This window comes from Bosea sp. BIWAKO-01 (assembly GCF_001748145.1).
GTDB lineage: Bacteria > Pseudomonadota > Alphaproteobacteria > Rhizobiales > Beijerinckiaceae > Allobosea.
This window is the reverse complement of sequence record NZ_BCQA01000001.1, coordinates 2,660,460-3,119,375: the sequence shown is the minus strand read 5'-3', so window position 1 is coordinate 3,119,375 and position 458,916 is coordinate 2,660,460. Positions and strand designations below refer to the sequence as shown.

Below are 458,916 nucleotides of genomic sequence, written 5' to 3'. Positions count from 1 at the left end.
CTCGATTCCCTCGCCGAAGGGCGCGGCGACGTCCTGGCGGCGGCGATGGCGGTGACGCCGCAGATCCGCACCCGCTTCAGCGCCAGCCATCTCTATTTCCGCTCCCCTGCCCGCTTCGTCACGACCCGCGGCAGTGCTCAGCCGGAACTCGACAGCCGTGAGTTGCAGGGCAAGCGGATCGCCGTCATCAGCGGCTCGGCGCATCAGGCCTTCCTCGAACGTCTGATGCCCTTCGCCCAGCGCCGTGAAGCCCCCAGCCTGACGGCGGCGATTGCCGCATTGCGCAGCGGCGAGGTCGAATATGTCTTCGGGGACGGCGTCGCGCTCGCACTCACCCTTGCCGGTCGCAACGGCGGGGAGCTCGCCTTCAGCGGCGGCCCCTTCTTGGAAAGCAGCTATTTCGGCGAAGGGGTCAGTTTCCTCATGCGCAAGGATGACCCGACCCTGATACGCGCCATCGACTATGCGCTCCAATCGCTCTGGGACGACGGCACCTATGCCCGGCTCTATCTGCGGTTCTTTCCGGTCAGCCCGTTCTGAAGAGAGGCGAGCGCGTGCGCCCGCCTCCCTCCAGTTTCATCGCGCAGGGCGCGTATTGGAGAGCTCGCCCTCGAGCGCCAGCCGGGCCGCGCTCGCCATCCAGCCGGCGGTGGCAGGCAGGATATCGTCGTTGAAATTGTAGCGCTCGTTGTGGAGCTCGCCACCGTCGGTCGCGGGCCCATTGCCGATCCAGACATAGGCGCCCGGCCTGTCCGCCAGGAAATGGCAGAAATCCTCGCTCGCGGTGCTCGGCGGCACGTCGCGCCGAACCGTCAGACCAGCCTGCCTCGCGGCTGCGACCGAGATCTCTTCCTCCAGCTCGGTATTCGCCGTGGCGCGACCGCCGGTGATGATCTCGATCTCGGCGTGCATCTCGAAGGCCTCGGCCGTGCTGTTGGCAATGCGCTTGAGGCTGCCGATCACGCGATCGCGCACCGCCGACCGATAAGTCCGGAAGGTGCCGTCGATGGTGACGCTGGACGGGATCTGGTTCGGCGCGTGGCCGCCATGCACCATGCCGACCGAGACGACCGCGCTGTCGAGCGGATCGACATTGCGGGCGACAATCGTCTGCAGGGCCACGATCAGATGACTCATCGCAACGATCGGATCGCGCGTCAGGTCGGGCTTGGCGGCATGGCCGGCCGTGCCGTGCAGGGTGATCCGGAACCGCCCGGGTTCGGCCATGACCGGCCCGTGATGGACCGCCACGGTGCCGGCTTCGAGGCCGGGCCAGTTATGGAAACCGAAGACGCGTTCCATCGGGAAGCGTTCGAACAGACCGTCGGCGATCATCGCCCGGGCACCGGCACCATTCTCCTCCGAAGGCTGGAACAGCAGATGGACCGTCCCGCTCCAGCTTTCGTCGCGCGCCAGCAGGGCGGCAGCTCCGAGCAGGGAGGTCGTATGGCCATCATGACCGCAGGCGTGCATCACGCCCTTGTTCGTGGAGGCATAGGGCAGGTCATTCGCCTCAAGAATCGGCAAGGCATCCATATCGGCCCGCAATCCGACGCTGCGGTCCGAGTTGCCGCGCTTCAGCGTCGCGACGACGCCGTGGCCGCCAATGCCGGCTGTGAAGGGAATGCCGAGTTCGGTCAGCTTCTCCTGAACGAAGGCGGCGGTCGCGCTTTCCTTCAGCGAGAGTTCGGGATGGGCGTGGAGATGTCGTCGCCACGTCTTGAGCGTTTCGAGGAGAGCGTGATCCATGAGGTATCCGGTACAGAGCCAATCGCGGAGCGGAGCCTATACGCATGCGCCGCAAGAGCAATTCAGCCGGACGCGACCCGGGCAGGCAATGAATGCGGTGCAGGGCAGGCAACGGCCCAGGACAGCCGGCACCGATTGACGCCGCCCGTTCTCATCTGTCAAAGCCGGAGCTTCCGAAAACCCAGAGACAGACGAGGACCCGCCGCAAATGTCCGCTTTCGATCCCACGCTCGTGGATGCCGCCCAGCGTTCGGCCGCCTGGCCGTTCGAGGAAGCACGCAAGCTCGTGGCCCGGATCGAGAAATCGGGCAAGAAGGAGGTGCTCTTCGAGACCGGATACGGCCCGTCGGGTCTGCCGCATATCGGCACCTTTGGCGAGGTCGCGCGCACCTCGATGGTGCGCCACGCCTTCCGCGTCCTGACCGACGACACGGTGCCGACGCGGCTGATCGCCTTCTCCGACGATCTCGACGGCCTGCGCAAGGTGCCGGACAACGTCCCGAACAAGGAGCTTCTGGCGAAGCATCTCGGACGGCCGCTGACCGAGGTTCCCGATCCTTTCGGTACGCATGACTCGTTCGGCCGGCACAACAACGCCCGCCTGCGTGCCTTTCTCGACCAGTTCGGCTTCGATTACGAGTTCAAGTCCTCGACCGACAGCTATCGGGCGGGCGAGTTCGACGCGACCCTGCTGAAGCTGCTGGCGCGCTACGACGCGGTGATGAAGATCATGCTGCCAACGCTCCGCGAGGAGCGCGCCGCAACCTATTCGCCCTTCCTGCCGATCCATCCCAGGACCCGCATCGTCATGCAGGTGCCGATCGAGGCGCGCGATGTCGAGAAGGGGACCATTACCTGGACCGACCCGGAGAGCGGCGAGCGTTTCGAGACCCCTGTCACCGGCGGCCATGCGAAGCTGCAATGGAAGCCGGATTGGGCGATGCGCTGGGTCGCGCTCGGCATCGACTACGAGATGGCCGGCAAGGACCTGATCGATTCCGTCAAGGTCTCGTCGGCGATCACGCGCGCCCTCGATGCGACGCCGCCGGATGGCTTCAACTACGAGCTCTTCCTCGATGAGCAGGGCCAGAAGATCTCGAAGTCGAAGGGCAACGGCCTGACCATCGAGCAATGGCTCTCCTATGGCTCGCAGGAGAGCCTGGCGCTGTTCATGTACTCGCGTCCGCGCGAGGCCAAGAAGCTGCATTTCGACGTGATCCCACGTGCGGCTGACGAATATCTGCAGTTCCTCGGCGGCTACGAGCGGCAGGACTGGAAGAACCGGCTCGGCAATCCCGTCTGGCATATCCATAACGGCAACCCGCCGGCGCCGGAGGTGATCGCCTCGGGCGAAGGCGATAACGCCGCCAAGACGCAGGTCACTTTCGGGCTGCTGATGAACCTCGTCGCTGTCGCCAATGCCGAGGACAAGGACGTGCTCTGGGGCTTCCTGCGCCGTTATGCGCCGGGTGCCTCGCCTGCGACCCATCCGCGTCTCGACGCGCTGGTCGGCTACGCGATCCGCTATTTCCAGGATTTCGTGAAGCCAGCCAAGCAATACCGTCCGGCAACGCTGGAGGAGCGGCAGGCCCTGGAGGATCTCTCGGCCAGGCTCGGCGAGCTCTCGGCTGCGGGCGTCACCGATGCCGGTACGATCCAGGACGCGGTCTACGATATCGGCCGCCGCGATCCCTACAAGACCGTGCAGAAGGACGGCTCGGCCGGCGTCTCGCTCGCCTGGTTCAACACGCTCTACGAGATCCTGCTCGGTGAGCCCAAGGGCCCGCGCTTCGGCTCCTTCGCAGCGATCTACGGCATCGAGAACACCCGTGCCCTGATCGCCAAGGCGCTCGCCGGCGACCTGCTCGCCGAGCACCACGCCTTCCTGAAGGCGCGTGAGGCCGCGCGGGGATGAACAAACGCACCGCGCTTGCACCGGATATGGTCGAACAGGCCATCCGCAGCCGCCGCGCGGTGCGTGCCTTTCTGTCGGATCCGGTCGATCCCGCGCTGGTGCGGCTCCTGCTCGAGCTCGCCGCACAGGCGCCAAGCGGGACCAATATGCAGCCCTGGAAGGCGCGTGTGCTCGGCCCCAAGAGCCGTGCGCGGCTGGAAGCCGGGTTGCTCGCTGCGCTGGACGATCCCGACTTCAAGCCGGCTGAGGAATATCGCTACTACCCGCAGACCTTCACCGAGCCTTATCAGTCGCGCCGCCGCAAGGTCGGCTGGGACCTCTATGGCCTGCTCGGCGTCACCAGGGGTGACCATGAGGGCATGAAGCGGCAGACGGCCTATAACCTGCGCTTTTTCGGCGCGCCGGTCGCGCTGATGGTGACGATCGACCGCGACCTCGAAATCGGCTCCTGGCTCGATCTCGGCATGTTCATCCAGAATTTGCTGATCGCGGCCCAGGCGCACGGCCTCGATACCTGCCCACAGGCGATTTTTGCCCGCTTCCATCCGGTCGTGCGCGATGCGTTGGCGATCCCCGCGAGCGAGGTCGTCGTCTGCGGCATCGCGATCGGCCATGCCGACCCTGACGCCGCTGCGAACCGGCTCGTGCCGGAGCGCGCGCCGGTCGATACCTTCACCACCTGGCTCGACTGAGGGCGGACTACACCGCCTTTGGCGCGCTCTTACGGAACAGCTTCAACACCGGCTCCACAGCGAAATGCACGCCGGCGATCGCTGCCAGTCCCGCGATCAATCCGGCCACCGCTGACAGCGCCGCCGTCACCACCCATTCGACGACCGCGCCCAGGCCGGGAACAGGGCGGCCCGATGCCACGGCAGCATCGTGAATGAGATGCCCCACCGCGCTGAAGCCATAGCTCTCGAAACCGTGGATCAGGATGCCGCCACCGACCCAGAGCATGGCGATGGTGCCGACTGCGCTGAGGACGGAAAGCAGCACCGGCATGCTCGCCACCAGACCTCGCCCAAATCCCCTGGACAGAGGCCGCAGCAGACGATCGGCGATACTAGGCTCCGCGTCAGCGGGCGGCTTGCCACGCCCGAGGTGAAGCAGGCTGGTGACGGGCCGGTCGTTGCGTGCCAGCGCTACGCCGGCATCGTCCGCCTTCACAATCAGCGCGACGATACCGTAGACGAAAGCAGTCATCCCGATACCAACGACGGCCAACACCAGCGCCTGTGTCCAGAAGGGGGATTCGGACACGCTCGCAAGCGTGATCGCCATGATCTCCGCCGAGAGGATGAAGTCGGTCTTCACTGCGCCGCCGATCTTCTGGTTCTCGAGCTGCGTGGCATCGATCCCCGCCGAGGCGCCCTCGCCTTCGGCAGCGTCCGCGTCATGAGACCGGACCAGTTCCAGAACCTTCTCGGCTCCCTCGAAGCAGAGATAGAGGCCGCCCAGCATCAGCAGCGGCGTGATCGCCCGAGGGGCGAACAGCGCGAGCAGAAGCGCGCCCGGCAGCAGGAACACCAGCTTGTTCCTCAGCGAGCCCAGGGCGATCCGGCCGATGATCGGCAGCTCCCGGTCCGCGCTGAATCCGACAGCGTAGCGCGGCGTCACCGCCGTATCGTCGATGACGATGCCGGCCGCCTTCGCGCTCGCCTTCGCCGCCTGGCTTGCAGCATCATCGAGAGAGGCCGCGGCGACCTTCGCCAGAGCCGCGATATCGTCGAGCAGGGCGACAAGGCCGGAACTCAAGATCTCACCTCCGGGAAACGCGCTGGTCCAGGCCAGTCAACGACGCGGCCCCGAAGATGACAAGGCGCGTCTTGCGTCCGGCAAGTCGCCTCAGGAGGCCGCGACCAGCCCGCCAGCCTGCCCGACCCGCCGCAAATGATGGGGGGTATCGCCGAACAGGCTCTCGATCATGGTCAGGCGCTTGAAATAATGCGCGCCGAGATATTCCATCGTCATGCCGATGCCGCCATGGAGCTGCACCGCCTCCTGCCCGACCAGCCGGCAGGAGCGGTTGATCTGGACCTTGACGGCCGACAACGCGGCGCTCCGCTCGCCCGCATCGCGATGGTCGACCATCATCGCGGCATAGAGTGCCATCGACCGGGCCTGCTCGAGTGCCATCAGCATGTCGACGGCGCGATGCTGCAGAACCTGGAACTGGCCGATCGCGACGCCGAACTGCTGGCGCGTCTTGAGATAGTCGACGGTCAGGCCGTGCAGCGCATCCATGATGCCAACAGCCTCGGCGGCGAGCGCAGCAATGGCGTGGTCAGCAACACACTCGAGGATCGGCAGCCCCGCACTGAGCGATCCCAGCAGGGCATCCTCGCCGAGCACGACGCCCGAGAAGGCGATCTCCGCAGCGCGTCCGCCATCCTGTGTGGAGTAGCCTAGGGTTCTCACGCCGGGCGCCGCCGCATCGACGAGGAAGAGGCTGATACCGTTCCGGTCGCGCCGCCCACCATCTGTCCTGGCGCTCACCACGATCCGGTGCGCGCTGTCCCCATTGATCACGACGCTCTTGGCGCCATCGAGCACGAACCCTGTCTCCGTTCGCCGCGCGCTCGTCGCCACATCGTGCAGATCGTAGCGTGACTGCGTCTCGGTGAAGGCCAGTGCCAGACGCAAGGTGCCATCAACGATGCCCGGAATGATCCGCGCCTTCTGTTCAGCCGAACCGCCGAACCGGACGGCGCCGCCACCCAGCACAATGCTCGCAAGATAGGGTTCCAGCGCCAGTCCCCTGCCCAGCGCCTCCATCACCACCATGGTCTCGACAGGGCCGCCGCCGAAACCGCCCTCCTCCTCAGAAAACGGAATGCCGGTGAGGCCCAGCTCTGCGAACAGCGCCCACCCCTTCTCGGAGAAGCCGAGCGGCTCCTTCGCCAAGGCCTGCCGCGCTTCGAGGGAGCCATAGCTGGCGCCGATCAGCCGCTCGACACTGTCCTTGAGCTGGCCTTGTTCGGAGGAGAGATCGAAATCCATCGGGTTTCATCCAGCCTGGCGGGGCTTTGGCCCCCGCATCATGCTCGCCCTTTTGGCGAGCGCTTGCGTCCTGCGACGCGCGTGAAGGGAAGACGGGGATGGCCGGGACAGGCTCGGTCAGGACGCGGCAGGGCGCCAAGCCTCGTCGTCAAAGCCCCAGCACCGCCTTGGCGATGATGTTCTTCTGGATTTCGTTCGAGCCGCCATAGATCGAGACCTTGCGGTTGTTGAAATAGCTCGCTGCAGCCGCATCGGCCCAGTCATGCTCGAAGGGCCAGTCATTGGTGAGGTCGCCCGTCCGTAGCGGCGCGGTAAGCGCGAATGGCCCGGCCACCTCCAGCAGCAGTTCCGTCGTCGCCTGCTGCAATTGCGAGCCCTTGATCTTGAGGATCGAGGAGGCAGGATCGGGTTTGTTGGGATCCCGCCTGCCCTGTGCTGCGACCACCCGCATCTGGGTGATTTCCAGCGCCTTCAGTTCGATCTCGACCAGCGCAAACCGTTCGCGGAAATCGGCGTCATCCCACAGCACGCCGTCGCCGGCCGGCATCTCCTTCGCCAGCCGCTTGATCCGGGCAAGACGTTCCTTGGAGAGCCCGATCCGGGCGATGCCGACACGCTCGTTGGCAAGCAGGAACTTGGCATAGTCCCAGCCTCTGTTCTCCTCGCCGACAAGGTTCTCGACGGGAACGCGGACATCGTCGAAGAAGACCTCGTTGACCTCGTGCCGGCCCTCGAGCGTGATGATCGGGCGCAGTGTGATGCCGGGCGTCTTCATGTCGATCAGGATGAAAGAGATCCCGGCCTGCTTCTTCGCCGCGGGGTCGGTGCGCACGAGGCAGAAGATCCAGTCTGCGTGCTGCCCGAGTGTGGTCCAGGTCTTCTGGCCGTTGACGATGTAATGATCACCATCGCGGACAGCCCGCGTCTTCAGCGAGGCAAGGTCCGAACCCGCGCCGGGCTCGGAAAAGCCCTGGCACCACCATTCGTCGAGATTGGCGATACGCGCGAGGTGCTTCTCCTTCTGGCTCTGGGAGCCGAAGGCCGCAATCACCGGCCCGACCATGTAGCAGTTGAACTGCTGCGGCAGCGGCACGGCGGCGAGCAGCATCTCCTCGGTGAAGATATAGCGCTGGATCGGGCTCCAATCCTGCCCGCCCCATTCCCTGGGCCAATGCGGTACGGCCCAGCCGCGCGCGTTCATGACCCGCTGCGAGGTGACATAATCCTCCCGCGCCAGCCCGAGGCCTTCGGAGACCTTCCTGCGGATCAAAGCCGGGATCTCGGTGCGGAAGAACTGCCTCACCTCGTCGCGGAAGGCGATTTCCTCGGGCGTGAAGCGCAGGTCCATGATGGCTAGCCCTGATTGATCTCGAACAGTCCCGCACAGCCCATGCCGCCGGCGACGCACATGGTGACAACGGCATAGCGCGCCTTGCGGCGGCGCCCTTCCAGCAATGCATGGCCAACCAGTCGCGCCCCGCTCATCCCGAAGGGATGGCCGACCGAGATCGCGCCGCCATTGACGTTGACCTTGTCGGGATCGATGCCGAGCGTGTCGCGGCAATAAATCGACTGGGAGGCAAAGGCCTCGTTGAGCTCCCAGAGATCGATATCCGAAACCTTCAGACCATTGCGCTCGAGCAGGCGCGGCACGGCGAAGACCGGGCCGATGCCCATCTCATCCGGCTCGCAGCCGGCCGAGGCGAAGCCACGGAAGATGCCGAGCGGCGACAGACCCCGCCGCGCAGCCTCCTTCGCCGACATCACGACGCTCGCAGCCGCACCGTCCGAGAGCTGGCTGGCATTGCCGGCGGTGATGAACTTATCCTCGCCGCGCACCGGCTTCAGCTTCGCGAGCCCCTCCAGCGTGGTCTCCGGCCGGTTGCCCTCGTCCTTGGCGAGCGTGACCGGCTCGTTCCGCGTTTCGCCGCTCGCCTTGTCGGTGACCGACATCACTGCGCTCATCGGCACGATCTCGTCGTCGAACAGCCGGCGCTGCTGGGCCGCGGCGGTGCGGCGCTGGCTTTCCAGCGAGAACAGATCCTGCGCCTCGCGCGAGATGCCATAGCGCTCGGCGACATTGTCGGCGGTCTCGATCATCGTCGTGTAGATCTCGGGCTTGTGCTGCATCAGCCAGTCGTTCTGGGTGAGGTCGCGCCGCACCACCGGCTGCACCAGGCTGATCGACTCGACGCCTCCGCCGATCGCGACCGGCACGCCGTCCATGACGATGCGCCGCGCCGCATGCGCGATAGCCTCCAGGCCCGAGGCGCAGAAACGGCTGACGGTGACCCCCGCAGAAGCGACCGGGATGCCGGCGACCAGCGCGGCATGACGGGCGACATTGCCGCCGGTCGCAGCCTCCGGATAGCCGCAGCCGAGCACGATCTCCTCGATCGCCGCCGGCTCTACTCCCGCCTTCTCATAGGCCGCCTTGATGGCGTGTGCCGCAAGATCCGCGCCGCGGGTCTGGTTGAAGGCACCGCGATAGGCCTTGCCGATCGGCGTGCGGGCGGTGGAGACGATGACGGCTTCGGTCATGGATTTTCTCAGGTCCTATGCAGCGGATTCGGGTGAGGCGGGCTTGGCCCGCTTCTCTTGTTCTTCGGCAATCAACACCTTCGCCAGCAGCTTCCCGGCGGCGCTGCGCGGCAGGCTGTCGCGAAATTCCAGCGCGCGCGGCATCTCGTGGCGGCCGAGGCGATCCTTGAGGAAGTGCAGCAATTCGTCGAGCGTAAAGGCAGGCATGCCGGCTTTGAGCACGACAAAGGCCTTCGCCGCCTGACCGCGATAATCGTCGTCGATGCCGATGACGAGCACTTCCTGCACCGCCGGATGCTCGTAGATCGCATTCTCGATCGCCACCGGATAGACGTTGAAGCCGCTCGAAATGATCATGTTCTTGCGCCGGTCGACGATCTGGAACAGCCCGTCTGCGTCCATCCGGCCGAGATCCCCGGTCAGGAACCAGCCCTCGTGGAAGGCATCGCGCGTGGCCTCCGCCTCGTTCCAGTACCCCTTGAAGACATTGGGGCCGCGAATGGCGATCTCGCCGATTTCATCGGGCGGACAATCGGCACGCCCGGCATCGAGCGACACGATCTTCATTTCGAGGCCTGGCAGCGGTACGCCGATCACCCCAGGCCGAGGCTTCGCCTGCCTCGGCAGGCGCGAGCCGGCGGGCGCGGTCTCGGTCATGCCCCAGCCATTGTTCAGCCTGACACCCAATATGCCTTCGAGTCGGGTCTGGACCTCGAAGGGCAGAGGCGCCCCGCCGGAGACGCAGGAGCGCAACGACGAAAAATCGACCGTCTCGACGCCCTTGCGGTTGAGCAGGGCAAACCACATCGTCGGCACGCCCGAGAACATCGTCGCCCGACGGACCGCGATATCCTCGATCAGGATTTCGACATCGAAGCGCTGGCGCAGCAGGATGCGGTTGCCGTCCCGCAAATGGCGCAGCAGGATCGTGGTCAGCGCATAGATATGGAACAGCGGCAGCACCGCGATCGCGGTCTGCGCTCCGGCTTCCAACGGTTCGCCATCCGTCCAGAGCCGGTAGATATTCACCGCCGAGACAAGATTGCCATGCGTCAGCATCGCTGCCTTCGGCGCCCCTGTCGTGCCGCCGGTGAACTGCAGCAGCATCACATCCTCGGGCGAAAGCACCGGCCAGTTCGCCGGGTCAGGCGCCGTCATCAGATCGTCGAGCCAGACGAAGCCGCCACCAGGCGGCAGATCCTGCGGCTCGGCCTCCCCCGGTCCCCAGCGCGCATCGTCGCCGACCAATACGCGATCGACGAAGCCCGCCGCACGCAGCGCCTGCACCTGCGGCAGGAAGCCTGGAAGGTTCGTGGTGATCAGGCAGACCGGCTGCGTTGCCACGAGCTTGTGTTCAAGCTCCCGCAAGGCATCGAGCGCGCTGAGATGCACGACGGTCGCGCCGCAGCGCGCGACCGCGAAGAACGCGACGGGATGCCAGGGCGTATTGGGCAGGAACAGCGCCACGCGGTCGCCTGGCCTGACGCCATCGGCAATCAACCCCGCCGCGAGCCGGGTGGCCAGCCTGTCGAGTTCGCCATAGCTCAGCCCACTCTCGCGGAACGCGATGGCCACCGCGTCCGGGCGCGCCGCGACGGCCGGCACGAGCAGGTCCGACACGGTCCCGGTTTCCACTGCCGCGTCCCAGTCGCAGGCCTGCGGAAAGCGCTCCTGCCAGATCGGGCGCGGAGCCTGGCTCACGCCGCCCTGGCCTTCAGGCCCGCGAAGCCCTTGCCCTCGGCCGCGAGCTTGCGCAGCAACGGCGCTGGCGCGAGCGCGGCATCGCCGCTTTCCGCGGCGAGGGCTTCCAGCCGCCTGACGATGACATCGAGCCCGACGGAGTCAGCCCAGTGCATCGGCCCACCGCGCCAGGCCGGCCAGTTATAACCGTTGATCCAGATCGTATCGATATCGCCCGGCCGCGCAGCAATCCCCTCCGCGAGGATCTTCGCACCCTCATTGACCATCGGGTCGAGCAGGCGCGCCAGGATTTCGTCGGGTTTCATCGCCCGGCGCTCGACGCCCTGCTCCCTGGAAACCTGCGCGATCAGCGCCTCGACCTCCGGATCGCGCTGCCCGGCGCGCGCGCCCTCCGGATAGAGATAGTAGCCACGCCCGGTCTTCTGACCAAACCAGCCGCGTTCGCAGATCGCATCCGCGACCGCGGCGGTCTTGCCGCGCGACTTGCGCGTGCGCCAGCCGATATCGTTGCCCGCGAGATCCGACATCGCGAAGGGGCCCATCTTGAAGCCGAAGCCGGTTAGCGCCGCATCCACCTCATGTGGCAGCGCACCGGCGATCAGCAGCCGTTCGGCTGCCCGCGTGCGCTGTTCCAGCATGCGGTTGCCAACGAAGCCGAAGCAGTTCCCGACCACGACCGGCACCTTGCCGAGCCTGCGTCCGAGCGAAATCGCAGTGGCGACCGCATCATCCGCAACGCCGGCCGGCCGCACGATCTCGAGCAGCTTCATGACATTGGCCGGGCTGAAGAAGTGCATCCCGATCACATCCTGCGGCCGCTTCGTCGCCATGGCGATGGTCGCGAGGTCGAGATAGGAGGTGTTCGAGGCCAGGATTGCGCCTTGCTTCGCAATCCCATCGAGCGCGCCGAAGATCTCCTGCTTGACGCCCATCTCCTCGAAGGCCGCTTCGATCACGATATCCGCCTCGGCCGCAGCTTCGAGCCCGAGCTTCGGCGCAATCAGCGCCATGCGTTGATCACGCGCCGCCTCCGTCAGCGAACCACGCTTGACCGAGAAGCCGTAGGTGTCGCGGATGCGGGCATAGCCCTTGTCGAGCTGCTCCTGCGTCGTCTCGATCACTGTCACCGGGATGCCGGCATTGGCGAAACACATCGCGATCCCGCCGCCCATCGTGCCAGCGCCAATGACGGCCGCCTGCCGGATCTGCCGCGTCCCCTTGCCCTCGTCGATGCCCGGGACCTTGGCCGCCTCGCGCTCGGCAAAGAAAGCGTAGCGCAGGGCCTTGGAGCGATCATCGACGACCAGCTTGAGGAACAGCGCGCGCTCGGCAGCAAGTCCCTCGCCGAATGGCAAGGAGAAGACGCCACGCACCGCCTCGATCAGCGCCAGCGCATTCGGCATGTCGCCGGACCTGGCTGTCGCGTCCCTGGCCAAAGCCTCGAACGCCTCGCGGTCGGATGATGTGAGCCTGTCCGCGCGCTCACCGGTCTTCACGGGAGCCCCCTTGGCCGCGAGTTCCTGCGCCAGCGCGACGGCTGCAGCAACGAGGTCGCCCTCGACGACCCGGTCGACGAGGCCGAGTGCGGCGGCCTTCTCCGCAGAGATCGGCTCTCCGCCCAGCATCATCGGAAAGGCCTTCGCCGCACCGATCACGCGCGGCAGGCGTTGTGTGCCGCCGGCACCTGGAATGATGCCGAGCTTGATCTCTGGTAGGCCGAGCTTTGCGGCTGGAGCAGCCACACGGCCATGGCAGGCGAGTGCGAGCTCCAGGCCGCCGCCCAATGCGACGCCCTGGATGGCAGCCACCACCGGCTTCGCGGAGCCTTCGATGATCGCAAGCACATCGGGCAAGGTCGGTTCGACCGGTGGCCTGCCGAACTCGCTGATATCGGCGCCGGCGATGAAAGCCCTCCCTGCGGCGGCGATCACGACAGAAGCGACCGCCGGATCGGCGGCCGCGCGCGCAAGCGCATCGACGAGAGCGGCCCGCAGGCTGGCGCTCAGGGCATTCACCGGAGGATTGTCGATGGTCGCGATCGCCACCGAGCCGCTCTGCGAGAGCCGGACGGTCTCCATGGGCATGTTCCTCACGATTTCATTCTGCATTGCAGAATTAGGTACTGCAGCTCTCGGATTAGAGAGATGACGCGGCGTTCCTTGTCAAGAATTTACAGATCAACGTCGATCGAGCGCCAAAACGAAAACTGCATTGCGGAATGGGTGCCCGCAGCTTGACCACCGCGGAAGCCGCATGCCATGCCTTGCAGCCATTGACGCTAGGCGGATCGCTACTGCGAATCCAGCATCGCCGTGCGGCCTTTCGACAGGTGGAACAGCACTGCTGGGATCGCGTGACGATCGAGAAGGACAGGCAAGGAATGACCGAGACCGTTCTGACTCAAAGCCCCTCTCCTGGCGTCCTGCAGATCACCATCAACCGGCCTGATCGGCGCAACGCGCTGGACCGTGCGACCTATGGTGGATTGATCGCGGCCATCGCAGCCGGCGAAGCCGATGAGACTGTTCGCGCGCTGGTGATCACCGGGGCGGCCGGGTGCTTCACCAGCGGCAACGACATCAAGGATTTCGCCGCCGCCTCCGGCGACGGTCCGCGCATCGCCATCGATTTTCTGACGACGATCTCGACAGCCAAGAAGCCGATCATCGCTGCCGTCGAGGGCTTCGCCGTCGGCATCGGCACCACCATGCTGTTGCATTGCGACCTTGCCTTCGCCGGACGCAGCGCCAGCTTCCGCCTGCCCTTCGTCACGCTCGGGCTCTGCCCCGAAGGTGGATCGAGCCATCTCCTCCCGATGGTCGCCGGCAGCAAACGCGCCGCGGAACTGCTGATGCTGGGTGAGGCCTTTCCCCCGGAGACGGCCGCCGAAGCGGGCCTCCTCAATGCTGTGGTGGCGGAAGGCGAAGCGCTCTCGACCGCTCTCGACAAGGCACGCGCGCTCGCCGCCCTGCCGCCGCAATCGGTCGCCCTGACAAAAATGCTGCTGAAGCGCGGCAATGCAGCCGCCGTCGCCGAAACGATCGCGCTCGAAGCCAGGCATTTCGGCGAACGCCTGGTCTCGGCCGAGGCGCAGGCCGCTTTCGCCGCATTCCTGATGAAACGTTGAGGCTATGGCAGCGCAGCTGTCGGACCCCCCCGAACGCGGCGAACCGGCCGGCCCGAAGGAGGACCGGCATTTCGTCACCTCCCTGGCGCGCGGGCTCGATGTTCTCGCCTGCTTCAAGCGCAACGAGGATGCGCTCGCCAACTCCGAAATCGCGGCACGCTGCGGGCTGGCCCGCTCCACCGTTTCGCGGCTGACCTATACGCTGACCAAGCTCGGCTATCTCCATCATGTCCCCCATAGCGGGGCATACCGGCTTGGCACCGCGCTGCTCGCACTCGGCGCAACCGCGCTTGCCGGGCTCGATGTCCGCCAGATCGCCCGGCCGGGCATGCAGGACCTCGCTGATTTCGCCAGGGCTTCTGTCGGCCTCGGCGTCCGTGACCGGCTCAGCATGCGCTATATCGAGTGCTGCCGGGGCGAGGTCGCGATCGCGCTCAACATCGATACCGGGTCGCGCATCTCGATGGCGCGCAGCGCCATGGGGCGTGCCTATCTCGCGGCCTGCGACGCAGCCGAGCGCCAGGGCATCATGGACGACTTCCGCTCCGTCGATGAGGTCGCGTGGCCGGACCTGCGCGACGGCATCGAACAAGCGCTCGAGGAGTATCGCATGACAGGTTGCGTCCGCTCCTTCGGCGACTGGCAACCGACGGTGAGCGCGATCGCCGTGGCCTTCCGCCCCGGTGGCGGCCTGCCCCCGATGACGATCAACTGCGGCGCACCGACCGTCATCCTCGATCCCGCCTTCCTGCTCGAGGACGTCCGGCCGCGCCTGATCCGGTTGGCAGCCAGCCTTGAAGGAGTGATGGGTCCGTGATCGCTTCCGACCTTCCCCTCACCGGCATTCGCGTGCTCGATCTCTCGCGCATCCTCGCCGGCCCCTGGTGCGGCCAGGTCCTGGCCGATCTCGGCGCCGACGTCATCAAGGTCGAACATCCCCAACGCGGCGACGATACGCGTGACTGGGGCATGCGGCTCGGCGAGCGCAACACCTGCTATTTCAACAGCGTCAACCGCAACAAGCGTTCGATCGGGATCGATCTCGGCCAGCCCGACGGGCTCGCCATCGTCCTCGAGCTCGCGCGCAAGAGCGATGTGCTGATCCAGAATTTCAAGACCGGCGGCGCCGACAAGCTCGGCCTTGGCTATGCCGCGCTCAACGCCGAGAACCCCGGCCTGATCTACTGCTCCATTGCCGGCTACGGCTCCGCAGGACCGGAAGCGGCACGACCCGGCTATGATCTCGTCATCCAGGGCGAATCCGGCCTCATGGCCATGAACGGCAATGACGACCAGCCTCCGCTGAAATTCGGCGTCGCGATCGCCGATCTCTTCACCGGCCAATATGCGGCCCAGGCCGTGCTCGCGGCCCTCGTCCAGCGTGGACGAACCGGCAAGGGCAGGCATGTCGAGATGGCACTGTTCGATTGCGGGCTCTCGGTCACCTCCTATTACGGGTTGGAGGCCCTGGCGCTCGGTGAGGATCCACCGCGCTACGGCAACGCACATCCCTCGATCGTGCCCTATGGCGTCTTCGACGCGGCGGACGGCGCGCTCGTCCTCACCGTCGGAAACAATGCTCAGTATGATCGCTTCTGCCGCGCGGTGATCGACCGGGTCGACCTTGCCGAGAACCCGCGCTACGCCACCAACCTCCAGCGCACAATCCACCGATCGGAATTGCTGCCGCTCATCGAGGCTGAGTTGCGCGCCCGCCCGCGCGCCGAACTGCTCGCCAAACTGGCGGCGAACGGCATCCCCTGCGGCGAAGTGCTCGGTCTCAACCGCGCCCTGCGCTCGGAGCGGGCCGGCCAGGCCGGCATGCTGGTGGAGGATGGGGACAATGCCGGTGCACCGGCCGTGCTCGCCCCGCCCTACCGCCTCGACGGCGAACGGCTGCCGGTGCGCCATATGCCACCGGCATTGGGTCGTGATACCTGGACGGTACTCAAGGACGAACTCGGCCTGCCGGCCGAGCGCCTGGATGCCTTGAAAGCGCGCGACGTGATCGCCTGACGCCCGGCGCTACGCGGCGACGGCTCGCCTCGTCCGCAGCTTTTCCATCGACCACATCAGCACCGGCCAGAGCAGGGCGGCAATGGTCATAGAGGAGAGCACGATCGAGACCGGGCGATTGAAGAAGGGCAGGATGCTGCCATCCGACTTGATCAGCGAGGTCACGAAACTCTGCTCGACCATCGTCCCCATGACGATGCCCAGCACCAGGGCTGCAACCGGATAGCCGTTTTTCTCCATCACGAAGCCGATCAGGCCGAAGATCGCGACGCACCAGACCGCAAACAGGTTGTTGCCGGCTGTGGCGAAAGCGCCGACCGCGCAGAAGATCATGATCACCGGCATCACTGCCGAGCGCGGAGCGCCGACGACGCGGCTCGCTAGCCGGATCATGACGATCCCCAGCGGAATCATGATGATGTTGCCGAGCAGGAAGATGATGTAGAGCGCGTACATGCTCGAAGCCTGTTCGGTGAACAGGGTCGGGCCGGGGTTGAGCCCCTTCATGTAGAGCACGCCGATCGCAATCGCCGTGATCGTGTCCCCGGGAATACCGAAGAGCAGCGCCGGCACCCAGCCCGAAGCCAGGCTCGCATTGTTGCTCGCGCCGGCCTCGATCAACCCTTCGGGATGCCCCGTTCCGAACTTCTCGGGAGTCTTGGAAAAGCGCTTCGACATCGCGTAGCTGACCCAGGCCGCCATGTCGGCACCAGCCCCCGGCAGAACGCCGATGATGATGCCGACGATGTTCCCGCGCGTCTGCTGCTTCGGATATTCCTTGGTCAGCGCGATCTGGCCCTTCAGGATGCTGCCCAGACGCCGATGCTCGAGCTTCGGCGGTTCGCGCTCGCTGAGGGCGCGCATGACCTCCGCCAGCGCGAAGACACCGACAAGCGCTGGAATCGGCTCGATGCCCCCGAGAAGATCCGTCGAGCCGAAGGTGAAGCGCGCGACGCCGCCTGGATTGTCGATGCCGATACAGGTGATCAGCAGCCCGAGCAGCATCGCCGCGATTGCCTTGATCGGCGAGGAGCGCGCGACCAGCGTCGCGCACATCAGGCCGAGCATCGCGAGCCAGAAATTTTCGTAGGTCGAGAACGACAGCGCGAACTCGGCCAGGATAGGCGCAAGCACCATCAGCGAGAGCGTGCCCGCGATGCCGCCGAGCGCGGAGAACCACAGGCAGATGCCGAGCGCCGTCTCCGCCTGCCCCTTGCGCGTCATCGCATAGGCTTCATCCGTGTAGGCGGCGGACGCCGGCGTTCCGGGGATGCGCAGCAGGCAGCCTGGAATGTCGCCTGAGAAGATTGCCATCGCCGAGGCGGTGATGATCGTCGCGATCGCGGCGATCGGCGAGAGATAGAAGGTCACGGGCACCAGCAGCGCCGTGGCCATTGTCGCGGAAAGGCCGGGCAAGGAGCCGACGACCAGCCCGTAAACTGCCGATGCGAAGATCGCGATGAGAACGTCCGGCGCAAAGACAAGCCCGAAAGCCTGAATGATCGTGTTCATCGGCTCACCACGGAAATGGCAGCAGGCCATCGGGCAAGGGCACCCGCAGCAGCTTCAGGAAGATCAGGTTGATGACGAAGGGCGCGATCAGCGCGAGCGGGATCGAGAGCTTCGGTTTCGCGCCGAAAGCCGTCGACATGATCACGACCATGATTGCCGCGGTCGGCAGGAAGCCGAGCGTCTCGGAGAACAGCGCGTAGAACATCAGCAGAGCCGGCGGCAGCAGGGCGAGCCATGCCCGCCAGGCCGGCGGCTGAATCAGATCTTCAGGCGCGGAATGGCTGGCCACATCCGCCTCCGCCACATCCTCGAAATGGCGCCCGACACCAAACACGATCAGCGCCCCGCACACAGCAAGCCCGGTGCCGACCACCATGGGAAAGGCGGAGGGACCGACCTGCTGCCCGGGAACCGGGGGCAGTTTCGACCCATAGAAGAATGCGCAGGCTCCCAGAAAGGCGATGGCGGAGCCCGACACGCGATCAGCAAGTGGCGTCACAACGAATTCTCGACGAGAAAGGAAATCGGGACTGCGAAAGCCGGAGCTGCTGCGTAGCAACTCCGGCATCTCGCACCGGCAGATCAGGCCTTGGCCAGGCCCGCCGCCTTCATCGCGGACGCCATCGCCTTGTCGCCTTCGGCCATGAACGAGGCGAAGCCCGCCGGATCGGCGAACTTCATGCCGAAGCCCCGGGCGTTCATGAAGTCCTTGTACTCCTTGGAGTCGAAGGCCTTCTTCAGGGCGGCGGCGAGCTTGCCCTGGATATCGGCCGGCAGGCCCTTGGGCGCGCCGATGCCGCGCCAGGCGCCGACGGAGTAGTTGATGCCGAGCGTCTCGTTCAGCGTCGGGACGTCCTTGAACTGCGGATTGCGCTCGGTCGACATGATGGCCAGCGATTTCGCCTTGCCGGCATCGATCATGGCCCGGGCTTCCGGCACCGAGCAGGTGACGATGTCGATGCCGCCGGCCGCGAGGTCCTGCATGCCCGGCGCCGCACCGTTCGACGGGACCCAGGCGACATGATCGGGCTTCAGGCCCATCGCGACCAGCCAGCCGACCAGCGCAAGATGCCAGATGCCGCCCTGGCCGGTGCCCGAAGCCTTGAGCTTGCCGGGAGGCGCGGCCTTGATGGCCTCGGCGAGAGCCTTGATGTCCTTGTGCGGGCTCGAGGCGCTGACCTGCACGCCTGGCGGATCCTCGTTCATCAGGGCGAGCGCAGTGTAGCTTGCCGGCGTGAGATCGGTGAGCCCCTGATGATGCATCATCGAGATCTCGACCGTCAGCATGCCGATATTGTAGCCGTCGGGAGCTGCCGTCGCGATCGCCGAATGACCGACGACACCCGAACCGCCGGTGCGGTTGACGACATTGCAGGGTTGGCCGAGATCCTTCTCCAGAAGTGAGGCGACGATGCGCGCCGTCGCGTCCGTGCCGCCGCCTGCGCCCCATGGGCAGATCATCGTCAGGGGGCGACTGGGCCATTGCGCCTGTGCGATGGCCGGCTTGACGATCAGGCCTGCCGCACCTGCGGCTGCCGCGCCCTTCAAAAGCTTACGTCTGCTGATGCTGTCGGTCATTCCAGCGTTCCCTCCGCTTAATCGATTTAGTTCCGGGATGCTTCTCCGCGGGTGCGGGGCTCCCTTGTCAGTCCAACGCTATCTGAGCCGATTGTCGTAACGGAAACAACTGCTCTTTGAAGGTCGATTCACACTCCGCATGCAACGGGCAATGCGACCTTTCCGACCTTCTCGACAACCGCGCCGGTGCTGATCTCCGGCCCGGACGGCACCGCCTGAAGCGTCACGCCTGCCTTGCCCAGCACCGCCTGCATGGCAGCCGCGCCGGCAACCGCGTAGGCGCGTTGCGGCGCGACGCCGGCAATCAGCACCTTGTCCGACGGGTTGGCCGTCACCAGTCCGGCAAGGCGACCCTGGCGATCGAAGACCGGGCTGCCGGCTTGACCGGGTTGAAGCGGCGCGAACACGGCCTCGCCCGGGCCGAGACGCACGGATTGTCCAGGCAGGGCCATCGCCGTGCGCTGCCCGCCGGAATCGCTGAAGGCCAACAGCACGATGCTCTCCTGCGCCCCCAGCGCCTCACTCCGAAGGCCTGGCGGAGCCCCGGCCGCGGCGCCGTCGACATCCAGCAAGGCAAGGCCGCTCGCATCATCCCTGATGCGCAGCCGCGCCGCCCGGCCGGAAACCTTGAGCGATTTGCAGGTGTCGATCGCCGCTGACGCCGTCAGGACGAGTTTGTCCGAAACAGCGAGGCCGACGCCAAACCGCTCCGTCGGCCTTGCCGCGACCACGACCGCAGGTGCCGCGCCCGGCGTCGACGCGCTCGCGACAGCAGGACCCGCCGTCGCAGGCGCAGGCCCGGTCGGAAAGGGTTCGAAGCTGCTGGCAATGGCGATGACGAGCTTGTCGACGCTTGGCGCCAGAGCCTTGTCGTAGCCCATCGAGAAACCGCGAAGGCCAGCCGGTCCTGCCGACAGGCGTCGGTAGAACCGGCCCGTGGGTGTCTCGCCGGTGACCACGAAGAAATCCGGCCGCAGCAGCTTGTAGGTTATCTTACGGCCGGGAACGGCTGTGCTCGTAGCCTTCTCGAAGAGCGCCTCCAGCGTGTCGCCTGCCGGTGCGCTGCTCGTATCGAGCGTCACCCTTCCGTCCTCGCTCTGCCAGCGGCCACCTCCGGTCGCTGTCGCCTCGCGGCGCGGCAGCAGCTTGGTCGGAATGCCGATGCGTATGCCGGTGCGTTCGTCCGTGATGACGCGAAAGCCCGCCGCCTCGCGCGCGGCCCCCGCCGCCTGCGCCAGGGCCCGACGCTCGACGGGCGTCAGGATTCCGTCCGGTGCGCCGTGCGAACCGGCCTTCAGCGCGTTGATGCCACGAAAGGTCAAAGGCCCGTAGGAACCGCTGACCGCGCCGTTGAAATGCCCTGCCCAGATCAGGTCGTTCTGGATCGCCCTGCGTTCGGCATCGGGCAGGGCGTCGAAGGCAGACTGCGCCACCGCAAGCTGCGGATTCGCCGCAGCTTGCGGCTGAGCCTGCGCGAGCGCCGGCAAGAACAGCAGCCCGGCAGCGACGAGCAGCCCCCTTGTCCCAAGCGAAGACCTCAACCCCGTCGCCATCACGCGCTCCCCTGCAGTCAGCAGCATTGAAGCGTCATTGCCGGCGCATCCGCAACTGGTCTCGTCAGGTGAGCATTTCGCGGACCAGTGGCATGACACGGCGTCCATAGAGCTCGATGCAGCGCATCATCCTGTCATGGCCGAGCGGCCCGGCGCTGTATTTCATCTGGAAGCGCACCGCATCGAGCGCCTTGACCGTCGCAGCGATCTTGCGCGCGACCGTCTCCGGCGACCCGACATAGAGCGAGCCGAAATCGATCTCCTGATCGAACTCGGCGCGGTTCATCGGCGGCCAGCCACGCTCGCCTCCGATCCGGTCGCGCATCCGCTTGTAGTCCGTGAAGAACTCCTCGCGCGCCTGCTCGTCCGTTTCCGCGACATAGCCCGGCGAATGCACCCCGACCGGCGGCACCGGCTTCCCCAGTTGCGCAAAGGCGCGGTGATAGAGATCGACATAGGGCCGGAAGCGCTTCGGATCGCCGCCAATGATCGCGAGCATCAGCGGCAGGCCGTAGCGGGCCGCGCGAACGACGGATTCAGGGCTCCCGCCAACCCCGATCCAGGTCTTCAGCACTCCGGTTTCCAGCGTGGGAAAGACGCTCTGGTTCTTGAGAGGCGGCCGCGTCGTGCCCGACCAGGTCACCGCATCCTGGCTGATCAGCGCCGCGAAGAGATCGAGCTTCTCCTCGAACAGGGTCTCGTAATCGCGCAGCTCATACCCGAACAGCGGGAAGGACTCGGTGAAGGAGCCCCGGCCGAGAATGACCTCCGCCCGTCCGCCCGACGCCGCGTTGAGCGTCGAGAAGCGCTGGAACACCCGGATCGGATCGTCCGAGCTCAGCACCGTGACGGCTGAGCCGAGGCGAATCCGCTCTGTGCGCCCGGCAATCGCCGCAAGCACGACCTCCGGCGAGGAAATGGCGAAATCGGACCGGTGATGCTCGCCGATACCGAAGAAATCGACCCCGACCTGATCGGCCAGCACAGCCTCGTCGATCAGGTTGCGAATGACCTCTGCATGCGGCAGCGGCTGACCGTCCGCCCCCGCGGTGACGTCGCCAAACGTGTCCAGTCCCAGTTCGAGAGGCTGTGTCATGCACATGTCCGTTCAGGCTTGCTACGGTCGAGGGAGATCGTGCCGAGATCAGCCTCGGCAAGACGCATCCGCAGCAATTGAGGCGCAGGAGACGTGCTTTCAAGGAGGCCCGTCATGCGCACCGGTTCAGAGCCTCAGGCATCAGATGCGCGGCCGGTTTCGTCGTTGCTGCAAGACGGTCCCGCCAGCTTTCACGTTGCACTGCCGAGCACGGATGCTAGCCTTTGGTCATACCGCGCCAGCCTCACAGTGGCGCGGCATCGACGACGACGGGCCGGACCGGCCGAAGGGACTGATCATGACCTTGCTCTCCCGGCTCGCGCTGATTCTCGGTCTTGCCCTCGCCGCCACCCCGGCGCTCGCTCAGAAGGCCTATATCCGCAACGATCTCCAGGCAGACGGGCAACGGCTCGAAGAACGCCTGAAGCGGGACGTCTCGGCCAGCACGCGCCCGGCTGCGGCCGCCCTGCGCGACGGCGAGGCCGCGCTCTCGCGCGGTGATGCCCGCGCCGCGCTGCCTCAGGCCAATGCCGCCGTCGTCGCCGATCCCCAGAATTCCGCGGGATGGCGCCTTATGGCGCGGGCCGCCAATGCCATCGAGCCCCGTGACTTTCGTGAACGCTGGGAACTCCGCGAACGCGCGATCAGTGCCGCCTACCTCGCCTATCAGCGCGCGACCTCTCGTCCCGACGAAGCAGCCTCGCTCGCGGTGCTCGCCCGTACCTTCGAGCGCAACGAACTCTGGCGCCCGGCGCTGACCACCTATCGGCTCAGCCTCGATCTTCAGGACAATGGCCAGCTGCGCACGGCCTATGAAAGCCTGCGCGAGAAGCGTGGCTTCCGCCTGCTCTCCAACAAGGTCGATGCCGATGCTGCGAGCCCGCGCGCCTGCTTCGAATTCTCCGAGCCGCTCGCCCGCGGGCGTGTCGATTTCGCGCCCTATGTCGCGATTTCCGGCGGCAAGGGCGATTTCGCCGTCAGCGCCGAGGAGCGCCAGATCTGCGTCGACGGCCTGCGCCACGGCGAACGCTACGCGTTCGTCATTCGCCAGGGCGTGCCTTCCGCACTTCCCGATGAGAAGCTGCTGAAATCCGCCGATTACGAGGTCTATGTCCGCGACCGCACGCCATCGGTACGCTTCACCGGCAAGAACTATGTGCTGCCGCGCACTGGTCAGCAGGGCATCCCGGTCGTCTCCGTCAACGCCGACAAGCTCGATCTCGAGGTCATGCGCATCGGCGACCGCAATCTGATCAACTCCGTCCACTCCGATGATTTCCTCAGCCAGCTCGGCAGCTACAACGCCGGCCAGATCGCGTCCGACAAGGGCCAGCGCGTCTGGGCCGGCGCGATGGACGTCAAGTCCGAGCTCAACAAGGATGTGATCACCGCCTTCCCGGTGCTGGAGGCCGTCGGGCAGCTCAAGTCCGGCGTCTATGTGATGTTTGCCAAGCCGACGGGCGGACAGGCCGCGCAGCCCTCCGGCGACGGCGATTATGACGACGGCTCGACCCGCGCGACGCAATGGTTCGTCGTCTCCGATCTCGGCCTGACGTCCTTCTCCGGCCCCGACGGCGTGCATGTGCTGGCGCGCTCGCTCGCCGACGCTGCGCCGATCCCGAATGCAGAACTGCGCCTCATCGCCCGCAACAACGAGGTTCTCGCCACCGCTCGCACCGATGCCAAGGGCTATGCCCGCTTCGATGCCGGCCTCGCCAAGGGCCAGGGCGGCAATGCGCCGGGCCTCGTCACCGCCCTGCTCGGCGAGGATTATGGCTTCCTCGACCTGAAGCAGACCGCCTTCGATCTCTCGGATCGCGGCGTGAAGGGTCGCGTCGCCCCGGCCGGCCTCGACGCCTATCTCTATACCGAGCGCGGCGTCTATCGCTCCGGCGAGACCGTCTATCTCACCAGCCTGCTGCGTGATTCCGCCGGCGCCGCCGTCACCGGCCTGCCGTTGACGCTGGTGGTGAAGCGACCGGACGGCGTCGAGTACCGCCGCCGCCAGGTCGAGGATCAGGGCGCCGGCGGGCGGGCGCATTCCATCCCGCTGATCTCCGGCGCACAGACCGGCACCTGGCGCGTCCAGGCCTATGCCGACCCGAAGGGCTCAGCCATCGGCGAGGTTTCCTTCCTCGTCGAGGATTATGTGCCCGAGCGCCTCGAGCTGACGCTCGCGCCGAAATCCCCCGTCCTCCAGGCGGGGGAACCGGCCGAGATCGATGTGAATGCGCGCTATCTCTACGGCGCGCCGGGCTCCGAACTCGACGTCAACGGCTCGACCACGATCCGCGCCGCCGCGAAATCCGCCATCCCCGGCTTTGCCGAGTTTCAGGTCGGGCTCACCGACGAGGCCTTCGAGTCAATCCAGAGCGACCTGGAGGAGAGCGCCACCACCGACGCCGCAGGCAAGGCGACGATCTCGGCCGGCGTGCAGCAGCCTGAGACCAATCGTCCGCTCGAGGTCGAGATCACCTTGCGCGTCGGCGAGCCGGGTGGCCGCGCCATCGCGCGCTCCGTCACCTTGCCGATCGTGCCGAAGGGCGCCGCCATCGGCGTGAAGCCGCTGTTCAGGGACGGTGAACTCGGCAACGGCCAGACGGCGAGTTTCGACGTCATCATGGCCAATGGCGACGGGCGCCGGCTCGCCAAACCGGGCGTGAAATGGACTCTGTCCAAGGTCAATCGCAACTATCAGTGGTTCTTCCAGGATGGTCGCTGGAACTATGAGGGCGTGAAGACGACCCGCCGCGCCGCCGATGGCGAGGTCGCCGTCAGCGAGACGGCCGCAGCCCGCATCGCTGCACCCGTCCAATGGGGCAATTACCGGCTCGACGTCGCCTCCGATGGCTCCGACGCGACCGAGACCAGCGTCTCCTTCACTGTCGGCTATGAGAGCGACAAGACGGCCGACACGCCCGATGTGCTGGAGGTCGCACTCGACAAGCCGTCCTATGCGATTGGCGAGACCATGCAGATCAGGCTCTCGCCGCGCTTCGCAGGCAAGGCTACGCTCGCCGTCGTCGGCGACAAGCTGAACGAGATCCAGACGATCGACATCGTGCCCGGCGGCAGCACAGCCTCCATCCCGGTCAAGGCGGAATGGGGAGCCAGCGCCTATCTCGTCGCCCTGGCCCACCGCCCGATGGACACCGCTGCGCAGCGCCTGCCCGGCCGCGCCATCGGCCTGTCCTGGTTCTCGATCGGCAAGGAACAGCGCACGCTCCAGGTCGACCTTGGCGCACCCAATCTGGTGCGCCCGCTCTCGACGCTCTCCCTGCCGGTCAAAGTGACCGGGGCGCGTGCCGGCGAAGAGGCGTTCGTCACCGTGGCTGCGGTCGACATCGGCATCCTCAACCTCACCCGCTTCGAAAGCCCCGATGCCAGCAAGTACTTCTTCGGTCAGCGCCAGATCGGCCACGAACTTCGTGACCTGTACGGCTATCTGATCGACGGCATGCAGGGTGTGCGCGGCACCATCCGCTCCGGCGGTGACGCGGCGCCCGCATTGCAGGGGGAGGCGCCGACGCAGGAGCCGCTTGCGCGCTATTCCGGGGTGGTCAAGCTCGGTCAGGACGGCACCGCGAAGATCGATTTCGAACTGCCCGCCTTCAACGGCTCGGTCCGCATCATGGCTGTCGCCTGGTCGCAAGGCCGCACCGGCCAGGCCAGCACCGACGTCATCGTGCGCGACCAGATCATCGCCCAGGCGACGCTGCCGCGCTTCCTTGCGATCGGCGACCAGTCGCGTTTCCATCTCCAGATCGACAATGTCGAGGGACCTGCGGGCCCCTATCTCGTCGATCTCGACGTGAAGGGCCCGGTTCTCGTTGCGGCTGACGCAACCCGACGCACCTTGACCCTCGCCGCAGGCGCCAAGAGCCAGATGACGATCCCGGTCACCGCGGCAGGGCTTGGCCGCGCCGAGTTCGACGTCCGGATCAGCGGCCCGAATGGCGTCGGCACCGTGCAGAACCTCGCCGTGCGCGTGCAACCTTCGGCCAACACGATCGCGCGCCGCATCGTCCGGCCCATCCCCGGCAATGGCGGCTCGATCACCGTGTCATCTGATCTGCTCGCCGATCTCGTGCCGCGCTCGGGCCAGGTCTCGGTCGCGGTCTCGCCGCTGGCCGCGCTCGACGTGCCGGCGATCCTGAAGGCGCTCGACCGCTATCCCTATGGCTGTACCGAGCAGACCGTCAGCCGCGCCCTGCCGCTGCTGCATGTCAACCGGCTGGCCAGTCTTGAGCAGCTCGCGCTCGATGCCAATGCCGACGAACGCGTCAACGGCGCGATCGAGCGCGTGCTCGCCCGTCAGGGCGGCAATGGCTCATTCGGGCTCTGGGGCGTCGGCGGCGAAGACCTCTGGCTCGACTCCTTCGTCACGGACTTCCTGACCCGCGCCCGCGAGCGCCAGTTCAACGTCCCCCAGATCGCCTTCAATCTCGCGCTCGACCGGTTGCGCAATCAGGTCGTCAACACCAGCGAGATCAACAAGGAAGAAGCCACCGGCATCGCCTACGCGCTCTATGTGCTCGCCCGTAACGGCCGGCCGGTGATGGGCGACCTGCGCTATCTCGCTGACAACAAGCTCGGCGAGTTCGCCTCGCCGTTGGCACGCGCGCAGATTGGAGCGGCGCTCTCGCTGCTCGGCGATCGTGGCCGCGGTCGCGCCGCCTTCACCAGCGCGCTTGCTGGCCTCCAGGAGGCGCGTGACGACGGCCTGTCGCGGCCCGATTACGGCTCGCGCCTGCGCGACGGCACCGCGGTCCTGACCCTGATCGCCGAAACCAATGGTGAGCGCGCCGACATCGCGCGCGCCTCCTCGATCGTGGAGAGCGCCCGTGGCTCCGCCCGCTACACCTCGACCCAGGAGAACATGTGGATGGTGCTGGCGGCACAGGCCATGGCCAAGGAGGCCGAGGGCATGGCGCTGACCGTCGACGGCGCCGAGCGCAAGGGCGCCTTCTACCGCACGCTCTCGGACCAAGCGCTGGAAGCCAAGCCGCTTGTCATCGCCAATCCCGGCGCCGCCTCTGCGCAGGCGGTGATCACCGTTGCCGGCATTCCGACCACGGCCGAGCCCGCCCTGAACCAGGGCTTCGCCCTGGAGCGGAGCTACTACACCATGAAGGGCGAGAAGGCCGATCCGGCGCGTCTGCGCCAGAACGAGCGCTATGTCGTCGTCCTGGGAGTGACCGAACCCTCGGTTCGCTACGGGCGGCTGCTGCTGGTCGATCCTCTGCCGGCCGGGCTCGAGATCGAGAATGCCAATCTCACCGAGGGGGCCTCGACGCAGGGCCTGAGCTGGCTGAAGCAGGAGGTTACGCCAGTCCACACCGAAGCGCGTGACGATCGCTATGTCGCAGCCTTCGAACGGCCAGGCTCCTCGAACCAGCCCCTTTCCTTCACGGTCGCCTATATCGTGCGCGCCGTCTCGCCTGGCCGCTATGTCGCGCCCGCAGCCGCCATCGAGGACATGTACCGCCCCGACCGCTTCGGCCGTACCGCCTTCGGCACGGTCGACATCACCTCGGCGAGATAGGGACGCGAAGGCTCGTGATCAGGCAGGACGAGCAAGGCGGCAGCCCACCTCCCTCCCCTTCGCGGGGCGGGAGGGGTCGACGTCGCTGGCTGAAGCCCGTTGCCTTGGCAACGGCGCTCGGGCTTGCGCTCGCGGGTTTGGCTGCCGGCTCCATCGTCTACTACGCCTCCACTCTGCCCCCACTCGATGTCTCGGCCGCGCATGACCGCTCGACCGTGGTGCTGGATCGCGACGGCAAGCTGCTGCGCCCCTTCCTCACCGCTGACGGTCGCTGGAAGCTCCCGGTCGGCGTCGAGGACGTCGATCCGCGCTATCTCGCGATGCTGAAGGCTTTTGAGGACAGGCGCTTCGACAGCCATTCCGGAATCGACCCGGTCGCGATGCTGCGTGCCGCCGGGCAGATGCTGGTCAGTGGCCGCGTCGTCTCCGGCGGCTCGACACTGACCATGCAGGTCGCGCGCCTGCTCGAACCGCGCGAGGAGCGTTCGCTTGCCGCCAAGCTGCGCCAGGCCGTGCGCGCGATTGAGCTGGAACGCCGCTTTAGCAAGGACCAGATCCTCGATCTCTACCTGGCGCTCGCACCCTTCGGCGGCAACCTCGAAGGCCTGCGTGCGGCGAGTCTTGCCTATTTCGGCCGCGAGCCGAAACGTCTTTCCACAGCCGAAGCCGCTCTGCTCGTCGCGCTGCCACAAGCACCGGAACAACGCCGGCCCGACCGCTTCGCGGAGACCGCCCGCAAGGCGCGTGACAGGGTGCTCGCCCGCATCGAGGCAGCAGGCCTCGTGACGCAGTCCGAGGTCGCAGCCGCACGTGATGAGCCGGTTCCGACCGCACGAAGGGCCTTTCCCAATCTGGCGCCGCATGTCGCCGAACAGGCAGTGGCCGAGGCACAGACCGTTCGCCGCCACCACCTGACCATCGATGCAAGGCTGCAGGCCAATCTCGAACAGCTTGCCCGCGAACGCAGCCTCGGCCTCGCCCCGCAAGTCTCGATTGCCGTTCTCGCCGTCGACAACGAGACCGGTGAGATCCGTGCCTCGGTCGGCGGCGTCGATTATTTTGCAGCCGAGCGTGCCGGATCGCTCGATCTCACCCGCGCCCTGCGCTCACCGGGTTCGGCCCTCAAGCCATTCATCTATGCGCTCGCCTTCGATAACGGCCTCGCCCATCCCGAGACCATGCTGGAGGATCGGCCGGCGCGTTACGGGCTCTATGTGCCGGAGAATTTCGATCTCGGCTTCCAGGGCATGGTCAGCGCGCGCAAGGCCTTGCAGCTTTCGCTGAACGTCCCGACCGTGGAATTGCTCTCGTCACTCGGCCCGCAACGCTTCCTCTCGCGACTGCGCGATTCCGGCGTCGCGATCGCCATGCCGAAGGAGGGAGGTGCGCCGGGCTTAGCCGTCGGCCTCGGCGGTCTCGGCATCACCCTGTCCGACCTGACGCGGCTCTATGTCGGCCTCGCCCGCGGCGGCGAGATGCTGCCGCTCAAGATCAAGGCCGGCGATCAGCCGGCCGGAGAGGCGCCTCGCCTCGTCGATCCCGTTGCAGCCTGGTATGTCGCCGACACCTTGCTCGGCGCTCCGCCGCCGCTCAATGCCGCACCGGGGCGTATCGCCTACAAGACCGGCACATCCTATGGCTATCGCGACGCCTGGGCCGTCGGCTTCGACCGCAAGCACACGATCGGCGTCTGGGTCGGTCGCGCCGATAACGGGGCCGTGCCGGGGCTCGTCGGGCGCGTCGTCGCGGCACCGATCCTGTTCGATGCCTTTGCCCGCCTCGGCCATGATCCGCGGCCATTCCTGCAGCCGCCGAACGCCATCATATCCTCGACATCGAACCTGCCGCCGCCGCTGCGCCATCTCCGGCAGGACGTGCCCAAGACGCTGACCGCCCTTACCCGTCCTGGCCTCACGCTGGCCTTCCCGCCGGAAGGCGCGCGCATCGATCTCGCGGCGTCGGTCGTCGACGGGCACGCGCTGCTCAATCTCAAGGCCGCCGGCGGCGCCCCGCCCTATACTTGGCTGGTCGACGGCGCGCCGGTGACCGCGCCGACCCGTCGCCGCGAGACCGCCTGGCAGCCCGGCGGCAAGGGCTTTGTCCGGATTTCGGTGATCGACGGCGCAGGCGCGAGCGAGAGCGTCTCGGTCAGGCTGCAGTAGCGCAAGGCATCAAGTGCGAACGGAGCGATCCAGGCGCCGGCGATGCGGCCTGGATCGCTTTTCCGCAGAGTTCACTCCGCGGGCTGGACCTGTGTCGGGCCATGCGCCGCGTCCTCGCCATGCACGGGCCGATGCGCCCGCGCCAGATAGCTATAGGCGACCGGCACCACATAGAGCGTCAACAGAGTGCCGAACGTCATGCCACCGACGATGACCCAGCCGATCTGAGAGCGGCTTTCGGCGCCGGCGCCATGGGCGAGCGCCAGCGGCACCGCACCAAGCACCATCGCGCCCGTCGTCATCAGGATCGGCCGCAGGCGCAGTTCCGCGGCCTCGACCAGCGCATCGACGAGTTCCTTGCCCTCCTCGCGCAACTGGTTGGTGAACTCGAGGATGAGGATGCCGTGCTTGGTGATCAGGCCGACGAGCGTGATCAGGCCGATCTGGCTGTAGACGTTGAGTGTGCCTCCGCTGAAATACAAAGCCGCCAGCGCACCCGTGATCGAGAGCGGCACCGAGACCATGATCACGACGGGGTCGATGAAGCTCTCGAACTGCGCCGCCAGCACCAGATAGATGAAGCCGAGCGCCAGGAGGAACACGATCGCGATCGAGGAGCCAGCCTGCTTGAACTCGCGGCTCTGGCCGGAATAGTCGATCTGCACCGACTTCGGCAGCACCTTGGCGGCCGCCTGCTCCAGGACGGCCAGTCCATCGCCGAGCGAATAGCCCGGCGCCGGCACCGCAGTGATCGTCGCGGAGCGCAGCTGGTTGAAGCGAATCAACTCCTTGGGCGCGACGTTCTCCTCGATGCTGACAAGGCTGGAGAGCTGCACCACCGTGCCGTTGCGACCACGCAGATAGATCGACTGCAGCGCCTGAGGCGTGTTGCGATCCTCCCCGGCGACCTGCAGCATCACATCATATTGCTCGCCGTTCATGTTGAAGCGCGTCACCTGCCGTCCGCCGAGCAAGGTCTCCATTGTCCGGCCGATGATATCGACACCGACGCCAAGATCGCTGGCGCGCTGCCGGTCGATCGAAACCTTGATCTGCGGCTTGTCCAGGATGAGGTTGGATTCGAGATTGGTCAGCACCGGCGAGGCGGACGCCTCTGCAATGACCGCATCGACATAGTTCTTGATCTCGGCATAGGAATCCGAGGAGCGCAGCACGAACTCGATTGGCTTGCTGTTGGCTCCGCCGCCGCCAAGCGAGGGCGGATTCACCGCGAAGAGGCGGATGCCCGGAATCTGCGACAGCCCGCGATTGATCTCGGCAACGAGATCCTGCTGCTTGCGGTGGCGCTCTTCCCAGGGCTTCAGCCGCGCGAATGCGATGGCGCGCGTCACGTCGGGGAAGCCGGTGATGACGAGATAGCTCTCGACCTCCGGAAGATTCTTGAAATACTCCTCAACCTGCCGCGCATAGCTCGCCGTGAAGCTCAGCGTTGCGCCCTCAGGGGAGACGCCGATGGCATTGATCGTGCCACGGTCCTCCACCGGAGCCAGCTCGGAGCGGAGGTTCGTGAAGAAGTAATAGCTGCCGCCGGCAACGCAGAGCGCCAGCAGCACGATGACCGGGCGCATCGAAAGCGCCCCACGCAGCGAACGGCGATAACCGCTGGAAAGCGCATCGAAACCGCGCTCCAGCACGTTGTAGAGCCAGCCATGCGACTCGTGCGGCTTCAGGAGTTTGGCGCACATCATCGGCGTCAGCGTCAGCGCGACGAAGCCGGAGACGAGCACTGCACCTGCCAGCGTCAGGGCGAACTCGATGAAGAGCTTTCCGGTGCGCCCGGTCGAGAACGCCATCGGCGCGTAGACCGCTACCAGCGTCAGCGTCATCGCGACGACCGCGAAGGCGATCTCGTTGATGCCGCGGATCGCCGCCTTGCTTGGTTCCATGCCGTTCTCGACATGGCGGTGCACGTTCTCCAGCACGACGATGGCATCGTCGACGACAAGCCCGATGGCGAGCACCATCGAGAGCAACGTCAACGTGTTGACGGTGAAGCCGAGCGCATACATCAGCGCGAAGGAGCCGATCAGCGAAACCGGGATCGTGACCAGCGGGATCAACGTCGCGCGCAGCGAGCGCAGGAAGACGAAGATGATCAGCACGACCAGGACAACCGCCTCGCCGATCGTGGTGTACACCGCCTGGATCGAGCGATCGATGAAAATCGAGGTGTCGTAGGAGGTCGCGATCGCCATGCCGTCCGGCAGGTCATCGGTGATCTCCGGCAGCGCCGCACGCACACCGGAGGAGACATCGAGCGGATTGGCCGTCGCCTGCTTGACGATGCCGATCGTCACCGAAGGGCGGCCGGCGAACCAGGCGGCGTTACGCTCCTCGCGCGCCCCGAGCTCGACCTTCGCAACATCGCTCAGCTTCACCGGAAATGCGCTGACATCCTTGATCACGATCTGCTGGAATTGCTCGGGCGTGGTCAGGCTGGTTTGCGACAGCACCGTGAACTCACGGTCGTTGCTCTCGATGCGGCCGGACGGGATCTCGACGTTCTGCGCCCGCAGCGCCGCCTCGATTTCCTGCACGGTGATATTGTAGGCGGCCATGCGGGCCCGATCGAGCCAGATGCGCATCGCATATTGCCGCTGGCCGAGAATGCGCACTTCGGCCACGCCGGTGATGTTCTGCACCCGGTCGGCGATGAAGCGGTCGGCGAAGTCGGTCAGCTCCAGCGGGCTGTGCCGCGTGCTGGTCAGCGACAGATACATCACCGGCTGGGCGTCGGCCTCGACCTTGGCGATGATCGGCTCGTCGATCTCGTCCGGCATGCGTCCACGCACGCGGCTGACGCGGTCGCGCACATCGGAGGCCGCGACATCCGGATCCACGTCCGGACGGAAGCGCACAGAGATGCTGCTGCGCTCCTGACGGCTGTTCGAGGTGATGATCTCGATGCCCTCGATGCCCGCGATCGAGTTCTCCAGGATCTGCGTGACCTGCGATTCGATGATCTCGGCGCTGGCGCCGCGATAGGTCGTGTTCACCGAGACGATCGGCTCGTCGATGTTCGGGTATTCCCGCACCGTCAGCCGGCCATAGGACACGATGCCGATGAGGATGACGAGCAGGCTGAGGACGGTCGAGAGAACCGGCCGGCGGACGAAGAGCGCAAACAGGCTCATCGTGCGTCGCTCGTCTGCACCGGCGCCGGAGCATTCTTGACCGCAACGGCCGAGCCGTCACGCAGGCGCATCTGGCCGGCCGTGACGATCTGCATGGTCGGGGTCAGCCCCTTCACGATCTCGACCTTGCCCGGAAGGCGCTTGCCGAGCTCGACCGGCATGCGCTTCGCCTTGCCGTTCTCAACCACGAAGATCATCTTGCCGGTGCCATCGGGGACTACGGCCGTCTCCGGCACGACGAGCGCGTTCTCGCGCTGGTCGACGATGATGTTGATCCGCGCGAACAGGCCGGGCTTCAGGACGCCGTCGCCGTTCGGGATGGTGGCGCGCAGTCGGATCGCGCGGCCGTTCACATCGACGATCGGATCGATCGCGAAGATCGTGCCGGTGAAGCCGGTGTCGGGCAGCGCATCGACCTTGAGCTGGATGATCTGCCCGACCTTGACCCGTGTCAGGTAAATCTCGGGGACCCGGAAATCGACCTTCATCGGGTCGGTTGCGGTGAGCGTGATCAGCTCCTTGCCGACCGAGACATAGTCCCCGACGCTGACCGAGCGCAGGCCGACAACCCCGGTGAAGGGCGCGTTTATGGCGGTCAGAGCGCGGCGCGAGGTCGCGAGCTGCAGGCGAGCTTCGCTGGAGGCCAGTTGCGCCGTCGCCTGTTCGAGCGCGACCTGCGTGCCCGAGCCACGGTCGACTAGCGCGCGGTTGCGCTCATAGGTATCCCGCGCCAGCCGCAGATCCGCCTCGGCCAGTTTCACCTCGGCGTCGAGGATCGCCCGGTCGAGCTTGACCAGTTCCTGGCCCTTGGTGACGCGCTCGCCTTCCTTGAACCCCAGTGCCACGACCCGGCCGGCGATCTCGGGAGCGATGACCACTGTTTCATTCGCGGTCAGCGTGCCCAGCGCCTGGACCTCTTCGTTGACGGTCACGGCCTCGACCCGGCTGACTTCGACCGGTACACCGGCGGCCTGCGGGTTCGTCACCGCGCGCGCCTGCGCAGGCTGCGCGCCAGCCTTGAAGCTGCGGTAGCCGTAATAGCCGCCGCCAGCGACGCCAGCGATCAGGAGGACAAGGACAAGCCGCTTCATAGGTCAGGGTGCTCCGGTATCGTCGCAAGCCCTATGGGACTGGACGATGCAGTTCAAATTACAAATCCGTAAGTGTGGTTTCATGACGGCCGCAACGGTTTTGTGAACCGGCCGGCTTTTCGCATGCAAGACCGGAACCAAGACGCGAAACAAGCCCGGAACGGGCTGCTGGCGGCAGATTTCGGGGCCCTGTGGCCAAATTAAGCCTTTAGTGGAAGTCGCGAGAGCGCGGCAGCACCCTGACATTGCGCGGGTGCGTATGTTGGCGCGGCGGCAAGCGGCTGTCGGACTGCGGGTGCTGCACCTCGTCGGCCCGCGCCAGGGTGCGGTGCAGCAGCCCGTCGGCCAGCCGCGCCAGTTCCTCCGAGCGATCCTCGATCCTGTCGACGACGAGATGGACGATCCCCTCCGGGCTGCGCTGCAGCCGGCCGGCGAGCAGGACAAGGCGCGCGCCCATCGCCTGCCGGCGGTAGCGCTCGAAGGTCTTTGGCCAGAGCACCGCATTGGCGATGCCGGTCTCGTCCTCCAGCGTCATGAACATCACCCCTTTGGCGCTGCCCGGCCGCTGGCGCACCGTGATGATGCCCGCCAGCCGGCAGCGCGTGCCGTCCGCCGCAGCCAGCACCTGCTCGCAGCTCAGTGCCCGCTCACGTGCGAAAAGCGGGCGCAGGAACTGCATCGGATGCCCCTTCAGCGACAGGCGCAGATGCTGGTAATCCGCGATGACCTGTTCCGAGTCTCGCATGCGCGGCAACAGGGTATCGGGCTCCCGGGCGAGCTCGGCGCTCTCGCTCGCCGCAAAGAGTGGCAGCGGGCTGTCATCCGGGAGCCTGCGCACCTCCCAGAGCGCCTCGCGCCGGCTGAGGCCGAGTGAGCCGAAAGCATCGGCATCGGCCAGCGCGACGAGGGCACGCGTGGGCAACCTGGCGCGCCGCGCCAAGGCCTCGACGCTGTCATAACCCTGCCCGCGCGCCGTCACGAGCGCCTGGCCAAAAGCCTTCGAGATCCCGTCGATCTGGCGCAGCCCCAGCCGCATCGCGAGTGCACCGTCCTCGCGTCGCTCCAGCGTGTTGTCGTGATCGCTCAGATTGATGTCGACCGGCCGGATCTCGACCTTGTTGTCCTGCGCCGCCCGGATGATCTGCGCAGGAGCATAGAAACCCATGGGCTGCGAGTTCAGAAGCGCCGCGGTGAAGGCAGCGGCATGATGACACTTGAGCCAGGCCGAAGCATAGACCAGCAGGGCGAAGGAGGCCGCGTGGCTCTCCGGAAAGCCGTATTCGCCAAAGCCCTTGATCTGGTTGAAACAGGCGGATGCGAAGGCGCGATCATAGCCGCGCGCGACCATGCGCTCGACCATCATCGCCTCGAAATTCTGGATCGTGCCGACATGGCGGAAGGTCGCCATGGCACGCCGCAAACCATTGGCCTCATCCTCGGTGAACTTCGCCGCCTCGATGGCGATGCGCATCGCCTGCTCCTGGAACAGCGGCACACCGAGCGTCTTTTTCAGAACCAGCTCCAGCTCGTCTCGAGGCCCATGTTCCGGCGCGGGTCGGGGGTAGACGACCTCATCCGGGTTTTTCCGCCGCCGCAGATAAGGGTGGACCATATTGCCCTGGATCGGGCCCGGCCGGACGATCGCGACCTCGATGACGAGATCGTAGAATTTCCTGGGCTTCAGCCGCGGCAGCATGTTCATCTGCGCCCGGCTCTCGACCTGAAAGACGCCGATCGCATCGGCCTGGCAGAGCATGTCGTAGACGCGCGGATCATCCTGCTCGATCGTCGCCAACTCCCAGTGTTTGCCTCCGTGCAGAGCGATCAGGTCAAAGGCCTTCCTAATGCAGGTCAGCATGCCGAGCGCGAGCACATCGACCTTCATCATCCGGAGCGCATCGATATCGTCCTTGTCCCATTCGATGAAGCTGCGGTCCTTCATGCCGCCCCAGCCGATCGGCACGCATTCGTCGAGCCGCCCGCGCGTCAGCACGAAGCCACCGACATGCTGGGAGAGATGGCGGGGGAAGCCGATCAACTCGGTCGCCAGCGCGGCCGCGCGCGCGATCATCGGATTGGCGGGGTCGAGCCCCGCCTGCCGGACATGGTTTTCCGGCAGGCCCTCGCCCCAGCTGCCCCAGACCGTGTTGGCGAGCGCGGCCGTGACATCCTCGCTCAAGCCGAGCGCCTTGCCGACCTCGCGAATGGCGCTGCGCGGCCGATAGCAGATCACCGTGGCGCAGATGCCGGCGCGCAGCCGGCCATAGCGCTCATAGATATACTGCATCACCTCCTCGCGCCGCTCATGCTCGAAGTCGACATCGATATCGGGCGGCTCCTTGCGCTGTTCGGAGAGAAAACGGGCGAGGAGCGAATTGCCCTCCATCGGGTCGACGGCCGTGACCCAGAGGCAGTAGCAGACCGCCGAATTCGCGGCCGAGCCCCGCCCCTGGCACAGGATCGGCGGCTCCTGTGCACGGGCGAAGCGCACGATGTCGTGGACCGTCAGGAAGTAGCGCGCGTAATCGAGCTTCGCGATCAGTGCGAATTCCTTGTGCAGCAGGTCGCGTACCTTGCCCGGCACACCCTCGGGATAGCGCCTGTGCGCCCCCCCCCAGGCGAGACGCTCCAGATGCTCCTGCGGAGTGCTCCCGGGAGGAACCGGTTCGTCCGGATACTCGTATTGCAACTGGTCGAGCGAGAACCGGCAGCGTTCGAGGAAGCGCACCGTCTCCGCCACCATCTCCGGCGCGTGCCGGAACTGATGGGCCATCTCGCGCGGCGATTTGAGATGGCGCTCGGCATGGGCCTCCAGCATGCGCCCGGCCCGCTCGATCGGGACATGCTCGCGGATGCAGCTGACGACATCCTGCAAGGGCCGCCGCTCAGGCGCATGATAGAGCACGTCGTTGACGGCGAGACAGGGCACACCCACCCTGGCCGCGAGCAGCGCCAATACATCGGCCCGGCGCCGGTCGTCGCCGCGATGCGGCATGTCGATACCCAGCCAGAGCCGACCCCGCGCAAACTCGGAAACGCTCGCGAGAGCCGCAGCGATCTCGCTGTCCGGCCGCCGTTCCGGCATCAGGATCAGCAGCTGGCCTTCCGCGAATTCGCGCAGGTCGGAGAGCGTGAGGATGCATTCGCCCTTCTTCTCGACCTTCATCTTGCCGTGGGTCAGCAGGCGGCAGAGCCTGCCATAGGCGTCGCGATCCTGGGGATAGGCGAGCAGGTCAGGCGTGCCATCGGACAGGACGAGGCGGACCCCGACCGCGAATGTCAGCTTAGTGGCGGCGATACCCGCCTCGCGCATCGCCGCATGGGCCCGCACCACGCCGGCCAGAGAATTGCGGTCGGCGAGTCCGATTCCGGCAAGGTCGAGTTCAGCCGCCCGCCCAACCAGTTCCTCCGGACTCGAGGCCCCGCGCAGGAAGGAGAAGTTGGAGGTGACCGCGAGTTCGGCATAGCGCGCAGCTGGTCCTCCCGAGGCAGCCGCTACCAGGCGATTGTCATTGAGCCCGCTCATGCGAAAAGTCCGTGCATGAACCAGGGTGGATGCGCGGCCTCGCGGCCATAGAGTCCGTCGCGATAAAGCCAGAAGCGTCTTCCCCCTGGCTCTTCGACGCGAAAATAGTCTCGGGTCGGCGCGATCCTGCCCGTCGTCGCCCACCATTCGGCAGCGATCCGCTCCGGCCCCTCGGCCTTGGCGACCTCATGCAGCACGCGCCGCCAGCGGAAACGCGTCGGCGGCCCGTCCGGGATCTCGGCCAGCACCTCGATCGGCTCCGGCCGCGACAGCAGCCGGAGGGGTCGTTCCGGGGCAGCGCTCGGCGCCGGCCAGTCCGGGGAAAACCCGAGCCGTGCCAGCTCGCCATGACGCAGGGCGGGCACCGCCAGCGCCGCGCGCTCGGGATCATGGCTGTCCTGCGCCAGGAAACGCCGCACGCGATCCGGGCCGATCCGGGCCGCGATCGCATCAGCGACCTCCGTCAATGCCCGCTCGGCGGCGGCTTCGTCGGGCTCCTCCTTCCCACTAGCAGCGAGCGTTCCCTGATCGACGGCGAAAGGTTCGGTCACACCGGCCGAGAGCCGGATCAGGTCGAAACCGAAGCCGGGATCGAGCGGATCCACCAAGGCATCCAGCTTCAGGGCGAAGAGCCGGTCGACCGCAGCCGGATCGCGCAACGGCATCCCGGTCTCGATGCCGAGACGGCGCACGGCCCCGTCACTGCGGAAAAAGCTCGCCTCGAACAGTCTTGCGCCTTCGCCGCGCGCTTCCAGCATGCCGGCGAGACTCTCCCCCAGACCGGTCAGGGCAGAGCGGATACCGGCTTCATGCGCCAGCGGCTCGGCAAAACGCCGCTCCGCCATGCATTCCGGCAGCGGTCGCCGTGGCGACAGCGCCTGCGGCAGGCGGCCGAACGCCTGGTCGAGTCTGTCGAGCAGGTCGCGGCCGAAACGGGCGGCCAGCGGCGCGCGTGGTCGCGTCTCCAGATCGGCGATATGGGTGAGGCCCATGCGGGCGAGCCCGTGCTGCCGTGCCGCCTCCAGTCCGAGTGCCGCTGTCGGCAAGGGCCACAGGGCCTCGCTCTCCCCGCCCGGCGGCACGATGCCGCCGCGCCCGTAGCGCGCGACGCCCCAGGCCGTACGCGCCGTCCCCGCAATGGCGGCGCGCAGCGTAAAGCCCTGTCGTTTCAGCCGAAGCAGGCAGTCGCGACCAAGCGCGGCTTCGCCGCCGAAGAGATGGGTGCAGCCCGAGATATCGAGCAGCAATCCATCCTCGCCATCGAGCGCGACCAGCGGTGTATAGCAGTCGCACCAGTCGGCAACGGCGCAAAGCAGCGCCGCATCGGCCGCTTTGTCCTCCTCGACCACGACCAGCCGCGGGATCATCGCCCGCGCATCGGCCAGCGCCATGGTCGCATGAAGGCCGAGGCGTTCGGCTTCGGCATCGAGGCTCGTCAGCCGGAAGGCGCCCTTCGCCTTGCCCACCACAACAAGAGGACCAGGATCATCCGCTGGCCCGCCGGGCTGCGGGCCAGGCCTCTGCGATAGTGCCCGAACGGATGCGCCCTGGCTGCGTCTGGTCCGATCGATGGGCAGGCGCGGGAACCAGAGCGACAGGAAGCGGCTCGCGGAAGCTATACGCATGACTGTCCCACTCCATCACCCACTGCCCTGTCGCCCCATGTCGGTTGCGCAGCACCGTGACCGCAAAACTCGGCCGGCCCGGCCCATGCGCTCTCATCCGCCCCTCCGAAGGCGCCGCCGAAACCGACCAGCGGATCGTCGCCGCGCTTGGAGCAGGACTGCTTCCCAGCCGCAGGAGAAAAGCCGTCGCGCCGGCATCCCGCGCCGCCAGGACGAGACGCCGGCTGGCCGTGAGATCGAGGCAGGCCGGCGCGCCCTCGAGCTCGATCACCACCGCGCCGATGCCCGAGCGCGGGTCATTGCCGCGCGGAAAGGCGTCGCCCGCCGCCTTCAGCACGGCAAGCGGATCGCGTCCCCGCACCGCCAGCACCCGGTTTGGATCGAGCCCGAACGCCGCAAGCCCCGGCGCATAGAGCTCTCCGCCCTCTGCGCCGGCGGAATCCTGCCGCAGCCAGACGACCGGCCGCCGCTCCAGCCGCGCGATCAACCCTGCAACGAAGCCCGTCGCCGCCGGAGCCTGATGCGCCATCGCCACGATCTCGTGCAGGGCATGGCGGCGCAGTGGCCCCAGCGCCGCATCGGCCGCCGCGTGGCCAAGACTGAAGCTCGCCTCCCCGCCCAGGGAGACGGAGACGCTTTCCAAACCGGCAATGCTTCGCCGCAGCGCGGCGACGGCATGATCGCTCACGTCTTGGCACTCCAAATGTTCCTATTTTGTTCTTTATGACTCCGCCGCCTCAGACGAGTCAACAACCTCCGTGACGCCCGCCCACAGCCCCCGATCCTGCTGTCACGGCCCTGTCATCTGTCGCCGATACCGGTTTGCGCACTGCAAGAGAGCATGAGCTCCGGACTGCGCCTCGCCCATGTCCGGATGTCGCCATGCTTGCTCCTCGATGGGAAGACCGTTCATGCTGCGTATCGAAGGCCTGACCAAGCGCTTCAGCGGCAAAGCCGCCGTGGACAATGTCTCGCTGTCGATCCCGAAGGGCGAAATGGTCGGCGTCATCGGGCGCTCCGGCGCCGGCAAGTCGACCCTGCTGCGCATGATCAACCGCTTGGCGGAGCCGAGCTCCGGCCGTCTGATCAGCGACGAGCGCGATGTCACCGCATTGAAGGGTGCCGAACTGCGCGCCTGGCGTCGCGACACCGCGATGATCTTCCAGCAGTTCAATCTCGTCGGCCGCCTCGACGTGCTGACCAATGTCCTGCTCGGCCGGCTCAATCACCGCTCGACCTTCCTGACGCTGGTGAAGAGCTTCTCGCCGGACGACAAGATCCGCGCCATCGCCGCGCTCGAGCGCCTCGACATGGGCCATCTGCTGGCCCAGCGCGCCGAGACCCTCTCGGGCGGCCAGCAGCAGCGCGTCGCGATCGCCCGCGCCCTGGTCCAGGAGCCGAAGGTCATTCTCGCCGACGAGCCGATCGCCTCGCTCGACCCGCGCAACACCCAGGTCGTGATGGATGCGCTCTTCCGCATCAACCGCGAGGACGGCATCACCGTGATCTGCAATCTGCATGACCTCGATATCGCGGCGAAATACTGCGACCGGCTGATCGGCATGGCCGCCGGCAAGGTCGTGTTCGACGACGTGCCGCAGGCGCTCACCCGCGAGATCGCGGCCGAACTCTACGGCATCGAGGCCAAGGATGCCGGCGCCGAGGCGCTGGACGCCCTCGATGCCATCGCCATCGCCGAAGCCAAGCGCGCCAAGCAGAGCGCAGCCTGAGCCGGACCTGAGCCCGGCCAGGACCGCTTACGCCTGAAAAGACCACCAACAGCCTTCAACAGGAGCAAACCATGCTGACCCGCCGTCATACCCTCACGCTCGCCGCCGCCGGCCTGGCCGCGACGCTCGCCGCTCCCGCCTTCGCGCAGGACTGGAAGGCCAAATATCCGGAGCTGGTCTTCGCCATCATCCCGTCCGAGAACGCGTCTGGCGTCGTCGAGCGCTACACCCCCTTCGTCAACTATCTCGCGAAGGAACTCGGCACCAAGGTGACGCTGCGCATCGCCAACGACTATGCCGCGATCATCGAAGGCCAGCGCGCCGGCAACATCCATATCGGCATGTACGGCCCCGCCTCCTTCGCTCGCGCCCGCATGACCGGCGCCAAGGTCGATGCCTTCGCGATCGAGACCAATCTCGACGGCACCAAGGGCTACCACTCCGTCTTCTACGTGAAGAAGGACTCGCCCTATCAGAAGGTCGAGGACCTGAAGGGCAAGAATCTCGGCCTCGTCGATCCCAATTCCACCTCTGGCAACAATGTGCCGCGCTTCGTGCTCGACGGCATGAAGATCGAGCCCGAGACCTTCTTCGGCAAGGTCGTCTATACCGGCAGCCACGAGAACGCGGTCATCGCGCTCGGCCAGGGCACTGTCGACATCGCCGCCAACTGGTGGAACGACGAGCAGGAATCCAACCTGCAGCGCATGGCCCGCAAGAACATGGTCAAGGCCGACGATTTCCGGATCATCTACAAGTCCGAGCAGATCGTGAACTCGCCGATGGCCTATCTTTCCGACCTGCCGGAGCCGCTCAAGGCCTCGATCCGCGACGCCGTCCTCAATCTCGCCACCAAGGACAAGGTCGCCTTCGACAAGATCTATGAAGGCAAGCAGGGTCCGCTCGTCGCGGTCGACAACAAGGCCTACGACCCGATCATCGAACTGAACAAGTTCGTCGACGCGCTCCGCAAGAAGAAGTCCTCGTAAGCGCTTACCCGCCGACCGTCATGGCCGGGCTTGCCCCGGCCATGACGGAGTGGCGTCCCGCCGCGACTGGCGAACCCCGCGACGGAACCAACATGACCCTGACGATCGATCGCAACGACCCCGCCATTCGCGGCCATGCCGATCTCTATCGGCGCGAGATGGGCGCAAAGCGCCGCCAGGCCCTGCTCGGCGCTGCCATCTTCATCGCCTGCGTCGTCCTCTCCGCGATCGGCTCGGAGGTCGATCTCGCGAAATTCGCCGCGAACGCCTGGCGTTTCCCGAAATACATCCTCGAGACCCTGCCGACCCTGCGCCTCGCCACGCTCGGTGCCGATCTCAAGGAATGGTACTGGGGCCTGAACGGCTGGCTGAAGCTGCTCTGGCAGACCCTGCTGATTGCCTATGTCGGCACCGTTCTGGGCGCCGTCGGCGGCTTCCTGCTCTGCTTTTCCGCCGCCGCCAATCTCGGCCGTGCCGGCTGGCTGCGCTGGGCGACCCGCCGCTTCCTCGAATTCTGCCGCACCGTGCCGGAGATCGTCTTCGCGCTGATCTTCGTCATCGCCTTCGGCCTCGGCCCGCTGCCGGGCGTGCTCGCCATCGCGATCCACACCATGGGTGCGATGGGCAAGCTCTTCTCCGAGGTGGTCGAGAACATCGACATGAAGCCGGTCGACGGCCTCACTGCGACAGGCGCGGGCTGGTGGCAGACGATCCGCTTCGCCGTCGTCCCGCAGGTGCTTTCCAATTTCGCCAGCTACGCGCTGCTGCGCTTCGAGATCAATGTCCGCGGCGCCTCGATCATGGGCTTCGTCGGGGCTGGCGGCATCGGCCAGGATCTGATCGAGGCCATCCGCAAATTCTACTTCACCGATGTCAGCGCCATCCTGCTGCTGATCATCGTCACCGTCATGCTGATCGACTACGGCACCGAGCGCCTGCGCCACGCCCTGCTCAGCCTGGAGCACCGCTCATGAGCCTCGCCCTCACCGCCGCCGAGCGCGCCGATCTCGTCCGGCGCCACCAGGGGGCCATCGACGGTTCGCTGAAGACGCGCCTGACCACCATCGCAGTCCTTGCCGGTATGCTCGGCCTCTTCCTCTACGGGCTGACGACGCTGGAAGTCTCGCTCTGGAAGATCATCACCGGCATCGGCAATCTCGGCACATTCGTCGTGCTGATGCTGCCGCCGGACCCCGGCTCCGCCGCCCGCGCCGTGATCTTCGTGAAAGCGCTGTTCGAGACCATCGCCATCGCCTTCCTTGGCACGATCCTCGCCGCGATCCTCGCCTTCCCGCTTGGCTTCCTCGCGGCCAAGAACGTCGTCGCCAATCGCGTCATCCATTTCCTGGCGCGGCGCTCGCTCGACACCGTGCGCGGCGTCGATGCGCTGATCTGGGCCCTGATCTGGGTCAATGTCGTGGGCCTTGGCCCCTTCGCCGGCATGCTCGCGATCATGACCAGCGATCTCGGCGCCTTCGGCAAGCTTTATTCGGAAGCGATCGAATCCGCCGACCGCAAGCCCGTCGAGGGCGTGACCTCCTCCGGCGGCGGCAAGCTCCACGAGATCCGCTTCGGCCTGATCCCGCAGGTCCTGCCGGTCATCGCCAGCCAGGTGCTCTATTTCATCGAGTCGAACACCCGCTCCTCGACCATCATCGGCATCGTCGGCGCCGGCGGCATCGGGCTCTATCTCGCCGAGACCATCCGCACCCTGGAATGGCAGCAGGTCTCGTTCCTGATCCTGCTGGTGCTTGCCGCTGTGACCGCGATCGACTTCCTATCCAGCAAGCTGCGCTTCGCCATCATCGGCAAAAGGGCCACCTGACGGACAGGCGCGTCATGACAGGGCCTGCCCCGACCGTTCACGCCTCGCCGGGCTACGCGAGCAACTGCACTCACTCCGCGAACGGCTCGACGACCATTTCCATCCGTTCGCCGGCAAAGATGCCGTCGACCAGATGGATCGGGGTCAGATCCGGCAGTGCGTCGACCGCCGCGGAGAGCATGACCGCGGCGCCGGGCTCGATCCTGAGCAGCAGCGCCTCGCGCTCGCTGGCGAGCCGCGCCGAAAGCCGTGTCGAAAGCCGCACATAATCCGGGATGCCGCAGGCGGCGAAAGCCGCCGAGATCGACGAACCGGCCCGGCTCAGCATCTTGTCGAAATCCGGGAAGCGCTCGGCCGAGAGCAGATGCACGCCGGTGCTCACCGGCACGCCGCCGGCCAGGCTCAGCGTCTCGATCCGCCAGAGCGGCGCTCCGTCCTCCAATCGCAGGGCCGCGCAGGCCTCCGCCTCGCCCTTGACGATCCCGGCTCCCAGGATCGAGCCGGCCACGGTGATGCCGGCCGCGCCGAAATTGGTGCGCATGCTGACGCGCCGGCCGATGCGATAGGGAAAGCGTGGCGCCGTGACCTGCGTCCCGCGTCCGCGCGAGACGCTGACCAGCCCTCGATCGGCGAGATGCCGAAAGGCCTGCCGAACCGTGTGCCGGTGCACCCCATAGCGCTCGGCCAGCGCGAGCGAAGAGGGCAGCGTCGCGCCCGTCTCGTATTCGCCGCGCCCGATCGCCGCTTCGATCTCGTCCGCGATACGCCGCCATGCCGTGGCGGCTTCGCCGGCCTGGCTGGCTGCATGGGCATCCGTCATCAAAGCTTCATCCAAAATGTATAGACCTTTCTCAGCAACGACCCTATCGTAGTCTAGACATTAGGCCCTGACCAGAGAGCGACCTGAGATGAGCGGGACAACCCCACGACAGCAATGGCTGGCAATCCTCGCCCGGGCCTCTCGCACCGAGATCGAGAGCCTCGCCAGCGGGCTCGGTGCCCTGCCCGACCATGACGTGCTGAAGGCACCCGAAACCGGGACCGTGATGGTCGAGGGGCGCGCCGGCGGTGCGGGACGCCGCTTCAACCTCGGCGAAGCCACCGTGACGCGCTGCGTCGTGCGCCTCGGCGACGGCACGATGGGCTTTTCCTACGCTCTCGGTCGCGACGGCCGCAAAGCGCGGCTCGCAGCCGTGATCGACGGACTGCTGCAGGGCGAGGGCGAAGCCGCGCCGCTCCGCAGCGGCGTCGCCGAACTTGCGGCCCGCCAGCAGGCGGCGCGCACCCTCGCCTCGCGCAAGGCTGCAGCCACCAAGGTCGATTTCTTCACTCTGGTCCGGGGCGCGTGATGCAGGACGACACACTCATTGGCGCCGGCTTTTCCGAGCCGGTCTTCCAGTCCCAGGCCGCCTTCCGCGCCCTGCTCGCCGCCTTGTCGGAGCCCGGCCTCGTCCAGGACGTCGAAACCGGATTTGCTGCGCCGGCCGGATTGGAACCGGCAATCGCCACCGCCCTGCTGACCCTCGCCGATTACGAGACGCCGATCTGGCTGCCTGCCGATCTGCGGGCGGGGCCTGCCGGCGCCTGGCTGCGCTTCCATTGCGGAGCGACTTTGGTCGAAAACCCGGCTGAAGCTGCCTTCGCCGTGCTGAACGGCACCGATACCGCTCCGGCGCTGTCCGCATTCAGCCCCGGCACCGACCAGTTTCCGGATCGCTCGACCAGCGTGATCGTGCAATGCACCAGCCTCGCAGGCGGCGACGCCGTGACGCTGACCGGCCCGGGCATCGCCGACAGCCGCGAGATTGCACCAAACGGACTGCGCCCCGGCTTCTGGGCCGAGGTCGCGGCCAATGCCGCGCGCTACCCCCTCGGCATCGACCTCATTCTCAGCCATGGCGAGGCGATCATCGGCCTGCCGCGCTCGACGCAGATCCGGGAGGTCCGCTGATGTATGTCGCCGTCAAGGGGGGCGAGGCCGCCATCCTCGCCACACATGATCTCATCGCGGAAGCCCGCCGCGGCAACGAGGCCGTGCCCGAATTGGCCGTCGCGCAGATCCGCGAGCAGATGGGGCTCGCCTGCGCCCGCGTCATGAACGAAGGCTCGCTCTACGACCCCGATCTCGCAGCGCTGGCGCTAAAGCAGGCGCAGGGCGACGCCATCGAAGCCGCCTTCCTGATGCGGGCCTATCGCACGACCTTGCCGCGCTTCGGCTCGTCGGAGCCCGTCGACACGGCGCAGATGGCGATCCGCCGCCGCGTCTCCGCCACCTACAAGGACCTTCCGGGCGGCCAGGTGCTTGGCCCGACCTATGACTACACCCACCGCCTGTTCGATTTCGCGCTGATGGATGGCGCCTCTCCTGCAGCGACACCTGCGGCGGCGCCCGAGCCGCTCGACGCCACCATGCCGCGCGTGCCCGACATTCTCGGCGCCGAAGGCCTGATGGAAGCCGAGGAGCCGCCGGAGGGTGATCCCCGCCCCTTCGATCTCACCCGCGAGCCGGTCTCCTTCCCCGCCGACCGCGATGTCCGGCTCCAGGCGATGGCGCGCGGCGATGAGGGCTTCATGCTCGGCCTCGGCTATTCCGTGCAGCGCGGATACGGCAATTCGCATCCCTTCGTCGGCGAGGTCCGGGTCGGCGAGGTCAGCGTCGAATTCGTGCCCGAGGAACTCGGCTTCGCGGTCGATCTCGGAGAGATCACCCTGACCGAATGCCAGATGGTCAACCAATTCAACGGCACCAAGGACGTACCGCCGCAGTTCACGCGCGGCTATGGCCTCGCCTTCGGCCATGCCGAGCGCAAGGCGATGTCGATGTCGCTGGTCGATCGTGCGCTCAAGGCGCGCGAATTCGGCGAGGCGGCAGAGTATCCCGCGCAGCAGGACGAATTCGTGCTCTACCACTCCGACAATGTCGAAGCGGCCGGCTTCGTCGAGCATCTCAAGCTGCCGCATTATGTCGACTTCCAGGGAGAGCTCGAACTGATCCGCCGCATCCGCCGCGAGCGCGAGCAGCGCCTGGCGGGCGAGCCCCAAGAGACCCAGGTCCAAGAGACGCAAGACACCCTGCCGGAGGCCGCGGAATGACCCTGCATCAGATCGTCCCCGGCGAAGATACGAAGCCGGCTTATAATTATGCCTATCTCGACGAGCAGACCAAGCGGATGATCCGCCGCGCCCTGCTCAAGGCGGTCGCGGTGCCGGGCTATCAGGTGCCGTTCGGCTCACGAGAAATGCCGCTGGCGCGCGGCTGGGGCACGGGCGGTATCCAGATCACCGCCGCGATCATCGGCCCGGACGATGTGCTGAAGGTCATCGACCAGGGCGCGGACGACACCACCAACGCCGTCTCGATCCGCCGCTTCTTCGAACGCACCGCCGATGCGAAGACGACCGAGGCGACGGACGAGGCCACCATCATCCAGACCCGCCACCGCATCCCGGAAGCGCCGCTGAAGGCCGGGCAGATCATGGTCTATCAGGTGCCGCAGCCGGAACCCCTGCGGAAACTCGAGCCGCGCGAGGCCGAGACCCGCAAGATGCACGCCTGGGCCGAATACGGGCTGATGCAGGTCAAGCTCTACGAGAATATCGCCCGCTTCGGCGAGGTGACGACGACCTATGACTATCCGGTCGACGTCAACGGCCGCTATGTGATGGCGCCGTCGCCGATCCCGAAATTCGACAATCCGAAGATGCACATGTCGCCCTCGCTCCAGCTCTTCGGAGCCGGCCGCGAGAAGCGCATCTATGCGGTGCCGCCCCATACCAGTGTGCGCAGCCTCGATTTCGAGGACCATCCCTTCCGCATCCAGAGCTGGAACGAGCCCTGCGGGCTCTGCGGGGCAACCGATTCCTATCTCGACGAAGTCGTCACCGACGACCGCGGCGGGCGCATGTTCGTCTGCTCCGACAGCCATCATTGCGAGACGCGGCGCGCTGACGGTCATCGCGGCGCAATGCTGGCCGACGCATCGGCGCTCCATCTCGTCGACGACAAGCAGGCCAAGGACGAGGTTTCGCAGTCATGACCCAGCATGTCTCCCCCCAGGATCTCGGCATCGATCCCGATCCGCTGCTCTCGGTCTCCGGCGTCAGCCGCTTCTATGGCGAGCGCATCGGCTGCGCCGATGTCTCCTTCGATCTCTGGCCGGGCGAAGTGCTCGGCATCGTTGGCGAATCCGGCTCGGGCAAATCGACCTTGCTGCGCTGCCTCGCCGGCATCGACGCTCCGGACGAGGGCGAGGTGCTGTTTCGCGGCTCGGGCCAGCCGCTCGACATCTACTCGGTCGCCGAGCAGGATCGCCGCCGCCTGATGCGCACGGCCTGGGGCATTGTGCACCAGAACCCGCGCGACGGCCTGCGCATGGACGTCTCGGCCGGCGGCAATGTCGGCGAGCGCCTGATGGACCGCGGCGACCGGCATTACGGCAAGATCCGCGAGCGCGCGCTCGACTGGCTCACCCGTGTCGAGATCGCCGAGAACCGCATCGACGATCGTCCGCGCCAGTTCTCGGGCGGCATGCAGCAGCGTCTGCAGATCGCCCGTGTGCTGGTCTCGGAGCCGAAACTCGTCTTCATGGACGAGCCGACCGGTGGCCTCGACGTTTCCGTGCAGGCGCGGCTTCTCGATCTGCTGCGCGTGCTGGTCCGAGATCTCGGTCTGGCCGCCATCATCGTCACGCATGACCTCGCCGTCGCGCGCCTGCTCACCGACCGGCTGATGGTGATGAAGGACGGCCGCGTCGTCGAGCAGGGGCTGACCGATCAGGTCCTGGACGACCCCCATCACGCCTACACGCAGTTGCTCACCTCGGCCGTGCTGAGCGTATGAGCGTCACAATCGCGTCACCGGAACCGCGCAAGGCATCCCGACCATGACCACGATGATTCACGTCGAGAACGTCGCCAAGACCTTTACCCTGCACAATCAGGGCGGGGTCCGGCTGCCTGTCTTCGACAATATCAATTTCAGCGTCGAGGCCGGCGAGGCGCTCGTGCTTGCCGGAGCCTCGGGCGCCGGCAAGTCGAGCCTGCTGCGCATTCTCTACGGCAACTACCGGCCGAGCTCCGGCCATATTCACATCACCCATGCCGGCCGGGCCATCGACATCGTCGCGGCCGTGCCGCGCACGGTGCTCGATATCCGCCGCCGCACGCTCGGTTTCGTCTCGCAGTTCCTGCGCGTGATCCCGCGCGTTTCGGCGCTCGACATCGTCCGCGATCCGCTGCTGGCGCGCGGCGTCTCCACTGATGAGGCCAGCGCGCGCGCCGAGGCGATTCTTGCCCGGCTGAACCTGCCGGAACGCCTCTGGCACCTCGCGCCCGCCACCTTCTCCGGCGGCGAACAGCAGCGCGTCAACATCGCCCGTTCCTTCGTCGATCCGGCGCCGATCCTGCTGATCGACGAACCGACCGCCTCGCTCGATGCCGCCAATCGCGACGTCGTGGTTGACCTGATCGGTGAGGCGCGCGCAAACGGGTCCGCCATCGTCGGGATCTTCCATGACGAGGCGGTGCGCGAGCGCGTCGCCACCCGCTATCTCGACATCACCGCATTCCGGAAGGCCGCCTGATGCAGACCGTTCTCACCAATGCCAAGCTGATCCTGGAGAACGAGGTCGTCACCGGCACGATCGCCTTCGACGCAACCGGGATCACCGCTGTCGACCAGGGCCGCTCGCAATTGCCGGGCGCGATCGACATCGGCGGCGACTATGTCGCTCCCGGCCTCGTCGAGATGCATACCGACAACATGGAAAAGCACTTCATGCCCCGGCCCAAGGTGTTCTGGCCGAACGGGCTTGCAGCAGCGCTGGTCCATGACGCCCAGATGGCGGCCTCCGGGGTCACCACCGTCTATGACGCGGTCTGCGCCGGCACGCCTTTCTCGGCCAAGGACTACCGCAAGGACATCTTCGCCGACGTGATGAAGGCGCTGCGCGAAGGCAAGGCCGAAGGCGTCTTCCGCATCGACCACCGCATCCATATGCGCTGCGAACTGACCAGTCCGGACCTGATGCGCGACATCGAGCCCTATCGCGAGGACGACCTCGTCCAGCTCGTTTCGCTGATGGACCACACGCCCGGCCAACGCCAGTGGCGCGACATCCAGCACCTGCGCACCTATGCGCTCGGCAATGGCAAGACCGAGGCCGAGTTCGAGGAGGACGTCGCCGTCCGCCAGTCCGAAGGCACGGCCAATGTGCCGAGCAACTGGAGCGCCGTGGTCGAGATGTTCCGGACGCGCGGCATCCCGATCGCGACCCATGACGACACCACGGTCGACCATGTCGAGGCTGGTGTCGCGTCGGGCGCCGTGATTTCGGAGTTCCCGACCACGATCGAAGCGGCGGCAGCCGCGAAGCAGCGTGGGCTTGCCACCATCGCCGGTGCACCGAACGTCGTGCGTGGCGGCTCGCATTCCGGCGGCGTCTCGGTCTCCGAACTGGCCGAGAAGGGCCTGCTCGACGGCCTCTCCTCCGATTATGTCCCGGCAAGCCTGCTGCAGGCTGTGCTGAAGCTGCATGCCAGCCATGGCATCGCGCTGCCCGACGCCATGGGCATGGTGACCTGGAAGATCTCCGACATCCTCGGCCTGAAGGATCGCGGCCACCTGAAGACCGGCCTGCGCGCCGACCTGGTGCGCTTCAAGGCACTCGGCGCGACGCCGGTGATCGCCGCCGTCTGGTCGAAGGGCGAGCGCGCATTTTGAGCACGCCGCGCTACGCTCTCTATTACGCCCCCGCCGCCGACAGCGCCCTCTGGCGCTTCGGCAGCGCCGTGCTGGGCTATGACGCCGTCACCGGCGCGGATGTCCCCGCCCTCGTGCCGCCCGGCTGCGATCACAGCCAGTGGCCGGCCCTGACGGAGGAACCGCGCCGCTACGGTTTCCACGCCACGCTGAAGGCCCCGTTCGAACTGGCTGCTGGTCGCAGCGAAGGCCAGTTGCGCGCCTTCGCCCATAATTATGCGGCAGGCCTCGAGAGCGTCCCGCTCGACGGCCTGAGCCTCACCGCGCTCGGTTCCTTCATCGCGCTGACCCCTTCGGCCGAAAGCCCGGCGCTGCAGCGCTTCGCCTTCGCCCTCGTCCAGGCCTTCGAGCCGTTCCGCGCTCCACTGGCCGAGGCCGATATGGCGCGGCGCCTGAAAAACCCGCTGACCCCGGCCCAGCGCGCCTATCTCGAAGCCTATGGCTATCCCTATGTCGGCGACGCCTTCCGCTTCCACATGACGCTGACCGGCTCGCTGCCGATGGATCAGGGGGCTTCCGTACAGCTCGCTCTCAGCGATGCCTACGCGCAGGCCGTTCCGGCAAAGCCCGCCGTGATCGACCGCATCGCACTCTTCAAGCAGGACACGCGGGCAGGCCGCTTCCGCCTGCTCGACAGTTTTCCGCTGGCCTGATCAGCGATGCGGGCTGAGCGCGGTCAACACGGCGACGAACTCGCCGGCCGCCTCGGCCACGGTCCGGTCGTTCTGGATCGAAACCAGTTGTGCGCGCTCAGTCGTCAGCGGCACCTCGCGGGCAAGCCGGGCACGGATATCGGCCTCGCTTTCGCGTCCACGCGCTGCCAGCCGCCTGGCAAGAACCTCGTTCGGGGCGGTGATGTTGACCACCGTCACCTGGCCGGCAAGACGCTCGGCCGCGGGAACGGCCCGGCGCGAGCCATTGGCGATCACCACCTGCCCGCTCGCGATGCCGGCCAGCGCTGCGGCCGGAATGCCGTAGCAGAGGCCATGGGCGCGCCAGCTGAGCGCGAGTGCGCCGCGCGCTTCGGCCTCGTCGAATTCAGCCTCGCTGCAGCTGTCGTGGTCCTCGGCGCCGGCCATGGCCTGGCGGGTGATCAGGCGGCGAACGAAGGCGAAGCGGCCATCGCCTGCCAGCGCGGCACGGGCGGCCTCCATCAGCGTGTCCTTGCCCGCTCCGGACGGGCCAACCACCAGCACGAGAACTCCCGATCCTGCGGCCATCATGGCTGCAGAGGGCTCCAGCAGATCTTGAGAGGATGACGACATGGCGGGCAAGAAACTCGGACTTGAACCTGTGATCGATCCGACCGCTCACGTGCGGCAGGCGACGCTCGGGCGCTACACCGAAATCGGCGCGCGCACCTCCTTCGTCGAGTCGACGATGGGGGACTACTCCTATGTCGTGAACGACTCGAATGTCATTTACACGACAATCGGCAAATTCTGTTCGATTGCGGCCATGACCCGCATCAACCCCGGCAACCACCCGATGCAGCGGGCGAGCCAGTCGCATTTCAGCTACCGCGCCAGCGCCTATTTCGACGATGCCGAGGACGATGCGCCCTTCTTCGCCTGGCGTCGCTCGACGCCGGTGACGATCGGCCACGATGTCTGGATCGGCCATGGCGCGATCGTGCTGGCCGGCCGCTCGATCGGCACGGGCGCGGTTATCGCCGGTGGCGCCGTCGTCACCAAGGACGTGCAGGCCTACACCATCGTCGCCGGCAACCCGGCCAGGCCGATCCGCCGGCGCTTTCCCGAGGACATCGCGGAGAGGTTGATTGCGCTGTCCTGGTGGGACTGGGACCACGCCGCCTTGCGCGCCGCGCTCGACGATTTCCGGACGCTGCCCGTTGAGGCCTTTCTCGAGCGCTACGAAGGCCTGCGGTGAGCCGTCTACGGCTGTGGCCCGCGCGTGCCACAGCCGACAGTCCTGCGGCATAGGACCACAGACGCTCCGTCATGCAGGCAAGCGCCGCAATCTTCTTCGGATGTTAACCAGCCATCGCCGAATTTCCGCCGGCGTGCCGAGGGGGCTCGGCGCATCAGGCTCGAGTAAACGGCTATGGCACCATCCGACGATCTCGCCCGGCGGCGCGACTTCATGAAGCTCGGTCCGGACGCGTTGCGGCGCATCCACGATGTCGAGGACACGCTTCTCGAGGCCCTGCCGGATGCGCTTGGCGCCTTCTATGCACAGGTCCGCGCCTTCCCCGAAACCCGCGTCTTCTTCGGCAGCGACGCCCATATCGAGCACGCGAAGAGCAAGCAGCTCGGCTACTGGGACCGTATCGCCCGGGGCCAGCTCGACGAGGATTACGTCGCCGCCGTCACCACGGTCGGCAAGGTCCACGCCAGGATCGGCCTGGAGCCACGCTGGTATATCGGCGGCTATGCCCTGTTGCTGGAGCAACTGATCGGCAAGGTGCTGGAGGCGCGTTGGCCGAAGGGTCGCTTCGGCGGCAAGATCGAAGGCGCCGAGGACCGTGCCGCGGAGATCGCGGCCATCGTCAAGGCAACGCTGCTCGACATGGACTATGCCATCTCGGTCTATCTCGAGGCGTCCGAGGCCGCCCGCCTCAAGGTCGAGGCAGAGGCGCGCGCCGTCGAGCAGGCCAAGGCGGACGAGCGCGACAGGGTCGTCAGCCTGGTCAGCGAAGGCATGGCCGCGCTCGCCAAGGGCGACCTGACCTTCCGCATGGACGCGGAGATGCCGCCCGAATACGCGCTGCTGCGCAGCCATTTCAATCACGCCATGGAACAGCTCGGCGAAATGGTCACGACCATCCAGGCGACGTCGGGCTCGATCGCCACCTCCTCGCAGGAGATCGCATCCGGCGCAGACGACCTGTCGCGACGCACCGAGGAACAGGCCGCCGCGCTCGAACAGACGGCAGCGACGACCGAAGAGCTCGCCGCATCCGTCAAGACCTCGGCCCAGTCCTCGCGCGAGTCGGTTGCGCTGGCCGATGACGCCGCCGCCGTCGCCCGCACCGGCGGCACCATCGTCAGCGACGCAATCGATGCCATGACCCGCATCGAGCAGGCCTCGAAAAAGATCTCGGAGATCACCACGGTGATCGACGGCATCGCCTTCCAGACCAATCTTCTCGCGCTCAACGCCGCGGTCGAAGCGGCGCGTGCGGGGGATGCCGGGCGCGGCTTTGCGGTCGTGGCAGCCGAGGTCCGGGCGCTTGCCCAGCGCTCGGCCGAGGCCGCCAAGGACATCACAGGGCTGATCGGGTCTTCCGATGCCGAGGTCGCCGAAGGCGTCCGGCTTGTCCGCCTCGCCGGCGGTACGCTGGAGAAGATCGTCGATGCCTCGATGCGCGTCTCCGGCACCGTCAACGAGATCGCGGTGGCGTCCGGCGAACAGGCCAATGGCATCGACGAGATGAGCCAGACCGTCAGCCATATGGACGAGATCACCCAGAGCAACGCCGCGCTCGCCGAACAGAGCGCGGCCTCGGCCCGCACCCTGCTCAGCCAGATCGAGCGGCTGAACCAGCTCGTCGCAGCCTTCCGCACGCAGGAGCAGCGCGCGGCCAGGGCCGGGCACCGGGCAGCCTAGGAACCCCTGGCCTTCGCGGAATTCGAGCTCGCCCTGCAGCACCCAGATCTGCTGGCGCTGGAACAGGAAGGCGGCGGCCGGATACGGCACCCGCACACCGGGGCGGCAGCGTGATCTGCAGCAGCTCGATGATATCTCCGGAGGGCAGCGAGATCGTCCGGCGAACATAGCCGGTCTTCGGGTCCTGCCAGGCCGGCTGATGGCCATGGCGGCTGCGCCGGCTTCCCGAAGCAGGCAGGCTCGCGGGCGGGAACGGCTGAGGCCCTTTAACTCTCTGCCGCCCGCGCCACCGCCTGGCCGAGCCGCGCGATCGCCTCGGCCGCCCCCGCCTTCAGCGTGACGTCCTGCGCCTCGGCATCCCTGGAAAGCTGCTCGCTCAGCGCCGCGAGGCTGATCTCGTTGCCGCTCGCTGCGAGCTTCAGCACCGCATTCGCCAAAACATTGGGCCAATAGGCGGCACCGCCCTTGGCCAGCCCCTTCGCCTTGCGGCCCTCGAACTCCTTGGTGAGTTGCTCCGGCGTCTTCTTGGCCATGTCCGTCTCCGGCTCCTCTGCTGGTTTCGCCCCATGGACGAGACGGAGGCGGCGCGGTCAAGCCCGGTGGCACAACGACGGACCCCGGCGCCTCTCTTCTGGCAGGAGAAGATGCGAAGCGCCCTCCCCCCGTCCATCATGCCCGACCTTGTCTCCGGCGCAGCCGCATCCGACGCATGGGCCACAACCTCAAAACCGTGATCGCCAGCCCCAAGATCCCTCATGGACCGTTCATTTTACGAGGAATATCCTCTTTTTCGGAGACCTGACCGGGATGGGATGCGCTCGCCCGGCCCAGGTTCCGCCGACGGGCATGCCCCGTCAGGAGGCGATGACCATGACCAAGACCAGCACTGCGCTTGCCCTCGGCCTGTTTGCGCTCGCGGGCGGCTTCGCCCTGCCGGCGGCGACGCCGGCCCAGGCCCTGACGATGAAGGAATGCAGTACGAAATATAACGCCGCCAAGACCGGCAACACGCTGGGTGGCCAATCCTGGAACGACTTCCGCAAGAGCCAGTGCAGCGACGCCGCCACGCCGGCCGCCGCAACGCCGGCTGCTGCCCCGGCCGCCCAGCCGAAGCCGCAGTTGGCTGCGCCCGCCGCCGCGCCGGCTCAGGCGAAGCCGCACGCCGCCATGAGCAATGCTGTCTTCCCGGCCAAGGTCGACCCGAAATACGCGTCCGAGACCGCCGGCAAGCAGCGCTTCAAGACCTGCAACGACCAGTACAACATCAACAAGGCCAGCGGCGGCAATGCCGACCTGAAATGGATCCAGAAGGGCGGCGGCTATTACAGCCAGTGCAACGCCCACCTGAAGGGCGTCTAAGACGGGCGCACCGCGCCCCGCCTCCCCACTCCCTGATCTCGGGCCTGCCCGAGATCAGCTCTCGGAAGTATCGAAGTCGGGAACCCGCGACTTCGATGTGGGAGAGGAGTACTCTCAACCTTCCCGGGAAGGAATTGCCCGGCAATTTCTTCCCGCCTGCCGGGATTGCGCGTGCAGCGGCACCGAAGCCAATCAATAAAGCATTGAGAAACAAAGACTTCTCCGAAGGCGCCTCTGGCCCGCGCCTTGCGTGACGCGTGCAACCAGTCCGGAGGTTGCCATGTCGATTTCAATCTCGTCGTCCCAGCCGGCCACATCGCTTGCCGATGCCTTCAAGACCGTTGCCAAGGTTGCCGACAAGTCCGCGGCGCAGAAGACGGCGGAAACGGATTTCCTCAAACACGCCCAGATGACGCCGGCCGAGCGCATGCACACCGCCATGCTCGCCAAGTTCGGCCTGACCAAGGAACAGTTCGACCAGCTCGATCCCAAGGCCAAGGGCGAGATCGCAGACAAAATCCGCGACGAGATCAAGAAGCAGCTCGAAGCCAGCGGTACCATGCGGACCGGCGTGATCACCGACAAGAAGATCTGAACGCGGCGCGAGCGCGCCGCGCTTTACAGCGCCACCACTGCCACATCATCCTGCCCCTCCCCGGTCGGGAGATGACGCCATGTGTGGACGTTTCAGCCAGGCTTTTACCTGGGAGGAGATCGTCGCCTTCAGCCAGCCGCTGACGGTGCCGACCGAGCGGGCCAATCTCCAGCCGCATTACAATCTCGCGCCGACCGACACCGTACGGATCATCGTCAGGACGCCGCTCGGCCGCGAGCTCATGCCGGCGCGCTGGGGGCTGATCCCGCCCTGGCACAAGGGCAGGCCGAACGAGGTCGGCGCCACCTTCAACGCACGGGTCGAGTCGGTGGCGACGAAGCCGACCTTCCGCTCGGCCTTCAGGAGCCGGCGCTGCATCATCCCGGCCAGCGGCTTCTTCGAATGGACCGGGCCGAAGGGCGACAAGACCCCGCATTTCATCAGCGCCGCCGACGGCGCGCTGCTTGCCTTCGCCGGGCTCTGGGAACGCTGGAAGGACCCGGAAACCGGGCAGGAGATCATCAGCTGCACGATCATCGTGCGCGACCCCGTCGCTGGGATCGCGACACTGCATGACCGCATGCCCTGCATGCTGCACCCCAGGGATTTCGACGCCTGGCTCGACGGCTCCGCCGGCGAAAAGCTGCTCTCCGACCCACCGCCGGCGCTGCGCGACTGGATCGTCGACCGCCGCGTCAACAAGAGCGGCGTCGGCGATGACGACCCCGGGACGATTGTGCCGGTGGGTTAGCCGGCCGGCTCCGAAAACCTCTTGGCCTTCTGCAATGCGATGCTTGCAGACCGGGGCGTCAGTCAGCGTCGTTGCGCGACACGGCCGGGCGGTGCAGGAGCGGCGCAAAAGGGCCGCATGGCCCGACCGTTCAGGACAGCCATCATGCCTCTCGCCTCCCGCGCGCTTGCCGCGGCCTTCGTCTGCCTCCTCCTCGCCTCCCCGGCTTCCGCCGCAATCACCGACCCGGAGATGACCTGCGCCGCGTATCTGAGGAATGGCGGGCACAAGCCGGCCGGTCACACTGCCAGGGACAGGACGCCCGCCGATGTCGCGGCCAGGATCAGGGCGTTTTGCGCAGCCAATCCGAAGATGAAGGCGATGGACGCGGAGATGACGATGACGGGGGATTGAGGCGGGCTGGTCGGTGGAAGGCCGACCATGACGGGAGAGGCGCCGCCGTGGCCTTCCGCCTGCCGCGCCGGATCCGCCGCCCAGTGCTATTCGTTTCCCTCGCTAGAAACGCGAAAAACCCGCGAACGGCTTGGCGATCCGGCCACGTCCGTCGTTGACGAAGGGGGCGAGGCCCGCTTCGACCTCCTTGCTGATGCTGCCATAGATTTCGATCGCCTCGACGGTGCAATGCTCCGAGACGGCCTGGATGTGGGGATCGGACATCTGCCAGTGGCGCAGAATGTCGTCCGAGTTCCTGTAGAGCTGAAAGCTGACCGCGCACATCTCATCGTCATCGATGAAAGTCCGCACCGTCAGTTGCGGCCCGTTCTGCTCGACATGGTCGACCGCCTGTCGCACCGCCTCCCTGAACCGCCCCAACCGCCCCTCGGTGATCCGCATCACGTTCCGGATGATGATCTGCTCGGTCATGCCATGTCTCCGCCTGGGAAAGCGGCGTTCTACAACCTCAACCAAACTTGAGATCAAGAGGGATGGCAGCTCTTTGAAGTCTCGCGATCCGGGGACGCATTCGTCCCGCTGCGGGCGTCCGCCAGCCGATGAGGGCAGCCGTCATGCCTCTCGCGACCGCAGCCCGTCGCGACCTTCGCCTGTCTCCTCGCCCTCCTCGGCTTCAGTTGCGATCACTGCCCCGCAGCGATCGCAATAACGCCGGAGATCTCGGCGAGCAGCGCCGGAAGTTCTAGCCAGCCGGGCCGTGTCATCGCCGATTCTTCGAGCGCTTCATCAGCTCGATCACCACGAGCGCGAAATTCCGAAAGACTCCCTTTCGATTTCACCTGATTGTTGCTCCCGCTTGACTCGCCCCGCCCTGATCCCCTACCCCCATCGACGGGACACGCCGCCCCAACGCGGCGCGCCCATCTGTAAGGATGGAGACATCGATGGTGAATACTGTTCCGGCCACGCGTCCGCGCGTGCCGCATTTTTCGTCCGGCCCCTGCGCCAAGCGCCCCGGCTGGTCCCTCAAAGCCCTGTCAGACGCGGCGCTCGGCCGCTCGCACCGTGCCAAGATCGGCAAGGACAAGCTCAAGCTTGCGATCGACCTGACGCGTGAGATCCTGCAGGTGCCGGCCGATTACCGCATCGGCATCGTGCCCGCCTCCGATACCGGCGCCGTTGAGATGGCGATGTGGTCGCTGCTCGGGGCGCGCGGCGTCGACATGCTCGCCTGGGAGAGCTTTGGCGAGGGATGGGTGACCGATGTCGCCAAGCAGCTCAAGCTCAGCGATGTCCGCATCTTCAATGCGCCCTATGGCGAACTGCCGAACCTGAAGAAGGTCGACACCAGGAATCGCGACGTCGTCTTCACCTGGAACGGCACGACGTCCGGCGTGCGCGTCGTCGACGCGAGCTGGATCGCCGATGACCGCGAAGGCCTGACGATCTGCGACGCGACCTCGGCCGCCTTCGCTCAACGCCTCGACTGGGCCAAGCTCGATGTCACGACCTTCTCCTGGCAGAAGGTTCTGGGCGGCGAAGCGGCCCATGGCATGATCGTGCTCTCGCCGCGCGCCGTCGAACGCCTCACGACCTACAAGCCGGCCTGGCCGCTGCCCAAGGTTTTCCGCATGACCTCCGGCGGCAAGCTCTCCGAAGGCATTTTTGTCGGCGAGACGATCAACACGCCCTCCATGCTCGCGGTCGAGGATTATCTCGATGCGCTGCACTGGGCGAAGAAGGTCGGCGGGCTCGACGGGCTGGTGAAGCGCGCCGACGGCAATGCCCGCGTGCTCGCCAAGTTCGTGCGCGAGAATGACTGGATCGATTTCCTCGCGGTGAAGCCGAAGACGCGCTCGAACACCTCGGTGTGCCTGAAGTTCACCGACCCGGCGGTGACGGCGCTGCCGGCCGACGCCCAGGCCGCCTTTGCCAAGCAGGTGGTTTCGATCATCGAGAAGGCCGGCGCCGGCTTCGATCTCGGGCATTATCGCGACGCCCCTCCCGGTCTGCGCATCTGGTGCGGTGCGACCGTGCAGAGCCGCGATCTCAAGGCGCTGCTGCCCTGGATCACCTATGCCTTCAACGAGGCCAAGGCCGGGCTGAAGAAGGCGGCGTAAGCGCAGCTGCGTCGCGCTCAACGTCATGGTCGGGCCACGCCCGACCATTCTGCCTTGCGATGCCGATGGCGTGCGGGTCGAAGACTTTGAGGCCCGGTGGCCTTTTGTCCAGGCGCGCGCCCGACCCGCGCGAAGACGTGGATGGTCGCCGCAAGCGGCGGCCATGACGACCTTCCCCATTTGGCCCGCCCTCATGCGCGGGCAACCGAGGTATTCCCCATGACCGCCCCCAAAGTCCTGATCTCGGACGCTCTTTCTCCCGCCGCCGTGCAGATCTTCAAGGATCGCGGCATCGACGTGACCTTCGATCCGAGCCTCGGCAAGGACAAGGACAAGCTCGCCGCGATCATCGGCGAGTATGACGGCCTCGCCATCCGGTCGGCGACCAAGGCCACCGCCAAGCTCCTGGAGCAGGCGAAGAACCTGAAGGTCATCGGCCGCGCCGGCATCGGCGTCGACAATGTCGAGATCCCGGCCGCGACCGCGCGCGGCATCATCGTGATGAACACGCCTTTCGGCAATTCGATCACCACCGCCGAGCACGCCATCGCCATGATGTTCGCGCTCGCACGGCAGATCCCCTCCGCCGACCTCTCGACCCAGGCCGGGAAGTGGGAGAAGAACCGCTTCATGGGCGTCGAGATCACCGCCAAGACGCTCGGCCTGATCGGCTGCGGCAATATCGGCTCGATCGTCGCCGAGCGCGGCATCGGCCTGAAGATGCGCGTCATCGCCTTCGACCCCTATCTCTCGCCGGAGCGGGCCGTGCAGCTCGGCGTCGAGAAGGTCGAGCTCGACGAGTTGCTGAAGCGTGCGGATTTCATCACCCTGCACGTGCCGATGACGGAAAAGACGAAAAACATCCTCTCGGCCGAGAATCTCGCCAAGACCAAGAAGGGCGTGCGCATCATCAACTGCGCGCGCGGCGGTCTGGTAGACGAGGCGGCGCTCGCCGCGCTGATCAAGTCCGGCCATGTCGCGGGCGCCGCCTTCGACGTGTTCTCGGCCGAGCCGGCCGAGACGAACCCGCTCTTCGGGCTGGAGAACGTCGTCTGCACGCCGCATCTCGGCGCCTCGACCAACGAGGCGCAGGAGAATGTCGCGCTCCAGGTCGCCGAGCAGATGTCGGACTACCTGCTCAAGGGCGCGATCACCAATGCTGTCAACTTCCCGTCGATCTCGGCCGAGGAAGCGCCGCGGATCAAGCCCTTCGTCGCGCTCGCCGAAAAGCTCGGCTCCTTCCTGGGTCAGCTCACCGAGGCCGCCGTCAAGGGCATCCGCATCGAGTATGAGGGCGCGGTCGCCCATCTCAACCTGAAGGCGATCTCGGCCGCCGCGATCACCGGCGTGCTGCGGCCCTTCCTGCCCGAGATCAACATGGTCAACGCCGCGATGATCGCCAAGGAGAAGGGTATCGTCGTCGAGGAGATGACACGCGAGGTCGCCGGCAATCTCGAGAGCGTCATCCGCATCGTCGTCGACGCCGAGGATATGCCACGCCATGCGTCGGGCACGGTGTTTCAGGACGGCAAGCCGCGCATCGTCGAGATCCGCGACATCCAGGTCGATGCCGAGTTCGCGCCGCACATGCTTTATGTCCGCAATGCCGACAAGCCGGGCTTCATCGGCCAGTTCGGCTCGCTGCTCGGCGCAGCCGGCGTCAATGTCGCGACCTTCAGCCTCGGCCGCGACAAGCCGGGCGGCGACGCGATCTGCTATGTCGCCGTCGACGAGGCGATCTCGGACGAGCTGCTCGAAAAGATCCACGAGATCCCGATGGTCAAGCGGGCGCGCCGGCTGAAGTTCTGAAGCCGCCTGCATCGCGCCCAGACGGCGCCGCAATCCAGATCCCCTGTGGCCCCCGCCACAGGGGATTTTTCATGTCGCGATTCGCCGCTCTCACGCTCGCCTGCCTCGTTCCCACACCAGCCCTCGCCGACTGGGACAAGGCGAAACTCGACAGCGGCATCCAGGCCATCGAACGGGATGCCAGGGGCCGCCTCGGCGTCGCGCTGATCGACCTGAAGGACCGCAAGAGCTGGTCGCATCGCGGGCAGGAGCGCTTCCCGATGCAGAGCGTCTTCAAGCTGCCGCTCGCGGTCACGGTGCTGCAGGCGGTCGAGGCCGGCAAGCTCAGGCTCGACCAGGAGATCCTGGTGAAGCGCAACGAGCTTGCGCTCTACTGGAGCCCGATGAAGAAGGGCTTCAAGGGCGAGGAACAGGCCTACACGGTGACGGACCTTCTCACCCGCTCGACCGGCGCAAGCGACAACAGCGCCGCCGACGTGCTGATGAAGCGGATCGGCGGCCCGAAGGTCGTCACGACCATGCTGAACGAAGGCGGCCTCTCCGGAATCTCCGTCGACCGCTACGAGCGCGAATTCCAGCCCGAGATCGCCGGCCTTCCGGCCTTCGCCTGGGATGAGGTCATCGACGACGAAGCCTTCGAGGCCGCGATCGCGGCCATGCCGAGGCAAAAGCGGCGCGCGGCGCTGGAGAGCTATATCAACGGCGAAGCTCGGGATTCCGCCACACCCGAGGCCTCGATCGCCTTTCTCGAAGGCCTCGTCAGGGGCAACTGGCTGCGCGAGCCCGCGCATGACCGGCTTCTGACCGGAATCCTCCTGAAATCACCGACCGGTGCCCAACGGATCAGGGCGGGTCTCCCCACTGGAGCAACCTTCGCCCACAAGACCGGCACCGGCGACACGCTCGACGGCATCAACAGCGCCATCAACGATATCGGGATTGTCGCCCTGCCCGACGGGCGGCGTTTTGCGATCGCGGTCTATCTTGCCGGCGCGCAGGCCGATGCCACGGCGCGCGAAGCGGCTCATGCAGCCGTGGCGAAGCTCGCGGTCGAGAGCCTGAAGTGAGGGCTCATGCCCGGGCGGCGCGATGCTCGGCGATCCAGATGCCGCCCAGCACCAGCGCCAGCGCCAGCCCGTGATAGAGCGCGAGATGCTCTCCCAGGATCAGCACGGCGAGCACCGGCGCAAAGACCGGCACGAGGTTGACGAAGACGCCGGCCCGACCGGGTCCGATCAGTTCGACCGCGCGCAGGAAGAAGAGCTGGGAGAGCAGGGACGGCCCGATCACGACATAGGCCAGGATCGCCCAGCCTTCGAGAGTCGGCCAGATGACGCTGCCACTCCAGATTTCAAGCCCGAGCAGCGGCAGCGAGACGATGCCGGCGACGATCGCCATGGCCGTGAAGAAGACCAGCCCGGGTACCGCCGGACGCGAGCGGATGCCGACCGTGTAGCCGGCATAGAAGACGCAGCCGATGATCATCCAGACATCGCCCGGCACGAAGCTGAAATTCGCGAGCGTCGCGACATCGCCGCGGCTCGCCGTCACCAGCACGCCAATCATGGTGACAGCGACGCCGAGCGCCTGCATCCAGCCGATCGGCGTGCGATAGGCAATGAACGCACCGATCAGAACATAAACCGGGATCGAGCCCTGCAGAATCCCGATATTGATCGCGGTCGTCGAATAGGCTGCGAGGTACATCAGCGCGTTGAAGGCCGTGAAGCCAAGCGCGCCGAGCGTGATGATCCGCCAGCGATGCGCCATCAGGACCGGCGCATAGTGCTTCAGCTCGCGCCGCAGCATCAGCGGCAGGATCGCACAGACGAAAACCCAGCGCAGCGAGGTCAGCGCCATCGGCGAGATCTGCCCCACCGCAAGCCGGCTCGCCACGGCATTGCCACCCCACATCAAGGTGGTGAGGATCAGGAGCAGATAGGCGTTGCCCCAGACACGCTGCGGCAGGGAGGTGGCTGGGGACAAGGTTGCGGCCTGTGCGGGGGCGGAATGCGCTTCAATAGCCTTGTGTCCCCGTCGCATCCTATGAGATGAGGCGCAAGGCTGCCCGTCGCCCGACGCATCCCTCCTCAGAGGCGTTTGCCACCATGCTGCATGTTTCGAGACCGCTGCGCCTGCTCGTCGTCGATGGCAACACCAGGGAGCAGCGCGAGAGCCATGCTGCCGGCTATGGCAGCCAGCCGGGCGAGGCCTATGCCGATGTGGTGCGCTCGATCGCGCCCGAGAGCATCACCGATATCTGCCTGCCGGCCGATGCCGGCGCGAACCTGCCGGACGGGGCCGGGCTTTCGTCCTATGACGGCATCTTCCTCACCGGCTCGGCCCTGCACATCTACAACCTCGAACCGTCGGTCACGCGCCAGATCGAGCTGATGCGGGCGATCTATGCCAGCGGCACGCCCAGTTTCGGCTCCTGCTGGGGCATCCAGATGGGCGCTGTCGCCGCCGGCGGCACCGTCGTCGCCAATCCCAGGGGCCGCGAGATCGGCCTCGCCCGCAAGATCACCCTGACCGAAGCCGGGCGTTCGCATCCGCTGCTCACTGGCCGCCCGCTCAGCTTCGATGCGCCCGCGATCCATCTCGACACCATCGCCCTGCCCCCAGCGGATACGACGGTGCTCGCCTCGAATGCCTACAGCGCCGTGCATGCGGCCGAGATCCGCCATGACGGGGGCACCTTCTGGGGCGTGCAGTATCATCCCGAGTTCCCGCTCGGTCAGGTCGCTTCGATCCTCGGGCGCATGGTGCCGACCCTGATCGCGGAAGGTTTTCGCAAGGACGAAGCGGCGGCAGAAAGCTGGCTTGCCGATCTCTACGCGCTTGATGCCGAGCCGACGCGGCATGACCTCGCCTGGGCTCATGGCCTCGATGAAGAGGTTCTGGACAGCGAGCGGCGCGTCACCGAATTGCGGAATTTCATCGCACATCGCGTCAAGCCTCACATGAGCATGCGCGCCAGGGCCTGAGAGTCGGGGCACAACCGCATTCCGGCCCAATTCCGCCTTGGCCCCGCCGAATTCCGACGCGCCAATCCGTCGCACTGATTTGCCTCGGGGGAATGCCTGATGATGAGCCGACTTGCCGCCGCCCTGATCTTCGCGCCGAGCCTTGCAAGCGCAGCCGAGATCGAACTGCCGACGCGGATCGACCGGGTCACGGTCTACCCCGACGGCGCGGTGGTGACCCGGCTCGGCAAGGCCGAGTTGCTGCAGGGCGCCTCGCAGGTCGTGCTGCGTGGCCTGCCGGCAGCGGTCGATCCAGCCTCGATCCGTGTCGAAGGCAAGGGTGACGGCAGCTTCGCGATTGGCGCGGTCGATGTCCGCCCCGTTCCCGGCGATGCCGGCCAGGGCCTCGATGCGGTGATCGAGACCAAGCTCAAGGCCCTGCGCGAGCAGAAGGAGGCGCTCGAAGGCCAGGTCAGTGCGATCGAAGCCAAGCGCGGAACCATCGAGCGTTTCGGCCAGACGGGCCCCGACAAGCTCGGCACCGACGGCAAGGCACTGCCGATCAGCGACTGGCCGGCCGTGTTCGATGCGATCGGCACCGCGCTGGTCAAGGTCAATGACGAGCTGCGCATCGCGCGCAGCCGCGTCTCCAATACACAGGCTGAAATCGAGGCGCTGGAGCGCACAAGGCCGCAGGCCGGCCGCGGCAATGCACCCAGGCGCGACGTCGCGATCGCGGTCGAGGCCAAGGCGCCGCTCGCAGCAGAGTTCACCGTCAGCTACCGCGTCACCAGCGCGAACTGGCTGCCGAGCTATGAGGCCAGGCTGGCGACCGGCAGCGCCACCGCCAAGCCCGAGATCACCTTCATTCGCCGCGCGGAGCTGCGCCAGCGTACCGGCGAGGACTGGACCGACGTCGCGCTGACCCTCTCGACCACGCGCTCGGCGGGCGGCACGCGCGCGCCCGAGCTCGCCCCGGTGCAGGTCTCCTTCTTCGATGCGGCGGTACTCTATGAGAGCCGCACACGCCTCGGCGCCGCGCCGGCCCCGATGGCGGCGGCCAGGGCGAAGGCCGAAGCCGAATACGAGGCCGCGAAGTCACGCAAGATGGCGGATTCAGCGCGCCCGGCAGAAGTCCAGACGGCCCAGGTCGAGACCAGCACCTATCAGGCGAGCTTCATCGTGCCTGGCCGCGTCACAGTCCCCCAGGGCGCGACGTCCAAGGCCGTGGTGCTGAGCCAGGGGCAGGTCAGCCCGATGCTCTCGGCCCGCGCCACACCGGAGCTTGAGGAGAAAGCCTATCTCGAAGCCGTCTTCCTCCATGAGGACGAGGCACCGCTGCTTCCAGGCGAGGTCCTGCTGCACCGTGACGGCGCCTATATCGGCCGCGGCCGGCTCGGGCTGGTCGCGCCTGGCGATAAGGTCGAGCTCGGGTTCGGCGCCGATGACAAGCTCAAGGTGAGCCGCGCCCCGGTGCGCCGCCGGGAGAACGAGCCGACCTGGCTCGGCCAGACACGCACGGATCTGCGCGAATTCAGGACTGTGGTGAAGAGCCTCCACGCTCAGCCAGTCAAGGTCACCGTCATGGAACGCGTGCCCTTCTCGGAGAACAGTTCGATCACGGTCGAGACCCTGCCGCAGACCACCCCGCCCACCGAGAAACAGGTCGGCGACAAACGCGGCGTCTCGGCCTGGACCTTCGATCTCGCCCCCGGCGCGGAGAAGGAGATCAAGCTCGCCTACCGCCTGAAATGGCCGGGGGACCGCGAGGTTACGTTCGAGTCCAGGCCAATCCAGCCGGCAGAAATGCCGCGCCCGCTGGCGCAGAACTGACTGGATGATCGGCGCGGATCTCGTATCCGGCCCGATGATCCCAGCTTCTGAGCTTGCATCGGCTTTCCCGAAAACCGCAATCCATCTTTCGGGCCGATGCTCCCGGTGTCAGCGCCGCACCGCCGCAGGAACGGCGCGGAAACTGATCGCCATCCGGTTATAGGCGTTCATCAGGCCGATCGCGATCGTCAGATCGGCCAGTTCCTTCTCGCTGAACTGGGCAGAGGCGGCCGCAAACTCCGCATCGGGCACGCTGGTGTCGGCGACACGCGTCACTGTTTCGGCCCAGGCCAAGGCGGCCCGCTCCTGTTCGGAGAACAGACTCGGCGCCTCGCGCCAGGCCGGAACCAGCACCAGCTTCTCGACTGCGATGCCGCCCTTGAGCAGATCGCGCGAATGCATGTCGATGCAATAGGCGCAGCCGTTGATCTGCGAGATCCGCAGATAGACCAGGTCGACCAGGGATTTGGCGAGGCCGGACTGGCCGACATGAGCATAGACGCCGCCAAGAGCCTTCATGCCGGAGGGGGAAACGCTGGTGTAGTCGAGACGCTGGGTCATGGGGTCGTTCCTTACTGGTGATCGGGAGCGGTCAGCACCTCTTCGGCGCTGTCGACGATAAAGACGGCGAGCAGGCGCGCCGGCTCGGTCCTGCTGGCGTTCTCGCTGATCTTGTGATGCGCACCCGGTGCTTCGAACCAGGTCTCACCTGTCCGGTAGATCCGGGCGGGCTGGTCATCGACCTGGCTGCGGATCGCACCCGACAGCACATGGGCGTAGATGAACGCCGACCCGGCATGGTGGTGCGAGGTCGAGGTCGCGCCGGGCTCGTAGGTCACCACGACGCTGACCAGGCTCTTGCCGGGAATGTTGGGAATAGCCTGCCGGAACACCGGCTTGACCGTCTCTCCGCCGGGCCTCGGGGAACGGGCCGTGGCGATGGCAGGAAGGGCGAGCGCGGCAAGCAGGGCCGCGCCGGCTGCTGAGGCTCGGAAGCTCATCTCCGTTCTCCGATCGTTTCGATGGCCGGAGAATGCGCGTGATATGATGCATGAAAAAGCACCAAGACTAGCAAAATTGAATGTACCATGATGCGATGACCGCTCTGCTCCGCATCCAGATCGACCGCAGCGCCAAGGCGCCGCTCGCCTTGCAGATTCACGCCGCCATTCGCGATGCGATCCGGGAGGGCCAGCTCGCCGGCGGCGCGCGCCTGCCGTCCTGGCGCGATCTTGCCGCGCAGCTTGGCGTCGCTCGCGGAACCGTCAGGGCTGCCTATGAGAGGCTGATCGACGAGCAGTGGATCCTGTCGCAGGGCGCCGCCGGAACGCGCGTTGCCGAAGGGATGTCGGTCCTGACCGCAACCGAGCAACCAAAGGAGAGGCCGCCCTTTCCGGAGCTGTTCCCCGATTTCGAAAACGCACCGCTCGCCTTCCAGATGGGCGTGCCGGCGCAGGATGCCTTCCCCTCCACCCTTTGGTCGCGGGTGATGGTGCGCGCTGCCAGGAAGGCCGCCGTCGCGCCGGTCGGCTATCCCGATCCACGTGGGCATCCGGACCTGCGCCGCGAGATCGCCGCCTATCTCGCCATCGCGCGCGGCATTCGCTGCGCGCCGGCCCAGATCCTGGTCACCAACGGCTTTGCGGGTTCGCTCGGTCTCATCATCCGCGCCTTGCGACTCGAGGGCAGCTCGGCCTGGTTCGAGGAGCCCGGTTTTCCCCTGACGCGCAGTGCCCTCCAGCTTGCCGGCATGGCGACCATTCCGGTGCCGGTCGATAGCGAGGGCTTGTCGGTCTCCGAAGGCACACGGCGCGCAGCGAAGGCGGCGCTGGCCGTCGTCACTCCCGGGCAACAGGCTCCGCTCGGGGTAACGCTGTCGCTGGCGCGTCGGCTGGCTCTGCTCGACTGGGCGCGGCAGGCGGGCGCCTGGATCGTCGAGGACGACTATCTCAGCGAGTTGCAGCTCACGGGACGCGCCGCGCCGGCGCTGGCCTCGCTCGATCAGGACGGCCGCGTCCTGCATGCTGGCAGCTTCAGCAAGACGATCAGCCCGGCGCTGCGGCTCGGCTTCCTGGTGGTTCCGGCAGCCATCGCCGAGACCTTCGGCATCATTGCCACCTGCCTCGGGCCGGCTCCGTCCACCCCGGTTCAGCATGCCGTGGCCAGCTTCCTCTCCGAGGGCCATTATCTGCGCCATCTGCGTCGCATGAAGCGGCTCTACAGCGCACGGCGCGAGCTGTTGCTCCAGCAGCTGCAGGCCACGGCAAAAGGGGCTTTCCCCATCCATGCCACCGGCGGCCTGTCCGTACGGATGGAACTGCCGGCCGGCACGGATGATGTCGACATTGCCTTGCGCGCCCTGCCCTTCGGGCTCGCGCCGGTGCCCCTCTCGCCCTGGTATGCCGAGCCGCCCGAGCGCCGCGGCCTGCTGCTGGGCTTCACCAATCTCGCGGAACGGCGGATTGCCGCCGATTGCGCCAGGCTGATCGAACTCGTACGGCTCGATGCCCGCTGATCCGCACGCGAGTGCCAGATGGTCGCAGGATCGGGCCCGATGCGCGCAACTCCATGCGGACAGCCGCCTCTCCAGCACGCGGTCAATCTTGACCTCGCCGCAATGTTGGCCCATGAGGGCTTGCAAGGATTAGCCCCGAAACCCCGGCCTTGCGTCGGGGTTTTTCATGTGCGCGGCGCTTGCGGCAACGAGGCAGGGATACCAGTCCGATGGCGAATGTGGTGGTGGTCGGCGCCCAATGGGGTGACGAAGGCAAGGGCAAGATCGTCGACTGGCTGTCGAGCCAGGCCGACGTCGTGGTGCGCTTCCAGGGCGGCCACAATGCCGGCCATACGCTCGTCATCGACGGCGTCGTCTACAAGCTCTCGCTGCTGCCCTCGGGCATCGTGCGCCCCGGCAAGCTTTCGGTCATCGGCAACGGCGTCGTGGTCGATCCCTGGCATCTCGTCGAGGAGATCGAGCGGCTCCGCGCCCAGGGCGTGGCGATCTCGCCCGAGAACCTGCGCGTCGCCGACAACGCGACCCTGATCCTGCCGCTGCACCGCGAGCTCGACCATTTCCGCGAGACCAGCAATGCCGGCCTGAAGATCGGCACGACCAAGCGCGGCATCGGCCCCGCCTATGAGGACAAGGTCGGCCGGCGCGCGATTCGCGTCATCGACCTCAAGGATCCCGCGATCCTGAAGGCCAAGATCGAGCGCCTGCTCGCCCATCACAATGCGCTGCGTCGCGGGCTCGGCATCGGCGAGGTCGATGCCGCCGAGCTGCTCGAGCAGCTGACCAAGGTCGCGCCGCAGGTCCTGCCCTATGCCGATACGGTCTGGGCGCTGCTCGATTCCGAGCGCCGCGCCGGCAAGCGCATCCTGTTCGAAGGCGCGCAGGGCGCCCTGCTCGATGTCGACCACGGCACCTACCCGTTCGTGACCTCCTCCAACATCGTCGCCGGCCAGGCCGCGACCGGCTCCGGCCTCGGCCCCTCGGCGGTCGGCTATGTGCTTGGCATCGCCAAGGCCTACACGACCCGCGTCGGCGAAGGCCCCTTCCCGACCGAGCTCTTTGACGAGACGGGCGAGCTGATCGGCCAGAAGGGCAAGGAATTCGGCGTCGTCACCGGGCGCAAGCGCCGCTGCGGCTGGTTCGATGCCTGCCTGGTGCGCCAGACCGTGAAGACCTCCGGCATCGATGGCATCGCGCTGACCAAGCTCGACATCCTCGACGGCTTCAAGGAGATCAAGGTCTGCATCGGCTATCGCCTTGATGGCGCCGTGCTCGAGCATCTGCCAGCCGGCCAGAGCGATCAGGCCCGCGTCGAACCGATCTACGAGACGATCGAAGGCTGGGAAGGTTCGACCGCCAATGCCCGCTCATGGGCGGACCTGCCCGCCCAGGCGATCAAATATGTCCGCCGCATCGAGGAGCTGATCGGCGCCACGGTCGCCGTGCTCTCGACCAGCCCCGAGCGCGACGACACCATCCTGGTCCACAATCCTTTCGAGGGTTGACGGGCGGGCCCAACACGGACAATTGAGGCCAATGGCCGATTTCTATCCCATCCTGGCGCGCGCGATCGCCGGGCTGCCCGACAAGTCCCCGGAAGCGCGTCGCGCGGTCTATGACCGCGCCCGGACAGCGCTGGTCGCGCAACTGCGCAGTCTCGACCCGCCGGTCGGCGAGGCCGAGATCATGCGCGAGCGCCTGGCGCTCGACGAGGCGATGTCGCGTGTCGAGGCTGATTACGACGAGGCTGAGACCCAGCGCCCTGCCACGACGACGATCCGGCCCGCGCCGGAACCGGAGCCTGAGCCCGCTCCGTCGGCCGATATGGCCCATGAGGAGGTCGGGGCGCGCCCCGTCATCGACCCTTTCGAAAGCCGCCCGGTCGACAGCCAGGAACCGGTCGACACGCAGCCGGTCCGCCCGCGCGTGGCTCCTCCGCGCGAACGCCGCGTCGATCCCGGTCATATCCGCACCGCCATCGTCGGCGGAGGTGTCGCTCTTGCGGTCGTCGCGATCGCGGCCACGGCTTTCTACGTCAACAAGGTCAATCCCTCCGACACCGCCGCGCAGCGCCCCCGGACCGAGGCGCAGATCCAGCAACCGCAGCCGGATAGCGCCGGCAAGCTGAACGACCGGGTCGGTGACGCCGGAGCGGCCGCCGCTGGATCGGCCCCACGACTCGGTGGCGGAACAGGCGCGCCTGCGTCCCAGGGCGGCGAGATCGCCGTCGCCCAGCGCGCCATCCTCTACACCGAGGTGCCGGAGAATCCGCAGCAGCCGAAGGCCGTCAGCGGCCGGGTCGTCTGGCGGCTCGACAGCGAAAGCGCCGGGCAGGGCCGCCCGGTCGAAACGATCGTGCGTGCCAGCGTCGAGGTGCCGGATGCCGGCCTGAGCCTCGATTTCACCATCCGCCGCAACACCGACAGCGCCTTCCCGGCCTCGCATATCATTGGCCTGCGCTTCACGCGCAGCGGTGATGCCGCGACCGATGCGATCCGCGAGGTCGGCGTACCGCAGCTCAAGACCGACGAGAACGAACGGGGCGCACCGCTCTCCGCCATCGCCTCCGCGCTCGGCGACAATCTCTTCGTGGCCGCCCTCTCGAATGTTCCGGTGGAGATCGACCGCAATATCGAGCTGATGCAGACCCGCAGCTGGATCGACATCCCCCTGCGTTTCGCATCCGGACGGCGCGGCATCATCACCTTCGAGAAGGGTGTCTCGGGCAACCAGACGCTGGCCGACGCGTTCGGACGCTGGCGCTAAGGCATCCCGGCCCGAAAGGTGGATCGCAGTTTTCGGGCACGCCGATGATCTGATCGTTGAATGAAAGGCCGCCCTCCCGGGCGGCTTTTCGTCGGGAGAAGCATCTGCGCAGGCCGCTTCGAGGGGCTGTTCATCCCCGCCGCCTCCCCGGGAGCTGCGCTGAACGACGGGAGCACACCGGGATGACGAACGTTTTTGAAAGCCCGTTCAAGGGCAGGCTGCTCTCGGAGCAGGTCACCAACCCCAACATCATCGTCGGCCGGTACAGCTACTATTCCGGCTATTATCACGGGCATTCCTTCGACGATTGCGCCCGCTACCTGCGGCCCGACCTGGCGGATGTCGACAAGCTCATCATCGGCAGCTTCTGCTCGATCGGGACCGGTGCCTGCTTCATGATGGCCGGCAACCAGGGGCATCGGAACGACTGGGTCTCCACCTTCCCCTTCTTCTATATGTCGGAAGAACCTGCATTCGCCGGTGCGCGCGACGCCTTCCGGCCGGCCGGCGACACCGTGGTCGGCAGCGATGTCTGGATCGGCGCGGAGGCGATGATCATGCCGGGCATCCGGATCGGCCATGGCGCCGTGATCGGCAGCCGCGCCCTCGTTGCCCGGGACGTCGAGCCCTACACGATCGTCGGCGGCAACCCGGCCAAACCGATCCGCACGCGCTTCGCTGAAGCCGACATCGCCATGCTGCTGGAGATGACCTGGTGGGATTGGCCACTGGAGCAGGTCCAGGACGGTATGGATCTGTTCTGCTCCAACGACATCGCCGGGCTGTACCGGCGCTGGCAGCAAGCCTCAGCGTAGAGGCATACCCCGCCTGCCCTCGTATCGAGGCCGAAGCCGAGTCTGCCGCGGGCGCCTCGTCGCGACGAAGGCTGTCGGAGCGCTTGCGCCGACAGCCCCGATCAAGCTCACGCCATGTACTGCCCGCCATTGACCGCGAACGTCGCGCCGGTGGTGAAGGCACCATGATCCGAGGCGAGGAAAGCGACCATCTGGGCGATCTCCTCGGGCTTGCCGAGCCGGCCGGTGGGGATACCGGCAACGACGCGCTTCAGCGCCTCCTCTGGCATGGCGGCAACCATGTCGGTCCCGATATAGCCGGGTGTGATCGCATTGACCGTGATGCCCTTGTTGGCGTTCTCCTGGGCAAGCGCCTTGACGAAGCCGATATCGCCCGCCTTGGCCGCGGAGTAGTTCACCTGGCCCATCTGGCCCTTCTGGCCGTTGATCGACGAGATCACAATGATGCGGCCAAAGCTGCGCCCGCGCATGCCCTCGATCACCGGCCGCGTCATGTTGAAGAGCGAATCGAGATTGGTGCGGATGACGGCGGACCACTGGTCCTTGGTCATCTTGTGGAAGAAGCCGTCGCGGGTGATGCCGGCATTGTTGACCAGAATGTCGACCGGCCCGTTCTCCGCCTCGACGCTGGCGATGCCGGCAGCGCAGGCATCGTAGTCGCCGACATCCCACTTATAGACCGGGATGCCGGTTTCCGCCTTGAACTTGGCCGCCGCCTCGTCATTGCCGGCATAGTTGGCGGCCACCTTGTAGCCTGCCGCCTGCAGGGTCCGGCTGATCGCTCCGCCGATACCCCGCGTCCCCCCCGTGACCAACGCGACCTTCGTCATCTGGTTGTCCCCTCTTGGTTTTGGTCTTTTGAGCTATTGTTCCGTGAGCTTCAGGTCGGGCGAATAGGGCCCGTCCACGTCCTTGATGATGGCCTGGCCGCAGATGACGCGCTGTTCCTTGGCGTCATAGGTCAGGGTCGGGGGCCCGTAGAGCTCCCAGCCCCGGCTCAAGGCCTCCGAGACCCGATGACAGAAGGCGGCGTCATCGGGGCCCGTGAGATAGCGATAGAGCGTCGTCTGCTTCGCCATGGTGTAGTCTCAGCGTTCCACCGCCATGGCGACACCCATCCCGCCGCCGATGCAGAGCGTGGCGAGACCCTTCTTGGCGTCGCGCTTGGCCATTTCATGCAGGAGCGTCACCAGGACGCGCGCACCGGAGGCGCCGATCGGATGGCCGATCGCGATCGCGCCGCCGTTGACGTTGACGATATCGGGGTTCCAGCCGAGGTCCTTGTTGACTGCGAGCGCCTGCGCCGCGAAGGCCTCGTTCGCCTCGACGAGGTCGAGATCGCCGATCTTCCAGCCGGCCTTCTCCAGTGCCTTGCGCGTCGCCGGGATCGGGCCCGTGCCCATGATCGCCGGGTCGACGCCGGCAGTGGCCCAAGAGGCGATGCGGGCGAGCGGGGTGAGACCGCGCTTGGCAGCTTCCTTGGCGGTCATCAGGACGAGAGCCGCAGCGCCGTCATTGAGGCCAGACGCGTTGCCTGCCGTCACCGTGCCGTCCTTCGAGAAGGCTGGCTTCAGCTTGGCCATGGCCTCCAAAGTCGCCCCGTGACGGGGATATTCGTCCTGGTCGACGACGATATCGCCCTTGCGGGTCGAGACGGTGAAGGGAGCGATCTCGTCCTTGAGCCGGCCGGCTTTCTGCGCAGCCTCGGCCTTGTTCTGCGAGCCGACGGCGAACCTGTCCTGTTCCTCGCGGCTGATCTGCCATTTGGTCGCGACGTTCTCGGCGGTGGTGCCCATATGGTAGCCGTGGAAGGCGTCCCAGAGTCCGTCCTTGATCATCGTGTCGATGAATTTGGTGTCGCCCATCTTGGTGCCGTTGCGCAGATGCGCGGCATGCTGCGACATCGACATCGATTCCTGACCGCCGGCGACAATGATGTCGGCGTCGCCATTGACGATCTGCTGCAGGCCGATCGCGACCGCACGCAGGCCCGAGCCGCAGAGCTGGTTGAGGCCCCAGGAGGTCGCCTCCTGCGGGATGCCGGCCTTCATCGCGGCCTGTCGGGCCGGATTCTGGCCCTGACCGGCGGTCAGGATCTGGCCCATGATGACTTCATTGACCTCACCGCCCTCGACCTTGGCGCGGGCGAGCGCCTCCTTGATCGCGGCAGCGCCGAGATCGTGTGCCGCCGTGTTGGCGAAAGCGCCGTTGAAGGCGCCGACCGCCGTGCGCGCAGCGCCGACGATTACGATGTCAGTATCGGCCATGGAGAGTTCCTCGCTGTTGTCGTGATGGCTCGCCAGGGACCGGCCACCAGGTTCGGCTCTCACCTTCGAAGGCTGCCGCGGCCGCGTCAAGCCAGCCAAGAGAGGGAGAGCGCGGATCGCGTGCCGGTGACCGTGCTGCATCGCAGCACTGGCTCGCCCGTCTCGCCGTTCCGCTTGGTGAGATTGATTCGAAAACGTTCAAAAAACTTGCAGCATGCGGCCGACAGGTTATCGTTGCCGGGAGGATCGTTCCGCTGGACCTGAAATGTCAGGCCCGGATCAACGCGATGCAGGGTATGATGGCCAGCGAAAAAGAACCGACAGTCATCAAGAAATACGCCAATCGCAGGTTGTATCACACGGGCACGAGCTCCTACGTCACCCTCGAGGATCTGGCGGGCCTGGTCCGCGGCGGAGAGGATTTCGTCGTCTACGACGCCAAGTCCGGCGAGGACATCACGCGCTCCGTGCTGGCCCAGATCATCTTCGACGAAGAGAGCAAGGATGGGCAGAACCTGCTGCCGATCACCTTCCTGCGCCAGCTGATCCGCTTTTACGGCGACAGCATGCAGGCATTGGTGCCGCGCTATCTCGAGTTCTCCATGGAGAATCTCACGAAGGAGCAGAACCAGTTCCGCGACATGATGGGCAAGGCCTTTACGGGCGGCGCCTTCGGCGGCACCGGGCTGGACGCGATACAGGCCCAGACCCGCGCCAATATGGCGATGTTCACGGAGGCCTTCCGGCTGTTCAACCCTTTTGCTGCCGCGGCAACCTCCGCCCAGTCGAAGGGCGACGCAGCGCCGGCCGCCGGCAAGGGCGACGAACTCGGCGACCTGAAGCGGGAACTCTCCGAGATGCGCGACCGGCTGGACAAGCTCGCCAAGACGAAGTGAGTCAGTGCCCCAGGCCCGGGGCTTGCCCCGGGCACGTCCTGATCAAGAGTGTCTCGGGCTGATCGCTTGCCCGAGACCGCTTCCAGCCTCGGCTCAGCCCACCGCCCGATGCAGCTCTGAGGGCGCTGCAGGCTGCCAGAGTTCGGCCTTGCCGACGAGATGCCCCTGCAGATAGGTCACGCCCCAATCGGTGAGCATGGTCGCCTGCAACTCGTCATCGACCCATTCGGCGACAGTGTCGACCATGAGATGGCGGGCGAGGTCGATCAGCGTGCGGACATAGAAGCGGTCATCGGTCGAACGTCGCAGGTTCTGCGTGAAGGCGCCGTCCAGTTTCAGGATGTCGATCGGGAAGGCGCGCAGATGCCTCAACGAGGTGTGGCCGGCGCCGAAATCGTCGATCGCGATGCGTGCGCCTTGATCCTTGATCTTGCCGAGCAGGCGGGCCAGGCGGCGCGGATCCTCGATCGTCGCCGTCTCCGTGATCTCGACAATCAGCCGCCCGGCGAGACCGCGGGATGAGCGGGTGCAGGCCAGGAAGGCATCGAGCCATTCGGGGTCGCCGAGCGAGCGCGGCGAGACGTTGATCGACAGCGTCATGTTCGGATCGGCCGCGAGCATGTCGACGGCGAGTTCGAGCACGCGGTGGTCGAAGAGCCGGACGAGCCCGCGCCGCTCGAGCAGGGGAATCAGCTCTGCCGCCGAGAAGAACAGTCCTTCGGAACCATGGCCGACCCGCAGCAGCGCCTCGTGGAAGGCAACCTCGCGCGTCCTGGCTTTCACGACGGATTGCAGCGCCAACCGGACGCGGCGTTCGTTCAATGCGGCAATGGCCTGGACATCGAATCCGCTGTGGTCGGGCGCCGGCTCACGCGACTCGCGCTGACGCGCGACGACGACGGTATCGATCGCGCCTGCCTTGGCACCGGCAAGTGCGTTCTCCGCGGCCGAAACCAGCGTACCGGCATGGCGCGAGAGATCCGGCGCGACGGCCGCACCGACGCGCAGACGCACCAGCGCGATACCGCGGCCGGTCTCGATCGCTGACTGTGCGACAGCCTTGATGAAGCGCCGCGCCGCCGGCTCGATCTGATTCTGCGGGCAGCCGGCGAGCAGGATGGCGAAGCGATTGCTGGAATAGCGCATCAGATGGTCGCGTCGGCGCATCACCGAACGCAACCTTTCCTGGACCACGCCGATGATCTCATCGGTGGCCTCATGGCCGAAATCATCGTTCAGACGCGCGAGCTCGTCGATCGCCGCGATCAGCACCACGACCGGTCGCTCGGCCGCGAGATGCTCCTGCAGCGATATTTCAAGGCGCTCGACCAGCGCGCCGCGGTCACAGACGTCGCGACTCTGCGCGGTAAGCTCGTCGGGCCGTACAGAGCGCTCGATGCGCAGGACGCCACGCGCCATGGCAGGCTGACCGTCGATGCCGACGAACCAACGGCCGGCATCCTCGATCCACATCTTGCGACCGCCGAGATCGGCTGCGTAGCGGGTGCGGTAGATCGCACCCTCACCATGGTCCTGTCCGCCGGTCGAGAAGATCGCGTCGTAGCGGCTGCGGCCGCTGCCCGGCTCTACCAGTCCGGCGAAGGCGAGACCGCGGCTCATCGCGGCCGCCGGAATCAGCCCGAGAACCTCGGCGGCGTTCGGACCCCAGTTCAGCGAATCGCTGGCGATGTCCCAGCTGTAGACCACCTCGCCGATCGAGGAGAGCAGGCTGCGCGGGTCGACGAACGTTTCTTCGCGGGTACTCAGGATCGATGGCGCAGGCATCGGTGCAGGGCCTTAGAGGCGCAGGCCGCGGGACACCTTGGGCGTCGTGCCGTCCTGGCCGAACGAGATCGGGAGATGTTTCGAAACGATGCAGGTTTCTGGCTTAACGCCCGGTTAAGGCCGGCCCCTGGATTGCAACTTTCCCTCCAGCGCAACCCTAGCGTTCCGGAGTGGCACATGCGGGATCAGCAATACGGGGCGAGAAGCCACCAGGCGCTTCCCGAGGCATCGACGATGCTGCTGCTGCAGATCGCCGCCAGCCATGCCGAAATCGGTCCATTCGCGCGCCGGGCGCGCGAGACGCCACAGATCGCGGCGCGGCGCTACGAGGCCCAGGCACAGCGCGGCGGGAGGAAGCGGCAGCGCCTGATAGCGTGAGGCCAGACCCTCTGCCGAGGAGCCGCATGACAGCGGTGTCCCGATGGATCATCTGGAAGCCGCACCGGAGACATCCATCGAGACGCGATCACAGATCGCTCCTCGGCAGAGGGCCTGGCAGGCGCCGGCGGAAATCGGACAAAGAAAAAGCCGGCCTCGCGGCCGGCTCCTAGTCTCGCAAGACTGCGACCGGGGCTCAGGCCTCGGTCTTGGCCTTCAGCACCTGGCGACCGCGATACATGCCGCTCTTCAGATCGACATGGTGCGGACGGCGCAGTTCGCCGGAGTTCTTGTCTTCGATATAGGTGGGCTGCTTCAGCGCGTCGGCCGAGCGGCGCATGCCGCGCTTCGACGGCGAAGTCTTTCTCTTCGGAACGGCCATTGTACTCTCCATCGTGCCGCCGTCCGGAAGCGCAGGCCGCAGAGCCACGCCACCGCCACGACGACGGATCAATCTCGTGAGGCGATGGCCATACACGCTCGCAGGCGGGATGACTAGGCCTAATCGACATCTTTCATGCCGGAGGGCACGGCGCAATCCCCAAGTGATCCGAGCTGCGCCATGCGACGCTGGATTCGCCCGCTCGCCGATTGCAGGCCGCGGCTCGGCTTGGCGGGATTGCGCAGGATCGGATTCGGCAGCGCGCCGGCGAGCCGTGCAGCCTCTCCATTGTTCAGCCGGGCGGCAGGCTTGCGGAAATGCCGCTGGGCGGCGGCTTCCGCGCCGAAGACGCCATCGCCCCACTCGGCAACGTTGAGATAGACCTCGATGATCCGCTGTTTCGGCCAGGCGAAGTCGATCGCGAGCGCGAGCGGAATCTCGAGCGCCTTGCGCAGATAGGAGCGCCCCGGCCAGAGAAAGACGTTCTTGGCCGTCTGCATGGTCAGCGTCGAAGCGCCGCGGCTCGGGCCATCCTCATCGTCGAGCACAGCGTTGAGCTCGATCCAGTCGACGCCGGAATGGCTGCAGAAGCGCTGGTCCTCGGCGGCGATGACGGCGCGGATCAGTGAAGGCGAGATCTGCGTGAGCGGCACCCATTGCCGTTCCACCGGCTGAAAGGTCAACCAGCGCGCGAGCATCAGCGTCGAGGGAGCGGGCATGAACCGGAAGATCAGCAGCCCGAGCGCCAGGACGACGGCGAGCCCGATGAGGATGCGAAAACACCACCCCAGTGCGCGGCCGACAATTCCTCGCCGCCGCGTTTGCTCGTGACCCGCCATGACCGCCATGCCCCCGCAACTTGACGATCCCGCCCCCATCCGGCAAGCCCCCGCCACCGTTGCGAACGCGAGATCAGCGCATGAGTTCCGCCGCAGATGACGCCCTTCCGGCCCGTCTTTCACAGACAGCCGATGCGATCGAGGCCCTGCTCGACGGTCTGCTCCAGGCTGCTCCGGGGGCGGGCGAGATCGCGCGGCCCGAACGGCTGCTCGCGGCGATGCGCCATGGCGCCCTCGGCGGCGGCAAGCGCCTGCGGCCCTTCCTGACGGTCGAGACCGCATTGCTCTTCGGGGCCAACGAAGCGCGGGCCTTGCGTGCCGGTGCGGCCGTCGAGCTGCTGCATTGCTATTCGCTCGTCCATGACGACCTGCCCTCGATGGATGACGACGATCTGCGCCGCGGACGACCGACGGTCCACAAGGCCTTCGACGAGGCAACCGCGATCCTGGCCGGGGATGCGCTGCAGACGCTCGCCTTCGAGGTTCTTGCCGACGCTGCCACCCACGAGTCGGGTGCGGTCCGCGCGGCGCTGGTACTTTGCCTCGCCCGAGCGTCCGGGCTCGGCGGCATGGTCGGCGGCCAGATGTTCGATCTCGCGGCGGAGGGACGCTTCGACCCGGACTCGAACGCACTGGCCGAGAACGAGATTCGTCGGCTGCAGGCGATGAAGACGGGGGCGCTGCTGGCAGCCAGCGTCGAGATCGGTGCGCGCCTCGGCGGAGCCGGTGAAGCCGCCCTTGCCGCGCTTGGGCACTACGGCCGGGCAGTCGGCGCCACCTTCCAGGTGGCCGACGACGTCCTCGACGTCGAGGCGAGCCAGGAGCAGATGGGCAAGGCCACGGCCAAGGACCAGGACAAGGGCAAGGCGACCCTGATCAGCGCGCTCGGTCTCGCCGGCGCCAAGAGCGAGCGCGACCGGCTTTGCGACGAGGCGGTCGCGGCCCTGTCGGGTTTTGGCGAAGAGGCCGCGATGCTGCGGGCTGCGGCACGGTTCGCAGCGACGCGGCAGAACTAGGGCCCAAGCTCCGCAGCGATGACATCCACGCAGTTTTGCGTGGCGCGGCAGCATGCTGCTCCGCATTCGGCATGGACTGGCATGTCGCTTGCGCCGCAGGACCTGCCCACAGCCGGAAGGGAGCCACTTGCCCGGCCGACCCGGCAATTTTGACACCCACCCCACCTGGCGGGCGCAGTGCCGCGGGCGGGCGTGCTGCCCTATAAAACCCGCGAGCGATCTCTATGCACGTTTCGCCCCTGCCTGGCGTCCCCTCGCAGTGGCTGGGTATTCGACCGCTTCACCACGAAGGCTCGCATCCAGGACAGGAACTGCGAGCCAGTTGAGGAGAGGATTGTGATGAGCAAGTTCAAGTTCTTCGTCAGTGCGGCGTTTGCTGCCACGCTGCTCGCCTCGGCGCCGGCGGCACGGGCCGATATCGTCATCGGCCTCATCGCGCCGCTGACGGGTCCGGTCGCAGCCTATGGCGACCAGGTGCGAAACGGCGCGGAGGCGGCGATCGACGCCATCAACAAGAAGGGCGGCGTGCTCGGCGAGAAGCTGGTGCTCAAGCTTGCCGATGACGCCGGTGATCCCAAGCAGGGGGTTTCGGCCGCCAATCTGCTGGTCGGGGACAAGGTGCGCTTCGTTGTCGGGCCGGTGACGTCTGGCGTCGCCATTCCCGCGTCCGATGTCTTTGCCGAGAATGGTGTGCTGATGGTCACGCCGACCGCCACGGCGCCGTCGCTCACCACCCGCGGGCTGACCAATGTTCTGCGGACATGCGGCCGCGATGATCAGCAGGCCGAGGTCGCCGCCAACTATGTCCTGAAGAATCTCAGGGACAAGCGGATTGCGGTCATCCATGACAAGGGCACATACGGCAAAGGCCTCGCGGATGCCTTCAAGAAGGTGATCAATGCCGGTGGCCTGAACGAGGCGCTCTACCTGTCGTTGACACCGGGCGAGAAGGATCTCTCCGCCGTCATCACCCGTCTCAAGGCCGGCAATATCGACCTGATCTATTTCGGCGGCTACCATCCGGAAGGTGGCCTCCTCGCCCGGCAGCTTCGCGACGCCGGTCTCAAGGCCACCATCATCGGCGGCGAGGGGCTTTCCAATACGGAGTTCTGGGCGATCGCCAATGAGACGGCGGCAGGCGCACTCTTCACCAACGCGACAGACGTGCTGAAGAACCCCGACTCCGCGGAAGCGGTCAAGGTTCTCAAGGACAAGGGTATCCCGCCGGAAGCCTTCACGCTCAATGCCTATGCCGCGGTCGAAGTGCTGAAGGCCGGCATCGAGAAAGCCGGCAAGGCCACCAATGCGGCCGCAGTTGCGACAGCGCTGAAGTCCGGAGGGCCCATCACCACCGCCATCGGCAAGCTGGCCTATGACAAGAATGGCGATCTCAGCTCGCCGGCGTTCTCGATGTTCAAATGGGACGCTGGCAAGATCGTCGCCGTGGAGTAACGAGCAGGTTCGGGCGCGAAGACGGCACCCCGTACCTTCTTCGCGCCACCGCCTGACGTCCTCGTTGATGCCAATGCCCCTGCCAACTCGGCGCTCTGTGCCAGGCTCTCCGGGGCCGGGCTCGTGCGCGCCGAACATTGCCTGCCTCAGCCCATGATTGAAGTGCAGTGAAGCTGGACGATCACAACAGCCTCGGATTTCGTCGGCAGCAATGCGTCAGCATCCGCCTTGCGCTCGCTTCCGTCCTCCGGCAACAATGCCTCATGATCAGGACGCCATTTGCGACGCTGCTCTGCGTCACCGCACTCACAGCATGCAGCCCGACGCCAGTGCGTCAGGTTATCGTGCCGGACACCACGCCAGAGAAGCGCATCATGAGGGCGGGCAGCGACTTCGTCCTGCCTGACGGCACTCGCGTGACACCCGACCAAAGCGGCGGCTTCCAGCTGCCCAACGGCGATTATGTCCGGCGAGATCCACGCGGCGCATTGATACTGCCCACGGGCGCGCGCTGCGTCCCGGACCCAACCGGATATGTTTGCCCCTGACCGCGGGCCATCGTCGCCGGCGCGCCATCACGAGCTAATCTGCTCCACGAGCGGCGGCTCGGCACCTAAAGCGTCGGCCCGAAAAGTGGATTGCGGTTTTCGTGAAAATCGATTCAATCACAGAGGGTTAGATCATCGGACCGGATACGATATCCGGTCCGATGATCTAATGTCCGATGCCGAAGACGACGGCGAAGACGGGAACGGGTCGGTCGAACCCCTTCAGACTCCGCGGATCCAACTCAGCCAGCGGCACGCTCGAGCCAACCGCGCGGGCCGCGACGCGATCGATCAGGATCTCGGAATCCCGGGCGCTCGCGCATAGGCGCGATGCCAGGTTGGTGACGTTGCCGATCGCAGCGTAATCGAGGCGGCCTTCCGAGCCGATCCGCCCGACCGTGGCCGGGCCCATGGCCAGCCCGACGCCAAAGCCAAGCTGGTGACCTTGGGTGCGCCATCCGACCAGAAGTTTCTGCACGCTCATCTGCATGTCGCTCGCCATGGTGACGGCGCGCAGGGCCGGATCAGGGCAGGAAACCGGCGCGTTGACCAGGACCATTGCTCCGTCCCCGGAAAAGCCCATCAGCGTCGCCCCATGCGCGCTGACCACCGCTTCGATGGCGCCGTAGTACTCGCCGAGCACGCCCATCACGGTTTCGGGCTCAGCCTGTGCCGAGAAAGCGGTGAAACCGCGCAAATCGCAGAAGACCACGACGACCTCGACGCGTCGTCCGTCGAGCACGCTGTCATCCCCCGTACGGTCGACGAGTTCGGCCACTTGCGGCGCGAGAAAGCGCCGGAGACGGCTGATGCGTTCAGAGCGTTCCTGGGACACCGCCAATTCACCGGCCATCTCATTGAACCGGGTGGCCAGCCGTTCGAACTCGTCGCCCGTGCCGAGGCTGATCCGGTGATCGAACTGCCCTGCGCCGATCTGCGCGACGCCCTCCTCCAGGAGACGTATCGGCCCGACCATGCGCTGCGTCAGCCAATAGGCAAGCACCGCCGCAAGGGCCGTTCCGGCAATGAGCAGCACCCCGGTGCGCCAAAGTGCGGCATTGATCCGGCGGAATGCCTCAGTGACGGGCTGCTTGACGATGACGCTCCAATCGACACCGGGGATCGGTGCCATGGCGGCCAGCACCGTGTTTCGCGCGATATCCTGCCCGGTGATCGCCTGGCCGGGGCGCGCCAGCATGGCAGCCCGCAAGGCCTGAAGCGGTTGCGTTGCGGCTTCGTCGGCACGCAGCACCAGGCTGATATCGGGATGGGCGACAAGGCGCCCCGGCTGGTCGAGCACGAACGCCTCGCCGGTTCGCCCCACCCTTATCGCCGAGATCACATCCCAGATGAACTTGAGATTGACCTCCGCGACCGCCACTCCCACCGCCGAGCGATTACCGGCGACAGAGACCGTCATGAATGGCTCCGAGCCGCCATAGAACGTCACGGGCCCAAACCAGACCCGCCCCGAGCGGGCTCCCGCCACCGCCGGATTCGCCGAGTGGTCCTCGCCGCTCTCAACTCTGTTCAGGCCGATCCGCGACACGAACAGACGCTCCCGACCGGCCGCATCGATGAGGCTGAGGCTGACCACGGCGGGGACCTGGCGCAACAGGCGCAACGCGTCGAGCCTACGCCGCTCGTCGGTCGCCTCCGACCACGGCAATTGCACCATCCATCCAAGCTGATCGCGGATCCCTTCCATGAAATCCTGGATCTTCGCCGCCGCCCCTCGGGCTTCTGCATCGAGCAGGTCGTTCAGCCTCGCGCGCTGGTCGTGATAGCCGAACCAGGCTTCGCTCCCACCGGCAATCAGAAGAGGGAGGGCTACCGCCGCGAACAGGGCGAGAAAATACTTCTTGAACAGCGAGGTTCGTGGGGCGTCGGGCGAATATGGCACCGTGCTAGCTCGCGCGCCGGCTCACCGGCCGGGTCATTCGATCACCCCGTCGGCGCTGCTCAGCAGCGAAGGCGGGAAGGATAGTTTCAGCGCGCCCGCGGCCTTCAGGTTGATGAACATCTCGACCTTGGTGACGCGCTGGACCGGCAGATCGGAGGGCTTCTCGCCCTTGATGATACGACCGGCATAATTGCCGGCGTGCCGGTGCGATTGCTCGAAATCACCTCCGTAGCTCATCAACCCGCCGGCGATCGGAAAATCGCGTGATTGGCTCACCGCCGGTACCGCATGCTCGGCTGCGAGGGCGGCAAGCCGCTGACTGCGATAGGCAAAATAGGGATCGGAGGTGAAGACGAGCCCACCCGCCTGCATCTGAGGCACAGCCTTGAACATGCCGTCGAACTCCTGTTCGGCACTGGCTCTCAGGACATGAAGCTGCAGTCCGAAGCTGTCCGCCGCCGCCTGGAGATTCCTCATTTGCGAGTTCGAGGTCGGGCTTGTCGGGTTGACGGCAACAGCAAAGCTCCTGGCGGCAGGCAGCAATTCATGCATGAACTCCAGCCGCTTGCGTGAGACCTCCACGCTGAGGCTCGATACCCCTGTGAGATTGCCTCCCGGCCGGGACAGGCTGTCCACGACGCCCAGCGCAATGGGGTCTCCCCCCATTTCGAAGACGATCGGAATCGTCGCCGTCGCCGATTTTGCCGCGAGCGCGACCTCGGCACCGCCAGGCGCCACGATCACCGTCACCTGACGATTGACGAGATCCATCGCGAGGGCGGGCAGTTGGCGATACTGGCCCTCCGCCCACCGATACTCGATCGCGAGATTGCGCCCCTCGACAAATCCGGCCTCTGCCAGGCCCTCACGAAAGGCCCGGAGGCGGCTGGCATAGGGCCCCGGGGATTCGGAACCGAGATACCCGATGACCGGCAGAGCCGGCTGTTGCGCGCGAGCCGGGACGTCCCAGGCCATCGCGGCACCGGCGAGCGCGATGAAATCGCGCCGCCTCATTCGGCCAGCGGCTTCGGCAAAGGCGGAGGGCATGAAACGCAAAACCGTCTCTCCTTCCAACCAACATCGCCAGTCGGCTTGAAGCGCTCGATGTTACCTCAATCACTCAGCCGCAGCATAGCCGCGCCGCGGGTGCGGCAAGACCGATTGACCGATATCGGCCCGCAACCGAACTCGCTGCCTGCCGGGGATGGCGACAGGGTCGCCGTCCCCTCCTTGCATTTCGCGCCGGACCGCATTTGCCGCGAGAGGAGCCGTCATCTGCAACGCCGTACCATCGGCGCCGCCCACCGCCCCTTGATCACGTCTCGGCAGCCTGACCGGATTGTCATTCGCACGCGAGCCGGCGGACGGCGTCAGCTCCAAAACACCCGCCAACGCCTGGGAGACTAGCCGCCCGTGCGATCCGGATGCTTGATCTTATAGACGCGCGGCGTCAGCTCCTCGATTTCCCGTCCGGCCCAATCCCGCTCGCTCGCCGTCTTGATCACGTCCCGCTGCCCCTGGCGCAGCATCTCGATATCGTTTCCGATATCGAAGTGGAGCACCTGCCCGTTGGCGACGACCTGTCGCCCATCCACGTAAACGTCCCGGATTGCCCGGTCATTCGCGGAATAGACGATGCTGCGGATCGGGTCGTAGTCAGGCTGCATGTACGGGTTCGACATGTCGACGATCGAGAAATCGGCCTTGCAGCCTTTGGCCAGGCGGCCTAGATCGGGCCTGCGAATGATGTCGGCTCCGACATTGGTGGCGGCACTGAAGGCATAGGACGTCGGCGCTGCGGTGAAGCTCCCCGCGACGATGCGGCCGGCGTAGCAAGCCATGCGCAACTCATCCAGCATGTTGTGCGGAAAGCTGTCTGTGCCGATGCCGACCGGAACTCCCGCATCGACATAGCGGGCGAGCGTATTCAGCGCGATGCCCCGCCGAGCGAACACGACAGGACAATGGGCGACCTGCGCACCGCTCCGCACAAGCCGCTCGAAGTCGTTGCCCTGCGGCCAATGCAGCCATGGATGGTCGTTGAGGAAGATGCAGTGCCCGATCACCGTGTCGGGACCAAGCGCACCGATCTTGTCGAGCCACTCGATCGGCGTGCAGCCGGTGCGGCGCACGATCTCCTGGAATTCCACAATGCTCTGCGCGGCATGAATCTGGATCGGCTGGCCGCGCTCGCGGGCGGCCTCGAGAGCGCCGAGGATCTGCCCCTCGGTACAGGTATCGATCTGCGCGGGGCCGAAATATCCGCTGATCAGCCCGCTCGGGTGCTTGTTCGCTTCGTCGGCCACCTTGATGGCCTCGAGCAGCAGCCTGTCCCCGCGCTCCGTATCCAGATCATACTCGACGGAGTGGCCATTTCGCGTCCGCCAGGCCCCGGAGCGATGCATCGCCCAGAGAACGGCGCGAATACCGGTGGTCTCGTAGTCGCCGACCCAGTCTTCGCGGGGCGCAGCGAGATCGCAGATCGTGGTCACGCCGCTCCGCAGCAGTTCCGATGTCGCCACCCGGCAGGCATGACGGGCATATTTCGGACCGATGTTGAAGACCGGCATGAACTCGTAGAGCGAGCTTTGGCCGAGGCGCCTGCTCCCCAATTCCTCGAGCATACCCTTCCAACCCGGCTCATGGCCGGTATGGCTGTGGATGTCGACGAAGCCGGGCATAAGCATCACGCCGCGGCCGTCATGCTCGGCATCCGCCGATCCGAGATAGCCCGGCCCGACATGGGTGATCTCATTGCCGGCAAAGGCGAAGTCCGCATTCTCCAGATAGACATGGGAGGATGTGGAAGCGTCCCATGCGACGATCCAGTCGCAGTTCCGGATAACCGTCGTCCCGACCTGCCTCTTGCCGACCTGACCCTTGGCGTCATTCATCCTGTGATCCCCCCTCGTATTTGTCGCGGAACGGCATTCTGCGCCGTGCCTTGCAAAAAAACGCATCAACTTACTGCGGATTCACGAAAGCCACCGCGGTCCCTTGCTCTCGCATGTTCCGGGATGGCGTCCTTCACCGCTGCCTGACGCACACCCTGCGATTGCAGCACTCCGATGGCAGCCTTGGGAACCGGGCCCCACCGCATGACGACCTGCTGGTCAGGACACTTGAAGTTGTTTTCGAGCACAAATAGGCTCGTTACTACACGCCGGAAAAAAGGCGGGCCTAGGGGAGTGAACAATGCCGAAAATGATCAAAAAAATTGCTGCGCTCGGGATCGCCGCCGCCGCACTCGCTGTATTTGCGGGTCCGGCCTCGGCACAGGCGACGCTCGATGCCGTGAAGAAGCGTGGCAAGGTCCTGTGCGGTGTCTCGCCAAGTTCCGCCGGCTACTCCTATGCTGACGACAAGGGCGTGCGTCAGGGTTTCGATACGGATGTTTGCCGGGCAGTGTCGTCTGCTGTGTTCGGCGCGCCCGATAAGGTCGAATTCGTCCCGCTCAACACCAATATCCGCTTCCAGGCTCTGCAATCCGGCGAGATCGACGTATTGTCGCGCCAGACGACCATGACCTTCTCGCGCGACAACTCGCTCGGGCTCGATTTCGCGCCGATCGTTTTCTATGACGGCCAGGGGTTGATGGTCTCGACCAAGCTCGGCGTGAAGAGCGCATCAGAGCTTTCACAGGCAGCGATCTGCCTGCTGCCCGGCACGACGACCCTCCAGAATCTCGAGGACTATTTCAAACCGCGCAATATCAAGTACGAGGCCGTCGTCTTCGAGGACAACAATGAGTGGCGCAACGCCTTCTTCTCGGGCCGCTGCGACGTCATCACCACCGACCGCTCCGACCTTGCCTCGGTCCGCGCCGTTGCGAATGACCCCAAGCAGTTCGTCATCCTGCCCGAAACAATCTCGAAGGAGCCGCTCGCGCCCGTCGTTCGCCAGAACGACAGCAACTGGAAGGACATCGTCTCCTGGTCGGTCAATACGCTGATCGCGGCTGAGGAATACGGCATCACCCAGGCCAATGTCGATGAGCAGCTGAAGAGCAAGGATCCGGAGATCCAGCGCATGCTGGGCGTCAATGGCGACCTCGGCAAGATGCTGAATCTCGATAACAAATGGGCCTATAACATCATCAAGCAGAACGGCAATTACGGCGAAATCTTCGAGCGCAGCCTGGGCGAGAAGACCGCTCTTGGCCTGAGTCGTGGCCCCAACCAGCTCTGGAACAAGGGCGGCCTGCTCTATTCGCCACCGTTCCGGTGATCACAGCCAACGTGCGTTCCCTCGATTGAACTGAGACCGCCGGCAGCGCCCTGTTGCCGGCGGCACTCCAGACCGGAACAGCTCGATGGCTTCATCTGCATCCAGTCCGGTGCGGCTGCTCTATGACGTGCGCGTGCGCGCCGTGCTCTATCAGGTCGTCGCCGTTGCGCTCGTCATCGGTGTCGGGCTCTATCTGTTCGGCAATGTCTCGCGCAAGCTGGCGGAACAGAACATTGCGACCGGATTTGACTATCTCTCGCGGCCCGCCGGCTTCGTCATCAGCCAATCCTTCATCCGCTACGATTCCGGCGACACCTACGCGCGTGCCCTGCTTGTCGGCATCTTCAACACGATCTGGGTGTCGATTTTCGCGGTCACCCTTTCCACGCTGCTCGGGCTGATTGTCGGAATCGCCCGGCTGTCTCGCAATCCGCTTCTGGCGTTCCTGGCGCTGATCTATGTCGAGGCGCTGCGCAACGTGCCGCTGCTTCTCTATCTCTTCCTGTGGTATGCGCTCATCGTCGCGGTTTTCCCGCCTGTTCGCGAGGCCTGGCAGCCATTGCCCGAGGTCTTCCTGAGCAATGGCGGTTTGATTGTTCCGTCGCTGCGCTGGTCATCCGGGCATACCGGCGTCCTCTTGGCGGTGATCGCCGGTATCGCGCTGGCATTCTTCGCGGCATCCAGGCTGCGCAGCAGGCGCGTCGCCTCCGGACAGAACCAGACGGGATGGCCGCTTATCCTTGCCGCTCTCTTGGGGCCTCCCCTGCTGGCGATCCTGCTGCTGCAACCTGATTTCGTGATCAACTGGCCGGAGAAAGGCCGGTTCCGCATCACCGGCGGCGTTCAGGTCACCCCCGAATTCACGGCGCTGCTGGTCGGGCTCGGCCTCTCCGCCTCGGCCGGAATCGCGGAGATCGTGCGCGCCGGCATCCTTTCGGTCGGGCGCGGCCAATGGGAAGCGGCGCGCGCCGTGGGATTGCATGACCGTCAGACCATGCGGCTCGTCGTACTGCCGCAGGCGCTGCGCGTGATCGTGCCCCCACTGACCAGTTCCTATCTGTCGACGTTCAAGAACTCGTCGCTCGCCATTGCCATCGGCTACCCCGATCTCGTGATGGTCTCCAACACCACAATGAACCAGACGGGACAGGCGATCGAGGGCATCGCGATCTTCATGCTGGTCTATCTCAGCATGTCGATCACGATCTCCCTGTTCATGAACTGGTACAACGCCCGCGTCGCGCTGGTGGAGCGCTGAGATGGTCAGCGCCGCTGAAATGGAAACACTCAACCTCGCGCGGACGGACCTGCCGCCGCCACGCGGGCGCGAATGGACCGCCCGGCTGAAGCCCTTTCTGGGCACGCCGATCAATGCCGTCATCACACTGGCCTGCCTGTGGCTGATCTATCGCCTCGTCACGGGAGCCTGGGGCTGGCTCGTGACGCGCGCGGTGCTCGAAGGCGGGCCGCAGGCGTGCAAGGTCGGGGCCGGGGCTTGCTGGCCGTTCCTGGCAGCGAAGCTGCGCTTCATGATCTTCGGCTTCTACCCTTACGACGAACACTGGCGGCCGGCCTTCGCGGTGATCCTGTTCCTCGGCGCCATGATCGTTTCGATGATCCCGCGCTTCTGGTCGCGGCGGCTGCTTTGGCTCTGGCTGGCCGTACCGGTGATCTGCGGCGTGCTGATGTATGGCGGCGTGCTTGGCCTGCCTGTCGTCAGCACCACGAACTGGGGTGGCCTGCCTCTTTCCTTCATGCTGTCTTCGGTCGGCCTGGCGTTCGGTTTCCCATTAGGTGTCGTGCTGGCGCTGGCACGCAGCTCGAAGCTGCCGGCGATTCAGGTCATCGCCATCATCTTCATCGAGGTCGTCCGTGGCGTGCCGCTGGTGTCGATCCTGTTCATGGCCTCGGTGATGCTGCCGTTGTTCATGCCGGACGGGCTCACGGTCGACAAGCTGCTGAGGGCACAGGTCGCGATCATCATCTTCGCCGGAGCCTATATCGCGGAGACCGTCAGGGGCGGGTTGCAGGCAGTCTCGAAGGGCCAACACGAAGCCGCTGCGGCGCTCGGGCTCGGCTACTGGCTGTCGATGCGCAAGATCATCCTGCCGCAGGCGCTGAAGATCGTGATTCCGCCGCTCGTCAATATCTTCATCGGCTTTTTCCAGGACACCACCCTGGTCACCATCATCGGTCTTCTCGACTTCCTCGACACGGTCCGCGCATCGCTGCGCGATCCGAACTGGCAGGGGATCGCCGTGATGGAGGGATATGTGTTTGCCGCGCTGGTCTATGCCCTGTTCAGCTACGGCATGGGGTCCTATAGCCGGTTCCTTGAGCGTCGACTCAAGACCGATCACGATCGTAGTCCGGCCCACTGACCCGGACTGCCTCGCCCCTCATGCGACGAGAGCCTTGCTGGGCATCATGCTGACCTATCCCGATACCTTCTATGCCCGCACCGCAGCGACGACGAACAAGAGGGCCCCGCTGCAGGGCCGTGCCGAGGTCGATACCTGCATCATTGGCGGCGGGCTCGCCGGCCTGACCTGCGCCTATGAGCTGGCCCGGGCCGGGCGCTCGGTCGCGGTGCTGGAGGCAGAGGCGGTCGGTTGGGGCGCATCGGGTCGCAATGGCGGCTTCGTCGGCCCCGGCTATGCGCGTAGCCATGCCTCGATCGCCAGCGCCATCGGAGACGCCAAGGCGAACGAACTCCACGGCCTTTCGATCGAGGGCATGCGGATCGTCTCAGACAACATTCGCGACCTCGGCATCGCCAGTGCCGACCCGCGGCCGGGCAAGTTCGGCGTCGTGCGCTATGACAGTGGCGACAGCCTCGCTCGGGCGCGCGACCAGCTGGCGCGGGACCACGGCTACTCCGTCGATTTCTGGCCGACCGAACGGGTTCGCGAGGTGTTGCGTTCGCCGAAGTACCACCAGGCCCTGTTTGATCCCCATTCCTTCCACATCCACCCCCTCAACTATGCGCGCGCCCTGGCGGACGCCATCGAGTCGCTGGGAGGGCGGATCATCGAAGGATCGCGCGTTGTTTCTGCCGAACTCTCCGGTCCCGAGAAGCGCCTGCTCACCGCATCGGGAGAGCTGCGCGCCCGGCAGGTCGTGATCGCCTGCGGCGGCTATACCGACAACCTCGTGCCCAAGCTGCGGTCGAGCCAGTTGCCGATCGCAACCTATGTGCTGACGACCGAGGCAGCGCCGGAGGTGATCGCCGGGGCCATCCGGACGCGCGCCGCGATCGCCGATGATCGCCGAGCCGGGGATTACTACCGCATCGTCGAGGATGGCCAGCGCCTGCTCTGGGGCGGCCGCATCACCACCCGCACCAGCGAGCCGCGCGATCTCGCCGCCCTGTTGCGCCGGACCATGATCTCGACCTATCCCGAGCTCGAAGCGCTGAAGGTCGAGATCGCTTGGTCGGGCCTGATGTCCTATGCGCGGCATCTGATGCCGCAGATTGGTCAGCTCGGCCCGAATGTCTGGCACTGCCTCGGCTTTGGCGGGCATGGGCTCAACACCACTGCGATCGGCGGCCGCGTCATTGCCGAGGCCATTCTTGGAGCCAGCGATCGCCATCGCCTGTTCGCCCCCTTCGGCCTCGTCTGGAACGGCGGCGTATTCGGCACTGTCGCTGTCCAGGCGACCTATTGGCGCTATCAGATGATGGACTGGCTGCGCGAGCGTTGAGCGCGAGCGAGCGCATCCCCGCTCGCAAGTGACCGTTTTAGCGGGGGCAAGCGCAGAACTCGCAAGAATTGCGCGGCCGGAGCGCAGGCTCAACTGTATCCGCCCCCCAGAATAGGCCGCTCGAAGCAAGCGCAGACCGCTTCTTTACGGCCAGGGCTGCGCGTCATACGCTCGGCGCGCCGGGGAGCCGTACATGACCTTTTCACAAGCGGGCGTGGGATACAGGATTCGTCGTTTGGGCCGGGGTTCTCTCCTGTTGCCTCGCATGCGTTACGCGGCAATCGTCGCTGCAATCATGGCCGCTGCGCTCGCGGGCGCCTGCGCCTCGCGGCCTGAAACGGGGTTCCTGGCCCCCGTTGCAGCAGTCGAGGCCGGGTCGACCTCTCACACCATACTGGTTGCCACCACCCGCCAGCGCGACGAGCGGCCAGGGACGCTCTTCAACGGCGAGCGTGCCATGCCGCTCGATTTCGCCAAGATCGAGGTCTCGGTTCCGCCAACGCACACACCTGGCGAAATCGAATGGGCCTCGACGGCTCCGGGCGATCCGAAGGCCAATTTCGTCGTGCGCCAGGCCGGCTATCTCGACGGGGAGCAGGCCTTCATCAGGACGCTCAACGCCCAGCTCGCCTTGCGCCCACGCGGGAGCCGCAACGTCGTGCTCTTCATCCATGGCTACAACACCATGTTCGCGGAAGGGCTCTACCGCTTCGCCCAGGTCATGCACGATTCCCAGGCCCCCGCCGTACCGGTGCTGTTCACCTGGGCATCGCGCGGGGCGCTGACACAATATGTCTATGACTCGAACAGCGCGACCGCAGCGCGCGACAACCTCGAACGGACGATCCGGCTGCTCCTGGCCAGCAACGCTGAAAAGGTCAATATCCTGGCCCATTCCATGGGCAACTGGGTGACTGTCGAAGCCCTGCGCCAGATCAAGATCTCCGGCGGGCTCGTTGGCGCCGAGAAGATCGATATTGTCATTCTGGCGGCGCCCGATATCGACATCGACGTCTTCAAGACGCAGATGCGGCGTTTCGGAAAGCCAAAGAAGCCGTTCTTCATCGTGCTCTCCAAGGATGACAAGGCGCTTGGTGCATCGAGTTTCATCGCCGGTGGCCAGGGCCGCGTCGGGGATGCCGAGAACGCGGATGAACTGGCAGCGCTTGGCGCCGTTGTCCTCGACATGACCGACGTCAAGGCCACCGATTCGAGCAATCACGGCAAGTTCGCGCAATTGGCGGAGATCGCGCCTCAATTGAAGAGCACGCTGGAGCGCGGTGTCGGCAGGCAGGCCCACGCATCGGAGAATGCGCGCGAGGCTCTGGGCGACTCGCTTGAAGCGATCGTCTCGGTGCCCCTCAAGATCCTGGGCGCACCGATCAAGATCATAACCGGACGGTAAGCCGGCCGCGAGACCTGTTCGACGCGGCCGCGGGATCAGCGCGCCACAGCTTGCAAGCATGCAAGCCGCGTCCCCCGCATCGGGCGAGCGCTGCGATCAATGGGCAGCAAGCCGTCGATCTGATAACGCCAGCAGCATCCCGCCCCCGAGCAGCTTTCCCGCCGATGACCTCCCGCACCGCGACCCTCACCGGATTTGGCGCCATCCTGCTCTGGTCGACGCTGGCGCTGTTCACGGCCATGTCCGGTCGCGTACCGCCGTTCCAGCTCGTCGGCATGACGTTTGCCATCGGCGGCTTGCTGATCCTCTGCATCACCGCCGCACGTGGGCAACTGCGCAGGGTTCGGCCGACCTGGGGCTCTTTCGCGCTTGGCCTCTACGGCCCCTTCGGCGACACCGCGCTCTACTATGCCGCGGTCAAGACCGCGCCGGCGGCCGAGGCCAATCTGATCCACTATCTCTGGCCATTGCTGATCGTGCTCTTTGCCGCGCTGCTGCCGGGCGGACGCCTGAAGCTCCGGCATCTGATCGGGGCATTGATCGGGCTCGCGGCGACGGCGCTGCTGATCTCGGGCGGGCTCGACGCAGGCGGCGGGCTCTCGCTCGGGCACGGACTTGCCGCGCTGGGCGCCTTCGTCTGGGCGAGCTACTCGGTCCTATCGCGCCGGTTTGCCGAGGTTCCGTCCGAGAGCCTCGGCGTCACCTTGCTTGGCTGCGCTGTGGCCGCCTTTGCGTGCCACGCGGCCTTCGAGACGACACTCTGGCAGCTGACGACAGTTGAATGGGGCGGCGCGCTCGGGCTCGGTCTCGGCTCGATCGGGCTGGCCTTCATCTGCTGGGATATCGGCATGAAGCGCGGCGACGTCGCCTTCCTCGGTGTCGCCTCCTATGCCGCACCGGTGCTCTCCACCCTCATCCTCGTGATCGCGGGCTATGCGGCCGCGAGCTGGCTGCTCGCGGCATCCTGCGCGCTGATCGTGGCCGGGGCGCTGGTTGCAAGCTCCCGCAAGGCCTGAAGGCGCTCAGTTCCGCCGGAGCAACCGCTCGAGATAGTCGAGTTCTTCGAGCGGCCGGGACGGATCTCCGAGACGACGGCGGAGCTCTTCGAGGATGCGCCGTGCCCGTTGCGTCGCGCTTTCATCGGCTCCCGGCACGCGCACGCGGCCATCGGCCCAGTCGCGCTGACGCTGCGGCCGTCCGAGCGGATCGTCACGACCGCGCTGCTGTGCCGAAGGCCGCCCGGCCGGCTGGCCGTCCGGCTCGCCGAAGGCACCCTCCGTACCGTCGCCGTCACCCGGTTGCCCCTGCATTTGCTGGGCAAGGTTCTGCCCGCCACGGCGCAGGGCATCGAGCGCCTTGCCTTGCGATTCGAGCGCGCCTTCGCCCTGCCCCTGGCCGAGCTGGCCTTCCGCCTCGCGCATGGCCTGTTCGGCCTCGCCGAGTTCGCCGGACTCCGGGGCGCCCATGCCGCGCATCCGCCGCTGCAGATCCTGCAGGCGCTCGCGCAGAGCCTGCTGGCGTTGCGACAGCCCCTGCCCCTGACCCTGTTGGCCTTCGGCGCCCTGCTGCCCGTCCTCGCCCTCGCCGTCTTCGCCTTCCTGCCCCGGCTGCTGCTGTCCGCGCTGCCCGCGCTGGCCCTGCTGACGCTGTCCCTGGCCAGGGCGCGCCTGCTGCTGGCCGGGGCGCCGGCCCTGCTGCGCCCGGTTCTGACGCTGCTGTTCCTGCTGGTAGGTTTCATCGCGCAGGTTCTGCTGGTCGCGGGTCATCCGGTCGAGATCGCCGAGCGCCTGGTTCATCTCGCGCTGCCGCGGATCCTGCTGGCCGGGCCGCGCCATCTGGAGATTGTTGAGGAGGTTGTTCAGCTCCTCCATCAGCCGCTGAGCCTCGGCCATGTCGCCGCGCCGGGAAAGCTCTTCGATCCGGTTCAGCATGTTCTGCAGATCGCGCGGCGTCACCGAGCGGAAATTCTCCGGCAGTTGAGCCTGGTTCTGGTCGCCATTCTGCTGCTGGCGCTGCATCTGCTGGGCCAGCTCGCGCATGAACTTGTCGAGCGCCCGCCGCATATCTTCGGTCAGCTTGCGGATCTCTTCCTCGGACGCCCCGCGCTCCAGAGCCTGCTGCAGCCGTTCCTGGGCGGCGCGCAGATCGCGCTCCGCATCGGAGAGATCGCCGTCCTCGAGCTGGAGCGCCATGCCCCACATCAGGTCCGCGACATCGCGCAACTGGTCGTCATTGGTGGCGCGCCGCAGCCTTTCGCCGATCATGCGCATGCCGAGATAGACGCCGGCCTCCTTCATGAAGCGCCCAGGCTCGATCAGCAGCGCGTCCATGGCGAGCTGGACGTGCTTGCGCGCGTCGACATCCATGACGAGCTTGCGTCTCTGCTCGACCAGCGCCTTGGCGAGCGGCTTGGTGAAGGTGCGCTGCGGCAAGACGACCTCGACCGTCTCGCTGCGGCCCTCCTGCCCAGCTTCGTCTCGGGCGACGAGCACCATCCTGACATTGGCGCCGGCCCAGGGATGAGCCGAGAAATCGACCGTATTCTTCAGTTCTTCCTCGCCGGATGGGGAGGACGGAACGCTGAGCGCCTGTTTCGGCGGCTCGACCAGCGAGCGCCCGCCCGATGGCGGCCCGGTCCGTGAGACGACGACCTCGGCCGAGGCAATGCCGTAATCATCCTTGGCGCGGAACGTCAGCCCCAGCCCGCCTTGCACCCCGCTGACCGGCTTCGGCGGCTCGACGAAGCTGATCTGGGGCGGCTGGTCAGCAACTGCGGTCAGGGTGAGCGTCGTCTGAGGCGCGCCGCTGCCGGTGATCCTGAGCGTGCCATTGCCGGCCAGCATGTAGCGCTTTTCCAGCACGGCAACAGAGGCTGCCTCGACCGGCTTGCCATCCTTCGCCTGCGGCGGTGGCAGCACATCGAGTCGGCCCGTGGTCACGACATCCATGCCGCTCTTGCCGGCGATGCGAATCACGACGGTCGATTTTTCCGGCGCGGTGAAGGCGGTGCCGTGCAGCCGGGCGAAGTCGATCAGGATCGGCGGCAAGCGGGTATAGGCGGGCGGATCGATCCAGGCATCGATCCGGGCGGCGGCAACCGGCGCCGACGGACCACGCCAGTCAAAGGCAGCCGAGATACGGGGCCCAGCCTCGTGCCCAGCGACAAAAAAGGCGGTGACGGCCGCAAGCAACGGCACGGCGCGAATGGCAAGCCGGTCGCGCATCGCCATGCGTGGCCGCGGCGGGGCGACCCGCAAGCCGGCGATCTGCGCGCCCTGGCGCTCGACGTGAAGCTTCCACAGCGCCTGGGAAACCGGATCGTTCGAACCGACGGCGAGACTGTCCTCCAGCGCCGAGGCCGGGCGATGCGCCCCTTGCAGCGACTGGTCGAGCCGCGCCAGCGCATCGCGCCGCGACGGCAAGGGCGTGCGAACAACATGCCAGATGCTGGCAGCCAGCGCAGCCAAGAAGAGCACGACACCCATGGCGCGGGCCTGCCAGGGCAGGTGCGTCCACAGCCCCAGCCAGGACAGCGCCAAGAACGTGAGGATGACTGCCGCGGGCAACCAGAGCCGGGGCCAGAGGCGCTCCCAGGCAAGCGAGGCGCGGGACACCGCGGCCAGCCTGCCAAGGCGCTGGCGGATGCTCCCGATCGGATCAAGCGCCGTGCGGCGCTGCGCCTCTTTCATGCCGTCGCTCCGAGCCGCCCCCGCTCCGCGTGAACCCCACCAAGTAACAGCACGCTAGCACGTGAATATGGCAAGGCCAGAGTACAGCCCCGTCACACACAGGCCGCTCCGCGTTTCGTGAACCGCAGGCTCAGGCCAGCCAAGGCGGTGCACGATCCGTGCCGATCAGGTCTTCATAGCTCTGGCGCGGGCGCGTCACGGCAAATTCGGCACCCTTGACCAGCACTTCGGCGACCAGCGGGCGCTGATTATAAGTCGAAGACATGCTGGCGCCATAGGCCCCTGCTGTCATGAAGGCGATCAGATCGTGCTGCTTCAGCTCCGGCAGCAGGCGATCGGTGGTGAAGGTGTCGCCCGATTCGCAGATCGGTCCGACCACATCATAGGCAAGCTTGCGCATCTCGGCAGCGGGCTCTGCCACCGGCCAGATCTCGTGATAGGCCTCGTACATCGCCGGCCGCAGCAGGTCGTTCATCGCCGCATCGACGACGAGAAACTGCTTGGTGGGCCGCGAATTGAGATGCAACACCTGCGTCAGCAGGACGCCGGCATTGCCGACGATCAGGCGGCCGGGCTCGAAACCAAGTTCGACGTCGAGCCCCTTGGTGACACGTCCGACCATGGCGGCGTAATCCTCGATCAGGCTCGGCCCATGATCGAAATCCTTCGGGATCTCGTAGGGAATCCCCAGGCCACCGCCGAGATCGAGCCGGTCAACCCGATGCCCCTCGGCCCGCAGGCTGCCCACCAGGCCGACCATCTTGGCGTAAGCCGCCTCGAAAGCCTCGGTCTCGCGGATCTGGCTGCCGATATGGACCGCCAGCCCCATCATCCGGACGCCCGGCATATTGGCGGCGCGTGCGTAGAGCCGGCTCGCCTCCTCGAAGGAAACGCCGAACTTGTTGGCGGCGGAGCCGGTGGTGATCTTGGCGTGGCCGCCGGCGCCGACATCGGGATTGACGCGGAAGACAGCCTCCTGGCGCTTGCCGAGCCTCGCCGCCACCTTCGACAGCAGGTCGAGTTCGCTCTCCGACTCGATGTTGATCTGGAAGATGCCGGCCCCGACAGCGAAGGCGAGTTCGCTCTCGCTCTTGCCGACACCGGAAAAGACGATCTTCTCGGGAGCGAAACCGGCGGCAAGCGCCTTGCGCACTTCGCCTTCCGAGACGGTATCGGCCCCCGCGCCGAGCGCGGCCAGCGTCTTCAGGACGCCGAGATTGCCGTTCGCCTTGACGGCATAGAACACATGCGGCGCCGGCCCTGCGGGATCGATGCCGCGCATTGCGCTCTCGAACAGCCTGTAGTGCCGCTCGATCGTCGCCGAGGAATAGACATAGACCGGCGTCCCGACCTCGGCCGCAATCCGGCGCAGATCGACATCCTCGGCGAAGAGCGCGCCGTCGCGATAGGCAAAGTGATGCATCGGGATCTCAGAGCAGAGGGTCGAGCAGGAAGCTCTTGTTCGGAATGGCAATGGCGCGGCTCGATTTCGGCGGCTTGGCGATCGGCGACGTCGTGGTGTCCGGCACGCGGTTCTCGACCGCACCGATGTCCTCGTCAGGCAGGTCGATGGCGTTGGTCGCGTTCGGCGGCGCTTCGAGCGGTCCCTTGCGGCCGCAGGCAGTCAAAGCGAGACCTAGCAGGCCGGCGACCACGATGGCGCGGCCGAGTTTCAGGCGGGGATGCGGCACGAACGGGAATCCTCGGGCAATATGTGGCGGGTACTGTAGCGAAAGGCGCGCGCGCTTGCGAGCCTTTGCAGCGACGGAGCGTCATTCCCAGGGCAGAGTGCAGGGTAGCCCCGGGAATCGCCTGCGGTCATGCCCCGGTCGAGCCGGGGCACCTCCCACGAATTGTCACTGCTGCTCCTTGGCGAGCTGCTTCAGCCAGCGCTTGGCCTGGCGACGGACATTGGCCGGCGCCGTGCCGCCATAGCTGACACGGCTCTTCACCGACTGTTCGACGCCGAGCACGGCGAAGACAGCCTCGGTGATCTTCGGCTCGACGTCCTGCATCTCGGCCAGCGTCAGCTTCTCCAGCCCGACGCCCCTGGCAGAAGCGAGGCCGACCAGCTTGCCGGTGACGTGATGCGCATCCCGGAACGGCATCTTCAGAACCCGGACCAGCCAATCGGCAAGGTCGGTCGCGGTGGCGTAGCCGAGGCCCGCCGCCTTCTTCATCACCTTCAGATTGGGCTCCATGTCGCGGACCATGCCCGACGTGGCGGCAAGGCAAAGCGAGAGCGACTGCAGCGCATCGAAAGTGCCTTCCTTGTCCTCCTGCATATCCTTGGAATAGGTGAGCGGCAGCCCCTTCATCATCGTCAGCAGCGCCTGAAGATGCCCGAAGACGCGTCCCGCCTTGCCGCGCACCAGTTCGGCGGCGTCGGGATTGCGCTTCTGCGGCATGATCGAGGAGCCGGTCGAGAACTTGTCCGAGAGCTTGACGAAGCCGAACTGGGGCGTCGCCCACAGCACGATCTCCTCGGCGAAACGCGATAGATGCATGGCGCAGATCGAGGCCGCCGCGAGTGTCTCCAGGACGAAATCGCGATCCGAGACGGAATCCAGTGAATTGGCCGTCGGCCTGGCGAAGCCGAGCGCCTTGGCCGTGTGGAAGCGATCGATCGGAAAGGATGTACCGGCAAGCGCCGCAGCACCGAGCGGGCATTCGTTGAGGCGTTCGCGCGCATCGTGGACACGACCGCGGTCGCGCGCCAGCATTTCGACATAGGCGAGCATATGATGCCCGAAAGTCACCGGCTGCGCCGACTGCAGATGCGTGAAGCCCGGCATCACCGCGCCGGCATGGGCCTCGGCCTTTTCGGCAAGAGCCAGTTGCAGGTCGGCGATCTGCCGATCGAGCGTTTCGAGCGTATCGCGCACCCACAGGCGCATATCGGTCGCGACCTGATCGTTGCGCGAGCGGGCCGTGTGCAGACGGCCCGCCGCAGCGCCGATCCGCTCCTTGAGATTGCTCTCGACATTCATGTGAATGTCTTCGAGAGCGCGGGAGAACGTGAACGTGCCGGCCTCGATCTCGGCCTCGATCGCCTTGAGCCCTGCGCTGATCACGTTCACATCTTCGCGGGTCAGGATGCCGGTCTCGCCCAGCATCGCCGCATGCGCCAGCGAACCCCGGATATCCTGGCGCCACAGGCGCTGGTCGAAGTCGATGGAGGCATTGATCTCCTCCATGATCGCGTCCGGCCCCGTGGCGAAACGCCCTCCCCACATGCGATTGCTCACGACGCTCTTTCCTGCTTTTTGGACGCCCAATGACGTCTCGTTCGAAAACACTTGCCGCCTTCGGCGCTCTCGCCCTGATTGCACTCGGCGGCGTCGCGGCCTTCTACTCTGTCCAGGGCCAGGCCGGCAATTCGGGATCATGCTCTGCCGCGGCAGCGACCGCTGAAAAACTGCGGCCATTGGCACGCGGCGAACTTGCAGCCGTAGAGGTTGCAAAAGCCTCGCAACCCCTGCCGAACCTCGCCTTCAACGGCCCCGACGGCCAGCCCACGACATTGTCGGCCTTCAAGGGGCGGACCGTCCTGGTCAATCTCTGGGCGACCTGGTGCCTGCCCTGCCTGCATGAGATGCCGTCGCTGGACGCGCTGCAGGGCAAGCTCGGCGGCCAGGATTTTGCGGTGGTAGCGGTCAATATCGACACCCGGAACCTCGAAAAGCCGAAAACCTGGCTTGCCGAGCGCAAGATCGATCAGCTCCGCTATTACGCCGATCCGGAGGCGAAGGTCTTCCAGGATCTGCGCTCGGCCAAGAAGATCGAAGGCATGCCGGTCAGCTTCTTGGTCGACCCGTCGGGCTGTGAACTCGCGATGCTCCAGGGCCCTGCCGACTGGGCCAGCCAGGACGCGCTCTCCTTCATCCGCACGGCGCTCGGACGCTGAGCCGCCACGGTTTGCCTGATCGCGCGCTCTGCATATCGTTGCGGCATGAGCTACACGATCGGCCTCGCGACCACTTTCCACGACCCCGCGATCGCGATCGTTGGCCCCGATGGCGAGGTGCTCTTCGCCGAGGCGACCGAGCGCTACCTGCAATATAAGCGCGCCCCGAATTGCGAGCGCGATTCCGCGCCGCGGATGGAAAGCCTGCTCAAGCGCTACATCCCGGCAGGCGCTCCGGTACAGATCGCGACGACCTGAAGCGGGGAGATCACCGGGTTCCTCGAGCAGATGCACGGCTTCAGCAAGGTGTTCGTCCCCTCCGCTCCCGCCGATGACGGCAATGCCATTGGGGCGGCCTAGCTCGCCCATGCCGAGGCACATCCGGACTGGCGCGCACCGAAGGGCCCGATGACGCCCTATCTCGGCTCGCGCGTCTCGACCGAGCCGCTGGAGCGCATGGCGGCCTGGGGGCCCCGCCTGAAGCGTCTCGCACCGAAGGAGGTCGCCCCGGTGACAGCCCGGCTGCTTGCCGAGGGCAAGCTTGTCGGCTGGGTCCAGGGCAAGGCCGAATTCGGCCCACGTGCGCTCGGGAACCGCTCGATCCTTGCCGATCCGCGCCCGACCGATGCCAAGGATCTGCTCAACGCCAAGGTCAAATATCGCGAGGCCTTCCGCCCCTTCGCCCCGTCGATTCTGGCCGAACACGGCACGGACTGGTTCGAGGACTACCAGGACTCGCCCTATATGGAGCGCACCCTGGTCTGGAAGCCGCCCGTGCGCGGACGCGTCCCCGCCGTGGTTCATGAGGACGCAACAGGCCGGCTCCAGAGCGTCACGGCCGACCGCAACGAGCGCTATCACGCACTGATCTCAGCCTTCCACGCCATCACCGGCGTGCCGGTGATCCTCAACACCTCGTTCAACATCATGGGCAAGCCCATTCTGCACACGGCAGAGGATGCGATCCTGATGTTCTACACCAGCGGCCTCGATGCGCTGGTCGTCGAGGACTGGCTTTTGGTGAAATAATCGCCTGGGCTGATCGATCTCATCAGCAAGTCGCGCTGGCGGCGCAGCATCGCCGGTCGCATGATCTCCCCGCCGCGTCTGGAGAATGCCATGCTGCAACTTCGCCCGAACTGTGAATGCTGCGACCGCGACCTGCCGCCGGAGGCGCGCGACGCGATGATCTGCACCTTCGAATGCACCTTCTGCGCCGACTGCAGCGAGACGCGCTTCAAGGGCGCTTGCCCGAACTGCGGCGGCGAACTGGTGCGCAGGCCGATCAGGCCCGCCGACAAGCTGAAAAAATACCCGCCCTCGCAGGACCGGATCCGCAAGCCCCACCCGGAATGCGCCGCGGCCTGAAGGCTACGACGCAAGCTCCGCGGATGCGTCGGACGAGCCTTAGCTCGCCTGCTTGACGGTGATGCCCTTTTCCTCGAACAGCGCCTGCAGCTCGCCAGCCTGGAACATCTCGCGGGTGATATCGCACCCGCCGATGAACTCGCCCTTGACGTAGAGCTGCGGGATGGTCGGCCAGTTGGAATAGGCCTTGATGCCCTCGCGGATCTCCTGGTCTTCCAGCACGTTCACGCCCTTGTAGGACACGCCGAGATAACCAAGGATCTGGGCGACCTGCCCGGAGAAGCCGCACATCGGGAACTGGGGCGTGCCCTTCATGAAGAGCACGACGTCGCTGGACTTCACTTCGGCGTCGATACGGGCGTTGACGTCGCTCATCGGTCTTCTCTCCTGAGGCGGGGTCAAGGCCCGCCGGATCATCTCTACTAATTCTGGGGAACCGTCGTCGTCAGCGCAAGGGCATGCAGCACGCCGCCCATGCGGCCTTGCAGCGCGGCATAGACCATCTGATGTTGCTGAACCCGGCTCTTGCCCTTGAAGGCGGCCGAGGTCACGGTCGCCGCGTAGTGGTCGCCATCCCCCGCGAGATCCTTGATCTCGATAACCGCGTCCGGCAGCGCCGCCTTGATCATCGCCTCGATATCGCGCGCGTCCATCGCCATGATCGTGTCTCCTTACGCGCCCTTGGCCGACATATAGGTCGGGAACCAGCCCTCATGCGCCTTGTCGAGCGCGGTCAGCGCAACCGGCGCCTCGCCCGGCAGTGCAAGGGCGTTTCCGCCGGTCCGCCCGATGAGAGCGGCAGGCACGCCGGCCGTGCTGGCCTCGGTCAGAAGCCCCTCGGCGGCGCTCGACGGCACGGTGACGAGGTACCGCGCCTGATCTTCACCGAACAGGACGGCATGAGCCGCCCCCGCGGGAAGCTGCGTCACGCTCGCGCCAACGCCGCCGGCAAGTGCCATCTCGGTCAGGGCAACCGCGAGGCCGCCATCCGACAGATCATGGCAGGCGCTGACGCGGCCGGCCGTGATCAGCGCACGCACGAATTCGCCATTGCGGCGCTCGATCGCGAGATCGACCGGCGGCGGCGCGCCTTCTTCCCGGCCGCAGATGGTCGCGAGATAGGCCGACTGGCCGAGCCAGCCGGAGGTCTCGCCGATCAGGATGATGCTCTCGCCTTCAGCCTTGAAGCCGACAGTCGCGTGCTTCGTCACGTCGGCCAGAACACCGACGCCACCGATCGTCGGGGTCGGCAGAATCGAGACGCCATTGGTCTCGTTGTAGAGAGAGACGTTGCCGGAGACGACCGGGAAGTCGAGCACCTTGCAGGCTTCGCCGATACCCTTGATGCAGCCGACGAGCTGACCCATCACCTCGGGACGCTCGGGATTGCCGAAATTCAGGTTGTCGGTGATGGCGAGCGGCGTAGCGCCGACGGCGGTGAGATTGCGCCAGGCTTCGGCGACCGCCTGCTTGCCGCCCTCGAACGGGTCCGCCTCGCAATAGCGCGGCGTCACGTCGGCGGTCATGGCAAGGCCCTTCGGCCCCGCCTCGATGCGGACGATGCCGGCATCGCCGCCGGGCGTGACCACCGAGTTTCCGAGGATCAGCGTGTCGTACTGCTCATAGACCCAGCGCTTCGAGCAGAGCTCCGGCGAGCCGACGAGCTTCAGCAAGGCATCCGCGTTCGACATGGGCGGCTTTACCGCCGCCGCCTCGATGATCGCCAGCTTCGGTGTCTCGATCCAGGGCCGGTCATATTCGGGAGCCTCGTCGCCGAGTTCCTTGATCGGCAGGTCGGCCATGGTCTCGCCCTGGTGCTTCACGACGAAGCGCAAGGTGTCGGTGGTCTTGCCGACCACGGCGAAATCCAGACCCCATTTCTTGAAGATCGCCTCGGCCGGCTCCTCGTGACCCGGCTTGATCACCATGAGCATGCGCTCCTGGCTCTCCGAGAGCATCATCTCATAGGCGCTCATCTGCTCTTCGCGGCAGGGCACCGCATCAAGATCGAGCTCGACGCCGAGATCACCTTTGGCCCCCATCTCGACGGCCGAGCAGGTCAGCCCGGCTGCGCCCATGTCCTGGATGGCATCGACATGCCCGGCCGCCATGATCTCGAGGCAGGCTTCCAGCAGCAGCTTCTCGGCGAAGGGGTCGCCGACCTGCACCGTCGGGCGGCGTTCCTCGCCGCCATCGCCGAAGGCGGCCGACGCCATGGTTGCGCCGTGGATGCCGTCGCGACCGGTCTTGGACCCGAGATAGACGATCGCCTTACCGACACCCGACGCCTTGGCGTAGAAAATCTCGTCGGTCTTGGCGAGACCGACCGCCATGGCATTGACCAGGATGTTGCCGTCATAGCGCGTGTGGAAGCCGACTGCGCCGCCGACCGTCGGGACACCGAAGGAATTGCCGTAGCCGCCGATGCCGGCAACCACGCCCGAGACAAGATGACGGGTCTTGGGGTGCGAGGGATCGCCGAAGCGCAACGCATTCAAGGCTGCGATCGGGCGCGCGCCCATGGTGAAGACGTCGCGCAGGATGCCGCCGACGCCGGTGGTCGCGCCCTGATAGGGCTCGATGAACGAAGGGTGGTTGTGGCTCTCCATCTTGAAGACCACCGCGAGCCCATCGCCGATATCGATGACGCCGGCATTCTCGCCCGGGCCCTGGATCACCCAGGGCGCCTTGGTCGGCAGCGTCTTCAGATGGATCTTCGAGGATTTATAGGAGCAATGCTCGTTCCACATCGCCGAGACGATGCCGAGCTCCGTGATCGTCGGTTCGCGACCGATCAGGTGGAGGAAACGCTGATATTCGTCCGGCTTGAGGCCGTGCTCGGCCACGAGTTGCGGAGTGATCTTGATCTCGTTGGGAATCACGGCTCGCCTGGTCCCTGATCGCGGACGCCCGGCCCGCCTCTGATGCGCGGGGCATAACCTGCTTGTCCGCCGGAGACAACGCATTCCCGCCGATCATCGCCATGCAGGCGTGCATTCAAGCCTGTTCCGCCCGTAAGAGCACCAACGGGTGCCCCGCGCTGAGATCAGCCCGGCGCGTCCGATACGGCGAGCGCCTGAAGCGCATCGCGCAATCCAGCCGGGATCGGGGCCGGCTTCTGGCTGGCGCGCCCGACATAGACATGGGTGAAGCGGCCCTGCGCCGCCGCCTGCTCACCATCGCGCCGGAAAATGCCGATCCGATAGGTCACCGAACTGCGGCCCAGTTTCTCGACCGCAATTCCAGCCTCAATCGTCTCGGGGAAGGCGACGCTTTCGAAATAGGTGCAGGCCGTTTCGACCACGAGGCCGACAATCTCGCTTCCCGCAAGATCGAGATGCCCCTGCTCGATCAGCCAGGCATTCACCGCCGTGTCGAACCAGGAGTAATAGACCACGTTGTTGACGTGACCATAGGCGTCGTTATCGGCCCAACGCGTCGGAATCGCGCGAAACAGCCTGAAATGGGAGCGAGCAAGCCGTACCGCGCGTTCGCTCATGGGCTGCTGCTCCCCGTCATTGCCCCGGCTTCTCGCCTGTCCCGATCTCGGGCACGCCGAGCGCATCCGCCAGCCTCGCCTTGGCCGAGCCCGGCCTGAGTGGCTTCTGCTGGCTCTCATGCGGCGCCCAGCCGGAAAGCCAGACGATCTCGAACGTGGCGCGCAACCGGCTGTCGGGATCGGCAAAACGCTCGGCATAGAGCGCAGCTGCGCGCATCAGGGTGTCGCGACGTAGCGGCGCCTTGCGCCGGTCGGTCAGCGCATTGGCCCAACCCATCGCGCGTAGATCACGCAGCAGGCCGAACAGATCGCGATAGCGCACCGTGACGAGTTCGCTGTCGACCACCGGAAGCGCGAATCCCGCGCGCTGCAGCAGGCTGCCCATGTCGCGCAGATCGGCGAAGGGCGCGACACGCGGGCTCACGCCGCCGGTCGTCTCGGCTTCGGCGGCAAGCAGGACTTCGCGCAATTCCTGAAGCGTGCGACCGCCCAGCAGGCAGCCGATGAAGAGGCCATCGGGCCTGAGAGCCCGCCTGATCTGGATCAGCGCCCCTGGCAGGTCGTTGACGCCGTGCAGGGCGAGCAACGAAGCCGCGAGATCGATCGAGGCCGCAGCAAGCGGCAAGCGCTCGAGATCCCCGACGACATCGCCTCTCCCCCCCTCGGTCTCCGCCATTCGCCAGAGCGCCTCGGCCTTGGCGCGCAGCACGGGTGCTGCAACCGGCAGCGGAGTGCCGAGATCGGCCGCCAATGCGAAGCGGCGCAGCACCGCAGCCAGCCTCTCCTGGAGATCCTCGCTGGCGCGGGCCAGCAGGAAATCGGGATAGCCGCCCGCCACCGCCCGTGCCTGGCGGCGGCGGACGAGATCACGATCGAAAACGAGGGGCCCCTCAGCCATACCCGCGCTCCAGCGCTATTGCGGCCTCACGCCATTCCTTCCAGCTCGATGATCAGCCCCTCGATCATGGTGAGGCCGATCTGCCAGAAAGCGGGATCGCGCGCATCGAGACCAAACGGCTTCAAAAGCTCGGAGTGGTGCTTGGTTCCACCGGCCGAGAGCAAGGCGAAATAGCGCTCCTGAAAGCCCCCGGCCGAGTTCTGATAGACGCCGTAAAGCGAGTTCACCAGGCAATCCCCGAAGGCATAGGCGTAGACGTAGAAGGGCGAATGAATGAAATGCGGGATATAGGCCCAGAACGGCTCATAGCCCGGTCCAAGCGTGATCGCCGGCCCGAGACTTTCCGCCTGCACGCTCATCCAGAGTTCGCAAAGCTGGTCCGCCGTCAGCTCGCCTGCCTTGCGCGCTTCATGCACCTTGCGCTCGAAGGAGTAGAACGCGATCTGGCGCACGACCGTATTGATCATGTCCTCGACCTTGGCCGCCAGCATCGCCTTGCGCTGCTTCGGATCGGTGGTTCCGTCGAGCAGCTTGCGGAAGGTGAGCATCTCCCCGAAGACGCTCGCCGTCTCCGCCAGGGTCAGCGGCGTCGGTGCCATCAGCGCCCCGTTCGGCGCTGCCAGAACCTGATGCACGCCATGCCCGAGCTCATGGGCGAGTGTCATCACGTCGCGCGGCTTGCCCTGGTAGTTCAGCAGGACATAGGGGTGGACTGACGGCACGGTCGGGTGCGCGAAGGCGCCGGGCGCCTTGCCCGGCCGGGCCGGCGCATCGATCCAGCCCTCGTCAAAGAAGCGCCGGGCAATGCCAGCCATCTCCGGCGAAAAGGCGCCATAGGCGTCGAGAACCGTGTCGCGCGCCTCGGTCCAGGGTATCGTGCGCTGCTCGACCTTCGGCAATGGCGCGTTGCGGTCCCAGTAATCGAGCGCCTCGCGGCCAAACCAGCGCGCCTTCAACTTGTAGTAGCGGTGCGACAGGCGCGGATAGGCCTCGCGCACAGCCGCGACCAGGGCATCGACGACCTCTCGCTCGACCCGGTTCGCCAAATGCCGCGAATCGGCGACATCCTCGAATTTGCGCCAGCGGTCGGAGATTTCCTTGTCCTTGGCCAAAGTGTTGGTGATCAGCGAGAACGTGCGCAGATTGCCGCGCAGCACTGTGCCCAGCGCTTCGGCCGCAGCCTTGCGCACCGCGCCGTCGGCATCCTGCAGCTTGTTCAGGGTGAGCTCGAGCGTCAGCTCCTCGCCATTCACCGTGAACCGCAGCGAGGCGACGGTCTCGTCGAAGAGCCGGTTCCAGGCACCGCGCCCCGTCACCGACTTCTCGTGGAACAGTTCCTCGATCCGGTCTTCGAGCTGGTGCGGCTTGTCCTTGGCGAGATCCTCGATCCAGGGCTGCCAATGGCTCAGCGGCGGCCCGGCCGCGACCTTGGCCAGCAGCGCCTCGTCGAGGCGGTTGAGTTCGAGCCCGAAGAACAGCAATTCGGTCGAGGCGGTCGTCATCCGGTCCTGGGTGTCACCATAGAACTTGGCGCGCTTCGGATCGGTGGTGTCGCCGGAGTAGACGAGGCCGGCATAGGACATGATCTTGCCGAGCAGATCGTCCAGCTGCTCATAGGCTCGCACAGCCTCGGCCAGTGTCGCGCTTGCGTCGTCACGGGCGGCGAGATCCGCCAGCTTGCCGCGATAGAGTGCGGCGAAACGCTGCGAGTCGGTCAGCGCGCGGTCGAGATCGGCGCTGAACTCGGGCGAATCCATCGACGGATAGAGATGGCTGAGATCCCATTCCGGCAGCTTGCCCAGCGCCTTCGCGGTCTTGGCGGCGCTGCTCGCCGCGCTTCTTGCGACGTTGGCGGAGATCGTCCCGTCGAAAGCAGTCGTCATGTCAAAGGCACCTCGCTGGCGAAACCATCCATACCCATATGCGCGGACAAGGCCGCGCGATCAACGCCGCCGCCCGCCGCCTGCGCTTAAGAGCGGCTTAACCGTTCTGGATGACAGTGCCCCGAAACGGAACACTGATTCTGCAGCGACCGGCATCGAGGTGTCATGACAACCACCGTTCTCGTCGTTGATGACGATCCCGTTCAGCGCCGACTGCTCGACGCCATGCTCAAGCGCTTCGGCTATGACGTCGTCGTGACCGAGAGCGGCGACGAGGCGCTTGCCCTGCTCGGCAATGGCGAGACCGGAGCCTTCGACGCTGTGGTTCTCGACCTGGTCATGCCCAATCTCGATGGCATGGGCGTGCTCTCCCGGCTGCGTGAACGCGGCATCGACACGCCGGTGATCGTGCAGACCGCGAACGGCTCGATCGAAACCGTGGTCTCGGCGATGCGCGCCGGCGCCGTCGATTTCGTGGTCAAGCCGGTCGGCACCGAGCGGCTGCAGATATCGATCAAGAACGCGCTTAAGCTCGGCGCGCTGGAACATGAACTGCGCTATCTCAAGCGCCGCGCCTCGGGGCAGCTCGGCTTCCGCGACCTCGCCACCAAGAGCCCGGACATGGGCCGCGTCATCGGACTGGCCGAACGCGCCGCGAAATCGAACATCCCGATCCTGATCGAGGGCGAATCCGGCGTCGGCAAGGAGGTGCTGGCGCGCGCCATCCAGGGCTCCAGCGACCGCAAGGGCAAGCCCTTCGTCACGGTGAACTGCGGCGCAATCCCGCATAACCTCGTCGAATCCATCCTGTTCGGCCACGAAAAGGGCGCCTTCACCGGCGCCACCGAACGCCATATCGGCAAGTTCGTCGAAGCCAATGGCGGCACGCTCTTCCTCGACGAAGTCGGTGAATTGCCGCTCGATGCCCAGGTCAAGCTCCTGCGTGCGATCCAGGAAGGCGAGGTCGACCCTGTCGGCGGCAAGAAATCGGTGCGCGTCGACATCCGGATCATTTCAGCCACCAACAAGAGCCTGCTCGATCAGGTGAAGCGCGGAGAATTTCGCGAGGATCTCTACTATCGCCTGAATGTCTTCCCGATCACGCTGCCGCCACTGCGGCAACGCTGGGAGGACATCGCCGATCTGGCCCGCGGCTTCCTCGTGCGTTTCGCGGCCGAAGAGGGCAAGAAGCTGCGGGCGATCTCGCCAGAGGCTCTCAACCTGATCAACGGCTACGACTGGCCGGGCAATGTCCGCCAGCTCGAGAATGCGATGTTCCGGGCGGTCGTGCTCGCGGATGGCGATGAACTGACCATCGCCGAATTCCCCCAGATCGCGGCGCAGATGGAAGGCTTTGAGGTCCATATTCCGGCCGCGCCAACCGCAACCGCTCGCCCCGAGCCGCGCGACGAGGCGCCGCGCATCATTCAGGTGCCGGTGCGCGATCCCAACGCGCTCGATTTGGTCGCAGGCTCCGACATCCGCAGGCTCGAAGAGCTCGAGCGCGAGATCATCAAATTCGCCCTGGCGCATTATCGCGGACACATGTCCGAGGTCTCGCGCAAGCTCGGCATCGGTCGCTCGACGCTCTATCGCAAACTCAAGGATTACGGGCTGATCGAGGGCGATGCCGCATCCACGAACTCGGATGCGGCATAGGCGTTATAGAGCTGAAAGATGCCCGCTGTTGCACCCCCGCATCTTGTCGAAACAGGCCGAGTCACGCAGGTATCGCGGATATCAGGCAGAGCTATAAGGAACTGGACCATGCGTCGTCGCCACTGGGCGAGCTTTGCTTCTGCATCGGTCCTGGCCATGGCCCTCGGCACCGGATATGCGCTTGCGCAAGGCACTCCTGAGCCTGAACTCGGCATTGCCCTGCCCGAGCAGCCGGCACTGCTGATCCTGAACGGCGACAAGCCGCCCGAGAGCCTGACGCCCCCGGTCTTGCCAGAGGTTGTCGTCACGATCGAGACCGCCCCCAAGGCCGGGAACGCCGAGCGGGAGATGGTGACGGGCACTGTTGCCCCCTCGGTCCAGCCACAGGGCGGGCTTGCTCCGCTCGAGGTCCCGCCGACACCTGCCACGACGCCCGGCGTCGACCTCGACGAGCCTGTGGTGCTCGACATCCCAGCCATCGATCTGCCGCCCTCCGATCCAGCGCTTGCCCCCGCCGCCAGGCCTGCGCCGCTGCGCTCCGCCGAACCCGTGATTGCGCCGCCGGACTTGCCCAAGGCCGTGGTCGAGCTTCCCGCCGGGCCGGCGCTCGCCGCCGAAATCACCGAACGTGCGGCGGAAGCGCTGGCATTGCCGCGCCTCGCGGAACGCGAGCGCAGCGAGATCCTCGCCGCCTATCAGGCTTTCGAGAACCGTCCCTTCTGGATCGACGGCAAGGGCTGGAGCGCGGCCGCCAAGCTGCTCGTGGCGCAACTGAGCCGCGCCGGCGAGGATGGCCTGCGACCGACCGACTATCCGCTGCCGGTTTTCGAGGCCAGCGACAAGGGCAGCCTCGCCGAGGCCGATGTCCGGCTTTCCGCGCTCGCCGTGCTTTATGCCCGCGACGCGCGCGGCGCCCGCATCGACCCGCGCCGGCTTTCCAAGCTGCTCACGCCGACGCTGTATCTCCCCTCCGCCACCGAGGTCCTCTCCGAGATCGCGGCTGTTCCCGATCCGGGCAAGGTGCTGGCGGCCTACAACCCGCCGCATGAGGGCTATCGCCGGCTGAAGGCCAAGCTCGCCGAACTGCGCCATCACCAGGACGATACGCCCATGGTGCGCATTCCCGCCGGCCCTCCGCTCAAGCTCGGCATGCGCGACGAGCGCGTACACCTGATCCGCGCCCGGCTCGGCCTCGGCCCGTCCGATGAGGCTGTGTTCGATCGCTCGACCGCCACCGCAGTCGCCGAGTTCCAGAAACAGGCAGGCCTGCGCGCCAACGGCATCCTCAGCGCCCAGACGATTGCGGCGCTCGGCACGCCGGCGACGAACCGCGCCCAACAGGACATCGTCGCGCAAATGGAGCGCTGGCGCTGGCTGCCCGCCGATCTCGGCCAGACCCATATCATGGTGAATGTGCCGGAATTCCAGATGCGGGTGATCCGCGACGGCAAGGTGGTGCACCACGCCCGCACCATCGTCGGCAAGCCTGAATCGGCGACGCCGATTTTCTCGCACCGGATGGACCATGTCGTGGTCAACCCGTCCTGGTTCGTGCCGCCATCGATCCTGAAGAAGGAATTCCTGCCCGGTCTCGCCGCCGATCCGGACTATGCCGCCAAGCGCGGCTACGTCGTGACCCGCCGCGGCAACAACATCTCGGTGCGCCAGCCGCCGGGCGAGCGCAACGCGCTCGGCTGGATCAAGTTCATGTTCCCGAACGACCATGCCGTCTACCTGCATGACACGCCGAACCGCCGGCTCTTCGCGACGGATCGCCGGGCCTATAGCCATGGCTGCGTGCGCGTCGACAATCCTTTCCTGCTTGCCGACCAGGTGCTCGGCCCGGAATGGACGACAGAGCGTCTGAAGCGTCTGATCGGCTCCGGCGAGCGCACCATCCGGCTGCCGCAGCCGCTGCAGATCCACCTCGTCTACAACACTCATGTCGTCCAGCCGGACGGCAAGCTGGTGACCTTCGACGATATCTACGGCTTCCACCGCATGGTGCGGCAGGCTCTGGAGCAGCGGGGCTGAGATCGTGGCGAAATATGGGATCGGGCACTTTTTCGCCACGATCCACAGCTAGCCAGCCTGGGTAGAAAGAATCGTAGCGTACAGGTTACCTGCTTGTTAACCTGCTATTAAGGCATCTCCGCAACTGTTCGTTGACGTTTGCCGAGCTCCTTGCCGGCGCATCGAGACGGGTCAAGTAGCTTGAGCAGATCCTCAGCCACCATGCCGAGACGGCTTCTGCTACGCGTAACGCCGGGGTTCCGTGGCGGATTGACGATGGCGATTGCGTTCGCGGCCCTCGTCTGCGGCATTCGCGGCACGCAGAACGCCGTCGCCAATGGTGACACGCGCACGATCTCCATCCGGCACATGCACACCAAGGAAGAGATCACCGTAACCTTCAAGCGTGACGGACGTTATGTCGCCGAAGGTCTGGAGAAGCTGAACTGGGCCCTGCGCGACTGGCGCATCGACGAACCGATCAAGATGGACCCGCGCCTGTTCGACGTCGCCTGGGAGGTTCAGCGCACCGTCGGCTCCGAACAGCCCTTCCACGTCGTCTCAGCCTATCGCTCGCCCGGTACCAATTCGATGCTGCGCCGACGCTCGCGCGGCGTCGCCAAGCATAGCCAGCACACGCTTGGCAAGGCGATGGACTTCTACCTGCCGGATACCCCGACAGCCAGGATTCGCGAAGCCGGCATGCGGCTGCAACGCGGCGGCGTCGGCTTCTATCCGGGCGCGCATACGCCATTCGTCCATCTCGATGCCGGCTCGGTCCGCTCGTGGCCGCGCATGACGCGCGACCAGCTGGTGCGCCTCTTCCCCGACGAGAAGACCGTGCATCTGCCGGCCGATGGCCAGCCGCTCGCCGGATACGAGCTGGCCAAGGCCGATGTCCTGGCGCGCGGTGGCGCCGTGGCTGGTTATGCCGCCGCCGATCTCGATGAAGGCGCGGTGATCTCATCCGGGCGCAAGAGCCTGTGGGCCGCCCTCTTCGGCGGCGATGACGAGGAAGCGGATGCGCGGCCTCAGCGCGGGCGCGCCCCCGCGCCGAAGCCGCAACCGGTCGTCATGGCCTATGCCCGACAGAATTACGCCGACAGCAGCTCGGAGGATGGCGGCACGCGCTTTGGCGCATCGCTCGTTGCAGCCCCGGCGCCGGAGCCAGCCCCGCGCGTGGCCCGCCCAAGCCGTCAGGCACCGGTCCCGGCGGAGCCGCCGGTTCAGGTCGCGGCGCTCGCACCAGCGCCCGCTCCCGAAGAGGTCAGGCCGAAGCTGATCGACGCGCCGCTTCCCATCGCACGCCCTGGCGGCCTCACACCGCCGGCTGGGCAGCAGGGCGTTGTCCAGGTTGCTGCACTGCCGCAGCAAGGTGGAGCACTTGCCTTCGCACCTCAGCTTGCGCCCGGCGGCCGCCCCGGCGAGGAGCAGAAATTGATCTTGGCCTCGCTGCCGCCGCGCCGTCCCGGCGAAATGACGGCCCTGGTCGAGACGATCGTCGCCGGCAAGCCGATGGCCGCCCCGCTGCCCCCGTCGCGTCCGGTCGCCTTTGCGAACCTAGCCACAGCCTCGTTGCGCGGCAGCGATGCCGACCCGGTGCCGGCCGTCCAGCAGGAAGGCAAGCTGGTCACGATCACTCATCCGATGCCGCCGAGCCGGCCGCAACTCGGAAGCACGGTGATTGCCCGGACCGAGCGGAACAACGGTGGCAGCCCTGCCCCCACGCCGATCGTTGCGCAATATGAGGCCGATCGTTCGAACCTGGACTCGCTCTTCGCCGCCGTCAGCCGTCCCGCCCCCGAGGGCCGCAAGGTGACGGTTGCGACCGCACGCGCCAAGGCCGCCTCGGCCCCGCCACCCGGCTGGGTCCAGGGCCCCGGCCCTGCCGCCTCGCTCGGCTTCAGCCATGCCGATCCGAGCGACGCCAAGACCGGCAGCTTCAGCGGCCCTGCGGTCAAACCGCTGCCGACGAACTTCGTCCAGAACTGAGCAGGCTGGACCGGGTGCTCACTCCCGGTCGATTGGCCAGGCCTTGAACACGGCAAGCTGCTCGCAGGCGCGTGCCTGAGCAGCAAGAGCCGGCCAGCGCATCTCCTCGACATAGTCCGGGATCACGAAACGGCAGAACCCCCAGGCGATGGCGGCTGCAATATCGGCAGGCTCGAGCTCCGGCCCCGAGCCCAGTTCGCCACGCTGGGCTGCCTGATCCAGCAGATCGAGTGCAGTGTGCAACTGCGTCACGATCCGCTCCTGCCAGGGCGCGTAGCGTTGAGCTTCGGGGCGCTTGCGCTCATATTCCACCGAGACGGCTTTGTCCGCCGCGACGATGCCAATGCCGGTCAGGCTGAGATCACGGACCCGCGCGGTGTCTTCGATCGGTCGCAGGGAACGGCCGGCGACATCCTCGAAATGCTGGATGATCAGCAGCGACTCGCTGATCACCGTGCCATCGTCGCAAACCAGCGAGGGTGCCTTGATCAATGGATTGATAGCCCGGAACGCATCCATATGGCGGAACACGGAGACCGAGCGATCCTCGAATTCGATCCCCAGCAGGGTTCCGGTAATGGCGGCGCGCCGCACATAGGGACTGTCCAGCATTCCAACGAGCAGCATCGCAATCTCCGTTTGTGAGCGCGCGCAGACTGGCCGCTCGTTCAAGGAATGCAACGCCAAAACATGTGATGCCGAAGATCACGCCAATTGATGTGCAGGCAGCCCGGCTTCCGGCGCGACGGCATCATCGGAAACCGACTCCGCGCCGAAGGACAATCCGCGCGCCTTCGCCGCCATCTGGCAGCGATCCCAGCTCGGCTCGCCTCCGAAATGCTCGACCAGGAGATCGATCAGAACGCGCACTTTGCCGGGGACATAGGCGCCTGGTGGGCGCACGACAAAGAGCCCCTGCTCCTTCATCGGATAGTCCAGCAACAAATGCTCGAGCGCGCCTCTGCTGATCGCGTCCGTGAGCATGAAGGTCGGCAGCACGGCGAGCCCGAGCCCCGCCTCCGCCCATTCCGCCAGGGTCTCGCCACTGTCCGAGCGCATCCGGCCGGTCGGCCTGACCGAAACCCAGCGTTTGCTCATCCGGAAGGTCCAGTCCGTCGTCGCTGTACCGGTATAGATGAGGCAGTCGTGCTCGGTCAGGTCGAGCGGCGAGATGGGGCGCCCCCTGCGATCGAGATAGCCCGGGCTTGCGACCACGGCTCCGTAGACCGGCGCGATGCGCCGGGCGACCAGGCTGGAATCCTTGAGCGTGCCGATCCGGATCGCCGCATCGAAACGTTCGCCGATCAGATCGACATAGCGGTCGCTGGCCTCGACATCGAGCTCCAGCTTGGGATGACGATGCGCCAGCTCGGCAAGGACCGGCGCGACATGGCGCACGCCGAAGGTCAGCGGCATCGACAGGCGCAGCCTCCCGGCAACGCCACCGGTCTGCTGCGCCACCGATTCACGCGCCTCCGCGAGATCCGCAAGGATGCGTTCGCCGCGCGCCTTGAACTCGATCCCGGCCTCCGTCGGGCTGATGCCGCGGGTCGTGCGGCTGAGCAGCCGGGTACCGAGATCGGCCTCGAGTCGAGCGATGCGACGGCTGACGATCGACTTCGACAGACCCAGCACCTTGCTCGCGCGCCCGAAGCCACCGGTCTCGACCACGGCGATGAAGCTGCGGATGTCATCGAGCTCCGACATGAGAGTGTTCCCCTGAGAGCAACAGTATGGTTCCCACTATGAGCGTTCTGGTGCGTGAAGTGAACCGCTATGTTGCACCGCATCGAGGCCATTCCCTCCGTTTCAGGATCGCAACCATGTCCAACCTTCTCGTTCTCAACAGCAGCGCCCTCGGCTCGGCTTCCGTTTCGAAGCAGCTCGTCCAGGATACCGTCACCCGCCTCACCGCCCAGAACCCTGGCCTGAAGGTCGTCGAACGTGACATCGGCCTGGCCCCGGTTCCGCATCTGACCCTCGATTCCGCGACCGCCATTCGCGGCGGCGAGCCGGCCAACCCGGCCCAGGCAGAAGCCCGCACGCTGTCCGATGCGCTCGTCGAGGAACTGAAGGCGGCCGATATCATCGTGGTCGGCGCGCCGATGTACAATTTCGGCATCTCGTCGACGCTGAAGGCCTGGTTCGACTATGTGCTGCGCGCCGGTGTGACCTTCCGCTACACCGAATCCGGCCCGGAAGGCCTGATGACCGGCAAGCGTGCGATCGTGGTCGAGAGCCGCGGCGGTCTCTACAGCAGCGGGCCCGCCCAGATCATGGACTCGCAGGAGCCGCATCTGCGCACCCTGTTCGGCTTCATGGGCATCACCGATGTCACCTTCATTCGCGTCGAGAAGCTCGCTTTCGGTCCCGAGGCGCGCGAGCAGGCGATCAACGCCGCCCAGGCCGAGCTGAAGCTGGTTGCCTGAGCCTCATATTTCGCAAGACAGGACAGGGCCGGCGTCGGGAAACTGACGCCGGCCCTGTCCATGCGGGGGTCAACTCCGCCACGCCCGGAGGACTGAGCAACTGCTGCGCGAACTGAGGGAATAAGACGCGGTCTCGCTCGTTTGTCTCGACATGAGCAGCCTCCTCCCCCCACCTCCCGTCGTGATCGCGCCGGTACAGCCGTCCCGAGATGCCGGTGCGCCTCTGGCGCCCCCCAGCGCGCCCGGAACATTCATCGGTTTCGCCGCGATGGCCCTCGCATCGGCTGCGGCATCGTCGATCTGGTTCGGGGCCCCGCTGGCACCGGATGCCAGGATCGTGCTGATCGTCTTCTCTCTCGCCACCATCGGCTGGACGATGACGGCGATCGACGACACGCTGATCGCCCTTGCGGCCGCAGCGACCCTGGTCGCAACCCGAACGGTGCCGACCGAACAGCTTTATCTCGCACTTGGCAGCGAGTTGATCTGGCTGTCGATCGGTTCCTTCGTGATCGCGGCCGCACTGCGCGCTTCCGGCCTGGCCGAACGCCTGGCCCTGTCGGCGCTGCAGCCCTTCTCGCGCGTATCCTCGCTCTTCTTCGCCGTGACCTTCGTCATCATTGCCACCGCCTTCCTCGTCCCCTCGACCTCTGGACGCGCCGCATTGCTGTTGCCGGTCTATCTGGCGCTGGCCGAGGCGATCGATGATCGCCGCATCAACCGGGCACTGGCGCCTCGCATCAAATAGGGCAACCTGCGCGCAAGGGCTGCTGCGAGCCGTCGCCCTTGCGCCCCCCAACTGCCATTCGCGTGCATGTGATCAGCGTTTGGATGTGATTTGCCCTCTGGAAAGTGGCTCCCTTTGAAATAGGCCTTTGAACCGAGGATGCCGGCCATGCCATGGAAGAAGCACGAGTCCCAAATTGCGCTGTCCGGCTGGCCGGGGCGAGTTGCCGACTATCCGCAGGCAAACCGCCCCGCTTCGTTTGGAAAGCGAACAGCCGTTCACAATCGGGGCTTTGGCAGGTTGCGGCGCGTCAGTCGCTGTTGGATCGTCCGCTCGATGATGTAGCACGGCCTCGTTGACGTTCGGATGGCCAGGGAAGACCAAGGACCGATGGATACGACACCCCGCGAGCGGCTCGTCATCGTCGAAGATGACCCCGTCACCCGCGCGGTCATCGCGGGATATTTCATCGACCAGGGGTTTCACGTCCAGGAGGCGGAGACCATCGCCCAGGCCAGGCGAACGATCCAGCGCTTCAAGCCGGAACTGATCTTCATCGACGTCGTCCTGCCTGATGGAGACGGGTTCGAGCTGGCAAAGGAGCTTCAATCGGTTTCCGACGCTGGAATCATCTTCGTGACGCGTCGCGATGCCGACATCGATCGGATCGTCGGCCTCGAGCTTGCCGGTGACCACTATGTCAACAAGCCGGTCGACCTGCGTGACCTTCTCGCCAGAACCCGCTCCCTGCTGCGGCGCCGCAAGATCGAGCGGGACATGGCCCGGCGCAGCACCACGGCCACCTTTGGCCCCTTCATCATGGATTTTCTGCGGCGTGAGCTCGCAACGATCAATGGCGACCCTATTCGCCTGACGCGAGGCGAATTCGACTTGCTTGCAGCTCTCGTCGAAAGCGATGGCCGCCCCTTGAGTCGCGACTATCTGATCGAGGTCGTCAGCAATCGCTTTACCGATGTCGACGCGCGAAGTGTGGATGCCTTGGTCGCGCGGTTGCGGAGGAAGCTGGGACAGGGTGGAAAGCCGGGCATGATCGCGACCGTCAGCGGGATCGGCTACAAGCTCGGCGTGCCGGTCGAACGCAACACCTGACGGGCCGCTCCGGCTGCCGTCCTGTCCCCAAACCCGCCCAGGGTCTCCAGTGCCTCGCTACGGTCGCGGTCCAGCGCTTCGACGGCAAGGGTAAGCTCCTCGCGATCGGCGACCATTGCGTCGCGCTCCAGGGCGCTGGCTTGTGCGAAGACACGCCCGAGGCCGACGGCTCCGGCGGAACTCGCGAGCTGGTGCGCCAATCGGCTGAGCTCAGCCCGGTCGACAGCCCGGAGCGCCGACCGCATCCCCTTCAGGATTGTCTCGGATACGGTGGCGAAGAGCGCCACGAGTTGCCGCGTGCGCTCGCTTCCGATCAGTCGACTCTGGGTCTGGAAGAAGGCTGCGTCGACGGGTTGGTCCACAGAGAGGGACACAACCGGACCATGGCCGCTGCGGCTGTTCCCTCGCCCTATGACCTGCAGCAGCGCTGCGGAGGTGATGGGCTTGGACAGGATCGCCGTCAGCCCTGCTGCTCGCATCCGCCGCATCGTCTCCGGGGAGACATCAGCCGTCAGCGCGACGATCCGGGGTTGCGTGATGTCCGGCAGTTCGCGGACCGCGAGGGCGGTTTCGATTCCGTCGATCCCGCTCATGTGCATGTCGAGCAAGACGATGTCGAAGGTGCGATTGCGCAGCGTTGCCAGGGCTGCTTCGCCGGAGGCCACGGCCTGCACCTTGTGGCCGGCCTTGCCCACCATGACCCGGGCGACCTCTCGCGTCACAGGATCATCGTCGACCACGAGCACGCGTTGCAGCTGCGCCGTCGCCATATGCCCGGACCGGGCGGCGGCCTTGGCCGCAACCATGGGCAAACGGACAATGAAGGTGCTGCCTTGCCCGCGATCGCTGACAACGGAAATCGTACCGCCCATCAGTTCGCTCAGCTTGCTGCAAATCGCCAACCCGAGCCCGACCCCGCCATTGCGCCGGCCTGTGTCCGGGTCGACCTGCACAAAGTCGTGGAAGATGTGGCGTTGCATCGCCGGGTCGATGCCTATGCCCGTGTCGCGGACGGTGAGCGTCAATTCTGAACTTCCCGCAGGCGGCCCAGTCTGGAGCTCAGCCCCGAATTCGATCTCGCCACGCTCAGTGAAACTGATCGCATTACGCAAGAGATTGATCAGGATCCGGTGGATCTTGCCGGGATCGCCGTGCAACTGCAGGCCGCCGGATGGGGGCGGACGCAACGCGAGAACAAGTCCCTTCTGCTCGGCGAGGGGGCGCATCAAAGCGGCGGCGGCGTTCAGGAGCGCGCCCAGCTCGAAATTGCGCAGATCCAGACTTTCGGTTCCTGCCTCCAGCCGGGACAGGTCAAGCGTCGCATTGGCCAGATCGACCAGGGCCTCGCCCGAGGTCGCCGCCATGGCGACGAGGCGGCGATCGCGTTGGCTCAGGCGACCACGGTCGAGAAGCTCCAGAACCCCGAGTACGCCCGAGAGCGGCGTGCGGATATCGTGGCCGACGACCGCCAGAAACCGGGACTTTGCCCGCGTCGCCTCTTCTGCCGCCCGTTGCCCGGCCGAGGCAAGTTCGAGAGCGGCCTCCAGCGCCGCCGTACGCTCCGTGACCTTGTCCTCCAGAACCGCGCGGCTTTCCTCAAGGCGCTGAGCCATCAGGTTGAACTGCTCGCCGAGCTGTTGCAATTCATCGCCGGTGTCGATGCTGATCCGCTCGTGCAATTCGCCTCGGCCAATTCGCGCGGCGCCGTCGCCGAGGGCCTTGATCGGGGCGACAAGTTTCCGGCTCAAGACGATGCCGGCTAGCACGGCAGCGGACAGGGCGAGGACCAGAAGCACAAGCGAGCGCAGGAGCGACGCCTTGATCGATGCGAAAGCCTCGCTCTCTGGCAGGTCGATCACCACCTTCCAGTCGAGGTCCGGGACCGAAGCCATCACGGACAGCACTTTCCGGCCTTCGATATCCGTCATCGAAAGTCCGGCACGGGTCACTCCGGCCGCCTCATGCGCACTCACCAGGCCGGCAAGATTGGTGTTCCTGAGTACGAAGCGCAGATCGGGATGCGCGATCAACCGCCCGGAACCCGTGACGATATACGCGCGACCAGTCTCACCGACCTTCAGCCTGGACACCAGATCACGGATGAAGACGAGGTTGACGGTCGCCTGTGCAACCCAGAGCGGAGATGCTGCTCGCTTGAGCAGCGTCATATAGGGTTCTGAGCCGCGCCGGAATTGGACATCGCTGTGATAGCTGCCCTGCGCCAGGGCGGTCTGGAAACCCTGATCAGTCGACCAGTTGACGTCGCCACCGGTCTGGTCGCGGCTGACCCGTGAAAGTGAGAGCTGCTCGCGTCCGGCCGGATCGATCTGGCGCAACTCGAGAATGGCCGGAACCTGCCTCAGCAGCCGCAGGCCGTCGAGGCGACGTTCCTCAGGTGGAGTGTTGCTCGCGCCGCTTTGGGAGATCCAGTCCAGATGTTGCATGATCTCCGCCACGAAGGCGCCGATCCGCTGCGCTGCGGCCTGGGCCTGCTCCTGCTGCACGCGCACCACCAGCGCTCTCTGATCCGAGAAGGCGAAGAGCGTTGCAATTGCCGTATTGAGCCCAAGCGCGAGGCAGATCGCGACTCCAACGAAAACCGCGTATTTGCGGGTGAGAGCACCTCGTGGCCGGGAAATCTCGCCCTGCGTCACGAAACGATCCGTGTCGCGCGAATCCGGAGCGAAAGCGGCACGCTCAACCCCAGGGATGCGGCGGCCATTTCGTTGATGACCAGTTCGAAGCTGCGCGAGAACTGCACCGGCAACTCCGCGACATTCGCACCACGCAAGATAAGGTCGCTATAGGATGCGATGAGGTCGCTCGCCTCGTCCCGCCCCCCCGTATACGACATCAGCCCGCCCTGGCGCGTAAAGGTGTCGAACGGATAGATGGCAGGCAGGCGATACCGGGCGCTGGCCTTGGCACATTGCGCCGCGTGGCGAAACGTGAAGCTGTCGGGCAGAAACACCAGGCCGCCACCGCTGCCCTGTCCTGCGAATTCCGCGATCGCACCCTCGATGCCGTTCGCATCCATCACTGCCACCGGACCAAGGGACAACCGCGCATCGGCAGCCGCCGCCCTCCTCAGGCGCGCGAGATAGGTTTCACCTGCTGCAGGGGTCGTGCGCGGATTGAAGACCACACCGACCCTGCGTGTCTCGGGCGCAATCTCGGTCAACAATTCCAGCCATTTATCCGCCATGACCGGGTCGTTGTTGCTGAACCCCGTGGCATTGCCGTCCGGCCGCTCCAAAGAACGCACGAAGCCGCTCCCGACCGGATCAGAGGCCGTGCCGAACAGCACCGGCATCGTCCGGGTCAAAGCGAGGACAGCAGCGGTTTCGGCACTGGAGCTGACAATGATGATATCGGGATTTTCCCGGACCAGCTCCGCCGCCGCTTGCGCGAGCTCGGCCTCGCTCGAGCCCGAAAATCGCGTGCCCAGGCGCAGATTCTGGCCCTCGATCCAGCCTCGCTCGGCAAGGCGTTGTCGGATCTCCTGTAACCTCGCCTGGACGATCGGGGTGTCCAGCGGGAGGCTGCTCATGACCGCGACATGCTTCAGGCGTTCGGTCGAGCGCGCGGGCGGCGCAAACGCAGTGACCCCGCACGACGCCAAACCGGCCAGAAAGGAACGACGACGCATGCAGTCAAGTCGGGGCAATGTGGAGGACAAGGGCAGCTTCGCACGCAGCGCCGAAAGCGTCGAGAGCGAGTTCCACCACTTTCAGCGAGGAGGCACAAGTCTTGGCGCCAGTGCCGGAAGGCGAAGCTCTCTCGCGTGGAAGCGCGACAGATCGTGATCGCTATTGTGTCCGACAGCCCGCGTATCGAAAACCACTGCATGGGCGCCCAGCCGGACACCACCGCCGAAGCGCGTGGGGTCCGCTCCGTCATTGCGCACATCGCCACCGGCCCACGAACCAAGCCTCTGACGCCCGACCTTCGGCATCCCTCGCCGCGTCAATAGAATTGGCGCCGCCGATGTCCAAGATCAGTCGGACGAGAAACGCAGACACTCGGCTCCGCGCAATAGAGGTAATCTTAACGGAACTCGCCGAATGATCCGGAAATGGTCAACCGTGGCCGCAATTGTCGCCGACTAAACTTCGTTCTGGATGCGCATCATGATGTTTCCGAGCTCCATTCGACGGTACCTGCTGGCGACGATGGCAGCAGTCTGCCTGCCAGGCCTCGGTACCCTCGGCTACCTCGCCTATGATGCGGTCCGCGACGTGCGCACAAACCACCGGCTTTCCGGATTGGTCGAGGCTGACCGAGCCCTGTTGCTCACGGGCAATGCGATCCGTTCCGATCGTGGCAAGGCCCAGACAAGTCTGCAGGCAAACGACGATGCTGACACGACGATCCGCGCGATCGTGGAGACATCGCGAAACCAGATCGCAACGGCCGTGGCAAAGCTCGGCGCCGCCGATCTGCCCGAGCATCTGGTTCTTGCCGAGGCCATCCTGCAGGCTGAAAAGGCCATGCAGGGGCGGATTCCCGATCTCAATGGGGAGGCGGCCAAGCCGCGGGCTCAGCGTAGCCTGGCCGCGACCATGCCTTGGTACAATGCCGTCGGAAACATCGAGGCCGCACTGACGAACGCCTCCGATGCGGCGTCGCTCGCCGTTCGGCTGGCCGATCCGGCACTCGCCGAACTCCAGGGTTTCAAGGCCACCGCCTGGCGGCTGCGCTCAAGTTACGGCACGCAATGCTCCTTGCTGCGTGCACCGCTTGGCTCCGGCCAGGTGCTGACACCGGCTCAGTGGAAGCAGCTTGGTGAATTGCGCGGCGCAAGCAATGCCGCCCAGGCCCAACTGAGGCAGCTCGCGACGCGTGTCGGTGTTTCGCCCGACCTCGCTCGCAAAGTTGAGGTCGCGACCAGCGAAGTCGCCACCGCAAACCAGACGATGGACCAGCTCCTCGGCAAGCTCGGCCAGGGTAGCAGCGCCGTCATCGGCGCCCAGGACTGGACAACCATGTGCAATGGTCCGTTCGCCGCCATTGTCGACGCGGTAACCCAATCGCTCGACGACATGCAGGCGACGACTGCGGCACAGACCAATCATGCCCTGACCCGGCTCGCCCTGATTGGTGGTCTGCTGGTCGCGCTGCTGGGCCTCTGCGCAGCGAGTTGGCGCGGCATCCAGAAGCGCATTGCGAACCCGTTGACGGGCATGAATGCAGCGCTTGTCCGGATGCAGGATGGTGAGGTTGATAAGGCTGTTCCCGCCGCGCCCTGCCCCGACGAGGTCGGTGCTCTGAGCAATGCGCTTGAGGCCTACCGCGAGAATCTCGTCAAGGTCCGTGCGCTCGAAGAGCAGGAACGCGAAGCAGCGACAATGCGCCTGGCGCGGGCGCAATCGATGGAGGCTGTGGTTTCGGATGTCGGCGACGTGGTGTCGGCGGCAGCGGCGGGCGACTTCTCGGCCCGGCTGGAGATCCATGACGCCGACCCGCAGATGCAGAAGCTCGTAGCCGGAATCAACGAGATCAATGCGGTGGTTGACAGCGCGACCAGCGAATTCTCCCGGGCACTGTCTGCTGTGGCCGGCGGCGATCTGACTGTGCGCGTCGACGCCGATTACCGTGGCAAGTTCGCGGAACTCAAGGGCGCGATCAACGAGACAGTCGACCGCCTCTCGACGACCGTGCGCACGATCCAGGCAACCTCTGCCGAGGTCGAGTTGGCCGCGCGCGAGATCAACCTGGGGGCCGATGATCTCTCCAAACGGACCGAGGAACAGGCGAGCTCGCTGGAGGAAACCGCCGCGACGACGGAGGAGTTGGCTGCCTCGGTGAAGGCTTCGGCTCAGGGCTCGCGCCAGGCAGCGTCGATCGCCAACGAGGCTATGGAGACGGCACAGTCTGGCGGCGCGATCGCGACCCGGGCGGTCGACGCCATGGCGCGCATCGAGAGTGCTTCGCAAAAGATCTCCGACATCATCAGGGTCATCGACGACATCGCCTTTCAGACCAACCTCCTCGCCTTGAACGCAGCGGTGGAAGCCGCCCGCGCCGGCGATGCCGGCAAGGGCTTCGCTGTCGTCGCCAGCGAGGTCCGCACGCTCGCGCAGCGCTCCGGCGAGGCGGCAAAGGACATCTCAGCCCTGATATCCTCTTCGAATACGGAGGTCGGAGATGGCGTCAAGCTGGTGCGCCAGGCGGGCGATGCGCTGACCCGGATCTTGGGAGCGTCACAGAAAGTAGCAGCCACAATCGCCGACATCTCCTCGGCGGCAGGAGAGCAGGCCAACGGCATCGACGAAATGAGCCAGGCGGTGGCGCATCTCGACGAAATGACCCAGCAGAATGCGGCGCTAGCCGAAGAGAGTGCTGCCTCGGCAGCTTCGCTGACCGGGCGCATCGCGCAGCTCAATGATCTCGTCGCGGCATTCAAGACCGGGCCTGAGACGGCCGCTCGGGCCCATCTGCAGCCTCAGACGCCGACAATCAAACTCTTCACCGCGCCGCCGAAGCGTGCGGGCGACAAGATCGCGATGGCCGCGAATTCCGGGTCGGAACCGGCTCGCCTGCGCGGGCTCGCCCAGGCGGCCTTCGTTCAGGCCAAAGCTCCCCCTTCCGAGCCCGCCAGGCCGGCCCCCGCCCGCAAGGTCGCCAACAGCCGAGCCGGCGATGCCGGTTGGGAAGAGTTCTGAGCGCGCCAAGCCGGGTCGGCGGGGAAAGCACTATTTAAGCGTCGCAACGCGTGGAGTGCGGCCTCCCGTAGAGTTGAGACGCACTAATCAGAAAGGATTCACCCCGGCTCGAGAGCCGGGGTGAATGCAACTGTCAAACAGTATTCAGTTAGCTGACGAGGTCGGTCTGCAAATTATCGAGGCTCGCGCAGGCAGAGATCAGGCGCTCTCGCCGACGGCCTGAAGATAGAGCTCGAGGATGGCTTCCTCTTCCTGGCGCTCGTTCAGGTCGCGCTTGCGCAGGGCAACGACCTTGCGCAGCACCTTGACGTCATAGCCATTGCCCTTGGCCTCGGCATAGACCTCCTTGATGTCGTCGGCGATCGTCTTCTTTTCTTCCTCGAGGCGCTCGATGCGCTGCACGATGCTCTTGAGCTGATCGCCCTGAACCGGATCGTCCATTCCAAAACCCTTCTCTATAGATTTGGCCGCAGGGGTTCGCCCGGATCGGGGGCCGGCGTCAAGCGCGAACCGCCCTTTGGCACAAAGTGCTCAACAGTCCTGCTGTCGCATCAGGCGATCGCGGCAGCATTCAGCGCCGCAACGCAGGGCGGCACGATGCGGGCCAGGCGCAGCCCCCATTCCCGCGCAGCCTCCGGCGTCGCGATCAGGTCCTGCCGAACCTCGATCAGCGCGTCTGGCAGGCCACGACGGGTGGCATGTCGGTCGATCGTGTCGCCCGGCAAGCCGCCACGATAGGGCTCATTGTCCCCGACGACGAGATCACTCTCGGCCTGGAAGGCGGCGATCAGCGGCTGGGCCAGCTCCCCTGCCCGATCCCACAGCACCCCGACATGCCAGGGACGCGCCACGGCCTTCCAGTAGGGCGTGAAGGAGTGCACCGAAACAATCGCCGGCGGATGACCGGCGGCGATTGCCATCTCGACGGCCTGGTTGATCGCCGCGTCATAGGGGGCGTAATAGTGGGCGATCCGCGCTGCGATGCCGGCCTCGTCGATGCGGGCGTTGCCGGGCACGATCGCACCATCAGACAGGCGCATGACCAGGGTGGGATCGTCGAGCCCGCGATTGGGGTCGATCAGCAACCGCGAGAAACTGGTCAGAACAGCCGGCGCGCCGGTCGCACGCGCCATGGCGCGCACCGTCTCGGCCGCACCGATGTCATACGCGATATGGCGCTCGAGCTGTTCGGGCGGCAACCCGAGCGACGCAAGCTCGAGCGGGATCGCGTTCGAGGCGTGATCGCACAGCAGCAGCATGCCCGTCGCGGGATCACCGGGAATGATCTCGACCTCACCTGGGGCGAGCGTCCTGGCGGGATCCGCCATCGGGAAATCGGACCGCATCGGCGCTCCAAAAAGTATGATTAGATCGGCAAATGCCTGATGACGTCCGCCAGCCAGCGACATAGAAGAGCATACAACGAAAGTCGACCAAATCGACGGGACAGCGGGTGGAAGGCGGGGTGGACTTGCAGCAGGTGAGGAACGATTCGGCTGAGGCCCTGCGCATTGCGAGGATGATTTTCGATGCCGCCGTCGACCGCGCCCGCCCGTCCGGCTGCCTTCCCGCTCACCTGCCCGAACCACCCAGGAACGGCCGCCTGATCCTGCTCGCCGCCGGCAAGGCGGCCGGCAGCATGACCGCGCTCGCCGAAGCGCACTATCTCGACTCGGGGCTGTCGCCCGAACGCCTTGTCGGCCATGCCGTCGCCCGCCATGGCTACGAGACCGCGACGCGGCATGTTCCGATGGTCGCGGCCGGCCACCCGGTGCCGGACGAAGGCAGCATTCGCAGCGCCGAGCGCGCGCTGGAACTTGCCCGTGCGGCAACCGGGGACGATCTGGTGCTGGTGCTGCTCTCAGGCGGCGGCTCGGCCAACTGGGTCGCACCGGCCGGCGACCTGACGCTGGCCGAGAAACAGGCGGTCAACAAGGCGCTGCTGCGTTCCGGCGCGCCGATCGGCGAGATGAACATCGTCCGCAAGCGGCTCTCGCGCATCAAGGGCGGCCGCCTCGCACTGGCCGCCGCCCCGGCCAGGCTCGTGACGCTCGCAATCTCGGACGTCCCCGGCGACGAGCCGACCGTGATCGCCTCGGGCCCGACCGTCCCCGATCCGAGCAGCATGGCCGATGCGCGCGCCATCGTCGCGCGCCATGGGCTCGACCTGCCGCCAGCGGCGCGCCTGCTGCTCGCCGACGACGGCAGCGAAACCCCGAAGCCTGGCGACCCCGCCTTCGCCAACACCGAGTTCCGGATCATCGCCCGGCCGCAGGATGCGATCGCGGCGGCGATCTCGAGCGCACGGGACGCGGGCTACGAGCCCATCGATCTCGGGGCCGATCTCGAAGGCGAGGCCCGCGACGTTGCGGCTGATCATGCCGCGCTTGCGCTGCGCCTCAAGGCCCAGGGGCGGCGTGCCGCGATCATCTCCGGCGGCGAACTCACCGTGACTCTGCGCGGCAAGGGCCGCGGCGGCCCGAACCAGGAATATGCATTGGCGCTTGCCATTGCGCTTGGCGGTGCGCCCGGCATCCACGCACTATCCGGCGACACCGACGGCACCGATGGCGGCGGCGGCGAGGCGACCGACCCTGCTGGCGCGGTGATTGACCCCACGACATTGGCGCGAGCGGCGGCGCGCGGCCTCGTTCCTGCCCAATCGCTGACCGACAACGATTCCACCGGCTTCTTCGAGGCCATTGGCGACCTGCTGCGGACGGGACCGACCTTGACCAATGTGAATGATTGCCGCGTCATCCTGATCGACCCCTAGACGATCATGACGAGCCGATTCGACCGATCTCTCTTGCGCCTCGCGCTGCTGCTGGCTGGCCTTCTCGGAAGCGCTGTTCCCGCGCTTGCCGATCTACGCATGTGCAACACCACTGGCAGCCGCGTCGGCGTCGCCATTGGCTATCGTGATGCGCAGGGCTGGGTCACCGAAGGCTGGTGGAACATCGCGCCGCGCGGGTGCGAAACCCTGCTGCGCGGCACGCTCGCTGCGAGGTTCTACTATGTGCACGCCATCGACTACGACAAGGGTGGCGAATGGACCGGCAAATCCATCATGTGCACGCGCAGCAAGGAATTTACGATCCGCGGCATCGAGGATTGCCTCGCCCGTGGCTATGATCGGTCCGGATTCTTCGAGGTCGATACCGGCGAGCAGAAGAGCTGGACCATTCAGCTGACCGATTCCACCCCCGGCGCAACGCCGCCGCGACCATGAGGACATAGGAATGAGGCGCGAACGCCGGATCAAGATCATCGCTACCCTGGGTCCGGCTTCCGCCAGTGAGGAGATGTGCGCCAAGCTGTTCGAAGCCGGCGTCGACGTCTTCCGGATCAATATGAGCCACACCCAGCGCGAGACGCTGCCGGAGCGCATCGCCATGCTTCGCGGCCTGGAGGCGAAATTCCATCGCCCGGTCGGCATCCTCGCCGATCTGCAGGGCCCCAAGCTCCGCGTCGGCCAGTTTGGTGGCGATGGTGGCGTGATGCTGGAAAGGGACGCGCGCTTCGTCCTCGATTCCGATCCCACGCCCGGCGACGTGAAGCGCGTCTACCTGCCCCATCCCGAGATCCTGAGTGCGTTGGAGCCCGGCCACACCCTCATCCTCGACGACGGCAAGATCCGTCTCGTCGTCGAGAAGGCGAGCCCGAAACAGGCGGTGACCCGCGTCACGGTCGCTGGCCGGCTTTCATCGCGCAAGGGCGTCAGCCTGCCCGACACGACGATCCCGGTCTCGGCGATGACTGACAAGGATCGCTCCGATGCTGAGGCTGCGGCGGAAGCCGGCGTCGACTGGATCGCCCTCTCCTTCGTCCAACGCCCGGAGGATATGGCCGACCTGCGCAAGATCGTGCGCGGGCGGGCGCTGGCACTCGCCAAGATCGAAAAGCCGCAAGCCTTGCTCCGGCTTGAAGAGATCATCGAGGCGTCCGATGCGATCATGGTCGCGCGTGGCGACCTCGGCGTGGAGATGCCGCTGGAAAAGGTGCCGGGCACGCAGAAGCGCATCACCCGCATGGCACGGCGCATGGGCAAGCCCGTCGTCGTCGCGACCCAGATGCTGGAAAGCATGATCACGGCCCCGGTACCGACCCGCGCCGAGGTCTCCGACGTCGCGACCGCCGTCTTCGAGGGCGCGGACGCCGTGATGCTCTCGGCCGAGAGCGCCGCCGGGCAGTATCCGATCGAGGCGGTGGCGATGATGAACCGCATCGCCGAGGAGGTGGAGAGTGAATCGATCTACCGCTCGATCCTCGAATCGCAACGTGCCGAGCCTGAGGCCACCGGCGCCGATGCCATCGCCAAGGCGGCCCACGAGATCGCCGACACGCTGAACCTGAAGGCCATCACCGCCTGGACCTCTTCGGGGTCGACCGCTTTCCGCATCGCCCGCGAGCGGCCGAATTCGACCGTCATCGCGCTGACGCCCAATCGCGGGACGGCGCGGCGCCTCACCCTGGTTTGGGGTGTGCACGCGGTCGTGACCAAGGATGCCAGCGACATCGACGATATGGCCTTCCGCGCCTGCAAATTCGCGGTCCGCGAAGGCTATGCCGCGGTCGGAGACCGCATCATCGTGGTTGCCGGTGTCCCCTTCGGCACGCCCGGCGCGACCAACATGGTGCGCATCGCCTTCATCGCGAAGGAACACGTCGCCAAGGCCTGACGCCTCAGCGAGCCAATGCGAGGCTCGAGCGCGGTCCGGCCAACTGGTCGATCGCCTCGACCACGATCTCGGGTGCCGCGTGATGCGGCATATGCCCGACGCCCGGCAGCAGCACGAAGCGCCCCTGCGGCGCCTCGCGTGCGATCGCGGCGGAATGGATCACCGGTGACACGATCGCGTCGCTGTCCCCGGTGATCGCCACCACCGGAATCCTGAGGTCGCGGTAGCGTGGAGCCTGTGCGCTGACGAAGGCGTGGGTCGCAGCGACATCCCGGGCATTCGCCTCGAAGGTCGAGGGACGCAGCAGCAGCCGGATTTCGCCTGCTGCGACATAGCCGGGCGTGACCGGCCGCGGTGCAAAGACGCTCTCGACACCGGAGCGCAGAAAGGCATCGGACGCCGGCACGCCGATCAGTCGGGTGAAGACCGGGCCGATCACGGGCCATGAGGCCGCGTGATAATACCAGGCGATCCCGCCCGGCCAGGGATGGGTCACGCCGCCGAGCAGGACAAGGCCACGCAATCGCTCGGGGTGATCCAGCGCGATCCGTGTTGCAAGCGCTCCAGCCAGCGAATGAGCGACCAGCACGAAGGGCTCCGACAGGATCTGGTCGAGTGCCTTCATGATGACTGTCGCCTGCTGAGCGGGATCAGCCATGCCGTTCTCGTCGATCCGGTCGCTCCAACCATGGCCCGGCCGGTCGAGCGCGATCACCCGGTAATGGCCAAGCTCGGGTCCGAGCGTCGCGAGCAGGTCGGCATGATCGGACGAGGCTCCGTGGACGAGGACGACGGTGCCGCGCATCTCGCCCACCGGCTTGCGCTCGACATAGTGCAGCCTGCCTCCTGGAAGCGTCAGGAAGTTGCCCTTGGGCGGATGCTGTCGTTCGGCTTCGACGCCAAGCCACTCCGTCCTGGCGAGCAGGCCGGCGACAAGAAGGGCAGGGAGCATGAGCAAGGCGCGCGCGAGCATGGTGTGCTTACGTCGCCGCATTCGCTTTGGTTTCACTGGGGAACCGCAAGGGCCTACGCGTCGCGGCCGTCGACTTCGGTCTTCAGCGAATCGACTGCGTCCTTGATGGCCTCGAATTGCGGATAGATCTCCTGCGCCCGCCGATAGGCGATCAGCGCGCGCTTGTCGTCCCCCTGCTGCCGCAGGATGGTGCCGAGCCCCATCATCGCGCCGTAATGACGCGGCTCGCGCTTCAGCGCCTCGCCAATGTCGATCATCGAGCGGATCGAATCGCCTGCGATGAAGAGCGCGTTGGCGCGCTGGTTCCAGCCTTCAGCCCAGTCCGGCTCGAGACTGATGATGCGGTCGAGCAATTCGATCGCGAGATCGATCTCCTTGGAGCGCATCGCCTCCTGCGCCCGCGCCATCAGGAGATCAGCCGTATCCGAGCCTGACCGCGCCCAGCGCCGTTGGATCAGATTGGCGATGCCCTTGGCCTCCTCCGGGCTCTTGGCAGCAGCAAGCCGCTCGAACAGCCGATCAAGCGTCGCAGCCGGGCTGCGCGAGGCACCGGGAGCGGGTGCCGCCGGATTATCCGTCGTGTCCGAATGCGGCACGGTGCCGGGCTGCGCTGGCGCGCTGTCCTGCCCCAGGGCAGCGCCCAGCCCGAACGGCAATGCCGTCGCCAGGGCAAGCGCAAGAGCAGCGGAAGGCAGACGAGGAATGCTCATGCCCGCAAGATTAGGGGCTCGTGCGGTCGCGTCAAATCACGACGTGGCGAGAGGCTCATGCCAAAAAAGTGGGCGCGCCGTGCGCGCCCACCTTCAAATCTGGTGTCAGCATCAAACCGCCGCGGCAGCGAAAGCCGCGCGTCAACTCAGCCCTGGCGCGCCTTGAAGCGCTTCTGGACCTTGTTGATGATGTAGACGCGGCCCTTGCGGCGAACCAGCTGGTTGTCGCGATGACGGGCGCGCAGCGACTTGAGCGAATTGCGGATCTTCATCGTCTCTACTCCGTCGATCCGCTTTTCCGGCGAATCGGTCAAAAATTCACAGCTGCGACGCGGATCGGCGGGCGATCCTCATCGACCACTCGAACGGCGCGGCTGATGCGATGCCGGCTGTATACGGATTTTTCCGGCGATCGCAAGGGTCCAGCGCGCGAAAACCATCGAATACCCTCAGGCGATCGCGGCCAGATAACGCCGGAAGGAGCGTGCCAGCGCCGCTTTGCCATCGCCGGCGATGACCCTTCCCTCGAAGGCGCCATAGATTCTTGCGAAGGAAAAGGGCTCGAGAACCGCGGCGATCCGCCGGATCGTCGCCGCATTGACCGGAATCATGTTGGGATAGGAATAGAGCACGCTGACATAGCGACGGTCCTGCGCGACCTGCAGCACATCGCCGCAATAGAGCGCGCCCTCCCCCTTTGCATGGTGCAGCACGGTCGCCCCAGCGAAATGGCCGCCGCAGCGCAAGAGCGTCAAGGTCGGACCAAGCTTCAGGGCCTCGCCGTCCCAGAAGCGGATGGCAGGGTCCGGCTCAGTCACCCATTGCCGATCATCAGCGTGGAGATAGACCGGCACGCCGAGCGCGGCCGCCCATTCCGCCATCGCGGTGTAGTAATGCGGGTGCGAGATCGCGATGCCGGTCACCGGCCCGCGCGCGCGGATGGCCTCGACCGCCTCGGGCGTCACAAGCCCGATGCAGTCCCATAACAGGTTGCCCTCCTCCGCCTCGACCAGCAGCGCCCGCTGATCGATCGCGAAGGCCGGTGCGATGCGCAGGCCAAGCACGCCGTGGTCTTCGCTGCAGACGACGGAATGACCGGACGCGAGTTCGCCCGGCGTCAGCCATTCCTGGCCGTCCCACCGCACATACTGGCGCTCGTCGCAGCAGATCGGGCAAGCCTTGGGCGGGGTGGCCGTCTCGGGAAATCGGGCGCCGCATTGGCGGCAGATGAAGCGCGGCATGAGCCTGTCTCCGGCTTGAACGAAGGCCGGCATCGAATGCCCCGCATTCGGCGCCGCCAAACTATCTTCAGATGAAGATACTAGCTCATCAATCTATCTTCATGTCAAGATACTCTGACTGATGGAGAGCGCTTTGGCCGACGCTGACGAGACCCGCGATCATGTCGACCGGCTGCGCGCGCAGTGGCAGCGCGAATTGCCTGATCTCGATACTGGTGCCATGGCCGTGCTGGGTCGGGCCTACCGGCTCTCGAACCTCGTGCGCCAAAGCATCGAGGCGACCTTCGCCGGATTTGGGCTGGATCGCGGCGAATTCGATATCGTCTCGACCCTGCGCCGCGCGGGCGCGCCGTTCCGCCTGACGCCGACCGAACTCTACACCAGCCTGATGATCGCCTCGGGGAGTCTCAGCCACCGCCTCGCTCGGCTCGAAAGGGCGGGTCTCATCAGGCGTGTACCGTCCGACACCGACGGCAGGAGCCTTGCCGTCGAGTTGACTGAGAGCGGACGCGCGAAGGTCGAGGCGGCCTTTCGCGCCGACATGGCAAGCGAAGCGACCTTCCTGAACCATCTCTCGCCGGAAGAACGCGAGGCACTTGCCGCCTTGCTGCGTAAACTCAACCGAGCCATCGAGGACAATCTCGGGACGACGTAGGGGCACGGTTAGTTTCCGTCGCTCCGAAAGCCTTGTTGTCACCCGATTAACTTGTCACTCTGAGACCCGGCGGACCGAGAAACGGGGGCACCGAAGCACAGACCGATCCAGAACGAAGGGAGGACCACATGAAGCGCGTGAGGTGTTTCACACTTGTCGCTGCGGCTGGACTATTGGCATTTGCCTCCGGCTCGGCCCAGGCCCAGACGTCCGAAATGACCTTCTTTGTCACCAGTGCCGGATCCGGAAAGGGTGCCGACCTCGGCGGCCTCGCAGGCGCCGACGCGATTTGCCAGCGTCTGGCCCAGGCGGCGGGCGCAGGCAGCAAGACCTGGCGGGCCTATCTCTCCACGCAAGCCGCTGCTGGAACCGCAGCCGTCAACGCGCGGGACCGCATCGGCGCAGGGCCCTGGCGCAACGCCAAGGGAGCTGTGATCGCCACGAGCGTCGCTGACCTGCATGGCGCCGCCGCCGGCTTGACCAAGCAGACCGCGCTCAACGAGAAGGGCGAGCCGGTCAATGGTCGCGGCGACACGCCCAACCAGCACGACATGCTCACGGGTTCGCAGGTCGACGGCACCGCCTTCGGCCCCGGCGAGGACCGGACCTGTGGCAACTACACCAAGAGCGGTGCGGAGGGCGCCGTCATGCTCGGCCACCACGACCGCACCGGCCTGGACGAATCCCCGCCGGCGAAATCGTGGAACACCTCGCACGCTTCGCGGGGAGGCTGCAGCCAGGAAGCGCTGCGCGGCACGGGAGGAGCCGGCCTGTTCTACTGCTTCGCGACGAACTGAGCCGAACGATCCGCATCGACACATGCGCCTGAAGCAAAACGGCCACCCCATCGGGTGGCCGTTCATCTGCGGTGATCGCAGGTGCGCGTCATCAGGCCGTCGAAAGCTTGAGCCCGATCAGCCCGGCGACAATGAGACTGACGCTGGCGATCCGGAAGAAGGTGACGGCCTCTCCCATGACGAAGATGCCAACGAGGAAAGCTCCGACCGCACCAATTCCCGTCCAGATCGCATAGGCCGTGCCCAGCGGCAGCGACTTCATCGCCACCGCCAGCAGACCAAAGCTGATGATCATGGTCACGATCGTGATCACGCTCGGACCGAGCTTCGTGAAGCCCTCGGACTGTTTCATGGTCGACGCCCACACGACTTCGAAGACGCCTGCAAGGAGCAGATAGATCCAGGCCATTGCTGATACTCCGTCTTGTTCTGCCTCAATGGCTCGGGTGAAGGGCATCGTTGAGATACATGCAGGTGAGCATGGTGAAGATGTAGGCCTGCAGGATTGCCATCAGTACCTCCAGTCCGGTGAGGGCGACCGTCATGATCAGCGGCAGGACCGCGCCAAGAATGCCAACCGCACCGAGACCGGTCATGCCGACGACGAAGCCGGCAAAGACCTTGAGCGCGATATGGCCAGCCAGCATCACCGCAAACAGCCGGATCGAATGGCTGATCGGTCGCGAGATATAGGAGACGACCTCGATCAGGACGATGATCGGCGCCAGGACGATGGGAACGCCCGACGGCAGGAACAGCCGCAGGAAGCCAAAGCCATGCTTCACGAGGCCATAGATCGTCACCGTGCAGAACACGAGCATCGCAAGCGCGAAGGTCACGGAGATATGGCTCGTCACCGTGAACGCGAACGGCAGCATCCCGATCAGATTGGCCAGCAGGATGAAGATGAAGAGCGAGAAGACCAGCGGGAAGAAGCGCATGCCATGCTCGCCTGCGATGCTCCTGAGCGTGTTCCGCACAAAATCATAGAGAATTTCACTGAGCGCCTGGGCACGTCCGGGAACAAGCGCACGGGAGCGGGTCGAGAGCAGCAGAAAGCTGCCGGCGATGGCCACGATCGCGATCATGAAGGCGGATGAGTTGGTGAAGGCGATCTCCTGCCCGGCGATCTCCCCAAGGCTGAACAGCGTCTTGATCTCGAATTGCTCAATGGGGCCGGCCACGGCGAACCTCGTGCGTCATGTGGGTTGAAACGGAAATGGCCCCGCGACGCGTCACCGGGCGCCCGGCCATCCAGGCCAGCGCTTCGATCGGGGGCGGGGCCAGAGACGAATCCGGACGCCGCGCGTGGACCTGCCAGCGGGCGGAGTGGTTCGTCAGTTCTTTGGAAGAAGGCAGCTTCTGGGAAGAAGGCCCGGCCAGCTGATCAATCAGCGGCCTGCGGCCATGCCTGGGGCATGTCGGTTCCATTATCTCTCCCGAGACAATGGGGCCGTCCCCAGCGTTACCGATGGCACAGGTCGTCCAGTGCGGGCCGGTCTCTAGAGCGAAGTGAATTTCACGTCAACCGGACAGTCCGGCCTTCACATCGATCGCGGACTGAAAGCCGCGCCCCAAGCGCGATCCAAGCTGCGCGCGTCCATCCCTGGAATCATCCTGAAACTGTTCGATTTCGCGGGTAGAGCCGGAATTTGCACCGTGCCCCGCCAAAGCCTATCGGTTCCGGCAGCCTGATGCCGCGTTTCGCGGATCCAGCTGACGCTGCCTGTGGAGACAACGCCCGAGATGGACATTTTCGATCGACTGAAGTCCGCAGCAAAGGCCGACTGGACGAGCTATGTCGACCATGCCTTTGTCCGGCAGATGGCGGCCGGCTCGCTGCCGCAGGCCGCCTTCCGCACCTATCTGGTGCAGGACTATCTCTTCCTGATCCAGTTCGCCCGCGCCTATGCGCTCGCAATCTACAAGAGCCGCACGCTTTCCGACATGCGGGCGGCCAAGGCCGGCCTGGCAGCCATCCTCGACGTCGAGATGGACCTGCATATCCGGCTCTGTGGCCGTTGGGGGCTGCTCCCCACGGAGATCGAAGCAGCACCGGAGCATGCCGCGACGATTGCCTATACCCGGTTCGTGCTGGACTGCGGCGTCTCGGGCGACCTGCTTGATCTGCATGTCGCACTCGCCCCTTGCGTGATCGGCTATGCCGAGATCGGGCGAAACCTCGCTCCCGCCGGCCCGGAAGCGCTCGGGGACCATCCCTATCGCGACTGGATCGGGGAATATGCCGGCGATGTCTATCAGGAGATCGCGACGGCGGCCCGGCGTCATCTCGACGATCTCGCCGCGCGGGCGATGACGGAACGGCGCTTTGCCGAGCTCACGACCCTTTTTGCCAAAGCTTCCCGGCTCGAGGCGGATTTCTGGCAAATGGCGCTGAACGACAGCACCGCATAGCCGGGATCATCCACCGACCCGCGCCGACAACCTGCAACGGGCCGGCGAGACGCTCTGCGCGCCCGGTATGCGGCGCAGGCCGGGATCGCACTCGACATGACGGCTCAGACCGGTCGGGTATGGTAGCGTTTCGCAATGATCGGCCCGCGAAATGCCACCGAGGATCAGCCACGTGTCTCAGAGCAATGATGCCTATGTACCGCCGGCCAATGGCGATTGGGAAACCATTCCACCGGCCGAAGCCGGCTTCGATGCCGCGAGGCTGCAGACTGCCGTCGACTTCGCCAAGGCACAGGAGAGCACCTGGCCGCGCAGCTTCTATTATCCCGACGGGCGCTATGTCGGCCTCGTCGAATGGAACGAGTCGGGCCCCTGGAGCGAGATCGTCGGCCCGGTCAGGGAGCGCGGCGGCCCTGCCGGTCTGATCCTCCGGGGCGGCCGCGTGGTTGCCGAGTGGGGCGATACGGCCCGCGCCGACATGACCTTCTCCATCGCGAAGAGCTATATCGCCGTGCTGGCTGGGCTTGCCGTCGCCGACGGACTGATTCGCGATGTCGACGAGCCTGTAGGCAAGACCGTCGACGGTCCCTGGTTCGAGGGCGCGCAGAATGCCACCATCACCTGGCGCCAGCTCCTGCAGCAATCGAGCGAATGGCAGGGGGAAATCTTCGGCAAGTCGGACCAGGTCGATCATAACCGGCAGATCGGACCGGGCGCCGACAACAGCCGCAAGGGCGAACGGCGCGCGCTCAAGCCATGTGGCAGCCACTACGAGTACAATGACGTACGGGTCAACCTGCTGGCCTATTGCCTGCTGCAGCGCTTCCGCAAGCCGCTGCCCGAGGTCCTGCGCGAGCGCATCATGGACCCGATCGGGGCCTCGCAAGGCTGGGAGTGGCAGGGCTACCGCAATTCCTGGGTCGAGATCGACGGCCGGAGCGTGCAGTCCGTGCCCGGCGGCGGCCATTGGGGCGGCGGTCTCTTCATCAGCGCGCGCGACCACGCCCGGCTGGGCCTGCTCGTAGGGCGCGGTGGCGCCTGGGCTGGCCGTGAGCTGCTATCGCCGGCCTGGATCGACGACATGTTGTCGCCCTCACCCACGCTCGAGAGTTACGGCTATCTCTGGTGGCTCAACCGGGGCGCTGCGGCCCGTCCGAATGTTCCCGCCACGGCGGCCTTCGCGCTCGGCGCCGGCGTCAACGCGATCTGGCTCGATCCCGCGCAGGATCTCGTCGCGGTGCTGCGCTGGATCGACAAATCCGCGCTCGACGGCTTCGTCGATCGCATGCTCGCAGCGGCCCGCTAGTCGGGTTTGCAACGGCAAGTCGCCCGTGGACCGGCCCTGGGAACGGCGGGGCCGCAGGTCCCCGCCTGAGCCCGGCAGAGACCTGTTCAAAGCGCGGGCGGAGGTGATTCGCGCCGTCCGCCCTCAAAAATCGGGCGGAGCGCCCCTGCTGTACATCAGGCACCAAACGCAAAAACCCGGATACCGCTCTTCAAAGCGATATCCGGGTTTTGCGAAATGGTGGGCGCGACAGGGATCGAACCTGTGACCCCTACGATGTCAAGGGCGTGCCCCAGCGCTTCAACTGAATACAATCAAGCACTTAGCGATCACGGCCTTTCAGCTGGAAACCCTGGTTTTATTGGGTTTCAGGCGTCTGCGTTCGAACTGCGTGCAAACGAAGTTGAGCTACTGAGTGCCCGCCCGAACGCGCCCCGCGCGCTCGCAGGAGCGGCCCGATGAGCGCTCCTGTCCCAACCAGCCTGTCCGGCCGGCTCCCGCCTGATCTGCGCCAAGCTTGGGAGCGCGTCGAATCAGATGCGTTTGGCCTGCTCGGCCGCACACGTTCCATCAACGCGCTGGTCGCCCGACACCACAGGACCTTCGAGGCCCTCATTGATGGCGGTCTACGTCATCAGGACCTCGTCGCGTTGATGGCCGAGGCCGGGATCCAGCGCGCTGACGGAAGCAAGGTCAGCGAGAATGCCGTTGCCGCGGCCATCAGCCGGGCCCGGCGCGCACTCGGCGCCAATGCCGCACGGTCCCATGAGCGTCCTGCCCACGCTCGCATCGATTCGGAGCCGCTCGCCAGGGCTCGTCCCGTGCCCGCGGCCGATCCTTCCGGCCTTCAAGTGGCCGGCCCGGACCCTCCGGAGCCGGTGGAGGCACGTAGCGCACGGCAGGAGCCGTCGGGCGTGATTTCACGCAGCCATGCAAACGCAAACCTACGGGTAGCAAGGCTGCTCAACCAGCTTGGAGAACAGCATGACTAAAAGCAGCAATTCGAAAACCAGGACCGAGACGGCTATTCCGCCCATGCTGATCGAGGCGGTCTCAGAAGCGACGCATATGGGCAAGTCGACGATCGTGCAGCGCGTGCGGGATTATCTCGACGATATTGGCGTGGCGAACGTCATGGTTCGCGTCGAGTCGCGCCGGCTGGCAGGTGCTCTGCGTGACGGCGATGTCAGCATCGCGACCGAAGATTTGGCTCAGGTCGAAACCACCCCGGGCGGCATTGTCGGGATTGTTAAGCCGGGGTTGCAGGAGCTGAACCGAATCGCCTTGGAGGGCGGTGTCGTCCTCTGGGACTGGCCTGGCGGATTCGGCCAGCAGCGCCAGGAGATCCTGCTTCGCGCAAATCTCGACGCCATCCTGCAGAAGAAGGGCATCAACGCTCTCACACTGGTGATGACTACCAATGTCCCCGAGCGGATTGCCGAGGCACAACGGCTTCTCGAGGTCACGGACAAGATCGCCCCCTCTTTCAAGCGGATACTGGTTCAGAACGAGTATGTGGGACGCTTCGAGTTCGCGAGAGATAGTGCCCCGTGGCGCAGCCTGATGGCGTCGGAAGCGGCGTCAACGTCGCGTGCCCTCACGCTGAGCAAGATCGCCGATGTGTCTCTCGCAACGCTTAAGCCCACGGGTCTGAGCGTGCGGCAGATCATTGACCAGGATCCAGAGGTTTTGGGCGAACTGCTCGGAAAGGACGAGTTCACAATGGCTGCCTGCGTGACAGCCGTTGCTGCATGGTATGACCGCTCGGGACAGGAACTCGGCAAGATCCTGCCCTTTCGGGCGCCGCCCAAGTCGATCGACGCGTCGTTTGAAGCGGCTGGCCGCGAGACGGAAGCGACTTAGAGAATTTGCGATCTGGCATTGCCTGCAATTCGCTATGCGGCAGGGCCGGACGCCAAGTGCCGCCGTCACCCGACTTCTCAAGCCCTGGCAGTCGGCGATCGTCGTTATCGTCGCTGAATTGGCGTTCCAGATCCGGTCAGCGGCGCTCAAGCGGCCGCGGTGATTTCCTGAAAGCCGCTCGAAGCAGGCCCGGTCACCAATGGTGATCGGGCCATTTTTGTATTGGTTCGCAGTTAGATCGGACGGAGGGCTGACTCGTCACTGTGACGCAACGTGATAGTTTATGACGGTTCCTGACAAGATCTGAGCCTCGCAGATGCTACTCGGAATGATCGCCCGAGCGATAACGGGATACGCGGAACGCACTGGCAGTCGCCCGATCCGGCCACGTCTCTCAGGCCCACCTGCGGGATGACTGTCCTCAAGCTTCAAGGCGATCGAGACCTGCAGCTTCCGTCTTCCCTCCGAAGGCAAAGGTCACACGTTCGAAACGTGTCTGGCGCGCCAACAAAATCAACAGCTTAACGAATGCCCTCCTGCTTGCTCATCGGAGCGGGTAAGCAATGGGTAAGCGGCGGGCGACATTTCGCCGCCGTCCCCGCTCAAAGGTATTGCACGATGGATGGCGCGATCGTCATCGGGGCGTCATCGCCCTGGCCGGCCTTATTGACCTGCGTCGAGACGATGCACTGGCGAAGCTGAGGCGGCGGCTGGCGGACAATATCTTTGCCGCCCCGCTCATCAATGCATCCAAAGGCGCAGGCAGACATCGCAGCGGCGACCCGTTGAGACCTGTTGCGATGGCTACATCGTTGTGCCCAGGCGTTGCGACGCATTGCACAACCAGAGCTATCTGTGCCCGGCCTCGCGTGAGGGACGTGATTTCCTGATTGTTGAACGGCGTACCCCTACATGCCGTGCGGATGCGGGCGGCGATAGGGCCTATCCATGTCAGTGCATAGAAATCTATTGCCCGGCACCCCGCCCGCGACCGTTCTTCCGGATCGTGGAAGGGCGCGGTGGCCTTGCCCGTTTGCAGACATTCCGAAGGTCGCAGGAGGGTGGTTCTGACGTTCCTCCAGGCCGACCGAAGGGGCTGGGTCGCGCCAGAAGCGGGCTCCGGCTCTTTGCCGGAAGCCGGACATTCGCAATGTGGGATGGGGGCGGCGGCATAAGTGCCCATCGTCGGCGCGATCTGGATACCTCGATCCGCTCAACCACTCGCTCAGTCAAATTTCGACCGGGAGAGCTTCGTCGATATGACGCTGGCCCGTGTGCGGGCTCACCGCGTCCTAGATCGCCTCACAGACATTGGCGTACTCGGGAGGACAATGCCAGTACGAGCCGATGGGGCGATCAAGCAACTTGGAAGTGAGTTGCAGCGCCAATTCGTCTTTGCCCCAACGGCGGTGCGCAATACAGCTGCTGCGCTTGCCGCCAGCCGAGAACCGAGGCCGGCACTCCGACGCTCTTGTAGAAGCGGATCATCAGCAGCGTCGTGCGCGAGTGTTCGACGGACTGGCCCGTTCTCATGTTGATGGCGGAGGCGGAATGGACCCCGATCCGCGAGATCGGGAACACGCCCTTGTTCTTGCCTGCCGCGAACACTGTGAGGCAGGAAGAGGAGCAGGTGTCCATGGCTCCGACCACCGTGTCGATGTCGCCGCTCCTGGCGAGCAACACGCCGAGCTCAAGCCCTTCGGCCAGGCTCCCTCCCGGCGAATTGAGGAAGATCCGCCACAACACCGAAGCAACCGACGCGCTCGACAACTTCGCCGTCAAGCGCAACACCGACCAGCACGAGGCCGAGATCGCCAAGGCCAAGGCCGAGGCGCATGGTATCGAGAGCCATGCCGATGCCGAGAAAATCGCCGCTCAGACTGTCCGCGCGAGTGGCACGTCAGCTTACGCAGCACCCTCCGGTCAGCACGACGACCTCGTGACGGCATTGACGCTTGCCGTGTTCGCGTGCCGGTCGGTGGGCGGCGTCGTTCGGCGCCGCCAGACACCGCATCGAGGCGCGCGAGTTTCGTCGGCGGCATGGACCTGATCCGGAGTTTAACGTCCATCGGTAGCGCGCTTCCGATAGAGATTCGTTTCCTTCCGCTAGCGCCTCAACGTACGCGAAGGGCATAGCTTAGAACTTTTGTTCGACTAACGCTGCGGGGCCATTACGGCGCCAGCGCCACGATCGCTGAAAGTGACATTCGCTTCAAACACACGATCGCGAGCCGTGGCGGTCAGCTGCGCTGCCACATCGGTCGCGCGAACCTGTCCGTGATTTCTCTCGTTAATCCAAGCCCACCATAGGGCAGCTACGCCGGCCACATGCGGGCATGCCATGCTGGTTCCGCTGTCGGCCCGCAGACCGCCGGCGATGGCGGCTGAGACAATTGCTACGCCAGGTGCACTCACCTGCGGATTGATATTTGAAAATGGGGCTACCTGCAGACGGCCGTTCTCACTAGTTTGTGTTGCGCCAACGGAGATTATGCCGCGCGCTGCCGCGGCAGGAATGGTCACGTCGATGACGAAGTCGGGGCTTTGTTTTCGGCGGCTTTCGTTTCCTGCAGCAGCGACGAGGACCGTGCCAGGAGAATCCTCGCTCTCTTGCATTAGGAGGCTGGCAAGCGTTTCGAACTGGCGAAGATTGTCTCTGTAAGCCTTTAACGCGATCGACGTCGCGAGCTCTGGCGGATGGCCCTTTGCCATGAGATTCTTCTGCATCTTTGGAAAATCAAAGCCGAGCGACATCGAAATGACGTTGGCGCCATTTGAATGAGCCCACTTGAGCGCATCCAAGACCGCTTTTGTAGAACCAAAGCCGTCGTCTCCGATTACTTTGCCAATGAGAACGTCGGAAATGCCTCGAGCAACTCCCATTCGGACCCCATCAACATCGTTCCCGAAGATTGTGCCGGCGCAGTGGGTTCCGTGGCCGTTGATATCGTCGTCATGCCCATCTGAGAAATTTTGTCGTGTGCTGAGAATGTTGTGTTGTATGCGAACGAAGGCTGGGTGATTTGCATCGATCCCGGTATCGAGAATGGCAACCTTTACACCAGCACCATCGATTTCTCTTGGCGAGGCCCCTAAAACATCGGCAACGCCCCATGAGGCACCTGCAGCTTTGGAGGCTGTCACCGGATCACTATCGCTGGCAACAAACCCCTCGTCCCCCACGGGCTCGATGAGGGTCACGGGCATGCTGCGGGCGACTATCTTTCTGGGGTCGCGACTCGCATCCTGAGCCGCCCTCCTATCGTTGGTCGTGTCGATCGAGATATAGTCGAAAACTGGTATCCCGCGCGGCCTTGCGACTAGGATTTCCTTAGTCGACAGCGTTTCGAAGGGGCCGCCTCCAGGGTGATTTTCAGGGCTCCGCCCTACTCGAAGAGGCCCAAAGTCCCCTGCTATGTCTAAAATGATGAAATCATTATCGCTCATCGGAACAACTCCAGCTAAACTGGCTCGCGGTCGGGAAGACGAAAATCTGCAAGTGCTTGGGTCGGCGGCCCTCAGCCATCCTAACTATAACGACGCTGTATGCATTGGCGGCGTTCAGAGGTTGAAGTTCTTCGCCGACCCAGACGCTCTCAGTGCTACATAGTAAGTAGGGTTTTGTTGCTTGCCACTTCAGCTTTGAATACGGTATTCAGCTGGATCAGTTGTACTGGGGTCTTCGGGGCTTGGTCCGGCCTGGGATTCGCAGTGACGGCGGCGAGCGCTTCGAACAGCCTCTGCTCCTGATCAGCTTTCTTTTCGCCTTCAACGCGTGATAGCTTGGCCCAAACAACTTCCGGCGACTGCTTGTTCTCGGTCACAAAGATGACCTTTATCAGAACAGCCTTTCCCTTATCGTCGAATTCTACATCTCCCGACAATTCGACCTTCCTTCCCTTGTAGACGAATGGGTGCGGCGGAGGTGATACTGGCGGGCCATTTTGCTGGTTGCCCAAATACGCTTCGGCTGCGAGCCTCAACGCATGATGCAATTCTGATTCTGCTTGAAACCAATCGTAAGAGACTACGGGTTGAGGCTTTATCCTTACAGGGAATGCTCTAAATATTTGGTCCGACACGACGTCATTGTTCGCCGGCAACAGATCAAACTTGCGCCGATACCGAACTTCGTGATCTCGGTCGGTAGGCTTCTTCGTATAAGATTTCGTCGAAATAACTGCGAACGGCCGATCTTGTTGTCGGAGCAATGAAGCAATCTTGGCAGTATGTGCTCCTCCGATCACCATCGCAATAATCGGAAATCCGGGCCGGTCGGCAAGCGCGGCGATACTTGTGAACATCGTGACACTTGCATCATCACGTGCTTTAAAGAACGACCGATTATCTTGCAGGGCTTTCAGCGTGTCTTGATCAATCGCAACAGATTGGGATTTAGCTTCACTTTCTATCCTATCTATCAATGCGGATTCTGTCTGAGGCTGGCTGATCAGTCCAAGTATTTTCTTAAGCCAATCTTCATTTTGCTCTAGAAATTCGACTAGTTGCGCCTGAGCTTCAGTTTTACCTGCCGACATATCATTTTGAAGTCGCAAATACCGGAGCTGTTCTCCTACAGACTTTGCGTCCAATGAATTTTGGTAGCGCCTCAAAGCCGCGTTGTAAGCCAACGTCACTACTTTTCCAAAGCTTTCCGGTGGCGCGTTCGTGTAATCCTTTGATTGCTCGATCCGGTGGATTTTTGTGCCAAAAGCAAGCGCCATAAATTCAGGGCTGCTTATCTCTCCCAAATTAAGTAGCGAAAGCGCTGTCTCGAATCTTCCGTCAGCGGTCTGGTCCTTGAGATTTGCGAACCAGTCCACCGAAATCGATTTCGATTTTTCGTGATAACCTTCGAGACCTATATCGTTGAGACGGTATTTCTTCTTCAACCGCAGAAGAGCGATCGTCTGCTCGATATCTCCCCCAATATCTGCATGAAACTCTTCGAAAACGATGATTGATGCACCTATCTTTCCATCGCCGTAGGATGTCACGGTGCCAATGTTGGTTGAGACGTCTTCAGCTATATTCTTCGCACTTTGTGCCCTAAGGGTAACCGGTGCCAACGTGACGGCAACCAAAAAAGCTGCGACAAGCACTCGGCAAAAAGCCAACATGATCGCCCCCTGAAAAATAGAATATGACGTTCGCCACTACTCTACATAGTAACTTTGACGACTGCTACCAAATCACGCGAGCGACCACTGAGTCAATCATCCCGAAGAATTCGCTGAGCGTCCTCCAGCCCATCTCGAGCTGCAAGATCGGTTTCTCGGTCAGTCCAAATTCTAAGGATCCCCTTGGCTCGAAGACCGCCGAGCTGGCCCAACGTCAAATAAATCCATTTGCGCGCCGTTCCGCGCTTATGTTCGCGGAGTAAGTTGGAAAGATAGCTCGCTATTGGCTCAGGATCGGCCAATCGCACAGCGCTCCGGAGCAATAGTTCGCTAACTCGCTCATCAAACACTGATTCCGCATCGCTTAGATCTAGGGGTTGAGGGCAAACCTTCGATATCACTTCGGATGGTATCACAAACGAGACTAGAGCCTTTCTGTGCATTGCTACGATCATGCCAACGATGCATTGTCGAACTATGTCCCAAACCGGGGCTCCGCTGAATCCCCTTTCAATGACCACGCCCTGTGAATTGACCGCAATCAGGTTACGCCAGCCAAGTGCCGTTCGATTGCCTATGACTGCGGATGTCGGGATGCCTTCTTCGTATCCTAAGGGAAAGCCATAGGTGTCGCAGAGCATACCCACGGAAAAGCGGCTCTCAAAAGTGCGCAAAGCCATGGCACCTTGCGGTAGCGGATCAAGCAATGACAAGAACGCAATGTCGCCTCCGGATCCTTCGACTGCCGTCGCCCCGACGAGGGTCGCTCTCAGCTTCTTATCGCCCAAGAAGGGAAAATTGACCCAGACGTCTGCTGCTGGATTTGCCCGGTTCCCCTGTAAGACATGCGTGCAGGTGCATAGCAGATTGTCGCCAACCAGGAAGGCCGCACCGTCGACGGCCTTATATGGATCCGTCCAAACCCGGGCTACGCAAGTTTCGAGAGGATGCTCAGTAGCTAGCACGTGTCACCAAAGCCGCCTTGCAGCTTCCGTCGATCGTTCTTGTTGGTCGCACGTGTGAGACACATATCGCTCTTCATGAAGGAGTGAAGGGTTCTTCATCCGAGTTGTTTCCTTGTCGTAGGCACGACTGTTCGGTGAACTTTATCTATCGCGTGTGCATGCGATCATCGCAATTTCAAAGGACAGAACTCGTAGCGCGATCTGGCCACTCTTAGCATAAAAACGCGCCCTTCCGGAGGCATCGACGTCAAATTTCGCACCCTCAACGACAATTTTGGCTGCGACGAAAACAACCGGGCGAGTTTCGAGCGTCAGGTCGGCGACGGCGCGGCGGAGCCGGGCGTTCTCAGCCTCGAGCTCCTTCATCCTCTTCGGCGCACGGCGCTTCTTCGGCATTGTGGGGATTGTTCGCCCCGGACTGCAGCAACTCAGCCGAGTCGCCTTTGAGGGTGGCGTCGTCCTCTGGGACTGGCCTGGCGGATTCGGCCAGCAGCGCCAGGAGATCCTGCTTCGTGCGAATCTTGACGCCATCCTGCAGAAGAAGGGCATCAGTGCTCTCCTGACAAGATCTGACGAGCAATGTCGAATTCCACAAAGTCTGACAAATCATGGCGGACCGTGTCACCTCGTGGCAAGATACGTTGGATTTGTTCGACCAGTGTGAAATGTTGCTTCACCGACCTCAACCGGTGCTCAACCGCTAGTGAGTAATAATAAAGACCTCTGCAAAGGATCTGATCACCTTTTGCGTGGGCAGACAATTCACCTGGCCTGGGGTCTCCGACGAGGCGAATTCCGGGAGCGTCAGACACCGCGTCGGGGCCAGTGTCCGAGCCGTCGGTGTCGATCCCGATCCGGCAACCGCGCGGGCTCCTTGGCGCGCTTCGCCTCGATAAAGCGAAGCGGCCATCGAGCACGCCCTTACATTGCCATCAGGGATCGAGGTTTTTGACGCCACCGGAACTGGATCATGTGTCAGTCGAGGATAAAAAGAATTCCAAGAGCCTCTTCAACCGATTTTACCTTGATTGGGTAGAGGGCCCGGATCGCCACCTCATGCGGCGCAGCACGACTGGCCGGACAACAATTCTGGTCGCGCGTAGGAATCCACCTTCGGTCGCGCATGGCACCTCGAACTCTCGGCAAATCGCCGCGATCGTCGGTCCCGAGATTGCGCCAAGATCAAGATCACCGGTTGGCTTGGCCTTATCGGTCATTCTGCCTTTCAGTGAAGCAGAAACCAGCGTGCCGCCCGCGTCACGTCCTACGGGCCCCACCCTGATCCTTCACCTCGGCCCGAGGAGGCTGTACGAGCCCGCTCGTAAGGGTCACAACGCCGAGAAGGATGCTTGCGAAGTGGCCGTCGAATGGGACGATCGCCGTGGCGCCGACACCTTCGATTGCATAGGCCCAGAATGGAAACAGCGCGAAGCCCAGCACGGCGTTGGTGCGCCAGCCATCTCCAGGCTCGCGCATTCGCCAGAGATAGACTGGGGTAACGACCCAGGCCAAAAAGAAGATGGTGGTACCGATCGATGAGACGTTGAAGCCCGCCATTAGTGCTTCGACCTTCGTGGCCTCCGCATTGATGATCGACTGCTTCAAGATGCCATTGGCGAAAATAAAGAATGCAACAATCTCGGCCGGGATGTATTTGGCGACGCGCTCAAGGTAGCTGTCGCCGCTATACCCAGCTGGAGCGTTGGCCTGGTCTCCAAGGGCGCTCTCGACCCCACCACTCAGCGGCGGTGATGGCCTTACTAAGCGTCCCATCACGCCCCTCGCCGCATCTCAGGTGTATCGCCCTTACGAGAGGCATCCGCAGTCGACAACTTGACAGATCGTTTGCATAGCGCGCTTAATTATTAATGTAAATTCGGAACTCTTCCGTATTTTGCGGTTCCGCCTCTTGCTGCCCTTAGCTCGCTTTCACGGAGCGATGCGGGAATATTTGATGTGCCAAAGCTACGAGCGGATGGTCACTGGTAAAAAATTTTCGGGGGGCGAACGATGGCAGACGACGACGTCGCGCTAACGGAAGGTGAACTCGAGCAGGCGAGAAGTAACCGCGAGGGATTGCAATGGCTGTCAGAAGTCGAGGGTTCCGCCCTTGAGACAGCCCAGCCGGGCGGCGCGCCTTCGTCAACGCCGATTTCGGGCGTCGCGTTCGACCTCATCGTTGAGTTCGAGGTCAGCAGTGAGCAGGTCTACACGCGCAAGTATCGCGGCCCAATTTGGCCGGGCGGAGCTTCCGGTGTGACGATCGGCATCGGCTATGACGTGGGTTACGCGAACGCGCCAACACTCGCCACCGATTTTGGCGGCACGATTCCCCGCCCCATGATCGATGCTCTGCGGTCGACGATTGGCAAGACGGGCGCGATTGCAGAGCATGTCGCGAGAGACCTTGCTGATCAGGTCGATGTGCCTTGGACTGCCGCGATTTCGGTACACAGGGCCCGGGTCATGCCCCGCTGGATTGGGCTCGTCGAACGCTCGCTTCCAAACGCTGCGGCGATAGGCCCGGACTGCCTTGGTGCACTCGTTTCGCTCACCTACAACCGGGGAGCCTCTTATCCGAAGGCCGGCGACAGGTACGAGGAGATGCGAGCGATCAAGGCCCACATGGGAGCACGAGCCTTCGACAGAATCCCTGGTGAGTTGCGTTCCATGAAGCGGCTCTGGCCGACCGTGCCTGGTCTTCAGAAGAGGCGTGAGCGCGAGGCGCAGCTGTTCGAGGCAGGATTGCGAGCTGTTTGAACTAAGTCGTGATGCTGCGTTGATGTCAGTAGCAGCAGCACCGATGGACGGGGGAAGACGGGGATGGCTGAATGGCCGGCCGATGGCAGTGGCACACCGATTGTGACGCTACAAACGCTCAAGGAAGCGCGTCCGTCGATGGAGGGCCTAGAGGGGGGGAGACGCAACGAAGACCTGGATGTTTATGACAACCTCGTCGAGACCCTCGCAGCAGAGGCCGAAAAGGTGGGTGCCGGGGTCTTATTTACGGCCCAGAATCGCGAAGCGTCTCGCCTCCAAAGCGCAATGGCAGAGCGCTGCACCAAGGGGCGCCAGCTCGAGGCTGGAGGGCTGGAGGCGAAGTTCGGCGAGGGCGTCTGGGGCGGCGACTGGTTAGGCTGGCTACGCAGCCTCATGGACCACGTCAACAAGGATGATTGGTGCGATATTAAACGCCCGGCGGGATCGGGCGTCGCTCTGATGCCGGACAAAGCGCGTGTCGCGGTGCTAAGTGACTGGGGCACAGGCCTTTACGGTGCGCCTGCTTCGGCAGCTTCGATTCGCAGGCAGGGCGGCTACGATCTACTGCTCCATCTAGGCGACATCTACTATTCGGGCACGCAGTACGAGGCCAACGACCGCTTTCTAAGGGTCTGGCCCACCGATGCAGGTAAGATCAGCCGCGCGCTGAATGGCAACCACGAGATGTATTCGGGCGGGTTCGCTTATTTCGACGACATCTTGCCGGCGTTCGGCCAGGAGGCGAGTTACTTCGCATTCCGGAATGAGCATTGGCTGCTTGTGGGGCTCGATACGGCCCACACCGACCACAACGTCGACGACAAGCAGGCTGCGTGGCTGAATTCGCTTGTGCGAGATGCTGGCGGCCGAAAGATCGTCCTGTCGTCTCACCATCAGCCATTCTCGCGGCTCGACGAGCAGGGCCCGAAACTCCAAACAGCGCTATCGGACCTACTGCAATCGAAGGCGATCGCCGCCTGGTACTGGGGCCACGAGCACGATTGCGTCATCTATGATCGCCACCCGTCATTCGGGCTGCTCGGCCGCTGCGTGGGAAATGGCGGCATCCCCTCGCCCCGCAAATCTACCGTGACATCAGCCGAAACCGAGAGAGCCAGCCACGGGGTAGAGTGGAAGCGTCTTCGGGGAAACGCCGCTGCCCCCGCCTGCCTCGTGCTTGATGGCCCGAACCCCCTAGTTAAGGGCGAGGAGCATAAATTTGTCCCGCACGGCTATTTGACGCTCGACTTCGATGGGCCGACGCTCATCGAGCGTATGCGACTGCCGGACGGCACTGAGATCTACCGCAATGTGGTGAGATGAATCTGGCGAGGTTTTGGGAGGCACCACGTGAAAATCGATTGGAACAAGCAGGCCGACCCTGAGGCGGTGCGCGGGTCCACCGAATTGTTGCGCGGCGGCTTGCCGGAGCGGGCAGCGCCCAGCCCCGGCCTAGAACGGCTGGAGGCATCGCCGAGCGGAAGGACGGAGGGCGCAACCAACGGTCGCTCGGAAAGGGAACGGGTGGAGCGGCTCGAAGAGGCGATTTCCAGCGAGGCGATGGATGCGTCCAAGGGGGACCAGGAGACAATCAAGCGCGAGGTGGTAGCGGGTGCGCGGTCAGCACTCGCGAAGACCTTTGAAGACGAGGCACCCGAAAATTTCACACTGGGCGAGCAACTGGGCCTTGAGGCGGTGATCCTGACCAATGGAGAGCGCCCAAGCTTGATCGTCAAGGACGGTTTCGTCGATTTACAAGCTCCTGATATCGGAGACTGGGATTGGGCACTCAAACGCTACAAACATGACATCCAATCGGTCGCTGCGTCAGTTGGGCGTATCGAGGTGCCAGTAAACCCCGGCTTTGCAGGCACCTGCTTCGTGCTCGCGGCAGGCCTAGTCGTGACGAACCGTCACGTTCTCGAGGCGATTGCCACTGAGGCCGGTGGCTCGTGGACACTCAATTGGCCGGACTCCACCACCGTCGACTTTCTCGGAGAAGACGGTGCGACGTCGTCTGCCCGCTTCAGAGTGACGGGTGTCGCATTCGCAGGGTCAGACGCGATCGAATACAGAATCAACTTCGCTCATCTCGACATGGCGGTACTGCGCCTTGAACCGACCGGAGAGACGCCGTTCCCGAAGCCGCTCACTTTTGAGACCGATGACTCGCAGCCCAAGAAGAAGCGTCACATCTACGTGCTCGGATTTCCGGGCAAGCCGCGGAGGTGGATGTTCGACGGCGTGCCAGACGCAGGCTTCGAAAGCGCGGAGGTGCTCTCCACTATTTTCAACAGCAAGTTCGGCGTGAAGCGGCTCGCACCGGGCGAGATCAAGGCCGGGCCGGGCGAGGTGCCAGGCGACACAAGGCACTGGATCTGCACTCACGATGCATCCACGCTCGGGGGTAATTCAGGATCCGCCATGGTTAACCTGACTAATGATGGACTAACGGTGATGGGCCTTCACTTCGGCGGATCGAACCGCAAGCAGAACTGGGCTCACGCGGTGGCAAAGCTGCAAGCCCAGTTCTTAACTATTTCGGACTGTGGCAGGAGATCGCTACTTGCGTCGGCTACTCGTTGTGGGGGCGACGACCGTCATCCGTCACATCAAGGATAAACCAACGCCTATGGCCGCCTGGATCAGGAAACTCATGGAGACGAAGCCCTTCCGGGTCGTCTCAGTCGCACTCGCCAACAAGTTGGCCCGGATCGCATGGGTCGTGCTCAATCGGAAGGAAGCCTATCGGTCCTACGAACTGACGGCCTGACGAACCCAGATCACCGAATTGGTCGTGGCAGTCGATGATGAGTAACGATCGAGCCAATGGCGAGGAAAACCCGTGTGATCTAGGCTCGAAACTCAATTGGGTTGTTGGCGAGGCGGTGATCTGATTCCGTGTCTTCCGGAGGTGTTCGGATGGCACGGAAGCGAGAGGTCTATTTGGCTGTCAGATGCAGAATGGGAGGCGATCCAGCCGCATTTGCCTCGGGGCCAGGGCGGGGCGCGGCGGGTGGATGACCGTCGTGTGATCTCGGGCATCATGCACATGCTGCGCTCGGGCGGTCGCTGGAAGGACTGCCCGGCAGTCTATGGCCCCTCCACCACGGTCTAGAATCGCTGGAACCGCTGGAGCCGGCAGGGTGTGTGGGAGCGGATTTTCTACGCACTGACCGGCTCGGACGGAGTGTTCACCGGCGCGGTGGATTCCACCCACATCAAGGCTCACCGCTCGGTGGCTGGCGCAAAAGGGGGGCTCATCATCATGCCATTGGCACCTCGCGCGGTGGGCGGACCACCAAAATCCACGCGCCGAGCGATGATCGCGGCCGGCCCGTCGCCTTCGTCCTGACACCCGGCAACGCTCACGACCTCGCCGGCGCCAGGGCGCTCCTCGCCATCCGCCGGCCCAGCCACAAACTGCTGGCCGACCGGGCCTATGACGCCGCCAGTCTGCGCGATTGGCTCGCCGAGCGCGGAACCGAGCCCGTTATCCCGCCCAATCCAACCCGCAAGAACCCGCACTCCTACGACCGCGATGCCTATCGCGCTCGCAACCTCATCGAACGCATGTTCTGCAGGCTCAAGGACTTCCGGCGCATCGCCACCCGCTATGACAAGCGCGCTGATATCTTCCTCTCAGCCGTCTGCATCGCCGCCGCAATCACCTGGTGGGCCAATTGAGTCTCAGCCCTAATGCGCCTCAACCGCGCGCCAACTTGATCAGGGACCTCTCCGGCGGATTTCCATCAGGGCCAGCGGTATCAAATTACCGCACAAACAGGCCGGACATATGAAAGCAACCGATCAAACCCACTCCGACAAAAAAGCCATTGCCAGAGGGGGCGTCCCCATATGAATCACGCATCAGCGCCCATGGGAATCCCAAGAGTCCACGGCCCCTAGAGGCCCTGCTCGCCGCCCGAAAGCGAACTCCATTTCGGGATGGGGTGGACTTTCGAAGTCATCCTTCGGTCCTGGAAATCAGGTATGTGGGGTATCAGCCCTCCGGGCTGGTACAGGATCCCTCATTGCACGTGACTTAGTGCTAACGAATTGTCATTTCGTGGCGGACTCCCTGGCCAGCGATGGACGTACCCTGACCGGTTCCGTGACTCGCAGGTTTGATTACAGAAAGGGTGCCGAGAGCTTTCAGACCAAAGTACACGACGACGACGCCAACGAGGCACTGTTGCTGATCCACTGAATCGGCGGGCGCCCCACCGAGGTGCGCATCCCCTAGGTCAAACTGGACGTTACCCTAGGTGCCATGGCCTGTTCTTGAAGGCAGAAGGGTCCAGCCCGGAAGCCTTTCAAGGGTATCTCCCAAAACCGCAATTCCTTATGGGTGGCACCGCGTTCATGTCCGCGCCTCGGCTATAAAATTGCCTATCTCACTCTCCATGCGCTGCCGCAACCGCGGCTCGAGCACAGCGAGCAAGTTGTTGTTTGCACTCATCGTCGTCGTCGCGCTCTCGAATTGTGCTGTCGTGTCCGTGACGCGAAAGAACAGAACATTAGTCTCGCTCTGCTCGAATGAGAGGCGCGCGACTACATGGCGGATCACCGTCTCCGAACCATCAGCATTGACGGCCGCGTAATGTGTCTCTCGCGTGTTGAATTTGCGGCTTTCTCTATCAAACAGTGTAATCCAGGATTTTTCCTTATCGATTTCTTGAAGGTTGTTGAGCGCGGCTAGGATGACTGGGCCAATTCCAGCACCGCCGAAAGCGATCGTCAGAAATGGGATGATGGCTTTATGGACGAAAGCGCCTTTCTTTTTGAACGTCGAAATCGAAAGAGCGGACTGCGGGATTACGAATCCCAGATTGCGAAGATTGGTCTTGTACGATGCGAGCCAATCGTCTTCGTCATCGCCTTCGCGCATCGCTGCGTCAGCCACGCGACTCGCGAACAGCAGCGCCATTGAAACACCGGACCGCACCGCTCCAGATGGCGCGGCCGAGAAATCAATCAGTGTGTTACCCGCGACAAGGCTGGACGGCAGCATGTTCAGATCAATGGGGGGCGCAGAAATGATCGCTGCTTCGAGCCGCGCCGATGGCAATTCGGCGCTCTCAACGAAACTCAGAACGTTCAGTTCAGACATTAACCGTCTCCCCCTTCGCGGCTCCGCTCGATCAACCGAAGCTCAACACCGTTACCAAACTAGAACTAGGCACTGCCCCTCAAATGAGCCCTTCCAAGGAAGGCGACTTCCAACTTCAAAATGAAACAACCGCTTGACATGCCTGCCAGCCCCCGCCCCGTACAGCAGCCGGGCTTCGCCCTGAGCCCGGCACTTCGGGCCAGAGCCTCTTCTTCGGCCGAAATTCAATCGGGCTGTTCTGAAACAAATGCCCTGCCATATGCTGGAGACTGGCCCGCATCTCACGATACCGTTCAATGTTGCAGTATTCGGCATCGCACCGGTTCCGTGTCCGTTTGCCCTCCGGCCGTTAGAGGGCGAGGGCTAAGCGGGGGAAAGCAGGTAGACGAACGCATTCACCTGCCAACCGCGCTCATCCCAGGCGCGAGAGTTAGGTCCCGTGCCTCCATGCGACTCGAGTGTCGTACTGTCGTGAATTAGGACGACGTGGCCTATCCGGTGGGGTGAATCCTGCGGACGCAGAAAGGCAATCCTCACGCGGCCATCCCGCAGAAGGCCATCTCCTATGGCGCCCTTTTCCAGGCCCTGTGCCTTCACCCAATCGTGCTGCACGACCGAGCCGTCCGGGAATTGATTTCCAAGGCTAGTCGATCGCCGTATGGCTTCCCGTACGAAGCCGCTGCAATCGACCGTACTGAAATCCCGTCCGGGCACCTGCCCCCACCTGATCTTAGCTCCAAGCCCATATCCGACACGCGGATTGGAAGTCATACAATCTTTCAAGAACTGACGTGCCTTGATGATTTCGACACGGATCGAACTGAGGGGAGCCGCTTCTAGACCTCCGGGCTCTGGAGGCTCCTCCCCGCCGCCCATGTTGGCAGCCTCAACAAGGGCCGGGGACCGTTCCGCCACATTACCAGGCGCAGCCGGATCGAAGTCGTCACTGGATTTGTCGTCAGCCGGTGTCATGCGGATCTTCCTCAAATTTGAATGCAAAGATCGCGGGGCCAAAAATGGACTTGCATTGCTGCCAGATCGAATCGGACACGCGCGGCAACTGCATTTATCAGCATCTTCCGCAAAGAATGCGAAAGATGCTGAGTCAAAATACACCGGCGATATGTTCAAATTCATCTCGGAATTTCTGGCACACTTGCGTGTGCGGGGTACGACGTCAAGTGGCTTTAGCAACGGTTTCGAACCACCCTGCTTTGTCACTCCGGCCCAAGTATATCTATATTGTAGATTCGCTCAGCAAAAGCAATACTCCGCGCTCGTAAAGCTGGCGTAGGTCGGCGCGCCCTTGGCGAAGGCGCCGCCGAGTGAAGCCCGCCAGTGGCGCGGAAGCGATATCTGGCGCTTCATTGTACCCTACGATTACGTCGGGTTTCTCGACGCAAATTCCATTTCCGATTCAGCTGACCCGTATTTTTCTTACGTCGACGCAGATGCTTTAATCGTCAGAATACATCCGCCATGATGCGAGAAATGCTACGATATTCGCAACGTTTAGCGTTGGAAGCGCCAGCAATCGCTCACCGGACATGTGCCCATGGCCAATGTCGGCAATCATAGAACCATTTTGGAATGCGCCCGTTGAGGCGGACATGGTGACGGCCAGCAATTGACCGGAGAGCCGGGCTTTCGAAGGATGAAAGCCATGGTTCGACATCGTTCTCACAGCGTCGAGTTCAAGCGCCAGGTGGCCCAGGATTACCTGGCGGGCGAGACGCTCCACAGCCTCGCTCGACGACACGATCTGTCGCGCAACCTGATCCGCATCTGGATCCAGAAGTTCGAAGCCGGCGCCTTCGACGACGAGGCGGCCGCCGCCGATACGATCGAAGCCTATGAGGCGCGCATCGCCGCGCTGGAGCGGCTCGTTGGCAGACAGGCGTTGGAGATCGAGTTCCTAAAGGGGGCTCTGAAGCACGGACCGCGGCCGAGAAGCGCGACTACATCCGTCGTCACCGGCCCCGCGGCATCTCCGTCGCAGAAGGATGCCGGCTGATGGGGATCGCGCGCTCGACCTATTACGACAAGCCGGCCATCAGCATCGACGACACGGCGCTCGTCGAGACGATGGCGGCGATCTCCGACAGTTTCGAGGCCTATGGCTACCGCCGGATGCAGGCAGCGCTGCGGCACCGCGGCTTTGTCGTCAATCATAAGAAAATCCGGCGCCTGATGCGCGAGCACGGTCTTCAGCCGCGTCGGCGCCGGCGCTATGTCGCCACCACCGATGGCGATCACGAACTGCCGATCTTCCCGAACCTGGCGAAGAACATGGCCCCGGACGGACCGAACCAGCTCTGGGTGGCCGACATTACCTATGTCGCGATCACCTCGGGCTTCGTCTACGTTGCCGTCATCCTCGACGCCTGGTCGCGCAAGGTCGTCGGTTATGCCATCGGCCGCTCGATCGACGTCAGGCTGACGCTGGCCGCTCTGCGCTCGGCCATCGAACGGCGAAAACCGCCGCCGGGCTGCGTACATCACGGCGATCGCGGATCGCAATATGCGGCGGGGCGCTATCGGCAAGCACTTGCCGAACACGGTCTCGTCGGATCGATGGGGCGCCGCGGCAATCCGTACGATAACGCCAAGGCCGAGAGCTTCATGAAAACGCACAAGGTCGAGACCGTCTATCCGATGGCCTACGAGACCTTCGAGGACGTCGCTGCCGACCTTCCGCGCTTCATCGATCAGGTCTACAACGCCAGCCGACTGCATTCCGCGCTCGGCTATCTCAGCCCGCAGCAGTTCGAGGATCAACACGCTCGGCTCACGGTCAAATCCGCAGCTTGATCCTGTCTACCCGCAGGGGCGCACTCCATTTATTCGCTCCAATCTAGTAGTCCATCGTTCCTGAACCACAAGGTAAGCTTCGGCAAATAGGATGGCGTGCCAATTGCCTCGAGCGCGCGAGAGCGGATTGGACCCGACCCGGGGTCTCCATACAGGCAGTGTTCCCGTGAACAGCCGCACCAATATGCGGGACACACGGAATCACCTGGACCCGCGCGCAATCAACCAAGCCTCCGGTGAGATCCTTACCGGAGGCGTACAATCAACCGAACAAAACCCATTGCATCCGGATGGCGGATCGGCTCCCCTCGTGTCGCGCACCAGCGCAGCCAAGCCCTCGGCGCCTTTGCGGAAGTCGACCGGTGTCGTCGCCATCATGACGCGGACTGCGCCAGTGGGACAGATCACGGGCCCCATGACGGCCTGACCGCCGTTCGCTAGGTGTCTAAAACTCCCGTCGATGCCTGCCTGAACGCAGGCCTTCGCCTCGACCTTCACCTCGCGATGCGCCCTGGCGTTACGCTATGTGACAAGCACAGCGCCGACGCCCGACGCTTCACCCGCCCGAAGGGGCATCCAAACCGCCAGAAACGAACTCACAGCTGGATAAAACTTGGGGGCAACGTCACCACGTTCGCTGAATCGGCTTGAGCCGATCGGCGGCGCTATCTTTTTGTCGGCGATGTCTTCAGTGCTTCCACCCTGCTTGCCGCCGTCTAGGTAGCCCCAGTGCGCGGACTTCGTCCGCGGCAACAGCCCGGTGAAGTGCAGTGCCCAGTTTCAACCTAAATGGCGTGTATTTTGGCGCGCGCTCCGAAGATCGAACGTGTGCCCTCTGGTTCGGGTACCAACGCCCGCCGCCGTAGCATTCGAAGCTCAGCCGAATGTTATGCGCGACATGCTGCGCTTGCTTCAACGCAAAGTCTCCTCGATCGGGAGCCATTAACCAAGACCTCGAGGATGAATTGCCTACAGGGTCATTTTAAGCCCAGTACTAGGCTCTGACTCGGGCATGCCGCCCGTTTCGGACGGCTGCCAGCCCGCCGGCAAGCGGACTGACAGCCTAACCACTCTGTATCGAATCAGGATACATCATGGCTGAGAGCCCTTATAGCGGTGCCCCGGGCGCTGCGAAATCTCCGTTGGCTGGCGGTTATCCCGGCTATCCCAAGCATACCAGATCCGGACTGCCGCCTGTCGTGCCAGGCGGCTTCGAGCATCATCGTCAGCTCGAAAGCGTTTGTCCTTCGGTTTTCGTCCCAAGGATCGTCCTCGGTCCCCCGGGGCAGATCGCAGACATGCTGGCGGCGAAGTCGCTTCAGGGCCCCGGTGCATACATGATGCTGCGACCGGCAGCGCCGATGGAGCGCCCGGAAGTCCGGATCGGTGAATCCAATCACCTCGCCGCGCGCGTGAGTGGCACGCAGGACGAGTGGCTCCATGCCGGCTACTCGCTGATCATCCTGCTGACCTGCGATCATCCAAACTTCAGGAAGCAGGAAGCCGAGATCGTCGAGCACAGGCTGACCTCCATGGTCGAGAGCACGAGCGCAGTCAGAGTCATCCGCGATAGGGCGCCCAAGGTCCGTCAGGTCCCGGCCGACCACCAGCAGGCCATCGATGGCATGCTCGCGATCCTGGAACAGGAGCTCGTCAGGCGCGGTATCACCATTCTGACACGGCGTGTGAAGTGGCAGGCTCCCCAGGCACCTTCAGTGTCGAGCAACGGCCCGTCCGCCACGGTCCCAGTGGCGAGCCCGCGCCGCCACCTCGCTGACGTTCTTGGTTACTCGCCGAGCTCGGTCATGCCGCGCCCGGCACAGTCGGTTGTGGTGCCGAGCGCGGCGCCGAAGTTGGCTCGCCGCTCCAAGCCGTGGCAGGCCGAGACCTACGCGCTGCACTATGACGGCCTCGACGGTCGCATGATCAAGCACGATCCCAAGCGCTTCGAGATCTGCACCGGCACGCAGATCAGCTCGGTCGAGGTCAACTCGTTCAACGCGACGCACCGTGAAGTACGCCGCAAGCTCATTGCGCGCGGCTTCATCGGGCCTGACCCGGACCGCATCGCTGGGCTGGTCGTCAAGCGCGCGATCGTTGTCGATAGCGGCGCCAAGGCGGCCGCGATCGCTTCGGGCTCGACCAAGACCTCGACCCATGTGTGGCGCCCGGCGCGCTAGGCACGTCAGAGCCCATTCTTTCCCATTCCATTCAATCCGAACGTGCCGCGGCCCCGAGCCCAGCACGATGGAGATCTCATGCCCGATCATTCTGACTACCTGGCGCCTGCCTGCATCACCAATCCGCCGAACTTCTGGTGGCGGCTGCTCGGTCCCGAAGATTGGAGCGAGTTCAGCCTCGAGGGGCTGTATGATCGCGTCCTCAATCCGCTCGAATTCATCAATGAGCCGCGTTGGGTTGAGGCTCGCCGTGGGGATGCGTCCGCTGCGGTAGCGCTTGCTCTGAAATACGACCGCGCCGGCGTGCCGGAAGCTCTGATCGATGCGATGATGTCAGCTATCATCGTCGCCAGCCTCATGGGCAACCGGGCAGCGCGGCTCGTCCTGATCCGGGCTCTCGCGCGCCGGCGACGCGCCGATCCGAGCTGCGATCACGCTTTGCATGCCTGGAGTGAACTCGACCATGAGCTCGTGATGGACGGGCGTGCGCGCAAGGCGGCGCGGGCCGCTCCTCATGTCTACAGCCCCTCGGTCGCGGATCACCGCGACGCCACCTCGTGAGGCAGGAGGCTGCATCATGAGTGACTTGGACGATTTTAAAGCGCAGATTGAGGTCGGATTGACGCGCACCGCTGCCGAAGCGGACACGGATGACCCCTATGTGAAGCTGCCACGGCTGCTTCGCCTGGCCTTCAGCACGATCAGGTTCGGACGATCGATCCGGGAGCGGATCGCCGGGGAGATCCGCGAAGCCGCACCTGAATTGGCACCGCAGCTTGCAGCCTGGCTTTCCACAAATAGTGACAGGGCCTGCGCCAACCTTGTGAAGAAGCTCGACGCCCTCAGCGTCAAGGAAGACGAGCCCTTGCTCAGGGCGCTGGCAAACTGCGTTTTGATGATCGGCGTCACACCGTTCGACAAACATCGGGACCAGCAGTCGCGCGTAGCCCTGGCGTTCAAGCTTGCCGTCGATAGCCTCCAGACGGACGTGCCGCTTAACATCCGTGCACAGGCCGCGCGACTGGCAATCGGCTGGGCGATCATCGCCGGCGGCGCCTTCACCACAGCGAGATCGAGCCGCGCAATCGACCTGGTGCTCGCCATGGCAAACGCGGCGGTCGACGCTGTTGTCGATGATGCTCGTGCAGAGGCATTTGGAGAGGCTCAGGCCGATCAGGAAGCGGCCGTCTCCGAGGCGAAAGATAGTCTTACCGGCAACGCGGCGTTTGCGGGCGCTGCCTCGTTGACGCCCGTCCCATTGGGCCATGTCCTGGTCTGCGGTGCACTTGCCAAAGCCAGCACCAGCAAGACGCGGGACATTATGAAAGGTCACGAACACATCATCGGGAAGCCCGTTCCGCTGGTCCCGACCCCGGATCTGACTGTCGTCCGCGATGAGCTCGTGTTCGAGTTCCCCTACGCTGCCTCTTTGATTGATCGCGTTCTGGCTGACTTGATCGGGCGCGAGTTCGTCCAGCTGCGCCCCTTCGTGCTCGTCGGAGAGCCCGGTTCGGGCAAATCGCGGTTCGTCAGGCGTCTAGGCGAGACAATGGGCGTGATGGTCTGGCGCACGAGCGCTGCGGCTGCCGATGGTGCAGCCTTCGGAGGTACGGAGCGCCGCTGGCATAGTAGTGAGCCGGCTCACCCCTTCCTCGCGATCTCTCGGGCTCAGCATGCGAATCCCATCGCAATGATCGACGAGCTCGAAAAGGCTGCCACTAGAACCGACAATGGACGCCTGTGGGATGTGCTGCTGACATTTCTCGAAACCGAAACGGCCGGCCGCTTCCTCGACCCGGCCTTACAGATCGAATGCGATCTCAGCCACGTCAGCATCGTCGCCACTGCCAACAGCGTGGCGCCGCTGCCATCGCCGCTTCGCGACCGAATGCGGGTCCTGCAATTCCCAACGCCGCAGGCAATCCATCTGGACGCGCTGCTTGCACCGATCATGGCGGAGCTCATGATCGAGCGCCGCCGAGATCCAAACTGGATTCAACCGCTGAGCTACGACGAGCGCGATGCGCTCTCAGCGCATTGGAAAGGTGGCTCGGTCAGGCAGCTGCGCCGTCTAATCGAGACAGTTCTGGCCGCAAGAGAAGCCATCGCAGTCCGTCACTGACGACGGAGCCGAGGTCACTGATTGACGATGCGGTTGATTTGGTCAGTCGAGGAGCTCGCCTATGCTTTTCGACTGACCCGCGGCGGAAAATACATGGAAACTAGGCGCGCGGCGGCGACGGGAATGCGGGAGTATTTCCAACCATGACGATCAAGCCCGAAACCTTTATCGAACTGATAGTCCTCCCCACGTCTGCCCCCGAAGACTGCGTCGCATGACAGACGTGATCACCACAGGCTCCGCCGGATTCAGGCTCGGCCGAGATGCAGCCCGATCCCGGTGCCAATCGTCGATCGTATCTCTGCCGGCTTAAGAGTGGTCTGCCCCCTGAGCATAACGCTCATAGAGAATGAGCCAAATACGAGCAGAAGCTGTCAACGGTCGGATACTCGTCGACGACGCCGGGGTCGAGTTCGATCCCAAGTTTCTCCTCGACCGCCAGGATGAGGTGAACCGCCATCGCGGAATCCAGCCCCAGGCCGGTGAACGCCGCCGATGTTGCAATGCCGTCCGCGTCGATGCCGAGGATCGCGGACAGTTCCTTCACGCAGAACGCCAGAATTTCGTCGTAGGTGGGCATTGGTGGTCCGGGTTAACGGCGATCAGGAAACGGAAAGAGGCGATTCGAGGAGTTCGAGCGCCTCGTCGAGCCAGAGCTGGCGCGCACGGAAGCGCTGGACTTTGCCGCTTGTCGTTTTCGGCAAGGTGCCCGGCTTGATCAGCGCGATCCTCGTGATCGAGACCTCGTGGCTCTCGATTACGGCGGCGCGGATTGCGACCTCTATCGCGTGCCGGTCCAGCGCGCGCCGCTGCGTGCGTTCGACCTCCTGGACCAGCACGACCCTCTCGCCCCCCGCTCCGTCGGCGACAGTGAAGACCGCTCCGTGATCACGTCGCAAGGCGGGGTGTGCATCGGTCGCTGTCGCCTCGATATCCTGAGGATAATGGTTAACTCCCCGGATGATCAGCACGTCCTTCAGCCGGCCGACAACGAAAAGTTGCCGCTCGCCATCCAGATAGCCGAGGTCTCCGGTTCGCAGCCAGCTTTCCGCGGCTCCGGTCTCTCCCGCGATCGACGCACGGAAAACTTGCTCGCTATCCGCCGACCGGCCCCAGTATCCCTCCGCGACACTGGCTCCGCGGACCCAGATTTCGCCGGCCTTCGTCGACGGCAGGCGACGCCTCGTATCGGGATCGACGATCGCGATCTCGAGGCCGTCGAGCGCGGGGCCGCAGCAGACCATCTGTGCCGCGTCCTCTTCCGACGAGGGCGGAGCGATCTCGCGTGCCCGCAAGGCATCGGCGCTCATGCTGCGCAGCGCGGCCCCCTCACCTGCCGCGGACGAACTGACCATGAGGGTTGCCTCGGCCAGGCCATAAGCCGGGTGCATGCTCTCAGTCCGAAAGCCATAGGGTTGGAAGCACGCCGCGAAGCGCTTCAAGGTGGCGGCGCGCAGCGGTTCAGCAGCATTGATCGCCAGGCGCCAGCAACGCAGATCGATGCCCTCCATATGCTCCGGACGGAACCGGTCCACGCAGAGGTCGTAAGCGAAGTTCGGCGCCGTCGCCGCCTCCGCCCGGAAACGGGAAATGCTGCGCAGCCAGCCGAGCGGCCTGTGCATGAAGCCAGACGGCGACATCAGCACGCTGGTCGCGCCGCTGTAGAGCGGCAGCAGCAGGTTCAGGATCAGCCCCATGTCGTGGTAGAGCGGCACCCAACTGACATGGCAGGTGTCGGCGCTGGTACCGAGCCGTTGCTGCATCATGGCGAGGTTGGCGAGGAGATTGCCATGCGTCACCATCACGCCGTGGGGCGAACGTGTCGACCCTGACGTGTATTGGAGAAAGGCGAGCGTATCGGGCCCCGTCGGATCTCGCGGCAGCGGGTCGACGCCCGCGCCACCGAGGGCGACCGGAACATGCGCGATTCCCAGTTCGGCAAAACGCGCCAACAGACCCGGTTGCAGACCGCCCCATCCGCCCACCGGCGTCAGGACGAGACGGGGCGAGCAGTCGGCGATGATGGCCGTGCTCGCATCGGCTCGCGCCGCCCTGCGGGGCGGCATCAGCGGAACGGCAACAATACCGGCGATTAGGCACGCGAAATACGCGACGACGAATTCGAGCCCCGTCGGAAAAAGCAGCAGGGCGCGCTCTCCGGGCAAGGCCCGCTGCGCCAATCGGCCGGCCAGCGCGGCCGCCTCGCGATGGAGAGCTTCGAATGTCAGTTCCGGCGCAACGCCGTGAGCGTCCGACGCCAGCACGATAGCTGGTTGCTGCGCTCGCGTGGCGGCGTGGTGAGCCAGCATCTCCGGTAGTGAACAATACTGTTTCATGCCGCGCGAGCTCGTCAACTCCATCTGCCACCGGCAGAGCCTTCAGAGGTCTCGGCAAATATCCCGGGACTGTCAATTCCGTGCCGCTTCTCACACATGGCCTTCCGTTTGGACAAGACTTGCAAGCGCGGCGCGAACAAGGCAGCTGTCGTGCGCGGCGTCTGGCTCAGTCTGGAACCGCACGGTTACGGCCTTAGCGGAGCGGGTGAAAAGCGTGACGGCCCCCTCGACATCGATTGCCTTCAGGGAGCGGGATCTTCTGCCCCTCATGGAAGTGCAGACGCCTGGCCGGCGCAACGACGACGGAACTGTCGGCTATTCGCTGTTCCCGCCCTTCCGCAGCATGATGTACGGTCCCTTTCTGCGGCTGCCGCGGGGACGCTACTGCCTGACGTTCATGGTGCAGCCCGGCCGGGCATTGCTCGGGCGACATCCGGTTCTGGGTGTCGAAGTGATCGCCCAGAACCGCATCTTGCAGGCCTGGAGCGACTTCACGCCTGCTGAACTGCGAGCCGGCGAACAGCGCATGTTGTTCGAGGTCCCCGAAGCGATCAGCATCGAATCGGGTAATGACGCACCGTTCGAGTTTCGCTTCACCGCGTTCGGAACCTGTCCATTCCGTGTGACGAAGCTCTCCCTGGCTGAAACCGGCGCGGACGAGCCGCCTTGTCCCGGCGAGATGAGTTGGCGCCTGCTCGGCCGCTGCCGGCTATTCCCCTTGCCGGGCAGTCTGGCGATCTCGCCCCTTTCGATCGGAAGGCTGACATTCGGGCCGCCCTGGACGCAGTTCTGTCTGCCGGCCGGCCGCTTCAACCTCGACCTCGATTTCAGAGTGGCGAGGTTGAAGCGCCCTGCGAGTCCGGCCCTTGAGCTACGGCTCACCGACCATGAGAAAAGGATCATCGTCGAGAAGCGATTCCTCGGCCGCGACCTCGAAAGTGGCAAACAGTCCATCCCGTTCGCTATCCCCCCCGATCTGGGCTACGAAGCCGGAATGCCGTCCCGCCTGCGCATCGAAATGCGCCAGTTCGGCACTGCGCGGCTGGCGCTCGACGATCTGCGCGTCGTCCGGGTCCCGGGTTCGGCCGTCCAGGGCGTTTCTCTCCCTGCACGGCAGGTGGTCGCGCCTGCTTCGGCGCGCAAGAACCTCCTCATTCTCGGCAACTGTCAGGCGCAGATCCTGGCCCGTTGCCTCGGGACGCATCGCGGCTTTTCCAAGCGGTTCCGGATCCGCCATCATGGGCTCGAGCTGCCGCCAAATCTTCTGGAGCAGAGCCGGCGCGACCTCGAATCCACTGATGTTCTCCTGATCCAGGACATCAAGGAATGGGAGCAATATCCGCTTCGCGACTATGTGCCGCCTCAGGCTCAAATCCTGCGCTATCCCTGCGTGCGTTTCGCCTCGCTCTGGCCTTTCGACGCATTCAACGGCCCCGACGACAGACTGGCGGCCGCCAAGGACTATCCGAATTTCGAGTTCACCTATTTCGACGGCTTGTTGGCGAGGCTACGACGGGACATTCCCGATCACGAAGAGCGATTTCGCGTCTATCGCACGCTCGCGATCAGCGGGATCATCGATCCGACTCGGCTGCATGGGTTCGAAGAAAGGCGCCTGCTCGCCATGGACAAGAGATTCGACATCGGCTTAGGCGCCTTCGTCCTCGAGAACTTCCGCAAACGCCGGCTCTTTCACACGACCGCCCACCCCAACGGCAGGCTTTTGAACATGCTTCTGGCTTATCTGGAGCGTGAACTCGGGACGCGCTGCACCTATTGGTCGACGCTGCGCCTCGACACGCTGCGGGACCTGCAGGTCCCCGTTCATCCGATCGTCGCGGAGAAGCTGGCCGTGACCTGGGCCGATGCCTCGACCCGCTACCGCTATCGCGGCAGGACGGTCACCTGGGACGAGTACTTCCGGAAATACATCGCCTATTACGGTTAGCTCGCCAGCGACCTCAGCCGCAGTTCGGAGCCGCCGGGCGCACGCCCCACCCGCAGGTGCTCACCGTTCCTCTGGCGTCGGCGGGTTCCCGGCCTCGACTCGACCCAGAATCCGACGCTGACGCCGGAGAAAGAACGGAGCGTAGAGGCTGTGAAACAGTCCGAAGAGCGCGATCAGTTTCGTTGGCGCAAGCACAAAGCGACCGGCCTCCGCCTGCCTGATCATCGACTCTGCTACTTGGTCGGCGGAAAGTATGCCACCGCCCTGCGCGATCAGCCGTGTCGCCACCGGACGACTGCGATTCTCGTATGCGAGCTGCGGGGTATCGGTGTCGGGTGGAAAGGCGACACTCATCGCGATACCGAAAGGAGCCAGTTCGCTGAAGAGCGTCTCTGCCAGAGCCCGGACCGCGAATTTGCTCGGACCATAGCCCGAATAGCCGGCGATGCCGGTGAAGGCTGCAGCGCTCGCGATCAAGGTGAGCCGCCCGCCCCCGGCCGTCCTCATGATCGGCGCGACGGCGCGCAGGAGATGCAGCGTTCCGAAGTAGTTCGTTTCCATCTGCGCGCGGTGCGCCGCGAGGTCCAGGTCGAGGAACAGGCCGGGCTCGACGATGCCGGCAGAGGTGATCAGCCAGTCGATCCGGCCGTGACGCTCATGGATTGCGGCGACTAGCGCCGCGCAGGCGTCCGCGTCCGCCACGTCCAGCGAGTGGATTTCAGCCAGGGGGAACGATCCATCGTCCAGGCTCCTTTGCGCCGACCGAAGCTTGGTTTCGTCGCGAGCCAGCAGAACGAGCTGGTATCCGCGTTGGCGCAATCGCCGGGCACATGCCAAGCCGATCCCGCTTGATCCGCCGGAGATCACGGCCACCGGCCGCTGCGTCTGCTGCACCGCCACTCCCGTCCTCGGTCGACCGCCTAACCATCGAGCGGCGCGATTGAATCGTCGAGGTAGTACCAGCGATTGAGGTGCTTGAGAATGATCGGCTCGATTGCCGCATTGAGCAACGAAACATCGTCAAACAGATTATGTTCGCCCGCGGGCAGAATGAAAGGCTCGCCGAAATGGAGCCGAAACCGGACCCCGGGAAGACGTTCGCAATGGATGACGACGAGCTGGGCGCCAGTATGGCGCGCAAGGCGCGCAGCGATCGCCAGATTGCCCTCGCCGTGCGGCGGGCGCCCGAACAGTGGGGCCATCGTCCGCCCGCCGCGCGCCTCGTCGGCGAAGATCGCAACCACACCATTCTGCTTCAGGATGGCGAGGCTATCGCGGATGCCGCGTCGGTCCGGTGAGAGCAATTTCGTGTCAAACTGGCGTCGGACGGTCTCAGCGATCTCGCGCTGGACGATATCCTCCGGCGGTTCATAGAAGCTCGCGACCGGGATTCCGAGCGACCGCATCACTGGGCTGAAGACTTCCCAGTTTCCCGTGTGCAGGGCGAGCGCCAATGTCGGGACTTGTCCGACACGCTCAACCGCCCGTTCGACCCCACTCAATTCCACTCGACCTTCCGGAACGAGCCGTGGAAGGACCGCAAACTCGGCCATCATTCTCCCGACGTTGTCGAGGAAGCTAGAGAGGGTGCGATCGATCTCGCGATCGGAGATGCCGGGAACATGCTGCAGCAAGTTCCGGCAAGCGTTCGCGCGGATCTCGGGCCGGTTAAGTCGGACATTGGCTCGTACGACCAAGCTGCCAGTAAGGGACACCCAAGCCACCGGCAGATGACGGAACAGCCGATAGAGAATGCGATGCAAGTTGCTCGCCCTGTTTGTCAGCGTTGACGCGTGGCTGATCGACGCCTCGGCACGATCGTCGCCGGCAGGCCACCGCTAGGCCGTAGCGTTAGCCGACAAATCGGCTCGACGCGATAATCCGGACGCGGAACGACCTCGAATCGCTGCGCCAAAACCGCGAGACAGAGGATGGCCTCGTCGAGGCCGAAATTCAGTCCGGCGCAAATCCGCGGACCGACAGAAAACGGGATATAGGCGAAAGGATTGATCCGCGTGCCATCGAGGAAGCGCTCTGGCAGGAAATGGTTGGGCCGGTCCCAAAGGTCCGTCGCGCGATGCAGGAGCCACGGCGCGATCATTATCAGCGCCGATTTCTCCACCTCAATGTTACCGATCCTGTCGGCTGCGCGCGCCTGGCGCGGAAGGAGCGGGACCGGGGGATAGAGGCGCAACGTTTCCTGGATCACGGCCTTGCACCAGCGCAGTCGCGAAACATCGTCGAGAACCGGGCTCCGGTCACCGCACACCGCCTCGATCTCGTCATGGACAGCCTGGCGTACCCAGGGAGCGTTCGCAAGGAGATACCAAGCCCAGGTCAACGTCACCGCAGTCGTCTCATGCCCGGCCATGAAAATGGTAGCGGCTTCGTTGCGTAGCGCGCCGACATCGAGTTCAGCGCCTTCCGAACGCTGGTTGCGGCGGATCAGCAGATCGACCATCGATCCGGCATCTCCTCCACCGGCCAGATGCGCTTCGATCACGTCCTCGATAACCTTGTGGACCATCTCGACGGCGCGCCGGCGCGCCGCCCCCCCGAACGCCGGCCAGCCCTCGTCCGCGCCGAGGAAATAGCCGAGATTGAAGGAATCGGTCGCGCGCTGATAGGCGCTGAAGCCGTTGACGACGCGCTCCGCCGCCTCGCGCCCGAGCTTATTGCCGAAGACGGCGCGAGAAATGATCGCGGCCGTTAGCTGCGCCATGTCCGTCGTTAGCTCGACCTCGGTGCCCTCCGGCAGTTGCGCCCATTCCTCCGCCAGAGCAAGCGCAGCGGCCTCCATCGTCCGCCCGAACTCGGGCAGCCGTCGCTTGTGGACGATATCGGCGACGAGCGGTCGTCTGCGCTTCCAGATCTCGCCGTCGCTGATAAACAGGCCATCGCCCAGCAGAGCTTCGAGCGCCCGGCGCATCTGCGGACTCTTGCGTTCGTAGTTCTGATGCCGCGTAACGAGCACGTGCTTGACGAGCTCGGGTGTGTTCACAAAAACAATTTGGCGGCGCAGGACGCGGAAGCTCTCGACACCACTGCGATAGTGATCCTCCAGCCAGTTGCCGATCAGGTTATGGCGGGCGCCCAGAACGATCTGGAGGATATTCTGCTCCCTCTCCCGCGGGCGCGGATGCGCAGGAATAAAGCACTGTCCCTCACGTCGCTCGACGATCTCGGCAGAGCGGTAGACGACCTGCTCGGCGAGGCGTGCCCAGAAGCCGGGCCTGCTCGGATTCGGGCTGCTTGGCATAGCTGAGGTCAGGAACTCCATTTTCGTCGGGCAGAAAGTCTGTTTAGCGGCTTCACTATTTGCTGCCATCCCCAGCGTCGCCGCCTCGGCGACTTGCTGGGAAGAATCGTTGGGTCTCCTCGTCGAAAGCCCAGATCATCGACGAGGCCTACGCCCTATCTCGCGATAGTGCCAACCGCCTCGCGCAGCCTACGAGGTCAGGCCGAAGTTGCCCGCTCGCGCCAATGATCGAGCGTTCTGGCTAGCGTCGATTCCAGCGGCGTCGACGCCCGCCATCCGAGCTCCGTTTCAGCACGCATGGGATCGCCCACCATTCGAGGCAGATCCGAAGGCCGCATCCTGCTCGGGTCCTGCTGGACCGCAATGCGAGCAGAGGACATGGACAACAGAAGCTCGAGCACGGACCTAATGCGCACGCCGCGGCCCGTGCACAGATTGTAGGCTCGTCCCCATTGCAGGCGCCCGTTCGATGCCGCTAAGGCGACCAGAGCATAGCCATCGGCAACATCACCGACATCGGCGATGTCTCGCTCGGCCTCAAGATTCCCGACCTTGACGACCGCTTCGCGCTCACGGCGCTCGATGGCCGCGATCTGTGCGGCAAAGGCCGGGATCGCGTAGTCTTGGCTCTGGCCAGGGCCGGTGTGGTTGAAGGGGCGCAGACGAATGACCTTGAGCCCGCGCTTGGCGAGCACTGCGAGTCCAAGATCAGCTGCGGCCTTGGTCGCCCCATAGTCGTCGCCCGGCGCGAAGGCCGTCTCCTCGTCGATGCGTTCGACGCGGTTGGCGGAATCGCCATAGGCCACACCGGAGCCTCCGTTGAGAAGGATCGTGTCCGGCTTCGTTGCCAGAATGGCGCGGCCGAGGGCGAGCGTGCCAAGCGTGTTGACCTGCCATGCAAGCTCCGGCTGGGCATTGGCCGCGGGCGGCGCTGCAATGCCGGCCAGATGCAGGACGTGGGTCGGCTGGACCATCTCAATCGCCACCCGTGCTGCGCCCCCGTCGGCGACGTCGAAAGCGATGGTCTCATCGAAACCGCGAAGCGGCTCGCCTTCGCGCGTCGCGGCCACAAGGACGACATCTCGCATCCTGTCGCGGAGAGCTTGTGCCGCATAGGCCGCAACGAAGCCCGATGCCCCCGTCATGAGAATGCGCATGAATTCGCTCAGCTGTGGCGTTTGAGATCGGCCTCGACCATCTCGGCGGCGAGTTGCTCGAGCGTCGTCTCAGCGGCCCAGCCAAGCTTGTCCCGAGCCTTAGAGGCGTCTCCGAGCAAGACATCGACCTCCGCCGGACGCATGAAGCGGGGATCAACGGTCACGTGATCCTCGTAGTTCAGGCCGACATGGCCGAAAGCCAGTCGGCAGAACTCCCGCACCGTTTCCGTGCGGCCGGTAGCGACGACATAGTCGTCCGGCTTGTCCTGCTGGAGCATCAACCACATCGCCTTGACGTAGTCGCGCGCGTGTCCCCAGTCGCGCTTCGCGTCCAGGTTTCCGAGCGCCAGTGCATTGGCTTTGCCGAGCTTGATCCGGGCAACACCGTCCGTGATCTTGCGCGTGACGAACTCGATCCCGCGCAGCGGGCTTTCATGGTTGAATAGGATGCCAGAGGAGGCGTGCAGGCCGAAGCTCTCGCGATAGTTCACCGTCATCCAATGTCCATAGAGCTTAGCGACGGCGTAGGGCGACCGAGGATAGAAAGGCGTCTTCTCCGACTGCAATGGCTCTTGGATGAGGCCATACATTTCGGAGGACGAGGCTTGGTAGAAGCGCGCTGCAGGCGTAACCGTGCGCACGGCCTCGAGGATGTTGGAAACGCCGATGGCTGTCACCTGACCGGTAAGCAGCGGCTGCTGCCAAGATGACTTCACAAAAGACTGTGCGCCAAGGTTGTAGATTTCGTCGGGCTGGACCTCTTGCAGGACGCGGATAAGGCTCATGATATCGGTCAGGTTGCCGTCATGCAGTGTCACTTGGTCGGCGATGCCGAGCCACTTCAGACGTGCGTCGATGACGTCGGCCGAAGCGGAGCGACGCAGCAGGCCGTGGACCTCATAGCCCTTAATCAGAAGAAGCTCTGAGAGATATGCGCCATCCTGTCCCGAAACTCCGGTGATGAGCGCCTTCTTTGTAGACATCGACAATCCCCTATGGCGCCGCCGTTGCGGCATCCGAGCCAGTTATCACGAAAACTAGCGGTCGCACTGTGGACGAAACCACCTGCGGCAGCTTGTGCAGCCCACCCTGACCCAGATCAACCTTCGAACTGCGAGCTGGTAGGCGAAATTTCATACAGATCTTTGAAAATATCTCTCTCGCACCCGAGTATAAAAAAGCCCAGCGGGCAACGAACACCCTCTGGCGAGCGACATCTTGTAACAGATATCGATACGAAGCCTGCTCGGGCACACCCACGAATCCACGTCCGTCAACATGTTTCATCAGTGAGAGGCACGGCGCCATACGGTCTCGCGCAAGCGAGTACGCCCTCGCCGGAGCATCACCGAAACGTGCCCGACCGCCCCTTCACGAGGATTGCCCAGCTCCCATCTGGAAGATCGTCCGCTCCAGAATGCGCAACCGTGCTGAGACATCGTCCGTCCGAACATATGTGAGGGCAACCAAACCGCAATACAGCTTTCGGCTGTCACCAGGCATGTCGCTATAGCGCCCCATCGTCACGATACGGAAATCGACAACACCGTCCTCATCGACATCGCATTCGAAAGCAATAGGTTGGTGTCCCCGAACGAAAAACCTGCACGGATCATTCGAAGTCGCCTTGGCCGTCCGTATCGCGATCTCGTTAGAGCCGATGTTTCCTGGAAGCGTCAGCGTCAAGTATACTGTTACCTTCTTGATGCCGGGCGCTGCTCGGAAACATACGCGCGCTGCGCTCTTCTTCGCCCACGCACCGAAGGCTTCGCCATTGTTCCAGTCTCCCACGAGGCAGGAGATGATCGCTCGCGCGCGCAAATCTTCCTTGCGTCGCAGATTGAGCGACGCAGTTCCGACCTGATAATCCTGCCCCTCCACCAGTTCAGGCGGATTTCGCTTGCTTTCCAAAGATAGCGTCTCGGGAGACCAACGCTTCTGAAGCGCATCCCGGAAAACACGAGAGACATCGCTCCACCGGCGCGGCTTGAAATTCTCCTTCAGGCACCGTTCGTCAGACGCCCGCAGGTTCTCGTCATCGATATACTGCTCGATGAGCGTTTGTGCGGCCTTAGCGTTATAGGGGTCGAAATACTTAACCAGATCCCCGCCCACTTCCGGGATGGAACTCGAGCTCGAAGCCAAACACAGCTTACCCTGCACGAGGCTTTCGCCGACCGGCAGGCCCCATCCCTCTTCGAAGGACGGGAACACAGTAAACATCGCGCTTCGATACAGCGTCACCAGTTGCGGGTCCGACAGATCGTTGAGGATCACGATCCTCTTCGAAACGAAGTCCGTGACTTCGAGCTGCTCCATGAAGTCCGAAACGCGCCAGCCAGCTCGGCCTACCAGCACCAGCTTCGGTGTCGCCTCTCCGCGCGCGCGCTCCAGATTGCGCCAGACATTGAACAGCAGGACATGATTCTTGCGGACTTCGATGGTCCCGACACACAGAACATAGGGTTGGTCGAGTTCGTTCTCCGCCAGCCATTCCTGCCCGTCGACATCCTCCTCCACCGCCTTCATCTCATGAGCCAGAGGGACGGCGCTGACCGGTATGTCGAGTCCGAGAGGGCGGAGTTTGCTCTCCACTTCTCGCTTGACGTGCTCGGAAATGGTCAGAATCTGGTCGACGGCATAGGCGATCGTATAGAAGATCGTCGTGAACTGATTCACGAGCTTCTTCTCACAGAATTCCGAATGAGTGATCGGAATCAGATCGTAGATGTAGGCGACGATCTTCCAGCCCTTGCTGCGCAGCTCGACCATTTTCTGGGGAATGACCGGGAACACCCAGAACGCTCCGAGCAGCACATAAACGCGCGGCTTGGAGGAGTCGAACACGGCCGCGCCAAGGTGCATCTTGTCTGTGAATTCGACGAGATCGGCGACCGTGCGGTCGGAGCTGTCGATCAGTTCGATGAACTCCGACACCGAATCCGACGGCAGCGCGTAGAGCGTGCCATCGGGATCCATCTGCACGAAGCCGCAGTCGGGCCAGTCGCGCAGGAAATTACGGATCAGTTCAACCTGGACCCGCTGGATGCCCGAGACTCTCGGATGGTGGCGGAAATAGAAGATGAGATCGGAAATATCGATCACAAACTGGGCCGTCTCGGCCGCCGTCCTGTTGACAATGAGCTCGGCGCGCTTCTTATCGCCGAGCTGCGTCAACTCCCGGAAAGCCTCGATCCCGTCGGGGTTGAGCTCCAGCGCTTTCCGATAAGATGCCAGCGCGTTCGCCCTTTGGCCCTGCATCTTGAACAGATGGCCGAGCTGCAGATGCACGTCGGAATCCGTCGTGTTCAACCCGATCGCATGTTGATAGGCCTCGAAAGCAACGGCGAACTGCCGCGCCTCCTTGGCGCAGTTGCCCTTCTGGACCCATATGCCGAAATCATTGGGACGGGCGCGCAGATGCGCGCTGTAATGATCGACCGCAGCACTCCAATCCCTGGCGTCGCGCGCCTTATCCCCGAGGGCAGTCAAATTTTCCCCACCGAGCTTCATAAGCCACTTCTCTCGCTGCATGCCACATTCCGCAACAATCTAGCCCCTTGTGTCCCGACACCTCAACTGCCCGCATCAAATATAATAGAGTAAAGTCACAAATACCGAATGGTCATATATATAATACCGAATGATCATATATATCGATGTTATCCTCCGCATAAGAAATTCGAATTATTTATCAACTTGATGATTAGACTGAAATAATTACAAATAGTAAGAAATTTATACTATGAATTATTTGATAATATCTCAATTAAATATATAAACGACAATAAGAAATGTAACTTAATATATTATCATAGATTATTCATAAATCCATTTGGAAACAGTTCATGCAAAACAAATCTTGCATCTTGTGATAGATGAATAGGATCAATCATAAATTGAGGATTAGGAAAATAATTACCATCACTCAGGCGAGGCAAGAGATCAATAACATATATTCCTCGCCGTGTAGCCTCTGATTTCATAATTCGATTAAATTCCAACATCGCACTTACCCTAGCAACGTGCGTTCCATAGATAGGAAACTCAGGGTCGGGCCAATCATCAGCAGAAGTAACAACACAAGGGAGATAGATTACCCTATTTGTTTCGGCTCTCTCAATCGAGTCGAGAAATTCTAGATACTCATATGCTACGTTCCCTGCGGCCTCAGCCACGGAAATGCCGCCCGTTTCGGCCTGGCGACACACATGATATCGACAGTCGATCTCGCCGAAGCAAAACGCGATTGTTGCAGTCCGCGGAACGTGCCGCTCCAGCAAGAATTCTATCTTCTCCCGCGCCCGCGTCTTAGTGCCATATCTGTTCAGGTTGAAGGCGAGCGCCGGCCCGATATGCATGCCGATAAAACCCGCCGAAAAACCTTCGTACTGAAGGGCTGCATTGTCCAGATTCTTTCCGCCCGTCGCGTCATCGCGGCCTGCTAAAAATCTGACATGGCTATCGCCAATTACGTATAGCTTGTTCGAAAAGCCTGAGGCAGACTCGACAGGCGTAGCTCTCGTTTCGATGGAATTGCCTGGAACACGCCGAACGTGTTCAACTCCGAAGCCGGCCATACTCAGGGCGCGCTGAACGACCGACGTGCCAAAAAACGAATTAAACCGATCGAGACCCGATATGTGACCATACTCTCGCAAAGAGCTTCGCATGAAAAACAACAAATCGACCAAACGATGAAGCGAGTTCCCTCCGACCAGCTCTTCAACAATGAACCGGTCGACTTTCCGGGCCGCCAGCCGTAGCAGCGCCGTCGGCTCACTAGCTGAAACGGCCAAGCGGTTATTTGCCCCGACCGTTCCTTCTTGGATCGCACACTCAAAAAACGCTGCCGATTGTATTGTAGTTGGGCGCCTTTTACGAAACTCCTCGCTCTTGAGCAGAGATTCGACAATTTGTTCAACAACTTGACCAACAGGCCTGCCCGGACGGAACAATCCGAGAAAATTCATGAGCCCAATAGGATCCGGACTTCGCCCGAGTACCGACCGATAGAGCGCTGCGATCAGCTCAGTCTCGAGATCCTGGTTCATTGCTCATCAATGGCAAAATAATAGATAAATTGGAACTCATTTGCCGCAACGGCAAGGCGCTTGAGGATGCGCGATATGACCTCATAGCTCCAGCTTTAGTGACCCCGATCGGACCTTGTTGTCGCGCCCTCGGAGTCTGAACGTGAGCCGACTATCGTCTGGAGCTTCAATTGTTAGGCCGCGCAGCGCAGACGGCGAATCAGCCAGTGGCACAACGGCTTCCGTAGCGCCAACCCCGGCGCCGAAAACCGGGCTTTCGCCCTGATAGTCTCCGGCACCTATTCTGATCTTGGAACCGGACTTAGCTGCACCGTCCGTTACCGCAAAAGCGGCGTGGCCCACCTTCGCACGATCCCAGTGTTCAACACGAGCATGGCTGATAGACACGATCGAGTTCGAACCCTCAACACGGACCGCATTTGCGCCAGCGTTTGTCAGGGCTGCTTGATCTATGTCGATTCGAGCGTTCGAGCCCTTTACAAATATCGGAATAGTCGGAGTCTCTTGGCGGGCAATTGTGGATTGAATAAGCGGATTTGACAACGTTGCTGTAAATCCATCTGTTTCCGGATCAACATAAAGACCATAAATCCCTATATCCGCCTCGAAATGGCCCTCCAATTTATATGTAGTGCCTGGAGGCAACCCTTTATCGCCCTGGAAATGGCCGATACGCAATCCGTATTTCCGATAGATGGAAAAATAGTTTCTGAACTTCGGATTATCACATCTCTTTAAGTACACACCCGTCGAACTATTCAACATATAGTCACGAACCCCCGGTGCTTGTGACCACCATGGCCAGAGATGCACATCACCAAACCTGATTGTGTCATAAGCGCAATCGACTTGGACTCCGACCGTCAGAGGCTGCCCCCTCACCCGACGCAAGTTGCTTTCACCAGCGTTAAACAGACGGATACCTTTAGTTGCGTTTGCAACGAACACATCAAAAAGGACGGACGCGTTAACGACCTCAAAGTCGAAGTCGCAATCGAGCGGAGAAAAAAGCGCTCGCCCCTTTGGCGATGGCTGCGAGCGAAACGTTCCGATGCCAGAGATCTCCGCTCCATAGATGAATGAGGTCGGGGGCTTAACGACGATGCCTTTGCCGTTATGGGCGATATGCAGCCAGGAACCCTTCCCTCTCGAACTCTGCGTTTCAGTCGTCGCATCTAAAGCTGGCGTTACACCCGTCCCGACGATTCTAATTGATTGCGTCACAAGAACAGGCTCATCGAGAACTAGTGTGCCCTCGGGTATGAGCAGAGGCCTGCCACTGCCAGCACACTCGTTGACCGCCCGTTGGAAGCCAGACGTGCTGCCATGTCGGCCGCTAAGATCAACGCCGAAATCTCGGAGATCAATCCCGTTCGGCAAGCCCCTTCTATCGCTTAGGAAATGGGATTGTGTAATGACAGTTGCGCCGGAAGCCGCCAAGGCGGTTCCGGCCCCAAACAGGAAGCTACGTCTATCCACTCCCAATCGGCCCTCCCAGAATGCGCGCTCGGGCGTTTCAAAGCTGCTTAGGACGACCTTCCAACCACCAGAAATTCCCCTCGCTCCGCGCTGTCACTCCAGTCGCGGCAGCAAAATCTTTGACGGCCCGCTGCACCGGCACGTCTACTCCCCATAGCCAATCGTCGCCGCATATCACGCCGCTCTCAGCCACCCTTGGCGACCAATTTGTGAGGTCCGCGTAAACTGAATCATAGTCGTGAGCACCATCAATATAGAGAACATCAATATTCTCAATCGGAAGCGTTAGAGCTTCCACCGAATTTTTACGAATCGGGAGAATTTTCGATTTATACTCCCAACAATTTGCAAGAAATGTTACGAATAGTTTGGGTAAGAGATCCGTGTATTGTTCTTGCTTGTAATGCTCCTCGCTCCCGATCCAGTGATCAATGGCGATGACACACCCACCACTCCGGCTAGCGAGAAAACGCGTCGACGATCCCAGCCAGCTACCGATCTCGACCACAACAATCGGATTGGCAACGGATGAGAGTATACGCCCTAGATTATGCTTGTTCCCGGGCAGGAAGAAACCCTGAGCGTCAAGCTCGACACCGGATGGATCGAATCCCTCAAACTCGTCCTCGACCCCCAACTGCTTTGCCAAGGCAGCCTTCTGACCGTCCCGCGCGTCGAGCAGCGCCTGCGGCACAATCGCAGCGGGAATTCTCTCAATTGCAAACTTGTACTCACCGAGGCGCGACTCCCTTGAAAGCGCTGTAGTGCGCTTGTCGTCTGCCCGAATCTTATGCTTGCTCTTGCCTATCCAGTAAGCCCTGTGAAGGTGGTGCAAGATCAGATTTGTCGCGATGAAGATCGGGGCAGAAAAAGAGGAAACCGGGCTGTTAGTCCCTGAGAGATAGGGCGTCATGTGAATTACCTTGCCGGTATTCCAGTCCACCGATCCCTTTCTCCAAACTCGCGGAATGCTCGGATGCGCCGTAAACGGCATAAAGGCGTGATAGAGATCCGGCGCATAGTCGACACGGTTGACGCCGAAGCAGGACGTCTTAGCATCGGCATCAGCTATTAAATCGCGTATAGATGCGAAATCGTCGCTAACGACCTCGTCGGCGTCGAGCTGGAAAACCCATTCCCCCTTGCACATCTCCTGCAGACGCTGCCGGCGAGCCTCCTGCTCCCACCCCTGGGAGTAAGCCGCCCCCTTCTGAGGCTTGACCACCACCCGCACCTTCTGTCCCAAGGATCGCAGGTAGTCGACCGTATCGTCGGTACTGCCGCCATCGATCACAACCAATTCGTCAACAAATTTCAAAATTGGAGGCACGGACAGTCGGACGTGAGCGCTTTCGTTGAGCGTCAACATACAGGCAGATAAAAGCAAGGCATCACCCAACAGCTGTGAATTGAATTTCGCACCCAAACATAACGTAAGGAGCGCTCTCGGATAAACTCGAAGGCGGCATTGAAATCGAGCTAGCGGCGATCTTAAACGAGCCGGAAAGGACGCTCGCGAGCTGGAAGTCGAGAGATTCTGGTCCGGCCTGCTTGAGCGTCAACACATGTCCCGCAGGGGTATCAGTGCCCCGATAGCGGCCCACCAACAAAATTGGCGGAGGTGTTCTAGATTTCTTGAAATGGCGAGAGAACTCATTGAATAAATGGTGCCGGACGTACGCTTGGTCGGCGAAGTCCAACATCACAGCGTAAGCATTCGGCAAGTTGGATAGGATACTTAGATCAGAAATGCGCGACACAGTCGCATATGATGACAGAAGAGTCGCAGTTTTATCCTGTAAGTCTCCCAATATATCAATGACGCCGCCCTCGAATATTTTTCGATTACGCCAGAGAAAAAAGTCAAACCAGGCGTCATATAATACCTTATTCGAAGGGAGCCCCTCATAACGAGCGACCTGCTCAGCATGCCACAGAAATTGCTTTGAGGATGGCTCAGGTTTGGCTCGCATTGCGCCCGCTACTCCGTTTTAGTTATCGGCTATGGATTGGTAGGCGGCCATTGCGACGGCCGAATGCGCGTCTCCGAGCCTTCTTTATTCGAATGGCGCGCGGCCTGACCACACCTCCCGAGATACGTCAAGTGCGGCTATCTAAGCCAGTTCCGCGAGGCGCGACGTGCAAAAATCGAACGGTGCCATGTCGCCTGCTTTGACAGGAGCGACAGCAGCCTTTTCGTCATCTCTCTAGAGACCGTTACAGTCGTGCACTCGCTCATTCGTGGAACGCTCGCCAATCGGGGGATAGGTCACTAATATGCCGGCCCAACGGCACCTGTCCAGTTCGCCCGCAACTCAACGCCCCCCCAGCAACTTGCGGGACGACGCCATCGCCCAGATCCCGAGCCCGGTCAGGGCAATCGACCAGATCACGACATAGGCCGTCGAATAGCGCGTCTCGACCGTTTCACCGAAGAAGCCAGCGCGAAACATCTCATATATGTGCACCAGCGGCACGAGCAGCGCATAGTCCTGAACCGACTTCGGCAGCCAGGATACCATAAAGAAACAGCCCGAGATCGGCATGATGAGATACTGAGTCGGCTGAATCAGGTTTTCTAGGACTTCGGATTTCTCAGACAATCCTGCGACGAGGCACGACGCACCGAAGCCGAACCAGCACATCATCAACCAGCCGGCGAGCACGAGGGGCGGGTCCTCCACCCAAGGCACGACGCCGACCGAAAGCAGCATGAAAAAGACCACGAGGCCGGCGGTGCTGACACCGGCAATCTCTGTCAATGTGCGGGCGAGGATGATGTCGAACACCGTAATGCGGCGATGGTAGAGAAGTCCGTAGCCCATGGACATAACGCGCACAGCACCCGAGAGATGTCGCCAGAGCGTTAGCGGCAGATAGCCGGAGATCACGAAGGCCGCCACCGAAACGCCATGCGCGCCGCTCGGGTGCAGGAACGTCCAGATCACGATCACTCCGCTGAGCAGGAATATCGGCTCGACGATCAGCCACAGGAAGCCGAGACTGCCGCGACCGTATTTCGCCACGATGTTGCGAATCATCAGGGCGGAGATGACATCGATCTGGATCTTGAGGCGTGTCGCCAATGTTGGCTCGGGCAGGTTCGGACGCCGCGGCGAGCCGCTCGAGGTTTTGGCTGGCGCTGGTTGCATGCTTGCCTCTGGAGCCGATTGCCTAGAGCCGCGCCAATAGACTCCGCTGGCTCGGCCGTGTCTTGGAAATTGATTGCGCGACTCCGACGAAAGTTGCAAGACAGCGGTGAGATGTCAGGAAAGGCGCCGAATTCATGGTGGAAACCTGCGGGAGCCGCTGATGAGTGACTCACCCGTACGACCACGCCTGCGGCGTCTGCTTCCGTCGCTGCGTCCGCAGAAGGTGCCGCTCGCGCGCGCCGTGCCCGTCATGCCGGTCGGCAACTTCGCGCCGCTGACCGAGGTTCGCCGGTTCTCCGACCCGGCCGGCTCCGTTTACGACCACGTGGCGCTCCGGAAAAGGCAATGGTTCGACCTGGATCGCTGGTTCGGGGCGGCACTGCTCGTTCTGCTGCCGACGCTGAGCGCGTCCGTGTATTACGGCCTAATCGCGGCCGACCGCTTCGTCTCTCAGAGCGAATTCGTCCTGCGCAACTCGGAAGCGGCCGACACCTCCGGCATCTCCACAATGATCGCCTCGCAGACGGGCGGCGCCGTGGCCAGCGGGCTGTCGATCGGCGGGGATCGCGATGCGCAGGCGATCTCGATCTATATCTCGTCGCACGACGCCATGGCGGCGGTGGATCGCGCTATCGACCTTCGCAAAGCCTTCGCCCGGCCGGAAGCGGATTGGATAGCCCGCTATCCCGGTCCGGTGCACAGCGACACTAACCATGCGCTCTTTCGCTTCTACGAGGACATGACAGCGGTCTCCTATGACCCGACGACCGGTGTCATCAAGCTGTCGGTGGAGGCCTTCCGGCCAGAGGACGCCAGGACGATCAGCGAAGCGCTTATCGGCAGCGCCGAGCAGCTGGTCAACCGGATGGATCTGCGGGGCCGGCAGGATGCGATGCGCGCGGCCCAGGAACAGGTCGAGACGGGGCGTACGCAGGTCGTCGCCGCGCAGCAGAAGCTGACGGAGTTCCGCCTCCGCGAGCAGATGGTTGACCCGATCAAGATGAGCGGCGTCGTCATCGAGTCCATCGCGCAACTGGTCTCGCAGAGCGTCGATCTAAAAGCCCGGCTGTCGGATCTCCTCAAGAACACGCCCAACAACCAGCAGGCCTCCGTGTTGCGGAACCAGATCGCCTCGCTGGAAGAGCAGATCGCCGCTCAGCAGCGCAAACTCGCCGGCCCCGACGGCTCTCTCTCGCCGATCATAGCCGAATACGCGCAGCTCAGCCTGCAGAGCGAGTTCGCCAATCGCATCTACACGGCCTCACTGGAGCAGATCGAGGCCGCGCGGGCGGCGGCCACGCGTCAGCGGGCCTTCATAGAGCGCATCTCAGGCCCCACGTTGGCTGACTACGGCACGCAGCCGAAACGCGCGCTGATGGTGCTTCTGGTATTCGCTGTATCGCTGAGCGCCTGGAGCGTTCTGCGCTTCGTCATACGGGATTCGCGGATGCATCACGGTCGATGAGCACGTTCGCACTTTCCGTGGCAGAGGAACGCACGCCCTCACTGCTGCGGCGCCTGGCTCGTTGTTGGCGTGCTGGAGCTTGCGGCAACGTCGGCGAGACCCCGCGCCACGCCGACGCGATCGTCGCCGACGGCATTGTCAAGGAGTTCGACACTGAAATCGGCCGGCGGCGCGTGCTCGATTCGATCTCCTTCGAAGTCCAGATGGGCGAACGGCTTGCGATTCTGGGCCGCAATGGTGCCGGCAAGTCGACGCTGATTAGCCTGCTCTGTGGCCTGCAGACGCCTACATCCGGCGTGGTCTATCGCGGCCTTAGCATGTCCTGGCCGATCGCGATCGACGGAGCCGTCCAAGGTGAGATGACGGGTTACGACTATGCGCGCTTCATCTTACGCATCTACGATGCCCCATTCGAAGAGAAATTCGACTATGTGCAAGCCTTCGCCGAGATCGGCCGCCAGATTCACATGCCCATGCGGTTCTATTCGACCGGTATGCGGGCGCGGCTTGCCTTCGCGCTATCCTTCGCGATCGACTTCGATTGCATTCTGATCGACGAAGTTCTCGCAGTCGGCGACCCGCGCTTCCAACAGCGCTGCCACGACGAGTTGTTCGTTCGCCGTAAGGATTGCGCGATGATCATCGCGATCCACGACAGCCGCTTCGTGCAAGAGCATTGCACCTCGGCTCTTGTGCTCAAGCAGGGTCGCGGACGCGTATTTCACGATGTCAGATTTGCAACTGAAATCTATCAGTCGCTCTGAAGGCGCATCGGTTCCAGCTGCATTGCAGGTTCGAACATGAACATCAGCTCGGTGGGACAGTTAGTCGCGGCAAAGATCGATCAAACCGCCATCGACCGGGCGGCGGGAGCGATCAATCGACCATTCGCAGGTCCGCGTCCGATCCTGCGCCGCTTAAGCTGGAAGTGGCTGCTTTTTTTTCTGCCGACGCTGCTGGCCGCGATTTACTATGGCCCCATCGCCAGCGACCGCTATGTGTCGGAGGCACAGATCGTTGTCCGCCGCGCCTCGGACCAAGGTCCGACGGGAGGCTTCGCTTCTTTCCTCAAGTCGACCGGCCTCGGCGGCCCTGACGACGTCAACGTCGTACAGGCCTATGTCCTGTCACGCGACGCCGTTCGCGCCTTGCAGAACAGATTGCCCATCAAGACGATCTTCGGCCCGCAAGGCGCGGACTTCATAGCGCGCTGGCCGTCATTGATCTACGGCGCCTCGGAAGAGGAGCTCTACCGCTACTACCTGACCATGGTCACCGCCGCGCCCAGCCATCAGACGGGCGTACTGACCATCTCTGTGCAGGCGTTCGAGCCTGCGCAGGCGAGGGCCATCGCCGCCGCGCTTGTTGACTTGGCCGAGGCGATGGTCAATCGCCTCAACGAACGCGCGCAATCCGAAGGCATCAAATCGGCGAACGAAGAGGTCGAGCGCAGCGAGCAAGCGCTCATCGCCAGCCAGGTCGCGCTCACCCAATTCCGGAACCGTGAACTGATCCTCGATCCCGAGCGCAATGCGGTGCTGCTCTCCGATCTGATCGGCAAGCTGAACACGGAGCTTGCGGGGACGCTCGCACAGATCGCGCAACTCCGGGAGAGCGCGCCAAACAATCCGCAACTCGGCCCCTTGAACGCGCACGCGCAGTCGCTGAAGCAGCAGATCGAGTCACAGCGCAATGTCGTCTCGTCAGTGGGCAGCGGTTTGGCCGACAAGGTGTCGGAATACGAACGGCTCAATCTCCAGCAGCAGTTCGCGACGCGCCGGCTAGCCACCGCGATCGCGACCCTGACCGTCGCGAAGGCGCAGGCGCGGCGGCAGCAAATCTTCCTCGAACGGATTGTCGAGCCGAACCTTCCCGACAAGTCCACTCGGCCCCAGCGGATGGTCAACTTTCTGACGGTGTTCGGCTGGTCGCTGCTGTTCTGCCTGATCTTCTGGGTCGTCGGAGCCGGTGTCCGCGAGCACGCGGCATCCCATTCAAGCTGATCCAGCGGCACGGTTTAGCCGACCGCGGTTTAACTCGCTGGTTGCGGCTTCAGATTGTCTCCAGCAGTGTCGGGCGATGGGAGATTGGCACGCGCCCACTGCTCTGCGGCCGCGGCGCCCTCTTCGTCGGAAATCTCACGGGCATAGGAAACGATGAGTGCGACGAAGACCGCGAAGAAAAGGAAGGCGGCCGCGACCATCGCGATATCGCACCAGGTCATCCAAACGCCCATCAACTCGAACTTCGGCGCGCCGAAAACGAGGATAAGAGTGTTCATCGCGATAATCAGCAACCTGATCTCGGTCGGGCCGCTGCCCAGCAGAGAGACGTGGAACTCGCGCGAAACACAAGCTTTTACGAAGGAATAAATCGACAGAGCATGATAGCCGGCGAGAGCTAGCAGTGCTGCGTCCAACCGGACGAAGGGAGCAATACCGATCCCGATGCCGATCAACCCGTTCCCGATGACGTCGACCGTCTGGTCGACGAAATAACCGTAGCGCGGCCGCTCGATTCCCCTGACCCGCGCCACGGTTCCGTCAAGCGAATCACCGAGCCAGTTCAGTACGAGACCGAAAGACGCAAGCCAAAGAAACGCAGGCGAATGGAAGGTCAGAGCATAGCCGACGAGGGTAACGAAGGCACCAAAGACGCCAAACGCCGTCAGGTCGTCTGGCTCGATCCAAAGCGGTAGGCGCGACGCGACCGCGACCAGAATTTTGCGTTCGACTCCCGCCGAGACGCTCGTGTGCACGCGGATCACGGCTACCCCCACTCCCCTGTCGGACAGTTACCGCAAACAGGTTCTCAAAATCAAGGTGGATTGCATTTGGTCGGAGAGCGCCCTATGCGATGAAGATCATCGCTCGATCGACCTCACTGGCCAGTCAAACACCTCGCAGCGACAATCGAGCAAGCGCATGGATTGCCGCCGTGGCCGTTGGTTATGATGCGACGAGACTGTTTCTCGGACCTTTATCTGTCACGCCACGCGGGATCGACCGCGTTGAGCTGGAATATGCACGGCATTTCTTCAGGAATTCCCCGGGTGATTGTTTCGCGGTGATCCCGACGATCTGGGGTATCCGCTGCTATCCCCGCGAACAGGCTCTCCGGGGCCTGGAGCGCATCGAGGAACTCTGGCCAGAACGTCTAGATCTGGAGCAGGACCGGGCCTGGCGCTCGCTCAAAGCGCGCATAGGGGGATTGCCTGAAAATCATGCTGCGGGGAATGGGAAGACCGGTCTGGCGATCCGGGCCCTACGCATGGCCTCCCTGCTCCGCGCCACTGGCATCGGCCTCGGCTCCGACATCTGCAAGACGCTGCCGGAGCGAGCGATCTATCTGAACATCGGCCAGGTCACGCTCGCCATACCGCCGCTTCTGCGCTGGCTAAGGCGGCGTCCCGATGTGCGGCCCGTTTTCATGCTTCATGACGTGATCCCGCTCGAAACCCCGGAATACGTCATCCCGGACGCGGTACGCGGTCATGCCAGAATGGTCGATCAGACGGCGCGATACGCAGCAGGCCTCGTCGTATCGACGCAAGCGGCGAGAAAGGCAGTCTCCGCAGCGCTCGCACAACGCGGTGGGCCGGAATTGCCGACACTGGCCCTCCCCTTCCCGGTTCCGACGGCCTTTCGCGAGGCATCCGTGGATCAGCCTCCCCTGACCGACAAGCCGTATTTTCTAGTTTGCGGAGCGATCGAGCCGCGCAAGAATCATGCGCTACTGGTGGAGGTCTGGAAGAGGTTGCATGCCCGCCTCGGCGCAGCGACGCCATTGCTGATCGTCGCAGGCTCACCCGGTTGGCAATCTCGCTTCATCGAGGACCGGATTGAGCGGACTCCGGCAGCGCAAGCCCATATCCGGATCGCCACGGGGCTTTCGACGGCGGCCTTGAGGCATCTGATGGCAGGTGCAACGGGCCTGCTCATGCCATCCTTCATCGAAGGCTTCGGCCTGCCTATCGTCGAAGCCGCGTCGCTAGGAACCCAGGTTGTCGCCTCCGACATCGACGCGCACCGCGAGATAGCCCCCGCTTCGGCCCGTCTCGTCGACCCCATCGACGGGCAAGGCTGGGAGCGAGCGATCTTGTCCCTTCTTGAGCGCCATCACCCGCCCTGCGAGAGCGACATTTCGCCACTGGCATCCGATCCATTCACATCCACCTGGCCCGACTATTTCTCCCGTTTGACCGCGTTTATGGCCGAACTGAAGGCGCGCTCGGAAGTTGCCTGAGTGAGCCCCGCGCACCCGGTCACTCCCCGTAACGCTTGTGATGCGGTTGACGGCAGAGTCCAGCCCGACCGGCTCGCCACGGAAATCGCTAGATCGCCGTGCGTGATACCGGACGCAATGTGGCGATCTATCTCTTTGCTTTGCTTCGGATTTCTCCGAGAAGTGGATTCACTTTTCGGTCCCGATGCTCGAGTGGCGAGCCGAGAGTCTCTGCGAGAAGGATCTCTTGTGGCGTTTCAACCCGAGGCCCACGAGCCGCTTAAGAAAATCGCCGATCCTTGTGCCGCGATAAATATTGCCTTCGGAAACTGGTGCCCGCATTTCATTCGTTGAACTCGCAAAGTCCGCTCAGTCGCGAGTGGTCAGCCTACAGTATACTCGCCTGCCCCTTGACACCGCCGCGTGCAGCCCTGACTGAAGCGTGGCCCGGGCTGGCGCTGTAACCAACCTTCCGCTAGATCGCCCCCTAAATGGTGGTCGCCACCGTAGCTGCGCTATCCTATGCCCACTATTTACGAAAAAGATCTGACAAGAGATGCTCTTAGGAGACCGGTTCATCTGCGCTATGCTCTGTCATGCTGAGGCGGTTAGCCAAATTGCATGACAACCGACGGTATGGGGCCGAAGACTTCTTCATAGAGCTCGGGCATTATCCACGCGTCGTTCGGTCAGGGCGGCGCCATTCAGCTGCCCTTGGCGAACACCCTTGAAGATGACGTTTCAGTAAGCCGAGATCGTAATGTCCGCTGCCTCCGCCGTCATAATTAGCGATGCTGCGATAATCGGGGCCGCCTGCGAGCTGCCGGGCGCGCCCAACCTCGCCGCGTTCTTGGATCTGTTGCAAAGCGAGCGCAATGCGATCTCACAGAAGCCCAAAGGGCGTTGGAACGTCGAACGCTTCCTAAGGCCGGGCAAGCCGGTGCCCGGTTTCGCTTACACCTTCGCGGGTGGCTACCTCGAGCGCCCGTTCGCCTTCGATCCCGCACCTTTCGGCTTGTCCCCGCGAGAGGTTCACCAGATGGATCCGCAGCAGCGATTGCTGCTGAAAATGGTCTGGCGTGCGTTCGAAGACGCTGGCGTCCCCCCCTCCTCTGTCGCCGGGCAGAATATCGGCGTCTACGTGGGGGCCTCACTCGTCGACTATCAGAGCACAGCATCCTACGATCCTGCGTTGATCGGCAGTCATTTCATGACCGGCAATTCGTTGTCGATCCTTGCCAACCGAATTTCCTACGTTTTCGACCTCAAGGGGCCGAGCTTTACCGTCGATTCGGCTTGTTCCTCGTCCTTCATCGCTCTGACACAGGCCGTCGCGGCGCTGGAAGCCGGCGAAATTGACATGGCGGTTGTCGGTGGCGTGAACCTTCTGCTCTCACCCGCACCGTTCATCGGTTTCTCCCAGGCGCGGATGCTGTCACCGACCGGAGCTTGCCGGCCATTCTCGCGCGATGGCGATGGCTATGTCCGCGCGGAAGGTGCGGTCACGCTTCTGCTCCAGCGTCACGTCGATGCCTCGCGCCAGAAGCGGCGCGTCCGCGCTGTGATCGCCGCTGCTGGCACCAATTCCGACGGCTGGACGAACGGCATCTCGCTACCCTCTCCGCAGGCCCAGCAGACGCTGATCGAAAACATTTACGCCGCCGCCGGCATCGCGGCCGACGACTTGGCCTTCGTCGAAGCCCATGGGACCGGAACCAAGGTCGGCGATCCAATCGAGGCCACGGCGATTGGCGCCGCCCTCGGCGCGCGACGCAGCAGGCCGCTTCCGATCGGTTCCGTGAAGTCCAACATTGGCCATCTAGAGGCTGCATCAGGACTGGCCGGGCTGCTCAAGTCGGCGCTCGCACTCGAGCGGGGCGTCGTGCCGCGGTCACTGTTCTCTGACGCCCCGAGCGATACCATCGACTTTGCCGACCTCAATCTTTCACTCATCGCGGCGGCAAGGCCCTTCGAGGAAACAGTCGCAGGAATCTCAAATTACGGCTTCGGCGGGTCCAACGCGCACGTCATCTTGCGCAAAGCCACCAAACCGGCCGTCGAAGCGCGGCCCCGGCCGCGCCTGGTTACACCCACGACCGGAAATGAACAGCGCAAGGCCGAGATCCTGTTGATCAGCGCTGCGAGCAGCGAGGCCTTGCGGGTGCGTGCGCACCAGTTGAGTGAGAACGTCAGCCCCGCCCTGCAGGCATCAGACATGGCAAACGCTCTCGGGCATCAGGCCGAGCGGCTTCCGCACCGCTTGGCCATCCCGCTTGCCGAAGACACCGGATCCATGTCGCAAATTCTGGACGGCTTCGCAGCGGGAACCTCCGTGCCCGGCGAAGCAACACAAGCGCTTACTCCGCACGATGACCGTGCCGCGATCTTCGTGTTCGCCGGCAACGGTTGTCAGTTCTCGACCATGGGCAAGGCGGCCTATGCCAGCAGTGCCGCTTTCCGGCGCGAGATCGACGAAATCGACGCTCTCTATGCCCCGCTCTCCGGCTGGTCGCTCGCGGACCGGCTCCGGGACGGCATCCCGAGCGGCGATCTTGACCGAACCTCCACCGCTCAGCCGCTAATCTTCGCCGTCCAGTCCGCGCTAACGTCGGTGCTAAAGAGCTATGGACTGCGGCCGGCTGCAGTCGTTGGACATAGCATCGGCGAAATCGCGGCAGCGGAAGCGGCCGGTATCCTCTCGCGCGCGGACGCACTTCGCGTCGTCCACGTGAGGAGCGGCCACCAGGAACTCGTCCGCGGCGCGGGCAGAATGCTGGTGCTGGCTGCGGGCGAACAGGCTGTACGCGACCTTCTCGACGAACTTGGTGCCACGACGGTCGACATCGCCGCGATCAACGGTCCCGGATCGACGACCGTGGCCGGCCGCGGCGAGGACATCGCCAGGCTCGCGGCCGCCGCACGCAGGCGCCGCCTGGCGAGTGTCCTGATCGACGTCGACTATCCCTTTCATTCCGCATTGCTCACCCCGATCCAGGACAGGATCGTCGCCGACCTCCTGAGCGTCGTCGGCAAGACTGGCGATGTCGATTTCTATTCAACCGTAACGGGTCAGCAACTTGCGGGTAGCGCGATCGACGCTCGTTACTGGGCTGACAACATGCGCCAGCCAGTCCGGTTCATGGCGGCGATCGAGGCCGCCGTCTCGGCCAGGCCGGACGCCGCCTTCCTCGAGATCAGCACCCGCCCCATCCTCGTGGGGGCGATTGGCGACATTCTTCGCACAACGCAGAAGACGAATCCGGTCCTGGCAACATTGTCGGCTGAGGAAACCACGTCGCAAGACGTGATCCGCCCGATCGTCGCCGCCTTGGTCGCCAACGGCGTTGGCCATGATCGCTGCGCAGTTTTCGGAGACGCACCTGAGAGCATCGTGGCGCTGCCGCCTTACCCCTTCCAGGAGGAGGATTATCACCTCGGACGAACTCCTGAGGCGATTGGCTCCTTTGGACGCGCTGTGGACTCCACCCCGCTTCATCCGCTGCTCGGAGCGAGGCTGGCTGACGGTTCGCCGGAATGGCGCAATCTTCTTGATCCTGAGCTACTCCCCTACCTGAACGATCACCTCGTCAACGGGGTGGTGGTGGTTCCGGCCACGGCGTTCGTCGAGATCGCGCTGGCTGCGGGGGATGCCTTGCATCCCAGCGCGCGCCTCGAACTCGATGACTTCGACATTCTCCGCCCGCTCACCTTCGGCGAGGGCGAGATCCGCGAGGTATCGACCCGCTATGCCAGCCGGACCGACTCGATCGAGATCTGGAGCCGCAAGCGCCTATCGGGTGATGATTGGCTGATGCACGCCCGTGGCACCATCAGACCCCTGCCCCCATCGGAAGCCGCGGGTGGCGTACTGCCGAGCCCTTCGACCTCGACGGTAGCGACGACCGGCGAAGTCTATGCGGAAGCCGCACGTGCCGGGCTCGGCTACGGCACGGCCTTTCAGTTGGTGGTCTCGAACCTGCGGGACGACACGGTCAGCGACAGTATTCTGAAGCGCGCTCTGGGCGGCACCGGCGCGTTCGATGATAACCATGTCCTTCACCCGGTTTCCTTTGATGCCGCCTTTCACAGCCTGTTCCTAGCCCGGCGCCAGCGCGACGGAGAGCGCAAGGCCTACCTGCCGATCCGCTTCCGCAGGATCAGAGTCTGGCAGCCGAGGCAGGCGGTCCGGCGAGCGATCACCGAACTCATAGACGAATCCGACCGCTTCAAATCCGTACGCGTGTTGCTTCTTGGCGAGAACGACGTCGTCGTCGCCTCGGCCGAGGCCGCCGTCTTCCGCGCGGTGCATCTCATAAAACCGTTCGTGGCCGAGCGCACGTTCCGGGAAGAGTTGATTGCTGCCAGATCGTCCTGCATCCGGCTAGATGGTATTACCACTCCCGTTCTGCCGCAGGGCGATTGCCAACGCGTCGAGGAAAGCCGCCTGCTGCTGAAGGCGTTCGCAATTGGCCTGGCGCTGCGCCTCTTCTCGAAGCGCCAGGCCGCATTCAGTGCTGTCCCGACTTCGCTCTCACAAGCTGCGGAAGGGCTTCTCGAAACGGCCGGAGCATTCATCGGGACGCCCAACGGGCCGGCCCTCTCCCCATCCTTTGCCGTTCCCACGCCGGAAGCGATCCTAGCCACGATCTACGCGCGCTACCCAGAGGCGAATGCCGAACTGCAGCTCGCATCACAGGCGCTCGCCGGCATTGAAGCGGATTTCAGCTCCCCAGGATCTGGGCGCCCGCCTGCCGCGCGACCGGGCGAGAACTGGTGGCCCTCATCGCTGCAAGCCCGGCTGGCCGCGGAAGCGCTTGCCAGCTGCCTCGCCCAGCTGGTGCCCGGGGCTCGTCCCGTTCCCCGCATTCTGATCGCTGGAGATGCGGCCGCGACCCTCGTCGGCGCGGTCGAAACCATGCTTCCGCCCGGCAGCGCCAGCTTGACGGTCTTCCACGGCGGCGAGTGGTCGCACGGCTCCCTCTCGAACCCCTGCGAAACACCGGATCGGTTTGATCTCCTGATCGGCCTCTGCGCCCCGACGGCGCGGGCCGGCGGTGCCGCACAGCTGGCAGCAGCGGTGAGGGTGCTCGCTCCTGATGCCCCGATCTTGATCGGCGCGGCCAAGACTGACGCCTACGCCGCTTTTCTGCAGGCTGCCGGCTTCCCGCAAGATGACGCACCCGCACCAACGCCCGCCGTCCCAGAATGGCTGGCGGCATCCGCTGCGACCGGCCTGGTGTCGGAAGCTCTCGTCGACGACACAATCGCACTCTGGCGCGCGAGGGCACCAGGCAGTCCGGTAGCGGCGGCGCCCAAAGGCCGGATCGCTTTCCTCGCGATGCCGGAGGCCGGCATCGCTCCCGAGAGTCTCGGCCTGACTGCTGTGGACCTGCTCGACGCCGCGCATCCGACCGAGCTGCAGACATGGCTCGCATCGGCTACGAATGAAACCGCGGCCATCGTCATGGCGCTCGCTACCGGGGCAGCGGGCAGCGAACCACTGGCCGTCCAGCTCGACGCGCTCGCCACATTGCTACGCAGGCTCAGCGACGCGAGGCTGTCGCTTCGCCTCGTGGTCGTTACCATGCCGGCAGGCGGTGCGGAGACCGCCAACAACTCGTTGGCGGCACGGGCCGCCATCCGCGGTTTCGTCCGAGTTGCCGTCAACGAGTATCCCGACATCGATCTGCGGCTCGTCGATATCGACGGTGTGGAGCACGCGACAGACGTTGCCCGGATCGTCGGCGATGGCGGAAGCGAACGCGAATGGCGTGTTTCGCCGGAGGGAACCTTCGTCAACCGTCTCCGGCGCGGCATGGTCGACGACGAGGTCCTCGGCCACGACGAACGCGCAGTGCTCCATTTCGGTGAGAGCGGCAGCCTCAGCGGCTTCGAATGGCGCACCTCGTCGCGAGAAGCGCCCAGCGACGGCGAGGTCGAGATTGAGGTCGCAGTCTCAGGTCTGAACTATCGGGACGTGCTCGTCGCTCTCGGCATTCTTGACGACGACTTGCTCGGAGCCGGCCTGACCCGGGCCGCGCTCGGCTTCGAGTGTGCCGGAACCGTCCTTCGTGTCGGAACCGGCGTCACTTCGGTGCGACCGGGCGACAGAGTCATGGGCTTTGCACCGGGCACCTTCGCCTCGCATGTGACCTGCCCAGCCTGGCATGTCTTTCCCGTTCCGCAAGGCATGACACTGGAGGCCGCCGCGACGATCCCGGTCGCATTCGCCACGGCCTGGTACGCGCTGGTCGAGCGTGGCCATCTCGAAGCCGGCGAGGACGTGTTGCTCCATGGGGGTGCGGGCGGCGTTGGCCTCGCGGCAATCCAGATCGCCCGGCTGAAGCGGGCGCACGTGCTCGCGACCGCCCGAAGCGACGCGCGACGTGCGCTGGCACGAGCCGCCGGCGCCGACCAGGCGTTCGAATCCAGAGGCGAACAATTCGAGCCCGCGATCCGAGCTCAGTTCGGCGGGGTGGACCTCGTCCTGAACTCTCTGGCAGGGTCCGCAATGCTCGCCGGCTTCAGGCTTCTAAAGCCGTTCGGGCGCTTTTTGGAACTCGGCAAACGCGACTTTCTCGACAATTCGCTGCTCCCGTTGCGCCCGTTCGTCCGGAACATCGCGTATTCCGGCGTCGATCTCGACGAACTGCTCGCGCACGACCCGGCTTTCGTCCGCCGGATGATGGAGGAGATCGCAACCCGCTTCGAGGCTGGTACGCTGCAGCCGCTCACCCACCGCGCGTTTCCTGCATCAGACGTCGGCAACGCCTTCCGGCTGATGCAGGCTTCGGAGCATGTCGGGAAGATCGTCGTCAGCCCGCCGAAGGCCGCGAGGCTCGACGTGGCGAAGGCACAGTTCTCGGCGCGGGCGGGACTGTACCTCGTTGTGGGCGGAACGACCGGTCTCGGCTTCGCCACTGCAAAGTGGCTCGCCGAAAAAGGCGCTTCGACGGTCGCACTGCTCTCTCGCCGGGGGCGAGTCGACGCCGATCTGGAAGCAGCCGTGGCCGAGATGCGGAATGCCGGCGTGCAGGTTTTATCCCTCTCGCTTGATGTGCGCGATCGCGGCGCGGTGGAAGACGCGGTGAAGCGGCTCGCCGCGGAATATGGCCCGGTTCGCGGTTTGGTCCATGCCGCCGTTCATCTCGACGACGGGCTGATCGCCAACCTGACGCCTGAGCGACTGCGCGAGGTGCTGCGTGCGAAGACGGACGGCATCGTTAACCTCGATGCGGCGCTGGTGGAGCAGCCCCTCGATTTCTTCGTCGCCTATTCCTCCGCGACGACCATGATCGGCAGCCCGGGCCAGGCGGCCTATGTTGCGGCAAACGCCTTTCTCGAAGGATTCATGCAGCGCCGGCGCAACCTCGGAAAGCCGGCGCTCGCGATCGGCTGGGGCGCCATTTCGGATGTCGGAATCCTGGCGCGCGACAAGCAACTCGGTCAGCGCTTGCGCCGCACGACGGGCGTGTCGGCGATCAGAGCTTCGGAAGCGCTCGCGCATCTCGGGCGACTGCTGAGCCTCGGCGAGGCGATCGGCCCGGTCCAGTATCTCACCAATATCGGCCGCTCGGCCGTGGCCGAGAAGCTGGCGCTGCTGAAGAGTCCGGCCTTCGCCGGCCTGGGACTGACGGGGACGGATCCCGATCAAGAAGGCACGGGCGAAGCCTTGCTCGATTGGGCAGACAAGAGCCCACAGGAAGCGCTTGCCGTCGTGAAAGGCGCCTTGCTGCGGGAGGTCGCCGAGATCCTGCGTCTGCAGGTCGACCGGATCGACCCGAATCGCCCGATGAGTGAGCTCGGGCTCGATTCACTGATGGCGCTCGAGCTTCATCTGGCGCTTGAAACCTCGCTGGGCGCGCAGATCGCCCTGGTCGGCGTGGGAGACAGGACCCTGACCGATATCGCGCAGACAATCGTCAGTCAGATCGCCCGGACCGACGCGCCGGGCGATCAGGACGGCTCTCTCAGCGGCGATGTCGCTCGGCTGGCGAAAGTTCATTCCAGTGCCGATCTCAGCGACGAGGAAGCCCAGCTTCTCGGGCAGGCGCTGCAGTCGCCAACTCGCAAGGCACACTAACGATGAGTGATAATGCCGCAGGGCTGACGGATGGTGCGCTCTCCACACTTCTCGCGCAGATGCGCGAGACCAGCGCCCCCTCCGCGCCAGCGCTTGTCCCCGCAGCGAAGACCCGTCGCGATCTGAGTCTTGCGAGCCATCCGCTCTATCGGCAGATCGAGTTTCAGCGGAATTTCGCGGAGGTCGCCGGGCTGTCGAATCCCTACTACCGGCGGCACGACGTGCGTGCCACCAATGTCTCGATCATCGAGGGGCGCGAAGTCATCAACTACGCGTCCTACGACTATCTCGGCCTGAACGCTGATCCGCGGATCGTCCAAGCCGTTTCGGACGCGGCGAGAGAGTTTGGAACTTCGGTTTCCGCGAGCCGCATCAGCGCGGGGGAACGTCAGGTCCACCGTGACCTCGAAATGGCGCTCGCCAGGAACTACGCTGCCGAAGACTGCATCGCTTTCGTGTCGGGCCATGCGGCGGCCGTCTCTACCTTGGCAACGCTGATGGGGCCAAAAGATCTCATCGTTCACGACGCGGTCATCCACAATTGCGTCGTCGTCGGTGCTCAGCTTGCCGGCAGCACGCGCCGGCTCTTCCCTCACAATGATTTCGACGCACTCGAGGCGCTGCTCACTGCGGATCGCGAGCGCTTCGAGCGGGTACTGATCGTGAGCGAAGGCCTGTTCTCGATGGACGGGGACGGCCCGGATCTTGCGCGCCTGCTCACGATTAAGGAACGCTTTTCGGCGTGGCTGATGATCGACGACGCCCATGGCCTCGGCGTTCTCGGAGACAGCGGACGCGGCATCTTCGAGCATCAGCGGATCAATCCGGCCGGGGTCGATTTCTGGCTCGGCACGCTGTCAAAATCTCTGGTGAGTTGCGGCGGCTACATCGCAGGCAGCGCGGCAGCCGTGGACATACTGAAGTCTTACGCGCCGGGCTTCGTCTACAGCGTTGGCATGCCAGCTACCGGCGCTGTGGCGGCGACGATGGCACTTGAACTCATGGCGCGCGAGCCGGAGCGCGTTGCGCGCGTCCAGCGACAGTCACGGCGCTTCCACCGGGCAGTTGCGACGGCAGGACTGGACGTCGGCGGCAGTTGGGGGATCGGCATCGTGCCGATCATGATCGGCGACACGGTTCCGACCCTGGTTCTCGCCGAGCGCCTGCTGGCGCGAGGCATCAATGCCTTTCCCGTTCTCCCTCCCGGCGTTCCCGACAAGGCCGCCAGATTGCGCTTTTTCATCAATGCGACGCACGAGGACGGCCAGATCGACGAAACTGTCTCGATCGTGGCGGAAGAAGCCGCGCGGCTGAAGGACTTTTCCCTCGGAGACCTGCAGCGCTGAGCCGCGAGGAGGCCGCCCCGGCAGGCCGACCTCCCGGCTCCCTCACTTCGCGATGGCGTAGATGGACGCTCCGCTCACGACCGGGCCCACAACCATATAGAAGAGCTGAAGGGCCTTCTGCAAATCGCTGAGCTGGGCATTCGAGACATAGAGCAGATCGCGGGCATGGATCGGGAAGCGCTCGGCCAAGAAGAGGCTGCCGGTATCGCGCAAATTCAGACGGTAGACGATCGGAACGCTGCCGCCTCCCTGGAGGAGTGCGCTGCCCGGAACGAGAAGCCTGGCGACGGACTGCGGCTCATAACGCAAGACGAAAACGCCCGACGGATCGGATCGGTTGTCGAGCAGGCCGCCCGCCTTCGCCAGGGCCTGCGTGAGCTTGACTGAATCCGATTCGAAGGGGATCTCGGCGTTTCGTCCAGTGGCGCCATAGGCGATGAAGGTCTGCGGCTCCTTCACCACGGTCACGAGATCGCCCGGGCGAACGAAGATATTCTCACGCGGATCGGACACGATCCGCGACATGGCGACCCGCGCCGAGCGCGGACCACGTGTCACCTGGACTGCCGCTTCGTTGACCGGAATGCGCACTCCGCCCGCACCGGCGATCACATCCATCAGACGATCGCCCCTCGTCGACAACGGGACGCGGGCCCCCGCAGCGACCTCGCCAGCCACCGTCACGGCGCTACTGATCGGTCGGACAATGGTCAGTTGGACCTGCGGCTGGATTGCCTTGCCCTCGAGGCTCGCGACGATACGCTTCTGGGCCTCGTCGACGGCCAGCCCGGCCACGCGAACCCGCCCACCATAGGGCACCGAGATCGATCCGTCGCGGCCAACGGCCTGCTCGGGGATGACCGCACTTTTGGAGCCGGTGGCAAAGCGGTCCGTCACCATGGGCGCGGAAAACAGGCCTCCGGCAGACGCTTCCCACACCGTCATGGTGACGATGTCACCCACCCCGACTACGGATTCGACAGGCGGCTGACGATTGCCGAAACTCGCAAGGAAGCTGTCGGGGACCCTTTTTGCAAGGATTGCGACCACCTCCGGAGTGATATCGAGAAGCTCGTACCGCTGCTGCTCGGCGGCCGTCGCCTGTACGACCACGTCTTCCGCGCTCGGGCCCGATGTGGGAAGTGCACTGCAACCGGTCAGGACAGTCAATCCGGCAGCGACGATCACAAGTTTACGCATGCTTCCCTGTATCCTAGCGCCACGGCTTCTAGCACGAGGTCAGCCGTGCAACTACGCCTCCCCGAACGATCCGAGTGAATTGTTGTGATGGCGCAACACAACGGCGAAGGAAAGCAGATCGCCGTCCTAGATGTATCCTGCCGCTACAATCCTAAGATATTGGAAACATACGATCCGTTGACCTTCGCTCCAAACACCAATGCCGTGTTAAAGCATCCCAGATGAATGATATCGTTGTCGTCGCCCCGCCCTCCCCGCTCTCCGCCTGGAGCTTTCAATTCCTCGAACAGGCGCTTCGATCGGTTTACCCTTCACTTCCCGTACTGCGCCTCGACCGCCTCGACCGCATTGACGATTCGGATCGATCCGGCGGAGCACGCCTGATACTGTCGGCTTTCCCGCCGCCCGCACTGGCCACATTTTGTAGCAGACGGAATCTGACCCCTATCATCCTCTTGGACGACACCCTGCCGTCGACAGCGTTCGTTTGCGCTGGCGGGCCCGTTTCCACCCTCGAAGCCGTCAGGGCCATGTCGGCCAGCCTTTCGCTCGCTGGCGCGTGCAGCAGCGTTCCTGGAGCGCGCCTGATCCGCCGTGGAGACGGCATGCGCCTGCTCGACATGCTCGCACTGGCCGCCGGAGATGTCGCACAGTCACGACTTCAGACTGCCTGCGCACCTTTTGGTGGGCCCGACAAGCGACTGCAGGATGCAGTGCTGGAGTGGGAGGCAGCGCAGAATTTCCCTGAGCTCACGGCAGACGAAGAGCAGCTTGCCGAATGCGTGCTGGGGGGACTCTACAAATATGTAGAAGACGGTGCGCCGGGGACATTGACCTGGCCCGGGCGCGCCTTCCTACTCGGCGACAGCCCCGGAACCACGGCCCCGACCATCCTGGAAGTGACGGGCCGCGCCAGAATCATCTTCTATGGACCGTATTTCCATCTGCCGCGTGGTCGCTGGAAGATGCGCATTTCCTTCGGCTTCTCACACGATATTCGCGGCCTGCCCCTGAACATCCAGATTGCGAGCGCCACACTCCTCGGCGAGGTACGAATCCTGGCTGAGCGTAGCGGCATCTTCGCGGTTAACTGCGAGGTGGTGGTCACTGATCCTCATGAACCGATTGAAGTCAGGACGATGAACGAACAGGGCGCCATCGAAGGCCATGTCGCGCTCGCGAGTGTCGAGCTAACCTATCTGGCAGAGACCTGATTGCCCCGGGCAAGATGTGGCCCAATAGACTTCCCGTCGCGCAAAATTTCATTATGCATGGCCTCGGCTTGGCGGACTTCGATGCATCGTCAGGTCGTCATGGCCTGCCTGCTACGCGGGTGCCAAGTGTCGCATGCTTCGAAAGTGGAGACAGCCTTGCCCGCGTTGCATTATCTGAGTGCCGCCGATCTCGGTGCCATGAGCCGCCAGCAGGTTGAGGGGGAAATCCAGGCACGCGTCCAGACCGCCTATCTCGGCGACGGGCTCGTCCTTGCGCGTGTGCTTGGCGGGCCCAAGATGCTCCTGCGGGCCAGCGACCGCGGGTTCTCACGTCACGTCATGCTCGACGGCTACTGGGAGAGCTGGCTGACGGTCTTCTGCGCGAGATTCCTGCAGCCTGGCATGATCGCCTTCGATGTCGGGGCCAATCTGGGCTATTATACGCTGCTGTTTGCAAATCGCGTTGGCCCGGCCGGCCGGATCGTCGCAATCGAGCCCAACCCCCAGACCTTTGCGCTGCTCGCCGAGACCGTAAGTTTGAACGGATATGACGGCACAGTATCCCTTGTCTCGGCCGCTGCGACCGCCCGATCGGGCGATCAGGTGGAGTTGTTTGTCCCCCTCGGCGAACCCAAGAACGCGACCATCGCCTTCAGCGCCAACGACCGCCCCTCCGAACTGAATACGTCGGTGCCGACCGCGTCGATCGACGATCTCGCCGGGTCGCTCGACCGGGTCGACTTCGTCAAGATCGACGTCGAAGGCGCCGAGCCCGAGGTTCTGCGAGGAATGACCGCGACGATTGAGCGCCATCGACCCACGATCCTGCTCGAATTCAATGCGAGCCGATATGGCGATCCGGCCTCGATCCTCGATCGCCTCGTCTCGGTCTACGGGCAGATCGGCGAGATCGATTTCGAGGGAGCCTATCGTCTCATCGGTCAGCAGGAAATTCTCACCGAGCGAACGCGGGAAGATCGACTGCTCTGCTTCGCCGGGTCCGGACTGAAGCTCTGAGAGGATCCCCCGTGCCGACCAAAATTCTCCTCGAAGCGCATTCGCTGACGTTGAAGCGCGGCACAGGCATCGCGACCTATAGCCGCAATCTTGGCAAGGCGGCGGAGCAGGCGGGCTGTTCGGTCGAACTGCTCATGGGCGTCGACCGCAAGATCAACCGGCGCGATCCGCTGCTGGCAGAGATCGGACTGCACGACGCCAACCAGCAGCAGGGCTTCGCGCCGTTCCGGGCGGCAGCGCGCGCGCGCGATTGGGCTATCGGCGTGCCGGGCGGTGCTGGGACCGTGCCGATGCCCGGGCATCGTATCGTGATCGATCCCGCTTCCGGCCTTCTCTCCGGCACGGATTATCCGGCCCACGCCGTCGAACGGCTCGAGGAGCGTGCCTTCCTGCATTTCAACCGCTACGGACGCCGGATGACGATCGCTCATCGCGGGCGCTACGACATCTTCCACGCGACCCGGCCGATCCCGCTCGCGCTGCCGAAAACCCCGAACATCTATACGATCCACGATATCGTTCCGCTGCGCCTGCCGCATTCGACCCTCGACAACAAACGGTATTTCTACCGTGTCATGAAGGAGCTGCTCAGGAGCGCCGATCACATCGTCACTGTCTCTGAGTTCACCAAACGCGATGTCATGGACATCTTCGGTGTGGAGGAGGGTCGCATCACGAACACGTGGCAATCCGTGTCGGTCAAGCAAGCAATCCTGGAGCGCTCAGACGAGGATGTCGCCCGCGCCGTCGAGTTGCAATACGACCTCGGCTTCAAAGACTACTACCTCTTTCTCGGCGCGATCGAACCCAAGAAGAACATCTCGCGGATGGTGGACGCCTATTCGGCCAGCGGCAGCAAACGTCCCCTGGTGCTCGTCGGCGGCCTGGGATGGCAATACGACCGCGACCTTGAGACCTTAAACGACGAGCGTTTCGCGGGTTGGCGCTTCGACGGAGCGCGGATTAAATCGGACCGCCGTGTCAGACGCCTGCCTTACGTGCCGATGGACACGCTCTATGCGCTCATACGCGGCGCGAGAGCCGTGCTCTTCCCCTCGCTTTACGAGGGGTTTGGTTTGCCCGTGCTCGAAGCCATGCTACTCGGCACGCCTACCATCACGTCGAACACGAGCTCGCTTCCGGAAGTTGCAGGCGACGCCGCCATTCTCGTCGATCCTTATCGACCGGACGCGATTCGCGATGCGATCCGAGCGGTCGATTCCGACGACGCGCTGTGCACCGAACTGGCGCGCCGTGGGAGAGAGCAAGCCGCGTTGTTTTCTCCGGAACGTCACGCAGAGCGCATCAAGGCCGTCTACGAACGCGTACGTTAAACGCCAGCTGAACTCCTTCATCAATGCTGAGGCATAAGCGTAAACTCTAAAATCGGAACCTGTCCAAGCCCTCTCGATTCAGAGCATCAACTTTCCAAGTAGTGGCCATAACGCAACATCGAAACAACGCTTTCTAGAATTTACGATCCTGTCCTCGACAAATGTTCTCAAAAATGCCTGCTGTGAAAGGTGGAACTAGCGACCTGTAGGCTACAGACCAATGTCATCGAAAATAACCCCGGTTGTGATGTGCGGCGGCGCCGGGACGCGGCTGTGGCCGGTGTCGCGCGATACGATGCCGAAGCAATTCATTCCGTTGCTCGGGCAAGAATCGACCTTCCAGCGCGCGATGCGGCTCGTGTCAGATGCATCTGTGTTCGCGCCGGCGATCGTGATCACCAATGCGGAATATCGCTTCACGGTCCAGGAGCAGCTCCTGGCGATCGGCATCTTCGCGCAGATCGTGCTCGAGCCGATGCGCCGGGATTCGGCAGCGGCCGTCGCGGCCGCCACCGAACTCGCACTTGCCCGAGACGAGAAGGCCGTCGTCGGTATTTTCGCCGCCGATCATGTCGTTCAGGACGGCAAGCTTTTCGTCGAGACCTGCCGCAAGGCCGCTGTGGTCGCGGCGCAGGGCCGGATCGTCACCATTGGCATCCCACCGACCCATCCCGCGACTGGTTACGGCTATATCCGGCCGGGCGAGGAGATCGGCGACGGCGCGCGCCAGGTCGCCGCCTTCGTCGAGAAGCCCGACGCCCACCACGCCGCGCAATGCCTCCTCGACGGCTATCTCTGGAACTCCGGCAACTTCATCTTCGACGCTGCGACGATGCGCTCTGAACTCGAAGCCTTCGACCCGGACGTGCTCGAACCGGTTGCCGAGGCCGTAGCGCAAGCGAAACCGGATCTCGACTTCCTGCTGCTCGACGCCGCCAGCTTCGGTCAAGCGAAGAAAATCTCGATCGACTATGCCGTGATGGAGCGGACCCAGAAGGCGGCGGTCGTCGCAGGCAGCTTCGGTTGGTCCGATGTCGGCGGCTGGTCCGCGGTCTGGGATCTCTCAGAGAAGGATGCGACCGGGAATGTCATCGACGGACGCGGTTATGTGCTGGACGGCGTCAACAACCTCGTCCGTTCCGACGCGGCGTTGGTTGCCGTGATCGGGCTCGACGACGTCGCGGTGATCGCAACGCGCGACGCAGTACTCGTGACACCTAAAACCAAGGCGGACAAGGTGAAGGACATGGTCGCGCTGATCACGTCCAACGGGGAAGCGGAAGCCGGCGCCCATCGCGAAATCCAACGCCCCTGGGGAAAATACCTGTCGATCGATATGGGCGCCCGCCATCAGGTCAAGCGCATAACCGTTAAGCCCGGTGGCGTCCTCTCGCTGCAGAAGCATTATCACCGGGCCGAGCATTGGGTCGTGGTGCGCGGCACCGCCGAGGTCACCCGCAATGACGAGGCGATCGTCGTGCATGAGAACGAGTCAATCTACCTGCCCATCGGGTGCGTCCACCGGATGGGCAACCCGGGCAAGATCCCACTCGAGCTCATCGAAGTGCAGGTCGGCTCCTATCTCGGAGAGGACGATATCGTCCGCATCGAAGACATTTACAGGCGCATTTGAAATAGTGGGCATCAAAGCCGCGGCTTCCGGTATGTAGGGCGGTGACAAAACACGCAGTGAAGTGCCGGCGGTGATGCTGGCGCGGTCGGAGTAAAATCCGCCACCACTGGATAGACTGATCCCATTGGGCGTGGCGGGCCACCACCTTAATCAGAGTGGTGGCACCGGCGTGGAAATCGAGGCGGTCATAACGCCGTGCTGCGGCCGGGACACCAAGTACGACATGCGCATCGACCTGGCCACTTTCCTAGCCTGCAGCATGTCTGCCAAACCGTGCCAGTCACGACGGAGTCGCACCGCCTTTTCGACTCTTCATGAAAGTGTGGAACCACCCACGATCTGGCGTGAACGTCGGATCGCTGCGGTGATCCGTGGCGATACGGCACACAACATCGATCTCGTCCAGATCCCGGTCTGAGAAGACCAGGAGCATCGGATTGGGCACGATCGAGCTGGTTGGCTCCGGTGCCGGTTCGATCTGCATGGGCGTACCTCCCCCGATGATGCCTGTCCTTGTCGAACAGCGGACGCGGTGAACTAAACTTGCAGGGGCGCGGCACAAACGACACACCAAGCTTAGCTAGCACGGCCACTTCGCCAGAATGGCACTGGCTGCAGCTTTGTTGTTCGCACTCGGTTTGTGGAGGATGCTGGAGTGGACAGCGGAACGAAATCAGCGTCTCGAGTTATTCGGCTCTCTCCGGATCATAGGCGCCGATGCCCGTCCGGTTCATCCGCGGCAACACGATCCACTCGCGCAGTTGCTTTGGCGATCGGCCCAACCAGAATGTCATCCGCGGCAAACCGAGGACAGCTGTTCTGTTAGTTGAGCACCTCAACTTTGTCGCCGCCGACGCGAATATAGATGCGGTGCCGCGCCGTCCGGCCATCGCAGTAAATGAAGTATTGGTCCGGCCGATCCGCTGCATTCGATCGCCAGAAGCCGCCGAACTCCTTGAAATCATGTGGACTGCAGCGCCTTTCAGCCACAAGGGTTTGGGCGGCTATCTCAAACAGCGGTCCATGAAGCTTGTAATCGTTTGAGGAGGCGACGCCCGGGATCGCACTACCCGGTGAGCCATCCTTGCAGCCCCATACTGCCGCGGCGATCACCGGCAGCAGAACAATCGCCTTCATTGTGCCCCTCCCGGTCGAAGGATGCCACAGCCCTCTCAACCTGACCGTGGTGCACTAGCATGACAGACGCCGATATCCAGTGCGCTATCGGTGGTCGACCATGCGCTGGAAGCTGTCCGGGGCATCGACCGCCTGACGCCATCCATGAAGAAGCGAGGGTATTTTCGGCGTAGCGGTTGGGATGGCTTGAGACCAGCTTAGGCTCAGTTGCCCGCCTTTGTGAGGAGATTGTGGGCAGTGCATTCGGCCCGGACGTGATCGAAACTTCGCAACAGGACTGGCGAAAGCCTCTTGCCTGCTTGATCTGTTCAAGCACCGGCTCGACCACCTGTTGGCGCAGGCGATATCGACTGCGCCGTCCGGTGCGTCGGAGGGTCTCGGCCATTTCGCTCATCATGGGCGTCTTCGTCAGCCTCCGTCGTCCTGCTCGCCATGGCGCGCCCGGCCCGGCGGCAGATAGGGTTTGATCCGGCGCTCCTCCATGGCCGTAAGGTTCGCCTCAGTGGCGAAGCCCGCATCGCCCGAGACCTCACGCGACTTGCGTCCGAGACGAGTGGAAACGTCGTCCACGAGCGGCACGCAGCGCGAGGTGGTCGAGATGGCACAACCGGCTGTTGTCCAACACGTCGTCGACGAGTTCAGCCTCATAGACACGAGCCTTGCCATTGCGGCGGGCGAGCTCCTCGGCCTTTTCGAAATGCGCATCGATTTCGGCGTTGGCGAAATCGAACAGCAGGCCATCGCAGGTCGTGCGATACGGCGCCGCGCCCGTTGCGGCAAAGCATTATGCCGCGGCCGTGGCGATTGTCTTGGAGTTCTCCAGCTTGATGGAGGCGTTCGCGCAACAATTCACGGATGACGACTTCAGCCGCGCCGACGGTGCTGCCTTCGATTGAGAGCGCGCGGATATCATCGCCAAGTCAAAGACGTCTCGCCGCCTCATTGCCGTTCAAGCTGCGATCTATTCGGATGCCCTCGCAATGCGATCGAGGCAGCCGCGCGCACTGTTCAGCATCTCGTTGATGTAACGATTGTCCGGCTCCTTGCTTACGATGTCTCGCCGCATGATCTCAAGATAGTCGGAGGTCCTTTCAAGGATGGACGGCCGGTACTCGCTCAGCGCCAACAAATCCATCAGAATTTGCTCAAGGATCAACAGGCGGCCTTGAAGGCTCATCCCTTGCAATTGTTCCGGTGTCGGCTCAACTGTTGCCATCAAGCGTCTCCCAACGTCCGGAATGCGAACTCCATTCGTGTGATCCCTTTGGTTGCGTCGAAGCGGCTTGCGCGAGCGGCCGCGGTCGCGCCCTTCTAGCATCAGCGCGCGCATTGAGCGAGGCGATCTGTCGTAACGGCATGCTTACGGAAGCGTGCGCATGACGCCCTCGCCCCGCTGCTCCAACGGCCACCTGACGCGCCGCGACGGCTCTCCCACTACGCAGGAGGACACGCGCCCGGCCTGCGGTCGCTGCGGCGGCTCCGGTTTCCCGCTCGCGCGCCGGCTCCTCTCCCGGCCGCGCTGCAGGTGCCGCCCCTCGGGCCCTGTCGCGAGGGGCGGAGGCCACCTGTCGGGAGCCGGACGTGGCGATGGGCATTCGCCGCCCCGATCGCCTGGCCGGCGCAACCGGCCTCGAGTGGCTCCTGTCCTCTGTTTGACGCCGCCCTGTTGAAACTTCACCCCGCTGGCTCGCGCCAGCGCGGTCTTATCGTTTGGGCGATCAGATGCGCGACTTGCGCCAGCCTGCGCGCTCTGCGTCTGACGCGGTGCAGAACCACCGCTCGCCATGCCACCAATGGATCGCTGTGTCTGCATAATGGCGCTGACCGGGTGAATGGTAGATTCGCTCACCAGTGGTCAGGCTTATGTTCGCGCGGATCAGGCACTTTGGCGAAATCGCAGCACTGATGGCCCCGCGAAACGTCCACGCGAAGAACCCAACCAGGCCCGCCGCGGCAATCACAATCAACGCAAATGAGATCGACGGCTGTGGTGTCAGAAGTGGAGGTCGGCGGCTGGGGCGCGGTCGGAACAGAACGACGGTCATCCTGTCACGCTAACTGCGCCCAGTTTCCCTGCTGTGGAAGACATCATTCAAATTGTATCAACATCGTCGTTCGGTCTCGACGCGCCGCTTCGCCAGCAGGCCTCTTTGCGCGAACCGAGGTCGCAGCCGAGGTCAATGCGACCTCGGTTGGTTCGTTGTCTTCTACAACTCCGACCGCTTCGGCCACTCTCACCTGCTGCCAGGCGGCTGGCAATTCAACGTTGCCACGCAGTGTAGGGAAGGCATAGTCGCGCCGGAATACCTTGCGTTCCTGCTAAGAGAGTTCCGACCGGATAAGCAGCGATCTGACGATCGTGAAAGCCCGGAAACCCCATACGACCTGCACCGCGAGACGTTTCGGCGGGGGACTTTTCATATCCGGAGAACGATGATGAACGCTCACGAGGACCAGCCGGAGGACGTTTCGGCTATACGGTCACGATCGATGAGGTGCAGGTTTCAAATGATTTCGGGACCGACGTCCGGCTGATCGTCCTCAGGTGCAGCGATCAGCCATGCGTCCTCCGACAGCCATTCGTGCGTCCTGCCGCAACCGGGGCAATCGGTGATGGTGCCTCGCACCTTCATCGTGCGTAGGCTCTTCTCGGTGCTCATCATGCCGGTTGGTACCGGCAGGCCCGTTCTCGGGCAGCGAACGATCAATTCTCGCATAAACCTGCAACTCTTGAGGTGAAGTCAGCCGAGAGGGCATCGGCATTTGTGTATGCTCGAGGGCTATTTCTGATCTGCTCGGCTATCCGGTTTCGCTAATCGCCCCGCGTGCCGGGCGCTTTCCCACAGCCGCAGCAGGCGATGAGGGCTTCGCCATGGATCTCTCCACGACCGCAATCGCAGTCGAACCGCAGTTGTCGCAGAGCTTGATAATTCTGAAGCACAGGGGCACCGACGCGACGCAACGGAATACATCTAGCGGGCTGGGTTAAAGCGACCTGCCATCACTTCTGTCAAGCAAGATGCGTATCTACCGTCGCCTAGGGGCTACGCATTATCTTCACGGATTCCGAGCGTGGCGGTTGGTGAGCGACACCCCACCCGCCATTCGCGTCCGCTGGACCAAGGCCTACCGGATCTTTAGGTCAATCTATCCGCCGATCAACCTATTCGCGGATATCGCGGATCCAAGCGACTGGAGGCCCTGGAGTCGATCGAGTTGAAGACCAGTCCGCGGATTTGGGAGCAGCTCGGCAGGCTTGATCTCGTGCCATCGACGCGGCGGGTTGTCGGCCATGGGGCAAGCTATCTCTGGCGCCCTTCGTCTCCAAACCAGCCTCGATCGGCCGGGTAGGTTTACCGACGGCTCCGCGGGGCGTCTACTTGGCCCAGTCGATCCGACGAAGTCGCGATCGACGAGGTTGCGCATCACCAGGGCCGGACAATGGCCGCGACAAGAGAAGACCAGGGCTGGACCTCGCGGTTTCGTAGGCTGATTAGCCAGGTGGATCTCGAACTGCACGATGTCAGGCCGAGGATCGAGCTCCACGCCGATGACGACTAACCGAGCGTCCTTCAGGTACGGAACCCGCAAGGCTCGCCCACTCCTGCCTCGAGATCCTGCGCTTTCATCTTCTCCTTGAATGCCTTGACCGACAGATGCCGGCGTTTCGTCTGCAGTGCTGGCTCGCCCCGCCGGAGGCGAGGATCAAGGGTGCGCTCGGCCCAGGCGTGCCAGGAGCTTTGAAGCGCGACATAGGACTTTGTGGTGTCATGTGCGACCTGGAGCCCGTCGAGCGCCTTGCGAATGCTGACGCAGAGGCGCCTTCGACCGCTCTTGTGAGCTTCCTCGAACAGCGGAGCGCAAAAAATGTCGGCAACCGCGCCGCCGGCTTCGTCGAGGTCCAATCGGGCTCCGAAGACGGAGTTGGCGCCGGCCCAAGCTTCGACCCAGGCGCGTGCCTCATCGAAGAGCGCGACGTTTCGCGGATTGTCCATCGCGTGGAGCGAACCCATTTCCTCAACCCATGCCGGGGTGACACCTACCAACAAATGCAGTCCGAGGGCCGCACTCTTGCGGATATGGGCGCCATGCTCATGCAAATGCAGGCGCAGGTTGGAGCGATAGTCGCGCGCGTCGTCGAAATGCGAGGCGGTTGGGGGCCGCCAGACAAGAGCTGCGCCGGCGACCGCGTCGCAGCGAATTTCGCTTCGTCCATCGAGCCGTCTGGCATGTCGGCTCATCGCGGTGAGATAGCTGGCATTCTTGATCGGGGCGGCGCGGACGAAGGCAAACATATCGGTCGCTTCAGCCGTCGCGGTTGCGCTTCTCGACAGCGATAAGGCGCTGCAGGTAGGTCTTGACCGAGTCCGGCGGCGTCAGCAGGGGCGTCTTCGCCCGAGCGGCGATCTCGCCGACGAACTTCTCGACCGCCTGTCTCGCATCGATCATGTAGGTCGGGGCGAACGGCGAATAGATCAGCGTGGTCTTGTTGTTCTGTGGCGGCCTGACATGGCCCAGCCAGACGCTGATCTGACCCGGATCGATGCCCTCGCGTGTCATGAAGCGGCCAAGGCTGTGGCGGACCGAGTAGCTGTTGATGTCATTGGGCAGGTCGGCGCGGGCGATAGCGCGCCTGACCCCGGTCTTGACGCTGGCAATCGGCTTGTCGCGCCACATGATGAGGAGACCCTGGGGAATGAGATCCAGCCATGGCTGCAGCGACTGCAGGATGGGCAGGACGGGCCGATACTTGTCCGTCTGGACGCGGCCCTTTGGATTGAGGTCGACCAGCGAATGCTCGCGATCGATCTGCTGGCCCTCGAGCTCGAGAATCGAGGTCTGGCGCCCCGCCGTGGCGAACAGCACTGCCCAGTACACCTGGAGATGCGGCTCCTCGGTGGCATCGTACAGCCTGGCAAGCGCCTCGGTGCCGCAGGGATCGCCCTTGGGCTCAGCCGCACGAACATGATTCGCGGTTCGGAACTCCGGAATCTTGGGCGCGTCTTTTTCGGCAAGCTGTTTGTTGTCGGCTGCGCGCTTGATGGCCGACCTCAGCGTCGACAGCCGGCGGCTGACCGTGCTGATCTTGGCGCCCTTTGCGACCCACTCGTCGCGCAGGGCTTCAAAATCCCGACGGGTCAACGCCGCCACCCGCTTGTTGGCGATGGCAGATGCGCAGATCAGATTGATGTGGATCGTCTCGGCCTCGACTGAGGCCAGATCCTTCACGTAGTCGCGGTGGTCATCGAGTAGGTCGACGACGGTCCGGACGAGCTTGGCTCCCAGCGCGGCAAGGGGGTCGCCGGTCATGCCCGATTCGCTGACCTGCCTGACGCGATCCATCGCGTCACTGTTCACCTTCGTTTTCAGGCTGCGGCGCTTGGTCTGGCGCTGCGCCGGATCGTACCAGGCGATGTAGTAGACCTTGTTGGAATGACGAACGAGCGAGTACTCGCCGAAATCCTCGATGGGAGTGAAGGTGGCGGGCATAGTGGCTCCTGCGGCCACGTGGCGTGGCCGAGATCTCAGCAATGGGGTTGGAAAAGCGGATTGTTGGACGAGCGAGCGCTAGGGCGACGGCATGTCGTCGCAGGCGTCGTCGGACGTGGCCGGGGCGTGTCGAGCGCGCTTCATGAACAGCGCGACTTCATCGGTCAGGAAGAGCAGGCGCCCGGGGAGCGGCATCGCGATCAGGTCACCGCTGCGAGCCAGCCGGGTGATCGTGGCCTTCGAGACCCGCATCGCGGCGGCGACCTCAGCTGCGGTGAGCACGTCTGGCAGGGTCGAATATCGGTCACGTAGCGGCATGGGTTACCCGAGAGAGGTGAAGCATGATCCTTCAATATTAAACCACATATGGTTTGTCAAACCATATGTGGTTTGTATGATTGCTCATGGTTGACGAAAGCTTGATGGGTTCATCAGCCGGATGGCTGCGACAACGCCCAGACACTGCGCTTGCCGCTCCGGTCAGGAAGATCAAGGTCGACCGTGCAGCGCCAGACGAAGAGCTTTTCTCGCAGTTCGGGTTTCATCCGCCGAAGCGTCTCGTCGAGCTGCCCAAACTCCATATCGATACACAGAATCGTTCGGTCGTTTGTGACGAGAGAGCGCAGGACGGTGAGTTCAATTTGCTCCGCGATGCGCGCTGAGGTTGGCGCGCCTTTGTGGTCCGCGACGATGATATCGACGACTCTACCCGGTCCCTGATCGACCGTCAGATAGGGACCTGAGACGAACCAGAGCTGGAAATCAAACTCCGCCCACGACCCCTCGCCGGGTTCCTGCGGTCGGCGCAACTCTGCCTTGCTGAACAGATCCCGCGACAGGATCTCCGAGAGTTTGACCCGGGGCAGTAGGTCGGGTGGTTTGCTGGCTGAGGCTTCGAAGCGCTTGGCCTCGGCAAGGTACTCGGCAACAGTGCCATGCCCGGCCAGCAGGCGATCGAGATTCTTGCGCTCGCCGGCCGCGCTGACTTTGCCGATGCGTGCCACGGCTTCGATCGCCATCACCGGCGGGCAGATGTCGATCAGCGTCTCGAGATCGAGCCGCTTGGATTCGAGATAGGCGAGCGCTGCCATCTGCCTTCGAAGCGTGTTTTCTGCGAGGCCCGTGTCACCGCTGAGCTGCGTGAAGAACGCCGAGCGGTAGCCCTGCCCGATGGTCTGATAGGTCCGATAGTGCGGCAGCGCATCCCGCAGCCAGTTGTCGGTCCGATGACGCGGGCGTTTTTCGGCAGGCATGATGAGAGCCGCTCCCGGGAGTTGACGAAAATCGATTCGCCGCTCATTTATCAAATATGGTTTAGGGCTGCCGGGAACCACCGGCAAGCCCGGGATCATTGATTTTCCAGTGGGCCGGTCCGATCCCGATGATGACGACGTTTGCAAAAGGCAGCATGCGCCAGAGGCCATCTGCGACGACCGAATCAGGCTTGCGTGCAAACTGCGTGCAAAACGGGATTTTGGCGGGTGATTCCGGGGCCAAACCAAAAACCCCGAAAACCGCTTTTCTGAAGCGATTTCCGGGGCTTGGAATATGGTGGGCGCGACAGGGATCGAACCTGTGACCCCTACGATGTCAACGTAGTGCTCTCCCGCTGAGCTACGCGCCCGTCATGCCTTGACGATAATCTGCCCTGGCAGTCGGAACAGGTTCGGCCTTTCGGCGTGTCCCTGTTGCGAGGTTGAGCGGGCTATAGCCGCTCATTTCGCGCCTTGCAAGACGCTTGATTGCAAAAAGCGCTCAGGCTGCGAGCAACTTCTCGACCTCGTTCACGAGTTCGCGCAGGTGGAAGGGCTTGGACAGCACTTTTGCGTCCTTCGGCGTCTGGGAATCGGGGTTGAGCGCAACCGCAGCGAAACCTGTGATGAACATCACCTTGATGTCGGGATCGAGTTCGGTGGCGCGCCGCGCCAGCTCGATGCCGTCCATCTCCGGCATGACGATGTCGGTCAGCAGCAGTTCGAAGGGCTCTTCACGCAGGCGATTATAAGCTGAAAGCCCGTTATCGAACGACGCCACGTCGTAGCCCGCATTCTGCAGGGCCTTGACCAGAAAGCGGCGCATGTCGTTGTCGTCTTCAGCGAGAAGTATCTTGGTCATGGGCCTGCTTCGTCCGTCCCGTTCGGCCTATCGATAGAGGCCGCCCACCCCGGACAACCCCTTCTCTGTTTCGTCTCGCCCGATTCGGCATTCCGAGCCAACGCGCCGAAGCGTTATCGCCTGCCCGGAGCGCTTGGAACACTATCGCAGTATAACGCGCCAACATGGTAAACAAGGCGTGAACGCGATGTTCGATTCAGCGCCGAATTCAAGATCGCTTCATCCGCTCGGCAATGTGTGCTTCAGTCGTCCTGCATGACCATCTCGTCCGGTAATTTTTCTGCTGAAGCCGCCGACATCGTCGTCGAGATCGAGCGCCCCTTCAGCCTCTATCAGCCGCCGCTCCAGGTCGTGCCGGTGGTGGTAGACGTGCCGCATGCCGGGCGTCGCTATCCTCCCGCCTTCGTGGAGCGAGCACGATTGCCGCTGCGCTCGCTGCGTCGCTCCGAAGATGCCTATGTCGACCGGCTCTTCGCACAGACGGTCGCCCTTGGTGCTCCGTTGCTCGTCGCCGAGTTTCCGCGTGCCTTTCTCGATGTGAATCGCGAGCCCTATGAGCTCGACCCGCGCATGTTCGACGGCCGCCTGCCTGCTTTCGCCAATACCCGCTCGCTGCGGGTCGCGGGGGGCTCGGCACAATTCCGCGCATCGTCGGCGATGCGCACGAGATCTATTTCGGCAAGATTCCGGTGGAGGACGCACTCACCAGGATCGACGAGCTCTATCGCCCCTACCATGCCGGGCTGCGCAGCCTGGTCCAGCGCACGCAAGGCGCCTTCGGCACCTGCATTCTGGTCGACGCCCATTCGATGCCGTCGACGGGGCTCGACCGCGACGGGCTCGCCAAGTCGGATGTGATTCTCGGTGACCGCTTCGGCACCAGCGCCGCCGGCTACATCATCGACATCGCCGAGGAGGCCTTCCGTCGGCGGGGGCTCAGCGTCACGCGCAACCGCCCCTATGCCGGCGGCTTCATTACCGAGCATTACGGCGCGCCGGCCTCAGGCGTGCATGCCCTGCAGATCGAGATCAACCGCGCCCTTTACATGAACGAAGCGACCCTGGAGCCGCATGCCGGTTTTGCAGAGTTGGAGCAGGCGATCGGCACCGCCATGGCGGAGAGCTTCGCGCATTGGAGCGGCTGGCTCGACGATTGGCGCGAAGCTGCGGAATAGCCTGTTTTATCAGAGGCTTGCGATGACGGCATCTGCGCGACGCAGAAAAAAGGGCCGCGCACTTTCGTGGCGGCCCAAGTCTAGGGAGGAAACGCCCAAGGAGGGCAAACGAAGGCTTGAGGTGATCGCCCCTTCGCAGTGCACAATATGACTGTGCAGCGCAAAAAAGCAAGAGCCTTTGTCGAAAATCTTGTAAGCCATGCGCCGCACGCAATCCAAAACTGCTCATTTGCCACCAGATTCCTTGTTTTCCGACAACGAGCGCCGCTAGAAGAACCGAGTGGGCAGGCTGCATCCTGCATTTTTGCTGCGCAGCATAGTGCAGCTCCGGAGAGCAAAGATGAGTGCGGTTGATTTCGGAGCCTTCGTCGCGGAACTCGCGACCCAATCCGGCCAGGCGATCCTGCCCTTCTTCCGCGCCAAGCACGCAACCGAGGACAAGTCCTGCGGCGGCGTGTTCGATCCCGTGACCGAGGCCGACCGCGCCGGCGAGAACGTGATGCGCCACCTGATCAAGCGCAATTTCCCCGAGCATGGCGTGCTCGGAGAGGAGTTCGGCACGGAGAACGGCGAGGCCGAGTATGTCTGGGTGCTCGACCCGATCGACGGCACCCGGGCCTTCATCTCCGGCATCCCGGTCTGGGGCACGCTGATCGGCCTCACCCGTGAGGGCGTTCCGGTTTACGGCATGATGCACCAGCCCTTCACCGGCGAGCGCTATTCCGGCGATGGTCGACAGGCACGCTATGAGGGCCCGGGCGGGCCTCGGGTGCTGCGCACGCGCCAGAACGGCGAGCTGGCCACCGCGACGGTGATGACCACCAGCCCCAAACTCTTCCAGGGCGCCGAGCAGGAAGCGTATCTGCGTGTCGAGAGCGCGGTGCGCCTCGCCCGTTACGGTTGCGACTGCTATGCCTATTGCATGCTCGCCTCGGGCCATGTCGATCTCGTCATCGAGAGCGGGCTGAAGCCCTATGACATCGTCGCGCTGATCCCGATCGTCGAAGGCGCCGGCGGAATCGTCACGTCATGGGACGGCGGCAGTGCCGCCAAGGGCGGACGCATCATCGCCGCCGCCAACAGGACCCTGCACCAGGCCGCCCTCGCCCTGCTCGCCGGCTGATCCGGGCCCGGCGATCGCTTCGCCGGGAATGAATGCATCGAAGGCCGCCCAGAACTGCGCGCGAACGGCATCCGTTTCCATCAGGATCTCATGGCGCGCTGTCGGCAATATCAAGGCCGAACCGGTCTTCAGCCGTGCCGCGAAGCGCTCGATCGCCGGCGTCGAGACCACCGGGTCGCGCCCGGCTGCGATCACCAGCGTCGGCACCTTGACCTCCAGCGGCGCCGTGGGGGCCGCCAGCCGGTTCATCAACCGGAACGCGGTCCTGACCCAGCCGACAGTCGGATCGCCGATACTGAGATGGCGCGCTGCAGCTGAAAGCGCGGCGTTCCGGGCATAGCGGACCGGGTCATTCGTCAGCCGATTGCCCTGGAATGGCTTGGTCGCGATCGCCGTATCACCGCCGCCAGGCACGAAGGCGCTGCCGAGACCGAGCCAGTACAGCACGCTTGCGAGATAGCTCGCCGCCCGTGGCCGCTCGACCATGGAGAGGCCGAGCATGGGCGCGAGCGCAACCAGCCGTGAGACCGGCAATGCGTTGCGCCGGGCGGCGTCGAGGCACAGGGCCGCCCCCATCGAATGCGCCAGTACGAAATAGGGAGGCGGCAGCCGGGCCTGCATTTCCGCCATTGCAAGTGCAAGGTCGGTCTCGTAGTGCCGCAGACGGCCGACATGCCCCTTGCGTTCACGCGAGACGAAGCGTTGCGAACCGCCCTGGCCGCGCCAGTCGAAGGCGAGAATATGGAAACCGCGGCGGCGCAGGTCGGCGATCGTCTCGCTGTAGCGTTCGATGAACTCCGCGCGCCCCTGGATGACCACGACAGTACCGCGCACCCGCTTTACTGTCGGGTGCCAACTCGCGAAGCGGAGCCTGGCTCCGTCGCGTGCCAGAGCAAGCCAGACCTTGCCATGCCCGGGAATCGGGTAGGCGGGGAGGGAGAAAAGCTCGGCCTCGGCCATCAGGCGCTCCGAATCGCGGCGACAGTCCCGGGCGGATGCCCTCGGTTATGCCCGCTCGAGGCAGCTCTTGAAAAGCTGAAATCGCTCCCCAATTCCTGGTCACGCAGGCCGATACCGGCTGCGTGAACCTGAACGGGGCCTGTGCTCAAGACGAGGCAGGCTCGACCAAACGTCGCTTCTTCTGGAGGACATCATGCGTCACTTCGATCTTTCCCCGCTCTATCGCTCGACCGTCGGCTTCGATCGTCTGTTCAACCTGCTCGACCAGGCGACCAGCGCTGAAACCGCGCCGACCTATCCGCCCTACAATATCGAGCGCACTGCCGAGAACGCCTACCGCATCTCCATCGCGGTCGCCGGCTTCTCCGACAGCGACCTTGCCATCGAAAGCAAGGAAAACACCCTGACCGTACGCGGTGAGAAGCAGGTTTCCGAGACCGCCGAGAAGCGCGAAGTCCTGCATCAGGGCATCGCGGCCCGCGCCTTCGAGCGCCGCTTCCAGCTCGCCGACTATGTCCAGGTGACCGGCGCGAGCCTCGAGAACGGCCTACTCCATATCGATCTCGTCCGCGAGATTCCCGAGGCCAAGAAGCCGCGCCAGATCGCCATCGGCGGCAAACCCGCCAAGGTGCTCGAGGCCAAGGTTTCCAAGGCCGCGTAACACGCCCAGCCCAGGGCTGGCAGACAGAGGGCGCCCCCGGTTTCCGGGGGCGCCCTTTTCATGCCTGGGATTGGAGATCGTCTCTCAGTCGAGAGGTGCGACCGGAACGGCAGGCGTCGCCGGACGCGCTATGGAGGGCGCCGGGTCCTCGATCTGGACCGGAGGCAGCTCGACCGGCGAAACCTTGATCTCCGGCGATTCGGCCTTCGCAAGCGGCGGCTTCTGCTCCGGCGCCTCCGTGCCGCGAACATCGTTGGGGTTCACCAGCTTCGGCTTCTCCTCGCCGGATGGCGCGGTCGGCCCCGGCGTCGGTGCGACGGGGGTTGCCGGCGCGGACGGAACCTCGGTTGCTGGCGCACGAGCCTGGGCAGGAGCCTGCTCGACAGGCTTTACCTGTTCGACTGGCGGTGTCGGCGCCGCCGGAGACGGGGGCATCACCGTTGCAGGCGCGTTCGCCTCGGCGGGAGGAGCTAGTGCCTTCTCCGGTTCGGGAGCCGGCATCGGTGCGGCCGGGGACGCCGGAATGGCCTGCGCGGGCGCGTTCGCCTCCGCCGGAGGCTTGAGCGAATCGGGGCGCTCCGGCGGGAGCGGCAGCAACCGCGGTTGGGCCGGGGCATGCTCACGCGGGTCGACGCGCGCGACATCCGGAGCGGGTCCCCGCATTCGTTCAGGAGTCTGCAGGTTCGTCCGCCGGATGAGATCGCCGCTGAAACGATCGAAGATCAGCCGTACGCGCCGGCCATTCGCCATGCGCCCATCGACCACAAAATCGGACTCGGTGCGCGTGGTGCGGTCGACCTGGGCGAGCCTGTGCTCGCGGATGGCGATCTCGGCGATGCTCCGCGAAGACAACGGCGCAGGCGGCGGCGGCGCGTAGCGATAGCCATAGCCATAGCCGCGACGCGGCAGATACTCGTAGCCATAGTCGTAATAATACTGCGCGGCGGCTCCACCGGCCGAGCCCGCCAGCGCGCCGGCAACAGCCAGGCCGATCAGCGCGGCGCGCGAGCGCGCGGTCGAAACAGAAGCCATATCTCCATCCTTGTTAACGGACCGAACGGGGGCTTCAGTCTTCCTTAGGGATTACGGCACCCATGCGGCGTCAATCAGGGGATATTTCAGCGAGACGGCGCGTTCAGCAGCGAGATCAGTTGTTCGACATCCTCGGGACGCGTCGCAAAGGACATGACGAACCGACCGATGATCTCGCCCGATGCAAGCCCTGCATCGTCGGGAAGCGCAGTGTCGGACCAGGCGTGATAGCCGACTCCGGCCTCCTTCAGGCGCTGCTGCGTTGCAGCATCGAGGACGAGAAACGCCGTATTGGCCTCGCAGGGCCAGGCCAACCGCACCGAGCCGCCTCTCGTAACCGCCTCGGACAGCCGGGACGCCATCGCGTTGGCGTGGCGCGCCAACGCCAGCCAGTGGCCGCCGGCCAGCAGGCCCTCGAATTGCGCACCGATCAGCCGGCCCTTGGAAAGCGTATGGCCGGCCCGCTTGCGCCGCCATTTCATTTCAGCAGCCAAGGCCTGATCGAAGAAGACCACGGCCTCGGCCGCCCAGGCGCCGTTCTTGGTGCCCCCGAAGGACAGGACGTCGACACCTGCCTTCCAGGTGATCTCGGCCGGAGAGCAGCCCAGCGTGACCAGCGCATTGGCAAAACGGGCGCCATCCATATGCAGCTTCAGGGCGCGTGGATCGGCCGCCTGCTTCAGGGCCCGCACCTCGTCGGGACGATAGATCAACCCGCATTCGGTTGCCTGCGTGATCGAGACCGCCTGCGGCTGCACCTGATGCAGTGCGCCCTCGCGCATCCGCGCCAAGACCTTTGTCACGGACTCAGGCGTGATCTTGTTGCCGGTCCCAGGCAGACCGATGAGCTTGGTGCCGTCGCCGAAGAATTCCGGCGCGCCGCACTCGTCATCGGCGACGTGGCTTTCCTGATGGGTCAGGACGGCTCCCCAGGGGCGCGTCAGGCAGGCCAGCGCCAGGGCGTTCGCAGCCGTGCCGCTGGTCACCAGGAAAACCGAGACCTCATGTTCGAACACTTCGGCAAAGAGCCGTTCGACGCGCTGGGTCCAGATATCGGTGCCATAGGCCGCAGCTGCGCCGTCATTGGCGGCCGCGATCGCGGCCATCACCGGGGCGCTTGCACCCGCCGTATTGTCGCTGATGAAGTTCATGAACGAGCGTTAGCGAGGCGGGCGCGCCCTGCCAAGCGCAAGGCCGGAATGACGCCTTGCACGCCGCGACTGAGCCCGGACCGAACGCCGCCGGCATAAGCCCTTCGGACAAGAAGCGTGCGACCCAACGATGCCTTTCATCCCGGAAATGTCGCCGTTGAAACACATATCGCAACAATATTTCCAATCCGCCCAAAATTCACGCTTGTGCCGACATTAGAATTCTGGCAAATTCGTCTCAATAGGACAGTGTTGCTGTCCCATTTTTCACCGCACTGACATGAGGCCGCGAGCCTGATGTCGGACGATCGCAACGGAGCGGAGCAATGACGAGGGGCACGGCCACGACCGCCACAGCCAACCGTAAACGCGCCGCCCGTAAAACGGCGGCGTAAACAGGCGCGACAGGGCTCTGGGAAGCCCGAGGCGCCTGCGGAGGACGCGGGCGCGGGATCAAAACAGCGCAAGCCCCCCTCTGACAGACGAACCTGGCCGGACTGGCTCCATCCTTGCTGCCTTGAAGGCCAGCAGGAGCCGGTGCGGACGGCGATGTAGACTGATGCGGGTCTCTCGGCGGAAGCGCGAGGGGTATGGCAAGCGGGGTTTGACGATGAGCGGAACCAGCAAGTCGGGTGTCTTCAGCAGCAAAGCTGTGACGACCATGACGGCCACCGAGCCGGTCCTGACGGTGCGCGATCCGGCCATGCCCGAACGCCAGGGCCTCTACGATCCGTCCTTCGAGAAGGATTCCTGCGGCGTCGGCTTCATCGCCGACATGAAGAACCGCAAGACCCATGCGATCGTCGAACAGGGCCTGCAGATCCTGCACAATATCGACCATCGCGGCGCTGTCGGCGCCGACCCCAAGCTCGGCGATGGTTGCGGCATCCTCACCCAGATTCCGCATCGCTTCTTCCAGGAGGAATGCGCGAAGCTCGGCATCGCCCTGCCCAAGCCCGGTCACTACGCCATCGGCCAGTTCTTCATGCCGCAGGATGCCGGCGACCGCGCCGTCTGCGAGGAGATCGTCGCACAGACGGTCGAGGAGGAAGGCCTGGTCTTCCTCGGCTGGCGCGACGTACCGGTCGATAACAGCGACCTCGGCGAGGCGGTGAAGGAAACCGAGCCGACCCATCGCCAGCTTTTCGTCGGCCGTCCGGTCGAGATCACCGACGAGGATGATTTCGAGCGCAAGGTCTATGTCCTGCGCAAGTCGGTTTCCAACAAGGTCTACAAGCGCCAGGACCGCGCCACCGCGACCTATTACCCGGTCTCGATGTCGGCCCGCACCATCGTCTACAAGGGCATGGTGCTCGTCACCCAGCTCGGCTCCTATTTCAAGGACCTGACCGATCCGCGCTTCGAGAGCGCGATTGCCCTCGTCCACCAGCGCTTCGCCACCAACACCTTCCCGTCCTGGCGCCTTGCCCACCCCTACCGGATGGTGGCGCATAATGGCGAGATCAACACGCTGCGCGGCAACGTCAACTGGATGGCCGCTCGTCAGGCCTCGGTCGATTCCGAGCTGTTTGGCGCGGATATCTCGAAGCTCTGGCCGATTTCCTATGAGGGCCAGTCCGACACCGCCTGCTTCGACAACGCACTCGAATTCCTGGTCCAGGGCGGCTATTCGCTCGCCCATGCGATGATGATGCTCGTGCCCGAGGCCTGGGCCGGCAACCCGCTCATGGATGAAGAGCGCCGCGCGTTCTACGAATATCACGCCGCCTTGATGGAGCCCTGGGATGGCCCTGCCGCCATCGCCTTCACCGACGGCAAGCAGATCGGCGCGACGCTTGACCGCAACGGCCTGCGGCCCGCGCGCTATCTCGTCACCGATGACGGTCTCGTCGTGCTCGCTTCGGAATATGGCGTGCTGCCGATCCCGGAAGAGAAGATCGTCCAGAAGTGGCGTCTCCAGCCCGGCAAGATGCTGCTCATCGATCTCGATCAAGGCCGCATCATCGGCGATGACGAGATCAAGACCTCGCTCTGCCTTGCCAATCCCTACAAGGACTGGCTGAAGCGTACCCAGATCGTGCTGGAGGAGCTGCCGCCGGTCGAGGCGCGCGCCTCGCGCACCGATGTCGCCCTGCTCGATCGTCAGCAGGCCTTCGGTTACACTCAGGAAGACACCAAGATCCTGATGGCGCCCATGGCCGTGACCGGCCAGGAGGCCGTCGGCTCGATGGGCACCGACACGCCGATCTCGGCGCTCTCCTCGAAGTCGAAGCTGCTCTACACCTATTTCAAGCAGAACTTCGCACAGGTCACGAACCCGCCGATCGACCCGATCCGCGAAGAGCTGGTGATGAGCCTGCTCTCCTTCATCGGGCCGCGGCCGAACATCCTCGACCTGGAAGGCACCTCGCGCCGCAAGCGCCTCGAAGTGCGCCAGCCGATCCTGACCAATGACGATCTCGAGAAGATCCGCTGCATCGGTCACTATGAGGACCGCTTCGACACCAAGACGATCGACATCACCTATCCCGCGCGCGAAGGCGCAGCCGGCATGGAAGGCGCGATCGCACGGCTCTGCGAACGGGCCGAGGCCGCCGTGCATGGCGGCTACAACATCATCATCCTCTCCGACCGGCAGGTGGGACCGGACCGCATCCCGATCCCGGCTCTGCTGGCGACGGCCGCTGTCCATCACCACCTGATCCGCAAGGGCTTGCGCACCTCGGTCGGTCTCGTGCTGGAATCCGGCGAGCCGCGCGAAATCCATCACTTCGCCTGTCTTGCCGGCTTCGGCGCCGAGGCGATCAACCCCTATCTCGCCTTCGAGACGCTCGAGGCCCTCTACGAGGCCGGCGAATTCCCGCCAGAGGTCGACCGCTACGAGGTCGTCAAGCGCTTCATCAAGTCTGTCGGCAAGGGCCTGCTCAAGGTCATGTCCAAGATGGGCATCTCGACCTATCAGTCCTATTGCGGCGCGCAGATCTTCGACGCGATCGGCCTGAAGACCGAGACGATCGACAAGTACTTTGCCGGTACCGTGTCCTCGATCGAGGGTGTCGGCCTGCCGGAGCTCGCGGAAGAAACCGTGCGCCGTCATCGCGATGCTTTCGGCGACTCGCCGGTCTACCGCGACGCACTCGATATCGGCGGCGAATACGCCTTCCGTATCCGCGGCGAGGACCATGCCTGGACGCCGGAGAATATCTCGCTGCTCCAGCACGCCGTCCGCGGCAATGCTCAAGACAAGTATAAGGCCTATGCCGAGCTGGTGAACGACCAGAGCCAGCGCTTCTCGACGATCCGCGGGCTGTTTCAGATCAAGGATGCCGACGCGCTCGGCACCAAGCCGATCCCCCTCGACCAGGTCGAGTCGGCGGCTTCGATCGTGCGCCGTTTCTCCACCGGCGCCATGTCGTTCGGCTCGATCAGCCATGAGGCGCATTCGACGCTCGCCATCGCCATGAACACGATCGGCGGCAAGTCGAACACCGGCGAAGGCGGTGAGGAGCCTGAGCGCTTCGTCAAGCTGCCCGACGGCCGCTCGATGCGCTCGGCGATCAAGCAGGTCGCGTCAGGCCGCTTCGGCGTCACGGTCGAGTACCTCGCCAATTCCGACATGATGCAGATCAAGATCTCGCAGGGTGCCAAGCCCGGCGAGGGCGGCCAGCTGCCCGGCCACAAGGTCGACGCACGCATCGCCAAGGTCCGGCATTCGACGCCAGGCGTCGGCCTGATCTCGCCGCCGCCGCATCACGACATCTACTCGATCGAGGACCTGGCCCAGCTGATCTTCGACCTGAAGAACGTCAACCCGGCGGCAGACGTCTCGGTCAAGCTCGTCTCGGAGCTCGGCGTTGGCACGGTTGCGGCCGGCGTCGCCAAGGCCCGCGCCGACCACATCACCATCTCGGGCTATGAAGGCGGCACCGGCGCCTCGCCGCTGACCTCGATCAAGCATGCCGGATCGCCCTGGGAGATCGGGCTCGCAGAGACCCATCAGGTCCTGGTGCTGAACAAGCTGCGCGGGCGCATCGCACTGCAAGTCGATGGCGGTCTTCGCACCGGCCGCGACATCGTCATCGGTGCCCTGCTCGGCGCCGACGAGTTCGGCTTTGCAACCGCTCCGCTGATTGCGGCCGGCTGCATCATGATGCGCAAGTGCCATCTCAACACCTGCCCGGTCGGCGTCGCGACGCAGGATCCGGTGCTGCGCAAGCGCTTCAAGGGCGCGCCCGAGCACGTCATCAATTTCTTCTTCTTCCTCGCCGAGGACGTGCGCGAGATCATGGCGAGCCTCGGCGTCGCCAGGTTCGACGATCTCGTCGGCCGTTCCGACTGGCTCGACAAGAAGCAGGCAATCGACCACTGGAAGGCAAAGGGCCTCGATTTCACCCGGATTTTCCACAAGCCGGAGGTGAAGGGCGAGGTCGCCATCCGCCATGTCGAGCGCCAGAAGCACCCTATCGACGCAGTGCTCGACCGGACGCTGCTCGCCGAGGCGGCAGCCGCCCTCGACAAGGGCGAAGCGGTGGTGGTCACCAGCCCGATCCGCAACGTCGACCGCTCGACCGGCGCGATGCTCTCGGGCGAGGTCGCCAAGCGCTATGGCTATGCCGGCCTGCCGGCGGACACGATCACGGTGAAGCTCACCGGCACTGCCGGCCAGAGCTTCGGCGCCTGGGTCGCCAATGGCGTCACGCTCGATCTCACGGGCCAGGCCAATGACTATGTCGGCAAGGGTCTCTCAGGCGGCAAGCTGATCATCCGGCCGTCGCCGGATGCGCAAACCATCGCCGAGAATTCGATCATCGTCGGCAACACCGTGCTCTACGGCGCGATCTCGGGCGAATGCTACTTCCGCGGCGTCGCCGGCGAGCGCTTCGCCGTGCGCAATTCGGGCGCGATCGCGGTGGTCGAGGGCACCGGCGATCATGGCTGCGAATACATGACCGGCGGCGTCGTCGTCGTGCTCGGCCAGACCGGCCGCAACTTCGCGGCCGGCATGTCCGGCGGCGTCGCCTATGTGCTCGACGAGGACAAGAGCTTCACCAAGCGCTGCAACCTCTCCATGGTCGATCTCGAGCCGGTCACCGAGGAGGAGGAGCTGATGCAGCGCATCCACCACCATGGCGGCGACCTCGAGTTCAAGGGCCGGATCGACGTGATGGCCAACATGTCCGGCTACGACGCCGAGCGCCTGCACCAGCTCGTCGCCGATCATCACCGCTACACGGGCTCGCAGCGGGCCAAGGACATTCTCGAGAACTGGACGGAATACCTGCCCAAATTCGTCAAGGTCATGCCGGTCGAATACCGCCGTGCCCTCCTCGAAATCGAGCGGGCGCAAGCCGGCATGTCGGTCGCGGCCGAGTAACCCAATCAGGCGGATGTGAGACGATGGGCAAGGTAACCGGCTTCCTCGAGATCGACCGTCGCGACCGGAAGTACCTTCCGGCCTCGGACCGGATCAGGAACTACAAGGAATTCGTCATTCCGCTCGGTGCGGAGGCAACCCGCGACCAGGCGGCGCGCTGCATGAATTGCGGCATCCCGTATTGTCACAACGGCTGTCCGGTCAACAACCAGATCCCGGACTGGAACGACCTCGTCTACAACGACAAGTGGCGCGAGGCGCTGGACAACCTGCACTCGACCAACAACTTCCCCGAGTTCACCGGCCGCGTCTGCCCGGCCCCCTGCGAGGCGTCCTGCACGCTGAATCTCGAGGACACGCCGGTCACCATCAAATCGATCGAATGTGCGATCGTCGACAAGGGCTGGCAGGAAGGCTGGATCATCCCCCAGCTGCCGCGCGCCAAGACCGGCAGAAAGATCGCCATCATCGGCTCCGGTCCGGCAGGCCTCGCTGCGGCCCAGCAGCTCGCCCGTGTTGGCCACGAGGTGCATCTCTATGAACGCCAGGCGCGCGCCGGTGGTCTGCTGCGCTACGGCATTCCGGACTTCAAGATGGAGAAGTCCCATGTCGAGCGCCGTGTCCGACAGATGGAGGCCGAAGGCGTCGTCTTCCACTACAACGCCAATGTCGGCGTCGATATCGACCCGGCCGAGCTGCTTGCGCGCTATGACGCCGTCGGTCTGACCGGTGGCGCCGAGAAGCCGCGTGATCTGCCGATCGAGGGTCGCGAGCTTGCCGGCATACAGTTCGCCATGGATTTCCTGCCGCAGCAGAACCGTCGCGTCGGCGGCGAGGCAGCCAACGGCAATGGTGCCGAGATCCTGGCGACGGGCAAGCATGTCGTGGTCATCGGCGGCGGCGATACCGGTTCCGACTGCATCGGCACCTCGGTGCGCCAGGGTGCGCTCTCGGTGACGCAGATCGAGATCATGCCGCAACCGCCGGAAAAGGAAAACAAGGCCCTGACCTGGCCGAACTGGCCACTCAAGCTGCGCACCTCCTCCAGTCATGAGGAGGGGGCCGAGCGCGACTTCGCCATCACCACGCTGAAATTCACCGGCGAGAATGGCCAGGTCCGCCGGCTGAACTGCGCCCGCGTCGACAATGCGCTGAAGCCGATCCCGGGCACCGAGTTCGACCTCAGGGCCGATCTCGTCCTGCTCGCCATGGGCTTCGTCTCGCCGGTCCGTGAAGGGTTGATCGAGAAACTCGGCGTCACGCTCGACAAGCGCGGCAATGTCGAGGCGAACACGCTGGCCTACAAGACTTCGGTCGAGAAGGTGTTTGTCGCCGGCGACATGCGCCGCGGCCAGTCGCTGGTCGTCTGGGCGATCCGCGAGGGTCGCCAGATGGCTCATTCCATCGACAAGCACCTGATGGGCGAGACCATCCTGCCGCGATAGGGAGATCCCGTCTCTCACTCGGGGGAGGACATGCCGCAGCGCGGCGCACGAGGGGAGCAGGTGGCCGAGTGGCCCCTCGCCCATCTCGGCGTTGCGCGGCTCCCCTTCTCCCGAAGGGGCGTGTGATGTTCGTGTCGGTTCCGGTCAGTTCCGGCGCGGCCAGCGGTAATCGTCGATGCGACCCGGCTTCGGTTCGCTCGCAACCCCCTCGCCGAACACGCGGTCGAGCTGGGTGGCGAGGTCGCCCCGTCCTCTCGCCTCCTGGATCGAGGCGAGCAGCGCCCGGTCCCCATTGGACGACAACCCTGTCAGCGGCATGATCGGCCCTGCCAGCGGCTTTGCCTGCAGCGCGGGACCAAGGCCGCCGAGGTCGGGCAATCCCTGGACCATGCGGTCGATCAGGCGTTCGATGCCGCCGGCCTGCAGTTCCGGATTGCTTGGAGCCCCGGTCTCGGGCGCGACCGGAAGTGCGATCACGCCTTGTTCCGGACGCCCCTCGATCAGACGGCGGATCACCACATCGATGAAGTGAGCGGCCTTGCGTGCCCCCGCCTTGGTGAAATGAATGCCGTCGGCGGTGCGCAACCGCGTCGTCTGCCCGGATACATCGGGCCCCATCGCCCTGTAGCGGTTCTCGGCGTCGACATAACCGCCCCACAGATCGATGTACTGGCCGCCGGCCCGCTCGACACGCTGCCGATAGACGTCATTGAGAATGACATAGTCGGCGGTAAGGCGTGAATTCTGGACAGGTGGGAGACCGACCCAGAGCAAGGGAATGCGTTTCGCCGCAAAAGCCCCGGCGATGCCGTCGACCCGATCTCGATAGAGTTCCAGCCAACGTTCGCTCAGCGGCTCGTGAATGGTCTCGCCTTCACGGATCGCTTGCCGATCATTGAGGCCGAGCAGCATCACGGCGACGCTGATCTTCTGGTCGCTGGCCAGCAGATCGGTAACCGCCTTCGGCCAATCGTAGAAATCGGTGCGGACAAGACCGGATTCGAGTTTCGTCTTGCGCACCACCGCGACATCGGGACGATCGTTCAAGGCCTCGTCGAGCCCACCGACCACGAGATCGGCAAGCGAATCCCCCAGCACGACGATATGATGGCTGATATCGACCTTGGGGATGACCGGATCGTCGCGGATCACCACCGGAGACGTCCTGCGTGCCTGGGCTGGCGCCACACGCTGGCGCTGTTGCGCGGGCTGGGGCTGCGGTTGAAGGCGGCTGAAGGGGAAGACGAACCCGCGCCCACGCTGCAGCGTGGGATCACGCGTCAGCATCGTGTCGTTCTCGGCAAAGGAGGACGGGCCGCCGGTCAGCAGCAGGAGCAGGGCAGCCCCCAGAACCATCAGAAGTGAACGCAAACGCATGGCGCTCTCGGTCCTACGCCGGCCGACGGAGTTCGCCGGCATCATACCGCGGTCGGAGGCTGGAGTCAGCGCGCCCCACGCATGCGCGCAAGAAGCGCCGGTGTCGGGTAGCCATCGGCGATCTGGCCAGCGCTCAGCTGGTATTGGCGCACGGCCTCGCGTGTGCCGGTGCCGATGCGCCCGTCGGCATCATGATCGTAGAAGCCGAGCACCTTCAGCCGCCGCTGCAGATCCTTGGTTGCAGCCATGTCGAGTCGCGGCGCCGAGACCGGCCATTCAGCCTGGATTGCCGGACGCCCTGCTATCCGGTCGCCGAGATGGCCGACCGCAAGCGCATAGGCGTCAGAGGAGTTGTATTTCTTGATGACGTCGAAATTCGCGGTCAGCAGCATGACGGGGCCGCGATAGCCGGCAGGAAAGAACAGTCGCGCCTCACCCGAGGACGGCAGCGCCCGCCCATCGGCACGCCGCACCCCTGCCCCGTTGAAGGCAGAGAAACTCGCCTTGTTGATGCGGTGATCGAAATTCTCCGGGAGCTTCACTTCCATGCCCCAAGGCAGGCCCGGCACCCAGCCGTAGCCCTTGAGGTAGTTCGCAGTCGAGGCCAGCGCGTCGCTGGTCGAACCCCAGATATCGGCATGTCCGTCTCCGGTGAAGTCGACGGCATATTTCATGTAGCTCGACGGCATGAACTGGGTGTGCCCCATCGCTCCCGCCCAGGAGCCGCGCAGCTCGCTGCGCTCGACATAGCCCTTCTCGATCAGCTCGAGCGCCGTCAGCAGTTCATCGCGGAAGAAGTCGCCGCGATAGCGGATATGAGCGAGCGTCGCGAGCGAGCGGATCGTGTCCTTGTCGCCCTTGAACGAACCGTAATTGGTTTCCATGCCCCAGACGCCGAGCACGACCTCCTTGGGCACGCCATAGCGCGCCTCGACCTGGGCAAGCGTGCTTGCGTTCTCGGCTGCAGCATCGCGCCCGCGGGTGATCCGCGTGCCACCGACGGCATTGTTGAGATAGGCCCAGATCGGCGCCGAGAATTCCGACTGCTTCTTCGTCAGCGCGACGATCGAGGCGTCCGGCGTCACCCCGCGAAAGGCGAGATCGAAAGTCTTGCGCGAGATGCCGCGCGCCTGCGCCTGCGGCCAGAGCCGCTGCAGGAAGACATCGAAGGACGCCTGACCCTGCCCGGCGGTCGCAGCATTCGTGCTGTGCGAGCGCGCCGAGGCGTTGATCGAGCCTGTCGTCTGGGCCAGCGCCGGGACGAGGCTGGCTGCGGCCACGGCGAGGACGAGGGACAGGCGGCGCATGGGCAAAACCTTGCTAGGACAGGCTGGACGTAAACGACTTCAGCAACAGCGCCCGAACAAGATTAACCATGGGTTAACGTAGCGCAATCAGCGCGCGTTTCGGGTCCGCAAAACCTCTTCCCAGGCCAGGGCTTGCGTCACGATCTGCGTCAGATCGTCATGTTCCGGCTGCCACCCGAGTTCGGCGCGGATGCGATCCGCCTTGGCAACCAGGGACGCCGGATCGCCCGCCCGGCGCGGCGAGAGCTTGACCGGGAAATCCTTGCCCGACACCTGCTTCACCACCTCGACCACCTCTTTCACCGAATAACCACGACCATAGCCGCAGTTCAGTGTCAGGCTGGCGCCATCATTGCGCAAATGATCGAGCGCCGCCAGATGCGCCCGTGCGAGATCGGTGACGTGGATATAGTCGCGCACGCAGGTGCCGTCAGGTGTCGGGTAGTCCGTGCCGAAGATCTCGAGCCCGGCGCGCTGGCCGAGCGCTGCCTGGCTCGCGACCTTGATCAGGTGGGTGGCGTTTGCCGAGGACTGACCGGCACGGCCGCGCGGATCGGCTCCGGCCACGTTGAAATAGCGCAGGGCCACATAGGTCAGGCCGTGGGCGCGCGCGACATCGCCGAGCATCCACTCGCTCATCAGCTTCGAGCGGCCATAGGGGTTGATCGGCGCAAGCCCGATCTCCTCGGGCACGGGGCTGACAGCCGGCTCACCATAGACTGCTGCCGTCGAGGAGAAGATCACGTGCTTGACGCCACCGCGCACCGCGCTCTCAAGCAGGGCGCGCGTCTTCACGGTGTTATTGAGATAGTAACCAAGCGGATCGGAAACCGAATCAGGCACCACGATCTTGGCCGCGAAATGCGCAATCTCGGTGATGCCATGCTCGGCGATGACGCGCTCGACCAGAGCCTGATCGCCCATATCGCCTTGTACGAATGTCGCTTCCGGGGGCACGGCCCACCAGAATCCGGTCGAGAGATCGTCGAGCACGACCACCTTTTCGCCGCGGTCGAGCAGCTCCAGCACCATATGGCTGCCGATATAGCCGGCGCCGCCCGAGACCAGAATCGTCATGTATCGTCTCCGATTGTCATCGCTCTGGCATAGGCCTTAAGCAAAAAGGATTGACGACGCATCAAGCGCCGATTGGTATCAGGAACAGGCTGGCCCGCCTTTCGCCAGAATTGCGCGACAGCCTTGGCAACAGCTGGCATTGATCGGGGCACGCCGGCTTCCTACCCTTTGCCCTTCCGACGCAGGCGCACCACGCTCGGTGCGCGAAATGGGTTTTTCATGACGAAACGCATCCGCAAGGCCGTCCTTCCCGTCGCGGGCCTTGGTACCCGCTTCCTTCCCGCCACCAAGGCGGTCCCCAAGGAAATGCTGACCATCGTCGACCGTCCGGTCGTCCAGCATGTCGTCGACGAGGCCAGGGCAGCCGGCATCGAGCATTTCGTCTTCGTCACCGGCCGCAACAAGGGCGTGATCGAAGATCATTTCGATCTGGCCTATGAGCTCGACGACACGCTGGCCAAGCGCGGCAAGATCAAGGAGCTGGAGGCGCTCAAGGCGGATCTGCCGCCGGCGGGCGCCGCGAGCTTCCTCCGCCAGCAGGCTCCGCTCGGCCTCGGTCACGCCGTCTGGTGCGCGCGCGACGTCATCGGCGACGAGCCTTTCGCCTTGCTGCTGCCGGATATGCTCCACCACAGCCTGGGCAAGGGCTGCCTTGCCGAGATGATCGACGCCTTCGAGAAGCATGGCGGCAATCACATCGCGGTGGCGCCCGTGCCGGACGACCAGACCCACCAATACGGCATCGTCGGCGTCGAGGACGTGAAGGCCAAGGTCTCGAAAGTGACGAAGATGGTCGAGAAGCCGGCAAAGGGAACGGCGCCCTCGAATCTGCACATCACCGGCCGCTACATCCTGCAGCCGACGATCTTCAATCTTCTGGCGAACCAGGAAACCGGTGCCGGTGGCGAAATCCAGCTCACCGATTCGATGATCGCGCTGTCCCGGCAGGAGCCCTTCTACGCCGTGCGCTTCGACGGGGACATCTACGACACCGGTTCGAAGCTCGGCTTCCTGACCGCCAACATCGCCTATGCGCTCCAGCGCGGCGACCTGGGCCCGCAGCTGCGCGCGGAAATCGAGCGGCTGCTCGAGGCGTAAGCGCCGCACCGTCATTCCCGGGCCAGGCCTGATTGGGCGGCCCGGGAACCACGAGACGATGAGGGGCCCGGCTCAGCGCCGGCCGTCATGCCAAGACTGACTTAGAACTGCAGCCGCAGGCCGACCTGCGCGACATTGGCCGTGTAGTCCGAGCCCTGCGCAGTCGAATTCAGGCGTTCATGGGTGAAGCTCGCCCGCACGGCGAAGGTTCGCGTCAGCTTGTATTCGAGCCGGGCGCCGATCGCCGTATAATCCTCGCGCAGCCCCTGCCCCTCATAGGCGGTGCGGCCGAAGGTGGTGAATCCGGTCACGGTCAGGTTGCGGCGCAACGCATGAGCCACCTCGAGGGTGGCGCGACGCGCCCACGTGCCGCTGCTGCCCGCGATCGTCGTATCGCCAAGCTCGGACGTGCCGCGCAGCGTCACCGTCGTCAAAGGGGTCGGCGTCCACAGGATCGCGGCATCCCCGACCATGCCGCGCAGGTTCCTCAGCCGGGGATCCTCATAGGCCCGGTCCTGATAGCCCACGGAGACTTCGCCCGTGACCAGCCGGCTGATTTCGAACGTGGAGCCGATACGGGCGGTATAGCCGTTCGACGAGCGCTCGAAGCCGTTGGAGTCGAACCGCTGGTCGTACTGGCGCGTATCGATTTCGCCCTGGATGAAAGGCCGAAGGCCCGGCGTCAGCTCATATCCGACCCGGAGCCGCAAGCCGTAATCAGTCTGGTTGCGGTCGGCCTGGCTCAGTGTCGCCCCGCTGATCAGCTTCGCGTTCTCGTAATCCTGGCGGTCGACCGATCCTCGCAGCGTCAGCTGCAGGCGATTGAAATCATGCGTGACGCCGGCCGAGCCGCCATAGTTATAGGTCAGCGGCCGACCGACGACCGGCGCATTGAGGTCCGGCGAACCGGGACGCTGCGTATCGAGCCTGAAGCGGCTTTCCAGCAGGATCCGGGTATCGCGGGACGCATCGAGCCGAAGATCAAGCGCCCCCTCGCCATCCGGGCGCGAAGCTTCCCCATCGCGGAAATATTCGGAATAGGCGCCACGCAGCCTGCCCCTCAGCTCATGCACGTTCCAGTCGGACTGGATGCCGAGCTCGCCCTCGTAGCGAGCAAAGCCCGAGCCCTTGTTGGGCCCGGAGACGCGCTGCGGATTGCTGTCATAGCCAACGGAATTCGTCGTCGCCGGTGTCAGGTTGACATTGCCAAGCCTGAGCCCCAGCGGCGCATAGGGATCCTCCTCGACGATCGAGCGCCGTCGCAGCGGCGGCGGGGCTGCCGGGCCAGGTTGCGGCAATGTCGAAACGGTTGGTTGAGGCGCGCGGAACTGGCGCTGCGTGACGCCGCGAAGGCCGGGTGCGAGCACCGGGCGGCTGGCGCGCGGCGGCGCGCGATTGGAAATCGTCGAAGGCTGGTTCTGGATCAAGGCAGCCGGATCGCGTACCGCCTCGGGAATCGGCGAGGTCGCGCTCTGCTGAGTTTGATCGGGCGCCGCCTGGGCCTGTGCGACATAGGCGGGCACGGTGCTGCGTAGGCTCGGGGCCCGCGCCTGCTGCGCCCATGCCGTGTCGATCGCAGGCCATGCCGCCGCAAGGCCTGCTGCTGCAGCGCCTGTCAAAAGCACGGTCGTGACGCGACGGGACACGAGGAGAGCGAACTCCGGAACAAGCCAAGGCGCGCCCGGATGGCGCGCATGGTTAACGGAGTTAGAACGAAGAGGGTTAACGTGCCGTCAATGCAGCCCTGGCGCGAGGCTCGGCAGTCCTGCTGCCAGGCTTGACGGTGGAAGTTCCTGCCCGGACTGTGCTAGACGCCCCAGCCATGACAGCCGATATCCGCGCCTCGGCGCTCCGCACCATCGCGACCGAGCGCACCGGGCTCGATACGCTTCACACCGCGCTCGCCAACGGCCTGGGCGAACCCTTTGCCGCCGCTGTGGAGTTGATCCGCGCTGCCTCCGGCCGCGTGATCGTCACCGGCATGGGCAAATCCGGCCATGTCGGGCGCAAGCTCGTAGCGACCCTGGCCTCGACCGGAACACCCGCACATTTCGTCCATCCGGCCGAAGCGAGCCATGGCGATCTCGGCATGGTCCAGCCCGAGGATGTCGTCATCGCGCTCTCCTGGTCCGGAGAGGCCGCAGAGCTTTCCGCCATCGTCGCCTATACCCGCCGCTTCCGCGTGGGACTGATCGCGATGACCGCGAATGCCGAGAGTGCGCTCGGCCGCGAGGCCGACATTGCCCTCGTGATCCCGAAGGCGGAGGAGGCCTGCCCGAACGGCCTCGCTCCGACGACCTCGACGACGATGCAGATCGCGCTTGGGGATGCGCTCGCCATTGCCCTGCTCGAGGCCCGTGGTTTCTCGCGCCAGGATTTCTTCGTCTATCACCCCGGCGGCAAGCTCGGCGCACAGCTCAAGACGGTCGAGAGCATCATGCATCGCGGCGAAGCCCTGCCGCGTGTTGGCCTCGACACCGCATTGCCCGATGTGATCGCGATGATCTCGGCCAAGGGTTTTGGCTGCGCGATCGTCGCCGATCTCGACGGACGACTGGCCGGAATCGTCACCGATGGCGACCTGCGCCGCAAGCTCGGCTCCGGCGGGCCGACCGCCCTGCGCGCCCGCGACGTGATGAGCCCCTCTCCGCGCCGCATCGCGCCCGACGCGCTGGCCGTCGAGGCCCTCGAGATGGTCAACAGGCTGCGCATCACGGCGCTGGTGGTTGCAGACACCGAGGAACGTCCGGTCGGCCTCGTACATGTGCATGACCTGCTGACGCTCGGCGTCGCCTGAGCCGTCAGGCCAGCCGCTCGCGCAATGCCTTCGCCGCGTGCCGGGTGAAGGCCCGGACCCGCGCCGCATGCCGCAGATCGGGATGGGTCAAAACCCAGATCTCGGATGCAAGCTCGGGAACCGGCTCGCTCCGCCGGACCAGCCCGAGCGATGGCTCGTCGCCGAGATAGCTCGGCAGAAGCGCATAAGCCCCAGATCGCGCCGCAACGGCCGCCGCGAAGAACGAATCCACGCTTGCACCGACACGCTCCGTCGCAACGTGATCCCGCAGCCAGCGCGCCGCCGGGGCATGCATCAGGGCAGGCGCCAGGCCGATCCAGCGCCGTGCCGCCAGAAGCTCAGCGATGTCCCGCACGTCTCCATCGCCATTTGCCGAATAGGCTGCAAAGCCGAAACGCCCGGCCCGCTGCCCGACCAGAGCTTCCGGTGGAGCATGCGTCGGCCTGATTGCGACATCGGCCTCGTTGCGCGCCATATCGGCCATCGCATTGGAGAATTGCAGCTCAACCGACATGTGCGGATGCGCGTCCGCAAAGCTGAGCACGATCGGCGCGACGACATAGGCCAGCGTATCGGCTGTCGTGACCTTCAGCGTGCCGCGGAGGCGGTTGTCGCGGCCCGCGACAGCCCGGTTCAGTTCATCCAGCCGCTGCTCGATATCGCCCGCGCGCTGGGTGATCTCCTCCGCGAGTGCGGTGGGGACATAGCCGTCGGCCCCGCGCTCGAAGAGCGGATTGCCAATGCGGCGTTCCAGCGCCTCAAGCCTGCGATAGGCCGTCGCCGGATGGGTCTGGAGCATCTCGGCCACCTGCTTCATCCGGCCGGCGCGCGCGATCGCGAGGATCAGGGCGAGATCATCATGCGTCAGCATCGTCGTCGCGTTCTTGCGAAGTGATTTCGCATATCAAGCATTTGAAGTCGCATCAGCGCAATCCACCTTTCATGCATTCGCGCTCCCGCATGGAGCGCCTAGGCTATGAGGTTTGCGTCACATGACACGGCTGCTCTTCGTCCAGGCTTCCCCGCGCAAGGCGGATTCGGCCTCGTCTTCCAGCGCGCGGCACTTCCTTGCCGCCCTCCAGGCAAAGCTGCCCACACTCTCGGTCGAGACGCTTGACCTCTGGGCCGCGGAGCTGCCGGAATTCGACGGCGCCATGCTGTCGGCGAAATATGCCCGCCTCGCCAGGCGCGATCTCAACGCCCCGGAACAGGCGGCCTGGCGGGTCATCGAGGGAATGATCGCCCGTCTCGCCGCAGCCGATCTCGTGCTGATCGCGACGCCGATGTGGAATTTCAGCATCCCCTACAAGCTCAAGCACTGGATCGACCTCGTCACCCAGCCGGGGCTGAGCTTCTCCTTCGATCCTGCAACGGGATACACGCCGCTGCTGAGGTCGCGCCCGACGCTCGCCATCCTCGCAAGCGCCGGCGACTACAGCGACGGGCCGAGCCGGGGTCGGCCTGATCTTGCGACGCCCTATCTCAAGGCAGCACTCGGCTTCATTGGCCTGGACGACGCCATCGTAGTCGGCCAGGGGCCCACGATCGGTCCGGATCAGGAGGTCGCTGAGGGCCGCGCGCATGCGCATGCCCGTCTGGAAGAGATCGCCGGCGGTTTTGCAGCCGCGGTGGGAATTGGCTGAGAACAGCTCAGGAGCGCGTCATGACAACCGGCTGGGCCTGGATCGCCCTCGTCGTCTCCGGCATCGTCGATGTCGCCTGGGCGCTCAGTATGAAGAAGGCCGACGGCTTTCGCGACCTGCACTGGGCGCTGGTCTCGGTGCTGCTTCTGGTCGTCTTCGTCGTGCTCCTGATCAAGGCGCTGGACGTACTTCCGCTCGGCACGGCCTATGCGGTCTGGACAGGCATCGGCGCGCTCGGCTCGGTGCTCGTCGGCATCCTCGTCTTCGGCGAGCCAGCCACGATCGCCCGTCTCTTCTGGATCGCGCTGGTGCTCGCCGGCATCGTCGGCCTGAAGACGACGGCGTGAGCGGGTTGCCCGCTCACTGCCTCTCGTAGAGCAACCGCGCCCGGATCGTGCCGTCGAGAGCCCTGATCTCGGCCAGGATGGCGTCCGCATCGGCACCGATGCGGTCGGCCTCCATCACGACATAGCCGATCTCGCCATCGGTCTGGTAATTCTGGGCGGAGATATTGACCTCGCGTCGGGCGAAGATGTCGTTCAGCCGCCGCAGCATGCCGGGCTCGTTGCGCTGGACATGGATGAAGCGCGTGCCGATCGGCCGCGGCGCCAGCTGCACCTGCGGGAAGTTCACCGCGCCGACGGTCGAACCAATATCGGAATAATCGACCAGCTTGCGCGCCACCTCGGCGCCGATGCGCTCCTGTGCCTCCTCCGTCGAGCCCCCGACATGCGGGGTCAGGATGACATTGGGCAGGCCCTGCAGCGGCGAGACGAAGCGCTCGCTGTTCGAGGCCGGTTCCTTCGGGAACACATCGACGGCGGCCCCCGCAAGATGGCCGCTCCCCAGCGCCTCGGCCAGCGCATCGAGATCGACGACGGTGCCGCGCGAATTGTTGATGAGATAGCTGCCCTTGCGCATCGCGGCGATCTCGGCCTTGCCGATCATGCCGTGGGTCGCAGGCGTCTCCGGCACATGCAGCGAGACCACGTCGCAGGCCGCGAGCAGGTGCTTCAGGCTGTCGACGGGTTCGGTATTGCCGTGACGCAACCGGTCGGTGTGGTCGAAATAGAGCACCCGCATGCCCATCGCCTCAGCCAGCGTCGAGAGCTGGCTGCCGATATTGCCGTAGCCGATGATCCCGAGCGTCTTGCCGCGCACCTCGAAACTGCCATTGGCCGACTTGTCCCAGCCGCCGTCATGCGCCGAGCGCGACCGGTCGGGGATGCGCCGCAGCAGCATGACGATCTCGCCAATGGTGAGCTCGGCGACACTGCGGGTATTCGAGAACGGGGCATTGAAGACAGGGACACCGCGCGCGCGCGCCGCCTGCAGATCGACCTGATTGGTACCGACCGAGAAGCAGCCGACAGCAAAGAGGCGGCTTGCGCGCTCGAAAACCTCGGCCGTGAGCTGCGAACGCGAGCGGATGCCGAGCACATGAACCTTCTCGACGGCCTTGAGCAACTCGTCGCGGTCAAGTGCCTTGGGCAGTCGGGTCATGTTGGTATAGCCGGCCTGGACCATCAGATCGGCAGCGGAATCATTAATGCCTTCGAGCAGCAGGACGCGGATCCGGTCCTTGGGCAGCGACAGGCGTTCGGTCTGGTCTGGCATGGTGCGCTTCGCTTGCGGCGGGAGTTCCCTATAGACCCCGCGCATCGATATGGGCAGCCCGATTTCGCATCAGCGAGATGAACTGGCGGCGCAACGTTCAGGCTTTCTCGACCACCAGCGTCGCACCGTCGACGCGCACCACTCGCACTTCGGAGCCAGCCAGCAGCTCGGGCCCGGTGATTCGCCAGGAGGAGTCCCCGACGCGGATGCGGCCCTCGCCCCCGGTCATGGTCGCATCGAGCTTGAAGACCTTGCCGATCAGCTGCCGCCCGCGGTCGTTCAGGCCCTGCGCCGCATCCGGTTCATCCGACTTGCGCCGCGTCAGGGCCCGGCCCGCAAGGACACTGGCGACGGACAGACCCGCGAAGATCAGCGCCGCACCTTGCCAGCCCAGCCCGGTCAGGCCGACCACGAGCCCGGTCAGCAGCGCGGCAAGACCGAGCCAGATCAGGAAGACACCGGGTGCCAGCAACTCGCCGCCAATCAGGACGAGGCCGATGACGACCCAGCCCCAGCCCCCGATCGATCCAAACCAGTCCAGCATCGTCCTACCCTCAGGCGCCGGTCCGGCCGGAGGCGGGAACCGAGCCGCTGCGGCGCGCCTCGATCGCGTCCTCGCCGAAAACCGCGCGGGTCAGCTGCGCGATGCCGCCGACGGTGCCGGCCAGCGCCGCCGCTTCGATCGGCACGATCACCACCTTGCTGTTCGGCGAGCTGGCAATGGCCTTGAGCGCGTCAGTATAGCGCTCCGCGATCAGGAAATTCGCGGCCTGGATGTCGCCGCGGCTGATCGCCTCGCTGACCATGGCTGTCGCTGCCGCCTCGGCCTGCGCCAGCCGTTCGCGTGCCTCGGCATCGCGCAACGCCGCTTCCTTGCGGCCCTCGGCTGCAAGGATCTGCGATTGCTTCTGGCCTTCCGCCTTGAGAATCTCGGCCTGCCGCAGGCCTTCCGCCTCCAGCACCGCCGCGCGCTTCTCGCGCTCGGCCTTCATCTGCCGGTTCATCGCGCCGGCGATATCCGCAGGCGGCAGGATGTCCCGGATCTCGATGCGGGTGACCTTGACGCCCCAGGGCGAAGCCGCGGCATCCATGACCCGCAGCAACCGCTCGTTGATTTCGTCGCGATGCGACAGCAACTGGTCGAGATCCATCGAGCCGACCACGGTGCGGATATTGGTCATGGTCAGCACCATCAGCGCCTGATCGAGCGACGAAACCTCATAGCAGGCCTTGGCTGCGTCGAGCACCTGATAGAAGGCGGCAGCGTCGATCCGGACGCCGGCATTATCCTTGGTGATCGCCTCCTGCGAGGGAATGTCGAGCACCTGCTCCATGACATTCACCTTGTGCCCGACACGGTCGAACACGGGCACGATCAGGCCGAGACCGGCTCCGAGTGTGCGCGAATAGCGGCCGAAGCGCTCGATCGTGTAGTTGAAACCCTGGGGAACGGTGCGGACTCCGAACGCGATCATCAGGATGACGAGCAGCACCAAAAGAGCGACAGCAATATCGAAACTGAAGATCTGATTCATTTGGCTCCGCCAGTCCGCCGATCACGCCCCGGAGTTCATACTCCGGCGTCCAAAAGGGCCGGAGCCCCGATGCACGCAACCTGACGATTGCGACAGTGATGTGCAAGCGAGAGCTGCATCGTTCAGCTTTCCAGCGCCTTCGCAACGCGCCGCATCAACTCGCCGACCATCGCGCATTCCTGGTCGCTGAGCACGAGCATCATCGCCTCGATGCGCTGGACATGGATCGCCATCGCCTTGCGCGTCAGCGCCTCGCCTTCCGGCGTCAGCCAGAGCCGGCGCACGCGGCGGTCAGCCTCGTCGCCACGACGCTCGATCAGCTCGCGCCGCTCCAGCTCCGGCAACAGCATGCTCATCGCGCTACGGCCGACGAGCAGTTTCTCCGCCAGCGCCTGCTGGGTCAGGCCCGGCACATGGAAGACATTCGCAAGAACGTCATAGTGCGCGAGCTGAATGCCGAGCGGCGCAAGCGCCTCGCTGAACACCTTCTTCCAGAGCGCGTGAACGCGCGCGACCGCGATCCAGTTATGAAAGCGCGGCAACTCCCAGGGCAGCACCTGCCTGTCCTCGGACTGAGCCATGTCGGGGTTCGCCGAAATCGGCTCTTGCTTTTTGTTCATGGTTGAACATATTTGTTCAGCATTGAACAAACTAGAGGTCGCACCATGGCCGGTTCAGCACTCCGTATCATTCGACCGCTCATCCGCCTCTCCAGCTTCGTTGCACCGAAGACGGCCGGGCATCTTGCCTTCAAGGCCTTTTGTACGCCGCCACGGCGGCAACAGGGAACCGCGAAACGAAAGGCGGCCACAAAAGCCGCATCCGAACGGCTGGCCGGCGCGACACGCCACGCCATTCCCTACGCCTGTGGTTCGGTCACCGCCTATCTCTTCGAGCCGAAGGGACATGAGCCATCAGGCCCCCCTGCTCCATCCGTGATCCTCCTGCACGGCTGGACCAGCGAAGCGGCCTTCATGACCGCCTTCGTCGCGCCACTGACCGCTGCCGGCTTCCGTGTCGTCGCCTATGATCTGCCCGCCCATGGCGACTCGACAGGCAGCGAACTCAACATCCCGCTCGGTGTCGCCAGTCTCGCTGCGGTCGCGCGCGCCTTCGCACCGGTCCATGCCATCGTGACCCATTCCTTCGGCGGAGCGATCGCCATGGCTGCGCTCGCACGCACCGTACCGGGGCAACCGGCTGTCACGGCGAACCGGCTGGCGCTGATCGCAGCCCCCTCATCGATCACCGAGATCACCCGCCAGTTCGGCACGACGATCGGTCTCGGCCGGCGCGGACAGGCGGCGCTGGAACGGCGCATCCATGTCGTTGCCGGCAACCCGGTCGAGGCCTTCGAGGGCCGTGACCAGCTCGTGGCGATCGCCAGGCCGACACTGGTGATCCATTGCCGCGACGACCGAGAACTGGGCTTCCATCATGCAGAAGCCCTTGGGACGGCCGGCCCTTGCGTCACGCTGGAGCCGGTGAAAGGGCTCGGTCACCGCCGCATCCTGCAGGCGAAAGCCGTGGTCGAAAGCGTCAGCCGTTTCGTGGCCGGTTAGGCTTCTCCGCGACCTGAATGACCGCGAGAAAGGGTGTGAGAAAGCGTTACACCCAGCCCATCAGCTCCCGGCGCACGACGGCCTCGAGCACCCTGCCCCCCTCGTCGGAATCGTTCAGGCACGGCAAATAGGCGAACTGCTTGCCGCCATTGTGCAGGAAGATCTCGCGGTTCTCGACATCGAGCTCTTCCAGGGTCTCCAGGCAGTCCGCCGAGAAGCCCGGCGCAACGATGGCGAGCGATTTCGTCCCCGCTTCGGCCAGCGCCTTCACCGTCTCGTCCGTATAGGGCTGCAGCCACTCATCCGGCCCGAAGCGCGACTGGAAGGTCAGGCGGAAGCGCTCGTCCGGCAGGCCAAGCTCGTCGCGCAGCAGCCGCCAGGTCTTGACGCATTGGCAGTAATAGGGATCGCCCTTGAGCAGATATTCCTTCGGCATGCCGTGGAACGAGCAGAGGATCACCTGCGGGTCGAAATCGAGCTTGGCGAGCGAGGCGCGCATCGAAGCGGCGAGCGCCGCGATATAGACGGGATCGTCGTGATAGGGCGGCGCGACCCTGACCGCGGGCTGCCAGCGCATCTGCATCAGCGCCCGGAACGCCTGGTCGCAGGCGGTTGCCGAGGTCGGCGCGGCATATTGCGGGTAGAGCGGCACCATCAGGATGCGGTCGCAGCCCTGGTCCTGTAGCGCCTTCAGCCGGCTCTTCACATCGGGAAAGCCGTAGCGCATCGCCCAGTCGAAGACGATGCGCTCGCCGGCATAGGATTTCAGCCGTTCCGCGAGTTGCTCGGTCTGCGAACGCGTGATCGTCTTCAGCGGTCCCTCATCGCGCTCCTTGTTCCAGATCGAGGCGTAGTCCTTGCCCTTCCGGCCCGGCCGCGTCGTCAGGATGATGAGGTTGAGCAACGGCCACCAAACCCAGCGCGAGGTCTCGATCACCCTGCGGTCGGACAGGAACTCCTTGAGATAGGCTCGCATCGGCCAATAGCTCGTGCCTTCGGGCGTGCCGAGATTCATCAGCAGCACGCCGATGCGCGAGCCACGCAACGGCCGATGGTCGGAGGGCAGCTTCACTGGGAGTGGGCCGGCGGCGGGCTTGGTCTGGACTGTCATCGATCCCGGACTTTCGTTTGTTCGTGATTTAGACGAGTTAGAGCATTCGTCCAGCCACGAAGGCCCGGGGTGCGACATCGGCACCCCTGCATATCGGCTAACCGTTTCCGCTGGTCAGCGGCACGCGGTTTGCTAATCTGGATTTCTTCTCAACAGGGCCCTGCTCCATGACCCAGCTGACCCGACGCCGCGCTCTCGGCGTCCTTGCCGCTCCGGCTGCACTTGCCGCCACCGCGCCGGTTGCCACTGCGCAAGTGCCGGCCCCCGCCTTCACGCTGCTGCTGCTCAACGACATCTACAAGATGAGCGACGACAAGGGCCGCGGCGGCTTCGCCCGTGCCTCCGGCATCGCCAAGGCCGAGCGGGCGCGCGGCGTGCCTGTGCTCTTCTGCCATGCGGGCGACTGCTACTCCCCCTCTTTGATGTCGGGCTTCGACCAGGGCGCCCATATTGTCACGATGCAGAACAAGATGGGCATCGACGTCTTCGTGCCCGGCAATCATGAGTTCGACTTCGGCAAGGATAACTACCTCAAGCTCACCGCAGCCCAGACCTACCCGACCTTCGCTGCGAACCTGCGTGACGCTGCCGGCAACGCGCTGCCCGGCCACAAGGACTCGCAGATTTTCGAGCTTGGCGGCATCAAGGTCGGCGTCATCGGCACCACCTATGATCCGACGCCGCAGCTCTCCAATCCCGGCGACCTGAAATTCTCCTCGACCATGGAGGCCTTGCGGCGCGAGGCGCGGGCGCTGAAGTCGCAGGGCGCCGATATCCTCGTCGGTGTCGTCCATGCCGACCGCGCCACGGATTTGACGATCGTGCGCTCGCGCGTCGTCGACATCCTGCTCACCGGCCACGACCACGATCTCGCCATCGCCTATGACGGCAAGGTGGTGATGGTGGAATCGAACGAGGAGGGCAATTACGTCACCGCCATCGATATCGCCGCGAAGGTGACCGGCGAGGGCGCCAATCGCCGTGTCGAGTGGACGCCGACATTTCGCGTCAACGATTCCCGCGCTGCAACGCCCGATCCGGAGGTCGCCGCGATCGTCAAAGGCTACGAGAGCGAGCTGTCCAAGGAACTCGACATCGAAATCGCGACGCTCGCCGCCCCGCTCGATTCCCGCACCAGCGTCATCCGCACCCAGGAAACCGCGATCGGCAACCTGATTGCCGATGCGATCCGTGCTGCAACCGGGGCCCAGCTCGCCATCACCAATGCCGGCGGCATCCGCGCCAATAAGCAATACGCCGCTGGCCACAAGCTCACCCGGCGCGACGTGCTGAGCGAGCTGCCCTTCGGCAACGCCACCGTGATGGTCGAGATCACCGGCAAGGACGTGAAGGACGCGATCGAGAACGGGCTGAGGGACGCGCCCCAAGGCGCGGGGCGTTTCCCTGTGGTTTCGGGTCTCAGCTTCGAGGCCGATCTCAAGCAGCCACAAGGCTCGCGCGTCACAGCTGTCACCGTCGACGGCAAGCCAATCGAGACCACCGGCAAGTACACGGTCGCCTCCAACAATTTCATGCTGGAAGGCGGCGATGGCTACACTGCGCTCGGCCGCGGCCGGACGCTGCTCGGCCTGACCGACGGCAAGCTCATGGCGAACGAGGTCATGGTCTATCTGCGCCGACTCGGCACAGTCGACGCAAAGGTCGAGGGACGGGCCGTCCTGAAGTGAGCGGTTATGCGGCGGCGCTGACGCGCTTTCTGGCAAGTCGGGCAAGCAAGGACTGGCGCGAACTCGCTGTCTTCCGTCCCGGAGGCGCAGCAGAGCGGGCGGCCGCGGCTGCCGATGCCGAGCGCGCAGCCGGGCATGTCGTGGCGCCCGCGCCTGAACGGCTGCTCGCAGCACTGGCGGAAACGCCATTCGAGACAGTGCGGGCATGCGTGCTCGGGCAGGACCCCTATCCGACCCCCGGCCATGCCAATGGCCTTGCCTTCTCCTATGTCGGCCCGCCGCCTCTGCCGCGTTCGCTGGTCAATATCTACAAGGAGCGGACGGAGGATCTCGGACGGGCCGCACCGGTGAGCGGCGACCTGTCATCTTGGGCCTCGCAGGGTGTGCTGTTGCTCAACACGGCCCTGACGGTGCGCGAAGGTGCGAGCAAGGCGGGCTCGCATCTCTCGCTCGGCTGGGGCGCCGTGACGGACGCGATCATCACCGCTGTCTCGACCTCGCGCCCGCATGTCGTTTTCCTGCTCTGGGGTGCTCCGGCCCAGGCCAAGCGCGGCCTGATCGATGAGCACCGGCATCACGTGATCGCCAGCGCGCATCCATCGCCACTTTCGGCACGGCGAGGCTTCTTCGGGTCGAAGCCGTTCAGCCGGGCGAATGAATGGCTGGTGGCCAAGGGCGAGGCGCCGATCGCCTGGTGAAGGGCGCCGTTGGATCGCTTCAACCTCCTGAGCTGACCTGCATGGCTAGGGCAAGCGGAGCGCAGCCTATCCTGCACGCTGGCACCGGAAGTACCGACCGGGTCAGATGACCGGAGTCGAGGACCCGGCATTCCTATCCCACCGGCCGCTCGTCGGCGATGACCTTCCCGTCATTGGGCAATGCCCCGAGCGGCAGGATCTCCACTACGCCCTTGAGTTTCGTCACCTGCTGCAGGGTCGAGGACATCGCATCGACGAGTCCGGCGGGCTCGGCATAGATCTCGGCCTTGAGCGTCATCGTGTCGAGCTCATTGGCGCGGCCGATGACCAGCCTGAGCTTGGCGATCTCCGCGTGCCGCCTGGCGATCTCGGCGACCTGCTCTGGGCGCACGAACATGCCCTTGATCTTGGCGGTCTGGTCGGCGCGCCCCATCCAGCCCTTGATGCGCGTGTTGCTGCGGCCGCACGCGCTCACGCCCGGCAGCACAGCCGTGAGATCCCCGACGGCAAGCCTGATTTGCGGATGATGCGGATCGAGATTGGTGACGACGATCTCGCCAACTTCGCCTTCGGCCACCGGATCGCCCGTACCCGGCCGCACGATCTCCACGATCAGGTTCTCGTTCAGAAGCATGCCTTCGCGCGCCGACGTCTCATAGGCGATGACGCCGATATCGGCGGTGGCATAGAGCTGATAGGCATCGATGCCGCGCTCCTTGACCCAAGCCTGCAGCGAGGGCGGGAACGCAGCTCCCGACACCACAGCGCGCTTGATGCAGGAGATATCGACGCCACGCGCCTCGGCGGCCTCGATCAGGATCTTCAGGAAATCCGGCGTGCCGGCATAGGCCTGCGGCCGATAGGCCGAGATCACCTCCATCTGCTGCTCGGTATTGCCAGGGCCGGCCGGTATCACGGCGCATCCAAGCGCACGTGCGGCCGAATCCATGATGAAACCGCCCGGCGTCAGGTGGTAGCTGAGAGTATTGATGACGATATCGCCGCGACGGAAACCCGCCGCGAAGAGCCCGCGCGCCGCGCCCCAGGGATCAACTCCCGTGCCCTCGGGCTCGAAGATCGGGCCGGGCGAGGTGAACAACCGGCCAAAGGACCCTGGCGATGCCGGAACGAAACCGCCGAAGGGCGGATTGCCCCTGTGCAGTGCCGGCAGGTCGGCCTTTCGGAGTACTGGCAGCCGCGACAGCGCGTTGCGATCGGTGATCGCCGCCGGATTGAGCCCTTTCAACCGCTCGGCATAGGCAGGCGCGGATAAGGCAGCCTCGAGCACGGGCCTCAGCCTCGCGAACAGATCGGCCTCGCGCGCGTCGGAAGTGCGGGTTTCGAGATCGTCGAGATGATCGCTCATCGCTTGTGTCCTTGCGGAGCTTTGGCTCAGCGGATGATGCGCAGGATGCGCAGGAAATTGAGGAGTCCGACGAGGGCGCCGGCAACATAGGTAAAGGCGGCCGCCCTCAGCACGCCGCGCGCTGCCGGGAGGTCACGCCCGTCGAGATAGCCGTCTGTGGACAGGATCGGCAGCGCCTTGCCGAAGCTGGCGTCGAACTCCAGCGGCAGCGTCACGAGATGCACGACGAGGCCGACACCGAGCATTGCGATGGCGATGCCGGCCTGCATCAACCCGATCGCAGGAACATGGGTGACGGCCATCACCAGAGGCGCCGTCAGCAGGATCGCCATCGCGACTTTGTCGAAGATGCCGAGGAAGCGCGCGAGCGCCGTACGCCAGGCAAAGAGCGAGCTGCCTTGCGCGTGCTGGATGGCATGCCCGACCTCATGCGCCGCCACGGCGACGGCCGTGATCGAGCGCCCATCGTGATTGTCAGGCGAGAGCCTGACCGCTCGCGCATCGGGGTCATAGTGATCGCCCGCCGCCGAGGTCTCGACCGTGACGGCCCCAAGCGAGAAGCGATCGAGCAGGTGCCGGGCGAGCTCGCCTCCGGTTCCCGGCAGATCCGGCCGGGCAGCCGCATGCTTGCGCATCTCGCTGCGCACCCAGGCCTGCGGCCCGAAGATCAGCGCGATCAGCAGCACTGCGATCACAAGATAGAGCATCCGACCGCGTCCGCCTTGTCCGGATCACGAGAGCCAGCGCTTGCGGCGCTTGTAGCTCTTGACGTCGCGGAACGATTTCTTGTCGCCCTCGGCCACGCCCAGATAAAACTCCTTCACGTCCTCGTTTTCGCGCAGCATCTGCGCCTCGCCATCCATGACGACGCGGCCTGTCTCCATGATGTAGCCATAGGTTGCGTAGCGTAGCGCCATGTTGGTGTTCTGCTCGGCAACGAGGAAGGAAACACCGTCCTCCGCGTTGAGGCGACGGACAATCTCGAAGATCTCCTCGACGATCTGTGGCGCGAGCCCCATCGATGGTTCATCGAGCAGGATCATCTTGGGCTTCGACATCATGGCACGGCCGACCGCGCACATCTGCTGCTCGCCACCCGAGGTATAGCCGGCCTGCGAGTTGCGCCGCTGCTTCAGGCGCGGGAACAGCTCATAGATCTTTTCGAGGTCGCGCTTGATCGCGGCGTTGCCGTCGCGCCGGGTGAAGGCGCCGGTCAACAGGTTCTCCTCGATCGAGAGATGGCCGAAGCAGTGGCGCCCCTCCATGACCTGGATGCAGCCGCGCCGGACGAGTTCATTCGGCGACATCCGGTCGACCCGCTCGCCATCGAACACGATCGAGCCCTTGGTGACCTCGCCGCGCTCGGCCTTGAGCAGGTTCGAGATCGCCTTCAGCGTGGTCGTCTTGCCAGCGCCATTGGCGCCGAGGATTGCGACAATGCCCTTGCGCGGCACCTGTAGGGAGACGCCTTTGAGCACCAGGATGACGTGATCATAGATCACCTCGATATTGTTCAGCGACAGGATGGTATCCGTCGCAGCAGCGGGGGCAGGCTTCTCGAGGGTGGCGGTCGACATTGCGTGCTCCTTCCCTCTCCTTATGGGAGAAGGTGATCCGGCACAGCCGGATCGGATGAGTGAAGGACAGCCGAGGTCAGGCGCTGCCGCCCTCGCCCGTCTGCTTCGCAGGTGCCTCCTCCCCCGGAGGGGAGAAGGCTGATCTCACATCAGGACGACTTCTCGCAGGACTCGGTCCGCTTCGGCCAGCCGGCGTTCTTCTCGGCATAGTCCTTGGCGGCGGCCTCGATCAGCGGACGCACCTCGTCCTTCAGCGGCTCGATCCAGTCCGAACCCTTGGTCCACTTGGTGCCGTCCCATTCGGCGACATACATCTTGCTGTGGCCGGAATGGTCGCTGCAGGAGATCGTCGATGGGGTGCCGAAGCCCTCCATGCCGATTTCCTTCAGGCGGGCCTCGGTGATGTTCAGGCTTTCGAGACCGCGGCGCATGTCCTCGGCATTGACGACCTTCTTGCCGGTGAGCTTCTGCGCGTTGCGGATCGCCTCGACCACGAGCATCGAGTTGTAGACGCCGCGGTTATAGAGGTTCTCGCCGACCTTATCCTTCGGCGCCAGGCTCTTACCCTTCTCCACGACATGCTTGATGATGTCCTGGATGACCGGGAAATTGGTGCCCGCCGCATTGAAGTTGAGCGACTTGTAGCCCTTTGCCTCGGCCCCGCCGGCCCGCGCATCGTCGTCGCCGCCAGCCCACCAGACACCGACCAGCTTGTTGATCGGGAAGCCGTTCTTGATGGCCTCCTTCACCGCCGTCGGGTTCATCGCGCCCCAGCCCTGATTGTAGAGATAGTCCGGGCGGTCACGTCGGATCGAGAGCCAGAGCGAGCCCTGGTTCTGCATGTCGGCTGCGGCGACGGGGTACAGCTTGAGCTCGAAGCCGTATTTCTTGGCGAGATTCTCGAGGACCGGGATCGGCTCCTTGCCGAAGGGCGCATCGAGATGGATCAGGCCGAGCTTCTTGCCCTTGAGCTTGTCCATGCCGCCGAGTTCGTTGGCCATGTGCTTGACCATGACCGAAGCGCCATCCCAATAGGTGAAAGGCGGGATGAAGACCCAGGGGAAGGTCGAGCCTTCGGCCGAAGCAGACAGGCCATAGGCCATCGACAGGATCGGGATCTTGTCGATATGGGCGCGCGGGATCGCCGCCAGCGTCGCGCCGGTCGACCACGGGCTGTAGACGATGGTGTTCTTCGACTTCGCCTGCTCGTAGCACTCGATCGACTTCTTGGTGTCGTAGCCGGTCTCGCACTCCTCATAGATGACCTTGACGCCGTTCACGCCGCCGTCGCGCTCGTTGATCATCGCGATATAGTCGCGCATGCCGTCGCCGATCGGGATACCGGAGCCCGAGAACGGTCCGGTGCGATAGGCATTGTTGGCGAAATAGACGCTGTCCTGCGCCGCCACCGGAGCGATCGCCGTTCCCGCTGCGAGCAGCGCGCCGAGCGCCGCGCCCTTCATCAAACCAGTCTTCTTCATCTGTTCCCTCCGTGGTTGCATCGGGCGGCCGTTTCTCAGCCTGCCCGTTGTCTCCTGCCCTCCGCTTGACGATGGCGGCGGGTCGTATTCTTGGGCCCTCCCGGCCGAGGCATGCGCCTCAATAGGGGAAGGGCCACGTCCGCAACTTCTGCTTGGTGATCTGCCAGAGCCGCGCCAGGCCATGCGGCTCGACGATCAGGAAGATGATGATCAGGGCACCAACCAGCATGAAGGTGACATGCTCGGCTGCCGCGCCCGAGAGCGGCACGCCCAGCGCCGGCAGGCCGAATTTCAGGATGGTTGGCAGGCTCGCGATGAAGGCCGCGCCGAAGAAGGAACCGATCAGCGAGCCCAGGCCGCCGATGATCACCATGAACAGGATGTTGAAGGACAGGCGGATATTGAAGACGTCCGCGGCTTCGCCACCGCCATACCAGAGGAAGATCATCATCGCGCCGGCGACGCCGGCATAGAAGGACGACACCGCAAAGGCGAGCAGCTTGGCGTTCAGCAGCTTGATGCCCATCAACTCGGCCGCGATATCCATGTCGCGCACCGCCATCCAGGAGCGGCCGAGCCTGCCGTGCACCAGGTTCGAGGCGAACCAGGTCAGGACGACGACAAGACCGAGGCAGACGAAATAACGCGTTTCCGCCGAGGCCGAAGCACCCGTGACCGGAATGCCGAACAGACTGCGCAGCGGCACCTCGATGGCCCCCGACGCATTGTAGTTGAACAGCCAGGGCACGCGCACGAAGGCCCATTGCAGGAAGAACTGCGCGGCAAGCGTCGCGACCGCAAGATAGAAGCCCTTGATGCGCAGCGAGGGCAGCCCGAACAGCACGCCGATCGCGGCCGAGAACAGGCCGGAGACCAGGATCAGGACGATGATGTTCACGCCCGGAAAGAGGGTCGTCAGCTTGTAGCAGGCATAGGCGCCCACCCCCATGAAGGCGGCCGTGCCGAGCGAGATCAGCCCGGTATAGCCCGTGAGGATGTTGAGCCCGATCGCCGCCAGCGAGAAGACCAGGAACGGGATCATCACCGTCGCGATGAAGAAGTCGTTGCCGATCATCGGGATGCCGATGAAGGCGATGGCGAGGATGACCGCAATGCCGATCCGGTCCTGTCGGAGCGGGAACACGGCCATGTCGGCGGCATAGGTGCTCTTGTATTGGCCGGCTTCGCGATAGAACACGGTTTCAGCCCTTCAGATTCGTTCGATGATCTTGTCGCCGAACAGGCCCTGCGGCCGGAACAGCAGGAAGCCGAGCGCGATGAAATAGGCGAGCCAGCTCTCGATGCCGCCGCCGATCAGCGGCCCCCAGTAGAACTCGCCGAGCTTCTCGCCGATGCCGATGATCAAGCCGCCGACAATGGCGCCCGGGATCGAGGTGAAGCCGCCGAGGATCAGCACCGGCAGCGCTTTCAGCGCCACGATCTCCAGCGCGAAGGACACGTCCGAGCGCGCACCCCACATGATGCCGGTGATCAGTGCGACAATGCCGGCGGTGAACCAGACGATGACCCAGATCTGGTTCAGCGAGATGCCGACCGAGAGCGCCGCCTTGTGGCTGTCGGCGACCGCGCGCAGCGCCCGGCCGATGCGGGTATACTGAAAGAACACGGCCAGCGCCGCGATCATGATCGAGGCGATGATCGCGGCCGCAATATCGATCTTCTGGAAGGAGACGAAGCCGCCGAGGATCTTCGCGTCGATCGCCCCTTTCGGCAGATAGAGTTCGCTCGTGATCATCTGCTTCGGATTGCCGCCGAAGACGGCCTCGCCGAAGCCGATCAGGAAATAGGTGATGCCGAAAGTCGCCATGAACAGGATGATGTCGGGCTGGTTGACCAACGGACGCAGCACCACCCGCTCAATGGTGAAGGCGAGCAGGAACATCACGCCGAGCGTCAGGATGACGGCCAGGAAAGCCGGTACGCCCTTCTCATGCAGGCCGACCAGCGTCAGCGCGGCAAAGACGACCATGATGCCCTGGGCGAAGTTGAAGACGCCCGATGCCTTGAAGATCAGCACGAAACCGAGCGCGATCAGCGCATAGAGCACGCCCGAAACGAGCCCTTCCCAGACCGTCTGAACCAGCAGGTCCGGAGCCGAAACCATTTGCTGGAACGGGTCGATCAACACCTTGTGCAGCGTGCCGGAGGAATCGAGCTGGGCCCCGACGATGGCCGCAAGGACAACGCCGACGAGGATCAGGCCAGCCTTGATCCAGCCATTGGCAAGGAGATTGGGCGCGGGCCGCGCAGCGACGTCGCTCATGGCTGGATGTCCTTGGTTGGCGATCCCATCATGGCCGTCTCCCGATCCGGGTAAGGCCGAGAGGCCCCATGACGGCGGCGCTCGGGGTCGCAAGTGGAAGCTTCGATGATTCCGACATCAGCCGGCATCCCCTCGAACTCCGCGTATCGGATCCGTGCAGCATTGATGCCTCCCTCAATGCGCCACGCCGAGATAGGCATCGATCACCTTCTGATCCTGCTTGACCTCGTCGGGAGTGCCGTCGGCGATCTTGCGGCCGTATTCGAGCACGACGACACGATCGGACAGGTCCATGACCACGCCCATATCGTGCTCGATCAGCGCGATCGTCGTGCCGAACTGGTTGTTCACGTCGAGGATGAAGCGGCACATGTCCTCCTTCTCCTCGAGGTTCATGCCGGCCATCGGCTCGTCGAGCAGCAGGAGTTCCGGCTCCATCGCCAACGCCCGGCCCAGCTCGACACGCTTCTGCAGCCCGTAGGGCAGCTTGCCGACCGGCAGCTTGCGGATGTGCTCGATCTGCAGGAAGTCGATGATATCCTCGACCACCTTGCGATGCTCGATCTCCTCGGCCATCGCCGGCCCCTGCCGCACGGCCTGCCAGAAGAAGCCGCGCCGCATCTTCAGCGTGCGCCCGGTCATGATGTTGTCGAGCGTCGACATGCCCTTGAACAGCGCGACGTTCTGGAAGGTCCGCGCGATGCCGGCCGCAGCCGCCTGATGCGGCTTCATCCTGGCGCGACGCACGCCCTTGTAGGTGATCTGGCCTTCCTGCGGATGATAGAAACCATTGATGCAATTCAGCATCGAGGTCTTGCCGGCCCCGTTGGGGCCGATGATGGCGCGCACCTCGCCCTTGCGGATGTCGAAGGAGACGCCGGAGATCGCCTTCACGCCGCCGAAGCGCAGCGAGACATTCTCGACCGAGAGCAGGATCTCGCCCTTCTTGGCGGGGATCGGCGTGCCTGTGACGTTCATGGGTTCTGCATTCATGCTGCCCTCGCCGCGCCGGGTCGCTCGGGCGCCGTTGCCGGGTAGGTCTTGGCGTCACGCACCTTGACCCGTGCGGAGATCACGCCCTTGCGGCCATCCTCAAAGGTGACTTCGGTGGAGATGTCAGCCTCACTCGAGCCGTCATAGAGCGCGTTCACCAGGGGCGCGTAGCGTTCGGCGATGAAGCCGCGCCGGACCTTCTGGGTCCGCGTCAGCTCGCCGTCGTCGGCGTCGAGTTCCTTGTGCAGGATCAGGAAGCGCTTCACCTGGGCCCCGCCCATCGCCGGCTCGGACGCCAGCGACTTGTTCACCTCGTCGATATGTTTGGCGATCATGCCGTAGACGAGATCGTGGCCGGCCAGTTCCTGATAGGAGGCATAGACGACATTGTTGCGCTCGGCCCAGTTGCCAACGGCAGTCAGGTCGATATTGAGCGCAACGGTTGCGTAGTCGCGGCCCTGGCCGAAAGCGACCGCCTCCTTGATGTTCGGATAGAACTTGAGCTTGTTCTCGATGTATTTCGGCGGGAACAGCTCGCCGGAATTGAGTTTCCCGACATCCTTGGCCCGATCGATGATCTTGAGATGGCCGGTCTCGTCGAAGAAACCGGCATCGCCGGAACGGACATAACCATCCGCCGTCATCGTCTCGGCCGTCTTCTCCGGATCCTTGTAATAGCCGCCGAAGATCGAGGGTGACCGGTAGAGGACCTCGCCATTCTCATCGAGCTTGATTTCGACCAGCGGCGCCGGGCGGCCGACGGTGTCGGCCCGGATTTCGCCATTGGGCTGCATGGTGATGTAGACCCCGGCCTCGGTCTGGCCGTAGAGCTGCTTCAGGTTGACGCCGATCGACCGGTAGAACCGGAAGATCTCGGGGCCGATCGCCTCGCCGGCGGTGTAGCCGACCTTGATGCTGGTCAGGCCGAAACGATTGCGCAGCGGAGCGTAGATCAACGCGTCGCCGAGCTTGTAGAGCAGCCGCGCTCCGAGCGGGACCGGTTCGCCGTTCAGGATCTTCTCGCCATGCTTCTTCGCCACGCCGAGGAAGAAATGGAACATCTTGCGCATCAGGGGCCCGGCATCCTCCATGCGCACCATGGTGATGGTCAGCATGTTCTCGAAGACCCGGGGCGGCGCGAAAGCGTAGGTCGTGCCGACCTCGCGGCGATCATCGATCACCGTCTCAGGCCCTTCCGGGCAGTTGACGCAGAAGCCGGCGACGATCGCCTGCGCATAGGAGAAGACATGGTCGCCGACCCAGGCGATCGGCAGATAGGCGATGACCTCGTCTTCCTCGTTCAGCCCGTCGAACTGGCAGCCGATCTCGGCGGCCGTGATGACGTTGTAATGGCTGAGCATCACGCCCTTGGGGCGGCCGGTGGTGCCCGAGGTGTAGAGGATGACGGCGAGGTCCGAGCCGATGCCGGCCTCCATCTCGCGGTCGAGCGCAGCCGGAGCGGCTGAATTCGCCTGCAGCGCCTTGGCGCCGGCTTCGATCACGCGACCGATGTCGTGCAGCTTGGCATGGTCGTAATCGCGCAGGCCGCGCTGCTCGTCGTAGAGCATGTTCCTCAGGCGCGGCAGGCGATCGGCGATCGAGAGCACCTTGTCGACCTGTTCCTGGTCCTGGACGCAGGCAAAGACCGCCTCGGCATGGTCGAGCACATAGGCCATCTCGTCGGCGACGGAATCCGCATAGACCGGCACCGGAATGGCGCCGAGCCATTGCGCCGCGCACATCGACCAGTAGAGGCGTGGCCGGTTGTAGCCGATGATCGCGACCTTCTCGCCACGCTTGAGACCGAGCTCCTGCAATCCCCTGGCATAGGCACGAACCTGCTCGGCCATCTCGGCCCAGTTCCAGGATTGCCAGATGCCGAGATCCTTGTGCCGGTATGCCGTGCGGCTGCCGCGCTCACGCGCATTGCGCATCAGCAATTTCGGAAAGGTATCCGCCTGGCCGGCGGTTGCGCTTGCCACGGTTGCGTTCTCCCTGTCCGGCCGCCGTACATTGCAGCAGCCTTCATTCCGGGCCGGTTCCGACCTCTTTGTTCATGCAAGCCTTGCAGGCCCGACACATCTTCGCAAGGAGGCACTTGACAGACAACCTGTTATTTGGTCGCTATTGTCCCGCCGAGGTGTGCGAGAGCTTGAATTCTTGCAGCATGAGCAGCTTCGGCAAGCCAGAATTCCGGGCCTGCCGAGCCCGAGGACGACCCTATCTGTGAGAGTTGTGCGAACTGACTGCGCTGTCTTTTCGATGTTCTGAAAATTAACACCGCAAGGCAGCCAACAACCAGGCGCCACTCCATGAACCCTTACGTCATCGGCGGCATCGCCTTTCTGTGCGTGTTCGGCGCGGCCCTGATCGGGATGTTCTTGCGCGCGCGCCTGCCGGAACACCACTTGAGCTCGGATTCCCGTGACGCCATCAAGCTCGCGACCGCGATCATCGGAACGCTCTCAGCGCTCGCACTTGGCCTCCTGATCGCCTCCGCGAAACGATCGTTCGACGACGCCGGCACGGGCCTGAGGACAACCGCAGCGCGCGTCGTCCTCCTCGACCGGGTCATGGCACAGTACGGAGAGGAGACAAGGGAGGCGCGCGAAGTGCTCCGCAAGCTCCTCGAACTGCGGCTGAGCGATGCCGGCAGCGAGAGAACGCTGGACGACGGCCTCGACATCGAAACGGTCCAGGGAGCGCTGCGAAACCTGTCGCCACCAACCGACGCCCAGCGCTGGCTTCAGGGACGCGCCCTTCAACTCACCGGGCAGATCGCGGAAGCGCGGTGGATGCGAGCCGAAACCGAGGTCGGAGGGTTTCCTGGCGCATTCCTGGCCATTCTCGTGTTCTGGCTCGCCTTGCTCTTCGCCTCGTTCGGTCTCCTGGCCCCGGGCAATGGAACGGTGGTGGCGACCTTGTTCGTCTGCGCCTTGTCCGTGACAGGAGCGCTGGTGCTGATCATCGACATGGATCATCCCTATCTCGGGCTCATCCGCATCTCGGACGCACCATTGCGGCAGGCGCTCGGGCGCCTCGGTCGGTAGCCCCGCCCGTTGGCGACAAGCCGCCCCTAGCCCTCGTAGCGCGCGAGCCGATCCAGATCGAGGATGGTCACCGAGCCGTGGCCGACCTCGAGCAGACCGAGGTCCGCAAGCTTTGCCAGCCCCTGATTGGCCATCTGCCGCGACATGCCGGCGAGCAAGCCGAGTTCCTCCTGCGAGATCGCCAGCGTCAGGCTCTGGTCGGGATAGAGGATCGGATTGAACAGCCAGGCGAGGTTGCGCGCCAGACGGGCGGTCGAATCCAGCATCCGCTCGTTCTCCGCCAGCGCGATGAACTGGCCGAGTCGTTCGTTGAACTGATGAACGAGGAAGCGGTTGAAGGCCGCACTGTGCTCGAACAGCCAGAGGAACGTCGAGCGCCGCATCAGGGCGAGCTGCGTGTCGCGCAAAGCCACCAGATCATAGCGGCGTGGCTCAGCCTTGATCACCGTGCCCTCGCCGAACCAGGCGCCCGCGCGCAAGCCGGCCAGCGTCGCGGATTTGCCTTCCTTGGAGGTGGTGCTCATTTTCACCAGCCCCTCGGCAACGCCGGTCCAGGATTCGAGCCGGTCGCCGACATGGCAGATGTAATTGCCCTTGCCGTAGGATTTCAGGCTGATCCCGCGGCGCGCTTCCTCAAACTCTTCCGGCTTCAGGTCGCGGGACCAGGCAGCGATGCGGCGCAGGTCTTCGGGAGAGATCAAGGCATGTTCACCGCGCGTTGGAGCGGGCATGGACCCGCAGTGCCGGCTCAGTATGCGGCGTCGGAGGCGGCGAACTCAAGCCCGGCGCGCCAGGTCGCGTTGCTATCGATCTTTCCCATTCATTCGGCTCGGATCTCCACGGGCTGGTGTCGGCGGGTCGCTGCCCAGAACAGCAGCGCCGACAGGCTGATCGCGGCTCCCAGCACGCAGACGCCGATCCAGCCTGCGCGGGCAAAGACCATGGTCGAGGCGATCGAGCCCAACGCGCTGCCAACCGAATAGAAGACCATATAGCCGCCGACGAGCCGGCTACGGGCGTCGGGCCGCACCGCGAAGATCATGGTCTGGTTCGTGATATGCACGGCCTGGATCGCGAGATCGAGCAGGACAACGCCGAGGATCAGGTTCCAGAGCGATATGCCCATCAAGGCGATCGGAATCCAGGACAGCGCCATCAGGCCGAGCGACAAACCGGTCACGTGCTGGCCATAGCCGCGGTCAGCGAGCGATCCCGCCCAGGAGGCAGCAAGTGCCCCCGCCAGTCCGACGAGACCGAACATTCCGATCTCGGTATGAGACAGCGAGAAGGGTGCAGCGCTGAGCGGTAGGACCAGCGACGTCCAGAACACGCTGAAACCGGCAAAGATCAACAAGGCGAGCACGGCTCGTACCCGCAGGATCGGCTCTTTGACGAACAGGCCCACAACGGACGCGAGCAGCTCCGGATAGGAGATCCTTGTCGCGACGCGGTGATGTTTCGGCAGCACCTGGAACAGCAGGCAGGCCATCAGCACCGTGAGCACCGCCGACGCCAGATAGACCAGGCGCCAACCCCCGACATCGGCAAGCACGCCCGAAACGAAACGCGCCAGCAGGATGCCGATCACGATCCCGCTCGTGATCCTGCCGACGATCCGCCCGCGCTCCCTGTCCGCCGCCATGCTTGCTGCAAAGGCAACGAGCACCTGCACGACGACGGCAAGCAGGCCAACGGCCACCATCCCCGCCAGCAGGAAGGCAGCGTTCGGTGCCAAGCCGACGACGAGCAGCGCCAAGCCAGAGAGCAATGCCTGCGCGCCGATCAGCCGCCGCCGATCCAGCAGATCGCCAAGCGGCACGATGAAGATCAGCCCGAGCGCGTAGCCGATTTGCGTCATCGTCACGACGCCGCCGATCGCCGCCGGGCTGATCGCAAGATCGCGCGCCATCACATCGAGCAGCGGCTGGGCGTAATAGATATTTGCCACGCTGAGGCCGCAAGCAACGGCGAAGAGAAGTGTCACGGCGCGTGAAGGGCCGGTGCTCGCCGTGATGTCTGGTTCCTGTCCCGGCGCCCCGCTACGAGTGGGACGCTCTGCCAGTGATGAGACGGCAAGTGCTGAATTCTGGGGCTTCATCGAGTCGTCCTGCGCAATATGGTCTTATAATAGGACCATATTGCGCGATATCGAATCAAGTCCTATCTTAAAACCAGACTTCACGGGAAAGTGAGATGGGGACCGATGGTCAGACGCACCAGCCTCAAGGAGGCAGATTGCCCCGTCGCCCGCGCCCTGGACGCGATCGGCGATTGGTGGTCCCTGCTGATCATTCGCGATGCATTCAGCGACGTGCGGCGTTTCGGTGAATTCCAGAGGAGCCTCGGCGTTGCCAAGGGCATCCTCGCCACGCGGCTGCGCAACCTGGTCGAACTCGGCGTCCTCGAGATCGCGCCAGCCTCGGATGGCAGCGCCTATCAGGAATATGTGCTGACCGAGAAAGGCCGCGGCCTCTTCGTCGTCGTTGCGGGATTGCGGCAATGGGGGGAAGACCAGTGCTACGAGCCGGGTGAGCCCCACTCCGCACTTATCGACAACGAGACCGGGCAGCCTGTCGGGCGCCTCGAATTGCGTTCCGCCGACGGGCGAGTCCTTGGCCCGCTCAACACGACCGTGCGCTTGGCCGCATCACCGTCCACAAAGCCCCATGGCGGGGCCTGAGCCTGCGGGCGGGCCTCAACGCACCAGCGCGAATGCGACCGACGCGATCAGCAGAATGGCGAAGACGATATTGATGGCCCGGTTCAACCGCGGTCGGCGAAAACAGCGGGTCAACGCCGCTCCCGTGGCGAGCCAGAGCAGATTGACCGCGGCGATGATCGCCATCAGCACTGCCGCCTTCGCCAGCGCATCGGCGGCAACCCGCTCGCGCAACAGGACGAAACCGGAGAACAGTGCCGCCATCGCCGCATAGCCCTTCGGATTGACGAGCGACAGCAGGGCACCTGCGGCGAAGGACGGTCGCTGGCCGCGTTCACTCGCCTCTCTCAGGGGCGGCGCAGTGGCGATGCGATAGGCCAGATAGAGAAAATACCCAGCCGCAGCGATCGTCACCAGCGGCGCCACGCCAGGCAGCGCCATCAGCACCCCGACCATGCCGCTGGCGGTGATCGCGATGACCGCGGCCATACCGCTGGTGATGCCGGCAGCATAGACGAGCCCCCCGCGGGCACCGAAGGCAGCACCGGTTGCAGCCAGGCTCAACGTGGCAGGTCCAGGACTGCCCGCGAGTGCGAGCCCGGCAAGCACGAAACCGAACAACTCCTCCATGCTGCGCCTCCGCTGGTGGACGAGCAGCATGTTGTCAGGCCTGGGCAGCTGAATGTCTTGAACGATCGTGCGGGCCAGATCGGCCGGCAGAGGTCATCCCGCTGGGACGGCCCCGGCCCAGACCCGGCTACTCGGCCGCTCTCGGCATCGCCAATGCCGCAGCGGAGCCGTCACGCAGCCGGACCAGGAGATCCGTTTCCTCGGCCTTGGCCTGCTTGAGGTGGCGTTCCTTGACATGGCCAAACCCACGGATCTTCTCCGGGATTGCCGCCAGTGCCACGCAAAGCGCATGGTTCTCCGGTGTCAGCCGGTTCACCAGCTCGCCGATCAGCGCGTCGTATTCAGCGATCAGCCGACGCTCCGTTCTGCGTTCCTCGGTACGGCCGAAGATGTCGAAGGCCGTGCCGCGCAGGCCCTTCAGCTTCGCCAGCAGGCCAAAGGCCTTCATCATCCAGGGGCCGAAGCTCATCTTGCGCGGCAGGCCGGTATGGGGATCGACCTTGGCGAGCAGAGGCGGCGCGAGATGAAACTCGTAGCGCAGCCTCTCACCCGAAGCGCTGTCCTTCTCGAAGGTGGCGGCCACCTGCCTCTGGAACGCGCCATCGGCATAGAGGCGCGCAACCTCATACTCGTCCTTGTAGGCCATCAGCTTGAAAAGATAGCGCGCCACGCTCTCGGCAAGCGCGCTCTGCCCTGGCAAGACCTGGACTTCCTTGACCTGGATGCGCGCGACAAGATGGCGATAGCGCGCCGCATAGGCCGCATTCTGGTAGGCGGTGAGATAATCGACGCGGCGCGCGATGATCTCCTCCAGCGTCTGCGAGAGATGCCGCGCCCGCGTCGGCGCCTTGGCCTCCGCAAGGGCAGAGATCAAAGCGTCCGGATCATGCGCCGCACGCCGGCCGAGCTCGAAGGCCTGCTTGTTCATGGCGACCGCTTCGCCGTTGAGCTCGATCGCCCGGAGCAGCGAGGCGCGCGACAGCGGCACGCCGCCGAACTGCCACGCATAACCGAGCATGAACATGTTGGCGGCAATGGCGTTGCCGAGGAAAGCGTTCGCAGCCGCCGTCGCATCGACAAGATGCGTCCGCTCACGCCCTGACGCCGAGATGATCGCCCGCTTCAGCCGCTCGATCGGCAGCGAGAAATCCGCATTGCGGGTGAAATCCCCCGGCATGCTCTCGGCCGTATTGACCACGACGGTCGCGCCATCCGGTCGTATCGCGCCAAGGACCTTCTTCGAGCCAGTGACCGTGAGATCGCAACCGAGCACCAGATCCGCCTGACCGGCGGCGACGCGAATGGCGTGAATGTCTTCGGGCCGCGGCGCGAGCTTGACATGGCTGAAGACCGCCCCGCCCTTCTGGGCAAGACCGGCCATGTCGATCATGCCGCAGCCCTTGCCTTCGAGATGCGCCGCCATGCCGAGAATGGCGCCGATCGTCACCACGCCGGTGCCACCGACACCGGTGACGACGACCGCGAAACTGCGATCGAGGGCCGGAACCTGCGGCTCGGGAAGCTCGCCTGCACTGAACGCTCCGGCATCGAGCCGGCGCGGCGCCGCCTTCTTCGGCCGGGCGCCATGCACGGTGACGAAGGAGGGGCAGAAGCCCTTCACGCAGGAAAAGTCCTTGTTGCAGTTCGACTGGTCAATCTGGCGCTTGCGGCCGAACTCGGTCTCCAGCGGCTGCACGGAGACGCAGTTCGACTGCACGCCGCAATCGCCACAGCCTTCGCAGACGAGTTCATTGACGATCACCCGCTTGTCGGGATCGGGATAGGCGCCACGCTTGCGCCGGCGGCGCTTCTCGGTGGCGCAGGTCTGGTCGTAAAGCAGCAACGACACGCCCGGAACCTGCGCAAGCTCGCGCTGCACGGCGTCGAGATCGTCGCGATGATGGATCGTCGTGCCGGCGGGCCATTGCGTGCCCGGCGGGTATTTGTCCGGTTCGTCGCTGACCACCGCGACGCGATGCACACCTTCCGCTGCGATCTGGCGGGCCATCTGGTCGGGCGTCAGATGTCCTTCCGCCTGCTGGCCGCCTGTCATGGCCACGGCATCATTGTACAGCAGCTTGTAGGTGACATTGACGCCGGCAGCGACCGCCCAGCGGATCGCGAGCGAGCCGGAATGCGTATAGGTGCCGTCCCCGAGATTCTGGAAGACGTGCTGCCGCGTCGAGAACGGCGCTTCGCCGATCCAGTTCGCGCCTTCGCCGCCCATCTGGGTGAAGCCGGCGGTGCTCCGGTCCATCCACTGCACCATGTAATGGCAGCCGATGCCGGCATAGGCGCGCGAGCCTTCGGGCACCACGGTGGAGCTGTTATGCGGGCAGCCCGAGCAATAGTACGGCGTGCGCTTGGCGATGTCCTGGGCCTCGGCGAGGCGCCCTTGCGCCTGGGCGATCTCCTCGAGCCTCGCCCGCAGCGCCGGGTCGTCCTTGTACTGCAGCAGCCGCGCGCCAAGCGCGATCGCGACGTCGTTGGGATCGAGCGCGCCATGGACCGGGAAGAGCCATTCGCCGTTCTCGTCCTTCTTGCCGATCACCATCGGTTGGTGCTTGGAGCCATAGAGCTCCTCGCGGACCTGCACCTCGATCAGCGAGCGCTTTTCCTCGACCACCATGACGAGGTCGAGCTTGGCGGCGAAGTCCTTCAGCTCGCCCGGATCGATCGGCCAGGGACAGGCGACCTTGAACAGGCGGATACCGAGATCATTGGCGCGAACCTCGTCGATGCCGAGATCCTCCATCGCCTGGCGGACATCGAGATAGGATTTTCCGACGGTGATGATGCCGATGCGCGGCTTCTTGCCCCCGGAGGTGATGGTCTGGTTGAGCTTGTTGGCGCGCAGATAGGCCAGCATCGCTGCGCGCTTGTGGATATGCAGCCGCTTCTCCTGATCGACGAAATCCAGCTCGCGGCGGATGCTCAACCCGCCCGGCGGCATGACGAAATCAATCGGCGAGACGATCTTGACCCGGTCGACCGAGCCATCGACGGATGCCGTCGACTCGATATTGTCCTTCACGCATTTGATGCCGACCCAGACCGAGGCAAAGCGCGAGAGCGCGATGCCGTGCAGGGAATAATCCATGATCTCCTGAACGCCGGCCGGGTTCAGGATCGGCATCATCCGGTCGACGAAGACGAACTCGGTCTGATGCGCATTGGTGGACGATTCAGCGGTGTGGTCGTCGCCCATCAGGCAAATGACGCCGCCATGGGGCGAGGTGCCCGCCATGTTGCCATGGCGGAAAACGTCGCCACTGCGGTCCACCCCCGGGCCCTTGCCGTACCAAAGCGCGAAGACGCCGTCATGCTTGCCTTCGCCCTGCAGTTCGGCCTGCTGCGTGCCCCAGACCGCGGTCGCGGCCAGATCCTCGTTCAGTCCCGGCTGGAAGACGATATCGGAGGCCTTGAGCTGTTTGCCGGCCCGGAGCAATTGCTGGTCGAGCCCGCCCAGCGGCGAGCCGCGATAGCCCGAGACGAAGCCCGCCGTGCTCAGGCCGGCGCGGCGGTCGCGCTCGCGCTGGACCATCAGCATGCGGGCGATCGCCTGCGTCCCGGTCAGGAATATCTGCTGTTTCGAGAGGTCGTATTTGTCGTCCAGCGCGACCTCGCGCAACGCGCCGGCCTCGGCCAGGTCTGCGGTGCCGGACTTCTGTTCCATCTCGGCCATGGCCGACCTCCCCGATCGTCCCGTTACGGCAGAATGGGGCCAGTTGGTCCGGCCTCCAACTTGATATTATGTCAGCAATGCTGACATATCTCTTCGTTACGGTCAATCACTCTGGGATCGTTCCAGAATGCGCCGCGATTTGGCCCCCTTTGCAAGTGATGGGTGGGCTTCGAACCGGCCTTGGCATTGGCCGCCGTTTACGGTTGGTTAACCATGTCGGGCCAGCTTCGCCGCTGAAATCGAGGGATTCCCTGTCGTGACCCGATGCCGCCGCGGCCTACTCATTCTCGCCGGACTTGCGGCCTGGCTCGGGTTCACCGGCCTCGCGGCCGCGCATCCCCATGTATTCGTCAGTGCGCGCACCGAGATCCTCTACGCTCCCGACGGCAGCGTGAAGGCGCTGAAGCATATCTGGAGCTTCGACGAGGCTTATTCCGCCTTCATCACGCAGGGGCTCGACAAGAATGGCGACGGCAAACTGACACCTGACGAGCTGGCGGAGCTTGCCAAGGTCAACATGGAATCCCTGCCCGATGTCGGCTTCTTCACCATCGCCAAGGCAAACGGCAAGGTGCAGGCCTTCGGTGAGCCGAGCGAGGCTGCACTCGCCTTCGAAAACAAGATCCTGACCTTGACCTATGTCCTGCCCCTCAAGCAGCCAGCCGCCGCCAATCGGTCCTTCGGCATCGAGATCGGTGACCCGACCTATTTCGTCGCCTTCGACATCGCCGAGGCAGCGGACGCCGTGATCGCGCGCGATGCACCCAAGGGCTGCGTCGTCCGCATCGCTCGACCGCCCAAGCTCGACGCAAGCGTCCAGCAGAAGCTCGCGCAGGAAGACATCACGGCCCAGCCCGACATGAGCGGATACCAGGTCACGACGCGCGCACTGGTCGCATGTCCCTGAGTGCGCCGCATGCGACGTCGCTGCGCCTGCCTATCGTCTCGCGCAGGCTCGCCCTGATGGCCCTCTCGATTCTGGCTGTCGCAGGAGCCCTTGCCGTCCTGGCCTATGTGATTGCGAGCGTGAGCCCACCACCGCCCCCGCCACCGCGCAACCCCTTCGGGACTGCCTTACCCCGCGAGGCACTGCCTTCGACGACGGGCATCGGCGCGCTGCTCCTGTCCTGGCAATCGGCCTTCTATCGCGAACTCACCGCGACGCTGAAGGCGATCCACACCAGCAGCGCGGCCCTGCCCGGCCTGCTTGCGCTGGCCTTCGGCTATGGCGTCTTTCATGCAGCCGGCCCCGGCCACGGCAAGGCAGTGATCTCCGGCTACATCGTCGCCGATAATCGCAGCCTCAGGCGTGGCCTCGCCTTGAGCTTTGCCGCCGCGATCCTCCAGGCTGCGGTCGCCATTGCACTGGTCCTGATCTTGACGATCGCGTTGAGAGCAACCGCTGCGACCATGAGCGCGACGACGACGATGATCGAGCAGGCGAGCTTCGCGCTGGTCGGGCTGGTCGGATTATGGGTGCTCTGGCGCAAGGCCGGAGCGCTGCTCGTCCTGTCGGGAGATGCCGCCGCACATGATCCGGCCTGCGACCATGTTCACATGCCAGGCCCCGACGAGATCGCCAGATTGCGCGGTTGGCGCGAGATGGCCGGCGTCGTTTTCGCGGCGGGCCTGCGCCCCTGCGCCGGCGCGCTGATCATCCTGGTCTTCGCCTTCTCGCAGGGGTTGCTCTGGGCCGGCATCGCCGCGACCTTCGCCATGGCGCTCGGCACGGCCCTGACCACGGGAGCACTCGCTGCGCTCGCGGTCTTCTTCAAGTTCGCCGCCCTGAAACTCGCCGGAGGCAGCAGCCTGCGCGGAGCAAAAGTGATCGCAGGGCTCGAACTGCTCGCCGCCGCCTTCGTCGCCGTGCTCGGCGCGGCACTGTTCCTCGGCCTCTGGGCCGCCCAGGGGAATTGAGCCCCCGGGGCGCCACCGCGCCTGGTTCGGTCTATTTGGCTGCCGCCTCGTAGATGAAGAGCACCGACTTGTCGTCATCCGGGATGAAATGGGCGCGCACGCCGTCGGCCGTCGGCTCGACCCAGAACGGATTCTGCGTCATCGGCAGCCCGGACGGCGACCAGAGCTCGATCGGCACCTGATAGACTGGCCGGTTATCCCTGAGGTCGACGATCTCGAATCCGCCGAGGCGAAAGATCGGCCCGTCCTTCGTGGCGCGATAGGCGTTGAGGCCCGAGCAGAGCATCCGGCTCATGCCGATATAGTGGCAGTCCTGATAGTCGATATAGAGCGCGGGATTGATGACCCGCAATTGCTCGGGCGCCGCGCCCGCATTGGTCACCCGGCCCTCGCCATCCAGGGTCCATTTGTAGAAGCGGCGCGACCCCCAGCTCACCCCGTGCAGCGATTTGTCGTCGGTGTTGTGGACGATACCGCCGATATGGTCCTTGAAGCGCAGCACCTCGGTCGCCTTCAGCGCCTCCGGATCGACCTTGTAGATGATCGACTGACTGTTCGGCCGATACTCGGCAACCGTCACCCAGATATGCTTCCCATCGAAATCGATGCCGCCTGGATGGTACATCGAGCCTTCGCCGAGCGTGATGCCGGCCAGCAGCTTCCCCTCGGCATCGACCTTGAAGAGATGGCCGACGCCCTCGCCGGTATCGCGATCATAACCGTCTTTCGGCTCGGAGAAGCGGATCGTCGGCTTCGTGATCTCGACCGAGGAGACGAAGAAGGCATCGCCGATCTTCAGCATGCCTTGCGGGTGATGTGTCGGGAATTGCAGCGGAACCGCAGCCTTCTGCGTCCATTGGGTGTTGCGGGTGAGTTTTTCGATGCGTCCGTTGAGTGCCGGATCGGCCGCATGGGCAGGCGCACTCAGACAGAAAGCAGCGAGTCCGACCAGGCAAGTTATCGTCTTATGCATCGTCATCATGCCCTCCCAGACGGCATGTTTCTCCGTGAGCGGAGCCGATGCCGATTGCAATGTCGCCTCTATCCAGCGCCCGGGAAAGCGATGTGACAAGGCTGCGCTGCAGTCTCGCCGAAGCGATGCGCGCGCCCTCAGCTCGCGCGCTGCGGATCGTTCTCCAGCAGGATCGGCTTGCCATGCGGCGTCGCCTCGGCTGCGCGCTCCCAGGACGCCGCCAGAGCGTCGACGCCCTCATGCGAGGCCAGCCCCTTGGCGATCAGGAGATGCTCCAGCGCCTCGCACCAGCGTTCGTAATAATCGGAACCGTCGCGGCAGCCGCCGGCCGCGACCGCTTCCCGGATTTCGGCCCCGAGCGCTTCCGCCCATTCCTGCGCGGAAAAGACGCCCCGGTTCTGCAGCGCAACGACCAGCGCGAAAGCCTGGGCCTGCCATGGTTCCGCGAAGACCGGCCCTTCGGCATCGCGCGGGATCGGCGTTCCCGCCGCAAGTGCATCGGCAAGGGCTGCGTCAGGCCGGCTCAAGATAGCTCTCCCACGCCTCGACGCTGACGCTGGACATCGGGTCCGCATCACGGCCCCAGAGCTCGGGGCCACTGAAGACCACCGTGTAGAGCCATTGCGCTGTTTCCGGCGCACCATGGGCCCCGGAATCCGGGAAGACGTGGTTGCCGCGCACAGCCTCGATCCGACCGAGCTTGCCACGGGCATAGCGCGGCAGGCGCGTATGGCCGGCGGGGTGCATCACGATGGTGCGTACCGGATCTCCGATCGCAAACCGCGCCGGCGCCGAAGCCTCCCGCTCATAGGGAAAGCCGCGCCGCAAGACGGCAGGGACATCTGCGCCCTTCAGCACGCGTTTGGGTGTTGTCCCCGCCCCTGCCGATGTGCCGCTGTCCATCTCGGCCGGCGTCGCAAAGCCGTGCCGCTGCAGCACCGTCCGCAACCCTTCGTACCAGATCTCGTAATAGGAGAAGGAAAGGTAATCGGCCGGTGGAATGCTCTCGCGCGCATGCCGGATCTCGTCGATGGTCCAGTGCCCCATGGCGCCCGCCGCGACATTCAGCGCGAGCATGCGGCTCTCCCATCCGCCATGGAAGACCGGCTCGTTTGGCTCCGGCATGACGGGCCCGAAGCCCATCTGGCCGCCGAGATCCTGCCCGCCATTCATGCTGACGCTCCCGCATCCGGCAACCCGACGCCAATCATCGAATCCCGCGTGACAATCCGGGCAAGTCTCTCCTCATCCCAGCCCTCGGTGCCGGCGGGGCGCTGCGGGATGACGAGGAAGCGCGTCTCGGCCGTCGAGTCCCAGACCCGGATGCGCTGGTCTGCAGGCAGCGTCACGCCGAAATCGGCCAGCACCCCGCGTGGATCGATGACGGCGCGCGAACGGTAGGGCGGTGACTTGTACCAGACCGGCGGCAGGCCGAGCACCGGCCACGGATAGCAGGAGCACAGCGTGCAGACGATGAGGTTGTGCTCGTCGGGAGTGTTGAACACGGCGACGATATGCTCCCCGCCGCGGCCGCCATAGCCAAGCTCGGCAACGGCCGCCGTGCCGTCCTGCCTGAGCCGTTCCGCGAAAGCGGGGTCCGTCCAGGCCTTCGCCACGACCAGCGCGCCGTTACGCGGGCCGACCTTGGTTTCGTAGGTCTCGACGATGGCATCGAGCGCCGCCGGGTCGACATAGCCCTTGGCGACAAGGAGCGTTTCCAGCGCCTTCACCCGCGCCTCGATTGGCGTGAAGTGATTGTCATGGTCGTGATGATGGTGGTGATCGTGCCCGCTCATGGCAGCCTCCTCAGGCAATCCTGATCCGTGCCGCCCGCTCGAACTTGACGGCGAAATGCACCAGCGACTTGTCCGAACCCTTCGGCCCGATCAGCGACAGGCCGAGCGGAGCCTCCTCGCGCTGCGCCGCCGGAATCGTCACCTGCGGAAAGCCGGAGAGGCCGGAAAGGCAGAGTAGCCGCAGCGCCCGGTTCCGGAAATCCTCCAGCTCGCCCTCGGTCGCGCTGACCAGCGGCGCGATATCCGGCACCGTCGGCAGGATCAAGACGCCGTCCGAGCCCAGCAGTCGCGCAAGCTTGGTCCGGAAGGCTTTGCGCAGGCTTTCACCCTTGGCGTAGTCCTCGTCACTCACCGATTTCGAAAAGGCGAAGCGTTCGGCGACGCCCGGTCCGAGCGGCGGTTGGAACCGCTCGATCATCGCACCATCGGCCTTCCAGGCATCGCGGCCCTGCACCCAGCGGAACGCCCAGTACAGCGCATCGATATCGCGCGCGACCTTGATGGTCTCCGGCTGACCCAGCAGCGGCAGCGCGCGCTGCACGACATTGCGTAGCACATTCTCGGCATCTGGCGTCGCTTGCGCAAACATGTCCTGTGCCAGCAGGAGACGCGGGATCTCCGGCAGAACCGACCGATCCTTGCCGAGCACGACATCGGCGACGCGGGCAAAGGTCTTGCCGTCGCGCGCGAACCAGCCCGGTGTATCCAGGCTCTCGGCCAGCGGCCAGGTCCGCTTCAGTGAAAGTCGGCCATGTGTCGGCCTGATGCCGAAGAGCCCGCCATAGCTCGCCGGCGCGCGGACGGAGCCGCCCGTGTCGGAGCCAAGCGCGATATCGGCGAGTTTGCCGGCAACGGCCGCCATCGAGCCCGAGGACGAGCCGCCGGTGATGCGGTCGGGCGCAGCCGGATTGATCGGCGCGCCGAAATGCGCGTTCTTGCCATTCATCGAGAAGGCGAGTTCGTCGGTGATCGTCTTGCCGACGAAGCGAGCCCCGGCATCCAGCAGCGCCTTCACGATGGGCGCCGTCTTGGTCTTGATCCCCGACTGCGCCAGCACCGTCGGCGAGCCTGCCCCCGTAGGATAGCCTTTGACGTCGAACAGATCCTTGACCGCGAGCGTCAGCCCGGCGAGCGGGCCATCCGTCGCGTGCTTAACCGGCGCCTCCGGATAGGGCATGAAACAGCGGAAGGGATCGTCCTTGACCATCAAGCTCAAACTCCCCTCGCGTCGCCATCGGAGCGTGGATCATGCGTCGCTTCGACATGGCCCTTCTGGTGTTTCACCAGCATGCCGGCATGGCCGAAGCTGTCGGCATAAGCCTCGCTGTACTCCTCGACCGGATGGCCGGCGGCAGTGAGCCTTGCCAGCAGCATCGGGTCGAACCGGCTTTCCAGCTTGAGCGAAAGCGAACCCGCACCCCAGGTCTTGCCGAAGAGCCAGCGTGGCGCATCGACGGCGGTCGCGGGATTCTGGCCGAAACGATAGCGGGTCAGGATCTGCGCCTGGAATTGTGGCTGACCGTCGCCGCCCATCGCGCCATAGGAGACCACGCGCCCGTCGTCGAAGCGGGCGAGCGGCGGATTCAACGTGTGGAAGGGCTTGCGGCCCGGCGCCAGCGGATTCAGCGCGGCCTTGTCGAGCGAGAAGGAGACACCGCGGTTCTGCCAGTGGATCCCGGTCTTGGGCAGGACGCATCCCGAGCCGTATTCCCAATAGATCGACTGGATATAGGAAACGGCGAGCCCCTTGCCGTCGATCGCGCCCATCCAGACCGTGTCGCCCTCGCGAGGCGCGAAGGGCCAGTTCGCGGCCCGCTTGCGGTCGATCGCCGCCGCCTCGCGGGTCAGGACTGCCTCGCTGAGGAAGCTCGCAGGATCGGCCTTCATATGCGCCGGATCGGTGATCTGGCGGTCGCGGATGGCAAAGGCCCGCTTGGTCGCCTCGACCAGCCCGTGATGATGGTCGAAGCCCTCCGCCCGCGTCACGCCGAGCTTCTCGAAGATGCCGAGGATCAGCAGTGAGGCGAGCCCCTGGGTCGGAGGCGGGAAATTGTAGACGGTCAGGCCCGGCAGCTTCATCGACAGCGGCTGGACGGCACGCGCCTTGAAAGCAGCGAGATCCGCCCGTGTCACCGGCGCACCGATCGCCTCAAGATCGGCGCCAATCTCCCGGCCGATATCGCCGCGATAGAAATCGTCGAGCCCCGCATCGGCGAGCTGTTTGAAGGTCCCGCCGAGCGCGTCCGGCTTCCGGCGCGCACCGGCCGTCGGCCGTTCGCCGTCCGGCCAGAAGAAACTGGAGAAACCCGGTGCAAGCTTGGTGGCCTCGGCCTCCTGCGGCCAGGTCCGCAGCTCCGAATCCGAGACGGCGTAACCGGCGTCGCAATGGCTGATCGCATCCGCGAGGAGATCGCGCAGCGGCATCTTGCCGCCGAGCGCCTTCGCCAGTTCCAGAGCGGCCTGCCAACCGCCGACCGCACCGGCAACCGTCACCGCCGCATCGGCGCCGCGGGAGGGGATGCTGTCATGCCCCTTCTCGCGATAGCGCTCGATCGTCGCCAATGCGCCCGCCGGGCCGCAGGCCTCGATCGCATGCACCTTGCCGCCGGGCTCGTGCACCAGCCAGAACCCGTCGCCGCCGATGGCGTTCATATGCGGATAGACCACGGCAATGGTCGCCGCCATCGCCACCATCGCCTCGATCGCATTGCCCCCTTCGGCGAGAACGGCGCGTCCGGCTTCGGAAGCAAGACGATGCGGCGCAGCAGCGGCCCCGGTTGAGAAAACAGGCGTATCGATCATCGAGGGGTTTTCAATCCAGCGGGGAGCAACCATTTGCCGGGCGGCGCGATTTTGTTGCATGCCGGCAGCGCGTCGGCTAGGTCGTAGCGCGCACGAATTATCAAGGAACGAACATGGCTGAAGAGCGTGGCACCTGGCGTACCCTGATCATGGTGATCTCGCTGGGCATCCTGATCGCTGTCGAGCTCTTCGGCGTCGCCTTGGCGTCGGGCTGGGCTCTCGCCGGCCTTTTCGAACTCGGCCATATCGTCGGCTATATCCTGATGGCAATCTTCTCGGGCTTCGCGGCCTACGGAATGCTCGCCTTCATGCGTCGCGTGTTCAAGTTCGAGCATATTGGCGAGCGCCACTGAACTCAGCCGCACGGCCTGAGAACGACCGGGTCGGCCTCCTCGGGCAGATAACTGCCCATCGGCCGGCAAGCTGACTGGACGCAGATCGTCCAGTCCGCCGTTGCCCCCGAACGCCGCATCACGACTTCGGGCAACGCCGGCAAGGCCGGCGTCCAGCGCCAGAAGCCGTCGCGCAATGTCGCGCCGTCGGGCGGATCCATGCCGGCGCCGGATCCTTCGATGCGGGCCTCGCCCAGCCGCAGGCCGTCCGGCGTCTCCCGCCAGACCTCTTCCCACCGCGTCTTCTGCACCGAGTGCCGCCAGCCGAGCGTGATCTCGTCGGCGCCGAGCGCGACGACCAGTGCGCCGGCCGCCAGACACAGGCTCACGCTGTGCTGCTCGCCCGCTGGCCGCGCGTCTCCCACCAGTGGCGTGCAACCAATGCCGCCGTGAGCAGATAGCCGAGCGCATCGCTGTAGGCGAACTCTCCGAACAGGAACACCGCTGCGACGAAGGCGAGGATGCGCTCCGTCACATTGAGACGGTCGAACAGATAGCCGATGGCGACGATCCCGAAGAGTCCGATGGCGACACTGGCCTTGAAGACAGCGTAGATCACCGAAGGCCAGAAGCCGATCAGGGCCGACATCGGGTCGCCCTGTTGCAGCATCAGTGCCGGCGAATAGACGGCGATGAATGGGATGACGTAGCCCGCCAGCGCGACACGCATCGCTTCCCAGCCGATCTTGTCGGGGTTTTCCTTCGCAATCGGCGCTGCCGCGAGCGCCGCCAGGGCCACGGGCGGGGAGAGGTCGGCCATGATGCCGTAATAGAACGCAAACATGTGGCTCACGATCAGCGGTACACCGAGCTGCTGCAAAGCCGGCGCCGCCAAGGCTGCCACGATGATGTAGGTCGGGATCGTCGGGATCCCGGTGCCGAGCAGGATCGACAGGATCATCGTCAGGACCAATGCCAGGAACAGGCTGGTCTTGCCGAGCCCGATGACCCAGGCGCCGAAGGTCGTGCCGATGCCCGTCTGCGTCATCAGGCCAATGATGGTTCCAACGATCGCGCACGCGATGCCGACCGGCAGCGCCGTCTTGGCCGCATCGGCCAGCGCATTGCGGCAGATCACCAGCGTCGCGCGACCGCCGATGGTGAGCGCATTCAGGGCGATCAAACCGGCGATCAGCCCTGCAACAACCCTGACGTCCATCCCGTCGCGCAGCAGCGCACCCGCAATCAGGCCGAGGCCGACCCAGAAGATCACGCGCAGCGTCATCGTCTTGAATCCGAGCGCGACACCGGTGCCCAGCAGCAGACCGACGGTGAGCGCCAGCCCGATCGTGCCGGCGAAGAGCGGGGTGAAGCCGTGGAACAGCATGAACACCAGAACGGCGAGCGGCAGCGCCAGATACCAGCGCTCGCGCAGCGCCTTGAGCGGGCTGGGCAGCAAGCGCCGCTCGATGCCCTTGAGGCCGTGTTTGCCCGCCTCGAGATGCACCATCCAGAACGCCGAAGCGAAATAGAGCACCGCGGGAATGGCTGCGGCCTTGACGATCTCCGAGTAATCCACGCCCAGCGTCTCGGCCATGATGAAGGCGGCCGCCCCCATGACTGGCGGCATGATCTGCCCGCCCATCGAGGCAGTGGCTTCGACACCGGCGGCAAAGGCGCGCCGATAGCCAAACTTGATCATGAGCGGGATCGTGAACTGTCCGACCGTGACGACATTCGCGACGCCCGAGCCCGAGATCATGCCCATCAGTCCAGACGAGAACACCGCGACCTTGGCCGGGCCGCCACGTGCGCTGCCGAAGAGGCCAAGCGAGACGTCATTGAAGAGGTGGATCATCCCGGCCTTCTCCAGGAAGGAGCCGAAGACGATGAAGAGGAAGATATAGGTCGCCGACACATAGGTCGGCACGCCGTAGAACCCCTCCGTGCCGAAGGACAGATGGCCGATGATCTGATCGAAGCCGTAGCCACGATGGTTGAATGGCGACGGCAGATACTGGCCGAAGAACCAGTATAGCAGGCACACGCCGCACATGATCGGCAGGGCATTGCCCATCAGCCGCCGCGCGGCCTCGAAGATGAGAACGATCAACAGGGTCCCGACCACGAGATCGGCCGTCGAGGGATCGCCATCGCGCAGGATCAGATCGGCGTAGAAGACGAGCTGATAGAGACCGACACCGAAACCGATGACGCCCAGCGCCCAGCCGGCCCAGCGCCCGGCATTGGTCTTCGCCTTGAAATTGGCGACGAGGCCGAAGCTGAGCAGCAGAAGGAAGCCGACATGGATGCCGCGCACCGCCTGGCTCGGCAGCACGTGCCATGCCGAGATCACGATCTGGAAACAGGCGAATGCGAGCGCGACGGCATAGGCCAGCAGGCCCCAGCGGCCGGGCCCGAAGCCCGGCGGAAAGCCGTGCTCGAAATTGTCGAGCGCCGCATTCTCGACCGGCGTCTCGCTTGCTCCGGAGAGCTCGTGCAGTTGGTCCGTCTGACTCGTCATCGCGTCGCGTATCCCCAATGGCGTGCGCATGCGCCGGCGCAGCCCGTCTGAGGGGCCTGCGCCGGGTGAGTTAACTGCAAGAGGCGATCAGGACCCGACTTTGAGGCCCTTTTCCTTCAGATAGCGCGCCGCGCCCGGATGCAGCGGCACAGGCATGCCCTCGAGCGCCCTCTCCAGCTTGATCGCCTTGCCGGCCGAATGCGCCGCGCCAAGCTCCCCCAGATTATCGAAGATGTTCTTCGTCATCTGGTAGACGAGCTCCTCCTTCACCCCCTCATGGGTGACGAGGTAGTTCACCACCGCCGCGGTATTCACCGCAGCCGTCTGGCCGCCATAGGTGTTGGCGGGAATGGTCGCGCTGACGAAGGGCGCTCCGGCCTTGTCGATGACCGCCTTCGGCACCTCGACGACGACGATCTCGACCGAGGATGCGAGATCGCGGATCGATGCCACGCCGAGGCCTGCCGACTGAAGCGTCGCATCGAGCTGGCGGTTCTTCATCAGCTCGACCGATTCGGCGAAGGGCAGATACTCGATCTTGCCGAGATCCTTGTAGGCCAGGCCTGCCGCCGCGAGGATCGCTCGCGCATTCAGCTCGGTACCGGATTTCGGGGCTCCCACCGAAAGCCGCTTGCCCTTGAGATCGGCGAGCGTCTTGATGCCGCTCTCCTTGGACGCGACGATCTGCACGAAATTCGGATAGATCGCGGTGATGCCGCGCAATTTCTTCAGCGGGCTCTTGAAGCCGGCGTCCTCATCGCCCTTCCAGGCCGCATCGAGGGAATCGCCGAGCGTGAAGGCGAGTTCGCCACGTCCCTGCTGCAGGAGCACGAGATTCTCGACTGATGCCTTGGTCGCCTGCACCGTCGGGCGGGTGCCGGGAATCTTCTCGCCATAGATCTTCGAGAGCGCAACGCCCATCGGATAATAGACGCCGGAGGTGCCGCCGGTCAGCACGTTGACGAATTCTTGCGCGCGAGCCCCCGCCGGAGCGGCAGCGATCAGCAAGGCGGTAGCGATGCCGGCCAGAGACCGGCCGCGAAACAGCGTCTTCATGGATCCTCCCAGAACCTTATTTCCCAGCACGAGCGGCCGGGCTTTGACCGTTGTAGAACGGCCCGTTGAGACAAGGAAAGCCCAGGAAATGCATTGCCGGGGCGGCTCCGCCGCGCGTCGGTGACGCTTTCGCCATTTTTTCAGTGCATCGGACGGGCTCCCGTCTCCGGTTGCCCTTGCCCATTGGACAGGTTAGCCCGGACAATACTCCCCCAGAAGCCTCCGAGATCCGTCTGACAATGCAAGCCTGCACGAAATCGCCTTCCCTGGACCGCCGCACGCTGCTCGCCGGCGCAAGCGCCACGGCGGCGCTCGCCGCGCTCGGCTTCGCACCGGCAGCTCTCGCGCAGCAGGGGCTGAAGCTCGGCGAGGCGGAAGGGTTCACCTTCGAAGGGCTGAAGGCGCGCGCCCGCGACCTCGCGAACAAGCCTTATGCGCCGCCCCCGCCGCCACGCGCCGATATCCTGGAGCGGATCGATTACGACGCCCATGGCAAGATCAAATTCAAGCCGGAGATGGCCTTATGGGCGAACGGCCCCTCACCCTGGCCGGTGACCTTCTTCCATCTCGGCCGCTACTTCCAGAAGCCGGTGCGCATGCATGTCCTGGACAGCGGCAAGGCGCGCGAGATCGTCTATGACGAGAGCTATTTCGAAATGCCGACGGATTCACCGGCGCGCCAATTGCCGGCGGGAGCGGGCTTCGCGGGTTTCCGCTTCCAGGAGAGCCGCTCCGGACATCCCGGCCGCAAGGGCGAAAAGCTCGACTGGCAGAAGAATGACTGGGTCGCGTTCCTCGGCGCCTCCTATTTCCGCGCCATCGGCGAACTCTACCAATATGGCCTGTCTGCCCGCGGCCTTGCCATCGATCCCGCCGTCGGCGGCAAGCCTGAGGAGTTTCCGGATTTCACCCATATCTGGCTGGAGACGCCGCAGGCCTCGGCCGAATATGTCGTTGTCTATGCCCTGCTCTCCGGCCCCAGCGTCGCCGGCGCCTATCGTTTCCGCATGCATCGGGGCAAGGGCGTCGACATGGAGATCGAGAAGACGATCTTCCTGCGCAATGACGTCGCCCGGCTCGGCATCGCGCCCCTGACCTCGATGTACTGGTATTCGGAGACGGCGAAATCGACCGCCGTCGACTGGCGCCCCGAAGTGCATGATTCCGACGGCCTCGCACTCTGGACCGGCTCCGGAGAGCGCGCCTGGCGGCCCCTCAACAATCCCAGCCGCACCACCGCCTCGTCCTTCGTCGACAATAATCCGCGCGGTTTCGGCCTGATGCAGCGCGACCGGGAGGTCGGTCATTATCTCGACGGCGTCTTCTACGAGCGCCGCCCCAGCCTCTGGATCGAGACGATAGGCCAATGGGGCAAAGGCGCCGTTCAGCTCATCGAAATCCCGACTGACGACGAGATCCACGACAATATTGTCGCGATGTGGGTGCCCGAGGGCCCCGCCAAGGCCGGCGCCGCCTACGAATTCCACTACAAGCTGCATTGGCTCGCGGACGAGCCCTTCCCCTCGCCGCTCGGCCGCGTCGTCGCGACACGGCTCGGCAACGGCGGCCAGCCCGGGACCACCCGGCCGAAGGGTGTGCGCAAATTCATGGTCGAGTTCAAAGGCCCGGTGCTGGAGAACATTCCCTTCGGCGTGAAGCCCGAGGTCGTGCTCTCGGCTTCGCGCGGCTCGTTCTCCTATGTCTTCGCCGAGGCCGTGCCGAACGACGTGCCCGGCCATTGGCGCGCGCAATTCGACCTGACGGTCGACGGCGCGGATCCGGTCGAAATGCGCTGCTTCCTGCGCGGCGGCGACACCGTCCTGACCGAAACCTGGCTGTACCAGTATCTGCCGTTCTGAGCGGGAACCGCTTCAGCCCTCCATCTGGCGTTTGCGCACCCGCTCCACCGACACGAACAGGGTATTGGCTGCGCCAGGTTCGACGTTGAACACGTCGAAGCTCGGCGCATCCGGATGATCGGCTGGCATGTGCAGCGCCGCGGCCCCCTTGCGGCCGGCAAAGGCCATGATGCGGAAGCTCAGGCCGTCAGGCAGGCCGATCTCGATCGCATCGGCCGGAATCTCCGTGACGACGCCGTCACGGACGGCTCTGAAGGTCACTCGGTCACCACTCACGCGCGCGCTCCGGTTCTGCTGCCATTGACCATGGTGGATAACGCCACTGCCGGAAGCCGACAACAATAGCGATCTCGCTTGCTCCGGAGATCGCGTAACATTATATCATTCACTCATGAGCCATTCTCACCGCCGCCCCGCAGCCGCTGCCCTCTCGGAAGATCCGGGCTGGTCGCTGCTGCGCCTTTCGGCGGCGGGTCGGCTCGGGCTCGCGCTCGGCATCATCGCCCTGCTCTGGCTTGCCACATTTGCAGTCATCTCCTGACGAAAGCTGCCCTTCGTGCCCGCCATTCGCCTCGATGACCTTACGCTCGGGTATGACCGCCACCCAGCGGTTCATCACCTCTCCGGAGAAATCGCCGCCGGAAGCCTGACTGCAATCGTCGGCCCGAATGGTGCGGGAAAATCGACGCTGCTGAAGGCCATTGCCGGCGCCTTGGCCCCACTTGACGGTCACCTGACTCTCGCCCGCGGCAAGCGCCTCGCCTATCTCCCGCAATCGGCGGAGCTCGATCGTTCCTTCCCGATTCATGTCTATGATCTCGTCGCCATGGGGCTGTGGGGCACGGCCGGCATCTTTGGCCGCATTGGCTTCGGAGCAAGAACCAGGATCGAGGAAGCGATCGCCGCCGTCGGCCTGACCGGCTTCGAGCGCCGGCCCATCGGCAATCTCTCCGGCGGCCAGATGCAGCGCGCGCTCTTCGCCCGCCTGCTGCTGCAGGACGCTGATATTATCCTGCTCGACGAACCCTTCACCGCCATCGATGCCCGGACCACGGCCGATCTGCTCGCCCTGGTTCAACGCTGGCATGGCGAGGCGCGCACCGTGGTTGCCGTCCTCCACGATATCGAGACTGTGAAACGCGCCTTCCCCGAGACACTGCTTCTGGCCCGCGAGGCTGTCGCCTGGGGCGCGACCAACGATGTCCTGACGCCCGAAAACCAGCTCAAGGCCCGGCGCATGGTCGAGGCTTTCGACAGCCATGCGCCCGCCTGCGACCGCGACGCGGCCTGAACCTTCCGCAAACCTGGCACGCCGATGCTCCACGATATTTTCATCGGCCCCTTCGCCGAATTCGACTTCATGCGCCGGGCCCTGGTCGGCGTCTTCGCGCTCGCTGTCTCCGGCGCGCCGATCGGCGTCTTCCTGATGCTGCGACGCATGAGCTTGACCGGCGATGCCATGGCGCATGCGATCCTGCCCGGCGCCGCCATCGGCTATCTCGTCGCCGGGTTCTCGCTGCCAGCCATGACGATTGGCGGCCTTGTCGCCGGCTTTGCCGTAGCGCTCGCGGCAGGCGCGGTCGCCCGGCTGACCGTCATGAAGGAGGATGCCTCGCTTGCCGCCTTCTACCTGATCTCACTGGCGCTCGGCGTCACCATCGTCTCGCTGCGCGGCTCGGCGGTCGACCTCTTCCATGTCCTGTTCGGCAATGTGCTGGCGCTCGATGACGATGTGCTGATGCTGCTTTCAAGTGTCGCGACACTGACCCTGGTCACGCTGGCCTTGGCCTATCGCCCTCTCGTGCTCGAATGCGTCGATCCGGGCTTCCTGCGCTCGGTCAGCCGCTCTGGCGGGGTCGTCCATCTCACCTTCCTTGGCCTCGTCGTGCTCAATCTGGTCGCCGGCTTCCATGCGCTCGGCACCCTGCTTGCGGTCGGCCTGATGATGCTGCCGGCCGCCGCAGCGCGCTTCTGGACAGCCGACATCACGCGACTGATCCTGCTCGCCTCCGGTTTCGGTATCCTTTCCGGCTATGCCGGGCTGGTTGTCTCCTACTCGGCCGGCAGCAATCTTCCCGCGGGACCAGCCGTCATTCTCTCCGCCGGCGCACTCTATCTCGGCTCACTCCTGTTCGGCACGCAGGGCGGGCTCGCACGCCGGCTCTTGCCTCGGTCCCATCTCCAGCGTTAGTTATGTTATAGTGTTTCATTATTCGCTGGAGAGCCGCATGTTGAATCGTCGTCACCTCATCGCTGGGCTCACCGCGGGACTGGCCCTCTCGGCCGCGCCGCTGATCGCGCGTGCCCAGGAGAAACTGCCGGTCGTTGCGAGCTTCTCGATCCTTGGCGACTTCGCCAGGGAGATCGGTGGCGAACGCGTCGCGGTGACGATTCTGGTCGGGCCCGATGGCGATGCCCATGTCTATTCGCCGACGCCGGCCGATGCGAAGAGCGTGGCCGCAGCGAAGCTGGTCCTGATCAACGGGCTCAAATTCGAAGGCTGGTTGTCCCGGCTGATCAAGTCCTCCGGCACGAGCGCAATCATCGCGACGGCGACGCAGGGTGTCTCACCCCTGAAGCTGAAGGACGACGATCATGACCACGGCAAGTCGGGTGGCCATGATCATGCGGGTGGGGACGACCCTCATGCCTGGCAGAGCGTCGTCAACGCCAGGCTCTATGTCGCGAATATCCGCGATGCGCTGAGCGCAGCCGACCCTGCCGGCAAGGCGGCCTACGAGGCCAATGCCGCGGCCTATCTCGGCAAGCTCGATGCACTTCAAGGCGAGATCCAGGCTGCCGTGGCCCGCATCCCGGTCGACCGACGCAAGGCCATCACGTCGCACGATGCCTTTGGTTATTTCGTCAAGGCATATGGCATTGAATTCGTGGCGCCACAGGGTGTTTCGACCGAGGCTGAAGCCTCTGCCAAGGACGTGGTGCGCATCATTCGCCAGGTCAAGGCGCAGAAAATTCCGGCGGTCTTCCTCGAGAATATCACCAATCCGCGGTTGATCGAGCAGATCGCGCGCGAAACCGGAGCCAAGATCGGCGGCCGGCTCTACTCCGATGCACTCTCGACCGCATCCGGCCCTGCCGGGACTTACATCGAGATGATGCGACACAATATAAGGCAGATCGAAAAGGCGCTCGGCACAGGCGCAGCGTAAGCTGCGCTGACGAACGGCACTCGGCAGCAATCAGGTCGTCCCATGTCTGAAAAGATCCCCGTTACCGTGCTCACCGGCTATCTCGGAGCCGGCAAGACCACGCTCCTCAACCGCATCCTCACCGAAGACCACGGCAAGAAGTTCGCCGTGATCGTCAACGAGTTCGGCGAGGCCGGCATCGATGGCGACCTCGTCGTCGGCGCCGACGAGGAAGTCTTCGAGATGAACAACGGTTGCATCTGCTGCACCGTCCGCGGCGACCTGATCCGCATCCTCGACGGGCTGATGAAGCGCAAGGGCAAGTTCGACGCGATCATCGTCGAGACCACCGGCCTCGCCGACCCGGCCCCCGTCGCCCAGACCTTCTTTGTCGACCAGGATGTCGGCGATGCGACCAAGCTCGACGCCGTCGTCACCGTGACCGACGCCAAATGGCTGAAGGACCGCCTGAAGGATGCTCCCGAGGCGAAGAACCAGATCGCCTTCGCCGACGTCATCATTCTCAACAAGACCGATCTGGTCACGGCCGAGGAGCTGGCCGGGGTCGAGGCGGCGATCCGCGCGATCAACCCCTATGCCAAACTGCACAAGGCGACCCGCTGCGACGTCGCGATCGACAAGCTGCTCGACCGCAACGCCTTCGATCTCGACCGGATTCTCGACATCGAGCCCGACTTCCTCGAGTCCGGCCATCACCATCACCATTCCGATGATGTGCGCTCGATGTCGTTCACGATCCCCGGCGATGTCGATCCCGACAAATTCATGCCCTGGATCAACGACATCTCTCAGGCGCAGGGTCCGAACATCCTGCGCTCCAAGGGCATCCTGTCCTTCAAGAACGAGCCGCGCCGCTTCGTTTTCCAGGGCGTGCACATGATTCTCGACGGCGATCTGCAGCGTGATTGGAAGGCAGACGAGAAGCGTGAATCGCGTCTCGTCTTCATCGGCCGCGATCTCGACGAGAACGAGTTGCGCAAGGGGTTTATGGCCTGCGCGGCGTGAGCTAAAGCCACGCCATGGACACGCAGACAAAACCCGTTTCGCTCCGCGAGCATGTCGTCCCGGTCACGGCCGGCGAGCATGTCGTCTCGGCTTCATGGCTCAAGCAGACGCTGGTGTTTGCGCTCGCCGACGGGCGCGTGCTGCGCTGGCGTGACGGTGAGGCCGAGAGCATTGACGCCCATGCTGGCGGTATCCTCTCCGCCTGCTCCGATGGCGAGCGCCTGATCAGCGGCGGCGATGACGGACGTGTCGTCGCCACGGCGGCCGAGGGTGAGCCGATCGAGATCTATCGTGATCCCAAGCGGCGCTGGATCGATGCCGTGACGTTCTCAGGCTCGGGGGCCATCGCCTGGAACACCGGAAAGACCGTCCATGCCCGCGACGACAAGGGCAAGCTCCGGTCCTTCGACTTCGCCTCGACGCCGCAGGGCCTCGTCTTTGCTCCGAAGGGCTACAGGCTCGCCGTCGCGCAGATGAACGGCGTCTCGCTCTGGTATCCGAACACCGAAGCGAAGCCCGACTTCCTGGAATGGAAGGGGTCGCATCTCGACGTGACCTGGTCCGCCGACGGCCGCTTCGTCGTCTCCTCGATGCAGGAGAACGCGCTGCATGGCTGGCGCCTCGGCGACAAGCCGGCGCATATGCGCATGACAGGCTATCCGGCAAAGCCACGCTCGCTGTCCTGGTCGCATGACGGGCTCTGGCTCGCCTCCAGCGGCGCGGATGCGGCGATCATCTGGCCCTTCCAGGGCGAGGGGCCCACCGGCAAGGCCCCGCGCGAATGCGGCGCGCGCCATGCCAAGGTCACCCGCGTCGCCTTCCATCCCAAGGCACTCGTGCTGGCCGTCGGCTATGATGATGGCTGCATCCTGCTGGTCCGGCTGACCGATGCCTCCGAGCTGCTGGTGCGCCCGCCGCTCAAGGCCAGCGGTATTACGGCCTTCGCCTGGGACAAGCTCGGCAAGCGCCTCGCCTTCGGCGCTGAGGATGGCGCGGCCGGCATCCTGACCCTGCCGACCTGAGCGATGCGCTTCGGCCTCTTCGGCAAGGGCAATGCGGGCAAGGCCGTCGCTTCGGAAGCGGCCACCCGTATCAAGGCCGAGACCCGGGACCTCCTCGGCCTGCCGGAGCAGGCCGCGATCGCCGTCAACGAGATCCTCTGTGCGGACCCTGCCTGCCCCGGCACCGAGACGGTGATCCTGGTGATGAACCCACGAGAGAAGACCAGGGCCTACAAGGCGCAGATGCCGATGGCGGAGCTGACGCGTGAGGCTCTGATCGTGACATTGGAACTGGCCACGGATCGCTAGGGCGTCGACCCGAAAAGTGGATTGCGGTTTTCCGGGAAGCCGATGCAGACACGAGAGCCAGGTACCTGAACCGAGAGGTTGCGCGTGACGGACTCACTCTTGATCCGCGATATCAGCGGTGATGACATCGAACAGGTCAGCACTCTCTGGCGCGCCGCCGGCGTCGCGCGCCCCTGGAACGACCCTGAAACCGATATTGCCTTTGCGTGCCGCGATTCGCACTCGACCGTCCTCGTCGCAGTGCTGGACGGCACGATCGTCGCGACAGTGATGGTCGGCGAGGACGGGCATCGCGGCTGGGTCTACTATGTCGCGGCCGATCCGGCGCACCAGGGCAAGGGCCTCGGCCGGACCATCATGGCCGCAGCCGAGCGCTGGCTTGCCGAGCGTGGGGTGTGGAAGCTGAACCTGCTGGTCCGCGGCGACAACGCCAGGGTCAAGCAATTCTACGAGCACCTGGGCTATACCGACACGCAGTCGACCTGCTTCCAGAAGGTCCTTTCGCCGCCATGAAGTGGCCCCGGGCGGCCCGTTACGCCCCCAGGAGATCGATCAGGTGCGGGATCAGCGGCTCGTCGGCCGGTGGCATGGCGAGATCCCGCAGCTTGCCGGGCCGCACCCATTTCAGCGCCTGACCTTCGGCCGAGACGACCGCACCTTCCCAACGCCGGCAGATATAGAGCGGCATCAGCAGGTGGAATTCCGGATAGGCGTAGCTCGCGAAGGTCAGGGGCGCCAGGCAATCCTCTTTCACGCTGATGCCGAGTTCCTCAGACAGCTCGCGGATCAGCGCCGGCTCCGGCCGCTCCCCCGCTTCGAGCTTGCCGCCGGGGAATTCCCACAGTCCGGCAAGCGACTTGCCCTCCGGACGCTGCGTGACGAGGACGCGGTTGTCGGTATCGATCAGTGCACAGGCAACAACGAGAAGCAGTTTCACGAAGGCTCAGGTCCCGGAGAGGATGGTGATGGCTCACGCTCCTTACCGTCATCGGTGGCCGTGTCATAGGCCGAACCGTCTGCTCCGGTGAGTGCATCCGCGTCGCGGCCGGATCTTCTGGGCGATGACGCTCTGGCCCGGAGGATCAAGGCAAGCGCGGGCCCCCGCGTGCGGCTCAGGTCACCCCCACCCGCCGTGCTGTCGAGACCAGAAACACTCCGGCGAGGATGATGCAGCCCCCGACGAGCTGACGCAGCTCCAGTGTTTCACCAAGGATGAGCACCCCCATGACGGTCGCGACGGTGGGAACGAGATAGCCGGTCATCGCCGCCCGCGTCGGACCCGCAGCACGGATCAGCTTCATGAAGATCGCCATCGGGATGGCCGTCGAGGCGATACCGAGCGCGAGCATGACAAGCAGGTGATTCTGGATCGGAAGCAGTCCGGCGGGCCCGATGAAGACGAGGGTCAGCCCAAGCGCGACAATCCCGGAGACGACCTGCTGGCCGAGCGCGAGGCGCGCGGGATTTCCGGCCGGTGCGGGCACCGCACGGACATAGAGATTCCCGGCAGCATAGGCGAGCATCACACCGACCATGGCGGCGACGCCATAGGCGGTCCCGCCGCCTGCGACCAGGCGGGGGCCGATCAGGATCGCGACGCCGACCATCCCGAGCAGCACGCCAAGAACCCTACGTCCGGAGAGCCGCTCCTCCGCAAAGAGAAAATGCGCGAAGATCGCAGTCACCAACGGACCGGCGGCCTGGATCATCGCTGCAGGCCCGCTGGCGAGCTGCGTCAGCGCATAGGCGACGAGCACGTTCGGCACCCAGCCATTGGTGGTGCCGAGCACGAGCCAGTGCCGGAGTTCATGCCGCCGTGGCAATGGGCTCTGCCCGAGAAAGCTCACCCAGAGGGCCAGCGCCGTTGCCCCGAGCAGGCCGCGCCCCGCCGCGACAGCCAGCGGCGGCACCTCGCCGCTCATCAGCTTGATGAACAGGAAGCTGCAGCCCCAGAAGAACGAGCAGAGGAACAGATTGCCGACGATGAAGCTCCGGCTGGGTTCAGCCGGAGCGGTCGCCTCAGGAGCGATAATCGCCATTGATCTCGACATAGGCCTTGGTGAGATCGCAGGTCCAGACGGTGGACTTGCCCCGGCCCAGCCCGAGATCGGCCGTGATGACGATGTCGTCGCCCTTCATGTAATCGGAGACGGCGGTCTCGTCGTAGGACGGTGCACGGGCGCCCTGCTTCGCGACTGTGATGTCGCCGAAGGAGATGTCGAGCCTGTCGCGATCGGCCGGCTCGCCGGCCTTGCCGACGGCCATGACGACGCGGCCCCAATTGGCGTCCTCGCCGGCGATCGCCGTCTTGACCAGCGGCGAGTTCGCGATCGAGAGCGCAACGCGCTTGGCAGAGCGCGCGGAGGTCGCACCGGTGACCCGCACCTCCACGAATTTCCGCGCACCTTCGCCGTCCTTGCAGACGAGATGGGACAGCTCGAGCAGCAATGCATTGAGCGCACGCTTGAAGCCGGAGAGGCGTGCATCGTTGACCTCGGTGATCACCGGCACGCCGCGTGCCGCCGCCTTCCCCGTAGCGAACAGCATCAACGTGTCGGAGGTCGAGGTGTCGCTGTCGACCGTTACGGCATTGAACGAACCCTTGACGCCCTTGGAGAGCAGCGCCTGCAGCACCGGCGCGGCAATCGGCGCGTCGGTGAAGACGAAGGAAAGCATCGTCGCCATGTCGGGCGCGATCATGCCGGCGCCCTTGGCAATACCGGCGATGACCACCTCATGCCCGTCGATCTTCGCCTTGCGCGAGAGCGCCTTCGGGAAGGTGTCGGTGGTCATGATCGCCTTGGCCGCATCGATCCACGGGCCGTCAGCCGCGCGGGAGGCGCAGTCCTTCAGCACGCCCTCGAACTTCGTCGCATCCAACGGCTCGCCGATCACACCCGTAGAGGCGATGAAAACCTCCTGCGGCTTGCAGCCGGCCGCCTTGGCGGCGATCTCGGCGGTCAGCTTGACGGAATCGCGGCCCCTAAGGCCGGTAAAGGCATTGGCGTTGCCGGAATTGACGACGATCGCCCGCGCCTTGCCTTGCGCCAGGTTCTCACGGCACCAGTCGACCGGCGCGGAGGGGCATTTCGAGCGGGTGAAGACACCGGCGGCCTGCGTGCCCTCGTCGAGCAGCATGAAGACCACATCGGTCCGGCCCTTGTAACGAATGCCCGCTTCGGCGGTGGCAAAGCGCACGCCCGGCACGGCCGGAACCTTTGGCTGGCGCTTCGGCGCGAGCGGGGAAACGGGAACATCCTTGCCAGCCATCGAAGCATCTCCTGAAACGAGGCGTCCGATGTGCCGCAGCAGCGGGCGGAAGACAAGAGTTGGAAATGCAGAGCCCAAACGCATGATGCCCGGGCTTGCCCGGGCATCATGTCGCAATTCTCTCTGACGTTCCCGGGCCAGGCCCGGGAATGAGCGCAACGATCAGCCGCTCAGGGCTTCTTCGGCTCGACCGGCTTGTCCGCGGGCTTCTCGGCTGGCTTGTCGAGCCGCTCGACCTTGGCCTTCTCGCGTAGCGCCAGCACGATGTCCTGCTGGGCCTTGCGCTCGAGATACTGGTCGATCTGCGGCTTGACATCCTCGAACTTGGGCAGCGGCTTGGAGCGCTTGTCCTCGACCTTGATGACATGCCAGCCAAACTGGCTCTGCACCGGGTCCGAGATCTGTCCCTTCTCGAGCTTGAAGGCAGCCTCCGAGAACTGCGGAACCATGCGCTCCTTCGTGAACCAGCCGAGATCGCCGCCTTCCTTGCCCGAACCCGGATCCTTGGAGAGCTCGGCTGCGACCTTGGCGAAATCCTCGCCCTTCTTCACCCGTGCCGCAGCGTCCTTGGCCTTGGCTTCATCCTCGACCAGGATGTGGCGCGCATGCACCTCTTCCTCGGGCGCCATGGCCTTGACGGTATCTTCGAAGAGCTTCTTCGCCGCTTCCGGCGTCGCAGCCTTCTTGGCCTCGCGCGTCAGATACTCGTCGAGCAGAACCTTCTCGCGGTAATAGGCGAGGCGCGACGCGAAATCCGGCCCTTCCGCGATCTTGGCTGCCACGGCAGCCTTGGCCCCAAGCTTGAGGTCGACGAGGTAGTTGATCACCTCGTCGCGCTTGCGGTCCTCGGGGAGCTGCGCGAGACGCTCGGCCAGATCTTCGCTGGCCAGCGTCATGTCGCGCTCGGTGATCGCGATTCCGTCGACCTTGGCCACGACCTTGTCCGCCTGAGCGAAGGCCGGCAGGGCAAGCATCGGTGCGCCGGCCAATGCAAGCCCAAGCGGCAGCATGGCGAAACGGGACAATTTCATCGGGACGGCCTTTCGCTGATGTCCAGAATAATGCTGGCGCTCCACTGCCAGTTGAACACGGCGAAGGCAAGGCGATTGAGCCACTTAGAGGTTGCCTGAACGTTGCTTTTCGGTAATCCGCAGGCGCTTTTTACATCCCCGCCACCGATCCCCTTGGCACCTGCGGTGCAAAACCCCACATCCCGGCGAGCGATGCCTCACGATCAGCGCGCCGGCTCCGGCAAAAGCGACGCTGGACCCCGCACCCGCACGCGTCTAAACACGCGGTCGAATTGAGATAATCCGGCTTCCGTCGGCGCAGGATGATGACCATGCGCCGCCGCGAGCCAGGCACCGAAAGAAGGCCAGACATGCTTGGCGCGCTCGCAAAGAAACTCTTCGGCTCGTCGAATGACCGGCGCGTCAAGGGCTATGCCCCTCGCGTCGCCGCGATCAATGCCCTCGAAAAGGAAGTCGCCGCCCTCAGCGATGAGGCGCTGCAGGCCCGTACCCAGGAATTCCGCCAGCAATTGGCGAACGGCGCCAAGCTCGACGACCTGCTCGTGCCGGCCTTCGCAACCGTGCGCGAGGCTGCCAAGCGCGTGCTCGGCCAGCGACCTTACGATGTCCAGCTGATCGGCGGCATCGTGCTGCACGAAGGCGCGATCTCGGAAATGAAGACCGGCGAAGGCAAGACGCTGGTCGCAACGCTGCCGACCTATCTCAACGCGCTTGAAGGCAAGGGCGTCCATGTCGTCACGGTGAACGACTACCTCGCCCGCCGCGACGCCGAATGGATGGGCAAGCTCTACAACTTCCTCGGCCTGAGCACCGGCATCATCGTCCACGGCATCGATGACGACGAGCGCCAGCGCGCCTATGCCTGCGACATCACCTACGGCACCAACAACGAATTCGGCTTCGACTATCTGCGCGACAACATGAAATACGACGTCGCGCAGATGTCGCAGCGCGGCCACCATTTCGCGATCGTCGACGAGGTCGATTCGATCCTGGTCGACGAGGCGCGCACGCCGCTGATCATCTCAGGCCCGCTCGACGACAAGTCCGATCTCTATGTCTCGATCGACAAGCTCATCCCCTCGCTGGTCAAGACCGATTTCGAAGTCGACGAGAAGCAGCGCGCCGTCTCCCTGACCGAGGCCGGCAACGAACATATCGAGGAATTGCTGCGTCAGGCCGATCTGCTCAAGGAAGGCGACCTCTACGACGCCGCCAACGTCACGCTGGTCCACCACGTCAACCAGGCCCTGCGCGCCCACTCGCTGTTCACCCGCGACAAGGACTATATCGTCCGCAACGACGAGGTCGTGATCATCGATGAGTTCACCGGCCGCATGATGCCCGGCCGGCGCTACTCCGAGGGCCTGCACCAGGCCCTGGAGGCCAAGGAGCACGTCACCGTCCAGCCCGAGAACGCGACGCTCGCCTCGATCACCTTCCAGAATTATTTCCGGCTCTATTCCAAGCTCGCCGGCATGACCGGCACGGCCTCGACCGAGGCTGACGAGTTCTTCCAGATCTACAAGCTGGAAGTGCTCGAGATCCCGACCAATGTCCCTGTCGCGCGTCTCGACGAGGATGATGAGGTCTATCGCACCTTCGAGGAAAAGGTCCGCGGCGTTATCCGCGAGATCAAGGCCTCGCAGGACAACGGCCAGCCCATGCTGGTCGGCACGACCTCGATCGAGCGCTCTGAACTCGTCGCCGAGATGCTGAGCAAGGAAGGCTTCAAGCAGATCGATTTCAGCGCTCCGAACGCTTTGGAGCCGATCTATGCGGCCGCCCGCCAGGGCAAGCCGTCCAAGTATTTCGCCGTGTTGAACGCCCGCTTCCACGAGCAGGAAGCCTATATCGTCGCCCAGGCCGGCGCCCCGGGCGCGATCACCATCGCCACCAACATGGCCGGCCGCGGCACCGACATCCAGCTCGGCGGCAATGCCGAGATGCGGATCCAGCACGATCTGCGCGACGTTCCCGAAGGCCCTGAGCGCGACGAGAAGGCCAAGGCGATCCGCGCCGAGGTCGCCGACTTCAAGCAGCGCGTGCTCAAGGCTGGCGGCCTCTATATCGTCGGTACCGAGCGCCATGAGAGCCGACGCATCGACAACCAGCTCCGCGGCCGCGCCGGCCGCCAGGGCGACCCGGGCCGCTCAAAGTTCTTCCTGTCGCTGCAGGACGATCTGATGCGCATCTTCGGCTCCGACCGCATGGACGGAATGCTGCAGAAGCTCGGCCTCAAGGAGGACGAGGCCATCGTCCATCCCTGGATCAACAAGGCCGTCGAGAAGGCGCAGGGCAAGGTGGAGGCGCGCAACTTCGATATCCGCAAGAACATTCTGAAATACGACGACGTCATGAACGACCAGCGCAAGGTCGTCTTCGAGCAGCGTCGCGATTTCATGCGCCAGGCGAGCGTGCGTGAGACCATCGACGATATGCGCCACGGCGTCGTTGAGGACGTCGTGACCCGCCGCATCCCCGAGGAGGCTTATGCCGAGCAGTGGGATGCAGCCGGCCTGCGCGAGGATGTCCATAACTTCCTCAATCTCGACTTGCCGATCGAGGACTGGGCCAAGGAGGAAGGCATTGCCGACGCGGAGCTCCGCGAGCGCATCCGCACCCAGGCCGACCTGGCCTATGCCGAGCGCATTGCCCGCAACACCGAAGAGGTGATGACCTATGTCGAGAAGCAGGTGCTGCTGCAGACGCTCGACCATCTCTGGCGCGAGCATCTCGTCACGCTCGACCATCTCCGCCAGGTCGTCGGCTGGCGCGGCTATGCCCAGCGCGACCCGCTGAACGAGTACAAGCAGGAAGCCTTCGAACTCTTCGACGGGTTGATCGGCCATCTGCGCGAGCAGGTCACCGGCAACCTGATGCGCATCGAGGTACGCTTCGATCAGCCGGAAGACGGCGCTCTGCCGCCCCAGGATACCCTGCCCGCTCCGGCCTTCGGTGATTACGGCGGCAGCGGCCTGCAATATGCCGCGGTCGAAGAAGGCGAGGTCGCGGTCGCTGACCGCGATCCGACCGATCCTGCGACCTGGGGCAAGGTCGGCCGCAACGAGCCCTGCCCGTGCGGATCCGGCAAGAAGTTCAAGCACTGCCACGGGCAGTTCGCCTGACACAGTCGGCCGCTTCAGTCCTTGGAATAGGAAAGAGGGCCGCTCTCACGAGCGGCCCTCTTTCGTTTGTCCTGGAGGAGCGCAGCGTCACTTCGGCGCGAAGATTCCGACGCTGCTCGCCGTGATATCGAAGGAGAGCGTCCCGACCACGGTCGGGTTGCACCAGTTCGAGCTGTACCCGCCTCCCGCGTTGCCTCGGGCGATCCCGCGCGGATCGGAGGTCAGCAGGAAGCAGTTGGCTTTGGACAGGTTGGTGTCGTGATAGCGCAGATCGGCGGTCAGGTTCTTGTAGGTGTAGGACAGGCCGGCATTCCAGTAATTGTAGTCGGGCAGCCGGATCGCCGTCGGGAACGCGATATTGGTGCTGGTGGTGCCGAGCCAGTAGCGACCGAACTCGCCGGAGACCGAGAGACCTTCGAGGAAGGGCAGATTGTACTTGGCCGTCAGCGAAGCGTAGGTGCCCGTTGCGCCCGTGCCGAGCCAATCCCAGGCGTAGAAGATATTGGCGCCGAGCGTGGCCTTGTCCTCCCAGTTATAGGAGACCTTGCCGGCAAGCTCGGTGAAGTCGGTATTGCGCGGCGTCCAGATCACGCCGAGCCCGTCGATGAAGCGCTTCTCGTTCGGATAGTAATATTGGATCACGCCCAGGTCGAAGGTGACCGGGCCGAACTTCGGACGGATACCGCCATAGAAGTCGATCTCGGCCGGCGGGTTGGTCGCGAGATCGACATTGGCACCGAAGACGCCGAGATAGAACAGGTTGTCATAGAACTGCAGCTCGACCGAGCCTTGAACGCCCGGCTTGCGGTCCGTCTGCGAGATGCCGCGGAAAACGTAGTCGGTCACGCCCTTGATGCTGACCGCAGCATCGATCCAGGTGATGCTCGGCGGAACCGGCGCCGGCGGCGGCCCCTTCTTGCTTGGCAGGTCGGATGCCTGGGCCGCACCAGCAAACATGGCGAGCGACAGCGCCGCGCCAGTCGCCGGAAGACGTATCAGATCGAGAACCATCAGTAGCTCCGTCAAAAGACAGAAACCGCGCGCGAATTGCCGCGTTTCTGCCTCAATCAGGCCGATGGAACCGGATTCTCAGCAAGACGAGCTTTTTGGCATCCTGCATAAGAAAATCGCAGAAGCCGCCTGTCGGGCGGCATCTGCGCTGTCAGAATGAGCTTCTGCAACGAAGCCAGGATCTGGTGATATTTTTGTCACGCATCGAATGCGTGACGAAGGAAACTCAACGGGTCGCGGACTGACTGGAATAGGCAGCGTTCGACTGGTCGAGTTGCGTCGTGCGCAGCGTGTCCGCCCGGCGCGGCGGCAGCGGCGTGCGCATGTTGGTCGGCTTCGCCGGGACCACGGAAGCGACTGGCGCGGCCGCAGGCGCCTCCACAGGCTGCGCCGAGCCCCCGATCAAGGGCACGAAGCTCAGCGCACGCTGATAGAAGGGGCGGTTATCGGCGACGGTGCCCACGGCAGGGGCAGCCGGCACCGCGCTGGCAACGACTGGCGCCTGCTGGGCGGCACCTGGCAGGACCTTGGCCACCTGGGTCGCGGCAACGGCCGCGGCCGGCGCAGCGGCGGGTTTCGCCACCACAGCGGGAGCAGCAGCCGGTGTCGCCGCCACCTCGGCCGGCGCGGAGGCCACAGCAGCAAGCACGGCCTCATTGTCCGCCGAGGTCGCACGCACGGTCGCCTTGGTCCGTCCCTTGTCGTCCAGCACGACGACGCGTGGGCCAACGGTCAGCGCGTCCGGACGGCTGATGCCGACATCCCGCGAAGCCCAGGATGCCGACTTGTTCAGCGAATCGGAACCGCCCGCGACGAGCGTCTGCTTGAAGGAGTTGTGCTGGTCGCCATCATCATAGATCAGCTTCACCGCCGGTGTGCCCTTGGCCACCAGCGCCGCAACCTGAGCGTCATCCTGCTGGCGCTTCTGCGCCACGGCCCCGCCGAGATTGCCACCGTTGAAGACGTAGCGGCCGCCGCTGACGCCGACGCTCGGCTCGTCCTTGGCGACCTCGAAATAGTCCGAGCCTTCCTTCAGGTTCTTCCAGAAGGCGATATTGGGATCGAGCCGGTGCTTGGCGAGGTTTTCCGGCGTCATCCGGAAGGGGAAGGCCTGCATCTGCACGGCCTTCTGGCCGGCGCCCTGCGCTTCGCGCACCAGCGCATAGATCTCGCCGATCTGATCGTCGGTCATCGAATAGCAGCCCGCCGAGGAGCAGGCGCCATGAACCATCAAATGCGCACCGGTGCGCCCATGCGACCGGTCATAGGCATTGGGATAGCCCATGTTGAATGAGACATAATACGACGAATTCGGGTTCATCTGCCCCGGAGAGATGGCATAGAAGCCCTCCGGCGCCATGCGATCGCCTTCGCGGACCTTCGGACCGAGCTGGCCGGACCAGCGGCACATCGGGAAGGTCTTCAGCAACTCGTAGCGGCCATCGCCTTTGCGCTTCCAGACCTCGAGCTCCGACTCCTTCTTGTAGGAGCGGATCAGGATCGGCTGATCCTTGCTCATGCCCTTCTGGGACATCAGCGCGTAGGTCGCCGACGGGATCGGGATGTTATGGCGCGCAGAGCCGCGATACCGCTCCTCTTCGCAGGCGCCCAGGGTCAAAGCAACGAGCGCCACGAGGGCGAAGTGTCTTGCTGCCACGTCGTCGATCCCATTGATCAAGCGGTCGTCGCCGACCTTGTATGCTCAAGACGGCGAAATCGTGCCGCTCATCATGGTTGTGAAGCGTTAGGCTTGACCGTTCCTTACCACAAGGGGGTCAGATCTGGCCATACGGTAAAGGAAGCGTAAACAGCGGGATCGCGAAGCTCAGAGGCTGCGGCCGATCGCGAGGAATTTCTCCTCGCGCTGGGCGACGACCTGCTCGGCCGAGAGCCCCGCGAGATCGGACAGGGCAGCTGCGATCGCATCGCCAGCGCGCGAAATCGCCATCTCGGGATCGCGATGCGCCCCTCCGGTGGGCTCGCTGACGATCCGGTCGATGATGCCGAACTTCAGCAGGTCCTGCGCCGTGATCTTCATGCCGGTCGCGGCGTCCTGGGCTCGCGCCGTATCGCGCCAGAGAATCGAGGCAGCGCCCTCCGGCGAGATCACCGAATAGATCGCATGTTCCATCATGATCACGCGGCTCGCGGCTGCGATCGCGATGGCGCCGCCTGATCCGCCCTCGCCGATCACGAGCGCGACGCTCGGGCTGCGCAGACCGAGCCAGGCTTCAGTCGAGCGCGCAATCGCTTCCGCCTGCCCGCGCTCCTCGGCCTCGATCCCCGGATAGGCACCGGCGGTGTCGACGAAGCTCAGAACCGGCAAGCCGAAACGGTCGGCAAGCTCGGCCAGACGGACGGCCTTGCGATAGCCTTCAGGCTTCGGCATGCCGAAATTGTGCCGGATGCGGGTCTCGGTGCTGTTGCCCTTCTCCTGGCCCATCACGCAGACCGGCTGGCCCCGGAAGCGCCCGAAACCGCCGACGATCGCCTCGTCCTCACCGAAGGTGCGGTCGCCCGCCAGCGGCGTGAATTCGGTGATCAGCGCCGCGCAGTAGTCGATGAAATGCGGTCGCTGCGGATGCCGGGCGACCAGCGTCTTCTGCCAGGGCGTCAGGGCGCCATAGAGGTCCTTGAGCGCCTGGCTCGCCTTGGCATCGAGCTTTCCGATCTCCTCGGACAGAGAATAGCCGTCTCCCTTTGCATCCAGGGCACGCAACTCATCCGCCTTCGCCTCAAGCTCGGCGACCGGTTTCTCGAAATCAAGATAGCTACGCATTGTGATCCAGTTCTGGGGCGGGGCCGTCGATCCGCAGGGGGAGACGGAAGACCGGGGCCCGAAAAGCGGCGGACCTTGGCCGTGCCACGCTGCGATTGTCAACCCGCCGGGCGCTCGTCCGGCGTTTCGCGCAATCGCGGCGTGGGGGTGGGCTGGGGCAGAAGAACAGGGCGAAAGGCAAAACTGCGCCGCGTCGCACGCAGCGGCGCCCGGCGATAGAACTGTTTGGTCGCATCGATGACATGGACGCCGGCAAAAGGCAGCGACAGCCCCGAGCCAACCCGCTCCCAGGCTGGAGCGGAGCGCATGAACAGCTTGCGCTTGAGCGGTGGCACATAGAGCGCCTCAGCCCAGTTCTCCGGCGCGAAAGTCGCGCCGCGCATCAGCGATTCGAGCTGCGAGCGGCTGAACGGGCGGCCGTGACCGAAGGGCGTTCCGTCCATCCGGGCCCAGAGCCCACGGCGATTGGGCGCCACGACGAGCATGCGGCCACCGGGGCTGAGCACGCGCGCCACCTCGTCGAGCAGGTCGTCGGGGCTCTCGGTCTCTTCGAGAGCATGAACCAGCACGACCCTGTCGACCGAGGCTGTCGGCAAGGGCAGCAGCGTCGGCTCGACCAGCGCCGAGGCGGAGAGACCTTCCGACGGCCAGTTCACCACGCCCTGCGCCGCAGGCATGAAGGCGAGCACGCGCTCAGCATTGGCGCCAAGTACCGTCAGGTAGGGGGTGCAGAAACCCAGGCCGAGCAGGCGCTGGCGCCCGCAATCCGGCCAGAAACGCAGCATCGCCCGGCCGATGAAGCGCCGGGCGACATGGCCGAGGGGGCTGGCATAGAAGGCGCGAAGGTCGACGACGTCGAGAGCCATGAGCATGAAATGGACCGGCGACGGCGCCGACGCAAGGGCACCGGGTTCTGCTCGTGCAGCCCGCGGCCATGCTTGATCGCGTGCCGGTCATGCCCCAATTCATGATGCGCTGATCGCCTCCCGGCGGTTATCCTTCGCTTCCCGCGCCAGGAGCCTTCCATGTCCCTCGACATCCACGTCTTCCGCACGCTGAGCGACAATGCCGGCGCCTTGATTCGCGATCCCGCGACCCATGCCTGCGCGGCGGTCGACGTCCCCGATGCAAAGGCGGTGCTGGCTGCAGCCGAAGAGAAGGGCTGGGACATCTCCGACATCTTCATCACCCATTCGCATTTCGACCATGTTCAGGGCGTCGCCGAACTCAAGCAGGCGACGGGAGCGAACGTCTTCGGCCCCGCGGACGCACGCGACGCAGCCCCCGTCGATACCGTCGTCGGCGAAGGCGACCGCGTTCCACTCGGAGGCTTCGTCTTCGACGTCTGGCACACGCCCGGCCACGCCGATGGGCATCTCAGCTTTGTCGGCGAGCAGACCCGGCTCGCGCTCGTCGGCGACGTCGTCTTCGTCATGGGCTGCGGACGCGTTCAGCCCGGGCAGTTGCCCGCCATGTGGACGTCGCTGTCGCGGATCATGACCCTACTCGACGACACCCAGTTGATCACGGGGCACGACTACACCCTCGCCAACGCCCGTTTCGCGATGTCGGTGGATCCCGCCAATGCCGTACTGAAAGCCAGGCTCGCCGAGGCCGAAGCGGCCAAGGCGGCCGGACGGTTCTGGGCGCTGACCACGATCGGCGAGGAAAAGGCCACCAACCCCTTCTTCCGCGCCGGGCAAGCCGCGCTCGCAACCTCAGCCGGCCTTGCCGGAGGTGACCCCGGCGAGGTCTTCGCTGCCCTTCGTGAAGCCAAGAACAGGTTCTGAGCGATGACGATGAACCGGCTCGACGGGCTGAGCGCAGCAGAGATCATTCGCCTGCTCGAGCTCAAGCCGCATCCGGAAGGCGGGCATTATCGCGAGACCTTTCGCGACGAGGCAGGACCGGAGGGGCGCGGCTTTTCGACGGCGATCTATTATCTGCTCGACACCGGCGAGACATCGGAATGGCACCGCGTCGATGCAGCCGAGATCTGGCACCACTATGCCGGTGCGCCGTTGGTGATCAGCGTGTCCCCAAACGGCCATGACGCCTCGGCGCATCATCTCGGCCGCGATCTCCTCGCCGGACAGCGCCCGCAATTCGTCGTGCCGACCGGCTGGTGGCAAAGTGCGGCGTCGCTCGGCGCCTGGACGCTGGTCGGCTGCACGGTCGCGCCCGGTTTCGACTTCTCCGGCTTCGAGATGGCGCCACCGGGCTGGCGGCCTCAACCCCGCGCGGCACGAGGCGCCTGATGATCTCTGATGTTCCGTACGACCCGGCATGCATCGCCGAATGCGAAAGGCGCATCGTCAACGCCTGGCCGGCTCCCTCGACTTTGCTGATCGGCGACTGGGTCGTGCGCTTCGCCAACGGCTATTCCGGCCGGGCGAATTCCGCCTCAGCCTTGAAGCTGGAGGCCGAACTCGACGATGCGACCCTCGAACTGATCGAGGAATTCTACAAGGCCGACGGCCTGCCGCCCTGTGTCAGGCTGACCCCGCTGATCTCGGCGGCAACGCGCGAGCGCATCCTCGCCCGCGGCTACCGGCTGAAGGATGCATCCTTTGGGCTGATCGCCGATCTCGACGGCAAGCCGCCGGAGGTCGAATCCGCGCTTCAGATCGAGGCCCGTCCGAGCCGGGACTGGATTGCGGGAGTGACGTCGCATCAGACCGGCTCGAGACGCAGCGAGACCAAGCTGGCGGCCATCGTCGAGAAGGTGCGCCTGCCTGCGGCTTTCGCCACGCTGTTCCATGGCGGCGAGCCGGTAGCCTATGGCATGTGCGTCGCCGAGCGCGGCATGGCCGAAATCGGCTCGATCGTCGTCGATCCCGGTCACCGCGGACAGGGCCTTGGCCGGCGCATGGTGTCCGGGCTCATGTCCTGGGCGCGTCTGCTCGATTGCGACCGCGCCTATCTCCAGGTCGATCAGACAAATGCGGTCGCGATCAGCCTCTATGCGAGCCTCGGCTTTCGCCGGCTCTATGCTTACGAGACGCGCATCCTGGAATGACACATACCTTGGCCGCCTTCACCGGCGACCCAGGATAGGCCCGCGATCCAGGCCCGAACATCGGCAGGCGGCAATCAGGGACGGGACCGGCTTGCCACCGTCCCCATCATCCTGCGCTACACCGTCACCTGCGTCCCGACCTCGACCACGCGTCCCGTCGGGATCTGGAAGAAGCTGGTCGCGTCCGTCGCGCTCTTGGTCAGGGTGATATAAAGCTTGTCCTGCCAGATCGGCATGCCCGATTGCGGCGAGGCCTTGATCGAGCGCCGCGACAGGAAGAACGAGGTCGACATGATGTCGAACTTGAAGCCCTGCTTGCGCAGCATGGCGAGCCCCTTGGGCACGTTCGGGCTCTCCATGTAGCCATAGACCAGTTCGACACGCCAGAAATCGTCGGTGATGCGCGAGAGGCGAACGCGCTCTTCGTCGGCGACGCGTGGCGTATCGGCCGAGCGCACGGTCAGGATGACGTTGCGATCATGCAGCACCTTGTTGTGCTTCAGGTTGTGCAGCAGCGACGCCGGCGCCGTCTGCGGGTCGCTGGTCAGGAACACCGCCATGCCCTTGACCCGGACGGGCGGGCTTTTGGAAAGCATCGCGACCAGCTCGAGCAGCGGGACATCGGTCTTGCGGGTCTTGTCGAACAGGATCCGGGTGCCGCGCACCCAGGTCGCCATCAGGACAACCAGGGCGATGGCCAGCAGCACCGGCATATAGCCGCCACTGAAGAGCTTCAGCAGGTTCGCGGTAAAGAATGCGACGTCGATCACCAGGAACGGCAGGATCAAGGCGGCGGCGGCCGGGCGGCTCCAGCCCCAGCTCTTCTCGATGACGATGAAGGCGAGCAGCGAACTGACGACCATCGTGCCGAACACCGCGATGCCATAGGCATGCGAGAGGCTCGACGACGTCTTGAAGCTCCAGACCAGCAGCAGCACCACGAGCAGCAGCAGCATGTTGATGCGCGGAATATAGATCTGCCCGGAGGTGTGCTCGGAGGTATGGCGGATTTCCAGGCGCGGCATCAGGCCGAGCTGGATTGCCTGGCGGGTCAGCGAGAAGGCTCCGGTAATCACGGCCTGGCTGGCAATGATCGTCGCAACCGTCGCCATGATCACGAGCGGCAGGATGAAGCCTTCCGGGGCCAGCTTGTAGAACGGGTTGTCGATCGCGGTCGGGTCGGACAGAACCAGCGCGCCCTGGCCGAGATAATTCAGCACGAGGGCCGGGAAGACGAGGTAGATCCAGGCGCCGCGGATCGGTCCACGCCCGAAATGGCCCATATCGGCATAGAGCGCTTCTGCGCCCGTCACAGCCAGGCAGACCGAGCCGAGCACGGCCAGCGACACGTTGGGATGGTCGACGAAGAAGCGCAGGCCATAATAGGGATTGATCGCTGCGAGTACGCCGACATCGTCCGCGATGTGGAGAATGCCGAGCCCCGCGAGGGTCGCGAACCAGACCAGCATGATCGGCCCGAAGAAGGTCGCCACCTTGGCGGTGCCATGGCTTTGCACCATGAACAGGCCGACGAGGATCACGGACGCGATCGTGACGACGTAGTCGTCGAGAGCCGGCGTCACGAGCTTGATGCCTTCGACCGCGGAGAGCACCGAGATCGCCGGTGTAATCACCGCATCGCCATAGAACAGTGCAGCGCCGGCCATGCCGAGGAAGAGCACCACTCCTCCCCGCATGCGGCCAAGCGCACGCTGCGCTAGCGCCACCAATGTCAGGATGCCGCCTTCACCGTTATTGTCGGCCCGCATCAGCAGCACGACATATTTCAGCGTGACGACAATGACGAGCGACCACAGGATCAGCGAAAGCACGCCAATGACGATGTCACGCGGCACGGCCGCGGCTTCACTCCCGCCGCCGCTATGCACCGCCGCGGCTGTGACGATGGTCTCGCGCAGAGCGTAAAGCGGGCTCGTACCGATATCGCCATAGACGACGCCAAGCGCCCCAAGTGCGAGAGCCGTGTAGCTTGCCGTCGAATGCCCGCCTGTCGCAGAAGAGCCGTGCCCATCTTCAAGGCCGAAACGTGTATCGCCAACCTGTCCGGTCGGCGGAGTCGGCTGGTCATGCCCCATCAGGGTTCTCCGCGGGTGCTGCAATGCAGCGAAAGGCCGGGGCCTCTAACATAACGCCGCCACCGCGCAAAGGAGCGCAGCCGAACCGCGCACAAGGAGAGCCGGCTCACTCCGCCGCATCGGCGCGCATCCCGTAGCGTCGCTCGATATAGGCGTTGACCATGTCCTTGAATTCGGATGCGATTCCGGCGCCGCGCAATGTCGCGACCTTCTTGCCGTCGACGAAGACCGGAGCGGTCGGGACCTCGCCGGTTCCCGGCAGCGAGATGCCGATATCGGCATGCTTGGATTCGCCCGGCCCATTCACGATGCAGCCCATCACCGCGACGTTCAGCATCTCGACGCCGGGATAGCGGGTCTTCCAGTCCGGCATCGAGGAGGAAATCCAGTTCTGGATATCCCGCGCCAGTTCCTGGAACACCGTCGATGTCGTGCGGCCGCAGCCGGGACAGGCCGCGACCAGCGGCACGAAGGCGCGGAACCCCATGGTCTGCAGCAATTCCTGCGACGCCTTGACCTCCAGCGTCCGGTCGCCGCCGGGCTCCGGGGTCAGCGAGAAGCGGATAGTGTCGCCAATGCCTTCCTGCAGCAGGATACCGAGCGCAGCCGAGGACGCGACCAGCCCCTTCGACCCCATGCCCGCTTCGGTCAGGCCGAGATGGATGGCATAGTCGCCGCGCTCGGCAAGCGTCCGGTAGACTGCGATCAGATCCTGCACGCCCGAGACCTTGGCCGAAAGGATGATGCGGTCCTTGGCCAGACCGATCTCTTCGGCCCGTTGAGCCGAGAGCAAGGCCGACTGCACCATGGCCTCGCGCATCACTGCCCGTGCATCGAGCGGCTGCGGGGAGGAGGCGTTCTCGTCCATCAGCGCGGTCAGCAGTTCCTGATCGAGCGAGCCCCAGTTGGCGCCGATACGGACTGCCTTGCCATGCTTGATCGCGAGTTCGACGATCTGGCCGAATTGCCGGTCCTTCTTGTCCTTGAAGCCGACATTACCGGGATTGATCCGGTATTTTGCCAGCGCCTCCGCGCAGGCGGGGTGATCCGTCAGCAGCTTGTGGCCGATATAGTGGAAATCGCCGACCAGCGGCACGTCGATGCCGAGGATATCGAGGCGCTCGCGGATATGCGGCACGGCAGCCGCAGCCTCGTCACGATCGACGGTGATGCGAACGAGCTCGGACCCCGCACGCGCAAGCGCGGCGACCTGCCCGACGGTGGCCGCGATATCGGCAGTATCGGTATTCGTCATCGACTGCACGACGATCGGCGCGCCGCCGCCCACCTCGACGGCTCCGACCTTCACCGGAACTGTGTAGCGGCGCGGTCGCGGCCCGGCGACATCGGCAAGCGCGGCCGTAAGAACCGTTTCATTCATGGGGATGTGCGCTCCGGCAATGGTCGCAGCGACCGACGATCTCGACGACCTGATGCGAGGGCACGAATTGTCGCCCTTGCACGATCGCCGCCACCGCCTGACGCATGGCCGGCGAGGAATCCTCGTCGACGCCGCCACAGGTCTCGCAGATCAGGAAGGCGACAACGTCGCTGGCGCCGTGACCGTGCAGACAGGCGACATAGGCATTGCGCGAGCTCAGGCGGTGCACGAACCCCTGCTCGACCAGGAAATCCAGGGCGCGATAGACCGAGATCGGTGCGAGACGCCGGCCACCGGGCGGCGAGATGCGATCGGCCAGATCATAGGCGCCGACCGGGCGATGGTCGGCATGCAGGGCCTCTAGGGCCTTGCGCCGAATCGGCGTCAGTCTCAGGCCGCGCTCCCGGCAGAGCTTCTCGGCCCGCGCCAGCGCTTCCGCGGCATGACGCTGGTGATCCTGGGCATGGCGACAGGCCGCATGGTCATGGCCGTCATGCGCGTGGGCGTGTGGCTGCATTTTCATCATGTTGCGTTGCAATACTACATCGGGCAACGTGCCGCGACCGCCTTTGCGGGGACGGAAAGACTGCCCGTTCAAACATGCAACGTAAGCATTTTCTCAGCCCGTGTCAGGAGCCTAGACGCTCATGTTCCTTAAAGATCGTACCGCCCTCGTCACCGGATCGACCTCCGGCATCGGTCTCGCCTATGCGCGCGCACTCGCCAAGGAAGGCGCCCATCTCGTCATCAACGGCATCATGCCGCCCCCCGATGCCGAGGCGCTGCGCAGCGGACTCGAGAAGGAGTTTGGCATCAAGGCCCAGTTCTCGCCGGCCGACATGACCAAGCCGGCCGAGATCGCCGCCATGGTCGCGGAGGCGGAGAAGGCATTCGGCGCCGTCGACATCCTGGTGAACAATGCCGGGATCCAGCATGTCGCGCCGGTCGACGAGTTCCCGATCGAGAAATGGGACCAGATCATCGCGATCAACCTGTCCTCGGCGTTCCACACCACCCGCGCCGCCCTGCCTGGAATGAAGCGCAAGGGCTGGGGCCGGATCATCAACACGGCGTCGGCCCATGCCTTTGTCGCCTCGCCCTTCAAGTCGGCCTATGTCTCGGCCAAGCACGGCATTGCCGGCTTCACCAAGACAGTCGCACTGGAAGTCGCAACCAAAGGCATCACGGTCAACGCCATCGCACCCGGTTACGTCTGGACGCCGCTGGTCGAGAAGCAGATCCCCGATACGATGAAGGCGCGCGGATTGACCAAGGAGCAGGTCATCAATGACGTGCTGCTCGAGGCCCAGCCCACCAAGGAATTCGTGACGGTCGAGCAGGTCGCGGCGCTCGCCATCTTCCTTTGCACGGATGCGGCGAAATCCATCACCGGCGCCACCTTGCCAATGGATGGCGGCTGGACCGCAGCGTGACCGGCCGGCGCAAGACCGGCGCGCGTCAGGTCGAGGGCCTCGCCGGTCCCAAGGCCGAGAAAAGCGTCTCGCTCGCTCTCCAGGGTGGTGGCGCCCATGGCGCCTTCACCTGGGGCGTGCTCGATGCGATCCTCGAGGACGGACGCCTCGCCATCGAGGCGCTGTCGGGCACCAGCGCCGGCGCGATGAACGCCGTCGTGCTCAGCGAGGGCTGGATTGACGGCGGTATCGACGGCGCCCGCACCCAGCTCGAGAATTTCTGGCGGCGCATCAGCGTCGACGGCAAATATGGCGGCTCCGAGCGTTCGCTGATCGACACCATGCTCGGCGCCTGGGGCAAGAACGGCGCCCAGCCCGGACTGCTCTGGTTCGAGCTCTTTTCCAAGGTCGCGAGCCCCTATGACGTCAACCCGCTGAACATCAACCCGCTGCGCGGCGTGATCGCCGACCTGATCGACTTCGACAAGGTTCAGGCATGCCGGGCGGTCAAGCTCTTCATTGCCGCAACCAATGTCCGCACCGGCAAGATCAAGGTCTTCAATGGCGACGAACTGACCGCCGATCACCTGATGGCCTCCGCCTGCCTGCCGATGCTGTTCCAGGCGGTCGAGATCAAGGGCGAGGCCTACTGGGACGGCGGCTATATGGGTAACCCGGCCCTGTTTCCCCTGTTCTATGAGGCCGCCGGCGACGACATCCTGCTGGTGCAGATCAACCCTCTGCAGCGCAAGGAACTGCCGACCAATGCCCGCGCCATCCAGGACCGGCTGAACGAAATCACCTTCAACGCCTCGCTGCTGCGCGAGCTGCGCGCCATCGATTTCGTCAATCGCCTGGTCGATGCCGGCAAGCTGCCCAAGGACGAGTACAAGCGCGTACTGATGCACCGCATCGATGGCGGGCCGCCTCTGGCCGAGTTGACCAGTTCCACGCGCATGAACGCGGAATGGGACTTTCTGCTGCGCCTGCGCGACATGGGCCGCGCTGCCGCGAAGCGCTGGCTGAAACGCAATTACGACGCCATCGGCGTCCAGGGCACGCTCGACCTCAAGGAGGCGATCTCCTAGGGCATCGGCCCGAAAGGCGGATTGCGGCTTTCGCGAAAGCCTATGCAACCGCAGACGTTAGATCATGGGATCGGATACGATATCCTGCCCCATGATCGAGGCCATCAGGTCAGGCGATCGCCAATCGCCAGACCGTGCTCTTCTTGATCTCGGCGTCTTCCAGCGAGCGCGTCACGGGAACTTCATAGGTCGCCAGTTCCTGCAAGCGCTGCCGCGGCAGATAGCTGCGGCCGGGATCGCCGATCAGCACCTCGGCGCCGCGGGCAACCAGCCCCGAAAGCCAGCCAACCACGCTTTCGGCCATCGCCCGTTCATAGCAGACATCGCCCGCGCAGATCAGCTCCCAGCCGTCATCGCGCCCGATCAGGTCTTCCAAAGCGGCAGTCACCGAGACGTCGTTCGCCTCCGCATTCAGCATGATCGCCTCAGCCGCGAAAGCATCGATGTCGCAAGCCTGGACATGGGCCGCCCCTGCTTTGGCCGCCGCGATCGCGACGAGACCCGAGCCGCTGGCAAAATCGAGCACGCGCTTGCCGCGCACGATCTCGGGATGATCGAGAAGATACCGTGCCAGCGCCTGCCCGCCTGCCCAGGCGAAGGCCCAGAACGGCGGCGGCAGCCCGATGACCGCAAGCTCGTCCTCTGTCTTCTGCCAGAGCTCGGTCGCCTCCTCGGCGACATGCAGGCTGATTTCGGACGCATGAGGCACCGGCATCAGCCGCGTATGCGCGAGGATGAAGCCGCGCCGGTCTAGCGTGGCGAGGGGCGCGCTCACGCTGCGACATCCGTCTGGGGCCGGGCCAGCAGGCCACGATAAAGCGCCTTCACCGCATCCATGACATCACGTTCGGTGTGGCCATCGAGCAGGCGGTTGCGCGCGCTCGCGCCCATCCGCTCGACCAGCCCCGGCGCAGCTGCGAGCACGATCAGCGCCTTGGCGAGCGCAGCCGCATCGTCCGACGGCACCACCATGCCGTCCTGCCCGTCGCGCACGAAGCTGCGGCAGCCCGGCACATCGGTCGTCAGGATAGCCCGCCCGCAGGCCGCGGCCTCGAGGATCGTTCGCGGCAGCCCTTCGCCGCCGCGCGATGGCAGGCAGCAGAGATGGTGGTTCCGCCAGACACCCTCGATATCGCGCGTCGGACCGGCCCAATTGATGCCGGGACGCGCAGCCCATTCCTTGAGAGTCGTCTCGGGGATCGCCTTCGGATTCGACGCGTCGGGCGCACCATGGATGGTGAGTTCGACGCGCGCGCCCTGCGCCCTGGCGAGCTTCACCGCCTCGACGGCGAGGTCGACGCCCTTCGACCAGAGCATGCGCGCGACCAGCGCGACCTTGAGCGGCGGCGTCGGCGGCATCGGCTCCGGCATCAGCACGAGCGGATCGACCCCCGCGCCGCCGACGATCGCGACCTTGCCCTTGTCTTGCGGATCGAACCCCAGCATCACCGGATCGTCGGGATTCTCGAACAGGAAACGGACGCCGGGTCCGTCGATCGCCTCACGCAGCCAGGTCCGGGCGGCCAGCCGCGCCAGGGCGGCGAGCTGCCCCTGTCTTGCTCCGAGGAAGCCGAGCCCGGTCAGCGCATAGACACGCCGGTCGATCCCGGCGAGCCTGCCGGCCAGCCCTGCCAGCGCGATCGGCTTCAGCGCGATGCAGTGCAGGATGTCCGGCCGTTCGGATGCGATCAGACGCTTCAGTGTCTGTACCTGGCGCAGCAGCGCCAGCGGCGAGAGGCTGCCCCGCTCCGCTTCGAGTGCAATCAGCCGGGCACCCGTCGCCTCGATGACGCGACGATGCTGGCGCTCACGCGCGATCACGACGACATCCAGATCCAGCTCGCGCGCAGCCCGCGCCATCGGCAGGAAATGCGAGGCGAAGAACCAGTCTTCCGTGACGACGAAGAGGAGTTTGGGGCGGCGCATGATGGCCGGACATGAGGCTGAAGCGGACAAGAAGGTCAAGCCGTCCGCCTGTCGGGGGCCGTGCCGCAGACCTGTCCGGTCACGAGCCATGAAGGGCCAAACCCTCCATGGCTCAGCTATGGCGCGGTTCCTTCAGGGTCGGCAGGAACCAGGCGAGCAGGCCTATCGCCGGCAGGAACGAGCAAATTCGATAGATCGTCTCGATGCCGAGCTGGTCGGCAAATTCGCCGAGCAGGGCTGCCGCAATGCCACCGAGTCCGAAGGACAGCCCGTAGAAAAAGCCCCCAACCAGTCCGATACGGCCCGGCATCAGTTCCATCGCGTAGATCAGGATGGCGGCAAACGCGCTGGACATGATCAGGTTGATGATGATGGTCAGGACGCCCGTCCAGAAGAGGTCGGCATAGGGCAGCACGAGCGTGAAAGGCAGCGCACCCAGGATCGAGAACCAGATGATCTTGTTGCGCCCGATCCTGTCACCGAGCATGCCGCCGAACAGGGCGCCGGCCGCCGAGGACCCCAGGAACAGGAACAGCATGACCTGGGAGGTCTGGACGGAAACACCGAACTTCCCGATCAGGTAGAAGGTGTAGAACGAGCTGAAGCTCGCGCTGTACGCGTTCTTCGAGAACAGCAGGATAATCAGGATTGCGACGGCCGGAGCAACGCTCGCCAGGGGCGGTGCCGGGATCGCCACCGGGGCGGCTGCACCCGCGACCTTGCCGCGCACCTGCCGCGGACCGACGCGCGCGGACTGTCCTGCGGTCCAGACCATCAGCGCCATGGCGGTCAGTGCCGCCGCCGAGAACCAGGCAAGGCTGCCCTGGCCGTTCGGCACGATGATGAAGGCTGCCAGCAAGGGCCCGAGGGCACCCCCGGTCTGACCGCCGACCTGGAAGATCCCCTGTGCCAAGCCATGCTGCCCGCCGGACGCATTGCGCGCCATCCGCGTCGCCTCGGGATGAAAGATCGATGAACCGATGCCGACGCAGGCTGCCGCCAGCAACAGCAGCGGATAGCTGCTGGCAAAGGCCAGGCCGACGAGGCCGAACAGGGAGAACCCCATGCCGACGACCATCGAATACGGCATCGGCTTCTTGTCGGTGTAGAGACCGACCAGCGGCTGCAGCAGCGAGGCCGAGACCTGAAATGTCAGGGTAATCAGCCCGATCTGTCCGAAGTCCAGCGCATAGGCGGTCTTGATGATCGGATAGATCGCCGGAATCAGCGACTGAATCATGTCGTTGAGCAGGTGCGTGACGCTGAGCGCGATCAGCACGGGCATTGTTGCGCGACGGGCGACCCCGACCGGCGTAGTCACGTTCATGAGCTATGACTTATGTTTCGGCTAACCAGTCCGTCGTTCACTAAAGCAAGCCGAGAGGCCGGACAATTTCATTGCCATGCTCTGCAAGCGATACTGCGCGTCGCCCAGCGCGGATACGTCACGGCAGGACCAGTTGTCGGTGATGTGTCGGATTGGAACGCATCGTCGGCGCGACGAGCGTGCGGGATCCGCAGCGCGGGAATTGGCTGTGTGCGCCAGAGCCAAAGGATGTATGGTCACTCGGCCTGCAAGCCTTTCGTAGCGACGCGCCTTCGCAATCCCTTGCCTGCCCGAAGTCGAAAGAAGACGAGCCGCCGATACGATCGGCGGCGTCAATCTTGATACGACGAGAACGCTGGCACCAATGGCTACCGATGGAGACGAGTTATGAAGCATCTGCTCATTGCCGTTGGCCTCTTTGGCGGACTGACTGTTTTCACTGCGACCGAAGCAAGCGCTGTCGTTTGCGCCCGGGGCGTGGTTCGGGCCGGTTGTGTCTCCGCTGGCGGCGCGGCCGTGGTCCGGCGCCCTGTCGCAGCTCCGAGGGCTGTCGTTGCGCCGCATCGAACCGTAGTACGGCGAACAACCGTCATCCGCTGAGCCTGGATCTCGAACATTCCAGGCGATGCGCCCGGTCCGGCCATTCCTCGCTGTCCACAACCTGGGCACTGGGCGAATGACCGGCTTCCTCCGACCTGCAATTCTGCTCCGCAAACGGCATCCGGCCCTCCGGAAGCACCGGAGAGCCGGATTGTCGGGAGCCACGCGCGGGCTCAGTAGAGGCTGCAGACCCGGCGATGGCCGACGACGTCGCCGAAACGGTTGATGCGCTCGACCAGCTCGCAGCGGCGCACGGGAGCATCCTCCTCATAGACCGGCTCGGCATAGGCACGGCCGGTTGAGGCGGCGATCAATCCGCCGACGGCCAGCGCTCCGACGATGCCCGCACCGACACCCCAATACGGGCCGCGATAGCGCGGGCGGGCTTCGGCGCCACTGGCGCTGGCGAGGAGCGCGGTACCGAGCGTGAGCGCGGCGAGAGTGGTGGCCATGCTCTTCCTGAAATTGGTCATCGTCAGTCTCCTGCGGCTCGATCGGGAGCGAACCATTCGCCCTCCATGACCATTGGTCGTGGCGGACGCGCAGAAGGTTCAAAGCCGCGCTGAATTTTTTTTCAGGGGCGAGCCGTCGACACCGGCAGGACGCGCGACAGGGCCGCCTGTCCATCGACCCGGCCCGCTCCGAAGACAGGATCCTTGCCCCTGCCGCCGAGATCGACGGCGCTTTCGCTGAGGAGCCTGCGCACATCGTCAAGGCCGAGTTCCGGACGCTTCTCGAGCAGCAGCGCCACGAGCCCCGAGACATGGGCCGCTGCGATCGAGGTGCCTGACGAAAAGGCGTAGCGTCCTTGCGGCTCCGCCGCGAGGACATCGACTCCCGGTGCGGCAACAGCGATGTAGTCCCCGCGATTGGCCCCGGAGAACGGCTTGTCGTCCGCATCGGTCGCGGTGACGGCAATGACATTCGGATCGGCAGCGGGATAGAGCGGCGCCGCCTTGGCTCCGCCATTGCCCGCGGCCGCGACCGCGACCATGCCCTTGGTCTTGGCCCCTGCGAGCGAGCGTGAGAGCAGCCGGTCCTGCGGGCCGGCAAAGCTCAGATTGAGAACACGGGCGCCCTCGCCTGCCGCCCAGTCGAGCGCCGCCAGGATATGGAAGGTCGTGCCATTGGCGGGCCCCGCCGCCGCCGCTCCCGAGAAGGCGCGCGCCGCAAGAAGCCGCGCGCCTGGAGCGACACCCTGCAACTGTGCCTGCGCGAGGATCGCCGCCGCCATCGCAGTGCCATGCGCATCGGGTTGACCTTCCCCGCCGAGCGCATCGAATGAGCCGGCAAGAACACCCTGCAGCTCCGGATGGCTCGTATCGGCGCCGGAATCGATTACGGCCACGCGGATCGCCGTACCGCGCGCGATCTTGTGCAGATCGTCGAGATGCAGCTTCTCGACCACATATTGCGGTTGCAGCTCGCGCTTCGGCGCCATCGAGACAAGTGGCGGGATCGGTGGAAGATCCGGGATGACGATCAGTTTTTCGGCATCGTCAGGCTTGCTTGCTGGCAGTACCGGCGCAACATCCGTGCCCGCCGGCTGGACGCCGCCCTTCGGCTCGTCCTGCTGCAAGGCATAGAGATAATTTGGCTGGGCACTGGCGACGCGCGGATCGCCCGCCATCTGGGCGAGCACGCTCCTGGCGCTGCGGCCGCCCTCGAGGCGCGCACGGATGATGGTCATGCCGGCCAGCCCGAAGCGCCGGCTGGCAATCTGCGTCGCGCGATAACGGCGCAGCACCGCCTCGGCCTGCGCATTCGGCGCAAGCTCGAACAGGATCTCCTCATTGACCAATCTCCGCTCGGAGGCCGACGGCACGATCACATTGGGCTGGCGCGGGGCCGGCCGGGCTGTTCGGGTCGGCGGCGGAGCGACGGGAGGCGCGGCGCGATGCGTCCGGGGCGGCGCCGCCTCCCGATCCGGTGGCGGCCGCCGCGGCCTGCGCAACACCGGCTCATCCTCATAATCCTCGATAATGACCGGCCGGCGGCTCGCTTGATCCAGGATCAGCCCGCCGATGATGCCTGCTCCGACACCGACGGCCGCAGGCCCCCAGCTAGCGCCGCCCGGATAGCGTCCGGGATAGCGCGGCGGACGGGTCGGAACCCCATCAGGACGCCCCACGGGCGGGCGCGTCGCCGGGATCCTCTGGATACTCGGTGCCGGCCTTTGAATGCCGGGAGTCAATCCCTGTCCACGACCACCGAATTCCTGGGCTGAAACCGGCAGGCCAATCAGCATGGCAAGCCCGACACAACCAACGAATGGCGCGAGATGTCGCCGCTGCTCGTTGCTGGTTTGACGGAGCACGGCACCCACTCCCCATTTCGGCCCCAAGGTGTGCATCCCAAAGCCCCCGTTGCGCCCGCTACGGGGCCGGCGCGACGAAGCTGATGATCGCAGCCTCGGCCTTCATCCGCGCCGCGATGGCGTCGACCTGTGCCGGCGTCAGCTTCGCGTCGCCGACGCGCACCTTGAAGAAGCCGTTGGCGCGCGGACCGTCGACCACCGACGCCTCGTAGCGCTTGAAGAAAGCGGCGATATCAGCGGCCCTTGCATCCGGTGCGAAGCTGAGCAGGACATAACGCTCCGAGGATGATGTTCCCGGCGCAGACGCAGTTCGGAACCCACCCCCGCCACCGCGCAGAGCAAGGCCCGTCAGCGCGACGCCCTGAATCGCGATCAACGCCAGGGCCGCGGCGCTGGCATAGGCAAGCTTTCGCGGCGGCAGCGCCGCCAGCCATTGGCCGAGCCAGCTCAGGAAGCCTCCGCGGGCCCGCGCCAGAAGCGGCGCCTGCTGCGGTTCGGTTTCGATGCCGGCCATCAGACGGTCGAGTGCGCGCGGCGAAGGGGCGCCCAGGCTCTCGTTGAGCAGGATCGTCTCCGCCATATCCTCACGGACGATCTCGAGCCGTGCCGCGAGTTCAGGATCAGTCGTCAGCGCCGTCTCGACGCGCGCCTTGTCGGCAACCGAGATGCGGTCATTGGCGTAGAAAGGCAGCAGCTCTTCGAGCTCACGGCGCCTCGGATCGGTCGCGATGCTGTCAGTCATGGCGCAGCTCCCGATTGGGCGGATCGAACCGGCATCCGAAAACACTCATGGCCAGCCCCGATCGATCCCGGCGGCGTTGAGCAGCTCGCCCAGCTTCTTGCGGGCATGGAAGAGCCGCGTCTTGACGGTGTTCTCGGGGATGCCGACGATCCGCGCCACCTCCTCCACGGAGGTCTCGTGATAATAGACGAGATCGATGACCTCGCGGTGTTCGAGGCTGAGTTTCCCGAGGCAGGCCCTGATCGCGAGACCCTTGTCCTGCTTCTGCAGCACGATTTCAGGATCGTCCGCCTCGTCCTCGATGGTTTCGGCGAATTCGTCGTCGAGGCCAGCCTCGCGCCGCTTGCGCAGCAGCGAGTAGGCCTTGTTGCGGGTGATGGCGAGGAGCCAGGTCGTGACGCTGGCGCGCGCCTCGAACCGGTCCGCCTGCCGCCAGAGGTCCATGAAGACGTCACTGATCACATCCTCCGCCACCGTCTCGTCGCGCACGAGCCGCAGCGCGAAACGATAGACATGCACCTGGTGCCGCGAGAACAGCACCTTCATCGCGAGCCGGTCGCCAGAGGCGATCCGCTTGACGAGGTCTTCGTCGGACTCGGTATGCATCGCGCGGGACCCTGCATGCCGGCTCGCAGGTTTGTCGCTGCGAATGCGGCGGAGGTTCAATCCGTTCCAAGATTAATGGCTCGCGCGCATTGCGCCAGCCATTTGCTGCGACATCCTCAACCTGAGGTCGCGAACCCGCCTGCCGCAGCAGAGCCCCCCGAGCCGATCGCAGGGCGGGCCTGCTTTGCCAGCCTTCCGCCGCGCCGTGGAATCGTGGAAGCATGCGCCCACGAACAAGGGGAGTTGGATATATGGCCGTTGCCAAGAGCGCGCGTGAGACTGTCTACCGGACGCAGAACTGGAACCTGACCAAGCCCTCGGCGCGCGGAAAGAACGGCATTGTCGTCTCGCAGAACCGCGAGGCAGCCGCAGCCGGCGCAGCGATCCTGGATGCTGGCGGCAATGCCGCAGACGCCGCCGTCGCTGCCTGCTTCGCGCTCGCCGCGGTCGAACCCTGGAACAGCGGTCTCGGCGGCATCGGCTTCGCGGTCGTGCTGAAGGCCGGTGAGCGGCGCGCGCAGGTCATCGATTTCGGCCCCGTCGCACCCCGCCGCGCCGACCCGGCGGACTACCCGCTGACCGGTGCGATCAAGAAGGACCTCTTCACCTGGCCGGAGGTGGTGGACGACCGCAATATCCACGGACCGCTCTCCTTCTGCATCCCTTCGTCGGTTGCCGGCTATGCGGCGCTGAAACAGCATTTCGGCAGCGGGCTGCCGGTCTCCGACCTCCTCGCCCCTGCGATCGCGCTCGCCCGGCGCGGGCTGGCTCAGGACTGGTACACGACGCTGAAGATCGCCTCCTCGGCCTCGGTCTTGCGGCTCTATGAAGAAAGCGCCCGCATCTATCTGCCTGGCGGCCTGCCCCCGGTACCGCCCTATCAGGGCGTTCCGGGCTTCATGAGGCTCGGCAATCTTGCAGCCACCCTGGAGCGCCTGGCCGAGGCGGGCTTGCGCGACTTCTACGAAGGCGAAACCGCAAGGCGCCTCGCAGCCGACATCGCGGCAGTGGGCGGGGTCGTCGATGCGACCGACCTCGCAGGCTGCGAAGCGACCGTCCGGCAGGCTCCCGTGATCGACTGGCGCGGAACGCATGTGCTCCACACGGCCGGCGGGCTGACCGCCGCCCCGACGCTCGCCACCGTGGTCGAAGGCATGGCCACAGTCGCTCCGCCGGCGGGAGGCCCGGACGCCGCCTGGTTCGCAAAGCTCTCGACGGTGATGCGCGAGGCCTATGCCGAGCGCCTCGCCGGTCTCGGCGCCGCACAAGCTGCACCGGAACCGGCCGACACCTGCACCACGCATCTGACCGTGGTCGATGGCGAGGGCAATCTTGTCGCCATTACCACCACGCTGCTCTCGTCGATGGGCAGCCGCGTCGTGCTGCCCGAGACCGGCGTGCTGATGAACAACGGCATGATGTGGTTCGATCCGCGCCCCGGCAGCGCCAATGCGATCACCCCCGGCGCGCGACCGCTCTGCAACATGTGCCCGGTCGTGGTGACGCCGAAGGACGGCAACTGGCCGCGGTTTGCCATGGGCGCCTCGGGCGGCCGGCGCATCCTCGCCAGCGTCTACCAGAGCCTGGCCTGGACGCTCGATTTCGGCATGGACGTCGACGAGGCCGCCCATGCGCCGCGCATCGACGTCTCCGGGCCGGATTCGACCAGCGCCGATTGCCGCCTGCCCGACGATGTTCTCGATGCGCTGGAAGTGGCCGGGCCGGTCTCGATCGTCGAGCACGGGGTACTGCCGATCAACTTCGCCTGCCCGAATCTGATCCGCGCCGACACCGACGGCGCAGAAGGCTGCAGCGATCTCGTATCGCCCTGGTCGGCCGCGGTCGCGGCAGGCCCTGCGGCCTGACGCGACTCCGCCTGCGCCGGTCAGGCCCGGCGCAGGCCCCAGGGATAAGGCGCAGAGCCCGGCAGCATGCCGGTCAGGCTCTTGCGATAGGCCGTGCGAATGACGAACTGGCCGAGCGGGATGGTCGCGACCTCCTCGAGCGCCAGCCGCGCCAGGGCAACGGCAGCCTTCTTCTGGCCAGCCGCATCGGCGGCGTAGAGCCACTCCTCGGCCAGTTTCTCGGCGCTCTCGCTCTCCCACCAGCCGAACCAGCCCTTGGCTCCCTGACCACGGACGAGCAGCGACAGGGCGGGGTTGCTCCAGCCCACCGCCGGGCCGGTGGTGTGAAAGATGCTCCAGCCGCCCTTTTCGACGCTTTCGCGATTGCCGCGACGCTGCACGACCGTCCCCCAGTCGCTGTCGGCCATCTGCACATTCATGCCGAGGCGCTGCAGCAATTCACCGGTGACCTGCCCGAGTGGGCCGATATCGGGGAAATCGGTGGGGCTGATGATGACGACCTTCTCGCCGGCATAACCGGACGCCGCCAAGGCTGCCTTCGCCTTGTCCAGGCTTTGCGGCATCAGGTCTTCCTGCTCGCCGGTATAATAGGGCGTGCCGCGCGGCCAGAGGCTGCGGCAGGTCTGCCAGAGCGTGGTGTCGTCGCCCTGCGTCGCCTGCATGTAATCCTCCTGGTTGACCGCCATGCGAACGGCCTGGCGCACCTTGGGATTGTTGAAGGGCGGATGCAGGTGGTTCAGCCGCATGATCGCCATCCGACCGGAGGTGTCCGTCGCCTCCCGCCTGATCTCGGGATTGCTCGCAAGCAGCGGCTGGAGGTCGGTCAGCGGACGCTCCCACCAGTCGACCTCGCCCTTCATCAGGGCCGAAGCCGCGGTCGCGGGATCGGGCAGGACCTGCCATTCCACCCGCTCGAAATGGCCGATCTTGCCACCGGCATTGCGGCTAGCCGGTTCGGTGCGCGGCTTGTAGCCGGCGAATTTCTCGTAGACCACCCGGCTGCCGGAGACATACTCCCCCGGGATGAACCGGTAGGGGCCGGAACCCACCATCTCCGTCACCTGCTTGCTGGCATCGGTCACGGCCAGCCGTTCGGGCATGATGAAGGGCGGCGTATCGACCTTGGCGAGCGCCTCGAGCATGGTCGGGAAGGCGCGCGTCAGCTTGATCTCGAAGACCCGGTCATCGACGACCTGCCAGGCTTCGACCACCTTGGCCAGCAACTGGCCGTAGGGGTCGCGCTGGCACCAGCGCTTCAGGCTGGCGACGCAATCGGCAGCCTTGACCGGCGCGCCGTCATGGAACACCAGCCCCTCACGAAGCGTGATGCGCCAGGTCTTGCCATCGTTCAGCACCTCGTGCCGCTCAGCCATTTGCGGCTGGGGCTTGAAGTCCATATCGGCGCCGAAGAGCGTGTCGAAGACATAGTAACCGTGATTATTGGTCACGGTCGCAGTGGTCCAGATCGGGTCGAGCGCGCTCAGATTGGCCTGCGGCACGAATTTCATCAGGGTGGAGCGCCCGGCCTGGGCCCGGGCGAGAGACGTCAACGAGGTACTGCCGAGGCCGGCTGCAACGGCCCCCTTCAAGAATGTACGGCGCTTCAACGGAAATCCCCTCTTGTCATTGTATTGGCGGCGACGGCGCGTCAGTCGAACCCCAGGAACCCTGGACTGTCGCTCAGGCGTTGAGCCTTCGCCAGCGCGGCGATGTCCGGCACCGGACGCGCCGTACGGGGATCGCCGGCCAGTACGCGCTCCAAGGCAGCAGCAACGGCAAGCACCTTGGCGTCGCCGCCGCGCGGCCCGACGATCTGCAACCCAAACGGCATGCCGTTGCGATCGAGCCCGACCGGCAGCGAGATCGCGGGGTGACCGACCACGGTGACGGCATAGGCCAGTGCCAGCCAGTGGAAATAGGTTCGCGTTGCCTTGCCATCGATCTCGGCGGGATAGAGCTCGCTCCAGGGGCGCGGACTCAGCGTGACCGCCGGCGACAGGATGACGTCGAAGCGCGAGAAGAAGCTCTGCCAGTTCTTGTAGAGCACGGTCTGCTGCTTCAGCGCCTGGGTGACGTCGAGCGCGCTGTAGCGCAGACCCTCCTCGACATTGGCGCGGACATTGGGGCCGACCAGTTCGGGCGTATCGCGCACCCGCTCATGCATCGAGGCCAGGAAGGAGAGCGAGCGCAAGACCTCGAAGGTTTCGTCCGTGCCGCTGCAATCGGGCGTTGCCTCATCAGCGACGGCAAAGAGCTGATTGAACAGCCCGGTCTTCTCGGCAAAGACCTCGCGGATATGCCGCTCGGTCGGCGCGAAGCCGAAATCGGGCGTCAGCGCGACTTTCAGCGAAGCGAGGTCGATCTCGGCCGGTCGCGCGAAATCCCCCGGTTTGCGCACGGTCTGGCCGACGATCGTCGTCGCCAGCGGATCGCAGGCGTCGTCCGAGACCATGGCCGAGAGCAGCAGGCAGAGGTCGGGCACGGTCCTGGCCATCGGGCCCAGCACGCTCAGCGGGTTCCAGCCGAAGGGCCGCTTGTCGCTCGGGACCAGCCCCGGTGTCGGCCGGAAGCCGACGACGCCGTTGAAGGCGGCCGGATTGCGTAGCGAGCCGCCCGTATCCGAGCCGGTTGCGATCGGCACCATGTTGGTTGCCAGCACGACGCCGGACCCACCGGAGGAGCCGGCTGCCGATTTCGAGGGATCGAACGGATTGCCGGTGACGCCATAGACCGCATTGCGCGTGTTCGCGCCGGCGCCCCATTCCGGCGTGTTGGTCTTTCCGGCGATGATGGCGCCAGCCTTGCGAACCGAGGCGACGATCAACTGGTCCTCGGGCGGCACGAAGTCACGAAACAGCGGGCTGCCATAGGTCGTCCGCAAGCCGGCGACATTCTCGAGATCCTTGATGCCGACCGGCAGGCCATGCAGGGCGCCGAGCGCATCGCCGCGCATCGTCGCCTCATCGGCTTTCCGCGCTGCCGCTCGCGCGCGCACGTCATCGCGCGCAACCATGGCATTGACGGCGGGGTCGACGGCATCGATGCGACGGATGCAGCTGTCCAGCAATTCGCTGGCGGACAGGGACTTCGCCCCGATCAGGGCGCGCGCCTCGACGGCGCTGAGATCGCAAGGTTCGCTCAAGACAGGGCCCCTCCCTTGGCATGACGCGGCAGGCAAGCGCCGCGTCTCGTCAGCCAGATAGACAGGGGCAAGCTGGCATCGCGGGGACGGACCTCGCAATGCACAGGATTGCATCGGCCCGATGCACCGACCGGCGGAGCAGGCCGGTGACCGGCTAGGCCGCGCGCTTCAGGGCTTCGTCGAGCAGCGACACCATGTCGTCGATCTGCCCCGGCTCGACGATCAGCGGTGGCGACAGGGCGATGATGTCGCCGGTGACGCGGATCAGCAGCCCCTTCTCGAAGCAGTCGACGAAGATGTCATAGGCCCGCGCCCCGATCGCTCCAGCGCGCGATTCGAGCTCGATGCCGACGACGAGGCCGATGGTGCGGATATCAACGACATGGGGAGCGCCCCTGAGGCTGTGCATCGCCTCCTGCCATTTCGCCGCAAGCTCCGCGGCGCGCGTCAGGAGCCCCTCTTCGGCATAGATGTCGAGCGTCGCGAGACCAGCGGCGCAGGCGATCGGGTGGCCGGAGTAGGTGTAGCCATGGAACAGCTCGATAGCAGCCTCCGGACCGGTCATCAGGCCATCATGCACCTTGCGGCTGGCGAAAACGGCGCCCATCGGCACTGCACCATTGGTCAGGCCCTTGGCCGTCGTCATGATGTCGGGCACCACTCCGAAATAGTCGGCCGCAAAGGGCGTGCCGAGACGGCCGAACCCCGTGATGACCTCGTCGAAGATCAGCAGGATGCCGTGACGCGTCGCAATCTCGCGCAGACGCTGCAGATAGCCCTTCGGCGGCAACAGAACGCCGGTCGAGCCTGCGACGGGCTCGACGATCACCGCCGCAATCGTCTCCGCCCCATGCAGCGCGACCAGGCGCTCGAGATCGTCGGCAAGCTCGGCGCCGTGCTCCGGGTGCCCCTTCGTATAGGCATTGCGGGTAAGGTCATGCGTATGGCGCAGGTGATCGCTGCCCGGAAGCTGCGGGAAGACGCGCCGGTTATTGACCAGTCCACCGACCGAAATGCCGCCGAAGCCGACGCCGTGATAGCCGCGCTCGCGGCCGATCAGGCGGGTTCGCGTCCCCTGCCCGATCGCGCGCTGATAGGCGATGGCGATCTTGAGAGCCGTATCGACTGATTCCGAGCCCGAACCTGTGAAGAAGACGCGATCGAGTTTCGCGTCTCCGGCTCCTGGCGCCAGGGCGGCGAGGCGCTCGGCGAAGTCGAAGGCGATCGTGTGCCCCATCTGGAAGGACGGCGCATAATCGAGGGTCGAAAGCTGGCGCTCGACCGCTTCCGTGATCTGGCGACGGCCATGTCCGGCGTTGACGCACCAGAGCCCGGCCGTGCCGTCGACCACCTTGCGACCATCATCGGTCGTGTAGTGCATGCCCTGGGCTGAGGCGAGGAGCCGCGGCGCGGCCTTGAACTGCCGGTTGGCGGTAAAGGGCATCCAGTAGCTGTCGAGCGAGCGGGCGTTCTGCAATGAGGCTGGCGGAGGATTTGCGGTCATGGCGTGCTCCCTTGTCTGCCTGCCACAAGCCACGTTCCGTCATTGCCAACAAGTCTGTTTCAGATAAAACATAAGAGACTGATTTATAAGACAGCAATGACAGATTGATGCAGATATCGAACAGGAGGAACAGCTGGTGATCGGCATCGATGTCGGAGCGTGGCCGCGCCATGTCGGTACGCTCTGCCATGGAAATCAGCTCAATCGGGCCAGTGGGCGCCGCTTTGACGGATGAGCTGTCCCCTTCGCGTCAGGGGGCGAATGTCCCACGGCAAGCGCACGGGACGAAGATGCGTCGAGGATCGTCTCGCGAGAAGCACGGGTCGGCAGGGAGGAGAGTTCAGTGTCTGTGGACGTAGGTGCGCGCCTGAGATTCATCCGACAGAAATACAATTTATCGCAACGCACGCTCGCAAGGCGTGTTGGCATAGCCAATTCGTCAATATCGCTGATCGAATCGAATTCCATTAGCCCATCTGTTGGGGTCCTGAAGCGAATTCTCGATGGAATCCCCATTGGACTCAGCGAATTCTTCTCAATGGAGCCCGACAGGCCACAACAGACCTTCTATCAAGCCAGTGAATTGGTTGAGATCGGCAAGGGCGGGATTTCGTATAGGCAGGTGGGCGAGAGCCTGTTCGGTCGCGCACTTCAAATCCTGAAGGAACGCTACGAACCAGGGACCGACACGGGTCGTGTGCTGCTCGCCCATGATGGCGAAGAGGGCGGAATTGTCCTCATTGGCCGGCTGGAGGTCACAGTCGAGGATCAACGCCGAATACTGGGACCCGGCGATGCGTATTATTTCGATAGCCGACGGCCGCATCGGTTTCGATGCGTGGGGCCCGTTGCCTGCGAAGTTGTGAGCGCCTGCACGCCGCCATCGTTTTAGCCCCGAGTTTGGGCCAGTGGCGCGCCAACTGCTCTTGACGTCAAACGTTGATGGCGGACGGCATCTGCGGTTGGCCGTCCAGGCTGTCCTGGCCAGTGAACCGTCTGAGCATGTGCCTGCATCCCCGGATACCACTTGGCGTCCGTCGTGCGTTCATTGCGCCGATCTCCTGGCGCTGCGCGGCATGAGGCTGACGAGACCGAGCAGCGCCAGCGCGACGCCGATCCAAAGCGGCGAGCGCAAACCATAACCGGCTACGATACCGATGCCACCGAACCAGGCGCCTGCCGCAAGGCCGATATTGATGACCGATGTATGGACCGTGTTCACCAATGGTCCGGGGTGCGCCGTCTTCATGACGCGTGAAATCAACGCCGGGTTCATGGGGACCCCGACCAACCCAATCGCTATGAACGCAACGACGCTGATAATGCGGTGATCGGCAAAAACTGCGAATGTCGCGAGCGTCCCCGCCAATGCGACCAAGCCCCCGACGAGGATCGGAATCGTATACTTGTCAGCGAAGCGCCCAACGATCGCGTTGCCGATGACATTGGCTGCACCATAAGCGCCGAGCAGCAGGGGTACCGTTGCAGGAGAAAAGCCCGTCACATCCGTAAAGATCGGCGAGACATAACTGAATGCTGAAAAGGTCGCGCCGATGATCAGGCCGCTCGTGGCATATGCAGCCCAAAGCCGGCCGTTTCGGAACGATGCCAGTTCAGTGCTCAAGCTGATTTGGGCCGATTTCCTGGATACCGGGACCAATGCTGCGATGACAGCGGCACACAGCACCGCGAGCGCGACGACCAGCCAAAAGCTCGCTCGCCAGCCAAAGCGCTGGTCAATCAAGGTTGCAGCCGGCACGCCCAGGACCGTCGCGAGCATCAACCCGGCGAGCACGATCGATGAGGCCCGCCCTCGCGAGTCCGGCCGAACGACTTCGGCGCAGATGGCCAACGAAACCCCGAAACATGCTGATCCAGCAACGCCGGTGATGATACGCGCGGCAACCATGGTGCCATACCCATCTGCTGTCGCGGCGATGATCCCTCCAACACTGTAGAGCGCAAGCAAACCAAGCAGTGCGCCCTTGTTTGGAACTCCGAGCTTGAGAAGCGCGAGGGTCAGTAGCGGCCCACCGACGACCATCCCCGCCGCATAGATCGAGATCAGATACCCGACCTCGGCAATCGTCACGCCAAGCGCGACCGACAGCGAGGGCATCATGCCGGCGACCATGAATTCCGACGTGGTCAGCGAAAAGATCGTCAATCCCAGGACATAGACCACGAGCGGGGGCCTTTCCCGCACGGCCCGCGCTGCCGGCGTTCCGGAAGCCGCGCTCACTGAGTTGCTGCGATCGACGGTGTCCATTGCCACTCAGTCCATTCTATAATTCTTACTATAAAATTCGCTATCCGGCTTGCGTGCCACGGTCAAGGATTTATATAATTCGAACTACAGAAAGGAACGCCATGGCAGTCCGAGGCCGCCCGCGCAGCTTTGACCGTGACCACGCGCTTCAGCTCATCATGGAAGTGTTCTGGGCCAAGGGGTACGAGGGCACTCAGCTCAACGACCTCACGGCAGCGATCGGGATTACGCCGCCGAGTTTCTATGCAGCCTTTGTCTCGAAGGAAGCAGCGTTTCGGGAGGCGGTAGAGCTCTATGTAGCGACCGCGGGATCTGCTGCACTGCGCGCGCTCGACGAAGGCACGACCGTACAGGGGTCGATCCGCGCCATGCTTCAGGGCAGCATCGACACGGCGCTCAGCGCACCACACTCGGGCGGCTGCCTGCTGATCCTCGGCGTGGTCAAGTGCCAGGCTGAAACCGAACCACTCCGCGAACTGCTCAGGAGCATTCGCAAGGAAACCGAGCTGCGTATTCGCGCCCGACTGGATCGGGCCGTGACGGAGGGTGACCTGCCGGCTTCGAGCAATATCCCGGTCCTGGCCAACTACTACAGCGCAGTGATGCAAGGCCTTTCGATGCAAGCTCGCGACGGCGCCACGAGAGACGAGCTGGAGGCGCTCATCGCTCCGTCAATGGCCCCGCTGCACGTGTAGATCGCTCGCCGACGCGCCCAAACCATGACCCCGAGAGCTCGAAACATAATGGAAGAACAGGTCAATAACTCGATCCGCGATCATGCGACGTCCACTGGCAAGGTGGTGGTACCTGCCGTACTCAAGGACGATGTCGAACAGTTCCATTATGCCCCGGCGCGGCGCGCTGGAGACTTTGTATTTCTGTCCGGGATCGTCGCCAGTAACAGTCAATCGACAGCGATGGACGCCGAGCGCTTTCGTTGCGAATTGCGTCGTGTCTTCACATTGATGGAGCAGCTGCTGAACGCATGCGAAGCGCGTGTGGATGATGTCGTGGAACTTCAGATGTTTCATGTGCTCGGCAGCGACCGGCTGGCGTTGGACAAAGCAGGGCAACTGGCCGTGATTGCAGCCGTCCGGGACGAGTTCTTTCCCGCCCCCTATCCCGCCTGTGTCGAACTGGCCGTCGCTGAACTGAACTCGGCAGATGGGCTGGTGGAGATCAAGGCGACCGCATTTGCCCCCCTATTGCCTCGTGGCCAGATGTAACGCGTTGAGCGCTCGACGTTCTCGATGCAAAGCGATCAATAGCAAGCAAGACGGCGAGCGACGGGCGACGTCGAACAGGCCTTGGCAACAGCGACCGGCTTAGGGCCGGACGCAAGTGTTCCTGCCGTCCATGGCAGATGCCCCTTGCGCCAAGCGGATTGGGTCCTCATCGGTGAGCATGGCTCTCCGTTTTCATCGACAATGACAGCACCAATGCCATGGCTGCCAGCACCGAGGCGATGAAGCCGAGATTGTTCGAACCCAGCCACTCAATTCCAAGACCGCCGATGGAACCCGATAGTGCGATGGCGAGGTACAGGATTGCCTGGTTGAGCGAAACGAGAACGCCGGCTGCTTCAGGCTTCAGGGTGATCAGTCGGTGCTGTTGCGGCGTTGTAATGGCGAAGGCGGCGATGCCGTAGACCGCGATCAATGCATATGCCCATGTCAGATTATCGGTGGTCAGTCGCAGGACGACCAGGCTGAGGATGAGCCAGACCAAGGCGATCGCCACCACCCAGCGGCCGCCAAAGCGGTCGGCGAGCATGCCGGCGCCCAGGTTCCCGACAGTGCCAACCACGCCAAGCGTTGTCATGAGCCCAGCAAGGTAGAGACTGTTTCCCTGCGTGGCCGTTTCAAAGATGATCCCCATATAGGTGTAGGGCATCTACACAGCGGTGAAGGCCAGCAGCGTCACCCCGAGCACCGCGGCGATTTGAGGCTCGAGCAGGAACCGCAATTGCTGGCGCAACCCCGGTGTTGTCGTGATCGTCGTTGTCTTCGGGACGGAGATGACGATCCCGATGACGCCAACCACCGCCAGTCCGGTTGCAAGCCACAGGGTCGACCGCCAGCCGAACATCCCTCCGAACGCTGTACCCAAGGGCGCCCCAAGCGCAGTCGCAGCAGTGAAGCCGCTCACGACCAAAGCAATGGCTCGGCCCCGGTGTGCTGGCGAAACCATCGCGGCAGCGGTTACCGTGGCGGTCGGCACGAACAATCCAACGCCGAGAGCAGCCAACACCTGACCAGCCAGAACGTGAGCATAGGACGGCGCGAGCGCAGTCCAGACGCTCCCGGCGAGATAAGTCACCACGGCGGCGACCAGTACGGTTCTTCGGTCCCACCCCCGATGGACGTCGTCAGGACCGGACCTGCGACCGCGCAGGTCAACGCGAAGATCGTGATGGCCTGCCCCGCCACGGACGGCGCGATCTTGAGGGAACTGCTGAGAAGCGGCAGCAAACCCGCCAGGACGAACTCGCCGGTCCCGACGACAAAGACACCGAATGCGAGCATCGAAACCGAGAGCCACGGGCTCTTGGCCTGCGGCCGATCGACATCACTTGGAGTTTGCAGCGGCGCGGCGACCATGAGTGAACCTTTCCGGCGCGGTGATGTCAGCACCGATGCCAAGTCGTTTGGTTGAACAATTGGGATATGAGCGGCCGGCCGACGCAGCGGCGCGGCTCATCACAACGTTCGGCCTGAGGCCTACGAAGCGGTTCGATGAGAGGCCCTCCAGGGGCCCGGCAGAATGGAGTTCAGGTCTTCAAGGAGGGGTCGGAAATGCTGGCGGCAACCCGTCTCGCCTCGCCAGCAAATCTGAAAATCGGCCACGCGCGGCAGGTCGCTGCTGACGTTCCGGCTCTCCGAAGCGGAATGGGTCGCCGCTCATCTTAGTCCCCGCGCCGCCCGGAGCCGCTGCCTGGATGCGAGCCGTGCCAGTTCGAACTGGTCGGCTTCCTCCATCAGAGCTGCCACATTGGCCGATGCCTGATAGGACGTGAGCTCAAAGGCAAGTTGCTCGATATCGGTGTCGGCCTGAAGCTCTCCCGCCCGCATCGCTTCGGTCAACAGATTGACGATGCACTTCCGCGCCTCGAGCCGATGATGCTCCACTCGATCGCGGATCCGTCCCGGACGCGTGCGGTATTCACTGCTCAGCGCGTGAACCAGGCAACCGCCCGGGAGCGTTCTTTGCTCCACGAATCTGTACCAGCCCTCGATAAGAGCGATGAGACGTTCGACCGCGATTGGCCTTGCCCTGGCGGGACCAATGACGGCTTCGGCGTATAGCGCCACGCCGTTCTCGATTGTCGCGAGCTGCAGCGCCTCCCTGTCGCCAAAGAGGATTTGGATGTTGCCTCGTGCAACCCCCGCATCGGCGGCCACGCGCCCGAATGTCAGACCGTCCAGCCCCTCGACTGAGGCGATCCGGGTTGCATGGTGAAGAATGTTCGCCCGGGCGCGGTCGCCGCGCTCCTTCCTCTTATCGCTCGTCATCATGTCACCTCACGGCTAAAAATATATACAGTCGTATGTATATTGTAAAACCTGTGCCGGAAGGATTGACCGGATGTCTCTCTGCGAAGCGGCTACCAAGGCCCGTCGAACGCCGGGCCAGACGGCTCAAGCGGACATGAAGCCGGCTGGCGCCCCCAAAGGCGATTGTGGACTGGCAACGGACTTTGCCGGATAGTGAGCCGGCTGAGGGCCGAAGCGTCCTACTATTGTTGTATTGCTGAATCAGCACGGTATTGGCCGATGATCGGTCAGGACCGGAGGGTGGAATGAGCGATCCACGCGAGCATCAGCTCATCGATGCCGTCTACGAGGCTGCCCTTGTGCCAAGCCTCTGGCCATCCGTGCTCGCCAAATTCGCCGATATCTGCAGCGCGAAGGACGCGGTGCTTTGTACCGTCCGGGGCGAGGAGATGCGCTTCATCAACTCCTCACCCGCATTTGAACAGCTCTGGCTCGATTTTCTCGGCCTCTATCCCGGAGCGTCCAACGAACGGACCAAACGTCTGATGGCGTTGCAGCATCCCGGTTTTGCAACCGATGCCGACGTCTTCACCATGCAGGAAATGGCTCAGGACCCGATCTATCGCGACTTCTTCATCCCGCGTGGCTATGGCTTCGGCGTCGCGACCGCGATCGAGGTTCCGAGCGGCGACACCATCATTGTTCATGCCGAGCGTGACTATGCGTCGGGGCCGGTCGGGCGCGATCTCGTCGCTCAGGTCGATCGCACACGGTCCCATTTTGCTCGCGCCGGCATCCTGGCAGCGCGGCTCGACATGGAGCGTGCGCGCTCCGTTGCGCATGCGCTCGAGATGATTGGCCTTCCTGCGGCCGTGCTTGGGTGGCGCGGAAAGGCCCTCGCTGCGAATTCGCTTCTCGTGAGGCTGATGCCGGACGTCGCGCAGGACCGCCCCTCCCGGCTCGGGCTCGCCAATCCTTCTGCGGACCGCCTGCTTCTCCAGGCGTTCGCCGCCCTGGGTAAAGCGCCGCACGATGCCGCCGTCCGCTCGATCCCCATTGCCGCCGAAGGCGATAATCCGCCCTTCATCGCGCATCTCGTGCCGGTGACCGGGGCGGGTCACGATGTGCTGTCGCAAGCCCATGCGATTCTGGTCGTAACGCCGGTTGTCCCCGGAGAGGTCCCGACCGCTTCGGTCATTCAGGGCCTGTTCGACCTGACGCCGGCGGAGGCGAAGCTCGCTGCCTTGATCGCCGCCGGAAGCCGCCCCCGCGATGCCGCGCTTGCCCTCGGCATCGGCGAGGAAACCGTTCGGACCACTCTGAAGCGGGTCTTCGCGAAAACAGGCCTCGAACGCCAGGCCGATCTGGTCGGGCTGTTACAGGGCGCCAGCCTCGGCGGCCGCGTTCTCCACACCCAGGCGTAAGCGCTGCATCCCCCTCGATGTCGCCGATCTGAACGCGAGGCGGCTCAAGACAGCAACGTTGGCGTGGTTCTCCCTAAGGATGCTTACTCGCCCGCCGAACGGGCCAGGACCTGGCCGTACCGTGCATGGGAAAAGGCCTCGCTCCGCCTCAGCTCGGCGTCGAGAGCCTGCCCCTCGGCAGTCAGGCTATATTCGACATGGCGGACATTCTCGCTCAAGTCGCAGCGGATGACGAAGCCCTTGCCCTCAAGTGACTTGAGCCGGGCGGAAAGGACACGCGCGGAGATCGATCCGGGCAGCGCGCGGCGAATCTCTGCAAACCGCAGCGCGTTATTCTGGCCGAGAGCCCAGATGATATGGCTCATCCATTCCTGGGCAAGGAACTTGAGCAAAGGTTCCACACGGCATTTGCTATCGCCAACTTCAATTCTCTCAATCTTGTTCATGGCAAGCTTGCGGTATCCAAAAGGTTACTACTGGTCGAGATTGCACTGCAGCGCTAGCGTGCCGCCGCGTTCACTGCCGCGATGGAGGTTGGTTCATGGCTCGTGCAACTCCGGTTCCAGGTAAACTGCTGCTCTCTCCCCAGGATCACACCCTGATCCTGATCGACTTTCAATCGCAAATGTCCTTCGCGACGAAGTCGATCGATGCCGTGGCGCTGCGCAACAACGCCGCCCTGATTTCCCATGCCGCCGCCGGTTTCGGCGTCTCGACCATCCTGACCACCGTCGCCGAGAAGAGCTTCTCCGGGCCGATGTTCGAGGAGATCACGACCGCTTTCAACGGCCAGAAGCTGTTCGATCGCACCTCCATGAACACCTGGGAGGATGCCGCGGTGATCGCGCGCGTCAACGAAATCGGCAAAAGCCGCATCGTGCTTGCCGGCCTCTGGACCTCCGTTTGCATCGTCGGCCCCGCGCTCTCGGCCATCGATCAGGGTTTTGAAGTCTACATCATCACCGACGCCTGCGGAGACGTCTCCGACGAAGCGCATGAGCGGGCCGTCGAGCGGATGGTGCAGGCCGGCGCCCGCCCGATGACCGCGCTGCAATATCTGCTCGAGCTGCAGCGCGACTGGGCGCGGACGGACACCTACGATCTCACCACCGGCATCGCCAAGAAGTTCGGCGGGGCCTACGGTCTCGGCATCATCTACGCCAAGACGATGTTCGGCGCACAAGAGGGTCATTGATCATGCCCAAGGTCAGCACGAAGGACGGCCTCGAGATCTTCTTCAAGGACTGGGGTCCGAAGGACGCCCAACCCATCGTCTTCCACCATGGTTGGCCGCTCAGTTCGGACGACTGGGACGCACAGATGCTGTTCTTCCTCGCGAAGGGCTACCGCGTCGTGGCCCATGACCGGCGCGGCCATGGCCGTTCGACCCAGACCGGAGACGGCCATGACATGGACCATTACGCAGCCGATGCCGCAGCGGTGGTCGAACATCTCGACCTGCGAAACACCGTTCATGTCGGCCATTCGACCGGCGGCGGCGAGGCGCTGCACTACACGGTCCGCCATGGCAAGGGCCGCGTCGCCAAGCTGGTGCTGATCGGCGCGGTGCCGCCGTTGATGCTGAAGACCGCGGCCAATCCGGGCGGCCTGCCGATCGAGGTCTTCGACGGCTTCCGGCAGGCGCTCGCCGCCAATCGCGCGCAATTCTTCCTCGATGTGCCGAGCGGGCCTTTCTACGGTTACAATCGCCCAGGCGCGAAACCGTCGCAGGGCATCATCGAGAATTGGTGGCGCCAGGGCATGATGGGGGGCGCCAAGGCGCATTACGACGGCATCAAGGCCTTCTCGGAGACCGATTTCACCGAGGACCTGAAGGCGGTCGAGGTGCCGACACTGGTGATGCATGGCGATGACGACCAGATCGTGCCGATCGCCGACGCGGCCCTGCTCTCGATCAAGCTGCTGAAGCACGGCACGCTCAAGGTCTACGAGAAGCTCCCGCACGGGCTCTGCACGACCCATCCTGAGCTGGTCAACGCCGATCTGCTCGCTTTCGTGAAAGGCTGATTGTCGGGCCGCCAGTGCCCAAGGGAGGTCGATATGAAGCCCTATCTGCTGGCCCTGGGGGCCGGCCTGCTGGTCGGCATCATCTACAGCCTGCTCAATGTCCGCTCGCCCGCGCCACCGGTGGTGGCGCTGATCGGTCTCCTCGGCATCCTGGCCGGGGAGCAGATCGTACCGATCGCCAAGCGCGTCCTGGCGGGCGAGCGGCTCAGCATCGGCTGGCTCAGGAGCGAATGCGGCGAGCACCTTTTCGGTGCCCTGCCCGCGCGCTCCGCCGAAAGGCAGGCCGAACGCAACGATTCCGGCAGCAAGCCTTCATGAACCCGACGCGCAGACAGACCACGCTCGGCGGCGCAGCCGGCGCGCTTTCAGCACTGCTCGGTGGCCGGGCCGCCGCCCAGACATCCACGACAGGACAAGCCCCCATGACCGCCGACCTCCTTCTCGTGAACGGGCGCTTCAGCACCCTGGACCGCAGCAACCCCGATCCGCAGGCGGTTGCCATCTCCGATGGGCGTTTCATCGGCGTCGGAGCGGAACAGGACATGCGCGCTCTGGCCGGCCCGACGACTGCGATTGTCGACCTGGGCGGCCGGCGTGTCATTCCGGGGCTGATCGACAGCCATATGCACATCATCCGCGGCGGGCTGAACTACAATATGGAGCTGCGCTGGGACGGCGTACGTTCGCTTGCCCAAGCGATGGAGATGCTGAAGCGCCAGGTCGCGGTGACCCCGCCACCACAATGGGTGCGGGTGATCGGCGGCTTCACCGAACATCAATTCGCCGAGAAGCGCTTGCCGACGCTCGACGAGATCAACGCGATCGCCCCCGAGACGCCGGTCTTCATCCTGCATCTCTATGACCGCGCCCTGCTCAACGCCGCGGCCCTCCGCGCCGTCGGTTACGGCAAGGAGACGCCCAACCCGCCGGGCGGCGAGATCCAGCGCGATGCAAACGGCAACCCGACCGGACTGCTGATTGCCAAGCCCAATGCCAACATCCTCTATGCCACCTTGGCGAAGGGCCCCAAGCTCCCGCCCGAATATCAGCTCAACTCGACGCGCCATTTCATGCGCGAGATGAACCGGCTCGGCGTGACCAGCATCATCGATGCAGGCGGCGGCTTCCAGAACTATCCGGATGACTACGCAATCATCGAGAAACTGCATGCCGCGGGCGAGCTGACCTTGCGGCTCGCCTATAATCTCTTCACGCAGAAGCCGAAGGAGGAGCTCGCCGATTTCGCGGGCTGGGCCAACCAGGTGAAACCCGGCCAGGGCGATGATCTCTATCGCCATAATGGCGCTGGCGAGATGCTGGTCTATTCGGCGGCGGATTTCGAGGATTTCAGGGTCGAGCGGCCGGACATGCCATCCACGATGGAGAGCGATCTCGAACCCGTGGTGCGGCTGCTCGCCGAGAACCGCTGGCCCTGGCGCCTGCATGCCACCTATGACGAAACCATCACCCGCGCGCTGGACGTCTTCGAGAAGGTCAACCGCGACACGCCCTTGCAGGGGCTGCACTGGTTCTTCGACCATTGCGAGACGATCAGCGATCGCAACATCGACCGCATTGCAGCGCTCGGCGGCGGCATCGCCGTGCAGCACCGGATGATGTTCCAGGGCGAGGATTTCGTCGAACGTTATGGCGCCAGGGCGGCCGAACGCACACCGCCGATCGCGCGCATGCTCGAGGCCGGCGTCCCCGTCGGCGCCGGCACCGACGCGACCCGCGTCGCGAGCTATAACCCCTGGGTATCGCTCGCCTGGCTCGTGACCGGCAAGACGCTGGGCGGCCTCAGGCTCTATCCCCAGCGCAACCTGCTCGATCGCGAAAGCGCGCTTCGGCTCTGGACGCAGGCCAATACCTGGTTCTCGACCGAGGAAGGCAAGAAGGGCCAGATCAAGACCGGCCAGCTTGCCGATCTCGTCGTGCTCGATCGCGACTACATGACCGTGCCGGAGGACGAGATCCAGGACATCGAGAGTGTCCTGACGCTGCTCGGCGGCAAACCGGTTCACGGCACCGGCGACTATGCCGGGCTGGCCCCGCCACTGCCGCCGGCCATGCCGGACTGGTCACCGGTCAGGACGTTTGGCGGCTACCAGAAGCGTGCGGGCGCAGATGACCGCAAATACGCCTTCGCGGCCGCCTGTGGCTGTGCCAGCGCGTGCGGCGTCCACGGCCACGCACACGCTTCGGCCTTGGCCGCAACCGTACCGGTGCGCGACGAAGGTTCGTTCTGGGGAGCACTGGGCTGCTCCTGCTGGGCCTTCTGAGCGCACGAAGGGATCGATCATGTCCGGTTCGCCATTCTCCTCCGCTCAGCACGCCGTCGAACGGCTCCTTGGCCAGTCATGGCTGGTTCTTCTCGCCCGCATCGCTGTGGCGCTGCCCTTCATGCTCAGCGGCATCGCCAAGCTGTTCGATTTCGCAGGAGCGACCGCCGAAATCCGCGGTCTGACCGGGCTCGAGCCTGCCGCATTCTTCGCCACGCTCGTCATCCTGACGCAGCTCGGCGGCTCCGCATTGCTGATTGCCGGCGGCCGCTACGCCTGGATCGGCGCGGCGGCGCTGGCCGGCTTTACGATCCTTGCGACGCTCTATGCCCATGCCTTCTGGCTGAAGCCCGCGGGCGAACGCTTCCTGCATCAGAACATCTTCTTCGAGCATGTCTCGATTGTCGGCGGGCTGGCACTGCTGGCGGTGCTTTCCGCCCGTTCGAGCCGGGGAGCGCGAGCCTGATGGCGCAGACGCCACACGATACCGCGCCCAGACCAGCGTCATCGGCCTTCGCGCCGCTGCGGCACTCCGTCTTCGCCGTACTCTGGGCAGCGACGGTTCTTGGCAATGTCGGCTCCTTCATGCGCGACGTCGCAAGCGGCTGGCTGGTTACCGATCTCTCCGGCTCGCCTGCGGCTGTCGCCATGATCCAGGTCGCCGGTACCTTGCCGATCTTCCTCCTCGCGATCCCGGCCGGCGTGCTCTCCGACATCGTCGACCGCAGGAAATTGCTGATCGGCGTCCAGCTGCTGCTGGGTCTCACCAGCGCTGTCCTGATGACGCTGGCCCTGACCAACCGGCTGACGATCGAACTTCTGGTCGGACTGACCTTCATCGGCGGTGTCGGTGCGGCCTTGATGGGGCCGACCTGGCAATCGATCGTCCCCGAACTCGTGCCGAAGACCGAGCTGCGCAATGCCGTCGCGCTGAACTCGCTCGGCATCAACATTGCCCGCGCGATCGGCCCTGCCGCTGGCGGCGCGCTCCTGGCGGCCTTTGGTGCCGCTGCGACCTATGGCGCAGACGTCCTGAGCTATGTCTTCGTCATCGCGGCATTGCTCTGGTGGCACCGCCCTGCCGGCGCCGACGACGAGCTCCGCGAGCATTTCGGCGGCGCTTTCAGGGCGGGGCTGCGTTACGCCCGCGCCAGCCGAGAGCTTCACCGGGTTCTTCTGCGGGCCGTCCTGTTCTTCGCCGGCGCCAGCGCCATTTGGGCGCTGTTGCCCCTCGTTGCCCGGCAGCTCCTCGGCGGGGGCGCCGGCTTCTATGGGCTCCTTCTCGGCGCTGTAGGAGCTGGCGCGATCGCGGGGGCCATTGTGCTGCCGCGGATCCGGGCCCATCTCGATGCCGACGGCATCATGCTCGGCGCCGCGCTCGTCACGGCCGCTGTGACGGCGGCACTGGCGGCGGTGCCACCGCAATGGCTCGCCATTCTCATGCTGCTCGTCCTGGGTGGGGCCTGGATCGCTGCGCTGACGACGCTGAACGGCACGGTGCAGGCCATCCTGCCAAACTGGGTGCGCGGGCGCGGCCTGGCGATCTACCTCACGATATTCAACGGCGCCTCAGCGGCCGGAAGCCTGCTCTGGGGGCTTGTTGCCGAAGCGATCGGACTGCATGCCACCTTGCTCGTCGCAGCACTCGCGCTCGCGCTGGTCGCCGTTGCGGTCCTGCGTCTGCGGCTACCGGCGGGCGAGGCCGATCTCACCCCCTCCTCCCACTGGCCTGAGCCGGCGATCTCCGATCCGGTCGAACATGACCGCGGCCCGGTCACCATCACGGTCGAGTACCGCGTCGCTCGCGAAAGCCGGGCAGCCTTCCTCGAGGCGGTGGCGCGGCTCGCTCCGGAGCGGCGCCGGGACGGCGCGTTCGCCTGGGGCGTCAGCGAGGATGCCGCCGACCCCGACTGCATCCTTGAATGGTTCATGGTCGAGTCCTGGGCCGAGCATCTGCGTCAGCACAGGCGTGTCTCGCAGGCCGATGCCGATATCCAGGCGGAGGTCACGAAATTCCATACAGGCCAGGACAAACCGGTCATCAGGCATTTCCTGGGCTTGCAAGCGCGCGCCAACTCCGTTTCGGGCCAATAACCACTGACGCGCGCCTGCGCTGTTCAGGGGCGCTCAACACCGCGCTGGGAAGGTCATAGATCTCGCAGCCGAAGATACATCGATGCTTGTGCAAGTGATGGCTTGAATTCTGTCAGCGGCTTCGTCCATGATGACCTGTGTCCGAAGATGCTGGAGTGTAATGTGGTACCGCAACACGACAGAGGCCAAGCCACTTCCCCGGCAATTCTGCACCTTTCAGGCAGAGCAACCCCCGCCAGACCAATTTCTCTTCGATCTGGCATGCTGACCCGCCTTGCCGCGGCGGCATTCACGCTGGCCGTAGCAGGCTGCGCCGGAACCAGTGAGGATGCAGGCAGCCCGTCCGCCGGTCACGCAGCTGGACCGAGCAGCATCCCGCGTGAGCGCCTGATCGGGAAATGGGGCATTGCCTCCTTCCACGCCGATAAGGACCGCAAGCGTACCGAGGCCCAGGCCAGGGCCCAGTGCAACATGCCCTACTCGATCACCAAGGGACCGACCGACGGCGTCATGATGCATGTCGCCGACGATCCCAAGCTCTATGAACTCAAGCTCAAGGGCGGACCGGGCGGCCGGAACTTCCTCGGCTTCGAGGCCCCCGCCGGTGACCCACAGGACCGCGAGATCCTGTCCGCGACCGACAGGGAGCTGGTCATGCGTTTCGTCGATCCCGACGCGCATCGCCGCTACGGAACCTTCATCTTCGTGCGCTGCGGAGCCTGAGCGCATCTTTCAATCCGGGAGTGAGCAGTATGCGGGTAAGCGGACGGAAGCAGACAATCGCTGGAACCTGCCTCGGCCTTGCGGCTCTGGCTTTGGGTGCTGTCGCGACACTGCCCGGCAGCGCATTCGCGGCCCCCAAGGCCGGCGAGACGGAAACCCTCGACATCGGTGACGAACCGGGGCGCATCTCGGGTGAGGAAACCGTTGTCGCCGACGGCCCCTACGCGCGGCAGGCCGTGCTGTTCCGCTCCAGCGAGCCGCCGGGAACCGTGGTGATCCATACCTCGGAACGCTTCCTCTATGTCGTCCAGGGCAATAACCGCGCTCTGCGCTACGGCATCGGTGTCGGCCGCGAAGGCTTCCAATGGTCGGGCCTGGTCAAGATCAGCCGCAAGGCGGAATGGCCGGACTGGCGCCCGCCGCCGGAGATGATCGCGCGCCAGCCTTATCTGCCGCGTTTCATGGCCGGCGGTCCGGGGAACCCGATGGGAGCGCGAGCGCTCTATCTCGGTTCGACGGTTTTCCGGGTCCATGGCACCAACCAGCCTGAGACCATCGGCCAATCCATCTCGTCCGGCTGCTTCCGCCTCGCCAATGGTGACATCATCGACCTGTATGAGCGCGTCCCGCTCAACACCAAGGTCGTCGTCCGGCACGGCGCAAGTCTCTGATTTGTGCCGGCTCCTGCCAATTCCGCAATCTGTCCCCACCGGAGACCGATGGTCATGCTGAACGCGGCCAAAACCTATATTCGCAGCACGCTTGCCTGTTTCGCGGCCGTCACTCTCTGGGCAGCCGCACAGCCGGCCGCAGCGGGAACGCTCGACACGGTCAAGCAGCGCGGCAGTCTGCAATGCGGTGTCAGCGAAGGCCTGATCGGCTTCTCCGAGAAGGATGCGCAAGGCGCGTGGTCGGGGTTCGATGTCGATTTCTGCCGAGCCGCAGCGGCAGCGATCTTCGATGATCCGACCAAGGTCAGCTTCGTGCCGCTCTCGGCGAGCCAGCGCTTCGAGGCGCTGCGTGCCGGGCAGGTCGACCTGCTCTCGCGCAACTCCAGCTGGACCCTGGGGCGCGAGGCCGAGCTCGGCCTGTCCTTCGCCGGCGTGACCTATCATGACGGCCAGGGCTTCATGATCATGAAGTCGCTGACGGCGACCTCGGCACTCGAACTCGACCGCACCAAGATCTGCGTCGAAGCCGGCACGACCACGCAGCTCAACCTCTCCGACTTCCTGCGCTCGAACTCGATAACCTATGAAGAGCGTGCCTTCCCGACGGCTGCCGCGGCTCTGGCTGCCTTCCAGTCCGGCGACTGCAACGTGCTGACGCGCGACCAGTCGGCGCTCTATGCCGAACGCCTGAAACTCCCTCGCCCGGCCGACGCCGTCATCCTGCCCGACGTGATCTCGAAGGAGCCGCTCGGCCCGGTGACCCGTAGCGACGATTTTGCTTGGTTCACCTTCGTCAAATGGGTGAACTTTGCTCTTGTGAACGCCGAGGAGCTCGGCATCACCTCAACCAACACCGCCGAGGCCCTGGCCTCCACCAAGCCTGACGTCCGTCGCTTCGTCGGTGCCGAGGGCGGTTTCGGCAAGATGCTGGGGATCGACAACGCCTGGGCCATTCGGGCAGTGAAGGCTGTCGGCAATTACTCGGAACTCTACGAGCGCAACCTGGGTGTGAAATCCCGCCTCGGCATCCCGCGCGGTTTGAACCAGCTCTGGAGCATGGGCGGAATCCTCTACGCCCCTCCCCTGCGCTAGATCCGCTGAACGCGGCGAAATCCCCGGCCGCCGCCACCCTCAGCCACAGTCTTTCAGCTTCCGCACGCAACATGACGGTCATGGCCGACGGGGCCACGGCCGTCATGTTGCGTGCGAGCCATCGTTAATCTCATGGAAACCAACGAAGCCGCGAACGCCGTATCTCGGGGTTTTCTCTATCGACAGTTTTCAGCGCAGCAGCCAGCATCCGCGAATTCGGCAGAAACACGGGTGATTCGGCGCAAGGCTAGAACAGAAGCGAAGGACGCAAGCGCCGCCGCAATCGGAGGGCATCATGAGAATGATGTACCGTTGGGTCGTGCCTACGAGTGGCCTGCCAGCCTGCGGAGCAGCAAGCGTCGGACTGCTCTTGTCCATCCTCCCGCTCGGCGCACAGACGGTCGGGCCAAGTCCGCCAACGATTACCGCCACGATCAATGTCACAGCGGGCACCACAACCGTCGTCGGCAGCACGAATGTCGCGACAGCAGGTGCCACGAACGCAAGCAACGTCACCGGCGGCACGCTCGTCATTGACAGTCTGGCGGGAGCTGCTCCCGGCCCGATTACCTTCCAGGTCTTGAACGGCAATGCGCTGCAGGCCAATGGCGGCGCGATCACGGTGCCGAACGGCAATCTCAGTATCCTGACCCAAGGCGGCCACGCCGTTCTCGCCAATGGCGCCGCGAGCAGCGCAACCCTCAACGGGGTTTCGATCACGACGACTGGAGTTGGTGCGGCACTGGTTGCGATCGGCGGCAGCATCGACGCCACGAACGTCATCGTCAACAATACCGCAACCGCAACGCCGACCATTTCGGCTGGCCATGGTGCGATCGCGGAGGGCGGCGGCACCGTCAACCTGCACAGCGGCACCAGCATCACGACGGCTGCGTTCAACTCGGTTGGTCTCGGGGCTTCGGGCGCCGGCAGCCGCGTGATTGCAGACGCCCTCATTCCCATCACCATGAATGGCGGCGGCTCGATGGGGATCTATCTCCATGACGGCGGCCAGGTCAGCATCCTTCCCGGCTCCACATTTCAGATGAACGGCACGGGCAATGTCGGCATCGGCGTCGACAACACGGCGGTAGTTCTCGGAACCATCGGCAGCGGATTGACTGTCAACCTCAACAATGCCTCCGGCGGGCCCGGCAGCACTGGCCTCTTCGCCGTGAACGGTGGCTCGCTCAACATCGCGGACGTGACAGTTCAGGGCCCGAACGCCGCCGCCGGAGCCTGGGCGCGCGCGAACAGCAGCATCACGCTATCGGGGCGCAGCGTCATCAACATCAACTCCGCGCAGGCCCCGAACGCCTATGTGCTCCAGACGGCCAATCTCGCGACGGCTGCCGGGCCGGTCAGCTCGGTCTTCGGCCTGGTCGGCGCGATTCCAGTCAGCGGGCTGCTGGCCCAGGGAGCCGGGGCCCTGATCACGAGCATCGGGACTACGATCAACGTCTCTTCCGGTAACTTTGCAGCCGGTGCCGATGCGGGCCTCGGCGGCACGGTCGACATGACGGACAACACGATCACCACGACCGGGGCAAGCGCGTTTGGTATCCGCGTCGACTCCAACGGCACCGTCATCGGGCGCGATTCACGCGTGACAACCGCCGGAGCAGGCGGCGCCGCCCTCTTCATCAATGGCGGACCGGGCTCGATCGATCTGACCAGCACGACTGTCCAGGCAACGGGTGCGGGCACCGTTGGTCTTTCCTCCCTGAACCTCACGGCGACCAGCGTGAACCTCGTCAGGCTATCGGGCGGCAGTCTGGCCAGTGCGACCTCGACCGCGGTCGAGGCACAAGGCCCGCTTAATCTCACAACGGCCGGAACGGTCGTGACCGGCGGTGGCGGGCTCCTGCTCCAGACCTTCGCCAGCACCTTCGGCCCGGCGCAGCCAACCGCAGTGCAATTTGACGCCTCGAACGGCAGCGTTCTGACGGGCGATGCCCTCGTCGCCGCGTAGACCACGGCCAACATCAGCCTCGCAACCAGCACGCAATAGACCGGTGCAGCCTTCGACGTCACCAATGTCACGGTCGACCCGACCAGCACCTGGACGGTCACGGCGAGCTCGACCGTCACCCAGCAGGTCGCGAATGCCGGGCTGATCCAATTCACGCCGCCGGGTGGCGATCCAACCATACTGGGCAGCTACAAGACGCTGACGACGCAGACCTATCTCGGCGCGGGCGGAACGCTCGGGCTCAACACCTTCCTCGGCAGCGATGGCTCCCCTTCCGACCGGCTGGTCATCAATGGCGGAGTCGCAACCGGCAATTCATTCCTGCGCGTGACGAACACCACTGGCCCAGGCGCTCTCACCACCGGCAACGGCATCCTGGTCGTCGATGCGATCAATGGGGGCACGACGGTGCCTGGAACTTTCGCACTGGGCCGGCCGGCAGTCGCCGGCCCCTATGAGTATTCGCTCTACCGCAGCAGTGTCGACGCCTCCGGCCCGGAGAACTGGTACCTGCGCTCCGAGTTATCCCCTGTGCCGCCCGGTCCCGGACCAACTCCCTCGCCGCCAGGCACGGGCATCCCGGATTTTCGGCGCGAAACCTCGCTCTATGCCGCGCTTCCGGCCATGGGGCTGATCTATGGCCGCACCCTGATCGACAGCCTGCATGAGCGCGTCGGCGAACTCGCTCCCCTGACGCTGCCGCCGGTCAGCGAGGAGCGCACGATCTGGTGCAAGAATCCGGAGAAGAATTTTCGCTGCACCACGACCGTGCAACTGCCGGCGAGCGCGACAGCGCCTGGCCGCTCCTATGCCTCGGCCGGGTGGGCCCGGATCATCGGCCAGCACGGCAACCAGGATGGCGGCCCCTGGGGCATCTATCGCAATGGCCCGAACTACGATTACTACATCTACGCTTTCCAGGCCGGGCTCGACCTCTATCGCAGCATCAGCGCCGACGGCTCGCGCGACCATGCCGGCCTCTATGCCGCGATCGGCCGGATCCAGGGTGATGTCACCCATTTCAACGGCGCCCGCGCCGGCACCAACACCATCGACGGCTATTCGCTCGGCGCCTACTGGACGCATTTCGGGCCGTCCGGCTGGTATCTCGACGGTGTCCTGCAGGGCACCTGGTTCGATGCCGAGGCCGATTCAAAGCGCCTGATCAAGCTGAAGCGCGACGGTTTCGGCTTCGCGGCTTCGCTCGAGGGCGGCTATCCCCTCCAGCTCGGCAACGGCTTCATCCTCGAGCCGCAGGCGCAGGTGATCTACCAGACCCTGGTCAACGGCTCCGGCGGTGATGGGGCAGCCCTGGTGCGCTTCAGTGATGTCGATTCCCTCGCCGCCCGCGTCGGCGCCCGCCTGGCCAGGAGCTGGGCGCTGGAAGAGGATACGCGCGCCAGGCCTCGCCTGCTCACGGCCTGGTTGAAGGCCAGCCTTTGGAACGAGTTCCTGGGCAATCCGAAGACCGAGTTCTCATCGGCCACCGGGCTGATCCCCTTCCGCGCCGATCTCGGCGCCTCCTGGGCCGAGCTCAGGACCGGCCTCGACGCCCAGATCACCAGGAACACGGCGCTCTACGCCTCGGCCGGCTACTCGATTGGCCTCAACGGCCGCTCGCACGCCTATGACGGCAGACTCGGAATCAAGGTCAGCTGGTGAACAGCTGGATCGAAGCCAGGAGTTGACCGGGCCCGATGCGACCAGCCGGCCCGTGACCGCTGAACCGGCCACGAGCGGGCTGCTATTCTGCTCCGACAGCCTGTGCTCTATCGCGACTGTAGCGCGTAGCGGCCGAGGCAAAGCCTCTCTCACCCGCCAGGCTGGGGCACGATCCGGATATAGGGCTTGGGCTCCTTCCAGCCTCCCGGATAGAGCTGCTTTGCTTCATCGTTCGACACCGAGCCGGCAATGATGACGTCCTCGCCCGGCTTCCAGTTGACGGGGGTCGCGACCCGGTGCTTCGCCGTCAGCTGGAGTGAATCGATGACACGCAGAACCTCGTCGAAATTGCGCCCGGTCGTCATCGGATAGACCAGGATCAGCTTGATCTTCTTGTCCGGCCCGATGACGAAGACATTGCGCACCGTCTGGTTATCCGCCGGCGTCCTGCCGTCCGAGGTACCAGGCGTGCTGGCGGGAAGCATGCCGTAGAGCTTCGAGATCTCCAGTTCTGGATCGCCGATCATTGGGTAATTCGGCCTGTGGCCCTGTGTTTCCCCGATGTCATCCGCCCAGCGTGCATGGTTCCCGACCGGGTCGACGCTGAAGCCGATGATCTTGACGTTGCGCCGGTCGAACTCGGGCTTGATCTTGGCCATGTAGCCGAGTTCGGTCGTGCAGACCGGCGTGAAATCCTTTGGATGGGAGAAGAGCACGCACCACGAATCTCCAATCCAGTCGTGGAAGCGCATACGCCCTTCCGTCGTTTCAGCCTCGAAATCCGGTGCCGTACTGCCGATCTGAAGCGACATCACAAACCTCCTGTTGCAGCGCCCTTGCGTGCCGGTATCGCACGCGGCGGACGACACTATGGCACGTTGACCCGGCGAATATTTGGCATCAGCGACCGGCTTCTGAACCAGATCAATGGTGGCATGGGGCGGGGCATCACGGCGAATGCAGGCGGTCAGCCCTGACGCGGCCGGCCCCGATCTTCAACAACAACCACGTCCCAACACTGTCGCGGTCGATCGAAATCGACCGCGACAGCTCGCGCTTGCAGCTCAGGCCGCCTCGGCCAGAAAGCGTTCCGCGTAATGGCAAGCGACAAGCCGCTCGTCCAGCTTACGCGCCACCGGGCGCTCGGCGCGGCAGCGATCGGTCACATAGGGGCAGCGGGTCGAGAACACGCAGCCCTTCGGCGGATCGAGCGGCGACGGCAGCTCGCCGCGCAGCACGATGCGTTCGCGCTTTCCTGCCGCCACGCTTGGCGTCGAGGCCAGCAGCGCCTGTGTATAGGGATGCAACGGCCGGGCGAAGATCGCGTGCTTCGGACCATGCTCGATGGCGTGGCCGAGATACATGACCATCACGTCATGCGCGATGTGACGCACGACGCCGAGATCATGCGAAATGAACAGATAGGCGAGCTTGAGCTCATCCTGAAGGTCGGCCAGCAGATTGAGCACCTGGGCCTGGATCGAGACGTCGAGCGCCGAGACCGGCTCGTCGGCCACCAGCAGCTTCGGCGACAGGATGAGCGCGCGCGCGATCGCGATGCGCTGGCGCTGCCCTCCCGAGAACTGGTGCGGATACCGGTTGTAATGCTCCGGGCGCAGGCCGACCTTGGCCATCATCGCGCGCGCCCGCTCCGTCCGCTCCGCCTTCGTCAGCGAGGTATTGATCAGGAGCGGTTCTTCCAGGATCGCGCCGATCTTCTTGCGCGGGTTCAACGAGCCATAGGGGTTCTGGAAGACGAGTTGCACGGTTCGCCGCAGGCGCTTGGCTTCGCCCGAGGGAGGCGTAACGGCGTCAAGCCCGTCGAGCATCAACGCGCCCGAAGTCGGCTTCTCGATCAGCGTTGCCATGCGGGCGAGCGTCGACTTCCCGCAACCGGACTCGCCGACCACGGCGAGCGTCTTGCCGGCTTCCACGGAGAAGGACACGCCGGTGACCGCCTGCAGCTGGGCCGGCGCGCGGAGGAAGCCGCGATTGACCGAATAGACCTGTGTCAGCTCGCGCGCTGTGACGATGGGAGTGCTCACGATGTGCTCTCCACCGTCACGGGGTGAACGCCGCCCGCCGCTCTGGCCTTCTCCCGCTCCGGATCGCCGAGCGGGTAGTGGCAGCGGATCTGCCCTCCCTGCCAGGGCCGGAGATCGGGACGCACAAGGCGCGAATGATCGGTGGCATAGGCGCAGCGCGGGCTGAACAGGCACCCCTGCGGGCGGTCATGCGGGCCGGGAACCATGCCGGGGATAGTGGCGAGCCGGTGCTCGCCTTCACTGCGCTCCGGCAGGGCGGCAAGAAGTGCTGCGGAATAGGGATGCTGGGGAGCAGCGAAGAGGGACGCCACATTGCGCTCCTCCATCACCTGCCCGGCATACATCACCATGATGCGCTGCGCAGTCTCCGCGACCACACCCATATTATGGGTGATCAGGACGAGCGCCATGCCGCGCTCCTTCTGCAGCGACATCAGCAGATCGAGTATCTGCGCCTGGATGGTGACGTCGAGCGCCGTCGTCGGCTCGTCGGCGATCAGCAGCCGGGGATTGCACGCGATCGCCATGGCAATCATGACGCGCTGGTTCATGCCGCCGGACAATTGATGCGGGAAGGCCTTGAGCCGGCTTTCCGGCGCGGGGATTCCAACCTGTTCGAGCAGCTCGATGCTGCGCCTGCGCGCCGCCTTGCTATCCATCCCCTCATGCGCCTTCAGTGTCTCGGCCAGTTGGAAGCCGATGGTGAAGCAGGGATTGAGGCTGGTGCTCGGCTCCTGGAAGATCATCGCCACATCCTTGCCGGTGAGCTTCCGGCGCTCCCGATCGGAGATCTTGAGCAGGTCGCGCCCGGCAAAGGCGAGGCGGTCGGCCTTGATCCGGCCGGGATATGCGACAAGTCCCATCAGCGCGAGCATGGTGACGCTCTTGCCTGAACCGGATTCGCCGACGACTCCGAGGATCTCTCCTTCCTCGAGCGACAGGCTGACACCGTCGACCGCCCGCATCACCCCCGTAGAGGTCGGGAATTCGACACTCAGATTCTCAACTTCGAGCAGCGGCATGGTCAGCGCTTCAGTTTGGGATCGAGGGCATCGCGAAGGCCGTCACCAAGCAGGTTGAACGCCAGCACGGTGATCAGGATCATCAGGCCCGGCAGGGTGACGACCCACCAGGCGCGCAGCACGAATTCACGCGCATCGGCCAGCATCGTGCCCCATTCGGGCGTCGGCGGCTGGGCACCAAGGCCAAGGAAGCCGAGCGCCGCCGCATCGAGGATCGCGGTGGAGACGCCGAGCGTCGCCTGGACGATCAGGGGGGCGGCGCAATTCGGCAGCACTTCCTTGAACATCAGGCGCAGCGTGCCGGCACCGCTGACGCGGGCTGCGATGACATAGTCCTTGGAGGTTTCGGCGATCACCGCCGCGCGCGTGATGCGGACATAATGCGGCAGCACCACGATGGCGACCGCCAGCATCGCGTTCATCAGGCCCGGCCCCAGGATCGCGACGATGACGATAGCGAGCAGCAGGCTCGGCATCGTCAGGACGATGTCCATCAGCCGCATGATGACGATTTCGGTGATGCCCTTGAAGAAGCCGGCAACCAGGCCGAGCACGATGCCTGCCGCCATGGCGATGGCAACGACCACGATGCCGATCACCAGCGAGAGACGGGCGCCGTGAAGCAGTCGGGACAGGATATCGCGGCCGATCGCGTCGGTGCCGAGCGGATAGGCCAGCGAGCCACCCTCCTGCCAGAAGGGTGGCTTGAGGAAGACGGCATTGTTGGTGAGATAGGGCGAATGCGGCGAGAGGACATCGGCGAACACCGCCATCAGCAACACGGCGACGATGACGACGAGTCCGGCAACCGCGCCGCGATTGGCGCTGAAATAGCTCCAGAATTCGCGCAACGGATGCGGCGGCGTGCCAGGCGGCACGGCAGCGGAGGGTGCTTCAAGCGTTTCGGCGGTCATCTGTCAGCGTCCCGCGAAGAAATCAGCCATGTCACGATCACAGGTCCTTCAGCGCGCATGTCTGATGCGTGGATTGATCAGGCCGTAGAGCAGATCGACCAGGAGGTTGACGCTCATCACGACGACGCCGATCAACAGGGTGCCCCCCTGCAGGACCGGATAGTCGCGCCGGCTGATCGCCTCGATCAGCCATTTGCCGACCCCCGGCCAGGAGAAGATCGTCTCGGTCAGGATCGCGCCGGTAAACAGCACGCCGACCTGCAGGCCGATGACCGTCACCACCGGAATGAGCGCATTGCGCAGCGCGTGCAGCGCAATGACCCTGAGAGGCGCCATGCCCTTGGCGCGCGCCGTGCGGATATAGTCCTCGCCGAGCACTTCAAGCATGGCCGAGCGCGTCATCCGGGCAATGACCGCAAGCGGGACCGTACCCAGGACGATCGCCGGCAGGACGAGATGCGACAGCGCCGACTTGAAGGCGCCGAAATCGCCCGCCAGCAGGCTGTCGATCGTCAGGAAGCCGGTTACCGGCTCGATATAGTACTGCACCGCGATACGGCCGGAGACCGGCGTGATACCGAGCTGCACGGAGAACAGCAGGATCAGCAGCAGGCCCCACCAGAAAATCGGCATGGAATAGCCGGTCAGGGACAGCCCCATGACGCCGTGATCGAAGATCGAGTTGCGTTTGACCGCAGCCAGGATGCCAGCCGGCAGGCCGATCGCCAGCGCCAGGAAGATCGCGCATAGCGCAAGCTCGATCGTCGCCGGGAACAGCGCCGAGAATTCCGAGATGACGCTTTCGCGTGTCACGATCGACTTGCCGAGATCACCCTGCAGGACGCGACTGATATAGATCCCGTATTGCGTCAGAACCGGCTTGTCGAAGCCGAACTCCTTGCGCAGAAGCTCGTGGCGGGCCGGATCGATGCCACGCTCGCCGGCCATGGTCTCGATTGGATCGCCCGGGACCAGCCGGATCAGGAAAAAGGCGAGCAGCGTGATGCCGATGAAGGTCGGAATCACCAGGCTGACGCGGGTCAGGATGAAACGCAGCATGGATGAGCCAGTCTTGTCGGGGTACCGGCGGCCTGAAGCATGGACCGCGAACGGGATGTTTCGTCCTGCTATTGCAAATTAGAACTATATCCTAATGCGAAGACCAGGAAACGCTGCAAATCGAGGATATCGTCGGCGACGTAGCGCACCGTGAACGCGTCGAGGCGCTCGATGCCCTTGAGCATGATGAGGTACTCGACCGGCTGCCGATAGAGGAAGCTGAGTTCCAGCGTGATCGGGCCCGGCAGGCGATAGGGGACGATCCCCGCCCGGCGTGCGATGGCGCGCTGCACGCCCTCGGCAATCAGCTCGTAGGAGGCCTCCGGCATCAATGTGCGCGCCGAGAGGCGGCTATGCGCCCATTTGACCGTGACGGCCTCAATATCGGGCAGGAGCGCCCTGGTCTCCCCGATGCAGACATCATCGCCGCTGACCAGCAGCACGGGTGTGCCGAAATGCCCGGCGATCGCGGCATTGATCATCGCTTCCGGGGCCGAGATGCCATTGACGCGGACCTCGCGCAGGCAAGCGCTGCGAAACGTGTGCGCCAGGATGCCGTCCGGATTGGTGGCCCCGGCGTGATAGCCGATGAAAAGCGCGCCGGCATATTCGCCTGCCTCCATGCCCTGCATCATCGAGAGCGGGCGCGGCCAGGATCGAACGACCTGGACCGCCTTGGGCAGGCGGTCCAGCAGCAGGTTCTGCGCGTTGCCATGGCTGTCGCTGATCACGACCTCGCTCGCCCCGGCCGCGAAGGCGGCGTTGGCGGCGGCGGTGACGCTGTCGGTCATCCAGATACGGGCCGACTGATACTCAAACCCCTCGGGGCGCGTGTGCTCGCGCGTCACGACACCGGCGATGCCCTCGATATCCGCCGAAATATAGATCCGCATGACACTGCGCCCCCGTCACCAATCGTATTCGGGCGCGGTTCGCCTCTCCGCGGCCGAATGTCAACGTCATTTTGCCAGCGATACACCGGTAAAGGGCTGGCCGCCGAAGAAATGGATCTTGTAGTCTTTCACTTCCTTGCGCACCGGCGTGAAAGCCTGCGCGTTGGCAAAGAGCAGGCCTCCGACATCTTCCTGGAAAATCTCCTGCATGCGCCGGAACATCTTGGTGCGCTCACCCTGATCCGTGATCGTGTTGGCCTTGGTCAGGAGGTCGGAGAATTCCTGGTTGCACCAACGTGCCCGGTTGGCGCCGGATTTCACGCCATCGCAATGCCAGCCCGACAGCAGGATCTGGCTCGGATCCGGATAGTCCCAGGTGTAGCCGAACATGCCGACCTCATGGTCGCCGGCGCGGCCGCGCTTGAGATACTCGCCCCACTCGAAGCTCTGGATCTCAGCCTGGACGCCGATCTTCGCCCAGTCGGCCTGGATCAGCTCGGCCGCACGGCGTCCGTTCGGCATATAGGCGCGGACGACAGGAATGGCCCAGAGCGTGGTCTTGAAGCCATTCGGCAGGCCGGCCTCCGCGAGCAGGGCCTTGGCCTTCTCGGGATCATAGGGGCGCGGCTGCAGGCCTTCATGATGCGACCAGAGTGATGGCGGGACGATCGCGGCCGTCTGCTTGCCGGTGCCCTGATAGACCGCATCGATGATCGCGGGGATGTTGGTCGCATAGACCAGCGCCTCGCGCACCCGCTTGTCGTCGAAGGGCTTCTTCTGCTGGTTGAAGGCGAGGAAACTTTGATCGGCAATGCTGCCGGAAAGCATCGTCAGATTGGGGTCAGCCCGCATCGCCGGCAGGTCGCCAGGATTCGGATAGCGCGCAATCTGGCATTCGCCCGATTTCACCTTGGCGAACCGCACCGCAGCGTCCGGCGTGATCACGAAGATCAGGTCGTTGACCAGGGCCACGCGATCCGGGTTGCCCGCTGTCTTGGTCCAGTGGTCGGGCACCGCGCGAAAGCGGATCGTGGCGTCCTTCTGGTAGGCCAGCAAGGAGAATGGGCCGGTACCGATCGGCACCTGGTTGACCTGCTCGGGCGTGCCCGCCTTCAGCATCGCATCGCCATACTCCGCCGACAGGATCGACATGGGCTCGACCGAAAGCGCGCTGAGCAAGGGTGCATAGGGCCGTGTCAGGACAAGCCGGACGGTCTGGTTATCGACCTTCTCGATCGCCTTCAGGCTGGGCCGGACGATTTCGTTGAAGAACTGATAATTGGTGCTGCCGACCTTATGGTAGGGATGGTTCTCATCGAACATGCGCTGGAACGAAAAGACCACGTCATCGGCAGTAAGGCCGCGTGTCGGTGTGAACGCCTTGTTCGCGTGCCATTTCACCCCGCTGCGCAGCTTGAACGTATAGGTCAGTCCATCCTCGGAAATGGCCCAGGATTCGGCCAGGCTCGGAATGATCTGGGAACCGCCGCGTTCGGTGGCGACCAGGCGATCATAGATCTGGGCCGCCACGTCATAAGCCGTGTTCTGCGAGGAGAACTGCGGATTGAGGAAGTCGGGGCTCGCCTCGGAGCAGACGACGAGCGTTTGAGCCGCGACCGCGCCAGCCTGTAAAGCTAACGCAACGGCAGCCGCCGCTGCAATATGTCTAATCTTCATGACGCTCTCCCGAAGTAAAAAGGGCGCGACCTCTCGGCCGCGCCCTAATCAATGCATCAGTCGGGGCGGGGCCTCAATTGATGTCAACGCCATAGAAGGTATGCCTGCTGAACGGGGACAGCCTGAAGTCCTTCACTTCCTTGCGGACAGGCTTCAGTTGCACCGCATGCGCGATGGTGAACCAGGGTGACTGCTCCTTGAAGATCACCTGGGCCTGACGATAGAGCTCGGTGCGCTGCGCCGTATCGGTGATCTTCTTGGCCTTCTGCACGAGGTCCTCGAAGGGCTGGTAGCAGAACTTCGCGACATTGCCGCCATTGTTCTTCGAAGCATCGCAACCCAGCAGCGTGTGCAGGAAGTTGTCCGGATCGCCATTGTCGCCGGTCCAGCCGAACATGCCGGCCTGGTGCTCGCCCGCCTGCAGACGCTTGCGGTACTCGCCCCACTCGAAGGTCTTGATCTCGGCCTTGATGCCGACCTTGGCGAGATCTGCCTGCATCAGCTCCGCGATGCGCTTGGCGTTGGGGTTGTACGGCCGCTGCACCGGCATGGCCCAGAGGTCCATCTCGAAGCCGTTCGGATAGCCCGCCTCGGCAAGCGCCTTCTTGGCTGCCTCGGGATCGAAGGGGTCGTCCTTGATCGTCTCGTTGTAGGACCACATCGACGGCGGAATCGGATTGATCGCTGCGATGCCACTGCTCAGATAGACGGCGTCGATGATCGCCTTCTTGTTGATTGCCATGTTGACGGCATGGCGCACCTTGACGTCGTCGAACGGCTTCTTGGTGGTGTTATAGGCGAGATAGCCGATGTTCAGGCCCGGCTGCTCCAGGATCTGGACATTGGCGTCCTTCTTCATCGCGTCCAGATCGGCCGGGTTCGGATAGGGCATGACATGGCATTCGCCCTTCTGGAGCTTGGCCCAGCGGACCGAGGCATCCGGCGTGATGGCGAAGATCAGGTCGTCGATCTTGGCCTTGCCGGCCCAGTATTCCGGGAACGCCTTGTACCGGATGATCGCGTCCTTTTGATACTGCACCAGGGAGAACGGCCCGGTTCCGATCGGGTCCTGATCGATCTTCTCGGGAGTACCGGCCTTCAGCATCGCATCGGCATATTCCTTGGACTGGATGCTGGCATACTGCATCGCAAGATCTGACAGGAATGGCGCCTCGGGATTATTCAGCGTGATCTTGACGGTGTAATCATCGACCTTCTCGACCGACTTCAGCAACTTGGGCATGCCCATGTCGTTGAAATAGGAATGGTTCGAGCTGGTGACCTTGTAATAGGGATTGTCTTCCTTCCACTGCCGGTCGATCATGAAGATGAAGTCGTCGGCGTTGAAGTCGCGTGTCGGCTTGAAGGCGCGTGTATTGTGCCACTTCACACCCTTGCGCAGGTTGAATGTATAGACCAACCCATCGTCCGAAACCGTCCATTTCTCGGCCAGAGCGGGAAGGACCTTGGTCCCGCCGCGTTCGAACTGGACGATGGTGTCGTAGATCTGGGTATTGGCATCGAACGACGTACCGGTCGTGTTGATGCTCGGAGCGAAATTCTCGGGGCTGCCTTCCGAACAATAGATCAAAGTCTTGGCTGACAGCGGCCCCGCCGCCATCAGGGCAGCCGCCGACAGCGTGGCGAACAGGATTTTTTTCATGGTCAGCTCTCCCACTTAATGACCCTCGGGCCGGATTGGTCCGCGCCCAGTTCCGCTGAACCCGCCCTGCCCGCGGCAGGATCGTCGGCCCGACCGGAAGTTGGTCCCGATTGAGGCTGAACCTATTGGAATGCGCAGAGAGTGGGTAGCTGATTTTCTGGGGTTATGAACGTCGATCGGACCTGCCCCCCGGACGGCGATGCCGAAGGCTCAAGCGATCCGTTTCGGCGCTGCCCTCACCCCGAATACGCGTGCTGTGCGCGTCCCCACAGGTGGCCCCCGGCAGTTGGACCAAGCTTATGCTGGGCGATGCTCTCTTCGGGAACTATGGTTCCCCGAGCGTGGCTTTCCACGTGTGTCTTTCTGAAGTCTTCGCGGAACCTTTTTCGTCGCTTTCCATCTCATGCAAAGGGAGGAAGCCGCCCATGCCACAGGTTCGAAGAGACACACACGACGAGGCCTCGATTCTCAACGACCTCGACCTGGTGCGCCGGGCGGTCGCGCGCGACGGTGATGCATTCCGCACGATCATGCGGACGTATAATCAGCGGCTCTACCGTATCGCCCGGGGAATCGTCCGCAATGGTAGCGAAGCCGAGGATGTTGTGCAGGAGGCTTATGTCCGGGCCTTCACTCATCTCGAGAGCTTTCGCGGAGATTCCTCTCTTGCCACATGGCTGTCCCGCATCGTCATCAACGAAGCACTCGGGCGCCTGCGCAGGAGCCGGCAAGAGATCGAACTCGCGAGATCGACCGATCGGAGCGCTGCGGCGCAGATCATTCCGTTTCCCTGCAACACCAGCTGTGACGATCCAGAGCGGGCCATGGCGCAACGACAGATCCTTCAACTCGTCGAGCGGGCAACCGACAATCTTCCCGACACCTATCGCTCGGTCTTCATCGCCAGGGTGATCGAAGGCCTGAGTGTCGAAGAAACGGCGGAGCTGCTCGATCTGCGGCCCGAGACCGTCAAGACCCGCCTGCATCGGGCCAGACATCTCCTGCGCAAGCAGCTGGACGAACAGATCGGTCCCGTCCTGCTCGACGCCTTTCCATTTGCCGGCCGGCGCTGCGAGCGCCTGACCGACGCGGTGATGAAGCGGCTCGGCTTTTCCTGATCGATCCGGGAACGTTTTCGATCCCGCGGCATCCAATGTTCGTCAATCGAAAGACAAGGCCTGAAGCAATTCAGCGGTCAGGCGAAGGAGGTTCCATGTTCACGCGACAGAACACGGCATTGGCCGCACTTTCACTCCTCGGCACGGTGTCCTTGGCGCAGGCCGCCGACACGCCGACCGATCCGCAGATCGCGCACATTGCCTACACCGCCGGCACGATCGACGTCGAGGCGGCGAAGCAGGCGATTGCGAAATCCAGGAACAAGACCGTCATAGCCTTTGCCCATGACATGGTCCGCGACCATGAAGCGGTGAACAAGCAGGCACTCGACCTAGTGAAGAAGCTGAAGGTCAGCCCTGAAGACAACGATACCAGCCGCAGCTTGTCTCAGGCCGCGACGGCCGAGCGGAGCAAGCTCTCGAAACTCCAGGGCGCAGCCTTCGACAAGGCCTATGTCGATAACGAGGTGGCCTACCACAAGCAGGTGAACGGCGCCCTCCAGACGCTGCTGATCCCCTCGGCAAGCAACAGCGAATTGAAGGGCCTGCTCGAAACCGGCCTGAAGCTTTTCCAGGGCCACGAGCAGCACGCCGCACATGTCGCTGCCGAACTCCGGTGAGGGCAAGATCATGTCGTTGAAGCAGCGCCTCTGGACCGTTGCCGGACTGCCGCTGATTCTGGGCACGGTCACGGCGCGGGCGGAGACCATGCAGGTTTCGATCGACAGGCTGGTGTTTTCGCCCGCGGAGATCACCGTGAAGGTCGGGGACACGGTCGAGTGGCTCAACAAGGACATTCTCGCCCATACCGCGACCGTGAAGGGTGGAATGGACGTGATGATCCAGCCGAAGAAATCGACGAGTCTGGTCCTGCAGAAGGCGGAAACGGTCGAATATTACTGCCGCTTCCACCCCAACATGAAGGGCCGCATCACGGTATCGGCGCCATAGCCGCCGAACTCATGGCCGCGCGGTCGTGACAGCATCCCGCGCCACGACCGCAGGATCCGAGAGGGCCCAGCCCATGACCAGCACCGCTGCCCGACCAGCAACCGCCTTCGTCCTCGCAGGAGGTGGCAGTTTCGGCGCCATCCAGGTCGGCATGCTGCGATCGCTCGTGAGCCGTGGCATTGCAGCGGATATGGTCGTCGGTTCAAGCGTCGGAGCGCTGAATGGCGCCTATTACGCGGGCAACCCCACGCTCGATGGGGTCCAACGACTGGAGACGATCTGGCGTGGCCTGCGCCGACGCGACGTGTTCCCGTTGAGCTGGCGCACGATGCTCGGCTTCTTGTACCGGCGGGACTTCCTCATCGCCTCGGATGCGCTGCACCAGCTCGTCGATCGCAATCTTTCCTACGCCAATCTCGAGGACGCCAAGATCCCGGTGCATGTCGTCACGACCGATATTCTGTCGGGCGAGACCGTCGTGCTTTCGCGAGGCTCAGCTGCGCAGGCCATCATTGCAAGCGTGGCGATACCGGCGGCCTTCGCCCCGGTACAGTTCAACGGTCTCTATCTTGCCGATGGCGCCATATCGAGCAACACGCCAGTCAAGGTCGCAATATCATGCGGCGCAAGGCGCCTGATCGTATTGCCGACCGGTTACGCCTGTGCGCTTGAGAAGCCGCCCGTCGGGGCCGTCGCAAGCGCGCTGCACGCCTTGACCCTGCTGATCGTGCGGCAGCTCTTCAGCGAGTTGCAGGGGCTCGACGACAGCGTCGATTTCTTCGTCCTGCCACCGCTCTGCCCGCTCGCCGGATCGCCCTATGATTTCTCGATGACCAGCGAACTGATCGAGCGGGCGGCAAAAAGCACCGACGCCTGGATTGCCGACGGCGGCCTCGACCGACCGGGCGCCCTTGCCCATTTGGGTACACACAAGCACTCGGGATCACAGGGTGAATGCGACAGCGTGCTCCCGCATTGAGGTCGCTCCCCTCGAAATATCCTAGCGCGTCAAGCGCGAGGCAGCGCGCTTGCCAGTCGCGCCTCATATTAGACAAAAATATTCGATTTGGAATTTACAGTCCATCTACCTCCTGTTATGGCTCCCGCAACGATCGGGAAGATCGGGGGGATGAATGGCTGCCGACAGGGTTGTTTGCCGGAAGGGCGCGATTTACGGCGACGAGATCCTGGAGGTTGCAACACTTCCGACGATCCGCAGACGCCATTACGGCCGTGTCGTCGGCGTCGCCCTGATCGTCGTCGCCCTGGCTTTCATCGCCAAAGCCTTCTCCGAGGGCCAGATCGAATGGAAGGTCGTTGGCCAGTTCTTCACGGCCCCCGCCATCCTTTTCGGCCTTCTCAACACGATCTGGATGACCTTGTGCGCGATGGCGCTTGGCATCGTGCTCGGCGTGATCTTCGCGATCATGTACATGTCGCCCAATCCCGTGATCAGCCGCTGCGCGGTCGCCTATATCTGGTTCTTTCGCGGCACGCCGCTGCTGCTCCAGCTTCTGCTCTGGTTCAACCTCGCTCTGGTCTTCCCCACCATCTCGATCCCCGGACTCTTCGAAGCCCGCATGGTCGACGTGATGACGCCCTTCGTCGCGACGCTGCTTGGGCTCGGTCTGAACCAGGGCGCCTACACGGCGGAGGTCGTGCGCGGCGGCATTCTCTCCGTCGATACAGGCCAGGTCGAGGCGAGCAAGAGCATCGGCATGACGCCGCTGGCGACGCTGTTCTACATCGTGCTGCCGCAGGCGATGCGGGTCATCGTGCCGCCGGTCGGCAACGAGGTCATCAGCATGGTCAAGCTGACCTCGATCGCCAGCGTGATCGGCTATAGCGAAGTCCTGCGCAACTCACAGGACGTCTATTACGCGAACGGCCGCGTCATCGAACTCCTGATCGTCACTGCGTGCTGGTATCTCGCGGTCGTGACCGTGCTCCAGGTCGGTCAGCACTTCATCGAGCGCTATTTCTCCAAGGGCTATAGCCGGCGCAACGGCGTGCCCGCTCCGGCCGCGTCGGCATGAAGTGGCCATCATGAACGAGATGGTCCGCGCCGCCGGCGTCAACAAGGTCTTCGGAACATTCGCAGCGCTGAAGGACGTCTCGCTTGCGGTCTCGCGCGGCGAGGTGACCTGCATCATCGGCCCCTCGGGCTCAGGCAAGAGCACGTTCCTGCGCTGCATCAACCAGCTCGAGCGCCCCGATTCCGGCGCGATCGTCATCGACGGCGAGCTCATCGGCTATCACCGCGCCAAACAGCACCTGCTGGAGCTCGCCGACAAGGAGATCGCCCGGCAAAGGCTGATGACCGGCATGGTCTTCCAGCGCTTCAACCTGTTCGCGCATCTGACGGCACTGCAAAACGTGATGCTCGGGCCGATCAAGGTGCAGGGCAGGCCGCGGCGCGAGGTCGAGAAGGAAGCAGTGATGCTGCTTGAAAGGGTCGGTCTCGCCGATAAGCGCTTCAACTATCCCAGCGAACTCTCCGGCGGCCAACAGCAGCGCGTCGCGATCGCCCGCGCGCTGGCGATCCGGCCGAAGCTGCTGCTCTTCGACGAACCGACATCGGCGCTCGACCCCGAACTGGTTGGCGAAGTCCTGAACGTCATGCGCGATCTGGCGCGCTCCGGAATGACCATGATCGTGGTGACGCATGAACTCGCCTTCGCCCGCGAGGTCGCCGACCATGTCGTCTTCATGGATCAGGGCGCCATCGTCGAACGAGGTGCCCCCGGCGCCATCCTCGTCGATCCGCAGCACCCCCGGACACAGAACTTTATCAAAGCGGTCCTGAAGTGACCGAGCAGGAGCAAAGCCCCATGAAGAGATCGATCGCCCTTGGCGCCGGGTTGGCAGCGCTGCTCGCCTGCTCGGTCGCCCATGCCGACGACTCGCTCACGAAGGTCAAGCAGGCCGGCAAGCTCGTCATCGCGACGATGCCTAACTATCCGCCGATCACCTACAAGGATCCCGCTACGAGCAAGCTGACTGGCTTCGACATCGACCTCGGCGAGGCCATTGCCGCAGAGCTCGGCGTCAAGGTCGAGTGGCAGGAAATCGCCTTCGCCCAGATGCTGCCCTCGCTCCAGACCGAGCGGGTCGACACCGCTCTCGCCGGAATGAGCGACACCGTTCCGCGGCGCGAGATCGTCGACTTCGTCGACTATATGCGCTCCGGCACCCAGTTTTACACGGGCGCCCAGCAGGCAGCCAAGATCAAGACCCCGGCCGATCTCTGCGGCAAGAAGGTCGGCGCCAGCCGCAGCACCAACAACCCGCAGCGCATCGCCGAATGGAGCACCGCAAACTGCGAGTCCAAGGGGGCGCCTGCGATCACTGTGGTCGGTACCGAAGGCTCGGTCGACGCGCGCAACCAGCTCAAGACCCAGCGCATCGACGCCTCCGTGCAGGGCAACGAGACCCTGCCCTATTTCCAGGCAATGGAGCCGAACACCTATGTCCTGCTCGGCGAACCCTTGACCGAGGAGATCACCGGTCTGCCGGTGCTGAAGACGAAGCCGGCACTGCGCGATGCCATCAAGGATGCGCTCGACAGGCTGGTGAAGAACGGCACCTATGCCAAGATCCTGGACAAATACGGTCTCGCCCGGAACGGTATGAGCGAGATCAAGATCAACAGCGCCAAGTGACACCCAATAGGTGACACGCAAAGGGGCGGCGCCTGCCGCCCCTTTCGCCTATCCCCCGCCTGAGCCTTGCCCTGTCTGTGTGGGGCTCAGGCCGCCACGTTCGGAACAACAGGAAGCTGAAGAGATGTCGGAGCAGAAGAGTGGCGCCAACAAGATGTGGGGCGGCCGCTTCACGACGGCGCCGGCGGAGATCATGAAGAAGATCAATCCGTCGATCGGCTTCGACTATCGCCTCTACCGGCAGGACATCGCCGCCTCAAAGGTCCATGCCCGGATGCTGGCGCGGCAGGGCATCATCGGCGAGGCGGACAACGAGGCAATCCAGGCAGGGCTCGACCAGATCCTCAAGGAGATCGAGGAGAGCCGCTTTACCTTCAGCGTCGATCTCGAGGACATTCACATGAATGTCGAGGCGCGGCTGAAGGAGATCGTCGGCGAGCCGGCGGGTCGACTTCATACCGCCCGCAGCCGCAACGACCAGGCCGTCACCGACGTCCGCCTGTGGATGCGCGATGCGATCGACGGGCTCGATGCGGTCGTGCAGGAACTGCAGCGCGCCCTGATCGAACGTGCCGGCGAGCATGTCGAGACACTGATGCCGGGCTTCACTCATATGCAGGTCGCGCAGCCCGTTACCTTCGGCCACCATCTCATGGCTTATGTCGAGATGTTCGGCCGCGACCGGCAGCGGCTGGCAGGTGCTCGCGAGCGCACCAATATCTGCCCGCTGGGAGCCGCCGCCCTGGCCGGGACCGCTTTCCCCATCGACCGGCATTTCACGGCCGAGCAGCTCGGCTTCTCCGCCCCGACCGAGAACTCGATGGATTCGGTCGCTTCGCGCGATCACATCGTCGAGCTGCTGTTCTGCTGCTCGATGCTGGCCGTGCATCTCTCGCGCATCGCCGAGGAGATCACCTTGTGGTGCAGCGACGGCTTCCGGTTCATCGCCCTGTCGGACGCCTTCACGACCGGCTCCTCGATCATGCCGCAGAAGCGCAATCCCGATGCGGCCGAACTCGTGCGTGGCAAAACCGGGCGTGTCGTCGGCTCGCTGAATGCGCTGCTCATGACCGTCAAGGGTCTACCCATGACATTCATGAAGGACATGCAGGAAGACAAGGAGCCGATGTTCGACGCATTGGAGACAGTCCAGCTCTGCGTCGAGGCGACGACCGGCATGATACGCGACCTGACCGTCCGCCCGGACCAGATGCGCAGCTTCCTGGAACGCGGCTTTCCGACCGCGACGGACCTCGCCGACTGGCTCGTGCGCGAGGGCGGAATCCCCTTCCGCGACGCCCATCACATCACCGCCAAGGTCGTCGCCAGGGCCGAGGCCAAGGGCTGCACCTTGAGCGCGCTTGATATCGAGAGCATGCGGGACGTCGATCCGCGCATCACCGAGAAGGTCTACTCGGTGCTTGCGCCGGAGCATTCGGTGAACAGCCGCCGCAGCTATGGCGGAACCTCGCCGGAGGTCGTGCGCGAGGCGATCGCACGGGCAAACGCGCGCTGGCTGTGACGCCCGGCATCTGCGCGAAACTGAAGGGAAGCGCTGCCGTTCCGCAGGGAGCCTGCAGCCTTTCCGTTCGATGGAAGGAATGAGGCTTGAAATTCGATATCTTCCAGATGGAGCGCAATCAGACGCTCTTCGAGAACGAGGTTGAGATCAATCTCACCGAGAGCGGCGTTCATCCCTGGGCGATCGAGGACATCCTCCCGCCAAGCGAGATGCAGGACCTGCTCAAAATGCCGTTGGGCTATGGCTGGACCGATGGCCGGCCTGATCTGAGGGCGAATATTGCCTCATGGTATCCGGGAGCCGGGCCGTCCAACGTCCTCGTCACCAATGGCTCCTCCGAGGCGACGATGATCGCGCTGATGACGCTCGTCGAACCCGGCGAACGCATCGTCTTTGCCGTCCCCAATTTCATGCAGGTGGATGGTCTTGGCCGCGCACTCGGCTTCGACGTCCGGCGCCTTGAACTCAGTGGCGACAATGGCTGGCAGATCGACCCCGCCAGCCTCGATGCGGCCGCGGCGGGAGCCAAGGTCATCGCCGTCACCAACCCGGCCAACCCGACCGGCAGCGTGCTGACGCAGGAAAGCCGCGACGCGCTTGTCGCCGCGGCAAGGCAGAGCGGTGCCTGGCTGCTGGTGGACGAGATCTATCGTGGAGGCGAGATCGACGGGCCGGAAACCCGGACGCTCTGGGGCACCTATCCGCGACTGGTGGTGACGAGCAGCCTGTCGAAGTCCTTCGCCTGCCCGGGTCTGCGCCTCGGCTGGATCGTCGCACCAGTCGACGTCGTTGCCGGCGCCGCGGAACGTCAGGACTATACGACGATCGGCAGCGGCATCCTGAGCCAGATCCTTGCGGCAGCGGTCATGAAGCCCGATACGCGCAGCCGTCTCCTGTCGCGCGGGCGCGACCTGCTGCGGACCAATGCCAATCTCGTCGGCGACTGGATGTCGCGTCATCCCGGCTGGTCGTGGAAGCGGCCGGAGGCGGGCGGCATGGCCTTCCTGCGCTATCCGCTCAACCTGCCGTCCGAGGAATTCTCCCGCCTGCTTCGTGAGGAGGAGAGCGTCTTCGTCGTCGCCGGCAGCTGGTTCGGGATCGAACAGCACATCCGGATCGGCATCGGTGTGCCGACCGAAACGCTCGCCGAGGGGCTGAAGCGCCTCGACCGGTTTCTGGTTCATCACGCGGGGTGAATGCGGTGGATGACGCGCTCAGCCGTGGACGGGACGATCTGGCCCGTCTCGTCGCCATTCCCTCGGTCAGCGCCGAGGGCCGTTGCCTGAACGAGGTGGCGACCCTCGTCCGGGATCTTCTCGACGACGCTGGCTTCGTCACCGAGATCCACCCCGGCTCGGTCGGCCCCTTCGTCGTCGGCACGGCTGGCGAGGGACCACTGACCGTCGTGATCTACAATCACTCCGACGTGCAGCCGGAGGGTGACGCGGCGCTCTGGCTGAGCCCGCCCTACACCCTGACGGAGCGCGATGGCCGCCTCTATGGCCGCGGCGCTGCCGACGACAAGGGCGAATTCGCCAGCCGTCTCGCCGGCTGGCGCCGCTTCCGGGCGCTGCATGACGGGCCGCTTCCGTTCCGGTTGATCTGGATCGTTGATGGCGAGGAGGAGATCGGCAGCCCCTCGCTCGATGGCTTCCTGGCGAAGCGCTTCGCCGGCGAGCGTGCCGATCTGTGCTGGTGGGAGTTCGGCGAGATCGATGCCTCCGGCCGGCCTGTCATCCTGTGCGGCTTCAAGGGCATCACCGCGATCGAGCTGCGCTGCCGCACCGCGAAGGGCGACCTGCATTCGAGCTACGGAGCGGTCTATGACAACGCGCTCTGGCGCATCTGCGCCGCCGTCGCTTCGATGCGCGACGCCGCGGGGCGGATCACGATCGATGGCTTCTATGACGATGTGCGGGCGCCGTCCGTTGCCGAGCGTACTGCAGCACTGTCGCCACCCTTCTCGCTTGCCAGCGTCAGCGCTGCGACGGGCGGGGAGTGTACGCTGAACGGCATCGACGGCCAGAATTTCTTCTCTGCGATGAATTTCTCGCCTTGTCTCAATGTCAACGGCATTGGCGGCGGATATCAGGGCGAAGGAGCCAAGACGGTGCTGCCCGCGGAGGCCTTCGCCAAGCTCGATTTCCGGCTCGTGCCCGATCAGACCCCGACGCGCGTTGTCGAGCTCGTGCGAGACCATCTCGCGCGCATCGGCATGGCGGATATCGAGGTCATCGTTCACGACGCCATCGTCCGGCCGGTGCGCAGCGACGCCGGTCACTGGTTCGTCGCCGCCTGCGCGGAGATTCTCGAAGCTGAATTCGGCCGCCCCGCGATCGTGCAGCCGAGTTCCCCGGCATCCGGCACCGCCCATCCCTTCATCGACCATCTCGGCACCGACGTGTTCGGGATCGGTCTCACCCATCACGGTGCACAACTGCACGCGCCGAACGAAAACATCGAGATCGATCATTTCGAACGGATGGTTGCAGCCTCCTCCGCCATCTTCAAGATGCTGGCGCGCCGTGCAAAATCGGACTAGGGCGCTATCTAGCGCAGCTGGTAACTAGCCGGCTTTATATGGCGAAGCACCTGATCTTGGTCGCCCGCAGCGGCGCTCAGCCCCCCGGCCTCGGTGAGGCGTCGAGACCTTCGAGAACGACTCGCGCGATCGCGATGTCCTGAACGGCAAGCCCGGTCAGATCGGCAATCGTGATGTCGCGGGCGTCGTTGCGCCCGATTGCGTGTCCGGCAAGGACCGCGCCAAGTTCGACGCAAGCTCCGCGCTCGATCAATCCGTCGCGGGACGCGGCAGCGAATTCGCCGTGGTCGAGGCATTGATCGAGGGAATCGGCAATCCTGATATCGGCGGCCGCGACCAGACTGCTCTCGAGTTCCTGCTTGCCTGGCGCATCCGCCCCCATGGCCGTGATATGCGTGCCGGGGCTGATCCACGCTGCCTTGAGCAGGGGGCTCGTGGCCGGCGTCGTGGTGATGATGGCATCCGCCTCGGCACAGAGAGCCTCGGGCGAGGTCGCGACGGTAACAGCTATGCCTTCGCCCAGCAGTTCCGCCTGCACCAGCTCGGCGCGCTCCGCAGAGCGGGCCCAGATCGCGAATTCCGGCGTCCGTTCGCGCATGAGATGGGCCGCAGCGCGGATCTGGAAGCGGGCCTGCGTGCCGGCACCGACAATGCCGATCCGGCGCGCGTCATTGCGGGCTCCGGCCCTGGTCGCGATGGCACCGGCGAGCGCGGTGCGCAGATCGGTCAGCCAACCCTCGTCACGCAGGATCGCCACGACTGCGCCGGTCTCGGCCGAGAGAGCGATCATCATGCCACTGCTGGTCGGCAGGCCGCGCCTCGGATTGTCGTAGAAACCGGTCGCGATCTTGACCACGAAGATCGGATCCCCGGTGATATGTCCGAATTTGATGTGGCAGTCGCCGTGATGCGCGGGAAAGCCGAGATAGCCGACGGGCGGCATCTGCACCCGTCCGGCCGAGGCAGCCTTGAACCCCTCCTCCAGCGCCATGATGGCGCGGTCGAGATCAATGGCGGCTTCGATCTGGGCCCGTGCCAGATCAAGCATCGGACGGTCCATTCGCCTGGTTCAGGTAGTTGTAGACGGTGGCGCGCGCGAGCCCGAGGACCCGCGAGATATAGGCCGCGGCATTGCGCCCGCCAAAGGCGCCGCTCGCGGCAAGATCGGCCACCAGTTGCCGCTTCTGCTCGCGGCTCAGCGCGGTCACGATCAGGCCGCGCTCCTGCGTCCATTGCTGGACATATTCGTTAATGCGCTCATGCCAATCCTCCTTGAACAGGACAGGCGGCTTGTCGGCTCCGGCGGGCACGGCGACGAGCGCGCCGAGCGTCTGCATCACGGCGTGGAAATGCGAGACGTCGACATTGATGCAGAGCACGCCGATCGCCGCGCCATTGGCGGTGAGGACGACGCTGATCGATTTGATCCGGCGGCCGTCCCAGTTGATCTTCTCATAGGGACCGATCGTCGTCTCGGCCTCGTCGAAACCGATCTCGTTCAGGAGCGATGGCTCGCCCAGGACCCGCTGCGAGAAGTTGCCGGCAATATGGACCACGGTCTGCGAGCCGAGATCGTGCAGCACGACCTCGGCATAGGGACGGAACAGCAGGGCGACGGCGTCGCAAATCGGCGCATAGGCCATGAGTTCGGTCGGCATGATCCAGGTCCTTGGCAGCCCCGGTCTAGCGCGGCTGCGACTTCAGATAGTCGCTCAGGCGTTCGAGACCGGCCTCCAGGTGGTCGCCCGGTGCCCCGATTCCGATACGGATATAGCCGTCGAGACCGTAGACGTCTCCGGGCAGGAGCATGATGCCCCGTTCTTCGCGCAGCCGATGCACGAGTTCCGTCGAGTTCATCGAATGCGCATATTTCACGAAGGCCATGCCGCCGGCCTTGGGCGGAACGAAGGAGAAGAACTCGCTGTTGCGCTCGACCCAGCTCGTCAGGAGCGCCAGGTTCTGTCTCAGGATGGTCTTGCTGCGCTGGAGGATCTCGGCGCGCTTGGCCGGTTCGACGACGATGCGGGCGACATACTCGCTGATCGCGCTCGTGGTGATCGAGGTATAGTCCTTGCGCTGCCAGGCGGCGTAGATATCGGCGGTGGGGCCGACCAGCCAGCCGATGCGCAGGCCCGGCAAGGCCATCGCCTTCGACAGGCCGCTGGTGATGATCGCCTTCTCGTAGAGATCGGCGAAGCTGGGCGGCTCGTTACCCTCGAGCTCGGCACCCTTGTAGACCTCGTCGGCATGCAGATAGGTGCCGTTCTGGCGGGCGATCGCGACGAGCCCGTCCATCGTCTCGCGCGAAAGCAGGCTGCCCGTCGGGTTGTTCGGGTGGCAGATCGTCATCAGCTTTGTGCGTGGCGAAACGGCCTTGCGGACATCGTCGAGATCCGGGGTCCAGCCGAGCTCCTCGCGCAGCGGAACCTCCTTCACCGTGACCCCGATCGCCCGGGCCCAGCCCCAGATCTGCAGGTAATTCGGGACGAAGACGACGATCTCGTCGCCCGGCTCGAGCAGCGACATCACCATCAGGAAATTGGCCTCGGCCGAGCCATTGGTGACGATGACCTCGTCTGATGTCCGGCCGCGATAGAGCCGCGCCACCGCTTCGCGCAACTCGACAGCCCCGTTAGTCCAGCCATAGCCCAGTTCGACATCGAGCAAAGCATTGCGCTGGCCCTCGTCGAGCAGCCCGTTCAGGCTGTAGGGATGAACGCCGCTATCCGAGAGATTGAACTCGACGGTGTTCTCGTAAAGCGACTGGATCCGCTCCAGGGTGAATTCTTCGATCTTCATGACGCTCGTCCAAACGCGGGTTCGAGCTGTCTAGCACAGAGAGCGAAGACAAAAAAGTCCAAATTAGAAGCATTGTCTAATTCGATAGATCCTGGACCGCTCGAGCACCTCTTTGCCACGGCGCCGATACACCGTCTTCTGCGTCTCGCGCGGGAATTCGCGTTCGCCATCGCAGCCGGGTTGCGCAGGCGTCCCCAAGATTGCCCCGGCGGAGGTTGCCCACCGCCGGGCTTGTTTCAGCAAGCGACGCGCGTCGCTTGCTGAGTGCGTCGACCAGTGGCTTCAGCCCAGCGTGTCGCGCATCGCCTCGTCGAGGGTCTCGAGCAGGATGTCGGCATGCTCGCGCCGGAAAGTCATGGGAGGGCGCAGCTTGATGACGTTGTCGAAGGGGCCGTCGGTCCCCATCAGCACGCCGAGCTCCCTGGCCCGATTGACAATGGCCGAAGCGGGTTCCCCGGCATGCTCCTTGGTTGCGCGGTCCCGCACGAGTTCAAGGCCGAGGAACATGCCACGCCCGCGCACGTCGCCAATGACCGAATAGCGGTCCATCAGCTTGCGCATGCCGGCGAGGAGATAGTCTCCCTGCTCCACGGCGTTCGGCAGAAGACGCTCGTCTTCGAGCACCTCGAGGACGGCAAGCCCCGCCGCGCAAGACACGGGATTGCCGCCGAACGTGTTGAAATACTCCATGCCATTGGCGAAGCGCTCCGCGATCTCGCGGCGCATCGCGACAACGGCAAGGGGATGGCCGTTGCCGATCGGCTTGCCCATGGTGACGATGTCCGGCACGACGCCGTGCTCCTCGAAGGCCCACATCGATTGGCCCACGCGGCCGAAGCCCACCTGCACCTCATCCGCGATGCACAGGCCACCGGCGCGACGAACGGCGTCGTAGATCGCACCAAGATATCCCGGCGGCAGGAAGACCTGCCCCGCGACGCTTGGGATCGTTTCGGCGATGAAGGCGGCGGGCGCATGCCCGTCCTTCACCAGCCGGTCGATGATCTCGCAGGCATGCTCGCCGTAGCGCTTGCCGATCTCGCCCTCCGGCCACTCCGCCGGTGCGCGATAGGGATCCGCGACAGGCAGCACATGCGTCTGCTCCGGCCGCCCGCTGCCTCCCTTGCGCTTGAACTTGTAGGGGCTGATGTCGATCAGACCCTGTGTGTGGCCGTGATAGGCCCAGTCCAGCACGATCATGTCGCGTCGCCGCGTATGGGCCCGGGCCGCGCGCAGCGCGAGTTCGTTTGCCTCGCTCCCTGTGCACACCACGAAGAACGTATCAAGCTCGCCCGGCAGCGTCTTCGCCAGGCGCTCCGTGTAGTCGATGATGTTGTCGTGGAGATAGCGCGTGTTGGTGTTGAGGCGCTGGGCCTGCCGCGTGATCGCATCCACCACGCGCGGGTGGCAATGCCCGATATGGGCGACGTTGTTGTAGCAATCGAGATGGGCTCGGCCGCTCTCGTCGATCAGCCAGACATCTTCGCCGCGAACCATCTTGAGCGGCCTGCGATAGGACAGCGACAGATTTGGGCCCAGCCGCTTCTTGCGCGCCGCCTGCAGGGCATCCTTCTCCTGCCCGGTCCTGTCGAACGTCTCCGGCGGCAGGCCCGCGAAATCATAGGGCGCAGGAAAGAGGTCGTTCCAGACGCCAGGAAAGGCCGACTCGCCGACGCCCGGAATGACGCTGACGTCATCATAATCCGAGGCGACGAGCTGCAGATGAAGATGCGGTGCCCAGCCGCCATTCTCTGCGTAGTCACCAAGCCGCGCCACCCAAGCGCCGGCCGGCAGTTCTTCGCCGACGCGGCGCTCGCGAACCGACGCATGGTCCAGGTGACCCCAGAGGCTCCGGAAGCGCAGGCCAGGCTCCGGCTCATGCTCGAGCAGCAGGAGCCCGCCATAATCTTGCGGCGCAGGATTGATCGTGGCCGCCACCACCTTTGCCGGCAGCGGGGTGAAGAGCGGCGTACCCGCAGGCGCGAAGATATCGAGGCCGAGATGGATATTGCGGCGCGCGCCGTCGATCAGGGTCGAGTCGAAGAAGGGCGCCGTATAGACGGTGCGCAGTTCGCCATGCGGTCCGAGGCCGAGCGTAAAGCCGTGTTCCCTCTGCAGATCGGCATAGGCCCGGTCGGCCGCAGCATGATCCTGCGCCGCGCTCGCCCGTGCCAGTGGCGCCTCGGGGTTACCGAGATCGACCACGTGCTTCTGCTGGCGCGCCGGATGCGGGTGCATGAGCGGCGCCAGCGTCTTGCGGTTTGCCGCCAACCAGCTCCGCAGGCGCCCGGCCCCGGGCGTCGACTCGAGGCCACAGGCGTTACGCAGGATCGCCGTGGCAATACGGCGATCGACTTTGCCGAGCCGCTCCAGGAGGTTCCAGGCCGGCCTTTCGCTGACGAGGAGATAGGGATTCTCGAGCGCTTCGGCATGGCGCGTCGCCGAGATCGACACGCTGACCGCCAACCGCGCAGCGATTAGATCGAGCAGGATGTCGAACTCGGCATCCTGCAGCGGCAGCTCCGCGTGATAGCCTGCGGCAATCATGGCGGCTGTTTCGATCGGGCTCTTCTCGTCGAGCATTGCGTAGGTGCAGGCAACGGCAAGCTCGGCGATGAGCGGCGAATGGGCCGCGTCACCAAAATCGATGAGGCCCGCGATCGCGCCGTTCTCGGGATCGGCGACCAACAGGTTCCAGTCATTGGCGTCGTTGTGAATGACCCCATGGCGCAGGCGCCGGAGCGTCGGCGCGACCCGGGAATCATAGGTGTCGAGCACCTGCTCCAGGCAGCGCCTCTGCGCCGCATCGGCCACATATGACAACCGCTGGCGCGCCCGCGGCGTCTCGCGGATCTCCCAATCGAAGGCGACATGCGCACCGGGATGACCGAAGCTGCCGAGCACTCGGTCGAGCTGCCCGAGGACGCGCCCGATGTCGCGCAGCGTTTCCGGAGTCTTGGCAACTTCGGCGAGCGGCGTGCCAGGGAGATAGGTAACGAGACGGACGCAGTGACGCTCGCCGCCGCGACCCGTCAAAAAGCCGAACTCCAGCCCATCGCGCGTCGGCACGACACGCGGTGTCGGCAAGGTTGGATCGTTGATTTCGACGTGCCGGAGCAGTGCGGTCTGGAACTCGATCGCGGTGGGCGGCTCGGCCGCATTGACGATCTTGAGGATGAACCGCTGGCCATCGGCCGCGCATACGTCGAAATTCTGGTCGCGTTCGCTGGGCAACCCATCAAGGCGGCCGACAAGGCCGAAGCGCTCCCGCAGGACCTCGGCCGCTTCGTCGAGGGAGAAAGTCGGGCGTGGGTGGTTGACGAAGGTCATCGCAGGCTTTCCGAATTGTCGCTCTGCCATCAATCTGACATTGATGCGGTGGCGGCCGCGCTGCTCCAATCGGCGGTTTTGCCGCCATTGTGGCGGTAGCGACCTGCTATGGCCGCCACACGGATATCTGCGAGCCCTTGATGGCGATGGACGAGACGAACGCGAAGATTCTGCGGCTGCTCCAGGACAATGCGCGGCTGCCGATCAAGACGATTGCCGGAAGCGTCGGGCTCGCCCGCAGCTCCGTGCGCGAGCGCATCGCCAAGATGGAGACCGACGGCACCATCCGCGGCTACACGGCAACCGTCATGGAGGGCCGTTCGGGTGCCGACGCATTCCGCGCCTTCCTGATCATCCGCCTCACCAAGACACCGGCGCGCGACACGGTCGATCGGATTGCCGTGCTCCCGGCGGTCAGGCGGTGCTACTCGATCGGCGGCGAGATCGACGTCATCGCCGAGATCGAGGCGGAGACGACCCGGGCATTGAACTCCGTGCGTGACGAGATTGCCTCGATGCCGCATGTCGCCGACCTGACGACGGCAATCGTGCTCGCAGACGAGAAGCCAGCCTGAGAGATCGACGAACGCCGGCGGTCACCTCTTGGTCACGCCCGCGCCGCGACAGCCCGCTTCACATGCGAGACCGCGCATGAGCGATCAGGTACTCGACCTGCGCTGGCGTCTCGATCGCGCCGGCTGCATGTTCATGCCGGATTTTCGCGATCGCAGCCTCGGCTTCGAGGCCGCTTTCGATGAGCAGCAGTGCCGCGACCGTCCCGGTGCGCCCAAGCCCCGCTTTGCAATGGATGGCCCAGTTCTCCCCCGCCGCGAGGCGACGCAACAGCGCAAGCCTCTGCCAGTCCTCGACGAAGGCTGCACTCGGCGCGCTGTAATCGGGAATGGCCGCATGGGCCCACGTCAGTCCGGCCTCCCGGACAGCCACGGAGAAGCGCTTCGTCTCGCAAGGCAGCTCATGCGCCTCGACGAGGCTGAGGAGGCCGCCGGCTCCAAGCCTGGCGAGATGATCAAGATCCTGAGCGAGAGCCGGCACGGGATCGGCGCCTGGCAAGGGGCGCCCTCGCCACAATCCCGGACAAGGGGCCAGCACCAGCTTTCCGGCGATCCCGGGCAGCGCGATGATCGATGCTGGCTTCGAAGCTGACTTGTCCAAGCGGACCCCTCCGGGCCGAGCGCAAGGCCCGCAACGCCCATCAATTGACTCAGTGATATAGCTGTGTACAGCTATATCACTATGGAGTCCATGTCAGCCCCTCCGCCCAATGCAGTGAGTTCCATGCCGCCTCCGCCACGGACGAGGCGTGAGCGGCTCATGGCCCTGCTTTGGCCGGCGGCGACATTGCTCGGGATCGCCCTTCTCGGTCTCCTCGCGGCTCGCAACGTCTCTGCGAACCTCGCGGCTGCGGGAATGGGAATCGACTTCTCGTTCCTCTGGCAGGAAGCGGGCTTCGATGTCAGCGAAAGCCTGATCGGCTATTCGCCCCGCGACACCTACGCCCGTGTGCTGCTCGTCGGCATCTTGAATACCCTCGCCGCGGCGGCCCTCATCCTCGTCCTGGCAAGCGGCATCGGGCTGTTCGTCGGCATCGCCATGACCAGCTCCAACTGGCTCGTGCGCACGTTGGCGCGCACCTATGTCGAGTTGCTCCGCAATCTGCCGAAGCTGCTGATCGTGATCGCGCTTTATGTCGCGATGGTGCGCAGCCTGCCCCATATCCGCTCGGCCTGGACCAGCCCCTTCGGCGCGATGCTGAGCAATCGCGGTCTCGTGCTGCCCTGGCCCATCATCGAGCAGGGCGGCCAGGCGCTTGCGATCGCAGCCTGCCTCTGGCTCGCAGGCGCCATCTTGTGGCTGCGCGCCGCCCGGCTGCACCAGGACCGCACGGGTGAACGCCGCCCGGTCTTCCTGCCTGTGGTCGCTGCCGCGGCGGGCCTCTACGCGGCGCTCGATCTGACAGGGACACTCCACGTCATCTGGTCTGTGCCGAAGCTGGCGGGGTTCAATGTCGCCGGGGGCGTGAGCCTGTCCTTGCAGTTCACCGCGCTTGTGGCGGCCCTGTCGGTCTATCACGGTGGGCAGATCGGCGCGATCGTGCGCGGCGGCATCATCGCCACGTCGCACGGGCAGCGCGAGGCAGCACAAGCGCTCGGCCTCGACTGGCTGAAGACGATGCGGCTCATCGTGCTGCCCCAGGCACTGCGCGTCATCACGCCGCCGCTCGGCAATCAGTACTCCAACCTCCTGAAGAACACCTCGATCGCGCTGGCGATCGGATACTCCGATTTGCTCAGCGTCGTGAGCACGTCGGTGAATCAGACATTTCGCCCGATCGAACTGATGGCGCTCGTGGCCGCCTTCTTCCTGATCGCGAACCTGCTGATCTCGGCCTTGGTGAACTGGTGCGACCATGCCTTCCGGCTGAAGGCGCGCTGAGAATGACGCTGACAGTCGACACGATCGCCCGCGCGAATGCCCCTCCCCGGAAGGGGCTCGCGCCCATCCTGGGCTGGCTCCGCCAGAATCTGTTTTCGAGCTGGTGGAACACGGTGCTGACCGTCGTCACGCTCGCTCTTCTGGTCCTGTTCGCCTGGAGCGCACTGACCTGGGTGGTGCTCGACGCGGTCCCGTTTTCCGGAAGCCGTGCCGAATGTCTGAATGCCACGGGAGCCTGCTGGGCATTTCTCAGCGAGAAGGCCAATCTCGTCCTGACCGGAACCTACCCGGCCGCCGAGCGCTGGCGCGCACATCTCGCCAGCGGCCTGATCATCGTGACGATCCTCGTCTTTGCACTGGTTCCGATGAGGCTTGCGATCCGGGCAGGCATGGTCGTGGGCACTGCAGTGGTCTCCTACCTGCTTCTGCGCGGAGGCTTCGCTGGCCTGCCCTTCGTCGAATCCCACCGCTGGAACGGCCTGCCCCTCATCCTGTTCCTGTCTGCCTTCACGATGGCCGCAGCATTTCCGCTCGGTATCCTGCTGGCGCTGGCTCGCTGGTCGCAGCATCGCGCGCTGAACCTTGCCGCCGTCGCCTATATCGAGACGGTGCGCGCCATTCCGATGGTCGCGGTCTTGTTCGCCGGCATTTTCGTATTGCCGCTGCTGCTGACGCGCGGCGCGACCATAGAGCCCGTCGCCGCCATCCTGATCGTGCTGACCCTCTTCTATGCGGCCTATTTCGCGGAGGACATTCGCAGCGGGCTGCAGGCGCTGCCCAAGGGACAGATCGAGGCGGGTGCCAGCCTCGGCCTCACCACCGCGCAACGCATCCGCCTGATCGTGCTGCCTCAGGCCTTGCGCACGGCCATCCCCGGCATGACGAACACGATTATCGGCAGCTTCAAGGACACCTCGCTCGTCGCCATCGTCGGCATGCATGATTTGCTTTCGACAGCCCGCATGGCATATGCCGATCCACTCTGGCAGGCCTATGCTTTGGAGGCGAACATTGCGATCGGGCTGTTCTATTTCCTCTGCTGCTGGATGATCTCCGAACGAGCGCGGCGACTCGGGCACGGCGCCGGCAAGCTCGGCTGAGACCGGCCTTGCGACAGGGAGAGCTATGACGATCGAACTCACCAGCCCCGAGGCGCAGCAGCTTCGCCAGATGGTCCGCTCGCGCAACGATGTGATCTTCGAGATCGTGCGCGACCGCATCTGCCTGCGTGAATATGACGAAGGGCATGTCATCCACGAAGCGGCACTCGCCGCGGAGTTCCACGTCAGCCGCACGCCGATCCGGCAGGTCCTGCAGCGCCTTGTCTACGAACAGCTCGCGGAGACGCGAAACGGCGTCGGCACGATCGTGTCCTATGTCGATCATCACGCTGTCGACATGCTGCGTTTCCGCATCGGCCTGACGGGTCTGATCGCCGATCTCGTGCCGCTGCAACTCCCGACTTCGCTCAGGTCCGACTATGCGCGGTTGCGCTCACTGGCCGAGGGACTGCGTGACATATCCCCCGTCAAGGAGGTCTGGGGTGTCTGGCGCGCCCATCACGAGGCGCGCAACGCCTTGATCGGCGACGAGGCGCTGCGTCAGATGGACGACATGATTTTCTTCCGCATCGCGCGAAGCTGGGTCAACTGGCTGAAATCCGATCCGGGGCTCGTGAGCGCCCTGCTCGTGCAGGAAATCGCGGCGACCGCCGAGAAGGCCGAAAGCCTGCCGGCATCGGAGCTGTTTCGCCTGCATGCGGCGCATCTCGAATTGCTGCTCGCACGCTATGGCGAGGACGATAGCAAGTAGGAGACCTGGGCCTCGCTTTCGATTGCGCCCGGCCGAACCGCGCGCACCGCGGCGATCGCATCCCGCGGCGGCAGTCCGGTCTCGATCAGCACGCGCGCGGCCATCATGCCGCTGCGGCCATATCCGGCGAGACAACAGAAGGCGACCCCGCGGCCGAAGCTTAGCTCGCCAAGGATCGCCTGGGCCAACCGCGGCCAGTCCAATGTCTCGTCCGGCGCGGAGAAGTCCGGGATAGGCGCGCGAACGAGGCGAATCCCGCGCCGCTCCGCAGCGCGTCGCAGATGTTCGCTGTCATCGGCATCGCACTCCGTCTGGTCCAGGAGACTGACCAGGAGCGTCGTTCCCCTCGACTTCAGAATGTCGAGAACCTGCTCCTGCTGATCCGCGTCGATGGTCCGTTCGCCACGCCGGAGGATGAGGAGCCCCGGCAGCGGCAACATGCCCACGGCTCCGGCATGCCCCCGGACCGTGACCCATACCGGCCCTTCCTCCATGCCCGCCCCCCGCAAACCTTGCCCGATCCCGTGTTCTGATCGGTGCCGACTAGAGGCAGATCGGGCGGAACTGTCCAGAACAATGGCATCGGCAATCTTGGAAGAGCAGGCGACGGCGGGGCCGGAACGCATTCCGGCTCGCCAAGCGATCGGCGAGCCGGAAGAAGAACACGCAGTTGCACTGCGGCTGAACGACGGCCTAGCGGACGGGGAACGCGAAGATCAGCCCGCCATCCCTGGCCAAGCGGTTCGGAGACGCTGAACGGTCCATGGCGAGAGGCGAGCCCTTGCCGATATGCTTTTCGAAAACCTCGCCGTAATTGCCGACCTGCTTGATGATCTGCGCGCTCCAGTCGGAACGCAGGCCAAGCTTCTTCGCCATGTCGGCAGTTGGCCCGGTCGGGGAGATCAGCCGTTGCTCGTCGACTGGCAGATCCTTGAGCGAGGCGAGCTTGGCGTCGATATTCTGCGAGGTGACACCGAATTCCTCGGCGGCGACCATGATCTGGACACCCCAGAACAGCGTCTTCTCCAGCTCCGTATCCGGGCGCGACACAAGGGCGAGCGGCTCGGTGGCTGAACGTTGGGGAACGATGACGTAATCGTCCGGCTTCGGTGCCAGCAGGCGATCGGCGGCCAGGGCCGACACCGAGCTCGCCACCGCATCGCATTTTCCGGAGAAGAATGCCTGCAGGCGTGCGGTCTTGTCAGCGATGTTCTCAACCTTGTAGGGCAGCTTCGCCGTGCCGAACCAGTCGGCGAGATAAAGCAGCGTCGTCGAGCCCTCTTCGGCACAGACGGTTGCGCCGGACAGATCAGCGAGCTTCGTCATGCCAAGGCTCTTCGGCACCATGAAGCCTTGGCCGTCATAGAAGGTGGTCGTCACGAAGGACACGCCGGGATCGGCGTCGCGGGTGCCAGTCGCGGTAATGCCGCGCGAGGCAATATGCGCGCTGCCGCTGATGATCGCCTTCAGGCTGTCGGAGAACCCGATGCCGCGCAGCTCGGCCTTGGTCCCATCGCCGAAGATGGCAGCCGCCGCCATGCGGCAGAAATCGACATTGAAGCCGCGGAATGCGCCTTGGCTGTCGGGGACGGAGAAGCCGGGTGAGTTCGGATTGACCAGGCAGACGATCTTTCCGTCCTGCTTGATCTTGTCGAGGACCGGGCCGGCCTGTGCGCCCGGCGCAGCGGCAAGCAGAGCGGCCGCGGACAAGGCCATGCGGAGCACGTGAAACGCCATATCAATCCCCCTCTTCCCTCTGGAAGTTTTAGCTATCTACCTGTATACAGCAACGCAGCAAACCGTCAAACCCACGGCGCCGCTCGCGGCGCTTTCCGTCGCGATGCCTCCCCATTCTGAAGGCCCAGATCGAAGAGCCCCTCTTGGGGTCCGGGTACGGTGCCTGAACCGAGGGCGGCTAGACCGGGCCATGCCAGACCAACCATTGCCTGTGCCTCCTGGTAGGCCTTGAAGCCGGCGGCAGTTGCAGGGACCGAGGCTGGCGGGGCGGAGCCCGCTCGTCTTGGTGCGGTTGCATAATCGCGACGTCCCGCCACACCACCCGGATTGCGGCACGCGAAGGGGAGACCAGCCGGGCCACCACTGTCCGGCAGCTGCCATTGCGCTAGATTCGTCGCAACGGGAGCAGCAATGGGCCAGCCGCAATCACGCCGGTTGCTTTCGGGTCATGGAACGCCGACATGCCGCCTGACACGGCATAAGAGCCTCGAAGAGCCGAATGGAGCAGGAATGAGCATTCGCGAGCAACTGGTCGAGCGGTTCTTCCGCTATCTGGCGGTCGAGAGTCAGAGCGACGCCACAGCGGCGACGCTGCCGACCACACCGGGCCAGCAGCGGCTCGCCGCATTGCTTGCAGAGGAGTTGCGCGCACTTGGACTTGAAAGAGTCGTCCTTGACGACCACGCCACCGTCACCGCCATGAAGCCGGGCACGAGGCCCGGCGCGCCGAGGATCGGCTTCATCGCGCATCTCGACACGATCGACACCGGCCTCTCGCCGACGATCCGCCCGCGCATCCTGCGCTTCGAGGGGGAGGATCTTTGCCTGAATCCTGAAAAGGACATCTGGCTGCGCGTGGCGGAGCATCCCGAGATCCGCCCCTGGCTCGGCCAGGACATCATCGTCGGTGACGGAACGAGTGTGCTCGGAGCCGACAACAAGGCCGCGATTGCCGTAATCATGACGCTGCTCGAGGAGCTCGGCCCCGAGAGCCAGCATGGCGACATCCTGGTCGCCTTCGTCCCTGACGAGGAGATTGGCCTGCGCGGTGCGAAGGCGCTCGATCTCTCCCGCTTCGACTGCGATTTCGCCTATACGATCGATTGCTGCGAACTTGGCGAGGTGGTGATCGAGAACTTCAACGCCGCTTCAGGCGAGATCGTCTTCACTGGCGTCACCGCCCACCCGATGGCGGCGAAGGACATCCTCGTGAACCCGCTGCTGATGGCGCTCGACTTCATCGGCCAGTTCGACCGCGCGGAAACTCCCGAAAACACCGAGGGCCGCGAAGGTTATTTCTGGTTCAGCGACATCGTCGCCAATGCCAGCGAGGCGCGCCTGCGTGTTCTGATCCGCGACTTCGACAGAGAGGGGTTCGAACAGCGCAAACGGCGCATCAGTGAGGTTGCCGACCTGATCGCCGCGCAATATCCCAAAGGTCGCATCGACTACCAGGTGACCGATACCTATCGCAACATCCAGGACAGCCTGGGTGGTGACCGCCGCTCGGTTGACCTGCTCTTCGCGGCACTGGAGGCGCTGCGGATCGAGCCGAAGCTGATCCCGATGCGCGGCGGAACGGACGGCGCAGCGCTCTCGGCCAAGGGGCTGCCGACCCCGAACTTCTTCACGGGCGCGTATAACTTCCACTCGCGCTTCGAGTTCCTGCCTGTTACCGCCTTCGAGAAATCATGGGAGGTCGCGCGCATGATCTGCACCTTGGCAGCGCAACCAAACGGCTCACTCGAGGTAACCCAGCCGGATTGAACGGGCCCGCGCCGAGCGTCATCGGGCGCACGACACCAACCGGCAGATCGGATCGGCCGCCCGGACGCGTCGTGGCATGCGGACCTTGGCCGGACGTCAGCGGCGCGCCTCGACGCCTCGACATCTACGCTGCCACGGCCGCCCAAACGGCAGCCCGCGCGTGGTTGCAGGATCATTAGAATTCTTATAAACTATTGATATTGCAGAGATTTATGTTTCTCGTCTATGACGGATCCCAGGGTACGGACGCCATGGGGCTGGAATGGACGATAGGCTCGATCAGGATCGGTCCTCGGCTTCGATGCAGCTGTTCTCGAAGCGACTGAGGGTGTCCGCCGGAACGTTTCGGCACGGGCGGGGCGAACAGGTCGTCGGGCCGATGAAGCGGGGGCTCAAGGTCGTCGTCATGCTGCAGGGACATCAGTCCTACGAGCTCGACGACAGGCCACCTCTGGCCATCAACAGTCCGATGCTGCTGGTCGCCGCCAATGACGGCGATCATGTCCAGAAACGGACCTGCCTCTCGGGCGAGGGCGTGCGCTGCGCGATCGTGCAGCTTGATGCCGACTTCGCGCAGGACGAACTCGGCGCCAGCTTCTCAGGCCTGATGGGACAGATGCAGGGCAGCGGGATCGGCCCGGGACTATGGGCGCGCACTGCCGGCGCCGATCTCCGCGGGATTGCGCAGCAGATGGCGGAATGCCGGATCGAAGGCGCGATGCGCAGTCTCTACATGGCGGGGAAGGCTCTCGAACTCGCCGCCACGGTTGTGGACCAGATCGTCAACGAGCGGCCGCTGCGGGCTGCTCGCCTGCCGCCGCGAACGGTCGAGCAGATTCGCGCGGCACATGCCCTGCTGCTTCAGGCCGCGCGCAATCCCCCGACATTGGGGGAGCTCGCCAGGAGCACGGGCCTCAATGTCACCAAGTTGACTGCGGGCTTTCGGCAACTCTACGGAGCGAGCGTCTTCGACTATCTCCAGGCGTATCGCCTTCAGCAGGCCTACGATCTGATCCGCAGCGGCGAGAAGAGCGTCGCCGAGGCGGCCTATCACGTCGGTTACAACCCTGCGCATTTCTCGGGCATTTTTCGGAAGCGCTTCGGCGTTCTGCCCAGCGCATTGCGTTGACGAGGTTTCGCCGAAGTTCAGTAGACCGATTGGAAAGCTTCAAAACTCTATCGAAAGAAATACTGCGGTCAGCCAAAGTCGTTCCGATTGCCCCGTTTGTTGTGCTGGTCGAGAAGAAGGCCGCAATACGGCGGGGCATCTCGATCATGAACACGCGCAACCTGAACAAGGATGGATCCTGGCCGATCCGAGCGGCAGGAACACCTGTTTGCTTCTGGCGTCGTGCCAGGGGAGTGGCGCTCGCCGGTGTCGCTCTCGGTACGCTGCCGCTTGCGTTTTCTGGCCCGGCCCTCGCTCAAGGTGCTGCTCCCACCGTGTCGCTGGACACGATCGAAGTCCAGGGAGCGACCGAGAAGGCCAATGGGCCGGTCGACGGCTATATCGCGCGGCGCAGCGCCAGCGGCACCAAGACCGACACTCCCCTGATCGAGACGCCGCAATCGATCACTGTGATCCCGCGCGCCCAGATCGACGATCAGGCCGCACAGAGCGTCGGCCAGGCGCTTCGCTATTCCGCCGGCGTCCTGGCTGAGACGCGCCTGTCCTCGGGTCGCTACGACAGCACCTTCATCCGCGGCTTCGGCGGCAGCGGCTCGAATGCCGGTTTCGTCAATTTCCAGGACGGCCTGCGTGTCCAGCGCGGCGTCAATTTCCTCGTCCCGGCCATGGAAACCTACGGCCTGGAGCGGATCGAGGTGCTGCGCGGTCCGGCTTCCGTGATCTTCGGACAGGTCAAGCCCGGCGGCCTGGTGAATCTGGTCAGCAAGCGCCCGACGGATCAAGCCTTTGGCGAGGTCCAGGCTCAGATCGGCTCGCATCAGCGCCGCCAGCTCGCATTCGACATTGGCGGGCCGGTGAACCCGGACAAGACGGTCCTCTACCGTATCGTCGGGCTCGGCAGGGCCGCCGATACGCAAGTCGATTTCACCAAGGAGGAGCGGGTCTACATCGCACCATCGCTGACCTTCCAGCCCAGCGCTGCAACGAGCCTGACCATCCTGACCTCCTTCCAGCGCGATCCGGAAACCGGCTTCTACGGCTTCATTCCGGCGGTCGGCAGCGCATTGCCCAACCGCTACGGCCGCATCCCGAGCAAATTCTTCCCCGGCGAGCCCAGCTATGAGGGCTATAGCCGAAACCAGATTGCGGCCGGTTACGCGCTCGAGCATCGCTTCAACGATGTCTTCAGCTTCCGCCAGAATCTGCGATACACGGACCTCGAATCGCGCTTCAGGACCGTCGCGGTGGGAAGTCTGGCCGCCGACGAGCGCACCCTGGTTCGCCGCGTGACGGCGTCGAACGAGAAGGCCAGGACCTTCGGCGTCGACAACCAGCTCCAGGCTGATTTCCGTACCGGACCGCTGACGCACAAGGTCCTGCTCGGCGTCGATGGTTACTGGATGGACGGCACCGCCTTCACCGGCGCAGGCGGCACCGTCCAGACCCTGGACTGGGTCAACCCGGTCTACGGCCGCACGCCCTTTGCCGTACCGGCCCTGCCCGGCACCACACAGGAACAGACGCAGTTCGGCGTCTATCTTCAGGACCAGATCAAGCTCGACCGGCTCTCGCTCCTGGTCGGCGGGCGCTTCGACAATGCCAGAAGCCGCACGCGCGCCCTTACCAATGGCGCACTGACAAAGCAGGACGACGAGGCCACGACGGGCCGCGCCGCGCTGATGTACAATTTCGACAATGGCTTGGCGCCCTATGCGAGCTATTCGACCTCGTTCGAGCCGGTTGCGGGTACGAGTTTTGGCGGTTCGCCCTTCAAACCGACCGAGGGTGAGCAGTATGAGGTCGGCCTCAAATACGCGCCGCCGGGCTATGACGCCTTCATCCAGGCAGCCGTGTACCAACTCACCCAGAGCAATGTGCCGACGGCCGACCCTCTCAATGTCGGCTTCCAGATCCAGACGGGCGAGGTGCGGGCGCGTGGTTTTGAGATCGAGGGTCGAGCGAAACTGTTCGAAAGCCTCGAGCTGATCGCAGCCTATGCCTACACCGACGCCGAGGTGACGAAGAGCACTGGCGTCGACCTTGGCAAGCGGCCGACCGTCGTTCCCCGCAACATGGCTTCACTCTGGGGCCACTACACCTTCAAAACGGGCCTGTTCGCAGGTTTCGCCCTGGGCGGTGGCGTGCGTTATGTCGGCGAGGGCGCAGGCGATCCCGGCAACACCTTCAAGACGCCGGACTATACCCTGTTCGATGCGGCCATCAGCTATGATTTTGGTGTCCGCTCCCAGGCGCTGAAGGGCTGGAAGGTACAGGTCAATGCCCAGAACCTGCTCGACAAGGACTATGTCGCGGGTTGCTACGCGCTGACCCAGTGCTCATTCGGCCTTCGCCGAACGGTGCTTGCAACCCTGTCCTACAGATGGTGAGCCACAACGGCATGGAGGCCGCGCCATTTCGCAACACGGCCGGCCCCGAGCTCCCGTCAGCGGTGCCCGCGACCCTGGCGCAAGCGCGCCAGCAGGACATCGTCGCGGACCATGGCGAGATCTATCGGCTGCTGATCGCAGTCCCGCCAGGTCCGGCGCCGGCGGCGGGGTTTCCGGTGATCTATCTGGTCGACGGCAATGCTCTCTTCGCCACGGCCGTCGAGACGGCACAGCTCCAGGGTCGACGGCAGGATGTGACGGGCGTCGACCCGGCGATCATCGTGGGCATCGGCTATCCCATCGACGCCCCGTTCGATGGTGCGCGCCGGCAAGGTGATCTCCTGCCGGACGAGGGAGGCGCAGACCGGTTCCTCGACTTCATCGAGGAGGGCGTGAAGCCAGCCGTCGCAGCGCTCGCCGCCATCGATCCCAACCGCCAGGCTCTGGTGGGGCATTCCTTTGGTGGCTTGTTCGCACTGCATGCGCTGTTCACGCGGCCTGAGCAGTTCAGGTCCTACGTCGCCGGCAGCCCTTCGATCTGGTGGAACGATCGCGCGATCGAGATCAGCGAGGCCAGCTTTGTTGCGCGCCGCCGCGATGCAGCCCTGCCGCGGCTGCTGATCACAGCCGGAGGCAGCGAGCAGACACGCGACGCGCGCACCTCTCCGGAACGGGCGCAACGCCTGCATATGGCGCGCATGCTCGACAACGCCCACGAAATGGCGCTGCGCCTGGCCTCGTCGCACCGTGTCGCGGTGGAGCATGTGATCTTCGACGGCGAGAACCACATCTCGGTCATCCCCGCGATGCTCGCCAGGGCGGTTTCGTTCGCGATCGCCGGCACCGCCGGCCGGGAGACGGCGGCATGAGCCAGGTACGGATCTCGTCGCGCGGGCTGCGACCATTTGCGTGGGTTCTGGGCCTCATTCTGACGCTGTTTGCGTTGACGGCAGCCGGCCCGGCCCTGGCCTCCCCCGTAACGGTGACCGATGTGCTCGGTCGCACGGTGACCTTGCCGGGCCCGGCCAAGCGCATCGTGCTGGGGCAGGGTCGCCAGCTCAATGCGCTGGGGCTCATTCATCCCGATCCGATCAGCCTGCTCGTTGGCTGGGGCAATGACTTCCAGCGCCAGATGGGCGAGGCCTACACGCTGTACCGCGCGCGGTTTCCTGCGATCGAGACGCTGCCGACCGTCGGAGACAGCACCGCAGACGGGTTTTCTTTCGAGAAGGCAGTCGAACTTGACCCGGATCTGGTCGTTCTGAGCCTGTCGATCGCCGGAACGCGCCGCGGCCCCGGCGATCTCGTCGCGAAATTCGAGGCGGCGGGCATCCCCGTGATCGTGGTGGATTTCTTCCTGCAGCCGTTCCGCGACACGGTGCCCAGCCTGCGCATTCTCGGCAAGGCGATCGGCAGGGAGGCGGCGGCCGAAGAGTTCGTCTCCTTCTACCAAGACCGGAGACAGCGCATCGCCAGGCGGCTCGGCCCGGTCGAGCGACCATCCGTCTTCATGCATGCGCATGCCGGAAGCGCCGAATGCTGTTTCTCGCCGGGAAAGGGTACATTCGACGACTACATCGCAGCCGCAGGCGGACGAAACATCGCGGCGGCGCTCCTGCCGGGAGCGACAGGCCAGGTCAGCCTCGAGCAGGTTCTCGCTCTGGACCCGGCGATCTATATCGCGACAGGTGGCACCCATCTCGCAAGGAGCGGGGGACTGGTGCTGGGCCTGGGCGTGCCCGCCGAGGTCGCGTCGCGCAGCCTGGCAGCCCAGCTCGCCCGCCCCGGCCTCAAGGCCCTGACGGCCGTGAGGAAGGGCCGGGCCTATAGTCTCTGGCATCTGTTCAACGACACCCCCACCCATATCGCGGCGATCGAGGCGATGGCGAAGTGGTTCCATCCGCAGCTGTTCGCCGATATCGACCCGCAGGCGACGCTGGACGAGATCTCCCGGCGTTTCTCGGCGATCCCGCTACAGGGAACGTCTGGCTCGAGTCGCATGGCGGAAAGCCGGAAGACTTGGCAAGCCCGCCGGCAAAGCCATGAATTTCCCCGCAAACCCCGCCTCCCCCGCCGCTCGCGAGGTTGCCCTGCCATGACCGCTCTCGTTGCTCACGCCCGGATCGCCATGATCGATCCGGACGCCATCATCGCTCCGCTCTGCGAACATCTAGCCGAGCATGGTGCCGAGGTCACACAGGAGGAGGGCGCGACGATCATTGCACTCGGCAGCTACCGTGGCTGGCTGCAGTCCAGCGATGGACATCTGATCGTGCGCGCCGAAGCGCCCGACATTGCGAGCCTCCAAGGCGCCAAACAAGCGATCGCGAGCCATGTCCTCGAGTTTGCGCCGCGCGGCGAGGCCGTCCCCCTGATCGCCTGGACGGGAGCCGGCAGCGACGTGGCGATCCCATCGAGTTTTCGCATCCTGACCGTAACAGGCATTCGGGACATCTCGCCACATATGCGCCGGATCAGCTTCCGGGGCGAGGACCTTGCCAGGTTCGATAGCCTGGAGGCGCTGCATGTCAGGTTGTTCCTGCCACCGCCTGATCTGGCCGCGCCGGAATGGCCGACATTCGGCGAGGATGGAATCTTGCGCATGCCGGAGACGGACAAGGCGCCGGCGGTGCGCAAATACACGATCCGCGAGATCAATCCAGTCGCAGGAACGGTCGCGCTCGATTTCGTGCTGCATGAGGATGCCGGCCCCGGCGCAGCTTTCGCGGCCCGTGCCCGGCCAGGCGATCGCATTGGCATGGCAGGCCCCGGCGGACGTGGCTTGCGCGAGGCCGACTGGTATCTGTTCATGGGCGACGAAACCGCGCTGCCCGCGATCGGCCGCATGCTTGTCCACCTGCCTTCGACCGCACGAGGCTTCGCCGTCATCGAGATCGCCGATGCCGAGGAGGAACAGGCACTGGTCTGCCCCGCCGGGATCCAGATCCGCTGGTTGCATCGCCAGGGCGCCGAGGCCGGCACCACGACACTGCTCCAGGACGCCTTCGACACCGTCACGTGGCCTTCGGACGATGCGACCGTCTATCTCTGGGCCGCGCTCGAACATTCCGATTTCAAGGCCCTCCGCGTGGCCGCACGCAAGCGGCTGCGGCCCGAGCGCGATCATCATCTGATCGTCAGCTATTGGCGCCGCGGGATCAGCGAAGACCGGCCGGCCGACTGAATTCGCAGCGCCACGCCGGGCTGAGCGCCCTCCGTTTCAGAGCGCGAAGGGGCTCGCGCCGCCTGCCAGTGATCGAACGCGCGCGGCGGCCTCCGTGATTCATGCGGCGGCCGGCGGGGTACCATGCGTGTGGAAGCTCTCGATCGTCTTCAGCCCCCAGGCCTGTCCCTTCTTCCGCTCGGCCTCGGTCCACGTCACAGTCTGCCAGTCCGGATCGAGAATGAGACGCGCGCCGGCATTGGCGATCTCGATACGGTTGCCGGCAGGCTCGTAGACATAGAGGAAGAAGGTCTGCTGCACCGCGTGCTTATGCGGCCCGGTCTCGATGTGAATGCCGTTCTCGAGAAAGATGTCGGCGGCTTCGAGAATATGCTCGCGCTGGTCGGCCGCATAGGTGAGGTGGTGGAAGCGCCCGAGAGCCGCGGTGTGGTCGCGCGTATAGGCGATGTCGTAGCTCTTGTTGTTGACGGTGAACCAGCAGCCACCGACTTCGCCGGAATCGAGCACGATCTGTTCCGTGATGCGGCTGCCCAGGGCCTTCGGCATGAAATCGCGGATCACCGCGACGTCCTGCGCCAGCAGATTGAGATGGTCGAGACGGCGCACAGCACAGCCGCGGCCATGATTGCGTTGCGCCTGGTTCTTCAGCGCCGGCCGTTCATGCGGCGGCGCAGCGTATTTTTGGGTGTCGAAATAGATCTCGAACACATGATTGTCGGGATCGCGGAACCGGTAGGCCTTGCCATGGCCGAGATCGCCGTCGTCCCAGCCGATGCCGGCCCCCATGGCCTCGATCGCCTTGACCCGGCGCATCAGGCCAGCCTCGCTCGTCGCCCGATAGCCGATATGGCCGACACCCGTCGTGGTCGAGGCCGTGAGTTTCAGCGTGTGGAACTCATAGTCGTCCCAGGCGCGCAGATAGACGCTGTCGCCCGCCCGTCCGCTCTCGGTCAGCCCGAGGATATTGACGAAGAAATCGAGGCTGGCCTCCGGCTTGTTCGTGAACAGCTCGACATGGGCGAGATGAGCGATGTCGAAACAGGGTTCCTGGCTCATCCCCACACCTCCTGCGCCACCTCGATAATGCGCGCCAGCTTGGCCCATTGCTCGTCCTCGGCCAGCACATTGCCCTCCTCGGTGGAGGCGAAGCCGCATTGGGGCGAGAGGCAGAGCTGATCCAGGGGCGCGAAGGCCGAGGCCTGCTCGATCCGCCGCTTCAGGTTGTCCTTGCTCTCGACGCTGCCGAACTTCGAGGTGACGAGGCCCAGCACGACCTGCTTGCCCTTCGGCAGGAAGCGCAGCGGCTCGAAGCCGCCGGAGCGATCATCGTCCCATTCCATGAAATAGCCGTCGACGTTGATCTGGTTGAAGACCATGTCGGCGACGGGTTCATAGCCACCCGAGGCGATGAAGGTCGATTTGAAGTTGCCGCGGCAAGTATGAGTGGTGATCGTCATGTCCGCCGGCTTGGCCGCCGTCGCCGTGTTGATGACGTCGCGATAGATGTGGATCAGCTTATCGGGGTCATCGCCACGATCGACAAGCATCTGGCGCTGCTCAGGATCGCAGAAATAGGAGAGGCTGGTATCGTCGAGCTGCAGATAGCGGCAGCCGGCGTCGTAAAAGGCCTTCACCGCCTTGGCGTAGGCCTTGCCGAGATCTGCGTAGTAATCCTCCATCTTGAAATAGGCGGAGATATCGACGGCTTTCCGGCCGCCGCGATAGTGCAGCATGCTCGGGCTCGGGATCGTCATCTTCGGCACGCGGTCGGTGACGGAGGCGAGAAACCTGAAATGGGCGAGATGCGGGTGGTCGTCGGGAAAGTCGAGTTTGCCGGTCACGCGAAGGCCACGGGCCTTGGTCGCGACGCCCTTGAACTGGATGCCTGAATCCGAGTCGTATCCCTGCACGCCGGAGAGATTCTCCAGGAAATCGAAATGCCAGAAGGCGCGACGGAACTCGCCGTCGGTGACCGCCTGGAGCCCGACCTCCTCCTGCTTCTTCACCAGCGCCCTGATCTCGGCATCCTCGATCGCCGTCAGATCGGCGGCGGAGATTTCGCCGGTCACCAGCTTGGCGCGCGCGTCCTTCACGCGTGCGCTACGCAACAGGCTTCCCACCATATCGGCTCGGAACGGCGGCTTGTCTCGGAGGGGCATGCGGTTTCCTTCCCTGATCATGGTCTTCTAGGCAGCGGCGCTGAGGCCGAGATGGCGTTCCAGCCGCGCCGGTTCGCGCAGCAGCGCGGCACTGTCGTCGGCGAGCACGACACGACCGCGCTCCAGCACGATTGCGGTGTCGGTCAGCTCCAGAATCTTCCTGGCATGCTGTTCGATGACGATGGCTGCCAGCCCTTCGTCCCGGAACAGCGTCTTCAATGCCGCGAGTAGTTCCTCAACGATGATCGGCGCCAGCCCCTCGGTCGGTTCGTCCAGAAGCAGCAGCCTTGGATTGAGCATCAGGGCGCGGCCGATGGCCAGCATCTGCTGTTCGCCCCCGGAGAGCTGGTTGCCGAGATTGCTCTTGCGTTCGGCGAGGCGCGGAAACATCCGGAAGACGCGTTCCGTCGACCATGGGCCGGGGCGCGCGACCGCGGTCAGGTTCTCGACGACGGTCAGCGACTTGAAGATGTTGCGCTCTTGCGGCACCCAGCCGATGCCGGCATGGGCTCGCTGCTCGGGCGTCGCTGTGGAGATGTCGACATCGGCAAGAGTGATGCGCCCGGCCCGCCGGCGCGTTACGCCGATGATCGTGTTGACCAGTGTCGTCTTGCCGACGCCGTTGCGGCCCAGCAAGGCGAGCGAGCGCCCCTCGTCGAGGGAAAGCGCGACATCGAACAGGACGAGAGCGTCGCCGTAGCCGGCGTTCAGGCCTTCGATCCGCAGGAGCTCAGACATGGGCGGCCTCGCCGAGATAGGCCTGCTTGACGGCGGGGTCGCGCGCGACCACCGCAGGTTCGCCTTCTGTCAGCACGCGGCCATTGACGAGAACGGTGATCCGGGTCGCGAACCGAAAGATGATGTCCATGTCGTGCTCGATCAGCAGCACCGAGACATCGTCGGGCAATGCGGCGACCGTCTCCAGCAATTCGCGCCTCTCGGCCTCGGGAACGCCGGCGGCGGGCTCGTCGAGCAAGAGCACGCTCGGCCTGGCCGCGAAAGCCGCGGCGATCTCGATCTGGCGCTGCTTGCCATAGGGCAATGTCGCGATGCGCTGATCCATGATGTCCTCGAGCTTGAAACGGGCGAGGATATCGGCTGTCTCGGCGATGGCCTCGCCATCGGCGTCGAGCCTCTGGAAGAGCCGCATGCCCCGGCCGAGCCGCTCTGCGGTGACGAGCGAGATCATCTCGAGCGGCGTCATCGTGCCGAAGAGCTGATTGATCTGGAAGGTGCGGGCGACACCGCGCTTGACCCGCGCCTCTCGCGACAGGCCGGTGATGTCCTGCCCCATCAGGCTTACGCGCCCCGATGTCGGCCGCAGAACTCCTGTGAGCAGATTGACGAAGGTCGTCTTGCCCGCGCCGTTCGGGCCGATCAGCGCGTGGCGCGCGCCCTTCTCCAGTGAGAACGTCACGTCATCGGTCGCAGTGATGCCGCCGAAGGCCTTGACGAGATTGAAGGTCTGCAGGACGGCGCTCACGACGAGGCCCTGCGTTTCGGAAACCGCGCGACCAGGGCCTTGATCGCGCCATGGATCAGTTCACGGCCACCAAGGACGAAGAGGACGAGGAACAGCCCGATCCAGAACATCCAGTATTGCGGGGTGAAGGTCGCGATGGCGTCCTGCAGGAACTTGAACGCGATCGCACCGATCAGGCCGCCATAGAGATAGCCGGCCCCGCCGATGATCAGCACCAGCATCAGGTCGGCCGATCGATGGAAGTCGAACACGTCGAGCGAGACGAATTGCGTGGTCTGGGCGAGCAAGGCGCCCGCCGCCCCGGCATAGGCCGCCGACAAGGCATAGATGGCCGCAAGGCGCCAAGGTATCGGCACGCCGGATGCCGCAGCGCGCAGTTGATTGTCGCGAATGCCGCGAAGGGACAGGCAGAACGGCGAATTCACGATGCGCCGCGCGATCAGGAACAGGATGAACAGCACCGACAGCGAATAGAGATAGGCCGTGCGCCCGAAGATATCGAAATCGAACGTCCCGAAGATCGGTGCCATCGTGATGCCCTGCAGGCCGTCGGCGCCACCGGTGAGCCATGAGAGCGAGTTCGCAACCTCGTAGAGGATCAATGCCACGCCGAGCGTGATCATGAGGCGGGTCAGATCCGTGCCCCGCAGGACGAGCGGACTGGTGAGCAGCCCGAGCAGCGCGGATGTCGCCATGCCGAATGCCAGGCCGGCCAGTGGATCGGCCGTGACAAACTTGGCGAACAGCCCGGCCGAATAAGCGCCCATCCCCAGGAACGCGGCATGCCCAAGCGATACGATCCCGGCATAGCCGAGGATCAGATCGAGCGAGAGGGCGAACAGGGCAAGGATCGCGATCTCGTTGAGGATCAGAAAGCGCGTTGGAAACAGCACGAAGGACGCTGCGGCGAAGAGCCAGAAAGCCAGCTCGGCGGGGTGCCAGCGCCGGGCGCGGCGCAGCGAGTGCCTGACGCGCTGTTCAAGAGCCGTCCCGCTCATGTGCGAGCCCTCGCGAACAGGCCCTCGGGGCGCAGCAGCAACAGGATGACCATCAGCGTGTAGATGATGAAGGCTCCGGCCTGCGGGACCAGATATTTGCCCATCACGTCGGCGACGCCGAGCAGCATGGCCGCGAGGAAGGGGCCGGTGATCGTTGAGGTGCCGCCGACCGTGACGACGATCAGGAAGTAGATCATGAACTTCAGCGGAAAGGTTGGATCGAGCCCCATGAGCTCGATCCCGAGCGCGCCGCCGAGCCCCGCCAGTCCGGAACCGAGCGCAAAGGTCAGGGCGAACAACCGGTTCACCGGAATGCCCAGGCCACGCGCCACGCGCGCATCATCCACGGCAGCACGCAACCGGCTGCCGAACCGTGTTTTCGCGAATCCCCATTGCAGCGTGACCGCGAGCAGCCCGCAGATGCCGATCACGAACAGGCGATAGTAGCCGATGCCAACGCCGAACACGTAGAACCGCCCCTGAAGCCAGGGTGGGAGCTGGATGATCTGCTGGCTCGAGCCGAGCAGCCAGTCAGTGCCCGCAACCGCCATGAAGACGAGCCCGATCGAGAACATCACCTGATCGAGATGGCTCTTGGCATACATCGGCCGATAGACGAGCCGCTCGAGCACGATCCCCGCCAGCGCAGCCGCAAGGAAGGCGGCCGGAAGCGAAGCCAGGAACGGCAGGCCGAGCCGCTGCATCAGCAGCACGGTGACATAGCCGCCGAGCATGGCGAAGGCGCCATGGGCGAGGTTGACGAAATTCATCAACCCCATCGTCACGGAAAGCCCGCAAGCGAGGACGAACAGCACCATCCCATAGGCGATGCCATCGAACAGGATGGTGAGCATGTCGTCGGTCCGGCCGCGTCAGACCGCCTATTTGCGCGCCTTCACCGGATCCTTGACCTGTGGAATCGTGGCGAATTCCACATTGTACAGGTCGGAGCCGATCTTCTCTGTCTTGCGCACATAGATGTTCTGAATGATGTCGCGCGTCGCCGGATCGATCGTGATCGGTCCGCGCGGGCTCTCCCAGGAGGCGCCCTTCATCGCCGCGATGAGCTTCTCGCCGCTGGCGTCGCCATTTGTCGCCTTGAGCGCCTCGGCGATCAGCCGCATGCCGTCATATCCGCCAACGGCCATGAAGTTCGGACGCATGCCGGGATTGGCGGCCTCGAACGCCTTCACGAAGGCCTGGTTGGCGGCGCTGTCATGCTTGGCCGAATAATGATGCGTGGTGATGGCGCCGATCGCGACGTCCCCCATGCCGTTGAGGATATCGTCATCGACCACATCGCCTGGGCCGATCAGCTTGACGCCGGCCTTGTCGAGGCCGCGCTCGACGAACTGCTTCATGAACTGCGCGCCGATGCCGGACGGCACGAACACGAACAGGGCATCGGGCTTTGCCTCGGAGACGCGCTGCAGGAACGGCGCAAAATCCGGGTTGCGCAACGGCACGCGCACGCTTTCGACTGTGCCGCCAGCGGCCTTGAACTTGGTGGCGAAGGAGGTCTCGGCGTCGATCCCCGGGCCGTAATCGGTCACGACGGTGAAGACGTTCTTGATGCCGTTGGACCAGGCCCAGTCCGCCATCGGCTCGGAGGCCTGTGGCAAGGTGAACGAGGTGCGGGCAATGAAAGGCGAGGCCTCGGTGATCGACGCCGTCGCTGCAGCCATGACGATCTGGGGGACCTTGGCCTGGGTCGCGATCGGGGCCGTCGCCATGGCGAGTGGCGTCAGGCCGAAGCCAGCCAGAACCGCAACCTTGTCGTTGACCACGAGTTCCTGTGCGATCCGGCGCGTCGCGTCAGCGTTGCCGGTATCGTCCTTGAGGATGACTTCCAGGCGCTTTCCACCATGCGTTGCGCCGTTCTGAGCCAGGAAGAGCTTCACGGCAGCCTCGATCTGGCGCCCCGTCGACGCAAAAGGCCCCGTCATCGGCAGGATCAGCCCGACCTTGACCACCTCCTGGGCCTGCGCCGCGGAGCCCAGTGTCGCTGCGAGCGCACCTGCCATGAAGCCCTTCAGAACCGTCCTGCGGAATGTCATCGTGGTACCCCTCCCTGGGTCTGGCTCTTGTTTTCGAGCCGCCTTTTAGTTGTCGTCGCGATAGACGAGCCCGGCCTTCGCCAGCCCATCGCGCATTCCATACATATCAAGCCCGAGTTCGCCGGCGGAGAGCCGGCGACGCTTCTCATCTTCATTCGCTTCCCGCGACCGCGCTGCGGCAGCAACCCTCTCTGCGTCGAGCCGTGGAACCACCACCACGCCATCATCGTCCGCGACGATCACGTCGCCGGGATTGATCATCGCACCGGCACAGACCACCGGCACGTTCACCGATCCGAGCGTCGCCTTGACGGTGCCCTTGGCCGAGATCGCGCGCGACCAGACCGGGAACCCCATCTCGGTCAGCACGCGTACATCGCGCACGCCGGCATCGATGATGAGGCCGATGCCACCGCGCGCCCTGAGGGAGGTCGCGAGAAGGTCGCCGAACATGCCGTCAGTGTTATCTGCCGTGCAGGCGACCACAAGTATGTCGCCGGGCATGACCTGCTCGATCGCGACATGGATCATCCAGTTGTCGCCGGGTTGGGCGAGGACGGTGACGGCTCCCCCGGCGATCGAGGCACCGGCATAGATCGGGCGCATATAGGGCTTCATCAGCCCGGTCCGGCCCATGGCCTCATGGGTGGTCGAGACGCCAAGCTCCTGGAATGCCGCCATATCGGCGCTTGCAGCCCGTTTCTTCGTGCGGATGACGACGCCGGTCATGCCAGGGACTCCAGGGCTTCGGGGAACAGGCGCTGGTAGGCCTCACCGTAAGTCATCGCCTTGCCGGAGTTGCGCCCTCCCTGCATGCCCCGATTCAGCGCCACCCGCGTATAGTATTCCCAGAGATGCTTCTGCGCGGCCAGGATTTCGAAGGCCTTGCGCTTCGTCTCCCAGACCTCGTCGATGTTGAGGATCAGGTTCGGCTTGAAATTGCACTGCTCGGGCTGGTGCGGCTCGAAAAGGAAGACGGGCGGTGCGGCATAGGGGCGTGCGGGATCCGGCTTATGACCTGCGGCCTGCGCGATGATCCGCGCTTCCTGCGCGAAGCGCGCTGCTTCGGGATGGTCGACATTGTAGGGGTCTTCGAGCGCATGGGTCAGCACAAAGCTGGGACTGAGCTCATGGAAGAGGTCGATCGCCCGGTCGAGCATCGGGCCTGTCGTGCGCAGCGGGTAGTCGCCGGCATCCATGAATTCGATCTCGGCCCCGAGGACCGCGGCGGCGCGCTCGGCTTCTTCGCGACGCTGCGCCTTGACGTCCTCCACGCGCACACCCGCCTGTTTCCAGGCGAACTGGCTTTCGCCGCGCTCGCCATAGGCCAGGCACAGGATCTTTACCCGCATGCCCTGCCTGGCATGCAAGGCGATGGCACCGCCCGCACGCCAGACGAAATCGCCGGGGTGGGCGGTAATCACCAGACCCGTCTTCTGCAGGCTCGCCATTGAGCTGTAATCCTCTCTTCTCGGTCCTATTCGGCGGCGCTGCGTGCTTCGTCGCCGCTGCGCGCGAGCGCATGCGGCGGCACGTAGGCCTGGCCATCCATCAGAATGCGCGCGGTGCGCAGCAGGCCGGCACGCTCGATGACGGGGCGCTCCGTCGTGCCACCCACGGTGAGCTTCACGGTGAATTCCCCGGTCGGATGCTCGACCGAAATCGCGCGTTCGCGACCGGTAGGCATCGCGGCGACCGAAGCTGCCGGCGACCCCGGCAGGGCTGCGGCTGTCGCCACCGTCACCGCAGCAAAGACACCGATCGACGCGTGGCACTCATGCGGGATGAAGCTGCGCGTCGCGATCGAGCCTGCAACCGGACGCGCGACAAGGGCGATCTTCGGGACCACCATCTTGGCCACATCGCCGAGATTCATCATCGGCCCGGCCGCGAGGCGGATGCGCTCGATGCGCTGCTTCAGCTCCGTATCCTCTTGCAGCACTTCGCGGGCTTCGTGGCCGGTGCGCCCGACATCAACCGCCCGCAAAACGATGACCGGCATGCCGTTGTCGATCAGGGTGCATTCGACACCATCGATGATGTCGACCGGATTTCCCGTCGGCAGCAGTGCGCCACAGACGGAGCCTTCCGTGCCGAGGAAGCTGATGTCGATCGGCGCGGAGGTCCCGGGCACGCCATCGATGCGGGCATCGCCCTCGACACCAGCCTGACCGGCCTCGGTCCGCATGGTGAGATCGGCGACGGTGCCCGTGTTCAGCGTCCGAACCCGCACCGTGGTGCTGGCGCCCTCTGCTCGGACCAGGCCCCGCGCCAGCGCGAAGGGACCGATACCGGCGAGAATGTTGCCGCAGTTCGGCGTGGTGTCGACCGACGCGGTTTCGACGCCGACCTGCGCAAACAGGAAATCAACGTCGCAGCCCGGCTCGCTCGAGCGCGAGACGATCGCGACCTTGCTCGTCAACGGATGGGCGCCGCCAAGCCCGTCGACCTGGCGCTTGTCGGGTGAGCCCATCACCGCGAGCAGGAACGCGTCCCGCGCGGCCGTGCCAACCGGCAGATCTTCGGCGAGGAAATAGGCGCCCTTGGACGTACCGCCCCGGATCAGCATGCATGGCACGGCAATCTGCGACATCGCTCAGCCTCCGCCCTTGATGCTGGCACGCGTGATGATATCGCGCCACAGCGTCCCTTCCGACGCGATCAGACGCCCGAAGCCCTCTGGCGTCTCGCGGCGCGCAATCGCGCCGTCGCGATCGAGCGCCGCGACAAATTCGGGCTGGTCGAGCAGCGCATTGATCTCGCGGTTGAGGCGCTCGACAATTGCGGCCGGCGTGTGTGCGGGGGCAACGATGCCGTACCACTGCACAGCCTCGAAACCCGGCAGCCCGCTTTCGGCAATGGTCGGGAGCTGTGGAGCAAAAGAGGTGCGCTCGGAGCTGGCGACGCCGAGCGCACGCAGCTGGCCCGCTGCGGCGAGCGGCAACACCGCCGGACCGCCGGTCAGCGTGAACTGCACGGAACCGGCGACCAGATCCGTCACCGACGGTGCGGTGCCGCGATAGGGCACATGGATCGCCTCGAAACCCGCCCGATGCGCGAGATAGGCACCGGCAATATGCGCCGCGCTGCCTTGCCCGCCGGAGCTGTAGTTCAGCTTGCCCGGATTGGCCTTGGCATAGGCCACGAATTCCTGGAACGAGTTCGCCGGCAGGCTCGGGTTGATGACGAGGATGTTCGGCACCATGGCGACCAGGGCCACCGGCTGGAAATCCTTGACCGGATCATAGGGTACGTTGGGATAGAGTGCCGGGTTGAAGGCAAGCGTGCCGATATGACCCATCATCAGCGTATGGCCGTCCGGATCGGATTTCGCGACCTGGCTCGCCGCGATCATGCCGCCGGCGCCGGGGCGGTTCTCGATGACGAAGCCCTTGCCGGGGATCGTGCGCTCCAATCGGTTGGCAATCAGGCGCGCGAGGAGGTCGGTGCTGCCGCCCGGAGTGAACGGCACCACGAGCCGAATGATTTGCGTCGGCCACACCGGCTGGACCTGCGCCCGCGCCGCGTGCCCGAGGCCGGCCAAACCCAGCCCCGCAAGGAGTGATCGGCGGTCGATGCTCATCACGCGCCACGCCCTTGCCGCGCGCCGTGCCCGGTCGCCTCGTCAAATCCGATGAACGCGATCGTCGCTGCTTTGGAGCCAGGCATGGGTCGTCCCTTGCTTGTGCGTTTCCTTGTCCCGCGAGGACCCTGACCCCAAGCTATTCTGCCATCAAATGAGAAGAATGCAGCGATTGATTACTTTCATGCATCTTTATCCGAGACACTGTTTCTCAGCGCCTCGCTGACCAGCGCCAGGAGGTCGCGCGCCGCCGGCCGCAGCAGCATATTCTTGCGGGTGACGATGCCGAGGGTGCGGCTGATGCTCGGCGAGCGCAGCGGGATCGCAACCAGTTCGCCGGCATCGACAGAGTCGAGCGCGAGCTGCGGCACAATCGCATAACCGATCGCGGAACGGACCAGGCTCACTGCCGTGATGACGCGCTGGACCTCGTAGCGCCAGGTCAGGGCCTCGCGCCGTGCGCCCAGCGCATCGTCGATCAGGATGCGATTCCCGGTCTCGGCACTGATCCGCACGAGCGGCAGCCCCTGCAACTGCGCCCAGGTCAGCGACTCCGATCGCGCGAGCGGCATGCTGCGGTGACTGACGAGCACGAACGGCTCCTTGACCACCGGCTTGAGCTCGAGGTCCCAGCGATTGGCGGCGACGATGGTCACGCCGAACTCGGCCTGGCCCGATTGCACCTTGTCGGCGATCTCCGAAGCCGAGTTATCGTGCACCCGGACGCGCACTGCCGGATATCGTCTGGCGAACTCTGCGATCACCGACGGCATGCAGTGGACCGCGATGGTTGGCAGACAGCCGACCGCAACCTCTTCCTCGGCATCCGCGGCATCGACCCGCGCCTCATCGATGGCTGCACCTAGCTCTTCAAAGATCTTGCGGGCGCGCGGCAGGAGCGCCGACCCCGCCGGGGTCAACGAGACCTGGCGCGTGGTGCGCAAGAGCAGCGTCGTTCCGAGTGATTCCTCGAGCTTCCGGATCCGATGGCTCAGCGCGGTCTGGGAGAGATTGAGATGCGAGGCCGCGGCATGAAAACTGCCCCGCTCGGCGATACTGACGAAGGCCTGCAGGCCCAGAACGTCCACCCTCACCCGCAAGATCCTTCAACCCGGTCAATCGACGTCAGCACGACCTCAGGGTCGCATCAACCATGCGCGTGAACCGGCATCAGACTCTTCGACCTACGCCGGCAGAAGCGAGCTCAAATCGGCAGAATCGAAAGACCGGCACGGCTCCAGCATCGCCGGGAGCGGTGACCGCTGACAACAGCCTCCCCAAGCAATGGTCCATTTTAGCCGGATCAGCCATGTCGGCCGTGCGGCAAAGGGAAGAAGCCGACTATTGGTCCGGTTCGACTGGGTTCAGAGAGCAATCGCGAAAGGCCTCAGCCCGGCGAACCGCATGCTTCTGTTGCAGCCCCCATAGCCCGGAAATGGCCTCGACCGGTCGCCGACATTGCCGGAAGACCAGTTCAACGCCGCAATCCCTGCATGCTCGTGCTGAAGCTGGAGGGGGAATGACGAATGGCGACGGGACGGGAGGTCTGCCTTGAAGCTGCCGGTCTGGGCGAGCGCCCTGAGCGCGACTCTCCTTGTGCAAGTCATTAGCTCTTTTGCAGCCGCTGCGATCCCTCTCCTGGGCCCGATTCTGACGCAACGCTGGGGCATGACGCCAGAGAGCATCGGCTATGTTTCGGCAGTCGTTTCGGTCGGCATCTGCTGGTTCCTGGCGTGCGGCGGCCCGATGCTCGATCATCATGGCCCGATCCGAGCCTTGCAGCTCGGCCTGGTCTTCGTTGCGGCGGGTCTCCTGCTCCTGTCGCAGTCCTTTGGCCTCGTCGGCCTCGTCGGTGCACTCCTTGTGGGCCTGGGCCTGGCGCCCAATACGCCGGCTGGCAGCCAGCTGCTGATGCGTACGGCGCCCCCCAGGCACCGTACGCTTGTGTTTTCGATCAAGCAGGCGGGCGTGCCTCTGGGCGGCGCCATAGCCGGTCTCGTTGTCGCGCCTCTGGTCCTGGGGCTCGGCTTCGTCGGCGCGGTCTGGACGATTGTCGCGATCATCCTTCTCTGCGTCGTGCTAGTTCAGCCCTTTCAAGCAATCCTCGACGCGGAGAAGGGCCCACAGAACCGGGCCTGGCCCCGATTGTTTCTCTCGCCGTCCTCGCTCTCTCGGTCAGCCAGGGTCCTGAACTCGCACCCGTCCTTGCCGATGCTCACCGCGCTGGGAGTCGCGTTTTCCATAACGCAGGCCAGCATCACGGCGTTCACGGCAACCTACATGGTCACGCAGCACGGGAAGACCCTGGCACAGGCCGGTCACTACATCGCCGTCTTGCTTGCAGCGAGCACGGTCGCACGCATCTTCTTTGGATGGCTGGCGGATCGCATGGGCGGCGGGCTCCTGCTTCTCTCGCTTCTGGCCCTGGGCGCAGGCTCGGCGATCATGCTGCTTGTCTCTTCGACTACCGCCAGTCCCTGGATGGTCTATGGCTGCATGGCGCTGGTCGGTGCCACATCGATGGGCTGGAACGGTGTCCACATGGCGGAGCTGGCGCGAGTTGCACCGCCCACTCTGATCGGCGACGTGACATCCGGAGCCAGCCTGTTCGGCTTCGTGGGCTCGATATGCGGGCCGCTGATATTTGCCATCGTCGCCAGCCGCACGGGCAGCTTCGAATGGCCCTTCATGCTGGTCGCCGGTCAATTGGCCGCATTCGGCCTGTTCGCTCTTGGCTGTCAGTTCAGGCGCGCCGCTTGAGGCGGCGCGCGCTCGCGTTCGAACGCCGCAGGGGCGAGAAGGCCTAACTGCCCCCAATGCCGTCAGCACGATGAAGCGAGGCCTCAGCACTTGGCCACGTGCTCAGATCCGATGTCCGTTCCGCGAGATGCAACGCGGCCTATGCCTTGCTCCAGTCAAAGCGGGTCAGGGCTCCACGAGCAATCAGCTTCGTTCAGATCCGGCAACTGATACGAGCGGGAGCGCTTTGAGACCGGGACACGAGACCACCCTGCGCTCCCCTTCGCGCAATCTCCAAATTCTGTCAGGATGTTTCCAGACGAGGGGTTTGAAACTCTCGTGGCCGAGACCGATTGGCGCTATTCTCAACCGTCGCGCGACCGTCATCCGGCTGGTGCGCGCCTGTGGCACGAAGGCTCGTGAGATGCTGGTTGGTGTCGAGGGCATAGTGGATTCGCGCCGGCATCCCGGCACCGACAAGCCCGCGCGTCCGCTTATTTACCACAGCCCTCGGGCCGCAGCGCTCGAACGACAAGCGCTAAGCGTATCAACCTCCGCAATCGCCGGAATCGTTACAGCAAAGGCTCAACGCATTCACAAATGAACTCGTCACCACCCTGATGAAGCAGGGGGCTTGAAGGAGGCTGGAGTGGGTCTTGTTCTCGACAGGGTGCGTCGCGAGGTTGGGGCGGAAACCTATATCCACGAGACGAGCCTGCGCCTGAAGCCCGGCACGATGACCGTGCTGCTGGGCGCGACCCTCTCGGGCAAAACCTCGCTGATGCGTTTGATGGCCGGGCTCGACCGGCCAAGCGCGGGGCGCATCCTCGTTGATGACGGCACGAGCGAAACCGATGTCACCGGCCTTGCCGTGCGCGAGCGCTCGGTCGCCATGGTCTACCAGCAGTTCATCAACTACCCGAACCTCACCGTCTTCGAGAACATCGCTTCGCCTCTCCGGGTGAAGGGGCTGCCCAGGGCCGAAATCGAAAGCAAGGTCCGCGCCATGGCGCGGTTGATGCAGCTTGAGTCCTTTCTGGAACGGATGCCGCTCAACCTTTCCGGTGGCCAGCAGCAGCGCACGGCCATGGCGCGCGCGCTGATCAAGGGCGCCGATCTCGTGCTGCTCGACGAGCCGCTCGCCAATCTCGACTACAAGCTGCGCGAGGAATTGCGCGAGGAACTGCCGAAGATCGTGCGTGGTTCCAAGGCGACTGTGGTCTACGCGACGACGGAGCCCCAGGAGGCTCTGCTGCTCGGCGACTTTACCGCGACGCTCTGGCAGGGTCGGGTGACGCAGCATGGCCGCAGCGCCGAGGTCTATCGCCGGCCGCTTGACCTGACCACTGCGCGCATTTTCTCTGACCCACCGCTCAACCTGCTGCCGGTCACCAAGCGTGCAGCGGAAATCCTGCTGCCGGGTGGCGCGATTGGCCCCGCAACCGGGCCTCTCGGCGGTCTTGCAGATGGCGCGTACCAGCTCGGCTTCCGCGCGCATCAGCTGACGCTACATCGACCGGCTGGTCCCGGCCTTGCGTTCAACGGCACGGTCACGGTTGCCGAGATCACCGGTTCGGAGAGTTTCGTCCACGTCGAGGCAGCGGGCTCGCGCTGGGTGGCGCTCGTACCCGGCGTGCAGGAACTCGAGCCTGGCGCCGCGGTCACAGTCCATGTCGATCCGGCCGGCGTCTTCGTCTTCGATCCCGACGGCGGGCTCGCCCACGCCCCCGCCTTCCTCTCGGCAGCATGAGGACGGGGCGATGGCGCGCATCGAACTCTTCGACCTCGCCCATTCCTACAAGCGGGACGCGACGGCGCCGGCCGATTTCGCCCTGAAACCGATGAACCTGACCTGGCGCCAGGGCGGCGCCTATGCGCTGCTCGGCCCCTCGGGCTGCGGCAAGACCACCTTGCTCAACATCATCTCCGGCCTGCTGACGCCCTCACATGGCCAGGTGCTGTTCGATGGGCGCGACGTCACCGGCCTGCCGACAGAGCGACGCAACATCGCCCAGGTTTTCCAGTTCCCCGTCGTCTACGATACGATGAGCGTCTACGAGAACCTCGCTTTCCCGCTTCGCAATCGCGGCTTGGCTGGCAACGCGGTCGATGCCCGCGTGCGCGAGATCGCGGCGCTCCTTGAGATGAGCGGCGATCTCGGCCGGAAGGCACGCGGACTCACTGCCGACGCCAAGCAAAAGATCTCGCTTGGCCGTGGGTTGGTCCGGCCAGATGTTACCGCGATCCTGTTCGACGAGCCGCTGACCGTCATCGACCCGCAGTTGAAATGGGAGCTGCGTTCGAAGCTCAAGGCGCTGCACCGGGCGCTCGACGTCACCATGATCTATGTGACGCATGATCAGACCGAGGCGCTGACCTTCGCCGATACGGTCGTGGTGATGCATGACGGGCGGGTGGTGCAGGCCGGGCGACCGGACGAGCTCTTCGAGAAGCCCGCGCATACCTTCGTCGGCTACTTCATAGGCTCGCCGGGCATGAACGTGCTGCCAGCCAAGGTCGACGGTAACCAGGCCCATATCGACGGCGCGGCGATCGGGCTCAGCCGCAGCTACGACATTCCCCCCGGCAAGCGCATCGAGATCGGCATCAGGCCAGAATTTGCCCTCCTCGCGCGTGCTGGCGAGGGCCTATCCGTCACAGTTGAGCGCATCGACGATCTCGGCCGCACAAGGCTCGCGCGCCTGCACCTCGGGGGACACCCTTTCGCGGCCGGCGTGCCGGATGCGCTGAGCGACATTGGCAAGACCGCTGGGCTCATTCTCCAGCCCGGCCATGTCCATGTCTATGCCGATGGCGAACGCCTGGACGGGAGGACCTGATGGAGAGGCCCTATGACAACCGCGCCTGGCTGCTGGTCCTGCCGGTCCTCGCCATCGTCGCCTTCTCCGCAGTGATCCCGCTGATGACGGTGGTGAACTATTCGGTACAGGACACGTTCGGCAACAACCAGTTCTTCTGGAACGGCACCGGCTGGTTCAAGGAGTTGCTCGACCCGTCGAGCGATCTTGGCGGACGGGTGCGCGACTCGCTGGGGCGCAATCTGGCCTTCTCCGCGATCATCCTTGCGATCGAGGTGCCGCTCGGCATCGCGGTCGCGCTCGCCATGCCGCGCGAGGGCTGGAAAGTGGCAGCGACGCTGGTGCTGATGGCGATGCCGCTGCTGGTGCCGTGGAACGTGGTTGGCACGATCTGGCAGGTTTTCGCGCGCAGCGATATCGGGCTGCTCGGCTACACGGTCAACCGGCTCGGCATCAACTACAACTACGTCGCCGACCCTCTGGCTGCCTGGATCACCATCATCGTGATGGATGTCTGGCACTGGACCTCCTTGGTGGCGTTGCTTTGCTACGCCGGGCTGAAATCGATCCCCGATGCCTATTACCAGGCGGCGCGGATCGACGGTGCCAGCCGCTGGGCGGTGTTCCGCTTCATCCAGTTGCCGAAGATGCGGCGCGTACTGATCATCGCCGTGCTGCTGCGCTTCATGGACTCGTTCATGATCTACACCGAGCCCTTCGTCGTCACCGGCGGCGGGCCCGGCAACTCGACGACCTTCCTCTCGATCGAGCTGGTGAAGCTGGCGCTCGGACAGTTCGACCTGGGCAAGGCCGCTGCGATGTCGATCGTCTACAACCTGATCATTCTCGCCGTGTGCTGGGTCTTCTACACTGTGATGACCAATCTCGACGTCGAGCGTCGGCGCCCGCCGGCGGATGCGTGAGGTGCGGCCGATGACGACGGACAGCCTCACCTCAGCCTCCACCCTCTCCGCAGCCAAGGCGACGCAGAAGGCACGCGCAGCCTTCCGCTTCAACGGCGGCGCGGTGACGCTCGGGCTCTACCTCGTCTTCCTGCTGCTGCCGATCTATTGGCTGATCATCATGAGCCTGAAGACCAATGCCGAGATCAATTCTGGCATGACGCTCTGGCCCCGCGAGATCACGTTCGAGAACTACCGGACGATCTTTACCGATCCATCCTGGTACTCTGGCTATATCAACTCACTGACCTATGTGGTCATGAATACGGTGATCTCGATCACCTTGGCCTTGCCGGCGGCCTATGCCTTTTCGCGCTACCGCTTCCTCGGCGACAAGCACCTGTTCTTCTGGCTGCTGTCGAACCGGATGGCGCCACCGGCGATCTTCGCCCTGCCCTTCTTCAACCTCTATTCCGCGATCGGCCTGTTCGACACGCCACTTGCCGTGGCGCTGGCGCATTGTCTGTTCAATGTGCCACTCGCAGTCTGGATCCTGGAAGGCTTCATGTCGGGCGTGCCACGCGAGATCGACGAGACAGCCTATCTCGACGGCTATTCCTTCCCCCGCTTCTTCGTGAAGATCTTCGCGCCGATCATCGCCAATGGCATCGGGGTCACCGCCTTCTTCTGTTTCATGTTCTCCTGGGTCGAGCTTCTGCTTGCCCGCACGCTGACCACCGTCAACGCCAAGCCCATCGCCGCGACCATGACCCGGACGGTTTCGGCAGCCGGCATGGACTGGGGGCTGCTCGCCGCGGCGGGCGTGCTGACGCTGATCCCCGGAGCGCTCGTGATCTGGTTCGTCCGCAACTACATCGCCAAGGGCTTTGCCCTGGGGAGGGTATGATGCCCGGCTTTGCCGCGATCGACCTGGCATGGATGGCATGGACCCCGCAGACCGGCCTGATCTTCGCCGCGCTCTTCGCCCTGTTGCTTACGATGACCGCGCTCGCGATCTGGCGGCCGGAGATCGAGAGAATCGGCGTGCTGGGAATCCCGACGACGCGCGGAGACCGACTGTTTCTCAGCCTACTCGGCGCTGCCTTCATCCACCTTGCTTGGCTCGGGCTCAGCGGAGCCGAGCTATGGTGGGCCTCGCTGCTCTCGCTTGCCTACGCCGCAGCGGTTTTGCGCTTCGTCTGACCACCCCGGAGGCTGACCGACGACACAAACCGCCTTCGCAACAAGAGGCCGCCAACGCCCGAACGACAACAATCGTCCAGTGGAGGAAACGATGAGAAAGCAGATGCTAGCCGCCACCGCGCTCAGCCTCGTGCTCGGCGCCGTCCCCGCCTTCGCAGACATGGATGCAGCAAGGCGCTGGATCGACAGTGAATTCCAACCCTCGACCTTGTCCAAGGACGAACAGCTCAAGGAGATGGAATGGTTCGTCAATGCAGCGAAACCGTTCGCGGGGATGGAGGTAAACGTCGTCTCCGAGACCATCACGACGCATGAATACGAGGCGCGGACGCTGGCGCGCGCCTTCACCGAAATCACCGGGATCAAGCTCAAGCACGACCTGATCCAGGAAGGCGACGTGGTCGAGAAGCTTCAGACGCAGATGCAGTCCGGCCGCAACGTCTACGATGGCTGGATCAATGATTCAGACCTGATCGGCACCCACTTCCGCTATAAGCAGACCGTAAACCTGACCGACTGGATGGCGGGGCCGGGCAAGGACGTCACCAATCCACTGCTCGATGTCGACGACTTCATCGGCAAGTCCTTCGGTACCGCACCCGACGGCAAGCTCTACCAGCTGCCGGACCAGCAATTCGCGAACCTCTACTGGTTCCGCTACGATTGGTTCACCCGCCCCGATCTGAAGGAGAAGTTCAAGGCCAAGTACGGCTACGAGCTCGGCGTGCCGGTGAACTGGTCGGCCTATGAGGACATCGCGGAGTTCTTCACCACCGACGTCAAGGAGATCGACGGCGCCCGCGTCTACGGCCACATGGATTACGGCAAGAAGGACCCCTCGCTCGGCTGGCGCTTCACTGATGCCTGGCTTTCGATGGCCGGCAATGGCGACAAGGGCATCCCAAACGGCCTGCCGGTCGATGAATGGGGCATCCGCATGGAGGGCTGCCGGCCGGTCGGATCCTCCGTCGAGCGCGGCGGCGATACGAACGGGCCTGCCTCCGTCTATGCCGTGCAGAAATATGTCGACTGGCTTAACAAGTACGCGCCGCCGCAGGCGCGTGGCATGACCTTCTCCGAGTCCGGGCCGGTGCCGGCGCAGGGCAATATCGCCCAGCAGATCTTCTGGTACACGGCCTTCACCGCCGACATGGTCAAGCCCGGATTGCCGGTGGTGAATGCCGACGGCACGCCGAAATGGCGCATGGCCCCGTCGCCGAAGGGATCCTACTGGAAGGAGGGTATGAAGCTCGGCTACCAAGATGCCGGCTCTGCGACGCTGCTGAACTCGACGCCGATCGAGAAGCGCAAGGCCGCCTGGCTCTACCTGCAGTTCATCATCTCCAAGTCAGTCAGTTTGAAGAAGAGCCATGTTGGGCTCACCTTCATTCGCGAGAGCGATATCTGGGACAAGAGCTTCACCGAACGGGCGCCGAAACTCGGCGGGCTGATCGAGTTCTATCGCTCACCCGCGCGCGTGCAGTGGACGCCGACCGGCAACAATGTGCCCGACTATCCGCGCCTAGCCCAGCTCTGGTGGCAGAATATCGGCGATGCCTCTTCCGGCGCCAAGACTGCTCAAGCCGCCATGGACGCACTCGCAGCGGCGCAGGATTCGGTCCTGGAACGGCTCGAGCGCTCCGCCGTGCAGGGCGATTGCGGACCGAAGCTGAACCCGAAGCAGACAGCGGAAGCCTGGTTCGCCAAATCCAAGGCCGACGGCAATATCGCGCCCCAACCCAAGCTCGCCAATGAGAAGCCGAAAGGGGAGACTATCGACTACGATACCCTGATCAAGTCCTGGCCCGCCACTCCGCCCAAGAAGAACTAGGGCAACCATGTCCGGGAAACGTGGGCGGTCGGTGCAAACCGACCGCCCACTCGAGACAGCTCCGGATGAAGCAGGGCACAGCGCGGGTGTGAATGTCAGGCGGGCATCGGTCCGATCAGATTTCGCGCACGGCGCCGCGCACCGCCTCCAGAGTCGCCTCGATGATCCCTGCATCGTGCTCGGATGAGACGAACCACGCGCCTCGCTCGAGCACGCGAACGCCGCGTTTCAGCAGCGCGAGCGCAAAGCGACTGTAGGCCGCCTTGTCGGACGCTGCGACATCCCGGTAGTCGCGCGCCGGCGCGTCGAGCCCGAAGGCAATGTGGAACATCAGCGGAAAGCCCGCGACCTGGGCCTTGATGCCTGCCTGAGTCAGGATCTCACGAATGCCGTCCTGGAGCCGTTGGCCGTGAACCGAGCTGCGCTCGTAGTGCTCCGGCGTCAGTGACTGCTGCGTTGCGACCATCGCCGCCATCGCGATCGGCTGCGCATTGAAGGTGCCGCCATGGAGCACGCCATCCGCGAACATATCGATCAGCTCGCCCCGCCCCGCGATCGCTGCGACGGGAAAACCGTTGGCAATCGCCTTCGCCAGGATCGTGAGGTCCGGCGTGACGCCGAAGCGCTCCTGGGCACCGCCGCGGCCAAGGCGGAAACCCGTGATGACCTCGTCGAAGATCAGCAGGGCGCCGTGGGCGCGGCAGGCAGCGAGCGCACCCTGCAGATAGCCTGGCAGCGGTGCGATGGCGCCCTGGTTGCACATGGCCGGCTCCATCATCACCGCCGCGACGTCCCCGCGGGCAAGGCGGGCCTCGAGAGCAGCGAGGTCATTCCAGCCGAGGATCGACAGACCGTCGCCCGCGCTGGGGTCCTGCCCCCGGCTCCCGGCGACAGGCGTGGGCGCGTCGCTCGGACCGGCCGCATTGAGGCCCGGCGCCGTTGACCACAGGACGTTGTCGAACCAGCCGTGATAATGCCCTTCGAACTTGACGATGGTGCGCCGCCCCGTCGCCGCACGAGCGAGGCGGATCGCGGCCTGCGCCACCTCGGAGCCCGAGGACCCGAAGCGAAGCCGCTCGGCACTGGGAACGCGCTCGCAGATCAGCTTCGCCGCCTCGTGCTCGATCGGTGCCTGGCCGGCAAACAGGATGCCTCGCTCCGCTTGGCGCTGCACCGCCTCAATGACCCGGGCCGGGGTGTGGCCGAGCACCGTTGCCCCCATTCCGCAGTAATAATCGATGATGCGGTTGCCATCGACATCGATGAGATGGGCCCCTTCGCCTCGCTCAAAGACGAGCGGGCCCGGCGCCATGCCCAGCCTGAAGTTGCTGTTCACGCCGCCAGCGATGTAGCGCGCATTCGCAGCGATCTGCCGCGCCGATTCCTCAAAACGCAGTGTTGCTGCTGGTCCGCTTCCGTTCGCTCGCACGTGACTGTTCTCCACTGCCGGTAATTTAAGCAGACCAGAGCCCCCATCTCGTGTAAAGGAACACGGGTTTCGTCTTGCGGAATTCACAGGGACCCGCTATGCGCAATCTCGCGACAGCGAGAATGCGGGGCAACCATGCCGAAGAAATCGGGCAACCCTTACGTCGTGCAGCCCGTGATGAAGGCGCTCAAGGTGCTGGAATTCGTCGCGCGCCATGGTCACGAGATCGCGCTCACGACCGTCGGACGTGAGCTGCGGATTCCGAAGACGACGACGTTCCGCTACCTGCAAACGCTGACGGAAGCCGGTTTCGTCAGCCACAATCGCGAGACCGACAAATACAATCTCGGGCCGCTGCTGCGCTCGATCGCGCGTGCCGATGCGAGCTTCAGCAAGATCCGGCAGCTCGCACGCCCGGCGATGGTCGAGCTGATGAACGAGTTCAATGAGACCGTGAATCTCGCGGTGAAGGGCAACGGCACGATCGTCTATATCGACCTCATCGAGGCCAATCGCTCGCTGCGCATGCAGGCGCGGATCGGCGACAGCCATCCGATGCATTCCACCGCGCTGGGTAAGGCGATCCTCGCCTTTCTTCCCGAGGCGGAAAAATTGCGCCAGCTCGACCTGCCTCTGACCGAACGAACCGGGCGCACGCTGCTTGAGCGCGAAGAGATCGAGCGCCAACTTCGACAGGTCGCCAAGCTCGGCTACGCTACGGAAATCGGCGAAAACGAAGATGGGGCGATGTGCGTCGGCGTGCCGATCTTCGACGATAATCACTACCCTGTGGCAGCGCTCAGTATCTCGGCGCCGCTGATGCGAATGCCGCGGCCGCTCGCCGCGAAGGCGGGAATGCGGCTGCGCGAGGTCGCCGCGCATATCTCCAGCCATCTCGGCTCGCAGGATCCCATAATCTCCGCCTGACAGGCATGGCCGGCGCGAGCCCTGCACATGCAGGCCTGCGCCGGACCTCGCACTCCGGAGCGGCATCAACGATATTCGATGCGTGGATCGATCCACGCATAGAGCAGGTCGATGATCAGGTTGACCAGCATATAGCCGACCAGGATCACCATGATGCAGCCCTGGATCAGCGGGTAGTCGCGGGTGCTGATCGCCTGGATGACCAGGCGCCCGAGCCCCGGATAGGTGAAGACAGCTTCCGTCACCACCGCGCCGCCGATGAAATTCGCCATCATCAGGCCGACGATCGTGACGAAGGGCAGCAGAGCGTTGCGCATGATGTGGAGGCCGACGACGCGGCTTTCCGGCAAACCCTTGGCCCGCGCCGTGCGGACATAGTCCTGCTTGGCTTCGCCGATCAGCGACGCGCGCAGGAACCTCGCAAAGATGCCGGAGACATAGATGCCCAAAGTCAGCGCCGGCAGCATGAGACTGCGGAGCGCATCCACCGGCGCCTCCCAGAGCGGCACGTAGCGCGAGGCGGATGGCAGCCAGCGGAGCTCGACGGCGAAGAGCAGGATCAGCAGGATGCCGAGCCAGAAGGTCGGCACACCCAGCGCCAGCGCGCTCCACCCGCTCAGCAGGCGGTCGAGCCAGGAATTGGGCCGCGCGGCGCTGGCAACCGCGACGGGGATGCCGACGGCCAACGCCACCAGGATCGCGGCGAATGCCAATTGCAGCGTTGCCGGGAGGCGCTCCCCGATCAACGCCAGAACCGGCTGGCGGCTGTGCAGCGAGAGGCCGAAATCGCCGCGCACCGCCTGGCCGAGCCAGTCGAAATATTGGATCAGCATCGGTCGATCGAGGCCATAGCGCGCGATGGTGGCCGCAATCTCCTCCGGCGAGGCGTTCTCACCAACGAGCACCGCGACAGGGCCGCCCGGCACCGCGTAGATCATCGCGAATATGGCGAAGGACGCGAGAAACAGCACCGGCAGCATCTGCAAAAGGCGGCGCAACAAATAGCCCGTCATCGCCCCCTGCGCTCCGGAATGCCAGTATCCTGCCTGTCGAGCAGTGCGGTCAGGGCGCGGCCGATCGTATCGAAAGAGAGGATCGTCAAAGTCAGCACGAGACCGGGCAGCACGGCGTAGGTCGGCGCCTCGTGCAGATAGGATTTCCCCGTTCGCAGCATTTCGCCCCAGCTCGGCGTCGGCGGCGGCACGCCAACTCCGAGAAAGGCGAGCGCAGCCTCCAGCAGGATCGCGACCGAGGCGAGCACGATCGCCTGGACGACCAGCGGACTCAGCGCGTTGGGCAGGATGGTGCGGAACATGATGTAGGAGGAGCCGCCACCGAAGCTGCGCACGGCCGTGACGAAATCGAGTTGGCGCAGAGCCATGACCTGCGCCCGCGCGATCCGCGCGAAATTCGGTATTCCAGCAATACCGACCGCGACCAGGGCCGCCGCCTGGCTGCGGCCGAGCACGGCGATCAGCGCCATGGCGAACAGGATGTTCGGCAGCGCCAGCAAGACATCGATGCAGCGCATCAGCACTGAATCGCGCCAATCCCCGAAAAAGCCGGCAACGAGCCCGACCGGCACGCCGACTAGCGCCGCGATAACGACGGCACCGAAGGCGGTGACGAGCGACGTCCGCGCGCCATAGACCACGCGCGCCAGGATATCGCGCCCAAGCTCGTCGGTGCCAAACCAGGCGGAAGCCGATGGTGGCATCAGCGAGTCCGCCAGGTTCTGCGTCAGCGGGTCCAGGGGGAGCACATCGGCAAACACCGCCGCCAGTGCCACCAGCAGCAGGAAGGCGAAACTCAGCGACGTCCCACGACGAGCAGAAAGCCGGCGCAACACTTGCCAGGTCGATCCCAAGGTCGCGCTCATCGCGTCACGCCACGCAGCCATGGGCTGCGTGGCGCCGCGGTTGCGGCCGGGCGACGGCGTCCCGCCTCGCCGCTCCCCATTACTTGAACCCGATCGTCCGCGCGACGAAGAGGTTGTCGATTTCGAGTGTCACCCCGGCGACCTTATCGGAAGCGACGATCAGACCGACCTCGTAGGAATTGGTCGGTATCGCGAAGGCCTCGTCCACCAGCACCTTATTCAGGTTGTCATAGGAGGCCTTGACCTCTGCCGCTCCGCCCGACGCGCCATCGACCTTGGCAATCGCCGCGACATAGGTCGGATGCGGGTGCGGGTCCTTGAGGATCGGATTCTGCGAGGTTCGGTAGATCGAATTCGTCGTCAGGCGCGACGGGAATTTCTGGACATTGCCGACCGCGCCGAAGACCGCCGCGAAATCACCACCCAGCAGGGCGCTGACGAATTCGGCCCCCTGGCGGATGTCAAGCTCGATCGGAATCCCGACCTTGCCGAGAGAGGCCTGCACGATCTGGCTGATCTGGACCGAGGCCTCGTCACTGCCATTGACCAGCATCTTCCAGTCTTTCATCTCGGCTGCCGAGAGGCCGGATGCAGCAAGCAAGGCCTTCGCCTTGTCGAGATCGTAGGCATAGGTCTTGGTGTAGCTCGCGTCGAAGGCCGGGCTTGCCGGCGCCCAGGGCTGCGCCACAACCTCGCCCATGCCGGCATAGCCGACGCGCAGGATGCCCGCTCGATCCATCAGGTGGTTAAAGGCCTGGCGGTAGGATTTGTTGCGGAAGGGGCCGCGAGTCGAGTTGATACGGAAAACCTGGACGAGCTTGCCCGGCCCGGAAAAGACCTGGTAGCCCGCGCTCTTGAGGCGCACGGCGCTACGCGAGGAGCCGTTATAGATGATGTCGACGGCGCCCGACTCGAGCGCCGCGCTCGCCGCCGCATCCTCGCTGAAAACAGTGAAGACGAGATCCTGCACGATCGGCTGCTTCTCACGCCAGTAGTTCGGGTTGGCCTTGAGGCGCAGTCCCTGCCCGACCGCGCGGCTTACCAGAGTGAAGGGGCCGGTACCGGCCGGAACCGTCTCGACCGTATCGATGCCCTTTGCCTCGATCGGGATCAGGAACTGCAGGAGGTCGAGGATCTGCCGTTCCGGAACCGGGGCCTTGAAGTTGATCACCACCGTCCGGTCATCGGGCGCCGACCAGTCCTTGACGATCGACATCGTGGAAAAGACGTTCTTGCCGCGCTTGGGATCGGCTCCCTTCTGCAGCGTCGCCAACACGGAATCAGCCTTGAACGGCGTGCCACTATGGAAGGTCACACCGTCGCGAAGCTTCACGCTGACCGAGGTCTTGTCGGGAGCGATCGTCCACTCGGTCGCCAGGCTCGGCTCCGGCTTTCCCTCGGGCGTATACTCGATCAGGCTGTCATAGAGGTTCTTGATGACATGGAAATTGACGGTCGAGAGCTGCTGCGGATCGTAATTGGCGAGTTCGCTCAGCACTGCGACACGCAACGTGCCGCCCTTCAGTTGCTGAGCGACGGCCGGGAGTGAGATCGCCAGGGGAGCTGCTGCAGCCAGGGCGATGCCCCCCATGCAGAATTGACGTCGCGATACGGTGGTCATCCGGCATACTCCCCTTTTTGGTTGGTCTTCGTGTCAGCTCATCCCCGCTCCTGGCTGGGACGAATGCGCCCGCCAGTCGCTTATTGTTTCAAGTGGATAGACGGGGCGCGGAATCCGCGCCCAGGGCAAGGTGAAGACGTCCGACTGCCCGGGCCCGCGCGTATCGGCACGAATGACCTCCGAGGAGATCGGCGCGAAATATTGGAAATTCGACGCCGTCTTGAGGACAGCCATCTTGTAGTCGGCGAGATCGACGCCGAAGGCTTCGTAGACGCCCGGCACATTGCCGGCGACTCCGCGCAATTCGCTGATCAGGAGGGTCACGGGCCCGACGTCGAAAACAACGACCCGGCCCATATCGACCTCGTTCTGGTGGTTGTAGATCAGCGGCACGGGCCCGCCCCCGATTCGCCGGACCGTGCCGGTGACGTCGAGTGGCGTAAAGAACGCCGGCGCCGCATCGCCGCCCAGCGGGAGCGTCACTTGCGCGCCCTCGCCGGCCGCAACCAGCGTCGCGACCGCCTGCGGCGAAATCAGCGGGATCAGCGCGCGGCTGCCGATGCCGAGCCTGAGGATCGATTCCAGGATCAGGTTGCTGTCGCCGGCGGAGCCACCGAAGACGGTATCGCCGGTGTCGCTGAGCACGACCATACCGCGCTCCGCAGCGTCGGCCTTGCGCACGGCCTCGTCGACCGAGACGGCCTCCCGGACCTGGAAATCATCGCGCATCGACCAGGCGAGGTCGGCGAGCTCATCCGCCAGGGTCTCGGCCAGGGACGAGTCGCCATCCGTGACGACGATCGTCGACCAGCCGCCCTCGGCGACGTCGAGCCAGGGCTGCATCGGATAGTTCGACGCCTGCAGCACGCGCTCATCGGACTCCAGCTCGCGAGCCCGATCGAACCAGCACTTCATCGGCCCCTTCGACGTCAGGAACTGCTCTTGATGCGACAGCAGCGGAATCTTGCGCCAGGCCATCACCGGTCGGCGCTTCTCCGCGAGAATCTTGAGTAACAGAGCCGTCCCGATCTTGCCGGTATCGAAGACGTCATGCGGCTGCGTGCGGTGCCCGACGATCGCCGTGCAATTGGCCATGATCTTGCGGGTGATGTTGGCGTGATGATCGAGGCCGAGCAGGATCGGGACTTCGGATCCGAGGATCGAACGGCAGAGCTCGGCCTGCTCGCCTTCGACATCGTCGATATTCTCGGCCGCAGCGGCACCGTGGAGTTGCAGGACGAGTCCGTCGATCGGGCCGACAGCCGCGAGCCCGGCCCGGATCTTGTCCTGAAAGAAATCGAACGCCGCGCGCGTAATCCGGCCGCCGGCGACACTCCAGGCCCTGATGATCGGGATCGTCTCGACCGCAAGGCCGGATTCGGCCACCGCTGCATAGTGACCGCCGATCTGCCCGATCTCGCCAAACTGACGCGCGATCTCGGCCCCCTCATACAGGCCGAATGCCTCGAAATCTGCGAGCGTGGTCGGTACAGGATTGAAATCGTTCGTTTCCTGCACAATGTGAATCAAGGCCAAGCGCACAGAATCCCTCCCGGAAAACGACGGTTCGCCAGCCGAGACGGCAAGGCGATCTCAATGGCTCGCACACCTCGCTATTGAGCGCTCACGCCGGTTGAACCTGTCGCAATGCGCCAAAACATGGGAAAAACGTACTGACGGCGCCATTTCGGGTCAAGGATTCCCTGTTTCGCAAGAAGAAACCGCTCCAATCTTCACAGGGCCGACGAACCTGTATTCCCGACCTCGCTTGGCTCACGAGGCAGCGCTTCCCGGCGCGGCCAATAGCGGCACGAGACGCCGTGACCTGCCTCGACTTCGTGCCACTCCGCACTGTTGCTGCTCGCGTGATCGTCGCCGTGGACACAGCCGCCGCCATCGCCTTCGAGAAAGCGCAGATCCGGCGGCGGCCGCCGGAGCCGTTCGCGTTGGCGGACGGGATCCGGGACCGGCACCGCATCCAGCAATACGCGCGTATAGGGATGGGCGGGGCTGTCATAGACTTGAGCGGCGCTGCCCATTTCGACGACCCGGCCCCGATACATCACCGCCACGCGACCGGCGACTTCGCGAACGATCGCGAGATCATGCGCGATGAACAGGTAAGAAAGGCCGAGTTTCGCCTGAAGCGACTGCAACAGGTCCACGATCTGCGCCTGGGTGCGGACGTCGAGCGCCGAGACCGGCTCGTCGCAGACGATGAAATCCGGGTTGACCGCCAGTGCCCGGGCGATGACGACGCGCTGGCGCTGGCCGCCGGAGAATTCGTGCGGGTAGCGCTGCATCATCCCCGGATCGAGGCTGACCAGGTCCAGAAGCTCGGCGACACGTTCCTGCAGCCGGGCAGGAGGCACCGAGCGATGCACCTGAAGCGGCTCGCGCAGGATCTGTCCGATCGTCATGCGTGGGTGCAAGCTCGAATACGGATTCTGCAGCACGAACTGCATATGGCGCCGCATCTGCCGCAATCGTGCGGCCGGCATCGTGGTCAATTCCTCGCCGAGCAGTTTCACCGAGCCGGAATATGTCTTCTGCAGCTGCAGGATCGCCCGGCCGGTCGTGCTCTTGCCCGAACCGGACTGCCCGACGAGCCCCAGCGTCTGGCCGGGCCCGATATCGAAGGAGACGCGATCGACCGCCTTCAGCGCCTTGCCGTCGCCCCTGCCGGGAAAGCGCACCGACAGATCGCGGACCTGAAGCAGTGGCGTCGACAGCGCCTCGGCGAGTGCAGCGGGATTGTGACCGGTCATCGCATCTGCCCGGCGCTATCAAGACGCGGCACGGCATCGAGCAGGGCTCGCGTATAGGCGTGCTGAGGGGAGGCGAAGACGTTCTCGATCGCTCCGGCTTCGACGATCTCGCCGCGATACATCACGTTGACCCGGTCGACCATGCCGGCCACGACGCCGAAATCATGGGTGATCAGCATCAACGCCATGCCGCGCTCCTCTTTCAGCCGCAACAGCAGCCGCAGGATCTGCGCCTGCACGGTGACGTCGAGCGCCGTCGTCGGCTCATCGGCGATCAGCAGGTCCGGCTCGCAGGAAATCGCCATCGCGATCATGACGCGTTGGCGCATGCCGCCCGAGAACTCGTGCGGATGATCGTCGAGGCGCCGCGCCGCATCGGGTATCCCGACCTGGGCGAGCAGCTCGATGCAGCGTTCCCGCGCCGCCTTGCCGGACAGCCCGGTGTGGTGGCGGAGCATATCGGTCATCTGCGCGGCAACGCTCAGCACCGGATTGAGCGATGTCATCGGGTCCTGGAAGACCATGGCGATGCGCCGTCCGCGCAGGGCGCGCATCTCCGCCTCGCTCTTTGCCAGGATGTCCTGCCCGACGAAGCGGACCTCGCCACCAAGCGCGACAGAGGTGCCTTCAGGCGTGAGCCGCATCAGAGCCTTGGCCGTGACGCTCTTGCCGCAACCGGATTCGCCGACGAAACCGACCGCCTCATCAGTGCCGATATCGAAGGAGATGCCTCGCACGGCCTGGATGACCTCGCGGCGCGTGGTGACGCTGGCAGTGAGGTTGCGGACACTCAGGAGCGGACCAGTGCCGGTCATCGCACGCTCCCGACATCGAATACGTCGCGCAGGCCATTGGCCAGGATGATGAAGGTCAGCGTCGCGAACACGATCGCGGCGGCGGGACCGATTACGGTCAGCGGCGCCAGTTCCATGAATTGGCGCGCTTCGGACAGCATGCCGCCCCAGTTCGGATCGGGCGGTGGCGGGCCGAGCCCGAGGAAGGACAGCGCCGTCACCGTAAAGATCGTCTGGGACAGGGTCAGGCTAGTCGCCACAAGGATTGGCGAGACCACGAGCGGCAGAATATGGCGGAGAACCAGCCGGAATTCGCTCATGCCGATACTGCGCGCGGCCTCGACATGGTCCCATTGCTTCACGCTGAGCACGGGCGCGCGCACCACCCTGGCCATGGCCGGCGTATACACGATGGCGATGGTCAGGATCAGATTGGGAATGGTCGGCCCCAGGGCTGCAACCACCGCAATCGCGAGAAGCATCACCGGGAAGGCGAAGACCACATCCAGAACGCGCATGATCACGTCATCGACCAGGCCGCCCAGGTAGCCCGAGAGCAGTCCAAGAACGAGACCGCCGACAAGTGCGATGAAGACGGCCGTGATCGTGATCAGAAGCGTAGTGCGGCCACCGACGATCAGCCGGCTGAGGACGTCGCGCCCGATCGAGTCCGTGCCGAGCCAGTGGCGCGCACTGGCTCCGGCGAGGGAGTCGGGCGAGGTCGCGGAAGGATCGAACGGGACAATGAAGGGCGCGAAGATCGTGACGACCAACATCGTCGCCAACATCGCCAGTCCGATCCCGAGCAGCAGTCCGCCCTGCGTGAGCCGGGGCCTCCATTTGACCGCGCGCACGCCGAGGGCCTGGTTCTGAACTGCGTTCTTCGAGATCACCTTCACAGCTTCACCCGTGCATCGACCCGCGCGTAGGCGATGTCGATCATCGTATTGACCACGACCACGATGGCGGAAGCCGTCAGGACGATGGCCTGGATCACCGGGTAGTCGCGGCTATTGATGGAATCGAACAGATATTGGCCCATTCCGGGAATGGCGAAGATGGTCTCGACCAGGATGCTGCCGCCGAGCAGCGCCGCGATCTTGAGACCGGTTGCGGTAATGACCGGCGTCATGGCGTTGCGGACAAGGTAGTCGCGCAGGATCCTGCCGGGAGGCAGCCCTTTCGCGCGGGCGACCATGACGAAATCCTGGTTGGCCACCTCGAGGACGGCAGCACGGGTATTCTCGGAAATCGTGACCGAGACCGCCAGGGCCAGAGCGAGCGCCGGCAGCAGCAGGCTGCCAATATTAGCGAGTGGATCTTCGAGGAACGGCGTGTAGCCGAAGATCGAGACCTGCGGGAAATAGAGGCCGAAGAGCAGCACGATCAGCGTCGCGACCACATAGTTCGGCACGGCCAGCATTACGCCGTTATAGAGCCGGACGATCCAGTCGACCGTGCCCCGCATGCGCGCCGCAGCAAGCCCGGTCGCCACTCCCATCACCATCGAGATGATCGCGGCGACCAGCGTCAGCTGGAAGGTCACCGCAAGCCGGTCGAACAATTCCGGCCGGACCGGCTGGCGCGTCACGAAGGACGTGCCGAGATCGCCAAGGATCGCATGACCGAGCCAGGCCCAATATTGCGCCAGCAGCGAACGATCGAGCCCAAGATCCTGCCGGATCGCCGCCAGGACCTCTGGTGCGACGCTCTGCGACCCCGCCGCGGCGATGGCGAAATCGCCCGGCAGGGCCCGCATCATCGCAAAGGCGATGAAGGAGACCGCCAGCAGGATGGCCAGCATCCAGGCGAGGCGCCCCAGGACGAAGCGCTTCATCGACCGGCGCCCAGCGTGCCGAGAGCAAAGGGGGAAGCTATTTTTTCAGCCATGCGGTGCGCACGAAGGAGCGGATATTCGCAGCGATCGGGACGTAATCCTTGACGTAGTTCCACCAGATCTCCCAGCGAAGCGGGTACTGGTAAACCTGAATGATGTAGGCCTGATCGGCGATGTGGCGCTGGATTGCCAAATTCTTGGCCGCCCGCAGGCCGAGGTCGAGTTCGGCGCGGGCCTCGAGGATCATCCTGTCGAGTTCCGCATCGTTCGATCCCATGCCTTTGCCCGTATTGCTGCCCGACGTGATGTATTGAAGGGTCGCGTCCGAATCCGGCGTCCAGGACAGGGCGACGGAGAGCAGCGTCGGCCATGTACCGGTGGTCCACATGGTCAACAATGGCGCCGTCTCCATCGGCACCAGCTTGACCGTGATTCCCGCCGCCTGCCATTGCTGCTGCAGGATCTGCGCGCAGGCGACATCGAGCGGATTGGCTGCGACGATGATGTAATTGCCGAGATCGATGCCGTCGGGATAACCGGCCTCGGCCAGCAGGGCCTTCGCCGCGGCCGGATCATGCTTGTAATAGGGCAGTTCCCCGGTGCCATCATAGCCGCCGACCTGGCTCTCCGGGATCATCGCGCCGATCTTGCCCGAGCCGCCCAGGATCGTGTCGAGGCAGGCCTTGCGGTCGGTCGCAAGGCTGAGCGCGCGGCGCACCCTGATATCGTTCAGGGGCTTGGCCTTCATGTTCAGCCAGACGGGAAAGGTCCGCGAGGTCTGACCGGGAGCGGAGACCAGGTTGGGTGAGGTCCGCGCGATCGCCGCCGCGACCTTCGGGTCCTTCAGCCAGGTCATGTCGATCGCCCGTGATCGCAGCGCCGAAGTCAGCGTGGCCTGATCCTTGTAGAACTTGAACACCACCCTTGAGAGATGTGGCTGCCCCTTCTCGTAATAGCTCGCATGCGCGGTCAGCGAGAATTGCAGGTTCGGCTGATAGGCCTCGAAAACGAAGGGGCCGGTTCCGACGGGCTGCGTGTTGAGATTTTCGACGCCGGCCGGGACGATCGCACCATTGGGGCTGGTCGCCAGATTGCTCAGGAAGGCCGCATCCGTCGCGTTCAACTGGAATTTGACGGTGTAGGGGTCAATGACGGTGACCGCATCGACGCTGGAATAGGACGCCCGCAAGCGGCTGCCGGAAGCGGGATTCAGGATGCGATCGAAAGTATGCTTCACATCATTGGCCGTGAAATCCTGGCCATTGTGGAATTTCACGCCCTGACGCAGCCGGAAGACATAGGTCTTGGGATCGGGCTGATCGTAGCTCAGCGCGAGGTCGGGCTCGATCTTCATCTGCGCGGACCAGCGCAGCAGCCCCGTATAGATCAGGCTGGTGAAATCATAGGAGGAGAACGCCGTGAGCGTGACCGGATCGAGCCCGATCGGATCGGCATCGGCGCCGATCGTCAGCGTTCCACCGGAAACCGGCGTCTCGGCCGCAGCGTCGCCGACCATGATCGCGGGCGAAAGCGCCAAGGTGCTGCTGGCAAGCACGAGCCGCAGCAGGCTGCGGCGCGATAGCTCCTCTGCCATATCCGGCTCGGCGGCGATCATCGGGAATGACGGAGGCTTCACAAACGATCCTTCCACATATGATCAGAGGGCATGATTTCGGCCTGACGCTTGCAGGACGCTGATCTCCCATCAGCGCCCGCCGCATGAAGCGCGGCGCCTGTCGGCGCCCGCTTCTGTCCACCCGCAGACCATCCCTCTCTGAGATCGAGGCTATGAGTCACCAGAATTCACGTCAAGGATTCCGGGTTCCACAACGAGAAACACAGATCCCGCGAAGGGCTCTTCAAAAGAACGTTCTGATTCCGCCCCGCACTCCGTAATCGTTGTCGACCAGCATCAGCAGGGCCCATTTGTCGAAGGTCGTGCAGGGATGACCGATGCCGAAGCCGACCATGTCGCCGACCTGAAGCGGGCTCTCTTCCGGCGTGCCGAGATGGCAATGCTGGTCATTGAGCGCGAGAACCGTGTGCCCTGCCGGCATCCGTTCGGGCTTGCCCATGCCTGGACGAAACCAGTGCAGTGCGACCGGCATGCCCGCATCATAACTGATGTCGCGTTTGCCGACCGTGAGCAGGCTGCGCCCGCGCTCGGGCCTCGACTGGACATAGGCCCAGACCTCAAGCGCCGGCTCGAGGCCGCCCGCCGGCAGGGTCAAGCTGGTTTCCATGACGATGCGCTGGAATGCACTGGCATAGGCTGTTGAATCATGGGTCAGGTAGCAGCCCGAGCGCAGCACCTTCACGATTGGCCGTGCAAAGGACGCCGCGTTCAATTTCTCTCCGACGCGGTCGAATAGCGAGGTTCCACCAGCGCTCAGCACCATCGGATCGGGACCGAGCAAACCCTCCGCTTCGGCCGCCAGCGCCACGTCGATCATGTCATCGAGCAGGCGGTCTGCACCCGCAGTGACACTGTGCAACCCTTCGAAACATTCGAAGCCAGCGAGTTGCAGCCCAGCCGCCCCATGAATGGCACGGGCAATCGCCATCGCCTCGTCTCGGCTGCGCGCGCCCGTCCGGCCGCCCACGAAGCCGATCTCGACCAGGATGCGCAAAGGATTGCCTGATGGCGGCGGCGCACGCCGGGCGGCCTCCGCCAGCAATGCGACGCCTTCGACGCTGTCGGCCAGGCAATACAACGCAAAGCCTTCATCCATCACCGCGTCGAGGCAGGCGGCGATTTCCTGGCGCCCGACGGGTTGGTTGGCGAGGATCACGCGCCTGACGCCGAAATGGCGGCACACCTGAAGCTGCTGGATCGTCGCCACGGTGATGGCCCAGGCGCCGTCGGCAATCTGCAGGTCGAAGAGCTGCGGAGCCATGGTGGTCTTGCCATGGGGCGCGATCACGAGGCCATTGCCCGCCGTGAACGCGCTCATCCATTCGCTGTTCCGCCGCAACGCGCTCTCGCGGATCACCGCAAGCGGGAGCGGCAGGTCGCCGGCCAGAACATTCCAGCCTTGCGTCCCGATATCGCCCAGTCGCAGGCCCGATATGCCTGGCGGCAACCCCTTGCTCAGCCCGTCGAGTCGTTGATCGTCGATATCGGCGAGTGACAGACGCGGTAGCGCGCCACCGGAGGCGATCAGAGCCATGGGTTCGGGTCCAGCGGCGAGAATGGGCGGCTAATCTTGGTGTAGGGGATCTTGCTGGCATCCGGTGGATAGGGACCGCCACTGTCGAGATAGAGAACGCTGGCCGCGATCGGCGCAAAGGCCGCGTGGAAATGGTTCGAGGATTTGACCACCACGACCCGCTTCGCGGCCAGATCAACGCCGAGATTGGTGAAGACCGGAGGACTGAAAGTCTGGGCGCGCGTCGAGGCGAGAACGATGTCGAGATTGCCGATGCGGATCGCCGCAGCCGCCCCGAGCGAAACCCAGCTTTGCGCGAATGGCACGACCAGGTCGGGCGTCGTGCCTGTGACCACCACCGTGGCATCGATCGGCCGGCCCGATGAGGGCGCAGCCTTTCCCGCGAAGCGCAGGGATATTTCAGCTCCGACCCCGGCAGCCCGGCACAGACTCACCGCGACAGGGTCCCAGAGCGCTCCGATCGCAGCCGGCACCTCAGGCCGCCTGAGCAAAGCCTCGACCATCACCGAGGAATCGCCGGCGACGCCGCCGCCGGGATTGTCCCAGCGATCGGCGAGGATGACGGGACGGCCATCCTGCGCCAGTGCCAGCGCGGCCTCGATACCCTCATCAGGCTTGTAGTGCTTCGGCGCCGCACCGCTGGGCCCCCAGCGCAGGATTTCCAGCCCAAGCGTCTTGGCGAGCGCCGCCGCCTTGTCCGCATCGCCATCGGCGATGACGAGCACCTTCGTGCCGACATCCGCCACGTCCGCCGCCTGGAAGCCGTGCGCGACCGAGATGCTCAGGATACCGTCCCGGCCTTCCATCGCCTGGATACGGTCGACGAAACTGCGGCCTGGTTCGCGGCTTGTCATGAAGCTCGCAATCCCGCGGCAGTCGAAGACGGCGCTGACGGGTTTCACTTGGCCACGCGCGGCCCGCAGGCAGAGCTCGAGCAGATCCTCGGCCCGATCGAGGAAATCCGTATGCGGAAACTCCTTGAAGGCAACGATGACGTCCGCCGCATCGACCATCTCAGTGGTCAGATGGCAATGCATGTCGAGCTCGGCCCCGATGATGCAGTCGGGACCGGCGATGGCGCGCGCACGCGCCATCAGGTCGCCCTCGCAATCGTCGTAGTCGCGCGCGACCATCGCGCCATGTAGGCCAAACAGCACGATATCGACGGGAAGCGCGGCGCGCAGCTGGCTAAGGATTTCGTCCCGCAGGCTTTCATAGCCCTCGCGCGAGACAAGCCCTGCAGGCTCCGCCCATGTCGCGGTGCCCTCGATCAGGGTGTAGCCCTCGCTTGCGGCCCGGCGGCGGGCGGCGACCATCGGCGCCGAGCACAGTGTCGGCGTTTCCGGATGAGTGCCCGGCGGACAGTAGAAGGCCGCCTCGAAGGCGCTGCGATCGACGAAGAGCGGAGCGAAGGTGTTGGTTTCTGTCGCCAGCGATGCAACGAAGACGCGCATGCAGATAGCCCCCGCTCGGCGAGACGAAGCAGCCGCATCGTCCCGCTCCCCGCGCCGATCTAACGGGAGGTCGCTTCCACCTGTCAAAGCAAGGTGGTTTCTCCAGACGGAATAATGGCGCCTTGATCCGGAACGATCCGGCGTCCGAAATGGAGTAACGCCACACCCGTCGAGATTGGTTTCGTCCGCATGTCACGCACCCGCCGCATCCTGCTCGCCGCGCTGTTCCACGAGACGCACAGCTTCGTCGACGAGATTACGACACTTGCCGACTTCACGATCCGACGTGGCGGCGAGATCTTGCAGCGGCGTGGGGACGGTTCCACCCTCGATGGCTTCCTGGAGGTGGCGGAAGCCGAGGGATGGGAGGTCGTGCCGACCATCGATTACACCGCCCTGCCCTCGGGCACCGTCGAACAGGCTGTCTTCGATCGCTTCCGAGGCGAGTTTGACGCGGGGCTCACGGCCGCCCTCGCGAATGGCGGCCTCGACGGCATCTGGCTCGCGCTGCACGGCGCCATGGTGACGTCGGCATGTCTCGACCCGGAGGGCGCTTTGCTCGCCCATATCCGTGCGGTGCCCGGCTGCGAGAACCTGCCGGTCTTCGGTGTCTTCGACCTCCACGCGAATTTCACCGCGGCCATGGCTGCACACGCCAACGGCCTCGTCGCCTATCGCGAGAACCCTCACACCGATGCTCGGGAATCGGCCAAGCGCGCGGCGCAGCTGCTCGCGCGGGCCCTGAACGAGAACAGCCTTCCGCGCATGTATTCGTGCAACGCCCCCGTCATGTGGCCACCGACAGGAACCGGAACGGCCGACCGGCCGATGCGCGAGCTTGAGGCCATGGCTCGGGCGATCGAAAGCGAGGATCCCGCGATCTGGGCTGTCAACGTCGTCGGCGGCTATTCATTCTCCGATGTTCCCGAGGCCGGCGTCGCATTCTGCGTGGTGACCACGGGAGCGGAAGCTGAGGCGCGCGAAGCCCTGGCGCGGCTCAGTGAAACGGCCGTGGCCTTGCGCGCCTTCGGCCTGCCGAGCGAGTGGGATCTCGACGGCGCCGTCGCGGAGCTGCTGCGCCTCCCGGGCGGCCCCTATATCGTCGTCGAGCCGGCGGACAATATCGGTGGCGGCGCGCCAGGCGACGGCACGTCCGTGCTCCGCGCGTTCCTGCGCCATCAGGTCGAGAACTGTGCCGTCGCCATTGCCGACGCGGCGGCGGTTGCCGCGCTTGCTGATGCCAGGCCGGGCGATGTCCGCAGGATCTCGGTCGGCGGCAAGGGGAGCGCCATCGCCGAAGGCCCGGTCGAGATCGAGGCCCGGTTCGTCAGCCGAAGCGATGGCGACTTTGCGCTGGAGGACCTGAACAGCCATCTCGCCGCCTCCCAGGGTGCCCATTTCAGCATGGGGCCCTCCGCCGTGGTGACCACTGGACGCGGCATCAGCGTGCTGCTGACCAGCCGCAAGACGCCTCCCTTCGACCTTGGGCAGTTCCGCTCGCAGGGCATCCATCCGGAGTCGATGAAGGCGATCGGCGTCAAGGCGGCCGTGGCGCATCGGCGCGCCTACGACAAAATCGCCAAGGGCAGCTACACGGTTGCGACGGCCGGCCCCTGCACCAGCAAGATCGCTTCGCTGCCCTATACGCAGCTCCGCCAGCCCGTGTTTCCGATCCATGCGGAGGACACGCCGAACGAAGGGTGACCCTCGTTCGATGCCAAAGGCTGGCATGTTCTCGCATGCGCGCTGCTGCCGGTGAGCTCATCTGGGTGTATCACCGACGCATGCAGCCCTTGGCAGCGACCTTGGAGAACGATCATGGATGAGGACCGTTTCAACATGGCCGTCCGGAAGTTCCTGAAGGAGGTCGGAGTGACCTCTCAACGCGAGATCGAGCGCGTCGTACGCGAAGGAGACCTGCAGGGACGCGTCGTGCGCCTGCGGATGAGTCTCACGTCAGAGGATGTGCCCTCGCTTCAGCACAGTGTCGAGACGACCATCGACCTCCGCTGAAGCCCATCGGGGTGGGCCGCCTTCCCTATCTCTGGCCGCAGCACCTGGCGGTCCGATGCATTGTCGTGGCGACCATCGCGAAACACTCGAGCATGGAAATGGCATCGTGAACGGCAATTTCACTTCCGCGCGGGCAACCGGCGTCGTAACCGATCTCGGGATCGGCGTGCTCATGCTCGACACGCAGTTCCAGCGCCTGCCCGGCGATATCGGCAACGGGCGGACATGGCCTTTCCCGGTGCAGTTCCGTGTTGTGCGCGGCGCAAGTCCGGATGCGGTGGTCCATGGGCAGGCCGCCGGACTGCTCGAACCCTTCATCGATGCGGCGCTCGATCTCGTCGCGACCGGCGTGCGCGGCATAACGACGAGCTGCGGCTTCCTGGCGCTCCTGCAGAAGGAGATGGCGGCCGCGCTGCCGGTGCCGGTGGCGACGAGCAGCCTGCTCCAGGCACCGGTGATCGAGGCGATGCTACCCGCCGGCCAACAGGTCGGCATCCTCACCTTCGCAGCGGACGCGCTGACCCGAAGGCACCTCGCAGCAGTCGGCGTCAGGACGGACACGCCGATCGAAGGCCTGGCGCCGGAGAGCCTGTTTCGTCGCGTCTATGGCGGCCAGGGCGGAATTTCGGATTTCGCGACGCTCGAGCGGGAGGTCATCGATGCAGCGCTGGCGCTCGTGGCCAGGCATCCCAATGTCGGGGCGATCCTCTGCGAATGCACCAATCTGCCGCCTCACGCCGCTGCGATTGCAGAGGCGACCGGACGCCCGGTCTTCGACATCATCGGCTTCATCGACTGGTTTGCGCGCAGCTTGACGCCTCCAAGATATGCGCGGCGCTGAGCTCCGGCCGCGCGCCAGTCTGCGCTGGCGCATTCCGTCTTGACGTCCTCTCCATTTCTCCCTTGAATCTCCGGGTGGGGGCGTTGCAGGGCCGGACATGCTGCGCGCTATCGTTCTTTTCGTTGCGGCGCTGGCGCTTTCAGCGCCTGCCCACGCCTACGACAATACGGTCAGCCGCGGGCTTGCCGATTTCCTGAACATCTTCAGCGAACAGCCGATCCCTCGCCAGATCGTGCCGTGGGGCAGGCAATACGCGCCTGGCACGATCGTCATCTCAACGAGCCAGCGGCGACTTTTCTACGTGCTCGGGAACGGGCAGGCGATCCGCTATGGCGTCGGCGTCGGACGGCAGGGCTTTAGCTGGTCGGGGACCAAGTTCGTCACGAGAAAGCGCGAATGGCCGGATTGGCGCCCCCCGGCGCAGATGCTCAAACGCCGGCCCGATTTGCCGCGCTACATGCCGGGCGGCATCGACAATCCCCTGGGCGCGCGCGCGCTCTATCTCGGATCAAGCCTGTATCGCATCCATGGCTCCAATGAGCCCAACACCATCGGAGCGGCCGTATCGTCAGGCTGCATCCGAATGACCAATCGCGATGTTGTCGACCTCTACGATCGCGTCAGGACTGGTACCAAGGTCGTCGTGCTGCGGTGACAGGATGCCCCTTGACCGCCGCGTCATGAGGTCCCGACCGGCCGGGAGGGCAAGCGCGCAAACGCCGGGCTGCGCGGCGTGAAGCGTCCCGCATGCCTCGCGGCAGCCGCCAGCCGCATGGGCTACAATCGCAATCCGCCATCGACCGCGATCTCGGCGCCGTTGATATAGGCTCCCTCGTCGCGGCACAGCAGCAGCGCCACCCCGGCGCAGTCGCGTGGTGCGCCGATCCGCCCAAGTGGGACGCGCTCCAGGACCGCTGCCTCATAGACGGGGTCGGCCAGCACGGCGCGATTGCGATCGGTCAGGATTGCGCCCGGTTTGATCACGTTGAAGGTGACATCCGGCGCCCGCACGGTGCGCGCGAGATTCAGGATCACGCTGGTCTGGGCCGCCTTGGTGGCGGCATAGTAGAGGCAATCGGCATTGGGCCTGGCCTCTTGAACGCTGCCGATCGCGACCACCCGGCCAAAGCCGCCCGTGATCATGCCGGGCAGGAAGGCCTGGATCAGGCGTAACGTGGCGTGGAGGTTGACTTCGCTCTGCAATGCGAGGGCGCGATCGCTGACAGCGTCCCATCGCTCCCTGAGCTCGGCCGAAGCGCACAGCACCAGGATGTCGGGGGCAAGGCCCTGAACCCTCAGGTCATCACGCATCCGCACCGGCGCGGCCAGATCGGCAAGATCCGCGATCAGGCCGCTCGCCTTAAGCCCGCCCCCTTGCAGCGGCTCAAGCGCCGCCTCGGTTGCGGCCGCATCGCGATCATGAAGCACGGCATGGGCACCGGCCCTGGCCAGTTCCGATGCCACGGCCAGACCAATCCCCCGCGCCGCGCCGGTGATGAGCGCGACGCGACCTTGAAGCGCTTGCACCCGCCTAGCCGAGCAGCGGGCGAACGCGCTTCACCGCGTCGTCCATCGCCTGCTGCGGCGGCTTGATGCCGAGCACCGCGGCCTGCGTCTCCTCGATGAAGATGTCGTGGGCGCGCGCCTGCTCGTCGAAGGCCGGAAGGTGGATGCGAGAGGCCTTGAGCGCAGCCGCCTCGTCTGCCGCATAGGGCATCGCGGCAATCAGCGCCGGGTCGGCATAGGTCGAGATTCGGACCGGACCGTTGCCATTCAGCGCCATCGTCTTGGTGCCGGCCTTCGACGAGAGAGCCCGGATGAAATCCCAGGACAGCGGCTTCTGCTTGCTGTTCCTGGGGATCACCAGCGACCAGAACTCGACTGTCGGCGCAAATGCGACCTTGCCGACGAGGTCGGAGGCCATCGGCGGCAGCAGCGACTTGAAGCGCCCGCCATACTTGCCCTTGGCCGGATCGTTATAGGTCACCAGCCGGGCGAAGGGGTTGATCGTCATCGCCGCCCTGCCCTGCTGCATCCAGGTGGTGATCTCCTCGTTGTTGACGGTCGCGAAATTGCGCGGGAGCACGCCGGCCTTGTAGAGCTCGGCGAGCACCGCCAGGGCCTTCACCATGGGCGCCTCGGCCGCGACGAGCTTGCCATCGCTGGTCATGTAGTCGCCGCCGAGACAGCGGGCGAGCGTCAGGAAATTGGAGGCAAAGACCGCGGTGAAAGCGAGGCCGTTGACCTGTGTGCCGTCCTCACGCTTGAAGGTCAGCTTGCGCGCCGCCTCGATCAACTCCTCGAAGGTGCCAGGCAGCTTGGTGATGCCGCGTTCTTCCAGCAGCGCCTCATTATAGATCAAGGCATTGGTGGCATGGCGAACCGGAATGCCGTGCAGGGCGCCATCGACCTTCAATGGATCGACCAGCCCCGGCGCAAAATCGGCGAAATCCTCGACGGGCGCATCCCGCAGCAACGCATCCAGCGGCTCGAACAGTTTGAGATTGCGCGGTACGGCACGGCCGTTGAGCAGATAGGCGACATCGATCGAGGTCTCGGCCAGCGTGACCTCGCGGAGGAGACGCTCGTGGATGGCGTTGACGTCGCCGAAAGTGACCCAGTTGACCGCCGCGCCCGCCTGCTTGCGCCAGGCTTCGGTGGCGTCGCCGCCCGGTCCCGTCGTGGCCGAGGTCTGGTGGACGCGGTGCCCGAGCGGCGTCACCGTCCGGGCCTGAGCGAAGGTTCGCCGCGGCAGAGCCAACGACGCGGCCGCTCCGGTGGCGAGCAGGCCGAAGCGGCGGCGCGTAAGAGTGCGATTGTCCATGGCGTTCCTCCAGATGGTGCTGCCGCGCTGTGCCGCGCGATTGTCAGAGATGGTTCAGGCCGGCAGCAGGGGCCGCACGCGCTTGACGAGCGAGGACATGGCCTCCTCCGGCGTCTTCATGCCGAGCACGGCGGCTTCGGCCTCTTCCTTGAACAGGTCGCCGGCGCGGGCCGCCTCGTCGAAGGCCGGCAGCGGCACACGGGCGACCTTGAGCACCTTCAACTCTTCCGCCGCATAGGGGACGGTGTTGGCGAAGCCGGCATCGGCATAGGTCGAGGCGCGGACCGGGCCATTGCCGTTGAGAGCAGCCTTCAGGGTCGCATCCTTGGCGGTCATTGCCTTGATGAAGCTCCAGGCAAGATCCTTGCGCTTGGCGTTCCTGGGGATGACCATGCCCCAGAACTCGACCTTGGCGGGCGCAGCTTCGTATTTGCCGGCCAGCGTCTTCGAGGCAGGGACGGCGACCGTCCTGACCTTGCCGGGAAATTTCGACTTCTGCGGATCGTTGTAGATCCGATTGCGGCCCATGCTCTGCAGACTCATCGCGGCGCGCCCGGTCTGCATCCAGACATTGACGTCCTCAGGCGAGAGCGTCGCGAAATTGCGCGGGAAGGCACCGGCCTCGAACAAGGCGCGCAGGAGCTTGATGGCATTCAGCATCGGTGGCTGGTCGGCAACGCATTTGAAGTCGGGCGTGATGAAGTCGCCGTCCCAGGCGCGAGCGATATCGATCACGTTCGGATAGGTGACGCCGGGCATGCACAGGCCCACCACGGCGGTGCCGTCTGTGCGGCGATAGGTGCAGGCCTTGGCGATCTCGACCAGTTCTTCGATCGAGGCCGGCGGCTTCGAAAAGCCCTTCTCGGCCAGCAATTCCTCATTGTAGTGCAGCCCCGACGAGGCATGGCGGAACGGAATCGCGAGCTGCTTGCCGCCGACCTTCATGCCTTCCATCAGGCCAGGAAAGATGTCCGCCGGGTCTTCCAGCGGATCGCGACTCAGATAGCTGTCGAGCGGCTCGAACAGGTTGGCGGCGCGCGGGATCACCTGCGTGTTCAGCACGAAGCCGACGTCGACGGTGCTTTCGGAGAGGCTTGCCTCGCGAAACAGCCGCTCCTGCAAGGGACCAGTATCAAAGGTCGTCCACTGGATCGTGGCGCCATTCTTCTGCGCCCAGTCCTTCGTGATGTCGCCGCCTTGTGCACCGGTGGCGACGGTCTGCATCACGCGATGTGCGAAGACGTTGAAAGGACCGCCCTGCTGCGCGAAGGCCGGAGCGGCGTCGGCAAAGCTCAGGCCGATGAAGCCGCCCAGGATCTGCCTACGGTCCAACCCTGTTCCTGCCGTCATGATGATCCTCCCCGAGTGTCGCGAGTTCCGCGATGGCGGCTTCAGCCGCTTCGAAATGCTTGTTCATGGCCATTTCCGCCGCCTCGGCATCGCCGGCACGGATCGCCTCGACAACGCGGACATGGCGCTCATAGGTCTTGCGCCAGTCGGCCTGCGTGCGGGTGCTGCGCGAATTGAAGATCTCCATCACTTCGCGGATCACCGGACGAAGGCCCTGGATCTGAAGATCAAGCAGACGGTTGCCGGCGGAGGCGGCAATCGCCTCGTGAAAATCGAGATCGGCCTCGATCCAGCGCGGCACGTCGCCGAGCGACGCCTCCATGCGCACGAGGATACCCGTCAGCCGCTCGACATCGGCGGGCGAGCGACGCTCGGCACTGTAACGCGCGATCGGCGGCTCGAGGATGCGACGCAGCTCGACCGCCTCGGTGAGCCCGGTCTTGCTGCCTCTCACGGCGAAGCGAAAGAAGCGATCGAGCGGAGCGGCATCGAGCGCCTGGACGCGCGTGACCTTGCCTTGCTGGATATTGACGACGCCCATGGCTGCGAGCTGGCGGATCGCCTCGCGCGCGATCGGCTTGCTGACTCCGAAGGATGCGGCAAGACGCGCTTCGGACGGAAGCGCGTCGCCGGGCTTCAGCCTGCCATCATGGATCGCCTGGGTAATGCGCGCGATCAACGCATCGCCCAGCCGCGTCGGCACGACATCGGAGGCGCCGAACGGGTCGCTGTCGATCTCGGGCAGTGTCGCGGCTTCGGTCATTCGCATCCTCCACTTTCATGATTGACAGATACAGAGCAGGTTTGCAACTGATCAACCTATCAGTTAGGTTGATCAGCCTCCCCGCAAACCAGGGACCGATACCAGATGACCGGCCGCAGCATCGCCAGGATCGAGTCCCATCCCCTGCGGGCGACACTCGAGAAGACGCAGCGCACCTCACAAGGTGACTATCCCGCGATCGAACTCGTTGTCGTCGAGGTCACGACCAGCGACGGCATCACCGGCTACGGCGAGGCGCTCGCGCGCCGCGGAGCCGCCGGCTATGCGCGCCTGATCGACGATGCGCTGAGCCCTCGACTGATTGGCAAGGATCCCGCAGACCGGCGGGCCCTGTGGAGGCTGATGCGCAATGCGCTCTCCGGGCGGCCCGGCGGGCAACTGGTCGAAGCGATATCCGCTATCGACATCGCTCTCTGGGATATTGCCGGCAAAGCAACCGGCGAACCGATCCACAAGCTGCTCGGTGGCATGGGACGCCGCCGTGTGCCGGCCTATGCCTCATCGATCAACTGGCTCGACGATGCGACGGTGGAAGCAGAGGTCGCAGCAGCGCTGACGGCCGGGTTCCGCGAGATCAAGATCAAGCTCGGCCATCCCCTGAAGGATGCGGTCGCGCGCGCCAAATTCATCCGCAAGCTCACCGGCGACGATATCGCCCTCTATGTCGACGCGAACTGGGCCTATGACGTTGATGACGCCATGATCGTCGGGCGGGCGCTGGCCGATCTCGGCTATGGCTTCTTCGAGGAGCCGATCGCGCCGCATGACCGCGCAGGCTACGCCCGCCTCGCCCAACACCTGCCGATCCGGCTCGCGGCCGGAGAGAGCGACTATGTCGCCAGCGAGGCCCTCGCGATGCTGCAGGACCGCTCGCTCGGCCTGATCCAGCCGGACGTCACGCGCTCGGGCGGCATCACCGAGACCTGGCGCATCGCTGAACTCGCCGCGAGTTTCAATACGGCCTATGCCCCCCATGTCGGCTGGTCGGGCGCGATCTGCGTTGCCGCCAGTCTGCAGCTTGCCGCCGCGGCCGAGAGCCTGCGGACCTTCGAGTGCATGGTCTACGCCAATCCGCTGCGTGACAGCTTCACCACACCGGTCGTCGGCGAAGGCCATCAGCTCGTCGACGGCATGCTCGACGTGCCGCAAGGCCCGGGGCTCGGCATCGAGATCGACCGCGAGATGCTCGCGCGCCACCGTATCGCCTGAGCGCCATGGCCAGCCGCACGCCCCTCTCCGCCCTCGCGCTCGTCAGCCCGGTCCAGTTGATGGTCGGCGGCATCATCTTCCTGCCGGCGATCTACGTGTTCTGGCTCAGCCTGAACCAGTCCTCCTTCGGGCAGGCCGCGAGCTTCGTCGGCCTCGCCAACTACGCCAAGGTGCTCGGCGACCCGTATTTCTGGCGGGCGCTGATCAACACGGTCATCGTCGTTGCCGTCGTCGTGCATGTCGAACTGCTGCTCGGCCTGCTCATGGCGCTGTTCTTCGCCTCGGGCGTGCCCTTCCGGGCACTCCTGCTCGCCATTGTGCTCGCCCCCTATGCGGTCAGCGAGGTCTCGGCGGTGGTGATGTGGCGTTATCTGTTTGAGCCCGATGTCGGAATGATGAGCCAGGCGCTCGCCTGGTTCGGGCTGCCCCCGATCGAATGGGCGGTGAAGCCGTCTCACGGCCTCTTCATGGTCTCCCTGCTCTCGATCTGGCTGCACCTGCCGTTCAGCTTCATCATCATCTACGCCGCAAGGCTTTCCGTCCCCGACGAACTCTACGAGGCCGGTGCCATCGATGGTGCGACACGCTGGATCGCGTTCCGCCGGATCACCTTGCCACTGCTGATGCCGGCGCTGCTGATCGCGGCCCTGTTCCGTTACATCTTCGCCTTCCGGCTGTTCTCCGAGGTCTGGTTGATGACCGGCGGTGGCCCGGCGCGCACCACCGAGGTGATGGCGGTCTATCTCTATCTCGAGGCGTTCCGGTACAACTCCTTCGGAGCCGCGGCCGCGACCGGCTGGCTGCTGGTGCTCGCCTCACTCCTGCTGGCGCTGTTCTACCTGCGCTCTCTCTACCGGGAGATGTTCAGAAAACATGCGTAAGCGCTCGCTCCCTCTTACCATCCTGAAGCTCTTCGGCGTCCTCGCGATCGCCGCCTGGTCGATCCTGCCGATCGCGCTGATCGTGATGTCGTCCTTCAAGTCGGACAGGGACATCTTCTCGTTGACCTCGCGGTTCAGCTTCACGCCGACGCTCGCCAATTACGAGCTGCTCTGGAGCCGCTGGGGCGACTTCTTCCACGGGCTCTGGAACAGCTTCCTGGTCACGTCCGGAGCGACCGTGCTTGCAGTCGCGGTTTCACTGCTCGCCGGCTTCGCTTATTCCCGTCACGCCAGCCGGGGCCTGCAGGCCAGCGCCTTCTTCCTGATCTTCATCCGGCTGATCCCGCCGATCGTGATCACCCTGCCGCTCTTCCCGGTGGTCAACTGGCTCGGGCTCAACGACACGCATCTCATCCTGATCGTGCTCTACGCGACCTTCTTCGTCTCGCTCGGCACCATCGTGATGCGCACCTTCATCGACCAGATTCCGCGCGAACTCGACGAGGCGGCGATGATCGACGGAGCCTCGCAGTTCCAGATCATCCGGCGCGTCATCTTCCCGCTGGCAGCACAAGGCATGCTGGCGGTCGCGGTGTTCGTCATCGTCTATGCCTGGAACGAGTTCCTCTTCGCCTTCATCTTCACCACGACCAAGGCCAAGACCGCGCCGCTGGTCGTCGCCGAGATGATCGGCGCGGTCGAGGGCGTCGAATGGGGTGTGCTCTTCGCCGCCTCGGCCGTCCAGCTGCTGCCGGTGCTCGCCTTCGTCATCCTCATGCAGAAGCACCTCGTCGCGGGCCTGACCGCCGGCGCGGTGAAGGGGTAGGACCAATGACCTCGACCAGCTCCCAACTCGACGACATGCGCCGTGCGATCCGCGAGGCGGATCCGCAGCTCAGCCGCTTCGATCCCTTGCCCCGGATCATCTGCCTCGACGATTTCGACCGCGGCATGTGCGGCTGGACCCAGCTCGTCGGCAATTACGAGGACACGCTCGATGCCATGCTGCCGGGCTATGCCCAGCATTCGCATGCCATGCTCTCGACGCTGCCGAACTGGGATTTCGGCTCGCATGGCGGCGTCGACGGCTCCTATGCCCTGAAGATCGCGACGCGACCGAAGAAGGGCGCGCAGAACGTGGCAATCAAGCGCCTGACCTTCCGCAAGCCCGGGCCGATCCGGCTCGAGACCTATTTCACCTTCAAGCCGGAAGCGACGGAACTGCAGCTCTCCGAGACCGACATCCGCTCGTTCGGCTTCCTCTATGATCTCCAGGTCGGCGACCAGCATGGCGCGGGCGGCGAGCGCGTCATGCCGCATCTGCGCTTTCTCAATGCGCTGGATGGCAAACATATCCAGAAATGGCAGTTCAAGCGCCGTACCACGCCGATCAAACCGATCGGCTCCGCCGGCAAGACGATCTCGCACTACCATCTTTCGCCGGATGACTGGGAGGACCTGCCCGGCGGCGAGCAGCGGCTCTGCTACAACGAGATCCCGACCAAGGTGAACTGGCACTATCTGCGCTTCGACTTCGATCTCGCGACGATGCGCGCCACCGGCTTCCAGGTGAACGACCGCAGCTTCGACATGAGCACTTACGAGTCGATCCGCATCCCGGCGATGAAGAACCTCTGGTGCATGCTCAATCTCGGCTTCTTCGCCGAGACCGACACCGACAAGCGCGCCTTCGCCTATCTCGATTCCGTTTGCCTGTCGGGAGATTTCTGATGCTCCCCGAGAACCTCACCGCCATCGTTGCACGCAACGAAACCTGGACTGGCGAGGCCGCGACCGAGCCCTACGAGGCCGGCTGGGCCAAGGAAGCCATCGTCTTCGTGAGGGCCCTGAAGCCGCCAAAGGGCACGCTGCCGCAGGCCCGTATCGAGATTTCCGCCGATGGGCTGCATTGGGCCCCGGAAGGTTCGCTCTTCGATCTGCCTGCGCGCGAGAACGCCGTGACCTTCCAGCGGCTCGCGCATTTCGGGAATTTTCTGCGCGTTGCGGTCTCGCTGCCGGCGGGAGCGGAAATCACCGTGCTGGTGAGCCTGCACTTGAAGGCGTGACGGTACTGTCCGCCCGCGCGCGAAGAGCGCCGGGCTCTCCTGGTGCGGGGCCGAAGATCGGCCTTCGGCCCTCGCAAACCCGAGCCTGCGAACAGTGCGCTAGCGGTCAATCCGGCCAACGCTTGAGATACGCAGCCCGGCGGCCCCGGCGCTCCTGCAGCGGCGTAGCGATGATCTCGTTGCTCCGCAGGGCGGCGCCGAGTTCTTCGGTCAGGCGATCGGCGACAGTGTTTTCCTGGCCTGGGTGAAGGTTGCAGGGATCGAGATAGAAGAATCCGTGCTCGACCTCGTGATCGCGCACGATGACCGGCGGCTCCCCGCGTGCGAGCGCATCGGCAAGGTCCCAGGCCGTGATATGGGCGGCCTGCGGTTCAACGAAGAGCTTGAGCCGGTCGAGCGGATTGTCGGTCGGATCAGGCTCGATCTCGACACGGATGCCCGGCCTTTCGGCCAGTCGTTCGCGCCACAGCGCAAGCGCAGCCTGTTCGCGTTCCCGGATGCCGGCATGGTCCCGCTTCTCCCAGGCTTCCAGGGCAGCGATGGTGCCAACGATACTCTCCTTGCCGACCTTCATGCCGCGGCCGATGCCACCGTTCTGGAGAAATGTCGCGCGCACGAGTTCCTTGCGACCCGCGACGATGCCAGCCGTGGGGCCCCCGAGAAACTTGTGAGCCGAATACAGCACGATGTCCGCGCCGGCGGCCAGGAAGCCTTTCAGGTCGTATTCCGATGCGGCATCGACGATGACCGGCACCCCCCTTGCCCGGCAGATCGCGGCGAATTCTTCGAGCGGGAGCTGCCCGTATTGGACGGTGTGATGCGAGACGACATAGACCGCGGCCGCGGTCCGTTCAGAGATCGCTCCAGCCAGTTGATAGGGTCGTGCGCTCGTGGCCTGGCCAACCGGCACCACCCTGGCGCCGGCGAGCGCAATGCCTTGCTCGACAGGAGCGCCATAGCTCACCATGTGCCCGGTCATGATCAGGACTTCGTCCTTCAGGCCCGTCGTGTCCGGCAGTCGTTCGACGGCATAGAGGTCGCTGCCCGTCATCGCTCCGGCCACCGCCAGCGTGATGCCGGCCGAACAGGAAGCCGTGACGAAGCCTGCCTCGGCTCCGCACAATCGGGCGATGACGCCGCTGGCAACCTTCTGGAGTTCGTCCACTTCGACGAATTGCGGCATGACCCCGGCCATGGCCTCGATGGCCTGCGGAACGATGATCGACGCGCCGAGCCCCGTCATCGTACCCGACACATTGATGATCGCACGAAGACCGAGCGCCTTTCGGGTATCGGGTTTGTTCATGGCGTTCCTCCGGGAGCATGGTTACGGTAAGGGGTCCGCGGAATCGCGTGACGGAGAGCTGGCAGATGAAGGACAGTGAGATGGGCGTGGCGTCCGCGCCCTCCGCCACTGGGCCGCGGCGGACGCGGGTCAGCGGAATCGAGCGATCGGTCCAGATCCTTGACTATCTTCAGGAGACGGCGCGGCCAGCCACCGGCTACGATATCGCCCGCGCGGTCGGGGCGCCGCTGTCCACGGTCTATTCGATTGTCGAGGAATTGGTCGCCAGGGACCTGCTTTCGCGCAATGGCAGCGTAGTCTGGCTCGGTCCCAAGCTCTATCACTACGGCCTCGCCTACGCCCGCGATCTCGAGATCATCACTGTCGCCACCCACGAGATGCATGTGCTTTCCCGCGAGGTCGGGGAGACGGTCCAGATTTGCGGCCGCGACGGCGACATGATGGTGGTGGAGGCGATGGCCGAGGGCCCCGGCCACTTCAAGGTCACGTCGCGGATCGGAACCCGGGTGCCGCTGAACTGGACGGCCTCGGGGCGGCTTCTGGTCGCCCATCTCGACTTTCAGGATCGGGTGGCACTGTTCCGGCGCTGCGCCAAGGCCTCGCCGACGGGGCGGGCAACAGTCGACCCGGTGGCGCTGGCCGAGCAATCCGATGAAGCGCTGGCCGCAGGCATCGCCGTGCAGGCGGGCGAATCCGACTATGCCGTGGCCTGTGTCGCGGCACCCGTGCGCAACGATTCCGGGCATTGCGTGATCACCATCTCGATCGTGCTGCCGGAGTTCAAGGTCCGAGAGGAGCCGTCCCGCTTCGCGGACGCGGTCCGGGGCGCCGCACAGCGCATCGAGGCGAGCCTTGGCTGGCAATTCAGGCAATAGCATCATGAGACCGCGACGACCGCTTCGATCTCGACGGTGATACGGCGCGGCAGCGAGCCGAACCCGACCGCCGAACGCGCGTGCCGGCCAGCATCGCCAAAGACCGCAACGAAGAGGTCCGAGCAGCCATTGATGACAGCGGGATGATCGGCGAAGTCCGGCGTGGCATTGACCATGCCGAGCACCTTGACGATGCGCCTGACCTTTCGAAGATCGCCGAGCGCCGTGTGCAGCACCGCGATGAGGTTCAGCCCCGTCAGGCGCGCATGAGCATATGCCTCCTCGACCGAGACGTCGGCGCCGACCTTGCCTGTGTGGATGCGGCCATCCTCATGTGTCGGGCCCTGGCCGGACAGGTAGAGCAGCGCGCCCTCCCGGACATGTGTGGTGAAATTGCCGATCGGCGTCGGCACTTGCGGCAGCTCCAGACCGAGCTGTGCCAGCTTATCATAGGGCGACAGCGCAAGATCGGAGGAAGGAGCAAGATCGGAGGGAGACGGCATCGCGGAACTCGGTCGGATCGGGTTCAGGGCGCCTGTCGACCGCTCAATGAGCGTGCCGAAAGGCAGCGAAACGCGAGAGGAAGGCCCGCAAGCGCTCATTCGACTGTTCGTCGAAGACGGCCTTCGGCGGCGCATCGATCGCGATCAGTCCCTGGTCTGTGAACACCACGCGGTCGGCGACCTCCCTGGCGAAGGCCATTTCATGGGTGACGAGGATCATCGTGCGGCCCTCCGCAGCCAGTTCCTGGACGACCTCCAGCACCTCGCCGACAAGCTCTGGATCGAGGGCCGAGGTTATCTCGTCGAGCAGCAGGACCTTCGGTTCGATCGCAACCGCTCGCGCGATGCCGACCCGCTGCTGCTGCCCACCGGACAATTGCGAGGGCAGCGCGTCGAGCTTCTCGGAGAGGCCGACGCGCCCGAGCCATTTCTCGGCAATCTGCCGAGCCTCGCCCTTGCTCTTGCCGCGCGACTTCATCAGCCCGAGCATGACATTCTGAGCCGCCGTCAGATGCGGAAACAGGTTGAACTGCTGGAAGACCATGGCCGCGTCGACCCGGATGCTGGCGAGCTCCCGGTCGCTGCGCCGGCGGCGGCCGGCGCCGTCATCCCGATAGCCGACCTCCACGCCATCGATCCGGACCGAGCCGCCATCATATTCCTCGAGGAAGTTGATGCAGCGCAGCAAGGTCGTCTTGCCACTTCCGGACGGACCGATGACGGCGATCACCTGTCCCTTGCCGACATCGAGATCGATGCCCTTCAGCACCTGGTGCGCGCCGAAGGACTTGGTCAGGCCCTTGATGCGGATCACCGGCTCGTCGGGCGTCGCGATCATGATCGTCCTTCCGCTCAGATGAAGCGCTTCTCGAGACGCCTGCTCAGCGTCGAAAGCGGATAGTTGATGGCGAAGTACATCAGCGCCCCCATCACATAGAGCGGCAACGCCACATGGGTGCGTCCGATCACCTGCTGCAGCGCGAGCATCAGGTCGACAATCCCCAGCAGGGAGACGAGCGAGGAGCCCTTCACGGTATCGACGACGCTGTTGACGAAGGGGGGCAGGAAGCGTCGGATCGCCTGCGGCGCAAGGACATGGACGAAGCGGTCGAGGAGGCCGAGCCCGATCGACTTCGCCGCTTCCGTCTGCCCTCTGGGGATGGACTGGAAGGCGCCGCGGGTGATTTCAATGACCTGGGCGGACTTGAAGGCGGTCAATGCCACGATCGCGGCGGTCAGGCTCGGCAGGTTCACCTTGATCGCCGGCAGGCCATAATAGACGAAATAGAGCAGCACCAGGATCGGCACGCCGCGCACAAAGTCGGCATAGATCCGGATCGGAAACCGCGCCCAGAGGGGCCCGAAGGCGAGCACGCAGCCAAGCGGGACACCGATCAGCAGCGAGAGCACGATCACGCCGGCCGAGACCAGGAGCGTGATGCGCAGGCCATCGAGCAGGAACGGAAGTGTCTGCAGGAACAACGTCATGGTCGCTCACCGCGTGATGGCATAGCGCCGCTCGGCCAGCCGCAGCAGCAGCAGGATGGCGTAGCTGGTGACGAGATAGATCGGCGTCGCGAGCAGATAGACCTCGACCGTCCGGAAGGTCTGCGTCTCGATCCAGCGCATGCCATAGGCCAGTTCGGGCACGGCGATCGCCGAGGCGATCGAGGTGTCCTTGAACAGCGAGACATAGGTGTTCGAGAGCGACGGCAGCGCGATGCGCAGCGCCGTCGGCAGCCGGACATGGATGAGTACGCCCACTGGCGTAAGACCGATCGCCTTGCCAGCCTCGATCAGCCCTTTCGGCACCGCCTCGAACCCCGCGCGCAGAACCTCGACCAGATAGGCGCCGGAATAGATCGCCAGCGTCACGACGAACGAGGTGGTAGCGTCATATTGCAGGTCGATCGCGCTCGGCACACCGTAGAAGACGAGATAGACGAGCAACAGCAGCGGGACGTTGCGGATGAACTCGACATAGCCCCGGATGAACGGCCTGACCCAACGCGGCCCGTCCATTTCGACGAGCGCCAGAACGAGTCCGATCACCATACCGATCGCGATCGTCGCGATTGCGAGTTCGATGCTGAGCAGGAGACCATCGAACAGCTTCGCGGCGTAGCGCCAGACGATCGCGAAGTTGAAGTGATAGTTCGTCATGCCGGGAGCTGTCTCGTCACGGGCCGTGCAGGCGACTTCGCCGCCCTGCTACGCGCCAGCGGCGAGCGCATGGGTCGGCGAAGCGCGACCGCGGAAACCGCCGTCAGAATTTCGGCAGCCCCGTCTCGCGGACCGGCGGCGTCAGACCGAAATAATCGCTGATCGCCGCATCGAAGATCTCGTTCTGGTGGCCGTACATGGCGATCCCGAAAGTGGTGTCGACGAAGCGCACCCAGTCCGGATCGCCCTGGCGCATGGCCGCGCCATACAGCATGGAGTTCCAGGACTTGCCGGCATCGGCATATTTGTCGGGGTGGCGCTTCGCGAGCCACCAGACGGTAGAGAGATCGACGGCGGCGGCATCGGCACGCTTTGAATCGAGCGCAAGGACGACATTGGCCTGGCTGTCGAGCTGCATGACCGTCGCCTGCGGCAGGACCTTCTTCACCGACGCTTCGGCATCGACGTTCTGCAGGATGGAGACACGTGCCCCCGATCCCGCCTTGAGCAGGGCGTCGAAGCTCTTCTTGTCGCTGTCGGGGCGCGTCAACAGCGCGATGCCCTCGACATAATAGGGTCGGGAGAACGCGACGAGCTGCGCCCGCGCCGGTGACATCGTCATGAACTGGATGACGATGTCGACCTTCCCGGTATTGATGTTGGGAATGCGTTGAGCCGCATCCTGCCTGACGAACTCGACCTTCTTGTCGTCGTCGAAGAGCCCCTTGGCGAGGATCCGCCCCATGGCGATGTCCATGCCGACGAGCTGTCCCTTCTCATCCTCGAAATGCCAGGGTGCATTGGTCGAACCCGTACCGACGATCAGCTTGCCCCGATCGAGAACAGTCCGCAGCAGGCTGTTGGGAGCGGCTTGTGCCGCCGCCTGCCTGGCCGAACTGGACGCCGCCGCAAGGGCAAGCCCCCCGACAAGGCCGGCCTTGAGCAGGTTCCGTTTGCTGTCGACGACGTCTGTCATGGCGGCACGCTCCCCTTACGCGAGGCGGTCCGCCTCGTATGGATTTATTCTATAATTACAGAATAAGAAGCATAACTATGTTAGCCTAGTTTTGATCGACGGAACCTGTCAAGCGACGTCAGGAGGCGTCGAGGCAAGCGGGGCGGAAGAGACTGGGAGCACATGGCTGCGGCACCTCCCATGGTGTTCGGCCGCTGCATTGGAACCCGGGGCCAGATTTGCGAGCGGCGGCGTTCAACGCCGCATTCGATCCAACAAAGCCGTCGCGATCGCCGTAGAAGCCGAGCCCGGGACGATCGCCGCTAGGAAACAATCGCGACCGCCGCCGCATTGCTTGCGCGGACAAGGTCGTCCGGGGCCAGCCTGACCTGCAAGCCGCGTAGCCCTCCATTGACGAAGACATAAGGCTCGGAGACGGCCGTGATCTCGACAAGGGTCCTCAGCTTGCGCTTCTGACCGAATGGGCTGACGCCGCCGACTTTATACCCTGTCAGACGCTCGGCATCGCTCGGCGCCAGCATACGCGCGCTCTTGCCTCCAAGGGCAGCGGCCACCCTCTTCATGCTTGCCTCACGGTCCGATGGGAGAACAAGGCAAACTGGCGTGTTGTCGACCTGTGCGATCAGTGTCTTCAGGACACGATGGGGTGGCTCACCCAGAGACTGGGCCGCCTGGAGACCGACGCGATCGCTATTGGAGTCGTATTCATAGGTTCGGAGCTCGAAAGAAACGCCGCCCGCTTTCAACACGGCCGTGGCGGGTGTGGATTGTCCCATATCCCTCAAACCCTGGGTGCCTCGGCCCCGATTGCGGCCCGCGTCGAAACTCCGCCTTCATATAGAAATCCAGGGCCCCGCGAGACATCCCTTTCCCGTGGCCCATACCCTTCTGGCAGGCCCTTGAGGCACCACGGATATGACCGGAGCCAGCCGTTTCAATGCGCGCTTCTACCCGGGAAGGGCGGACGAAGCCGAAGCCCTTGCGACCGCCTTTGAACGCAGGCGCGGCACGCTTCGCGACAGCGCCACACCCTCTTGAAACCCCAACCGTCCAAACTAGTTCTCTGGGATCAGCCACGGAAGGAGAGATCCGATGACCGCGGTTACTGAACTCAAACCGGAAACACACAGCGTCTGCATCACCTGCCATGAGGATTACCGGTATGCGCTTCTGCGCATCGGCCAGATCGAGGATGCGCAGCCCAATTCGGCGAAAGCTCTGGAATTGCAAGCTCTCAGGGCCGCGATCGTCGACTATGAGGCGCGCAAGGCATTGCTCGCGAAGGGACCGGAGGTGACGGTAGCCAGCTGACAGGCTCCGCGATCACCTGAACATCGCCCGCGCCGTCGAACACGTTCAGGGACTGACCGGCTGCATCAAGGGTTCCGGCGAGGAGAGCGTGTTGGCCGGCCTCGTCCTCACATCAACCGGTCGCGAGGACCACGACGCCAAGGCGTGTGCCGAGGCGGCTGTGAATAGGTTGAAAGCTGATATCGAATGATGAGCACAGATCAAGGATCGGGGGTGAGAGAATGCCGCAGAAGCCGACGCGCGAGTTTGCAGTGATCAAGGTGAAGCACGTTACAGTCAGCGCTGACACGACACTGGGTGCCGTAATCGCCTTGGAAGTCGATGGGAAGAACGAAATCTCCCTCTTCATGGTGCCAGAAGTTCTCGCCTCGCTGGAGGCCATGCTGGTCAAGGCCAGTCTCGAACAGGCGCGTCATCACCCAGTTCAATAGGCCAGTGCGTGCTGGATCGGCAGAATAAGAAGGTCTCTGATAACCGGAATAGACGCCTAGTCAGATTGAGTATTGCAAACACAACCCTTGACAGGTTAGATTGGGGTTGAACGCAATACTCTACATTGGGAAAAGCCATGGCCAACGAAGACGAAAATTATATTGATCTCACGGCAATGGTTATTTCAGCCTACGTCGCACACAATAATGTCCCGCGCAGCGAGCTCGTTGGCTTGATTTCGAGCACATATTCCGCGCTCGCGCAGCTCGGAGCCAGACCCGAAATACCGCCGGCGCCGGTCGCGCTCGTACCGGCCGTTCCGATCAAGAAGTCGGTAACGCCGGACGCTATCATTTGCCTGGAAGACGGCAAGTCGTTCAAATCCCTCAGGCGTCATCTGGGTACGGCCTACAATCTCACTCCCGAGCAATATCGCACCAAGTGGGGCTTGCCCTCAGACTATCCGATGGTCGCGCCGAACTATTCCGAGGCCCGGGCCGCTCTTGCAAAGGCATCGGGCCTGGGTCGCAAGGCCAAGGTGGCCCCGGCCGCACCCGTCCCCGCAAAGCCGCCGCGCGCCAAGCGCGGCCCGCGATCAGGCTCCACCGCCTGATTCAACCACGAACCTGTCTGCCGCCGGCACCTGCTGTCCCGGCGCTTTCGGGACTTGGGGATTTCTGGATCGCCGCAGCCATTTGGAGCGAGGGTGATCCAGAAGTCCACGATTGCCCCCCTGGTCGTTTGCAGGCCTATGTTATTGCTTGTCGGCGCTGGATAGTTTGACGGCAGCCTCAACGGGTGTGGCGGTGTCGATGCTGACGATGACCGACATGCCGGGCGCCAGATCCTCCGTCAAAGGCTGGTCCTGGTCGATGGCGATCCGCACCGGCAGCCGCTGCGCGATCTTGGTGAAATTACCCGTCGCGTTGTCGGCCTTCAGGATGCTGAACTCGGAGCCCGTGGCTGGCGAGAACTCCTGGACATGCCCGGTCAACGGGGCGTGATGCAGTGCATCGACCGTAAAGGTGACCGGCTGACCGATCTTCATCCCGGAGAGCTGGTTTTCCTTGAAGTTCGCGATCACCCATTTTCTGGCCGGAACCAGCGACGCCAGTTGCGTACCAACAGCAACATATTGCCCGAGCCGCACGCCGATCTCGCCCATCTTGCCGTCCTGCGGCGCCAGGATGCGGGTGTTCTGCAGATCGATCGCGGCCAATTGCACGGCTGCCTCGGCATTGCGCACCGCTGCCTCCAGCCCGGCACGCCCAACGATGATGGACTGCCGATCCTGCCGGGCGACATCGAGGGCCGCTTCGGCCTGGCGTAGGCCGGCGCGGGCCTGGTCGAGCACCAGACTGGCCTGATCGGCCGCACTCTGGGTCGAAATCCCCTTCTCGCGCAGGGCGAGGATGCGCCCCGCATTGGCTTGCGCAGTTTCGACCGCCGCTTGCGCACTCGCGATCTGGGCCTCGCCGGAGCGCAGGCGCGCTTCGGCAGCGCGCTGGGATTGATCGGCATTGGCCAAGCTGGCCTGCTGGCCGGCAAGAGTGGCTTGCGCCTGCCGCACACGCTGCTCATAGATCCGGTCGTCGATCTGCACGATGAGGTCACCAGCCTTCACCGTTTCGAAGTCCTGAACAGCGACGTTCTTCACATAGCCCGCCAATTGCGGGCTGATGATCGTGACCTGCCCTTTGACATAGGCATTCTCCGTGCTCTCGACCGAGCTGGCGAAGGGCGGCAGCCGCCAGGCGTAAAGCACGAGCAGCACACCGGCTGCCGCGACCAGCAGCGCAATCAGGGTTCCAGGTGAGCGAACGGCTTTCGACATGATGGCTGGTTTCAGTTCAGAGGGCTTCGGCCGGGCGCGAGAAGAACCTGGCGCTGCGCAGTCTTGCGTAGAGCAGATGGATGATCAGTCCGCCGAACGCGGTTCCTGCCAGGACCGCGATGAGCAGAAACGCGTCGTTATAGGCGAGGATATTGGCTTCGCGGCTGGCCTGCTGGGCGAACAGGGCGACCCCCTCGGCATTCAGCAGCCGCCCGTCAGTGAGCAGCTTTCCATAGACTGCCGAAAGCTGCCTCAGCCGCTCGGCGACCGCTGGGTCCGACAGGGAAAGATGCTCGACGAGAAGACTGGAATGGAACTTCTCGCGAAGTGTGACGAAGCTGCCGAAGAAGGCCGAGCCGATCAGGCCGCCCAGGCTCTGCGTGAAGAGGAAAACCACGATGAAGCTGGTGATAAAGGTCGGCCCTTGCCGGAGCGCGGCCATGAGACCGGTCAGCATCGCGGGAGGCAGGAACAGCGCGCCGCCAAACGCGATCAGGGCCTGGCTCAGGTACATGTTGTCCGGCCGCGTCAGATTGGTCGCCTGACTATCCATGGCGGCACCGGCGCAAATGCAGAGCAGCGCGACGCCATGCAGCAAAGGCACGCGCTCGGGCTTGAGAGTGGCGCCGCAAAGGAGCCCGCCGCAAAGCGATGCCAGCAGGATCACCACATATAGCCCCCTGCTCTGCTCATTGAGCAGGCCGAGATTCTGGAACAGGGCGAGTGCTCCCGAGGTCTGCTCCGACAGCACGATACGGAAGACCAGCAACACCGCCGTGATATGGAGCATTTCCCGGCTCATCAGCCAGCGCACATTCAGCAGCGGCGTCTCGCGATTGATCTCGATTGCCACGGCAAGCCCAAGCGACAGGATGGCCAGCGCAAGACACCAGCCGACCCAAGGGGCTTCCAGCCACCAGACCAGGCGGCCCATCACCAGGATGACCGCGAGAAGGCCAAAACCGATCGCAATCAAGGGATAGCTGATGAAATCCAGCCGCTGCAGGACCTTCGCATGGGGAATCGGCGTCAGCGGCAGGTAGAAGATCACGGCAAGCGAAATCAGCGCGAGGCCAATCGCCATCATGTACAGGCCCTGCCACTGACCGATATCGAGCAGAACCGGCGAGATCAGCCGCGCCATTGTGGGCGTGACCGCGGAACAGGTCAGCGCAAGGCTCAGGCCCCATGACATCTTCCTGGCCGGAGGAAAGGCCTCGAGCATATAGAGAAAGCCGAGTGTCGATATCGGCGAAGCGGCCATGCCCGCGAGAAAGCGGACCCCAATCGCCGAGTGCAGATCATGCGCCAACAGATGCAGAAGCGAGGCGGTGACGAAGATGCAGATGCCGATCTCGGCGAAACGGCGGAGCCCAAACTGGGTCCGGACCTTGGTCAGGATCAGGGTCAGGCTGACATTGGGCGCCATATAGGCGGCAATCAGCCAATTGATCTCGAGTTGCGTCGCCCCGAAGGCACCCTGGATCTGGCTGGTATTGGCCGCCACGAAGTTCATGCCGAGGCCCTGTGTGCCAATCAGAAGGGCGGCGGCCGCGACATAGGCCGCGGCAACGGCAAAGGGCTTTGCCGGCGGCGGAGCCGGGTTCTCAGGGGCGGGAGGCTCTTGGACTGTAGCGGGCGAATGATCCGCCCGGCCTTCCGCCCGCACTGCCATGTCGTTGGTCGTTGCCATGGCCATGGGCCTCAGGACGCAGGCTCCATGTTGCGGATCATTTGCCGAAGCACGCGGATCGCGATCTCGAGTTCGGCAGGATCGATCTCGCGCAACACGTCGCGGCCGATCTCGCCGGAGATCTTTTCGATCCCCTCGACCTGATGTCGGGCAGCCGGTGTCAGACTGATCTGCTTCGCCCGCCGATCGCCGTCGATAGCGCTCCGCTCGATCAGGCCGTTTTTCTCCATCCCATCGAGCAGGCGCACGACGGTCGGGCCCTCGACCTCGAGCAGACTGGCAAGTTCCGTCTGATTGATCGCCGGGCAGCGCGACAGATGAAGCAACGCGCGTGCACGCGACAGGGTCAGGCCGCGCTGGCGCACAAGCCCGTCGAACAGGGTTCGCAATCTGCGGCCGGCGGTCGTCAGCTCGGTCAGGAAGCTGCGTTCGAATCCAGATTGGGTATCGCCCATAGAACGCATATATGTAGCATGCTAATTATTAGTCAAGCAGCTAATCATTCCGGATTGCGCCAATACTGGCGCAGTCCGACAATCCGTCGCGGATAGCCGACGTCTGAGAACGGAGTTTTCCTTGCCCAACCGGTAGACTATTCCTGATACAGCTCTATTGTCGACAATAGGCAATCATTGGAACACAAGGGCGGAGCAGGCTGATGAAAACCTACAGGATTGCAGCCATTCCCGGCGACGGGATCGGCGCCGAGGTGATCGAGGCGGGGCTCGAAATCCTCTCGCTATGTGCCGCCCGGTCCGGCCATTTCGCGTTCGACTTCACCCATTTTGATTGGGGTTCGGACTACTTCAAGCGCCATGGCCGGATGATGCCCGAAGACGGGCTCGACCGTATCCGCGATTGCGACGCGATCTATTTCGGCGCAGTCGGCGCGCCCGATGTACCCGATCACGTCACTTTGTGGGGTCTGAGGCTCGCCATCTGCCAGCCCTTCGACCAATACGCGAATGTACGCCCGACACGCATCCTGCCGGGCATCGAGCCTCCCCTGCGCGGCGTCGCCCCGGATGATCTCGACTGGGTGATCGTGCGCGAGAATTCGGAAGGCGAATATGCCGGCCAGGGCGGGCGCTCGCATCGCGGGCAACCCGAGGAGATCGCCACGGAAGTCGCCATCTTCACCCGCGGCGGGGTCACGCGCATCATGCGCTTCGCCTTCGAAATGGCGCGCTCTCGTCCCCGCAAACTCCTGACCGTCGTCACCAAGTCGAACGCGCAGCGTCACGGCATGGTGATGTGGGATGAGATCGCCGCCGAAGTGGCGCGCGAGTTTCCCGACGTGACCTGGGACAAGATGCTGGTCGACGCCATGACCATCCGCATGACACTGAAGCCGCGGAGCCTCGACACGATCGTGGCGACGAATCTTCATGCCGACATCCTGTCGGACCTCGCCGCAGCCCTCGCCGGCTCAATCGGCATTGCCCCCACCGCCAATCTCGACCCCGAGCGCCGTTTTCCCTCGATGTTCGAGCCGATCCACGGCTCCGCCTTCGACATCACCGGCAAGGGCATCGCCAATCCGATCGCCAGCTTCTGGTCCGCCGTGATGATGCTTGACCATCTCGGCGAGGCGGACGCAGCCGCGCGGCTGATGCGCGCGATCGAGCGCGTCACGGCTGACCCGGCAAACCACACGCCGGATCTCGGCGGCACAGCGACCACGCGCTCGGTGACCAATGCGGTGCTGGAGGCGCTCCGCGGCGACAATCTCGCTCACACCGCCAGCTGACCGGCGCCCGGCGGATAGCGGCATTGCCGCGCCCCGCCCGGCGGTTCAGGCGGCGACGCGTACGGTCGCCAACCGGCCGGCAAGTTCGACGGCGCTCTGGAGCGCGCCGGGCGAGGCCACACCCTTGCCGACAATGTCGAAGGCCGTGCCATGCGCTGGCGTCGTGAAGACGACGTCGAGGCCGGCCGTCACCGTAACGCCGCGATTGAAGCCCCTGAGCTTCGTCGCGATCTGCCCTTGGTCGTGATACATGGCGACGACGCTGTCGAACTCGCCGGCAAAGGCACGGATATAGACCGTATCGGCTGGATAGGGCCCGGTGCAGTCGATGCCGCCAGCCGCGATCCGCTCCACGGTCGGCCGGATCAGCTCGATCTCGTCGCGGCCGAACAAGCCGTTTTCGCCGGCATGCGGATTGAGTGCGGCCACAGCGATGCGCGGGCTGGCGATCCCGGCTCGCCTCATCATGCGATCGACAAGTTCGACTGCATCGGTGATCGCGCGCGCATCGATCAGGTCGAGCGCCTCGCGCAGCGAGACATGGGACGTCACCCGCGACATCCACTGGCCGTCGAGCACGTTCATTTCCGAGAAATAGCCGTGATGCCTGAGCAGATGCGCGAACAGCTTGTGCTCGTCGGGGAAGCGCCAGCCGCCTGCGAACATCGCGGCCTTGTTGAGCGGCGCGAAGGTGATCGCATCGAGCTGCCCGGCCTGCGCCATGCTGATGGCGCGGGCCAGCGTCTCGCCTGTGATCCGGCCGGATTCAGCCGATATCTGCCCGCGTCCAAGCTGGGCCGGATCGGCATTGCCGAGATCGACGAGCGGGATCTCAGGAGCCTCCCAGTCGATCTCGCCGCGTTCGGTGACGCCGGTCCAACGGAGCTGAACACCGGCATCGCACGCGCCCTGCTCCAGCACGCGACGATCGCCGATCGCCACGAGCCGAACATGCTCGCGATAGCGGCCCGCGGCCAGAACCTTGGCCGCGATCTCGGGCCCGATGCCGGTCGCGTCTCCGAAGAGGAAGCCGAGGCGAGGCTTATCCTGCATGGCGGCCATGACGTCCCTCAGATTCAAGATGCTTATTGTCGACAATATGATATTCATCGCATGGGATCCGATGAGGAGCAATGCCGATGATGCTGGAACGATCAGAGCCCGGAGCAGACCTACCGCCACTCCTGCCGCATGGCCCCGTGCTGATGGCAGGCTTCGAGCGACGTAAACTGCGCACCCGCGGCGCCGAAATCGAGGTGGCCATAGCCGGAAGCGGGCCGCCCTTGCTGCTGATCCACGGCAATCCGCTCAATCTGTCGAGCTGGCACAAGATCGCGCCATCGCTGGCTCAGAACTTCACCGTGGTCGCGACCGACCTGCGCGGATACGGCGACAGCTCCAAGCCCGACGGTGGCGAGGACCATGCCGGCTACAGTTTCCGTGCCATGGGCGAGGACAATTTTGAGGTGATGGACGCGCTCGGCTTCGACCGTTTCGCCGTTGCAGGGCACGACCGGGGGGCGCGCGTCGCTTTTCGCATGGCTCTCGACCGGCCGGACCGCGTCACCGCGCTAGCCGCCCTCGACATCGTGCCGACCCATCACGTCCTGACCAATGTGAGCCTCGGCTGGGGGCTGGAATCCTATCACTGGTTCTTCATGGCGCAGAAGGCGCCGTTTCCCGAGCGGCTGATCTGCGCCGATCTCGACTATTACATCCGCTACAAGCTCAACAAGAAGGGCGTCGGGCTCGAGATCTTCACGCCCGAGGCGCTGGCCGACTACGCGCGCTGCACGACGCCAGAGCAGATTCACGCCGTCTGCGAGGATTATCGCGCGACAGTGACGCTCGACCTCGCCATGGACACCGCCGATTACGGCAAGCGCAAGATCGCCTGCCCGGTCCTCGTCCTGTGGGGCTCGAACAGCCATTGCGGCCGGCATTTCAAGCCGCTCGAAGCCTGGCAGGAATGGGCGGACGGCGTGCGCGGCTGGGCAATTCCGACCGGGCACTACCCAGCCGAGCACCGACCCGACCTCGTCTACGCCGCCTTCCATGACTTCTTCTCGGGGCGCGAGCCCGTGCCCTATGCCGAAGCCGCCTGATGCCGGCGCTCGATCCCCAGGAAGCGAAGCGGCGGCTGCATGCCCCCGGCGAGATCGCCTGTCTCGATATGCGCGAGCATGGCCAGTACGGCGAAGGCCATCCCTTCCTCGCCGTCCCCTGTCCCTATAGCCGGCTGGAGGCGCTGGTCGGGGCGCTCGTGCCCCGCCGCGACGTGCCAGTCGTGCTGATCGACGAGGGCGATGGGGTCGCCGAGCGCGCCGCAACGCGGCTCGCCGCTATGGGTTACGGCCGTATCGACTGGATCGACGGCGGCGCTCCGGCCTGGGCTGCGGCGGGCTACACCCTGTTCAAGGGCGTGAATCTGCCGAGCAAGACGCTGGGCGAGCTGGTCGAGGAGCATTGGCACGTGCCAGCGATCGGTCCGGACATTCTGGACAGCTGGCTGGAGCAGGGCCGGCCGCTGCAGCTCTTCGACGGCCGCTCAGCCGGCGAATACACGAAGATGACAATCCCGGGCTCGCGCTCCTTTCCGAACGGAGAGGTGGCGCACCGCTGGGACGCGCTTAGTCCGGGGGAAGCCCCCGTCGTCATCAACTGCGCCGGGCGGACACGCAGCATCATCGGCGCCGCGGGCCTGGCGTTGATGCAGCCGGGCGCAGTGGTGCTGGCCCTGGAAAACGGGACGCAGGGCTGGGCGCTCTCGGGCCGTGCGCTCGCGTATAGCTCTGCCGCCGGCCCTCTGCCGCAGATCGACCGCGCGGCAAGCCGCCTGCGGGCCGACGCCTTCATGCGTACGCATGCTATTGCGCGGATCGACCGCGTCGCAGCGGAAGGCCTTGCCGAAGATCCCGGCCGCACGACCTATCTTCTCGACACGCGCGATCCGGCCGAGCACGCGGCCACGCCGCATGCCGCGGCCGTCTCCGCGCCCGGCGGCCAGCTCATTCAGGCCACGGATCACTGGATCGGCGTGCGCCGCGCGCGCGTCATCCTGGCCGACGATACCGGGCTGCGCGCCGCGCTCGCAGCGTTCTGGCTACGCCAACTCGGCTACGAAACCTATGTCCTCCCCGATATCGAGTCCTGGCCGGCCGACTGGCGCCTGCCAGTCGGCGAACCGCCTCCCGACTTTGTTGCACCGCCTGCAATCAGCGCCGGTGAGGCGTTCGCGCGCGCGCAAGCCGGAGACCTGCTGCTCGACCTGCGCGGTTCGCTGGCCTATCGCGCCGGCCATCTGCCGGGCGCCGCCTGGTCGATTCGGCCGCGCCTGCCGGCCGTGGCAGGCCGGCGCGTCCTGCTTGCGGGAGACGAGACAGCAACCGCGCTCGCCAGCCGCGACCTCGCGGAAGGCGGCGCGACATCGGTTCACGGGGTTACCGGCGATGCAAGCGAATGGCGCGCTGCGGGGCTTGGTCTCGACAGCTCACCGGACGCCCCCGCGGACGCCGACGCGATCGACCATCTGTTTTTCGTGCACGACCGGCACGACGGCAATCTCGATGCCGCGCGGCGCTATCTTGCCTGGGAGCTCGGGCTGGTCGCCCAGCTCGACGCAGACGAACGCGGCGAATATCGGCTCGACGCGCTCGACCTCAGGACCGCGTGCAACGGTTTGACATCATGAACTAGCCGATCGCCCTCACAATCGCCTCGGTCATGCCACGGGTGCCGGTGGTGCCGCGGATGTCGCGCGTGCGCGTCTCGGGCCCCGAGAGCGCGGAGCGGATCGCCGCTTCCATCGTGCGTGCGGCATCTGCTGCCTGCGGCAGGGATCGGACCCGGCCGAGATGCTCGATCAGCATCCGAGTCGACTCGATCATTGCATAGGGATTGGCAACGCCCTTGCCGGCAATGTCGGGCGCCGAGCCATGCGTCGCCTGCGCCATGGCGAGCCCGCCCTCGCCAATGCACAGGCCGGGCGCCATGCCGAGCCCGCCGACCAGCCCCGCGGCTTCATCGGTCAGGATGTCGCCGAACATGTTCGTCGTCACCACCGTGTCGAAGCTCTGCGGATCGCGCACCAGGCGCATGGCGAAGGTATCGACGATCACCTCGTCGACCGTGACGTCGGGATAATCCTTCGCGGCCTCGTAGCAGCTTTCCACGAACATGCCGCAGCCGAGCTTGAACACCGTGTTCTTGTGCACGAGTGTCAGGCGCTTGCGCCGCGACCGGGCGATGTCAAGCGCGGCACGGGCGACCTTGCGGCTGCCCTTGCGCGAGATGACGCGGACCGAGATGGTCAGGTCGTCATTGGGCCGGAACTCGCCCGAACCCATCACGACATTGCGGTCCGGCTGAAAACCCTCGTTGTTCTCGCGCACGATGACGAGGTCGACATCGTCATAGATGCAGCCGATGTCGGGGTAGGATCGCGTCGGGCGGACATTGGCGAACAGGTCGAAATGCTTGCGCAGGATCGGATGCGGATTGATCGCACCCGGCCCCTTTGGATAGGCCTGATGACCGATCGGCCCGAGGATGAAGCCGTCGAAGGTCGCAAGCGTCTCCAGCGTGCCCTCCGGCATCGTCGTGCCGTGGCTGTCCAGCGCAGCGCGGCCGATCGGCATGGGCCGCCAGTCGATGGCGAGCCCGTGCCGGGCCGCCGCTGCGCGGGTCACCTCGACCGCAGCCGGGACGATCTCGTGGCCGATATCGTCCCCATTGAGGACGCCGATGGTGAGCTTCGCCATGATCAGAGCCGCAAAGACGCCATCAGGCGCTCGATCGAGGGCAGCGTGTCCAGATCGCGCACCATGGCGATCACGTCCTCGATCCGTTCCCGGCCGAGATTGGCAAAGCCTGCGGTCTCGCGGAACTTGTCCGAGACCTCGTCGTAGCTCATCGGATTGGCCGGGCTTCCCTTGCCGAAATCGGCCCGGCCCGAGATGGTCCGGCCGTCTTTCAGGGTGATGGCGATCAGCGTCGTCATCTTGTCGTAGCCCGCGGCCTCGGCCTCATCGTCCACCACGAAATCGACCCGCTCGATCATCGCCTTGACGTCGGCGCGGTTCACCACCTCGTCGGTGAATTCGGCAAGGCCCGCTTTGCCCTCGATCAGGAGGATCGCCATGCAGAACTCCATCGAGAACTTGGCTTGGAGTTCGTTGGCCGGCCGATGGTGGATCAGCGCGTTGGGCATATTGTGGTTGGTGCCGACGCGGACCCGCTCCACCGCCTCCGCGGTGATCCTGTTCTCACGGATGAGGCGCAGCATCTCGGTCATCCCCGGATGGGTCAGCGAGCCTGATGGATGCGGCTTGATCGAGATGCCGGGCGCCGCGAAGGTCCAGGGCGCACCGAGCTGGTTCAGGATGGCGCCCTCGTCATAGCCGCCGCCAGCGGCCCGGAAGAAGCCGCGTGGCGCCTCCAGGATCTTGTCCGTGGCGCTCCAGCCATATTCGGCGAACTGCGCCGCCGCGACGCCGCTCTCCGATGAGCGCCCGGCATGGAAGGGCTTGGTCATCGTGCCGAAATTCTCGCGCAGCCCGGCCGACTGGCTGCCGGCGATGGAGAGCGCGCGCAAGGTCTGATCGAGGTCGAGCCTCATCAGCCTGGCGCTGGCGGCGGCCGCCGCGAAGGTGCCGCAGGTGGCCGTGGCGTGGAAACCGGTCTGGTAATGCCGTGGGTTGATCGCCTCCGCGATCTTGCATTCCACCTCGACGCCAAGATGGTAGGCGAGCATCACATCGCGCCCGCTGGCGCCCTTCGCCTCGCCCATGGCAAGCGCGGCCGGCAGCGCAGGTGCGGTCGGATGGGTGAGGAGCCCGTAGACCCGGTCCTTGGCCACCGCGAGCTGAGTGTCGTCGTAATCGTCGGCGTGAATGCCGACGCCGTTGGCGAAGGCGGCAAAGCGCGGCGCGACCTTCAGCTGCGAGCCGATGACCGTGGCCGGTCCGCTCGCCAGGTTCAGATCGGCGAGATGGCGGCGCACATACTCGCCGCTATGGGCGACCGAGCCCGACAGCGCCAGTCCAAGCCCGTCGAGGATCGATTTCTTGCCGAGTGCGACGACGTCGCCGGGCAGATCCGCCGGCGACGCATCGCAGATGAAGGACGCCACATAGCGCGTCAGACCGTTATCCGAGGGCGAAAGGTTATCGGGCGTCTTCATGGCGTCCTCCAGGCTAGGCCATCAGCCTCTAATTGTCTTTTGCTGATTGTCAACAGTTTAAGATCCGATGGCATTGGCCGGCTCCGGCTGATAGATTGAGCCAATCACACGGAACCCAGTGCATGAGCCTCGATATCGATTCCGCCCTGCAGCTTCGCCGCAACCAGTCCCTGACCTCGATCATCCGCCACGAGTTGGAGCAGATGATCGAACGGGGCGAACTGAGTGCCGGCGAGCGCCTCAACGAGAACGCGCTCGCTGCCCGGCTGGGGGTCAGCCGGGGGCCGATCCGCGAGGCATGCCGGGGGCTCGAGCAAAGTGGGCTGGTGAACGTCGTGGTTAACCGTGGTGTGTTCATCCGCGCGCTCGACGGGCGCGAGGCGGCCGAACTCTACGAGATCCGGGCGGCGCTCTACGGTTTGGCAGGCAGGTTGCTGGCGCCCATCGTCACCGACGAGCAGGTCGCCATCCTCTCCGGCTATGTCGCGGAGATGGACGCCGCAATGGCAGCCGGCGACCTCAACAGCTTCTATCCCGGCAATCTGCGCTTCCACGAAGCCATCGTCGAATTCGGCGGCAATGGCCGCCTCGCAGCCGAATGCGCCGCCATCCATCGCGAGATGCACCTCCTGCGCCGCCGCACCCTCGACATGCCTGGCCGCATGACGACCTCGAATGACGAGCACCGCACAATCCTCGAGCGGATCGCGGCACGCGATCCCGCCGGCGCCGAAGCTGCGCTGGAGGAACATGTCCTGATCAGTCGCACCGCCTTGTTCGGCCCGCTCGGCCATTACCCGGACGCCTGATCAGCCGCGGACCGGGGCGACTTTCGCGCCGCCGAGCAGCGGCAGGCGGTTGGCGAGGAAAACGACAGCGAACGAAACGATCAGCAACATGATCCCGAGCACCGAGATCGCGCCAAGATCGCCGGATTCGTTGAGGTCGTAGATGATGACCGATACGAGCTTGGTGTCGGCCGTGGTCAGCAGGATCGTGGCCGACAGCTCGCGGATCGTGCCGATGAACACGAAGCACCATGCCGCTACAACGTTTGAGCGCAGCAGCGGCGCGGTGATGGTGCGCAGCGTCGTCATCCGCGTCGCGCCGAGGATGCGCCCCGCCTCCTCGAGCTCGACATGCACGCTCTTGAAGGCGGACGAGAGCTGCTGGTAGCCCGCAGGCATCTCGATGGTCAGAAAGGCGATCAGCAGGATCCAGAGCGTGCCGTAGAGCGGCAATATCGGGCTGGAATAACTGAGGAAGAGGCCGACGCCGAGGACGATGCCGGGGATCGCGACCGGCGCGGTCGCGAGGAAGCCGAGGAACGGAGCTCCGCGCGAGCTGCCGCGGGTGACGAGATAGGCCACGACGAGCGCGATCGCCGTGCCGATGGTCGCGGTGAGGAAGCCGAGCAGGAACGTGTTGCGCAACGCGAGCTGTGTCGCCGAGAACTCAAAGAACACGAACCAGATATGGTGGAGCGTGAAGCTCTCGAAGGTCAGCGGCTCCGCCACGGTGCGGGTGAGCGCGGTCTTGACCAGCGCCGCATAGGGCATCAGCACCGTCAGCGACAGGATGAGAAAGGTGAAGCCGAGAGCCAGCCACTTCCAGCGCCCGAGTACCGTGATGCGTGCGCTGCCGCTTTTGCCGCCGACGGTGGTGTAGCCGCGCCGGCCCAGAATCCGCCTCTGTGTCCAGAGCAGCAGGATGGTGACGAGGAGAAGCGGCAGCGCCGCCGCCGCAGCGAGCCCGGGCTTGGGCGGGTACTGGAACAGGCTCCAGATCTTGGTGGTGATGACGTGGAAATTCGCCGGTAGGGCGAGGATGGCCGGCGAACCGAACATGGTCAGCGCCTGCAGCACCGCGATGAGCGAGCCTGCGAGCATGGCCGGCAGGACGAGCGGCACCGTCACCTTGCGCAAGGTCGTCCACAGACCCCCGCCGAGGATGGCAGATGCCTCTTCGAGTTCGGTCGGAACACGTTCGAGCGCGTTCGTCACCAGGGTGAAGACATAGGGAAACGTGTAGCACGCGATCGCGAAGACGAGGCCGGACAGCGTGTAGATGTCGACGAGGTACTCGTAGGGGTCGAGGTCGAACAGCCAGCGGTAGACGGCGTTGATGATGCCGCTATTGGGCGCAGCCAGGATCTCCCAGGCGATGGCGCCGAGGAAGGGCGGGGTCACGAAGGAGGCCATAACGAGTCCGCGCACAAGCGCACGGCCCGGCATGTCGGTGCGGGCCACGATCCAGGCGAGTGGCGTCGCGATGGCGCAGGACAGCACACCGACGCTGAGCGCCATGGTAATCGCGACGATGAACGGCCGGCGCAGCGTCGCATCGCTGACCAGCGCCCTGAAATTCGCGAGGCTGAGGCTGCCGGACTGATCGGTAACGGCGTAGTAGCCGAGCCAGGCGAGCGGCAGCACGACCAGCACCGAGAGGATAACCGTGAGCAGCACGAAGATCGGCCGCGACCAGTCGATGGCGACGTGGCGTATGGGAACTCCGGACACGATCCCGGTTATCGCTGTCATGAGGATCTCCGTGCGCCGCCAGCGCGCGGCGCGCTGGCGCCGGGTGCAGCTCTCGTCAAAGGGCGATGCACGGCGCGGAAGATCCGCGCCGTGGGGTCTGCGCGGAACGGATCATGTGCCAAAATACTCTTCGTATTTCTTCTTGATCATCTCGATATTGGGCTCGAGCTTCAGCGGGTCGGAATAGAGCAGCTTGATCTTGGAAAGCGGCGTACGCGTTTCCTTTTCCTTGACACGCGGGTGGAAGGAACGAAGCCCGCCGGAATCGCTGTTGAGCTGCTGCGTCTCCTGGTCGAACAGGAAGGAGTAGAACAGCTTCGCCGCATTGGGATGCGGCGCGTTCTTCAGGATCCCGCCATGCCCGATGGCGATCGGAGTGCCCTCGGTCGCATAGACGATTTCGACGGGAACGCCGGATTCCTTGAGCATGAACATGTTGTATTCGTTGCCGTCGGCCTCGATCGATCGCTCGCCCTGGGCGAGTTTCTTCGGCGGCTCGGTCGATGACTGGACCTGCATGATGCGCTGCTTGCCAAGCTTCTCGAAAAACTCCCAGCCGAGCGCCTGACTGAGGACGTCCGTGCCGGTCATCACCGTGCCGGAATAGCCGGGATGGGCCTTGACGATGCGGCCGCGCCATTTCGGATCGAGCAGGTCGGCATGGCTCTTGGGCGCATCCTCCGCCTTCACCTGCTTGCTGTTGTAACCGATGACCGAGAGATGCGCGCGATAGGCCGCATAGTAGCCGTCCGCATCCTTGGCCTCCTTCGGCCAGTCCTTGGCGACCTCCACCGGCACGGCCTGGGCGAGCCAGCCATTGCGCTTGAACAGGACGAAATGCACCGCGTCGGAGGTTTCGACGACGTCGGCATTATAGATGGAGCTGCCATATTCCTGGCTGAGGCGCTGGAACACGCGCTCGGAACCGGAACGCTCGACCTTCACCTTGATGCCCGGATATTTCGCCTCAAACGCGTTGCCCACCTTCTCGGAGACCGCCACGTCGGTCGCGGTATAGAAGGTGACCGTGCCTTCCTTCTTCGCCGCAGCGATGAGTTCCGGCGTAACCTGATAGGGGGCGGGAGCCTGAGCCAGGGCGGGCAGGCTTCCGAGAGCGGTCGAGAGCAGAAGGCCGGCCACTACGGATCGTCTGTCGAACATTGGACGTGTCATTCTCGTTCCTCCTCATTGTTATTATGATGTTGGCGAGATTGCTTTCGGGCGCCCCCGGTTCAGCGGGCGAGAGCGCGGCAGTGCTCCTGTGGAAAGTGCAGCCAGACGGGTTGGCCGCGGTCGATGGCGAGATGCGGTTCGGCAACCGTGCGGATCTGCGCGCCGCCGGGAAGCTCGATCAGGTAGTCGCGATGCGAGCCGAGATAGACCTGGCGCAGGACCGTGCCCTGCGCCCGGTTCGGTCCATCGCCTTGGGGCTTGGCGTCCAGCACGATGTCATGGTGGCGCACCGAGACGACGCCATCCCCGCCGGCCGAGAAATCGCCGGTGCCGCAGCGAAGCTTCAGCGGGCCGCACTCCACCGTATCGGCATCGAGCCAACGGCCCTTCAGGATGTTGGTGCCGCCGAGGAAGCGCGCCACGAATTCCGATTGCGGCCGCTCGTAGATCTCTTCCGGACTGCCCGCCTGCTCGATCCGGCCCTGGTTCATCACCACGATCAGATCGGCCGTGGTCATGGCCTCGGCCTGGTCGTGCGTCACATAGACGGTGGTGTAGCGATAGGCGTCGTGGAGCCGGCGGATCTCGAAGCGCATCTCCTCGCGCAGATTGGCGTCGAGATTGGAGAGCGGCTCGTCGAGAAGCAGGATCTCGGGCTCGACGACGAGCGCGCGCGCCAGCGAAACGCGTTGCTGCTGCCCACCGGAGAGCTCTCCCGGATAGCGTTCGGCCAGCGGCTTCAACCGTGTGACGTCGAGGATCTTGTCGACGAGCCGGGCGATCTCGGCCGACTGCATCTTCCGCAGCGACAGGCCGTAGCCGATATTCTCGCGAACGGTCATGTGCGGCCAGAGTGCGTAGCTCTGGAAGATCATCGACATGCCCCGCCGCTCCGGCGGTTCGCTCCAGCCGGCCGACGAGATGGTGCGGCCGCCGACATGGATCTCGCCCCCCTTGGGCGTGATGAAGCCGGCGATGAGGCGCAAGGTGGTCGTCTTGCCGCAGCCCGATGGCCCGAGCAGGCAGACGAGATTGCCCTTCTCGACATTCAGATCGACGCGATCGACCACCGTCATCGCACCGTACCGCATCGTCAGATCGGCAAGTTCCAGAAACGCCAAAGCATCCTCCCAGACGCGATATCGCCTGGACATCAGCGGTCCGGGCTCCGTTTTTCTGGATCGGCGGCGAGCAGGTAGGCCTGCTCCGCCGTCCCAATTTTGATAAGAGCTAAGTGCCAACCCTCAAGATTGTCAACAATAAGCATTCTACGATCAACCTTGAGCTGCACTCAAATGGTTGTGCAGTGGCCGACCGGATCGTCGCGCCTCGGCGGCAGCCGGCAGGTCCAAGTCCCGATATCGGTCTCGGGGGACGTGAATCTGCGCCGATCTGTTCCCTCCCGGGAGCCGCAACGACCTCATGAGAGCACGGCAACCTCAGAATTGCAAACTGTTGACAGTTTTCTGTAGACGCTGATATCAGAGCCTATGACCATTCCAGACGATGCACTGACCATTCTGCGGACACGCTCGCTGTCGGGCGTGCTCGAACGCGAAATCGAGAGGGCGATCCTGGCCGGCGAGATTCCGCCCGGCAAGCGCGTCAACGAGAACCACCTGGCGATCCGCTTCGGCACCAGCCGCGGCCCGGTTCGCGAGGCATTGCGGGCCCTCGAAGGGCTCGGCCTGGTCGAGCTGATTCCCAATCGCGGCGTCTTCATCCGCCAGCCGGCGGTCGAGGAGGCCATCGAGATCTACGACGTGCGCACCGTATTGTTCGGTCTCGCCGGCAAGCTCCTGGCCGAGCGGGTCAGCGAGGCGGAGGTTGCGCGGCTGAGGGACTATCTCGAGCAGATGGAAGCGGCTGCGCGCCACCGCGACTTCGACCGCTATTACCCGCTCAACCTCGCCTTCCACGAATTCATCATCGATGCCTGCGGCAATGGCACGCTCGCCGCGCAATATCGCGGGCTGGTCAAGAAGCTGCACCTGTTCCGTGCCCGCAGCCTGGTGCAGGGCGGCGGCCTGGAGGTTTCCAACTCGGAGCATCGCGAGATGGTCGAGGCCATCGCCGCCCGCGATCCCGAGCGGGCCCAGCGCGCCCATTCCGACCATGTCGCCCGCGCCAAGGCACGTCTGCTCGCCGCCTACCGGAAGACCGAGGCGCAGCCGACGCGCCTGACCAACTGACGATCTTCGTTCAAGAGAAAGCCGGATACGCCATGACCGAGCTCAACCACGTTACTGCTTCCGCCGTCGCGTTCATCGAGAGGGCGAGCTATGACGACCTGTCAGCCGAGGCGCTGCGGATCGGCCGGCGCTGCATCATCGATACGCTTGGGCTCTACCTCGCCGGTGGACTTGAGGACTCGGTGCGCATGCTGGCGGCCGATGCGGCGGAAACCGGTGGCAAGGCCGAGGCACTCCTGATCGGCCGTGGCCATACCCGCGTTCCCGCGGCGCTGGCGGCGCGCGTGCTCGGCACCGCCGGCCATGCTCATGACTGGGACGACACCCAGGTTTCGAACGACCCGCGCCATGTCTATGGCCTGCTGACCCACCCCTCGGTGCCGCCGCTGACCGCCGCGCTGGTGCTGTCGCAGCGCCTTGGCGGCGTTGACGGCAAGCGCCTCATGCTCGCCTTCCAGACCGGGTTCGAGGTCGAATGCAAGATCTCGGAATGGATGACGCCGCGCCATTATCGTCGTGGCCATCACAGCAGCGGCACGGTCGGCACTTTCGGCGCCGCCGCCGCTGCCGCGAAGCTGCTCGGCCTCACGGGTGCGGAGTTGGCGCATGCGCTCGGCATCGCGGCGAGTTTCGCTGCCGGCATCCGCTGCAATTTCGGCACGATGACCAAGCCGCTTCATGTCGGGCGCGCCTCGGAGAATGGCGTCACCGCGGCCCTTCTGGCTGCCCGCGGCTTCACCGCGGACCCGGCGGCCCTCGACGGCCCCTGGGGCTTCTTCCAGGTGATGGGCGAGGGACTTTCGGAAGAGAAGCTGCCGCAGGGTTTCGGTGAGACGCTGACGATCGCCGAGCCGGGCATCAGCATCAAGCCCTACCCCTCCGGCATCCTGACCCATCAGTCGATGGACGCGATGCTGGCACTGGTGCTCGCGCACGACCTCAAGCCCGAGCAGGTCGAGCGCATCCGTTTCTTTGCCGGCAAGAACATCCTCGAACCGATCCGCTATCCGCTGGCGCAGAACCATCTCCAGGCCAAATTCTCGATGCCCGCGCTGCTCTCGATGATCGCGCTCTGCCGCCGCGCCAGCCATCACGAGTTCAGCGACGCGTTCGTGGCCTCGCCGGCGATGCAGGACATGCAGAAGCGCACTGAGGTCCTCAGCGATCCCGAAATCGATGCGCGCGGCTACGACAAGATCCGCTCGCGCATCGAGGTCGAGACCAAGGACGGCCGGACGCTCGTGCAATGGGCCGACGAGCGCTATCGCGGCGGCCCGGACAACCCGATCAGTGACGCCGATCTCGAGGCCAAATTCCGGATGTGCGCCGAGGGCGCGATCACCGACGGCGCCCAGAACAGGCTGCTCGAGCTGGCCTGGGGTGTCGATGCCCTGCCGCGGATCGAGATGCTCGTCGAGCAACTCGTCTTCGACACCAATCCGGCAGCCCGGCCGCTCCGCACTGCCGCGCATTGAGGCGGCCTGGCGCGGAATAATCCGCACCGCCGCATGTATCGAACGAGGCCTCTCCGAAGCAGGGAGGCCCATTCATCGATCTCAGGGAGAGAAACCATGCGACATCTGGCCATCGCCACAGCCGTCGCCGCCAGCCTGTCGGCCTGGTCGGCAGGCGGCGCTGCCGCGCAAACACCGATCGACTACCCGCACAAGGTGGTGACGCTCGTCACGCATTCGAGCCCGGGAGGCGGTAGCGACGTCTTCCTGCGCGAGATGGCCAAGTATCTGCCGAAATACATCAAGGCGACCTTCATCATCGAGAACGTGCAGGGTGGCAGCGGTGCCCGTGCAATCTCGCGTCTGGCGACGGCGCCGGCCGATGGCAGCGTGTTCTACGCAACGACGCCCACCTACATCTATACCTCGCTGCTCTCGAAGACACAGCACGGCTACAAGGACGTCGAACCGCTGGTGAACTTCTTCACCGACTCGGAGGTGATCTACACCCGCACCGACGGCCCCTATAAGACCCTCAAGGACGTGATCGACAAGGCGCAGGTCTCGCGGGGACGCTGGGGCGCGGCGAACCCGGCCTCACTGGAGCGTCAGGCGGCCGAGCAGCTGAAGAAGGCGGCAGGCGTAACCCCCGCCGTGGTCTCGCATGAGGGCGGCGGCGATCTGATGATCAATGTGCTCAACGGCACGCTCGATATCGGCATTGGCGAAATCCCGGAGCTGCGACCGCAACTCGAGGCCGGCAAGATCCGGCTGCTCGCGACTTTCGATGCCAAGCGCATGGAGGCTTTCCCCAACGTCCCGACGGTGACGGAATCCGGCTACGCCATCGCCCTGGACAAGTTCCGCGGCCTTGCCGGCCCCAAGGGCATGCCACCGGCGATCACCAAGATCTGGGACGAGGCCGTGCCGAAGATCCTGGCCGATCCCGAATACCAGAAGGTCTACAGGACCGAGAGCCTGGTCGCGAACTTCATCCCGCACGCCCGCTACCAGGGCTTCGTCCAGAACTTCGGCACCGTCACCGAAGCTTTCCTGAGGGAAAACGGCGTCCTGAAGTGACACCCCGCCCCAGCGACTCTGTGCGCAACCCGTCGGGAAAGACCTTGGCATGACCGAGCGAACAGCTCTGAAGGACCTCGCAGGCGGGCTCGTCGTCCTCGCCATCGCGATCCTGTACTACCTCGCCATCGGCGACATCGCGGAAAGCTCGCTCGCCGACGATGTCGGCGCGGGCGGCTTGCCGCGCATCCTGGCCTTCGTCCTGGCCGGGTTCGGCGTGGTCCTGGTGGCGCGTGCCATCATCGACGGCGCGCTCTCGCCAGCGGCCAGAGCTTCCACGAGCGCGCCGCCCCCGACCGAGGACGACGACCACGTCTCGCCGATGCCGCGTGCGCTCGGCTTCCTTGCCTTCGGCGTGGCCTATGTCGTGCTGGTGCCGATCATCGGCTACCTGCCGGCGATCGCGCTCCTGATCGGCTCCGTCGCGCTCTACGAGGGCGCGCCGCGCAACTGGAAGACGCTCGTCATCGCGATCGGCGGGGCGCTCGCCTTCTGGGGCATCTTCGTCAAGATCCTCGGCGTGCATCAGCCCTCCGGCTGGTTCTTCTAAGGAAGCCATGATGCACTCGCTCGGTATCGCATTCGATCTTCTGTTCGGCTCGCCGATCGTCTTCTATTCGATCATCGGCCTGATCTGGGGCATCGTCGGCGGCTCGCTGCCCGGCATCTCGGCCTCGATCACCATGGCTCTGCTGCTGCCCTTCACCTATGGCATGGCGCCAGTGCAGGCGATCGTGATGCTGGCCTGCACCTATATCGGCGCCGAATATGGCGGCTCGATTCCGGCCATCCTGATCCGAACGCCCGGCACCAACTCGGCCGCTGCGACCGTGATCGACGGCTACGAGATGAAAAAGCAGGGGCGCGCCGGTGAGGCGCTCGGCATCTCGCTCTGGTCGGGCGTCATCGGCAGCCTGTTCGGCCTCCTGATGCTGATCATGATGACCGAGCCGCTCTCCTGGGTCGCCCTGGCCTTCAAGCCGACATCCTATTTCGCGCTTGGCATTCTCGGCCTCAGCGTCATCGCCTCCATGACGAACGGCTCGCTGCTCAACGGTCTCGCAGCCGCGGTCGTCGGCCTGATGATCTCGACCATCGGTACTGACCCGATCTCGGGGGTGACCCGCTTCACCTTCGGCAGCCCGGAGCTGCTCGGCGGCGTCGAGCCTGTGCTGATCATGATCGGCGTCTTCGCGATCAGCGAACTGATGATGCAGTCCGGCTCGCGCGGGGTCGGCAATATCGGCGAACAGGTGCGGGTGCGCCTGCCCAGCCTGAGCATGATGAACAGGCTGAAGCGCTCGCAGTTCATCGGTTGCATTCTCGGCACTTTTGAGGGGCTGACGCCGGGAGGCGGCGGCTCGATCGCGGCCTTCCTCTCCTATAACGAGGCCAAACGCTGGTCGAAGGAGCCGGAGAAGTTCGGCAAGGGCTCGGAAGAGGGTGTCGCCGCGCCGGAGACCGCCAACAACACCGTGGCGAGCGCCGCTCTGATCCCGCTGCTCTCCTTCGGCATCCCGAGCTCGAACTCGACCGCGGTGCTGCTCGGCGGCCTGTTGATCCACGGGTTGCTGCCGGGGCCGCGCCTGTTCGAACAGAATGCTGACGTCGTGGTCGGGCTGTATCTCGGCTCGTTCATCGCCACCCTGGCGCAGATTGTCGTCGGCATCCTGCTGCTGCCGATCTGCGTCTGGCTGGTGAATCGGCCCCGCGCCTATCTCGCCGGCTTCATCCTGGCCCTGATCCTCTCGGGCATCTTCACACTCAACACGTCGATATCCGATCTTGGCATCGCGCTCGGCATGGGCCTCGTCGGCTACCTGATGCGCCGCGCCGGCTACCCGTTCCTGCCGCTGATCCTCGGCGTTGTGCTCGGGCACATGGTCGAGTCGAGCTATCGCCGCTCGCTGCTGCTCTCCGGCGGAGATCATTCGATCTTCCTCGAAGACCCGATCGCGATCGGGCTGCTGCTCGCATCCGCCGTCTTCGTCACCCTCTCGCTCGTCCGCGAATTCCGTGACGCGCGCAATGCCAAGCTCAAGGATGCGCACGCGTGAACCACCAGACTTCGATCGCCGGTGAGCCGGTCGCGCTGCGGCTCGCCAGCTTCGCCGCCCATGCGACGGTGAGCCCCAAGGCGCGGGAGACCGTCCGCCTGCTGCTGCTCGACGTCGCCGGGCTTTGCGTTGCGGCGCGTGGCACCGACTATGTCCGCGCCGCCCTGGCCTCGACCGCATTGTCAGGCAAGGCAACCGCGATCGGCCATGCAGCGGGCCTGGGCCCATATGACGCGGCGCTGGTCAACGGCACCGCGGCGCATGGCGAGGACTTCGACGATACATTCGAGGGCGGGCCGATCCATGCCGGCGCCGTGATCGTGCCCGCCGTGCTGGCGGCGGCGGAGCATCGCGGGCTGTCGGGCGAAGCGGTGCTGCGCGGTGTTGCAGTCGGTACCGAGCTGATGTGCCGGATGAGCCTGGTGACGCCGCAAGCAATTCACAAAGCCTGTTTTCACCCGACCGCGGTGATCGGCGCACCGGCCGCCGCCGCCGCTGTCGCGAGTGCGCTTGGCCTGTCGCCGAAGCTGATCGCACATGCCATCGGGATCGCCGGCAGTCTGGCCTCCGGCATCATCGAATATCTCGCCGACGGCAGCTGGACCAAACGGCTCCATGCCGGCGCGGCAGCGCAGGCCGGCATCCGCGCCGCCTTGCTGGCCGAGGCCGGCTTCCTGGGACCAGCAACCGTGATCGAGGGCCATCACGGTTTCTACCGCGCCTTCGCTCCGTCGAAGGCGCCGGATTTCGTGCCCCTGCTCGACGGGCTGGGCGAGAGCTGGGTGCTGGAGACGCTCGCCTTCAAGCCCTATGCCTGCGGGACGATGACCCAGCCCTTCGTCGACTGCGCCATCGCGCTGGCGCAGCAGGGTATCAGGGCCGAGGACATCGTCAGCCTGGAATGCGAGGTCGGCGAAGGCACCGTGCACCGGCTCTGGGAACCGCTGGCGCTGAAGCGGGCGCCGCCCAACGCCTATGCGGCAAAGTTCTCGACACCCTATTGCGTCGCCGTCGGCTTCATCGATGGCGGGGCCGGGCTTGGACAATTCACAGAGGAGCGTGTGGCGGAGGCGAGCGTGCGAGCGCTGGCCGCCAGAGTGTCCTATGTCGTCAATCCAGCAGACGAGTATCCGCGCAATTTCAGCGGCCATATCAGGGCTACCCTCAAGGACGGTTCGGTGCGCGAGATGCGTCAGCCGCACATGCGCGGCGGGGCGCATGAACCACTTTCTCCTGCTGATATCCTGCAGAAATTCCACGACAACACCGCTTTCGGCGGCTGGGCGCGCGCGCGCTCCGAGCAGGTCGCTGCCGCGCTCGGCAAGATCGTCATCGGCGGCACTGTCGATCTCACAGCAGCACGGAGCTGAGCGGTGACTGAACTCGACGGCAAGGTTGCCCTGATCACGGGAGCAGCCCGCAATATCGGCCGCGCCATCGCACTCGAACTCGCCGCTGGCGGAGCGGCGGTGATGGGCGTGGCGCTCTCGGACGAGACAGGGCTTGGCGAAATGGTCGCCGCGGTCGAGGCCGAAGGCGGTCGTGCCGCCTGGCAGCTGGCCGATGTCACCAACCCCGACTCGGTCCGCGCCGCCATCGAGGCCACGCTCGAGCGCTTCGGGCGGATCGATATCCTCGTCAACAATGCCGCCATCCGTGGCGAGGTGGCCTTCGGCGAAATGACCCTGGCGCAATGGCATCAGGTGCTCGGCGTCACGCTCGACGGCCCGTTCCTGTGTTCGCAGGCGGCGCTGGACGCGCTGACCGCGAGCAGTGCAGGCGCCATCATCAACATCGGCGGACTGACCGCCTATACCGGCGCGAAGCAGCGTGCCCATGTCGTCACCGCCAAGGCGGGACTTGACGGTCTCACCAAGGCGCTTGCGCAGGAGCTGGCCGAGCGCGGGATCACCGTCAACCTCGTCTCCCCCGGCCTGATCGATACGGTGCGCGGCGGCCACTCGGCAGCCCAGCCGGACCATCACAAGCACCGCACCACCTTGGTCGGACGCCGCGGGCGACCGCAGGAGGTCGCGGCGATGGTGCGCTATCTTGCCGGGCCGAACGGGCGCTATCTCACCGGCCAGACCATGCATGTGAATGGCGGGGCCTATCTGCCATGAGCCTCGTGGCCGACCCGGCCTTGCTCGGATCGGCTGTGCAGGTTGCGACGGCGCTCGCTGTCGGCACAGCCGCCCTGGTCGGATCGCTGCTGAGTGCGCTCACCGGCTCGGGCGGTGCGATCGTGCTGTCGCTGGTGCTGGCCCCGATCATCGGTGTCGCCTCCGTGGTGCAGACGATCAGCGTTGCGATGCTGCTCAGTCATGTTGCGCGCGTCGGCGCCTTCCGGACACTGATCGACTGGCCCGTCACGAGACGCATCCTGTCGGCGGCGATCCCCGGCTGCCTTGCCGGAGCGGTGCTCTATACAAGGCTCGACGAGGCGGCGATCGGGCTGGTGCTCGGGATCTTCCTGATCGCCGTCGTCGTGCTCAAGCGCCTGTTCGCCGGCCGGCGCTTCGAGATCGGGCCGACCGGCGTGCTCGTCGCGTCAGCCCTCTTCGGCTTTCTCTCGGGCACGACGATCGGCGGCGGACTGCTGATGATCCCGATCCTGCTTGGCGCCGGGCTTGCGGGGGCGACGCTGGTCGCGACCGATGCGATCGTCGGTCTTACCATGCATCTCACCAAGACACTGGTCTTCGGGCAGGCAGCGGTCCTGACCAGCGCGCAGGTCTGGCTCGGTGCGGTGATCGGGCTTTGCATGGCTCCGGGCGCCTGGATCGCAAGGGCGCTGCTCGCCCGCATCCCGCTCAAGGTCCACACCTTGCTGCTCGACGCCATCGTCGCGCTCGGCGGCGTCTCCTTCGTGGTCCAGGCCCTGCGGAACTGAGCTTGAAGCGATGTCCAACACAGATTCTGGCGCAAGCCGATCCGATGCTGCGCTTCGGCCGGCCGCCGGCGACAGCGGTTCCACTGATGCCGGCTTCAGAAAGGAGAGTATGAATCGATGAGTGACGAGATCTGCTACGAGGTCGACGGCGGGATCGGCTGGATTACGCTCAACCGGCCGCAGGCGCGCAATGCGCTGACATTTGCGATGTATGACCGTGTCGCCGAGATCTGCTCAGATCTCGAAGGCCATGGCTCACCCAAGGTTCTGGTTCTGACCGGTGCGGGAGAGAAAGCCTTCGCCGCCGGCACGGACATCTCGCAGTTCCGCGCCTTCGACAAGCCGGAGGACGCGCTGGCCTATGAGGCACGCATCGACGGTGCATTGCAGAAGATTGAAAGTTGCAAGGTTCCGACCCTCGCGGCGATCTCGGGAGCGGCAACAGGCGGGGGCGCCGGCATCGCTTGCGCCTGCGATCTCCGGATTGCGACGCGCAACGCCCGCTTCGGCTTCCCGGTGGCGCGCACGCTCGGCAATTGCCTGTCCATGAACAATTATGCGCGGCTGGCCACCCTGCTCGGCCCGGCGCGGGTCAAGGATATCGTCTTCACCGCGCGGCTGATGGACGCCGACGAGGGCCACCGCATCGGTCTCTACACTGAACTCGTCTCCGACCATGCGGCGCTGATGGAGCGGGCACAGGAATTGGCCACGACCATTGCTGGCCACGCACCGCTGACCTTGCGCGCGACCAAGGAAGCGATGCGACGGATCACCAGATCCGACCGCACAAGGGAAAGCGACCTCATCCTGATGTGCTATATGAGCGCCGATTTCCGAGAGGGTATCGAGGCCTTCCTCGCCAAGCGCGCGCCGGCCTGGCAAGGGCGATGAAGCTGGATGAGGTCGGATGATTGGTCAAGGCCGCGGGTTCGGTGAAGGGACTGCCTCTACGCCGACGGCGGTTCGTCGGCCTTGCCCCGGACCACATAGGCCGCCGCCCCCGCGCTCATCAATGCAAGGCAGAACCAGGTCAGCGCGTAGACAAGATGCGTGTTGCGGAAGCTGACCTGGGTCATCCCGCCCTGCGGCAACGGGCCAGGCTCGGAGGCAGCATCGGCTTCGACGAAATAGGGCGCAACCTCTTCGATACCCTGTGCCTGCGAGATCTGCACGACATCGCGGGAATACCAGCGCCCGGCGGCGGGATCATTCGCACGCAGGAAGCCTCCACCTGGCTCGCTCAGCCGCAGCAACCCGGTGAGGCTCGCCGCGTCGCCGGCAACCTTGCGCCGTTCGTCCGGCTCGCGTCGCCCCTCCGGCACGAAGCCGCGATTGACGAGAACGGTAAAGCCGGCATCCGCTCGAAATGCCGACAGCACCCAGAAGCCTGGGCCGCGCTCCGTCACCGCCATCGTCAGCGCTTCCGGCCCGGGGAGATAGCGCCCCTGCAATGCAACGCGGCGGTATTCGTCGGTGGCGGCGCTGATCCTGCCCCATTCCGCCGGCCCGGGCGCGGCCGCTGGCGCGGCGCGAATGCGTGCCTCGACACGAGCGATGAGGTCGAGCTTCCAGGCCCGCCGCTGCATCTGCCAGATGCCGAGCCCTGCGAAGACGAGCGCGAGCACGCAGGCTGCGGCGACAAAAGCGACATGCGCCGTGCCCGGTCGGCGCCCTTGCCCCGCGTCCGGGAACGTCACGACGCCAGCCTCACATCCTGTGCATGTCGCTCGGCATCATGTTGGCATTGAGGTGGTACATGACCCACAGCGAGCCCGAGAGCACGATCACCACGATGATGATGGTGAAGATCAGCGCCATCATCGACCAGCCGCCTTCGGAGCGGCCGTTCATGTGCAGAAAATAGACCATGTGGACGACGATCTGCACCGCCGCGAACCCCATGATCACGAGCGCGGTCAGCGTCGCGTGACCGAGCACGTCATTCATGACGAGCCAGAACGGGATCGCGGTCAGGATGACCGAAAGCACGAAGCCGGTGATGTATCCTCGCAGGCTGCCATGGGGAGCGCCATGGGCGTCCCCGTGCTCGCCATGCGGCTCGGCGTGGTCCTGGCTTCCGCTCATTTCAGCACGCCCATCAGGTAGACGAAGGTAAAGACGCCGATCCAGACGATGTCGAGGAAGTGCCAGAACATGCTCAGGCACATCAGCCGGCGGCAATTGGCCTCGATCAGTCCGTGTCTTGCGACCTGCCTCATCAGCACGACCAGCCAGATCAGGCCGAACGTGACATGCAGCCCGTGCGTACCGACCAGCGTGAAGAAGGAAGAGAGGAACGCGCTGCGCATCGGCGTCGCGCCCTCATGGATCAGATGTGCGAACTCGTAGAGCTCGATCGCGAGGAAGCCGAGGCCAAACAGGCCGGTCACGACGAGCCAGCCCTGCATCGCCGCCTGTCGGCCCTTTTCCATCGCCAGCATGGCAAAGCCATAGGTGATCGAAGAGAGCAGCAGCAGGCCGGTATTGACCGCCACCAGCCTGAGATCGAACAGGTCGGCACCGGACGGCCCCGCCGCATAGTTGCGCCCCAGCACCCCGAACGTCGCGAACAGCACCGCGAAGACGAGGCAATCGCTCATCAGGTAGATCCAGAAGCCGAGCATGGTCGAGCCGCCGGAGTGCTCGTGCTCCTCTTCCGTGACGTAGAACGTCGGGGCGCCGTTTGGGACCGGGACCTGAGCTGCCGCCTTCGCCATCATCGTTCCTCAGGCCCGTGCCAGCAGCTTGCTGCGCGAATCCTCCTCGCGCAGAACGGTCTCTGCCGGGATGTGGAAGTCGCGGTCGTAATTGAAGCTGTGCGTAATCACCGCCGCCAGGACGCTAACGAAGCCCAGCGCCGCCAGCCACCAGACGTGCCAGATCAACGCGAAACCGCAAAGCGTCGCCAGGCCCGCGATGATGATACCGGCCCCGGTATTCCTCGGCATATGGATCGGCCGGAAACCGGCGAGCGGGCGCTGATACCCGCGCTTCTTCATGTCAGCCCACGAGTCGTGGTCATGGATCACCGGGGTGAAGGCGAAATTGTAATCCGGCGGAGGCGAGGAGGTCGACCATTCCAGCGTGCGCCCGTCCCAGGGGTCGCCGGTCGTGTCGCGCAACTCCTCGCGACGGATGATGCTGACCGCGATCTGGATGAGGAAGCAAAGGATGCCGAACAGGATCAGCACCGCGCCGATTGCCGCGATCACGAACCAGATCTGTAGCGAGGGGTCCTCGAAGCGGTTCAATCGGCGGGTCACGCCCATCAGACCGAGCACATAGAGCGGCATGAAGGCGACGTAGAAGCCGACGACCCAGAACCAGAAGGAGAGCTTGCCCCAGAACGGATCGAGCTTGAAGCCGAAGGCCTTCGGAAACCAGTAGGCGATGCCGGCGAAGATGCCGAAGACGACGCCGCCGATGATGACGTTATGGAAATGCGCAACGAGGAACAGGCTGTTGTGCAGCACGAAATCGGCCGGCGGCACCGCGAGCATCACGCCGGTCATGCCACCGATGACAAAGGTCAGCATGAAGGCGATGAGCCACATCATCGGCAGCTCGAAGCGGATGCGGCCGCGATACATCGTGAACAGCCAGTTGAAGATCTTCGCGCCCGTCGGGATCGAGATGATCATCGTCGTGATGCCGAAGAAGGAATTCACGCTGGCGCCCGAGCCCATCGTGAAGAAATGATGCAGCCAGACGAGATAGGACAGGATGGTGATCACCACTGTCGCATAGACCATCGAGGCATAGCCGAAGAGCCGCTTGCCGCAGAAGGTCGAGGCCACCTCCGAGAAGATGCCGAAAGCCGGCAGGATCAGGATATAGACCTCGGGGTGCCCCCAGATCCAGATCAGGTTCACGTACATCATCGGATTGCCGCCGAGATCGTTCGTGAAGAAATTGGTGCCGACATAGCGATCAAGCGTCAGCAGCGCGAGTGTCGCCGCCAGGATCGGGAAGGTCGCGACGATCAGGACATTGGTGCACAGCGACGTCCAGGTGAAGACGGGCATCTTCATCATGTCCATGCCCGGCGCGCGCATCTTGATGATGGTCGCCACCAGGTTGACACCGGAGAGCGTTGTGCCCACGCCCGCGATCTGCAGCGCCCAGAGATAGTAGTCCACGCCCACCCCGGGCGAGTAGGCCGCGCCTGAGAGGGGCGGATAGGCAAGCCAGCCCGTCTTGGCGAATTCGCCGATGAAGAGCGAGGCCATCACCAGCACGGCGCCGCCCACCGTCATCCAGAAGCTGAAATTGTTGAGGAATGGGAAGGCGACATCCCGCGCACCGATCTGCAGCGGCACAACAAAGTTCATCAGTCCCGTGACGAAGGGCATCGCCACGAAGAAGATCATGATGACGCCATGGGCGGTGAAGATCTGGTCGTAATGGTGCGGCGGCAGGTATCCCTCGGCGCCGGCAAAAGCGATCGCCTGCTGGCCCCGCATCATCAGCGCGTCGGCGAAGCCGCGCAGCAGCATGATGACTCCCAGGATCATGTACATGATCCCGATCTTCTTGTGGTCGACGCTGGTGAACCACTCGTTCCAGAGATAGCCCCAGGCCTTCATCCGCGTGATCAGCACGAGGAGCGCGAGGCCGCCGAGCACCACGACACCAAAGGTCGCCACCAGGATCGGCTCGTGCAGCGGCAGCGCTTCGAAGGTGAAACGGCCAAACACCAGCTTCCACCATTCGGGATAGGAGGTCATGGATCCCTCGTCTCGCTAGCGGCGACCATCTCGGACGCGGTTCAGTTGGCAACGCGGGCGGTGACGCCCGCGGTACCGTAGACGTCGGCGGGCGTGCAGATCGCCGTGACGAAGGGGCGCGGCGGCATCGGCTGCCCGCCCCGGCGTACGCTCTTGTCGTATTCGAGCGCCATCACGGTCGAGATCCCCTCCCTGCCACCGCCGCCCTTGGCGTCCATCGCCATCATGTCGCGCGTGCACATCTTGGCGCGATCGACACACATGTTGAGGATGGCCTGGAACAGGTCCGGTGCGACATCGCGGAACTGCCGCGTCGGCTCGCGTTCGCTCGGGCGTTCCAGCACCAGATATTCCTCACGTCCGAGTGGCCCGCCCTTTTCGCGCGCGGCTCGCGTCCAGGCCTCGAAGCCCTCGCGGTCAACGCCGCGGAAACGGAAGCGCATGTCGGAGAAGCCGGCGCCGCTGTAATTGGCCGAGAATCCCTCGAAATCGCCGGGGTGATTGATCACGGCGTTGAGTTTCGTCTGCATGCCCGGCATGGCGTAGATCTGCCCCGCCAACGCCGGAATGAAGAGGGAATTCATGACGGTAGAGGACGTGATCCGGAACTCGATCGGCTGGTCGACCGGCGCCACGACCTCATTGAGCGAGGCGATGCCCTGCTCCGGGTAGAGGAACAGCCACTTCCAGTCGAGCGCCACCACCTGGATGACCAGCGGCCCTTGCGGCGGTGCGTTCTCGCTCATCCTCGTAGCGGCAGCCGGCTTCGCCGCGCTGATGCGCCCGAGCGGCCGGTAGGGGTCGAGCAGATGCGTGGCCATCCAGGTGATCGCGCCGATGACGATGATGATCAGCAACGGAACCGCCCAGATCACCACTTCGAGGGGCAGCGAATGATGCCAGTCGGGGTCGTAGGTCGCATTGGCCGAAGCGCGGTAGCGCCAGGCGAAGAACACGATCAGCGCCATCACCGGCACGATGATCAGGAGCATCAGCGCCGTGGAGGTCAGCAGCAGGTTTCGCTGCTGTACGGCAACATCGCCGGACGGTGCCAAGAGCACCATCTGGCAGCCGCCGAGCATGGCGAGAACAGGCAGAACCGTTAGAATTCGAAGGATCCGCAAGAGACTCGAGACCTCCCTGCCGCCGGAACAACCTTCTCTATGCTCATTCCTTCGCATCACCCATCAGACAATCTGTCCCATTGCGAAGGTTTGACGGGTATCTGCGATCCACCGTATCCATTTGCATGAGGTGCGGGCAAGCCCGTACGATCCGACCCGCCCGATAACGAGGGGTTCCCGGTCATGAGCGCTGAGGCAGCGAACCATACATCGGGTCACCTGGACGAGCACGGGCGCGATCATGTCTCGCCCGGCGAGATCGCAATCGGCGTGATCATCGGCCGGACCTCGGAATATTTCGACTTCTTCGTCTTCGGTCTCGGCTGCGTTCTGGTCTTTCCCGAGTTGGTGTTCCCCTTCGCCGACCGGCTGACCGCAACGCTCTACGCCTTCGCGATCTTCGCGCTCGCTTTTATGACCCGCCCTATCGGCACAGTGCTGTTCATGGCAATCGACCGTCGCCACGGCCGCGCGGCCAAGCTTACCGTTGCACTCTTCCTCCTCGGCGGCGCGACGGCCGCCATCGCCTTCCTGCCCGGCTATGCCACGATCGGCATCTGGTCCGGCATCATTCTCGCGATCTTCCGGCTCCTGCAGGGCATCGCGCTCGGCGGAGCCTGGGACGGGCTGTCCTCCCTGCTCGCCCTCAACGCGCCCGCCGGCCGCCGCGGCTGGTACGCCATGCTGCCGCAGCTCGGTGCGCCGCTTGGCTTCATCCTCGCTGCAGGGCTGTTCGCCTATTTCGAAGGCTTGCTGTCGCGGGAAGATTTCCTCGACTGGGGTTGGCGCTACCCCTTCTTCGTCGCACTGACGATCAATGTCGTGGCGTTGTTCGCGCGGCTGCGGATGGTTGCGACCCACGAATTCGCCCAGCTCATGGACACCCGTGAGCTCATGCCCATCCCGGTCCTCGAGTTGGTCAAGGCGCGTGGCAGCACGCTCATCCTCGGCGCCTTCGTGCCGCTGGCGAGTTTCGCGCTGTTCCACCTCGTCACCATCTTCCCGGTGAGCTGGATCAACCTCTTCACCGAACGTTCGGTTTCGGAATTCCTGATGGTGCAGGCGGCCGGCGCCGTGGTTGGCTTCGGCGCGATCGTCACCTCCGGTCTGATCGCCGACCAGATCGGCCGCCGCAACACGCTCCTTGTCTCTGGCGGGATGATCGCGCTCTTCAGCCTGTCGAGCATCATCGCCCCCCTGCTCTTCGGCGACAGCCTCGCGGGGCAGACGATCTACGTTATCATCGGCTTTGGCCTGCTCGGACTCTCCTACGGCCAGACTGCCGGCGCCGTGGCCTCGAGCTTCGGCACGCAGTACCGCTATACCGGCGCAGCGCTGACCTCGGATCTTGCCTGGTTGCTCGGCGCGGGCTTCGCGCCACTCGTGGCGCTGACCGTCTCGAGCCAGTTCGGGCTCGCCTGGGTCGGAGTCTACCTGCTCTCGGGCGCGCTCTGCACGCTCGCGGCGCTGGCGATCGATCGGCGGTTGGAAGGCCGGTACGGCTGAACCGGCCGCGAGGCGAACGACGATATCCGTCCAGGGAAGAATTCCGTCGCTCGCCATTTCGGCAGCGAGCGTGGGGCGCCGGACAAGCCTGGAATGGTCCGGTACCAGTGGCATGCCTGCGGCTAAAGCATCGGCCCGAAAAGTGGATTGCGATTTTCGAGAAAGCCGATGCAAAGACAAAGGGTTAGATCATGGGACTGGATACGGTATCCGGTCCGATGATCTAACGCGTCGCACGCCGTGTTGCGCGCACCACGGTGGGAGCGGTAATGGCACCCGCGGCCCCACCGACCACCGCGCCAACCGGGCCACCGACAAGTGCCCCCGTTCCCGCTCCGGCGGCAGCCCCGCCGATCCGCTGCTCTGTCCGATTGCAAGCACTCGCCGCCAATGCGGTGAGTACCAATAGCGGCATCACTGAAACCTTCATCGCGCGTCCTCCTGGTTGCGCAACGTCCTTGAACGGCAGCTGTTCCACCACCGCGGACCGGCCGGGTGGCAATCCCTTCGGCTTCGCCCCCCGAATGGATCGCAGCATCTGAGCCGTGACGGTGCCGCATCATCCTCAGTCCAACGCGCTCGATCGATCGTCGGATCTCACGCCGCCACGCCGCTTCGAATCGGCAACAACCATCCTGCGCACGGGGAATGCTCAGCAGGCGATCGAGAAACCGAATGCACGACGATTCGGCCCAGCAGGCCCCGCGATAGGCGCGTGGCATCAAACGGGCCATGATCGCGCGAACGGCGCCGAGATCACGGGACGATCGAGTGCATGACTACGCGGCCGGATCGATCGCTGGCGGAACGACACGGGCTCGCGAAGGTCGCCCACACGATCGGCCTTCGACCGTGTGCAAAGCGCTCAATCGTGCGTGAATGGGAGCTTACAAATGGCCCTGAAACGGGCGGTAAGCAGTGCTCCTGAGAAGGAGCCAAAAATGGCGCGCCCGAAAGGATTCGAACCTCTGACCCTCAGATTCGTAGTCTGATGCTCTATCCAGCTGAGCTACGGGCGCGTATCAGGTGGCTCGGCCGTGGCCGCGTCGATCTGATGTGGCGGGAATAACCGCAACGCTTCGGCTTGGCAACCCCCGTCTTCCCGGAAATCTGACATTCCCGGGGATGAGGCGGCAAGCGCGCTAAAACCGCGCCTTCTGCTCAGTCTTCGCGCAAGCCACCACCGGCGCTTGCGGCAACCTCGGCGCTTTCCTGCCGCGCCTGCTTCGCGGCTCGATTCTTCGGCAGTTTCTCTGCAATGCCGTAAAGCTGTTCGCGCCGGTCCATCTCGCGCCAGACATCCTCCGGCGCAATGCCGATCTCGCTCCAGAGCACGACGAGATTGTAGATCAGGTCGGCGCTCTCGAGGATCACCCGCTCGCGGTCGGCCTGGACCGCTTCCAGCCCGACCTCCACCGCCTCCTCGGCGAGCTTCTTGGCCATCTTCGGCAGCCCCTCGCCGATGAGCTTGGCGGTGCGCGAAAAGGCCGGGTCGCGCGTGCGTGCGGCGAGGACCGCAGTGTGAAGCTTGAAGACCGAATCAACCATATCGCGAGCGTCACCCCATCATGTGAGCATTTCGTGACAGGGAGCTCAGGCAGCGCGCAGCGCGAATCACTCCCCAGGAAATGGTAGTGCAAAACGCAGCGCGCGAAATGTTTGTTTCACGCCAAAGCAGAGATGGAACGATCAGTCCGCCGCGAAGGGAGCGAAGAACCGAACCACGTCGCGATAGACCGCCTGCTTGAACGGAATGATCAGATCGGGCGTCTCTTCCAGCCGCGCCCAGCGCCAGGCCTCGAATTCTGCCTTGTGACCGCCTGCCGGGTGCAGGATATCGATCTCGCTTTCGGGACCGTCGAGGCGGAAGGCGAACCATTTCTGGGCCTGGCCGCGCCAGCGGCCCTTCCAGGCCTGTTGGCCGATATCCACGGGAAGATCATAGCTCAGCCAGACCGGCACCTCCGCCAGCAGCGAGACGGAGGTGACATTGGTTTCCTCCTGCAGCTCACGCAGCGCTGCCTGGTAGGGCGTCTCGCCGGGATCGATGCCACCTTGCGGCATCTGCCAGGCAAAGCCCGGCGCAACATGCTCGCGCTTGGTCTTGTCCGCCCGCCGCCCGACGAAAACGAGCCCGTCGCGGTTGAACAAGGCCAGCCCGACGCAGGGGCGATAGCCGGGAGGCGGCTCGGTCATTTCAGGGAACCTGTTGTGGACGGATTGCGCAGTCCGTGGGCTGCGCTGACCGGCACGATGACGAGGCCCTTGGCCTCCAGAGATTTGGCCCAGCGGGCAATGCGCTCGATCGAGACCGGCAGCGCGCTCGCCGCGCCGATCGCCACGCCCTGTTCGCGCGCCTGAGTTTCAAGCCGCT

403 protein-coding genes, 2 tRNA genes and 6 pseudogenes (2 of these 411 running past the window's edge) are annotated in these 458,916 nt (G+C 64.6%); 191 read left to right on the top strand and 220 right to left on the bottom strand.

Annotation, left to right across the window (positions count from 1 at the left end; translation table 11 throughout):
- A protein-coding gene (locus tag BIWAKO_RS14360) for a transporter substrate-binding domain-containing protein (protein WP_069879237.1) crosses the window boundary here: on the top strand, positions 1-540 show its 3' portion. It extends 297 nt beyond the left edge of the window; 540 of the gene's 837 nt are visible here — the last part of the coding sequence; the start codon falls outside the window, past its left edge; it ends in the stop codon at positions 538-540.
- 36 nt (positions 541-576) lie between these two features.
- Here BIWAKO_RS14360 and BIWAKO_RS14355 read toward each other — a convergent pair whose 3' ends face one another.
- The gene (locus tag BIWAKO_RS14355; protein WP_069879236.1) at positions 577-1,749 is read right to left on the bottom strand and encodes an amidohydrolase; all 1,173 of its coding nucleotides are present in this window, start codon (positions 1,747-1,749) and stop codon (positions 577-579) included.
- A gap of 208 nt (positions 1,750-1,957) precedes the next feature.
- Between BIWAKO_RS14355 and BIWAKO_RS14350 the strand changes: the two genes are divergently transcribed.
- Both BIWAKO_RS14350 and BIWAKO_RS14345 read left to right on the top strand, forming a co-directional pair.
- On the top strand, positions 1,958-3,664 hold the full coding sequence (locus BIWAKO_RS14350; protein ID WP_069879235.1) for a lysine--tRNA ligase: 1,707 nt from the start codon (positions 1,958-1,960) through the stop codon (positions 3,662-3,664).
- Complete coding sequence (locus BIWAKO_RS14345; RefSeq protein WP_069879234.1) at positions 3,661-4,356, top strand: nitroreductase; 696 nt, start codon at positions 3,661-3,663, stop codon at positions 4,354-4,356. The genes BIWAKO_RS14350 and BIWAKO_RS14345 overlap by 4 nt, the downstream gene beginning before the upstream one ends.
- A 7-nt stretch (positions 4,357-4,363) precedes the next feature.
- Here BIWAKO_RS14345 and BIWAKO_RS14340 read toward each other — a convergent pair whose 3' ends face one another.
- From BIWAKO_RS14340 to BIWAKO_RS14315, 6 genes are all read right to left on the bottom strand, one after another.
- Positions 4,364-5,422 carry a DUF808 domain-containing protein gene (locus BIWAKO_RS14340; protein WP_069879233.1) on the bottom strand — a complete coding sequence of 353 codons (1,059 nt, stop codon included), beginning with the start codon at positions 5,420-5,422 and terminating at the stop codon, positions 4,364-4,366.
- Positions 5,423-5,512: 90 nt separating this feature from the next.
- Entirely contained in the window at positions 5,513-6,667 is a 1,155-nt protein-coding gene (locus BIWAKO_RS14335) for an acyl-CoA dehydrogenase family protein (RefSeq protein WP_069879232.1), read from the bottom strand.
- Between the two features lie 148 nt (positions 6,668-6,815).
- Complete coding sequence (locus BIWAKO_RS14330; protein ID WP_069879231.1) at positions 6,816-8,015, bottom strand: acyl-CoA dehydrogenase family protein; 1,200 nt, start codon at positions 8,013-8,015, stop codon at positions 6,816-6,818.
- A gap of 5 nt (positions 8,016-8,020) precedes the next feature.
- Positions 8,021-9,208: an acetyl-CoA C-acyltransferase gene (locus tag BIWAKO_RS14325; RefSeq protein WP_069879230.1), complete on the bottom strand. Its 1,188-nt coding sequence runs from the start codon at positions 9,206-9,208 to the stop codon at positions 8,021-8,023.
- 15 nt (positions 9,209-9,223) lie between these two features.
- On the bottom strand, positions 9,224-10,909 hold the full coding sequence (locus tag BIWAKO_RS14320) for an AMP-binding protein (RefSeq protein WP_084651392.1): 1,686 nt from the start codon (positions 10,907-10,909) through the stop codon (positions 9,224-9,226).
- Positions 10,906-12,993, bottom strand: a complete 2,088-nt coding sequence (locus BIWAKO_RS14315; RefSeq protein ID WP_465247377.1) for a 3-hydroxyacyl-CoA dehydrogenase NAD-binding domain-containing protein — start codon at positions 12,991-12,993, stop codon at positions 10,906-10,908. The genes BIWAKO_RS14320 and BIWAKO_RS14315 overlap by 4 nt, the downstream gene beginning before the upstream one ends.
- A gap of 296 nt (positions 12,994-13,289) precedes the next feature.
- Here BIWAKO_RS14315 and BIWAKO_RS14310 point away from each other — a divergent pair, with 296 nt between their 5' ends.
- From BIWAKO_RS14310 to BIWAKO_RS14300, 3 genes are read left to right on the top strand one after another with little or no spacing between them, the layout of a single operon-like run.
- Entirely contained in the window at positions 13,290-14,036 is a 747-nt protein-coding gene (locus tag BIWAKO_RS14310; protein ID WP_069882488.1) for an enoyl-CoA hydratase-related protein, read from the top strand.
- A 4-nt stretch (positions 14,037-14,040) separates the two neighbouring features.
- Positions 14,041-14,853 (top strand): IclR family transcriptional regulator, encoded by an 813-nt coding sequence (locus BIWAKO_RS14305; RefSeq protein ID WP_069879229.1) that lies wholly within the window; start codon positions 14,041-14,043, stop codon positions 14,851-14,853.
- A complete protein-coding gene (locus BIWAKO_RS14300) occupies positions 14,850-16,052 on the top strand; it encodes a CaiB/BaiF CoA transferase family protein (protein WP_069879228.1) in 1,203 nt (400 codons plus the stop codon). Before BIWAKO_RS14305 ends, BIWAKO_RS14300 begins: the two co-directional genes overlap by 4 nt.
- Before the next feature lie 9 nt (positions 16,053-16,061).
- Here the strand turns inward: BIWAKO_RS14300 and BIWAKO_RS14295 are convergent, their stop codons facing one another.
- The 5 genes from BIWAKO_RS14295 to BIWAKO_RS14275 form a co-directional block, all read right to left on the bottom strand.
- Positions 16,062-17,564 carry a tripartite tricarboxylate transporter permease gene (locus BIWAKO_RS14295; RefSeq protein WP_069879227.1) on the bottom strand — a complete coding sequence of 501 codons (1,503 nt, stop codon included), beginning with the start codon at positions 17,562-17,564 and terminating at the stop codon, positions 16,062-16,064.
- A gap of 4 nt (positions 17,565-17,568) precedes the next feature.
- Positions 17,569-18,063: a tripartite tricarboxylate transporter TctB family protein gene (locus BIWAKO_RS14290; RefSeq protein ID WP_069879226.1), complete on the bottom strand. Its 495-nt coding sequence runs from the start codon at positions 18,061-18,063 to the stop codon at positions 17,569-17,571.
- An 83-nt stretch (positions 18,064-18,146) separates the two neighbouring features.
- Positions 18,147-19,142 (bottom strand): tripartite tricarboxylate transporter substrate binding protein, encoded by a 996-nt coding sequence (locus BIWAKO_RS14285; protein ID WP_069879225.1) that lies wholly within the window; start codon positions 19,140-19,142, stop codon positions 18,147-18,149.
- A 128-nt stretch (positions 19,143-19,270) separates the two neighbouring features.
- The gene (locus BIWAKO_RS14280; RefSeq protein ID WP_084651389.1) at positions 19,271-20,722 is read right to left on the bottom strand and encodes a trypsin-like peptidase domain-containing protein; all 1,452 of its coding nucleotides are present in this window, start codon (positions 20,720-20,722) and stop codon (positions 19,271-19,273) included.
- Positions 20,723-20,759: 37 nt separating this feature from the next.
- Entirely contained in the window at positions 20,760-21,791 is a 1,032-nt protein-coding gene (locus BIWAKO_RS14275; RefSeq protein WP_069882486.1) for an LLM class flavin-dependent oxidoreductase, read from the bottom strand.
- Between the two features lie 214 nt (positions 21,792-22,005).
- On the opposite strand from BIWAKO_RS14275, the gene BIWAKO_RS14270 reads away from it, so the two are divergent.
- Together BIWAKO_RS14270 and pbpC are read left to right on the top strand one after the other, a co-directional pair.
- Positions 22,006-27,336: an alpha-2-macroglobulin gene (locus tag BIWAKO_RS14270; RefSeq protein ID WP_244523446.1), complete on the top strand. Its 5,331-nt coding sequence runs from the start codon at positions 22,006-22,008 to the stop codon at positions 27,334-27,336.
- Between the two features lie 104 nt (positions 27,337-27,440).
- Positions 27,441-29,498: a penicillin-binding protein 1C gene (gene pbpC / locus BIWAKO_RS14265; protein WP_244523445.1), complete on the top strand. Its 2,058-nt coding sequence runs from the start codon at positions 27,441-27,443 to the stop codon at positions 29,496-29,498.
- A gap of 71 nt (positions 29,499-29,569) precedes the next feature.
- Here the strand turns inward: pbpC and BIWAKO_RS14260 are convergent, their stop codons facing one another.
- From BIWAKO_RS14260 to BIWAKO_RS36640, 5 genes are all read right to left on the bottom strand, one after another.
- Positions 29,570-32,653 (bottom strand): efflux RND transporter permease subunit, encoded by a 3,084-nt coding sequence (locus BIWAKO_RS14260; protein ID WP_069879224.1) that lies wholly within the window; start codon positions 32,651-32,653, stop codon positions 29,570-29,572.
- Positions 32,650-33,744 carry an efflux RND transporter periplasmic adaptor subunit gene (locus tag BIWAKO_RS14255; protein ID WP_069879223.1) on the bottom strand — a complete coding sequence of 365 codons (1,095 nt, stop codon included), beginning with the start codon at positions 33,742-33,744 and terminating at the stop codon, positions 32,650-32,652. The genes BIWAKO_RS14260 and BIWAKO_RS14255 overlap by 4 nt, the downstream gene beginning before the upstream one ends.
- 208 nt (positions 33,745-33,952) lie before the next feature.
- Entirely contained in the window at positions 33,953-37,270 is a 3,318-nt protein-coding gene (locus tag BIWAKO_RS14250) for an error-prone DNA polymerase (RefSeq protein WP_069879222.1), read from the bottom strand.
- Positions 37,267-38,736 (bottom strand): Y-family DNA polymerase, encoded by a 1,470-nt coding sequence (locus BIWAKO_RS14245; RefSeq protein WP_069879221.1) that lies wholly within the window; start codon positions 38,734-38,736, stop codon positions 37,267-37,269. Before BIWAKO_RS14245 ends, BIWAKO_RS14250 begins: the two co-directional genes overlap by 4 nt.
- 19 nt (positions 38,737-38,755) lie before the next feature.
- Positions 38,756-39,583, bottom strand: coding sequence for an ImuA family protein (locus BIWAKO_RS36640; protein ID WP_069879220.1), 828 nt, complete (start codon positions 39,581-39,583; stop codon positions 38,756-38,758).
- Positions 39,584-39,806: 223 nt separating this feature from the next.
- On the opposite strand from BIWAKO_RS36640, the gene phnC reads away from it, so the two are divergent.
- The 4 genes from phnC (at position 39,807) to phnE (BIWAKO_RS14220) (ending at position 43,439) form a co-directional block, all read left to right on the top strand.
- On the top strand, positions 39,807-40,625 hold the full coding sequence (gene phnC, locus BIWAKO_RS14235) for a phosphonate ABC transporter ATP-binding protein (protein ID WP_084651385.1): 819 nt from the start codon (positions 39,807-39,809) through the stop codon (positions 40,623-40,625).
- Between the two features lie 71 nt (positions 40,626-40,696).
- Entirely contained in the window at positions 40,697-41,614 is a 918-nt protein-coding gene (phnD, locus tag BIWAKO_RS14230; protein ID WP_069879218.1) for a phosphonate ABC transporter substrate-binding protein, read from the top strand.
- 92 nt (positions 41,615-41,706) lie between these two features.
- The gene (gene phnE, locus BIWAKO_RS14225; protein WP_069882483.1) at positions 41,707-42,588 is read left to right on the top strand and encodes a phosphonate ABC transporter, permease protein PhnE; all 882 of its coding nucleotides are present in this window, start codon (positions 41,707-41,709) and stop codon (positions 42,586-42,588) included.
- On the top strand, positions 42,585-43,439 hold the full coding sequence (gene phnE, locus BIWAKO_RS14220; protein ID WP_069879217.1) for a phosphonate ABC transporter, permease protein PhnE: 855 nt from the start codon (positions 42,585-42,587) through the stop codon (positions 43,437-43,439). The genes phnE (BIWAKO_RS14225) and phnE (BIWAKO_RS14220) overlap by 4 nt, the downstream gene beginning before the upstream one ends.
- Positions 43,440-43,509: 70 nt before the next feature.
- On the opposite strand, the gene phnF is transcribed toward phnE (BIWAKO_RS14220), so the two are convergent.
- Positions 43,510-44,259: a phosphonate metabolism transcriptional regulator PhnF gene (gene phnF, locus BIWAKO_RS14215; RefSeq protein ID WP_069879216.1), complete on the bottom strand. Its 750-nt coding sequence runs from the start codon at positions 44,257-44,259 to the stop codon at positions 43,510-43,512.
- A gap of 88 nt (positions 44,260-44,347) precedes the next feature.
- Here phnF and phnG point away from each other — a divergent pair, with 88 nt between their 5' ends.
- The 8 genes from phnG to BIWAKO_RS14175 are packed head-to-tail and all read left to right on the top strand — an operon-like array spanning position 44,348 to position 50,852.
- Positions 44,348-44,788 carry a phosphonate C-P lyase system protein PhnG gene (gene phnG, locus BIWAKO_RS14210; RefSeq protein WP_069879215.1) on the top strand — a complete coding sequence of 147 codons (441 nt, stop codon included), beginning with the start codon at positions 44,348-44,350 and terminating at the stop codon, positions 44,786-44,788.
- Positions 44,788-45,390, top strand: coding sequence for a phosphonate C-P lyase system protein PhnH (gene phnH / locus BIWAKO_RS14205; protein ID WP_069879214.1), 603 nt, complete (start codon positions 44,788-44,790; stop codon positions 45,388-45,390). The genes phnG and phnH overlap by 1 nt, the downstream gene beginning before the upstream one ends.
- Positions 45,390-46,532 (top strand): carbon-phosphorus lyase complex subunit, encoded by a 1,143-nt coding sequence (locus BIWAKO_RS14200; RefSeq protein ID WP_069879213.1) that lies wholly within the window; start codon positions 45,390-45,392, stop codon positions 46,530-46,532. The genes phnH and BIWAKO_RS14200 overlap by 1 nt, the downstream gene beginning before the upstream one ends.
- Entirely contained in the window at positions 46,529-47,476 is a 948-nt protein-coding gene (locus BIWAKO_RS14195) for an alpha-D-ribose 1-methylphosphonate 5-phosphate C-P-lyase PhnJ (RefSeq protein WP_069879212.1), read from the top strand. The genes BIWAKO_RS14200 and BIWAKO_RS14195 overlap by 4 nt, the downstream gene beginning before the upstream one ends.
- Before the next feature lie 29 nt (positions 47,477-47,505).
- Positions 47,506-48,279, top strand: a complete 774-nt coding sequence (phnK, locus tag BIWAKO_RS14190) for a phosphonate C-P lyase system protein PhnK (RefSeq protein ID WP_201788699.1) — start codon at positions 47,506-47,508, stop codon at positions 48,277-48,279.
- Between the two features lie 43 nt (positions 48,280-48,322).
- Complete coding sequence (gene phnL / locus BIWAKO_RS14185) at positions 48,323-49,021, top strand: phosphonate C-P lyase system protein PhnL (protein ID WP_069879210.1); 699 nt, start codon at positions 48,323-48,325, stop codon at positions 49,019-49,021.
- Positions 49,021-50,160, top strand: a complete 1,140-nt coding sequence (locus BIWAKO_RS14180; protein ID WP_069879209.1) for an alpha-D-ribose 1-methylphosphonate 5-triphosphate diphosphatase — start codon at positions 49,021-49,023, stop codon at positions 50,158-50,160. Before phnL ends, BIWAKO_RS14180 begins: the two co-directional genes overlap by 1 nt.
- Complete coding sequence (locus BIWAKO_RS14175; protein WP_244523444.1) at positions 50,157-50,852, top strand: DUF1045 domain-containing protein; 696 nt, start codon at positions 50,157-50,159, stop codon at positions 50,850-50,852. The genes BIWAKO_RS14180 and BIWAKO_RS14175 overlap by 4 nt, the downstream gene beginning before the upstream one ends.
- On the opposite strand, the gene phnN is transcribed toward BIWAKO_RS14175, so the two are convergent.
- A complete protein-coding gene (phnN, locus tag BIWAKO_RS14170; protein ID WP_069879207.1) occupies positions 50,853-51,422 on the bottom strand; it encodes a phosphonate metabolism protein/1,5-bisphosphokinase (PRPP-forming) PhnN in 570 nt (189 codons plus the stop codon). It lies immediately after the preceding gene.
- A gap of 40 nt (positions 51,423-51,462) precedes the next feature.
- On the opposite strand from phnN, the gene BIWAKO_RS14165 reads away from it, so the two are divergent.
- Positions 51,463-52,089, top strand: coding sequence for an LbetaH domain-containing protein (locus BIWAKO_RS14165; protein WP_069879206.1), 627 nt, complete (start codon positions 51,463-51,465; stop codon positions 52,087-52,089).
- 174 nt (positions 52,090-52,263) lie between these two features.
- Entirely contained in the window at positions 52,264-53,769 is a 1,506-nt protein-coding gene (locus tag BIWAKO_RS14160) for a methyl-accepting chemotaxis protein (protein WP_069879205.1), read from the top strand.
- Between the two features lie 266 nt (positions 53,770-54,035).
- Here the strand turns inward: BIWAKO_RS14160 and BIWAKO_RS14155 are convergent, their stop codons facing one another.
- A complete protein-coding gene (locus tag BIWAKO_RS14155) occupies positions 54,036-54,302 on the bottom strand; it encodes a hypothetical protein (RefSeq protein ID WP_069879204.1) in 267 nt (88 codons plus the stop codon).
- A 337-nt stretch (positions 54,303-54,639) separates the two neighbouring features.
- Between BIWAKO_RS14155 and BIWAKO_RS14150 the strand changes: the two genes are divergently transcribed.
- From BIWAKO_RS14150 to BIWAKO_RS14135, 4 genes are all read left to right on the top strand, one after another.
- A complete protein-coding gene (locus BIWAKO_RS14150) occupies positions 54,640-55,128 on the top strand; it encodes a hypothetical protein (RefSeq protein ID WP_069882482.1) in 489 nt (162 codons plus the stop codon).
- Between the two features lie 280 nt (positions 55,129-55,408).
- A complete protein-coding gene (locus BIWAKO_RS14145) occupies positions 55,409-55,723 on the top strand; it encodes a hypothetical protein (RefSeq protein ID WP_069879203.1) in 315 nt (104 codons plus the stop codon).
- Positions 55,724-55,802: 79 nt separating this feature from the next.
- Complete coding sequence (locus tag BIWAKO_RS14140) at positions 55,803-56,474, top strand: SOS response-associated peptidase (RefSeq protein ID WP_069879202.1); 672 nt, start codon at positions 55,803-55,805, stop codon at positions 56,472-56,474.
- A gap of 144 nt (positions 56,475-56,618) precedes the next feature.
- Entirely contained in the window at positions 56,619-56,867 is a 249-nt protein-coding gene (locus BIWAKO_RS14135; RefSeq protein ID WP_069879201.1) for a hypothetical protein, read from the top strand.
- 102 nt (positions 56,868-56,969) lie between these two features.
- On the opposite strand, the gene BIWAKO_RS14130 is transcribed toward BIWAKO_RS14135, so the two are convergent.
- Complete coding sequence (locus BIWAKO_RS14130) at positions 56,970-57,338, bottom strand: hypothetical protein (protein ID WP_069879200.1); 369 nt, start codon at positions 57,336-57,338, stop codon at positions 56,970-56,972.
- A gap of 212 nt (positions 57,339-57,550) precedes the next feature.
- Positions 57,551-57,706 (bottom strand): hypothetical protein, encoded by a 156-nt coding sequence (locus BIWAKO_RS35945; protein ID WP_176733320.1) that lies wholly within the window; start codon positions 57,704-57,706, stop codon positions 57,551-57,553.
- 105 nt (positions 57,707-57,811) lie between these two features.
- Here BIWAKO_RS35945 and BIWAKO_RS14125 point away from each other — a divergent pair, with 105 nt between their 5' ends.
- The 3 genes from BIWAKO_RS14125 to bla all read left to right on the top strand — a co-directional run bounded on the left by BIWAKO_RS14125 (position 57,812) and on the right by bla (position 61,863).
- Positions 57,812-58,987, top strand: coding sequence for a phosphoserine transaminase (locus BIWAKO_RS14125; RefSeq protein ID WP_069882481.1), 1,176 nt, complete (start codon positions 57,812-57,814; stop codon positions 58,985-58,987).
- Between the two features lie 219 nt (positions 58,988-59,206).
- Complete coding sequence (serA, locus tag BIWAKO_RS14120) at positions 59,207-60,796, top strand: phosphoglycerate dehydrogenase (RefSeq protein WP_069882480.1); 1,590 nt, start codon at positions 59,207-59,209, stop codon at positions 60,794-60,796.
- 71 nt (positions 60,797-60,867) lie between these two features.
- Complete coding sequence (bla, locus tag BIWAKO_RS14115; protein ID WP_069879199.1) at positions 60,868-61,863, top strand: class A beta-lactamase; 996 nt, start codon at positions 60,868-60,870, stop codon at positions 61,861-61,863.
- 4 nt (positions 61,864-61,867) lie between these two features.
- Here the strand turns inward: bla and BIWAKO_RS14110 are convergent, their stop codons facing one another.
- Positions 61,868-62,782 (bottom strand): DMT family transporter, encoded by a 915-nt coding sequence (locus BIWAKO_RS14110; protein WP_069879198.1) that lies wholly within the window; start codon positions 62,780-62,782, stop codon positions 61,868-61,870.
- A 122-nt stretch (positions 62,783-62,904) separates the two neighbouring features.
- Between BIWAKO_RS14110 and BIWAKO_RS14105 the strand changes: the two genes are divergently transcribed.
- Together BIWAKO_RS14105 and BIWAKO_RS14100 are read left to right on the top strand one after the other, a co-directional pair.
- Positions 62,905-63,783: a type 1 glutamine amidotransferase gene (locus tag BIWAKO_RS14105; protein ID WP_069879197.1), complete on the top strand. Its 879-nt coding sequence runs from the start codon at positions 62,905-62,907 to the stop codon at positions 63,781-63,783.
- 99 nt (positions 63,784-63,882) lie between these two features.
- Positions 63,883-65,595, top strand: coding sequence for a mucoidy inhibitor MuiA family protein (locus tag BIWAKO_RS14100; RefSeq protein WP_069879196.1), 1,713 nt, complete (start codon positions 63,883-63,885; stop codon positions 65,593-65,595).
- A gap of 108 nt (positions 65,596-65,703) precedes the next feature.
- On the opposite strand, the gene BIWAKO_RS14095 is transcribed toward BIWAKO_RS14100, so the two are convergent.
- Positions 65,704-66,156, bottom strand: coding sequence for a carboxymuconolactone decarboxylase family protein (locus BIWAKO_RS14095; protein ID WP_069879195.1), 453 nt, complete (start codon positions 66,154-66,156; stop codon positions 65,704-65,706).
- An 11-nt stretch (positions 66,157-66,167) separates the two neighbouring features.
- Complete coding sequence (locus BIWAKO_RS14090) at positions 66,168-66,596, bottom strand: cupin domain-containing protein (RefSeq protein ID WP_069879194.1); 429 nt, start codon at positions 66,594-66,596, stop codon at positions 66,168-66,170.
- Positions 66,597-66,691: 95 nt separating this feature from the next.
- Here BIWAKO_RS14090 and pdxR point away from each other — a divergent pair, with 95 nt between their 5' ends.
- The 4 genes from pdxR to catB all read left to right on the top strand — a co-directional run bounded on the left by pdxR (position 66,692) and on the right by catB (position 71,688).
- Positions 66,692-68,110 carry a MocR-like pyridoxine biosynthesis transcription factor PdxR gene (gene pdxR / locus BIWAKO_RS14085; protein ID WP_069882479.1) on the top strand — a complete coding sequence of 473 codons (1,419 nt, stop codon included), beginning with the start codon at positions 66,692-66,694 and terminating at the stop codon, positions 68,108-68,110.
- A gap of 209 nt (positions 68,111-68,319) precedes the next feature.
- Positions 68,320-69,612, top strand: a complete 1,293-nt coding sequence (locus BIWAKO_RS14080) for an adenylosuccinate synthase (RefSeq protein WP_069879193.1) — start codon at positions 68,320-68,322, stop codon at positions 69,610-69,612.
- A gap of 31 nt (positions 69,613-69,643) precedes the next feature.
- A complete protein-coding gene (locus BIWAKO_RS14075) occupies positions 69,644-70,873 on the top strand; it encodes a hypothetical protein (protein WP_069879192.1) in 1,230 nt (409 codons plus the stop codon).
- A 182-nt stretch (positions 70,874-71,055) separates the two neighbouring features.
- The gene (catB, locus tag BIWAKO_RS14070) at positions 71,056-71,688 is read left to right on the top strand and encodes a type B chloramphenicol O-acetyltransferase (RefSeq protein ID WP_069879191.1); all 633 of its coding nucleotides are present in this window, start codon (positions 71,056-71,058) and stop codon (positions 71,686-71,688) included.
- Positions 71,689-71,795: 107 nt separating this feature from the next.
- On the opposite strand, the gene phbB is transcribed toward catB, so the two are convergent.
- The 3 genes from phbB to BIWAKO_RS14055 are packed head-to-tail and all read right to left on the bottom strand — an operon-like array spanning position 71,796 to position 73,955.
- A complete protein-coding gene (gene phbB, locus BIWAKO_RS14065) occupies positions 71,796-72,518 on the bottom strand; it encodes an acetoacetyl-CoA reductase (RefSeq protein WP_069879190.1) in 723 nt (240 codons plus the stop codon).
- A gap of 33 nt (positions 72,519-72,551) precedes the next feature.
- On the bottom strand, positions 72,552-72,767 hold the full coding sequence (locus tag BIWAKO_RS14060; protein WP_069879189.1) for a DUF1737 domain-containing protein: 216 nt from the start codon (positions 72,765-72,767) through the stop codon (positions 72,552-72,554).
- 9 nt (positions 72,768-72,776) lie between these two features.
- Positions 72,777-73,955 (bottom strand): acetyl-CoA C-acetyltransferase, encoded by a 1,179-nt coding sequence (locus BIWAKO_RS14055; protein ID WP_069879188.1) that lies wholly within the window; start codon positions 73,953-73,955, stop codon positions 72,777-72,779.
- Between the two features lie 299 nt (positions 73,956-74,254).
- On the opposite strand from BIWAKO_RS14055, the gene phaR reads away from it, so the two are divergent.
- The gene (gene phaR / locus BIWAKO_RS14050) at positions 74,255-74,851 is read left to right on the top strand and encodes a polyhydroxyalkanoate synthesis repressor PhaR (protein ID WP_141740083.1); all 597 of its coding nucleotides are present in this window, start codon (positions 74,255-74,257) and stop codon (positions 74,849-74,851) included.
- A 93-nt stretch (positions 74,852-74,944) separates the two neighbouring features.
- Here the strand turns inward: phaR and BIWAKO_RS14045 are convergent, their stop codons facing one another.
- Positions 74,945-76,636 carry a phosphodiesterase gene (locus tag BIWAKO_RS14045; RefSeq protein WP_069879186.1) on the bottom strand — a complete coding sequence of 564 codons (1,692 nt, stop codon included), beginning with the start codon at positions 76,634-76,636 and terminating at the stop codon, positions 74,945-74,947.
- Positions 76,637-76,813: 177 nt separating this feature from the next.
- On the opposite strand from BIWAKO_RS14045, the gene BIWAKO_RS14040 reads away from it, so the two are divergent.
- On the top strand, positions 76,814-77,014 hold the full coding sequence (locus BIWAKO_RS14040) for a hypothetical protein (protein ID WP_069879185.1): 201 nt from the start codon (positions 76,814-76,816) through the stop codon (positions 77,012-77,014).
- 196 nt (positions 77,015-77,210) lie between these two features.
- On the opposite strand, the gene rpmF is transcribed toward BIWAKO_RS14040, so the two are convergent.
- Positions 77,211-77,396: a 50S ribosomal protein L32 gene (gene rpmF / locus BIWAKO_RS14035; protein ID WP_043233137.1), complete on the bottom strand. Its 186-nt coding sequence runs from the start codon at positions 77,394-77,396 to the stop codon at positions 77,211-77,213.
- A 119-nt stretch (positions 77,397-77,515) separates the two neighbouring features.
- A complete protein-coding gene (gene mtgA, locus BIWAKO_RS14030; RefSeq protein WP_244523443.1) occupies positions 77,516-78,235 on the bottom strand; it encodes a monofunctional biosynthetic peptidoglycan transglycosylase in 720 nt (239 codons plus the stop codon).
- 80 nt (positions 78,236-78,315) lie between these two features.
- On the opposite strand from mtgA, the gene BIWAKO_RS14025 reads away from it, so the two are divergent.
- The 3 genes from BIWAKO_RS14025 (at position 78,316) to BIWAKO_RS36515 (ending at position 81,251) form a co-directional block, all read left to right on the top strand.
- Positions 78,316-79,251, top strand: coding sequence for a polyprenyl synthetase family protein (locus tag BIWAKO_RS14025; protein WP_069879184.1), 936 nt, complete (start codon positions 78,316-78,318; stop codon positions 79,249-79,251).
- 339 nt (positions 79,252-79,590) lie between these two features.
- Positions 79,591-80,703 carry a branched-chain amino acid ABC transporter substrate-binding protein gene (locus BIWAKO_RS14020; RefSeq protein ID WP_069879183.1) on the top strand — a complete coding sequence of 371 codons (1,113 nt, stop codon included), beginning with the start codon at positions 79,591-79,593 and terminating at the stop codon, positions 80,701-80,703.
- Positions 80,704-80,870: 167 nt separating this feature from the next.
- The gene (locus tag BIWAKO_RS36515) at positions 80,871-81,251 is read left to right on the top strand and encodes a hypothetical protein (protein WP_069879182.1); all 381 of its coding nucleotides are present in this window, start codon (positions 80,871-80,873) and stop codon (positions 81,249-81,251) included.
- 166 nt (positions 81,252-81,417) lie between these two features.
- On the opposite strand, the gene BIWAKO_RS14010 is transcribed toward BIWAKO_RS36515, so the two are convergent.
- The 3 genes from BIWAKO_RS14010 to BIWAKO_RS14000 form a co-directional block, all read right to left on the bottom strand.
- A complete protein-coding gene (locus BIWAKO_RS14010) occupies positions 81,418-83,154 on the bottom strand; it encodes an adenylate/guanylate cyclase domain-containing protein (RefSeq protein ID WP_069879181.1) in 1,737 nt (578 codons plus the stop codon).
- A 33-nt stretch (positions 83,155-83,187) separates the two neighbouring features.
- A complete protein-coding gene (locus BIWAKO_RS14005) occupies positions 83,188-84,168 on the bottom strand; it encodes an ABC transporter substrate-binding protein (RefSeq protein ID WP_069882477.1) in 981 nt (326 codons plus the stop codon).
- Between the two features lie 389 nt (positions 84,169-84,557).
- A complete protein-coding gene (locus tag BIWAKO_RS14000) occupies positions 84,558-86,048 on the bottom strand; it encodes an amidohydrolase family protein (protein WP_069879180.1) in 1,491 nt (496 codons plus the stop codon).
- Positions 86,049-86,358: 310 nt separating this feature from the next.
- Here BIWAKO_RS14000 and BIWAKO_RS13995 point away from each other — a divergent pair, with 310 nt between their 5' ends.
- From BIWAKO_RS13995 to yddG, 6 genes are all read left to right on the top strand, one after another.
- Positions 86,359-87,381 carry an amino acid ABC transporter substrate-binding protein gene (locus BIWAKO_RS13995; protein ID WP_069879179.1) on the top strand — a complete coding sequence of 341 codons (1,023 nt, stop codon included), beginning with the start codon at positions 86,359-86,361 and terminating at the stop codon, positions 87,379-87,381.
- A gap of 85 nt (positions 87,382-87,466) precedes the next feature.
- A complete protein-coding gene (locus tag BIWAKO_RS13990; RefSeq protein ID WP_069879178.1) occupies positions 87,467-88,639 on the top strand; it encodes an amino acid ABC transporter permease in 1,173 nt (390 codons plus the stop codon).
- Between the two features lies 1 nt (position 88,640).
- Entirely contained in the window at positions 88,641-89,762 is a 1,122-nt protein-coding gene (locus tag BIWAKO_RS13985; protein WP_244523442.1) for an amino acid ABC transporter permease, read from the top strand.
- Positions 89,763-89,811: 49 nt separating this feature from the next.
- Positions 89,812-91,086 (top strand): NAD(P)/FAD-dependent oxidoreductase, encoded by a 1,275-nt coding sequence (locus tag BIWAKO_RS13980; protein ID WP_069882475.1) that lies wholly within the window; start codon positions 89,812-89,814, stop codon positions 91,084-91,086.
- A 265-nt stretch (positions 91,087-91,351) separates the two neighbouring features.
- Positions 91,352-92,491: an alpha/beta hydrolase gene (locus BIWAKO_RS13975; RefSeq protein ID WP_069879177.1), complete on the top strand. Its 1,140-nt coding sequence runs from the start codon at positions 91,352-91,354 to the stop codon at positions 92,489-92,491.
- 164 nt (positions 92,492-92,655) lie between these two features.
- Positions 92,656-93,507, top strand: a complete 852-nt coding sequence (gene yddG / locus BIWAKO_RS13970; protein ID WP_069879176.1) for an aromatic amino acid exporter YddG — start codon at positions 92,656-92,658, stop codon at positions 93,505-93,507.
- A gap of 6 nt (positions 93,508-93,513) precedes the next feature.
- On the opposite strand, the gene BIWAKO_RS13965 is transcribed toward yddG, so the two are convergent.
- The 4 genes from BIWAKO_RS13965 to argH (BIWAKO_RS13950) form a co-directional block, all read right to left on the bottom strand.
- Positions 93,514-96,180: a TIGR02302 family protein gene (locus tag BIWAKO_RS13965; protein WP_069879175.1), complete on the bottom strand. Its 2,667-nt coding sequence runs from the start codon at positions 96,178-96,180 to the stop codon at positions 93,514-93,516.
- 130 nt (positions 96,181-96,310) lie between these two features.
- Complete coding sequence (gene lysA, locus BIWAKO_RS13960) at positions 96,311-97,603, bottom strand: diaminopimelate decarboxylase (protein WP_069879174.1); 1,293 nt, start codon at positions 97,601-97,603, stop codon at positions 96,311-96,313.
- Positions 97,604-97,610: 7 nt separating this feature from the next.
- Complete coding sequence (lptM, locus tag BIWAKO_RS13955) at positions 97,611-97,871, bottom strand: LPS translocon maturation chaperone LptM (protein WP_069879173.1); 261 nt, start codon at positions 97,869-97,871, stop codon at positions 97,611-97,613.
- A gap of 165 nt (positions 97,872-98,036) precedes the next feature.
- Positions 98,037-99,428: an argininosuccinate lyase gene (argH, locus tag BIWAKO_RS13950; protein WP_069882474.1), complete on the bottom strand. Its 1,392-nt coding sequence runs from the start codon at positions 99,426-99,428 to the stop codon at positions 98,037-98,039.
- A gap of 11 nt (positions 99,429-99,439) precedes the next feature.
- On the opposite strand from argH (BIWAKO_RS13950), the gene tlpA reads away from it, so the two are divergent.
- The 4 genes and pseudogenes from tlpA (at position 99,440) to BIWAKO_RS13935 (ending at position 101,455) form a co-directional block, all read left to right on the top strand.
- Positions 99,440-100,087 carry a thiol:disulfide interchange protein TlpA gene (gene tlpA / locus BIWAKO_RS13945; RefSeq protein WP_371332178.1) on the top strand — a complete coding sequence of 216 codons (648 nt, stop codon included), beginning with the start codon at positions 99,440-99,442 and terminating at the stop codon, positions 100,085-100,087.
- A 45-nt stretch (positions 100,088-100,132) separates the two neighbouring features.
- Positions 100,133-100,345 carry a hypothetical protein gene (locus BIWAKO_RS37335; RefSeq protein WP_371331945.1) on the top strand — a complete coding sequence of 71 codons (213 nt, stop codon included), beginning with the start codon at positions 100,133-100,135 and terminating at the stop codon, positions 100,343-100,345.
- Positions 100,346-100,381: 36 nt separating this feature from the next.
- Positions 100,382-101,116 (top strand): annotated as a pseudogene (locus BIWAKO_RS13940) (carbamoyltransferase C-terminal domain-containing protein); the annotation flags it as partial.
- Between the two features lie 90 nt (positions 101,117-101,206).
- On the top strand, positions 101,207-101,455 hold the full coding sequence (locus tag BIWAKO_RS13935) for a DUF1272 domain-containing protein (protein ID WP_069882473.1): 249 nt from the start codon (positions 101,207-101,209) through the stop codon (positions 101,453-101,455).
- Positions 101,456-101,494: 39 nt separating this feature from the next.
- Here the strand turns inward: BIWAKO_RS13935 and grxD are convergent, their stop codons facing one another.
- From grxD to BIWAKO_RS13905, 6 genes are all read right to left on the bottom strand, one after another.
- Positions 101,495-101,830: a Grx4 family monothiol glutaredoxin gene (gene grxD, locus BIWAKO_RS13930; protein ID WP_069879171.1), complete on the bottom strand. Its 336-nt coding sequence runs from the start codon at positions 101,828-101,830 to the stop codon at positions 101,495-101,497.
- Positions 101,831-101,877: 47 nt separating this feature from the next.
- Positions 101,878-102,114: a BolA family protein gene (locus tag BIWAKO_RS13925; RefSeq protein ID WP_069879170.1), complete on the bottom strand. Its 237-nt coding sequence runs from the start codon at positions 102,112-102,114 to the stop codon at positions 101,878-101,880.
- A 12-nt stretch (positions 102,115-102,126) separates the two neighbouring features.
- A complete protein-coding gene (gene purL, locus BIWAKO_RS13920; RefSeq protein WP_069879169.1) occupies positions 102,127-104,337 on the bottom strand; it encodes a phosphoribosylformylglycinamidine synthase subunit PurL in 2,211 nt (736 codons plus the stop codon).
- A 164-nt stretch (positions 104,338-104,501) separates the two neighbouring features.
- Entirely contained in the window at positions 104,502-104,954 is a 453-nt protein-coding gene (locus BIWAKO_RS13915; RefSeq protein ID WP_069879168.1) for an acyl-CoA thioesterase, read from the bottom strand.
- 16 nt (positions 104,955-104,970) lie between these two features.
- Positions 104,971-105,852, bottom strand: coding sequence for a methyltransferase domain-containing protein (locus BIWAKO_RS13910; RefSeq protein WP_069879167.1), 882 nt, complete (start codon positions 105,850-105,852; stop codon positions 104,971-104,973).
- A gap of 26 nt (positions 105,853-105,878) precedes the next feature.
- Entirely contained in the window at positions 105,879-107,735 is a 1,857-nt protein-coding gene (locus tag BIWAKO_RS13905) for a M3 family oligoendopeptidase (protein ID WP_084651377.1), read from the bottom strand.
- A 165-nt stretch (positions 107,736-107,900) separates the two neighbouring features.
- Here BIWAKO_RS13905 and BIWAKO_RS13900 point away from each other — a divergent pair, with 165 nt between their 5' ends.
- From BIWAKO_RS13900 to BIWAKO_RS13890, 3 genes are all read left to right on the top strand, one after another.
- A complete protein-coding gene (locus BIWAKO_RS13900; protein WP_069879166.1) occupies positions 107,901-109,394 on the top strand; it encodes a sigma-54-dependent transcriptional regulator in 1,494 nt (497 codons plus the stop codon).
- Between the two features lie 108 nt (positions 109,395-109,502).
- Positions 109,503-111,428 (top strand): L,D-transpeptidase family protein, encoded by a 1,926-nt coding sequence (locus tag BIWAKO_RS13895; RefSeq protein WP_176733318.1) that lies wholly within the window; start codon positions 109,503-109,505, stop codon positions 111,426-111,428.
- 255 nt (positions 111,429-111,683) lie between these two features.
- Positions 111,684-113,399: a peptidoglycan L,D-endopeptidase MepK gene (locus tag BIWAKO_RS13890; RefSeq protein WP_069879164.1), complete on the top strand. Its 1,716-nt coding sequence runs from the start codon at positions 111,684-111,686 to the stop codon at positions 113,397-113,399.
- Between the two features lie 18 nt (positions 113,400-113,417).
- Here BIWAKO_RS13890 and BIWAKO_RS13885 read toward each other — a convergent pair whose 3' ends face one another.
- Positions 113,418-114,026 (bottom strand): glutathione S-transferase family protein, encoded by a 609-nt coding sequence (locus BIWAKO_RS13885; RefSeq protein WP_069879163.1) that lies wholly within the window; start codon positions 114,024-114,026, stop codon positions 113,418-113,420.
- 78 nt (positions 114,027-114,104) lie between these two features.
- Positions 114,105-115,106, bottom strand: coding sequence for a LysR family transcriptional regulator (locus BIWAKO_RS13880; RefSeq protein WP_069879162.1), 1,002 nt, complete (start codon positions 115,104-115,106; stop codon positions 114,105-114,107).
- 116 nt (positions 115,107-115,222) lie between these two features.
- On the opposite strand from BIWAKO_RS13880, the gene BIWAKO_RS13875 reads away from it, so the two are divergent.
- The 3 genes from BIWAKO_RS13875 to BIWAKO_RS13865 all read left to right on the top strand — a co-directional run bounded on the left by BIWAKO_RS13875 (position 115,223) and on the right by BIWAKO_RS13865 (position 117,665).
- Positions 115,223-115,828 (top strand): FMN-dependent NADH-azoreductase, encoded by a 606-nt coding sequence (locus BIWAKO_RS13875; protein WP_069882471.1) that lies wholly within the window; start codon positions 115,223-115,225, stop codon positions 115,826-115,828.
- Positions 115,829-116,096: 268 nt separating this feature from the next.
- Positions 116,097-116,576: an SLC13 family permease gene (locus BIWAKO_RS13870; RefSeq protein ID WP_069879161.1), complete on the top strand. Its 480-nt coding sequence runs from the start codon at positions 116,097-116,099 to the stop codon at positions 116,574-116,576.
- A 369-nt stretch (positions 116,577-116,945) separates the two neighbouring features.
- Positions 116,946-117,665 carry a response regulator gene (locus tag BIWAKO_RS13865; protein WP_069879160.1) on the top strand — a complete coding sequence of 240 codons (720 nt, stop codon included), beginning with the start codon at positions 116,946-116,948 and terminating at the stop codon, positions 117,663-117,665.
- Here BIWAKO_RS13865 and BIWAKO_RS13860 read toward each other — a convergent pair.
- Both BIWAKO_RS13860 and BIWAKO_RS13855 read right to left on the bottom strand, forming a co-directional pair.
- Positions 117,629-120,319, bottom strand: a complete 2,691-nt coding sequence (locus tag BIWAKO_RS13860; RefSeq protein ID WP_069879159.1) for an ATP-binding protein — start codon at positions 120,317-120,319, stop codon at positions 117,629-117,631. The genes BIWAKO_RS13865 and BIWAKO_RS13860 overlap by 37 nt on opposite strands.
- The gene (locus BIWAKO_RS13855; protein WP_176733317.1) at positions 120,316-121,215 is read right to left on the bottom strand and encodes an ABC transporter substrate-binding protein; all 900 of its coding nucleotides are present in this window, start codon (positions 121,213-121,215) and stop codon (positions 120,316-120,318) included. The genes BIWAKO_RS13860 and BIWAKO_RS13855 overlap by 4 nt, the downstream gene beginning before the upstream one ends.
- A 580-nt stretch (positions 121,216-121,795) precedes the next feature.
- Between BIWAKO_RS13855 and BIWAKO_RS13850 the strand changes: the two genes are divergently transcribed.
- Entirely contained in the window at positions 121,796-124,330 is a 2,535-nt protein-coding gene (locus BIWAKO_RS13850) for a methyl-accepting chemotaxis protein (RefSeq protein ID WP_176733316.1), read from the top strand.
- 198 nt (positions 124,331-124,528) lie between these two features.
- Here the strand turns inward: BIWAKO_RS13850 and BIWAKO_RS13845 are convergent, their stop codons facing one another.
- Together BIWAKO_RS13845 and BIWAKO_RS13840 are read right to left on the bottom strand one after the other, a co-directional pair.
- On the bottom strand, positions 124,529-124,771 hold the full coding sequence (locus BIWAKO_RS13845) for a DUF2312 domain-containing protein (protein ID WP_043233170.1): 243 nt from the start codon (positions 124,769-124,771) through the stop codon (positions 124,529-124,531).
- A gap of 110 nt (positions 124,772-124,881) precedes the next feature.
- Complete coding sequence (locus BIWAKO_RS13840; RefSeq protein ID WP_244523441.1) at positions 124,882-125,676, bottom strand: N-formylglutamate amidohydrolase; 795 nt, start codon at positions 125,674-125,676, stop codon at positions 124,882-124,884.
- 173 nt (positions 125,677-125,849) lie between these two features.
- Between BIWAKO_RS13840 and BIWAKO_RS13835 the strand changes: the two genes are divergently transcribed.
- The 3 genes from BIWAKO_RS13835 to pyk are packed head-to-tail and all read left to right on the top strand — an operon-like array spanning position 125,850 to position 129,012.
- The gene (locus BIWAKO_RS13835; RefSeq protein ID WP_069879157.1) at positions 125,850-127,106 is read left to right on the top strand and encodes a glycerate kinase type-2 family protein; all 1,257 of its coding nucleotides are present in this window, start codon (positions 125,850-125,852) and stop codon (positions 127,104-127,106) included.
- Positions 127,107-127,112: 6 nt separating this feature from the next.
- On the top strand, positions 127,113-127,562 hold the full coding sequence (locus tag BIWAKO_RS13830) for a DUF1036 domain-containing protein (RefSeq protein ID WP_069879156.1): 450 nt from the start codon (positions 127,113-127,115) through the stop codon (positions 127,560-127,562).
- Between the two features lie 10 nt (positions 127,563-127,572).
- A complete protein-coding gene (gene pyk, locus BIWAKO_RS13825) occupies positions 127,573-129,012 on the top strand; it encodes a pyruvate kinase (protein WP_069879155.1) in 1,440 nt (479 codons plus the stop codon).
- A 4-nt stretch (positions 129,013-129,016) separates the two neighbouring features.
- On the opposite strand, the gene BIWAKO_RS13820 is transcribed toward pyk, so the two are convergent.
- From BIWAKO_RS13820 to BIWAKO_RS13805, 4 genes are all read right to left on the bottom strand, one after another.
- Entirely contained in the window at positions 129,017-130,006 is a 990-nt protein-coding gene (locus BIWAKO_RS13820; protein ID WP_084651369.1) for an alpha/beta fold hydrolase, read from the bottom strand.
- Positions 130,007-130,038: 32 nt separating this feature from the next.
- The gene (locus BIWAKO_RS13815; RefSeq protein WP_069879154.1) at positions 130,039-130,695 is read right to left on the bottom strand and encodes a tetratricopeptide repeat protein; all 657 of its coding nucleotides are present in this window, start codon (positions 130,693-130,695) and stop codon (positions 130,039-130,041) included.
- 146 nt (positions 130,696-130,841) lie between these two features.
- Positions 130,842-130,967: a type B 50S ribosomal protein L36 gene (gene ykgO, locus BIWAKO_RS13810; RefSeq protein WP_038363015.1), complete on the bottom strand. Its 126-nt coding sequence runs from the start codon at positions 130,965-130,967 to the stop codon at positions 130,842-130,844.
- 177 nt (positions 130,968-131,144) lie between these two features.
- Positions 131,145-131,936, bottom strand: a complete 792-nt coding sequence (locus BIWAKO_RS13805; protein ID WP_069882467.1) for an MBL fold metallo-hydrolase — start codon at positions 131,934-131,936, stop codon at positions 131,145-131,147.
- Between the two features lie 133 nt (positions 131,937-132,069).
- Here BIWAKO_RS13805 and BIWAKO_RS13800 point away from each other — a divergent pair, with 133 nt between their 5' ends.
- Together BIWAKO_RS13800 and BIWAKO_RS13795 are read left to right on the top strand one after the other, a co-directional pair.
- Entirely contained in the window at positions 132,070-132,591 is a 522-nt protein-coding gene (locus BIWAKO_RS13800; protein WP_244523440.1) for a MarR family winged helix-turn-helix transcriptional regulator, read from the top strand.
- A gap of 128 nt (positions 132,592-132,719) precedes the next feature.
- Complete coding sequence (locus BIWAKO_RS13795) at positions 132,720-133,388, top strand: hypothetical protein (protein ID WP_069879152.1); 669 nt, start codon at positions 132,720-132,722, stop codon at positions 133,386-133,388.
- A 91-nt stretch (positions 133,389-133,479) separates the two neighbouring features.
- On the opposite strand, the gene sugE is transcribed toward BIWAKO_RS13795, so the two are convergent.
- Together sugE and BIWAKO_RS13785 are read right to left on the bottom strand one after the other, a co-directional pair.
- Complete coding sequence (sugE, locus tag BIWAKO_RS13790; protein ID WP_069879151.1) at positions 133,480-133,797, bottom strand: quaternary ammonium compound efflux SMR transporter SugE; 318 nt, start codon at positions 133,795-133,797, stop codon at positions 133,480-133,482.
- Positions 133,798-133,822: 25 nt separating this feature from the next.
- Positions 133,823-134,572: a F0F1 ATP synthase subunit A gene (locus tag BIWAKO_RS13785; RefSeq protein WP_069879150.1), complete on the bottom strand. Its 750-nt coding sequence runs from the start codon at positions 134,570-134,572 to the stop codon at positions 133,823-133,825.
- A 562-nt stretch (positions 134,573-135,134) separates the two neighbouring features.
- On the opposite strand from BIWAKO_RS13785, the gene tenA reads away from it, so the two are divergent.
- The 4 genes from tenA (at position 135,135) to BIWAKO_RS13770 (ending at position 138,951) form a co-directional block, all read left to right on the top strand.
- On the top strand, positions 135,135-135,803 hold the full coding sequence (tenA, locus tag BIWAKO_RS13780; protein ID WP_069879149.1) for a thiaminase II: 669 nt from the start codon (positions 135,135-135,137) through the stop codon (positions 135,801-135,803).
- A gap of 172 nt (positions 135,804-135,975) precedes the next feature.
- Positions 135,976-137,109 carry a serine hydrolase domain-containing protein gene (locus BIWAKO_RS13775; protein WP_244523439.1) on the top strand — a complete coding sequence of 378 codons (1,134 nt, stop codon included), beginning with the start codon at positions 135,976-135,978 and terminating at the stop codon, positions 137,107-137,109.
- Between the two features lie 437 nt (positions 137,110-137,546).
- Positions 137,547-138,080 (top strand): hypothetical protein, encoded by a 534-nt coding sequence (locus tag BIWAKO_RS35345; RefSeq protein ID WP_141740080.1) that lies wholly within the window; start codon positions 137,547-137,549, stop codon positions 138,078-138,080.
- Positions 138,073-138,951 (top strand): hypothetical protein, encoded by an 879-nt coding sequence (locus tag BIWAKO_RS13770; RefSeq protein ID WP_141740079.1) that lies wholly within the window; start codon positions 138,073-138,075, stop codon positions 138,949-138,951. Before BIWAKO_RS35345 ends, BIWAKO_RS13770 begins: the two co-directional genes overlap by 8 nt.
- A gap of 1,356 nt (positions 138,952-140,307) precedes the next feature.
- Here BIWAKO_RS13770 and BIWAKO_RS35340 read toward each other — a convergent pair.
- Positions 140,308-140,589, bottom strand: coding sequence for a hypothetical protein (locus BIWAKO_RS35340; RefSeq protein ID WP_141740078.1), 282 nt, complete (start codon positions 140,587-140,589; stop codon positions 140,308-140,310).
- On the opposite strand from BIWAKO_RS35340, the gene BIWAKO_RS13765 reads away from it, so the two are divergent.
- Positions 140,588-141,001: a hypothetical protein gene (locus BIWAKO_RS13765; protein ID WP_141740077.1), complete on the top strand. Its 414-nt coding sequence runs from the start codon at positions 140,588-140,590 to the stop codon at positions 140,999-141,001. The genes BIWAKO_RS35340 and BIWAKO_RS13765 overlap by 2 nt on opposite strands.
- Positions 141,002-141,105: 104 nt before the next feature.
- On the opposite strand, the gene BIWAKO_RS34245 is transcribed toward BIWAKO_RS13765, so the two are convergent.
- From BIWAKO_RS34245 to BIWAKO_RS13730, 5 genes are all read right to left on the bottom strand, one after another.
- Positions 141,106-142,398 carry a S8 family peptidase gene (locus tag BIWAKO_RS34245; protein ID WP_244523438.1) on the bottom strand — a complete coding sequence of 431 codons (1,293 nt, stop codon included), beginning with the start codon at positions 142,396-142,398 and terminating at the stop codon, positions 141,106-141,108.
- A 155-nt stretch (positions 142,399-142,553) separates the two neighbouring features.
- Positions 142,554-144,071 (bottom strand): hypothetical protein, encoded by a 1,518-nt coding sequence (locus tag BIWAKO_RS35335; protein WP_141740076.1) that lies wholly within the window; start codon positions 144,069-144,071, stop codon positions 142,554-142,556.
- 92 nt (positions 144,072-144,163) lie between these two features.
- Positions 144,164-145,036 carry a S1 family peptidase gene (locus tag BIWAKO_RS37330; protein ID WP_074471555.1) on the bottom strand — a complete coding sequence of 291 codons (873 nt, stop codon included), beginning with the start codon at positions 145,034-145,036 and terminating at the stop codon, positions 144,164-144,166.
- Between the two features lie 141 nt (positions 145,037-145,177).
- On the bottom strand, positions 145,178-145,432 hold the full coding sequence (locus BIWAKO_RS13740; protein ID WP_141740075.1) for a hypothetical protein: 255 nt from the start codon (positions 145,430-145,432) through the stop codon (positions 145,178-145,180).
- 861 nt (positions 145,433-146,293) lie between these two features.
- The gene (locus tag BIWAKO_RS13730; protein ID WP_141740074.1) at positions 146,294-146,809 is read right to left on the bottom strand and encodes a hypothetical protein; all 516 of its coding nucleotides are present in this window, start codon (positions 146,807-146,809) and stop codon (positions 146,294-146,296) included.
- Positions 146,810-147,046: 237 nt separating this feature from the next.
- Here BIWAKO_RS13730 and BIWAKO_RS13725 point away from each other — a divergent pair, with 237 nt between their 5' ends.
- The 5 genes and pseudogenes from BIWAKO_RS13725 to BIWAKO_RS34805 all read left to right on the top strand — a co-directional run bounded on the left by BIWAKO_RS13725 (position 147,047) and on the right by BIWAKO_RS34805 (position 151,483).
- Complete coding sequence (locus tag BIWAKO_RS13725; RefSeq protein ID WP_069879139.1) at positions 147,047-147,796, top strand: lysozyme family protein; 750 nt, start codon at positions 147,047-147,049, stop codon at positions 147,794-147,796.
- A 63-nt stretch (positions 147,797-147,859) separates the two neighbouring features.
- Complete coding sequence (locus BIWAKO_RS13720) at positions 147,860-149,119, top strand: metallophosphoesterase family protein (protein ID WP_084651365.1); 1,260 nt, start codon at positions 147,860-147,862, stop codon at positions 149,117-149,119.
- A gap of 237 nt (positions 149,120-149,356) precedes the next feature.
- Positions 149,357-150,418: a trypsin-like serine peptidase gene (locus BIWAKO_RS13715; protein WP_465247425.1), complete on the top strand. Its 1,062-nt coding sequence runs from the start codon at positions 149,357-149,359 to the stop codon at positions 150,416-150,418.
- Positions 150,351-150,569, top strand: a pseudogene (locus tag BIWAKO_RS37560) (IS110 family transposase); the annotation flags it as partial. The gene BIWAKO_RS13715 and the pseudogene BIWAKO_RS37560, both read left to right, overlap by 68 nt.
- Positions 150,570-150,710: 141 nt before the next feature.
- Positions 150,711-151,483, top strand: a pseudogene (locus BIWAKO_RS34805) (IS5 family transposase).
- Positions 151,484-152,159: 676 nt separating this feature from the next.
- Here BIWAKO_RS34805 and BIWAKO_RS13705 read toward each other — a convergent pair.
- Positions 152,160-152,909, bottom strand: coding sequence for a hypothetical protein (locus BIWAKO_RS13705; RefSeq protein ID WP_069879136.1), 750 nt, complete (start codon positions 152,907-152,909; stop codon positions 152,160-152,162).
- Between the two features lie 1,663 nt (positions 152,910-154,572).
- On the opposite strand from BIWAKO_RS13705, the gene BIWAKO_RS13695 reads away from it, so the two are divergent.
- The 5 genes from BIWAKO_RS13695 to BIWAKO_RS36635 all read left to right on the top strand — a co-directional run bounded on the left by BIWAKO_RS13695 (position 154,573) and on the right by BIWAKO_RS36635 (position 160,022).
- Entirely contained in the window at positions 154,573-154,923 is a 351-nt protein-coding gene (locus BIWAKO_RS13695; protein ID WP_069882464.1) for a transposase, read from the top strand.
- The gene (locus BIWAKO_RS13690; protein ID WP_141740073.1) at positions 154,872-155,720 is read left to right on the top strand and encodes an IS3 family transposase; all 849 of its coding nucleotides are present in this window, start codon (positions 154,872-154,874) and stop codon (positions 155,718-155,720) included. Before BIWAKO_RS13695 ends, BIWAKO_RS13690 begins: the two co-directional genes overlap by 52 nt.
- Positions 155,721-156,814: 1,094 nt before the next feature.
- On the top strand, positions 156,815-157,900 hold the full coding sequence (locus BIWAKO_RS13685; RefSeq protein WP_141740072.1) for a hypothetical protein: 1,086 nt from the start codon (positions 156,815-156,817) through the stop codon (positions 157,898-157,900).
- A gap of 78 nt (positions 157,901-157,978) precedes the next feature.
- Positions 157,979-158,461, top strand: a complete 483-nt coding sequence (locus BIWAKO_RS13680) for a hypothetical protein (RefSeq protein ID WP_069879132.1) — start codon at positions 157,979-157,981, stop codon at positions 158,459-158,461.
- 16 nt (positions 158,462-158,477) lie between these two features.
- Positions 158,478-160,022 (top strand): AAA family ATPase, encoded by a 1,545-nt coding sequence (locus tag BIWAKO_RS36635; RefSeq protein WP_244523437.1) that lies wholly within the window; start codon positions 158,478-158,480, stop codon positions 160,020-160,022.
- Positions 160,023-160,362: 340 nt separating this feature from the next.
- Here the strand turns inward: BIWAKO_RS36635 and BIWAKO_RS13670 are convergent, their stop codons facing one another.
- Positions 160,363-160,602: an acyl carrier protein gene (locus BIWAKO_RS13670; RefSeq protein ID WP_069879131.1), complete on the bottom strand. Its 240-nt coding sequence runs from the start codon at positions 160,600-160,602 to the stop codon at positions 160,363-160,365.
- Positions 160,603-160,624: 22 nt separating this feature from the next.
- Positions 160,625-162,358 (bottom strand): fatty acyl-AMP ligase, encoded by a 1,734-nt coding sequence (locus BIWAKO_RS13665; protein WP_069882462.1) that lies wholly within the window; start codon positions 162,356-162,358, stop codon positions 160,625-160,627.
- Between BIWAKO_RS13665 and BIWAKO_RS13655 the strand changes: the two genes are divergently transcribed.
- Positions 162,357-164,306, top strand: coding sequence for a WcbI family polysaccharide biosynthesis putative acetyltransferase (locus BIWAKO_RS13655; RefSeq protein ID WP_141740071.1), 1,950 nt, complete (start codon positions 162,357-162,359; stop codon positions 164,304-164,306). The genes BIWAKO_RS13665 and BIWAKO_RS13655 overlap by 2 nt on opposite strands.
- Positions 164,307-164,366: 60 nt before the next feature.
- On the opposite strand, the gene BIWAKO_RS13650 is transcribed toward BIWAKO_RS13655, so the two are convergent.
- From BIWAKO_RS13650 to BIWAKO_RS13610, 10 genes are all read right to left on the bottom strand, one after another.
- Positions 164,367-165,200: an SDR family NAD(P)-dependent oxidoreductase gene (locus tag BIWAKO_RS13650; RefSeq protein WP_176733314.1), complete on the bottom strand. Its 834-nt coding sequence runs from the start codon at positions 165,198-165,200 to the stop codon at positions 164,367-164,369.
- 26 nt (positions 165,201-165,226) lie between these two features.
- Positions 165,227-166,069 (bottom strand): lysophospholipid acyltransferase family protein, encoded by an 843-nt coding sequence (locus tag BIWAKO_RS34220; RefSeq protein ID WP_074471552.1) that lies wholly within the window; start codon positions 166,067-166,069, stop codon positions 165,227-165,229.
- Positions 166,070-166,086: 17 nt separating this feature from the next.
- A complete protein-coding gene (locus BIWAKO_RS13635; protein ID WP_069879126.1) occupies positions 166,087-167,565 on the bottom strand; it encodes a cytochrome P450 in 1,479 nt (492 codons plus the stop codon).
- 197 nt (positions 167,566-167,762) lie between these two features.
- A complete protein-coding gene (locus tag BIWAKO_RS13630; RefSeq protein WP_069879125.1) occupies positions 167,763-168,722 on the bottom strand; it encodes an NAD-dependent epimerase/dehydratase family protein in 960 nt (319 codons plus the stop codon).
- Positions 168,723-168,730: 8 nt separating this feature from the next.
- A complete protein-coding gene (gmd, locus tag BIWAKO_RS13625) occupies positions 168,731-169,705 on the bottom strand; it encodes a GDP-mannose 4,6-dehydratase (RefSeq protein ID WP_069879124.1) in 975 nt (324 codons plus the stop codon).
- 388 nt (positions 169,706-170,093) lie between these two features.
- Entirely contained in the window at positions 170,094-172,256 is a 2,163-nt protein-coding gene (locus tag BIWAKO_RS13620; RefSeq protein ID WP_084651359.1) for a glycosyltransferase, read from the bottom strand.
- A 278-nt stretch (positions 172,257-172,534) separates the two neighbouring features.
- Positions 172,535-173,776 (bottom strand): SGNH/GDSL hydrolase family protein, encoded by a 1,242-nt coding sequence (locus BIWAKO_RS35330; protein ID WP_141740070.1) that lies wholly within the window; start codon positions 173,774-173,776, stop codon positions 172,535-172,537.
- An 81-nt stretch (positions 173,777-173,857) separates the two neighbouring features.
- Positions 173,858-175,000, bottom strand: a complete 1,143-nt coding sequence (locus BIWAKO_RS35325; RefSeq protein WP_141740069.1) for a hypothetical protein — start codon at positions 174,998-175,000, stop codon at positions 173,858-173,860.
- Between the two features lie 292 nt (positions 175,001-175,292).
- Positions 175,293-176,654, bottom strand: coding sequence for a class I SAM-dependent methyltransferase (locus BIWAKO_RS13615; protein ID WP_141740068.1), 1,362 nt, complete (start codon positions 176,652-176,654; stop codon positions 175,293-175,295).
- Positions 176,655-177,570: 916 nt separating this feature from the next.
- Entirely contained in the window at positions 177,571-178,407 is an 837-nt protein-coding gene (locus BIWAKO_RS13610; RefSeq protein ID WP_084651357.1) for an ABC transporter permease, read from the bottom strand.
- 73 nt (positions 178,408-178,480) lie between these two features.
- Between BIWAKO_RS13610 and BIWAKO_RS13605 the strand changes: the two genes are divergently transcribed.
- From BIWAKO_RS13605 to BIWAKO_RS13595, 3 genes are read left to right on the top strand one after another with little or no spacing between them, the layout of a single operon-like run.
- On the top strand, positions 178,481-179,872 hold the full coding sequence (locus BIWAKO_RS13605) for a KpsE/RkpR family capsule polysaccharide export protein (protein WP_141740067.1): 1,392 nt from the start codon (positions 178,481-178,483) through the stop codon (positions 179,870-179,872).
- Positions 179,869-180,636: an ABC transporter ATP-binding protein gene (locus BIWAKO_RS13600; protein ID WP_084651355.1), complete on the top strand. Its 768-nt coding sequence runs from the start codon at positions 179,869-179,871 to the stop codon at positions 180,634-180,636. The genes BIWAKO_RS13605 and BIWAKO_RS13600 overlap by 4 nt, the downstream gene beginning before the upstream one ends.
- A 36-nt stretch (positions 180,637-180,672) precedes the next feature.
- Positions 180,673-181,875 (top strand): KpsE/RkpR family capsule polysaccharide export protein, encoded by a 1,203-nt coding sequence (locus BIWAKO_RS13595; RefSeq protein WP_069879120.1) that lies wholly within the window; start codon positions 180,673-180,675, stop codon positions 181,873-181,875.
- Between the two features lie 29 nt (positions 181,876-181,904).
- Here BIWAKO_RS13595 and BIWAKO_RS13590 read toward each other — a convergent pair whose 3' ends face one another.
- Entirely contained in the window at positions 181,905-182,639 is a 735-nt protein-coding gene (locus BIWAKO_RS13590; protein WP_069879119.1) for a CDP-alcohol phosphatidyltransferase family protein, read from the bottom strand.
- Between the two features lie 89 nt (positions 182,640-182,728).
- Between BIWAKO_RS13590 and BIWAKO_RS13585 the strand changes: the two genes are divergently transcribed.
- The 3 genes from BIWAKO_RS13585 to BIWAKO_RS13575 all read left to right on the top strand — a co-directional run bounded on the left by BIWAKO_RS13585 (position 182,729) and on the right by BIWAKO_RS13575 (position 193,525).
- Positions 182,729-184,117 (top strand): glycosyltransferase family 4 protein, encoded by a 1,389-nt coding sequence (locus BIWAKO_RS13585; protein ID WP_069879118.1) that lies wholly within the window; start codon positions 182,729-182,731, stop codon positions 184,115-184,117.
- A 739-nt stretch (positions 184,118-184,856) separates the two neighbouring features.
- On the top strand, positions 184,857-192,179 hold the full coding sequence (locus tag BIWAKO_RS13580) for a type I polyketide synthase (RefSeq protein WP_069879117.1): 7,323 nt from the start codon (positions 184,857-184,859) through the stop codon (positions 192,177-192,179).
- Between the two features lie 2 nt (positions 192,180-192,181).
- Positions 192,182-193,525, top strand: a complete 1,344-nt coding sequence (locus BIWAKO_RS13575) for an aminotransferase class I/II-fold pyridoxal phosphate-dependent enzyme (protein ID WP_069879116.1) — start codon at positions 192,182-192,184, stop codon at positions 193,523-193,525.
- A gap of 42 nt (positions 193,526-193,567) precedes the next feature.
- On the opposite strand, the gene BIWAKO_RS13570 is transcribed toward BIWAKO_RS13575, so the two are convergent.
- Positions 193,568-194,725 (bottom strand): polysaccharide biosynthesis/export family protein, encoded by a 1,158-nt coding sequence (locus tag BIWAKO_RS13570; RefSeq protein WP_069879115.1) that lies wholly within the window; start codon positions 194,723-194,725, stop codon positions 193,568-193,570.
- 221 nt (positions 194,726-194,946) lie between these two features.
- Here BIWAKO_RS13570 and BIWAKO_RS13565 point away from each other — a divergent pair, with 221 nt between their 5' ends.
- The 4 genes from BIWAKO_RS13565 to BIWAKO_RS13550 all read left to right on the top strand — a co-directional run bounded on the left by BIWAKO_RS13565 (position 194,947) and on the right by BIWAKO_RS13550 (position 199,923).
- Complete coding sequence (locus tag BIWAKO_RS13565; RefSeq protein ID WP_069879114.1) at positions 194,947-195,939, top strand: hypothetical protein; 993 nt, start codon at positions 194,947-194,949, stop codon at positions 195,937-195,939.
- Between the two features lie 156 nt (positions 195,940-196,095).
- Positions 196,096-196,956, top strand: a complete 861-nt coding sequence (locus BIWAKO_RS13560) for an FkbM family methyltransferase (protein WP_176733313.1) — start codon at positions 196,096-196,098, stop codon at positions 196,954-196,956.
- An 11-nt stretch (positions 196,957-196,967) separates the two neighbouring features.
- Positions 196,968-198,290: a glycosyltransferase family 4 protein gene (locus tag BIWAKO_RS13555; protein ID WP_084651351.1), complete on the top strand. Its 1,323-nt coding sequence runs from the start codon at positions 196,968-196,970 to the stop codon at positions 198,288-198,290.
- Between the two features lie 220 nt (positions 198,291-198,510).
- The gene (locus tag BIWAKO_RS13550; RefSeq protein ID WP_069879112.1) at positions 198,511-199,923 is read left to right on the top strand and encodes a mannose-1-phosphate guanylyltransferase/mannose-6-phosphate isomerase; all 1,413 of its coding nucleotides are present in this window, start codon (positions 198,511-198,513) and stop codon (positions 199,921-199,923) included.
- A gap of 280 nt (positions 199,924-200,203) precedes the next feature.
- On the opposite strand, the gene BIWAKO_RS13545 is transcribed toward BIWAKO_RS13550, so the two are convergent.
- The 3 genes and pseudogenes from BIWAKO_RS13545 to BIWAKO_RS34800 all read right to left on the bottom strand — a co-directional run.
- Positions 200,204-200,407: a hypothetical protein gene (locus BIWAKO_RS13545; protein WP_069879111.1), complete on the bottom strand. Its 204-nt coding sequence runs from the start codon at positions 200,405-200,407 to the stop codon at positions 200,204-200,206.
- Between the two features lie 338 nt (positions 200,408-200,745).
- Positions 200,746-201,060, bottom strand: coding sequence for a hypothetical protein (locus BIWAKO_RS13540; protein WP_069879110.1), 315 nt, complete (start codon positions 201,058-201,060; stop codon positions 200,746-200,748).
- Between the two features lie 203 nt (positions 201,061-201,263).
- A pseudogene (locus BIWAKO_RS34800) lies at positions 201,264-201,639 on the bottom strand (transposase); the annotation flags it as partial.
- Between the two features lie 19 nt (positions 201,640-201,658).
- On the opposite strand from BIWAKO_RS34800, the gene BIWAKO_RS35940 reads away from it, so the two are divergent.
- Positions 201,659-201,919 (top strand): hypothetical protein, encoded by a 261-nt coding sequence (locus BIWAKO_RS35940; protein ID WP_176733227.1) that lies wholly within the window; start codon positions 201,659-201,661, stop codon positions 201,917-201,919.
- Between the two features lie 102 nt (positions 201,920-202,021).
- Here BIWAKO_RS35940 and BIWAKO_RS13530 read toward each other — a convergent pair whose 3' ends face one another.
- The 9 genes from BIWAKO_RS13530 to cpdR all read right to left on the bottom strand — a co-directional run bounded on the left by BIWAKO_RS13530 (position 202,022) and on the right by cpdR (position 208,665).
- Positions 202,022-202,276, bottom strand: coding sequence for a hypothetical protein (locus tag BIWAKO_RS13530; protein WP_141740066.1), 255 nt, complete (start codon positions 202,274-202,276; stop codon positions 202,022-202,024).
- Positions 202,277-202,778: 502 nt separating this feature from the next.
- Positions 202,779-203,105: a sunset domain-containing protein gene (locus tag BIWAKO_RS37555; RefSeq protein WP_465247372.1), complete on the bottom strand. Its 327-nt coding sequence runs from the start codon at positions 203,103-203,105 to the stop codon at positions 202,779-202,781.
- 459 nt (positions 203,106-203,564) lie between these two features.
- Entirely contained in the window at positions 203,565-203,777 is a 213-nt protein-coding gene (locus tag BIWAKO_RS35320) for a hypothetical protein (RefSeq protein ID WP_141740065.1), read from the bottom strand.
- Positions 203,778-204,632: 855 nt separating this feature from the next.
- Positions 204,633-205,355, bottom strand: coding sequence for a hypothetical protein (locus tag BIWAKO_RS13525; protein WP_069879107.1), 723 nt, complete (start codon positions 205,353-205,355; stop codon positions 204,633-204,635).
- Positions 205,356-205,365: 10 nt separating this feature from the next.
- Positions 205,366-206,550: a tyrosine-type recombinase/integrase gene (locus tag BIWAKO_RS13520; protein WP_069879106.1), complete on the bottom strand. Its 1,185-nt coding sequence runs from the start codon at positions 206,548-206,550 to the stop codon at positions 205,366-205,368.
- Between the two features lie 78 nt (positions 206,551-206,628).
- Entirely contained in the window at positions 206,629-206,868 is a 240-nt protein-coding gene (locus BIWAKO_RS13515; protein WP_069879105.1) for a helix-turn-helix domain-containing protein, read from the bottom strand.
- Between the two features lie 113 nt (positions 206,869-206,981).
- A complete protein-coding gene (locus tag BIWAKO_RS13510) occupies positions 206,982-207,902 on the bottom strand; it encodes a hypothetical protein (protein WP_141740064.1) in 921 nt (306 codons plus the stop codon).
- Between the two features lie 197 nt (positions 207,903-208,099).
- Positions 208,100-208,174, bottom strand: a tRNA-Val gene (locus BIWAKO_RS13500).
- A gap of 131 nt (positions 208,175-208,305) precedes the next feature.
- The gene (gene cpdR / locus BIWAKO_RS13495) at positions 208,306-208,665 is read right to left on the bottom strand and encodes a cell cycle two-component system response regulator CpdR (RefSeq protein WP_038363805.1); all 360 of its coding nucleotides are present in this window, start codon (positions 208,663-208,665) and stop codon (positions 208,306-208,308) included.
- A 255-nt stretch (positions 208,666-208,920) separates the two neighbouring features.
- On the opposite strand from cpdR, the pseudogene BIWAKO_RS13490 reads away from it, so the two are divergent.
- Both BIWAKO_RS13490 and hisN read left to right on the top strand, forming a co-directional pair.
- Positions 208,921-209,840 (top strand): annotated as a pseudogene (locus tag BIWAKO_RS13490) (N-formylglutamate amidohydrolase).
- A gap of 340 nt (positions 209,841-210,180) precedes the next feature.
- The gene (gene hisN, locus BIWAKO_RS13485) at positions 210,181-210,963 is read left to right on the top strand and encodes a histidinol-phosphatase (RefSeq protein ID WP_069879102.1); all 783 of its coding nucleotides are present in this window, start codon (positions 210,181-210,183) and stop codon (positions 210,961-210,963) included.
- On the opposite strand, the gene BIWAKO_RS13480 is transcribed toward hisN, so the two are convergent.
- A complete protein-coding gene (locus BIWAKO_RS13480) occupies positions 210,868-211,923 on the bottom strand; it encodes an alpha/beta hydrolase (RefSeq protein ID WP_069879101.1) in 1,056 nt (351 codons plus the stop codon). The genes hisN and BIWAKO_RS13480 overlap by 96 nt on opposite strands.
- A 193-nt stretch (positions 211,924-212,116) precedes the next feature.
- Between BIWAKO_RS13480 and BIWAKO_RS13475 the strand changes: the two genes are divergently transcribed.
- On the top strand, positions 212,117-212,584 hold the full coding sequence (locus BIWAKO_RS13475; RefSeq protein WP_069879100.1) for an Hsp20 family protein: 468 nt from the start codon (positions 212,117-212,119) through the stop codon (positions 212,582-212,584).
- 84 nt (positions 212,585-212,668) lie between these two features.
- Here the strand turns inward: BIWAKO_RS13475 and BIWAKO_RS13470 are convergent, their stop codons facing one another.
- A complete protein-coding gene (locus BIWAKO_RS13470; RefSeq protein ID WP_069879099.1) occupies positions 212,669-213,616 on the bottom strand; it encodes a hypothetical protein in 948 nt (315 codons plus the stop codon).
- An 86-nt stretch (positions 213,617-213,702) separates the two neighbouring features.
- Positions 213,703-214,767 carry a threonine aldolase family protein gene (locus tag BIWAKO_RS13465; RefSeq protein ID WP_069879098.1) on the bottom strand — a complete coding sequence of 355 codons (1,065 nt, stop codon included), beginning with the start codon at positions 214,765-214,767 and terminating at the stop codon, positions 213,703-213,705.
- 661 nt (positions 214,768-215,428) lie between these two features.
- Here BIWAKO_RS13465 and gltB point away from each other — a divergent pair.
- Positions 215,429-220,102: a glutamate synthase large subunit gene (gene gltB / locus BIWAKO_RS13460; RefSeq protein ID WP_069882457.1), complete on the top strand. Its 4,674-nt coding sequence runs from the start codon at positions 215,429-215,431 to the stop codon at positions 220,100-220,102.
- Between the two features lie 23 nt (positions 220,103-220,125).
- Complete coding sequence (locus tag BIWAKO_RS13455; protein WP_069879097.1) at positions 220,126-221,547, top strand: glutamate synthase subunit beta; 1,422 nt, start codon at positions 220,126-220,128, stop codon at positions 221,545-221,547.
- Between the two features lie 144 nt (positions 221,548-221,691).
- Here BIWAKO_RS13455 and BIWAKO_RS13450 read toward each other — a convergent pair whose 3' ends face one another.
- The 3 genes from BIWAKO_RS13450 to galE all read right to left on the bottom strand — a co-directional run bounded on the left by BIWAKO_RS13450 (position 221,692) and on the right by galE (position 225,308).
- On the bottom strand, positions 221,692-222,924 hold the full coding sequence (locus tag BIWAKO_RS13450) for an SGNH/GDSL hydrolase family protein (RefSeq protein ID WP_176733311.1): 1,233 nt from the start codon (positions 222,922-222,924) through the stop codon (positions 221,692-221,694).
- 65 nt (positions 222,925-222,989) lie between these two features.
- Complete coding sequence (locus tag BIWAKO_RS13445; protein ID WP_084651342.1) at positions 222,990-224,231, bottom strand: lytic murein transglycosylase; 1,242 nt, start codon at positions 224,229-224,231, stop codon at positions 222,990-222,992.
- A gap of 87 nt (positions 224,232-224,318) precedes the next feature.
- Positions 224,319-225,308: a UDP-glucose 4-epimerase GalE gene (gene galE / locus BIWAKO_RS13440; RefSeq protein WP_069879096.1), complete on the bottom strand. Its 990-nt coding sequence runs from the start codon at positions 225,306-225,308 to the stop codon at positions 224,319-224,321.
- 219 nt (positions 225,309-225,527) lie between these two features.
- On the opposite strand from galE, the gene BIWAKO_RS13435 reads away from it, so the two are divergent.
- Entirely contained in the window at positions 225,528-226,406 is an 879-nt protein-coding gene (locus tag BIWAKO_RS13435; protein WP_069879095.1) for a UTP--glucose-1-phosphate uridylyltransferase, read from the top strand.
- A gap of 101 nt (positions 226,407-226,507) precedes the next feature.
- Here BIWAKO_RS13435 and BIWAKO_RS13430 read toward each other — a convergent pair whose 3' ends face one another.
- Positions 226,508-228,052, bottom strand: a complete 1,545-nt coding sequence (locus BIWAKO_RS13430) for an outer membrane beta-barrel protein (RefSeq protein WP_069879094.1) — start codon at positions 228,050-228,052, stop codon at positions 226,508-226,510.
- Between the two features lie 176 nt (positions 228,053-228,228).
- Between BIWAKO_RS13430 and BIWAKO_RS13425 the strand changes: the two genes are divergently transcribed.
- The gene (locus tag BIWAKO_RS13425; protein WP_069879093.1) at positions 228,229-229,203 is read left to right on the top strand and encodes a KpsF/GutQ family sugar-phosphate isomerase; all 975 of its coding nucleotides are present in this window, start codon (positions 228,229-228,231) and stop codon (positions 229,201-229,203) included.
- A gap of 4 nt (positions 229,204-229,207) precedes the next feature.
- Here the strand turns inward: BIWAKO_RS13425 and BIWAKO_RS13420 are convergent, their stop codons facing one another.
- Positions 229,208-230,074, bottom strand: coding sequence for a LysR family transcriptional regulator (locus tag BIWAKO_RS13420; protein ID WP_069879092.1), 867 nt, complete (start codon positions 230,072-230,074; stop codon positions 229,208-229,210).
- 121 nt (positions 230,075-230,195) lie between these two features.
- On the opposite strand from BIWAKO_RS13420, the gene BIWAKO_RS13415 reads away from it, so the two are divergent.
- Both BIWAKO_RS13415 and BIWAKO_RS13410 read left to right on the top strand, forming a co-directional pair.
- The gene (locus BIWAKO_RS13415) at positions 230,196-230,846 is read left to right on the top strand and encodes an FMN-dependent NADH-azoreductase (RefSeq protein WP_069879091.1); all 651 of its coding nucleotides are present in this window, start codon (positions 230,196-230,198) and stop codon (positions 230,844-230,846) included.
- Positions 230,847-230,866: 20 nt separating this feature from the next.
- Positions 230,867-231,193 carry a DMT family transporter gene (locus tag BIWAKO_RS13410; RefSeq protein ID WP_069879090.1) on the top strand — a complete coding sequence of 109 codons (327 nt, stop codon included), beginning with the start codon at positions 230,867-230,869 and terminating at the stop codon, positions 231,191-231,193.
- 13 nt (positions 231,194-231,206) lie between these two features.
- Here BIWAKO_RS13410 and serA (BIWAKO_RS13405) read toward each other — a convergent pair whose 3' ends face one another.
- The 4 genes from serA (BIWAKO_RS13405) to BIWAKO_RS13390 all read right to left on the bottom strand — a co-directional run bounded on the left by serA (BIWAKO_RS13405) (position 231,207) and on the right by BIWAKO_RS13390 (position 234,579).
- On the bottom strand, positions 231,207-232,463 hold the full coding sequence (gene serA, locus BIWAKO_RS13405; protein WP_069882454.1) for a phosphoglycerate dehydrogenase: 1,257 nt from the start codon (positions 232,461-232,463) through the stop codon (positions 231,207-231,209).
- Positions 232,464-232,560: 97 nt separating this feature from the next.
- Complete coding sequence (locus tag BIWAKO_RS13400) at positions 232,561-233,007, bottom strand: NfeD family protein (RefSeq protein ID WP_069879089.1); 447 nt, start codon at positions 233,005-233,007, stop codon at positions 232,561-232,563.
- 10 nt (positions 233,008-233,017) lie between these two features.
- Positions 233,018-233,998: an SPFH domain-containing protein gene (locus tag BIWAKO_RS13395; RefSeq protein ID WP_069879088.1), complete on the bottom strand. Its 981-nt coding sequence runs from the start codon at positions 233,996-233,998 to the stop codon at positions 233,018-233,020.
- 122 nt (positions 233,999-234,120) lie between these two features.
- Positions 234,121-234,579 (bottom strand): MarR family winged helix-turn-helix transcriptional regulator, encoded by a 459-nt coding sequence (locus BIWAKO_RS13390; RefSeq protein WP_069882453.1) that lies wholly within the window; start codon positions 234,577-234,579, stop codon positions 234,121-234,123.
- Positions 234,580-234,663: 84 nt separating this feature from the next.
- Between BIWAKO_RS13390 and BIWAKO_RS13385 the strand changes: the two genes are divergently transcribed.
- Positions 234,664-235,560: an alpha/beta fold hydrolase gene (locus BIWAKO_RS13385; protein ID WP_069879087.1), complete on the top strand. Its 897-nt coding sequence runs from the start codon at positions 234,664-234,666 to the stop codon at positions 235,558-235,560.
- Positions 235,561-235,606: 46 nt separating this feature from the next.
- Here BIWAKO_RS13385 and hemH read toward each other — a convergent pair whose 3' ends face one another.
- Positions 235,607-236,671, bottom strand: coding sequence for a ferrochelatase (gene hemH / locus BIWAKO_RS13380; RefSeq protein WP_069879086.1), 1,065 nt, complete (start codon positions 236,669-236,671; stop codon positions 235,607-235,609).
- A 167-nt stretch (positions 236,672-236,838) separates the two neighbouring features.
- Between hemH and BIWAKO_RS13375 the strand changes: the two genes are divergently transcribed.
- Positions 236,839-238,359, top strand: a complete 1,521-nt coding sequence (locus BIWAKO_RS13375) for a bifunctional metallophosphatase/5'-nucleotidase (protein WP_069879085.1) — start codon at positions 236,839-236,841, stop codon at positions 238,357-238,359.
- A complete protein-coding gene (ung, locus tag BIWAKO_RS13370; RefSeq protein WP_069879084.1) occupies positions 238,356-239,057 on the top strand; it encodes a uracil-DNA glycosylase in 702 nt (233 codons plus the stop codon). Before BIWAKO_RS13375 ends, ung begins: the two co-directional genes overlap by 4 nt.
- 133 nt (positions 239,058-239,190) lie before the next feature.
- Here the strand turns inward: ung and BIWAKO_RS13365 are convergent, their stop codons facing one another.
- The 8 genes from BIWAKO_RS13365 to BIWAKO_RS13330 form a co-directional block, all read right to left on the bottom strand.
- Positions 239,191-240,423 carry a phenylacetate--CoA ligase family protein gene (locus tag BIWAKO_RS13365; RefSeq protein ID WP_069879083.1) on the bottom strand — a complete coding sequence of 411 codons (1,233 nt, stop codon included), beginning with the start codon at positions 240,421-240,423 and terminating at the stop codon, positions 239,191-239,193.
- Between the two features lie 26 nt (positions 240,424-240,449).
- Positions 240,450-241,130 (bottom strand): zinc metallopeptidase, encoded by a 681-nt coding sequence (locus BIWAKO_RS13360; protein WP_069879082.1) that lies wholly within the window; start codon positions 241,128-241,130, stop codon positions 240,450-240,452.
- 24 nt (positions 241,131-241,154) lie between these two features.
- A complete protein-coding gene (locus BIWAKO_RS13355; RefSeq protein ID WP_069879081.1) occupies positions 241,155-242,000 on the bottom strand; it encodes an ABC transporter ATP-binding protein in 846 nt (281 codons plus the stop codon).
- Between the two features lie 149 nt (positions 242,001-242,149).
- A complete protein-coding gene (locus tag BIWAKO_RS13350; RefSeq protein ID WP_069879080.1) occupies positions 242,150-243,481 on the bottom strand; it encodes an ABC transporter substrate-binding protein in 1,332 nt (443 codons plus the stop codon).
- 118 nt (positions 243,482-243,599) lie between these two features.
- Positions 243,600-244,679 carry a branched-chain amino acid ABC transporter permease gene (locus BIWAKO_RS13345; RefSeq protein ID WP_069879079.1) on the bottom strand — a complete coding sequence of 360 codons (1,080 nt, stop codon included), beginning with the start codon at positions 244,677-244,679 and terminating at the stop codon, positions 243,600-243,602.
- Between the two features lie 12 nt (positions 244,680-244,691).
- Positions 244,692-245,606 (bottom strand): branched-chain amino acid ABC transporter permease, encoded by a 915-nt coding sequence (locus BIWAKO_RS13340; protein WP_069882452.1) that lies wholly within the window; start codon positions 245,604-245,606, stop codon positions 244,692-244,694.
- A 333-nt stretch (positions 245,607-245,939) separates the two neighbouring features.
- Positions 245,940-246,758, bottom strand: coding sequence for an ABC transporter ATP-binding protein (locus tag BIWAKO_RS13335; RefSeq protein WP_069879078.1), 819 nt, complete (start codon positions 246,756-246,758; stop codon positions 245,940-245,942).
- A complete protein-coding gene (locus BIWAKO_RS13330) occupies positions 246,755-248,692 on the bottom strand; it encodes an AMP-dependent synthetase/ligase (protein ID WP_069882451.1) in 1,938 nt (645 codons plus the stop codon). The genes BIWAKO_RS13335 and BIWAKO_RS13330 overlap by 4 nt, the downstream gene beginning before the upstream one ends.
- Positions 248,693-249,070: 378 nt before the next feature.
- On the opposite strand from BIWAKO_RS13330, the gene BIWAKO_RS13325 reads away from it, so the two are divergent.
- A complete protein-coding gene (locus BIWAKO_RS13325; protein WP_069879077.1) occupies positions 249,071-249,808 on the top strand; it encodes a bestrophin-like domain in 738 nt (245 codons plus the stop codon).
- Between the two features lie 26 nt (positions 249,809-249,834).
- Here the strand turns inward: BIWAKO_RS13325 and BIWAKO_RS13320 are convergent, their stop codons facing one another.
- A complete protein-coding gene (locus BIWAKO_RS13320; RefSeq protein WP_069879076.1) occupies positions 249,835-250,509 on the bottom strand; it encodes a Crp/Fnr family transcriptional regulator in 675 nt (224 codons plus the stop codon).
- Between the two features lie 119 nt (positions 250,510-250,628).
- Positions 250,629-251,906 (bottom strand): MFS transporter, encoded by a 1,278-nt coding sequence (locus BIWAKO_RS13315; protein ID WP_084651335.1) that lies wholly within the window; start codon positions 251,904-251,906, stop codon positions 250,629-250,631.
- A 105-nt stretch (positions 251,907-252,011) separates the two neighbouring features.
- On the opposite strand from BIWAKO_RS13315, the gene BIWAKO_RS13310 reads away from it, so the two are divergent.
- Entirely contained in the window at positions 252,012-252,488 is a 477-nt protein-coding gene (locus BIWAKO_RS13310; RefSeq protein WP_069879075.1) for a winged helix-turn-helix transcriptional regulator, read from the top strand.
- A 15-nt stretch (positions 252,489-252,503) separates the two neighbouring features.
- Here BIWAKO_RS13310 and BIWAKO_RS13305 read toward each other — a convergent pair whose 3' ends face one another.
- On the bottom strand, positions 252,504-253,097 hold the full coding sequence (locus BIWAKO_RS13305) for a LysE family translocator (RefSeq protein WP_069882449.1): 594 nt from the start codon (positions 253,095-253,097) through the stop codon (positions 252,504-252,506).
- A 127-nt stretch (positions 253,098-253,224) separates the two neighbouring features.
- Positions 253,225-256,782, bottom strand: a complete 3,558-nt coding sequence (locus tag BIWAKO_RS13300; protein WP_371331937.1) for an indolepyruvate ferredoxin oxidoreductase family protein — start codon at positions 256,780-256,782, stop codon at positions 253,225-253,227.
- A 256-nt stretch (positions 256,783-257,038) separates the two neighbouring features.
- Here BIWAKO_RS13300 and BIWAKO_RS13295 point away from each other — a divergent pair, with 256 nt between their 5' ends.
- Both BIWAKO_RS13295 and BIWAKO_RS13290 read left to right on the top strand, forming a co-directional pair.
- Positions 257,039-257,689 carry a DUF1007 family protein gene (locus BIWAKO_RS13295; protein ID WP_069879074.1) on the top strand — a complete coding sequence of 217 codons (651 nt, stop codon included), beginning with the start codon at positions 257,039-257,041 and terminating at the stop codon, positions 257,687-257,689.
- Positions 257,680-258,699, top strand: a complete 1,020-nt coding sequence (locus BIWAKO_RS13290; RefSeq protein ID WP_069879073.1) for a nickel/cobalt transporter — start codon at positions 257,680-257,682, stop codon at positions 258,697-258,699. The genes BIWAKO_RS13295 and BIWAKO_RS13290 overlap by 10 nt, the downstream gene beginning before the upstream one ends.
- Before the next feature lie 31 nt (positions 258,700-258,730).
- Here BIWAKO_RS13290 and BIWAKO_RS13285 read toward each other — a convergent pair whose 3' ends face one another.
- The 6 genes from BIWAKO_RS13285 to BIWAKO_RS13260 all read right to left on the bottom strand — a co-directional run bounded on the left by BIWAKO_RS13285 (position 258,731) and on the right by BIWAKO_RS13260 (position 264,270).
- A complete protein-coding gene (locus tag BIWAKO_RS13285; protein WP_084652233.1) occupies positions 258,731-259,678 on the bottom strand; it encodes a DUF6454 family protein in 948 nt (315 codons plus the stop codon).
- Positions 259,679-259,809: 131 nt separating this feature from the next.
- Complete coding sequence (locus tag BIWAKO_RS13280) at positions 259,810-260,199, bottom strand: nitrile hydratase accessory protein (RefSeq protein WP_069879072.1); 390 nt, start codon at positions 260,197-260,199, stop codon at positions 259,810-259,812.
- Entirely contained in the window at positions 260,186-260,845 is a 660-nt protein-coding gene (gene nthB, locus BIWAKO_RS13275) for a nitrile hydratase subunit beta (protein WP_069879071.1), read from the bottom strand. Before nthB ends, BIWAKO_RS13280 begins: the two co-directional genes overlap by 14 nt.
- Positions 260,842-261,468, bottom strand: a complete 627-nt coding sequence (nthA, locus tag BIWAKO_RS13270) for a nitrile hydratase subunit alpha (protein WP_069879070.1) — start codon at positions 261,466-261,468, stop codon at positions 260,842-260,844. Before nthA ends, nthB begins: the two co-directional genes overlap by 4 nt.
- A 10-nt stretch (positions 261,469-261,478) precedes the next feature.
- Positions 261,479-262,675, bottom strand: coding sequence for an amidase (locus BIWAKO_RS13265; RefSeq protein WP_069879069.1), 1,197 nt, complete (start codon positions 262,673-262,675; stop codon positions 261,479-261,481).
- Positions 262,676-262,680: 5 nt separating this feature from the next.
- Complete coding sequence (locus BIWAKO_RS13260; protein ID WP_069882446.1) at positions 262,681-264,270, bottom strand: gamma-glutamyltransferase family protein; 1,590 nt, start codon at positions 264,268-264,270, stop codon at positions 262,681-262,683.
- Positions 264,271-264,383: 113 nt separating this feature from the next.
- On the opposite strand from BIWAKO_RS13260, the gene BIWAKO_RS13255 reads away from it, so the two are divergent.
- Positions 264,384-264,623, top strand: a complete 240-nt coding sequence (locus tag BIWAKO_RS13255; protein ID WP_069879068.1) for a hypothetical protein — start codon at positions 264,384-264,386, stop codon at positions 264,621-264,623.
- Positions 264,624-264,625: 2 nt separating this feature from the next.
- On the opposite strand, the gene BIWAKO_RS13250 is transcribed toward BIWAKO_RS13255, so the two are convergent.
- The 3 genes from BIWAKO_RS13250 to BIWAKO_RS13240 all read right to left on the bottom strand — a co-directional run bounded on the left by BIWAKO_RS13250 (position 264,626) and on the right by BIWAKO_RS13240 (position 268,182).
- Positions 264,626-264,991 carry a DUF1850 domain-containing protein gene (locus BIWAKO_RS13250; RefSeq protein ID WP_069882445.1) on the bottom strand — a complete coding sequence of 122 codons (366 nt, stop codon included), beginning with the start codon at positions 264,989-264,991 and terminating at the stop codon, positions 264,626-264,628.
- Positions 264,988-267,126, bottom strand: a complete 2,139-nt coding sequence (locus tag BIWAKO_RS13245; protein ID WP_084651329.1) for a TRAP transporter permease — start codon at positions 267,124-267,126, stop codon at positions 264,988-264,990. The genes BIWAKO_RS13250 and BIWAKO_RS13245 overlap by 4 nt, the downstream gene beginning before the upstream one ends.
- Before the next feature lie 87 nt (positions 267,127-267,213).
- On the bottom strand, positions 267,214-268,182 hold the full coding sequence (locus tag BIWAKO_RS13240; protein ID WP_069879067.1) for a TAXI family TRAP transporter solute-binding subunit: 969 nt from the start codon (positions 268,180-268,182) through the stop codon (positions 267,214-267,216).
- A gap of 239 nt (positions 268,183-268,421) precedes the next feature.
- Here BIWAKO_RS13240 and BIWAKO_RS13235 point away from each other — a divergent pair, with 239 nt between their 5' ends.
- On the top strand, positions 268,422-270,041 hold the full coding sequence (locus BIWAKO_RS13235; RefSeq protein WP_069879066.1) for an OpgD/OpgG family glucan biosynthesis protein: 1,620 nt from the start codon (positions 268,422-268,424) through the stop codon (positions 270,039-270,041).
- Between the two features lie 12 nt (positions 270,042-270,053).
- Here BIWAKO_RS13235 and BIWAKO_RS13230 read toward each other — a convergent pair whose 3' ends face one another.
- On the bottom strand, positions 270,054-270,317 hold the full coding sequence (locus BIWAKO_RS13230) for a hypothetical protein (RefSeq protein WP_141740062.1): 264 nt from the start codon (positions 270,315-270,317) through the stop codon (positions 270,054-270,056).
- A 115-nt stretch (positions 270,318-270,432) separates the two neighbouring features.
- On the opposite strand from BIWAKO_RS13230, the gene BIWAKO_RS35935 reads away from it, so the two are divergent.
- The 8 genes from BIWAKO_RS35935 to BIWAKO_RS13195 all read left to right on the top strand — a co-directional run bounded on the left by BIWAKO_RS35935 (position 270,433) and on the right by BIWAKO_RS13195 (position 276,039).
- Entirely contained in the window at positions 270,433-270,582 is a 150-nt protein-coding gene (locus BIWAKO_RS35935; RefSeq protein ID WP_176733310.1) for a hypothetical protein, read from the top strand.
- A 15-nt stretch (positions 270,583-270,597) separates the two neighbouring features.
- Entirely contained in the window at positions 270,598-271,332 is a 735-nt protein-coding gene (gene aztA / locus BIWAKO_RS13225) for a zinc ABC transporter ATP-binding protein AztA (protein ID WP_069879064.1), read from the top strand.
- 24 nt (positions 271,333-271,356) lie between these two features.
- A complete protein-coding gene (locus BIWAKO_RS13220) occupies positions 271,357-272,232 on the top strand; it encodes a metal ABC transporter permease (protein ID WP_069879063.1) in 876 nt (291 codons plus the stop codon).
- Positions 272,233-272,269: 37 nt separating this feature from the next.
- Positions 272,270-273,211, top strand: a complete 942-nt coding sequence (locus tag BIWAKO_RS13215) for a metal ABC transporter substrate-binding protein (RefSeq protein ID WP_069882443.1) — start codon at positions 272,270-272,272, stop codon at positions 273,209-273,211.
- Between the two features lie 42 nt (positions 273,212-273,253).
- A complete protein-coding gene (locus BIWAKO_RS13210; protein WP_069879062.1) occupies positions 273,254-274,216 on the top strand; it encodes a CobW family GTP-binding protein in 963 nt (320 codons plus the stop codon).
- Between the two features lie 14 nt (positions 274,217-274,230).
- Positions 274,231-275,238: a WD40 repeat domain-containing protein gene (locus BIWAKO_RS13205; RefSeq protein ID WP_069879061.1), complete on the top strand. Its 1,008-nt coding sequence runs from the start codon at positions 274,231-274,233 to the stop codon at positions 275,236-275,238.
- 3 nt (positions 275,239-275,241) lie between these two features.
- Positions 275,242-275,526: a hypothetical protein gene (locus BIWAKO_RS13200; RefSeq protein ID WP_069879060.1), complete on the top strand. Its 285-nt coding sequence runs from the start codon at positions 275,242-275,244 to the stop codon at positions 275,524-275,526.
- Between the two features lie 84 nt (positions 275,527-275,610).
- Positions 275,611-276,039: a GNAT family acetyltransferase gene (locus tag BIWAKO_RS13195; RefSeq protein ID WP_069882442.1), complete on the top strand. Its 429-nt coding sequence runs from the start codon at positions 275,611-275,613 to the stop codon at positions 276,037-276,039.
- 19 nt (positions 276,040-276,058) lie between these two features.
- On the opposite strand, the gene mutT is transcribed toward BIWAKO_RS13195, so the two are convergent.
- The 4 genes from mutT to BIWAKO_RS13175 form a co-directional block, all read right to left on the bottom strand.
- The gene (gene mutT, locus BIWAKO_RS13190) at positions 276,059-276,463 is read right to left on the bottom strand and encodes an 8-oxo-dGTP diphosphatase MutT (protein WP_069879059.1); all 405 of its coding nucleotides are present in this window, start codon (positions 276,461-276,463) and stop codon (positions 276,059-276,061) included.
- Between the two features lie 175 nt (positions 276,464-276,638).
- Positions 276,639-277,565 (bottom strand): DMT family transporter, encoded by a 927-nt coding sequence (locus BIWAKO_RS13185; RefSeq protein WP_069879058.1) that lies wholly within the window; start codon positions 277,563-277,565, stop codon positions 276,639-276,641.
- Positions 277,546-278,796 carry a bifunctional glutamate N-acetyltransferase/amino-acid acetyltransferase ArgJ gene (argJ, locus tag BIWAKO_RS13180; protein WP_069879057.1) on the bottom strand — a complete coding sequence of 417 codons (1,251 nt, stop codon included), beginning with the start codon at positions 278,794-278,796 and terminating at the stop codon, positions 277,546-277,548. The genes BIWAKO_RS13185 and argJ overlap by 20 nt, the downstream gene beginning before the upstream one ends.
- A gap of 170 nt (positions 278,797-278,966) precedes the next feature.
- Positions 278,967-279,827, bottom strand: coding sequence for a peptidylprolyl isomerase (locus tag BIWAKO_RS13175; protein ID WP_069879056.1), 861 nt, complete (start codon positions 279,825-279,827; stop codon positions 278,967-278,969).
- A 350-nt stretch (positions 279,828-280,177) separates the two neighbouring features.
- Between BIWAKO_RS13175 and secA the strand changes: the two genes are divergently transcribed.
- Entirely contained in the window at positions 280,178-282,955 is a 2,778-nt protein-coding gene (secA, locus tag BIWAKO_RS13170) for a preprotein translocase subunit SecA (RefSeq protein ID WP_069882441.1), read from the top strand.
- A gap of 87 nt (positions 282,956-283,042) precedes the next feature.
- On the opposite strand, the gene BIWAKO_RS13165 is transcribed toward secA, so the two are convergent.
- The 4 genes from BIWAKO_RS13165 to BIWAKO_RS13150 form a co-directional block, all read right to left on the bottom strand.
- Positions 283,043-283,966 carry a TorF family putative porin gene (locus BIWAKO_RS13165; protein ID WP_069879055.1) on the bottom strand — a complete coding sequence of 308 codons (924 nt, stop codon included), beginning with the start codon at positions 283,964-283,966 and terminating at the stop codon, positions 283,043-283,045.
- Between the two features lie 226 nt (positions 283,967-284,192).
- A complete protein-coding gene (locus BIWAKO_RS13160; RefSeq protein ID WP_141740061.1) occupies positions 284,193-285,623 on the bottom strand; it encodes a L,D-transpeptidase family protein in 1,431 nt (476 codons plus the stop codon).
- 168 nt (positions 285,624-285,791) lie between these two features.
- A complete protein-coding gene (locus tag BIWAKO_RS13155) occupies positions 285,792-286,745 on the bottom strand; it encodes an acetyl-CoA carboxylase carboxyltransferase subunit alpha (RefSeq protein WP_069879053.1) in 954 nt (317 codons plus the stop codon).
- A 98-nt stretch (positions 286,746-286,843) separates the two neighbouring features.
- Positions 286,844-287,611, bottom strand: coding sequence for a class I SAM-dependent methyltransferase (locus BIWAKO_RS13150; RefSeq protein ID WP_069882440.1), 768 nt, complete (start codon positions 287,609-287,611; stop codon positions 286,844-286,846).
- Positions 287,612-287,770: 159 nt separating this feature from the next.
- Here BIWAKO_RS13150 and gloB point away from each other — a divergent pair, with 159 nt between their 5' ends.
- From gloB to BIWAKO_RS13135, 3 genes are read left to right on the top strand one after another with little or no spacing between them, the layout of a single operon-like run.
- A complete protein-coding gene (gene gloB / locus BIWAKO_RS13145) occupies positions 287,771-288,535 on the top strand; it encodes a hydroxyacylglutathione hydrolase (RefSeq protein ID WP_069879052.1) in 765 nt (254 codons plus the stop codon).
- A gap of 9 nt (positions 288,536-288,544) precedes the next feature.
- A complete protein-coding gene (locus BIWAKO_RS13140; protein WP_371331934.1) occupies positions 288,545-289,003 on the top strand; it encodes a cupin domain-containing protein in 459 nt (152 codons plus the stop codon).
- Positions 289,003-289,764, top strand: coding sequence for a GNAT family N-acetyltransferase (locus tag BIWAKO_RS13135; RefSeq protein WP_069879050.1), 762 nt, complete (start codon positions 289,003-289,005; stop codon positions 289,762-289,764). Before BIWAKO_RS13140 ends, BIWAKO_RS13135 begins: the two co-directional genes overlap by 1 nt.
- A gap of 116 nt (positions 289,765-289,880) precedes the next feature.
- Here BIWAKO_RS13135 and BIWAKO_RS13130 read toward each other — a convergent pair whose 3' ends face one another.
- From BIWAKO_RS13130 to BIWAKO_RS13120, 3 genes are all read right to left on the bottom strand, one after another.
- Positions 289,881-291,860 carry a potassium transporter Kup gene (locus BIWAKO_RS13130; RefSeq protein WP_084651325.1) on the bottom strand — a complete coding sequence of 660 codons (1,980 nt, stop codon included), beginning with the start codon at positions 291,858-291,860 and terminating at the stop codon, positions 289,881-289,883.
- Positions 291,861-291,966: 106 nt separating this feature from the next.
- Positions 291,967-293,241, bottom strand: a complete 1,275-nt coding sequence (gene ispG / locus BIWAKO_RS13125; RefSeq protein WP_069879049.1) for a flavodoxin-dependent (E)-4-hydroxy-3-methylbut-2-enyl-diphosphate synthase — start codon at positions 293,239-293,241, stop codon at positions 291,967-291,969.
- Positions 293,234-293,767, bottom strand: a complete 534-nt coding sequence (locus BIWAKO_RS13120) for a transcriptional repressor (protein WP_074471547.1) — start codon at positions 293,765-293,767, stop codon at positions 293,234-293,236. The genes ispG and BIWAKO_RS13120 overlap by 8 nt, the downstream gene beginning before the upstream one ends.
- A gap of 121 nt (positions 293,768-293,888) precedes the next feature.
- On the opposite strand from BIWAKO_RS13120, the gene BIWAKO_RS13115 reads away from it, so the two are divergent.
- Together BIWAKO_RS13115 and BIWAKO_RS13110 are read left to right on the top strand one after the other, a co-directional pair.
- Positions 293,889-294,674, top strand: coding sequence for a 3-hydroxybutyrate dehydrogenase (locus tag BIWAKO_RS13115; protein WP_069879048.1), 786 nt, complete (start codon positions 293,889-293,891; stop codon positions 294,672-294,674).
- Positions 294,671-295,741 carry a patatin-like phospholipase family protein gene (locus tag BIWAKO_RS13110; protein WP_069879047.1) on the top strand — a complete coding sequence of 357 codons (1,071 nt, stop codon included), beginning with the start codon at positions 294,671-294,673 and terminating at the stop codon, positions 295,739-295,741. The genes BIWAKO_RS13115 and BIWAKO_RS13110 overlap by 4 nt, the downstream gene beginning before the upstream one ends.
- A gap of 109 nt (positions 295,742-295,850) precedes the next feature.
- Here BIWAKO_RS13110 and BIWAKO_RS13105 read toward each other — a convergent pair whose 3' ends face one another.
- The 7 genes from BIWAKO_RS13105 to BIWAKO_RS13075 all read right to left on the bottom strand — a co-directional run bounded on the left by BIWAKO_RS13105 (position 295,851) and on the right by BIWAKO_RS13075 (position 303,259).
- Positions 295,851-296,456 carry a class I SAM-dependent methyltransferase gene (locus tag BIWAKO_RS13105; protein WP_069882438.1) on the bottom strand — a complete coding sequence of 202 codons (606 nt, stop codon included), beginning with the start codon at positions 296,454-296,456 and terminating at the stop codon, positions 295,851-295,853.
- Between the two features lie 56 nt (positions 296,457-296,512).
- Positions 296,513-297,667 carry a glycosyltransferase gene (locus tag BIWAKO_RS13100; RefSeq protein WP_141740060.1) on the bottom strand — a complete coding sequence of 385 codons (1,155 nt, stop codon included), beginning with the start codon at positions 297,665-297,667 and terminating at the stop codon, positions 296,513-296,515.
- A 112-nt stretch (positions 297,668-297,779) separates the two neighbouring features.
- Positions 297,780-298,994, bottom strand: a complete 1,215-nt coding sequence (locus BIWAKO_RS13095) for an MFS transporter (RefSeq protein WP_069879046.1) — start codon at positions 298,992-298,994, stop codon at positions 297,780-297,782.
- Between the two features lie 773 nt (positions 298,995-299,767).
- Positions 299,768-300,067: a hypothetical protein gene (locus BIWAKO_RS13090; protein WP_069879045.1), complete on the bottom strand. Its 300-nt coding sequence runs from the start codon at positions 300,065-300,067 to the stop codon at positions 299,768-299,770.
- A gap of 101 nt (positions 300,068-300,168) precedes the next feature.
- A complete protein-coding gene (locus BIWAKO_RS13085; protein ID WP_069879044.1) occupies positions 300,169-301,725 on the bottom strand; it encodes a S8 family serine peptidase in 1,557 nt (518 codons plus the stop codon).
- A gap of 244 nt (positions 301,726-301,969) precedes the next feature.
- A complete protein-coding gene (locus tag BIWAKO_RS13080) occupies positions 301,970-302,653 on the bottom strand; it encodes a hypothetical protein (RefSeq protein WP_069882436.1) in 684 nt (227 codons plus the stop codon).
- 45 nt (positions 302,654-302,698) lie between these two features.
- Positions 302,699-303,259 (bottom strand): sigma-70 family RNA polymerase sigma factor, encoded by a 561-nt coding sequence (locus tag BIWAKO_RS13075; protein ID WP_069879043.1) that lies wholly within the window; start codon positions 303,257-303,259, stop codon positions 302,699-302,701.
- A 251-nt stretch (positions 303,260-303,510) separates the two neighbouring features.
- Here BIWAKO_RS13075 and BIWAKO_RS13070 point away from each other — a divergent pair, with 251 nt between their 5' ends.
- Positions 303,511-305,124 (top strand): gamma-glutamyltransferase, encoded by a 1,614-nt coding sequence (locus BIWAKO_RS13070; RefSeq protein WP_069879042.1) that lies wholly within the window; start codon positions 303,511-303,513, stop codon positions 305,122-305,124.
- 20 nt (positions 305,125-305,144) lie between these two features.
- On the opposite strand, the gene BIWAKO_RS13065 is transcribed toward BIWAKO_RS13070, so the two are convergent.
- The 3 genes from BIWAKO_RS13065 to aptA form a co-directional block, all read right to left on the bottom strand.
- The gene (locus BIWAKO_RS13065; protein WP_069879041.1) at positions 305,145-306,731 is read right to left on the bottom strand and encodes an ABC transporter substrate-binding protein; all 1,587 of its coding nucleotides are present in this window, start codon (positions 306,729-306,731) and stop codon (positions 305,145-305,147) included.
- Positions 306,732-306,772: 41 nt separating this feature from the next.
- The gene (locus tag BIWAKO_RS13060) at positions 306,773-308,266 is read right to left on the bottom strand and encodes an amidase (RefSeq protein WP_069879040.1); all 1,494 of its coding nucleotides are present in this window, start codon (positions 308,264-308,266) and stop codon (positions 306,773-306,775) included.
- Between the two features lie 154 nt (positions 308,267-308,420).
- Positions 308,421-309,770, bottom strand: coding sequence for an omega-aminotransferase AptA (aptA, locus tag BIWAKO_RS13055; protein WP_069879039.1), 1,350 nt, complete (start codon positions 309,768-309,770; stop codon positions 308,421-308,423).
- A 343-nt stretch (positions 309,771-310,113) separates the two neighbouring features.
- Here aptA and BIWAKO_RS34205 point away from each other — a divergent pair, with 343 nt between their 5' ends.
- A complete protein-coding gene (locus BIWAKO_RS34205; RefSeq protein WP_074471545.1) occupies positions 310,114-310,662 on the top strand; it encodes a cupin domain-containing protein in 549 nt (182 codons plus the stop codon).
- Positions 310,663-310,815: 153 nt separating this feature from the next.
- Here BIWAKO_RS34205 and BIWAKO_RS13045 read toward each other — a convergent pair whose 3' ends face one another.
- Complete coding sequence (locus tag BIWAKO_RS13045; protein ID WP_084651315.1) at positions 310,816-312,039, bottom strand: MFS transporter; 1,224 nt, start codon at positions 312,037-312,039, stop codon at positions 310,816-310,818.
- 101 nt (positions 312,040-312,140) lie between these two features.
- On the opposite strand from BIWAKO_RS13045, the gene BIWAKO_RS13040 reads away from it, so the two are divergent.
- Together BIWAKO_RS13040 and BIWAKO_RS13035 are read left to right on the top strand one after the other, a co-directional pair.
- On the top strand, positions 312,141-312,734 hold the full coding sequence (locus BIWAKO_RS13040) for a TetR/AcrR family transcriptional regulator (protein ID WP_069879037.1): 594 nt from the start codon (positions 312,141-312,143) through the stop codon (positions 312,732-312,734).
- A 48-nt stretch (positions 312,735-312,782) separates the two neighbouring features.
- Positions 312,783-313,265 (top strand): Rid family hydrolase, encoded by a 483-nt coding sequence (locus tag BIWAKO_RS13035; RefSeq protein ID WP_069879036.1) that lies wholly within the window; start codon positions 312,783-312,785, stop codon positions 313,263-313,265.
- 166 nt (positions 313,266-313,431) lie between these two features.
- On the opposite strand, the gene BIWAKO_RS36380 is transcribed toward BIWAKO_RS13035, so the two are convergent.
- The 4 genes from BIWAKO_RS36380 to BIWAKO_RS13025 all read right to left on the bottom strand — a co-directional run bounded on the left by BIWAKO_RS36380 (position 313,432) and on the right by BIWAKO_RS13025 (position 315,554).
- On the bottom strand, positions 313,432-313,932 hold the full coding sequence (locus BIWAKO_RS36380) for an MFS transporter (RefSeq protein WP_201788619.1): 501 nt from the start codon (positions 313,930-313,932) through the stop codon (positions 313,432-313,434).
- A complete protein-coding gene (locus tag BIWAKO_RS36375) occupies positions 313,933-314,361 on the bottom strand; it encodes an MFS transporter (protein ID WP_201788618.1) in 429 nt (142 codons plus the stop codon).
- Positions 314,355-314,639: an MFS transporter gene (locus tag BIWAKO_RS36370; RefSeq protein ID WP_201788617.1), complete on the bottom strand. Its 285-nt coding sequence runs from the start codon at positions 314,637-314,639 to the stop codon at positions 314,355-314,357. Before BIWAKO_RS36370 ends, BIWAKO_RS36375 begins: the two co-directional genes overlap by 7 nt.
- Positions 314,640-314,939: 300 nt before the next feature.
- Entirely contained in the window at positions 314,940-315,554 is a 615-nt protein-coding gene (locus tag BIWAKO_RS13025; protein WP_069879035.1) for a TetR/AcrR family transcriptional regulator, read from the bottom strand.
- Between the two features lie 284 nt (positions 315,555-315,838).
- Here BIWAKO_RS13025 and BIWAKO_RS13020 point away from each other — a divergent pair, with 284 nt between their 5' ends.
- Positions 315,839-316,957 (top strand): helix-turn-helix transcriptional regulator, encoded by a 1,119-nt coding sequence (locus BIWAKO_RS13020; RefSeq protein WP_069879034.1) that lies wholly within the window; start codon positions 315,839-315,841, stop codon positions 316,955-316,957.
- Between the two features lie 83 nt (positions 316,958-317,040).
- On the opposite strand, the gene BIWAKO_RS13015 is transcribed toward BIWAKO_RS13020, so the two are convergent.
- Positions 317,041-317,358, bottom strand: a complete 318-nt coding sequence (locus tag BIWAKO_RS13015; protein WP_244523436.1) for a winged helix-turn-helix transcriptional regulator — start codon at positions 317,356-317,358, stop codon at positions 317,041-317,043.
- 140 nt (positions 317,359-317,498) lie between these two features.
- Here BIWAKO_RS13015 and BIWAKO_RS13010 point away from each other — a divergent pair, with 140 nt between their 5' ends.
- The 11 genes and pseudogenes from BIWAKO_RS13010 to BIWAKO_RS12960 form a co-directional block, all read left to right on the top strand.
- Positions 317,499-318,152 (top strand): hydrolase, encoded by a 654-nt coding sequence (locus BIWAKO_RS13010; RefSeq protein ID WP_069879032.1) that lies wholly within the window; start codon positions 317,499-317,501, stop codon positions 318,150-318,152.
- A 2-nt stretch (positions 318,153-318,154) separates the two neighbouring features.
- Positions 318,155-318,985, top strand: a complete 831-nt coding sequence (locus BIWAKO_RS13005) for an alpha/beta fold hydrolase (RefSeq protein ID WP_069879031.1) — start codon at positions 318,155-318,157, stop codon at positions 318,983-318,985.
- A gap of 33 nt (positions 318,986-319,018) precedes the next feature.
- Positions 319,019-319,303: a XapX domain-containing protein gene (locus BIWAKO_RS13000; RefSeq protein ID WP_069879030.1), complete on the top strand. Its 285-nt coding sequence runs from the start codon at positions 319,019-319,021 to the stop codon at positions 319,301-319,303.
- Positions 319,300-321,267 (top strand): amidohydrolase, encoded by a 1,968-nt coding sequence (locus BIWAKO_RS12995; RefSeq protein WP_069879029.1) that lies wholly within the window; start codon positions 319,300-319,302, stop codon positions 321,265-321,267. The genes BIWAKO_RS13000 and BIWAKO_RS12995 overlap by 4 nt, the downstream gene beginning before the upstream one ends.
- Positions 321,268-321,286: 19 nt before the next feature.
- Positions 321,287-321,733 (top strand): DoxX family protein, encoded by a 447-nt coding sequence (locus BIWAKO_RS12990; protein ID WP_084651313.1) that lies wholly within the window; start codon positions 321,287-321,289, stop codon positions 321,731-321,733.
- Positions 321,733-323,361, top strand: coding sequence for an MFS transporter (locus tag BIWAKO_RS12985; protein WP_069879028.1), 1,629 nt, complete (start codon positions 321,733-321,735; stop codon positions 323,359-323,361). Before BIWAKO_RS12990 ends, BIWAKO_RS12985 begins: the two co-directional genes overlap by 1 nt.
- Before the next feature lie 261 nt (positions 323,362-323,622).
- Complete coding sequence (locus BIWAKO_RS12980; RefSeq protein ID WP_069879027.1) at positions 323,623-324,084, top strand: hypothetical protein; 462 nt, start codon at positions 323,623-323,625, stop codon at positions 324,082-324,084.
- 29 nt (positions 324,085-324,113) lie between these two features.
- Complete coding sequence (locus BIWAKO_RS12975) at positions 324,114-324,755, top strand: L,D-transpeptidase (protein WP_084651310.1); 642 nt, start codon at positions 324,114-324,116, stop codon at positions 324,753-324,755.
- Positions 324,756-324,809: 54 nt separating this feature from the next.
- The gene (locus BIWAKO_RS12970; RefSeq protein ID WP_069882432.1) at positions 324,810-325,847 is read left to right on the top strand and encodes an amino acid ABC transporter substrate-binding protein; all 1,038 of its coding nucleotides are present in this window, start codon (positions 324,810-324,812) and stop codon (positions 325,845-325,847) included.
- A 295-nt stretch (positions 325,848-326,142) separates the two neighbouring features.
- Positions 326,143-327,819 (top strand): beta strand repeat-containing protein, encoded by a 1,677-nt coding sequence (locus tag BIWAKO_RS12965; protein WP_141740059.1) that lies wholly within the window; start codon positions 326,143-326,145, stop codon positions 327,817-327,819.
- Positions 327,820-327,939: 120 nt separating this feature from the next.
- Positions 327,940-329,481 (top strand): annotated as a pseudogene (locus tag BIWAKO_RS12960) (autotransporter family protein); the annotation flags it as partial.
- A gap of 149 nt (positions 329,482-329,630) precedes the next feature.
- On the opposite strand, the gene BIWAKO_RS12955 reads toward BIWAKO_RS12960, so the two are convergent.
- From BIWAKO_RS12955 to BIWAKO_RS12920, 8 genes are all read right to left on the bottom strand, one after another.
- Positions 329,631-330,293 (bottom strand): peroxiredoxin, encoded by a 663-nt coding sequence (locus BIWAKO_RS12955; protein WP_069879024.1) that lies wholly within the window; start codon positions 330,291-330,293, stop codon positions 329,631-329,633.
- 252 nt (positions 330,294-330,545) lie between these two features.
- Entirely contained in the window at positions 330,546-331,526 is a 981-nt protein-coding gene (locus BIWAKO_RS12950; protein ID WP_069879023.1) for a peptide ABC transporter ATP-binding protein, read from the bottom strand.
- The gene (locus tag BIWAKO_RS12945) at positions 331,523-332,548 is read right to left on the bottom strand and encodes an ABC transporter ATP-binding protein (protein ID WP_069879022.1); all 1,026 of its coding nucleotides are present in this window, start codon (positions 332,546-332,548) and stop codon (positions 331,523-331,525) included. The genes BIWAKO_RS12950 and BIWAKO_RS12945 overlap by 4 nt, the downstream gene beginning before the upstream one ends.
- Before the next feature lie 2 nt (positions 332,549-332,550).
- Positions 332,551-333,462: an ABC transporter permease subunit gene (locus BIWAKO_RS12940; protein ID WP_069879021.1), complete on the bottom strand. Its 912-nt coding sequence runs from the start codon at positions 333,460-333,462 to the stop codon at positions 332,551-332,553.
- Positions 333,463-333,510: 48 nt separating this feature from the next.
- Positions 333,511-334,521, bottom strand: a complete 1,011-nt coding sequence (locus BIWAKO_RS12935) for an ABC transporter permease subunit (RefSeq protein WP_069879020.1) — start codon at positions 334,519-334,521, stop codon at positions 333,511-333,513.
- Between the two features lie 68 nt (positions 334,522-334,589).
- Positions 334,590-335,414 (bottom strand): M55 family metallopeptidase, encoded by an 825-nt coding sequence (locus tag BIWAKO_RS12930; RefSeq protein ID WP_069879019.1) that lies wholly within the window; start codon positions 335,412-335,414, stop codon positions 334,590-334,592.
- A 66-nt stretch (positions 335,415-335,480) separates the two neighbouring features.
- Complete coding sequence (locus tag BIWAKO_RS12925) at positions 335,481-337,091, bottom strand: ABC transporter substrate-binding protein (RefSeq protein ID WP_069879018.1); 1,611 nt, start codon at positions 337,089-337,091, stop codon at positions 335,481-335,483.
- A 73-nt stretch (positions 337,092-337,164) separates the two neighbouring features.
- On the bottom strand, positions 337,165-338,754 hold the full coding sequence (locus tag BIWAKO_RS12920; RefSeq protein WP_069879017.1) for an ABC transporter substrate-binding protein: 1,590 nt from the start codon (positions 338,752-338,754) through the stop codon (positions 337,165-337,167).
- Positions 338,755-339,179: 425 nt separating this feature from the next.
- On the opposite strand from BIWAKO_RS12920, the gene BIWAKO_RS12915 reads away from it, so the two are divergent.
- The 10 genes from BIWAKO_RS12915 (at position 339,180) to BIWAKO_RS12870 (ending at position 348,549) form a co-directional block, all read left to right on the top strand.
- Positions 339,180-339,872: an RNA polymerase sigma factor gene (locus BIWAKO_RS12915; RefSeq protein WP_069879016.1), complete on the top strand. Its 693-nt coding sequence runs from the start codon at positions 339,180-339,182 to the stop codon at positions 339,870-339,872.
- Positions 339,873-339,967: 95 nt separating this feature from the next.
- On the top strand, positions 339,968-340,492 hold the full coding sequence (locus BIWAKO_RS12910; protein ID WP_069879015.1) for a DUF4142 domain-containing protein: 525 nt from the start codon (positions 339,968-339,970) through the stop codon (positions 340,490-340,492).
- Positions 340,470-340,823, top strand: a complete 354-nt coding sequence (locus BIWAKO_RS12905) for a cupredoxin domain-containing protein (RefSeq protein WP_244523435.1) — start codon at positions 340,470-340,472, stop codon at positions 340,821-340,823. Before BIWAKO_RS12910 ends, BIWAKO_RS12905 begins: the two co-directional genes overlap by 23 nt.
- A gap of 73 nt (positions 340,824-340,896) precedes the next feature.
- A complete protein-coding gene (locus BIWAKO_RS12900; RefSeq protein ID WP_069879014.1) occupies positions 340,897-341,802 on the top strand; it encodes a patatin-like phospholipase family protein in 906 nt (301 codons plus the stop codon).
- Between the two features lie 154 nt (positions 341,803-341,956).
- Entirely contained in the window at positions 341,957-342,859 is a 903-nt protein-coding gene (locus BIWAKO_RS12895; RefSeq protein ID WP_069879013.1) for an amino acid ABC transporter permease, read from the top strand.
- Positions 342,860-342,869: 10 nt separating this feature from the next.
- The gene (locus BIWAKO_RS12890) at positions 342,870-343,634 is read left to right on the top strand and encodes an amino acid ABC transporter ATP-binding protein (protein ID WP_069882430.1); all 765 of its coding nucleotides are present in this window, start codon (positions 342,870-342,872) and stop codon (positions 343,632-343,634) included.
- Between the two features lie 20 nt (positions 343,635-343,654).
- Positions 343,655-344,485, top strand: coding sequence for an ABC transporter substrate-binding protein (locus BIWAKO_RS12885; RefSeq protein ID WP_069882429.1), 831 nt, complete (start codon positions 343,655-343,657; stop codon positions 344,483-344,485).
- Positions 344,486-344,609: 124 nt separating this feature from the next.
- Entirely contained in the window at positions 344,610-346,007 is a 1,398-nt protein-coding gene (argH, locus tag BIWAKO_RS12880) for an argininosuccinate lyase (protein ID WP_244523434.1), read from the top strand.
- 86 nt (positions 346,008-346,093) lie between these two features.
- Positions 346,094-347,203, top strand: coding sequence for an aminotransferase class I/II-fold pyridoxal phosphate-dependent enzyme (locus BIWAKO_RS12875; RefSeq protein ID WP_069879012.1), 1,110 nt, complete (start codon positions 346,094-346,096; stop codon positions 347,201-347,203).
- Between the two features lie 5 nt (positions 347,204-347,208).
- Complete coding sequence (locus BIWAKO_RS12870; protein ID WP_141740058.1) at positions 347,209-348,549, top strand: M20/M25/M40 family metallo-hydrolase; 1,341 nt, start codon at positions 347,209-347,211, stop codon at positions 348,547-348,549.
- 76 nt (positions 348,550-348,625) lie between these two features.
- Here the strand turns inward: BIWAKO_RS12870 and BIWAKO_RS12865 are convergent, their stop codons facing one another.
- The 4 genes from BIWAKO_RS12865 to BIWAKO_RS12850 form a co-directional block, all read right to left on the bottom strand.
- Positions 348,626-349,597, bottom strand: a complete 972-nt coding sequence (locus BIWAKO_RS12865; RefSeq protein ID WP_069879010.1) for a Rossmann-fold NAD(P)-binding domain-containing protein — start codon at positions 349,595-349,597, stop codon at positions 348,626-348,628.
- A complete protein-coding gene (locus BIWAKO_RS12860; RefSeq protein ID WP_069879009.1) occupies positions 349,590-350,207 on the bottom strand; it encodes a helix-turn-helix transcriptional regulator in 618 nt (205 codons plus the stop codon). Before BIWAKO_RS12860 ends, BIWAKO_RS12865 begins: the two co-directional genes overlap by 8 nt.
- A gap of 25 nt (positions 350,208-350,232) precedes the next feature.
- A complete protein-coding gene (locus BIWAKO_RS12855; RefSeq protein WP_069879008.1) occupies positions 350,233-351,348 on the bottom strand; it encodes an aminotransferase class I/II-fold pyridoxal phosphate-dependent enzyme in 1,116 nt (371 codons plus the stop codon).
- Positions 351,349-351,630: 282 nt separating this feature from the next.
- Complete coding sequence (locus BIWAKO_RS12850) at positions 351,631-354,678, bottom strand: aminotransferase class III-fold pyridoxal phosphate-dependent enzyme (RefSeq protein WP_069879007.1); 3,048 nt, start codon at positions 354,676-354,678, stop codon at positions 351,631-351,633.
- A 140-nt stretch (positions 354,679-354,818) separates the two neighbouring features.
- Here BIWAKO_RS12850 and BIWAKO_RS12845 point away from each other — a divergent pair, with 140 nt between their 5' ends.
- Positions 354,819-355,253: an Lrp/AsnC family transcriptional regulator gene (locus tag BIWAKO_RS12845; RefSeq protein WP_069882427.1), complete on the top strand. Its 435-nt coding sequence runs from the start codon at positions 354,819-354,821 to the stop codon at positions 355,251-355,253.
- 58 nt (positions 355,254-355,311) lie between these two features.
- On the opposite strand, the gene BIWAKO_RS12840 is transcribed toward BIWAKO_RS12845, so the two are convergent.
- Positions 355,312-355,851 carry a phosphatase domain-containing putative toxin gene (locus tag BIWAKO_RS12840; RefSeq protein WP_069879006.1) on the bottom strand — a complete coding sequence of 180 codons (540 nt, stop codon included), beginning with the start codon at positions 355,849-355,851 and terminating at the stop codon, positions 355,312-355,314.
- Positions 355,852-356,010: 159 nt separating this feature from the next.
- Here BIWAKO_RS12840 and BIWAKO_RS12835 point away from each other — a divergent pair, with 159 nt between their 5' ends.
- Genes BIWAKO_RS12835 through BIWAKO_RS12825 form a run of 3 tightly spaced genes read left to right on the top strand, consistent with a single transcriptional unit; the run spans position 356,011 to position 358,944 of the window.
- Positions 356,011-357,132, top strand: a complete 1,122-nt coding sequence (locus tag BIWAKO_RS12835) for an amino acid ABC transporter permease (RefSeq protein WP_176733308.1) — start codon at positions 356,011-356,013, stop codon at positions 357,130-357,132.
- Positions 357,133-357,134: 2 nt separating this feature from the next.
- The gene (locus tag BIWAKO_RS12830; RefSeq protein WP_069879005.1) at positions 357,135-358,232 is read left to right on the top strand and encodes an amino acid ABC transporter permease; all 1,098 of its coding nucleotides are present in this window, start codon (positions 357,135-357,137) and stop codon (positions 358,230-358,232) included.
- Positions 358,233-358,257: 25 nt separating this feature from the next.
- Entirely contained in the window at positions 358,258-358,944 is a 687-nt protein-coding gene (locus BIWAKO_RS12825; RefSeq protein WP_069879004.1) for a GntR family transcriptional regulator, read from the top strand.
- Here BIWAKO_RS12825 and BIWAKO_RS12820 read toward each other — a convergent pair.
- Positions 358,920-359,384: a protein-tyrosine phosphatase family protein gene (locus tag BIWAKO_RS12820; protein WP_141740056.1), complete on the bottom strand. Its 465-nt coding sequence runs from the start codon at positions 359,382-359,384 to the stop codon at positions 358,920-358,922. The two genes, BIWAKO_RS12825 and BIWAKO_RS12820, sit on opposite strands and share 25 nt — an antisense overlap.
- A 253-nt stretch (positions 359,385-359,637) precedes the next feature.
- Positions 359,638-360,681 carry a transporter substrate-binding domain-containing protein gene (locus BIWAKO_RS12815; RefSeq protein WP_069879002.1) on the bottom strand — a complete coding sequence of 348 codons (1,044 nt, stop codon included), beginning with the start codon at positions 360,679-360,681 and terminating at the stop codon, positions 359,638-359,640.
- Positions 360,682-361,191: 510 nt separating this feature from the next.
- On the opposite strand from BIWAKO_RS12815, the gene pepT reads away from it, so the two are divergent.
- The 5 genes from pepT (at position 361,192) to BIWAKO_RS34795 (ending at position 369,148) form a co-directional block, all read left to right on the top strand.
- Positions 361,192-362,448: a peptidase T gene (gene pepT, locus BIWAKO_RS12810; RefSeq protein ID WP_069879001.1), complete on the top strand. Its 1,257-nt coding sequence runs from the start codon at positions 361,192-361,194 to the stop codon at positions 362,446-362,448.
- 262 nt (positions 362,449-362,710) lie between these two features.
- The gene (locus tag BIWAKO_RS12805) at positions 362,711-363,577 is read left to right on the top strand and encodes an AraC family transcriptional regulator (protein WP_069879000.1); all 867 of its coding nucleotides are present in this window, start codon (positions 362,711-362,713) and stop codon (positions 363,575-363,577) included.
- Positions 363,578-363,723: 146 nt separating this feature from the next.
- Positions 363,724-365,964: a TonB-dependent siderophore receptor gene (locus BIWAKO_RS12800; protein ID WP_084652231.1), complete on the top strand. Its 2,241-nt coding sequence runs from the start codon at positions 363,724-363,726 to the stop codon at positions 365,962-365,964.
- Positions 365,958-366,833 carry an alpha/beta hydrolase gene (locus BIWAKO_RS12795; protein ID WP_084651297.1) on the top strand — a complete coding sequence of 292 codons (876 nt, stop codon included), beginning with the start codon at positions 365,958-365,960 and terminating at the stop codon, positions 366,831-366,833. Before BIWAKO_RS12800 ends, BIWAKO_RS12795 begins: the two co-directional genes overlap by 7 nt.
- Positions 366,830-369,148 carry a DUF2218 domain-containing protein gene (locus tag BIWAKO_RS34795; RefSeq protein ID WP_084651295.1) on the top strand — a complete coding sequence of 773 codons (2,319 nt, stop codon included), beginning with the start codon at positions 366,830-366,832 and terminating at the stop codon, positions 369,146-369,148. The genes BIWAKO_RS12795 and BIWAKO_RS34795 overlap by 4 nt, the downstream gene beginning before the upstream one ends.
- Before the next feature lie 99 nt (positions 369,149-369,247).
- Here the strand turns inward: BIWAKO_RS34795 and BIWAKO_RS12785 are convergent, their stop codons facing one another.
- The 12 genes from BIWAKO_RS12785 to BIWAKO_RS12730 form a co-directional block, all read right to left on the bottom strand.
- Positions 369,248-370,204 (bottom strand): VOC family protein, encoded by a 957-nt coding sequence (locus tag BIWAKO_RS12785; protein WP_069878999.1) that lies wholly within the window; start codon positions 370,202-370,204, stop codon positions 369,248-369,250.
- A complete protein-coding gene (locus tag BIWAKO_RS12780) occupies positions 370,201-371,307 on the bottom strand; it encodes a 5-methyltetrahydropteroyltriglutamate--homocysteine S-methyltransferase (protein WP_069882422.1) in 1,107 nt (368 codons plus the stop codon). Before BIWAKO_RS12780 ends, BIWAKO_RS12785 begins: the two co-directional genes overlap by 4 nt.
- Before the next feature lie 27 nt (positions 371,308-371,334).
- The gene (locus BIWAKO_RS12775) at positions 371,335-372,045 is read right to left on the bottom strand and encodes an ABC transporter ATP-binding protein (RefSeq protein ID WP_069878998.1); all 711 of its coding nucleotides are present in this window, start codon (positions 372,043-372,045) and stop codon (positions 371,335-371,337) included.
- Positions 372,038-372,790 carry an ABC transporter ATP-binding protein gene (locus tag BIWAKO_RS12770; protein WP_069878997.1) on the bottom strand — a complete coding sequence of 251 codons (753 nt, stop codon included), beginning with the start codon at positions 372,788-372,790 and terminating at the stop codon, positions 372,038-372,040. Before BIWAKO_RS12770 ends, BIWAKO_RS12775 begins: the two co-directional genes overlap by 8 nt.
- The gene (locus BIWAKO_RS12765; RefSeq protein ID WP_069878996.1) at positions 372,787-373,788 is read right to left on the bottom strand and encodes a branched-chain amino acid ABC transporter permease; all 1,002 of its coding nucleotides are present in this window, start codon (positions 373,786-373,788) and stop codon (positions 372,787-372,789) included. The genes BIWAKO_RS12770 and BIWAKO_RS12765 overlap by 4 nt, the downstream gene beginning before the upstream one ends.
- Positions 373,785-374,642, bottom strand: a complete 858-nt coding sequence (locus BIWAKO_RS12760; protein ID WP_069878995.1) for a branched-chain amino acid ABC transporter permease — start codon at positions 374,640-374,642, stop codon at positions 373,785-373,787. Before BIWAKO_RS12760 ends, BIWAKO_RS12765 begins: the two co-directional genes overlap by 4 nt.
- Before the next feature lie 27 nt (positions 374,643-374,669).
- Positions 374,670-375,845, bottom strand: coding sequence for an ABC transporter substrate-binding protein (locus tag BIWAKO_RS12755; RefSeq protein WP_069878994.1), 1,176 nt, complete (start codon positions 375,843-375,845; stop codon positions 374,670-374,672).
- A gap of 45 nt (positions 375,846-375,890) precedes the next feature.
- Positions 375,891-376,574 (bottom strand): 4-carboxy-4-hydroxy-2-oxoadipate aldolase/oxaloacetate decarboxylase, encoded by a 684-nt coding sequence (locus tag BIWAKO_RS12750; protein ID WP_069878993.1) that lies wholly within the window; start codon positions 376,572-376,574, stop codon positions 375,891-375,893.
- Positions 376,571-377,296 carry a PIG-L deacetylase family protein gene (locus tag BIWAKO_RS12745; RefSeq protein WP_069878992.1) on the bottom strand — a complete coding sequence of 242 codons (726 nt, stop codon included), beginning with the start codon at positions 377,294-377,296 and terminating at the stop codon, positions 376,571-376,573. Before BIWAKO_RS12745 ends, BIWAKO_RS12750 begins: the two co-directional genes overlap by 4 nt.
- A 26-nt stretch (positions 377,297-377,322) precedes the next feature.
- Positions 377,323-378,438 (bottom strand): 4-oxalomesaconate tautomerase, encoded by a 1,116-nt coding sequence (locus BIWAKO_RS12740; RefSeq protein ID WP_069878991.1) that lies wholly within the window; start codon positions 378,436-378,438, stop codon positions 377,323-377,325.
- Between the two features lie 3 nt (positions 378,439-378,441).
- Complete coding sequence (locus BIWAKO_RS12735; RefSeq protein WP_069878990.1) at positions 378,442-379,428, bottom strand: Bug family tripartite tricarboxylate transporter substrate binding protein; 987 nt, start codon at positions 379,426-379,428, stop codon at positions 378,442-378,444.
- 182 nt (positions 379,429-379,610) lie between these two features.
- Positions 379,611-380,522 (bottom strand): LysR family transcriptional regulator, encoded by a 912-nt coding sequence (locus tag BIWAKO_RS12730; RefSeq protein WP_069878989.1) that lies wholly within the window; start codon positions 380,520-380,522, stop codon positions 379,611-379,613.
- Between the two features lie 502 nt (positions 380,523-381,024).
- Between BIWAKO_RS12730 and BIWAKO_RS12725 the strand changes: the two genes are divergently transcribed.
- The 7 genes from BIWAKO_RS12725 to BIWAKO_RS12695 all read left to right on the top strand — a co-directional run bounded on the left by BIWAKO_RS12725 (position 381,025) and on the right by BIWAKO_RS12695 (position 388,922).
- Entirely contained in the window at positions 381,025-382,188 is a 1,164-nt protein-coding gene (locus BIWAKO_RS12725) for an MFS transporter (protein WP_244523638.1), read from the top strand.
- A 628-nt stretch (positions 382,189-382,816) separates the two neighbouring features.
- Positions 382,817-383,917: an ABC transporter ATP-binding protein gene (locus BIWAKO_RS12720; RefSeq protein WP_069878987.1), complete on the top strand. Its 1,101-nt coding sequence runs from the start codon at positions 382,817-382,819 to the stop codon at positions 383,915-383,917.
- A 10-nt stretch (positions 383,918-383,927) separates the two neighbouring features.
- Positions 383,928-385,007, top strand: coding sequence for an ABC transporter ATP-binding protein (locus BIWAKO_RS12715; RefSeq protein WP_069878986.1), 1,080 nt, complete (start codon positions 383,928-383,930; stop codon positions 385,005-385,007).
- Complete coding sequence (locus BIWAKO_RS12710) at positions 385,007-385,909, top strand: carbohydrate ABC transporter permease (RefSeq protein WP_069878985.1); 903 nt, start codon at positions 385,007-385,009, stop codon at positions 385,907-385,909. Before BIWAKO_RS12715 ends, BIWAKO_RS12710 begins: the two co-directional genes overlap by 1 nt.
- Before the next feature lie 103 nt (positions 385,910-386,012).
- Positions 386,013-386,795: a carbohydrate ABC transporter permease gene (locus tag BIWAKO_RS12705; protein ID WP_069882421.1), complete on the top strand. Its 783-nt coding sequence runs from the start codon at positions 386,013-386,015 to the stop codon at positions 386,793-386,795.
- The gene (locus BIWAKO_RS12700; protein WP_069882420.1) at positions 386,795-387,091 is read left to right on the top strand and encodes a DUF2160 domain-containing protein; all 297 of its coding nucleotides are present in this window, start codon (positions 386,795-386,797) and stop codon (positions 387,089-387,091) included. Before BIWAKO_RS12705 ends, BIWAKO_RS12700 begins: the two co-directional genes overlap by 1 nt.
- Before the next feature lie 91 nt (positions 387,092-387,182).
- Positions 387,183-388,922: an ABC transporter substrate-binding protein gene (locus tag BIWAKO_RS12695; protein ID WP_069878984.1), complete on the top strand. Its 1,740-nt coding sequence runs from the start codon at positions 387,183-387,185 to the stop codon at positions 388,920-388,922.
- Between the two features lie 115 nt (positions 388,923-389,037).
- Here the strand turns inward: BIWAKO_RS12695 and BIWAKO_RS12690 are convergent, their stop codons facing one another.
- On the bottom strand, positions 389,038-390,351 hold the full coding sequence (locus BIWAKO_RS12690; RefSeq protein WP_244523433.1) for an aspartate aminotransferase family protein: 1,314 nt from the start codon (positions 390,349-390,351) through the stop codon (positions 389,038-389,040).
- Between the two features lie 135 nt (positions 390,352-390,486).
- Here BIWAKO_RS12690 and BIWAKO_RS12685 point away from each other — a divergent pair, with 135 nt between their 5' ends.
- Positions 390,487-391,278 carry an IclR family transcriptional regulator gene (locus tag BIWAKO_RS12685; RefSeq protein ID WP_069878983.1) on the top strand — a complete coding sequence of 264 codons (792 nt, stop codon included), beginning with the start codon at positions 390,487-390,489 and terminating at the stop codon, positions 391,276-391,278.
- Positions 391,279-391,343: 65 nt separating this feature from the next.
- Here the strand turns inward: BIWAKO_RS12685 and BIWAKO_RS12680 are convergent, their stop codons facing one another.
- From BIWAKO_RS12680 to BIWAKO_RS12630, 11 genes are all read right to left on the bottom strand, one after another.
- Complete coding sequence (locus tag BIWAKO_RS12680; RefSeq protein WP_069878982.1) at positions 391,344-392,291, bottom strand: ABC transporter permease; 948 nt, start codon at positions 392,289-392,291, stop codon at positions 391,344-391,346.
- Positions 392,288-393,157 carry an ABC transporter permease gene (locus BIWAKO_RS12675; protein WP_069878981.1) on the bottom strand — a complete coding sequence of 290 codons (870 nt, stop codon included), beginning with the start codon at positions 393,155-393,157 and terminating at the stop codon, positions 392,288-392,290. The genes BIWAKO_RS12680 and BIWAKO_RS12675 overlap by 4 nt, the downstream gene beginning before the upstream one ends.
- A 79-nt stretch (positions 393,158-393,236) precedes the next feature.
- Positions 393,237-394,778 carry an ABC transporter substrate-binding protein gene (locus BIWAKO_RS12670; RefSeq protein ID WP_069878980.1) on the bottom strand — a complete coding sequence of 514 codons (1,542 nt, stop codon included), beginning with the start codon at positions 394,776-394,778 and terminating at the stop codon, positions 393,237-393,239.
- Between the two features lie 33 nt (positions 394,779-394,811).
- Positions 394,812-396,320, bottom strand: a complete 1,509-nt coding sequence (locus BIWAKO_RS12665) for a M81 family metallopeptidase (RefSeq protein WP_069878979.1) — start codon at positions 396,318-396,320, stop codon at positions 394,812-394,814.
- Positions 396,321-396,511: 191 nt separating this feature from the next.
- On the bottom strand, positions 396,512-397,546 hold the full coding sequence (locus tag BIWAKO_RS12660) for an ABC transporter ATP-binding protein (RefSeq protein ID WP_074471543.1): 1,035 nt from the start codon (positions 397,544-397,546) through the stop codon (positions 396,512-396,514).
- Positions 397,543-398,361, bottom strand: a complete 819-nt coding sequence (locus BIWAKO_RS12655; protein WP_069878978.1) for an ABC transporter ATP-binding protein — start codon at positions 398,359-398,361, stop codon at positions 397,543-397,545. The genes BIWAKO_RS12660 and BIWAKO_RS12655 overlap by 4 nt, the downstream gene beginning before the upstream one ends.
- Positions 398,358-399,233, bottom strand: a complete 876-nt coding sequence (locus BIWAKO_RS12650; protein WP_244523432.1) for an ABC transporter permease — start codon at positions 399,231-399,233, stop codon at positions 398,358-398,360. The genes BIWAKO_RS12655 and BIWAKO_RS12650 overlap by 4 nt, the downstream gene beginning before the upstream one ends.
- Before the next feature lie 2 nt (positions 399,234-399,235).
- Complete coding sequence (locus BIWAKO_RS12645; protein ID WP_069878977.1) at positions 399,236-400,177, bottom strand: ABC transporter permease; 942 nt, start codon at positions 400,175-400,177, stop codon at positions 399,236-399,238.
- 37 nt (positions 400,178-400,214) lie between these two features.
- Entirely contained in the window at positions 400,215-401,813 is a 1,599-nt protein-coding gene (locus tag BIWAKO_RS12640; protein ID WP_244523431.1) for an ABC transporter substrate-binding protein, read from the bottom strand.
- Positions 401,814-402,036: 223 nt separating this feature from the next.
- Positions 402,037-403,347, bottom strand: a complete 1,311-nt coding sequence (locus BIWAKO_RS12635; protein WP_069878975.1) for an alanine racemase — start codon at positions 403,345-403,347, stop codon at positions 402,037-402,039.
- Positions 403,338-404,801, bottom strand: a complete 1,464-nt coding sequence (locus tag BIWAKO_RS12630) for a M81 family metallopeptidase (RefSeq protein ID WP_069878974.1) — start codon at positions 404,799-404,801, stop codon at positions 403,338-403,340. The genes BIWAKO_RS12635 and BIWAKO_RS12630 overlap by 10 nt, the downstream gene beginning before the upstream one ends.
- A 189-nt stretch (positions 404,802-404,990) precedes the next feature.
- Between BIWAKO_RS12630 and BIWAKO_RS12625 the strand changes: the two genes are divergently transcribed.
- The 4 genes from BIWAKO_RS12625 to BIWAKO_RS12610 all read left to right on the top strand — a co-directional run bounded on the left by BIWAKO_RS12625 (position 404,991) and on the right by BIWAKO_RS12610 (position 408,310).
- Positions 404,991-406,505, top strand: coding sequence for a M81 family metallopeptidase (locus tag BIWAKO_RS12625; RefSeq protein ID WP_069878973.1), 1,515 nt, complete (start codon positions 404,991-404,993; stop codon positions 406,503-406,505).
- A 114-nt stretch (positions 406,506-406,619) separates the two neighbouring features.
- The gene (locus BIWAKO_RS12620; RefSeq protein WP_069878972.1) at positions 406,620-406,814 is read left to right on the top strand and encodes a DUF6494 family protein; all 195 of its coding nucleotides are present in this window, start codon (positions 406,620-406,622) and stop codon (positions 406,812-406,814) included.
- Positions 406,815-406,920: 106 nt separating this feature from the next.
- Positions 406,921-407,655: an aspartate/glutamate racemase family protein gene (locus BIWAKO_RS12615; RefSeq protein ID WP_244523430.1), complete on the top strand. Its 735-nt coding sequence runs from the start codon at positions 406,921-406,923 to the stop codon at positions 407,653-407,655.
- Positions 407,656-407,752: 97 nt separating this feature from the next.
- Positions 407,753-408,310 (top strand): L,D-transpeptidase, encoded by a 558-nt coding sequence (locus BIWAKO_RS12610; protein ID WP_069878971.1) that lies wholly within the window; start codon positions 407,753-407,755, stop codon positions 408,308-408,310.
- A gap of 122 nt (positions 408,311-408,432) precedes the next feature.
- Here the strand turns inward: BIWAKO_RS12610 and BIWAKO_RS12605 are convergent, their stop codons facing one another.
- The 4 genes from BIWAKO_RS12605 to BIWAKO_RS12590 are packed head-to-tail and all read right to left on the bottom strand — an operon-like array spanning position 408,433 to position 412,592.
- Entirely contained in the window at positions 408,433-409,182 is a 750-nt protein-coding gene (locus BIWAKO_RS12605) for an SDR family NAD(P)-dependent oxidoreductase (protein ID WP_069878970.1), read from the bottom strand.
- 4 nt (positions 409,183-409,186) lie between these two features.
- Positions 409,187-410,479: an ABC transporter substrate-binding protein gene (locus BIWAKO_RS12600; protein ID WP_069878969.1), complete on the bottom strand. Its 1,293-nt coding sequence runs from the start codon at positions 410,477-410,479 to the stop codon at positions 409,187-409,189.
- Between the two features lie 54 nt (positions 410,480-410,533).
- Positions 410,534-411,829, bottom strand: a complete 1,296-nt coding sequence (locus BIWAKO_RS12595; RefSeq protein ID WP_069878968.1) for an ABC transporter substrate-binding protein — start codon at positions 411,827-411,829, stop codon at positions 410,534-410,536.
- Positions 411,801-412,592 (bottom strand): FadR/GntR family transcriptional regulator, encoded by a 792-nt coding sequence (locus tag BIWAKO_RS12590; protein ID WP_069878967.1) that lies wholly within the window; start codon positions 412,590-412,592, stop codon positions 411,801-411,803. The genes BIWAKO_RS12595 and BIWAKO_RS12590 overlap by 29 nt, the downstream gene beginning before the upstream one ends.
- A 105-nt stretch (positions 412,593-412,697) precedes the next feature.
- Between BIWAKO_RS12590 and BIWAKO_RS12585 the strand changes: the two genes are divergently transcribed.
- From BIWAKO_RS12585 to BIWAKO_RS12565, 5 genes are read left to right on the top strand one after another with little or no spacing between them, the layout of a single operon-like run.
- Positions 412,698-413,822 carry a mandelate racemase/muconate lactonizing enzyme family protein gene (locus BIWAKO_RS12585; protein WP_069878966.1) on the top strand — a complete coding sequence of 375 codons (1,125 nt, stop codon included), beginning with the start codon at positions 412,698-412,700 and terminating at the stop codon, positions 413,820-413,822.
- Between the two features lie 5 nt (positions 413,823-413,827).
- Positions 413,828-414,703: a carbohydrate ABC transporter permease gene (locus BIWAKO_RS12580; RefSeq protein ID WP_069878965.1), complete on the top strand. Its 876-nt coding sequence runs from the start codon at positions 413,828-413,830 to the stop codon at positions 414,701-414,703.
- On the top strand, positions 414,696-415,529 hold the full coding sequence (locus tag BIWAKO_RS12575; RefSeq protein ID WP_069878964.1) for a carbohydrate ABC transporter permease: 834 nt from the start codon (positions 414,696-414,698) through the stop codon (positions 415,527-415,529). Before BIWAKO_RS12580 ends, BIWAKO_RS12575 begins: the two co-directional genes overlap by 8 nt.
- A gap of 35 nt (positions 415,530-415,564) precedes the next feature.
- Positions 415,565-416,434 carry a DUF6772 family protein gene (locus BIWAKO_RS12570; protein WP_069882416.1) on the top strand — a complete coding sequence of 290 codons (870 nt, stop codon included), beginning with the start codon at positions 415,565-415,567 and terminating at the stop codon, positions 416,432-416,434.
- Positions 416,434-416,769, top strand: a complete 336-nt coding sequence (locus BIWAKO_RS12565; protein ID WP_069878963.1) for a hypothetical protein — start codon at positions 416,434-416,436, stop codon at positions 416,767-416,769. Before BIWAKO_RS12570 ends, BIWAKO_RS12565 begins: the two co-directional genes overlap by 1 nt.
- Before the next feature lie 106 nt (positions 416,770-416,875).
- On the opposite strand, the gene BIWAKO_RS12560 is transcribed toward BIWAKO_RS12565, so the two are convergent.
- Complete coding sequence (locus BIWAKO_RS12560; RefSeq protein WP_069878962.1) at positions 416,876-418,075, bottom strand: aminotransferase class V-fold PLP-dependent enzyme; 1,200 nt, start codon at positions 418,073-418,075, stop codon at positions 416,876-416,878.
- 65 nt (positions 418,076-418,140) lie between these two features.
- On the opposite strand from BIWAKO_RS12560, the gene BIWAKO_RS12555 reads away from it, so the two are divergent.
- On the top strand, positions 418,141-418,950 hold the full coding sequence (locus tag BIWAKO_RS12555; RefSeq protein ID WP_069878961.1) for an IclR family transcriptional regulator: 810 nt from the start codon (positions 418,141-418,143) through the stop codon (positions 418,948-418,950).
- A gap of 2 nt (positions 418,951-418,952) precedes the next feature.
- Here the strand turns inward: BIWAKO_RS12555 and BIWAKO_RS12550 are convergent, their stop codons facing one another.
- The 6 genes from BIWAKO_RS12550 to ybaK all read right to left on the bottom strand — a co-directional run bounded on the left by BIWAKO_RS12550 (position 418,953) and on the right by ybaK (position 423,368).
- Positions 418,953-419,453, bottom strand: a complete 501-nt coding sequence (locus BIWAKO_RS12550; RefSeq protein WP_069878960.1) for a RidA family protein — start codon at positions 419,451-419,453, stop codon at positions 418,953-418,955.
- A gap of 43 nt (positions 419,454-419,496) precedes the next feature.
- Positions 419,497-420,291 (bottom strand): amino acid ABC transporter ATP-binding protein, encoded by a 795-nt coding sequence (locus BIWAKO_RS12545; protein ID WP_069878959.1) that lies wholly within the window; start codon positions 420,289-420,291, stop codon positions 419,497-419,499.
- A gap of 14 nt (positions 420,292-420,305) precedes the next feature.
- Positions 420,306-420,941: an amino acid ABC transporter permease gene (locus BIWAKO_RS12540; protein WP_069878958.1), complete on the bottom strand. Its 636-nt coding sequence runs from the start codon at positions 420,939-420,941 to the stop codon at positions 420,306-420,308.
- 6 nt (positions 420,942-420,947) lie between these two features.
- Positions 420,948-421,616 carry an amino acid ABC transporter permease gene (locus BIWAKO_RS12535; RefSeq protein WP_069878957.1) on the bottom strand — a complete coding sequence of 223 codons (669 nt, stop codon included), beginning with the start codon at positions 421,614-421,616 and terminating at the stop codon, positions 420,948-420,950.
- Positions 421,617-421,719: 103 nt separating this feature from the next.
- Positions 421,720-422,592, bottom strand: coding sequence for a transporter substrate-binding domain-containing protein (locus BIWAKO_RS12530; RefSeq protein WP_069878956.1), 873 nt, complete (start codon positions 422,590-422,592; stop codon positions 421,720-421,722).
- Positions 422,593-422,894: 302 nt separating this feature from the next.
- A complete protein-coding gene (ybaK, locus tag BIWAKO_RS12525; RefSeq protein ID WP_069878955.1) occupies positions 422,895-423,368 on the bottom strand; it encodes a Cys-tRNA(Pro) deacylase in 474 nt (157 codons plus the stop codon).
- Between the two features lie 316 nt (positions 423,369-423,684).
- Here ybaK and BIWAKO_RS12520 point away from each other — a divergent pair, with 316 nt between their 5' ends.
- From BIWAKO_RS12520 to BIWAKO_RS12510, 3 genes are all read left to right on the top strand, one after another.
- Positions 423,685-423,903, top strand: a complete 219-nt coding sequence (locus tag BIWAKO_RS12520; protein WP_069878954.1) for a hypothetical protein — start codon at positions 423,685-423,687, stop codon at positions 423,901-423,903.
- A 221-nt stretch (positions 423,904-424,124) separates the two neighbouring features.
- Positions 424,125-424,334, top strand: a complete 210-nt coding sequence (locus tag BIWAKO_RS12515) for a hypothetical protein (protein ID WP_069878953.1) — start codon at positions 424,125-424,127, stop codon at positions 424,332-424,334.
- A gap of 137 nt (positions 424,335-424,471) precedes the next feature.
- Complete coding sequence (locus tag BIWAKO_RS12510) at positions 424,472-424,948, top strand: Ros/MucR family transcriptional regulator (protein ID WP_069878952.1); 477 nt, start codon at positions 424,472-424,474, stop codon at positions 424,946-424,948.
- Between the two features lie 141 nt (positions 424,949-425,089).
- Here the strand turns inward: BIWAKO_RS12510 and BIWAKO_RS12505 are convergent, their stop codons facing one another.
- From BIWAKO_RS12505 to BIWAKO_RS12495, 3 genes are read right to left on the bottom strand one after another with little or no spacing between them, the layout of a single operon-like run.
- The gene (locus BIWAKO_RS12505) at positions 425,090-426,169 is read right to left on the bottom strand and encodes an HlyD family secretion protein (RefSeq protein WP_069878951.1); all 1,080 of its coding nucleotides are present in this window, start codon (positions 426,167-426,169) and stop codon (positions 425,090-425,092) included.
- A gap of 16 nt (positions 426,170-426,185) precedes the next feature.
- Entirely contained in the window at positions 426,186-427,862 is a 1,677-nt protein-coding gene (locus tag BIWAKO_RS12500; protein ID WP_244523429.1) for an MFS transporter, read from the bottom strand.
- A gap of 11 nt (positions 427,863-427,873) precedes the next feature.
- A complete protein-coding gene (locus BIWAKO_RS12495; protein WP_244523428.1) occupies positions 427,874-428,326 on the bottom strand; it encodes a MarR family winged helix-turn-helix transcriptional regulator in 453 nt (150 codons plus the stop codon).
- A gap of 194 nt (positions 428,327-428,520) precedes the next feature.
- Here BIWAKO_RS12495 and BIWAKO_RS12490 point away from each other — a divergent pair, with 194 nt between their 5' ends.
- Positions 428,521-429,612: a tartrate dehydrogenase gene (locus BIWAKO_RS12490; protein WP_069878949.1), complete on the top strand. Its 1,092-nt coding sequence runs from the start codon at positions 428,521-428,523 to the stop codon at positions 429,610-429,612.
- A 45-nt stretch (positions 429,613-429,657) separates the two neighbouring features.
- Here BIWAKO_RS12490 and BIWAKO_RS12485 read toward each other — a convergent pair whose 3' ends face one another.
- Complete coding sequence (locus BIWAKO_RS12485) at positions 429,658-430,674, bottom strand: PdxA family dehydrogenase (protein WP_084652226.1); 1,017 nt, start codon at positions 430,672-430,674, stop codon at positions 429,658-429,660.
- Positions 430,675-430,754: 80 nt separating this feature from the next.
- Here BIWAKO_RS12485 and BIWAKO_RS12480 point away from each other — a divergent pair, with 80 nt between their 5' ends.
- Both BIWAKO_RS12480 and BIWAKO_RS12475 read left to right on the top strand, forming a co-directional pair.
- On the top strand, positions 430,755-431,717 hold the full coding sequence (locus BIWAKO_RS12480; RefSeq protein ID WP_069882413.1) for an alpha/beta fold hydrolase: 963 nt from the start codon (positions 430,755-430,757) through the stop codon (positions 431,715-431,717).
- A complete protein-coding gene (locus BIWAKO_RS12475; protein ID WP_069878948.1) occupies positions 431,717-433,303 on the top strand; it encodes a rhodanese-like domain-containing protein in 1,587 nt (528 codons plus the stop codon). The genes BIWAKO_RS12480 and BIWAKO_RS12475 overlap by 1 nt, the downstream gene beginning before the upstream one ends.
- Before the next feature lies 1 nt (position 433,304).
- On the opposite strand, the gene BIWAKO_RS12470 is transcribed toward BIWAKO_RS12475, so the two are convergent.
- Both BIWAKO_RS12470 and BIWAKO_RS12465 read right to left on the bottom strand, forming a co-directional pair.
- Positions 433,305-434,372 (bottom strand): isocitrate/isopropylmalate dehydrogenase family protein, encoded by a 1,068-nt coding sequence (locus tag BIWAKO_RS12470; RefSeq protein ID WP_069878947.1) that lies wholly within the window; start codon positions 434,370-434,372, stop codon positions 433,305-433,307.
- Positions 434,373-434,374: 2 nt separating this feature from the next.
- Positions 434,375-435,793 carry an MmgE/PrpD family protein gene (locus BIWAKO_RS12465; RefSeq protein WP_069878946.1) on the bottom strand — a complete coding sequence of 473 codons (1,419 nt, stop codon included), beginning with the start codon at positions 435,791-435,793 and terminating at the stop codon, positions 434,375-434,377.
- Positions 435,794-435,915: 122 nt separating this feature from the next.
- Between BIWAKO_RS12465 and BIWAKO_RS12460 the strand changes: the two genes are divergently transcribed.
- Positions 435,916-436,602: an FCD domain-containing protein gene (locus tag BIWAKO_RS12460; protein WP_069878945.1), complete on the top strand. Its 687-nt coding sequence runs from the start codon at positions 435,916-435,918 to the stop codon at positions 436,600-436,602.
- Here the strand turns inward: BIWAKO_RS12460 and BIWAKO_RS12455 are convergent, their stop codons facing one another.
- The 3 genes from BIWAKO_RS12455 to BIWAKO_RS12445 form a co-directional block, all read right to left on the bottom strand.
- Positions 436,603-438,333 carry an ABC transporter permease gene (locus tag BIWAKO_RS12455; RefSeq protein ID WP_069878944.1) on the bottom strand — a complete coding sequence of 577 codons (1,731 nt, stop codon included), beginning with the start codon at positions 438,331-438,333 and terminating at the stop codon, positions 436,603-436,605. It lies immediately after the preceding gene.
- A 111-nt stretch (positions 438,334-438,444) separates the two neighbouring features.
- Positions 438,445-439,506, bottom strand: coding sequence for an ABC transporter substrate-binding protein (locus tag BIWAKO_RS12450; RefSeq protein WP_069878943.1), 1,062 nt, complete (start codon positions 439,504-439,506; stop codon positions 438,445-438,447).
- 59 nt (positions 439,507-439,565) lie between these two features.
- On the bottom strand, positions 439,566-440,660 hold the full coding sequence (locus BIWAKO_RS12445) for an ABC transporter ATP-binding protein (protein ID WP_069878942.1): 1,095 nt from the start codon (positions 440,658-440,660) through the stop codon (positions 439,566-439,568).
- A gap of 336 nt (positions 440,661-440,996) precedes the next feature.
- Between BIWAKO_RS12445 and BIWAKO_RS12440 the strand changes: the two genes are divergently transcribed.
- The 9 genes from BIWAKO_RS12440 to BIWAKO_RS12400 all read left to right on the top strand — a co-directional run bounded on the left by BIWAKO_RS12440 (position 440,997) and on the right by BIWAKO_RS12400 (position 450,076).
- Positions 440,997-441,698: an FCD domain-containing protein gene (locus BIWAKO_RS12440; RefSeq protein ID WP_069878941.1), complete on the top strand. Its 702-nt coding sequence runs from the start codon at positions 440,997-440,999 to the stop codon at positions 441,696-441,698.
- A 32-nt stretch (positions 441,699-441,730) separates the two neighbouring features.
- Positions 441,731-443,173: an MmgE/PrpD family protein gene (locus tag BIWAKO_RS12435; RefSeq protein WP_069878940.1), complete on the top strand. Its 1,443-nt coding sequence runs from the start codon at positions 441,731-441,733 to the stop codon at positions 443,171-443,173.
- 96 nt (positions 443,174-443,269) lie between these two features.
- Positions 443,270-444,232 carry a tripartite tricarboxylate transporter substrate binding protein gene (locus BIWAKO_RS12430; protein WP_084651284.1) on the top strand — a complete coding sequence of 321 codons (963 nt, stop codon included), beginning with the start codon at positions 443,270-443,272 and terminating at the stop codon, positions 444,230-444,232.
- A gap of 49 nt (positions 444,233-444,281) precedes the next feature.
- The gene (locus tag BIWAKO_RS12425; protein WP_069878939.1) at positions 444,282-444,782 is read left to right on the top strand and encodes a tripartite tricarboxylate transporter TctB family protein; all 501 of its coding nucleotides are present in this window, start codon (positions 444,282-444,284) and stop codon (positions 444,780-444,782) included.
- A 7-nt stretch (positions 444,783-444,789) separates the two neighbouring features.
- Complete coding sequence (locus BIWAKO_RS12420) at positions 444,790-446,289, top strand: tripartite tricarboxylate transporter permease (protein WP_244523427.1); 1,500 nt, start codon at positions 444,790-444,792, stop codon at positions 446,287-446,289.
- Positions 446,286-447,659 carry an MmgE/PrpD family protein gene (locus BIWAKO_RS12415; RefSeq protein WP_069878938.1) on the top strand — a complete coding sequence of 458 codons (1,374 nt, stop codon included), beginning with the start codon at positions 446,286-446,288 and terminating at the stop codon, positions 447,657-447,659. The genes BIWAKO_RS12420 and BIWAKO_RS12415 overlap by 4 nt, the downstream gene beginning before the upstream one ends.
- Positions 447,660-447,662: 3 nt before the next feature.
- On the top strand, positions 447,663-448,412 hold the full coding sequence (locus tag BIWAKO_RS12410) for an SDR family NAD(P)-dependent oxidoreductase (protein ID WP_069878937.1): 750 nt from the start codon (positions 447,663-447,665) through the stop codon (positions 448,410-448,412).
- The gene (locus BIWAKO_RS12405) at positions 448,409-449,182 is read left to right on the top strand and encodes a sulfite exporter TauE/SafE family protein (RefSeq protein ID WP_069878936.1); all 774 of its coding nucleotides are present in this window, start codon (positions 448,409-448,411) and stop codon (positions 449,180-449,182) included. The genes BIWAKO_RS12410 and BIWAKO_RS12405 overlap by 4 nt, the downstream gene beginning before the upstream one ends.
- A 117-nt stretch (positions 449,183-449,299) precedes the next feature.
- Positions 449,300-450,076 carry an enoyl-CoA hydratase/isomerase family protein gene (locus BIWAKO_RS12400; RefSeq protein ID WP_069878935.1) on the top strand — a complete coding sequence of 259 codons (777 nt, stop codon included), beginning with the start codon at positions 449,300-449,302 and terminating at the stop codon, positions 450,074-450,076.
- A 56-nt stretch (positions 450,077-450,132) separates the two neighbouring features.
- Here the strand turns inward: BIWAKO_RS12400 and BIWAKO_RS12395 are convergent, their stop codons facing one another.
- The 5 genes from BIWAKO_RS12395 to cyoA are packed head-to-tail and all read right to left on the bottom strand — an operon-like array spanning position 450,133 to position 455,036.
- Complete coding sequence (locus tag BIWAKO_RS12395; protein ID WP_069878934.1) at positions 450,133-450,882, bottom strand: SURF1 family protein; 750 nt, start codon at positions 450,880-450,882, stop codon at positions 450,133-450,135.
- A gap of 10 nt (positions 450,883-450,892) precedes the next feature.
- Positions 450,893-451,270, bottom strand: a complete 378-nt coding sequence (gene cyoD / locus BIWAKO_RS12390; RefSeq protein WP_069878933.1) for a cytochrome o ubiquinol oxidase subunit IV — start codon at positions 451,268-451,270, stop codon at positions 450,893-450,895.
- Complete coding sequence (cyoC, locus tag BIWAKO_RS12385; RefSeq protein ID WP_069882410.1) at positions 451,267-451,902, bottom strand: cytochrome o ubiquinol oxidase subunit III; 636 nt, start codon at positions 451,900-451,902, stop codon at positions 451,267-451,269. Before cyoC ends, cyoD begins: the two co-directional genes overlap by 4 nt.
- A 9-nt stretch (positions 451,903-451,911) precedes the next feature.
- Positions 451,912-453,912, bottom strand: a complete 2,001-nt coding sequence (gene cyoB / locus BIWAKO_RS12380; protein ID WP_069878932.1) for a cytochrome o ubiquinol oxidase subunit I — start codon at positions 453,910-453,912, stop codon at positions 451,912-451,914.
- Between the two features lie 41 nt (positions 453,913-453,953).
- Complete coding sequence (gene cyoA, locus BIWAKO_RS12375; protein ID WP_141740054.1) at positions 453,954-455,036, bottom strand: ubiquinol oxidase subunit II; 1,083 nt, start codon at positions 455,034-455,036, stop codon at positions 453,954-453,956.
- Positions 455,037-455,219: 183 nt separating this feature from the next.
- Here cyoA and BIWAKO_RS12370 point away from each other — a divergent pair, with 183 nt between their 5' ends.
- Positions 455,220-456,542, top strand: coding sequence for an MFS transporter (locus BIWAKO_RS12370; protein WP_069878930.1), 1,323 nt, complete (start codon positions 455,220-455,222; stop codon positions 456,540-456,542).
- 223 nt (positions 456,543-456,765) lie between these two features.
- On the opposite strand, the gene BIWAKO_RS34195 is transcribed toward BIWAKO_RS12370, so the two are convergent.
- From BIWAKO_RS34195 to BIWAKO_RS12350, 5 genes are all read right to left on the bottom strand, one after another.
- Positions 456,766-456,972 (bottom strand): hypothetical protein, encoded by a 207-nt coding sequence (locus BIWAKO_RS34195; protein ID WP_074471661.1) that lies wholly within the window; start codon positions 456,970-456,972, stop codon positions 456,766-456,768.
- A 512-nt stretch (positions 456,973-457,484) separates the two neighbouring features.
- Positions 457,485-457,561 (bottom strand) — tRNA-Arg (locus BIWAKO_RS12365).
- Between the two features lie 142 nt (positions 457,562-457,703).
- Positions 457,704-458,090 carry a phosphoribosyl-ATP diphosphatase gene (gene hisE / locus BIWAKO_RS12360; protein WP_069878929.1) on the bottom strand — a complete coding sequence of 129 codons (387 nt, stop codon included), beginning with the start codon at positions 458,088-458,090 and terminating at the stop codon, positions 457,704-457,706.
- A 141-nt stretch (positions 458,091-458,231) separates the two neighbouring features.
- Positions 458,232-458,738, bottom strand: a complete 507-nt coding sequence (locus BIWAKO_RS12355) for an RNA pyrophosphohydrolase (RefSeq protein WP_069878928.1) — start codon at positions 458,736-458,738, stop codon at positions 458,232-458,234.
- Positions 458,735-458,916: the end of a divergent polysaccharide deacetylase family protein gene (locus BIWAKO_RS12350; protein ID WP_069878927.1), read on the bottom strand. 1,027 nt of this gene lie beyond the right edge of the window; the window shows 182 of its 1,209 coding nt (coding positions 1,028-1,209); the start codon falls outside the window, past its right edge; it ends in the stop codon at positions 458,735-458,737. The genes BIWAKO_RS12355 and BIWAKO_RS12350 overlap by 4 nt, the downstream gene beginning before the upstream one ends.

Bases quoted from the DNA above. Each gene is read 5' to 3' on its own strand.
- BIWAKO_RS14355 (WP_069879236.1), bottom strand. From the start codon at position 1,749: ATGGATCACGCTCTCCTCGAAACGCTCAAGACGTGGCGACGACATCTC.
- BIWAKO_RS14350 (WP_069879235.1), top strand. From the start codon at position 1,958: ATGTCCGCTTTCGATCCCACGCTCGTGGATGCCGCCCAGCGTTCGGCC.
- BIWAKO_RS14345 (WP_069879234.1), top strand. From the start codon at position 3,661: ATGAACAAACGCACCGCGCTTGCACCGGATATGGTCGAACAGGCCATC.
- BIWAKO_RS14335 (WP_069879232.1), bottom strand. From the start codon at position 6,667: ATGGATTTCGATCTCTCCTCCGAACAAGGCCAGCTCAAGGACAGTGTC.
- BIWAKO_RS14330 (WP_069879231.1), bottom strand. From the start codon at position 8,015: ATGGACCTGCGCTTCACGCCCGAGGAAATCGCCTTCCGCGACGAGGTG.
- BIWAKO_RS14325 (WP_069879230.1), bottom strand. From the start codon at position 9,208: ATGACCGAAGCCGTCATCGTCTCCACCGCCCGCACGCCGATCGGCAAG.
- BIWAKO_RS14315 (WP_465247377.1), bottom strand. From the start codon at position 12,993: ATGCCCATGGAGACCGTCCGGCTCTCGCAGAGCGGCTCGGTGGCGATC.
- BIWAKO_RS14310 (WP_069882488.1), top strand. From the start codon at position 13,290: ATGACCGAGACCGTTCTGACTCAAAGCCCCTCTCCTGGCGTCCTGCAG.
- BIWAKO_RS14305 (WP_069879229.1), top strand. From the start codon at position 14,041: ATGGCAGCGCAGCTGTCGGACCCCCCCGAACGCGGCGAACCGGCCGGC.
- BIWAKO_RS14295 (WP_069879227.1), bottom strand. From the start codon at position 17,564: ATGAACACGATCATTCAGGCTTTCGGGCTTGTCTTTGCGCCGGACGTT.
- BIWAKO_RS14285 (WP_069879225.1), bottom strand. From the start codon at position 19,142: ATGACCGACAGCATCAGCAGACGTAAGCTTTTGAAGGGCGCGGCAGCC.
- BIWAKO_RS14280 (WP_084651389.1), bottom strand. From the start codon at position 20,722: ATGCTGCTGACTGCAGGGGAGCGCGTGATGGCGACGGGGTTGAGGTCT.
- BIWAKO_RS14275 (WP_069882486.1), bottom strand. From the start codon at position 21,791: ATGACACAGCCTCTCGAACTGGGACTGGACACGTTTGGCGACGTCACC.
- BIWAKO_RS14270 (WP_244523446.1), top strand. From the start codon at position 22,006: ATGCTAGCCTTTGGTCATACCGCGCCAGCCTCACAGTGGCGCGGCATC.
- BIWAKO_RS14260 (WP_069879224.1), bottom strand. From the start codon at position 32,653: ATGAGCCTGTTTGCGCTCTTCGTCCGCCGGCCGGTTCTCTCGACCGTC.
- BIWAKO_RS14255 (WP_069879223.1), bottom strand. From the start codon at position 33,744: ATGAAGCGGCTTGTCCTTGTCCTCCTGATCGCTGGCGTCGCTGGCGGC.
- BIWAKO_RS14250 (WP_069879222.1), bottom strand. From the start codon at position 37,270: ATGAGCGGGCTCAATGACAATCGCCTGGTAGCGGCTGCCTCGGGAGGA.
- phnC (WP_084651385.1), top strand. From the start codon at position 39,807: ATGCTGCGTATCGAAGGCCTGACCAAGCGCTTCAGCGGCAAAGCCGCC.
- phnD (WP_069879218.1), top strand. From the start codon at position 40,697: ATGCTGACCCGCCGTCATACCCTCACGCTCGCCGCCGCCGGCCTGGCC.
- phnE (WP_069882483.1), top strand. From the start codon at position 41,707: ATGACCCTGACGATCGATCGCAACGACCCCGCCATTCGCGGCCATGCC.
- phnE (WP_069879217.1), top strand. From the start codon at position 42,585: ATGAGCCTCGCCCTCACCGCCGCCGAGCGCGCCGATCTCGTCCGGCGC.
- phnF (WP_069879216.1), bottom strand. From the start codon at position 44,259: ATGACGGATGCCCATGCAGCCAGCCAGGCCGGCGAAGCCGCCACGGCA.
- phnG (WP_069879215.1), top strand. From the start codon at position 44,348: ATGAGCGGGACAACCCCACGACAGCAATGGCTGGCAATCCTCGCCCGG.
- phnH (WP_069879214.1), top strand. From the start codon at position 44,788: ATGCAGGACGACACACTCATTGGCGCCGGCTTTTCCGAGCCGGTCTTC.
- BIWAKO_RS14200 (WP_069879213.1), top strand. From the start codon at position 45,390: ATGTATGTCGCCGTCAAGGGGGGCGAGGCCGCCATCCTCGCCACACAT.
- BIWAKO_RS14195 (WP_069879212.1), top strand. From the start codon at position 46,529: ATGACCCTGCATCAGATCGTCCCCGGCGAAGATACGAAGCCGGCTTAT.
- phnL (WP_069879210.1), top strand. From the start codon at position 48,323: ATGACCACGATGATTCACGTCGAGAACGTCGCCAAGACCTTTACCCTG.
- BIWAKO_RS14180 (WP_069879209.1), top strand. From the start codon at position 49,021: ATGCAGACCGTTCTCACCAATGCCAAGCTGATCCTGGAGAACGAGGTC.
- phnN (WP_069879207.1), bottom strand. From the start codon at position 51,422: ATGATGGCCGCAGGATCGGGAGTTCTCGTGCTGGTGGTTGGCCCGTCC.
- BIWAKO_RS14165 (WP_069879206.1), top strand. From the start codon at position 51,463: ATGGCGGGCAAGAAACTCGGACTTGAACCTGTGATCGATCCGACCGCT.
- BIWAKO_RS14160 (WP_069879205.1), top strand. From the start codon at position 52,264: ATGGCACCATCCGACGATCTCGCCCGGCGGCGCGACTTCATGAAGCTC.
- BIWAKO_RS14155 (WP_069879204.1), bottom strand. From the start codon at position 54,302: ATGGCCAAGAAGACGCCGGAGCAACTCACCAAGGAGTTCGAGGGCCGC.
- BIWAKO_RS14150 (WP_069882482.1), top strand. From the start codon at position 54,640: ATGACCAAGACCAGCACTGCGCTTGCCCTCGGCCTGTTTGCGCTCGCG.
- BIWAKO_RS14145 (WP_069879203.1), top strand. From the start codon at position 55,409: ATGTCGATTTCAATCTCGTCGTCCCAGCCGGCCACATCGCTTGCCGAT.
- BIWAKO_RS14140 (WP_069879202.1), top strand. From the start codon at position 55,803: ATGTGTGGACGTTTCAGCCAGGCTTTTACCTGGGAGGAGATCGTCGCC.
- BIWAKO_RS14135 (WP_069879201.1), top strand. From the start codon at position 56,619: ATGCCTCTCGCCTCCCGCGCGCTTGCCGCGGCCTTCGTCTGCCTCCTC.
- BIWAKO_RS14130 (WP_069879200.1), bottom strand. From the start codon at position 57,338: ATGACCGAGCAGATCATCATCCGGAACGTGATGCGGATCACCGAGGGG.
- BIWAKO_RS14125 (WP_069882481.1), top strand. From the start codon at position 57,812: ATGGTGAATACTGTTCCGGCCACGCGTCCGCGCGTGCCGCATTTTTCG.
- serA (WP_069882480.1), top strand. From the start codon at position 59,207: ATGACCGCCCCCAAAGTCCTGATCTCGGACGCTCTTTCTCCCGCCGCC.
- bla (WP_069879199.1), top strand. From the start codon at position 60,868: ATGTCGCGATTCGCCGCTCTCACGCTCGCCTGCCTCGTTCCCACACCA.
- BIWAKO_RS14105 (WP_069879197.1), top strand. From the start codon at position 62,905: ATGCTGCATGTTTCGAGACCGCTGCGCCTGCTCGTCGTCGATGGCAAC.
- BIWAKO_RS14100 (WP_069879196.1), top strand. From the start codon at position 63,883: ATGATGAGCCGACTTGCCGCCGCCCTGATCTTCGCGCCGAGCCTTGCA.
- BIWAKO_RS14095 (WP_069879195.1), bottom strand. From the start codon at position 66,156: ATGACCCAGCGTCTCGACTACACCAGCGTTTCCCCCTCCGGCATGAAG.
- BIWAKO_RS14090 (WP_069879194.1), bottom strand. From the start codon at position 66,596: ATGAGCTTCCGAGCCTCAGCAGCCGGCGCGGCCCTGCTTGCCGCGCTC.
- pdxR (WP_069882479.1), top strand. From the start codon at position 66,692: ATGACCGCTCTGCTCCGCATCCAGATCGACCGCAGCGCCAAGGCGCCG.
- BIWAKO_RS14080 (WP_069879193.1), top strand. From the start codon at position 68,320: ATGGCGAATGTGGTGGTGGTCGGCGCCCAATGGGGTGACGAAGGCAAG.
- BIWAKO_RS14075 (WP_069879192.1), top strand. From the start codon at position 69,644: ATGGCCGATTTCTATCCCATCCTGGCGCGCGCGATCGCCGGGCTGCCC.
- catB (WP_069879191.1), top strand. From the start codon at position 71,056: ATGACGAACGTTTTTGAAAGCCCGTTCAAGGGCAGGCTGCTCTCGGAG.
- phbB (WP_069879190.1), bottom strand. From the start codon at position 72,518: ATGACGAAGGTCGCGTTGGTCACGGGGGGGACGCGGGGTATCGGCGGA.
- BIWAKO_RS14060 (WP_069879189.1), bottom strand. From the start codon at position 72,767: ATGGCGAAGCAGACGACGCTCTATCGCTATCTCACGGGCCCCGATGAC.
- BIWAKO_RS14055 (WP_069879188.1), bottom strand. From the start codon at position 73,955: ATGGCCGATACTGACATCGTAATCGTCGGCGCTGCGCGCACGGCGGTC.
- phaR (WP_141740083.1), top strand. From the start codon at position 74,255: ATGGCCAGCGAAAAAGAACCGACAGTCATCAAGAAATACGCCAATCGC.
- BIWAKO_RS14045 (WP_069879186.1), bottom strand. From the start codon at position 76,636: ATGCCTGCGCCATCGATCCTGAGTACCCGCGAAGAAACGTTCGTCGAC.
- BIWAKO_RS14040 (WP_069879185.1), top strand. From the start codon at position 76,814: ATGCGGGATCAGCAATACGGGGCGAGAAGCCACCAGGCGCTTCCCGAG.
- rpmF (WP_043233137.1), bottom strand. From the start codon at position 77,396: ATGGCCGTTCCGAAGAGAAAGACTTCGCCGTCGAAGCGCGGCATGCGC.
- mtgA (WP_244523443.1), bottom strand. From the start codon at position 78,235: ATGGCGGGTCACGAGCAAACGCGGCGGCGAGGAATTGTCGGCCGCGCA.
- BIWAKO_RS14025 (WP_069879184.1), top strand. From the start codon at position 78,316: ATGAGTTCCGCCGCAGATGACGCCCTTCCGGCCCGTCTTTCACAGACA.
- BIWAKO_RS14020 (WP_069879183.1), top strand. From the start codon at position 79,591: ATGAGCAAGTTCAAGTTCTTCGTCAGTGCGGCGTTTGCTGCCACGCTG.
- BIWAKO_RS14005 (WP_069882477.1), bottom strand. From the start codon at position 84,168: ATGAGGCGGCGCGATTTCATCGCGCTCGCCGGTGCCGCGATGGCCTGG.
- BIWAKO_RS14000 (WP_069879180.1), bottom strand. From the start codon at position 86,048: ATGAATGACGCCAAGGGTCAGGTCGGCAAGAGGCAGGTCGGGACGACG.
- BIWAKO_RS13995 (WP_069879179.1), top strand. From the start codon at position 86,359: ATGATCAAAAAAATTGCTGCGCTCGGGATCGCCGCCGCCGCACTCGCT.
- BIWAKO_RS13990 (WP_069879178.1), top strand. From the start codon at position 87,467: ATGGCTTCATCTGCATCCAGTCCGGTGCGGCTGCTCTATGACGTGCGC.
- BIWAKO_RS13985 (WP_244523442.1), top strand. From the start codon at position 88,641: ATGGTCAGCGCCGCTGAAATGGAAACACTCAACCTCGCGCGGACGGAC.
- BIWAKO_RS13975 (WP_069879177.1), top strand. From the start codon at position 91,352: ATGCGTTACGCGGCAATCGTCGCTGCAATCATGGCCGCTGCGCTCGCG.
- yddG (WP_069879176.1), top strand. From the start codon at position 92,656: ATGACCTCCCGCACCGCGACCCTCACCGGATTTGGCGCCATCCTGCTC.
- BIWAKO_RS13965 (WP_069879175.1), bottom strand. From the start codon at position 96,180: ATGAAAGAGGCGCAGCGCCGCACGGCGCTTGATCCGATCGGGAGCATC.
- lysA (WP_069879174.1), bottom strand. From the start codon at position 97,603: ATGCATCACTTTGCCTATCGCGACGGCGCGCTCTTCGCCGAGGATGTC.
- BIWAKO_RS37335 (WP_371331945.1), top strand. From the start codon at position 100,133: ATGAGCTACACGATCGGCCTCGCGACCACTTTCCACGACCCCGCGATC.
- BIWAKO_RS13935 (WP_069882473.1), top strand. From the start codon at position 101,207: ATGCTGCAACTTCGCCCGAACTGTGAATGCTGCGACCGCGACCTGCCG.
- grxD (WP_069879171.1), bottom strand. From the start codon at position 101,830: ATGAGCGACGTCAACGCCCGTATCGACGCCGAAGTGAAGTCCAGCGAC.
- BIWAKO_RS13925 (WP_069879170.1), bottom strand. From the start codon at position 102,114: ATGGCGATGGACGCGCGCGATATCGAGGCGATGATCAAGGCGGCGCTG.
- BIWAKO_RS13915 (WP_069879168.1), bottom strand. From the start codon at position 104,954: ATGAGCGAACGCGCGGTACGGCTTGCTCGCTCCCATTTCAGGCTGTTT.
- BIWAKO_RS13910 (WP_069879167.1), bottom strand. From the start codon at position 105,852: ATGGCTGAGGGGCCCCTCGTTTTCGATCGTGATCTCGTCCGCCGCCGC.
- BIWAKO_RS13905 (WP_084651377.1), bottom strand. From the start codon at position 107,735: ATGACGACTGCTTTCGACGGGACGATCTCCGCCAACGTCGCAAGAAGC.
- BIWAKO_RS13900 (WP_069879166.1), top strand. From the start codon at position 107,901: ATGACAACCACCGTTCTCGTCGTTGATGACGATCCCGTTCAGCGCCGA.
- BIWAKO_RS13895 (WP_176733318.1), top strand. From the start codon at position 109,503: ATGCGTCGTCGCCACTGGGCGAGCTTTGCTTCTGCATCGGTCCTGGCC.
- BIWAKO_RS13890 (WP_069879164.1), top strand. From the start codon at position 111,684: ATGGCGATTGCGTTCGCGGCCCTCGTCTGCGGCATTCGCGGCACGCAG.
- BIWAKO_RS13885 (WP_069879163.1), bottom strand. From the start codon at position 114,026: ATGCTGCTCGTTGGAATGCTGGACAGTCCCTATGTGCGGCGCGCCGCC.
- BIWAKO_RS13880 (WP_069879162.1), bottom strand. From the start codon at position 115,106: ATGTCGGAGCTCGATGACATCCGCAGCTTCATCGCCGTGGTCGAGACC.
- BIWAKO_RS13875 (WP_069882471.1), top strand. From the start codon at position 115,223: ATGTCCAACCTTCTCGTTCTCAACAGCAGCGCCCTCGGCTCGGCTTCC.
- BIWAKO_RS13870 (WP_069879161.1), top strand. From the start codon at position 116,097: ATGGCCCTCGCATCGGCTGCGGCATCGTCGATCTGGTTCGGGGCCCCG.
- BIWAKO_RS13865 (WP_069879160.1), top strand. From the start codon at position 116,946: ATGGATACGACACCCCGCGAGCGGCTCGTCATCGTCGAAGATGACCCC.
- BIWAKO_RS13855 (WP_176733317.1), bottom strand. From the start codon at position 121,215: ATGAGCAGCCTCCCGCTGGACACCCCGATCGTCCAGGCGAGGTTACAG.
- BIWAKO_RS13850 (WP_176733316.1), top strand. From the start codon at position 121,796: ATGATGTTTCCGAGCTCCATTCGACGGTACCTGCTGGCGACGATGGCA.
- BIWAKO_RS13845 (WP_043233170.1), bottom strand. From the start codon at position 124,771: ATGGACGATCCGGTTCAGGGCGATCAGCTCAAGAGCATCGTGCAGCGC.
- BIWAKO_RS13840 (WP_244523441.1), bottom strand. From the start codon at position 125,676: ATGCGGTCCGATTTCCCGATGGCGGATCCCGCCAGGACGCTCGCCCCA.
- BIWAKO_RS13835 (WP_069879157.1), top strand. From the start codon at position 125,850: ATGATTTTCGATGCCGCCGTCGACCGCGCCCGCCCGTCCGGCTGCCTT.
- BIWAKO_RS13830 (WP_069879156.1), top strand. From the start codon at position 127,113: ATGACGAGCCGATTCGACCGATCTCTCTTGCGCCTCGCGCTGCTGCTG.
- pyk (WP_069879155.1), top strand. From the start codon at position 127,573: ATGAGGCGCGAACGCCGGATCAAGATCATCGCTACCCTGGGTCCGGCT.
- BIWAKO_RS13820 (WP_084651369.1), bottom strand. From the start codon at position 130,006: ATGCGGCGACGTAAGCACACCATGCTCGCGCGCGCCTTGCTCATGCTC.
- BIWAKO_RS13815 (WP_069879154.1), bottom strand. From the start codon at position 130,695: ATGAGCATTCCTCGTCTGCCTTCCGCTGCTCTTGCGCTTGCCCTGGCG.
- ykgO (WP_038363015.1), bottom strand. From the start codon at position 130,967: ATGAAGATCCGCAATTCGCTCAAGTCGCTGCGCGCCCGTCATCGCGAC.
- BIWAKO_RS13805 (WP_069882467.1), bottom strand. From the start codon at position 131,936: ATGCCGCGCTTCATCTGCCGCCAATGCGGCGCCCGATTTCCCGAGACG.
- BIWAKO_RS13795 (WP_069879152.1), top strand. From the start codon at position 132,720: ATGAAGCGCGTGAGGTGTTTCACACTTGTCGCTGCGGCTGGACTATTG.
- sugE (WP_069879151.1), bottom strand. From the start codon at position 133,797: ATGGCCTGGATCTATCTGCTCCTTGCAGGCGTCTTCGAAGTCGTGTGG.
- tenA (WP_069879149.1), top strand. From the start codon at position 135,135: ATGGACATTTTCGATCGACTGAAGTCCGCAGCAAAGGCCGACTGGACG.
- BIWAKO_RS35345 (WP_141740080.1), top strand. From the start codon at position 137,547: ATGAGCGCTCCTGTCCCAACCAGCCTGTCCGGCCGGCTCCCGCCTGAT.
- BIWAKO_RS13770 (WP_141740079.1), top strand. From the start codon at position 138,073: ATGACTAAAAGCAGCAATTCGAAAACCAGGACCGAGACGGCTATTCCG.
- BIWAKO_RS13765 (WP_141740077.1), top strand. From the start codon at position 140,588: ATGGCTCCGACCACCGTGTCGATGTCGCCGCTCCTGGCGAGCAACACG.
- BIWAKO_RS35340 (WP_141740078.1), bottom strand. From the start codon at position 140,589: ATGGACACCTGCTCCTCTTCCTGCCTCACAGTGTTCGCGGCAGGCAAG.
- BIWAKO_RS34245 (WP_244523438.1), bottom strand. From the start codon at position 142,398: ATGAGCGATAATGATTTCATCATTTTAGACATAGCAGGGGACTTTGGG.
- BIWAKO_RS35335 (WP_141740076.1), bottom strand. From the start codon at position 144,071: ATGTTGGCTTTTTGCCGAGTGCTTGTCGCAGCTTTTTTGGTTGCCGTC.
- BIWAKO_RS13740 (WP_141740075.1), bottom strand. From the start codon at position 145,432: ATGCCGAAGAAGCGCCGTGCGCCGAAGAGGATGAAGGAGCTCGAGGCT.
- BIWAKO_RS13730 (WP_141740074.1), bottom strand. From the start codon at position 146,809: ATGGGACGCTTAGTAAGGCCATCACCGCCGCTGAGTGGTGGGGTCGAG.
- BIWAKO_RS13725 (WP_069879139.1), top strand. From the start codon at position 147,047: ATGGCAGACGACGACGTCGCGCTAACGGAAGGTGAACTCGAGCAGGCG.
- BIWAKO_RS13720 (WP_084651365.1), top strand. From the start codon at position 147,860: ATGGCTGAATGGCCGGCCGATGGCAGTGGCACACCGATTGTGACGCTA.
- BIWAKO_RS13715 (WP_465247425.1), top strand. From the start codon at position 149,357: ATGGATGCGTCCAAGGGGGACCAGGAGACAATCAAGCGCGAGGTGGTA.
- BIWAKO_RS13705 (WP_069879136.1), bottom strand. From the start codon at position 152,909: ATGTCTGAACTGAACGTTCTGAGTTTCGTTGAGAGCGCCGAATTGCCA.
- BIWAKO_RS13695 (WP_069882464.1), top strand. From the start codon at position 154,573: ATGGTTCGACATCGTTCTCACAGCGTCGAGTTCAAGCGCCAGGTGGCC.
- BIWAKO_RS13685 (WP_141740072.1), top strand. From the start codon at position 156,815: ATGGCTGAGAGCCCTTATAGCGGTGCCCCGGGCGCTGCGAAATCTCCG.
- BIWAKO_RS13680 (WP_069879132.1), top strand. From the start codon at position 157,979: ATGCCCGATCATTCTGACTACCTGGCGCCTGCCTGCATCACCAATCCG.
- BIWAKO_RS36635 (WP_244523437.1), top strand. From the start codon at position 158,478: ATGAGTGACTTGGACGATTTTAAAGCGCAGATTGAGGTCGGATTGACG.
- BIWAKO_RS13670 (WP_069879131.1), bottom strand. From the start codon at position 160,602: ATGCCCACCTACGACGAAATTCTGGCGTTCTGCGTGAAGGAACTGTCC.
- BIWAKO_RS13655 (WP_141740071.1), top strand. From the start codon at position 162,357: ATGCCGCGCGAGCTCGTCAACTCCATCTGCCACCGGCAGAGCCTTCAG.
- BIWAKO_RS13665 (WP_069882462.1), bottom strand. From the start codon at position 162,358: ATGAAACAGTATTGTTCACTACCGGAGATGCTGGCTCACCACGCCGCC.
- BIWAKO_RS13635 (WP_069879126.1), bottom strand. From the start codon at position 167,565: ATGCCAAGCAGCCCGAATCCGAGCAGGCCCGGCTTCTGGGCACGCCTC.
- BIWAKO_RS13630 (WP_069879125.1), bottom strand. From the start codon at position 168,722: ATGCGCATTCTCATGACGGGGGCATCGGGCTTCGTTGCGGCCTATGCG.
- gmd (WP_069879124.1), bottom strand. From the start codon at position 169,705: ATGTCTACAAAGAAGGCGCTCATCACCGGAGTTTCGGGACAGGATGGC.
- BIWAKO_RS13620 (WP_084651359.1), bottom strand. From the start codon at position 172,256: ATGCAGCGAGAGAAGTGGCTTATGAAGCTCGGTGGGGAAAATTTGACT.
- BIWAKO_RS35330 (WP_141740070.1), bottom strand. From the start codon at position 173,776: ATGAACCAGGATCTCGAGACTGAGCTGATCGCAGCGCTCTATCGGTCG.
- BIWAKO_RS13610 (WP_084651357.1), bottom strand. From the start codon at position 178,407: ATGCAACCAGCGCCAGCCAAAACCTCGAGCGGCTCGCCGCGGCGTCCG.
- BIWAKO_RS13600 (WP_084651355.1), top strand. From the start codon at position 179,869: ATGAGCACGTTCGCACTTTCCGTGGCAGAGGAACGCACGCCCTCACTG.
- BIWAKO_RS13595 (WP_069879120.1), top strand. From the start codon at position 180,673: ATGAACATCAGCTCGGTGGGACAGTTAGTCGCGGCAAAGATCGATCAA.
- BIWAKO_RS13585 (WP_069879118.1), top strand. From the start codon at position 182,729: ATGAAGATCATCGCTCGATCGACCTCACTGGCCAGTCAAACACCTCGC.
- BIWAKO_RS13580 (WP_069879117.1), top strand. From the start codon at position 184,857: ATGTCCGCTGCCTCCGCCGTCATAATTAGCGATGCTGCGATAATCGGG.
- BIWAKO_RS13575 (WP_069879116.1), top strand. From the start codon at position 192,182: ATGAGTGATAATGCCGCAGGGCTGACGGATGGTGCGCTCTCCACACTT.
- BIWAKO_RS13570 (WP_069879115.1), bottom strand. From the start codon at position 194,725: ATGCGTAAACTTGTGATCGTCGCTGCCGGATTGACTGTCCTGACCGGT.
- BIWAKO_RS13565 (WP_069879114.1), top strand. From the start codon at position 194,947: ATGAATGATATCGTTGTCGTCGCCCCGCCCTCCCCGCTCTCCGCCTGG.
- BIWAKO_RS13550 (WP_069879112.1), top strand. From the start codon at position 198,511: ATGTCATCGAAAATAACCCCGGTTGTGATGTGCGGCGGCGCCGGGACG.
- BIWAKO_RS13545 (WP_069879111.1), bottom strand. From the start codon at position 200,407: ATGCAGATCGAACCGGCACCGGAGCCAACCAGCTCGATCGTGCCCAAT.
- BIWAKO_RS13540 (WP_069879110.1), bottom strand. From the start codon at position 201,060: ATGAAGGCGATTGTTCTGCTGCCGGTGATCGCCGCGGCAGTATGGGGC.
- BIWAKO_RS35940 (WP_176733227.1), top strand. From the start codon at position 201,659: ATGGCACAACCGGCTGTTGTCCAACACGTCGTCGACGAGTTCAGCCTC.
- BIWAKO_RS13530 (WP_141740066.1), bottom strand. From the start codon at position 202,276: ATGGCAACAGTTGAGCCGACACCGGAACAATTGCAAGGGATGAGCCTT.
- BIWAKO_RS37555 (WP_465247372.1), bottom strand. From the start codon at position 203,105: ATGACCGTCGTTCTGTTCCGACCGCGCCCCAGCCGCCGACCTCCACTT.
- BIWAKO_RS35320 (WP_141740065.1), bottom strand. From the start codon at position 203,777: ATGCGAGAATTGATCGTTCGCTGCCCGAGAACGGGCCTGCCGGTACCA.
- BIWAKO_RS13525 (WP_069879107.1), bottom strand. From the start codon at position 205,355: ATGTTTGCCTTCGTCCGCGCCGCCCCGATCAAGAATGCCAGCTATCTC.
- BIWAKO_RS13520 (WP_069879106.1), bottom strand. From the start codon at position 206,550: ATGCCCGCCACCTTCACTCCCATCGAGGATTTCGGCGAGTACTCGCTC.
- BIWAKO_RS13515 (WP_069879105.1), bottom strand. From the start codon at position 206,868: ATGCCGCTACGTGACCGATATTCGACCCTGCCAGACGTGCTCACCGCA.
- BIWAKO_RS13510 (WP_141740064.1), bottom strand. From the start codon at position 207,902: ATGATCCCGGGCTTGCCGGTGGTTCCCGGCAGCCCTAAACCATATTTG.
- cpdR (WP_038363805.1), bottom strand. From the start codon at position 208,665: ATGACCAAGATACTTCTCGCTGAAGACGACAACGACATGCGCCGCTTT.
- hisN (WP_069879102.1), top strand. From the start codon at position 210,181: ATGAGTGCGGTTGATTTCGGAGCCTTCGTCGCGGAACTCGCGACCCAA.
- BIWAKO_RS13480 (WP_069879101.1), bottom strand. From the start codon at position 211,923: ATGGCCGAGGCCGAGCTTTTCTCCCTCCCCGCCTACCCGATTCCCGGG.
- BIWAKO_RS13475 (WP_069879100.1), top strand. From the start codon at position 212,117: ATGCGTCACTTCGATCTTTCCCCGCTCTATCGCTCGACCGTCGGCTTC.
- BIWAKO_RS13470 (WP_069879099.1), bottom strand. From the start codon at position 213,616: ATGGCTTCTGTTTCGACCGCGCGCTCGCGCGCCGCGCTGATCGGCCTG.
- BIWAKO_RS13465 (WP_069879098.1), bottom strand. From the start codon at position 214,767: ATGAACTTCATCAGCGACAATACGGCGGGTGCAAGCGCCCCGGTGATG.
- gltB (WP_069882457.1), top strand. From the start codon at position 215,429: ATGACGGCCACCGAGCCGGTCCTGACGGTGCGCGATCCGGCCATGCCC.
- BIWAKO_RS13455 (WP_069879097.1), top strand. From the start codon at position 220,126: ATGGGCAAGGTAACCGGCTTCCTCGAGATCGACCGTCGCGACCGGAAG.
- BIWAKO_RS13450 (WP_176733311.1), bottom strand. From the start codon at position 222,924: ATGCGTTTGCGTTCACTTCTGATGGTTCTGGGGGCTGCCCTGCTCCTG.
- BIWAKO_RS13445 (WP_084651342.1), bottom strand. From the start codon at position 224,231: ATGCGCCGCCTGTCCCTCGTCCTCGCCGTGGCCGCAGCCAGCCTCGTC.
- galE (WP_069879096.1), bottom strand. From the start codon at position 225,308: ATGACGATTCTGGTCTCGGGCGGCGCCGGCTATATCGGCAGCCATATG.
- BIWAKO_RS13435 (WP_069879095.1), top strand. From the start codon at position 225,528: ATGACGAAACGCATCCGCAAGGCCGTCCTTCCCGTCGCGGGCCTTGGT.
- BIWAKO_RS13425 (WP_069879093.1), top strand. From the start codon at position 228,229: ATGACAGCCGATATCCGCGCCTCGGCGCTCCGCACCATCGCGACCGAG.
- BIWAKO_RS13420 (WP_069879092.1), bottom strand. From the start codon at position 230,074: ATGCTGACGCATGATGATCTCGCCCTGATCCTCGCGATCGCGCGCGCC.
- BIWAKO_RS13415 (WP_069879091.1), top strand. From the start codon at position 230,196: ATGACACGGCTGCTCTTCGTCCAGGCTTCCCCGCGCAAGGCGGATTCG.
- BIWAKO_RS13410 (WP_069879090.1), top strand. From the start codon at position 230,867: ATGACAACCGGCTGGGCCTGGATCGCCCTCGTCGTCTCCGGCATCGTC.
- serA (WP_069882454.1), bottom strand. From the start codon at position 232,463: ATGCCAGACCAGACCGAACGCCTGTCGCTGCCCAAGGACCGGATCCGC.
- BIWAKO_RS13400 (WP_069879089.1), bottom strand. From the start codon at position 233,007: ATGCTGGACTGGTTTGGATCGATCGGGGGCTGGGGCTGGGTCGTCATC.
- BIWAKO_RS13395 (WP_069879088.1), bottom strand. From the start codon at position 233,998: ATGAATCAGATCTTCAGTTTCGATATTGCTGTCGCTCTTTTGGTGCTG.
- BIWAKO_RS13390 (WP_069882453.1), bottom strand. From the start codon at position 234,579: ATGGCTCAGTCCGAGGACAGGCAGGTGCTGCCCTGGGAGTTGCCGCGC.
- BIWAKO_RS13385 (WP_069879087.1), top strand. From the start codon at position 234,664: ATGGCCGGTTCAGCACTCCGTATCATTCGACCGCTCATCCGCCTCTCC.
- hemH (WP_069879086.1), bottom strand. From the start codon at position 236,671: ATGACAGTCCAGACCAAGCCCGCCGCCGGCCCACTCCCAGTGAAGCTG.
- BIWAKO_RS13375 (WP_069879085.1), top strand. From the start codon at position 236,839: ATGACCCAGCTGACCCGACGCCGCGCTCTCGGCGTCCTTGCCGCTCCG.
- BIWAKO_RS13365 (WP_069879083.1), bottom strand. From the start codon at position 240,423: ATGAGCGATCATCTCGACGATCTCGAAACCCGCACTTCCGACGCGCGC.
- BIWAKO_RS13360 (WP_069879082.1), bottom strand. From the start codon at position 241,130: ATGCTCTATCTTGTGATCGCAGTGCTGCTGATCGCGCTGATCTTCGGG.
- BIWAKO_RS13355 (WP_069879081.1), bottom strand. From the start codon at position 242,000: ATGTCGACCGCCACCCTCGAGAAGCCTGCCCCCGCTGCTGCGACGGAT.
- BIWAKO_RS13350 (WP_069879080.1), bottom strand. From the start codon at position 243,481: ATGAAGAAGACTGGTTTGATGAAGGGCGCGGCGCTCGGCGCGCTGCTC.
- BIWAKO_RS13340 (WP_069882452.1), bottom strand. From the start codon at position 245,606: ATGGTTTCGGCTCCGGACCTGCTGGTTCAGACGGTCTGGGAAGGGCTC.
- BIWAKO_RS13335 (WP_069879078.1), bottom strand. From the start codon at position 246,758: ATGAATGCAGAACCCATGAACGTCACAGGCACGCCGATCCCCGCCAAG.
- BIWAKO_RS13330 (WP_069882451.1), bottom strand. From the start codon at position 248,692: ATGCGCAATGCGCGTGAGCGCGGCAGCCGCACGGCATACCGGCACAAG.
- BIWAKO_RS13325 (WP_069879077.1), top strand. From the start codon at position 249,071: ATGAACCCTTACGTCATCGGCGGCATCGCCTTTCTGTGCGTGTTCGGC.
- BIWAKO_RS13315 (WP_084651335.1), bottom strand. From the start codon at position 251,906: ATGAAGCCCCAGAATTCAGCACTTGCCGTCTCATCACTGGCAGAGCGT.
- BIWAKO_RS13310 (WP_069879075.1), top strand. From the start codon at position 252,012: ATGGTCAGACGCACCAGCCTCAAGGAGGCAGATTGCCCCGTCGCCCGC.
- BIWAKO_RS13305 (WP_069882449.1), bottom strand. From the start codon at position 253,097: ATGGAGGAGTTGTTCGGTTTCGTGCTTGCCGGGCTCGCACTCGCGGGC.
- BIWAKO_RS13300 (WP_371331937.1), bottom strand. From the start codon at position 256,782: ATGGCCGAGATGGAACAGAAGTCCGGCACCGCAGACCTGGCCGAGGCC.
- BIWAKO_RS13290 (WP_069879073.1), top strand. From the start codon at position 257,680: ATGTCCCTGAGTGCGCCGCATGCGACGTCGCTGCGCCTGCCTATCGTC.
- BIWAKO_RS13285 (WP_084652233.1), bottom strand. From the start codon at position 259,678: ATGACGATGCATAAGACGATAACTTGCCTGGTCGGACTCGCTGCTTTC.
- nthB (WP_069879071.1), bottom strand. From the start codon at position 260,845: ATGAATGGCGGGCAGGATCTCGGCGGCCAGATGGGCTTCGGGCCCGTC.
- nthA (WP_069879070.1), bottom strand. From the start codon at position 261,468: ATGAGCGGGCACGATCACCACCATCATCACGACCATGACAATCACTTC.
- BIWAKO_RS13265 (WP_069879069.1), bottom strand. From the start codon at position 262,675: ATGGTCAAGGACGATCCCTTCCGCTGTTTCATGCCCTATCCGGAGGCG.
- BIWAKO_RS13260 (WP_069882446.1), bottom strand. From the start codon at position 264,270: ATGATCGATACGCCTGTTTTCTCAACCGGGGCCGCTGCTGCGCCGCAT.
- BIWAKO_RS13255 (WP_069879068.1), top strand. From the start codon at position 264,384: ATGGCTGAAGAGCGTGGCACCTGGCGTACCCTGATCATGGTGATCTCG.
- BIWAKO_RS13245 (WP_084651329.1), bottom strand. From the start codon at position 267,126: ATGACGAGTCAGACGGACCAACTGCACGAGCTCTCCGGAGCAAGCGAG.
- BIWAKO_RS13240 (WP_069879067.1), bottom strand. From the start codon at position 268,182: ATGAAGACGCTGTTTCGCGGCCGGTCTCTGGCCGGCATCGCTACCGCC.
- BIWAKO_RS13235 (WP_069879066.1), top strand. From the start codon at position 268,422: ATGCAAGCCTGCACGAAATCGCCTTCCCTGGACCGCCGCACGCTGCTC.
- BIWAKO_RS35935 (WP_176733310.1), top strand. From the start codon at position 270,433: ATGAGCCATTCTCACCGCCGCCCCGCAGCCGCTGCCCTCTCGGAAGAT.
- BIWAKO_RS13220 (WP_069879063.1), top strand. From the start codon at position 271,357: ATGCTCCACGATATTTTCATCGGCCCCTTCGCCGAATTCGACTTCATG.
- BIWAKO_RS13215 (WP_069882443.1), top strand. From the start codon at position 272,270: ATGTTGAATCGTCGTCACCTCATCGCTGGGCTCACCGCGGGACTGGCC.
- BIWAKO_RS13210 (WP_069879062.1), top strand. From the start codon at position 273,254: ATGTCTGAAAAGATCCCCGTTACCGTGCTCACCGGCTATCTCGGAGCC.
- BIWAKO_RS13205 (WP_069879061.1), top strand. From the start codon at position 274,231: ATGGACACGCAGACAAAACCCGTTTCGCTCCGCGAGCATGTCGTCCCG.
- BIWAKO_RS13200 (WP_069879060.1), top strand. From the start codon at position 275,242: ATGCGCTTCGGCCTCTTCGGCAAGGGCAATGCGGGCAAGGCCGTCGCT.
- BIWAKO_RS13185 (WP_069879058.1), bottom strand. From the start codon at position 277,565: ATGGCGATTATCGCTCCTGAGGCGACCGCTCCGGCTGAACCCAGCCGG.
- argJ (WP_069879057.1), bottom strand. From the start codon at position 278,796: ATGGCTGGCAAGGATGTTCCCGTTTCCCCGCTCGCGCCGAAGCGCCAG.
- BIWAKO_RS13175 (WP_069879056.1), bottom strand. From the start codon at position 279,827: ATGAAATTGTCCCGTTTCGCCATGCTGCCGCTTGGGCTTGCATTGGCC.
- secA (WP_069882441.1), top strand. From the start codon at position 280,178: ATGCTTGGCGCGCTCGCAAAGAAACTCTTCGGCTCGTCGAATGACCGG.
- BIWAKO_RS13165 (WP_069879055.1), bottom strand. From the start codon at position 283,966: ATGGTTCTCGATCTGATACGTCTTCCGGCGACTGGCGCGGCGCTGTCG.
- BIWAKO_RS13155 (WP_069879053.1), bottom strand. From the start codon at position 286,745: ATGCGTAGCTATCTTGATTTCGAGAAACCGGTCGCCGAGCTTGAGGCG.
- BIWAKO_RS13150 (WP_069882440.1), bottom strand. From the start codon at position 287,611: ATGGCTCTCGACGTCGTCGACCTTCGCGCCTTCTATGCCAGCCCCCTC.
- gloB (WP_069879052.1), top strand. From the start codon at position 287,771: ATGTCCCTCGACATCCACGTCTTCCGCACGCTGAGCGACAATGCCGGC.
- BIWAKO_RS13140 (WP_371331934.1), top strand. From the start codon at position 288,545: ATGAACCGGCTCGACGGGCTGAGCGCAGCAGAGATCATTCGCCTGCTC.
- BIWAKO_RS13135 (WP_069879050.1), top strand. From the start codon at position 289,003: ATGATCTCTGATGTTCCGTACGACCCGGCATGCATCGCCGAATGCGAA.
- BIWAKO_RS13130 (WP_084651325.1), bottom strand. From the start codon at position 291,860: ATGGGGCATGACCAGCCGACTCCGCCGACCGGACAGGTTGGCGATACA.
- ispG (WP_069879049.1), bottom strand. From the start codon at position 293,241: ATGAATGAAACGGTTCTTACGGCCGCGCTTGCCGATGTCGCCGGGCCG.
- BIWAKO_RS13120 (WP_074471547.1), bottom strand. From the start codon at position 293,767: ATGATGAAAATGCAGCCACACGCCCACGCGCATGACGGCCATGACCAT.
- BIWAKO_RS13115 (WP_069879048.1), top strand. From the start codon at position 293,889: ATGTTCCTTAAAGATCGTACCGCCCTCGTCACCGGATCGACCTCCGGC.
- BIWAKO_RS13105 (WP_069882438.1), bottom strand. From the start codon at position 296,456: ATGCCGGTGCCTCATGCGTCCGAAATCAGCCTGCATGTCGCCGAGGAG.
- BIWAKO_RS13100 (WP_141740060.1), bottom strand. From the start codon at position 297,667: ATGCGCCGCCCCAAACTCCTCTTCGTCGTCACGGAAGACTGGTTCTTC.
- BIWAKO_RS13095 (WP_069879046.1), bottom strand. From the start codon at position 298,994: ATGAACGTGACTACGCCGGTCGGGGTCGCCCGTCGCGCAACAATGCCC.
- BIWAKO_RS13090 (WP_069879045.1), bottom strand. From the start codon at position 300,067: ATGACCAATTTCAGGAAGAGCATGGCCACCACTCTCGCCGCGCTCACG.
- BIWAKO_RS13080 (WP_069882436.1), bottom strand. From the start codon at position 302,653: ATGACTGACAGCATCGCGACCGATCCGAGGCGCCGTGAGCTCGAAGAG.
- BIWAKO_RS13075 (WP_069879043.1), bottom strand. From the start codon at position 303,259: ATGCATACCGAGTCCGACGAAGACCTCGTCAAGCGGATCGCCTCTGGC.
- BIWAKO_RS13070 (WP_069879042.1), top strand. From the start codon at position 303,511: ATGGCCGTTGCCAAGAGCGCGCGTGAGACTGTCTACCGGACGCAGAAC.
- aptA (WP_069879039.1), bottom strand. From the start codon at position 309,770: ATGACCGCAAATCCTCCGCCAGCCTCATTGCAGAACGCCCGCTCGCTC.
- BIWAKO_RS13045 (WP_084651315.1), bottom strand. From the start codon at position 312,039: ATGGACACCGTCGATCGCAGCAACTCAGTGAGCGCGGCTTCCGGAACG.
- BIWAKO_RS13040 (WP_069879037.1), top strand. From the start codon at position 312,141: ATGGCAGTCCGAGGCCGCCCGCGCAGCTTTGACCGTGACCACGCGCTT.
- BIWAKO_RS13035 (WP_069879036.1), top strand. From the start codon at position 312,783: ATGGAAGAACAGGTCAATAACTCGATCCGCGATCATGCGACGTCCACT.
- BIWAKO_RS36380 (WP_201788619.1), bottom strand. From the start codon at position 313,932: ATGCCCTACACCTATATGGGGATCATCTTTGAAACGGCCACGCAGGGA.
- BIWAKO_RS36370 (WP_201788617.1), bottom strand. From the start codon at position 314,639: ATGGTCGCCGCGCCGCTGCAAACTCCAAGTGATGTCGATCGGCCGCAG.
- BIWAKO_RS13025 (WP_069879035.1), bottom strand. From the start codon at position 315,554: ATGATGACGAGCGATAAGAGGAAGGAGCGCGGCGACCGCGCCCGGGCG.
- BIWAKO_RS13020 (WP_069879034.1), top strand. From the start codon at position 315,839: ATGAGCGATCCACGCGAGCATCAGCTCATCGATGCCGTCTACGAGGCT.
- BIWAKO_RS13010 (WP_069879032.1), top strand. From the start codon at position 317,499: ATGGCTCGTGCAACTCCGGTTCCAGGTAAACTGCTGCTCTCTCCCCAG.
- BIWAKO_RS13005 (WP_069879031.1), top strand. From the start codon at position 318,155: ATGCCCAAGGTCAGCACGAAGGACGGCCTCGAGATCTTCTTCAAGGAC.
- BIWAKO_RS13000 (WP_069879030.1), top strand. From the start codon at position 319,019: ATGAAGCCCTATCTGCTGGCCCTGGGGGCCGGCCTGCTGGTCGGCATC.
- BIWAKO_RS12995 (WP_069879029.1), top strand. From the start codon at position 319,300: ATGAACCCGACGCGCAGACAGACCACGCTCGGCGGCGCAGCCGGCGCG.
- BIWAKO_RS12990 (WP_084651313.1), top strand. From the start codon at position 321,287: ATGTCCGGTTCGCCATTCTCCTCCGCTCAGCACGCCGTCGAACGGCTC.
- BIWAKO_RS12985 (WP_069879028.1), top strand. From the start codon at position 321,733: ATGGCGCAGACGCCACACGATACCGCGCCCAGACCAGCGTCATCGGCC.
- BIWAKO_RS12980 (WP_069879027.1), top strand. From the start codon at position 323,623: ATGCTGACCCGCCTTGCCGCGGCGGCATTCACGCTGGCCGTAGCAGGC.
- BIWAKO_RS12975 (WP_084651310.1), top strand. From the start codon at position 324,114: ATGCGGGTAAGCGGACGGAAGCAGACAATCGCTGGAACCTGCCTCGGC.
- BIWAKO_RS12970 (WP_069882432.1), top strand. From the start codon at position 324,810: ATGCTGAACGCGGCCAAAACCTATATTCGCAGCACGCTTGCCTGTTTC.
- BIWAKO_RS12965 (WP_141740059.1), top strand. From the start codon at position 326,143: ATGAGAATGATGTACCGTTGGGTCGTGCCTACGAGTGGCCTGCCAGCC.
- BIWAKO_RS12955 (WP_069879024.1), bottom strand. From the start codon at position 330,293: ATGTCGCTTCAGATCGGCAGTACGGCACCGGATTTCGAGGCTGAAACG.
- BIWAKO_RS12945 (WP_069879022.1), bottom strand. From the start codon at position 332,548: ATGCCGCTGCTCGAAGTTGAGAATCTGAGTGTCGAATTCCCGACCTCT.
- BIWAKO_RS12940 (WP_069879021.1), bottom strand. From the start codon at position 333,462: ATGACCGCCGAAACGCTTGAAGCACCCTCCGCTGCCGTGCCGCCTGGC.
- BIWAKO_RS12935 (WP_069879020.1), bottom strand. From the start codon at position 334,521: ATGCTGCGTTTCATCCTGACCCGCGTCAGCCTGGTGATTCCGACCTTC.
- BIWAKO_RS12930 (WP_069879019.1), bottom strand. From the start codon at position 335,414: ATGCGGATCTATATTTCGGCGGATATCGAGGGCATCGCCGGTGTCGTG.
- BIWAKO_RS12925 (WP_069879018.1), bottom strand. From the start codon at position 337,091: ATGAAGATTAGACATATTGCAGCGGCGGCTGCCGTTGCGTTAGCTTTA.
- BIWAKO_RS12920 (WP_069879017.1), bottom strand. From the start codon at position 338,754: ATGAAAAAAATCCTGTTCGCCACGCTGTCGGCGGCTGCCCTGATGGCG.
- BIWAKO_RS12915 (WP_069879016.1), top strand. From the start codon at position 339,180: ATGCCACAGGTTCGAAGAGACACACACGACGAGGCCTCGATTCTCAAC.
- BIWAKO_RS12910 (WP_069879015.1), top strand. From the start codon at position 339,968: ATGTTCACGCGACAGAACACGGCATTGGCCGCACTTTCACTCCTCGGC.
- BIWAKO_RS12905 (WP_244523435.1), top strand. From the start codon at position 340,470: ATGTCGCTGCCGAACTCCGGTGAGGGCAAGATCATGTCGTTGAAGCAG.
- BIWAKO_RS12900 (WP_069879014.1), top strand. From the start codon at position 340,897: ATGACCAGCACCGCTGCCCGACCAGCAACCGCCTTCGTCCTCGCAGGA.
- BIWAKO_RS12895 (WP_069879013.1), top strand. From the start codon at position 341,957: ATGGCTGCCGACAGGGTTGTTTGCCGGAAGGGCGCGATTTACGGCGAC.
- BIWAKO_RS12890 (WP_069882430.1), top strand. From the start codon at position 342,870: ATGAACGAGATGGTCCGCGCCGCCGGCGTCAACAAGGTCTTCGGAACA.
- BIWAKO_RS12885 (WP_069882429.1), top strand. From the start codon at position 343,655: ATGAAGAGATCGATCGCCCTTGGCGCCGGGTTGGCAGCGCTGCTCGCC.
- argH (WP_244523434.1), top strand. From the start codon at position 344,610: ATGTCGGAGCAGAAGAGTGGCGCCAACAAGATGTGGGGCGGCCGCTTC.
- BIWAKO_RS12865 (WP_069879010.1), bottom strand. From the start codon at position 349,597: ATGCTTGATCTGGCACGGGCCCAGATCGAAGCCGCCATTGATCTCGAC.
- BIWAKO_RS12860 (WP_069879009.1), bottom strand. From the start codon at position 350,207: ATGCCGACCGAACTCATGGCCTATGCGCCGATTTGCGACGCCGTCGCC.
- BIWAKO_RS12855 (WP_069879008.1), bottom strand. From the start codon at position 351,348: ATGAAGATCGAAGAATTCACCCTGGAGCGGATCCAGTCGCTTTACGAG.
- BIWAKO_RS12850 (WP_069879007.1), bottom strand. From the start codon at position 354,678: ATGACCTTCGTCAACCACCCACGCCCGACTTTCTCCCTCGACGAAGCG.
- BIWAKO_RS12845 (WP_069882427.1), top strand. From the start codon at position 354,819: ATGGCGATGGACGAGACGAACGCGAAGATTCTGCGGCTGCTCCAGGAC.
- BIWAKO_RS12835 (WP_176733308.1), top strand. From the start codon at position 356,011: ATGGCCCTGCTTTGGCCGGCGGCGACATTGCTCGGGATCGCCCTTCTC.
- BIWAKO_RS12830 (WP_069879005.1), top strand. From the start codon at position 357,135: ATGACGCTGACAGTCGACACGATCGCCCGCGCGAATGCCCCTCCCCGG.
- BIWAKO_RS12825 (WP_069879004.1), top strand. From the start codon at position 358,258: ATGACGATCGAACTCACCAGCCCCGAGGCGCAGCAGCTTCGCCAGATG.
- BIWAKO_RS12820 (WP_141740056.1), bottom strand. From the start codon at position 359,384: ATGTTGCCGCTGCCGGGGCTCCTCATCCTCCGGCGTGGCGAACGGACC.
- BIWAKO_RS12815 (WP_069879002.1), bottom strand. From the start codon at position 360,681: ATGGCGTTTCACGTGCTCCGCATGGCCTTGTCCGCGGCCGCTCTGCTT.
- pepT (WP_069879001.1), top strand. From the start codon at position 361,192: ATGAGCATTCGCGAGCAACTGGTCGAGCGGTTCTTCCGCTATCTGGCG.
- BIWAKO_RS12805 (WP_069879000.1), top strand. From the start codon at position 362,711: ATGGACGATAGGCTCGATCAGGATCGGTCCTCGGCTTCGATGCAGCTG.
- BIWAKO_RS12800 (WP_084652231.1), top strand. From the start codon at position 363,724: ATGAACACGCGCAACCTGAACAAGGATGGATCCTGGCCGATCCGAGCG.
- BIWAKO_RS12795 (WP_084651297.1), top strand. From the start codon at position 365,958: ATGGTGAGCCACAACGGCATGGAGGCCGCGCCATTTCGCAACACGGCC.
- BIWAKO_RS34795 (WP_084651295.1), top strand. From the start codon at position 366,830: ATGAGCCAGGTACGGATCTCGTCGCGCGGGCTGCGACCATTTGCGTGG.
- BIWAKO_RS12785 (WP_069878999.1), bottom strand. From the start codon at position 370,204: ATGAGCCAGGAACCCTGTTTCGACATCGCTCATCTCGCCCATGTCGAG.
- BIWAKO_RS12780 (WP_069882422.1), bottom strand. From the start codon at position 371,307: ATGCCCCTCCGAGACAAGCCGCCGTTCCGAGCCGATATGGTGGGAAGC.
- BIWAKO_RS12775 (WP_069878998.1), bottom strand. From the start codon at position 372,045: ATGTCTGAGCTCCTGCGGATCGAAGGCCTGAACGCCGGCTACGGCGAC.
- BIWAKO_RS12765 (WP_069878996.1), bottom strand. From the start codon at position 373,788: ATGAGCGGGACGGCTCTTGAACAGCGCGTCAGGCACTCGCTGCGCCGC.
- BIWAKO_RS12760 (WP_069878995.1), bottom strand. From the start codon at position 374,642: ATGCTCACCATCCTGTTCGATGGCATCGCCTATGGGATGGTGCTGTTC.
- BIWAKO_RS12755 (WP_069878994.1), bottom strand. From the start codon at position 375,845: ATGACATTCCGCAGGACGGTTCTGAAGGGCTTCATGGCAGGTGCGCTC.
- BIWAKO_RS12750 (WP_069878993.1), bottom strand. From the start codon at position 376,574: ATGACCGGCGTCGTCATCCGCACGAAGAAACGGGCTGCAAGCGCCGAT.
- BIWAKO_RS12745 (WP_069878992.1), bottom strand. From the start codon at position 377,296: ATGGCGAGCCTGCAGAAGACGGGTCTGGTGATTACCGCCCACCCCGGC.
- BIWAKO_RS12740 (WP_069878991.1), bottom strand. From the start codon at position 378,438: ATGTCGCAGATTGCCGTGCCATGCATGCTGATCCGGGGCGGTACGTCC.
- BIWAKO_RS12735 (WP_069878990.1), bottom strand. From the start codon at position 379,428: ATGAGCATCGACCGCCGATCACTCCTTGCGGGGCTGGGTTTGGCCGGC.
- BIWAKO_RS12715 (WP_069878986.1), top strand. From the start codon at position 383,928: ATGGCGCGCATCGAACTCTTCGACCTCGCCCATTCCTACAAGCGGGAC.
- BIWAKO_RS12710 (WP_069878985.1), top strand. From the start codon at position 385,007: ATGGAGAGGCCCTATGACAACCGCGCCTGGCTGCTGGTCCTGCCGGTC.
- BIWAKO_RS12700 (WP_069882420.1), top strand. From the start codon at position 386,795: ATGCCCGGCTTTGCCGCGATCGACCTGGCATGGATGGCATGGACCCCG.
- BIWAKO_RS12695 (WP_069878984.1), top strand. From the start codon at position 387,183: ATGAGAAAGCAGATGCTAGCCGCCACCGCGCTCAGCCTCGTGCTCGGC.
- BIWAKO_RS12685 (WP_069878983.1), top strand. From the start codon at position 390,487: ATGCCGAAGAAATCGGGCAACCCTTACGTCGTGCAGCCCGTGATGAAG.
- BIWAKO_RS12680 (WP_069878982.1), bottom strand. From the start codon at position 392,291: ATGACGGGCTATTTGTTGCGCCGCCTTTTGCAGATGCTGCCGGTGCTG.
- BIWAKO_RS12675 (WP_069878981.1), bottom strand. From the start codon at position 393,157: ATGAGCGCGACCTTGGGATCGACCTGGCAAGTGTTGCGCCGGCTTTCT.
- BIWAKO_RS12670 (WP_069878980.1), bottom strand. From the start codon at position 394,778: ATGACCACCGTATCGCGACGTCAATTCTGCATGGGGGGCATCGCCCTG.
- BIWAKO_RS12660 (WP_074471543.1), bottom strand. From the start codon at position 397,546: ATGACCGGTCACAATCCCGCTGCACTCGCCGAGGCGCTGTCGACGCCA.
- BIWAKO_RS12655 (WP_069878978.1), bottom strand. From the start codon at position 398,361: ATGACCGGCACTGGTCCGCTCCTGAGTGTCCGCAACCTCACTGCCAGC.
- BIWAKO_RS12645 (WP_069878977.1), bottom strand. From the start codon at position 400,177: ATGAAGCGCTTCGTCCTGGGGCGCCTCGCCTGGATGCTGGCCATCCTG.
- BIWAKO_RS12635 (WP_069878975.1), bottom strand. From the start codon at position 403,347: ATGGCTCTGATCGCCTCCGGTGGCGCGCTACCGCGTCTGTCACTCGCC.
- BIWAKO_RS12630 (WP_069878974.1), bottom strand. From the start codon at position 404,801: ATGCGCGTCTTCGTTGCATCGCTGGCGACAGAAACCAACACCTTCGCT.
- BIWAKO_RS12625 (WP_069878973.1), top strand. From the start codon at position 404,991: ATGTCACGCACCCGCCGCATCCTGCTCGCCGCGCTGTTCCACGAGACG.
- BIWAKO_RS12620 (WP_069878972.1), top strand. From the start codon at position 406,620: ATGGATGAGGACCGTTTCAACATGGCCGTCCGGAAGTTCCTGAAGGAG.
- BIWAKO_RS12610 (WP_069878971.1), top strand. From the start codon at position 407,753: ATGCTGCGCGCTATCGTTCTTTTCGTTGCGGCGCTGGCGCTTTCAGCG.
- BIWAKO_RS12600 (WP_069878969.1), bottom strand. From the start codon at position 410,479: ATGGACAATCGCACTCTTACGCGCCGCCGCTTCGGCCTGCTCGCCACC.
- BIWAKO_RS12595 (WP_069878968.1), bottom strand. From the start codon at position 411,829: ATGACGGCAGGAACAGGGTTGGACCGTAGGCAGATCCTGGGCGGCTTC.
- BIWAKO_RS12590 (WP_069878967.1), bottom strand. From the start codon at position 412,592: ATGACCGAAGCCGCGACACTGCCCGAGATCGACAGCGACCCGTTCGGC.
- BIWAKO_RS12585 (WP_069878966.1), top strand. From the start codon at position 412,698: ATGACCGGCCGCAGCATCGCCAGGATCGAGTCCCATCCCCTGCGGGCG.
- BIWAKO_RS12580 (WP_069878965.1), top strand. From the start codon at position 413,828: ATGGCCAGCCGCACGCCCCTCTCCGCCCTCGCGCTCGTCAGCCCGGTC.
- BIWAKO_RS12575 (WP_069878964.1), top strand. From the start codon at position 414,696: ATGCGTAAGCGCTCGCTCCCTCTTACCATCCTGAAGCTCTTCGGCGTC.
- BIWAKO_RS12570 (WP_069882416.1), top strand. From the start codon at position 415,565: ATGCGCCGTGCGATCCGCGAGGCGGATCCGCAGCTCAGCCGCTTCGAT.
- BIWAKO_RS12565 (WP_069878963.1), top strand. From the start codon at position 416,434: ATGCTCCCCGAGAACCTCACCGCCATCGTTGCACGCAACGAAACCTGG.
- BIWAKO_RS12560 (WP_069878962.1), bottom strand. From the start codon at position 418,075: ATGAACAAACCCGATACCCGAAAGGCGCTCGGTCTTCGTGCGATCATC.
- BIWAKO_RS12555 (WP_069878961.1), top strand. From the start codon at position 418,141: ATGAAGGACAGTGAGATGGGCGTGGCGTCCGCGCCCTCCGCCACTGGG.
- BIWAKO_RS12550 (WP_069878960.1), bottom strand. From the start codon at position 419,453: ATGCCGTCTCCCTCCGATCTTGCTCCTTCCTCCGATCTTGCGCTGTCG.
- BIWAKO_RS12545 (WP_069878959.1), bottom strand. From the start codon at position 420,291: ATGATCGCGACGCCCGACGAGCCGGTGATCCGCATCAAGGGCCTGACC.
- BIWAKO_RS12540 (WP_069878958.1), bottom strand. From the start codon at position 420,941: ATGACGTTGTTCCTGCAGACACTTCCGTTCCTGCTCGATGGCCTGCGC.
- BIWAKO_RS12535 (WP_069878957.1), bottom strand. From the start codon at position 421,616: ATGACGAACTATCACTTCAACTTCGCGATCGTCTGGCGCTACGCCGCG.
- BIWAKO_RS12530 (WP_069878956.1), bottom strand. From the start codon at position 422,592: ATGACAGACGTCGTCGACAGCAAACGGAACCTGCTCAAGGCCGGCCTT.
- ybaK (WP_069878955.1), bottom strand. From the start codon at position 423,368: ATGGGACAATCCACACCCGCCACGGCCGTGTTGAAAGCGGGCGGCGTT.
- BIWAKO_RS12520 (WP_069878954.1), top strand. From the start codon at position 423,685: ATGACCGCGGTTACTGAACTCAAACCGGAAACACACAGCGTCTGCATC.
- BIWAKO_RS12515 (WP_069878953.1), top strand. From the start codon at position 424,125: ATGCCGCAGAAGCCGACGCGCGAGTTTGCAGTGATCAAGGTGAAGCAC.
- BIWAKO_RS12510 (WP_069878952.1), top strand. From the start codon at position 424,472: ATGGCCAACGAAGACGAAAATTATATTGATCTCACGGCAATGGTTATT.
- BIWAKO_RS12505 (WP_069878951.1), bottom strand. From the start codon at position 426,169: ATGTCGAAAGCCGTTCGCTCACCTGGAACCCTGATTGCGCTGCTGGTC.
- BIWAKO_RS12500 (WP_244523429.1), bottom strand. From the start codon at position 427,862: ATGGCAACGACCAACGACATGGCAGTGCGGGCGGAAGGCCGGGCGGAT.
- BIWAKO_RS12495 (WP_244523428.1), bottom strand. From the start codon at position 428,326: ATGCGTTCTATGGGCGATACCCAATCTGGATTCGAACGCAGCTTCCTG.
- BIWAKO_RS12490 (WP_069878949.1), top strand. From the start codon at position 428,521: ATGAAAACCTACAGGATTGCAGCCATTCCCGGCGACGGGATCGGCGCC.
- BIWAKO_RS12485 (WP_084652226.1), bottom strand. From the start codon at position 430,674: ATGGCCGCCATGCAGGATAAGCCTCGCCTCGGCTTCCTCTTCGGAGAC.
- BIWAKO_RS12480 (WP_069882413.1), top strand. From the start codon at position 430,755: ATGCTGGAACGATCAGAGCCCGGAGCAGACCTACCGCCACTCCTGCCG.
- BIWAKO_RS12475 (WP_069878948.1), top strand. From the start codon at position 431,717: ATGCCGGCGCTCGATCCCCAGGAAGCGAAGCGGCGGCTGCATGCCCCC.
- BIWAKO_RS12470 (WP_069878947.1), bottom strand. From the start codon at position 434,372: ATGGCGAAGCTCACCATCGGCGTCCTCAATGGGGACGATATCGGCCAC.
- BIWAKO_RS12465 (WP_069878946.1), bottom strand. From the start codon at position 435,793: ATGAAGACGCCCGATAACCTTTCGCCCTCGGATAACGGTCTGACGCGC.
- BIWAKO_RS12460 (WP_069878945.1), top strand. From the start codon at position 435,916: ATGAGCCTCGATATCGATTCCGCCCTGCAGCTTCGCCGCAACCAGTCC.
- BIWAKO_RS12455 (WP_069878944.1), bottom strand. From the start codon at position 438,333: ATGACAGCGATAACCGGGATCGTGTCCGGAGTTCCCATACGCCACGTC.
- BIWAKO_RS12450 (WP_069878943.1), bottom strand. From the start codon at position 439,506: ATGACACGTCCAATGTTCGACAGACGATCCGTAGTGGCCGGCCTTCTG.
- BIWAKO_RS12445 (WP_069878942.1), bottom strand. From the start codon at position 440,660: ATGTCCAGGCGATATCGCGTCTGGGAGGATGCTTTGGCGTTTCTGGAA.
- BIWAKO_RS12440 (WP_069878941.1), top strand. From the start codon at position 440,997: ATGACCATTCCAGACGATGCACTGACCATTCTGCGGACACGCTCGCTG.
- BIWAKO_RS12435 (WP_069878940.1), top strand. From the start codon at position 441,731: ATGACCGAGCTCAACCACGTTACTGCTTCCGCCGTCGCGTTCATCGAG.
- BIWAKO_RS12430 (WP_084651284.1), top strand. From the start codon at position 443,270: ATGCGACATCTGGCCATCGCCACAGCCGTCGCCGCCAGCCTGTCGGCC.
- BIWAKO_RS12425 (WP_069878939.1), top strand. From the start codon at position 444,282: ATGACCGAGCGAACAGCTCTGAAGGACCTCGCAGGCGGGCTCGTCGTC.
- BIWAKO_RS12420 (WP_244523427.1), top strand. From the start codon at position 444,790: ATGATGCACTCGCTCGGTATCGCATTCGATCTTCTGTTCGGCTCGCCG.
- BIWAKO_RS12405 (WP_069878936.1), top strand. From the start codon at position 448,409: ATGAGCCTCGTGGCCGACCCGGCCTTGCTCGGATCGGCTGTGCAGGTT.
- BIWAKO_RS12400 (WP_069878935.1), top strand. From the start codon at position 449,300: ATGAGTGACGAGATCTGCTACGAGGTCGACGGCGGGATCGGCTGGATT.
- cyoD (WP_069878933.1), bottom strand. From the start codon at position 451,270: ATGAGCGGAAGCCAGGACCACGCCGAGCCGCATGGCGAGCACGGGGAC.
- cyoC (WP_069882410.1), bottom strand. From the start codon at position 451,902: ATGGCGAAGGCGGCAGCTCAGGTCCCGGTCCCAAACGGCGCCCCGACG.
- cyoB (WP_069878932.1), bottom strand. From the start codon at position 453,912: ATGACCTCCTATCCCGAATGGTGGAAGCTGGTGTTTGGCCGTTTCACC.
- BIWAKO_RS12370 (WP_069878930.1), top strand. From the start codon at position 455,220: ATGAGCGCTGAGGCAGCGAACCATACATCGGGTCACCTGGACGAGCAC.
- BIWAKO_RS34195 (WP_074471661.1), bottom strand. From the start codon at position 456,972: ATGAAGGTTTCAGTGATGCCGCTATTGGTACTCACCGCATTGGCGGCG.
- hisE (WP_069878929.1), bottom strand. From the start codon at position 458,090: ATGGTTGATTCGGTCTTCAAGCTTCACACTGCGGTCCTCGCCGCACGC.
- BIWAKO_RS12355 (WP_069878928.1), bottom strand. From the start codon at position 458,738: ATGACCGAGCCGCCTCCCGGCTATCGCCCCTGCGTCGGGCTGGCCTTG.